At 63.6% G+C, this 461373-nt stretch carries 409 protein-coding genes, 4 tRNA genes and 4 pseudogenes (2 of these 417 running past the window's edge); 238 read left to right on the top strand and 179 right to left on the bottom strand.

Translation table 11 applies throughout. From position 1 onward, the window contains the following. From U0004_RS26590 to U0004_RS26570, 5 genes are all read left to right on the top strand, one after another. Positions 1–1272 carry the 3' portion of a KamA family radical SAM protein gene (locus U0004_RS26590; protein ID WP_070254595.1) on the top strand. Its footprint begins 93 nt before the window's first position, so the window shows 1272 of its 1365 coding nt (coding positions 94–1365); its start codon lies beyond the left edge, outside the window; it ends in the stop codon at positions 1270–1272. Positions 1273–1274: 2 nt separating this feature from the next. Next, entirely contained in the window at positions 1275–2615 is a 1341-nt protein-coding gene (locus U0004_RS26585) for an MFS transporter (RefSeq protein ID WP_231958494.1), read from the top strand. Then, positions 2560–3408: a fumarylacetoacetate hydrolase family protein gene (locus U0004_RS26580; protein ID WP_070254593.1), complete on the top strand. Its 849-nt coding sequence runs from the start codon at positions 2560–2562 to the stop codon at positions 3406–3408. Before U0004_RS26585 ends, U0004_RS26580 begins: the two co-directional genes overlap by 56 nt. Next, positions 3408–3974, top strand: coding sequence for a carboxymuconolactone decarboxylase family protein (locus U0004_RS26575; RefSeq protein ID WP_070254592.1), 567 nt, complete (start codon positions 3408–3410; stop codon positions 3972–3974). Before U0004_RS26580 ends, U0004_RS26575 begins: the two co-directional genes overlap by 1 nt. 91 nt (positions 3975–4065) lie before the next feature. Beyond that, positions 4066–5619, top strand: a complete 1554-nt coding sequence (locus U0004_RS26570; RefSeq protein ID WP_231958495.1) for a S1C family serine protease — start codon at positions 4066–4068, stop codon at positions 5617–5619. Positions 5620–5675: 56 nt separating this feature from the next. On the opposite strand, the gene U0004_RS26565 is transcribed toward U0004_RS26570, so the two are convergent. The 3 genes from U0004_RS26565 to yjgA form a co-directional block, all read right to left on the bottom strand. Further along, positions 5676–6344, bottom strand: a complete 669-nt coding sequence (locus tag U0004_RS26565; protein WP_070254590.1) for an alpha/beta hydrolase — start codon at positions 6342–6344, stop codon at positions 5676–5678. Next, complete coding sequence (gene mog, locus U0004_RS26560) at positions 6341–6970, bottom strand: molybdopterin adenylyltransferase (RefSeq protein WP_070254589.1); 630 nt, start codon at positions 6968–6970, stop codon at positions 6341–6343. Before mog ends, U0004_RS26565 begins: the two co-directional genes overlap by 4 nt. A 73-nt stretch (positions 6971–7043) precedes the next feature. After that, a complete protein-coding gene (gene yjgA / locus U0004_RS26555; RefSeq protein ID WP_070254588.1) occupies positions 7044–7643 on the bottom strand; it encodes a ribosome biogenesis factor YjgA in 600 nt (199 codons plus the stop codon). Positions 7644–7735: 92 nt separating this feature from the next. Here yjgA and pmbA point away from each other — a divergent pair, with 92 nt between their 5' ends. Then, positions 7736–9088, top strand: coding sequence for a metalloprotease PmbA (gene pmbA, locus U0004_RS26550; RefSeq protein ID WP_034780420.1), 1353 nt, complete (start codon positions 7736–7738; stop codon positions 9086–9088). A 66-nt stretch (positions 9089–9154) separates the two neighbouring features. Here the strand turns inward: pmbA and U0004_RS26545 are convergent, their stop codons facing one another. Then, positions 9155–10162, bottom strand: a complete 1008-nt coding sequence (locus U0004_RS26545; RefSeq protein WP_139144104.1) for a hypothetical protein — start codon at positions 10160–10162, stop codon at positions 9155–9157. 393 nt (positions 10163–10555) lie between these two features. Here U0004_RS26545 and U0004_RS26540 point away from each other — a divergent pair, with 393 nt between their 5' ends. Further along, complete coding sequence (locus tag U0004_RS26540; protein ID WP_070254586.1) at positions 10556–12967, top strand: TonB-dependent receptor plug domain-containing protein; 2412 nt, start codon at positions 10556–10558, stop codon at positions 12965–12967. An 11-nt stretch (positions 12968–12978) separates the two neighbouring features. Next, positions 12979–14304, top strand: a complete 1326-nt coding sequence (locus tag U0004_RS26535) for an aminotransferase class V-fold PLP-dependent enzyme (RefSeq protein WP_070254585.1) — start codon at positions 12979–12981, stop codon at positions 14302–14304. 51 nt (positions 14305–14355) lie between these two features. On the opposite strand, the gene U0004_RS26530 is transcribed toward U0004_RS26535, so the two are convergent. Next, positions 14356–15480 carry a M14 family metallopeptidase gene (locus U0004_RS26530; RefSeq protein ID WP_070254584.1) on the bottom strand — a complete coding sequence of 375 codons (1125 nt, stop codon included), beginning with the start codon at positions 15478–15480 and terminating at the stop codon, positions 14356–14358. A 141-nt stretch (positions 15481–15621) separates the two neighbouring features. On the opposite strand from U0004_RS26530, the gene U0004_RS26525 reads away from it, so the two are divergent. Then, the gene (locus U0004_RS26525) at positions 15622–15882 is read left to right on the top strand and encodes a hypothetical protein (protein WP_034780410.1); all 261 of its coding nucleotides are present in this window, start codon (positions 15622–15624) and stop codon (positions 15880–15882) included. Between the two features lie 111 nt (positions 15883–15993). Here U0004_RS26525 and paaX read toward each other — a convergent pair whose 3' ends face one another. Continuing rightward, complete coding sequence (gene paaX, locus U0004_RS26520) at positions 15994–16923, bottom strand: phenylacetic acid degradation operon negative regulatory protein PaaX (protein ID WP_034780406.1); 930 nt, start codon at positions 16921–16923, stop codon at positions 15994–15996. A gap of 267 nt (positions 16924–17190) precedes the next feature. Here paaX and paaA point away from each other — a divergent pair, with 267 nt between their 5' ends. From paaA to U0004_RS26420, 20 genes are all read left to right on the top strand, one after another. Beyond that, entirely contained in the window at positions 17191–18180 is a 990-nt protein-coding gene (gene paaA / locus U0004_RS26515; protein WP_034780404.1) for a 1,2-phenylacetyl-CoA epoxidase subunit PaaA, read from the top strand. A gap of 28 nt (positions 18181–18208) precedes the next feature. Continuing rightward, positions 18209–18493 carry a 1,2-phenylacetyl-CoA epoxidase subunit PaaB gene (gene paaB / locus U0004_RS26510; protein ID WP_034746356.1) on the top strand — a complete coding sequence of 95 codons (285 nt, stop codon included), beginning with the start codon at positions 18209–18211 and terminating at the stop codon, positions 18491–18493. A 14-nt stretch (positions 18494–18507) separates the two neighbouring features. Beyond that, the gene (gene paaC / locus U0004_RS26505; RefSeq protein ID WP_070254583.1) at positions 18508–19260 is read left to right on the top strand and encodes a 1,2-phenylacetyl-CoA epoxidase subunit PaaC; all 753 of its coding nucleotides are present in this window, start codon (positions 18508–18510) and stop codon (positions 19258–19260) included. Next, positions 19260–19793, top strand: a complete 534-nt coding sequence (gene paaD / locus U0004_RS26500; protein ID WP_070254582.1) for a 1,2-phenylacetyl-CoA epoxidase subunit PaaD — start codon at positions 19260–19262, stop codon at positions 19791–19793. The genes paaC and paaD overlap by 1 nt, the downstream gene beginning before the upstream one ends. Positions 19794–19833: 40 nt before the next feature. Next, positions 19834–20913: a 1,2-phenylacetyl-CoA epoxidase subunit PaaE gene (paaE, locus tag U0004_RS26495; protein ID WP_034780398.1), complete on the top strand. Its 1080-nt coding sequence runs from the start codon at positions 19834–19836 to the stop codon at positions 20911–20913. 50 nt (positions 20914–20963) lie between these two features. Beyond that, a complete protein-coding gene (gene paaG, locus U0004_RS26490) occupies positions 20964–21755 on the top strand; it encodes a 2-(1,2-epoxy-1,2-dihydrophenyl)acetyl-CoA isomerase PaaG (RefSeq protein ID WP_034780396.1) in 792 nt (263 codons plus the stop codon). A 1-nt stretch (position 21756) separates the two neighbouring features. Then, positions 21757–23325, top strand: a complete 1569-nt coding sequence (gene paaH / locus U0004_RS26485; protein ID WP_070254581.1) for a 3-hydroxyacyl-CoA dehydrogenase PaaH — start codon at positions 21757–21759, stop codon at positions 23323–23325. Between the two features lie 10 nt (positions 23326–23335). Then, complete coding sequence (gene paaI, locus U0004_RS26480) at positions 23336–23761, top strand: hydroxyphenylacetyl-CoA thioesterase PaaI (protein WP_370385414.1); 426 nt, start codon at positions 23336–23338, stop codon at positions 23759–23761. 68 nt (positions 23762–23829) lie between these two features. Continuing rightward, the gene (gene paaK / locus U0004_RS26475; protein ID WP_070254579.1) at positions 23830–25158 is read left to right on the top strand and encodes a phenylacetate--CoA ligase PaaK; all 1329 of its coding nucleotides are present in this window, start codon (positions 23830–23832) and stop codon (positions 25156–25158) included. A gap of 26 nt (positions 25159–25184) precedes the next feature. After that, entirely contained in the window at positions 25185–26390 is a 1206-nt protein-coding gene (gene pcaF / locus U0004_RS26470) for a 3-oxoadipyl-CoA thiolase (RefSeq protein ID WP_070254578.1), read from the top strand. A 77-nt stretch (positions 26391–26467) separates the two neighbouring features. Then, entirely contained in the window at positions 26468–27619 is a 1152-nt protein-coding gene (locus U0004_RS26465) for an ABC transporter substrate-binding protein (protein ID WP_034780388.1), read from the top strand. Positions 27620–27691: 72 nt separating this feature from the next. Next, positions 27692–28570, top strand: a complete 879-nt coding sequence (locus U0004_RS26460) for a branched-chain amino acid ABC transporter permease (protein ID WP_034780386.1) — start codon at positions 27692–27694, stop codon at positions 28568–28570. Next, entirely contained in the window at positions 28567–29571 is a 1005-nt protein-coding gene (locus tag U0004_RS26455) for a branched-chain amino acid ABC transporter permease (RefSeq protein WP_070254577.1), read from the top strand. The genes U0004_RS26460 and U0004_RS26455 overlap by 4 nt, the downstream gene beginning before the upstream one ends. A gap of 1 nt (position 29572) precedes the next feature. Beyond that, positions 29573–30328, top strand: a complete 756-nt coding sequence (locus U0004_RS26450; protein ID WP_070254576.1) for an ABC transporter ATP-binding protein — start codon at positions 29573–29575, stop codon at positions 30326–30328. Next, the gene (locus U0004_RS26445; protein ID WP_070254575.1) at positions 30328–31059 is read left to right on the top strand and encodes an ABC transporter ATP-binding protein; all 732 of its coding nucleotides are present in this window, start codon (positions 30328–30330) and stop codon (positions 31057–31059) included. Before U0004_RS26450 ends, U0004_RS26445 begins: the two co-directional genes overlap by 1 nt. 102 nt (positions 31060–31161) lie before the next feature. Beyond that, the gene (gene paaY / locus U0004_RS26440) at positions 31162–31776 is read left to right on the top strand and encodes a phenylacetic acid degradation protein PaaY (protein WP_070254574.1); all 615 of its coding nucleotides are present in this window, start codon (positions 31162–31164) and stop codon (positions 31774–31776) included. Positions 31777–31808: 32 nt separating this feature from the next. After that, the gene (gene paaZ, locus U0004_RS26435; RefSeq protein WP_070254573.1) at positions 31809–33860 is read left to right on the top strand and encodes a phenylacetic acid degradation bifunctional protein PaaZ; all 2052 of its coding nucleotides are present in this window, start codon (positions 31809–31811) and stop codon (positions 33858–33860) included. Between the two features lie 565 nt (positions 33861–34425). Then, positions 34426–35688, top strand: coding sequence for a hypothetical protein (locus tag U0004_RS26430; protein WP_070254572.1), 1263 nt, complete (start codon positions 34426–34428; stop codon positions 35686–35688). Between the two features lie 10 nt (positions 35689–35698). Then, positions 35699–36106, top strand: a complete 408-nt coding sequence (locus tag U0004_RS26425; RefSeq protein ID WP_070254571.1) for a type 2 periplasmic-binding domain-containing protein — start codon at positions 35699–35701, stop codon at positions 36104–36106. A gap of 65 nt (positions 36107–36171) precedes the next feature. Beyond that, complete coding sequence (locus tag U0004_RS26420) at positions 36172–37752, top strand: methyl-accepting chemotaxis protein (RefSeq protein WP_070254570.1); 1581 nt, start codon at positions 36172–36174, stop codon at positions 37750–37752. On the opposite strand, the gene U0004_RS26415 is transcribed toward U0004_RS26420, so the two are convergent. The 12 genes from U0004_RS26415 to U0004_RS26360 form a co-directional block, all read right to left on the bottom strand. Next, positions 37749–38972 (bottom strand): M24 family metallopeptidase, encoded by a 1224-nt coding sequence (locus tag U0004_RS26415; RefSeq protein WP_070254569.1) that lies wholly within the window; start codon positions 38970–38972, stop codon positions 37749–37751. The two genes, U0004_RS26420 and U0004_RS26415, sit on opposite strands and share 4 nt — an antisense overlap. A gap of 45 nt (positions 38973–39017) precedes the next feature. Then, positions 39018–39554 (bottom strand): type II secretion system protein, encoded by a 537-nt coding sequence (locus tag U0004_RS26410; protein WP_231958497.1) that lies wholly within the window; start codon positions 39552–39554, stop codon positions 39018–39020. Further along, entirely contained in the window at positions 39541–39924 is a 384-nt protein-coding gene (locus U0004_RS26405) for a type IV pilin protein (RefSeq protein WP_115057651.1), read from the bottom strand. The genes U0004_RS26410 and U0004_RS26405 overlap by 14 nt, the downstream gene beginning before the upstream one ends. A 5-nt stretch (positions 39925–39929) precedes the next feature. Then, on the bottom strand, positions 39930–40400 hold the full coding sequence (locus U0004_RS26400) for a type II secretion system protein (protein ID WP_071653606.1): 471 nt from the start codon (positions 40398–40400) through the stop codon (positions 39930–39932). Beyond that, positions 40397–42319 carry a secretin and TonB N-terminal domain-containing protein gene (locus U0004_RS26395; protein WP_070253768.1) on the bottom strand — a complete coding sequence of 641 codons (1923 nt, stop codon included), beginning with the start codon at positions 42317–42319 and terminating at the stop codon, positions 40397–40399. The genes U0004_RS26400 and U0004_RS26395 overlap by 4 nt, the downstream gene beginning before the upstream one ends. Next, on the bottom strand, positions 42316–42849 hold the full coding sequence (locus U0004_RS26390) for a hypothetical protein (protein ID WP_070253769.1): 534 nt from the start codon (positions 42847–42849) through the stop codon (positions 42316–42318). Before U0004_RS26390 ends, U0004_RS26395 begins: the two co-directional genes overlap by 4 nt. Beyond that, the gene (gene pilO, locus U0004_RS26385; RefSeq protein ID WP_070253770.1) at positions 42846–43466 is read right to left on the bottom strand and encodes a type 4a pilus biogenesis protein PilO; all 621 of its coding nucleotides are present in this window, start codon (positions 43464–43466) and stop codon (positions 42846–42848) included. The genes U0004_RS26390 and pilO overlap by 4 nt, the downstream gene beginning before the upstream one ends. After that, the gene (locus tag U0004_RS26380) at positions 43454–43996 is read right to left on the bottom strand and encodes a hypothetical protein (RefSeq protein WP_070253771.1); all 543 of its coding nucleotides are present in this window, start codon (positions 43994–43996) and stop codon (positions 43454–43456) included. Before U0004_RS26380 ends, pilO begins: the two co-directional genes overlap by 13 nt. After that, on the bottom strand, positions 43987–44775 hold the full coding sequence (locus tag U0004_RS26375) for a hypothetical protein (RefSeq protein ID WP_139144052.1): 789 nt from the start codon (positions 44773–44775) through the stop codon (positions 43987–43989). Before U0004_RS26375 ends, U0004_RS26380 begins: the two co-directional genes overlap by 10 nt. Continuing rightward, positions 44762–46459 (bottom strand): GspE/PulE family protein, encoded by a 1698-nt coding sequence (locus tag U0004_RS26370; protein WP_070253776.1) that lies wholly within the window; start codon positions 46457–46459, stop codon positions 44762–44764. Before U0004_RS26370 ends, U0004_RS26375 begins: the two co-directional genes overlap by 14 nt. A gap of 25 nt (positions 46460–46484) precedes the next feature. Beyond that, positions 46485–47678 (bottom strand): type II secretion system F family protein, encoded by a 1194-nt coding sequence (locus U0004_RS26365; protein WP_070281608.1) that lies wholly within the window; start codon positions 47676–47678, stop codon positions 46485–46487. A 250-nt stretch (positions 47679–47928) separates the two neighbouring features. Then, the gene (locus U0004_RS26360; RefSeq protein WP_070256111.1) at positions 47929–50460 is read right to left on the bottom strand and encodes a M4 family metallopeptidase; all 2532 of its coding nucleotides are present in this window, start codon (positions 50458–50460) and stop codon (positions 47929–47931) included. Between the two features lie 671 nt (positions 50461–51131). On the opposite strand from U0004_RS26360, the gene U0004_RS26355 reads away from it, so the two are divergent. Continuing rightward, positions 51132–51788 (top strand): hypothetical protein, encoded by a 657-nt coding sequence (locus U0004_RS26355; protein WP_034780353.1) that lies wholly within the window; start codon positions 51132–51134, stop codon positions 51786–51788. A gap of 51 nt (positions 51789–51839) precedes the next feature. Here U0004_RS26355 and argH read toward each other — a convergent pair whose 3' ends face one another. Then, complete coding sequence (gene argH / locus U0004_RS26350; protein ID WP_070256108.1) at positions 51840–53237, bottom strand: argininosuccinate lyase; 1398 nt, start codon at positions 53235–53237, stop codon at positions 51840–51842. Between the two features lie 265 nt (positions 53238–53502). Here argH and U0004_RS26345 point away from each other — a divergent pair, with 265 nt between their 5' ends. From U0004_RS26345 to U0004_RS26335, 3 genes are all read left to right on the top strand, one after another. Beyond that, entirely contained in the window at positions 53503–53709 is a 207-nt protein-coding gene (locus U0004_RS26345; protein WP_070256105.1) for a hypothetical protein, read from the top strand. A gap of 160 nt (positions 53710–53869) precedes the next feature. Continuing rightward, a complete protein-coding gene (locus tag U0004_RS26340; protein ID WP_070256102.1) occupies positions 53870–54295 on the top strand; it encodes a GNAT family N-acetyltransferase in 426 nt (141 codons plus the stop codon). Positions 54296–54390: 95 nt separating this feature from the next. After that, a complete protein-coding gene (locus U0004_RS26335) occupies positions 54391–55656 on the top strand; it encodes an alpha/beta hydrolase family protein (protein ID WP_070256100.1) in 1266 nt (421 codons plus the stop codon). A 36-nt stretch (positions 55657–55692) separates the two neighbouring features. Here the strand turns inward: U0004_RS26335 and U0004_RS26330 are convergent, their stop codons facing one another. After that, positions 55693–57081: a YfcC family protein gene (locus U0004_RS26330; RefSeq protein WP_081345603.1), complete on the bottom strand. Its 1389-nt coding sequence runs from the start codon at positions 57079–57081 to the stop codon at positions 55693–55695. An 18-nt stretch (positions 57082–57099) separates the two neighbouring features. Next, positions 57100–58236, bottom strand: a complete 1137-nt coding sequence (locus U0004_RS26325; RefSeq protein ID WP_070256141.1) for a succinylglutamate desuccinylase/aspartoacylase family protein — start codon at positions 58234–58236, stop codon at positions 57100–57102. Positions 58237–58437: 201 nt separating this feature from the next. Here U0004_RS26325 and U0004_RS26320 point away from each other — a divergent pair, with 201 nt between their 5' ends. The 3 genes from U0004_RS26320 (at position 58438) to U0004_RS26310 (ending at position 63694) form a co-directional block, all read left to right on the top strand. Next, positions 58438–59439: a MurR/RpiR family transcriptional regulator gene (locus tag U0004_RS26320; RefSeq protein ID WP_070256094.1), complete on the top strand. Its 1002-nt coding sequence runs from the start codon at positions 58438–58440 to the stop codon at positions 59437–59439. Positions 59440–59470: 31 nt separating this feature from the next. Further along, positions 59471–62263, top strand: coding sequence for a TonB-dependent receptor (locus tag U0004_RS26315; protein ID WP_115057585.1), 2793 nt, complete (start codon positions 59471–59473; stop codon positions 62261–62263). A gap of 177 nt (positions 62264–62440) precedes the next feature. Beyond that, positions 62441–63694 carry a cyanophycinase gene (locus U0004_RS26310; RefSeq protein WP_034780338.1) on the top strand — a complete coding sequence of 418 codons (1254 nt, stop codon included), beginning with the start codon at positions 62441–62443 and terminating at the stop codon, positions 63692–63694. Positions 63695–63702: 8 nt separating this feature from the next. On the opposite strand, the gene U0004_RS26305 is transcribed toward U0004_RS26310, so the two are convergent. Together U0004_RS26305 and U0004_RS26300 are read right to left on the bottom strand one after the other, a co-directional pair. Beyond that, positions 63703–64887 (bottom strand): DUF418 domain-containing protein, encoded by a 1185-nt coding sequence (locus U0004_RS26305; protein WP_070256088.1) that lies wholly within the window; start codon positions 64885–64887, stop codon positions 63703–63705. Between the two features lie 8 nt (positions 64888–64895). Further along, positions 64896–65498: a TetR/AcrR family transcriptional regulator gene (locus U0004_RS26300; RefSeq protein ID WP_070256084.1), complete on the bottom strand. Its 603-nt coding sequence runs from the start codon at positions 65496–65498 to the stop codon at positions 64896–64898. A 209-nt stretch (positions 65499–65707) separates the two neighbouring features. On the opposite strand from U0004_RS26300, the gene U0004_RS26295 reads away from it, so the two are divergent. From U0004_RS26295 to U0004_RS26235, 13 genes are all read left to right on the top strand, one after another. Then, on the top strand, positions 65708–67150 hold the full coding sequence (locus U0004_RS26295) for an IgA Peptidase M64 (protein ID WP_070256081.1): 1443 nt from the start codon (positions 65708–65710) through the stop codon (positions 67148–67150). Positions 67151–67578: 428 nt separating this feature from the next. After that, positions 67579–67764 carry a hypothetical protein gene (locus U0004_RS26290; RefSeq protein ID WP_139144132.1) on the top strand — a complete coding sequence of 62 codons (186 nt, stop codon included), beginning with the start codon at positions 67579–67581 and terminating at the stop codon, positions 67762–67764. Then, complete coding sequence (gene fabI / locus U0004_RS26285; protein ID WP_170846361.1) at positions 67761–68546, top strand: enoyl-ACP reductase FabI; 786 nt, start codon at positions 67761–67763, stop codon at positions 68544–68546. The genes U0004_RS26290 and fabI overlap by 4 nt, the downstream gene beginning before the upstream one ends. Positions 68547–68556: 10 nt before the next feature. Beyond that, complete coding sequence (locus tag U0004_RS26280; RefSeq protein ID WP_070256078.1) at positions 68557–70005, top strand: efflux transporter outer membrane subunit; 1449 nt, start codon at positions 68557–68559, stop codon at positions 70003–70005. A gap of 18 nt (positions 70006–70023) precedes the next feature. After that, positions 70024–71097, top strand: a complete 1074-nt coding sequence (locus tag U0004_RS26275; RefSeq protein ID WP_070256075.1) for an HlyD family secretion protein — start codon at positions 70024–70026, stop codon at positions 71095–71097. Positions 71098–71099: 2 nt separating this feature from the next. After that, the gene (rbbA, locus tag U0004_RS26270; RefSeq protein WP_070256072.1) at positions 71100–73844 is read left to right on the top strand and encodes a ribosome-associated ATPase/putative transporter RbbA; all 2745 of its coding nucleotides are present in this window, start codon (positions 71100–71102) and stop codon (positions 73842–73844) included. 1 nt (position 73845) lies between these two features. Further along, positions 73846–74970, top strand: a complete 1125-nt coding sequence (locus U0004_RS26265; RefSeq protein WP_070256069.1) for an ABC transporter permease — start codon at positions 73846–73848, stop codon at positions 74968–74970. A 47-nt stretch (positions 74971–75017) separates the two neighbouring features. Beyond that, positions 75018–77282, top strand: a complete 2265-nt coding sequence (locus U0004_RS26260) for a DUF3141 domain-containing protein (protein WP_070256066.1) — start codon at positions 75018–75020, stop codon at positions 77280–77282. Between the two features lie 9 nt (positions 77283–77291). Next, on the top strand, positions 77292–78707 hold the full coding sequence (locus U0004_RS26255) for a bifunctional enoyl-CoA hydratase/phosphate acetyltransferase (RefSeq protein WP_070256063.1): 1416 nt from the start codon (positions 77292–77294) through the stop codon (positions 78705–78707). After that, a complete protein-coding gene (locus tag U0004_RS26250) occupies positions 78704–79921 on the top strand; it encodes an acetate/propionate family kinase (protein ID WP_070256060.1) in 1218 nt (405 codons plus the stop codon). Before U0004_RS26255 ends, U0004_RS26250 begins: the two co-directional genes overlap by 4 nt. 215 nt (positions 79922–80136) lie before the next feature. Further along, entirely contained in the window at positions 80137–80613 is a 477-nt protein-coding gene (locus U0004_RS26245; protein ID WP_034780321.1) for a hypothetical protein, read from the top strand. A 164-nt stretch (positions 80614–80777) separates the two neighbouring features. After that, complete coding sequence (locus tag U0004_RS26240) at positions 80778–83099, top strand: M43 family zinc metalloprotease (protein ID WP_217495237.1); 2322 nt, start codon at positions 80778–80780, stop codon at positions 83097–83099. A 26-nt stretch (positions 83100–83125) separates the two neighbouring features. Then, positions 83126–83479 carry a hypothetical protein gene (locus tag U0004_RS26235; RefSeq protein WP_139144131.1) on the top strand — a complete coding sequence of 118 codons (354 nt, stop codon included), beginning with the start codon at positions 83126–83128 and terminating at the stop codon, positions 83477–83479. Here the strand turns inward: U0004_RS26235 and U0004_RS26230 are convergent. The 5 genes from U0004_RS26230 to U0004_RS26210 form a co-directional block, all read right to left on the bottom strand. Next, positions 83470–83658, bottom strand: a complete 189-nt coding sequence (locus tag U0004_RS26230) for a helix-turn-helix domain-containing protein (RefSeq protein ID WP_034780317.1) — start codon at positions 83656–83658, stop codon at positions 83470–83472. The two genes, U0004_RS26235 and U0004_RS26230, sit on opposite strands and share 10 nt — an antisense overlap. 200 nt (positions 83659–83858) lie before the next feature. Then, positions 83859–86213, bottom strand: a complete 2355-nt coding sequence (gene parC, locus U0004_RS26225) for a DNA topoisomerase IV subunit A (protein ID WP_034780316.1) — start codon at positions 86211–86213, stop codon at positions 83859–83861. Positions 86214–86261: 48 nt separating this feature from the next. Next, positions 86262–88046 (bottom strand): J domain-containing protein, encoded by a 1785-nt coding sequence (locus tag U0004_RS26220; RefSeq protein WP_139144130.1) that lies wholly within the window; start codon positions 88044–88046, stop codon positions 86262–86264. Between the two features lie 12 nt (positions 88047–88058). Further along, complete coding sequence (locus U0004_RS26215; protein WP_070256054.1) at positions 88059–89768, bottom strand: molecular chaperone HscC; 1710 nt, start codon at positions 89766–89768, stop codon at positions 88059–88061. Then, the gene (locus U0004_RS26210; protein WP_034780309.1) at positions 89768–91765 is read right to left on the bottom strand and encodes a DNA topoisomerase IV subunit B; all 1998 of its coding nucleotides are present in this window, start codon (positions 91763–91765) and stop codon (positions 89768–89770) included. Before U0004_RS26210 ends, U0004_RS26215 begins: the two co-directional genes overlap by 1 nt. 462 nt (positions 91766–92227) lie before the next feature. On the opposite strand from U0004_RS26210, the gene kdpF reads away from it, so the two are divergent. The 7 genes from kdpF to U0004_RS26175 all read left to right on the top strand — a co-directional run bounded on the left by kdpF (position 92228) and on the right by U0004_RS26175 (position 101250). Further along, positions 92228–92317: a K(+)-transporting ATPase subunit F gene (kdpF, locus tag U0004_RS26205; protein WP_034746483.1), complete on the top strand. Its 90-nt coding sequence runs from the start codon at positions 92228–92230 to the stop codon at positions 92315–92317. Further along, complete coding sequence (gene kdpA / locus U0004_RS26200) at positions 92317–94122, top strand: potassium-transporting ATPase subunit KdpA (RefSeq protein ID WP_070256052.1); 1806 nt, start codon at positions 92317–92319, stop codon at positions 94120–94122. Before kdpF ends, kdpA begins: the two co-directional genes overlap by 1 nt. 9 nt (positions 94123–94131) lie before the next feature. Then, positions 94132–96210 carry a potassium-transporting ATPase subunit KdpB gene (gene kdpB, locus U0004_RS26195; protein WP_070256050.1) on the top strand — a complete coding sequence of 693 codons (2079 nt, stop codon included), beginning with the start codon at positions 94132–94134 and terminating at the stop codon, positions 96208–96210. Positions 96211–96220: 10 nt separating this feature from the next. Next, positions 96221–96796, top strand: coding sequence for a potassium-transporting ATPase subunit KdpC (gene kdpC, locus U0004_RS26190; protein ID WP_070256047.1), 576 nt, complete (start codon positions 96221–96223; stop codon positions 96794–96796). Positions 96797–96918: 122 nt separating this feature from the next. Then, entirely contained in the window at positions 96919–99660 is a 2742-nt protein-coding gene (locus U0004_RS26185; protein ID WP_070256044.1) for a DUF4118 domain-containing protein, read from the top strand. Continuing rightward, on the top strand, positions 99657–100355 hold the full coding sequence (gene kdpE, locus U0004_RS26180) for a two-component system response regulator KdpE (RefSeq protein ID WP_034746496.1): 699 nt from the start codon (positions 99657–99659) through the stop codon (positions 100353–100355). Before U0004_RS26185 ends, kdpE begins: the two co-directional genes overlap by 4 nt. Before the next feature lie 145 nt (positions 100356–100500). Beyond that, complete coding sequence (locus U0004_RS26175) at positions 100501–101250, top strand: TorF family putative porin (RefSeq protein WP_070256138.1); 750 nt, start codon at positions 100501–100503, stop codon at positions 101248–101250. Positions 101251–101305: 55 nt separating this feature from the next. Here the strand turns inward: U0004_RS26175 and U0004_RS26170 are convergent, their stop codons facing one another. The 3 genes from U0004_RS26170 to U0004_RS26160 are packed head-to-tail and all read right to left on the bottom strand — an operon-like array spanning position 101306 to position 103168. Beyond that, on the bottom strand, positions 101306–101848 hold the full coding sequence (locus tag U0004_RS26170) for a ParA family protein (protein ID WP_070256041.1): 543 nt from the start codon (positions 101846–101848) through the stop codon (positions 101306–101308). Then, entirely contained in the window at positions 101826–102863 is a 1038-nt protein-coding gene (gene dapA / locus U0004_RS26165; protein WP_070256039.1) for a 4-hydroxy-tetrahydrodipicolinate synthase, read from the bottom strand. Before dapA ends, U0004_RS26170 begins: the two co-directional genes overlap by 23 nt. Further along, on the bottom strand, positions 102860–103168 hold the full coding sequence (locus U0004_RS26160; protein WP_230520583.1) for a hypothetical protein: 309 nt from the start codon (positions 103166–103168) through the stop codon (positions 102860–102862). The genes dapA and U0004_RS26160 overlap by 4 nt, the downstream gene beginning before the upstream one ends. A 212-nt stretch (positions 103169–103380) precedes the next feature. On the opposite strand from U0004_RS26160, the gene U0004_RS26155 reads away from it, so the two are divergent. Further along, positions 103381–104388 (top strand): gamma-glutamyl-gamma-aminobutyrate hydrolase family protein, encoded by a 1008-nt coding sequence (locus U0004_RS26155; protein ID WP_034780288.1) that lies wholly within the window; start codon positions 103381–103383, stop codon positions 104386–104388. Then, complete coding sequence (locus U0004_RS26150) at positions 104385–105464, top strand: alginate lyase family protein (RefSeq protein WP_081345600.1); 1080 nt, start codon at positions 104385–104387, stop codon at positions 105462–105464. Before U0004_RS26155 ends, U0004_RS26150 begins: the two co-directional genes overlap by 4 nt. Here U0004_RS26150 and U0004_RS26145 read toward each other — a convergent pair whose 3' ends face one another. The 8 genes and pseudogenes from U0004_RS26145 to U0004_RS26110 form a co-directional block, all read right to left on the bottom strand. Next, entirely contained in the window at positions 105465–107936 is a 2472-nt protein-coding gene (locus U0004_RS26145) for a TonB-dependent siderophore receptor (protein ID WP_070256129.1), read from the bottom strand. A gap of 255 nt (positions 107937–108191) precedes the next feature. Next, on the bottom strand, positions 108192–108836 hold the full coding sequence (locus U0004_RS26140) for a FecR family protein (protein WP_231958390.1): 645 nt from the start codon (positions 108834–108836) through the stop codon (positions 108192–108194). 189 nt (positions 108837–109025) lie between these two features. Beyond that, positions 109026–109508 (bottom strand): annotated as a pseudogene (locus U0004_RS26135) (sigma-70 family RNA polymerase sigma factor); the annotation flags it as partial. A 390-nt stretch (positions 109509–109898) separates the two neighbouring features. Further along, complete coding sequence (locus tag U0004_RS26130; RefSeq protein ID WP_070256033.1) at positions 109899–111029, bottom strand: YbdK family carboxylate-amine ligase; 1131 nt, start codon at positions 111027–111029, stop codon at positions 109899–109901. Beyond that, positions 111030–112217 (bottom strand): cation:proton antiporter, encoded by a 1188-nt coding sequence (locus U0004_RS26125; RefSeq protein ID WP_034780723.1) that lies wholly within the window; start codon positions 112215–112217, stop codon positions 111030–111032. A 311-nt stretch (positions 112218–112528) separates the two neighbouring features. After that, on the bottom strand, positions 112529–113698 hold the full coding sequence (locus U0004_RS26120) for a vWA domain-containing protein (RefSeq protein WP_070256030.1): 1170 nt from the start codon (positions 113696–113698) through the stop codon (positions 112529–112531). Continuing rightward, positions 113692–114342, bottom strand: a complete 651-nt coding sequence (locus U0004_RS26115) for a GNAT family N-acetyltransferase (protein ID WP_070256028.1) — start codon at positions 114340–114342, stop codon at positions 113692–113694. Before U0004_RS26115 ends, U0004_RS26120 begins: the two co-directional genes overlap by 7 nt. 9 nt (positions 114343–114351) lie before the next feature. Continuing rightward, the gene (locus U0004_RS26110) at positions 114352–115221 is read right to left on the bottom strand and encodes an AAA family ATPase (RefSeq protein ID WP_070256025.1); all 870 of its coding nucleotides are present in this window, start codon (positions 115219–115221) and stop codon (positions 114352–114354) included. Between the two features lie 234 nt (positions 115222–115455). On the opposite strand from U0004_RS26110, the gene U0004_RS26105 reads away from it, so the two are divergent. Together U0004_RS26105 and U0004_RS26100 are read left to right on the top strand one after the other, a co-directional pair. After that, entirely contained in the window at positions 115456–115785 is a 330-nt protein-coding gene (locus U0004_RS26105; protein WP_034746524.1) for a c-type cytochrome, read from the top strand. An 11-nt stretch (positions 115786–115796) separates the two neighbouring features. After that, complete coding sequence (locus U0004_RS26100; protein WP_034780283.1) at positions 115797–116138, top strand: c-type cytochrome; 342 nt, start codon at positions 115797–115799, stop codon at positions 116136–116138. Between the two features lie 13 nt (positions 116139–116151). On the opposite strand, the gene norR is transcribed toward U0004_RS26100, so the two are convergent. Beyond that, positions 116152–117708 (bottom strand): nitric oxide reductase transcriptional regulator NorR, encoded by a 1557-nt coding sequence (gene norR / locus U0004_RS26095; RefSeq protein WP_070256022.1) that lies wholly within the window; start codon positions 117706–117708, stop codon positions 116152–116154. Positions 117709–117858: 150 nt separating this feature from the next. Here norR and nirK point away from each other — a divergent pair, with 150 nt between their 5' ends. Genes nirK through U0004_RS26080 form a run of 3 tightly spaced genes read left to right on the top strand, consistent with a single transcriptional unit; the run spans position 117859 to position 122341 of the window. After that, positions 117859–119343, top strand: coding sequence for a copper-containing nitrite reductase (gene nirK / locus U0004_RS26090; RefSeq protein ID WP_070256019.1), 1485 nt, complete (start codon positions 117859–117861; stop codon positions 119341–119343). Positions 119344–119369: 26 nt separating this feature from the next. Next, entirely contained in the window at positions 119370–120047 is a 678-nt protein-coding gene (ytfE, locus tag U0004_RS26085) for an iron-sulfur cluster repair protein YtfE (RefSeq protein WP_070256015.1), read from the top strand. A 14-nt stretch (positions 120048–120061) separates the two neighbouring features. Then, the gene (locus U0004_RS26080) at positions 120062–122341 is read left to right on the top strand and encodes a nitric-oxide reductase large subunit (protein ID WP_070256012.1); all 2280 of its coding nucleotides are present in this window, start codon (positions 120062–120064) and stop codon (positions 122339–122341) included. Here U0004_RS26080 and U0004_RS26075 read toward each other — a convergent pair. From U0004_RS26075 to U0004_RS26065, 3 genes are all read right to left on the bottom strand, one after another. Continuing rightward, positions 122338–122760 (bottom strand): DUF1841 family protein, encoded by a 423-nt coding sequence (locus U0004_RS26075; protein ID WP_034780276.1) that lies wholly within the window; start codon positions 122758–122760, stop codon positions 122338–122340. The genes U0004_RS26080 and U0004_RS26075 overlap by 4 nt on opposite strands. A gap of 59 nt (positions 122761–122819) precedes the next feature. After that, positions 122820–123287: a DUF1203 domain-containing protein gene (locus U0004_RS26070; protein WP_070256009.1), complete on the bottom strand. Its 468-nt coding sequence runs from the start codon at positions 123285–123287 to the stop codon at positions 122820–122822. 139 nt (positions 123288–123426) lie between these two features. After that, positions 123427–123624 (bottom strand): hypothetical protein, encoded by a 198-nt coding sequence (locus U0004_RS26065; protein ID WP_139144129.1) that lies wholly within the window; start codon positions 123622–123624, stop codon positions 123427–123429. Between the two features lie 132 nt (positions 123625–123756). On the opposite strand from U0004_RS26065, the gene mqo reads away from it, so the two are divergent. Further along, positions 123757–125355, top strand: a complete 1599-nt coding sequence (gene mqo, locus U0004_RS26060) for a malate dehydrogenase (quinone) (protein WP_231958296.1) — start codon at positions 123757–123759, stop codon at positions 125353–125355. A gap of 102 nt (positions 125356–125457) precedes the next feature. Here the strand turns inward: mqo and U0004_RS26055 are convergent, their stop codons facing one another. Beyond that, positions 125458–126090, bottom strand: a complete 633-nt coding sequence (locus tag U0004_RS26055; protein ID WP_034780273.1) for an RNA pyrophosphohydrolase — start codon at positions 126088–126090, stop codon at positions 125458–125460. A gap of 204 nt (positions 126091–126294) precedes the next feature. On the opposite strand from U0004_RS26055, the gene U0004_RS26050 reads away from it, so the two are divergent. Together U0004_RS26050 and U0004_RS26045 are read left to right on the top strand one after the other, a co-directional pair. Next, a complete protein-coding gene (locus U0004_RS26050; RefSeq protein WP_070256003.1) occupies positions 126295–128034 on the top strand; it encodes a proline--tRNA ligase in 1740 nt (579 codons plus the stop codon). After that, on the top strand, positions 128031–128657 hold the full coding sequence (locus U0004_RS26045) for a lytic transglycosylase domain-containing protein (RefSeq protein ID WP_070255999.1): 627 nt from the start codon (positions 128031–128033) through the stop codon (positions 128655–128657). Before U0004_RS26050 ends, U0004_RS26045 begins: the two co-directional genes overlap by 4 nt. Before the next feature lie 186 nt (positions 128658–128843). Here U0004_RS26045 and U0004_RS26040 read toward each other — a convergent pair whose 3' ends face one another. Continuing rightward, positions 128844–129239 (bottom strand): SWIB/MDM2 domain-containing protein, encoded by a 396-nt coding sequence (locus U0004_RS26040; RefSeq protein ID WP_071653383.1) that lies wholly within the window; start codon positions 129237–129239, stop codon positions 128844–128846. A gap of 77 nt (positions 129240–129316) precedes the next feature. On the opposite strand from U0004_RS26040, the gene U0004_RS26035 reads away from it, so the two are divergent. After that, positions 129317–129514: a hypothetical protein gene (locus tag U0004_RS26035; RefSeq protein ID WP_139144128.1), complete on the top strand. Its 198-nt coding sequence runs from the start codon at positions 129317–129319 to the stop codon at positions 129512–129514. Positions 129515–129675: 161 nt separating this feature from the next. Here the strand turns inward: U0004_RS26035 and ffh are convergent, their stop codons facing one another. Next, positions 129676–131043, bottom strand: a complete 1368-nt coding sequence (gene ffh / locus U0004_RS26030) for a signal recognition particle protein (protein ID WP_034780269.1) — start codon at positions 131041–131043, stop codon at positions 129676–129678. A gap of 239 nt (positions 131044–131282) precedes the next feature. On the opposite strand from ffh, the gene U0004_RS26025 reads away from it, so the two are divergent. From U0004_RS26025 to U0004_RS25945, 17 genes and pseudogenes are all read left to right on the top strand, one after another. Then, complete coding sequence (locus tag U0004_RS26025) at positions 131283–131792, top strand: sigma-70 family RNA polymerase sigma factor (RefSeq protein ID WP_070255996.1); 510 nt, start codon at positions 131283–131285, stop codon at positions 131790–131792. A gap of 5 nt (positions 131793–131797) precedes the next feature. Next, positions 131798–132781: a FecR domain-containing protein gene (locus tag U0004_RS26020; protein ID WP_231958298.1), complete on the top strand. Its 984-nt coding sequence runs from the start codon at positions 131798–131800 to the stop codon at positions 132779–132781. A gap of 112 nt (positions 132782–132893) precedes the next feature. After that, complete coding sequence (locus tag U0004_RS26015) at positions 132894–135092, top strand: TonB-dependent siderophore receptor (RefSeq protein ID WP_070255990.1); 2199 nt, start codon at positions 132894–132896, stop codon at positions 135090–135092. Between the two features lie 116 nt (positions 135093–135208). Next, positions 135209–135490: a hypothetical protein gene (locus U0004_RS26010; protein WP_080753264.1), complete on the top strand. Its 282-nt coding sequence runs from the start codon at positions 135209–135211 to the stop codon at positions 135488–135490. Then, a complete protein-coding gene (locus U0004_RS26005) occupies positions 135487–137190 on the top strand; it encodes a PepSY-associated TM helix domain-containing protein (RefSeq protein ID WP_081345599.1) in 1704 nt (567 codons plus the stop codon). The genes U0004_RS26010 and U0004_RS26005 overlap by 4 nt, the downstream gene beginning before the upstream one ends. Beyond that, positions 137187–137528 (top strand): DUF3325 domain-containing protein, encoded by a 342-nt coding sequence (locus U0004_RS26000; protein WP_070255988.1) that lies wholly within the window; start codon positions 137187–137189, stop codon positions 137526–137528. Before U0004_RS26005 ends, U0004_RS26000 begins: the two co-directional genes overlap by 4 nt. A gap of 91 nt (positions 137529–137619) precedes the next feature. Beyond that, positions 137620–138807: an efflux RND transporter periplasmic adaptor subunit gene (locus U0004_RS25995; RefSeq protein WP_070255985.1), complete on the top strand. Its 1188-nt coding sequence runs from the start codon at positions 137620–137622 to the stop codon at positions 138805–138807. Between the two features lie 5 nt (positions 138808–138812). Further along, positions 138813–140807, top strand: coding sequence for a MacB family efflux pump subunit (locus tag U0004_RS25990; RefSeq protein WP_070255982.1), 1995 nt, complete (start codon positions 138813–138815; stop codon positions 140805–140807). A 152-nt stretch (positions 140808–140959) separates the two neighbouring features. Beyond that, positions 140960–141949 (top strand): ABC transporter substrate-binding protein, encoded by a 990-nt coding sequence (locus tag U0004_RS25985; RefSeq protein WP_115057580.1) that lies wholly within the window; start codon positions 140960–140962, stop codon positions 141947–141949. 229 nt (positions 141950–142178) lie between these two features. Beyond that, positions 142179–142982, top strand: a complete 804-nt coding sequence (locus tag U0004_RS25980; protein WP_034780265.1) for a cytochrome C assembly family protein — start codon at positions 142179–142181, stop codon at positions 142980–142982. Next, positions 142979–143239 carry a PP0621 family protein gene (locus tag U0004_RS25975; RefSeq protein ID WP_034780264.1) on the top strand — a complete coding sequence of 87 codons (261 nt, stop codon included), beginning with the start codon at positions 142979–142981 and terminating at the stop codon, positions 143237–143239. The genes U0004_RS25980 and U0004_RS25975 overlap by 4 nt, the downstream gene beginning before the upstream one ends. Positions 143240–143350: 111 nt before the next feature. Further along, entirely contained in the window at positions 143351–144415 is a 1065-nt protein-coding gene (locus U0004_RS25970) for a sigma 54-interacting transcriptional regulator (protein ID WP_070255976.1), read from the top strand. Beyond that, complete coding sequence (gene ampD, locus U0004_RS25965) at positions 144393–145004, top strand: 1,6-anhydro-N-acetylmuramyl-L-alanine amidase AmpD (RefSeq protein ID WP_034780263.1); 612 nt, start codon at positions 144393–144395, stop codon at positions 145002–145004. Before U0004_RS25970 ends, ampD begins: the two co-directional genes overlap by 23 nt. A gap of 391 nt (positions 145005–145395) precedes the next feature. After that, on the top strand, positions 145396–148359 hold the full coding sequence (locus U0004_RS25960; RefSeq protein WP_070255973.1) for a ribonucleoside-diphosphate reductase subunit alpha: 2964 nt from the start codon (positions 145396–145398) through the stop codon (positions 148357–148359). Positions 148360–148477: 118 nt separating this feature from the next. Then, positions 148478–149629 carry a ribonucleotide-diphosphate reductase subunit beta gene (locus tag U0004_RS25955; RefSeq protein ID WP_034780261.1) on the top strand — a complete coding sequence of 384 codons (1152 nt, stop codon included), beginning with the start codon at positions 148478–148480 and terminating at the stop codon, positions 149627–149629. Positions 149630–149999: 370 nt separating this feature from the next. Next, positions 150000–150332 (top strand): hypothetical protein, encoded by a 333-nt coding sequence (locus U0004_RS25950; RefSeq protein ID WP_254676084.1) that lies wholly within the window; start codon positions 150000–150002, stop codon positions 150330–150332. A 104-nt stretch (positions 150333–150436) separates the two neighbouring features. Further along, positions 150437–151246 (top strand): annotated as a pseudogene (locus U0004_RS25945) (ribonucleotide-diphosphate reductase subunit beta); the annotation flags it as partial. 85 nt (positions 151247–151331) lie between these two features. Here U0004_RS25945 and U0004_RS25940 read toward each other — a convergent pair. Both U0004_RS25940 and U0004_RS25935 read right to left on the bottom strand, forming a co-directional pair. Continuing rightward, a complete protein-coding gene (locus tag U0004_RS25940; RefSeq protein ID WP_070255970.1) occupies positions 151332–152108 on the bottom strand; it encodes an SDR family oxidoreductase in 777 nt (258 codons plus the stop codon). Next, positions 152105–152434, bottom strand: a complete 330-nt coding sequence (locus tag U0004_RS25935; protein ID WP_070255967.1) for a nuclear transport factor 2 family protein — start codon at positions 152432–152434, stop codon at positions 152105–152107. Before U0004_RS25935 ends, U0004_RS25940 begins: the two co-directional genes overlap by 4 nt. A gap of 121 nt (positions 152435–152555) precedes the next feature. Here U0004_RS25935 and U0004_RS25930 point away from each other — a divergent pair, with 121 nt between their 5' ends. Both U0004_RS25930 and U0004_RS25925 read left to right on the top strand, forming a co-directional pair. Continuing rightward, on the top strand, positions 152556–153476 hold the full coding sequence (locus tag U0004_RS25930) for a LysR family transcriptional regulator (protein WP_070255965.1): 921 nt from the start codon (positions 152556–152558) through the stop codon (positions 153474–153476). Positions 153477–153534: 58 nt separating this feature from the next. Next, the gene (locus U0004_RS25925; protein WP_139144127.1) at positions 153535–153864 is read left to right on the top strand and encodes a hypothetical protein; all 330 of its coding nucleotides are present in this window, start codon (positions 153535–153537) and stop codon (positions 153862–153864) included. Positions 153865–154376: 512 nt separating this feature from the next. On the opposite strand, the gene U0004_RS25920 is transcribed toward U0004_RS25925, so the two are convergent. Then, a complete protein-coding gene (locus U0004_RS25920; protein ID WP_070255962.1) occupies positions 154377–155360 on the bottom strand; it encodes a hypothetical protein in 984 nt (327 codons plus the stop codon). A gap of 253 nt (positions 155361–155613) precedes the next feature. On the opposite strand from U0004_RS25920, the gene U0004_RS25915 reads away from it, so the two are divergent. After that, the gene (locus tag U0004_RS25915) at positions 155614–156147 is read left to right on the top strand and encodes a YggT family protein (RefSeq protein WP_034780256.1); all 534 of its coding nucleotides are present in this window, start codon (positions 155614–155616) and stop codon (positions 156145–156147) included. 49 nt (positions 156148–156196) lie between these two features. Here the strand turns inward: U0004_RS25915 and U0004_RS25910 are convergent, their stop codons facing one another. The 8 genes from U0004_RS25910 to U0004_RS25875 all read right to left on the bottom strand — a co-directional run bounded on the left by U0004_RS25910 (position 156197) and on the right by U0004_RS25875 (position 163155). Further along, positions 156197–157135, bottom strand: a complete 939-nt coding sequence (locus U0004_RS25910; protein WP_070255959.1) for a carbohydrate kinase family protein — start codon at positions 157133–157135, stop codon at positions 156197–156199. Positions 157136–157146: 11 nt separating this feature from the next. Next, complete coding sequence (locus U0004_RS25905) at positions 157147–158391, bottom strand: DUF3426 domain-containing protein (RefSeq protein WP_070255956.1); 1245 nt, start codon at positions 158389–158391, stop codon at positions 157147–157149. An 8-nt stretch (positions 158392–158399) separates the two neighbouring features. After that, positions 158400–159344 carry a 50S ribosomal protein L11 methyltransferase gene (gene prmA / locus U0004_RS25900; protein WP_034780253.1) on the bottom strand — a complete coding sequence of 315 codons (945 nt, stop codon included), beginning with the start codon at positions 159342–159344 and terminating at the stop codon, positions 158400–158402. Further along, positions 159341–160756: an acetyl-CoA carboxylase biotin carboxylase subunit gene (gene accC, locus U0004_RS25895; RefSeq protein WP_034746622.1), complete on the bottom strand. Its 1416-nt coding sequence runs from the start codon at positions 160754–160756 to the stop codon at positions 159341–159343. The genes prmA and accC overlap by 4 nt, the downstream gene beginning before the upstream one ends. Before the next feature lie 101 nt (positions 160757–160857). Then, positions 160858–161319 carry an acetyl-CoA carboxylase biotin carboxyl carrier protein gene (gene accB, locus U0004_RS25890; protein WP_034780252.1) on the bottom strand — a complete coding sequence of 154 codons (462 nt, stop codon included), beginning with the start codon at positions 161317–161319 and terminating at the stop codon, positions 160858–160860. A gap of 91 nt (positions 161320–161410) precedes the next feature. Continuing rightward, positions 161411–161848 carry a type II 3-dehydroquinate dehydratase gene (gene aroQ, locus U0004_RS25885; RefSeq protein WP_034746628.1) on the bottom strand — a complete coding sequence of 146 codons (438 nt, stop codon included), beginning with the start codon at positions 161846–161848 and terminating at the stop codon, positions 161411–161413. Between the two features lie 82 nt (positions 161849–161930). Next, the gene (locus U0004_RS25880; RefSeq protein ID WP_070255953.1) at positions 161931–162497 is read right to left on the bottom strand and encodes a TlpA family protein disulfide reductase; all 567 of its coding nucleotides are present in this window, start codon (positions 162495–162497) and stop codon (positions 161931–161933) included. A gap of 19 nt (positions 162498–162516) precedes the next feature. Continuing rightward, positions 162517–163155 carry a hypothetical protein gene (locus U0004_RS25875; RefSeq protein ID WP_070255950.1) on the bottom strand — a complete coding sequence of 213 codons (639 nt, stop codon included), beginning with the start codon at positions 163153–163155 and terminating at the stop codon, positions 162517–162519. A gap of 115 nt (positions 163156–163270) precedes the next feature. On the opposite strand from U0004_RS25875, the gene mpl reads away from it, so the two are divergent. From mpl to U0004_RS25830, 9 genes are all read left to right on the top strand, one after another. Next, positions 163271–164647, top strand: coding sequence for a UDP-N-acetylmuramate:L-alanyl-gamma-D-glutamyl-meso-diaminopimelate ligase (mpl, locus tag U0004_RS25870; protein WP_071653670.1), 1377 nt, complete (start codon positions 163271–163273; stop codon positions 164645–164647). Beyond that, a complete protein-coding gene (locus U0004_RS25865) occupies positions 164644–165228 on the top strand; it encodes a YqiA/YcfP family alpha/beta fold hydrolase (protein ID WP_070255943.1) in 585 nt (194 codons plus the stop codon). Before mpl ends, U0004_RS25865 begins: the two co-directional genes overlap by 4 nt. Continuing rightward, positions 165225–165839 (top strand): chorismate--pyruvate lyase family protein, encoded by a 615-nt coding sequence (locus U0004_RS25860; protein WP_070255939.1) that lies wholly within the window; start codon positions 165225–165227, stop codon positions 165837–165839. Before U0004_RS25865 ends, U0004_RS25860 begins: the two co-directional genes overlap by 4 nt. 2 nt (positions 165840–165841) lie before the next feature. After that, positions 165842–167929, top strand: a complete 2088-nt coding sequence (locus tag U0004_RS25855) for a ribonuclease catalytic domain-containing protein (protein WP_070255936.1) — start codon at positions 165842–165844, stop codon at positions 167927–167929. Positions 167930–168068: 139 nt separating this feature from the next. Continuing rightward, positions 168069–168926 carry a TonB family protein gene (locus tag U0004_RS25850; protein ID WP_070255933.1) on the top strand — a complete coding sequence of 286 codons (858 nt, stop codon included), beginning with the start codon at positions 168069–168071 and terminating at the stop codon, positions 168924–168926. A gap of 11 nt (positions 168927–168937) precedes the next feature. Further along, positions 168938–169765, top strand: a complete 828-nt coding sequence (gene aroE, locus U0004_RS25845; RefSeq protein WP_070256120.1) for a shikimate dehydrogenase — start codon at positions 168938–168940, stop codon at positions 169763–169765. Continuing rightward, entirely contained in the window at positions 169762–170487 is a 726-nt protein-coding gene (mtgA, locus tag U0004_RS25840; protein WP_070255932.1) for a monofunctional biosynthetic peptidoglycan transglycosylase, read from the top strand. The genes aroE and mtgA overlap by 4 nt, the downstream gene beginning before the upstream one ends. A gap of 222 nt (positions 170488–170709) precedes the next feature. Then, positions 170710–171675, top strand: a complete 966-nt coding sequence (corA, locus tag U0004_RS25835) for a magnesium/cobalt transporter CorA (RefSeq protein WP_034746658.1) — start codon at positions 170710–170712, stop codon at positions 171673–171675. 286 nt (positions 171676–171961) lie between these two features. Next, positions 171962–172678, top strand: coding sequence for an HAD family hydrolase (locus tag U0004_RS25830; RefSeq protein WP_034780243.1), 717 nt, complete (start codon positions 171962–171964; stop codon positions 172676–172678). Between the two features lie 2 nt (positions 172679–172680). On the opposite strand, the gene hemL is transcribed toward U0004_RS25830, so the two are convergent. Together hemL and thiD are read right to left on the bottom strand one after the other, a co-directional pair. Next, entirely contained in the window at positions 172681–173970 is a 1290-nt protein-coding gene (gene hemL, locus U0004_RS25825; RefSeq protein WP_034780241.1) for a glutamate-1-semialdehyde 2,1-aminomutase, read from the bottom strand. A 45-nt stretch (positions 173971–174015) separates the two neighbouring features. Then, on the bottom strand, positions 174016–174873 hold the full coding sequence (thiD, locus tag U0004_RS25820; protein ID WP_034780239.1) for a bifunctional hydroxymethylpyrimidine kinase/phosphomethylpyrimidine kinase: 858 nt from the start codon (positions 174871–174873) through the stop codon (positions 174016–174018). A 96-nt stretch (positions 174874–174969) separates the two neighbouring features. On the opposite strand from thiD, the gene U0004_RS25815 reads away from it, so the two are divergent. The 7 genes from U0004_RS25815 (at position 174970) to U0004_RS25785 (ending at position 184934) form a co-directional block, all read left to right on the top strand. Next, complete coding sequence (locus U0004_RS25815; protein WP_034780237.1) at positions 174970–175122, top strand: rubredoxin; 153 nt, start codon at positions 174970–174972, stop codon at positions 175120–175122. A gap of 85 nt (positions 175123–175207) precedes the next feature. Further along, entirely contained in the window at positions 175208–175630 is a 423-nt protein-coding gene (locus U0004_RS25810; protein ID WP_070255929.1) for a response regulator, read from the top strand. A gap of 36 nt (positions 175631–175666) precedes the next feature. Beyond that, positions 175667–176032 (top strand): response regulator, encoded by a 366-nt coding sequence (locus U0004_RS25805; protein WP_034780235.1) that lies wholly within the window; start codon positions 175667–175669, stop codon positions 176030–176032. 59 nt (positions 176033–176091) lie between these two features. Beyond that, entirely contained in the window at positions 176092–176673 is a 582-nt protein-coding gene (locus tag U0004_RS25800; RefSeq protein ID WP_070256117.1) for a chemotaxis protein CheW, read from the top strand. Continuing rightward, positions 176673–178910, top strand: a complete 2238-nt coding sequence (locus tag U0004_RS25795; protein ID WP_034780233.1) for a methyl-accepting chemotaxis protein — start codon at positions 176673–176675, stop codon at positions 178908–178910. Before U0004_RS25800 ends, U0004_RS25795 begins: the two co-directional genes overlap by 1 nt. 40 nt (positions 178911–178950) lie before the next feature. Next, positions 178951–184263 (top strand): hybrid sensor histidine kinase/response regulator, encoded by a 5313-nt coding sequence (locus U0004_RS25790; protein ID WP_070255928.1) that lies wholly within the window; start codon positions 178951–178953, stop codon positions 184261–184263. 29 nt (positions 184264–184292) lie between these two features. Further along, the gene (locus tag U0004_RS25785) at positions 184293–184934 is read left to right on the top strand and encodes a hypothetical protein (RefSeq protein ID WP_070255925.1); all 642 of its coding nucleotides are present in this window, start codon (positions 184293–184295) and stop codon (positions 184932–184934) included. On the opposite strand, the gene U0004_RS25780 is transcribed toward U0004_RS25785, so the two are convergent. After that, positions 184927–186390 (bottom strand): cryptochrome/photolyase family protein, encoded by a 1464-nt coding sequence (locus U0004_RS25780; protein WP_070255922.1) that lies wholly within the window; start codon positions 186388–186390, stop codon positions 184927–184929. The genes U0004_RS25785 and U0004_RS25780 overlap by 8 nt on opposite strands. Positions 186391–186832: 442 nt before the next feature. On the opposite strand from U0004_RS25780, the gene U0004_RS25775 reads away from it, so the two are divergent. The 6 genes from U0004_RS25775 to U0004_RS25750 all read left to right on the top strand — a co-directional run bounded on the left by U0004_RS25775 (position 186833) and on the right by U0004_RS25750 (position 191666). Further along, a complete protein-coding gene (locus tag U0004_RS25775) occupies positions 186833–187435 on the top strand; it encodes a YqgE/AlgH family protein (RefSeq protein ID WP_034746689.1) in 603 nt (200 codons plus the stop codon). Positions 187436–187600: 165 nt separating this feature from the next. Next, a complete protein-coding gene (gene ruvX / locus U0004_RS25770) occupies positions 187601–187984 on the top strand; it encodes a Holliday junction resolvase RuvX (protein WP_070256114.1) in 384 nt (127 codons plus the stop codon). A 39-nt stretch (positions 187985–188023) separates the two neighbouring features. After that, on the top strand, positions 188024–188548 hold the full coding sequence (gene pyrR / locus U0004_RS25765) for a bifunctional pyr operon transcriptional regulator/uracil phosphoribosyltransferase PyrR (RefSeq protein WP_070255920.1): 525 nt from the start codon (positions 188024–188026) through the stop codon (positions 188546–188548). Then, on the top strand, positions 188541–189506 hold the full coding sequence (locus tag U0004_RS25760) for an aspartate carbamoyltransferase catalytic subunit (RefSeq protein ID WP_034780223.1): 966 nt from the start codon (positions 188541–188543) through the stop codon (positions 189504–189506). Before pyrR ends, U0004_RS25760 begins: the two co-directional genes overlap by 8 nt. Positions 189507–189530: 24 nt before the next feature. Beyond that, positions 189531–190832, top strand: a complete 1302-nt coding sequence (locus U0004_RS25755) for a dihydroorotase (RefSeq protein WP_070255919.1) — start codon at positions 189531–189533, stop codon at positions 190830–190832. Positions 190833–190919: 87 nt separating this feature from the next. Continuing rightward, complete coding sequence (locus U0004_RS25750; RefSeq protein WP_034780218.1) at positions 190920–191666, top strand: lysophospholipid acyltransferase family protein; 747 nt, start codon at positions 190920–190922, stop codon at positions 191664–191666. Here the strand turns inward: U0004_RS25750 and U0004_RS25745 are convergent. From U0004_RS25745 to U0004_RS25715, 7 genes are all read right to left on the bottom strand, one after another. Then, positions 191663–192427 (bottom strand): ABC transporter permease, encoded by a 765-nt coding sequence (locus tag U0004_RS25745; RefSeq protein ID WP_034780216.1) that lies wholly within the window; start codon positions 192425–192427, stop codon positions 191663–191665. The genes U0004_RS25750 and U0004_RS25745 overlap by 4 nt on opposite strands. 2 nt (positions 192428–192429) lie before the next feature. Beyond that, positions 192430–193674 (bottom strand): ABC transporter substrate-binding protein, encoded by a 1245-nt coding sequence (locus tag U0004_RS25740; protein ID WP_070255916.1) that lies wholly within the window; start codon positions 193672–193674, stop codon positions 192430–192432. Positions 193675–193691: 17 nt separating this feature from the next. Next, positions 193692–194492 carry an ABC transporter ATP-binding protein gene (locus U0004_RS25735; protein ID WP_034780212.1) on the bottom strand — a complete coding sequence of 267 codons (801 nt, stop codon included), beginning with the start codon at positions 194490–194492 and terminating at the stop codon, positions 193692–193694. Further along, positions 194489–195574, bottom strand: a complete 1086-nt coding sequence (locus U0004_RS25730; RefSeq protein WP_070255914.1) for an acyl-CoA dehydrogenase family protein — start codon at positions 195572–195574, stop codon at positions 194489–194491. The genes U0004_RS25735 and U0004_RS25730 overlap by 4 nt, the downstream gene beginning before the upstream one ends. Before the next feature lies 1 nt (position 195575). Continuing rightward, complete coding sequence (locus U0004_RS25725; protein WP_034780208.1) at positions 195576–196130, bottom strand: carboxymuconolactone decarboxylase family protein; 555 nt, start codon at positions 196128–196130, stop codon at positions 195576–195578. 118 nt (positions 196131–196248) lie between these two features. Then, entirely contained in the window at positions 196249–197169 is a 921-nt protein-coding gene (locus U0004_RS25720; RefSeq protein ID WP_070255911.1) for an AraC family transcriptional regulator, read from the bottom strand. A gap of 107 nt (positions 197170–197276) precedes the next feature. Beyond that, positions 197277–198116, bottom strand: a complete 840-nt coding sequence (locus tag U0004_RS25715) for a symmetrical bis(5'-nucleosyl)-tetraphosphatase (RefSeq protein WP_070255909.1) — start codon at positions 198114–198116, stop codon at positions 197277–197279. A 118-nt stretch (positions 198117–198234) separates the two neighbouring features. Here U0004_RS25715 and U0004_RS25710 point away from each other — a divergent pair, with 118 nt between their 5' ends. The 5 genes from U0004_RS25710 (at position 198235) to waaA (ending at position 202676) form a co-directional block, all read left to right on the top strand. Beyond that, positions 198235–198480, top strand: a complete 246-nt coding sequence (locus U0004_RS25710; RefSeq protein ID WP_139144126.1) for a hypothetical protein — start codon at positions 198235–198237, stop codon at positions 198478–198480. Between the two features lie 107 nt (positions 198481–198587). Continuing rightward, positions 198588–198881 carry an H-NS histone family protein gene (locus U0004_RS25705; protein ID WP_327076246.1) on the top strand — a complete coding sequence of 98 codons (294 nt, stop codon included), beginning with the start codon at positions 198588–198590 and terminating at the stop codon, positions 198879–198881. 92 nt (positions 198882–198973) lie between these two features. Then, positions 198974–200356, top strand: a complete 1383-nt coding sequence (locus U0004_RS25700) for a phosphomannomutase/phosphoglucomutase (protein WP_070255903.1) — start codon at positions 198974–198976, stop codon at positions 200354–200356. Positions 200357–200360: 4 nt separating this feature from the next. Continuing rightward, positions 200361–201383 (top strand): lipopolysaccharide heptosyltransferase I, encoded by a 1023-nt coding sequence (waaC, locus tag U0004_RS25695; protein ID WP_070255901.1) that lies wholly within the window; start codon positions 200361–200363, stop codon positions 201381–201383. 18 nt (positions 201384–201401) lie between these two features. Next, positions 201402–202676: a lipid IV(A) 3-deoxy-D-manno-octulosonic acid transferase gene (waaA, locus tag U0004_RS25690; protein WP_070255898.1), complete on the top strand. Its 1275-nt coding sequence runs from the start codon at positions 201402–201404 to the stop codon at positions 202674–202676. Positions 202677–202799: 123 nt separating this feature from the next. Here the strand turns inward: waaA and U0004_RS25685 are convergent, their stop codons facing one another. The 11 genes from U0004_RS25685 to miaB form a co-directional block, all read right to left on the bottom strand. Beyond that, the gene (locus U0004_RS25685; RefSeq protein WP_099389016.1) at positions 202800–203723 is read right to left on the bottom strand and encodes a M48 family metallopeptidase; all 924 of its coding nucleotides are present in this window, start codon (positions 203721–203723) and stop codon (positions 202800–202802) included. A 44-nt stretch (positions 203724–203767) separates the two neighbouring features. Next, positions 203768–204508, bottom strand: coding sequence for a lysophospholipid acyltransferase family protein (locus tag U0004_RS25680; RefSeq protein WP_034746739.1), 741 nt, complete (start codon positions 204506–204508; stop codon positions 203768–203770). 16 nt (positions 204509–204524) lie between these two features. Continuing rightward, complete coding sequence (gene gmhB, locus U0004_RS25675; RefSeq protein ID WP_052139990.1) at positions 204525–205112, bottom strand: D-glycero-beta-D-manno-heptose 1,7-bisphosphate 7-phosphatase; 588 nt, start codon at positions 205110–205112, stop codon at positions 204525–204527. Continuing rightward, on the bottom strand, positions 205112–207214 hold the full coding sequence (glyS, locus tag U0004_RS25670) for a glycine--tRNA ligase subunit beta (RefSeq protein WP_070257430.1): 2103 nt from the start codon (positions 207212–207214) through the stop codon (positions 205112–205114). Before glyS ends, gmhB begins: the two co-directional genes overlap by 1 nt. 39 nt (positions 207215–207253) lie before the next feature. After that, positions 207254–208171, bottom strand: coding sequence for a glycine--tRNA ligase subunit alpha (glyQ, locus tag U0004_RS25665; RefSeq protein ID WP_034780177.1), 918 nt, complete (start codon positions 208169–208171; stop codon positions 207254–207256). A gap of 147 nt (positions 208172–208318) precedes the next feature. After that, positions 208319–209836: an apolipoprotein N-acyltransferase gene (gene lnt / locus U0004_RS25660; protein WP_081345693.1), complete on the bottom strand. Its 1518-nt coding sequence runs from the start codon at positions 209834–209836 to the stop codon at positions 208319–208321. A 79-nt stretch (positions 209837–209915) separates the two neighbouring features. Then, the gene (locus U0004_RS25655; protein ID WP_034746750.1) at positions 209916–210794 is read right to left on the bottom strand and encodes an HlyC/CorC family transporter; all 879 of its coding nucleotides are present in this window, start codon (positions 210792–210794) and stop codon (positions 209916–209918) included. Between the two features lie 117 nt (positions 210795–210911). Beyond that, positions 210912–211331 (bottom strand): DUF4259 domain-containing protein, encoded by a 420-nt coding sequence (locus U0004_RS25650; RefSeq protein ID WP_034780174.1) that lies wholly within the window; start codon positions 211329–211331, stop codon positions 210912–210914. Between the two features lie 4 nt (positions 211332–211335). Further along, entirely contained in the window at positions 211336–211800 is a 465-nt protein-coding gene (gene ybeY, locus U0004_RS25645; protein WP_034780171.1) for an rRNA maturation RNase YbeY, read from the bottom strand. Beyond that, positions 211784–212848, bottom strand: coding sequence for a PhoH family protein (locus tag U0004_RS25640; protein WP_070257432.1), 1065 nt, complete (start codon positions 212846–212848; stop codon positions 211784–211786). The genes ybeY and U0004_RS25640 overlap by 17 nt, the downstream gene beginning before the upstream one ends. Further along, positions 212845–214212, bottom strand: coding sequence for a tRNA (N6-isopentenyl adenosine(37)-C2)-methylthiotransferase MiaB (gene miaB / locus U0004_RS25635; protein WP_070257433.1), 1368 nt, complete (start codon positions 214210–214212; stop codon positions 212845–212847). Before miaB ends, U0004_RS25640 begins: the two co-directional genes overlap by 4 nt. A 650-nt stretch (positions 214213–214862) precedes the next feature. Here miaB and U0004_RS25630 point away from each other — a divergent pair. Then, a complete protein-coding gene (locus tag U0004_RS25630) occupies positions 214863–215189 on the top strand; it encodes a hypothetical protein (protein ID WP_034746769.1) in 327 nt (108 codons plus the stop codon). A gap of 176 nt (positions 215190–215365) precedes the next feature. On the opposite strand, the gene U0004_RS25625 is transcribed toward U0004_RS25630, so the two are convergent. After that, complete coding sequence (locus tag U0004_RS25625) at positions 215366–216211, bottom strand: HDOD domain-containing protein (protein WP_070257434.1); 846 nt, start codon at positions 216209–216211, stop codon at positions 215366–215368. Further along, on the bottom strand, positions 216208–216546 hold the full coding sequence (locus tag U0004_RS25620) for a hypothetical protein (RefSeq protein ID WP_070257435.1): 339 nt from the start codon (positions 216544–216546) through the stop codon (positions 216208–216210). Before U0004_RS25620 ends, U0004_RS25625 begins: the two co-directional genes overlap by 4 nt. Before the next feature lie 205 nt (positions 216547–216751). Here U0004_RS25620 and U0004_RS25615 point away from each other — a divergent pair, with 205 nt between their 5' ends. From U0004_RS25615 to U0004_RS25600, 4 genes are read left to right on the top strand one after another with little or no spacing between them, the layout of a single operon-like run. Further along, positions 216752–218329, top strand: coding sequence for a sensor histidine kinase (locus U0004_RS25615; protein WP_070257436.1), 1578 nt, complete (start codon positions 216752–216754; stop codon positions 218327–218329). A 15-nt stretch (positions 218330–218344) separates the two neighbouring features. Further along, on the top strand, positions 218345–218926 hold the full coding sequence (locus U0004_RS25610; RefSeq protein ID WP_081345690.1) for a DUF1697 domain-containing protein: 582 nt from the start codon (positions 218345–218347) through the stop codon (positions 218924–218926). Further along, positions 218926–219327: a DUF3224 domain-containing protein gene (locus U0004_RS25605; RefSeq protein WP_070257437.1), complete on the top strand. Its 402-nt coding sequence runs from the start codon at positions 218926–218928 to the stop codon at positions 219325–219327. The genes U0004_RS25610 and U0004_RS25605 overlap by 1 nt, the downstream gene beginning before the upstream one ends. Beyond that, positions 219324–219503: a hypothetical protein gene (locus tag U0004_RS25600; RefSeq protein ID WP_034746783.1), complete on the top strand. Its 180-nt coding sequence runs from the start codon at positions 219324–219326 to the stop codon at positions 219501–219503. The genes U0004_RS25605 and U0004_RS25600 overlap by 4 nt, the downstream gene beginning before the upstream one ends. Positions 219504–219573: 70 nt before the next feature. Here U0004_RS25600 and U0004_RS25595 read toward each other — a convergent pair whose 3' ends face one another. Next, positions 219574–219978 carry a PEP-CTERM sorting domain-containing protein gene (locus U0004_RS25595; protein ID WP_139144178.1) on the bottom strand — a complete coding sequence of 135 codons (405 nt, stop codon included), beginning with the start codon at positions 219976–219978 and terminating at the stop codon, positions 219574–219576. A 333-nt stretch (positions 219979–220311) separates the two neighbouring features. Here U0004_RS25595 and U0004_RS25590 point away from each other — a divergent pair, with 333 nt between their 5' ends. Genes U0004_RS25590 through U0004_RS25575 form a run of 4 tightly spaced genes read left to right on the top strand, consistent with a single transcriptional unit; the run spans position 220312 to position 222433 of the window. Continuing rightward, positions 220312–220665 carry an ArsR/SmtB family transcription factor gene (locus U0004_RS25590; protein ID WP_070257439.1) on the top strand — a complete coding sequence of 118 codons (354 nt, stop codon included), beginning with the start codon at positions 220312–220314 and terminating at the stop codon, positions 220663–220665. 8 nt (positions 220666–220673) lie between these two features. Then, positions 220674–221099, top strand: a complete 426-nt coding sequence (locus U0004_RS25585) for a YeeE/YedE family protein (RefSeq protein WP_034780106.1) — start codon at positions 220674–220676, stop codon at positions 221097–221099. An 8-nt stretch (positions 221100–221107) separates the two neighbouring features. Further along, the gene (locus U0004_RS25580) at positions 221108–221539 is read left to right on the top strand and encodes a YeeE/YedE family protein (protein ID WP_070257440.1); all 432 of its coding nucleotides are present in this window, start codon (positions 221108–221110) and stop codon (positions 221537–221539) included. A 42-nt stretch (positions 221540–221581) separates the two neighbouring features. Next, positions 221582–222433 carry a ChaN family lipoprotein gene (locus tag U0004_RS25575; RefSeq protein WP_081345691.1) on the top strand — a complete coding sequence of 284 codons (852 nt, stop codon included), beginning with the start codon at positions 221582–221584 and terminating at the stop codon, positions 222431–222433. Positions 222434–222440: 7 nt separating this feature from the next. On the opposite strand, the gene U0004_RS25570 is transcribed toward U0004_RS25575, so the two are convergent. Continuing rightward, positions 222441–223268, bottom strand: a complete 828-nt coding sequence (locus tag U0004_RS25570; protein WP_070257441.1) for an IclR family transcriptional regulator domain-containing protein — start codon at positions 223266–223268, stop codon at positions 222441–222443. A gap of 166 nt (positions 223269–223434) precedes the next feature. Between U0004_RS25570 and U0004_RS25565 the strand changes: the two genes are divergently transcribed. The 7 genes from U0004_RS25565 (at position 223435) to U0004_RS25535 (ending at position 230432) form a co-directional block, all read left to right on the top strand. Next, positions 223435–224133, top strand: coding sequence for a 3-oxoacid CoA-transferase subunit A (locus tag U0004_RS25565; protein ID WP_070257442.1), 699 nt, complete (start codon positions 223435–223437; stop codon positions 224131–224133). Positions 224134–224143: 10 nt separating this feature from the next. Continuing rightward, positions 224144–224785, top strand: coding sequence for a 3-oxoacid CoA-transferase subunit B (locus U0004_RS25560; protein ID WP_070257443.1), 642 nt, complete (start codon positions 224144–224146; stop codon positions 224783–224785). Positions 224786–224840: 55 nt separating this feature from the next. Beyond that, positions 224841–226043, top strand: a complete 1203-nt coding sequence (gene pcaF / locus U0004_RS25555; RefSeq protein ID WP_070257444.1) for a 3-oxoadipyl-CoA thiolase — start codon at positions 224841–224843, stop codon at positions 226041–226043. A gap of 153 nt (positions 226044–226196) precedes the next feature. Then, positions 226197–227492, top strand: coding sequence for an MFS family transporter (locus U0004_RS25550; protein ID WP_034780684.1), 1296 nt, complete (start codon positions 226197–226199; stop codon positions 227490–227492). Positions 227493–227563: 71 nt separating this feature from the next. Further along, on the top strand, positions 227564–228259 hold the full coding sequence (locus U0004_RS25545) for a fumarylacetoacetate hydrolase family protein (RefSeq protein WP_070257445.1): 696 nt from the start codon (positions 227564–227566) through the stop codon (positions 228257–228259). An 18-nt stretch (positions 228260–228277) separates the two neighbouring features. Beyond that, positions 228278–228601 carry a thioredoxin family protein gene (locus tag U0004_RS25540; protein WP_115057579.1) on the top strand — a complete coding sequence of 108 codons (324 nt, stop codon included), beginning with the start codon at positions 228278–228280 and terminating at the stop codon, positions 228599–228601. A 544-nt stretch (positions 228602–229145) separates the two neighbouring features. Next, positions 229146–230432, top strand: coding sequence for an MFS transporter (locus U0004_RS25535; protein ID WP_034780077.1), 1287 nt, complete (start codon positions 229146–229148; stop codon positions 230430–230432). 133 nt (positions 230433–230565) lie between these two features. Here U0004_RS25535 and U0004_RS25530 read toward each other — a convergent pair whose 3' ends face one another. From U0004_RS25530 to U0004_RS25495, 8 genes are all read right to left on the bottom strand, one after another. Next, the gene (locus tag U0004_RS25530; protein ID WP_070257446.1) at positions 230566–233046 is read right to left on the bottom strand and encodes a TonB-dependent siderophore receptor; all 2481 of its coding nucleotides are present in this window, start codon (positions 233044–233046) and stop codon (positions 230566–230568) included. Positions 233047–233125: 79 nt separating this feature from the next. Continuing rightward, positions 233126–234127, bottom strand: a complete 1002-nt coding sequence (locus U0004_RS25525; protein WP_070257447.1) for a FecR family protein — start codon at positions 234125–234127, stop codon at positions 233126–233128. Further along, complete coding sequence (locus U0004_RS25520) at positions 234124–234651, bottom strand: sigma-70 family RNA polymerase sigma factor (RefSeq protein WP_034780071.1); 528 nt, start codon at positions 234649–234651, stop codon at positions 234124–234126. The genes U0004_RS25525 and U0004_RS25520 overlap by 4 nt, the downstream gene beginning before the upstream one ends. A 182-nt stretch (positions 234652–234833) precedes the next feature. Then, a tRNA-Met gene (locus U0004_RS25515) sits at positions 234834–234910 on the bottom strand. A gap of 61 nt (positions 234911–234971) precedes the next feature. Further along, positions 234972–235048 (bottom strand) — tRNA-Met (locus U0004_RS25510). 91 nt (positions 235049–235139) lie between these two features. Then, positions 235140–236099, bottom strand: a complete 960-nt coding sequence (gene miaA / locus U0004_RS25505; protein ID WP_070257448.1) for a tRNA (adenosine(37)-N6)-dimethylallyltransferase MiaA — start codon at positions 236097–236099, stop codon at positions 235140–235142. 105 nt (positions 236100–236204) lie between these two features. Further along, on the bottom strand, positions 236205–238112 hold the full coding sequence (mutL, locus tag U0004_RS25500) for a DNA mismatch repair endonuclease MutL (protein ID WP_070257449.1): 1908 nt from the start codon (positions 238110–238112) through the stop codon (positions 236205–236207). A gap of 38 nt (positions 238113–238150) precedes the next feature. Continuing rightward, positions 238151–239089 carry a peptidylprolyl isomerase gene (locus U0004_RS25495; RefSeq protein ID WP_070257450.1) on the bottom strand — a complete coding sequence of 313 codons (939 nt, stop codon included), beginning with the start codon at positions 239087–239089 and terminating at the stop codon, positions 238151–238153. 269 nt (positions 239090–239358) lie between these two features. Between U0004_RS25495 and U0004_RS25490 the strand changes: the two genes are divergently transcribed. Both U0004_RS25490 and U0004_RS25485 read left to right on the top strand, forming a co-directional pair. Then, entirely contained in the window at positions 239359–240009 is a 651-nt protein-coding gene (locus U0004_RS25490) for a VTT domain-containing protein (protein ID WP_034780059.1), read from the top strand. A 208-nt stretch (positions 240010–240217) separates the two neighbouring features. Next, a complete protein-coding gene (locus tag U0004_RS25485) occupies positions 240218–241198 on the top strand; it encodes a carbonic anhydrase (protein ID WP_370452827.1) in 981 nt (326 codons plus the stop codon). Here U0004_RS25485 and U0004_RS25480 read toward each other — a convergent pair. From U0004_RS25480 to tsaE, 3 genes are read right to left on the bottom strand one after another with little or no spacing between them, the layout of a single operon-like run. Then, positions 241195–242031 carry a D-hexose-6-phosphate mutarotase gene (locus U0004_RS25480; protein ID WP_070257452.1) on the bottom strand — a complete coding sequence of 279 codons (837 nt, stop codon included), beginning with the start codon at positions 242029–242031 and terminating at the stop codon, positions 241195–241197. The two genes, U0004_RS25485 and U0004_RS25480, sit on opposite strands and share 4 nt — an antisense overlap. Positions 242032–242045: 14 nt before the next feature. Then, positions 242046–243446, bottom strand: a complete 1401-nt coding sequence (locus U0004_RS25475) for an N-acetylmuramoyl-L-alanine amidase (protein WP_070257453.1) — start codon at positions 243444–243446, stop codon at positions 242046–242048. Continuing rightward, a complete protein-coding gene (tsaE, locus tag U0004_RS25470; RefSeq protein WP_034780043.1) occupies positions 243410–243898 on the bottom strand; it encodes a tRNA (adenosine(37)-N6)-threonylcarbamoyltransferase complex ATPase subunit type 1 TsaE in 489 nt (162 codons plus the stop codon). Before tsaE ends, U0004_RS25475 begins: the two co-directional genes overlap by 37 nt. 78 nt (positions 243899–243976) lie before the next feature. Between tsaE and queG the strand changes: the two genes are divergently transcribed. Then, positions 243977–245068, top strand: a complete 1092-nt coding sequence (queG, locus tag U0004_RS25465; RefSeq protein ID WP_034780040.1) for a tRNA epoxyqueuosine(34) reductase QueG — start codon at positions 243977–243979, stop codon at positions 245066–245068. 31 nt (positions 245069–245099) lie between these two features. On the opposite strand, the gene U0004_RS25460 is transcribed toward queG, so the two are convergent. Continuing rightward, the gene (locus U0004_RS25460; RefSeq protein WP_167468697.1) at positions 245100–245444 is read right to left on the bottom strand and encodes a DUF3052 family protein; all 345 of its coding nucleotides are present in this window, start codon (positions 245442–245444) and stop codon (positions 245100–245102) included. Between the two features lie 146 nt (positions 245445–245590). On the opposite strand from U0004_RS25460, the gene U0004_RS25455 reads away from it, so the two are divergent. Beyond that, a complete protein-coding gene (locus U0004_RS25455) occupies positions 245591–246265 on the top strand; it encodes a PadR family transcriptional regulator (RefSeq protein WP_070257455.1) in 675 nt (224 codons plus the stop codon). A 22-nt stretch (positions 246266–246287) separates the two neighbouring features. Further along, positions 246288–247115 carry a siderophore-interacting protein gene (locus U0004_RS25450; RefSeq protein WP_070257456.1) on the top strand — a complete coding sequence of 276 codons (828 nt, stop codon included), beginning with the start codon at positions 246288–246290 and terminating at the stop codon, positions 247113–247115. A 111-nt stretch (positions 247116–247226) separates the two neighbouring features. On the opposite strand, the gene U0004_RS25445 is transcribed toward U0004_RS25450, so the two are convergent. Then, a complete protein-coding gene (locus U0004_RS25445) occupies positions 247227–247811 on the bottom strand; it encodes a response regulator transcription factor (protein WP_034780029.1) in 585 nt (194 codons plus the stop codon). 32 nt (positions 247812–247843) lie between these two features. Further along, positions 247844–249862 carry a sensor histidine kinase gene (locus U0004_RS25440; RefSeq protein WP_070257457.1) on the bottom strand — a complete coding sequence of 673 codons (2019 nt, stop codon included), beginning with the start codon at positions 249860–249862 and terminating at the stop codon, positions 247844–247846. Between the two features lie 136 nt (positions 249863–249998). Between U0004_RS25440 and U0004_RS25435 the strand changes: the two genes are divergently transcribed. From U0004_RS25435 to U0004_RS25410, 6 genes are all read left to right on the top strand, one after another. Further along, positions 249999–250991, top strand: coding sequence for a TRAP transporter substrate-binding protein (locus U0004_RS25435; RefSeq protein ID WP_370385433.1), 993 nt, complete (start codon positions 249999–250001; stop codon positions 250989–250991). Between the two features lie 116 nt (positions 250992–251107). Continuing rightward, positions 251108–251680: a TRAP transporter small permease gene (locus tag U0004_RS25430; protein ID WP_034780017.1), complete on the top strand. Its 573-nt coding sequence runs from the start codon at positions 251108–251110 to the stop codon at positions 251678–251680. Continuing rightward, the gene (locus U0004_RS25425) at positions 251677–252957 is read left to right on the top strand and encodes a TRAP transporter large permease (protein ID WP_070257459.1); all 1281 of its coding nucleotides are present in this window, start codon (positions 251677–251679) and stop codon (positions 252955–252957) included. Before U0004_RS25430 ends, U0004_RS25425 begins: the two co-directional genes overlap by 4 nt. A gap of 425 nt (positions 252958–253382) precedes the next feature. Continuing rightward, positions 253383–253895, top strand: coding sequence for a methylated-DNA--[protein]-cysteine S-methyltransferase (locus tag U0004_RS25420; RefSeq protein ID WP_070257460.1), 513 nt, complete (start codon positions 253383–253385; stop codon positions 253893–253895). Continuing rightward, positions 253892–254809 carry a site-specific tyrosine recombinase XerD gene (gene xerD, locus U0004_RS25415; protein ID WP_231958314.1) on the top strand — a complete coding sequence of 306 codons (918 nt, stop codon included), beginning with the start codon at positions 253892–253894 and terminating at the stop codon, positions 254807–254809. Before U0004_RS25420 ends, xerD begins: the two co-directional genes overlap by 4 nt. 80 nt (positions 254810–254889) lie before the next feature. Continuing rightward, complete coding sequence (locus U0004_RS25410; RefSeq protein ID WP_070257461.1) at positions 254890–255096, top strand: hypothetical protein; 207 nt, start codon at positions 254890–254892, stop codon at positions 255094–255096. 65 nt (positions 255097–255161) lie between these two features. Here the strand turns inward: U0004_RS25410 and U0004_RS25405 are convergent, their stop codons facing one another. Genes U0004_RS25405 through U0004_RS25395 form a run of 3 tightly spaced genes read right to left on the bottom strand, consistent with a single transcriptional unit; the run spans position 255162 to position 260647 of the window. After that, a complete protein-coding gene (locus U0004_RS25405; protein WP_070257462.1) occupies positions 255162–256439 on the bottom strand; it encodes a TolC family protein in 1278 nt (425 codons plus the stop codon). Continuing rightward, on the bottom strand, positions 256426–259530 hold the full coding sequence (locus U0004_RS25400) for an efflux RND transporter permease subunit (RefSeq protein ID WP_070257463.1): 3105 nt from the start codon (positions 259528–259530) through the stop codon (positions 256426–256428). The genes U0004_RS25405 and U0004_RS25400 overlap by 14 nt, the downstream gene beginning before the upstream one ends. Further along, positions 259523–260647, bottom strand: a complete 1125-nt coding sequence (locus tag U0004_RS25395; RefSeq protein WP_070257464.1) for an efflux RND transporter periplasmic adaptor subunit — start codon at positions 260645–260647, stop codon at positions 259523–259525. Before U0004_RS25395 ends, U0004_RS25400 begins: the two co-directional genes overlap by 8 nt. Positions 260648–260874: 227 nt before the next feature. Between U0004_RS25395 and U0004_RS25390 the strand changes: the two genes are divergently transcribed. Then, positions 260875–261555: a response regulator transcription factor gene (locus U0004_RS25390; protein ID WP_035821962.1), complete on the top strand. Its 681-nt coding sequence runs from the start codon at positions 260875–260877 to the stop codon at positions 261553–261555. After that, positions 261548–262945 carry a sensor histidine kinase gene (locus tag U0004_RS25385; RefSeq protein ID WP_070257465.1) on the top strand — a complete coding sequence of 466 codons (1398 nt, stop codon included), beginning with the start codon at positions 261548–261550 and terminating at the stop codon, positions 262943–262945. Before U0004_RS25390 ends, U0004_RS25385 begins: the two co-directional genes overlap by 8 nt. Here U0004_RS25385 and U0004_RS25380 read toward each other — a convergent pair. The 4 genes from U0004_RS25380 to U0004_RS25365 form a co-directional block, all read right to left on the bottom strand. Continuing rightward, positions 262937–263251 (bottom strand): hypothetical protein, encoded by a 315-nt coding sequence (locus tag U0004_RS25380; protein ID WP_092607970.1) that lies wholly within the window; start codon positions 263249–263251, stop codon positions 262937–262939. The genes U0004_RS25385 and U0004_RS25380 overlap by 9 nt on opposite strands. Next, positions 263248–263967, bottom strand: a complete 720-nt coding sequence (locus U0004_RS25375; protein WP_205412515.1) for an MgtC/SapB family protein — start codon at positions 263965–263967, stop codon at positions 263248–263250. Before U0004_RS25375 ends, U0004_RS25380 begins: the two co-directional genes overlap by 4 nt. 362 nt (positions 263968–264329) lie before the next feature. Beyond that, the gene (locus tag U0004_RS25370) at positions 264330–267449 is read right to left on the bottom strand and encodes an efflux RND transporter permease subunit (protein ID WP_070257467.1); all 3120 of its coding nucleotides are present in this window, start codon (positions 267447–267449) and stop codon (positions 264330–264332) included. Between the two features lie 3 nt (positions 267450–267452). Further along, the gene (locus U0004_RS25365; RefSeq protein WP_115057577.1) at positions 267453–268685 is read right to left on the bottom strand and encodes an efflux RND transporter periplasmic adaptor subunit; all 1233 of its coding nucleotides are present in this window, start codon (positions 268683–268685) and stop codon (positions 267453–267455) included. 393 nt (positions 268686–269078) lie between these two features. Between U0004_RS25365 and U0004_RS25360 the strand changes: the two genes are divergently transcribed. Then, the gene (locus tag U0004_RS25360) at positions 269079–271613 is read left to right on the top strand and encodes a sensor domain-containing protein (RefSeq protein ID WP_070254342.1); all 2535 of its coding nucleotides are present in this window, start codon (positions 269079–269081) and stop codon (positions 271611–271613) included. Positions 271614–271621: 8 nt separating this feature from the next. Here U0004_RS25360 and U0004_RS25355 read toward each other — a convergent pair whose 3' ends face one another. Then, on the bottom strand, positions 271622–272608 hold the full coding sequence (locus U0004_RS25355; RefSeq protein WP_070254337.1) for an endonuclease/exonuclease/phosphatase family protein: 987 nt from the start codon (positions 272606–272608) through the stop codon (positions 271622–271624). A gap of 37 nt (positions 272609–272645) precedes the next feature. On the opposite strand from U0004_RS25355, the gene ybaK reads away from it, so the two are divergent. The 21 genes from ybaK to eutC all read left to right on the top strand — a co-directional run bounded on the left by ybaK (position 272646) and on the right by eutC (position 293936). Continuing rightward, a complete protein-coding gene (ybaK, locus tag U0004_RS25350) occupies positions 272646–273137 on the top strand; it encodes a Cys-tRNA(Pro) deacylase (RefSeq protein WP_034779956.1) in 492 nt (163 codons plus the stop codon). Positions 273138–273234: 97 nt separating this feature from the next. Beyond that, positions 273235–273879, top strand: coding sequence for a glycerol-3-phosphate 1-O-acyltransferase PlsY (gene plsY, locus U0004_RS25345; RefSeq protein ID WP_230520638.1), 645 nt, complete (start codon positions 273235–273237; stop codon positions 273877–273879). Positions 273880–273969: 90 nt separating this feature from the next. Further along, complete coding sequence (locus tag U0004_RS25340; RefSeq protein ID WP_070254336.1) at positions 273970–274635, top strand: DsbA family oxidoreductase; 666 nt, start codon at positions 273970–273972, stop codon at positions 274633–274635. A gap of 70 nt (positions 274636–274705) precedes the next feature. Beyond that, a complete protein-coding gene (locus tag U0004_RS25335) occupies positions 274706–274996 on the top strand; it encodes a DUF427 domain-containing protein (RefSeq protein ID WP_034779946.1) in 291 nt (96 codons plus the stop codon). A 37-nt stretch (positions 274997–275033) separates the two neighbouring features. Then, entirely contained in the window at positions 275034–275993 is a 960-nt protein-coding gene (locus U0004_RS25330; protein WP_070254335.1) for a DUF2157 domain-containing protein, read from the top strand. Further along, entirely contained in the window at positions 275990–277651 is a 1662-nt protein-coding gene (locus U0004_RS25325; protein ID WP_070254341.1) for a GDYXXLXY domain-containing protein, read from the top strand. Before U0004_RS25330 ends, U0004_RS25325 begins: the two co-directional genes overlap by 4 nt. A gap of 47 nt (positions 277652–277698) precedes the next feature. Continuing rightward, on the top strand, positions 277699–278955 hold the full coding sequence (locus U0004_RS25320; RefSeq protein ID WP_070254334.1) for a metal-dependent hydrolase: 1257 nt from the start codon (positions 277699–277701) through the stop codon (positions 278953–278955). A gap of 107 nt (positions 278956–279062) precedes the next feature. Continuing rightward, positions 279063–280814 (top strand): cation:proton antiporter domain-containing protein, encoded by a 1752-nt coding sequence (locus U0004_RS25315; protein ID WP_070254333.1) that lies wholly within the window; start codon positions 279063–279065, stop codon positions 280812–280814. Between the two features lie 92 nt (positions 280815–280906). Next, positions 280907–281815: an ion transporter gene (locus U0004_RS25310; protein WP_070254332.1), complete on the top strand. Its 909-nt coding sequence runs from the start codon at positions 280907–280909 to the stop codon at positions 281813–281815. A 49-nt stretch (positions 281816–281864) separates the two neighbouring features. Then, entirely contained in the window at positions 281865–282845 is a 981-nt protein-coding gene (locus U0004_RS25305; RefSeq protein ID WP_070254331.1) for a 3-oxoacyl-[acyl-carrier-protein] synthase III C-terminal domain-containing protein, read from the top strand. 10 nt (positions 282846–282855) lie between these two features. Then, positions 282856–283893, top strand: coding sequence for an NAD-dependent epimerase/dehydratase family protein (locus U0004_RS25300; RefSeq protein WP_070254330.1), 1038 nt, complete (start codon positions 282856–282858; stop codon positions 283891–283893). Further along, positions 283886–284716 carry an MBL fold metallo-hydrolase gene (locus tag U0004_RS25295; protein ID WP_070254329.1) on the top strand — a complete coding sequence of 277 codons (831 nt, stop codon included), beginning with the start codon at positions 283886–283888 and terminating at the stop codon, positions 284714–284716. Before U0004_RS25300 ends, U0004_RS25295 begins: the two co-directional genes overlap by 8 nt. Next, positions 284713–286017, top strand: coding sequence for a F390 synthetase-related protein (locus tag U0004_RS25290; RefSeq protein ID WP_070254328.1), 1305 nt, complete (start codon positions 284713–284715; stop codon positions 286015–286017). Before U0004_RS25295 ends, U0004_RS25290 begins: the two co-directional genes overlap by 4 nt. Continuing rightward, the gene (locus tag U0004_RS25285) at positions 286014–286652 is read left to right on the top strand and encodes a phosphatase PAP2 family protein (RefSeq protein WP_081345486.1); all 639 of its coding nucleotides are present in this window, start codon (positions 286014–286016) and stop codon (positions 286650–286652) included. Before U0004_RS25290 ends, U0004_RS25285 begins: the two co-directional genes overlap by 4 nt. Continuing rightward, positions 286649–287764, top strand: coding sequence for a sterol desaturase family protein (locus U0004_RS25280; protein ID WP_081345485.1), 1116 nt, complete (start codon positions 286649–286651; stop codon positions 287762–287764). The genes U0004_RS25285 and U0004_RS25280 overlap by 4 nt, the downstream gene beginning before the upstream one ends. Continuing rightward, positions 287761–288885 (top strand): fatty acid desaturase family protein, encoded by a 1125-nt coding sequence (locus U0004_RS25275; RefSeq protein ID WP_070254339.1) that lies wholly within the window; start codon positions 287761–287763, stop codon positions 288883–288885. Before U0004_RS25280 ends, U0004_RS25275 begins: the two co-directional genes overlap by 4 nt. Before the next feature lie 186 nt (positions 288886–289071). Further along, positions 289072–289632, top strand: coding sequence for a GbsR/MarR family transcriptional regulator (locus U0004_RS25270; protein ID WP_070254326.1), 561 nt, complete (start codon positions 289072–289074; stop codon positions 289630–289632). After that, positions 289629–290270 (top strand): DUF4166 domain-containing protein, encoded by a 642-nt coding sequence (locus U0004_RS25265; RefSeq protein WP_070254325.1) that lies wholly within the window; start codon positions 289629–289631, stop codon positions 290268–290270. Before U0004_RS25270 ends, U0004_RS25265 begins: the two co-directional genes overlap by 4 nt. Next, positions 290267–291730 carry a TIGR01777 family oxidoreductase gene (locus tag U0004_RS25260; RefSeq protein ID WP_070254324.1) on the top strand — a complete coding sequence of 488 codons (1464 nt, stop codon included), beginning with the start codon at positions 290267–290269 and terminating at the stop codon, positions 291728–291730. The genes U0004_RS25265 and U0004_RS25260 overlap by 4 nt, the downstream gene beginning before the upstream one ends. A gap of 34 nt (positions 291731–291764) precedes the next feature. Further along, the gene (locus U0004_RS25255; RefSeq protein WP_070254323.1) at positions 291765–293153 is read left to right on the top strand and encodes an ethanolamine ammonia-lyase subunit EutB; all 1389 of its coding nucleotides are present in this window, start codon (positions 291765–291767) and stop codon (positions 293151–293153) included. 9 nt (positions 293154–293162) lie between these two features. Continuing rightward, a complete protein-coding gene (gene eutC / locus U0004_RS25250; RefSeq protein ID WP_070254322.1) occupies positions 293163–293936 on the top strand; it encodes an ethanolamine ammonia-lyase subunit EutC in 774 nt (257 codons plus the stop codon). On the opposite strand, the gene tsaD is transcribed toward eutC, so the two are convergent. Then, positions 293937–294977, bottom strand: a complete 1041-nt coding sequence (tsaD, locus tag U0004_RS25245) for a tRNA (adenosine(37)-N6)-threonylcarbamoyltransferase complex transferase subunit TsaD (RefSeq protein ID WP_070254321.1) — start codon at positions 294975–294977, stop codon at positions 293937–293939. Between the two features lie 209 nt (positions 294978–295186). Here tsaD and U0004_RS25240 point away from each other — a divergent pair, with 209 nt between their 5' ends. Beyond that, complete coding sequence (locus U0004_RS25240) at positions 295187–295594, top strand: nitrite reductase (NAD(P)H) small subunit (RefSeq protein ID WP_034779878.1); 408 nt, start codon at positions 295187–295189, stop codon at positions 295592–295594. Between the two features lie 126 nt (positions 295595–295720). Here the strand turns inward: U0004_RS25240 and U0004_RS25235 are convergent, their stop codons facing one another. Further along, complete coding sequence (locus U0004_RS25235) at positions 295721–296782, bottom strand: 3-deoxy-7-phosphoheptulonate synthase (RefSeq protein WP_070254320.1); 1062 nt, start codon at positions 296780–296782, stop codon at positions 295721–295723. A gap of 144 nt (positions 296783–296926) precedes the next feature. After that, positions 296927–297604, bottom strand: coding sequence for a hypothetical protein (locus tag U0004_RS25230; RefSeq protein WP_070254319.1), 678 nt, complete (start codon positions 297602–297604; stop codon positions 296927–296929). Between the two features lie 168 nt (positions 297605–297772). On the opposite strand from U0004_RS25230, the gene ybiB reads away from it, so the two are divergent. The 9 genes from ybiB to U0004_RS25185 all read left to right on the top strand — a co-directional run bounded on the left by ybiB (position 297773) and on the right by U0004_RS25185 (position 307073). Continuing rightward, positions 297773–298765: a DNA-binding protein YbiB gene (gene ybiB / locus U0004_RS25225; protein WP_070254318.1), complete on the top strand. Its 993-nt coding sequence runs from the start codon at positions 297773–297775 to the stop codon at positions 298763–298765. Between the two features lie 56 nt (positions 298766–298821). Next, entirely contained in the window at positions 298822–300036 is a 1215-nt protein-coding gene (locus U0004_RS25220) for a BaiN/RdsA family NAD(P)/FAD-dependent oxidoreductase (protein ID WP_070254317.1), read from the top strand. A gap of 161 nt (positions 300037–300197) precedes the next feature. Continuing rightward, entirely contained in the window at positions 300198–300803 is a 606-nt protein-coding gene (locus U0004_RS25215) for an FxDxF family PEP-CTERM protein (RefSeq protein WP_070254316.1), read from the top strand. Between the two features lie 155 nt (positions 300804–300958). Then, positions 300959–301171, top strand: coding sequence for a 30S ribosomal protein S21 (gene rpsU / locus U0004_RS25210; protein ID WP_008451879.1), 213 nt, complete (start codon positions 300959–300961; stop codon positions 301169–301171). 193 nt (positions 301172–301364) lie between these two features. Next, the gene (locus U0004_RS25205) at positions 301365–301817 is read left to right on the top strand and encodes a GatB/YqeY domain-containing protein (protein ID WP_034746974.1); all 453 of its coding nucleotides are present in this window, start codon (positions 301365–301367) and stop codon (positions 301815–301817) included. A gap of 130 nt (positions 301818–301947) precedes the next feature. Further along, a complete protein-coding gene (gene dnaG / locus U0004_RS25200) occupies positions 301948–303744 on the top strand; it encodes a DNA primase (RefSeq protein ID WP_070254315.1) in 1797 nt (598 codons plus the stop codon). A gap of 465 nt (positions 303745–304209) precedes the next feature. After that, entirely contained in the window at positions 304210–306450 is a 2241-nt protein-coding gene (gene rpoD, locus U0004_RS25195; RefSeq protein WP_034779848.1) for an RNA polymerase sigma factor RpoD, read from the top strand. Positions 306451–306558: 108 nt separating this feature from the next. Then, a tRNA-Ile gene (locus U0004_RS25190) sits at positions 306559–306637 on the top strand. A 100-nt stretch (positions 306638–306737) separates the two neighbouring features. Continuing rightward, positions 306738–307073, top strand: a complete 336-nt coding sequence (locus U0004_RS25185; RefSeq protein ID WP_070254314.1) for an FKBP-type peptidyl-prolyl cis-trans isomerase — start codon at positions 306738–306740, stop codon at positions 307071–307073. A gap of 16 nt (positions 307074–307089) precedes the next feature. Here U0004_RS25185 and U0004_RS25180 read toward each other — a convergent pair whose 3' ends face one another. The 4 genes from U0004_RS25180 to U0004_RS25165 all read right to left on the bottom strand — a co-directional run bounded on the left by U0004_RS25180 (position 307090) and on the right by U0004_RS25165 (position 309103). Next, positions 307090–307272, bottom strand: a complete 183-nt coding sequence (locus tag U0004_RS25180; RefSeq protein WP_070254313.1) for a hypothetical protein — start codon at positions 307270–307272, stop codon at positions 307090–307092. Positions 307273–307369: 97 nt separating this feature from the next. Further along, positions 307370–308083, bottom strand: a complete 714-nt coding sequence (locus U0004_RS25175; protein ID WP_070254312.1) for a YjjG family noncanonical pyrimidine nucleotidase — start codon at positions 308081–308083, stop codon at positions 307370–307372. Positions 308084–308165: 82 nt separating this feature from the next. Continuing rightward, positions 308166–308468, bottom strand: a complete 303-nt coding sequence (locus U0004_RS25170) for a hypothetical protein (RefSeq protein ID WP_139144092.1) — start codon at positions 308466–308468, stop codon at positions 308166–308168. Positions 308469–308611: 143 nt separating this feature from the next. Then, complete coding sequence (locus U0004_RS25165) at positions 308612–309103, bottom strand: DUF4265 domain-containing protein (RefSeq protein WP_070254310.1); 492 nt, start codon at positions 309101–309103, stop codon at positions 308612–308614. Positions 309104–309223: 120 nt separating this feature from the next. Here U0004_RS25165 and U0004_RS25160 point away from each other — a divergent pair, with 120 nt between their 5' ends. Next, complete coding sequence (locus U0004_RS25160; RefSeq protein WP_070254309.1) at positions 309224–309640, top strand: GFA family protein; 417 nt, start codon at positions 309224–309226, stop codon at positions 309638–309640. Positions 309641–309652: 12 nt separating this feature from the next. Here U0004_RS25160 and U0004_RS25155 read toward each other — a convergent pair whose 3' ends face one another. Both U0004_RS25155 and U0004_RS25150 read right to left on the bottom strand, forming a co-directional pair. Continuing rightward, the gene (locus U0004_RS25155) at positions 309653–310258 is read right to left on the bottom strand and encodes a glutathione S-transferase (RefSeq protein ID WP_070254308.1); all 606 of its coding nucleotides are present in this window, start codon (positions 310256–310258) and stop codon (positions 309653–309655) included. A 68-nt stretch (positions 310259–310326) separates the two neighbouring features. Beyond that, positions 310327–311046, bottom strand: coding sequence for a Crp/Fnr family transcriptional regulator (locus tag U0004_RS25150; RefSeq protein WP_034779829.1), 720 nt, complete (start codon positions 311044–311046; stop codon positions 310327–310329). A gap of 548 nt (positions 311047–311594) precedes the next feature. Here U0004_RS25150 and U0004_RS25145 point away from each other — a divergent pair. Beyond that, positions 311595–313268: a methyl-accepting chemotaxis protein gene (locus tag U0004_RS25145; protein ID WP_070254307.1), complete on the top strand. Its 1674-nt coding sequence runs from the start codon at positions 311595–311597 to the stop codon at positions 313266–313268. Here U0004_RS25145 and U0004_RS25140 read toward each other — a convergent pair whose 3' ends face one another. Next, positions 313269–313487 carry an oxidoreductase-like domain-containing protein gene (locus U0004_RS25140; RefSeq protein WP_071653630.1) on the bottom strand — a complete coding sequence of 73 codons (219 nt, stop codon included), beginning with the start codon at positions 313485–313487 and terminating at the stop codon, positions 313269–313271. Positions 313488–313862: 375 nt separating this feature from the next. Between U0004_RS25140 and U0004_RS25135 the strand changes: the two genes are divergently transcribed. Further along, positions 313863–315422: a DEAD/DEAH box helicase gene (locus U0004_RS25135; protein ID WP_070254306.1), complete on the top strand. Its 1560-nt coding sequence runs from the start codon at positions 313863–313865 to the stop codon at positions 315420–315422. Between the two features lie 167 nt (positions 315423–315589). Here U0004_RS25135 and U0004_RS25130 read toward each other — a convergent pair whose 3' ends face one another. Beyond that, on the bottom strand, positions 315590–315847 hold the full coding sequence (locus U0004_RS25130) for a hypothetical protein (protein ID WP_139144091.1): 258 nt from the start codon (positions 315845–315847) through the stop codon (positions 315590–315592). Between the two features lie 153 nt (positions 315848–316000). Here U0004_RS25130 and U0004_RS25125 point away from each other — a divergent pair, with 153 nt between their 5' ends. From U0004_RS25125 to U0004_RS25050, 16 genes are all read left to right on the top strand, one after another. Further along, positions 316001–316327, top strand: a complete 327-nt coding sequence (locus U0004_RS25125; RefSeq protein ID WP_139144090.1) for a hypothetical protein — start codon at positions 316001–316003, stop codon at positions 316325–316327. Between the two features lie 501 nt (positions 316328–316828). Beyond that, positions 316829–317980: a DegT/DnrJ/EryC1/StrS family aminotransferase gene (locus U0004_RS25120; RefSeq protein ID WP_231958315.1), complete on the top strand. Its 1152-nt coding sequence runs from the start codon at positions 316829–316831 to the stop codon at positions 317978–317980. Between the two features lie 5 nt (positions 317981–317985). Then, positions 317986–319116 carry a DegT/DnrJ/EryC1/StrS family aminotransferase gene (locus U0004_RS25115; protein ID WP_139144089.1) on the top strand — a complete coding sequence of 377 codons (1131 nt, stop codon included), beginning with the start codon at positions 317986–317988 and terminating at the stop codon, positions 319114–319116. A 41-nt stretch (positions 319117–319157) separates the two neighbouring features. After that, positions 319158–320171, top strand: coding sequence for a nucleoside-diphosphate sugar epimerase/dehydratase (locus U0004_RS25110; RefSeq protein WP_070254302.1), 1014 nt, complete (start codon positions 319158–319160; stop codon positions 320169–320171). A 108-nt stretch (positions 320172–320279) separates the two neighbouring features. Continuing rightward, positions 320280–321788, top strand: a complete 1509-nt coding sequence (locus tag U0004_RS25105) for a lipopolysaccharide biosynthesis protein (protein ID WP_070254301.1) — start codon at positions 320280–320282, stop codon at positions 321786–321788. Between the two features lie 58 nt (positions 321789–321846). Continuing rightward, on the top strand, positions 321847–323031 hold the full coding sequence (locus tag U0004_RS25100; RefSeq protein ID WP_070254300.1) for a glycosyltransferase family 2 protein: 1185 nt from the start codon (positions 321847–321849) through the stop codon (positions 323029–323031). 108 nt (positions 323032–323139) lie between these two features. Beyond that, positions 323140–324180: an EpsG family protein gene (locus tag U0004_RS25095; RefSeq protein WP_081345482.1), complete on the top strand. Its 1041-nt coding sequence runs from the start codon at positions 323140–323142 to the stop codon at positions 324178–324180. Between the two features lie 2 nt (positions 324181–324182). Further along, positions 324183–324989: a glycosyltransferase family 2 protein gene (locus U0004_RS25090; RefSeq protein ID WP_070254298.1), complete on the top strand. Its 807-nt coding sequence runs from the start codon at positions 324183–324185 to the stop codon at positions 324987–324989. Between the two features lie 102 nt (positions 324990–325091). Then, a complete protein-coding gene (locus tag U0004_RS25085; RefSeq protein WP_070254297.1) occupies positions 325092–326183 on the top strand; it encodes a DUF1972 domain-containing protein in 1092 nt (363 codons plus the stop codon). A 76-nt stretch (positions 326184–326259) separates the two neighbouring features. Further along, positions 326260–327204: a UDP-glucose 4-epimerase family protein gene (locus U0004_RS25080; RefSeq protein WP_070254296.1), complete on the top strand. Its 945-nt coding sequence runs from the start codon at positions 326260–326262 to the stop codon at positions 327202–327204. Next, on the top strand, positions 327205–327765 hold the full coding sequence (locus U0004_RS25075) for a sugar transferase (RefSeq protein ID WP_070254295.1): 561 nt from the start codon (positions 327205–327207) through the stop codon (positions 327763–327765). 40 nt (positions 327766–327805) lie between these two features. After that, complete coding sequence (locus tag U0004_RS25070) at positions 327806–329719, top strand: polysaccharide biosynthesis protein (RefSeq protein ID WP_070254294.1); 1914 nt, start codon at positions 327806–327808, stop codon at positions 329717–329719. A 184-nt stretch (positions 329720–329903) separates the two neighbouring features. Then, positions 329904–331040: a lipopolysaccharide biosynthesis protein gene (locus U0004_RS25065; protein ID WP_231958322.1), complete on the top strand. Its 1137-nt coding sequence runs from the start codon at positions 329904–329906 to the stop codon at positions 331038–331040. A 137-nt stretch (positions 331041–331177) separates the two neighbouring features. Then, the gene (locus tag U0004_RS25060) at positions 331178–332020 is read left to right on the top strand and encodes a GNAT family N-acetyltransferase (RefSeq protein ID WP_081345481.1); all 843 of its coding nucleotides are present in this window, start codon (positions 331178–331180) and stop codon (positions 332018–332020) included. Positions 332021–332153: 133 nt separating this feature from the next. Continuing rightward, entirely contained in the window at positions 332154–333632 is a 1479-nt protein-coding gene (locus tag U0004_RS25055) for an MBOAT family O-acyltransferase (protein WP_070254291.1), read from the top strand. Between the two features lie 11 nt (positions 333633–333643). Continuing rightward, positions 333644–335164 carry an alginate O-acetyltransferase AlgX-related protein gene (locus tag U0004_RS25050; RefSeq protein ID WP_070254290.1) on the top strand — a complete coding sequence of 507 codons (1521 nt, stop codon included), beginning with the start codon at positions 333644–333646 and terminating at the stop codon, positions 335162–335164. Here U0004_RS25050 and U0004_RS25045 read toward each other — a convergent pair. The 4 genes from U0004_RS25045 to U0004_RS25030 form a co-directional block, all read right to left on the bottom strand. Continuing rightward, on the bottom strand, positions 335161–336459 hold the full coding sequence (locus U0004_RS25045) for a hypothetical protein (protein ID WP_070254289.1): 1299 nt from the start codon (positions 336457–336459) through the stop codon (positions 335161–335163). The two genes, U0004_RS25050 and U0004_RS25045, sit on opposite strands and share 4 nt — an antisense overlap. A 61-nt stretch (positions 336460–336520) precedes the next feature. Then, positions 336521–336859, bottom strand: a complete 339-nt coding sequence (locus U0004_RS25040) for a DMT family transporter (RefSeq protein WP_070254288.1) — start codon at positions 336857–336859, stop codon at positions 336521–336523. Between the two features lie 99 nt (positions 336860–336958). Next, a complete protein-coding gene (locus U0004_RS25035) occupies positions 336959–337933 on the bottom strand; it encodes a glycosyltransferase family 2 protein (protein ID WP_070254287.1) in 975 nt (324 codons plus the stop codon). A 148-nt stretch (positions 337934–338081) separates the two neighbouring features. Then, positions 338082–338975, bottom strand: coding sequence for a sulfurtransferase (locus U0004_RS25030; RefSeq protein ID WP_070254286.1), 894 nt, complete (start codon positions 338973–338975; stop codon positions 338082–338084). Between the two features lie 213 nt (positions 338976–339188). On the opposite strand from U0004_RS25030, the gene dnaE reads away from it, so the two are divergent. After that, positions 339189–342728, top strand: a complete 3540-nt coding sequence (gene dnaE / locus U0004_RS25025) for a DNA polymerase III subunit alpha (RefSeq protein WP_070254285.1) — start codon at positions 339189–339191, stop codon at positions 342726–342728. Between the two features lie 63 nt (positions 342729–342791). On the opposite strand, the gene U0004_RS25020 is transcribed toward dnaE, so the two are convergent. From U0004_RS25020 to U0004_RS25005, 4 genes are all read right to left on the bottom strand, one after another. Beyond that, on the bottom strand, positions 342792–343022 hold the full coding sequence (locus tag U0004_RS25020) for a DUF6139 family protein (protein ID WP_034786466.1): 231 nt from the start codon (positions 343020–343022) through the stop codon (positions 342792–342794). 122 nt (positions 343023–343144) lie between these two features. Further along, entirely contained in the window at positions 343145–344143 is a 999-nt protein-coding gene (locus tag U0004_RS25015) for a VirK/YbjX family protein (RefSeq protein WP_070254284.1), read from the bottom strand. Positions 344144–344189: 46 nt separating this feature from the next. After that, entirely contained in the window at positions 344190–344744 is a 555-nt protein-coding gene (locus U0004_RS25010) for an adenine nucleotide alpha hydrolase family protein (RefSeq protein WP_070254283.1), read from the bottom strand. Between the two features lie 88 nt (positions 344745–344832). Then, on the bottom strand, positions 344833–345654 hold the full coding sequence (locus tag U0004_RS25005) for a MipA/OmpV family protein (protein WP_070254282.1): 822 nt from the start codon (positions 345652–345654) through the stop codon (positions 344833–344835). 157 nt (positions 345655–345811) lie between these two features. On the opposite strand from U0004_RS25005, the gene U0004_RS25000 reads away from it, so the two are divergent. From U0004_RS25000 to U0004_RS24985, 4 genes are all read left to right on the top strand, one after another. Then, positions 345812–346498 (top strand): response regulator, encoded by a 687-nt coding sequence (locus U0004_RS25000; RefSeq protein ID WP_070254281.1) that lies wholly within the window; start codon positions 345812–345814, stop codon positions 346496–346498. Further along, positions 346495–347883 (top strand): ATP-binding protein, encoded by a 1389-nt coding sequence (locus tag U0004_RS24995; protein ID WP_081345478.1) that lies wholly within the window; start codon positions 346495–346497, stop codon positions 347881–347883. The genes U0004_RS25000 and U0004_RS24995 overlap by 4 nt, the downstream gene beginning before the upstream one ends. Before the next feature lie 123 nt (positions 347884–348006). Then, on the top strand, positions 348007–349602 hold the full coding sequence (locus tag U0004_RS24990; protein WP_070254279.1) for an ATP-binding protein: 1596 nt from the start codon (positions 348007–348009) through the stop codon (positions 349600–349602). Beyond that, entirely contained in the window at positions 349589–350200 is a 612-nt protein-coding gene (locus U0004_RS24985) for a response regulator transcription factor (RefSeq protein WP_034786674.1), read from the top strand. Before U0004_RS24990 ends, U0004_RS24985 begins: the two co-directional genes overlap by 14 nt. Positions 350201–350215: 15 nt before the next feature. Here U0004_RS24985 and U0004_RS24980 read toward each other — a convergent pair whose 3' ends face one another. The 4 genes and pseudogenes from U0004_RS24980 to U0004_RS24965 all read right to left on the bottom strand — a co-directional run. Then, entirely contained in the window at positions 350216–351316 is a 1101-nt protein-coding gene (locus tag U0004_RS24980) for a glycosyltransferase family 9 protein (RefSeq protein ID WP_070254278.1), read from the bottom strand. 35 nt (positions 351317–351351) lie between these two features. Beyond that, positions 351352–353085 carry a lipid A export permease/ATP-binding protein MsbA gene (msbA, locus tag U0004_RS24975; RefSeq protein ID WP_070254277.1) on the bottom strand — a complete coding sequence of 578 codons (1734 nt, stop codon included), beginning with the start codon at positions 353083–353085 and terminating at the stop codon, positions 351352–351354. 46 nt (positions 353086–353131) lie between these two features. Beyond that, positions 353132–354349 (bottom strand): O-antigen ligase family protein, encoded by a 1218-nt coding sequence (locus U0004_RS24970; protein ID WP_070254276.1) that lies wholly within the window; start codon positions 354347–354349, stop codon positions 353132–353134. Between the two features lie 252 nt (positions 354350–354601). Further along, a pseudogene (locus tag U0004_RS24965) lies at positions 354602–355840 on the bottom strand (malic enzyme-like NAD(P)-binding protein); the annotation flags it as partial. 206 nt (positions 355841–356046) lie between these two features. On the opposite strand from U0004_RS24965, the gene U0004_RS24960 reads away from it, so the two are divergent. The 3 genes from U0004_RS24960 (at position 356047) to U0004_RS24950 (ending at position 358282) form a co-directional block, all read left to right on the top strand. Continuing rightward, the gene (locus U0004_RS24960; RefSeq protein WP_034786474.1) at positions 356047–357072 is read left to right on the top strand and encodes a LacI family DNA-binding transcriptional regulator; all 1026 of its coding nucleotides are present in this window, start codon (positions 356047–356049) and stop codon (positions 357070–357072) included. Positions 357073–357198: 126 nt separating this feature from the next. Continuing rightward, entirely contained in the window at positions 357199–357678 is a 480-nt protein-coding gene (locus U0004_RS24955) for a hypothetical protein (RefSeq protein ID WP_052140504.1), read from the top strand. Between the two features lie 64 nt (positions 357679–357742). After that, positions 357743–358282 carry a hypothetical protein gene (locus U0004_RS24950; RefSeq protein WP_226939445.1) on the top strand — a complete coding sequence of 180 codons (540 nt, stop codon included), beginning with the start codon at positions 357743–357745 and terminating at the stop codon, positions 358280–358282. On the opposite strand, the gene U0004_RS24945 is transcribed toward U0004_RS24950, so the two are convergent. The 14 genes from U0004_RS24945 to U0004_RS24880 all read right to left on the bottom strand — a co-directional run bounded on the left by U0004_RS24945 (position 358258) and on the right by U0004_RS24880 (position 369306). Continuing rightward, on the bottom strand, positions 358258–358884 hold the full coding sequence (locus U0004_RS24945) for a LysE family translocator (protein WP_070254275.1): 627 nt from the start codon (positions 358882–358884) through the stop codon (positions 358258–358260). The genes U0004_RS24950 and U0004_RS24945 overlap by 25 nt on opposite strands. 73 nt (positions 358885–358957) lie before the next feature. Then, positions 358958–359734, bottom strand: coding sequence for an AraC family transcriptional regulator (locus U0004_RS24940; RefSeq protein WP_070254274.1), 777 nt, complete (start codon positions 359732–359734; stop codon positions 358958–358960). A 2-nt stretch (positions 359735–359736) separates the two neighbouring features. Beyond that, entirely contained in the window at positions 359737–361200 is a 1464-nt protein-coding gene (gene rng, locus U0004_RS24935; RefSeq protein ID WP_070254273.1) for a ribonuclease G, read from the bottom strand. Between the two features lie 43 nt (positions 361201–361243). After that, positions 361244–361864 carry a Maf family protein gene (locus U0004_RS24930; RefSeq protein WP_034786478.1) on the bottom strand — a complete coding sequence of 207 codons (621 nt, stop codon included), beginning with the start codon at positions 361862–361864 and terminating at the stop codon, positions 361244–361246. Between the two features lie 8 nt (positions 361865–361872). Beyond that, positions 361873–362343 carry a 23S rRNA (pseudouridine(1915)-N(3))-methyltransferase RlmH gene (rlmH, locus tag U0004_RS24925; RefSeq protein ID WP_034747108.1) on the bottom strand — a complete coding sequence of 157 codons (471 nt, stop codon included), beginning with the start codon at positions 362341–362343 and terminating at the stop codon, positions 361873–361875. Positions 362344–362349: 6 nt separating this feature from the next. Further along, a complete protein-coding gene (rsfS, locus tag U0004_RS24920; protein ID WP_034786479.1) occupies positions 362350–363039 on the bottom strand; it encodes a ribosome silencing factor in 690 nt (229 codons plus the stop codon). Further along, complete coding sequence (gene nadD / locus U0004_RS24915) at positions 363040–363687, bottom strand: nicotinate (nicotinamide) nucleotide adenylyltransferase (protein ID WP_225317413.1); 648 nt, start codon at positions 363685–363687, stop codon at positions 363040–363042. Between the two features lie 44 nt (positions 363688–363731). After that, a complete protein-coding gene (gene hemF, locus U0004_RS24910; RefSeq protein ID WP_034786480.1) occupies positions 363732–364646 on the bottom strand; it encodes an oxygen-dependent coproporphyrinogen oxidase in 915 nt (304 codons plus the stop codon). Positions 364647–364747: 101 nt separating this feature from the next. Beyond that, positions 364748–365551 (bottom strand): hypothetical protein, encoded by an 804-nt coding sequence (locus tag U0004_RS24905; RefSeq protein ID WP_070254272.1) that lies wholly within the window; start codon positions 365549–365551, stop codon positions 364748–364750. Continuing rightward, positions 365548–366195, bottom strand: coding sequence for a hypothetical protein (locus U0004_RS24900; RefSeq protein WP_070254271.1), 648 nt, complete (start codon positions 366193–366195; stop codon positions 365548–365550). The genes U0004_RS24905 and U0004_RS24900 overlap by 4 nt, the downstream gene beginning before the upstream one ends. 4 nt (positions 366196–366199) lie before the next feature. Continuing rightward, on the bottom strand, positions 366200–366337 hold the full coding sequence (locus U0004_RS24895) for a hypothetical protein (protein WP_167468696.1): 138 nt from the start codon (positions 366335–366337) through the stop codon (positions 366200–366202). A gap of 83 nt (positions 366338–366420) precedes the next feature. After that, positions 366421–367167 carry a hypothetical protein gene (locus U0004_RS24890; RefSeq protein ID WP_139144087.1) on the bottom strand — a complete coding sequence of 249 codons (747 nt, stop codon included), beginning with the start codon at positions 367165–367167 and terminating at the stop codon, positions 366421–366423. 86 nt (positions 367168–367253) lie between these two features. Beyond that, the gene (gene purD, locus U0004_RS24885) at positions 367254–368522 is read right to left on the bottom strand and encodes a phosphoribosylamine--glycine ligase (protein ID WP_070254269.1); all 1269 of its coding nucleotides are present in this window, start codon (positions 368520–368522) and stop codon (positions 367254–367256) included. A gap of 58 nt (positions 368523–368580) precedes the next feature. Further along, positions 368581–369306, bottom strand: a complete 726-nt coding sequence (locus U0004_RS24880) for a YebC/PmpR family DNA-binding transcriptional regulator (RefSeq protein ID WP_070254268.1) — start codon at positions 369304–369306, stop codon at positions 368581–368583. Between the two features lie 155 nt (positions 369307–369461). On the opposite strand from U0004_RS24880, the gene U0004_RS24875 reads away from it, so the two are divergent. From U0004_RS24875 to U0004_RS24860, 4 genes are all read left to right on the top strand, one after another. Next, positions 369462–371933, top strand: a complete 2472-nt coding sequence (locus U0004_RS24875) for an alkaline phosphatase D family protein (RefSeq protein ID WP_070254267.1) — start codon at positions 369462–369464, stop codon at positions 371931–371933. Between the two features lie 118 nt (positions 371934–372051). Then, a complete protein-coding gene (locus U0004_RS24870) occupies positions 372052–372972 on the top strand; it encodes a DMT family transporter (protein WP_070254266.1) in 921 nt (306 codons plus the stop codon). A 29-nt stretch (positions 372973–373001) separates the two neighbouring features. Next, positions 373002–373391: a methylglyoxal synthase gene (locus U0004_RS24865; RefSeq protein WP_034786684.1), complete on the top strand. Its 390-nt coding sequence runs from the start codon at positions 373002–373004 to the stop codon at positions 373389–373391. A 22-nt stretch (positions 373392–373413) separates the two neighbouring features. Further along, positions 373414–374403, top strand: coding sequence for a quinone oxidoreductase family protein (locus tag U0004_RS24860; protein WP_070254265.1), 990 nt, complete (start codon positions 373414–373416; stop codon positions 374401–374403). 295 nt (positions 374404–374698) lie between these two features. Here the strand turns inward: U0004_RS24860 and U0004_RS24855 are convergent, their stop codons facing one another. Next, on the bottom strand, positions 374699–375328 hold the full coding sequence (locus U0004_RS24855) for a DUF4136 domain-containing protein (RefSeq protein WP_070254264.1): 630 nt from the start codon (positions 375326–375328) through the stop codon (positions 374699–374701). A 197-nt stretch (positions 375329–375525) separates the two neighbouring features. On the opposite strand from U0004_RS24855, the gene pepN reads away from it, so the two are divergent. The 4 genes from pepN to U0004_RS24835 all read left to right on the top strand — a co-directional run bounded on the left by pepN (position 375526) and on the right by U0004_RS24835 (position 380042). Beyond that, positions 375526–378180 carry an aminopeptidase N gene (gene pepN / locus U0004_RS24850; RefSeq protein WP_070254263.1) on the top strand — a complete coding sequence of 885 codons (2655 nt, stop codon included), beginning with the start codon at positions 375526–375528 and terminating at the stop codon, positions 378178–378180. A gap of 32 nt (positions 378181–378212) precedes the next feature. Then, on the top strand, positions 378213–379214 hold the full coding sequence (locus U0004_RS24845; protein WP_034747152.1) for a class 1 fructose-bisphosphatase: 1002 nt from the start codon (positions 378213–378215) through the stop codon (positions 379212–379214). A gap of 116 nt (positions 379215–379330) precedes the next feature. Beyond that, positions 379331–379406 (top strand) — tRNA-Thr (locus tag U0004_RS24840). Between the two features lie 195 nt (positions 379407–379601). Beyond that, positions 379602–380042 carry a hypothetical protein gene (locus tag U0004_RS24835; RefSeq protein WP_034786491.1) on the top strand — a complete coding sequence of 147 codons (441 nt, stop codon included), beginning with the start codon at positions 379602–379604 and terminating at the stop codon, positions 380040–380042. Positions 380043–380049: 7 nt separating this feature from the next. On the opposite strand, the gene U0004_RS24830 is transcribed toward U0004_RS24835, so the two are convergent. Next, the gene (locus U0004_RS24830) at positions 380050–381144 is read right to left on the bottom strand and encodes a porin (protein WP_070254262.1); all 1095 of its coding nucleotides are present in this window, start codon (positions 381142–381144) and stop codon (positions 380050–380052) included. A 4-nt stretch (positions 381145–381148) separates the two neighbouring features. Then, positions 381149–383023 (bottom strand): amidohydrolase, encoded by a 1875-nt coding sequence (locus U0004_RS24825; protein ID WP_070254261.1) that lies wholly within the window; start codon positions 383021–383023, stop codon positions 381149–381151. Positions 383024–383274: 251 nt separating this feature from the next. Between U0004_RS24825 and U0004_RS24820 the strand changes: the two genes are divergently transcribed. Both U0004_RS24820 and U0004_RS24815 read left to right on the top strand, forming a co-directional pair. After that, positions 383275–383973, top strand: a complete 699-nt coding sequence (locus U0004_RS24820; protein ID WP_070254260.1) for a YoaK family protein — start codon at positions 383275–383277, stop codon at positions 383971–383973. Positions 383974–383981: 8 nt separating this feature from the next. Continuing rightward, on the top strand, positions 383982–387056 hold the full coding sequence (locus U0004_RS24815) for a sensor histidine kinase (RefSeq protein WP_115057576.1): 3075 nt from the start codon (positions 383982–383984) through the stop codon (positions 387054–387056). Here U0004_RS24815 and U0004_RS24810 read toward each other — a convergent pair. Continuing rightward, on the bottom strand, positions 387030–387662 hold the full coding sequence (locus tag U0004_RS24810) for a response regulator transcription factor (RefSeq protein ID WP_034786496.1): 633 nt from the start codon (positions 387660–387662) through the stop codon (positions 387030–387032). The two genes, U0004_RS24815 and U0004_RS24810, sit on opposite strands and share 27 nt — an antisense overlap. Positions 387663–387871: 209 nt before the next feature. Here U0004_RS24810 and U0004_RS24805 point away from each other — a divergent pair, with 209 nt between their 5' ends. Both U0004_RS24805 and U0004_RS24800 read left to right on the top strand, forming a co-directional pair. Beyond that, positions 387872–388558, top strand: a complete 687-nt coding sequence (locus U0004_RS24805) for a hydrolase (RefSeq protein ID WP_035828118.1) — start codon at positions 387872–387874, stop codon at positions 388556–388558. A 73-nt stretch (positions 388559–388631) separates the two neighbouring features. Then, positions 388632–388913, top strand: a complete 282-nt coding sequence (locus tag U0004_RS24800) for a XapX domain-containing protein (RefSeq protein ID WP_034786497.1) — start codon at positions 388632–388634, stop codon at positions 388911–388913. 12 nt (positions 388914–388925) lie between these two features. Here the strand turns inward: U0004_RS24800 and U0004_RS24795 are convergent, their stop codons facing one another. The 3 genes from U0004_RS24795 to U0004_RS24785 all read right to left on the bottom strand — a co-directional run bounded on the left by U0004_RS24795 (position 388926) and on the right by U0004_RS24785 (position 391471). Continuing rightward, on the bottom strand, positions 388926–389585 hold the full coding sequence (locus U0004_RS24795) for a response regulator (protein ID WP_225317412.1): 660 nt from the start codon (positions 389583–389585) through the stop codon (positions 388926–388928). After that, positions 389582–390325 (bottom strand): sensor histidine kinase, encoded by a 744-nt coding sequence (locus U0004_RS24790; RefSeq protein ID WP_070254487.1) that lies wholly within the window; start codon positions 390323–390325, stop codon positions 389582–389584. Before U0004_RS24790 ends, U0004_RS24795 begins: the two co-directional genes overlap by 4 nt. 165 nt (positions 390326–390490) lie before the next feature. Further along, positions 390491–391471: an alpha/beta fold hydrolase gene (locus U0004_RS24785; RefSeq protein WP_092608160.1), complete on the bottom strand. Its 981-nt coding sequence runs from the start codon at positions 391469–391471 to the stop codon at positions 390491–390493. 185 nt (positions 391472–391656) lie between these two features. On the opposite strand from U0004_RS24785, the gene U0004_RS24780 reads away from it, so the two are divergent. Beyond that, the gene (locus U0004_RS24780) at positions 391657–392070 is read left to right on the top strand and encodes a DoxX family protein (protein WP_205412594.1); all 414 of its coding nucleotides are present in this window, start codon (positions 391657–391659) and stop codon (positions 392068–392070) included. Here U0004_RS24780 and U0004_RS24775 read toward each other — a convergent pair. Then, positions 392067–393467 (bottom strand): aminotransferase-like domain-containing protein, encoded by a 1401-nt coding sequence (locus U0004_RS24775; protein WP_070254488.1) that lies wholly within the window; start codon positions 393465–393467, stop codon positions 392067–392069. The two genes, U0004_RS24780 and U0004_RS24775, sit on opposite strands and share 4 nt — an antisense overlap. 370 nt (positions 393468–393837) lie before the next feature. Between U0004_RS24775 and U0004_RS24770 the strand changes: the two genes are divergently transcribed. The 6 genes from U0004_RS24770 (at position 393838) to U0004_RS24745 (ending at position 402176) form a co-directional block, all read left to right on the top strand. Beyond that, positions 393838–394191 (top strand): ElaB/YgaM/YqjD family protein, encoded by a 354-nt coding sequence (locus U0004_RS24770; protein ID WP_070254489.1) that lies wholly within the window; start codon positions 393838–393840, stop codon positions 394189–394191. 242 nt (positions 394192–394433) lie between these two features. After that, on the top strand, positions 394434–396845 hold the full coding sequence (locus U0004_RS24765) for a catalase (RefSeq protein WP_070254490.1): 2412 nt from the start codon (positions 394434–394436) through the stop codon (positions 396843–396845). Positions 396846–397053: 208 nt separating this feature from the next. After that, positions 397054–398748: an MFS transporter gene (locus tag U0004_RS24760; RefSeq protein ID WP_070254491.1), complete on the top strand. Its 1695-nt coding sequence runs from the start codon at positions 397054–397056 to the stop codon at positions 398746–398748. Then, positions 398735–399937, top strand: a complete 1203-nt coding sequence (locus U0004_RS24755) for an HlyD family secretion protein (RefSeq protein WP_070254492.1) — start codon at positions 398735–398737, stop codon at positions 399935–399937. Before U0004_RS24760 ends, U0004_RS24755 begins: the two co-directional genes overlap by 14 nt. Continuing rightward, positions 399934–401331 (top strand): efflux transporter outer membrane subunit, encoded by a 1398-nt coding sequence (locus U0004_RS24750; RefSeq protein WP_070254493.1) that lies wholly within the window; start codon positions 399934–399936, stop codon positions 401329–401331. Before U0004_RS24755 ends, U0004_RS24750 begins: the two co-directional genes overlap by 4 nt. Before the next feature lie 104 nt (positions 401332–401435). Continuing rightward, on the top strand, positions 401436–402176 hold the full coding sequence (locus tag U0004_RS24745) for a tetratricopeptide repeat protein (protein ID WP_070254494.1): 741 nt from the start codon (positions 401436–401438) through the stop codon (positions 402174–402176). Positions 402177–402215: 39 nt separating this feature from the next. Here U0004_RS24745 and U0004_RS24740 read toward each other — a convergent pair whose 3' ends face one another. The 13 genes from U0004_RS24740 to U0004_RS24680 all read right to left on the bottom strand — a co-directional run bounded on the left by U0004_RS24740 (position 402216) and on the right by U0004_RS24680 (position 419685). Next, entirely contained in the window at positions 402216–403187 is a 972-nt protein-coding gene (locus tag U0004_RS24740; RefSeq protein ID WP_070254495.1) for a hypothetical protein, read from the bottom strand. A 131-nt stretch (positions 403188–403318) separates the two neighbouring features. Beyond that, positions 403319–406435 carry an efflux RND transporter permease subunit gene (locus U0004_RS24735; protein WP_070254496.1) on the bottom strand — a complete coding sequence of 1039 codons (3117 nt, stop codon included), beginning with the start codon at positions 406433–406435 and terminating at the stop codon, positions 403319–403321. A gap of 9 nt (positions 406436–406444) precedes the next feature. Continuing rightward, positions 406445–407617, bottom strand: a complete 1173-nt coding sequence (locus U0004_RS24730) for an efflux RND transporter periplasmic adaptor subunit (RefSeq protein ID WP_070254497.1) — start codon at positions 407615–407617, stop codon at positions 406445–406447. 13 nt (positions 407618–407630) lie between these two features. Further along, a complete protein-coding gene (locus U0004_RS24725) occupies positions 407631–409055 on the bottom strand; it encodes an efflux transporter outer membrane subunit (protein ID WP_070254498.1) in 1425 nt (474 codons plus the stop codon). Then, entirely contained in the window at positions 409052–409780 is a 729-nt protein-coding gene (locus U0004_RS24720) for a CerR family C-terminal domain-containing protein (RefSeq protein WP_070254499.1), read from the bottom strand. Before U0004_RS24720 ends, U0004_RS24725 begins: the two co-directional genes overlap by 4 nt. A 265-nt stretch (positions 409781–410045) precedes the next feature. Beyond that, positions 410046–411407 (bottom strand): hybrid sensor histidine kinase/response regulator, encoded by a 1362-nt coding sequence (locus U0004_RS24715; protein ID WP_034786510.1) that lies wholly within the window; start codon positions 411405–411407, stop codon positions 410046–410048. A gap of 142 nt (positions 411408–411549) precedes the next feature. Beyond that, the gene (locus tag U0004_RS24710) at positions 411550–412284 is read right to left on the bottom strand and encodes a 2OG-Fe dioxygenase family protein (RefSeq protein ID WP_070254500.1); all 735 of its coding nucleotides are present in this window, start codon (positions 412282–412284) and stop codon (positions 411550–411552) included. A gap of 103 nt (positions 412285–412387) precedes the next feature. Then, positions 412388–414424 (bottom strand): TonB-dependent receptor, encoded by a 2037-nt coding sequence (locus U0004_RS24705; RefSeq protein ID WP_070254501.1) that lies wholly within the window; start codon positions 414422–414424, stop codon positions 412388–412390. Then, entirely contained in the window at positions 414421–414927 is a 507-nt protein-coding gene (locus U0004_RS24700; RefSeq protein WP_070254502.1) for a DUF6702 family protein, read from the bottom strand. Before U0004_RS24700 ends, U0004_RS24705 begins: the two co-directional genes overlap by 4 nt. After that, a complete protein-coding gene (locus U0004_RS24695) occupies positions 414924–417299 on the bottom strand; it encodes a M1 family metallopeptidase (RefSeq protein ID WP_070254503.1) in 2376 nt (791 codons plus the stop codon). Before U0004_RS24695 ends, U0004_RS24700 begins: the two co-directional genes overlap by 4 nt. A gap of 165 nt (positions 417300–417464) precedes the next feature. After that, on the bottom strand, positions 417465–417926 hold the full coding sequence (locus U0004_RS24690) for a MarR family winged helix-turn-helix transcriptional regulator (RefSeq protein WP_034786515.1): 462 nt from the start codon (positions 417924–417926) through the stop codon (positions 417465–417467). A gap of 101 nt (positions 417927–418027) precedes the next feature. Continuing rightward, positions 418028–418846, bottom strand: coding sequence for a sugar phosphate isomerase/epimerase family protein (locus U0004_RS24685; RefSeq protein ID WP_070254504.1), 819 nt, complete (start codon positions 418844–418846; stop codon positions 418028–418030). Next, positions 418846–419685 carry a phytanoyl-CoA dioxygenase family protein gene (locus U0004_RS24680; protein ID WP_070254505.1) on the bottom strand — a complete coding sequence of 280 codons (840 nt, stop codon included), beginning with the start codon at positions 419683–419685 and terminating at the stop codon, positions 418846–418848. Before U0004_RS24680 ends, U0004_RS24685 begins: the two co-directional genes overlap by 1 nt. 109 nt (positions 419686–419794) lie before the next feature. Between U0004_RS24680 and U0004_RS24675 the strand changes: the two genes are divergently transcribed. Continuing rightward, positions 419795–420754 carry a LysR family transcriptional regulator gene (locus U0004_RS24675; protein ID WP_071653638.1) on the top strand — a complete coding sequence of 320 codons (960 nt, stop codon included), beginning with the start codon at positions 419795–419797 and terminating at the stop codon, positions 420752–420754. A gap of 14 nt (positions 420755–420768) precedes the next feature. Here the strand turns inward: U0004_RS24675 and U0004_RS24670 are convergent, their stop codons facing one another. Continuing rightward, positions 420769–421839, bottom strand: coding sequence for a M29 family metallopeptidase (locus U0004_RS24670; protein ID WP_070254507.1), 1071 nt, complete (start codon positions 421837–421839; stop codon positions 420769–420771). 280 nt (positions 421840–422119) lie between these two features. Here U0004_RS24670 and U0004_RS24665 point away from each other — a divergent pair, with 280 nt between their 5' ends. Continuing rightward, a complete protein-coding gene (locus tag U0004_RS24665) occupies positions 422120–422539 on the top strand; it encodes a hypothetical protein (RefSeq protein ID WP_081345510.1) in 420 nt (139 codons plus the stop codon). Between the two features lie 210 nt (positions 422540–422749). Here the strand turns inward: U0004_RS24665 and U0004_RS24660 are convergent, their stop codons facing one another. Further along, positions 422750–424264 (bottom strand): hypothetical protein, encoded by a 1515-nt coding sequence (locus U0004_RS24660; RefSeq protein WP_070254509.1) that lies wholly within the window; start codon positions 424262–424264, stop codon positions 422750–422752. Continuing rightward, positions 424261–425136, bottom strand: a complete 876-nt coding sequence (locus tag U0004_RS24655) for a hypothetical protein (protein WP_139144100.1) — start codon at positions 425134–425136, stop codon at positions 424261–424263. Before U0004_RS24655 ends, U0004_RS24660 begins: the two co-directional genes overlap by 4 nt. A 168-nt stretch (positions 425137–425304) precedes the next feature. Here U0004_RS24655 and U0004_RS24650 point away from each other — a divergent pair, with 168 nt between their 5' ends. Continuing rightward, positions 425305–426240 (top strand): hypothetical protein, encoded by a 936-nt coding sequence (locus U0004_RS24650; RefSeq protein WP_139144101.1) that lies wholly within the window; start codon positions 425305–425307, stop codon positions 426238–426240. A gap of 56 nt (positions 426241–426296) precedes the next feature. Here U0004_RS24650 and acpA read toward each other — a convergent pair whose 3' ends face one another. After that, complete coding sequence (acpA, locus tag U0004_RS24645; RefSeq protein WP_070254512.1) at positions 426297–428417, bottom strand: acid phosphatase; 2121 nt, start codon at positions 428415–428417, stop codon at positions 426297–426299. A gap of 139 nt (positions 428418–428556) precedes the next feature. On the opposite strand from acpA, the gene U0004_RS24640 reads away from it, so the two are divergent. Together U0004_RS24640 and U0004_RS24635 are read left to right on the top strand one after the other, a co-directional pair. Beyond that, entirely contained in the window at positions 428557–429861 is a 1305-nt protein-coding gene (locus U0004_RS24640; protein WP_070254513.1) for a cytochrome-c peroxidase, read from the top strand. A gap of 138 nt (positions 429862–429999) precedes the next feature. Continuing rightward, complete coding sequence (locus tag U0004_RS24635) at positions 430000–430329, top strand: hypothetical protein (RefSeq protein WP_034786523.1); 330 nt, start codon at positions 430000–430002, stop codon at positions 430327–430329. Positions 430330–430385: 56 nt separating this feature from the next. Here the strand turns inward: U0004_RS24635 and U0004_RS24630 are convergent, their stop codons facing one another. The 4 genes from U0004_RS24630 to U0004_RS24615 all read right to left on the bottom strand — a co-directional run bounded on the left by U0004_RS24630 (position 430386) and on the right by U0004_RS24615 (position 437168). Then, positions 430386–432443 carry a tetratricopeptide repeat-containing diguanylate cyclase gene (locus tag U0004_RS24630; protein WP_327076245.1) on the bottom strand — a complete coding sequence of 686 codons (2058 nt, stop codon included), beginning with the start codon at positions 432441–432443 and terminating at the stop codon, positions 430386–430388. 182 nt (positions 432444–432625) lie between these two features. Next, on the bottom strand, positions 432626–434434 hold the full coding sequence (locus U0004_RS24625) for an ABC transporter ATP-binding protein (RefSeq protein ID WP_070254514.1): 1809 nt from the start codon (positions 434432–434434) through the stop codon (positions 432626–432628). Then, positions 434424–436175 (bottom strand): ABC transporter ATP-binding protein, encoded by a 1752-nt coding sequence (locus tag U0004_RS24620; protein WP_070254515.1) that lies wholly within the window; start codon positions 436173–436175, stop codon positions 434424–434426. The genes U0004_RS24625 and U0004_RS24620 overlap by 11 nt, the downstream gene beginning before the upstream one ends. Positions 436176–436340: 165 nt before the next feature. After that, positions 436341–437168, bottom strand: coding sequence for a phasin family protein (locus U0004_RS24615; RefSeq protein ID WP_115057575.1), 828 nt, complete (start codon positions 437166–437168; stop codon positions 436341–436343). Positions 437169–437549: 381 nt separating this feature from the next. On the opposite strand from U0004_RS24615, the gene U0004_RS24610 reads away from it, so the two are divergent. From U0004_RS24610 to U0004_RS24555, 12 genes and pseudogenes are all read left to right on the top strand, one after another. Next, complete coding sequence (locus tag U0004_RS24610; RefSeq protein ID WP_070257993.1) at positions 437550–438824, top strand: amidohydrolase family protein; 1275 nt, start codon at positions 437550–437552, stop codon at positions 438822–438824. Between the two features lie 36 nt (positions 438825–438860). Further along, positions 438861–439379: a GNAT family N-acetyltransferase gene (locus tag U0004_RS24605; protein ID WP_070257992.1), complete on the top strand. Its 519-nt coding sequence runs from the start codon at positions 438861–438863 to the stop codon at positions 439377–439379. An 8-nt stretch (positions 439380–439387) separates the two neighbouring features. Continuing rightward, positions 439388–439918 carry a GNAT family N-acetyltransferase gene (locus U0004_RS24600; protein WP_081345764.1) on the top strand — a complete coding sequence of 177 codons (531 nt, stop codon included), beginning with the start codon at positions 439388–439390 and terminating at the stop codon, positions 439916–439918. Positions 439919–440054: 136 nt separating this feature from the next. Next, positions 440055–441326 carry an ABC transporter substrate-binding protein gene (locus U0004_RS24595; RefSeq protein WP_070257991.1) on the top strand — a complete coding sequence of 424 codons (1272 nt, stop codon included), beginning with the start codon at positions 440055–440057 and terminating at the stop codon, positions 441324–441326. An 81-nt stretch (positions 441327–441407) separates the two neighbouring features. Then, complete coding sequence (locus tag U0004_RS24590; protein ID WP_034786529.1) at positions 441408–442298, top strand: carbohydrate ABC transporter permease; 891 nt, start codon at positions 441408–441410, stop codon at positions 442296–442298. Then, positions 442286–443113, top strand: coding sequence for a carbohydrate ABC transporter permease (locus tag U0004_RS24585; protein ID WP_070257990.1), 828 nt, complete (start codon positions 442286–442288; stop codon positions 443111–443113). The genes U0004_RS24590 and U0004_RS24585 overlap by 13 nt, the downstream gene beginning before the upstream one ends. An 11-nt stretch (positions 443114–443124) precedes the next feature. After that, entirely contained in the window at positions 443125–444165 is a 1041-nt protein-coding gene (locus U0004_RS24580; protein WP_070257989.1) for an NAD(P)-dependent alcohol dehydrogenase, read from the top strand. A gap of 2 nt (positions 444166–444167) precedes the next feature. Further along, positions 444168–445256, top strand: a pseudogene (locus tag U0004_RS24575) (ABC transporter ATP-binding protein); the annotation flags it as partial. Between the two features lie 69 nt (positions 445257–445325). Beyond that, a complete protein-coding gene (locus U0004_RS24570; protein WP_034786532.1) occupies positions 445326–446216 on the top strand; it encodes an AraC family transcriptional regulator in 891 nt (296 codons plus the stop codon). Between the two features lie 17 nt (positions 446217–446233). After that, a complete protein-coding gene (xylB, locus tag U0004_RS24565; RefSeq protein WP_070257988.1) occupies positions 446234–447709 on the top strand; it encodes a xylulokinase in 1476 nt (491 codons plus the stop codon). 226 nt (positions 447710–447935) lie between these two features. Next, complete coding sequence (locus U0004_RS24560) at positions 447936–449564, top strand: methyl-accepting chemotaxis protein (protein ID WP_070257987.1); 1629 nt, start codon at positions 447936–447938, stop codon at positions 449562–449564. Positions 449565–449732: 168 nt separating this feature from the next. Next, entirely contained in the window at positions 449733–451547 is a 1815-nt protein-coding gene (locus U0004_RS24555; protein WP_081345761.1) for a putative bifunctional diguanylate cyclase/phosphodiesterase, read from the top strand. On the opposite strand, the gene U0004_RS24550 is transcribed toward U0004_RS24555, so the two are convergent. From U0004_RS24550 to U0004_RS24510, 9 genes are all read right to left on the bottom strand, one after another. After that, positions 451538–453985, bottom strand: a complete 2448-nt coding sequence (locus U0004_RS24550; RefSeq protein WP_070257986.1) for a TonB-dependent siderophore receptor — start codon at positions 453983–453985, stop codon at positions 451538–451540. The two genes, U0004_RS24555 and U0004_RS24550, sit on opposite strands and share 10 nt — an antisense overlap. Before the next feature lie 78 nt (positions 453986–454063). Next, positions 454064–455017 (bottom strand): FecR domain-containing protein, encoded by a 954-nt coding sequence (locus U0004_RS24545; RefSeq protein ID WP_070257985.1) that lies wholly within the window; start codon positions 455015–455017, stop codon positions 454064–454066. Beyond that, positions 455014–455556: a sigma-70 family RNA polymerase sigma factor gene (locus U0004_RS24540; protein WP_070257984.1), complete on the bottom strand. Its 543-nt coding sequence runs from the start codon at positions 455554–455556 to the stop codon at positions 455014–455016. The genes U0004_RS24545 and U0004_RS24540 overlap by 4 nt, the downstream gene beginning before the upstream one ends. A gap of 11 nt (positions 455557–455567) precedes the next feature. Beyond that, positions 455568–455921 (bottom strand): DUF3325 domain-containing protein, encoded by a 354-nt coding sequence (locus U0004_RS24535; RefSeq protein ID WP_070257983.1) that lies wholly within the window; start codon positions 455919–455921, stop codon positions 455568–455570. Continuing rightward, positions 455921–457543: a PepSY-associated TM helix domain-containing protein gene (locus U0004_RS24530; RefSeq protein WP_070257982.1), complete on the bottom strand. Its 1623-nt coding sequence runs from the start codon at positions 457541–457543 to the stop codon at positions 455921–455923. Before U0004_RS24530 ends, U0004_RS24535 begins: the two co-directional genes overlap by 1 nt. Next, a complete protein-coding gene (locus U0004_RS24525) occupies positions 457540–457887 on the bottom strand; it encodes a DUF3649 domain-containing protein (protein WP_081345760.1) in 348 nt (115 codons plus the stop codon). The genes U0004_RS24530 and U0004_RS24525 overlap by 4 nt, the downstream gene beginning before the upstream one ends. 2 nt (positions 457888–457889) lie before the next feature. Continuing rightward, positions 457890–458636 (bottom strand): DUF4198 domain-containing protein, encoded by a 747-nt coding sequence (locus U0004_RS24520; RefSeq protein ID WP_070257981.1) that lies wholly within the window; start codon positions 458634–458636, stop codon positions 457890–457892. A gap of 73 nt (positions 458637–458709) precedes the next feature. After that, positions 458710–460971 (bottom strand): TonB-dependent siderophore receptor, encoded by a 2262-nt coding sequence (locus U0004_RS24515; RefSeq protein ID WP_081345759.1) that lies wholly within the window; start codon positions 460969–460971, stop codon positions 458710–458712. Between the two features lie 294 nt (positions 460972–461265). Continuing rightward, positions 461266–461373, bottom strand: partial view of a TonB-dependent siderophore receptor gene (locus tag U0004_RS24510; RefSeq protein ID WP_070257980.1) — the 3' portion only. It continues 2289 nt past the right edge of the window; the window shows 108 of its 2397 coding nt (coding positions 2290–2397); the start codon falls outside the window, past its right edge; its stop codon occupies positions 461266–461268.

The raw sequence follows: 461373 nt of genomic DNA, 5'->3' as shown, positions 1-461373 counted from the left end.
GAAGAGCAGCGCGAAGCCGTGCAAGTGGTGTCGCACGTCTTGCCATTTCGCACCAATGCTTATGTACTCGATCAGTTGATCGACTGGAACAACATCCCGGACGATCCCATCTACCGCCTCGTCTTCCCCCACCGCGACATGCTGCCGCCCGAGCAGTACGCGCACTTGCGCGAGCTGGTGCTGGTGCAGCGCGACAAGGCCGCCATCGACGCCTATGTGCATGGTTTGCGCCTGGGCATGAATCCCCATCCGGCCGGCCAGATGACGCACAACGTGCCCCGGGTCAACGATGCGCCCGTGCGCGGTTTGCAGCATAAATATGCGCAAACGGTGCTGTTTTTCCCCAGCGCGGGACAGACCTGCCACGCGTATTGCACCTTTTGTTTCCGCTGGCCCCAGTTCGTCGGCATGGACGACATGAAGTTCGATGCGCGCGAGTCGCATGAGCTGGCCGCCTACCTGCAACTGCATCCGGAAGTGACGGACGTGCTGATCACGGGCGGCGACCCGATGATCATGAATACGCGGCAACTGGCTGCCTACCTGGAGCCGCTGCTGGCGCCGGGCCTGGAACACATCCAGAACATTCGCATCGGCACCAAGGCGGTGGCGTATTGGCCGCAGCGCTTCGTGTCGGACCGCGATGCGGACGACTTGATGCGCCTGTTCGAGCGCATCGTCAAGGCGGGCAAGAACCTGGCCGTGATGGGCCATTACAGCCATGCCGTCGAGTTGCGCCAGGACATCGCCCAGCAAGCCGTGAAACGCATCGTCTCCACGGGTGCCACCTTGCGCATGCAGGGGCCGCTGATCCGCCACATCAATGAAGATCCGGCAAGCTGGGCCGAGTTGTGGCAGACGGGCACGCGCCTGGGGGCAATTCCGTATTACATGTTTGTCGAACGGGACACGGGCCCGCGCGGCTATTTCGAGTTGCCCCTGGCGAAGGCGCACGAGATTTTCCAGGCCGCCTACCAGATGGTGTCGGGCCTGTCGCGCACGGTGCGCGGGCCTTCCATGAGCGCCTTCCCCGGCAAGATCGTCATCGACGGCATCGTCACCATCCATGGCGAAAAACTGTTTGCCCTGCAATTTTTGCAGGCGCGCAACCCGGACTGGGTGCGCCGGCCGTTTTATGCCAAGTTCGATGCGGAAGCGACGTGGATGGACGATTTGAAGCCAGCCTTTGGCCAGGAGAAATTCTTCTTTGAAACGGATGAACCCGTGCCGCACGTGCCGCATAAAATCATCCGCCTGGCACAGGCCGCCTGAGCATGCACGGCGCCGGCGGCTCTTCCCGTTCCGGCGTGGCCGTGTTTTGCCTCGTGTTCCTGCCGTTCGCGCTCGGGCACTACTTGTCGTGCCTGTTGCGCGGCGTCAATGCCGTGCTGACGGCGGAATTACTGGGCGCCATCGCCCTGACGCCAGCCCAGCTGGGCCTGCTGACCAGCGCCTTCTTTCTCGCCTTTGCGCTGGTGCAATTGCCAGTTGGCATGGCGCTCGACCGCTACGGCCCCCGCACGGTGCAACTGTGGCTGCTGGCGCTGGCCGCCCTGGGCGTGTGGCTGTTCAGCCGGGGCCACAGCTTTACCGAACTGATGTGGGCGCGCGCCCTGATGGGGGCGGGCCTGGGCGGCTGTTTCATGGCGGCCGTGAAGGCGATCTCGAGCGCCATCGCGCCATCGCGTCTGCCTTCCGTGCATGGCTACCTGATCGCCGTGGGTGGCCTGGGCGCGGCCACGGCCACCATGCCCGTCAAGCTGGCCCTGCACTACATGGACTGGCGTGGCGTCTTCCTGGGCCTGGCGCTGGCGGCGCTGGCCATCGGTTTGCTGATCCGCCTGCTGTCGCCGGCCCTGCCTGCGTCCGTCGCTGCCATGAACAAGGTCAGCGTGTGGAGTGTCTACCGTGACCGGGCCTTTCGCCGCACCATCGCGCTGATCCTGTTGCCGCACACGGTGTTCTTTGGCGTGCAAGGCTTGTGGGTGGGGCGCTGGCTGGCCGACGTGGGCGGCATGTCCGATGACAGCGTGGCATATCTGTTGTACCTCGGCATGGCGGCCGTCATCTTCGGCGCCATCGGCATGGGCATGCTGACGGAGTGGGCGGGGCGGCGCGGTATTGCACCCATGCAGGTGGCGGGCGTGGGCATCGTCCTGTTTGTCGCCGTGCAAGTGGCGATGGCGTGCAATGTGCTGCCCAGCCTGCCTTTGCTATCCGTGCTGTTTACCCTGCTGGGCACGGTGACAGGGCTCGAGTATGCGATCGTCGCGCAAAGCATGCCGGCCAGCTTGACGGGCAGGGCGGCCACTTGCCTCAATTTGCTCATTTTCACGGGCTCCTTCCTGGTGCAGGCGGGCTTTGGCTTGATCCTCGGCTGCTGGCCACTGAACAGCCAGCAGCAGTATCCGCCGCAGGCTTACCAGGCGGCGTTTGGCGTGCTGGCCGCCTTGCAACTACCTGGACTTGCGATGTTTTTCATTCACCGCTACAGGCGTGCCGGACCATCCGGTAAAATGGCAGCCTGCACAGCGGCAATGATCAACTCCAAGGAAGACTATGAAACTCGTTCGTTATGGACGTCCAGGCAAGGAAAAACCGGGCCTGATCGATGAAGAAGGCAAACTGCGCGACCTGTCCGGCGTGATTGCCGATATTGACGGCGCGCAACTGTCCGACAAGGCACTGCGCAAGCTGGCCAAGCTGGACGAAAAGACGCTGCCCTTGGTGCGCGGCAATCCACGCTTCGGCGTGCCGCTGGCGAAAGTCGGCAAGTTCATCGGCATCGGCCTCAATTACGCGGATCACGCAGCCGAGTCCGGCATGGCTATCCCGGCCGAACCCATCGTCTTCATGAAGGCCATTACTTGCCTGAATGGCCCGGACGACAATGTCGTGCTGCCAAAAGGCTCCAAAAAGACGGATTGGGAAGTGGAGCTGGGCGTGATCATCGGCACGCGCGCGCAATACGTGAGCGAAGCGGATGCACTGAAATACGTGGCCGGTTACTGCGTCGTCAACGACATTTCCGAGCGCTCGTTCCAGCTGGAGCGGGGCGGCCAGTGGGACAAAGGCAAGGGCTGCGACACCTTCGGCCCCGTCGGCCCGTGGCTGGTGACGCGCGATGAAGTCATCGATGAGCAGGATCTGGACCTGTACCTGGAAGTCAACGGCAAGCGCATGCAGACCGGCAATACGCAAACCATGATCTTCACGGTGGCGCAGATCGTCAGCTACCTGTCGCAATTCATGACCCTGGAACCGGGCGACGTCATCGCCACGGGCACGCCGCCGGGCGTGGGCCAGGGCCGCAAGCCGCAGCGCTTCCTGAAGAAGGGCGACAGCATGCGCCTGGGTATCGCCGGCCTCGGCGAACAGCAACAGGACGTGGTCGCCTGGACTGCCTGATGGCCGGTAGCGATATCGACCGTTTGCCGCCGCTGCCGCTGAACCAGCTCGACGCCCAGCAGCGCGCGGCCGCGCAAGCCATCATCGATGGTCCGCGCGGTGCCCTGTACGGCCCCTTCGTGCCGCTGATCCGCAGTCCCGAACTGATGGAAACGGCGCAGCGCATGGGCGAATATTTGCGCTACCGCAGCGCCATCGGCACGCGGCTGTCGGAACTGGCCATCCTTGTGACGGCGCGCCAGTGGGACCAGCAAGTCGAGTGGGCCATCCACGCGCCGCTGGCCGTGCAGAACGGCATCGCGCAAGCGGCCGTGGACGCCATTGCCGCGCGGCGCATGCCCCTGGCCCTGAAAGAAGATGAGCAAGCCGTGCACGACTTTTGCGTCGAGCTGCAGCAGAACAAGCGCGTCAGCGATGCCACGTATGCGCGGGCGCTGGCGCTGTTTGGCGAGCACGGCGTGGTCGACTTGATGGGTATCAATGGCTACTACACCTTCCTGGCCATGGTGATGAATGGCGCGCAGACGGCCGTGCCGGCATTGGGCGTGCCGCCCATGCCCGATTAGAATAGTTCTTCGGGCAAAGATGGACAAAGTGTAATGAAGTTGCAATTATTCAATATATAATTTTACTTCCCTTCCATTGCCAACAAGCTCAATGAAAACTCGTCCGTGCTTCACCCTGATGGGCCGCGCCTTCCTGGCGCTGGCCCTTTCTTTTTGTCCCTTGATGACGGTGCGTGCGCTTGCCGCCGAGACGGCCGCCAGCGCCAGCGCTTCCGCCTTGGAAAATTCCGTCGTCAAGGTGTTTTCCACCCTGCGCGGGCCCGATCCGTATAAACCGTGGAGCAAGGCGGCGCCGCAAGAAGTGACGGGCTCCGGCGTCGTCATCGAAGGCCGCCGCATCCTCACCAATGCGCATGTGGTCGGCTATGCCAGCCAGGTGCAGATCCAGGCGAATGGCGCGGGCGACAAGATCCCGGCGACCGTGCTGGCCATCTCGCGCGGCATGGACCTGGCCTTGCTGAAAATCGATGACGACAGTTTTTTCGCCAGCCACAAAGCGGTACCGCGCGCCAATGTCTTGCCGGACGTGCGCGATGCCGTGCTGGCGTATGGCTATCCGACGGGCGGCACCTCGCTGTCGATTACCAAGGGCATCGTCTCGCGCATCGAATTCGTGCGCTACAACTTTCCTGTCTCCGGCCTGCGCATCCAGATCGATGCGGCCATCAACCCGGGCAATAGCGGCGGCCCCGTGATTGCCGGCGACAAGATGATCGGCCTGGCCTTTGCCGGCATGCTCAATGCGCAAAACATCGGCTACATCATCCCCAACGAGGAAATCGAGCTGTTCCTGCGCGACCAGGAAAGTGGCGCGCCCAAGGGCAAGCCGGCCATGCGCGACGTGACGCAAACGCTGGAAAATCCGGCGCTGCGCACCTACCTGAAACTGGCCAAGGGCGTCGAGGGCGCCGTCGTGATGTCGCCGGCCAGCAAGGATGCCGCCTATCCGCTCAAGGAGTGGGATGTCATCACGCATATCGGCGATTTTCCCATCGATAACCAGGGCATGGTCAAGCTGAATGCCAACAGCCGCGTGCGTTTCCAGTACCGGGTGCAGCAGCTGGCGAAAGATGGCGAACTGCCGTTGACGGTGGTGCGCCAGGGCGCGCCCCTGAAAATCAAGGTGCCCGTCTCGGCCGCGCACCCGATGCTCATTGCCGGCCTGCAGGGCAATTACCCATCCTATTTCATCTTCGGCCCCATGGTGTTTTCGCGCGCCACCACGGAATTCATGGCGGCGCCGAATGGCAACCCAACGATTTTGGGCGGCATGGCGTTTGCCGGCAATCCGCTGGCCACGCGGCGCGGCGATGCGCCCGACAGCGAGCGCGAAGAGCTGGTGGTGATCGCCGCGCCGTTCTTCCCGCACAAGCTGATGAATGGCTACAGCACCCGTTTCTTCTCGGTCGTCGATTCCGTCAATGGCGTGCGCGTGCGCAGCCTGGCGCACCTGGTGGCCTTGCTGCGCGACCAGACGGATGAGTTGCTGACGTTCCGTTTCCAGCAGCGCGATGCGGAATTGGTCGTCGTGCCCCGCAAGGACATGCTGGCAGCGACGGAATCGATACTGACGGATAACGGCATCCGCTCGGAAGCATCGCCCGACATGCTGAAAATCTGGAATGAAAAAACGCCGGAAAACTGATCGTTCCCGGCGTTTGGCAAGACAACAGGCGCGGCGCATACCGCGCCTGTTTTGTTTTATGCCAGCACTTTTTTCAGCCACGCACCGATGGCGTCGATCTCTTCCTGGCACAGCGAGTGCTGCATCATGTACTCGTGCCATTCCACCTTGTAACCCATGTCGGTGAGCAAGTCGCGCGACTGCTGCGCGCGGGCGATCGGGACTACGGGGTCGGCCGTGCCGTGCGCCATGAAGATCGGCGTCTGCAGGCTTGCCGGCGTGCGTTCGGCCGCCGTCTTGTCGGCCAGCGGCAGGTAGCCGGACAGGCACATCAGGCCGGCCAGCGGTTCCGCGTGGCGCAAGCCCGTTTGCAAGGTCATGGCGCAGCCTTGCGAGAAGCCGGCCAGGATGATGCGGCTGGCGGGAATGCCGCGCGCCTTTTCGCGCGCGATCAGCGCTTCGACCTGTGCCTGCGAGGCGCGCAAGCCGCCTTCATCTTCGCGGCGCACGAGGTCGCTCACGAGGATGTCGTACCAGGCGCGCATCACATAGCCGTTGTTGATGGTGACGGGCATGGTGCCGGCGCTGGGGAAGATGAAGCGGATGGCGGGGCAGCCGCGCAAATCGAGTTCCTTCACCAGGGGCACGAAGTCGTTGCCGTCCGCGCCCAGGCCGTGCATCCAGATGATGGAGACGGTGGGATTCGGTGCGCTGTCGAGTTCTATGGTTTCCAGCAAGGTGCTCATGTATTTTCCTCAGGTAAAGGTTGCGCCGGACGCAGCGCCGATTTGGGACGGAAGGCCTTGCAGATGGCCGGGTCGGTTTCCATGTAGGGGCCGCCGATGAGGTCGATGCAATACGGCACGGCGGCAAAGATGCCGTTCACCAATTGATTCCCGTCAGCGTCCTTCAGTCCCTCCAGGGTTTCCTTGATGGCTTTCGGCTGGCCCGGCAAGTTCATGATCAGGGCGGCACGCTCTGGCGTCTCGCGGATCACGGCCACCTGGCGCGAGAGGATCGCCGTCGGCACGAAGCGCAGGCTGATCTGGCGCATCTGTTCGCCGAAACCGGGCATTTCCTTGGTCCCGACGCTGAGCGTGGCGTCCGGCGTCACATCGCGGCGCGCCGGGCCCGTGCCGCCCGTCGTCAGGATCAGATGGCAGTGGCTCAGGTCGACCATGTCGATCAGGGTGTTTTCAATCTGCGAGCGCTCGTCCGGGATCAGCCGTTTTTCCAGGCGGAAAGGCGTGCGGATGGCGGCGGACAACCAGCTTTCCAGGGCCGGGATGCCCAGGTCTTCATACACGCCGCCGCTGGCGCGGTCCGAGATCGACACGAGGCCGATAATCAATTCGTCTTCTATCGTGGTCATGGGGCACCTGTCTATGTCGTAAAAAAACCGGGCTGATCCCGGTTTTTGTCAACCCAAGCCCTGGAGCTGGGGTTTATTCGTCTTCTTCTTGCTCAACGTCATCTTCATTGGCATCTTTCTTGCCGCTGTTGTTCTTCTTGGCGATCTCTTTCAAGATCTGGAAGATTTCACGGTAAGCTTTTGGTGGCTTGTTCTCGGCCTGCTCCTTGCGGGCATTGCGGATCAGGGTGCGCAGGTGCTGCACGTCCAGTTCCGGGTTTTCCGACAGCAAGACGGTTAATGCCTTGTCATCCGTCAAGAGTTTGTCGCGGCGGCGCTCCATCGCGTGCATATTGGCCGTGTCGGCTTTCGACAAGCCTTTCCAGCTATCGATGGTGCGTTGGATGGCGGCAACTTCTTCCTCATCCAGGGTACGCATCTTCTTGCCCACGTATTGCAGCTGGCGGCGGCGGCCTTCGTGGTCCTTGATTTGCTGGCATTCGAGAATGGCGTCGCGCACGTCTTCCGGCATCGGGACGCGCTTGACGCGGTCACGTGCCTCATTGACGAGTTCTTCGCCCAGCTTTTGCAGGACGGTCATCTGGCGCTTGAGTTCCGACTTCGAAGGACGTTCATATTCCTGTTCGAATTCGGTCGATTGGAAGCCGCAAGCTCCCCGGTTTGGATTTGGCATGATAAGGCGGGATTGGCCGCGTAGGCCGCACCTGTAAACTGTAAACGACTGCTATGATAACCTTTTTAGCGGCTTTCCGAAGAAAACAGCGCATGAACGACTCCGTATTTACCCATAGTCAAGAGCAATTGCAGCAACTAGCCCGTGATGTGTTGTCTTTTGCGCGGGAAGCGGGCGGCACCGACGCTGCCGTCGAAGTCAGCGAAGGCGGTGGCCTGTCCGTTTCTGTCCGAAAAGGCAAGATCGAAACGATCGAGCAAAACAAGGACAAGGGCATGGGCGTGACCGTGTTTGTGGGCAAGAAGCGCGGCAATGCCAGCACCTCCGATTTCTCGCCGTCCGCCCTGCGCGCCACGGTGGACGCCGCCTACAACATCGCCCGTTTCACGGCCGAGGACGATTGCGCGGGACTGGCCGACGCCGACATGCTGGAAATGGCCCCCCGCGATTTGCAACTGTTCTATCCCTGGCTCATTTCCGCCGAGGAAGCCGTCGTGCTGGCCCAGCGGGCCGAAGCGGCCGCGTTTGCCGTCGATCCGCGCATCACGAACAGCGAAGGCGCCGGTGTGCACGTGCAGCAATCGCACTTTGTGTCCGCCAATTCGCGCGGCTTCATCGGCGGCTACCCGTTTTCGCGCCACACCCTGTCCGTGGCGCCCATCGCCGGCAAGGGCGCCAAGATGCAGCGCGACGACTGGTATTCGTCCGTGCGCGACGCCTCCAAAATGTCGAGCCCGGAAGCCATCGGCCGCTACGCCGCCGAGCGCGCCCTGTCGCGCCTGAACGCGCGCAAGCTGGGCACGCGCACCTGTCCCGTGCTGTTCGAGGCGCCGCTGGCGGCCGGTTTGCTCGGTACCTACGTGCAAGCGACCTCGGGCGGCGCCCTGTACCGCAAGTCCACTTTCCTGAACGATTCCCTGGGCACGCAAGTGCTGCCGTCGCACGTGCAGATATTCGAAGACCCGCACGTGATCGGCGGCGTCGGTTCGGCCCCGTTCGATGAAGAGGGCGTGAAAACCGTCAGCCGCGACGTCGTCAAGGATGGCGTGGTGCAAGGCTATTTCCTGTCGACTTACACGGCCCGCAAGCTGGGAATGCAGACGACGGGCAACGCGGGCGGCTCGCACAATCTGTACCTGACTTCGAAGCAGACGGCAGCCAGCGACGATTTTAGTGCCATGCTGAAAAAGCTGGGCACGGGCTTGCTGGTGACGGAACTGATGGGACAAGGAACCAATTACGTGACGGGCGACTATTCGCGCGGCGCCTCCGGTTTCTGGGTGGAAAACGGCGTGATCCAGTATCCGGTGGAAGAAATCACCATCGCCGGCAACATGAAGGACATGCTGCGCAACATCGTGGCCGTGGGCGCGGACGCCTTGCGCCGCGGCACCAAGGAAACCGGCTCCATCCTCATCGAGAGCATGGTGGTGGCGGGCGGTTAAGCCCCGCCCTGACACACCCCGGCCGGCGGCATGGTTGCCGGCAGGCCGGGGGACTACCTTACCGTTCTACGTCGTTTTGACGTTGACGCACATCCACGCAATATTCGAGGCGTCCCAGGTGGCTTTCCAGTTAATTGCCGTCTGGTCCCTGCATGCTTGCTCGGATGCAAATTTGCTATCCTGGTAGCGCTGGTAGACATAGCCGTCTTGCGGACGCCATACGGCGCCGTACCAATAGTTGTTGGCATCGACGGCGGTTCCCAATTGTTCCACCGGTTTATTCAGGACCGTGTTCTTGTAGTCGATCGCGACACTGCCGTCCTCGTTGTAAAGTCGGACCCATGCGGAATTATTCTGCGTGCCGGCCGCATCGACTGGAACGCAGATCCGCGTCTTGGTCTTGGACATGCTGCCAGGCATGGCCAGGCAGAAATAGGGATTTGGCGAACCTGCCGCAACCGACCATTCCACATTGGTGGTCGTGGTGGCGCTGGGGTCGCAGTAATTCGCGTACTTCCCCGCTTTGAAACCTTCGACATACGCCGACGTTTGCACGCCCGAAAAATACGTGCCGGATGCATTGCTGAGAGCGGGCAATGCTTCGTGGCCCGTGACGGACATGCACGCTTTGTAGCCGGCATCGGCATAGCCGAGTGCCATGCCGATGGGCTGCATGTTTGCGTCCAGATGCAGTTTCCAGGTGTTCCGGTATAGCAGCTTGCCGCTGGCATTGCTGCGCAGCAGTGAAATGACTTTGACGGACGCCGCTTGTTGCGATACGCCATTGGTAATGAATGGTGCAGGCTGTCCGAATTCCTGGCTGACGATTAACATCGCCGACCCCAGATAGCCATCATTGGAGGCCAGATTCGAGATGGTCAGGTCGCTGCCCAGGAATTTCTTTAATGCATCTGCGGCATTGATGGATGCCAGCACCGGTGTCGGTGGCACCACCGGTTTAGGATCCGGATTGCTGCCATTCCCGCCGCTACCTCCGCTACCTCCGCCGCCGCAAGCGGAGAGGGTGAGCAGGCTGACGAGCGCGCACAGTATGGTTTGTTTCTTCATCTTCACAACCTAATATAGCGACAAGCATGCGTGTCGTTGCGCGGTCGCATTATAGGGAGTGTTGATTGTAGGAAATCTATCGAATTGTCTCGTTGTTGCCCCCCATTTGCCCTCTCGCTGCCACCGCATGTTTCTCTCTGCGCGCGAATGCAAACTGGCGGTCAGGGGAATGCCAGTCGCCGCCGGCCGCCGGGGCAGTGTGCATGCGGCGGCTTGGTAGTAGTGATCAGCTCGTCATACGGATGAAATATTGCCTTCGTATGATGTCGCCATCTGACGTTATCTGCGCTATTTAGATGCTTTTAATGTAAGTAAGCTGAACTTCGTGATATTTCATGCAAGATGCGAGTCTTGCCGTGACGCGTTGTTGTTGATTCAACCTGCATAGTGACCCTCTCCATGACCTACTCCCGTACCCGCATCGCCCGCGCGGTGGCCCTGTTGTGTGCCATGAACGCCCTGTTCGCCCATCCGGCCCAAGCCCATGGCGCCGCGCCCGCTGCGCCAGCTTCCGCCAGCGACGCCAGTGAAGCTCCGCAAGCCGTGATCGTGACGGGCACGCGCGGCAGCAACCGCACGCAGTTCGACACCATGGCGCCCGTGGATGTGTTCAACCGCGAAGATATCGGCGCCGTTGAATCGTCGGACTTGAACGATGTGCTGGCGCAACTCGTGCCTTCATACGTGGTGCAGCGTCTGCCGATGGCTGACGGGCAAGTGTTCGTGCGCCCCGCCACCTTGCGCGGCCTGTCGCCGGACCAGACACTGGTGCTGGTCAATGGCAAGCGTTTTCACCGCAGCGCCTTGCTCGGCGCGCGCGGCGCGCAGGCGCCGGACCTGGCGCAGATTCCCGTCTCCGCCATCAAGCGCATCGAGGTGCTGCGCGACGGCGCTTCCGCCCAGTACGGCTCCGATGCGATTGCCGGCGTGATCAATATCATTCTCGACGATACGCTCGGCACGGAGGTCTCCGTGCACCATTCGCAATATTCGGAAGGCGACGGCAAGGGCAATGAAGTGAACCTGAAGACGGGCTTTGCCTTTGGCGAGACGGGCAAGGCGACGATTTTCGGCGCGCTGGCCAAGTCCGACCCCACGTCGCGCACGCGCCAGCGGGCCGACGCGATTGCTTTTCAGAATGCGCATCCGGAACTGAAGGTACCGAATCCCGTGCAGCGCTGGGGCCAGCCGGAACTCGACAGCAAGCGCATCGGCTTCAACGCCAGCATGGCCCTGTCCGACACGACGGAACTGTACGGTTTCGGTCTGTTCAGCCGCAGTGACGGCACCTCGGATTTCAACTGGCGCAACCCGGACACCAGCACGGGCGCGTATAAAACCAGCAGCCTGTTCCCTGGCTGGGACTTGCGCAGCATCTATCCGCTGGGCTTCAGCCCCAGCTATTCGAACGAGCAGGATGATGTACAGGTGGTGGCCGGCGTGCGCGGTCATTTCAACGACCGCTTCGGCTGGGACGTGAGCGCGTCCTGGGGGCGCAACCGCATCGATTACAACCTGGCCAATTCCATCAACGCCTCGATGGGACAGGGCAGCCCGACATCGTTTTACCTGGGCCAGTTGTCGCAGGTGGAAAAGATTCTCAACGCCAACTTCAACTATGAATTGCCCGTAGCGTCCCTGCCGCAACCGGTCAACATCGCCTTCGGCGCGGAGGCGCGCAATGAAACCTATGGCGTGAAGGCGGGCGACGTGGCGTCCTGGACGGTGGGGCCGGGCGCGGCCATCGGCCTCGACGCGAATGCGAATGGCGCGCCAGGCTTCAGCGACCGCCAGGCGGGCAGCTGGGGCCAGGACAGCTATGCGGCCTATCTGGACGTGGAAGTGCCCGTCACGAAGGCCCTGAGCCTGGGCGGCGCGGCCCGCTATGAACATTTCTCGGAATTCGGCAGCACCGTCAACGGCAAGTTGTCGGCCCGCTATGCCTTGAGAGAAGACATGGCCTTGCGCGGTTCCTACTCGACAGGTTTCCGTGCGCCAACGCCGGGCCAGTCGAACACCAACAGCACGAATCAAGGCCTCGACACCAAGACCCTGCTGCTGTTTACCAGCGGCCGCCTGGCCAACAACGATCCGCTGGCCATCCTGCTGGGCGCCAAGGCATTGAAGCCGGAAAAATCGAAGAACCTGTCGCTGGGCTTTACGTGGAAGACATCGGCGGGCTTCTCCGGTTCCGTCGACGTGTATGACATCAAGGTCAGCGACCGCTTCAGCACGTCCGCCGCGTTTGCCGTGCCGGCCGGCGTGGCTAATCCGCTGCGTTACACCTCGGTCAGCTATTTCACGAATGACTTCGACACCACCACGCGCGGCATCGATATCGTCGGCAGCCACCTGAGCCGTATCGGCGACGGCAAGCTGAACCTGACCCTGGCCTACAACTACAACACGACGAAAGTCGACGACGGCAAGTCCAGCCTGGTGACGAATGCGGCCCAGCGCCAGGTCTTCGAGGAGCGCTTGCCGCGCCAGAAAGCCACCATCAGCGGCAACTATGACCTGGGCAACTGGAATACCCTGGCTCGCGTGCGCTATTACGGCGCGTGGACGGACAATTCCGGCAATGCCACGGGCGATATCTTCCAGCGTTTTGGCGCCATGCAATTCCTCGACCTGGCGGCCAGCTACAAGATCAGCGACAAGCAGTCCGTGCGCGTGGGTATCGACAACGTGCTGGACAAGTATCCTGACGAAGCAACCTTCCAGGCCAGCCGCGGTCTGATCTATTCGCGCAATGCGCCGTACGACACGGACGGGCGTAACCTGTACGTCGAGTACAAAGTGAAATTCTAAGGGAGATGACGATGAATCCACAACGCCGCGCCCTGTTGCGCGCGGGTTCGCTGGCGGCAGCGCTGCCCATGGCGGCGGGCGCAGGATCGGCTGCGGCAGCATCTGCCGCCCTGCCTTCGTCCTTGCCATCGGTGCCGGCCGGCACCACGCCGGATGCCCTGGCCAGCAACCAGGCTTACTGGCAGGCCGTGGCCGCGCAGTACGACACGACCGATGCCATCGTGCAACTCGACAATGCTTTCTGGGGTTCGATGGCCAGGCCCGTGCTGCGCCACTACGAGCAGCAGCTGGCCATGGTCAACCGCGACAATGCCTGGTATGCGCGCATGCGCTTTCCGGCCGACTTCGAGGCGGCGCGCGCGGCGGCGGCCAGGGCGCTGGGTGTGGGCATCGATGAAATCGTGCTGACGCGGGGCGCCACGGAAGCGCTGCAAGTCCTGATCGCCGGCTATAACCGCTTGCGTCCCGGCGATACGGTGCTGTACGCGGACATCGATTACGACAATATGATCACCGTCACGCGCTGGCTGCAGCAGCGGCGCGGCGCCCAAGTCGTGTCGATTGCCATGCCGGAACCGTTTACGCATGATGGCGTCATCGCCGCCTATGTTGCTGCCATGGAACGCCATCCGACCTTGAAACTGATGCTGCTCACGCACGTCAATCACCGCAACGGCATGGTCTTGCCCGTGGCCGAGATCAGCCGCCTGGCACGCGCACGGGGCATCGACGTGATCGTCGATACGGCGCACGGCTTCGGCCAGCTGGACATGACGATTCCTGACCTGCAGGCGGATTTTGCCGGCATTAACCTGCATAAATGGATAGGCGCGCCCGTCGGCGTGGGCGCTGCGTATATCAAGCGGGGCAGGGTGGCCGATATCGATCCGTACATGGGGGAACTGCGGGGAGAAAAGGCGGGCGACGATATCCGCACGCGCGTGCACACGGGCACGGTCAATTTCGCCGCTTATCTGAGCTTGCCGGTGGCGCTGGACTTGCATGCGCAGATCGGCGTGGCCAACAAGCAGGCGCGGCTGCGGCTGCTGCGCAACCGCTGGGTGGAAGCGGCGCGCGCCATCGAAGGCATCGAGGTGCTGGCGTCAGCCGATCCGCGCCTGACGAGCGCCATCGCTTCGTTCCGCCTGAAGGGCAAGACGAGCGTGGCCGACAGCTATGCGCTGTCGAAAAAGCTGGTACAGGAACACGGCATCTTTGCCGTGCCGCGCGACGGTCTCGCTTCCGGCGCTTGCGTGCGCGTGACGCCGGGCATCTTTACGCCCGAGTCGCATCTGGACCGGCTGGTGGAAGCCTTGCGCAAGGTAGCCAAGGGCTGAGAGAAAAGCGCGGCCCGCCTGCGAGGTCGGGCCGCGTGACTGCGGTAAGGCTTAAGCGCGCAAGGTGGCCAGGATCGGTTGCAATACGGCAGCGCCCAGGGCGGCGCTGCGGGCGCCGCTCCAGCCCGTTTGCGGATCGGGATCGTTGGCGTTGTCCTTGAACGGCAGTTCCAGGGTCAGCGACAGGCAGCCGAAGGCGTGGGTGATATGGGGCGAACCCATGGTCAGCACTTCCGGCGTGAACGGGCCGTCTTCATAGCCGTGTTCATCCTGGAAGTCGGGGCTGGCCACCTTGAAGTCGGCGATGAAGCGGTCTTGCTCGGCCTTTTGTGCCGGCGTGAAATTTTCCAGCGCATCGCTGCCAGCCACGAAGACGTAAGGCAAGCCTTCGTCGCCATGCACGTCGAGGAACAGGTCGCAGCCGATTTCATGCATTTTTTGTTTTACCAGGAACACTTCCGGGCTGCGCTCCATGGTCGGCGTCATCCATTCGCGGTTCAGGTTGGCGCCGGCCGCGTTGGTGCGCAGGTTGCCGTGCACGGAACCGTCCGGGTTCATGTTCGGCACCACATAGAAGACGGCGTCCTGCAGGCACTGGCGGGCAAACGGATTGGCCTGGTCCAGCAAGGCTTCGAGCATGCCTTCAACAAACCATTCGGCCATCGTTTCACCGGGATGCTGACGCGCGATGATCCAGACTTTCTTCTCTGCATCGGCGTCACCGACCACCAGCAGGTTCATGTCGCGGCCTTCGACGGTGCTACCCAGGTCGATCAAGCGTACCAGCGGCGACGCTTGCGCGCTGTCGATCAGGGCCAGGTGGCGGTCCCATGGGTATGGCTCGAAGTAGGCGTAGTACACGCTTTCTTCCTCGGGCGTGTGTTCGATAGTCATCACGGTGCCATCAAAGCTGGTGGGCACGCGGAACCAGGTTTCGCGGTCGTAGCTGGCCACGGCCTGGTAATCTTTCCAGCCGTCCGGGTAGGCTGACTTGCCTGCATTCATGAAGCGGATCGTGCATGCCTCGCCTTGTGCGCCTTGCAGGCGGAAGTAAAACCACTGCGTGATGTCGGCGTGGGAATCCTTGCGGATGTTCAGCTCGATGGATTGGGCATCGTCGGCGCGCAGCACCTCGATCGCGCCGGCATCGAATTGCTGGCTGATTTTAATGGTCATGTGTGTTCCTGATAAAAACGTATGGGTTTTGCATCGTGTGCAATGGCGCGATGATACCTGTTTTGCGGTGGTCTTTGTGCTGGCGCAAACGACGATGGACGCGCTTTGCTAACGTGATAGCTCCAATACGGGGAGAGCATCATGGATGACAACGGCAAACACATACGCGAACTGGAAAAGAAAGTCAGCGCCCTCAGCGATGCCCTGGCGCACCTGGGCAAGGGTACGACCTTGCAGGAATTGCTGCGCATCATACGTTTCCCCGGCTACACGACGCCGGCCGAATTCACCTTCAATGCCGCCATCCTCGACACCATGCTGGTGCAGGCCAATGCGCTGGAAAAGCTGGGGCAGGATTTGTTGGCGGGGGCCAAGCAGGTCGTCGCCATGAACAAGCAGTGAACGCAGTAGTGAGCAAATCCTGAACGCCTGAAAAATGGCCAGGGCAAGGCGCAGGGCCGCAGGCAGTACGAACGTACGCCCAGGCCCTGCAACGCCGCCATGGACGTTTTGTCAGGTGTTCAGTCCGCCGAAACGTTCAAAAAACCATGGCTCGACAGATGCCGCCTGCTCATCCTCGCGCCGCAGGGTGGCCAGAATATGTTCCTCTGCCGCCGCGTAGGTAAGGCGGTAGAGGTCGCGCGCCAGGGCATAGGCTTGCGTGCCCGGCCACGGCTCGGGCAGCAGTTCGACGGGCAATTGCGGGTCGTGCAACTGCACACGGCGGTAGGCGTGCGTCAGCAGTGAGCGGATGACGAACGCTTGCTCGGCATCGAACACGGGCGCTTCTTGCAGCAGGGTCAGCAGCGGCTGGAAGCTGGCGATGAATTTTTCGTAGCCAGCCATCACTTCCGACAAGTCCCAGCAGTCGCCCACCATGTCGCGCAGGGGGCGCGTGCTGACGCCCGGCAACTCTGTTGTGTGGCAAACATACAGCTTGCCCTGCACCTCGTTGCGCACGAGGATATCTTCCAGCGCCTCCGTATTGCTGGCCGGATGGCCAAAGATGCCGGGAGAGATCAAACCATAGCCCGCCCACAATAATTCCTTGCGCAGCGCCCCCCGCTCGGCAGCGCCGATGCTGCCGGCCGGCCCGATCACCAGGGTCCAGCTGCCATCCCAGTGCACGACCAGCGGTGCATAAATGCGGCGATAGGCGCGTTCGAAGCGGGCCAGCGCCTCCGGGCGTATCGTATAGGCGCTGCGGCGGCCATCGCGCTGCGAGCTGAGCCAGCCTTCCTGCGCCAGGCGGAACACGCTGGTACGCAATAAACGGTCGTTGACGCCGAATGGCGCCAGCAGTTCGATCAGGCTGCCCAGCCAGATGGCGCCGCCGCGCGGCACGATGGCGTCGCCAAAGATGGTCATCACCAGGGACTTCGAGCGCGGTGGGTCGCTTTCCAGGAAATCGGCTATCCATGCCGTGCAGCGGGTGTTCTTCATGTGGTTCCGGTCTGGCCGTGTTGCGGTCGAATCAATAAAAGCAGCAGTTTACTTGGCTGCGCGGGTAGCGCGGCAATAATTTGCCGGAAGCGCTGGTGGCGCTCTGTAGTGTTTTCTCATCAGCAATATCATACGCACAAAAAAGCTGCACAAGATACGAATTTTTAAAATGATTCATATCAAGTGTATGCAAATCGTTTTTTGTATCGTATTATCTGTTCATCGCACCGCGTTGCTGCGCAAAATCAAAGACATGGGAGACAGATCATGTACGCACAAATGGTTGAAACCGGCCTCAAGAACGTCCGTTCCCTCGACGACATGGGTCAAGAAGAGCGCGCTTTCCAGGCACGCATCGACGAAGGCATCAAGATCGAGGCCAAGGACTGGATGCCGGATGCCTACCGCAAGACCCTGATCCGCCAGATTTCGCAGCACGCGCACTCGGAAATCGTCGGCCAATTGCCCGAAGGTAACTGGGTCACGCGCGCGCCGACCCTGAAACGCAAATCGATCCTGCTGGCCAAGATCCAGGACGAAGCGGGCCACGGCCTGTACCTGTACAGCGCCGCGGAAACCCTGGGCGTGTCGCGCGACGACTTGCTGGCCGCCTTGCACTCGGGCAAAGCCAAGTATTCCAGCATCTTTAATTATCCGACCCTGTCGTGGGCCGACATGGGCGCCATCGGCTGGCTGGTCGACGGTTCCGCCATCATCAACCAGATTCCCCTTTGCCGCTGCTCGTATGGGCCGTATGCGCGCGCCATGATCCGCGTCTGCAAGGAAGAATCATTTCATGCGCGCCAGGGCTACGACATCATGATGTCGCTGTGCAAGGGTACGCCGGCGCAGAAAGCCATGGCGCAGGATGCGCTGAACCGCTGGTGGTGGCCATCGCTGATGATGTTCGGCCCGTCCGACGCCGCTTCCGTCAACAGCGCCCAATCGGCGCAATGGCGCATCAAGCTGTTCTCGAACGATGAATTGCGCCAGCGCATGGTCGACCAGACCGTGCCGCAAATCGAATACCTGGGCCTGACCGTGCCCGATCCCGACCTGAAATTCAATGCGGAAACGGGCCACTATGAATTCGGCGAGATCGACTGGTCCGAGTTCAACAATGTCCTGAAGGGCAATGGCCCATGCAACCGCGAACGCCTGCAAACGCGCGTGAAAGCGTATGAAGACGGCGAATGGTTCCGCGATGCCTTGGTCGCGTATGCAGACAAGCAAGCTGCTAACAAAGCGGCAGCGTAAATACATAAGACAGATAGGGGATAGCAACATGAGCAAAGAATGGCCTTTGTGGGAAGTTTTCATCCGCAGCCAGCACGGCCTGGCGCACAAGCATGTGGGCAGCCTGCACGCTTCCGACGCCACCATGGCGGTCAACCATGCGCGCGACGTCTACACGCGCCGCAATGAAGGCGTGAGCATCTGGGTGGTGCGCGCGGCCGATATCGTCGCCAGCAGCCCCGGCGACAAGGGCGCCCTGTTCGAGCCGTCGAACAGCAAGGTGTACCGTCATCCCACCTTCTTCCCGATGCCGGAAGAAGTCAAGAACCTGTGATGGGAGCGCCGGCAATGGATGACAAAGTTAACTACTTGCTGCGCCTGGGCGACAATGCCCTGATCCTCAGCCAGCAGCTGTCGCAGCTGTGCGGCAAGGGGCCGGCACTGGAGGAAGACATGGCGCTGACCAACGTGGCGCTGGACTTGCTGGGCCAGACGCGTCTATGGTTCAGCTATGCGGCCGAACTGGAAAACGCGGGCCGCGACGAGGACGACATCGCCTTCCTGCGCGACGCCCACGATTTCAAGAACTGCCTGCTGGTCGAACAGCCGAACGGTAACTATGCCGACACCATGATGCGCCAGTTCTTCTTCGACAGCTGGCACTACTTCCAGCTGCTGGAACTGACGAAATCGACGGATGCGCGCATCGTCGAAGTGGCGCAAAAGTCGATCAAGGAAGTGACCTATCACCTGCGCCGCAGCGGTGACCTGATCGTGCGCCTCGGCGACGGCACGGCCGACAGCCATGCCAGGACGCAGGCTGCCGCCGACAAGCTGTGGATGTACACGGGCGAGATGTTCAAGTACGACGCCGTCGACCAGGCCATGGTTGCCGCCGGCATCGCGCCGCCATCGGACGTGCTGCGCCGGGCTTTCCTGGAGCACGTGGCCGAGATCTTCGCCGAGGCGACGCTTGTCATGCCGGCGCCCGACGCCTGGATGCAAAAGGGCGGCAAGCAGGGAACGCACACGGAGCACCTGGGGTTTATCCTGGCCGAGATGCAGTTCCTGCAGCGCGCCTATCCCGGGGCGGAGTGGTAATGAACACGGCCGCTGGCGCTGCGGCGCTGGACGCCGCCCAGGTCTGGGCCTGGCTCGGCGACGTCGCGGACCCGGAAATCCCCGTCATTTCGGTGGTGGACCTGGGCATCGTGCGCGCCGTCGAAGTCACGGATGGCGACGCATGCATCGTGACGATCACGCCCACGTATTCGGGCTGCCCGGCCATGCAGGTGATCGCCGACGCCGTCACGGATGCCTTGCGCAGCCATGGGGTGGCCAAGGTGACCCTGGTGAACCAGCTGGCGCCCGCGTGGACCACGGACTGGATGAGCGAAGCGGGCAAGGCCAAGCTGAAAGGCTATGGCATCGCCCCGCCGCAGCAGCAGGTGATCGACATCAGCGGCTTGAAAGGTGGCGTCAAGCGCCAAACGATGCCAAAGCTGGACGTGATCTGCCCGAACTGCGGCTCGACGCATACGCAACTGACCAGCCAGTTCGGCTCCACGCCGTGCAAGGCCCTGTACAAGTGCCTGGCTTGCCGCGAACCGTTTGACTACTTCAAGTGCCACTAAAAAAATCAGGCACACGTTCCGAAGAAACTGGAGATGAAGCATGAGTAAATTTTATCCGCTGTGCGTAGCGAACGTGCGCAACGAAACGCGCGACACCATCGCCGTCACGTTCGACGTGCCAGCCGAGCTGCAGCAGCAGTTCCGCTTCCAGCAGGGCCAGCACCTGACCCTGCGCGCCAATATCAATGCGGAAGACGTGCGCCGCTCGTATTCCATCTGCTCGGCGGTGCAGGACGGCACCCTGCGCGTGGCCATCAAGCGCACGCCGGGCGGCGCCTTCTCCACCTGGGCGAACGATACCCTGAAAGCCGGCGCCACCATCGAGGTGATGCCGCCCATGGGCCACTTCAACGTGCCGCTCGACTGCGTCAACCGCAAGCACTACCTGGCGTTCGCGGCCGGCAGCGGCATCACGCCCATCCTCTCCATCATCAAGACCACCCTGCTGACGGAACCCTTGAGCCGCTTCACCCTGTTCTACGGTAACCGCGCCTCGTCGTCCGTCATCTTCAAGGAAGAATTGACGGACTTGAAGGACGTGTACCTGGAGCGTTTGAACCTGGTCTACGTGATGAGCCGCGAGCAGCAGGACATCGAATTGTTCAACGGCCGCATCACGCAGGAAAAATGCGAGCAATTCCTGCAGCACTGGATCAAAGTCGAAGACTACGACAACGCCTTCATCTGCGGCCCGGAAGACATGATGCTCGGTGTCTCCGCTGCCCTGCAGGCTGCCGGCATGCCCAAGCAGAATATCAAGATCGAACTGTTCGCCGCCAGCATCCCGAAAAACGCCCACAAGCCGCGCGCGCAGCTCGACGCGGGCGTGGTGCAGGAAACGGAAGTGACCGTCATTATGGATGGCAACCACACCACCTTCACGATGGACAAGGACAAGGAATCCATCCTCGACGCGGGCCTGCGCCAAGGCATCGACATGCGCTACTCGTGCAAGGGCGGCGTATGTTCGACCTGCCGCTGCAAGATCCTCGACGGCAAAGTCGAAATGGATGTCAACTACGCGCTGGAAGACTACGAAGTGGCGCGCGGCTTTGTCCTCAGCTGCCAGAGTTTTCCTCTCACAGACAAGGTCGTGGTCGACTTCGACCAGGCTGAATAAGCCGGTGCAGGGCACGGGCCCTGCCTTACCTATTACACAAGCGAGACGCCATGACCTACCAAAACATCCTCTTTACCATCGAGCAGGGCATCGCCACGCTGACCCTGAACCGTCCCGACAAACTCAATAGTTTTACGCAAGCCATGCACGAGGAAGTGCGCGACGCGATTGCGAAAGTGAACGCCGACAGTACCGTGCGCGTCTTCGTGCTGACGGGCGCGGGCCGCGGCTTTTGCGCGGGCCAGGATCTGTCCGACCGCGCCGTGGAACCCGGCTCGAAGGGCGTGGACCTGGGCGAGTCGGTGGAAAAGAACTATGCGCCGCTGGTGCTGGCCCTGAAAGCGCTGCCGATGCCCGTGATCTGCGCCGTCAACGGCGTGGCCGCCGGCGCGGGCGCCAACCTGGCGCTGGCTTGCGACATCGTCATCGCCGGCAAGTCGGCCAGCTTCGTCGAAGTGTTCTGCAAGCTGGGCCTGATCCCGGACACGGGCGGCACCTTCTTCCTGCCACGCCTGATCGGTTCCGCGCGCGCCATGGGCCTGGCCATGCTCGGTGAAAAACTGACGGCGGAAAAAGCGGAAGACTGGGGCTTGATCTGGAAATGCGTCGAGGATGCCCAACTGGCGGAAGAAACGCGCAAGCTGGCCGTGCACTTTTCCACGGCGCCGACCAAGGGCCTGGCCTACACCAAGCAGGCACTGGCCGCCAGCGGCGCCAATACCTTGCCGCAGCAGCTGGCGCTGGAAGCGCGCATGATGAGCGATCTCGGTAACAGCGACGATTACCGCGAAGGCGTTGCCGCCTTCATGGAAAAGCGCGCACCGCAATTCAAGGGACATTGATATGGCAGCTTTGGACAACAACAGTATCGTCGCCGTCATCGGCAGCGGCGCCATGGGCGCCGGCATCGCGCAGGTGGCCGCCGCCGCCGGTTACCGCGTAAAACTGTACGACACGCGCGCAGAAGCCGTCAGCAAGGCGCTGGCCGATATCGGCAAGATGTATGCGAAGCTGGCCGAGAAGGGTCGCATGACGTTTGACGAAGCTACTGCCGCCACGGCGCGCCTGCAGGCGGCCGGCAGCCTGGCCGATGTGAGCGATGCATCCCTGGTGGTGGAAGCCATCGTGGAAAACCTCGACGTCAAGCGCGGCCTGTTCGCGGAACTGGAAGCGCTGGTCGGCGACGACTGCATCCTGGCGACGAATACGTCGTCGATTTCCGTCACGGCCATCGCCGCCAAGCTGCGCCGCCCGGAACGCCTGGTCGGCATGCATTTCTTTAATCCCGTACCCCTGATGGCGCTGGTCGAAGTGATCAGTGGCCTGGCCACCAGCGAGCCAGTGGCCGCCACCGTGTATGACACGTCGATTGCCTGGGGCAAGAACCCCGTGCATGCAAAATCGACGCCCGGCTTCATCGTCAACCGTGTCGCTCGTCCGTTTTACGCGGAAGGCTGGCGCCTGCTGAACGAACAGGCGGGTGACGCCGCCACCATCGATGCCGTGCTGCGCGAAGCGGGCGGTTTCCGCATGGGGCCATTCGAGCTGATGGACCTGATCGGCCATGACGTCAATTTCTCCGTCACGCAATCCGTGTTCGGCGCCTATTTCAACGATCCGCGCTTCACGCCGTCCGTGCTGCAGCAGGAAATGGTCAACGCCGGTTTCCTCGGCCGCAAATCGGGCCGCGGTTTTTACCTGTATGGCGAAGGCGCCGTTGCCCCCGTGGCGCAGGCGGAAGGCGCGCAGGCCAAGCCAGAATTCGTCGCCCTGTCGGCCGCCATCGGTGGCGATGGCCGTGGCCACAGCGGCATCATCCACAGCCTGGTGCAGCGCCTGGAGCAGGCGGGCATCACCGTCAGCCGCCGCGTGACGCAGGAAGGCCAGGCGCACGATGAGGCGCCGGCCCTGCATTGCCATGGCGCCGCGATTTACCTGACCGATGGCCGTAGCGCCACCCAGCGCGCGCACGACAACCAGCATCCGGACACGGTGCTGTTCGACCTGGCGCTCGATTACGCCGGTGCCAGGCGCATTGCCGTGGCCCGCGCCGACCAGTGCAGCGACGCCGCCTATGCGGCCGTCGTCGGCCTGTTCCAGGCGGCCGGTTTCATCGTCACGCGCCTGGACGACGTGCCTGGCCTGGCCGTCATGCGCACTGTCGCCATGCTGGCCAACGAGGCGGCCGACGCCGTCAACCAGGGCGTGTGCACGGTGGCCGCCGTCGATATCGCCATGCAGAAGGGCGTCAATTATCCGCGTGGACCGCTGGCCTGGGCCGATGCCGTCGGCGTCCAGCACATCGTGTCGGTGCTGCACCACCTGGCGCAAGGCTATGGCGAAGACCGCTACCGGGTCTCGCCGCTGCTGCGCCGCAAACTTGCCAATGGAGATCGCTTCTATGCCGAATGAAGACCACAACATGACCGCACAAGCCCTGGCCGAAGCGGCCGCTGCCTCCATGCTGTCGCGCGATAACGCCACCGCCGCCATGGGCATCGCCCTGGCCGAAGTGGGACCCGGCCATGCGCGCATGACGATGACGGTGCGTCCAGACATGCTCAATGGCCACCAGACCTGCCATGGCGGTTTTATCTTTGCCCTGGCCGACAGCGCCTTCGCCTTTGCCTGCAACAGCTACAACATGAACACCGTGGGAGCCGGCTGCACCATCGATTACCTGGCGCCGGGCCGCGAAGGCGACGTGCTGACGGCGCACGCCGTCGAGCAGGCGCTGGCCGGCAAGAGCGGCGTCTACGACGTCAAGGTCAGCAACCAGGAAGGGCGCGCCATCGCGCTCTTCCGTGGCAAGTCGATTCGCGTGGCGGGTGAAGTCATCAGCAATTGAAGGTACGAGAGCAGGCTTGAACTGCCGGAACGAATTACATAGTTATAGAACCGAATCAGGAGACAGAGATGGTCCAGAGAACCCCAGCACCGAATGACCTCGAGCCGATCGAGCGCGCCAGCAAGGATGAACTGCAGGCGCTGCAGCTCGAACGCATGAAATGGACGCTCAAGCACGCGTATGACAACGTGCCCCATTACCGCGCCGCTTTTGACGAAGCGGGCGTGCATCCGGACGACCTGAAATCGCTGTCCGACCTGGCCAAATTCCCGTTCACCGATAAAAAAGTCTTGCGCGACAATTATCCGTTCGGCCTGTTCGCCGTGCCGCGCGAGCAGGTGGTGCGCATCCACGCGTCCAGCGGCACCACGGGCAAGGCCACGGTGGTCGGCTACACGCAGAACGACATCGATACCTGGGCCAACGTGGTGGCGCGCTCGATCCGCGCCGGCGGCGGCCGCGCGGGAGACATGGTGCATATCTCCTACGGCTATGGCCTGTTCACGGGCGGCCTGGGCGCGCATTACGGCGCCGAGCGCCTGGGTTGCACGGTCATTCCGATGTCCGGCGGGCAGACGGAAAAGCAGGTGCAACTGATCCAGGATTTCAAACCGTCGATCATCATGGTTACGCCATCGTACATGCTCAACATCATCGAGGAATTCACGCGCCAGGGTCTGGACCCGGCCGAATCGTCGCTGAAGGTGGGCATCTTCGGCGCCGAGCCGTGGACGGACGCCATGCGCTCGGAAATCGAGGCGCGTGCCGGCATCGACGCCGTCGACATCTACGGCCTGTCCGAAGTGATGGGCCCTGGCGTGGCATCCGAATGCATCGAAAGCAAGGACGGTCCCGTCATCTGGGAAGACCATTTTTACCCGGAAATCATCGATCCGGAAACGGGCGAAGTGCTGCCGGACGGCGAAGAGGGCGAGCTGGTGTTTACCTCGCTGTCGAAGGAAGCGCTGCCCATCATCCGCTACCGCACGCGCGACCTGACCCGCTTGCTGCCGCCGACATCGCGCTCGATGCGCCGCATCGGCAAGATCACCGGCCGCTCGGACGACATGCTGATCATCCGCGGCGTGAACGTCTTCCCCACGCAGATCGAAGAGCTGATCCTCAAAATGCCGAAGCTGGCGCCACAGTATCAATTGGTGGTCACGCGCGACGGCCACCTCGACAAGCTGGAAGTGGTCGCCGAGCTGCGTATCGACCTCACTGCCACCATCTCGGCCAGTGAAACGGACGCGCTGGCGCGCGAGCTGGAACACCGCATCAAGACACACGTGGGCGTGAGCACGCGCGTGCGCCTCGTGGCCGCCGCCGGCATCGAACGCACCCTGACGGGCAAGGCCCGCCGCGTGGTTGACCAGCGCCCGAAGATTTTTTCCTGATAGCTCGCCCGAACAAGGAACCAGACATGAATGACGCTTTTATCTGTGACGCCGTACGCACCCCGTTTGGCCGCTATGGCGGCGCGCTGTCCAGCGTGCGCGCGGACGACCTGGGTGCGCTGCCGATTGCCGCGCTGATCGCCCGCAACCCGTCCGTCGACTGGGCCGCCATCGACGACGTGTTCTACGGCTGCGCCAATCAGGCGGGCGAGGACAACCGCAACGTGGGCCGCATGGCTGCGCTGCTGGCCGGCTTGCCGGCGGCAGTACCCGCCAATACCATCAACCGTCTGTGCGGCTCCAGCCTGGATGCCGTCGGCATGGCTGCCCGTTCCATCAAGGCGGGCGAGGCGGAACTGATCATCGCCGGTGGCGTGGAAAGCATGACGCGCGCGCCTTTCGTGATGGGCAAGGCCGACAGCGCGTTTGCGCGCGCGGCGAAAATCGAAGACACGACCCTGGGCTGGCGTTTTGTGAACGGCAAGATGAAGGCGCAGTACGGCATCGACACCATGCCGGAAACGGCGGAAAACGTGGCCGTGGAATTTGGCATCAGCCGCGCCGACCAGGATGCGCTGGCCCAGCGCAGCCAGCAGCGCTGGGCGGCCGCCCACGCGGCAGGCGTGTTCGAGCGCGAAATCGTGCCCGTCGCCGTGCCGCAAAAAAAAGGCGAGCCGAAAATGGTGACGATGGATGAACATCCGCGTCCCGATACCTCGCTGGACATGCTGGCAAAGCTCAAGGGCGTGGTCAAGCCGGACGGCACAGTCACGGCCGGCAATGCCTCGGGCTTGAACGATGGCGCCTGCGCCATCCTGCTGGCGTCCGCCGCCGCCGTCGACAAATACAAACTGACGCCGCGCGCAAAGGTACTGGGCATGGCCACGGCCGGGCTGGCGCCGCGCATCATGGGTTTTGGTCCATCGCCCGCGTCGCGCAAGGTGCTGGCGCAAACGGGATTGAGCATTGAGCAGATGGACGTGATCGAACTCAATGAAGCGTTTGCGGCGCAGGCACTGGCGGTGACGCGCGACCTGGGGCTGGCGGACGATGCGGCCCACGTAAATCCGAATGGCGGTGCGATCGCCATCGGCCACCCGCTGGGCGCATCGGGCGCGCGCCTGGTGATGGCCGCGCTGAACCAGCTCGAACGAACGGGCGGGCGCTATGCGCTGTGCACCATGTGCATCGGCGTGGGGCAGGGTATTGCCATCGTTATTGAACGCGTATAAAAGAAAGCAGTATATAAAACAAGGTGCAAGATAGCACCACCCAATTTGACCGTAGTGCCAACCTGGTGGAGACCACAATGATTGCCAATATCTTCAAGAAAACCCTGATCGCCGGCGTGCTGGCCATGTCCGCCGTGGGCGCGTATGCGGCCGATAACATCAAGATCGGCTCCGTGCTGTCCGTCACGGGACCTGCCGCCTTCCTGGGCGACCCGGAACTGAAAACCCTGCAGCTGTATATCGAGAAGATCAACGCGGCCGGCGGCGTCCTGGGACGCAAGCTGGAACTCGTGCATTACGATGACGGCAGCGATGCCGCCAAGGCCAACGGTTTTACCAAGCGCCTGATCGAGTCCGACAAGGTCGATGTACTGATCGGCGGCACCACCACCGGCGCGACGATGGCGATGGCGCCGCTGGTGGAGCGCGCCAGCATGCCGTTCATCTCGCTGGCCGGCGCCGTGGTCATCATCGACCCGGTCAAGAAATGGGTGTTCAAGACGCCGCATACGGATCGCATGGCGGCAGAGAAGGTGTTCGAGGACATGAAGAAGCGCGGCATCAGCAAGGTGGGCCTGCTGTCGGAAACGAGCGGCTTTGGCGCTTCGGGCCGCAAGGAATCGCAAATCGTCGCCTCGAAATACGGCATCACGCTGGTGGCCGATGAAACCTACGGCCCGAAAGACACGGACATCACGGCGCAGCTCACGCGCATCAAGAATACTGCTGGCGTGCAAGCCGTCTTCGTCTTCGGCCTGGGCCAGGGCCCGGCGGTCGTGACCAAGAACTATGGCCAGCTGGGCATGGCCGCGCTGCCGTTGTACCAGTCGCATGGCGTGGCGTCCGACGAATATCTCAAATTGTCGGGCAAGGCCGCCGAAGGCGTGCGTCTGCCAACGCCAGCCCTCCTGATCGGCGCCATGCTGCCGGACAGCGATGCGCAAAAGGCTATCGTCGTCGGCTACGACAAGACGTATAAGGACCGCTACAAGATCGACCCATCGACCTTTGGCGGCTATGCGCTCGACGCCCTGAACCTGTCGGTCGACGCCATCAAGCGCGCCGGCGGCACGGACCGCGACAAAGTGCGGGCGGCGCTGGAGTCGACCAAGGGTTTTGTCGGCACGACGGGCGTCTTCAACATGTCGGCCAAAGACCACATGGGCCTGGATCTGTCGGCTTTCCGCATGGTCGAAGTGAAGAACGGCGAATGGCAATTGTCGAAATGATGTAAGCGAGAAGTACCTGCGCGGGCCGCCCTCGAAGGCGGTCCGCGCATAGCCGAACATAATGGAGACACCATGGAAGTCGCACAATTTCTACAATTTCTGTATTCCGGGATGACGGTCGGTTCCGCCTACGCGCTGGCGGCGCTGGGCTTCACCATCATCTACAACACCAGCGGCGTGATTAATTTCGCCCAGGGCGAATTCATCATGCTGGGTGGGATGCTGGCTGCCGTGATGTCGGCCGCCGGCGTGCCGCTGCCGCTGGCCATCATCCTGGCCGTCATCGCCACCGGTATCGTTGGCCTGCTGATGGAAAAAACCGTGATCGAACCGGCGCAAAATGCACAGGTCATCACGCTCCTGATCATCACCATTGGCGCCTCGCTCGTGCTGCGCGGCCTGGTGCAAATCTGGCTGGGCAAGGACACGCATTCGCTGCCAGCGTTTTCCGGCGACGCGCCGATCGAGTTCCTGGGCGCCAGCCTGCTGCCGCAAAGCCTGTGGGTGCTGGGCGTCACCGTCGTCATCGTGCTGGTGCTGGGCTGGTTCTTCGGCCGCACGCTGATGGGCAAGGCCATGCTGGCCACCTCCCACAACAAGCTGGCCGCGCAACTGGTGGGCATCAACACGCGCAAGGTGCTGCTGTTCTCGTTTGGCCTGTCGGCCCTGCTGGGCGCTGCCGGCGGCATCCTCGTTGCACCGATCACGTATACGTCTTACGACGCGGGCATCATGCTGGGCCTGAAAGGCTTTGTCGCCGCCGTCCTCGGCGGCCTGGGTGGCGGCGCGGGCGCGATTGCCGGTGGCCTGATCCTCGGCATCGCCGAAGCCATGACGGCCGGCTACATCTCGTCGGCTTATAAAGATGCCGTCCCCTTTGTGCTGATTTTATTGATCCTGTTCTTCCTGCCGCAAGGCTTGTTTGGCGCTAAAAATTCGGAGCGTGTATGAAGAGTTTCTTTGCCCGCTCACGCCACGGTGGCCTGTTGTTGCTGGCCCTGGTGCTGGCCATCCTGCCCCTGTTCCTCACCAATGCGTTCTATTATGACGTGGCGATTCGCATTGCCCTGAACGCCATCGTCGTCATCGGCCTGAACCTGCTGATGGGCTATACGGGCCAGATCAGCCTGGGCCACGCCGGTTTCTACGGCCTGGGCGCGTATGCGTCTGCCGTGCTGACCACGCACTACAGCTGGCCGCCGCTGGCCGCGCTGGCCGCAGGAGCGGTTGCCACGGGCTTGCTGGCCCTGCTGCTGGCGCGTCCCGTGCTGAAACTCAAGGGCCACACCCTGGCCATGGCGACCCTGGGCCTGGGCATCATCATTTCCATCGTCATCAACAACGAGACGCAGTGGACGGGCGGCCCTGACGGCATCGGCGTGTCCGCCTTCTCGGTCGCCGGGCTGGAAATCGCCGGCGAAAAATCGTGGTACATCCTGTGCGCCGTGCTGCTGTTGCTGGTGACGTGGCTGGCCCTGAACCTGATCGATTCGCCTGTCGGCCGCGCGCTGCAGGCCATCCACGGTTCGGAAGTGGCGGCCCGCGTGGTCGGCGTCGATACGACCCGCTTCAAGGTACGCGTGTTCGTGCTGTCGGCTGTCATTGCCAGCATCGCGGGCAGCATCAGTGCCCATTACATCGGTTTCATCACGCCCAACCTGGCGGGCTTCTTCCACTCGATCGAGCTGGTGACGATGGTGGTGGTGGGCGGCATGGCGTCGATCTTCGGCTCCATCATCGGCGCGGCCCTGCTGACTATCCTGCCGCAACTGCTGTCCAGTTTTGAAGGCTGGGAAACGGTGGTGTTTGGCGTGATCCTGATGGCCACCATGATCTTCATGCCGAAAGGCCTCGTGCCCAGCCTGGCCAGCCGGTCACGCAAACGGGCAGGAGTGCCGCAGGTACCCAAAGCCCCCGAAGGCGCGGCAAAACCACCGGCGCAGGAGGTATGAGATGCTGACGATTAACAATCTGAGCAAGAGCTTTGGCGGCGTGCACGCGGTGCAGGATGTGAGCTTTACCGTCAAGGAGGGTAATATCCACTCCGTGATCGGGCCCAATGGCGCCGGCAAGACGACCCTGTTCAACCTGATCACGGGCGTCTACACGCCGAGCAAGGGAGAAATCCTGCTCAATGGCGAGAACGTGGCCGCCATGCCGCCCGATGCGCTGGCGCGGCGCGGCATGAGCCGCACCTTCCAGAACCTGCAAGTGTGCATGAACATGACGGCTATCGACAATGTGATGGTGGGCGCGCATCTGCGCCTGAACCAGAACCTGTTCGCTTCCATGCTGCGTTTGCCGTCCGTGCGCCGCGCGGATGCGGCTTGCCGCGACGAGGCGGCGGGCCTGATGGAATTCGTCGGCGTGGGCCGGCATATCGATGACGAGGCGGGACAGATGTCGTATGGCGCCTTGAAGCGCCTGGAAATTGCCCGCGCGCTGGCGGCCAAGCCGAAAGTGCTGCTGCTCGATGAACCGGCCGCGGGCCTGAACCACACGGAAACGGGCGAGATCGAAGCGCTGATCCGCAAGGTGGCGCAATCGGGCGTGACGGTGGTGCTGGTCGAGCATGACATGAAACTGGTGATGAATCTGTCGGACCATATCCTGGTGCTCGACTATGGCAAGAAGCTGGCCGAAGGGACCGCCGCCGAAGTGCGCGCCAATCCCGACGTGGTGGCGGCATATCTGGGGGTGGCGGCATGATGACAATGGAAATACCTCAGACTCCGCTGGTGCTCGATATCGCCGGCCTGACCAGTCATTATGGCCGCATCCAGGCTTTGCACGGCATCGACCTGCAAGTGCGTCAGGGCCAGCTGGTGGCGCTGGTGGGCGCGAATGGCGCCGGCAAGACAACCCTGCTGCGGGCGATCTCCGGCGTGCAGCCGATCAGCGCCGGCAGCATCGCCTTCGCCGGCCAGGACGTCAGCCGCATGAGCGCCGACAGGCGCGTGCGCGCCGGCATCTGCCAGGTGCCGGAAGGGCGGCAAGTGTTCGGCCCCATGACGGTGGAAGACAACCTGCGCCTGGGGGCTTTTACACGCCCACCGCAGGACGTGGCCGGTGACATGGAGCGCATGTACGGCCTGTTCCCGATACTGAAGGAAAAGCGCTTGCTGCTGGCCGGGACGTTATCGGGCGGACAGCAGCAGATGCTGGCCATGGCGCGCGCGCTGATGGGCCGTCCGCAACTGCTGCTGCTCGATGAACCGAGCATGGGCCTGGCGCCGCTCCTGATCGCGGAGATATTCCGTATCGTGGCCGAGCTGCGCGACCAGGGCATCACCATCTTCCTCGTCGAGCAGAACGCGCACGCCGCCCTGTCGATCGCCGACGTGGGCTACGTGATCGAGACGGGCGCCATCACGCTGTCCGGTCCGGGGCCTGAATTGCTGCATAACGAGCAGGTGCAAAGTGCCTATCTGGGCATGTGAAAATCCGGGGTCAGACCCGTCGGGACCCGGCGTCCCCGTCTGACCCCAGCTCTACGTTGCGTTTAGAAATAGCTTGCGCAACATGTGTATTGGAAAGTGAGTATGGTCAAAGTCTACGAAATCAACGGCGTCACCCCCGTCGTCCACCCCAGCGCCTATGTGCACCCGTCGGCCGTGCTGATCGGTGACGTGATCATCGGTCCGCGCTGCTATATCGGTCCGCTGGCCTCGATCCGCGGCGACTTCGGCCGCCTGATCCTGGAGGAGGGCGCGAACCTGCAGGACACCTGCGTCATGCACGGCTTCCCCGGCTGCGACACGGTGGTCGAAGTCGACGGCCATGTCGGCCATGGTGCCGTGCTGCATGGCTGCCGCATCGGCCGCAATGCGCTCGTCGGCATGAACGCCGTGGTGATGGATAACGCCGTCATCGGCGAGGAATCCATCGTCGCGGCCATGAGTTTTGTGAAGGCGGGCATGATCGTCACGCCGCGCAGCATGGTGGTGGGCACGCCGGCCAAGATCATCCGCGCGCTGACCGACGATGAAATCAAATGGAAAAGCTCGGGCACGGGCCAATATCACGAACTGGCCGTGCGTTCCATGCAGACGATGCGCGAGGTGGAGGCCCTGACGGAAGTCGAGGCCGGCCGCCAGCGCCTGAATTTCGAATCCGCCTTGCCGCTGCATTTGCACAAGAACGCAGCAGCGCAGTAAGCACGCAGTAAACCAACATAGGAGTAAACCACATGGCTCATATATCCACCCTGCAAAGCCTGATCGCCGACCGCTGGCTGGGCGAAAGCGCTGCCGTGCCCTTGCACAGCGCCTTGAACAACCGCGTCATCTATCACACGCATGCGGAAAAGATCGACTTCGACGAAGCCGTCACGTATGCCCGCAAGACGGGCGTGCCGGGCCTGATGGCGCTGGACTTCCAGCAGCGCGCCGCGCGCCTGAAGGCGCTGGCCCTGTACCTGGTCGAGCGCAAGGAAGAACTGTATGCGATTTCGCACCTGTCGGGCGCCACGCGTGCCGACAGCTGGGTCGATATTGAAGGCGGCACGGGTACCCTGTTCGCCTACGCCAGCATGGGCAGCCACGAGTTGCCGTCGTCGAACGTGCTGCACGAAGGCCCGGCCATCGCGCTCGGTAAAAAAGGCGGTTTCGCCGGCACGCACATCCTGGTACCGCGCGGCGGCCTGGCCGTGCACATCAACGCCTTCAATTTCCCCATCTGGGGTTTGCTGGAAAAATTCGCGCCCAGCTTCCTGGCAGCCATGCCCTGCATCGCCAAACCGGCCACGGCGACCAGTTACCTGACGCAGGCCGTCGTGCGCATGATGCATGAATCGGGCTTGCTGCCGGCCGGCAGCTTGCAGTTGGTGATCGGTTCCACGGGCGACTTGCTGGACCGCCTGAATGGCCAGGATTTCGTGACATTCACGGGATCGGCCGCCACGGCCGCCAAGCTGCGCACGAATCCGAACCTGATCGCCCAATCCGTGCCCTTCAACGGCGAAGCCGATTCGCTCAATTGCGCCATCCTGGCGCCGGACGTCACGCCAGACGACGTGGAATTCGACCTGTTCGTCAAGGAAGTCGTGCGCGAGATGACGGGGAAATCGGGCCAGAAGTGCACGGCCATCCGCCGCATCATCGTGCCCGAGCACCTGATGGACGCCGTCGGCACGCGCCTGCGCGAACGCCTGGCCAAGGTGGTGGTGGGCGATCCGTCCATCGAGGGCGTGCGCATGGGCGCGCTGGCGTCGAAGGAACAGCAGAACGACGTGGCCGAACGGGTCGCCACCCTGTCGCAAGGTAATGAAGTGGTGTTCGGCGCGGCTGACGGTTTTAGTCCTTTGGGCGATGGTGCCCTTGACGGCAGCTTTTTCTCGCCGACCCTGCTGCTGTGCCGCGACGCTTTCGGCAACGATGCCGTGCATGACGTGGAAGCGTTCGGCCCCGTCAGCACCATGATGGGCTATAAGGACATCGATGAAGCGCTGGCCCTGGCAGCGCGCGGCAAGGGTAGCCTGGTGAGCACCCTGGTGACGCGCGATCCGAAGATCGCCGCGCGCGTGGTGCCGCAAGTGGCGGCCACGCATGGACGCGTGCACGTGCTCGAGCGCGTGGCGTCCGTCGATTCGACGGGCCATGGCTCGCCGCTGCCGCAACTGAAGCACGGCGGCCCTGGCCGCGCGGGCGGCGGCGAAGAGCTGGGCGGCGTGCGCGCCGTGCGCCACTACCTGCAACGGGCGGCCGTGCAAGGCTCGCCGACCATGCTGGCGGCCATCACCGGCGAATACGTGCGCGGCGCGGACGTCAATGAAAGCCCGATCCACCCGTTCCGCAAGCACTTCGAGGACTTGAAGACGGGCGACTCGCTGCTCACGCACCGCCGCACCGTCAGCGAAGCCGACATCGTCGCCTTCGGCGGCATTTCGGGCGACTTCTTCTACATGCACTTCGATGAAATCGCGGCCAAGGAGTCGCAGTTCGGCAAGCGCATCGCCCACGGCTACTTTGTGCTGTCGGCCGCCGCCGGCCTGTTCGTCTCGCCAGGCGTCGGTCCTGTGCTGGCCAACTATGGCCTGGACAACCTGCGCTTCGTCGCGCCGGTGGCGATTGGCGACACCATCCGCGCCCGCCTGACGTGCAAGCGCAAGGTCGACCGCAACCGCAAGGACGTGTTTGGCGTGGGCCAGGGCGTGGTCGCGTGGGACGTGCAGGTGACGAACCAGAACGAGGAACTGGTGGCCAGCTACGATATTCTGACCCTGGTGTCGAAGCGCGAGTAAGTCCGAGAGTAAGCGTCTCTGGCAGGATTGGTTTGAACGGCGCCGCCCGCGATCTTCGCGCGGGCGGCGCTTTTTTTATGCGGATTCTTTTCGTCTTGAATTATCCATAAGTGTATGAAAAATATAGGCTAAGAGCCTATCCCAGTAGGGAGCGTCTTCTGCTGGCAGCACATCAGGAGCGCGGACAAGGCGTGAGGAGGACGCGTGGCGAGCCACGCGACGACGATCAACGCAGTCCCCGCTTCTGAGGCGCGCCAGCGGGGGATGTATTCATCTACTGGGATAGGCTCTAAGTGTGGTTTTGCACGGCGTGCTATTTAGATAAACCCCTCTAGAACGCGTGCTTTTTTCATGGAAATGGGCGAATTCGCTCATTGCCTCAAGAAAACTTTCCAACGTAAAACCTTTTCTCTGTAGCATGGTTTTACTCACTGGTCACGCCGCCATGGACGCCCAAGGCGATGGCGGCGCGAAAAAAACGGACCCGGCCTTTTACGGCCGGTGAGCCATCGACCGCGAGTCCCATTCCATGATTAACGTTCACCGCTACGGGTATTTAATTACTATGAATAAACACGTCCTGATTTTCCTGCTGGCCATGCCCCTGGCCATCAGCCATGCCTATGCCGAAGAGGCCCCTGGTCCCGCGGTCAAGATCAGCGGTTACGGCACCGCCGCCATGACCATGGCCGATACCGACAGCGCGCAGTTCGCGCGCCCGAACCAGGCTGCCGGCGCAGACCGCACCGCCCGCACGGGCGTCGATTCCAACCTGGGCTTGCAGGCCAATGTCACCGTCAATCCCTGGCTGTCGGCCACCGTGCAAGGGCTGGCGCGCAAGGATGGCGAAGACGATTTTGGCGCCGAACTGGCGTGGGCCTTTGCCAAGGCCAAGGTATCGGACAGCTTCAGCGTGCGCGTCGGCCGCATGGGCCTGCCTGTCTTCATGATTTCCGATTACCGTAACGTCGGCTATGCCAACACCATGCTGCGTCCGCCCGGCGAAATGTATTCGCAGGTTCCCCTGAACAGCATCGATGGCATCGATGGCACCTACCAGTTCAGCGCGGGCGACACCAGCATCACCACGCAGCTGGCGCTGGGCCGCACCAAGGCCACCCTGGCCACGGGGCCTGATTCGACCGTGCAGGTGGAAGGCAAGTCCATCGTCGCCCTTAACGTGGTGGCCGAACATGGTCCCGTCACCGTGCGTTTCGGCCGGGCCGAGACCAAACTGACGATCAACGATTCGCCCAGCCTGAATACCTTGATGGGCAGCTTGCGCGCGGCCGGCAGCGGCTACAGGATCGCCCAGTTGGGCGCCCTGGCCGATGCGCTGGAAGTCAAGGACAAGAAGGCATCGTTTACGTCCGTGGGCCTGGGCCTGGACTGGAACAATGTGCTGGTGCAGTCCGAATATGCGAAGCGCAAGACGGACAGCTATGTCAGCGACAGCACCTCGTGGTACGTGATGGGCGGCTACCGCATCGGCGCCTTCCTGCCGTACTACAGCCACGCCAGCCTGAAGGCCGATGGCCGCGTGAACAACACCGTGCCCTCATCCTGTCCTGCCGGTTATCCAGCCGCCTGCACGCCGACCTTGCGCGCCCTGTCGGCCGGCGTCGACACCCTCGCATATATGCGCAATCAGCTGGAGCAATCGACGGACAGCATCGGCGTGCGCTGGGACTTCCACCGTTCGGCCGCGCTGAAAGTGCAGATCGACCGCATCAAGCCGAAGAATGGCCCGGGCCTGTTCGTGCAAGCCAAGCCGGGTTTCCATGGCCCCGTCACGGTGGCTGCCGCCGCCATCGATTTCGTTTTCTAAGGAGCGCCGCATGAAACCAATGATCTTGAGTCTGGCTGCCTTGCTGGCGCTGTCGACCGCTGTTCCCGTCATGGCCGAAGTGGTCGTGGTGGTCAATCCGAAGAGCGCCGCCGGCGCCATGACGAACGAACAGGTGGCGCAATTCTTCCTCGGTAAATCGACGGCCATGACGCCGGTCGACCAGCCGGAAAGCGCCCCCGTGCGCGCGGAGTTCTACAAGAAGGTGACGGACAAGGAGCCGTCGCAGGCGAAGGCCCTGTGGTCCAAGCTGGTCTTCACGGGCAAGGCGACCTTGCCGAAGGAAGTGGCCAATAGCGCCGACGTGAAGAAGGCCGTGGCCGCCGATCCGAAAGCCATCGGCTATATCGAGAAGAGTGCCGTCGACGGCACCGTCAAAGTGGTGCTGACGACGCCATAAGGCCGCCATGACGGCATGCGGCGACGCATGCCGTCTTTTGCACGAGATAACATCAGGAGACAGCAATGAGCATCAAACGCAAGATATGGGCGCTGCCTGTCGTCTCGGCCATGATTTTCGGGCTGGGGCTGGCCGTCAGCGCCTACCTGTCCACGGCCACGCTCAATTCCATCCACGCCACGGAAAGCGCCGACTATCCCGTGCTCGACATGGCCAAGTCGCTGACCCTGGACGTGGCCGCCGTCGGCGACGCCCTGCGCGATGCCGTCAGTGAAGGCGACAAGGAGCGTATCGGGCAAGTCGGCGGCCAGGCAGTCAAGCTGCGCGCCAGGCTGGGCGACTTCGCGGCGATCCCTGGCCAGCGCGAGCAGGGCCTGCGCCTGGCCAGGGAATTCGATGCCTACTATGCGCCGGCCCTGAGTGCGGCGCGCATCATGCTGGAAATGGAAGAGGGTGACCCGCAAGCGACCGTGGCGCGCATGCAGGGCGCGCTGGCGGTGCTCAATACGGACCTGGCAAAGACCAACGAACAGGCGCAATTGCAGTTCAAGCAGGGCATCGAACGCAGTGCGGCGAATGTGCGCAATGCGCTCAATACCAGCATCGCCGTGGCGCTGGCCGTCATCGTCTGCCTGGTGGCCGTGTCGCATTTCGTCGTGCGCGCCATCTGGCAGCAGCTGGGCGGCGAACCCGAATATGCGCGCCAGATCGCGCGCGCCGTGGCCGATGGCGACCTGTCGATGGAGATCGCCACCGAGGCGGGCGACCAGGCCAGTCTGCTGGCGGCATTGAAGGAGATGCGCGGCCGGCTGGCCGGCATGGTGTCCGGTATCAAGGCGTCGGCCGAAACCATCCAAGTGGCCAGTGCCGAAATCGCCCAGGGCAATGCGGACCTGGCCGCGCGCACGGAATCGCAGGCGGGCAGCCTGGATCAGACGGCGCGCAGCATGGACAGCCTGACCTCCACCGTGCGCGACAATGCCGCCAACGCGGGCCAGGCGCATGAACTGGTGGTGTCGGCATCTTCGGTTGCCGTGAAGGGCGGGCAGGTTGTTAGCCAGGTAGTCACCACCATGGGCGAGATCAATGATTCATCCAGACGCATCGTCGACATCATCGGCGTCATCGACGGCATCGCCTTCCAGACGAATATCCTGGCCTTGAATGCGGCCGTGGAAGCGGCGCGCGCGGGCGAGCAGGGGCGCGGCTTTGCCGTGGTGGCATCCGAAGTGCGCAACCTGGCGCAGCGCAGCGCGGCAGCGGCGCGGGAAATCAAGCAATTGATCGGCGATTCGGTGGCCAAGGTGAATGTCGGCTCGAAGCTGGTCGACGAGGCGGGGCTGACCATGGGCCAGATCGTCGATTCCGTGAAAAAGGTGGCCGACATCATGGCCGAAATCAGTACCGCCAGCCAGGCGCAAAGCGCCGGCATCGGCGATATCGGCGTGGCCATCGGCAGCATGGACCAGATGACGCAGCAAAACTCCGCGCTGGTGGAAGAGGCGTCGGCGGCCGCCGAATCGCTGCAGGAACAGGCCGTGCAACTGGGTACGGCGCTGGCCGTGTTCAAGCTGGCGCAGGGTGGTTTGGCGCCGATTGCCACCGTGCCGGCGGCACGGAGGCTGGCGTTGACGAAGGCAGCTTAAGCCTGCAGACCGAACGGATCATCGATGCTGTGCGCCGGCTGCGTGAACCAGCGCGGACCGGCATCCGTCATGTAGAAATGGTCTTCATGGCGGATGCCGAATTCGCCGGGGATGCAGATCATCGGCTCGTTCGAGAAGCACATGCCCACGTCGAGCGGCGTCGTGTCATTGCCCACCAGGTAAGGCCACTCGTGGATATCGAGGCCGATGCCGTGGCCCGTGCGGTGCGGCAGGCCGGGCAGCTTGTAGCCGGGGCCGAAGCCATCCGCCTCCAGCGAGACGCGCGCGGCGCGGTCCACGTCGCCGCAGGGAACGCCCAGCCGGGCGGCCGCGAATGCGGCGGCCTGCGCCGCCTTTTCGCTGTTCCATACGGAGCGCTGGCGCTCGCTGATGGCGCCAAACACATAAGTGCGCGTGATGTCGGAGATGTAGTTCATCACCTGGCAGCCCGTATCGATCAGCACCGTGTCGCCCGCTTTCAAGGTTTGTACGTAGTTGACGCCATGCGGGTAGGCCGTCGCTTCGCCGAACAGCACGATGCAAAAATACGAGCGGGGCGCGCCCACCTTGCGGTGCGCGCGCTGGATGAATTCTTCCACTTCCACCGTCGTGATGCCTTCGTACAGCATGCTGGCCGTGGCCACGTGCACGGCCAGGGTCATGTCCATCACGCGCTGCATGAGGGCGATTTCCGCCGGTGACTTGCGGCTGCGGCAGTACGCGGTGACGGCGCGCGCGTTTTCCAGCGCGTAGCCGGGAGCCAGCGGCTTGATGCCGTCGTAGATGAAGAAGGCGGCGCTTTCGCAGATGCCCACGCGTGGCGGCGCAGCTTCATCCTGAGCTATCCCCATGCGCGCCAGTACGTCGACGAACAGCTGGTACGGGCTTTCATGCTCTTCCCAGCAATTGACCTTGCCTTCGATGAGCATGAAGCCTTGCAAGGTGCTTTCCTCGAAGGCGGGGGCGATGTATTCGATCTCTCCGCTGGCCGGCAGGATGGCGCCCACCATGCGTTCGCTGGCATACCATTTGGTGCCAGTGAAATAGGTGAGATTGGCGCCCGCGTTCAGGTAGACCGCGGCGATGCCCTGTTTGCGCATGAATGCCTGCGCCCTGGCGATGCGTTGCGCATGTTCGTCCTTGCCGATGGCGACCATGCCGCCCGTCATGTCCGACAGCGATGCCAATGCCTGTTCGATGGAAGTGCCACCTATGCTCATGCCTGCTCCTTTGCTCGATGCTGAATATGGAATGCGGGCATGATATCAGTTTGCGCTTTTCGGCTTGAGCCCGGGCGCGCCGCCGGCGGCATCGGGCGGGGCCAGCACCAGGTCGTGCGGATACGTGAACTGCCAGTCCGCGTAGCGCTGCTTGCGGCGCAGGCTGGCGTCTTCGTCGAGAAAATTGTCCTGCTTGATGGGGAGCTGTGGCGACAGCGAATGGATGCCGACGATGCGTCCCTCCTGCCGCAGCACACCCCATTCCGCCTTGCCCGTGACAGGGTCAGCATACAGGCGGCGCAAGTGCCGCCGGGCGTTGGCAAAGCGCGGGTCGCGCAGCAGTTCCTGCAAGGTCAAGGGATAGCGGGGCCGCCCGTCGCCCGGCGTGCTGTCGTAGTAGCGGCCCAGCGCATTGCGGAATTCATGGCCGATGAACAGCAGCTCGCGCTCCTTGTCGCGCCGCGCGGCCGTAGCAAACAGCTCGCTGGCCAGCACCAGGCCCACGCCCATGAAGGCCACCAGCATCAGGGTCCAGATGTAGGCGAAGCCCCGTGCGCGGCGTCGAAAATCAGAGCTGCTCAAAGGGGATGCCCTCGCGCGTCTTGCCCTTGGCGCCGCTGCGCACGTCGGCCACGCCGCCGATCTCGCCATTGGGCGAAGGGATCAGCTGCCAGGTGGTGGCGGACTCCGTGACGGGGTCCAGCGGCACGCTGCGGAAGTAATGGTGGGTCACCAGGTCGGCCAGCGCGGCCGGATACTCGCCCTTGTCGGCATAGTATTTATCTAGGCCGCTCCTGAGCACTTGCAGGTTTTCCTTCAGCGCGACTTCCTTGGATTTTTCCACCGAGCCGAAATAGCGGGGAATGGCAATCGTCAGCAGCAGCGAGATGATCGCCAGCACCACCAGCAGTTCGACCAGGGTAAAGCCGCGGCGTGAGATAGAAGAGGGCATCAAGTTCACCATTCCTTGAGCGGCACGCCGTTCAGGCCCACCTTGGTCGAGCGCGAGGCGACGTCGAACACGTCCTCGCCTTCGCTGGGATTGTCGGGCGGTGAGGCATAGGCGCGCTTGCTCCAGCTGTCGGCGGCGCTGCCTTCTTCCCTGGGCTGGAACGGGTCGCGCGGCAGGCGGCGCAAAAAATAGATGTTCTGCTTCGAGACGCTGCGCTGGTCGGGCACCCCTTCGACCAGTTCCTCGAGTTTTTTCGGGTAGCCGGAAGCGCCCAGCGACAGCTTGATGCGGCCATTGTCCGAGGCGCGCTTATAGGCATCGATCGCTTCGCGCATTTCGATCAGGGCGCTGCGCAATTGCTGTTCCTTCGCCCGTTGCAGGGCCACCTGCGCCATGGGCACGGCCACCGTGGCCAGGGTCGCCATGATCGCCAGGGTGATCATCAGCTCGATGAAAGTAAAGCCGCGTGGTTTCACTGGCCACCTTTGACCGTGGCCTGTGGCGTGGCGCTGGCCTTGTCGCCGGCGACGGGCGCTTCGTCGCCGCCCGTCATGGGCGAGCCGGTACGCGGTGGGGCCTGCTCGGGCGCGGTGATGGCTTCCGGCGTGCCGCCCACGCTGGCGCGGCCGCCCACGGATGCCTCGGTGCCGGAATTGAATTCGGCCGTCGTCAGGTCCGGGCGGCGGATGCTGCGCAGCAGGCGCGGCGTGATCGACAGCACGATCTCGCTGCGCATGGCGTCATCCTTCTGGCTGCCGAACAGGCGGTTCAGCACGGGCAGCTCGCCCACGCCGGGCACCTTGTTGGCCGTGCCCCGGTCTTCGTCGCTGATCAGGCCCGCCAGCACCTGCGTCTCGCCGTCCTTCAGGCGCAGCACCGTGGAAGCGCTGCGCGTGCCGATCTGGTAAGCCTGCGTGCCCGTCTTGCTGATCACTTCCTTGACCACGTTCGACACTTCCAGGTTGATCTTGATGGCCACCTCGTCGTCCAGGTAGACGTTCGGTTCGACGTCGAGCTTCAAGCCCACGTCGATGTAATTGACGCTGTCGGAGCTGACGCCGTTATTCGTCGTGACGGTAATGACGGGCACCCGGTCGCCGATCAGGATCTTGGCCTTTTCCTTGTTGCGCACGCGGATGCGCGGGTTGGCCAGGATATTGCTGTCACTGTCCGTCTTGTTGGCGTTCAGGGTGACGCCGCCGATGCCCAGGTTGATATTGTCGCCATTGATGCGGTGCAGGTCCGCCACCTTCAGGCCGCCGAGTCCTCCCGTGCTACCTGCGACGCCAGCCAGTGTCAGGCTGGCCTGGTCTGGCCAGCGCACGCCTAGTTCCATCAGGCGCGTGCGCTTGACTTCCAGTACCTCGACTTCCAGCATCACTTCCGGGTCGGCCAGGTCCTGCACGTTGATGATGCGCTCGGCCATGCGCACCATTTCCGGCGTATCGCGCAGCATGATGATGCCCAGTCGCTCGTCGGTGACGACATCCTTGGCCTTGAGCAGGGTCTTGATGGAAAACGCCACCGTCTTGACGTCGGCATTGGCGAGAAAGAAGGTGCGCACCACGAGCTGCTGGTAATCCTTCACCTTTTGCGGCGTGTTCGGGTAGATCGTGATCGACTTGTCGCTGGTGACGCTTTGTTCCAACTGGTTGGCGCCGAGCAGCATGGCAATCGCTTCTTCGATGCTGGTGTCGCGCACGGAAATGGTGGCGCGCAGGGCAGGGTCGACCTCCTTGTCGAAGACGAAGTTCAGGCCCGAGACCTTGCTGAGAAGATCGAACACGGAGCGCAGCGACGCGTCGCGAAATTCGAGGGTCACGGGTTTGCGGTAGGCGGCCGCCAGCTTGCCGCCGGCCGGCAGGCTTTTGGATTGCGCCTCGCCGATGCGGTTTTTCAGGGCCAGCGCCTCGCGCTGTGCGGGGCGCTCCTGCAGCACCTGGCGCAAGGCTTCCTGCGCCTGCGCGATATTCGCTTCGCCGCCGCGCTGGTAGCTGGCCTGCGCCTCCTGCACCAGCTTGCGGTGCCGTTCATCCTGCACCACGCCGGCCAAGCCCCGCTGCGCCACGTCGTTGCTGGCGTCCAGCGCGAGCGCCTGCTGGTACAACGCCTGCGCTTCGGGCAGCTTGCCCTGCCGGCGCAGCGCTTCCGCAGCGCCATTCAGCTTGTTCAGCGCGCGCATCCGGCCGCTGGTGACGGCGATGCGGTACTTGGCGTTGGTCGGTTCGGCCTGTGCCGCCTGTTCCAGCAGGGCCAGGCCCTGTTCCGTGCGGCCCGCGCCCAGCATGGCCTGGCCATCGTTATAGGCCTGGTTGCCGGCGCAGGCGGCCAGCAGGGACAGCACCGGGAGCAGGGTGAGGATAGTACGAGACTTACGTGCGGCGCGTCGTTTCAATTGAGGTCCCCTACGGCGAGTGTCTGTTTCAGGTTGAGCGGCAGATAGGTAAATTGCAGGGCGCCCTGCACCACGCCGTCGAAGCGGTAACGCTCTTCAAGCGTGTCGCCGGGGCGCGCCACCACGTTGCGTTCGCCCGCTTGCAGGAAATAGGCCGCCTTGCCTTCGTCGACAAAGCGGCCTAGGAATTGAAAGGGCAGCGGTGGCGGCGCGTTCGCATCGACGGGGACAGCGGGTAGTGCAGCCTGGGCTGCCTGCTGGTCGAGCATGATCTTTTTCGGCGTCTCCGGCTGCCAGCTCTGCTTGGCGAACAGGGTCGCTGCCTCTTCATCGTCGAGCGCGCGGCGTGGATGGATGGCCAGCGCGGACGGGGGCGCAGGTGGCGTGGCCACCGCAAGCGCCGCCGGTACCCGTTCCACCTGGCGCGTGGTGGCGGTGGCTGGTCCGACGATGCTGCCTTCGTCTTCCGGTGCGAAGAAGGCGGCCAGCAGGGTCGCCACGGCCGCGCCGGCCAACACGACTTTCTTCATGATCGCACCTCCGGCTTTTTCACCAGCAGGATGAACTGGATGCGCGCGTCGATCTCGCCCGCCTCGATCTGCTCGCGCTTGAACAGCACGGAGTCGAGCGTCAGGGTGGGCAGCGCCTGCAGGGCATCGACGATAAAGGTCTGCAACTGCGCGTATTCGGCTTTGACGGGCAGGGTGATCTGGTAGCGCAGGAAGGCCGTGTTGCCGTCTTCCTGCGGCTTGTAGTCGGCCTTGGCCAGGGTGACACCGCTCTTTTGCGCCACTTCCAGCAAGGCCTTCAATTGGTCGGGAATGCTGTCATGCGCGGGCAGGTAGGCGTGAAAGGCGGCCAGGCTGTCCGCATCGGCATCGAGCGTGATGGGTGCCGGCGGCAGCGCCGACTGTCTGGCAGCAGCGGCCAGTTGCGCCGCCAATTGCTGCTGGCGTGCGGCCAGCGCATCGCCCTGCTGCATGGCGAAAGCGGCCAGCGCCAGGCAGGCCGCGCCGAGGGCGCTGGGCCAGCCGAGGGTGCGCCACAAACGTTGCGCTTCCCACGCCAGGCGCGGCGGCATGCGCAGCTGCAGGCGCGTGCGGGCCACGGGCGTGCTGGCTTTGAATACGGGTTTTATTGCCGCCATTGCGCCTCCAGCTGAAAACGGTAAGGGTGTTCGGGGGCGTTCGCATTCATCTCGTGCTTGAGCAGATACACGGAGCTGAACATGGGCTGCTGGTTCAGGAAAGCCAGGTAGTTGAGCATGTCCTGCGGCGTTTCCGCCTCGGCGGCGATCTTCAGGACGCTGGCGCCATCCTGTCCCTGCTGTGCGTTCAGGTCCAGCCCCAGCAAGGCCACGCGCACGTCGCGCGGCGCCTGCACGGTCTTGACCAGGCGCGTGACGGGCAGGTTAAGCTGGCGCACGGCGGCAGCCACCTGTTTCAGTTCGATGTCGCGTTCGCGCTGCTGGCTGGCGGACAAGGGCGCGCGCACGGGACGCGCGGGCTGCAGCTGCGCCAGCTGCGCTTCCAGGCGCCGCGTTTCCTGTGCCTGCACCAGCCAGTACCCGGCGGCCGGCAGCAGCAGCAAGCCGCCCGCCAGGCACAGGGCCAGGCGCCAGCCCTTGAACGTCTGCACTGCGCCGGGCGCCAGCAATTCCAGGCGGCTCAGGCCCATGCTGCCTCCCGCATCAGGTGGGCGGCGCCGGCCACGGGAAGGGGCTGGAAGCGTGCCGGCAGCTCGTCCTGCGGCATGCCGCTCAAGTCGAGCAGCGCCACGTGTTCGATCTCGTCCAGTTGTGGTGCGCGCAAGTTCCAGCGCCGCCACGCCCGATCCAGTTCGTCGCCCCAGGCGGCGCTGCAGGACTGGCTATGCAAGCCCGTGATGCGCCCGCCGCCCGTCGTTGCCAGCAGCAGCCGTCCCGCTTCCACCAGGGCGAAGGCGGCAGGTTTGCCGCCGGCGATGCTGCGCCAGGCCGGCCCGACGATGGGTTCGAGGGACAGGCAGCGCCGTCCATGCGCGGCCGCCGCCTCCTGCACGCCGTGCAGCAGGGCCGCATCGATGCCGCAGGCCAGGCGTGGCTTGCCATAGGGCGCATCGTCGGCAGCCAGGCGCCAGGCGCGCGCGCCATCGCCGTAGACGGCAGCGAACTGGCTGTGCAGGAAGCGCTGTGCGCTGGTTCGGTCGAGCAGGGCGCCGCTCCACGGCACCATCAGCATGGCGCACCAGCGGCTGGCCAGGCTGACGGCCAACGGCAGTTTTTTTTCATTGTGCTGTTCGAGCCAGCCGCGCAGGGCGGCCAGCGCCACTTCCCAGCTGGCGTCGGGGTTCGTAATGGGCAGGTGGAAGGCGCTGTCGGGCACGGGACGGCCGGCGCGGCGCAGCACGCCGTGCAGCCCGTGCGGCGCCAGGTGCAGGCACAGGGTGGCGCGGGTAAGGCGTTCAATAAGTGACACGATTGAGCTCCGCTAAAGTGGTTTCGCCGCGCCGCACCAGATCCAGGCCCGCTTCGCGCGCCAGGCGAAAGCCGTTGCGCGCCGCTTCTTCCTTCATCTGGCTCAAGGGCGCCCGCGTGCAGATCATTTCGCGCATGGCGTCACTGAGCATCAGCACTTCGGCGACGGCCTTGCGGCCCTTGTAGCCGGTGCCGCGGCAGTGGCCGCAGCCCTTGCCGGCCATGAATTGCCAGTCCTGCACCTGGTGCAGGGCCAGGCCGCTGTCGCGCAGCTGCTGCGCATCGGCCAGCACCTCGGCGCTGGCATCGACGGCGCAATGGGCGCAATTGAGGCGCAGCAGGCGCTGCGCCACGATGCCGTTCAGGGCCGCCGCAAAGCTGTAGGCGTCCACGCCCATGTGCAGGAAGCGGCCCACCACATCAAAGACGTTGTTCGCGTGCACGGTGGTAAACACCAGGTGGCCCGTGAGCGCGGCCTGCACGGCGATCTGCGCCGTCTCATCGTCGCGGATTTCGCCGATCATGATCTTGTCGGGATCGTGGCGCAGGATGGAGCGCAGGCCGCGCGCGAACGTCAGTCCCTTCTTTTCATTGACGGGTATCTGCAGCACGCGCGGCAAGCGGTATTCGACGGGGTCTTCGATGGTGACGATCTTGTCGCGGCCCGTATTGATTTCCGTGATGGCCGCATACAGGGTGGTGGTCTTGCCGGAACCCGTGGGCCCGGTCACCAGCAGCATGCCGTGCGGCTTGGCGGCCAGGCGGCGTATCTGCTCGATGGCGTCCTCGTTCAGGCCCAGGCTTTCCAGGCGCAGCGCTTGCGCCGCTTCCGTCAGCGCGCGCCGGTCCAGCAGGCGCAGCACGGCGTCCTCGCCAAAGATATTCGGCATGATGGAGACGCGAAAGTCGATCTCCGCCCCTTTCACGCGCACCTTGAAGCGGCCGTCCTGCGGGATGCGGCGCTCGGCGATGTCGAGATCGGCCATGACCTTGATGCGCGAGATGATCTGCTCGGCCATCGCCAGTCCCTGCACCTGGCCTGCCTGTACCAGCACGCCGTCGACGCGGTATTTGATGACCAGGCTGGCCACGTCGCATTCGAGGTGGATGTCGCTGGCCTGGAATTTCAGGGCATCGTAGATGGTGGAGTTCACCAGTTTCACTACGGGGCTGCTGTCTTCGCTGATGCGGATCAGCGAGATATCCTCGATACTCTGGTCGAGTCCCGGCACGTCATCTCCGTGCTGCATTTCCTGCATCGCCTGCTGCACGCTTTCCTGCTGCAGCAGATAGGCGGCCAGGTCGTCCGGGTGCGCCAGCGCTACCGTGAAGGGCGTGGACAGGGCGAAGTCGGCCCACTGCAGCAGGTCTTCCGCAAACGGGTTGCCGACGACGAGCACGGGCGGCGCGCCGGGGACGCCCGGCTGCAGCAGCACGCAGTCGCGCTGGGCGCAATCCGTGTAGGGCAGCAGGGCAAAGGCGGGCAAGGCGGCTTGCAGCTCGGCCATCGTCCAGGCCGGGTAGCGGAACAGGGCGGCCAGCTGGCGCAAAAAGACTTCGGGCGGCAAGGCCGCCATTTCCTGCAGCACGGCCATCCGCGGGCGGCCCTGTTCCAGCGCGCTGGCGTGGGCCCGGCGCAGCATGGCAGCATCAAGCACGGCCCGTTCTTCGTCGCGCGCGTTCATGGCAGGCACCACATGGTAAAAACCGTCACGATAAGCTCCCGGCCAGTTCAAAGATCGGCATGTACATCAGCACCACCACGCCGCCGATGACGACGCCGATGATGGTCATCAAGAGCGGTTCGAGCAGGCGCGAGGCCCAGTCCACCCAGCGGGCGAATTCCTCGTCGTGGAATTTGGCCGAGCGTTCCAGCATGTCACCCAGGCGGCCCGTGTTCTCGCCCACTTTCAGCAGCGATTGCGCCACCGGCGTGGCCATGCCGGCGTGTTCCAGCGCGGTGGAAAACGGCATGCCTTCCTGCACCGCGCGGCGCGCCTGCGCCAGCTGCTCCTGCTGCGCCGGCAGCAGCATGGGCGCGACCATGGCCAGCGCCTTGTGCAGGGGGATGCCGGCATGCAGCAGCAGGCTGAGAGCCCGATAGAAGCGGGCCAGGCGGAATTCGGCAGCCTTCTCCGCCAGCACGGGCAGGCGCAGCAGGCGCAAGACCAGGGCCTGGCGCGCGCCGGCATTGGCGATGCCGAAGACCACGGCGGCCACCACGGCGGCCAGCGCGCTGGCGCACAGCAGCGGATGCGCGGCCAGGGTCTGGCCAAAGCCGAGCAGCATTTGCGACATCCAGGGAATCTCGCGGCCCGAGCTTTCGTAGACGACGCTGAATTTGGGCACCACGTAGCCGAGCAGGAACAGGGTCACCAGGCCGCCGACGACGAGCAGCATGCACGGGTAGATGGCGGCGGAAATGAGTTTCTTGCGGATGGCGTCGAACTGCAGCTGGTAGCCGACGAAGCGCGCCAGCGCCTCGGGCAGGTTGCCCGAGCGTTCGGCCGCATGCACGGTGGCGATGTAAATGTCGGGGAAGATGTCGGGGAAACCGGCCAGGGTGTCGGAAAAGCTTAGGCCCTGTTGCAAGGTGAGCACGATGGCGGCCAGCGTGGCCTTTGCGCTTGGTCGCGTTTCCTTGTTATGCAGGGTGGCCATGGCCTCGCCCAGGTTCAGGCCCGCTTCGAGCAGGGCCAGCAGCTCCTGGCTGAATTGCAGCAGAGGCAGGCCCTGTTTGCCGGGACGCAGCGCGACGCCCGTCTCCTGCGCAGCGCCAGCGTCGACGGCCAGCACGCGCCAGCCGCCGCGCACGGCCGCGCGGATCGCTTCGGCCTCGCTGGCGGCGTCGATGGCCAGCGCCTGGCTGCCCGCCGGGCCCTGCACCTGAAGGTGGAACTGCATCGTCGGCTCAGGCGAGCATGGCGAGGGCCTGGGGCGTCAAAATGGGGTGATGTGAAAAGGGGAATGCGCGTGCGGACAAGGTCGAAGTAGGCATCGGTCAGGAACAATCCAAAAAAAAGTTCAATTCGTCGCGGGTACCAGCAGCAGGCAAGATGCAATCACTGCTTCAGGGTAGACTGGAATTGCCAGGAAATCAATCGTGCCGTGCGGGCAAGCCTTGTCGCGATGGCTTGCCCGCATGTTCAGCCGCTTACTGGGTGACCAGGCTGACCTTGTCGATCACGAACGAGGTTTGCAGCGATGCGTCCTCGGTCGCGGCAAACGAGATCTGCACGGTCTGGCCCTTGTAGGCGATCAGGTCAAACGTGCGGATCTGGTAGCCGGCAGCCTTGTTCACGTTCGAGTACGAGGCCAGGGTGCCCAGCACCGTGCCGGCGCTGTTCTTCACGGTGACGACCAGCTTGTCGTACACGGTATTGCCCGTTTCAGCCGTGTCGATATGCAGCGCGAAGCTCAGGCTGGCCGAGGTGGCGGCGGCCGGAATGGCCACGCTTTGCGTCAGCGATTCGCTGGCTGTCGTGCCATTGCCGCCCAGCCAGGCGTACTTCGTGCCTTCGTACGCGGTTTGGCCCGTGAAGGTGCCGATGGCGCCCGTGGTGCCGCTCCAACCCGTGGCGCCGGACTCGAAGCCGCCGTTCGTCACGCGTTCGGTGGCGCTGCTCGTGCCCACCGTCAGCGTGGCGTTGTTCGACGTGGCCGTCACGGCAGGCGAGGACGAATCCGTCACCGTGGCCTTGAAGACGGCGCCGCTGTCGGCCGCTACGGTCGTGAAACTGTAGGCGGGCGATGTGGCGCCGCTGATCACGGCGCCGTTGCGGTACCACTTGTAGGTGTACGGTGCCGTGCCGCCGCCCGCGCCCACGGCGAACGAGGCGGTGGCGCCCGGTGCGACGGTGATGCTGGCCGGCTGGCTGGTGATGGTCACCGCGCCGCCCGTCGTCGATTCATCGACGTCGGCGCCCACGTTGATGGCCGCATACGCGCGCTTGACGGCGATCGCCTCGGCGCTGCCCACGCCATACAGTTCCTCGGCTGCCAGCAGCACCTTGTTGCGCGCGTCGGCGTAGTTGGTCGACGAAGTGAACTTGGTGGTGGCGGCCTTGAACCAGATGCGGTAAGCCTTGTCGCTGCCGATACCGGTCATGGCCAGCGGGCTTTTGTTCAGGTAGGAGCTGTAGTAGTCGCTGCTGGACGTGGAGTTCGACCCTTGCGACAGGAAGTAGAACATGCGGTTGTTCGGGCCGCTGCTGTAGTGGACGTCGAGGTTCTTGATGGTGCTGCTCCACGCATTCGGGCTGCTGCCATCCTTGCTTGGCTTGTACAGCCAACGCAGCGGCTGGCCATTCTTGGCGATTTCCTTGCCCGTCATCCAATCGTTGCCCGTGTTGGGGATCGTGGTGCCCGTGCCGCCGGCGCGCGCATACGCTTCCACCATTTCACCGGCGATGTCCGAGCTCGATTCGTTCAAGCCGCCCGACTCTTGCGAGTAGATCAGGCCCGAGGTGGCGTCCGTGATGCCGTGGCCCATTTCGTGGCCGATCACGTCGATGGAACCGAGGTTGTTGAACGAGCTGCCGCCGTCGCCGATGTACATGCACTTGCAGCTGCTGTCGTAGTAGGCGTTGTCGTAGGCCGTGTTGACGTGGGCGGCGATGTGGGTTGCCGTGTTGTTGCCGTCCAGGCTGGACCAGCCCAGCACATTCTTGTGCGTGTCGTAGGTGTTCATCAGGCCCCACATCGCGTTCACGGCCGCCGTCTGGCCATTGGCGTTGGTGGTGCTGCCGCCGTTGATGTATTGCTGGCCGTCGCCCCAGGTATTGCTGGTGCTGCTGTACACGCTGCCCGAGCTGGTGCCGTGATTGGCATTCGTGATGGCCATGCCGCCGAAGCTGCCGCCCGTGCCGCGGCTGGGGTCCTTCATGGTGTAGGTGCTGCCCGTGAGCGTGGTGTTGAGCGGTACCTGGCCGTTGTACTGGCTGTTGCCGATGCCGGCCACGGTTTTCAGGGCTTTCCATTGACGCAGGATGCGGCCATCCTTGGCGCTGACGACGGTGTCGTAGTAGACGGGTTTGTTACCGCTGATCATGCGCGTCTGCACCAGATAGGCCAGTTCGTAGTGGTCGACCACGTCCTGCACGTCGAGGGCGTTCAACGCGGCTTCCGATTTGTTCTCGGCGCCGGCCACGCGCACGGTTTTCATGACGGGGTAGATCAGCAGTTGCGCATGCGGCGGCACGTGGTCGACGGCGCGCACGCCAATGCTGTCCACGGCGGCGGCGATGGCTGCCGCCGCGCTGATGGCGGGCGTGGTGTCGATATCGGTGGTGGCGCTGCGGGTGACGGAATTGACACCGCCGCTACCGAGGCCGGAAGCGCGGTCCGACACGGATTCGCTGACGATGTCGCCGGCGCTGTTGCTGACCACGACCGTTTCGGAACCGAAGACGGGCAAACCCTTGTAGGTGTGCTGCACGCGGCTCACGCGTGTGCCGCTGACGCCAGGATGCTGGGCGCCGACGGCAAAGCCATGTTCGGTATTCAGGCCGCGGCTGCGCGCCTGCGCAGCCAGCTTGTTGACCAGGCTGGCGGTCTCTTGTGGAGAAGCCAGGGCGACCGGGGCGGCCATCAGGGTCTGTGGCAGCGGCGTGGCGGCGTCTGCCGTGGTAGCCATCAGCGGCAGGGCGGCGATGGATGCGGCAACTATCGTCAAACGTAAATTCATTTCTGCTCCATGGTATCGGTTAAGGAAATGGTGAATGAGCTGGCCGCGATGCCTGATGGCCACCCCGGCGTGCCTGACAGGCGGATAGCCTGCCGTTTTGTGGTGGCATGACGCCGGGTAGGGGGACACTAAACTTGTCGATATCGCCATGTCAAAAAATTCAAGAAATGGGTCACTACGCGAATTTTTGTTAAGAATTGAACATTTGTCGGTGCTACATCAGCGCAAAGTTTGATCTACCACAAGCTGTAACTTTTGTTTTGGACTACTTCCCCTAATGGCGCGTTCTGTTGGAAAAACACTGTTGCATTTTCTAAATGTTGCGATCTACACTAGGTATTCGCGTGGCCCCAACGGACCAGGCGAAGACAAAAAAAGCGCACGCGGCAATGACCGCGTCCAGATACAGCGCATCGGGAAAAAAATTCGGGAGTTTCACATGACGTCAGTTCTGTTTTCTGCTGTTGGTTTCAGCCATTTCCCCTCTGGAGCGGCATTCATGCTGCATCCGCCTTCCTAGCCGCCGCCAGCCGGTTCTTCCCCCCGCGAGGGGGTTCTTTTCCGCGAGTCCGACCGCGCCGCCCGGCGCGGCCGCTGGCGCAGTGCATCCTTTTTTCAGGAAGGGTTGCCGGCTCCTGGTGCGTGCACCGGAATCACCGGCCCGACGAACTATGCTTTCGATAGCGACCAAAGTGGAACAGATCGTGATGGAATCGGCCTTTCTCAGCGAGGGATTGGGCCGCGGCTTGCTGAACCTGTCGGAACTGGCGCGCCAGCTGCAGCCGCAATTGCAGAGCGACTTATGGAAACCGGTGGGGCAGGCCGCCGTGGTGATGGCGCTGCGCCGCCTGGCCGAACGGATGCCGCAGCAGAAAAGCGGCGAAATCGTGCTGGCGCACCGCGCGGGAGAACTTTCCACGCGCAGTGAATTGATGATTTTTACCTACCGCTATTCCGACCAGACCTATGACTGCCAGCGCCAGTTGCTGGCGCTGGCCGCACCCCAGCGCGGCACCTTCATCACGGTCACGCGCGGCGTCAACGAGGTGATGGTGATCTGCAGCCGCAGCCTGCACGCGCTGGTGGAAGAGGTCTTCGGCGGCGAGCAGGAACTGGCGCGCCTGGAGCGCGTGACGGCCGTGACCCTGCACCTGGCGCCCGAGACCTGCTATACGCCAGGCGTGTATCACGCCATCCTCAAGCGCCTGGCCTGGGAGCGCATCAATCTGATCAATATCATCTGCACCTACACGGAACTGACCTTGCTGCTGGAAGCATCACAGACGGGGGCCGCCTTTTCCGTGCTGTCGAAGATCGTCGCGCAATGAAAAACGCCCCGCTGCAGCGCTGCAGCGGGGCGTTTGCGGGATGGAAGCCGCTTATTTTTCCAGCTGCGTGCGCACGCGGGCAATCGCGGCGCGCACCTGGTTTGGTGCGGTGCCGCCCACGTGGTCGCGCGCGGCCACGGAGCCTTCCAGGGTCAGCACTTCAAACACGTCTTCGCCCGTCAGTGGCGAGAAGGCGCGCAGCTGCTCCAGCGACAGGTCAGCCAGGTCGCAGCCCGCATCGACGCAGGCGCGTACGGCCAGGGCCACGGCTTCATGGGCGTCGCGGAACGGCAAGCCTTTCTTGACCAGGTAATCGGCCAGGTCGGTCGCCGTGGCATAGCCCTGCAGGGCTGCCGCGCGCATCGCTTCCGGCTTCACCGTGATGCCGCCGGCCATGTCGGCGAAGATGCGCAGGGTGTCGATGACGGTGTCGACGGTGTCGAACAGCGGTTCCTTGTCTTCCTGGTTGTCCTTGTTGTAGGCCAGCGGCTGGCCTTTCATCAGGGTCAGCAGGCCGGTCAGGTGGCCGTACACGCGGCCCGTCTTGCCACGCGCCAGTTCCGGCACGTCCGGGTTTTTCTTTTGCGGCATGATCGACGAGCCGGTGCAGAAGCGGTCCGCGATGTCGATGAAACCGATGCGTGGGCTCATCCAGATCACCAGTTCTTCGGCCATGCGCGACACGTGCATCATCAGCACGGCGGAGGCGGCGCAAAATTCGATGGCGAAATCGCGGTCCGAGACGGCGTCGAGCGAGTTGTGGCACACATCGTCAAAGCCCAGCGTTTTTGCCACGCGCAAGCGGTCGATGGGGAAGGTGGTGCCGGCCAGCGCGGCGGCGCCCAGCGGCAGGCGGTTGACGCGCTTGCGGCAGTCGGCCATGCGTTCGGCGTCGCGGCCGAACATTTCAACATACGCCAGCATGTGGTGGCCAAAGGTGATCGGCTGGGCCACCTGCATGTGGGTAAAGCCCGGCATGATGGTGTCGGCATGCTGCTCGGCCAGGTCCGTCAGCGCGCTGCGGAACGTCGCCAGCAGGGTGGTGATGTCGTCGATGGCGGCGCGCACGTACAGGCGGATGTCGGTCGCCACCTGGTCGTTGCGCGAACGGCCCGTGTGCAGGCGCTTGCCCGCGTCGCCTACCAGTTCGGTCAGGCGTTTTTCGATATTCAGATGGACATCTTCCAGGTCCAGCAGCCATTCGAACTGGCCGGCGGCGATTTCCTGCGAGATTTGCGCCATGCCGCGCTGGATTTCCGCGTAATCGGCCGGGCTGATGATGGCTTGCGCATGCAGCATTTCCGCATGGGCCAGCGAGCCTTCGATGTCGAACAGCGCCAGGCGCTTATCAAAAAATACAGAAGCTGTGTAGCGCTTGACGAGGTCCGAGACCGGTTCGGAAAACCGGGCCGACCAGGCTTCGCCCTTTTTGGAGAATTGATCAGTCATGAAAGAAGTCCTTTAGTGTACGGCGATTATAAACAAGGTTGGCCGGCGGTAGGGCTTTTAGGACCTTGCAGGGCGCTGAAATGGCCAGGAATGGGGCTCGCAAGCCTCAAATGCCACGACGCGGGCACGTTGTGCGTTTCATCCGGGCTTTTTGTATTCTGTCCCGCGAATCGTGCGTTTGGTCGCAATCCGATGGCAGTTCAGGGGGGATCGGTCTACAGTTCAATCATCGCAGCAGACAACCAGCCACCCAAAGGACACCATCATGAACATCGCTAAAAACATGGAAGCCATCTTCGTCGCCATCATCGCCATCGCCGCTGCTACCAGCCTGGCCACCGCCGCCGTGCCGAAGTTCCGCGCCGCGCCGGCCGCTTCCGTGACCTTCGTCGCCAGCGCCGATCAAGCCACCATGCATACTGTGTATGTCAGCGCCAAGCGTCTGAACGCCGAAGAGAAAGCCGCCCTGTAAGCATGGCGGCAGCGTGCCAGTCGCAGCTACGGCAGCAGCAGGCAGAGTACCCCCGTCATCAGCAGTCAGAAGGGGCGGCAGCCCGATTCTTTCCTGCTCAGGTGACAGCAGCGCGCAAATCGCCGATGATCGGCTTTTCCCACGACAGGCGGACAGCGTGATGCCACACTTGAAGATCAGTAGCGACAAGGCGGAACTTGACGTTCCGGCCATTCACCATTTTCTCAGTACGCAATCGACATGGGCCATCGGCATCGCGCAGGCCACCGTACAGCGCGCTATTGACCATTCGCTATGCTTCGGCGGCACGCTGGACGGCCGTCAAGTGGCGTTCGCCCGCGTGGTCAGCGACTACGCCACGTTTGCCTATCTGGTCGACGTGTATGTGCTGGAAGAGTGCCGCGGCCGCGGCTACAGCAAGCGCCTGATGGAGGCCGTGATGGCGCATCCCGACTTGCAGGGTTTGCGCCGTTTCATGCTGGCCACCAGCACGGCGCATGGCTTGTATGCGCGTCACGGCTTTACGGCGCCGCTCAGGCCGGAGACGCTGATGGAGCGGTATCTTCCCGATATTTATCGGCGTTGAGCAGCTGGAGCCGTTTGCGCGCGGCCCCGGTCCTGCCCTGATATTTCCGTTTTCTTGATCAACAACGCGACAGCCCCCTATCGGACCCTGATCCCATGACCTCAAATTTTTTCTGGCCTCTGCTTGCCGTATCGTTCTCGGCGACTGCTGCGCCCATGCCGGATGCATTCAGCCCGGCGCCTTGCGAGACGGGCATTTTTCGCCAGGACCAGACGGGCTTTGTCGCCGTCACCAAAGGGGGAAAAGGGTACAGCTATACCTTCAGCGACGGGACCGTTGGCAACACGCAGGATGCCGGGGCACTGGTTGTCTGCGGAGAGGACGCGGTGCTTGTCAGCGGCAAGGGGCGCTGGCCGAAAGTGGCATTGGCCGAATCGAATACGCGCTTTGAATCGCATGGCGTCATGCTCGCGGGCCGTTTGATGGAAGCGCCGGGCGCAGGCAAGGACACGCCGCTGGTCGTGTATGCCCATGGTTCCGAAGGCAGCGGCTGGATCGACCGCGCGCGCGATCCCTATCAGATGGTTGGACGGGGCGTGTCCGTTTTCGTGTATGACAAGCGCGGCACGGGGCTGTCCGAAGGCGAATATACGCAGAATTTTCCGCGCCTGGCCGATGACCTGGTGGCCGCGTCGCGCGAAGCAAAACGGTTGGCGCAAGGGCGCTACGGCCGCTTCGGCCTGATGGGCGTGAGCCAGGGCGGCTGGATCGCCCCGCTGGCGCTGGCGCGCGCCAAGGCGCAATTTCTCGGCATCGGCTACGGCCTGGTGGCCGATATCACGGAGCAGGATGCGGCGCAGGTCGCCATGGAATTGCGGGACAAAGGCTATGGCGGCGACGTCATCGCCAAGGCCAGGACGGCGACGGATATCACGGCCAGAATCGTCAAATCCGGCTACAGGGATGGACTGGGCGACCTGTCGGCATTCCAGCAGCAGTTTGGCAAGGAACCGTGGTTTTCCCTCATCAAGGGAGGCTACACGGGGGTGTTGCTGGGCATGCCGGCTGATGAACTGCGCAAAAATGGCATACCGCGGTTCGACAAGCTCGATATCGACTGGTCGCTCGATCCCGTGCAGGTTGTAAGTCAAGTGACGGCGCCGCAGTTATGGGCCCTGGCAGAGGACGACCGCCAGGCGCCGCCAGCCGTCACCGTGGAGCGTCTGACGGCATTGCGCAGCCAGGGCCAGGCCATCTCCGTCTACCTTTTTCCGCAGGCCGATCACGGCATGCGCAGCTACGCTCAGGCGCCGGATGGAACGCGCAAGCCCACCATCATCACGCCCGGGTTTTACGACTTGATGGCCGACTGGGCAAAGGGCGGCGTCCATGGCGCCTACGGACAGGCGTATAGAAAATAAGAAAGCCACGGCGATTGTGCATCGCCGTGGCCTTTTTTACTGCCAGTGCATCAGGCAGGGCGGAATCAGCAACAGCAGCGCCAGCACCAGGTAAATCAGCTGCAGCGGAATCATCCACTTGGCCCACGTAATCCAGGGCACGCGCGCCAGCGCCAGCACGCCGACAGTGATGCCGGAAGTGGGGATCATCGGCGTGGTGAATTCGCCGAACTGGAAGGCCAGGATGGCCGTCTGGCGCGTCACGCCCACCAGGTCGGCCAGCGGCGCCATGATGGGCATGGTGAGAGCCGCCTGGCCGCTGCCCGAGTGGATGAAGAAGTTGATCACAGACTGCATGAAGAACATCTTTTGCGCGGCGAAGATGGGACTCGACGACGCCACCAGGGGCGTCAATGCGTGCAGCATGGTGTCGATGATCTGCGCGTCGCGCGCCAGGATCATGGTGCCGCGCGCCAGCGCGATGACCAGCGCCACGCTGACCATGTCGCGCGCGCCCTGCACGAACGATGCCACCAGGCTGTCCATGTCGAGCCGGCCGACCAGGCCGACGACGATGGCCATCACCAGGAACAGGGCGGCGATTTCATCGATGAACCAGTCGTACTTGACGACGCCGACGACCATCGTCAGCAAGGTTGCCATGAAAATCCACAGCACCGCGCGGTGCGTGCGCGTCATGCCGGCAAAGCTGTTCAGGTCCAATGTGTGCTCGCTGCGCTTTTCGATATCGAGCAGGTAGGTCGGGCTTTTTTCCGGATGGCGCTTGATGCGCGCCGCGTACCACATCAAGAACACGATGCTGACCGCCGTGGCGATGGCCCACACGATCAGGCGGTAGCCGATGCCGGAAAAGATCGGCACCCCGGCGATGCCCTGCGCGATGCCGACGTTGAACGGGTTCAGGAAGGCGGCGGAAAATCCCACTTGCGAGCCGATGAAGGGAATCGACACGCCCGTGATGGTGTCATAGCCCAGGGCCAGGGCCAGCGGCACGAAGATCAGGATGAAGGGAATCGCTTCCTCGTTCATGCCGAAGGTGGCGCCGCCCAGCGAGAACATCGTGAAGAAGACGGGGATGATGGCGGCGCGCACGAAGCGCGAACTGGTATGCGCCTTGGCGACGGCCTTAATCAGCGAATCGAAGGCTTCCGTTTTTTGCAGCACGGCGAAGGCGCCGCCGACGATCAGCACGAAGCCGATGATCAGGCTGGCGTCGACGAAGCCCTTGATGGGCGCCATCATCAGCGCGGCGAGTCCCTGAGGCTTGTTGTCGACATAGTGAAACGTGCCGGGGATGATCAGCTGCTTGCCGTTGACCAGCTGGGTATCGAATTTCCCGCCCGGCACCAGCCATGTCGCCAGGGCGATCATGGCCAGGATGCCGCACAGCAGGACGAAGGTATTGGGGAGCTTGAATTTTCTCATGGCGCTTTTTTGTGACATTTATTGGCTCAGCAGGCTGCCGCCGCGGAAGGCGACGGCGCCGGCGACCTTGCCGACGTTCATGCCCCGCAGGACGTGGCGGTGGGCGCTGCGCGCAAAAAAGACGCCGGCCACGGTGCAGCGCAAGGTTGTCGTCTCGCCGCTGACGGGGTCGATCAGGTCGGCCACGGCGTCGCCGGCGGCCAGCACGTCGCCCATTTCGCGCAGATACACCAGCACGCCATGATGCGGCGCAAGGATCGGTTCTACGCCGGCCAGCGGCGTCGGTTCGCATTGCGGCGCGGGCAGATCGTCGCCGGCGCCGGCTATCTCCAGCACGCCCTCGATGGCGAGAAAGCGCAGCAGGGCGGCGGCGTCGCGCTCTGCCAGGGCGTAGCTCACTTCCACTTCGCCGCGCAACTCGACCGTGGTCGACAGGCAGGCGGCGGGAATCGGATAGCGTCCGCCGAAGTGCGCGCCGAGATCCCACCACAACCGGCTGCACGCTTCGTCGAACGGCTCTTCGCCAGCCGCCAGTTCCAGCAGCACGGCGCGCGCGCCCAAGAGTGCGGACAGGGGCGCGATCTGCGCCGCCAGCGGCGTGCCCGTGTAAATGTGCAGGGCCGCCTCGTTATCGCAATGCAGGTCGAGCACGATGTCGGCGTCGATGGCCATGCCCAGCAGGGTTTTCTTCAAGGTCTCCGCATCCGTGCCCGGCCGCCAGGCGGCGACGGCCGCGCGCGCATGCTCGCGTATCAGCGCCACGTTGGCTTGCGCATCCTGTCCCAGCTGGCCATCGAGCGTGGTTTTCAATTCATCGGCCACGTGGCGGTAGGCGCGGTTGAAGTTGATGCCGGTGGTCAGGTCGAAGCGGCCGAACGGCGCGCCATGGATGGCTTGCGCCAGGCCGATCGGATTGGCGGCCGGCACCAGGATAATTTCGCCATGCACCTTGCCCGCCGCCTCCAGCGCCAGCAGTTCGCGGCGCAAAAATTGCGACACCAGCATGCCCGGCACTTCATCCGCATGCAGCGCCGCCTGGATGTAGACCTTCTTGCCGCTGCGGCTGGTGGCTGCCGCGGTGCCGAAGTGAAAGCTGCTCAATTGGCACGCTACGCTGGCGTGCGCGGTGGAGATGGGGTGCTGTTGTACTTGCATGGTGAATTCGCCCCAAAACGGGGCGCGGTTGATGGATTTCGGTCGATTATGTAGCAATATTTTCACGAAGTAAATCAATGAAAATCCTTTTACAAATATTTGTTGAGTTTTCTTTTTGATATGAGTACAGTAAGTTCCAGCGACCCGATTTCGCCTTCCGCCAGTGATCCGCAGTACCCCAGAATACAGGCCGCCAGTGATATGAGAGCATCCGCCAATCCTGCACGCAGCAGTCCCCACACGCCACGGGCTGGCATGCTGGCGTCGCCCGATGCCGCGTTCGCGCAGTCTCCGCTGGGGCAGGCGCTGATGCACGTGCTGGCCGGCGGCTCGGCTTCGCAGCGGCAGATCGCCGACTACCTGCTGCGCAACCAGATGCGGGTGACGGCGCTGGGCATCGAGGAACTGGCCGACAGCTGCCAGGTATCGACGGCCACCATCAGCCGCTTCGCGCGCGACATCGGCCAGAAGAATTATTCGGCCATGCGCGGCGCCATGGCCGAAACCCTGCAATCGCTGTTGCAGCCAGTCGACAAATTGCGCCGCACGATAGAGCGCCGCGCGCGCACCACGTCGCCCATCACGGAAAGCCTGGAATATGCGGCCGCGAATATCGCCGCCACGTCCGATGCCCTGTCGCCGCACGCCATGCAGGCCGTGGTGCGCCGCCTGACGCGCGCCAGGGTGGTGTATGTGATGGGTTTTGGCCTGTCGGCCAACCTGGCAGGCATGCTGGTGCAGCATCTGCAGCCATTTTGCCCGCATGTGGTGGAGGTGGTGGGCATCGGCGGCTCGGAAGTGGCGGCCGGCCATTTGGTCAACCTGACGGCGCACGACGTGCTGGTGGTGATCTCGTTTCCCCGCTACACGCTCGACTGCATCGGCCTGGCCAGCTTCGCGCGCGACCGCGGCGCCTGCATCGTGGCGCTCACGGATTCGCCCGCCTCGCCCCTGGCCGAACTGGCCGATCACGCGCTGTATGCGCAAAGCACACACCCCGTCCTGCCCAGCAGCGCCAGCACGGCGCTGGCCATGATCGAAGCGCTGGCTGTGGCGCTGATGGTGTCGAACAAGAAGAACGTTGAAAAAGCGGCCCGTCTGAGCGAAGTCATCGCCGCCTATCTGTACGGCGGCGAGCATGGCGTGCAGGGACCCCGGAAAACAGCTTCAAAGCAACGCAAGGCAGTCTCAAAGTCATTATAAAAATCAGGCATCATCATTGGGGAGAATGGCAATGCACATGAAAAGACAAGACGGCGGCTCCTTGCCACGCGAGTCGGTGCTGGCGCAAGGCGTGCGACTGGCGCTGGGCGCCCTGAGCGTGTCGGCGGCGCTGGGCATGCTAGCCGGCGGCGCGCAGGCACAGGAGCAGGTGCAGGACGGCGACGCCGCACCGAAAAAAATGCAGCGCGTGGAAATCACGGGGTCGGCCATCAAGCGGCTGGAATCGGAGACGGCGCTGCCGGTGCAGATCATCACGCGCGCCGAGATCGAAAAGGCGGGCGTGACGACGGCGGCCGAGCTGATGGCGCGCGTGTCGGCCAACGTGGGAGGCCTGACGGACGGCGCCAGCATCAATATCGGCGGCGACCAGCGCGGCTTCAACAGCGCCAACCTGCGAGGCGTGGGCACGTCATCGACCCTGGTGCTGCTCAACGGCCGGCGCATGGCCAATTTTGCCTCGCCCGGTGACGATGCGGGCGTGGATCTGAATAACATTCCTGCCGCCGCCCTGCAGCGCGTGGAAGTGCTGCTCGATGGCGCCTCGGCCCTGTATGGCACGGACGCCATCGGCGGCGTGATCAATTTCATTACGCGCAAGGATTTCCAGGGCGTGGAGCTGAACGTCTACGGCAGCCGCACCGATGAAGGCGGCGCCGGCAAGCGCACGGCCAGCATCACTGCCGGCACGGGCGACCTGGGCACGGATGGCTACAATATCTTCGCCGTGGTCGACCTGCAAAAAACCGACCGCCTCAGTTCCTCGCAACGCAAGTTCATTCCGAACCTGCAGGTTCCGCAGCGCCTGGGGCATTTGCTGTCGAGTTTTACCAGCCCGGCGAATATCCGCCTGTCGGGGGAGCAGCGCGACTATTTGCAGGAACAGGGCTTCCTGCTCAATGGCCAGCCGATCAGCGGCCGGCAGATCAATCCGTCGATCCCGAACTGTTCGCCGCCGGCCAATCTGTACCTGCCAGCGGGAACGGGCGGCGTCGATGCCTGTACCTACGATTACATGGGCGACACGGAGCTGTATCCGAAGACGGACAAGCAGAACCTGCTCACGCGCGGCGTACTGAAACTGAATAACGAGCACCAGCTGTACGCGGAAGTGGCGCTGAGCCGTTCGCGCAGCTATTACGTGGGCTCGTCGGCGCGCGTGATCGGCTATCTCGATTACAGCAAGGTGCCGCAGCTGGCCAATACCGGCCTCGATAGCATCGTCGACGAAGACGGCAATCCGACTGCGCGCGAACTGGAGCTGCGCATGCGGCTGAACGAGGCGGGCATGCGCACCAGCCAGTTGACCAGCGAGAGCCAGCGCTTCGTGGTGGGCGCCAGCGGCACGCTCGCCGGCTGGGATTACGACGTGGGCTTCAATCACAGCGTCAACGTCGTGAAGGACCGCGACACGCATGGTTATGTCCTGTACGACAAGCTGTTGGAAGGTATCGCCTCCGGCGACATCAACCCGTTTGGCCCATCGGGCGCGAAGGGCAAGGCGCTGCTCGACAGCATTCAGGTCAATGACGAAGTACGGCATGCGCGCGGCACCATGGATGCGCTCGACTTCAAGGCATCGCGCGCGCTGATGGCCCTGGGTGGCGGCGACATGGCGCTGGCCGTGGGCGGCGAAGTGCGCCGCGAGCGCACCGAGTTCCGTCCCTCGGCGTTGCTGATGAGCGACAACATCAATAACGACGCGGCGCCTGAAGGCGGCGTGGCCACCAGCGACAGCCGCATGGTGCAAGCCATCTACAGCGAATTGCTGCTGCCGTTTACCAAACAGTGGCAGGCGCAGTTGTCGGGGCGTTATGACCACTACCAGCAGGTGGGCGGCGCCCTCAGTCCGAAGATCGGGCTGACCTACATGCCCAGCAAGCAGGTGCTGCTGCGCGCTTCGGCCGGCAAGGGCTTCCGCGCACCATCGATGTCCGACCTGCACCGGCCCACTGCCTACAGCAGTACGGCGACGCTGCCGGATCCCGTGTATTGCGCGAGCGAGAACAATGATTACTCCGTCTGCGCCGATAATTGGGATACGCGCCGCTACAGCAACGACAAGCTGAAACCGGAGCGCAGCCGCCAGTTCACGGCCGGTCTGGTGCTTGAGCCGAGTCGGCACTGGACCTTCAGTGCCGACTACTGGAACATCAAGCGCACGGACCTGATCAGCGAAATCGGCGACGACATCATCCTGGGCAACCTGGCCAAGTATGGCGACCTGGTGCACCGCGACGAAGACAATGAAATCGACTACATCGAGCTGCGCAAGGAAAACCGCGGCGCGCAAAAGGCGGCGGGTCTCGACATCACGGCCGACCTGCATGGCGTGCAAACGGCGTGGGGACGTTTCGGCGCCCACCTGAGCGGCACCTACGTGCTCGATTCGAAAATCCAGACCAGCCCCGGCGACGTCTTTATCAGCAACCTCAATAAATTCGTCACGGAAGGCGTGGTGCAGCGCTGGCGCCATACGATCACGCTCGACTGGGACAATGGCCCGTATTCGGCCAGCCTGTCGAACACGTATTCGAGCGGCTACGATGACCAGAACTCGGCCATCAACACGGATAACGGCAGCGTCGTCAAGCCGAATCGGGTCAAGGCGTACACGCTGTGGGACATGTCGGGCGCGTATGCCGTCAGCAAGCAGTTCAAGCTGCGCGCAGGCATACAGAATCTGTTCAATACCAGCCCGCCATATTCGAACCAGGCCTACTTTTTCCTGTCCGGCTATGACCCGACCTACACGGATCCGCGGGGCCGGCGCTTCTATGCGAGCGCCAATTACAGCTTCAAGTAAGCAGTTTTACATAGAAGCGTGGAGATACCGCAACAACGCCGTCATCTACGGCGGGTAGCATCGTAGTGCGATGGCGCTGGGTTGCAAGCAGCAGTATTGCAAGCAGCAGTATTGGCAGCAAGGGCGCGTGCCTGCATCAACAAGCGTGCGCCACTTTTCTTGTATTTGAAAGGCACCATGAAATCATCCGCAAGCCTGTATCACACCTTCCGCGCCGCGCTGCTGTTCGCGCTGGCATTGTGCAGCGTCCATGCCGTGGCGGCGCCGGGCGGCAGTGCCATCGGCAGCGCGCCGCAGGGAACGCTCGTCATCATCGGCGGCGGCCTGCGCGCCGACAATGCCGAAGTCTGGCAGCGCATCGTCAAGTTGTCGGGCGGGCCAGGCGCGCGCATCGCCGTGCTGGCCTCGGCCGCGATGAACCCGGAAAAATCGGGCGAAAGCATCATCAAAAAGCTGAACCAATATGGCGCCGATGCCTTTTTCGTGCCGCTGGCCGTCAAGCTGCCGAACAGGGATTACCGCAAGGCCGCTGAAGACCCGGCCATCGTCACGCAGATCAAGTCAGCCAGCGGCATTTATTTTGCCGGCGGCGACCAGGGACGCATCACGCAAGCCTTGCTGCGCCCGGACGGCAGCCGCACTGCCGCGCTGGAAGCCATCTGGTCGGTCTACCGCAACGGCGGCGTGATCGCCGGTTCCAGCGCCGGCGCCGCCATCATGAGCACCACCATGTTCTACGACGCCAAACCCGTGCTCGACATGCTCAAGATGGGCGTGACGGATGGCCGCGAGATCGCGCCTGGCCTGGGCTTCATCGGCAGCGATGTCTTCGTGGACCAGCATTTGCTGGTGCGCGGCCGTTTCGCCCGCATGATTCCCGTGATGCTGAAAAAAGGCTATCACCTGGGCCTGGGCATCGATGAAAACAGCGCCATGGTGGTCGACGCCATGCGCGACGTGGAAGTGATCGGCTACAGCGGCGCCTTGCTGATCGACCTGTCGGGCGCCATCAGCGACCGTGGCGTGAAAAATTTCAATATCAGCAATGCGGCCATCAGCTACCTGGACCGGGGCGATAAATTCAACCTCGTCACGCGCGTGTTTACGCCGTCGCCGGACAAGGCCGACAACAAGCTCGATCCGAACCAGCCCGACATGCGCGAACCCGTGTTCACCAACGATATCCTCGGCAATAACGCCGTGCTGGACCTGATGGGCAACCTGATCGACAACGCGCAGCAGGAAGCCATCGGCATCGCCTTCGGCAACCCGCGCGATCCGTATCCGGACCTGGGCTTTGAATTCCGCTTCAGTAAAACCGTCAACAGCGTCGGCTACAGCTCGACCGAGGCGGAAGCGTATTCGGTGCTGAAGCTGCGCCTCGATATCCGCCCCATCCAGTTGCGCCAGCCGCTGTACCGCTACAAGTAAGCGCCGCGCTACCGCCGCCAGCACGGCCACGCGGCGATCGTCAAGGCCCTGAGCAGCCACTCGACGGGGCCATACGCGTGGCCGCGCAGCCACCAGCGGCTTAACGGCAACTGCGCGCAAAAGATGATGAGCGCCAGCGCCAGGGCACCGAGCGGCGAGACGCTGCCCATCAGCCGTGCGCCATACGCGAGGAACAGCATGGCGCAGATGGCCGACTGCAGCAGGTAGTTCGACAGGGCCATGCGGCCCGTGTCGGCCAGCAGGGAAAACAGCGTGCCGTCGCGCAGGCGCTCGAACAGGGCCAGCGCCAGCGCCACATAAGCGCCAGCCAGCAGCGGCGCGCTTGCCAGGCCCACGGCCAGTCCCGCCACCTGCCATGCCTGGCTTTGCGCATACACGGAGGTCCACGCATAGAAGGCGGCGCCGGGCAGTCCCGCCAGTGCGCCGGCCCACAGCAGGCGGCGGCGCAGCGGCAGATAATCGCTGGCATGCAGCAGCATCTCGCGCTTGCCGGCGGCCAGGCCGCACAGGAACATGGCCAGCGCGCACGGTGCCTGCACCAGCAGCAGGACGATCCAGATTTCACGCAGTTCGCGCAGGTGCTGCTTGACGACGGCGGCCGGCGTGGCGTGATAGGCGGCCAGCGCGCTTGCCGCCTTTTGCGCCATCGCCACGGCGTTGTCCGCGACGTCGCCCGCCGGTTGCAGGCTTTGCAGCCACGCCATGCCGGCCCAGAATGCCACGCAGACGGTGACGAGGATGCCGGCCAGAGTGAGTGCCCGGCGTTCGCCGTAGCGGTGCAGCGCCAGCAGCACGATGCCCAGCACGGCGTAGGTGGTGAGTATGTCGCCATGAAACAGGAATACGGCATGCAGGGCGCCGATCAGCCACAGGCCCGCTTGCCGGCGCAGCATGCGCGGCACGAACGGCGCGTCGGCACGTACCGCCGCCTGCATCTGCAAGGTGAAGCTGTAGCCGAACAGGAAGGAAAACAGCAGGTAGAACTTTGTCTCGAACAGCAGGGCGACGAGGAAGTGCGTGGCGCGGTCCACGCCGCCGTGAAAGGCGGGATCGGTCAAGCCCAGGCCGAACCAGGGCGTGGCGAAGGCGCCGATATTGACGACCAGGATACCGAACAGGGCGCAGCCGCGCAGGGCGTCGACGTCGGCGATGCGCGCGGACGAAGTTTTCATGGCGCCGCTCATGCCACGACAGGGCGCAGGAAGCGCGCCAATAACAGGTGCAGGCTGGCCCGCTGCGCCACCGGGGCGTATTGGGGATCGACGGCGACCCGGTTGAAGATGCCGTCGATCAGCGCGGCGATCCAGCTGGCCGTCTGCGCGGCGTCCAGCGCGGCGTCGGCCTGGCCCGCTGCGGCCGCCTCTTCCAGCAAGGTTTGCAGGCCGCGGCGCAGGGTAGCGTCGTTGCGCGCCACCCTGGCCGCGATATCCGTGTCGCGCATCGCCTCGGCGGAAATGTCCAGCGCCAGCCCCGCAAAGTCGCCATCGGCCGCCAGCGCCAGCACCAGGTCCATGAAATCGAGCAGGGCGCCGTAGGCATCGGCGCTGCCCTGCACGCCGGTGAAATACGCGGCCGTCTCGCTGCCTTCCTGGTCGACGATGGCGGCGATGATGGCTTGCTTGGTGGGGAAGTAATGAAACAGGTTGCCGGGGCTCATGCCCGCTTGCGCGCAGATGGCGGCGGTGCTGGTCTGGTGAAAGCCCTTGCGCGCAAAGCAGCTGCGCGCGGCGGCGAGAATGGCGTCGCGGCGGGCCGCGTGTTTGCCGGGATCGATGGTGCGCATGGTTCTGTCCTTTTATAAATCGACTAGTCGATCTAATATAAAGCGATTGCATCGCCTGGTCAAGCGCATCGGCTGAAATGGGCGCTTTGCACGCTCCCGTCCTGTCGCTACAATGTGCCGCAGCGGTTTTTCCCGCGCCTGCCGGCAGGCCCGCCGATTGTTTGGAAAACCGATCCCTTCACCTGTTTTTCTACCGTTTTAGGAATAACATGCAGCAGACCCCGATTCGATCCTTCCTCTGCGCGCTGGCGCTGGCCGCCGGCATCGTCCCTGCCGCGCAGGCGGACAACGCGCCGCTGCCGGCCACCATGCGCCTCGATTACCAGCACAGCGGCAATGCGCTAGGCGAGCATTATGCGGTCGAGCGCGTGCTGGTCGAGCCCCTGCCATGGCCGGGCAACCTGGCGCGTCCCATCGATGACAGCAACCGCGGCAACAATCTGCTGGAAGTGGTCGACGTCAAGTCGGGCAAGGTGCTGTACTCGCGCGGTTTTTCCACCATCTTCGGCGAATGGGCCAGCACCGATGAAGCGAAAACCACCACGCGCGCCTTCCAGGAATCCGTGCGCTTCCCGCAGCCCGAGCACCCCGTGCGCGTGCGCATCCTCAAGCGCGACGAGCGCGGCCTGTTTTCCATCGTGTGGAGCACCGATGTCGACCCGGCGGCGCAGGACGTGATCCGCAAGCAGCCGCCAGCGCCCGTCAAGCCTATCCCGATCCGCATCAGTGGCCCCTCGTCCGGCAAGGTTGACCTGCTGATCATGGGCGATGGCTATACGGCCGCCGAAATGGGCAAGTTCGAAGCGGCGGCGCGCAAATTGGCCGAGCACCTGTTTACCGTCTCGCCATTCCGCGAGCGGGCCAATGACTTCAATGTGTGGGCCATGGCCGCGCCGACGCAGGAATCGGGCGTGTCGCGTCCATCGACGGGCGTGCATCACGCCTCGCCGCTGGGCACGCGCTACGACATCTTCGGCAGCGAGCGCTATGTGCTGACGACGGACAACCGCGCGCTGCGCGACCTGGCGCAATTTGCGCCGTATGAATTCATCGAAATCCTCGTGAATAACGATACCTACGGCGGCGGCGGCATCTTTGGCCAGTTCAGCACGGCGGCAGCGAACAACGACTGGGCCAATTACCTGTTCGTGCATGAATTCGGCCACCATTTCGCCGGCCTGGCCGACGAGTACTACACCTCGCCCGTGGCCTACCAGTCGAATGGGGAGCGCCAGGAGCCGTGGGAGCCGAACGCCACCGCGCTGCGCGATCCGGCCAGGCTGAAATGGAAGAACCACGTCAAGGCGGGCACGCCGCTGCCGACGCCCTGGCCGAAGGAAGCGTACGACAGCCATGCGCGCGAATACCAGAAGCAGCGCGCGGCCCTGCGTGCGGCCAACCGTCCTGAAAGCGAGATGAGCGACCTGTTCAAGGCCGACCTGGCGTACACGCAGCAGTTGTTCTCGAAGGCGCCGCAGCGCCATGCGGTGGGCGCTTTCGAGGGCGCGAACTACGAGTCGTCCGGCTACTACCGGCCAGAGATGCAGTGCATCATGTTCGACCGCAGCGAGACGTTCTGCTCCGTATGCCAGGATGGCATCAGCACCATCATCGACCTGTATTCGCGTCCCGCACCGGCGCCGGAAAAATAAGACCGTTCAAGTCTGTCCTGTAATGCATGGTGGGCCATGTTGCAACGCAATAGCATGGCTCCCTTTCTGCCTCGTCCTGCCGCCTGCCTTCCGCCACTGCCCAGATTTGCTTGTTTTTCAGGCGATATGCATCTGCGCCCGCATGCCTCCTTTTCTTCCCGTCAGCCCGGTAGTATTATCAAATACATACGCTCGCACGCTTGCCTGAAAAATATTTCATTTAGATAATATTGCGGTAAAATTTGATTTACATCAATGTTGCATTGCCGCAATCGCACTTATAGTTGACCTAGCTCAAAACGATAAGCATGTGGACCGGACTCATCGCGAATCACGTATCTAAATGCTGTAGAGTAATTTTCGCCCTGTACCAGTTCCCCGAGAATGCACTGGTGCCGGCCTCGAATTTCAGTGACGGAAGCCGATTCATGAAGATGCAGACCCCCGCGCCTGACGCGTGCAGTACCTTACACCCCCATACTCCGATAGCCTTGCCGTATGCGCGCGCCGGTGGCGTCACCCTGGCCATGTGCGCCGCCGCCATGCGCGCCGGCGCGGTGCGCTGCGTGCATGCGGCCACGCCGTGGCCCGCCCTGCGTCCAGTCCAGGCATGATGGCCGCCTTGCCGCAGCACTTGCCTTTGCAGGGCAAGCGGGGCCTGGTGGTGGGCATTGCCAATGGGCAAAGCATCGCCTGGGGTTGCGCCAGCGCCCTGCGCGCGGCCGGCGCCGAACTGGCCGTCACCTGGCTCAATGACAAGGCCAGGCCGCACGTGGAGCCGCTGGCGCAGCAAGTGCAGGCGGCCATCATGGCGCCGCTCGACGTGGCCGTGCCGGGTCAACTGGAGGCGCTGTTCGCGCAGATCGAACGGCAGTGGGGGCGGCTCGATTTCGTCGTCCATTCCATCGCCTACGCGCCGAAGCAGGACTTGCATGGCCGCGTGACGGACAGTTCCGCCGACGGCTTTGCGCAGGCCATGGATGTCTCCTGCCACTCCTTCATGCGCATGGCGAAACTGGCCGAACCGCTGATGCCGGACGGCGGCAGCCTGATGACCATGAGCTATTTGGGCGCCGAAGAAGTCATCGCCGACTATGGCCTGATGGGTCCCGTGAAGGCGGCGTTGGAAGCGTCGGTGCGCTACCTGGCCGCCGAACTGGGGCCGCAAGGCATCCGCGTCAACGCCATTTCGCCCGGCCCCCTGGAGACGCGGGCCGCTTCCGGCATTGCCCATTTCGACCGCCTGATGGCCGACGCCATCGAACGCTCGCCCATGCGCCGCCTGGCCACCATCGAGGACGTGGGCGCGCTGTGCGCCTTCCTCGCCGGCGACGGCGCGCGCGCCATCACGGGCGGCACCCTGTATGTCGATGGCGGCTACAACATTCTGAATTGACTGGAAGAAGATGACCATGGCTGTTTCTACTTTGCCCAACCGCGCCAGGATGGCCGCGCTGGCCACCATGCTGGCCTTGGCCGGCTGCGCCTCGATGGCGCCGCCGTACGCGCCACCGCCGCTGCCGGTGGCGGCGCAATATCCGGAAACCGATCCGGCCGGCGCGCACGCCCCCGACGTCGCCTGGCAAGCCTACTTTGCCGACCCGCGCCTGCAGGCGCTGATTGCGCAGGCGCTGGCCAGCAACCGCGACATCCGCATCGCCGCCCTGCGCGTGGAAGAGGCGCGCGCCGCGTATGGCATCCAGCGCGCCGAACAATTTCCCACCATTGCGCTGGGCGCCTCCGGCAGCCGCGCGCGCGTGCCAGGTGACCTGAGCGTGACGGGCCGCCCCATGACGAGCGCGCAGTACCAGGCGGGCTTGAACGTGAGTGCCTGGGAGCTCGATTTCTGGGGCCGCGTGCGCAGCCTGCAGGACAGCGCGCTGCAAACCCTGCTGGCCAGCGACGAGGCGCGCCGCGCCGTCGGCGTGGCCCTGGTGGCGCAGGTGGCGAATGGCTACCTGGGCTTGCGCGAACTCGATGAACGGGTGGAACTGGCGCGCGCCACGGTCGACAGCCGCGCCGAATCGCTGCGCATCTTCACGCGCCGCTTCGAGGTGGGGGCGATTTCCAAGCTGGACCTGACGCAGGTGGAAACCTTGCTCAGCCAGGCCTTGTCCCTGTCGGCGCAGCTGGAACAGGCGCGCGCCGTGCAGGCGCACGCGCTGGCCCAATTGGTGGGCGGCCCCGTCGACCTGGCGCCGGTGGCTGGCGAGGTGCGCCGCTTCGACGACGCCAGCGTGCTGCAGCCGCTGCATGCGGGCCTGCCCTCGGCTTTGCTCACGCAGCGCCCCGACCTGATCGCGGCCGAACACCAGCTGCGCGCCGCGCAAGCCAATATCGGCGCCGCGCGCGCCGCCTTCTTCCCGACGATTTCGCTGACGGCGGCCTACGGCACGGCCAGCGCGGAATTGAGCGGCTTGTTCGATTCGGGCAGCGGCGCGTGGAATTTTGCGCCGCGCCTGGTGTTGCCGATCTTTGACGCGGGCCGTATCCGCGCCAATATGGACCTGGCCGAAGTGCGCCGCGACGTGGCCGTGGCCAATTATGAAAAGAGCGTGCAGGGCGCCTTCCGCGAAGTGGCCGACGCGCTGTCGAACCGGCGCTGGCTGGCGCTGCAGGTCGACATCGGCAAGACGACTTTGGCCGCGCAGAGCGAACGGGCGCGCCTGGCCAAGCTGCGCTACGACAATGGCGCAGCCCCCTACCTGGAAGTGCTCGATGCACAGCGCGACTTGCTGACGGTCGAGCAGCAGCTGGTGCAGACGCGCCGCGCGCTGCTGTCCAGTCAGGTCAGCCTGTATGCGGCGCTGGGCGGTGGCGCGCCAGCCACTTCCGCCGCCGCTTCCACCCACTAATTTGATCGCCCCGATACCATGACTCCACAACTGAAGAAAAAACTCATCCCCGCGGCGCTGGTCGTGGCCGTTCTCGTGCTGGGCTATGTGGCCTGGCAAAAAATGCGTCCCACGGGCCCTGGCGAAGGCTTTGTCAGCGGCAATGGCCGCATCGAAGCGACGGAAATCGACGTCGCCACCAAACTGGCGGGAAGGGTCAAGGAGATCCTCTTGCGCGAGGGCGACTTCGTCAAGGCGGGCCAGCCGCTGGCCACCATGCAGGTCGATTCGCTGACGGCCCAGCGCGACGAGGCGCGCGCGCGCCAGCAGCAGGCGTCCGACGCCGTGGTCGGCGCGCAGGCGCAAGTGGCCGTGCGCGAGAGCGACAAGGCCGCCGCGCTGGCCATCGTGGCGCAGCGCGAAAGCGAACTCGATGCGGCGAAGCGCCGTCTGGCCCGTTCCGAAACCCTGTCGAAAGAGGGTGCCTCCTCGGTGCAGGAACTCGACGACGACCGCGCCCGCGTGCGCAGCGTGGCCGCCGCCCTGAATGCGGCCAAGGCGCAGGTGACGGCGGCGCAGGCGGCCATCGACGCGGCCCGGGCGCAGGTGGTCGGTTCACGTTCCGCCGTCGTTGCGGCCGAGGCGACCACGGCGCGCATCGATTCCGACCTGGCCGATGGCCAGCTGACGGCGCCGCGCGACGGCCGCGTGCAATACCTGGTGGCGCAGCAGGGCGAAGTGCTGGCGGGCGGCGGCAAGGTGCTCAACCTGGTCGACCTGTCGGACGTCTACATGACCTTCTTCCTGCCCGAGACGGCGGCCGGCAAGGTGGCCATGGGCGGCGAAGTGCGCATCATCCTCGACGCGGCGCCCAATTACGTGATTCCGGCAACGATCTCGTTTGTCGCCGCCAGCGCGCAGTTCACGCCGAAGACGGTGGAAACGGCCAGCGAACGCCAGAAACTGATGTTCCGCGTGAAAGCGCAGATCAGCCGCGAGCTGCTGCAAAAGCACCTGGCGCTGGTGAAAGTGGGCTTGCCCGGCGTGGCCTGGGTGCGCCTCGATGCGAAGCAGGCATGGCCCGCTGAACTGACGGCGAAGGTCCCGCAGTGACCATGGACGTGAACAATTTCGTCGTCAGCATCCGGGGCGTCAGCCAGCATTACGGCAAGACGGTGGCGCTCGACGGCATCGACCTCGATGTGCCGGTCGGCCGCATGGTGGGCCTGATCGGGCCCGATGGCGTGGGCAAATCGAGCCTGCTGTCGCTGGTGGCCGGAGCGCGCGCGGTACAGGAAGGCAGCGTCATGGCGCTGGGCGGCGACATGCGCGATGCGCGCCACCGCGACGACGTCTGCCCGCGTATCGCCTACATGCCGCAAGGCCTGGGCAAGAATCTGTATCCGACCCTGTCGGTCGAGGAAAACCTGCAGTTTTTCGCGCGCCTGTTCGGCCACGACGCGGCCGAACGCCGCCGCCGCATCGACCAGCTGACCCGCAGCACGGGCTTGCAGCCCTTCCTGGCGCGTCCGGCCGGCAAGCTGTCGGGCGGCATGAAGCAGAAGCTGGGCCTGTGCTGTGCGCTGATCCACGATCCCGACCTGCTCATTCTCGATGAGCCCACCACCGGCGTCGATCCGCTGGCGCGGGCCCAGTTCTGGGACTTGATCGCCGGCATCCGCGTGCAGCGCCCGCAAATGAGCGTGATGGTGGCCACCGCCTACATGGACGAGGCGCAGCGCTTCGATTGGCTCGTCGCCATTGACGACGGCAAAGTGCTCGACACGGGCACGCCGGCCGAACTGCTGGCGCGCACGGACAGCAGCAATCTGGAAGCGGCCTTCATCAAACTGCTGCCGGAAGCCAAGCGCGCGGGCCACCAGCCCGTGGTCATCACGCCTCTGGACGCTGCCAGCGCGCAGGACGTGGCCATCGAGGCGCAAGACCTGACCATGCGCTTTGGCGATTTTACGGCTGTCGACCATGTGAATTTCCGCATCGGCCGCGGCGAGATCTTTGGTTTTCTCGGCTCGAACGGCTGCGGCAAGTCGACCACCATGAAGATGCTCACGGGCCTGCTGCCGGCCACCGAAGGCAAGGCCTGGCTGTTCGGCAAGGAGGTCGACTCCAGCGATATCGACACGCGCCGCAGGGTCGGCTACATGTCGCAGGCCTTCTCTCTGTACAGCGAGCTGACGGTGCGCCAGAACCTGGTGCTGCATGCGCGCCTGTTCCACGTGCCCGACGGCGAGATAGGGGCGCGCATCGACGAAATGGCGCAGCGCTTCGACTTGCGCGCGGTGATGGACGACTTGCCCGACAGCCTGCCGCTGGGCATACGCCAGCGCCTGTCGCTGGCCGTGGCCATGGTGCACAAGCCGGAAATGCTGATCCTCGACGAACCGACGTCCGGCGTCGATCCGATTGCGCGCGACAATTTCTGGCGCCTGATGATCGAGCTGGCGCGGCGCGACCGCGTCACCATTTTCATTTCCACCCACTTCATGAACGAGGCCGAGCGCTGCGACCGCATCTCGCTGATGCATGCCGGTAAAGTGCTGGTCAGCGATGCGCCGGCCGAACTGGTGCGCAAGAAGGGCGCGCCGTCGCTGGAAGCGGCTTTCATCGCTTACCTGGAAGAGGCGGGCGGCGGCACGGCGCCGGCGGAGCAGGAAAGCGAGGTGCCCGCGCAGAAGGCTGAAGTGGCCGCACCGCAGCAGGAACACCGGCGCAGCCGTTTCAGCCTGAGCCGCATGCTCAGCTACATGTGGCGCGAGACACTGGAACTGCGACGCGACCCCGTGCGCCTGACCCTGGCGCTGGGCGGCTCCGTGTTGCTGCTGTTCGTCATCGGCTTCGGCATCAGCCTGGATGTCGAAGATCTCAGTTATGCGGTGCTTGACCACGACCAGACCACCTTGAGCCAGAATTACACGAACAACCTGGCCGGTTCGCGCTACTTCGTCGAACGTCCGCCTCTGCGCGACTATGCGGATATCGACAAGCGCATGCGCAGCGGAGAATTGTCGCTGGCCATCGAGATCCCGCCCGGCTTCGCGCGCGACGTGCAGCGCGGCGCACCGGCACAGGTGGGCGCGTGGATCGACGGCGCCATGCCGATGCGCGCCGAAACCGTGCAGGGCTACGTGCAGGGCATGCACCAGTTGTGGCTGGCCGACCAGGCCTTGCACCGCTATGGCATCACCATGAACAACCCCGTCGCCATCCAGACGCGCTACCGCTACAACCCGGACGTGAAAAGCCTGCCGGCCATGGTGCCGGCCGTGATTCCCCTGCTGCTGCTGATGCTGCCGGCCATGCTGGCGGCGCTGTCCGTGGTGCGCGAAAAGGAACTGGGCTCCATCATCAACCTGTACGTGACGCCCGTGACGCGCCTGGAATTCTTGCTCGGCAAGCAGGTGCCGTACGTCGTGCTGGCCATGTTCAACTTTGTCCTCATGGCGCTGCTGGCCGTCACCGCCTTTGGCGTGCCGATCAAGGGCAGCTTGCCGACCCTGATCGGCGCCACCTTCATCTTCAATATCTGCGCCACCGGCATCGGCCTGTTCGCTTCGACGTTTACGCGCAGCCAGATCGCGGCCCTGTTCGTGACCATGATCGGCACCATGATCCCGGCCATCCAGTTTTCCGGCCTGCTCAATCCCGTCTCGTCGATGGAAGGCGTGGGCAAGGCCATCGGCCTGATGTACCCGGCCACGCACATGCTCAATATCAGCAGGGGCGTGTTCAACAAGGCGCTGGGCTTTGGCGATCTGCACGCCTCGTTCTGGCCCCTGATCGTCGCCATTCCCGTGATCCTCGGCGTGACGGTGGCGCTGCTGAAGAAACAGGAGAGCTGATATGCGGCATCTTGAAAATATCTACCGCCTGGGCGTGAAGGAAATCTGGAGCCTGATCCGCGACCCGATGATGCTGATCCTGATCCTCTACACGTTTACGTTGGCGATCTACGTGGCCGCCACGGCCAAGCCGGAAACCCTGCACATGGCGTCGATCGCCATCGTCGACGAGGATGGCTCGCCCCTGTCCGGGCGCATCGCCTCGGCCTTCTTCCCGCCGCAGTTCACGCCGCCAGCCATGATCAACCAGAGCCGGGTCGATGCGGGCCTGGACGCGGGCCAGTACACCTTCGTGCTGACGATACCGCCCAAGCTGCAGGCGGACGTGCTGGGCGGGCGCCAGGCGGAATTGCAGCTGAACGTGGATGCCACGCGCATGAGCCAGGCTTTCAGCGGCAGCGGCTACATCCAGCAGATCGTCGCCGGCGAGGTGTCCGAGTTCGCCAAGCGCTATCGGGGCGCGACCGTCTCGCCCGTGGAGCTGGTGATGCGTGCGCGTTTCAATCCGTCGCTGAGCCAGGCCTGGTTTGGCTCGCTGATGGAGCTCATCAACCAGGTGACGATGCTGTCGATTATTCTCACGGGCGCGGCCCTGATCCGCGAGCGCGAACACGGCACCATCGAGCATTTGCTGGTGATGCCCGTGACGCCGGCCGAGATCATGCTGGGCAAGGTCTGGTCGATGGGCCTGGTGGTGCTGCTGGCTGCCGCCCTGTCGCTGAACCTGGTGGTGCGCGGCATGCTGCACGTGCCCATCGAGGGTTCCATCGCGCTGTTCCTGTGCGGCGCGGCCCTGCACCTGTTTGCCACCACCTCGATGGGCATCTTCCTCGCCACCGTGGCGCGCAGCATGCCGCAGTTCGGCATGCTCCTGATCCTCGTGCTGCTGCCGCTGCAGATGCTGTCGGGCGGCAGCACGCCGCGCGAAAGCATGCCCGAACTGGTGCAGAACATCATGCTGATCGCCCCGACCACGCATTTCGTCGAGTTGAGCCAGGCGATTCTGTACCGGGGTGCCGGCATCGACGTGGTGTGGAAACCGTTCCTGGCCTTGCTGGCCATCGGCACGGCCCTGTTTACCTTCGCGCTGGCGCGCTTTCGCAAGACCATCAGCCAGATGGCGTAGCCCCCGCGCCGGAATGGTCCGGCGTTTTTTGCATGAAAAGGATAGCCATGAAGATCGAAGCTGCACCATTTTTCTCCACCGGCGGTTTGCCGTCGCTGGGCGTGCTGGGCGACTATGCGCGCGACTCGTGGCAGCGCATCGTGCTGTATGCGGACGTGATGCGCCGGCGCGGCAACCAGTACCAGGAGCACATGGCCGAGGAAGTGCCGAACGTGCTGGACTTCCCCGCCGAACTGGTGATGTCGGGCCTGGAACTGGCGCGGCCCGTCAACTACGGCCTGGCGCGCATCTTGACGCCCGATGCGCCGGAACCCGATCCATCGAAGCGGCCATTCGTCGTCGTCGATCCGCGCGCCGGCCACGGTCCCGGCATCGGCGGCTTCAAGGCCGAGAGCGAGATCGGCGTGGCCCTGCGCGCCGGCCACCCGTGCTACTTCATCGGCTTCCTGCCCGATCCCGTGCCGGGACAGACGGTGGAAGACGTGATGCACGCCGAGGCGGCCTTCCTGGAAAAAGTCATCGCCCTGCATCCGCTCAGCGAAGGCAAGCCCGTCGTCATCGGCAATTGCCAGGCGGGCTGGCAAATCCTCATGACGGCGGCGATGCGTCCGGAATTGTTCGGCCCCATCATCGTGGCCGGCGCACCCGTGTCCTACTGGGCCGGCTGGCATGGCCGCAACCCGATGCGCTACGCGGGTGGGCTGATGGGCGGAAGCTGGGCCACGGCGCTGGCGGGCGACCTGGGCAACGGCCGCTTCGACGGCGCCAGCCTGGTGCAGAATTTCGAAAAGCTCAACCCGGCCAATACCCTGTGGAGCAAGCAGTACAACCTGTATGCGAACATCGATACGGAAGCGCCACGCTACCTGGAATTTGAAAAATACTGGGGCGGCCATGTCTTCCTCAACGACGTCGAGATGCAGTACATCGTCGATAATCTGTTCATCGGCAACCGTCTGGCCACGGCGGAATTGATTACCTCCGACGGCGTGCGCCTGGACTTGCGCAATATCCGTTCGCCCATCGTCGTGTTCTGCTCGAACGGCGACAACATCACGCCGCCGCCGCAGGCGCTGGGCTGGATCACGGACCTGTACCGCGACGACAAGGATGTGCTGATGCACGACCAGACCATCGTATATGCCGTGCACGACAGCATCGGCCACCTGGGCATTTTCGTCTCGGCCAAGGTGGGACACAAGGAACACCAGAAATTTGCCAGCAATATCGACCTGATCAACCTGCTGCCGGCCGGCATCTACGAAGCGAGGATCGTCGACAAGACGCCCGATACGCCGAACGCGGACCTGGCCAGCGGCGACTATGTGCTGCAGGTCGAACACCGCGGCATCGACGACGTGCGCGCCATCGTGCAGCCAAGCGTGGAAAACGACCGCAAATTCGCCGCCGCCGCGCGCGTGTCCGAAGTGAACCTGGCCCTGTATCGCACGTTTGCGCAGCCGTGGGTGCGCGCCATGGTCACGCCGCAGACGGCGCGCTTCCTGCAGCTCGCGCATCCGCTGCGCGTGTCGTACGAGCGCTGGACGGACCATAATCCGCTGGCCAGGCTGGTGGCCAAGGAGGCGGAAAAAGTGCGCGCCCACCGCCAGCCGGTATCGCCCGACAACCCGCTGCTGGCCATGCAGGAAGCCATCTCCGGCGCCATCACGGCCGGCTTGAACAGCTGGCGCGACTGGCGCGATACGCTGCAGGAAACCACCTTCGACCTGGTGTACGGCTCGCCGCTGGTGCAGGCGCTGACGGGACAAGCCATCGGCGATACGGCGCCGCCGCGCCCCCATCCCGGCATTTCGCCCGAGCATTGCGAATACGTGCGCTGCGAAACGCGCAAGATGGACGAGGACATGCAGCGGGGCGGCCTGGTGGAAGCGGCCGTGCGCGCGCTGTTCTACATCTACCGCTTCCGCATGATCGCCGACGAGCGCAGGGTCAACCTGGCCCTGAAATTGATCAAGCCGCAATACCGGCAGGATGTCGGCATGGAGGAATTCCGCAGTATCGTGCGCCAGCAGGCGCGCTTGATGCTGCATGATTTCGATGCGGCCATCGCGGCCTTGCCGACCTTGCTCTCTCGCGCCGACCCGGACGACATCGGCGCGCTGGCCGAGTGGCTGCAGCAAGTGCTGCAAGTGCCCGAAGCGCCGACGCCGGACGAGGAGGCGAGCCTGCAGCAGATGCTGGACGTCTTCGACCGGGCGGTCAAGGCGCAAGCGAAGGCGTTGCCGTCGGACGCGGGCGCATCCCCTGCCGGGCCAAAAGCCAAGCCGGCCAAACACATTACCCCTGTATAGAAGACCACGATGACCACTACCCAAGACGATGATTTGAATATCGTGCGTAACCGCACCTTCGACCAGATCGCCATCGGCGACACAGCCAGCATCACGCGCACCCTGAGCATGGACGATATCGCCCTGTTCGCGGTGATGTCGGGCGATGACAACCCGCAGCACCTCGATACCGAATTTGCCGCCGCCACCCGCTACCAGGGCGTGATCGCCCACGGCATGTGGGGCGCGGCCCTCATTTCCGCCGTGCTGGGCACGCGACTGCCCGGTGCCGGCACCGTCTACACGGGCCAGACCCTGCGCTTCCTGCAACCCGTGCGCGTGGGCGATACGCTGGCCATCAGCGTCACCGTCACGGCGCGCGAGCCGCGCAACCGCCACGTGACCCTGGCTTGCCGCTGCGTCAACCAGCACGGCGCCGTGGTGCTCGATGGCGAGGCGCAGGTGATCGCGCCCGCCGAGCAGATCGAAAGGACGCGCGCCACCTTGCCCGAAGTGCGCCTGCATAACGGCGACGGCACGCGGCGCCTGCTGGAACACGCGCGCACCCTGGGTCCGATCAGGGTGGCCGTGATCCACCCCTGCGATGAACTGAGCCTGTCCGGCGCGCTCGACGCCTACGCGGCAGGCCTGATCACGCCCGTGCTGGTGGCGCCGCGCGCGCGCCTGGAGGCGGTGGCGCTGGAGGCGGGCCTGAGCCTGGACGGCATCGCCATCGAAGACGTCGAGCATAGCCATGCCGCCGCCGCGCGCGGCGCCGAACTGGCGGGGAAAGGGGAAGTCGAGGCGCTGATGAAGGGCAGCCTGCACACGGATGAGCTGATGTCGGCCGTGCTGTCGGCCAGCGCCGGCCTGCGCACCAAGCGCCGCATCAGCCACTGCTTCCTGATGCAGACGCCTGCGTATCCGCGTCCCTTCATCATCACGGACGCGGCCATCAATATCGCGCCGAACCTGGCCATGAAGGCCGACATCGTGCGCAACGCCATCGACCTGGCGCACGTGATCGGCGTGGCCTGCCCGCGCGTGGCCATCCTGGCCGCCGTGGAAACGGTGAATGCGGACATGCCGGCCACCCTGGACGCGGCCGCCCTGTGCAAGATGGCCGACCGCGGCCAGATCACGGGGGCGATCCTCGACGGCCCGCTGGCCTTCGACAACGCCGTGTCGATCGCCGCCGCCACCGTCAAGGGCATCGTCTCCGAGGTGGCGGGCCGCGCCGACATCCTGCTGGTGCCCGACCTGGAAAGCGGCAACATGCTGGCCAAGCAGCTCGAATACATGGGCGACGCGGACAGCGCCGGCATCGTGCTGGGCGCGAAAGTCCCCGTCATCCTGACCAGCCGCGCCGATTCGCGCGCCAGCCGCATCGCCTCGTGCGCCATCGCCGTGATGCTGGCCAACCATTACCGGAGCACGCCGCCATGAACGAAGCAGTCCAACATGCCGACGGCACCTTGATACTGGTGCTCAATTGCGGCTCGTCGAGCATCAAGTTCGCCCTGTTCGAGCAAGCGGGCGGCGTGCTGCCGCAGCAGGCGCAATGGAGCGGCAAGGTCGAAGGCATCGGCCGCGAAAACGCCACGTACCGCGCCGGCGGCCTGCCGGCAATCGCCTTGCAGCTCGATGCAGAGCAGCCGCATCACGCGGCCCTCGAATACATCCGCGCGCAAGTGGTGGCGCAGCTGGCCGGGCGTCCTCTGCGCGCCGTGGCGCACCGCGTGGTGCATGGCGGCAGCAAGTATTTCACTCCCGTGCGCATCGATTTCAAAGTGCTGGCCGACCTGAAAAGTTTTGTGCCGCTGGCGCCCCTGCACCAGCCGTTCGCGCTGGAGGCGATCGAGGTGCTGCTCGAATCGCGGCCCGATATCGCCCAGGTGGCGTGCTTCGACACGGCCTTCCACCACACGGTGCCGCAGGTCGAGCAGATGCTGGCACTGCCGTACGATGCGTGGGAACGGGGCTTGCGCCGCTATGGCTTCCACGGCCTGTCGTATGAATACCAGTCGCTGGTGCTGGAGCAGCGTTTTGGCGCTGCCGCGCGCGGCAAGGTCATCGTGGCACACCTGGGCAGCGGCGCCAGCCTGTGCGCCATGGATAATTTGCACAGCGTGGCCACCACCATGGGCTTTTCCGCCTTGGACGGCTTGATGATGGGCACGCGCTGCGGTTCGCTTGATCCGGGCGCCGTCATCTACCTGATGGAGATCGAAAAGCTGTCGCTGGAAAAAGTGGCGCATGTGCTGTACCACGAGTCGGGCTTGCTGGGCGTGTCCGGCGTGTCGGCCGACCCGCCGGTCTTGCTGGCGCAGCAGGGCCGGCAGGATGCCACGGGCGAGCGTATCCGCGCCGCGCTGGCCTTGTATATCCGCCGTATCGTGCGCGAGATCGGCGCCCTGACGGCCGTGCTGGGCGGACTGGACATGCTGGTGTTTACGGCAGGTATCGGCGAACACAGCGCCGAGCTGCGCCAGCGCATCTGTGCCGAGCTGGGCTTTATTGGCCCCGTGCTCGATGCGGATGCCAATGCGCGCAACGCCAGCCGTATTTCCACCGATGCCAGCCGCATCGTGGTGGGCGTGGAGCCGGCCAACGAGGAGTGGGTGGCGGCGCGCCACGCGGCGCTGGCAGTGCGCGCATGAGGTCCTGAAGCGTACAGCCGCGCTCCATGGGAAATTTGCCGAATTGCACATATTTTCCGTTGAGTGCGCTAACGCACTGTGTGGTTTGCCAGTTATCTTTACTATGAAGTCATGCCATTGCGCTACATCAAGAAACAGCGCGATGCCTGGCAAATTTTGAACATTTTGCCCGCCTTTAGTAAGAATAAAATTAAACCATATTGAAAGGTCTCATCATGAACAAATTACTCGCCGCCCTGATCGCTACCCTGTTTGCCACCGCTGCCATCGCGCAAACGTCGCCAGTCACCCCAGCCGTTGCCAGCGCCCAGGCGTCTGCGCAGCATGACATCAACAAGGCTGCCAACAAGGAAGCCAAAGTCGATGCCAAGGCTGACGCCAATGTCGCCAAGGCTGAAATGAAGGCTGACGAAAAGAAAGCCGACGCCCAGCACAAGGCGAATAAAACCAAGGCCAAGGCCCACGACAAAGTGGCCGATGCCGATCCGGAAGACAAGATGAAGGCGCAAGCCAAGGCTGACAAGGCTGCCGCCAAGGCCGATGCGAAAGCAGGCAAAACCTCCGTGAAAGCGGATGCCAAGGTCGCCAAGGAAAAAGTGGAAGCGAACGCCGATAAAGCCATCGCCGCCACCAAGACGGAAGAAGCCAAGGCCAAGGCCGACGCTGAAGTCAAGGCCGCCGCCGCCAAGTAATTCCCTGTTTGCGGGCCACGGCCTGCAAGCCCAAAAGACAGCTTCGGCTGTCTTTTTTTCGTCTGTCACTTTTCTTTTGCACCGCTTGCCAGTCTTGATCTGGCACAAATGCTCCTCTTTTCGCCGTGCCATAGTGAATTGGCAAACAGACGAAGGGAGACATCATGAGCACCGCTAAAACGAAAAAAACACCGGCTACCGGTTCGGCTGAAGGCGCGCCTGCCGTGTCCGCCATGCAGCCCATGCCGGTCGAAGGCGACATGCAGGCCGGCGCCGATGCGGCGGGCGGCGACGCCATGCCGGGGCCGCGCCTGGGCATGTCGTATGCCGACCAGGCTGCGCTTACCCAGGGTGCGGCCGCCGCGGATGCCGGCGCCATGCCGGGCGGCGGCATGCAGCAGGCACCGCAGGGCATGGCGGCCACCAGCTGCATGCAGGTTGGGGCTGGCGGTGGCATGGGGGGCGATGGTGGAGGTGGCGGTGGCATGGGTGGCAGCGACGGTGGACAGGGCGGCGGTACACCGCAGACGCGCACCTGCGCCACGATGGACGTGCATCGCCGCCTGCTGAGCGAAGATCCATCGTATGCGAACGTGCGCGCCGATATCGAAAACCTGGCCGGGCTCTACGAGGGCGACGGCAGCATTGCCGGACGTTCCGGCGTGACGCAGATACCTGTGGTGGTGCACGTGGTATGGAATACGGCCGCGCAGAATATTTCGGATGCGCAGATCGCCAGCCAGATCGATGTGCTCAATCGTGACTTCCGGCGCGTCAACCCGGATGTCAACAGCACGCCGGCGCCATTCCTGCCCCTGACGGCCGATGCGCGCGTGGAGTTTGCGCTGGCCACGACCGATCCGCATGGCGCGGCCACCAGCGGCATCGAGCGGCGCCAGACGACGGCGGCCTCGTTTGGCGCGGACGATGCCGTCAAGTCGCAGGCGACGGGCGGCATGGATGCCTGGCCGGCCGACAGCTACCTGAATATATGGGTGTGCCAGCTGGGCGGCGGCTTGCTGGGCTACGCGCAGTTTCCCGGCGGCCCGGCCGCCACCGACGGCGTGGTGATCCTGCAATCGGCCTTTGGCACGACCGGCACGGCGGCGCCGCCGTTCCACCTGGGGCGCACGGCCACGCATGAAATCGGCCATTGGCTGAATCTGAACCATATCTGGGGCGACGACGGTACCGGGTGTTCGGGCACGGACAACGTGGCCGACACGCCCAACCAGGGCGGGCCGAACACGGGCCAGCCCTCGTTTCCGCAGGTGTCCTGCAGCAACGGGCCGAATGGCGACATGTTCATGAACTATATGGATTACGTCGACGATCCCGCCATGTTCATGTTCACGGCGGGACAGGTGGCGCGCATGCAGGCCTGTCTCGATGGCCCGCGCGCCAGCATCGGCACGGGCGGCACAGGCGCAGGCGCCACGCCGCGCCAGAGCTCGTCTCCCGTCGTGGCCTGGGGCGCGACCCGCCTCGACGTGTTCGTGCTGGGCACGGACCGCGCGCTCTACCACAAGGCATGGAATGGCACGGCCTGGGCGCCGTCCGTCACCGGCTATGAAGGGCAGGGCGGCATTTGCACCAGTGCCCCGCAGGTGGTGTCGTGGGGACCGAACCGGCTCGACGTGTTCGTCACGGGCACCGACAGCGGCTTGTTCCACAAGTGGTGGAATGGCACGGCCTGGGGGCCGTCGCTGACCGGCTATGAAGCGATGGGCGGCTTGTGCGTGGGCGACCCGCGCGCCGTGGCCTGGGGACCGAACCGCCTCGACGTGTTTGTCGTCGGCACGGACCGCGGCCTGTATCACAAGTGGTGGAACGGAGCCGCCTGGGGGCCGTCCTTGACGGGTTACGAAGCCATGGGCGGCATTTGCCTGGGCCAGCCGGAAGCCGTGGCGTGGGGGCCGAACCGCCTCGATGTCTTCGTCGTCGGCACGGACCGGGCCCTGTACCACAAGTGGTGGAACGGCACGGCCTGGGGACCGTCGCTGACGGGCTATGAACGCCTGGGCGGCATCTGCACCTCGTCGCCGAAGGCCGTGGCGTGGGGGCCGAACCGCCTCGACGTCTTCGTCACGGGCACCGATGGCGCCCTGTACCACAAGTGGTGGGATGGCGCGAAATGGGGGCCTTCCAACGATGGCTTCGAGCGCCTGGGCGGCATCTGCGTGGGCGAGGTGGAAGCCGTGTCGTGGGGGGCCAACCGGCTTGACCTGTTCGTCATCGGCACGGACAGCGCCCTGTATCACAAGGCGTGGAATGGATCCGCCTGGTCGCCATCCGTGACGGGCTTTGAAAGCCTGGGCGGCATATGCACCTCGCGTCCGCGCGCCACGGCCTGGGCGCCGAACCGCCTCGACGTCTTTGTCACGGGCACGAATGGCGCTCTGTTCCACAAGGCGTGGAACGGCACGGCCTGGTCGCCTTCCGTGAGCGGCTTTGAAAGCCTGGGCGGCGTGGTATCGTGTTTCTGACATCCATGGTTGACACGGGAGGCGGCATGCACGGCATGACAACGGCACTGCCCAGCGGCAGCTGGACGCATTCCTTCGAGGAGGATGCAGACGGTATCGAGGTGTACCGGCCCACGGCCACGTTCGTCTTTCCTCCCAGCCGCAAGGGGCGCAAGGTGCTCGAGTTCGGCGCGCCCGCCGGCGCCACGGCGCAAGGGGAGGCGACATTGACGTCCATGGCGCCCGGCCCCGATGACCGCCCCCGCGCCGGTCCCGTGACCCGGCTGGTACCCGTGGGCATGGGCCGCTATGCGCTGGGCGATGCTGGCGGGACGCAGGACGTGATCGACATCGTCGAAGCGACGCCTGAAATGCTGCGCCTGTCGCGGCGTCAAGGATGACCCCGGAGCTTGTGCGCGAGCGCCGTGCGGTTACCCACGCCCAGTTTCTGGTAAATCGCATGCAGCTGGTTGCGCACGGTGGCCGGCGACTTGCCCAGTTCCCTGGCGATGCTTTTATACGGCAATCCTTCGGCCGCCATGGCCGCCACCAGCCGTTCGGCTGGGGTCAGGCGCTGCATGGCAGCCTGCCTGAAACCTTGTTTGTCATCGCTGTTCTCCTGTCGCTGGGCGGCGTGCCGGTGGCATGCCTGCAGGGATAACGGGAACGCGGGACATATCTGTCAAATTATCTGTGAAACTATTTTTTCCTGTGCCGCTGCGCGGCGCTGGGCGAAAAAAAAGACAGGCGAACCTGTCTTTTCGTATGGCCGGGTGCCGATCAGCCGATGGCCGCCATGGAGACCGGTTTCAGCTTGGCCGCCAGCGCCTTGCCTTTCTTGGCGCGCTTGCCGAAGTGTTCGGCCAGGGCCGTGGCGCCCAGCGATGCATCCTGCGGTTTCGAAGCCCTGCCGATGCCCGAGACCACCACGCCGCGCTGGGTGATAGGCTGCACGGCAAGCAGCTTGTCTTTCGCATCGAGGTCGATCAGCTTGACGCCGGTGCCGCCCTTGGACAGCGTTTTCATTTCATCGAGGCCGAACACCAGCAGGCGTGCGCCTTCCGTCAGGCAGGCCAGGGCGCTGGCCGCCTCGGGGATGACTTTCGGCGCCAAAGGCACGTCGCCATCGTCCAGGGTGATGAAGGCCTTGCCGCCTTTCAGGCGGCTCGTCATGTCGCCCGCCTTGGCGATGAAGCCGTAGCCTGCGCTCGACGCCAGCAGCAAATTGGTGGCGCCATTGCCCGCAAAGTAATGGAGGATGCGCACGGCGTTACCGGGCGTGCCGCCGCTCAGGTCGCACAAGGTCGTGATCGGCACGCCATCGCCGCGCGCGTTGGGCAGCGCGGAGACGGGAACCGAGTAAATCTTGCCGTTGTTGCCAAAGCCCAGCAGGGTGTCGACCGTGCGGCACTCGAAGGCGCCATGCAGGGAGTCTCCCGCCTTGAACGTGAACTGCGCCGCATCGTGGCCGATGCCGGTACGCGCGCGCACCCAGCCTTTTTCCGAGATGATGACGGTGACCGGTTCATCGACCACCTTCTGTTCCGCCACGGCTTTCTGCGCTTCCTCGATCAGGGTGCGGCGCGCATCGCCGAACTGCTTGGCGTCCGCTTCGATTTCGCGGATGATGGCGCGCTTCATCGACCCCGGATTGTCGAGCAGGTCTTGCAGCGACTTTTCTTCCTTGCGCAGCTCGGCCAGTTCCTGCTGGATCTTGATCGTCTCCAGGCGCGCCAGCTGGCGCAAGCGGATTTCCAGGATGTCGTCGGCCTGGCGTTCGGACAGCTTGAACGCTTCGATCAGGGCCGCCTTCGGTTCATCCGAATTGCGGATGATCTGGATCACCTTGTCGATATTGAGCAGGATCGCTTCGCGCCCTTCCAGGATATGGATGCGGTCCTTGACCTTGCCCAGTTTGTAGCCGGTGCGGCGCGTGACGGTCTCGAAGCGGAAGTCGATCCACTCGCGCAGGATGTCGCCCAGGCCTTTCTGGCGCGGACGGCCATCGCCGCCGATCATCACCAGGTTGATCGAGGTCGACGATTCCAGCGAGGTGTGCGCCAGCAGCATCAGCATGAATTCCGTCTGGTCCTGGTTCTTCGATTTCGGCTCGAACACGAGGCGCACGGGCGCGGCGCGGCCAGATTCGTCGCGGATGGTGTCGAGCGAATTGAGGATCAGCGCCTTCAGGGCCACCTGGTCCGGCGACAGCGCCTTCTTGCCCAGCTTGATCTTCGGATTCGTCAGTTCCTCGATTTCTTCCAGCACCTTCTGCGACGAGGTGCCGGGCGGCAGTTCCGTCACGACGGCTTGCCACTGGCCGCGCGCCAGTTCCTCGATCTTCCAGCGCGCACGCACCTTCATGCTGCCACGGCCGCTCGCGTACATGTCCTGGATCTGCGATGGCGGGGTGATGATCTGGCCGCCGCCGGGGAAGTCGGGGCCGGGAATGATGGCCATCAGCTCGGCGTGCGTCATCTTCGGATCGCGGATCATGGCGACAGCCGCTTTCGCCACTTCCGCCAGGTTGTGCGACGGGATTTCCGTCGCCAGGCCCACGGCGATGCCGGAGGCGCCGTTGAGCAGCACCATCGGCAGGCGCGCCGGCAGCAGCTTCGGTTCTTCCGTCGAACCGTCGTAGTTGGGCTGGAAGTCCACCGTGCCCATGCCGATTTCATCCATCAGCAGCTTGGCGATCGGCGTCAGGCGCGCTTCCGTGTAACGCATGGCTGCGGCGCCATCGCCATCGCGCGAGCCGAAATTGCCCTGGCCATCGATCAGCGGATAGCGCAAGGAAAAATCCTGCGCCATGCGCACCAGCGCGTCGTACACGGACTGGTCGCCGTGCGGATGCAATTTACCCAGCACGTCGCCGACCACGGCCGCCGATTTGCGGGGCTTCGCCGTGGAATTGAGTCCCAGCTCGTTCATCGCATACAGGATGCGGCGCTGCACGGGCTTCTGGCCGTCGCACACGTCGGGCAGGGCGCGGCCCTTGACGACCGAGATGGCGTAATCGAGATAGGCGCGCTCGGCAAAGGTGGACAGGGTCAGCGCTTCGCCGTCGAATACCGGTTCATCCGGCTCGATCGGCTCAGGCTGGGCATCGTCAAATAAATTGGTTTGTGTGGACATGGCGCTTGTTTCGGTGTTAAGTGGTTGCGGTTGAATTCGTGGGGCTGATTATGACAGCCCAGGTTTGGAAAAAGACTTGCCATACGTCAGATACATGTAGCGCAAGGTCAGATACAGCACGGCCAGGGCCAGCTCGACACTGTTATGCATCATCGGCATGGCGCGGATGGCCGGGGCGTGGCCGGCCAGCACGAAGCTGGCGAGCGAAGGCACCAGCACCACCGGCCAGATCGTCTTCCATTTGAAATCGGTGGGCGAAAACAGCAAGCCGGAGCACGACCAGGCATACAGCGCGGCGCCGACAAGGGCGGCCGGCAGCTGTTGCACATACAGTAGCGACAGCAAGCCCGCGCAGCCGATCAGCCATGCCGCGCGCAGGCGGGGCAAGAGCGCCTCGGGGAAGCCGCAATCGCCATACAGGCCGGTGGCGCTGCGCAGGGCCAGCGCCGCCAGGCAGAATATCAATGGCATGGCCTCGCCGATGGCCAGCGCCGCAGGGCCTTTGCCGCTCATGAACATGGCGGCGAACAGCGACAGGCCGAGGCACAGGAGCAGCAGCATGCCATGCAGCAGTTGGCGGTTCATCGCGTACGCGAGCAGGGCCGACGCGCACAAGCCGGCCGCGGTAACGAGGCGCATGGTCTCGCTGCGTTCGGGCAGGAACAGCAGCAGCGCCAGCACGAGGTAGGGCACGATCCAGCCCAGTTGCCGCAAGCCGGGCCGCAGCCACAGCGTGGGCAGGCGTTCCTGCAGCGTGTCGAACCGCGCGAACAGGGGCGCCGGCCAGCGCAAGGCATGCATGGCCAGCAGGGCAAAGGCGAGCGCCTGGAAGCCCAGCAGGCTGGCATAGGCGGCCGTGTCGCCGAGCTTGAAGCCGGCCGCATCGAGCACGCCAGCGAGCATGAAGTGCAGCACGAAACCCAGGCCGCCCGAGGCCAGCGCCGTCTGCTTGAAGTAGCGCTTGGCATGGACGGCCTGTTCCCATTGCTCGAACAGGTCCGTATCGAGCTTGTAAGCCAGCATTTCGCCGTGCTGCCAGCGTATCGCGTGCAGCAGTTCGCGCAGCTGCAGGTTGAATTTTTGATCGAACAGCTGGCGCGCGTAGGCGCTTGGTGCCTGCTGCGACATGATGCAGTCCAGGCCGGGATAGCTGTCGCGGTTGTCGCTGAAATGGGCAAACGAGCGGTCGGCCCGGTAGCGCTGCACGGCGCCGCGCACCAGGTCCGCATGGCTGCGCGCCAGGTAGGAAAAATCGTGGTCCCAGCCCAGCTGTTCGAACAGGGCCTGGCGCAGCGGCAGCGTATAGCCGGCGCTGGCGCAATAGCGCAGCGCGCACAGATCGAATTCCTCGCGCACGTCGAGATTCAGCATGGCGTCGTCCTGCAGGATGCGGGCCAGCACCTCGCCGGCATCCGCGTGCCGCGTCAGCGCCAGGCAGCCCTGCCACAGGTTGTCCGCTTCCTGCGCCGGATCGATGGCGACCACGCCCCATTGTTCTGGCGGCGGCGTCTGCTCCTGGGCTATGACGCCCCACAGTTCTGCGGGCGGCTCCTGCGCGGGTTCGTCGATGACGCCCCACAAGTCGGCCGGTTCCATCGGCGGTGCTTCTGGCGCTTCCGCTTCGGCCGCTGGCGGTTCCGGCAATTCCTCGGCAAACAGGTGCGCATGGCGCAGCGCGTATTCATACGCTTCGCGCAGTTCCTGGAAGGCGGCCGGATCGTCTTCGGGACGCGTCACCTTCAGACGCTTCGCATACGCGCGCTTGAGGGTGCGCTCGTCGCCCGTCGGCTCCGTGCCCAGGATTGCCCACAGGCTGCGCTGTCCGTTGTCCATGCCGCAGTCCATTTACAGGAAGCTCTCGCTCTCGACCTGGCGCAACACTTCGTCGAGCGCCTGGCGTGCCTTGCGGATGGTGTTCGGGTCCTGTGTTTCCAGCGCGGCCTGGAAGTTGGCCGTGTGCGCCGCCAGGTACTGGCGCACGTCGCCCAGAGACTGTTCGTACAGCCGGTCGGCGCGCGTGACCAGGGTGCGGTTTTCCATCTGCTCGCGCGGGTGGATCTTCAGGTCGGCCAGTTCCGCAAAGCGCTGCTCGATCTGTTCCGGCGTCATCACGCCCGCGTTGTCGCTGATGACCATCTTGTGCTTTTCCTGCGTTTCCAGCACGGTCACTTCCGCTTCCAGCACGCCGCTGACATCGTAGGTGAAGCGCACGTCGATGCCGATTTCGCCCGCCTTTTTCGCGGGTATCGGGAAGCTGATCTTGCCGAGGAAAACGTTGTCGGCCACCAGGCGCGACTCGCCCTGGAAGATCGCCACGTTGATTTCCTTCTGGTTGTCGTGGATGGTGGTGATGTTTTCCGTGCGCGAGACGGGCACCACGGAATTGCGCTCGATGATGGGCAGGTAATGCCCGCCTTCATACTGGTTCGCGCCGACCTGGCGCGAAATGGAAATGCCCAGCGAGTACGGCGCCACGTCCGTCATGACCACTTCGTCGAGCGCCGCGTCGCGCATCTTGAGCCCTGCTTGCACGGCGGCGCCCAGCGCCACGGCTTCGTCCGGATCCAGGTGGATGGCGGGGAAGCGGCCGAACATGCGCGAGACGAGTTTGCGCACCAGCGGCATGCGCGTGGCGCCGCCGGCCAGCACTACTTCATTCAATTCCGCCGCGCGGATGGTGGCGTCGCGCAGCGCCCGTTCCACGGGCAGGCGCAGGCGGGCCAGCAGGGGCTCGCACAATTGCGCCAGTTTGTCTTCGCTGATCTCCCAGCTGTATTCCTTGTCCTGGTAGCGCGTGGCCATGCGCACGGATGGCTGGTCCGACAGCAGGCGCTTGACGCGCTCTGCCTCATCGCGCAGCAGCTGCTGCTGGCGCGGGTCGAACAGGCGGCTGCCGGCCGCATCGCGCAAGCCGCTGCCTTCCAAAAAGGCGTCGACCAGCACGGTGACGAAGTCTTCGCCGCCCAGAAAATTGTCGCCGGCCGAGGCGCGCACTTCCATCACGCCTTCGAACAGCTCCAGGATCGACACGTCGAAGGTGCCGCCACCCAGGTCGAAGACGAGGAATTTGCTTTCCTGTTCCTTGTCGCGGATGCCGTAGGCCAGCGCGGCGGCCGTCGGTTCGTTCAGCAGGCGCTCCACGCGCAAGCCCGCCAGCTGGCCGGCGATGCGCGTGGCCTTGCGCTGCGCATCGCTGAAATACGCGGGCACGGTGATGATGGCTTCCTCGATCTTGTGCCCCAAGAAGGCTTCGGCATCTTCCTTCAGCGCGCGCAGCACCATCGACGACAGCTCTTCCGGACGGAATTGCTGCGTGCCGAGAGTGATCTTCTTTTCACTGCCCATGTAGCGCTTGAAGACGGCCGCCGTCAGCTGCGGGTGCGTCTGCAGGCGCTCGCGCGCGGCGCGGCCCACCAGCACGGTGCCGTCGTCGTCGATGCTGACGCACGATGGCGTCAGGTGTTCACCGAGCGCATTCGGGATGATGGAAGCCTTGCCATCGCGCCAGATGGCGACCAGGCTGTTGGTGGTGCCCAGGTCGATACCGATGATCATCAGATATCCGCCTCCGCCTCATTGCCGTGTTCTTCGATCCAGGCGCGGCGTCCGGCCGCTTCGCCTTTGCCCATCAACATATTGAAGCGGGAGGCCGAGGCCATGTGGTCGACTTCACCGAGCGTGACTGGCAGCAAACGGCGCGTGTCCGGGTTCATCGTCGTTTCCCACAACTGCTCGGCGTTCATCTCGCCCAGGCCCTTGAAGCGCGAGATCGACCAGGCGCCCTGTTTCACGCCTTCCTTGCGCAGCTTGTCCTCGATGGCGAGCAGTTCGCCGTCGTCGAGCGCATAGATTTTCTGCATCGGCTTCTTGCCGCGCGCCGGCGCATCCACGCGGTACAAAGGCGGACGGGCGATGCAGATGTGTCCCTTGTTGATCAGGGCCGGGAAGTGCTTGAAGAAGAGCGTCAGCAGCAGTACCTGGATGTGCGAGCCGTCCACGTCCGCGTCGGACAGGATGCAGATCTTGCCGTAGCGCAGGCCGGACAGGTCGGGCGTATCGCCCACGCTGTGCGGATCGACGCCGATGGCGACGGCAATGTCGTGGATCTCGTTATTCGCGAACAGGCGGTCGCGGTCCGTTTCCCACGAGTTCAAGACCTTGCCGCGCAGGGGCAGGATGGCCTGGAATTCCTTGTCGCGCCCCATCTTGGCCGAACCGCCCGCCGAGTCGCCCTCGACGAGGAACAGTTCATTGCGCGCGATGTCCGACGATTCGCAGTCGGTCAGCTTGCCGGGAAGGACGGCGACGCCCGAGGATTTTTTCTTTTCCACTTTTTGCAGCGAGCGCTGGCGCGACTGCGCCTGCTTGATCACGAGATCGGCCAGCTTCTTGCCGTAGTCGACGTGCTGGTTCAGCCACAGTTCCAGCGGCGGCTTGGTGAAGGTCGAGACGAGGCGCACGGCGTCGCGCGAGTTCAGGCGTTCCTTGATCTGGCCCTGGAATTGCGGGTCCAGCACCTTGGCCGACAGCACGAAGGAAGCGCGCGCGAACACGTCTTCCGGTAGCAGCTTCACGCCTTTCGGCAGCAGCGAGTGCATTTCGACGAAGTTCTTCACGGCGCCGAACAGGCCGTCGCGCAAGCCCGATTCGTGCGTGCCGCCATTCGAGGTGGGGATCAGGTTGACATACGACTCGCGCACGATGGCGCCTTCTTCCGTCCACGCCACCACCCAGGCCGCGCCTTCGCCTTCGGCAAAGCCTTCCGAGTCCGGGCCCGCGTATTGCGCGCCTTCGAACAGGGGAATCAGGGTTTCGCCATTCGATACCTGCGCCAGCGTTTCGGTCAGGTAGCCGCGCAAGCCTTCCGCGTACTGCCAGGTCTGCGTGTCGCCCGTCTTCGCGTTGGTGAGCGTCACGGTGACGCCCGGCAGCAGCACGGCTTTCGAGCGCAGCAGGCGTTGCAGCTCCGTTTGCGAGATGTTGGGCGAATCAAAATATTTTGCGTCGGGCCAGGCCGTGACGCGCGTGCCCGACTTCTTGCCGTCGCGCGGGGCGGGGCGGGAATTCAAGGGCTCGATCACGTCGCCATTCGCAAACACCATGTGGTGCAAGCCGTTGCCGTCGCTTTCCTTGCGCCAGACGGTGATTTCCAGGCGCGTCGACAGCGCATTGGTGACGGACACGCCGACGCCGTGCAGACCGCCCGAGAACGCGTAGGCGCCGCCCGAACCCTTGTCGAACTTGCCGCCCGCGTGCAGCCGTGTAAACACGATTTCCACCGTCGGCACGCCTTCTTCCGGGTGCAGGCCGACGGGAATGCCGCGGCCATTGTCTTCGACGGTAATGCTGCCATCCGTGTTTTGCGTGACGGCGATATGCGTGCAATGACCGCCCAGCGCCTCGTCGGAGGCATTGTCGATCACTTCCTGAATGATGTGCAGCGGATTTTCAGTGCGGGTGTACATCCCCGGGCGCTGCTTGACGGGTTCCAGTCCTTTCAGGACACGGATGGATGATTCGCTGTAGTCGGATGCTGGTTTTTTAGTGGCCATACGTGTTCAAGCTAAATAAAGACAGTGGTTGGAACGCCAGGCCAGGGCACTGCGGGCGCAATGACAGCGGCGGCGATAACTGTATGAATATACAGTATATCCCGTCCAGCGTCACTGGGGGAGGGCAGTGCGGCAGGCTTGGCGTCCTTGTGCGGACGCTCGCGCATTCTATCTTGATCGGCGGGCAATAGCGCTACTCCAAGGCAACAACAGTGCGCCGCGCGCGTGGTTTTGCGCCAATTGTGCTGGATTTTATGCGGTAAAGCCGCCGTTTTTACATCTTGTTTACAGCTGCCTCCCCAGTCTTTACGAATTTTTTAGACCCTTTTGGCTAATCTGCTCACTATCAAAACAAACCTGAATGAGGGTGGGAATGGATCTCGTGTATCTCGGCTTGATTGCCGTGTTTTTCGTCGTGGCGGCCGGCTTTGCCGTCGCCTGCGACAAATTAGGGAGCGTCAAATGAACGCGTTTTATGTGCTGGGCGCCGTCGTCTCGGCTGGCCTGCTCGTGTATTTGCTGGTGGCGCTGCTGAAGGCGGAGGAACTGTGATGACGACGCAATCGATATTGTTACTGGTGGCTTTCCTGGCCGTGCTGCTGGCCGCCGGCTATCCGCTGGGCCTGTACATGGCCAGGGTGGCCGGCGATGGCCCCGTGCGCGGCCTGGGCTGGCTGCAAAAGCTGGAAAACCTGCTGTACCGCTGGTCCGGCCTTCCCGCCGACAAGGCCATGGGCTGGAAAAGCTATGCCATCGCCCTGATCGTCTTCAATACCGTGGGCGCCGTCTTCGTCTACGGCCTGCAGCGCCTGCAGGGCTTCCTGCCCTTGAATCCCCAGGGACTGGGCGCCGTCAGCCCCGATTCCTCGTTCAATACCACTGTCAGCTTCGTCGCCAATACCAACTGGCAGGGCTACGGCGGCGAACAGACCATGAGCTACCTGACCCAGATGCTGGGCCTGGCGTGCCAGAACTTCTTTTCGGCGGCCACCGGCATCGCCGTGATCTTCGCGCTGGTGCGCGGCTTCGCCTCGCGCTCGGGCAAGTCGATCGGCAATTTCTGGGTCGACCTGGTGCGCTCGACCCTGTACATCCTGCTGCCGTTGTCCCTGGCCCTGTCCGTCGTCTTCATGGGCGAAGGCATGATCCAGAATTTTTCCGCCTACAAGGAAGTGACCCTGCTCGACCACGTGGCGTATGAAACGCCGAAAGTGACGGCCGACGGCCAGCCCGTGCTGGATGCGGCCGGCAAGCCCGTGATGGAAGCGCAAGTGGCGACGACGCAGACGATCGCCATGGGCCCTGTCGCGTCGCAGGAGTCGATCAAGCTGCTGGGCACGAATGGCGGCGGCTTCTTCAACGCCAATTCCTCGCATCCGTATGAAAACCCCACCGTGCTGTCGAACTTCCTGCAGATGCTGGCCATCTTCATCATCCCCGCCGGCCTGTGCTTCACCTTCGGCCGCATGGTGGGCGACCTGCGCCAGGGCTGGGCCGTGCTGGCCGCCATGACCCTGATCTTTGTCGTCATGACGGCTGGCGTGATGAGCGCCGAGCAGCAAGCCAATCCCGCCCTGCAAGCCCTGGGCGTGGACCAGCAGGCCAGCAGCCTGCAATCGGGCGGCAATATGGAAGGCAAGGAAACGCGCTTCGGCATCAGCTCCTCGACCCTGTTCGCGGCGGTGACGACGGCCGCATCGTGCGGCGCCGTCAATTCCATGCACGATTCCTACATGCCCCTGGGCGGCATGGTGCCGCTGCTGTTGATGCAGTTCGGCGAAGTGATTTTCGGCGGCGTGGGCACGGGCCTGTACGGCATGCTGATGTTCGCCATCCTGGCCGTCTTCATCGCCGGCCTGATGATAGGCCGCACGCCCGAATATCTGGGCAAGAAAATCCAGGCCTATGAAATGAAGATGGTCTCGCTGGCCATCCTGGTCACGCCAGCCCTGGTCTTGACGGGCACGGCGATCGCCGTGATGGTCGAACCGGGCACGGTTGGCGTGGCCAATCCGGGCGCGCATGGCTTCTCGGAGATCCTGTACGCCTTCACGTCGGCGGCCAACAACAACGGCAGCGCGTTTGCCGGCCTGTCTGCCAACACGCCGTTCTACAACGTGATGCTGGCGATCGCCATGTGGTTCGGCCGCTTCGGCGTGATCGTGCCCGTGCTGGCGGTAGCCGGTTCGCTGGCGGCCAAGCAGCGACTGTCGGCCAATGCCGGCACCATGCCCACGCACGGCCCCATGTTCATCGGCCTGCTGATCGGCGTTGTCGTGCTCGTCGGCGTTTTGAATTACGTTCCCGCGCTGGCCCTGGGCCCGATCGTCGAACACCTGCAACTTTTCATCAAATAAGAGGCTACCATGTCACGCACAAGCCTGACCTTGTTCGATTCCGCACTGATCGGCCCCGCCGTCGTCGATGCGTTCAAAAAACTCGACCCCCGCACGCAGTGGCGCAGCCCCGTGATGTTCGTCGTCTACGTGGGCAGCATCATCACGACCCTGCTGGCCATCCAGGCCCTGAATGGCCAGGGCGAAGCGCCATTCGGCTTCATCGTCGCCGTCGCCGTGTGGCTGTGGTTTACCGTGCTGTTCGCGAATTTCGCCGAAGCGCTGGCCGAAGGCCGCAGCAAGGCGCAAGCCGCGTCCCTGCGCACCCTGAAGCAGACGGTGATGGCAAAGAAAATGCAGACGCCGAAATACGGCACTTCCTGGCTGCCCACGCCGGCCACCGACCTGCGCAAGGGCATGACGGTGCTGGTGGAGGCGGGCGACGTGATTCCCGCCGACGGCGAAGTGACGGCCGGCGTGGCCTCCGTCGACGAGAGCGCCATCACGGGTGAATCGGCGCCCGTCATCCGCGAATCGGGCGGCGACTTTTCCGCCGTGACGGGCGGTACCCGCGTGCTGTCGGACTGGCTGCTGGTGCGCGTTTCCGTCAACCCTGGCGAAGCCTTCATCGACCGCATGATCGCCATGGTCGAAGGCGCCAAGCGCCAGAAGACGCCAAATGAAATCGCCCTGACGATCCTGCTCGTCGCCCTGTCGATCGTGTTCCTGATCGTCACCGTGACCCTGCTGCCGTATTCGCTGTTTTCCGTGGCGGCGGCCGGCAGTGGCGCGCCGGTGACCATCACCGTGCTGATCGCGCTGCTCGTGTGCCTGATTCCGACCACCATCGGCGGCCTGTTGTCCGCCATCGGCGTGGCCGGCATGAGCCGCATGATGCAGGCCAATGTGATCGCCACGTCGGGCCGCGCCGTGGAAGCGGCCGGCGACGTGGACGTGCTGCTGCTCGACAAAACGGGCACCATTACCTTGGGCAACCGCCAGGCGTCCAGCTTCGTGCCGGCGCCCGGCGTGACGGAGCAGCAGCTGGCCGATGCGGCGCAGCTGGCCTCCCTGGCCGATGAAACGCCGGAAGGGCGCAGCATCGTCGTGCTGGCCAAGCAGAAGTTCAATATCCGCGAACGCGAGATGGCCAGCCTGCACGCCACCTTCGTGCCCTTCACGGCGCAGACGCGCATGAGCGGCGTGGATATCGCGGGCGAACAGCAGGTACGCCAGCTGCGCAAGGGCGCGGCCGACTCCATGAAGAAGTACGTGGAAGCGCTGGGCCAGCCGTATCCGGCCGAGGTGGGGCGCGCCGTCGACGACATCGCCCGCCGCGGCAGCACGCCGCTGGTGGTGGTTGACGATGGCCGCGTCATGGGCGCCGTGGAGCTGAAGGATATCGTCAAGGGCGGCATCAAGGAGCGCTTCGCGGAATTGCGCCGCATGGGCATCAAGACTGTCATGATCACGGGCGACAACAAGCTGACGGCAGCGGCGATTGCCGCCGAAGCGGGCGTGGACGATTTCCTCGCCGAAGCGACGCCGGAAGACAAGCTGAAACTCATTCGCAGCTACCAGGCCGAAGGCCGCCTGGTGGCGATGACGGGCGACGGCACCAACGATGCGCCGGCGCTGGCCCAGGCCGACGTGGCCGTGGCCATGAACTCGGGCACGCAGGCGGCAAAAGAAGCGGGCAATATGGTGGACCTGGATTCGAATCCCACCAAGCTGCTGGAAATCGTTGAAATCGGCAAGCAGATGCTGATGACGCGCGGTTCGCTGACGACGTTCTCGATTTCGAACGACATCGCCAAGTACTTCGCCATCATCCCGGCCGCCTTCGTGGGCACCTATCCGCAGCTAAAAGCGCTGGACATCATGCACCTGGCCAGTCCCGCCTCGGCCATCATGTCGGCCGTGATCTTCAATGCATTGATCATCGTCGTGCTGATTCCGCTGGCGCTGAAAGGCGTGCAATACCGGGCCATTGGCGCGGCCAGCCTGTTGCGCCGCAACCTGCTGATCTACGGCCTGGGCGGCATCGTCCTGCCCTTCATCGGCATCAAGCTGATCGACATGCTGCTGTCCGCACTCAATTTAGTCTAAAGGAACCGTCATGAACACTATCGTACGTCCCGCCCTGGTCCTGTTTGCCGCGCTGACCGTGATCTGCGGCGTCGTCTATCCGTTTGCCACGGCCGGCATCGGGCAACTGGCTTTCAACGATGAAGTCAACGGCAGCATCGTCGAGCGTGGTGGCAAGCCTGTCGGCTCGACCCTGATCGGCCAGTCCTTCACCTCGCCCAAGTATTTCTGGGGCCGCCCATCGGCCACCGCGCCGATGGCGAACAACGGTGCCGGTTCGGGCGGTTCGAACCAGGGGCCGACCAATCCGGCCCTGGTGGACGCCGTCAAGGCGCGCATCGCCGCCCTGCAGGCTGCCGATCCGGGCAACCGCAACCCGATCCCTGTCGACCTGGTGACGGCGTCGAGCAGCGGCCTGGATCCGGAAATCAGTCTGGCGGGAGCCCTGTACCAGGCGCCGCGCGTGGCCCGCGTGCGCGCCGTGCCGCTGGCGCAGGTGGAAAACGCCATCGCCAAGGTGCAGAAAACCGCGTATATCGGCTTTTTCGGCGAGCCGCGCGTGAATGTGCTGGAACTGAATCTGGCGCTGGATGCCATGGCAAAGTAAGCTGACAACGGTTGGTTGGCCGGCGTAAGCCGACTTTACCCACGGCGCAGCCAACAATGTCGTCGGATTACGCGCTAGCGCGCTAATCCGACCTACAATGCCCAGGAAGATTAAAATACAACATGCTCCCCAACGACAGCCAACGCCCCGACCCTGATGCCCTGCTGGCGCAAGTGCAGGCGCAGGAAAAGAAAGCCGCGCGCGGCCGGCTGCGCATCTATTTTGGCGCCTCGGCCGGCGTCGGCAAGACCTATGCGATGCTGGCGGCCGCACGCAAATTGCTGGCCGATGGCCAGGACTTGCTGGTGGGCGTGGTGGAGACGCATGGGCGTCAGGATACGGCGGCCCAGCTTGACGGCTTGCCCGTGCTGCCCCTGAAGGCCATCGAGTACCGGGGCAAGACCCTGTTCGAATTCGACCTGGACGAGGCCCTGCGGCGCGCGCCGCCGCTGATACTGATGGATGAACTGGCCCACTCGAACGTGGCCGGTTCGCGCCATCCGAAGCGCTGGCAGGATGTCGAGGAATTGCTGGCGGCCGGCATCGACGTGCTCTCCACCGTGAATGTGCAGCACCTGGAAAGCCTGAACGACGTGGTGGGCGGGATCACGGGCGTGCGCGTGGCGGAGACCTTGCCCGACACGGTGTTCGACCGCGCCGATGAAGTGGTGCTGGTCGATATCCCGGCCGATGAACTGCTGCGCCGCCTGAAGCAGGGCAAGGTGTATCAGCCGCTGCAAGCCGAGCGGGCATCGCAGCATTTTTTCCGCAAGGGTAACCTGATCGCCTTGCGCGAACTGGCCTTGCGCCGCACGGCGGACCGGGTGCAGGACGACGTGCAGGCTTACCGCGTCGAGAAATCCATCAATCCCGTGTGGAAGACGGGCGCCGCGCTGCTGGCCTGCGTGGGACCGCACGCGGGCGGCGAGCACGTGATCCGCAGCACGGCGCGCCTGGCCAGCCAGCTGAATGCGGAATGGCATGCGCTGTACGTGGAAACACCGCGTTTGCAGCGCCTGCCGGCGGTCCAGCGCGAGCGCATCCTGAAAACCCTGAAACTGGCGCAGGACCTGGGTGCGCGCACGGCCATTGTGCCGTCCGCCGACATCGCCGGCGCCGTGGTCGAGTATGCGCGCAACGCGAATATCTCGAAAGTCATCGTGGGCCGTGGCCGCGCCGGCACGCTGGTGCACCTGTGGCACACGCCGCCAGCCGCGCGCATGGCCAGCCTGGCACCCGATATCGATTTGATCGAGGTGGGCTTGCCGCCTGCCGATGCGGCGCCCCGGCGCGCGGCCGGCGAAGATGCGGAGGCGCCGCGCCGGCCCTCGCGCCATTGGCGCTACATATTGGCCGCCGGCGCCAGCCTGGCCACGGCGCTCGCCTCCGTCCCCCTGCAGCCCTATCTTGACCTGGCCAATATCGCCATGCTGTCCTTGCTGACGGTGGTGCTGGTGGCCGTGCGCCTGGGGCGCGGGCCGGCGGCGCTGGCGAGCCTGGTAGGCGTGGCCTGCTTCGATTTCGTCTTCGTGCCACCGCGCTTCTCGTTTGCCGTGGGCGATTTCCAGTATGTGATCACCTTTGGCGTGATGCTGGCCGTGGGCCTGATCACGGGCCACCTGACGGCGGGCCTGCGCTTCCAGGCGCGCGTGGCCTCGCACCGCGAAGCGCGCGCCCGCGCCCTGTATGAATTCTCGCGCGAGCTGTCCGGCGTGCTGCAGACGGAGCAGATTTTCGACATCACGAAAAGCGCCATCGAACGGGCTTTCCGCGCGCGCGCCACCCTGCTGCTGCCCGATGACGAGGGCGGCTTGCAGGCCCCGAACGGCGGCGAGGCGCTCGATATCGGCATTGCGCAGTGGGCCTTCGACCATGCACAGGCGGCAGGGACGGGGACCGATACCTTGCCGGCTTCGCCCGTTTTCTACCTGCCGCTGATCGCGCCGATGCGCACGCGGGGCGTGCTGGCGCTGCTGCCGCTCGATGGCGCGCAGCGCGGGCGCTGGCTGCTGGTGCCGGAACAGCGCCAGCACCTCGATACCTTTGCCGCGCTGGCGGCCATCGCCCTCGAACGCGTGCACTATATCGACGTGGCCCAGGGCGCGCTGCTGCAGATGGAGTCCGAGCGGCTGCGCAATTCGCTGCTGGCGGCCCTGTCGCACGACTTGCGCACGCCATTGACGTCGCTGGTTGGCCTGGCCGAATCGCTGGCCCTGTCGCGGCCCGCCTTGTCGCCCGCGCAGCTGGACATGGCGCGCTCGCTGCAGTCCGAAACCGTGCGCATGAGCGCCCTGGTGGCGAACTTGCTGGACATGGCGCGCATCGAGAGCGGACAGGTGCGCCTGAACCTGCAATGGCAGGCGCTGGAAGAAGTGGTGGGCAGCGCGCTGCGCGCCAGCGGCCCGCAATTGCAGCAGCATGCCGTGCAGACGCAGCTGGCGCCGGACTTGCCGCTGGTGCGCTACGATGCCGTGCTGGTCGAGCGCGTGCTGTGCAACCTGTTGGAAAACGCGGCCAAGTACACGCCGCCGGGCAGCACCATCACGGTCGCGGCCGGGGTGCACGGCCAGTTCCTGCAGGTGGCGGTGTCTGATGATGGCCCGGGTTTGCCGCCGGGCCGAGAAGAAGCCATTTTTGAAAAATTTACGCGCGGCGAGCGCGAGTCGAACAAGCCGGGCGTCGGGCTGGGGCTGGCCATTTGCCGCGCCATCGTCGAAGCCCACGGCGGCACCATCCACGCGCAGCCGCACGCGCCGGGACAGGGCGCCGCCATCGTCTTCAGCCTGCCGCTGGGCACGCCCCCGGCGCCGCCGGAGACCGAGCTCGATGACGCCAACGACCATGAAACAGGAAAACCAACATGAACGAACCTTCCGCCACCGCCTTGCTGGTCGAGGATGAACCGCAAATCCGCCGCTTCGTGCGTGCCGCGCTGGAAGACGAGGGCTGGCAGATTTTCGAATCCGCCACCATGCAGCGGGGCCTGATCGATGCCGGCACGCGCCGGCCCGACCTGATCGTGCTGGACCTGGGGCTGCCCGACGGCGACGGCATCGATTTCATCGCCGACATCCGCAAATGGTCGGCCGTGCCCATCATCGTGCTATCGGCGCGGGTCGACGAGCAGGACAAGATCCGCGCGCTGGACGCGGGCGCCGACGATTATCTGACCAAGCCGTTCGGCGTGGGCGAACTGCTGGCCCGCGTGCGCGCCACCTTACGCCGTCAGCGCCAGCCCGCCGCCAGCGACGATGGCGTGGTGCAGTTCGGCGACGTGCGGGTCGATCTGAAGGACCGGCTGGTGACGCGCAACAAGCAGCTGGTGCACATGACGCCGACGGAATTCCGTTTGCTGTCGGTACTCGTGAAGAACGCGGGCAGGGTGGTCACCAATCCGCAGCTGCTGCGCGAAGTGTGGGGGCCGTCGAACAGTGAAAACGGCCATTACCTGCGCATCTACATGGGGCATCTGCGCCAGAAGCTGGAAGCCGATCCTGCCCAGCCGCAGTACCTGTTGACGGAAACGGCCGTCGGCTACCGGCTGCTGCTGCCGCTCTAATACCTGTCAATCCCCTGTTGGAAAACAGGCGCCGCGTGCGCCAGGGGGACGCTTTACTTTAAATTTTTGCAGCGAATTTTTGCAGCGGCGGGCCAGCTGCGCCATGTTGGCAAAGGCCCATACCACCAATGAAGAAGAAAAAACCATGAATAAAATGTTACTTGCACTTGCCGTCGCCACAGCCTTTACGGGCAGCCTGGCCCACGCGGAAGAGGCCAAGCCCGATAATGAAGTCAGCTTCAACGTGGCCGGCGTGTCCGACTACCGTTATCGCGGCATTTCGCAGACGCGTTTGAAACCCGCGCTGCAGGGCGGCGCCGACTATGTCAACAACCCGACGGGCCTGTACGCGGGCGCCTGGGCCTCCACCATCAAGTGGACCAAGGACGCGGGCGGCAGCGGCGACGTGGAAGTGGACCTGTATGCGGGCAAGCGCGGCCAGTTGAGCAGCGACGTTGGCTATGACGTGGGTGTGCTGGCGTACGTGTATGCGGACAACGGCTTGAAGCATATCGCCGGCCTGGCCGACGCGGACACGCAGGAAGTCTACGGCCAGCTGTCGTATGGTCCCGCCTACGTCAAATATTCGCACGCCGTCTCGAACCTGTTCGGCATCGTCAACAGCAAGAACAGCGGCTACCTGGACATCGGCGCGACCATCGACCTGACGAACGGCTGGACCGGCAACCTGCATGCGGGCCATCAGAAGGTCAAAAACAACGACGCGGCTAGCTATACGGACTGGAAAGTGGGCGTCACGCGCGACTTCGGCGTGGTGACGGGCGCGCTGGCCGTGATCGGCACGAACGCCGGCAAGTCCGCCTATGCCTCGCCCGTGAATGGCAAATTCATGGGCAAGACGGCGCTGCAGCTGACCGTCAGCAAGACGTTTTAATTGACAGGGAGGAGAGGCGGCGCATGCGCCGCCTTTTTTTACGTGATGCGCCAGGCTAGGCCGGCAGGTTGAAAACGGCGCAGTACAGCTGTCCCAGGCTGACTACGCGGGCGGCGGGAATCTGCGCGGCCAAGGCGTGGGCGGGTGCCGCTTGCGTGTCCGTTGCCAGCAGGACGCGCAGGCCCGGATTGACGCTGCGCGCGTGCGCAATGCGGCGCGCCAAACCTGATTGCGCGGCGGCGTTGACGACACCGTCGAGCGGCACCACCAGCACGCGCGCGGCGATCAGGGCCGAACGGCTGCCCATGGAGTCGCGGCCTTCGCTGTCGATGACGATGTCATGGTAGCAGTGCACCAGGTGTTCCAGCTCCGGTTGCAAGCCCTTGGCGCTGATGGCGCGCGCCATCAGGCGCGGCCGCGTCAGGCTGCCGTGCATGGCCCCGTCGTGCATGTTCCTGGCTTGCGCCATGGCGCCCTGGCGCGGATCGGCATCGAGCAGCAATACCTTGCGTCCGGCCAGCGCGCGCGAGGCGGCCAGCCGCCCGGCCAGGATGGATTTCTCCATCCCCCCGCGTTCATCCGTGATGGCGATGATCATCTTGGCGTACGGCTGGCATGATGTTGGCAGGGGAGACCAGCTGCAGCAGACAGCCTTCGCGCGGCTCTTCCCTGTCGCTGGCCGTCCATGCCGGCAGCTGCATCAATGGATCGAGTGCCGCGGCCAGGGCGGCCTGGCCGGCGGAAGACATGGGCGTCATCGGCAGGCGCAATGCGTCGCGCACCTTGCCCTGCATGGCCAGCGCCGCCTTGACGGGAGCGGGATTCGGTTCGGCAAACAGCAGGCGGATGACGGGCAACATGGTCTTGAACAGCGCGCCGGCGGCGCCGTGGCGGCCCTGTTTGACGAGGTGGTACAGCTGCGCATACAGGTCGGGGCGGACCTGGGCGGCGGCCGACATGGCGCCGTGGCTGCCCATGGACAGGCTGGCCAGCAGCAGCGCATCGTCGCCGCACAAGACGTCCAGGCGCGTGTCGAGCAGCAGTTCGCCCAGCTGCTGCAGCTTGCCGCCCGCTTCCTTGATGGCGACGAAGTGCGAGTCGCGCGCCAGCAGGGCCGCCGTCTGCGGTTCGATGTTGACGCCTGTGCGGGCCGGCACGTTGTACAGCACGATGGACTGGTCGGTGGCGGCGGCGATGGCCTGGAAATGGCGCACGATGCCATCCTGCGAAGGGCGCACATAGGCGGGTGCGGAGATGAGCAGGCCGGCCAGCGGATGGTCGTTGTAGCGCTGCACCGTGGCGACGACACCGCGCGTATCGCTGCCGCCGATCCCCATCACGACGGGGAAGCGGGGGCCGACGGCTTCGAGCACGCTGTCGAGCAGCATGGTCTGTTCTGCGGCGCTCAGCATGGCCGCTTCACCCGTGGTGCCGCACACCACCAGGCCGTCGATGCCGCTGGCGGCCAGATCGCACGCGAGTTGCTGGGCCGCGTCGAAGTCGATGTCGCCATCGCCATCACGGAATGGCGTGACCATCGGCACCCAGATGCCCTGGAAGTGCGCGGTGATGCGCATTGAAGACATCGCGTGGTCGCAGGCATACTGGTTCATAGCGATTTCCCCTGGCTGATACGGCCAAATTCCGCCGCCGGCAGCAGGCGCATGACGGCATCCATGGTCAGGCGCAAGGCCGGTTCCGTCACGCACAGCCAGACTTTCATGCGCTCGGCATGGTCGACCGCCTCGACGCGCATGAATGACAGCATGCCGCCGCAGGTCTGGACGACCAGCTGGCGCAGCTCGGCCAGGCAGGCTTTGTCGACCGTGATATGCATGAGGAAGGTGGGCAGGCGGGGATGGCGGTGGGGCAGTGCTTGATGCGCTTGATGCGTTTGCAGGCGTGAATGGGGTTCCATGGTGGCTTTGCAGCGGTGGTTGAGGTACGTTCAAGATTAGCAGCGGGGGCGTAAAGATTCTCTAAAAAGCGGGGCCGCCAGCGTAAACGGGCCGTATGCGTTGAGCGTGTTGCGTGGATGCCCCGTGCGTATGCTTTTGTTACAAAATTGAATCGTGCTTTCGGGGGCAGGGGTTTATATTGAAAACGTCTCCGCTTTCAGTCAGCCCCGCCATGTCAGACGAAAAAGATCCCCAGCTTCCTCCTTCCACCGATCCCGCAGCGCCAGCATCACCGCCGTCGCGGCCTGACCGGGTGGGTCGCCGGGCACCCGATGATGAGCACCGTGCGCGCGACGCGGCCCCCCGCTACCTGAAGGACAACGATACGCCGCTGGCGCTGGCCTGGCGGGTGATCTCGTCGCGCTACCGCTCCATGCGCGACAAGGCCAGCCGCGATTTCATGCGGCGCACCCTGCGCATCGGCATCTCGGCACGCATTTTCCACCCCGAGCCGGGCGCCACTGGCCTGCGCAGCAAGAACCTGCAATACCTGGAAGAGTCGATCGCCCAGTGGGTCATGTCGCGCGACGTGCTGGTCTTCATGATCCCGACGGTCAATACCAGCGGCCAGCTACACCCGAGCAATATCACCTTGCGCCACTATGCGCGCCACCTGGACGGCCTGGTGCTGCAGGGCGGCGCCGACGTCTCGCCGCAGACGTATTCCGAGGCAGCCACGCGGCCCGAATGGAACGGCGACCGCGCGCGCGACCTGTACGAACTGGAACTGCTGCACGAATTCGTCGATGCGGGAAAACCCGTGCTGGGCATCTGCCGCGGCTGCCAACTCATCAACGTGGGCTTTGGCGGCACCCTGTACCAGGACATCGCCTCGGACGTGGAAGGCGCCACCTCGCACGTCAACGACCTGTATGACCGCCACCGTCACAGCATCGTCTTCCCGAAAGGCTCGTCGCTGGCGGGCATGTTCCCGAAGGCGGGCGAGGCGCTCGTCAATTCCATCCACCACCAGTCGGTCAAGGACCTGGGGCGCGACATCACCGTGGAAGCGTATTCGCAAGGGGACAATATCGTCGAAGCCATCCGCTACCAGCGGGCGCGCTTCGTCATGGGCTTGCAGTGGCACCCGGAATTCCATTCGGCGGGCGGCGTCGAGCTGCTCGATTGCACGCCCATCCTCGATAACTTTTTGCGCGCGGCGCGGGAGACGCGGTTTTGAGTACGCACCTGATCCGCCGGCGCACTGTGCTGGCCGCGCTGTTGGCGTTGCCCTTGTCGGGCTTGCGCGCGGCGCCGCGCCCGCATGACGGGCCGCTGGCGTTTGCGCTGACGTCCGCCGCGCGCGCCCGCACGCTCAAGGCGCGGGTGGCGCCGGCCATTGCCGAAGAGGTGCTCAAGGCGGCGCGCAAGGATGCGGCGCGGCCCGTGCACCTGATGGCAGAAGTGCGCACGGGCGGCTTGCTGAAGGGAGAGGGCGGACGCGAGACCAGCCAGCAGGCGCAGGAAGACTGGCGCCAGGCGCGCTTGCAGGCGCTGGCCTGGCGGCTGTCGGGCGAGATGGCGCATTTCGAGGCGGCGCGCCAGCTGCTGCTGGCCTGGAGCGGCAGCTATCAGCCCTCGTTCAGCCCTGTCGACGAGACGGAGCTGGCCAGCCTGCTGATGGGCTATGACCTGGTACAGGAACGCTTGAACGGCGTCGAGCGCGAGCAGGTGCAGGCGTTTTGCCGCACCCTGGCGCACGGGTATTTGAGTGATCCCATCAAGGTGGGCGGCCCGTCCACGGCGCGCAACAACTGGCACAGCCACCGCATCAAGATCGGCACGGCCGCCGCGTATGTCACGGGCGACGCCTTGCTGATCGCGCGCGCGAAGGAACGCTTCCTGGCGCACGTGCCGCGTAATATCGGCGCCGGCGGCGTACCCTTCGACTTCGAGCAGCGCGACGCCCTGCATTACACCACCTACAGCCTGGAGCCGCTGCTGACGACAACCCTGATGGCGCAGGCGCATGGCGACGACTGGTATGGCGCGCCGGAAGCGCGGCGCCTGGCCGAGGCGCTGGCCTGGCTGGCGCCCTATGCGCAGGGCAGAAAGACGCACGAAGAGTTCGCGAAAAGCGCCGTGCCCTTCGACCGCAAGCGCGTGGCGGCCGGTGAAAAGGGCTTTACGGGGAATTGGGAGCCGAAGGGCGCCGCCAATGTGTACCTGCTGGCGGCACGCTTCGATCCCGCTTGCCTGTCGCTGGCGCTGGAATTGCGCCCGCCAGCCTGGGCGCTGGCGCTGTACGGAAGCTGATTAAAACTTCGTGCGCACGGTGAACATCACATTGCGCGGTTCGCCGTAGAAGCCCGTCTGGAACAGACCCAGTCCCGTCAGGTACTTCTTGTCCAGCAGGTTGTTCACGTTGAGGCTGGCCGTGACGTTCTTGCTGATCTCGTAGCGGGCCAACAGGTTGACCAGCGCGTAGCCGCCCTGCTTGATGCGCGAATAGTCCTCGATGGCGGGATTCCAGATATTGCCTTCGTAGCTGCTTTGCCAGTTGACGCCGCCACCGACGGTCAGCTTGTCCAGGCTGGCCGGCAGGCGCCACGTGCCTTGCACGCGCACCAGGTGGGCAGGCTGCGTCGTTTGCAGCATGGTGGAAAACACGTCCTTGCCATCCGCGTCGCGCACGTGGGTGTAGGTGTAGCCGGCGCTCAGCTTCACATCCTTGGCCACTTCGCCCGTCACTTCCATTTCCACGCCGCGGCTGGTGACGCCGTCGATGGCTTTATACGCTTCTTCGCCGTTGACTTCGCCCACGGAACTGGCCACGTTGCTTTGACGGATCTGGAACAGGGACGCGCTGGCATTGACCTTGCCGTCGAGGTACTCCGCCTTCACACCCGCTTCCACGCCCTTGCCGCGCACGGGCGACAGGAAGTTGCGGTTGATGTCGCGGTTGCTCTGCGGCGCGAAGATGCTGGTGTAGCTGCCGAACACGGAATAGGTCTTGTCGAGGTCATACACGACGCCCGCATACGGCGTGATGACGTTGCTTTCCTCGATGCGCGAGGTGATGCGCGCGGTGCCGGCGTCGAAGAAGGTGCGGTCCTGTTCCTGCTTGTAGTTGCTGACGCGCGCGCCGACGATGACGGACAGCGCATCGACGGGATGCAGGCGCACGGCGCCATACAAGCCGCTCTGGCGCGTGCTGTCGTTGTCGTCGCCCAGGCGCTTGAAAGCCGGTTCCGCATACTGGCCGCGCCAGTCGAAATAGCTGCCTTCCACGGGAGGGTAGACCGATTCGTAGACGGGACCATCCTGCTTTGCCGTCGAACTGGAATAGCCGATCATCGCTTCATGCCGGCGGCCAAAGGCCGTGAATGGACCGCTGGCATCCACGTTGACGGTGGTCTGGCGGCGGTCGCCCTTGTATTTGCCCATGAAGAAATACGCGCCTTCGCCCGTGACAGGAGCGGGATTGCCGCCGCTGGCCGAACCGAGCACGCTGTCATGCTTGCTGCGCAGCTGGTTGGCGCTCAGTTTCACTTTCCACGCGTTGGCGAACGTATGTTCCAGCGATGTAAACAGCGTGGTGTTCTGCATGTCGCGGCGGCTCCAGTCCGTGGCAGGGTTCCACGAAGTGGGGAAATCCGTGCGGGTGCCATCGGAAAGCAGGACGGGGAAGCCTGTCCAGGTCGAGCCGCGCGGCTTGTAATCCTGGTGCGTGAAGCCTGCCGTGAGCAGGGTGACGGGTGTCAGGTCCGCCTCGATGATGCCGTAGGCGACGGATTTCTGCTGCGTGTAGCGGTCCAGGTAGGAATGCTTGTCCTGGTAGGCGCCCACCAGGCGGCCGCGCACCGTGCGGCTGGCATTGAGCGGGCCGGAGACATCGGCTTCGCCGCGGTAGTTGTCCCACGATCCCGCGCCCAGGGTGGCCGAACCTTCGAAGCTGGCGGTGGGGCGCTTGCGCACCATGTTGACGGTGGCCGACGGGTCGCCCGAGCCGCTCATCAGGCCCGTCGCGCCCTTCAGCACCTCGATGCGGTCATAGATGGCCATGTCGCTGTTCGTCGTGCCCCAGTCGTAGACGCCGTCATAGATGGCCGACACGCCGTCGTACTGGAAATTGGTAACGGCAAAGCCGCGCGCCTGGAAGCTCCAGCGGTCGCTGTCGTAGTTTTGCACGCTCACGCCATTGACGTTTTTCATGACGTCGGAGACGGCGTTGCTGTTCTGGTCATCCATCTGCTGGCGCGTGACGATGGTCAGCGACTGCGGCGTTTCACGCTGCGTCAACGCCAGTCCCGTGGCGCCGCTGGCGGGGCCGCCCGTATAACTGCCCGTGCCGCTGGTGGCGGCGCTGCGCTCGGCGGCCGCCACCACCGTGACGCCGCTCATGACGGCTACGCCGCGGCTGTCCGCCGAAGGGGCGCCGGCGCCGGTGGCGATCTTTTGCAGCAGGTAGCCGCCGTTCGATTGCGGCACGGCTTGAAGGCCGCTGCCCGCCAGCAGTACGCTGAAACCCTCCTGCAGGCTGTAGCTGCCTTGCAGGCCGGCGCTGCGCAAGCCTTGCGTGGCCTCGCTGGAGAACGACAATAAAATGGCGCTGTCGCTGCCAAAGCGCGTCAGCACGTCGCCCAGCGCGCCGGCCGGAATGCTGTAGGTGCGTACTTGCCGGGTTTGCGTCTGGGCCGATGCCGGCAGGGCCAGGGCCATGCCGATTTGCGACAGGGCGCAGGCCAGGACGGTGCGGGTAAGGAGGGAACGCGAAGCGTGGTGCATGGAATAAAACCTTTCGTGGATGCGCAAGATGGAGACTGCCTATCTAAGTAACCCTCAATAAGTTATTGTGTTTTCTGACTTGCATAAGCGGCGCTGTGCGGTGTTGCCCGCAGCTAGCAGTGCTCGCACTGCGTCGCTGCAGGCGCCTTGAATAGCATCCGGTTCTGTTCGTCATAAATTCACAATAATTTCCCGAGCATTACTTACCAAGTCACGCGAGCACGGCGAAACAGCTCACTTTGCAGAAAATATTTTTCAGCGGGCCGCCAGTTCGATGCGCACCACCTGATGGCCCCAGAAGCGCGTGACGGTATTGCGCCGCAGCTGCAGGCTGGCGCTGACGGCGTCGAGGATGGCGCAGACATTGGCCAGCGGGTAGGAACCGGACACGCGCAGGCTGGCGACGGCGGGCGCGCAGGCCAGCGGATGGTCGCTGTAGCGCGACAGCTCGGCGAGGAAATCGGCCAGGCGCATGTCGCGCGCCACCAGCATGCCGTCCAGCCAGGCGCCGCCATAAGGCGCCAGCGCCTGGCGGTGCAAGCCGGTGCCGTCGAAATGGGCGCCTTCCCCGGGACGCAGCACCAGGCGCTGGCCGCCGTCGTCGGCCAGCACGGCGACGGCGCCTTCGAGCACGCCGGCGCTGGCATATTGCTCGTGCAGTCGCACCGTGAAACGCGTGCCCAGCGCCTGCAGGCTGCCATGCGGCGTGTCGACGAAGAACGGCCGCTGTGCCGCATCCTTGCCGGTGGCGATGAAGATTTCACCGGCCAGCAGTTGAATGCGGCGCTGTTCGCCGTTGTAAACGATATTGACGGCGCTGCTGGTGTTGAGCGTGAGCCGCGTGCCGTCATCGAGGGTCACGACGCGGCGCTGGTTGACGGCCGTGCGGTAGTCGGCCATCCAGCCGCGCCACGGGCCGCGGCGTTCGAATGCATACAGCGAGGTGCCGCAGGCCAGCAGCAGGGCCAGGGTCTTGACGGCATGGCGGCGCGGCGCATTCGCCTGCACGCAGGCGCGCAGCAGGGTCGCCTGCATGGCGGGCGGCAGGTGTTCATGCTGCGTTTGCAGCTGCTGCCACGCTTGCGTGGCGCTGGCGGCCCGCTGCAGATGGCGTTTTACTGTCGCCAGCGAGATGCCGAGCTGGCGCGCAATGTCTTCCTGTGGCAGCTCGTCGAGCTGGCGCAGTAAAAAAGCCCGTTTCACGGGAGGCGGCAAGCCGTCGAGCATGCGGTCGAGTTCAAACACGGTGGCCAGCAGCAGCGACCGTTCCTCGGGCGATGGCGCATGCCGGGGCGGCAGTTGTGCCAGCACGTCGAGGTAAGCCTCTTCAAGTTTCTGACGGCGGTAATGGTTGAACAGCACGCGTTGCGCGACGGTGGCGAGAAAGGCGCGCGGCTCGCGCGCGGCGACGGCGTCTTCGCGGTCGAGCAGGCGCACGAAGGTGTCATGCGCCATATCGGCCGCGCACGCCGTGCTGCCGAGTTTCTTGCGCAGCCAGCCCTGCAGCCAGCCATGGTGGTCGGCATACAGTGTCGCAATGTCCTGGCGTTGTAGCGGCTCTGCCAGCGGCATCGCATTCCCCTTGCATGGCCGGCCCTGCTGGGCTGGTGTTTTTAAACAATAATAAGAATCATTCTCACTTATTGTAACAAGCGGGGGCAGGGGCTGTAAATGACGGGGGCGGCGGGTGTGGTTTTTTGGCTTTGCGCTGTTGGGGTAAAAGTCACGATGACCGGCAAAACCGTCGCGAGCGGAAGGGAGAGGCGGCCAAAAAGACTGTAGGTCGGATTAGCGCGTAAGCGCGTAATCCGACGCCAGCACTGGCGCTAACAATATTGTCGGATTACGCCCTATGGGCTAATCCGACCTACGCTTCTGATTGCACCCCAAAAGCAAGATCCGGGGTCGGACCCTGAGGGTCCGACTCCGGCAGTTCAGGTGTTGGGGTGAACGGGCCAGGCCTCAATAATTCATGGGTTCGCCCCGGAAGCAGCGGATCGCCGAATCGACCATGCCCTCGGCGCTGCCCTGCACATTGTGCTGCTTGCGCAGGTATTGTGCGTCGCTCCATTGCTTGGCCACGTCCGACAGGTGTTTCAGGGCTGGCGTGCTGCCCAGCGCCTCGGCGTGCGGTTCCATCTTGCGCAGGGTGGTCATGATGTCTTCGCGCAGCGACATCGTTTCGTAGGTTTTCGGGTGCGTGATGGCGCCATCGAGGCCGAAGCGGCAAGCCTGGAAGCGGTTGTAGTTATACACGAGGTAGTCGTCTTCCACCGGCGGCGTTTCGCGGCGTTCGAGCAGGTAGCGGCACAGGGCCTGCAGGTAGGCGGCCAGCGCGGCGGCCCGCTCCACCGTCAGCGGCGTGTCGCACACGCGCAGTTCGATGGTGCCGAATTCCGGCTTGGGACGGATATCCCAGTAAAAATCCTTCATGCTCTTGATGATGCCCGTGTTCTCCATCTTGGCGAAATACTCGTTGGAGAACTGGTCCCAGCTGAGGGTGAACGGCGCGCGCCCGCTCATGGGAAACGCGAACACGGAGTTCAGGCGGGCCGAATCGAACAGGGTGTCGCGTCCCTGCACGTAGGGCGAGGAAGCCGACAGGGCGATGAAGTGGGGGATGTAGCGGTTCAGCGAATGCAGCAGGAACATGGCGTCGTCGCCCGAGGCGCAGCCGATGTGCACATGCTGGCCGAAGATGGTGAACTGCTTGGCCAGGTAGCCGTACAGTTCCGAGATTTCCTGGAAACGGGGCTTGGAAAAGATCTTTTGCGACGACCACTGCTGGAACGGGTGCGTGCCGCCGCCCGCGATGCCGATATTGAGCTTGTCGCCGGCCGTGATCAAGGTGTCGCGGATTTCCTGCAACTGCTCCAGCAGGGGGCCATGATGCGTGTGCACGCTCGAGTTGATCTCGATCATGCTCTCGGTGATTTCCGGCGTGACGTTGCCGGGGAACGGTTTTTTATTCAGCAGATGCAGCAGGTCGGGGCTGGCGGCCGTCAAGTCATAGTCCGACAGGTTTACCAGTTGCAGTTCGAGTTCGACGCCGAAGGTCAGCGCGGCCGATTGGCCAAAGGGTTCCAGCGGCATTTAGCGCTCCTTGATTTCGTGGGTTTCTTTGGCCAGCATCAGCACGCGCTGCACCAGCACGGGGCCGACCAGTTCCAGGCCCAGGGTGATGGCGGCCAGGGCGTTCAATTCGTCGCCGAAGTTCACGCCATGCTGGCGCGCGTGTTCCAGCAGCAGGATGATGAAGACGGAGACGGGCGTCAGCGCCACTCCCGTCAGCACGCCCTTGCGCCAGGAAATGCCGCTCACATGCGAAAACGCGGCCACGCCGACGACCTTTGTCAGCAGGCGACCGCCGACGACGGCCAGTGCCAGGCCCGCGCCGGCTGCCACGCTGGCCCATTCCAGGGTCGAGGCGGCATACACGAACAGCAGCACCGTCAGCAGCTCGCCCAGCGCGCCGAAATTGCGCTGCGCCTGGCTGAAGGCGACGCGGCGGTGGCGCGCCACCAGGCCGAAGGTGAGGGTGGCCAAGAGCGGCGACAGGCTGGTGGTGTAGGTGAGGGCGACGAGCAGCATCACCGACAGCGCGAACGCCACGGTGGCATCCTGCGCCATGTTGCCCAGGCGGCGCAGCATGGCCGGCACGACGATGCCGAAGACGGTGCCGGCGGCCACGGAGGCGGCCAGCACGGCGGCGCTGCTGCTGCTCGCCTCGATCAGGTCTGTGGAGCTCTGGAACATCCAGAAGCCGACGATGATGTTGAACGTGAAGACGGCCAGCACGCAATTGAGGGCGGTGAGGTGGACGATGCGTTCCGTGACCTGGCCCGAGCTGCGTTCCTCGTTGATGACGCGCATGATGGTGGCCGGCGAGGTGGACATGGCCAGCGACGCCAGCAGCAGCGCCGTCATCGAAGTGCTGCCGAATTCGATGCCGATGAAGTAGACGACGGCAAAGGTCAGCAGGGATTCCACCAGCCCCGTGACGGCGATCCAGGGATTGTTCTTCAGCCAGCGCAGGTTGATGCGGTAGCCCACCTCGAACAGGATCAGGCCGAAGGCCACGTCGGCCAGCACCAGCATGGGGCCCGCGTCCGTCTGCGGCAGGATGCCCACCTGCGTCTGCGCGAGGACGAAACCGATCACGCCGTAAAAACTGATGCGCGGCAGGCCAGTCCAGCGGTGGCCGAATTCGCCCACCACCCAGGCCAGGGTAATGGCGAACGGCCAGGACAGGTCGGCGGCGATCGAGATCAGACTTTGCATGCTCATTCCTTTGAAAATGGCGCTGGCACCGGCCGACAGCACGGGGCTGGCGCGGCAATGTCGTGGTGCAGCGATGGTGCATTGTTTGCGCAGAGCGATGCGCCGATTCTACCGGAGCAGAAGGCGCGCACGATGTGCGCAATCGAACAGTGTCGCGGCCATGGCGGCCGCGCACAGGATGCAGCAGGTTGGGCAGGGCTGGTATCAGCGTATGGTACCCGCCCGCAGCGGAGATGCTCCGCACGGTAGTGCCGTGTCGCAGTGTACGGCATGGCAGCCCCCTGCCGCCATGGACTTTTTGTTGCGTGCCTTTATTTACTGAGCAGACGCATGCCCCGTTCCAGCCCGTCGATCGACAGGGGGAACATGCGGTTGTTCATCAGTTGCCGCATCACGCCGATCGACTGGCGGTACTGCCATAATCCCTCCGATTCGGGATTGAGCCAGATGAATTTCGGGAACGCCTGGGTAAAGCGGGCCAGCCACGTCGATCCCGCTTCCTCGTTGTTGTATTCGACGCTGCCGCCCGGTTGCAGGATTTCATAGGGGCTCATGGTGGCGTCGCCGACGAAAATCAGCTTGGTGTCGGGCGGGTATTTGCGCAGCACGTCCCAGGTGGGGAACCGTTCGGCGTTGCGGCGCCGGTTGTTCTTCCACAGGTAGTCGTAGACGCAGTTATGGAAGTAAAAGAACTCCATGTTCTTGAATTCCGTCTTCGCCGCCGAAAACAGTTCCTCGGTGCGCTCGATATGGTCGTCCATGCTGCCGCCAACATCGAGCAGCATCAGCACCTTGATGCGGTTCTTGCGTTCGGGCCGCATCCTGATGTCGAGATAGCCCGCGTTATTGGCCGTGGCGGCGATGGTGGCGTCCAGCGCCAGTTCATCTTCCGCGCCTTCGCGCGCGAATTTGCGCAGGCGGCGCAAGGCCACCTTGATGTTGCGCGTGCCCAGTTCGCGCTCGCCGTCGTAATCCTTGTAGCTGCGCGCTTCCCACACTTTCACGGCCGTGCGGTTGCCGCCCTTGCCGCCGATGCGGATGCCTTCCGGGTTCGTGCCGCCATTGCCGAATGGCGACGTGCCGCCCGTGCCGATCCATTTGCTGCCGCCTTCGTGGCGCTCCTTCTGTTCCTTCAGCAGCTCGTTCAGGCGGTCCATCAGCTTGTCGTAGCCGAATTTCTCCAGCTGCGCCTTCTGCTCCTCCGACAGCTCGCGCTGCATGCGTTTCAGCAGCCAGTCGAGCGGAATCGCCGCGTTCGTGTCGAAGGCCGCGTTGACGCCCTTGAAGTACTGGGCAAAGGCGCGGTCGAACTTGTCGAAATGGGCTTCATCCTTGACCAGGGTCAGGCGCGCCAGATAGTAAAAATCGTCCATCGAAGCGTCGATGACGTTCTTTTGCAGCGCTTCGAGCAGGGTCAGGAATTCCTTGATCGAGACGGGAATCTTCGCATCCTTGAGCGTGAAGAAGAAGTCGATCAGCATGGCGCTTCCTCTGCCCCGGCGGCTCCCGCGCGGGGCAGTGCGGCGATGGGGCGCTGGGCCAGCTTGTAGCGCAAATGGGCGGCAATCTCGGGCCACTCGCCGCGCGTGATGCTGTACATGACGGTATCGCGCACGGTGCCGTCGCGGCGCAGCGCATGGTGGCGCAGTACGCCGTCCTTTTTCGCGCCCAGGCGCTCGATGGCCGCCTGCGAGGCATGGTTGAAATTATCGGTGCGCAGGCCCACCAGCGCGCAGCCGAGCGTGTCGAAGGCGTGCGCCAGCAGCAGCAATTTGCAGGTGGTGTTGACGTGGCTGCGCTGGCAGCGCTTGGCATACCAGGTGTAGCCGATTTCCAGGCGCCCGATGGCTGGCACCACGTCGTGGTAGCTGGTGGTGCCGAGCACCTCGCCGCTGGCCACGTCGATGACGGCAAAGGCGAAGCGCGAAGGGCGCATCTCGATGCCTTTGAAAATGTACTGGTCCACCTGGTCCGGCTCGGGCACGGAGGTGACGCGCAGATTCCACAGCTCGCCGTCCATGGCCGCCGCGCGCAGGCCAGGCGCGTGGTGCGGCGCCAGCGCTTCGAGGCGGATGCCGTGCAGTTCCAGGGGGACGAAGACCTTGTCCGGGCTGATGTCGTTCACCGGCGCTCCTTAGCGGTTGGTGCGCGACATGAACATCAGGCGCTCGAACAGGTGCACATCCTGCTCGTTTTTCAGCAGCGCGCCGTGCAGCGGCGGCACGACTGCCTTGTTGTCCTTGCTGCGCAGCGCGTCAACGGGGATGTCTTCGGCCAGCAGGAGCTTGAGCCAGTCGAGGAATTCCGATGTCGACGGTTTTTTCTTCAGGCCCGGCACGTCGCGCACTTCATAGAAGGTTTGCAGCGCCTGCGCCAGCAATTCCTGTTTCAGGTGCGGGTAGTGGACGGCGACGATCTGCTCCATCGTGTCCTTGTCCGGGAATTTGATGTAATGGAAGAAGCAGCGGCGCAGGAAGGCGTCCGGCAATTCCTTCTCGTTGTTCGAGGTGATGATGACGAGCGGACGGTGGCGCGCCGTGACCATTTCGCGCGTCTCATACACATAGAATTCCATGCGGTCCAGTTCGCGCAGCAGGTCGTTCGGGAATTCGATGTCGGCCTTGTCGATCTCATCGATCAGCAGCACCACCGGCTCGGGCGCCGTGAACGCCTGCCACAGCACGCCCTTGACGATGTAGTTCTGGATGTCGCGCACGCGCTCGTCGCCCAGCTGCGAATCGCGCAGGCGCGAGACGGCGTCGTATTCGTACAGGCCCTGCTGCGCCTTGGTGGTCGATTTGATATGCCATTGCATCAGCGGCATGTTCAGCGCGGCGGCCACTTCCTCGGCCAGCATGGTCTTGCCCGTGCCCGGTTCGCCCTTGATCAGCAGCGGGCGTTGCAGGGTCAGCGCCGCATTCACGGCCAGTTTCAGGTCGGCGGTGGCGACATAGCTGTCGGAACCTTCGAAGCGTTGGCCTTGCTGGGTGTGCTGTGCTTGCATGAGCGGTCTGCCAAAGTAGGGAAATGGTGAGTATAAACAGAACTGTGGCGCACTGCCACGCGGACGGCCTGTGCCTGCCTGCCTACAATGCGGGTTTTATAGGTGGACTTGCAAGAATATCTTGGCTAGAATCGGCAAGCAGCAGATTAATTGTCAACCTTAATTGTCAATACATAAAATCAATAAAAAACCAGCTCTGGCGTTTCTCCGATTACCTTTGTTCACATTGCCACTATGAAAAAAATATTTGCACTTCTCGTGCTTGCCGGCATAGCAAATGCCGTCACAGCGGCTGACATTGTAGGAAACGCCAAGGCAGCCCCTGCCAAGGTGGAAATGTGTATCGGCTGCCACGGCATTCCCGGTTACAAGGCAACCTTCCCTGAAGTATTCCAGGTGCCGATGATCGGCGGCCAGCCGGCAAAATATATCGAGAATGCGCTGCAAGCCTATAAGAAGGGCGACCGCAAGCACCCCAGCATGAAGGGCATCGCCAGCAGCCTGTCGGACCAGGATATCGCTGATGTCGCCGCGTATTATGCGCAACAAGCCAAGACGAACTGAGGACCAGCCAGATGAAAAAACTACTCGCCGCCCTCGTTTGCGCCACCGTCTCGTTCGGCGCCAGCGCCGCCGGCAATATCAACACGGGCAAGGCCCTGGCCGAAAAATACAGCTGCGCCACCTGCCACGGCAAGGATTACGGTTCGCCCATCGATCCGTCCTATCCGAAACTGGCGGGCCAGCACAAGGACTACCTGGAACACGCCCTGACGGCGTATAAGCGGGGCGACAAGCCCAATGGCCGCAACAACGCCATCATGACGGGCCAGGTAAAACCGCTGAGCAACCAGGACATCAAGGACCTGGCCGCCTACTTCCACAGCCTGCCGAGCACCCTGGTCACGCACCGCTGAGTTTTAACCCTGCTCAGGCTTTCAAGCCCACCCGGCGCGCCAGCTTATGTAAATTGCTGGCGTCCAGCCCCAGCTGGCGCGCGGCAGCGGCCCAGTTATCCTGATGCAGGACCAGCGCTTGCCGGATGGCCTGGCGCTGGCTCGCTTCCACGATCTGATGCATGGACAGCAGCGGCGCCGCTGGCGTGCCGCACGCGGCTGGCGCCAATGGCGGCGCCTCCGCGCCGGCCGGCGCTTCCAGCGCATCGAGGTCGAGCATATCCGTTTCCAGGGTCACGATGTCCTTGCGGTCCGCGCCGCGGATCACGGCTTTCAGCGCGGCCCGGCTGATCACATGTTCCAGTTCGCGCACATTGCCCGGCCAGCGGTAATGGCACAAGGCGTTTTCCGCCGCGGCGGACAGGCGCAGGCTGCGCAAGCCCAGGCGCGCGCGGTTCAGTTCCAGGAAACCACCGGCCAGCAGCAGCACGTCATTGCCCCGCTCGCGTAGCGGCGGAATCGGCACGGGATACACGGATAAACGGTGGTACAGGTCGGCGCGGAACGAACCGTCGCGCACATGCTCGCGCAGGCTGCGGTTGGTGGCGGCAATCACGCGCACGTTGACCCTGCGCGGCCGGTCCGCGCCCAGGCGCTGGATTTCGCCATTTTGCAAGGTGCGCAGCAGCTTGGCCTGTATCGACAGCGGCAATTCCCCCACTTCATCGAGAAACAGGGTGCCCCCTTCGGCCGCCTCGAAACGCCCGGGCCGGTCGCTGACGGCGCCGGAAAACGCACCGCGTACATGGCCGAACAATTCGCTCTCGGCCAGGGACTCGGGCAAGGCCGCGCAATTGACATGGATCAGGGGCTTGCCGGCGCGGCGCGACAGGCGGTGCAGGCGGTGCGCGCACAGTTCCTTGCCGACGCCCGTCTCTCCCAGCAGCAGCACGGGCAGTTCGGAATCGGCGACCACCTGCAATTCGTGCAGCAAGTGCGTGATGGCGCTGCTCTGGCCGACGAAATCGTGTTCCTCGCGCGGCGCTTGCGCATCGGCCAGCATGGCGCCGCCCGACAGGCGCAGGGCGCGGATTTCCGCCTCCAGGCGCGTGACGCGTACGGCCGCCTCGATGGCGCAGGCCAGCTCGCCCAGGTCGCGCTGCGCCTGCGTATCGAAAGTGCCCACCTGCAGCGCGTCGAGCGTGATCACGCCCCAGCGTTCGCCTTCCAGATCCAGCGCCATGCCCATGCAGTCGTGCACGGGCAGCGGCTCGCCGGCCCGCTCGGCGATCAGGCCATCGTAGGGATCGGGCAGGGAACTGTCGTGATGGAAGCACAGCACGCCGCGCCGCTGCAGGATGGCGGCCAGGCGCGGATGGTCGGCGACGGCGAAGCGGCGTCCCAGCGCGTCGCTGGCCAGGCCGGCCATCGCCACGGGGCGCAAGTGCTCGCCATCGAGCTTGAGCAAGGCCACGGCCTCGCAGCCGAAGTGGGCGCGCAGGCTGCCGACCAGGCGCTGCAGGCGCACGGCCACGGGCAGGTCGGCGACCAGGTCGGTGAGCAGCAGCAGGTGGATGGCAGTGGTGGTCATAAGTACCATGCAGGGTACAACGGACCATGCTTTAAAAGGGTCATACCGACCCTGCAATTTTCAAATCGTTGATTTAAAACAAGTTTTTCCTGGCACGTCGTTTGCCTAGGTAAGGGGGCCGAACCGGCATACAAGACCAAGGAAAGCTTGATGAAAACGACTCCCCCCCTCCGCGCCATTGCCGCCGCCATCTGCGTACTGGCCATGCCCCTGTCCGTGCAAGCCCAGGCGAGCCTGCCGGCCAGCGCTGCCGCCACTGCGGCCAAACCCGCCGCCGCCACGCTCAAGCGCTATGAACTGCAAACCAATATCGTCGACGGCAAGATGGTGTTCATCGATGCCAAGGGCCAGGTCAATCCCGTGCTGGCGGCCAGGGTGGGCGACACGGTCGAACTCGTGCTGAAAAGCGGTGAAGGCGCCGAGCACGACCTGCTGATCCCGGAACTCAACGTGGCCTCGGCCAAGTTCAGCGCCAATAGCGGCAGCACCACCGTGCGCTTCAAGGTCACGCGCGCCGGCACGTTCACCTATTACTGCTCGATTCCCGGCCACCGCCAGATCGGCATGGAAGGCAAGCTGGAAGTGAGCGGCACCTCGCTGGCTGAAGCCGGGGCACCGAAGGCTGCTGGCGCCGGCAGCGCTGCCAGCGAATCGAGCCAGGCCGCCGCGCTGGCCCTGTACACGCCCGCACCGTCGCCGATGCGCGGTCCCGATCCATCGGCCGTCAGCGTGGCCGCCAATCCGGCCTCCGTGCCGGCCGCCATCGGCGCGCGCGCGCCGCAAACCCTGAAATACCGCATGGAGACGGTGGAGCTGCCGGGCAAGCTCGATGACGGCACCAGTTTTACGTACTGGACCTTCAACCGGCAAGTGCCCGGACCCATGCTGCGCGCGAAGGTGGGCGACACGGTGGAACTGACCCTGTTCAATGCCAAGGACAGCAAGATGATCCACTCGATCGACCTGCACGCCGTGACGGGCGGCCATGGCGGCGGACAGCACACGCAGGTGGCGCCGGGGCAGGAAAAAACGGTCACCTTCAAGGCGCTCAATCCGGGCCTGTACGTGTATCACTGCGCCACGCCCCTGGTGCCGCAGCATATCGCGGCCGGCATGTACGGCATGATCCTGGTCGAACCGGAAGGCGGCCTGTCAAAAGTCGACCGCGAGTATTACGTGATGCAGGGCGAGATGTACACGGGCCGTCCGCACGGCGCGCCCGTGCACCAGGAACCGAACCTGGAAAAAATGGCCAATGAACTGCCCGACTACTACGTCTTCAACGGCGAAGTGGGCGCCTTGAGCAAGACGCACAAATTGCAGGCGAAAGTCGGCGAGACGGTGCGCATCTATTTCGGCGTCGGCGGCCCGAACAAGATTTCATCGTTCCACATCATCGGCGAGATATTCGACAAGGTGTACAGCGAAGGCTCGATCAGCAGCCCGAAACTCGACGTGCAAACCACCCTGGTGGCACCGGGCGGCGCGACCATCGTCGAACTCAAGGTACAGCATCCGGGCAGCTATCTGCTGGTCGACCATGCCTTGTCGCGCGCCGGCAAGGGCGCCGTGGGCGTGCTGGAAGTGACTGGCGAACCCGTGCCCGGCGTCTACCACGCGGGCGCCCGCCAATAAACCCTATTCATCATCAAGGAACTGTTATGGAAATGATCGAGCTATCCCTGGGCCAACTGGCTCGCCGCATCCCTGGCGCCACGCGCCTGTTCGATGCGCACCGCCTGGATTTCTGCTGCGGCGGCAACAAGACCCTGCGCGCAGCGGCCGAAGCGGCCGGCGTGGACACGGCGCCCATCGTCGAGGAACTGCGGCTGCTGGCAGGGCGCGCAGATACCAGCGGCGAGCGTGACTGGCAGGAAGCCTCGGCCACCGAGCTGGTGGAACACATCCTGGCGCGCTACCACGCCGTGCACCGCGAGCAGCTGCCCGAGCTGATACGCCTGGCACGCAAGGTCGAGCAGGTGCATGGCGAGCGCGCCGACTGTCCGCACGGGCTGGCGGAACACCTGTCGGCCATGGCGCAGGAGCTGGAAAGCCATATGCGCAAGGAAGAAGACGTGCTGTTCCCGATGATCGTGCGCGGCCAGGGGCCCCGGGCCGGCGCGCCCATCAACGTGATGCGCATGGAGCACGACGATCATGGCGTGGCCTTGCGCGCCATGGAAGCGATGACGAACGATATCACCGCGCCGGCCGGCGCCTGCACCACCTGGCGCGCGCTGTACACGGGCTTGCGCACCTTCCGTGCAGACTTGATGACGCACATCCACACTGAAAACAATATCCTGTTCGAGCGCTTTGCGCCGGCCGTGGTGCACTGACAAAGGAAAGACCCATGGGTCCCTACAAAAAACTCTGGTTCACCCTGATCGGTGTGCTGATCGTGACGTTTTCGCTGCTCGGCTACTACGGCACGGAAGTCTACCGGCAGGCGCCGCCGATCCCCGCGCAGGTGCTGGCGCAGGATGGCCGGCAACTGTTCGACCGCGAGGGCATCCTCGATGGCCAGACGGCCTGGCAATCCGTCGGCGGCATGCAGCTGGGCTCCATCTGGGGCCACGGCGCCTACCAGGCGCCCGACTGGACGGCCGACTGGCTGCACCGCGAACTGACGGCCTGGCTGGAACTGGCCGCGCAAGAGCTGCATGGCAAGGCGTACGCGGCGCTTGACGGCCCCGCGCAGGCGGCGCTGCGCGAAGCGCTCAAGATCGAATACCGCGGCAACCGTACCGATGATGCGCAAGTGCTGCGCCTGTCGCCGCGCCGCGTGCAAGCCATCGCCAACACGGCGCACTATTACGATCAGCTGTTCTCCGACGCGCCGGCGCTGCAAAAAAGCCGCGAGCATTTCGCCATGAAGGAAAACACCTTGCCCAGCGCCGAGCGGCGCGCGCAGATGACGCAGTTCTTCTTCTGGACGGCGTGGGCCGCCGCCACCGAACGTCCTGGCCAGAAAGTGACCTATACGAACAACTGGCCGCATGAACCGCTGATTGGCAACCAGCCCAGCGGCGAAAACCTCGTCTGGTCGGTCGCCAGCGTGGTGGTGCTGCTGGCCGGCGTGGGCTTCCTCGTCTGGGGCTGGGCCTTCTTGCGCGACCACGACGAAGCGCTGCCGGCCGCCGGTCCGCGCGATCCGCTCACCACGTTCGCCCTGACGCCTTCGCAGCGGGGACTGGGAAAATATCTGTTCCTGGTGGTGGCGCTGTTCACCTTCCAGGTCTTCATCGGCGGCTTTACGGCGCATTACACGGTGGAAGGGCAGCAGTTCTACGGCATCGACGTGTCGCGCTGGTTCCCGTATGCGCTCACGCGCACCTGGCACATCCAGGCCGCGCTGTTCTGGATCGCCACGGGCTTCCTGGCTGCGGGCCTGTTCCTCGCGCCCCTGATCAATGGCGGCAAGGACCCCAAGTGGCAGCGTCTGGGCGTCGATGTGCTGTTCTGGGCCCTGGTCGCCGTGGTGGTCGGTTCCTTCATCGGCAATTACCTGGCCATTGCGCAAGTGATGCCGCCCGAGTGGAATTTCTGGCTCGGCCATCAAGGCTATGAATATGTGGACCTGGGACGTTTGTGGCAAATCGGCAAATATATCGGCATCCTGCTGTGGCTGGTGTTGATGCTGCGCGGCGTGGTACCCGCCCTGCGCAAGCCGGGCGGCGACAAGAACCTGCTGGCGCTCCTGACCGCGTCCGTCGGCGCCATCGGCCTGTTCTATGGCGCCGGCCTGTTCTACGGCGAACGCACGCATCTGTCGGTGATGGAATACTGGCGCTGGTGGGTGGTGCATCTGTGGGTGGAAGGCTTCTTCGAAGTGTTCGCCACGACGGCGCTGGCCTTCATCTTCTCGACCCTGGGCCTGGTGTCGGTGCGCATGGCCACGACGGCCAGCCTGGCGTCGGCCTCGCTGTTCATGCTGGGCGGGATACCCGGCACCTTCCACCACCTGTACTTTGCCGGCACCACCACGCCCGTGATGGCCATCGGCGCAAGCTTCAGCGCGCTGGAAGTGGTGCCGCTGATCGTGCTGGGCCACGAAGCGTGGGAAAACTGGCGCCTGAAGGAACGCGCGCCATGGATGGAAAACCTGCGCTGGCCCATGATGTGCTTTGTCGCCGTCGCCTTCTGGAACATGCTGGGCGCGGGCGTGCTGGGATTCATGATCAATCCGCCCGTGGCCTTGTACTATATCCAGGGCCTGAACACGACCCCCGTGCATGCGCATGCGGCGCTGTTCGGCGTGTATGGCTTCCTGGCGCTGGGCTTTACCTTGCTGGTGCTGCGCTATTTGCGGCCCGACTACCGTTTCAGCCCTGCGTTGATGAAGACGGCGTTCTGGGGCTTGAACGCGGGCCTGGTGCTGATGATCTTTACCAGCCTGCTGCCGATTGGCATCATCCAGTTCCACGCCAGCGTGACGGAGGGCCTGTGGTATGCGCGCAGCGAGGAATTCATGCAGCAGCCGCTGTTGCAGAACCTGCGCTGGATACGCACCTTCGGCGACGTGGTATTCATCGTCGGCGCCATCGCCATGGCGCTGCAGGTGGTGCTGGGATTGCTGGGCAAGGCGCCGAAGGCGGCCGTACTGCAGCCGCAGGCGGTGTCGCCGGGTTAGCGGCGGCGCACGCAGTCGATGTACGCGTCCGTGTCCGGCGGCAAGCCCGAACGTTGCGAAGCCCAGATCATCTGGCCCAGGCATTCCATCACTTCGTGCTGGGCGGCATGGGCCGAATCGAGGCGCTGGGTGAGCTGCTGGACGGCCGGGCGGATGCCGCGCGGCTGGTCCACCTGCACCTGCTCCGTGATCGACAGATGCATGGACAGGTGCAGGAAGGGATTGGCTTGTCCGCCTTCGACGGAGTAATCGCGCGCCAGCGCCGCTTCAACGTCGGAGAGCTCGTTCTCATACTCGGGGTGTTCCAGGATCCAGTCGAGCGCGATGGCTTCCATCGGCGTGAGGATTTCATGGGCGCGATGCTTGCGCAATGTTTCACAAAAGAAACGGCGCACATCGTCGGAAGAAGGGTTGAACATGGCTGAAGGACTATGGCTAAAGGGCAGCCGGCATTGTACCGCGTAGCCGTAATAAGTTCTCAGGCCCGGTCGATCCTGGCCGCATAACAACCACGTTTGGCATTGTGCACGTGGATATAGCTGACAGCCGGGTTCTCAAACAGCCGCGCGATCACGGTTTCAATGGCCGTGCCTTCCACCACATCGGCATCGACCATCATCCCACCTTCCGTATAGCCGCGCAGCGACAGCAGCCGGATGCGCATCGATTCGGGCACCTGGTCGACGGCGTCATAGGCTTGCGTGGCGCCCTCGCGGATAAAGATGGCGTGCGAGGCGCGGTAGGGCGTGTCCGCATCCTGGCAGACATGGTTCAGCAGCAGCACCATGTCGCCGATCGCCGCGTCGCGCAGTTCGATGCGGTCCGGGTAACCGGGTTGGCTGTCGACCACATGGCGGATAATGCCCAGCGCGGCCAGTTCGGCGTCAGGCAGGCCGAAACAGGCCAGGAAAGGGGCGGGCGACAGGCCGCGGATACGAAAAGACATGGTCAGGCTCCGGTGTGGTCAAAGCGTTATCAGACCATGATGGATGGGGGCTTGCCATCCGTTTCTTGCTCCGTGCATTCCTGCACCAACTGGCTTTTTGACGCCTGGTTACTGCCAAATTAATACTCCACAGTAAGTGTTATCCACGATCCTGGCGGCCCGGCAAGGGCAAATAACGGTGATAAAATCGCTGTTCTTGATATTTGCTATAGACAATCGCCGTGTTGTGAGTTTGGCCCCGCGCGAGGGCCAAAACAGCAGCGGCGCCGTGTTTTCCTTGTCCGCACCATCGCCACTCCATCGCTGCCGCAAGCTGCGGCGCGGCGGCGGCATGCATGCGTCATCACCATCGTTACCCCTTGATCCGGCCGTTCTTGCGCTGGAGGGATAGCCATTTTCCGATGATCTTGCGCTTGCCGCCCGGGTGGCCTGGAAGAACCAACCCTCAGTATTCATAACGGAGTTACCCATGCGTAAATCGCTATTACTTTTGATGTCGTGCCTGATCCTGGCGGCATGTGACAAGACCCCTCCGGCCTCGTCCGAAAAACCGGTCGACGTGCTGCTGATCGGCGCCGGCACCATGAGCGCCACTCTGGGCAGCATGCTCAAGGAACTCGATCCGTCGCTGACGATGGAAATGGTCGAGCGCCTCGATTCCGTGGCCGCCGAAAGCTCGGATGCGATGAACAACGCGGGCACGGGCCACTCGGCATTTGCTGAACTGAACTACACGCCGGAAGCGGCCGATGGCAGCATCGAGACCAAGAAAGCCGTTGCCATCAACGAGCAATTCGAAATTTCCAAGCAATTCTGGGCTTATCAGGTAGCCAACAAGCACCTGGGCGCGCCGCAAACCTTCATCAACAACGTGCCGCATATGGCCTTTGTCTGGGGCGACGACAATATTGCCTTCTTGAAGAAGCGCTATGCCGCGCTGCAAAAGGAAAACCTGTTCAAGGGCATGCTGTTCTCGGAAGACCAGGCGCAGATCGAACAGTGGGCACCGCTGGTCATGCAAGGGCGGGACAAGGGCCAGAAAGTGGCCGCGACACGCATGGAAATCGGTACCGACGTCAATTTCGGCAATCTCACGCGCGGCCTCGTGAAATACCTGACGGACAGCCATGGCATGGTCCTGCACCTGCGCCACCAGGTGGAAGACATCCAGCGCGGCGCCGATGGCGTGTGGAACGTGACGGTGAAAGACTTGAACGCCGGCAAGGAAAAGACCATGCGCGCCAAGTTCGTCTTCATCGGCGCCGGTGGCGGTTCGCTGCCTCTGCTGGAAAAATCGGGTATTCCTGAAGCCAAGGGCTACGGCGGCGTGCCGGTCGGCGGCCAGTGGCTCGTGACGACCAATCCGGAACTGGTGGCGGCGCATGCTGCCAAGGTCTACGGCAAGGCATCCGTCGGTTCGCCGCCGATGTCCGTGCCGCATCTCGATACGCGCATCATCGATGGCAAGAAAGCCCTGCTGTTTGGCCCGTTTGCCACCTTCTCGACCAAGTTCCTGAAAAACGGTTCGTGGATCGATTTGCCTGCCTCGATCGGCACGGGCAATGTGAAACCCATGCTGCAAGCCGGCTATGACAATATTCCGCTGACGAAATACCTGGTCGAACAGGTCATGAACACGCCGGAAGACCGTTTGAAAACCCTGCGCGAATACTTGCCGAACGCCAAGATGGAAGACTGGACCCTGCAAAACGCGGGCCAGCGCGTGCAGATCGTCAAGGATGACCCTGTCAAAGGCGGCTTGCTGCAGTTCGGCACGGAAGTCGTCGGCGCCGCCGATGGCAGCATCGTTGCCCTGCTGGGTGCATCGCCAGGCGCCTCGACCGCGCCGCCGATCATGATCAAGGTGCTGCAAACGGCATTCAAGAGCCGCCTGGCTACGCCGGAATGGCAAGCGAAGATGGTGGAAATGGTGCCGTCGTACGGTCAAAAGCTGAACAATGATCCGGCCCTGGCCAACAAGATCCGCCACTACAGCAGCAATATCCTGGGTCTCAAAGCGATTACCCTGGACGTTCCAGTCGCTGCGCCAGCGCCGGCAGCAAACTAAGTCGGCCTGACCGGCAGGAGAGTTTCCTGCCGGCATGAAAAAAGGGGCAGCCTGTTCAGGCTGCCCCTTTTGCGTGGGAGAGTGCGTTCATGGTGCGGCGGACTACTCCTTGCCTGGCAAAATCAGCTCCGGCGTACACCCTTCGGCGGCAATGCCGTCGCAAGGCTTGGCCAGTGCCGTACCATCCTGTGCCCGTGGCGCATGGGGCTGGCGCAGATAGCGCGACGTGTGGCGGTGCGCTTGCTGTGCGTTGCCATGCACGGGCCAGGTCAGGAAGCGGGACAGCTCCTGCAAGGCACGCTGGTAGACATCGCGTTTAAATTCAATGACGACATCGAGCGGGACCCAGTATTCATGCCAGCGCCAGGCGTCGAACTCGGGATGGTCGGTCAGGCGCAGATTGACGTCGTTATCGCGCGCGCACATTCTCAGCAGAAACCAAATCTGCTTCTGGCCACGGTAATGGCCACGAATCTCGCGCTTGATGAAGTGGTCTGGCACCTCATAGCGCAGCCAGTCGCGGGTGCGGCCGACAATTTTGACGTGTTCCTGTCTGAGTCCGATTTCCTCTTCAAGTTCGCGAAACATGGCTTGTTCCGGTGTTTCGCCATATTTGATACCGCCTTGCGGAAACTGCCATGAGTGCTCGCGCACCCGCTTGCCCCACCACACCTCGTTCTGGGCGTTTAGCAGGATGATGCCGACGTTGGGCCGAAACCCTTCACGGTCGAGCATAATGCACCTCAAACTTTCTGCGACAGTGCGTCTTTTTTTACATAATTACCCACAACTTCGCAAGCCGGTGACCTTTTCGGGGTGCGAAAAGCGCCGGAATCGCACCAATTGAGCGCATTTGTGTAAAGTATGGACGCATCAGCCAGCTAATCCTTTAAAATTAGGTTGATTATAACCCTCTCTTTTTAAAAAGAATTCACCGTTATGCGCGCCTCCCGTTTTTTTATTTCCACACTTAAAGATGCACCTTCTGACGCGGAAATCGTCAGCCACCAGTTGATGATGCGTGCAGGCATGATCAAACGCCTCGGTTCCGGCATCTATACCTACATGCCGATGGGCTTGCGCGTGATCCGCAAGGTGGAAGCCATCATCCGTGACGAGATGAACAAAGCCGCCGGTATCGAACTGCTGATGCCGCTCGTGCAGCCAGCCGAACTGTGGCAGGAGACGGGCCGCTGGACCAAGATGGGCGACGAACTGATGCGCGTGAAAGACCGCCACGGCCGCGAATACGCGATCCAGCCGACATCGGAAGAAGTCATCACCGACGTCGTGCGCACGGAAATCAAGTCCTACCGCCAGTTGCCGTTGAACTTTTATCACATCCAGACCAAGTTCCGCGACGAGCGCCGCCCACGTTTCGGCCTGATGCGCGGCCGTGAATTCACCATGAAGGACGCGTACTCGTTCGACCGCGACCTGGCTGGCATGCAGGCGTCGTACAAGGTCATGTTTGACGCCTACACGCGCATCTTCACGCGTTTCGGCCTGCAATTCCGCGCCGTGGCCGCCGACAACGGCGCCATCGGCGGTTCCGGTTCGCATGAATTCCACGTCATCGCCCACACGGGTGAAGACGCGCTCGTGTACTGCCCGACGTCCGACTACGCCGCCAACATGGAAGCGGCCGAAGCGCTGCCGCCAGCGGGCGAGCGCCCAGCCGCGGCCCAGGCGTTGACGAAAACGGCTACGCCGGACACCGTCAAGTGCGAAACCGTGGCGGCCCTGCTCGGTATCGACCTGGCGCAGACCGTGAAAACCATCGCCCTGACGGTGGAAACCGTTGGCAAGGATGAAAAAGTCACGAAACAGCACTTCATGCTGCTGCTGCGCGGCGACCATGAATTGAACGACATCAAGGTGGGCAAGGTTGCCGGCCTGGCCGGCCACCGTTTCTCGACGGAAGCGGAAATCCTGGAAGTCTACGGCACTATTCCTGGCTACCTGGGCCCGATTGCCACCCGCGCCCCCGTCACCGTGGTGGCGGACCGCACGGTTGCCCACATGAGCGACTTCGTCTGCGGCGCGAATGACGCCGGTTTCCACTACACGGGCGCCAACTGGGGCCGTGACGTGGCCGAGCCAGCCATCGTGGCCGATTTGCGCAATGTCGTCGCCGGCGACGCGTCGCCGGACGGCCAGGGCACGCTCGCCATCGAGCGCGGCATCGAAGTGGGTCACGTGTTCCAGCTGGGCACGGCGTACTCGGAAAGCATGAAAGCCACCTTCCTCGACGAAAACGGCAAGCCTGCGCCGCTGCAGATGGGTTGCTACGGCATCGGCGTGACGCGCATCCTGGGCGCCGCCATCGAACAGAACTTCGACGACAAGGGCATCATCTGGCCAGCGTCGATCGCACCGTTTGAAGTCGTGCTGTGCCCGATGGGCATGGACCGCAGCGAACTGGTCAAGGAAGAGACGGAGAAGCTGTACGCGGCCCTGCAAGGCGCCGGCGTGGACGTCATCGTCGACGACCGCGGCTTGCGCCCTGGCGCCATGTTTGCTGACTGGGAGCTGATTGGCGTGCCGCACCGCATCGTCATCGGCGAACGGGGCCTGAAAGAAGGCAAGCTGGAATACCAGGGCCGCCGCGATGCGGAAGCCACCGGCGTGGCGCCGGACGAGATCGTCGCCTTCATCCAGGGCAAAATGGCGCAGTGAAGCGCTTATCGCTAAGTAAAACGGCTGGCGCGCTCGCGCTGGTCGCTGGCCTGGCCTGCGCTCCCTTTGCGCAGGCCGGCAACCAGAAGGAGGAGGCGCTGGCCGACTCCGTCCGCCTGGCCCTGTCGCACGCGATCCGCGACGAACGCCCGCCGCAACCCAAATTTGCCACTCCCGCCGACTTGCAGCGCTACCAGCAATGGCTGGCGCAGATGTCGCAACGCCTGCAGCGCAAGCTGCCGGATGCGCAGCTGCGCACGGAATTCCTGGAAACCGTCTGGTATGAAGCGCGCCGCGCGGGCCTGGAACCGGCCCTGGTGCTGGGCCTGATCCAGGTCGAGTCGGCTTACCGCAAATATGCCGTCTCGCTGGCCGGCGCGCGCGGCTACATGCAGGTGATGCCGTTCTGGACGGGCGTCATCGGCGACAGCGACCGCAGCAAGCTGTTCCACATGCAGACGAATCTGCGCTACGGCTGCGCGATCCTGCGCATGTACCTGGATATGGAAAAGGGCGACTTGTACCTGGCGCTGGGGCGGTATAACGGCAGCCGGGGAAGGCCCGAGTATCCGAATGCCGTGCGGGCCGCGTGGCGGCAGTGGGAGTTCAAGCCGGCAGGGTGATGGTTTGAGGTCTGACCTTGTGGGACCGTCCTCGTCTGATCTCGGTATGTGCCGGGTTTTATGCGTTTTTAAACCCACCGCAACGGCTGGGGTCAGACCCGACAGGGTCTGACCCCAAAAAAATGCCCCGCTCGCAGTGATGCGGCGGGGCACTCACATGGCGCGGAACGCCCTGTGCGTATCTGATTATTTCAAATGATCGGAGATCAGTTTCGTCATTTCAAACATGGAGACTTGGGCTTTGCCGCCGAAAACTGCTTTCAGCTTGTCGTCCGCATTGATCATGCGGCGGTTGGCCGGATCTTGCAGATCGAGTTTTTTGATGTAATCCCATACCTTTTTGGTCACTTCCGTGCGCGGCAGTGGTGCTGCGCCAACAACGGCGGCCAGCTCTTTCGATGGCGTCATTGCTTTCATGAATGCTGCGTTTGGCTTGCGTGGTGTTGCCGGTGCTGCCGCTTTCTTCGCCGCTGCTGGTTTAGCTGCTGCTTTGGCTGCGGGTGCTGCTTTCTTGGCGGCTGCAGGCTTGGCTGCTGCTGCTTTGGCTGGCGCTGCTACTGGGGTTTTTTTGGCTGTTGCCATCTTCGAGCCTCCTTAACAAACACATGGGAAATTGCGCAATTAATCGCACGGCTAATATTGGTGTGGATTTACCTTGTATGCAAGTGTTTTTCACGTTTTCACGAGGAAAAAGCAGGGAAATGACCATGCTGTCGCCCGGGCGCACCGCTTGGGGGCGCAGAACGGCGTTTTTGCCCGTAAATGGCATGGTTGCTGGCTATGCGGGGAGGGGTACTGCGGGGAGGGAGGAAATGATGCCGGACGCCATGAAAATGCAATCCGGCATGATTTTATAACGGTGTTTCTTGACTTGAACTACATCTCACGCGGCGTAAAAAAGGCCTTCAAAATCACAGCGAGCGGATGGTATTTGTGACCGGGAAGCGCAACCGTACTGAAGTACGGTGAGCATCGCCGGCCGCAAAGCGCCCCGCGCAGCGGATTTTGAAGCCTTCCACTACCTCATGCCGGGCATCATGCCCTTCATGGAGCGCATCATCTTCATCATGCCGCCACCCGACAATTTCTTCATCATCGTCTGCATTTGCTCGAATTGCGTCAGCATGCGGTTCACTTCCTGCACTTGCACGCCGGCGCCGGCGGCGATGCGGCGCTTGCGCGTGGCCTTGATCAGTTCAGGCTTGGCGCGTTCCTGCGGCGTCATCGAGTCGATGATGCCGCACATGCGGCGTACCTGCTTGTCGGCCTGGTCCATGTTCTTGCCGCCTGCCGCCTGCTGGAACTGGGCTGGCAGCTTGTCCATCAGGTTGGCCATGCCGCCCATTTTCTTCATCTGGCCCAGCTGCGCCTTGAAGTCGTTCATGTCGAACTTGCCGCCGACCTTGATCTTTTGCGCCAGGTCGGCCGCCGCCTTGCTGTCGACGCCCTTGCGCGCCTCTTCCACCAGGGCGAGGATGTCGCCCATGCCCAGGATGCGGTTGGCCATGCGGGTCGGGTCGAATGCTTCCAGGCCGTCGAGTTTTTCCGAGACGCCGGCAAACTTGATCGGTTTGCCCGTGATGTGGCGCACCGACAGGGCCGCACCGCCGCGCGCATCGCCATCAAGCTTGGTCAGCACGATACCGGTCAGCGGCAGCGCATCGTTAAACGCTTTCGCCGTGTTGATGGCGTCCTGGCCCAGCATGGCGTCGACGACGAACAGGGTTTCGATCGGTTTCACGGCGCCGTGGACGGCGGCGATTTCGCGCATCATCTCTTCGTCGATACCGAGGCGGCCCGCCGTATCGATGATCAGCACGTCGTGGTAGTGCTTTTTCGCCCAGTCCAGCGCGGCCAGGGCGATATCGACCGGCTTGTCCGTGCTGGAAGACGGGAAGAAGTCGGCGCCTACCTGGGCGGTGACCGATTGCAGCTGGGCGATCGCGGCGGGACGGTACACGTCGGCCGAGACGGTCAGCACTTTCTTCTTCTTTTCTTCCTTCAGGTATTTCGCCAGCTTGCCGACGGTGGTGGTTTTACCCACACCCTGCAAACCGGCCATCAGGATGATGGCGGGCGGCTGCTGCGCAAAGCTGATCTGCGACGCTTCCGGTCCCAGGTCGGCGCCCATCAGGGCGGCCAGCTCGCGCTGCACCACGCCAACCAGGGCCTGGCCTGGCGTGAGCGAGGAAATGACATCCTCGCCCATGGCTTTTTCTTTGACTTTGGCGATGAATTCGCGCACGGCGGGCAGGGCGACGTCGGCTTCGAGCAGCGCCAGGCGCACTTCGCGCAGCATGTCGGCGGTGTTCGCCTCGGTCAGGCGCGCCTCGCCGCGCATGGTCTTGACGACTTTGGCAAGCCGTTGGGTGAGATTATCTAGCATGATGAACCTGCAATGAAAAGCTTGGGAGTGGGCGGCGAAAGCCGGACGATGGCCGTCATTTTACCTTATCGCGGTTGGCAGGCGGTCCTGCGCTGCATCGCCTGGCGGTTGGCCTGCTTTTGAATTAGTTGGTATTTCTGGCAATGCCGCGATTGCATGAAAGTCAAAAACACGGTTAAAATGAGAATAATTCTTATTTACATTCTCGGGTGCCGCACGCCTGAGCGGAAAGGGATGCCATGTCGGCCGCCGATTTTGCACAGCAACAAGACCTGCACGCGCTCTACAGCAGCCATCATGGCTGGCTGCAGGGCTGGCTGCGGCATAAGCTGGGCAATGCGGGTGAGGCGGCGGACCTGGCGCAAGACACCTTCATCAGCGTGCTGACCAACGGCACGGCGCCGCAGATCCGCGAGGCGCGGCCGTTTCTCGCCACCATCGCGCGGCGTCTGGTGGCGCACCGCTACCGCCGGCAGGTGCTGGAAGACGCCTATCTGGAGGCGCTGGCCTGCCTGCCGCCCGAGGTGGCGCCCGCGCCGGAAGAACGGCTGCTGGCGCTGGAAGCCTTGCAGCAGATCGATGTGGCCCTCGACGGCTTGCCGGGTCCCGTGCGCACGGCGTTCTTGCTGGCGCAGCTCGAAGGCCTCAGCTATGCCGAGATCGCCGCGCGCCTGAACGTATCGGCCAGCTCGGTCAAGCAATACCTGACGCGCGCCAACCGCCAGGTGTTTTTCTCCCTGCCGGCATGAGCACGGTGGCAGAATCCGCGGCCGCTGCGGCCATCGGCGAGGACGTGCAGCTGCAGGCGGCCGAGTGGCTGACCGTATTGATGTCGGACGAGGCCAGCGAGCAGGAACACGCCGCCTGGCAGTGCTGGCGCGAGGCCGACCCTGAACATGAACTGGCCTGGCAGCATATCGAAGCGGTGTCGCAGCGGTTCAGCGGCTTGCACCGCGGTGCGGCCGCGCAGGCGCTGGCGGGTACGCAGCAGAAAGCCGTCAACGGCAAGCGGCGCCAGTTGCTGGCGTGGCTGGGCGTGGCGGCCGGCGGCGGCATGCTGGCCGCGCAGACGGGCGCCTGGGATGGCGTGCGCGTCCTGCGTGCCGACTACCGCACGGCCACGGGCGACAGGCGCGAGATAGTGCTGGACGATGGAAGCGTGCTCAGCTTGAATACGGATTCGGCCGTGAATGTGCGTTTCGACGCCAGCCGCCGCCTGATCGAGCTGCTGGCCGGCGAAATCCTCGTCGTCAGCGGTCACGGCAGCGGCAGCGACGCTCCGCTGGAAGTGGCCACGCGCGAAGGCCTGGTGCGCGCACTGGGCACGCGTTTTTCCGTGCGCCAGCAGGATGACTACAGTACGGTGGACGTGTTTGAAAGCGCCGTTGAAATCCGCCCCCGCGACGGCATCGGCGCGCCCTTGCTGCTGGCGGCCGGGCACGGCGTGGCATTTTCCCGTCAGGCGCCAGACGCGCCGCACGCCATCGGTGCATATGCGGACGCCTGGTCGCGCGGGCAGCTGATCGTCGACGACGTGACCCTGGGCGATTTCCTGGCCGACCTGGCCCGTTACCGCCCCGGCGTGATCGACTGCGCGCCGCAAGTGGCCCAGCTGCGCCTGTCGGGCGTGTTCCCGCTGGCCGACACCCAGCGCATTTTGAACATGCTGCCCAACTCGCTGCCGGTGCAGGTGCGCAGCCGCACGCGGTATTGGGTGACGGTCGAACCGGCGCCGTAGCACCCCACAAAAAATATTTGCAGCCGGACTGCCCGTTTTTCGTTTTCGCGGCACCTACAGGGTAGGGCGGCTGTTTTTTACCGTCTCATGACGCCACTTTTCAGGATTTTTCATGCAACAGGTTTCGCATCTTGTCAATTTCGTATCGCATCGTCCTCAGCGGCACTCGCTGGCGCTGGCCGTGACGGCCTTGTGTCTGGCCGCCGGTACCTCCGCGTTGGCGCAGCAGGTGCCGGCCACGCCCGCCACCGAGCAAACCATGCTTGGCGTATCCGTCACGGCAGGGCGCGATGCGACGACGGAAGGCAGCGGATCGTATACGACGGGCGTGAGCAATACGGCAACCAAGCTGAACCTGTCGCTGCGCGAGACGCCGCAGTCCGTCAGCGTGCTGACGCGCCAGCAGATCGACGACCTGGGCATCACCACCCTGGATGACGCCGTGCAGTCGATCACGGGCCTGGTCATGCAAAAGGGCAACTTTACGGGCGATTCCGGCAGTTTCAGCGCACGCGGTTTTCCAGTCGACAACATCCTGTTCGACGGCTTGCCCACCAGCCTGGGCGCGAACGGCACCTTCAATGGAGACAATGACGACCTGGCCATCTATGACCGCATCGAAGTGGTGCGCGGCGCCACGGGCTTGATGACGGGCAGCGGCACGCCCAGCGCCGCCATCAACCTGGTGCGCAAGCGCCCGACGGCCACGCCGCAAGCGTCGTTCTCGGCCAGCATCGGCAGCTGGAGCAACTACCGCCTGGAAGCCGATGCGGCCAACGCGCTCAACGAAGCGAAGACCCTGCGCGGGCGCATCGTCGCGACGGTGCAGGACAAGAAGGATTTTGTCGACGTGCTGCATGGCCGCAATCACCAGCTGTACGGCATCATCGAGGCCGACCTGCGCCCCGATACCACGTTGACCCTGGGCGCCCACTACCGCAAAACGGATAACGACGGCGTCACCACGGGCGTGGTAACGGCCGCCGACGGCACTTTTTTGAACTTGCCCCGCTCGACTTATCTGGGCACCGACTTCGATGGCTGGCGCCAGACGGACAAGACCATCTTCGCGGAACTGGAACACCGCTTCGCCAACGGCTGGAAGGCCAAGCTGGCGGCCACGCGCAAGACGCCCGAGATCGACACGACGTTTTCCGGCATCAGCCGCCGCGGCGACACCCTGCGCTTCAATTCGCAAAGCTACCGCGCCGAACTGGCCAACACCAGCTATGACGCGTATGCCACGGGCAGCTACAGCCTGTTCGGCCGCGAGCACGAGCTGACGGTCGGCGCCAGCCACCGCCGTTCGTCGAAAAACAGCTATGGCGGCTGGGCGCCGTACAGCTGGGGCGCGGCGGCGCCGGTGCTCGACCCGTTCAACTGGGATACGGGCAGCGTGGCGCGTCCCGTCATCAATTACGCGCAGTGGCGCACGGCCAGCATCACCGAGCAAAGCGGCGTGTATGCGGGCACGCGCATGCGCCTGGCCGAGCCGCTGTCGCTGGTGCTGGGCGGGCGCGTAAGCTGGTACAAGGACGATGCCGGCTACTCGGTGGCGCGCGAATTCACGCCGTACGCCGGTGTCGTGTATGACCTCGACAAGCAGCATTCCGTGTACGCCAGCTGGACCGAAATCTTCCAGCCGCAGGCTTCCACCGACGCCAATGGGCAGCCCTTGAAGCCGATCAGCGGCACCAACTATGAAGCGGGCGTGAAAGGCGAATACTTTGGCGGCGCCCTCAATGCCAGCGCGGCCGTGTTCCAGATCCGCCAGCAAAACCGCGGCGTGGACGACCTGGCTGGCCCCAATCCCTGCCCCGGCAGCACCTGGGGCTATTGCCAGCGCGCGTCGGGCGAAGTGCGCAGCGAAGGCGTGGAGCTGGACGTGGCGGGCGCGCTGACGCCCGACTGGCAGCTGTCGGCCGGTTTTACGTATGTGAAGGCGCAATTTACGCGCGACAGCGATCCGGCCAATATCGGCAAGGATTTCAACAGCCGCTATCCGCGCCAGCAGCTCAAGCTGGCCACCAGCTACCGCCTGTCCGGCGCCGCGCAGGGCTGGCGCGTCGGCGCCTCGGTGTACGGGCAGGGCGCGACCGAGTCGACGGACGGCACCTACCATCTGCGCCAGGGCCGCTATGCGATCCTGGGCTTGAATGCGGCGTGGCAGATCGACAGCCGCGCCGAGCTGCGCCTGAACGTCAACAATGCGCTCGACAAGCACTATTACCAGAGCATCTATTCCGATGTCTTCGGCAATCTGGTGGGCACGCCGCGCAACCTGATGCTGACCTTGAACTACAAACTGTAAATAATCACTTTTGAATGACCTATCTTGATGAAGGATGCATGGCTTATGAATGTGCAGTTGAATCCGGCCCACGCCAGCAATGGCGTGAGCCAGCGTGTGCCGCAGGGAGCGCCGCGATGATGAAATCGGCCAACATGATGTTGTTCTCGCGCGTGCTGGCCGCCATTTTTGGCGGCTATGCGCTTACGTCCGGCGTGGCCGTGCTGCTGTCGGCCGTGCTGCCGCTGTCGCGCGCCGAAGCCGTGCTGACGGCCACCCTGAGCGCCTTCGTCGTATATACCTGCGCCGTGATCTGGGTCTTTGCCGTGCAGGACCTGCGCCGCGCCTGGCTGGGCATGCTGCTGCCTGCCATCGCCTGCGGCGGCATCGGCATGCTGCTGTCGCGAGGTGCCGCATGAACGCCGTCAAGGTAGACAAAGTGGTCAAGACGCCGCAGCAGGGCGGCTTGCGCCAGGCCATGGCCTGGCTGCATACGTGGAGCGGCCTGTGGATTTCCTGGCTCCTGTTCGCCATTTTCCTGACCGGCACCCTGGCCGTCTTCGACGACCCGATCGGCCACTGGATGACGCCCGAGCACGCACTGGAAGAGGCGGCGCATGCGAACGATCCGCCGCTGCCGAAGGTCACGGACCGCGCGCACCGCCTGGAGCTGGCGCTCGATTTCATGGCGAAGGAGCATCCGAAGGCGGACATGTGGGAAATCTGGCCCGTGCAGCGTCCCGGCCACGGCCTGTCCGCCTACTGGTTCCAGCCCAGCGGCGGCTATGGCTCGGCGGACCTCGATCCGCTGACGGGCGCCGTCATCGAGCATGCGCGCGAGGCAACGGAACGGGAAACCATCGGCGGCCATCATTTCGTCGATTTCCACTACGAGCTGCACGCGGGACGCATCGGCGTGTGGATCGTCGCCATCACCACCATGATCATGCTGGTGGCGCTGGTGAGCGGCGTCATCACGCACAAGCGCATCTTCAAGGATTTCTTCACCTTCCGTCCGGCCAAGGGCCAGCGTTCGTGGCTCGACGCACACAATGCGGTGGCCGTGCTGACCTTGCCGTTCCAGTTCATGATCGCCTATACGGGCCTGGCATTCTTCAGCGATGACTATGTGCCGGCCCCCGTGGTAGCGCAATACGGCATGGACAATCCCAAGAAAGCCTTCCTGGCCGACTGGAACGATGCGGGCAAGCCCGTGAAGACAGGCCAGCCGCTGGCCATTCCCGCGCTGGAATCGTTCGCGCTGCGCGCCGAACAGGCTATCGGCCAGGAAATCCGCGCCGTGGTGCTGGACAATCCGAATGACGCCTCCATGCGCGTGTGCATGTACGGCTGGAATGAAGACGCGGAACTGCTCACGCGCCTTAGCGCCAATTCGGGCAGGGCCTGCTACGCGCTGGCCACGGGCGAGCAGGTCGCCGTGCGCCGGCCGGGCGAGTCGGACACGGGCGGCGCGGGCCTGACGCGCTCCGTCATGTCGAACCTGCACATGGTGGGTTTTGGCGGCACGCCGATGCGCTGGCTGTACTTCTTCTGCGGCCTGGCCGGCACGGCCATGATGGGCACGGGCGCCATCCTGTTTATGGTCAAGCGCCGCCAGAAGTCCGGCGGCGAGTTCGGCGCCTACACGCAGCGCGTGTACCGCGTCATCGAATGCCTGAACGTGGCGGCGATTGCCGGCCTGGCCATCGCCTGCGTGGGCTTCCTGTGGGCCAACCGTTTGATCCCCGTCGGCATCGAGCAGCGCGCCGGCTGGGAAGTGCGCGCCTTCTTCGGCGTGTGGTTCCTGATGCTGGTGCACGCCTGCCTGCGCGGGGAAAAGCGCGCCTGGATCGAGCAACTGGGCTTGCTGGCCGCCCTGTGCCTGCTGCTGCCGGTGCTCAATGTCTTGAGCACGGGCGACAACCTGGTGGCGCAGATCGCGCGCGGCGACTGGGAAAGCGCCGGCGTGGAACTGGGCAGCATGGCCTTCGGCCTGCTGGCCGCCAGGGGCGCGTGGAAAGTCCACAAGCGCAAGGAAAAGCCGGCCAGGAAGGGCGCGGCCAGGGAAAGCGCTGCGCCCTCGGCCAGCCTGCAAGTCAATACGGAAGGACAGTCATGATCAATACCATCCTCTGTGCGCTGGGCCTGTCGTATGCGGGCATGGCCAGCCTCTCCCTGGCGATGGACCGCCATCACGGCCAGGTCTGGGGCAGGGACGCGGCGCCGAACGTGCGGCGCGCGCTGCAACTGGCCGGTGCCGTCCTGCTGGCGCTGGCCATCTGGCCTTGCGTGGCTGGCTGGAGCGCCACCGTCGGCGTGATCGCCTGGCTGGGTTTCATCGGCGCGGGAGCGCTGCTGGTGGCCCTGCTGCTGCCGTACGCCCCCCGCTTGCTGTTTCGTAGTTCCCTGCTGGCAGCCGTCGCCGCGCTGGCAGGTCTTGTGACGTTTCTGCAGTAATTTTGACTGCCATTTTCAAGGATAGACCGATGCACTTTTCACGCCTGGCGACACCGATTGATGTTTTGAATGTACTGAAAGTGGTTTCCTGATGGCGGCCCGCCTGCCTTCCCGCCGCACCCGCATCCTCGGCGGCGTGGTCTTGCTGGCGCTGTTTGGCGCCGGCGCACTGTGGGCCACGCGCGGCCCGGCCACCGTATTCGACACGGCGCCCGTCAAGCGCGGCAATATCGAGGCCAGCGTCACGGCCATCGGCACGCTGCAGCCGCAAACCTATGTCGACGTGGGCGCGCAGGTGTCGGGCCAGATCACGCGCCTGCACGTGCAGCCCGGCAGCGCCGTGGAAAAAGGCCAGCTGCTGGCCGAGATCGACCCCAGCGTGCAGCAAGCCACCGTCGACGCGGGCCGCGCCGCGCTGGCCGGATTGCGTGCGCAGCTGGCCGACCAGCAGGCGCAGCACCGCCTGGCGGGCCAGCAGCACGTGCGCCAGAAGCAGATGGCCAAGTTCGACTCCACGCCCTTGGCCGACCTGGAAACGGCCGAAGCTACCCTGGCCTCGGCCGGCGCCAAGATCGACCACCTGAAGGCACAGATCGACCAGACCCAGGCCAGCCTGAAGGCGGACGAGGCGCGCCTCGGCTATACGCGCATCTATGCGCCGATGGCCGGCAAGGTGGTGGGCCTGGACGCGAAGGAAGGGCAAACCCTGAACGCTACGTACCAGACGCCGAACATCCTGCGCATCGCCGATCTGTCGGCCATGACGGTGTGGACGGAAGTGTCGGAAGCGGACGTGCGCCGCGTGCGCCCGGACATGCCCGTGTACTTCACCACCCTGGGCGGCGACCAGCGGCGCTGGAGCGGCAAGGTGCGGCAAGTGCTGCCGGCCCCGCCGGTGCCAGGCGGTTCTGCCGCCGGCACGGCTCTGGCGCCGTCGACCAGCAAGGTGATTTTATATACCGTGCTGTTCGACGTGGATAACGCCGATGGCGAATTGATGCCGCAGATGACGGCGCAAGTGGTATTCGTCACGGCCGCGGCGAACAATGTGCTGGCCGTGCCCTTGCCGGCCCTGAAACCCTCGACGCAAGAAGGCGCCAAGCCGGGGCAGTTTACGGCCCGCGTGATGGATGCGGACGGCAAGGTCGATACGCGCACCGTCACCGTGGGCGTGCGCAACCGCCTCAGCGCGGAAGTGCTGCAAGGCTTGCGCGAAGGCGAATTGCTGGTCACGGGCGAGCAGCCGGCCGGCAGCGGCAGCAGCAGGTTCCAGCTGTGAGCGCCATGAGCGAGGCCGCGTCGCTCGGGCAACCCGGGCAGCCGGAGCAGGCGGCGCCGTTGATTGAACTGCAAGGCATCCGCAAGCGCTATGGCGGCCATGACGGCGCGCCGGCCGTGGAAGTGCTGCGCGGCCTGACCTTGTCGATCGGCGCCGGCGAATTCGTCGCCATTGTGGGCGCGTCCGGTTCCGGCAAGTCGACCCTGATGCATTTGCTTGGCTGTCTTGACCGGCCCAGCGATGGCACCTACCGCTTCGCCGGCCAGGACGTGGCCAGCCTGAATCCCGATGAACTGGCGTGGCTGCGGCGCGAAGCGTTCGGCTTCGTCTTCCAGGGCTATCACCTGATCGCCACCGAATCGGCGCGCGAAAACGTGGAAGTACCGGCCCTGTACGCGGGCATGCCGGCCGCGGCCCGCCATGCGCGCTCGGAAGCGCTGCTCAAGCGCCTGGGCCTGGGCGAGCGGATCGATCACCGGCCAAACCAGTTGTCGGGCGGGCAGCAGCAGCGCGTGTCGATCGCGCGCGCCCTGATGAATGGCGGGCGCATCATCCTCGCCGATGAACCGACGGGGGCGCTCGACAGCAGCAGCGGCGCTGAAGTCATGGCCCTGCTGGGCGAACTGGCCGACGCGGGCCACACCATCATCCTGATTACGCATGACCGCAAGGTGGCGGCACAGGCGCGCCGCGTGATCGAGATCAGCGATGGCGAAATCATCGAAGACTCGGGCGCCGTCGCCATTCCCGCCACATCGACGGCCCTGCCGCCGCTGGACATGTCGCGCGCCGCCCATGACACGGGCGCGTCGCTGGGCACGGAATTGCTCGACGCGGCGCGCGCCGCCTGGCGCGTGTTGTGGATCAACCGCTTCCGCACGGGCTTGACCCTGCTGGGCATCGTCATCGGCGTCGCTTCCGTGATCGTCATGCTGGCCATCGGCCTGGGCACGCGCCAGCAAGTGATGGCGCAGCTGGGCGCATTCGGCTCGAACCTGCTGTACATGGCGTCGCGCGGCGAAAGCTCGCGTATCCCCGGACGCAGCATCACCCTGGCCGACCTCGATGCGCTGAAAGACGTGCCGGGCATCACCCACGTGCTGCCGAATGTCACGGGCAACAAGGTGATACGCCACGGTAACCTCGACGTGCAGACCTATGTGCGCGGCACGGGGCCGGCCCTGCCGCAGATCCAGACCTGGCCGGTGGCCAAGGGCGGCTTCTTTACCGAGGAAGACGAGCGCGAGATGGCCACCGTGGCCGTGCTGGGCGCCCACCTGGCGGAAAAGCTGATGCCCGACGTGGCCAATCCCGTGGGGCAGAGCATCCTGATCGGCAACGTGCCTTTCCAGGTGATCGGCGTGATGAGCGCGAAGGGGGCGCTGACGGGCGAGAAGGATGAAGACGACGTGCTGCTGCTGCCGTTTTCCACGGCCGGCATCCGCGTCTTCGGCCAGCGCGAGCCGACGTACACGGTGATGGCGGTCGCCGACGTCAAGCGCGTGACGGAGGTGGAGGCGGCAGTCGACGCCACCATGTTCGAGCGCCACCGCATCCGCGACTACGGCATCAGCAACGCGGCCGCGTCGATCGCGGCCGAAGCGAAGACGCAGGACAACATGACCATGATGCTCAGCCTGATCGCCGCCGTCTCCCTGGTGGTGGGCGGCATCGGCGTCATGAACGTGATGCTGATGACGGTGCGCGAGCGCACGCGCGAAATCGGCATCCGCATGGCGACGGGCGCGCGCCGGCGCGACATCCTGCGCCAGTTCCTCACCGAAGCCGTGCTGGTGTCGGTGGTGGGCGGCGTGGCCGGCATCGTGGTCGGCGTGACGGTCGCCGGCCTGCTGCTGGTATGGGACGTGCCGGTGATCTTTTCCCTGAGCGCCATCGCCGGCGCGTTTGCCTGCGCCGTGGTGACGGGGCTGGTGTTTGGCTTCATGCCGGCGCGCAAGGCGTCGGGACTCGACCCGGTGGTGGCGCTGGCGGGACAGTAGCAACAGACGGTCGTCATAACGCCGGCAGCGTGGCTGCCGGCAAAAAAATGTTGCCCTGGCTCCAACACGCGGTACTATCTCTTGATAATAAGAGCAGTGTTTCGCGTAGCTTTGCCCTTGCGGGCACACACCAACCACCACAGGAGAACCCGATGCGTAAGAAATTAACCTTGAAGAGCGGTATTGCCGCCGCCCTCATGCTGGCCTTCGGCATGGGCGCTGTCCAGGCACAGGCGCAGGAAGTCGTGCGCCTGGGTAATTTGAAATTCGCCCATTACGGCGCCGTGTCGTACATCAAGGAAATCGCGCCCAAGTGCGGCATCAAGGTTGAGGAGCATGTGTTCGCCAAGGGCCTCGACGTGATGCAGGCGATTATCGCGGGCGAACTGGACGTGGGGGCGACGGCGTCCGAAGCGGCCATTTCCGGCCGCGCCGGCGGCGCGCCCATCTACGTGGTGGCCGGTTTTGCCAAGGGCGGCGCGCGCCTGGTGGGTGGGGCGGGGCAAAAGATTGCCAGCGTCAAGGAACTCAAGGGCAAGCGCGTGGGTGTGACGCGCGGCGGCATCCAGGAAGTGCTGCTGCTGGCCGAGCTGTCGCAAGCTGGCCTGACGTATTCCGAAACCAAGGGCAAGGATGTGCAATTGGTATTCCTGGCCTACGCCGACTTGAACCAGGCGCTGATGGGCAAGAATATCGACGCCATGATGCAGTCCGAGCCGCAATCGTCGCAGGCCATCAACAAGGGTTTCGGCACCGAAGTCATCAAACCGTACGACACGCCGATCGGCGAACCCGTGCGGACTATGGTGATGACGGAAAAGTTCTACAAGGAACGCCGTCCCGTGGCGGAAAAATTCATGCGCTGCTTCGTCGAAGCCACCAAGACCTTTATCGACAACAAGGCGACGGCGGAAAAGTATGTGCGCGAAGTGGTGTTCCGGGGCCAGATCACGAAGGATGACTTCGACGACGCGATCAGCAATTCGCCGTATTCGTATGACATCTCGCCCGAGCATATTCAGACCACCACGGACGTGATGGTGAAAACGGGCGTGGGCCGCATGACGAAACCGCCCGTGGCCAAGGACTGGGTCAAGACCGACTTGCTGGAGCAGGCGAAAAAGAGCCTGAACGTGAAGTAAACCGGATATTGGCAATGCCCGATGGCCCGCTTAAGCGGGCCATCATTTTTTTGCGGCATACTAATATATACAGGTAGCGTGAAAGATTGCCGAAATCTTGAGGGTGCGCCACCCCGTCATGCCTCAGGCGCGATATCATGGCAGGCTTGCGGCATTGGATGGCGGCGTCGTGCCTGTCACCGGGCTGTCGCCTGAATCGCGCTTGTCGGCTATGGTGTAAACTTAAACTATGCAGATCTATTTCTTTTTCATCGCCGCGCTGTTGTACGCGGCGTGCGCGGTGCTTCCCTCGTCCCGTGCCCGGCTCATTGCCGGCCTGACCGGCGTTGCCTGGCTGGCGCACGCCGCCACCTTGTGGTTCGACCTGATGGCGCCGGGCACCTTGCGCTTCGGTTTTTCCGCCATGCTGTCGGCCGCGCTGTGGGTCTCGGTGGGCGCCTACTGGATAGAGAACCGCAATTTCAGCCTGGACGGACTGCGCCGCATGGTCATGCCCAGCGCCGTCCTCGCCATCGGCCTGGCCTGGGCCTTTCCTGGCAGCCAGGTCAACATGGAAGGCAAGTCGGCCGTCTTCGGCTGGCACATTGCCGTGGCCGTGCTTGCCTACAGCACCTTGACGATTGCCGCCTTCCACGCCGTGCTGATGGCGCTGCAGGAATCGCGTTTGCATACGCGCAGCGAAAGCCGCGGCTTCATCGGCACGGCGCTGGACCAGTTGCCAGCCCTGCTGACGATGGAAAAACTGCTGTTCCGCATGATCGGCCTGGGCTTCATCCTGCTGAGCCTGACCGTGCTGTCGGGTATCGTGTTTTCCGAACAACTATTTGGCAAGGCCCTGAACTGGGATCACAAATCCGTGTTTACCATGCTGTCGTGGCTGTTGTTTGCTGCGCTGCTGGCAGGCCGCCGCTTTCGCGGCTGGCGCGGCAAGACGGCCCTGAGTTTTACCCTGGCCGGTTTCGCCACCTTGCTGCTGGCCTATGTCGGCAGCCGTTTTGTACTGGAAGTGGTTTTACACCGAGGATTCGCATGACACGTGTTTTATTCTGGCTGGCGCTGGTATTCCTGGTGCTGTTTGCTATCCGCAGCAAGATCCGGAGCATGCAGCAACGGGCCCGCGCGCAGCAGCAACAGCAGCCGAATCCGTTTGCGCCGCCGGGCCGGCCGCAGGAATTGCCTGATGCCGAACTGATGCTGTGCTGCGCCCATTGCGGCGTGTACTACCCGGCCTCCGAAAACGTGCAGGCCAAGGGCCACGATTACTGCAGCCACGCGCACGCCACCTTGTAAGGGCGTGCCGGCGCGCGTTGCTCATCCGTATCGTAACGTCCTCCGGCATCCGTCCGGCGTAGCATCTGCAGCAGGCGGTTCGTCGCCGCCATTGCAGAAAGGCGCGCTCCCATGTCCCGTCCCAGCCCCAGTCCGCAGACCGCCGCCGGCATGCCGCCGGCGCCGCAACTGAGCGGCAATTCGCTGCCCATGCAGGCGCTGCGCGCGCAGATCGGCCGCATCGCCCGCTGTGGCGCGCCGGTGGCCATCCGCGGCGAATCGGGCACGGGCAAGGAACTGGCGGCGCGCGCCATCCATGCGCAGGGCGCGCGCGCCAGCTTCCCGTTTATCGCCGTCAACTGTGGCGCTATTCCCGAAGCGCTGATGGAAGCGGAATTCTTCGGCTGCCGCCCGGGCGCCTATACGGGCGCGCTGCACGAACGCCAGGGCTTGTTCCAGGCAGCCCACGGTGGCAGCTTGCTGCTCGACGAAGTCGACGACCTGCCGCTGTCCATGCAGGTGAAACTGTTGCGCGTGCTGCAGGAGCGCCGCGTGCGCAAGCTGGGCGGCAGTACTGACGAGGCAGTCGACGTGCGCATTCTGTGCGCCAGCCAGCATGGCCTGGGGCGCGGCGTGGCGGCCGGGACGTTTCGCCAGGACCTGTTCTACCGCCTGAATGTGATCGAGCTGGCACTGCCGCCGCTGCGCGAACGGCGCGGCGATCTGCAGGTATTATGTGAGGTGATCCTCGCGCGCCTGTCGCCGCGCCGGGCCGTGAGCCTGGCGCCGCCCGTGCTGGCGGCCCTGGCCGCGTATGCGTTTCCCGGCAATGTGCGCGAACTGGAAAACGTGCTGGAGCGGGCGCTGGCCTTTGCCGACGGCGGCGTGATCGCGCTCGAGGGGCTGGCCTTGCCGTCGGCGGCGGGCAGCATGCCGTCGCGGGCGCCGCCGGCCTTGCCGGAACGGCAACTGTGCCTGCCCGGCATGGCGGCGTATGGCGTGCCCCCCGTCTTGCCGCTGGACATGTATTTGCGCCAGGCCGAGCGCGACATGATCCTGCTGGCGCTGGTGCAGGCGCGCTACCACCGCGCGCGGGCGGCGCGCCAACTGGGCCTGAGCGTGCGCCAGTTGCGTTACCGCATGCAGAAATTGACGATACAGGAAGCCCTATTTGATGAGCGCATGGACGATAGATGAAGACGGCTGGTGCGATGGCGCGCTGCGCTATGACTCCCAATACTACGATGCGCGACCGGACGGCGCGCAAGTCGATTTGCTGGTGATCCATAACATCAGCTTGCCGGGCGGCCACTTTGGCGGACCGCATGTGTCGGACTTGTTTACGGGCCGGGTAGATTATAATGCCGATCCTTCTTTCGCCGACCTGCGTGGCTTGCAAGTCTCGGCGCACTTTTTTGTGCGGCGCGATGGTGCGTTGCTGCAATATGTTTCTGCTGATAAACGTGCCTGGCATGCCGGCGCGTCCACCTTCGAGGGACGTCCGCAGTGCAATGGCTATTCCATCGGTATCGAAATGGAAGGCGCGGACGATGTGCCTTTCCAGCGGCGGCAATACCATGTCCTGGCGGCGCTGACGGTGGCGCTGGCGGCGCGCTACGGGCTGTCCCAGGTGCGCGGCCACGAGCATATCGCGCCGGGAAGGAAGACGGATCCGGGACCGTTTTTTGACTGGCATTTTTACCAAGTATGCTGGCTGGAAACCTTGCGCGGGCAGCCTGCGTTAGCGCTTACTTCGCGGGGATTGGGCTTTCCATCCATGCCCTGAAAAGTCAACCGAAATCGTATAAGAAAAGACAAAAAATTACGCTGGCGGATGCCGGAAAACTATTGCATCACCCTTCGATGGGTACTACAATTAGTGCAGAAGTTGGATGTAAAGACTATATCTAGTGCCATCACAGACGTTTTCAGAATTATTGTCAAAGCTATCCGGATTGCTGATAAAGCACTGGAACTGGCGGTTTATCACCCTTGATCGTGTTTCGCGCCAGCCGGGCAGTGCGGTGTGGCGAGATGGATACTGACCTGTTTTATGCACTATGAATTTACTATTTAGCAACAAATACCTGAAGAAACCCTGACCATCGGGCGTTCTATTCAACAACACACGCGGCAGCAAAACTGCAGGCTGACTTTAGCTGACAACGGGAGCTTCAATGCAATCACCACAAGATATTTCCATCCATCCAACGCCAGTATCGCCAGCGCCAGGCGCGGCCAACAGTGTGGCGAGCACGGGCGCGGCATTGGGCGACTATCGCATCATCCGCCGCAACGGCGCGGTGGTGGCATTTGAGCCTTCGAAGATCGCCATCGCCATGACCAAGGCGTTTTTGGCCGTTAACGGCGGCCAGGGCGCAGCCTCGGCACGCATCCGCGAACTGGTGGAACAACTGACCGACGGCGTCGTCGCCGCGCTGGTGCGCCGCCATCCGGGCGGCGGCACCTTCCATATCGAAGACGTGCAAGACCAGGTGGAACTGTCGCTGATGCGTTCGGGCGAACACGACGTGGCGCGTGCCTACGTGCTGTACCGCGCCAAGCACATGGAAGAGCGCCGCCTGCAGAAGGAAGCGCAAGGCGCTTCCGCGCAAGTTTCTGCACCACAATTGAACGTGCTTGATAACGGCGTGCGCCGCCTGCTGGACATGCAGGAAGTGCGCGACCTGATCAACGCCGCCTGCGCCGGCCTGGAAAAGCACGTCGATGCCGACGCTATCCTGGCTGAAACAGTGAAAAACCTGTACGACGGCGTGCCCGTCGAAGAGCTGCACAAGTCGGCCATTCTGGCGGCGCGCGCGCTGATGGAAAAAGACCCGGCCTACAGCCAGGTCACGGCCCGCATCCTGCTGCACACGGTGCGCAAGGAAGTGTTCGGCAAGGAAGTGCCGCAAGCGGCCGCTGCCGCCGAATACCTGACGTATTTCCCGCAATACATCGCCAAGGGCATCGCCGCCGAGCTGCTGAACCCGGTACTCGCCAGCTTCGACCTGGAACGCCTGGCGAAAGCCATCGTGGCCGACCGCGACTTGCAATTCGGCTACATCGGCCTGCAAACCCTGTATGACCGCTACTTCCTGCACATCCAGGACGTGCGCATCGAAATGCCGCAGGCGTTCTACATGCGCGTGGCCATGGGCCTGGCGCTGAACGAGGCGGACCGCGAAGCGCGCGCCATCGAGTTCTACAGCCTGCTGTCCTCGTTCGACTTCATGAGCTCGACGCCGACCCTGTTCAACTCGGGCACCCTGCGCTCGCAGCTGTCGTCGTGCTACCTGAGCACCGTCTCGGATGACTTGGAAGGCATCTACGACGCCATCAAGGACAACGCGCTGCTGGCCAAGTTTGCCGGCGGCCTGGGTAACGACTGGACGCCAGTGCGCGCCCTGGGCGCCCACATCAAGGGCACCAACGGCAAGTCGCAAGGCGTGGTGCCGTTCCTGAAAGTGGTGAATGACACGGCCGTGGCAGTCAACCAGGGCGGCAAGCGCAAGGGCGCCGTCTGCGCCTACCTGGAAACCTGGCACATGGATATCGAGGAATTCCTCGACCTGCGCAAGAACACGGGCGACGACCGCCGCCGCACGCACGACATGAACACGGCGAACTGGATTCCCGACATGTTCATGAAGCGCGTCATGGAAAAAGGCGAATGGACCCTGTTCTCGCCGTCGGACACGCCAGACTTGCACGACAAGGTCGGCAAGGCTTTCGAACAGGCTTACGTGGGCTACGAAGCCAAGGCCGCCGCCGGCGAAATCCGCGTCTTCAAGAAGATCGCCGCGCTGGACCTGTGGCGCAAGATGCTGTCGATGCTGTTTGAAACGGGCCACCCATGGATCACGTTCAAGGACCCTTGCAACATCCGCAGCCCGCAGTCGCACGTCGGCGTCGTCCACAGCTCGAACCTGTGCACGGAAATCACCCTGAACACGGGCCCTGACGAAATCGCCGTCTGCAACCTCGGTTCCGTCAACATGCCGGCGCACATGAAGGAAGGCAAGCTCGATCACGTCAAGCTGGCCAAGACCATCCGCACCGCCATGCGCATGCTCGACAACGTCATCGACATCAATTACTACGCCGTCGACAAGGCGCGCAACTCGAACATGCGCCACCGTCCGGTTGGCATGGGCATCATGGGCTTCCAGGACTGCCTGCACATGATGCGCATCCCGTTCGCCTCGGACGCCGCCGTGTCGTTTGCCGACACCTCGATGGAAGCCGTCTGCTACTACGCCTACCTGGCGTCGACGGAACTGGCCGAAGAGCGCGGCCGCTATGAATCGTACGCCGGTTCGCTGTGGGACCGCGGCATCCTGCCGCAGGACTCGGTCAAACTGCTGGCCGAAGAGCGCGGCGGCTACCTGGAAGTCGATTCCTCGTCGGCCATGGACTGGACGCCGGTGCGCGAACGCATCGCCAAGTTCGGCATGCGCAATTCGAACTGCGTGGCGATCGCCCCGACGGCGACGATTTCGAACATCATCGGCGTCTCGGCCTGTATTGAGCCGACGTTCCAGAACCTGTACGTGAAATCGAACCTGTCGGGCGAATTCACCGAAATCAACGGCTACCTGGTGCGCGACCTGAAGGCGCGCGACCTGTGGGATGAAGTCATGATCTCCGACCTGAAGTACTTCGACGGCTCGCTGGTGAAGATCGACCGCATCCCGCAAGACCTGCGCGATATCTACGCCACGGCCTTCGAAGTGTCGCCAAGCTGGCTGGTGGAAGCGGCTTCGCGTCGCCAGAAGTGGATCGACCAGGCCCAGTCGCTGAACATCTACATGGCTGGCGCATCGGGCAAGAAACTGGACGAAACCTACAAGCTGGCATGGCTGCGTGGCCTGAAAACCACCTATTACCTGCGTACCATCGCCGCTACCCACATGGAGAAATCGACCTCCAAGACGGGCGCGCTGAACGCCGTGGCAGTCGACGGCGGCATGTCGGCCAGCGCCCAAAGTGCACAAACCAGCGCCCAGGCAGCCGTCGTGGCGGCAGCAGCAGTGGCCGTGGCGCCGGTAGTGGCAGCGGCAGCGGACGACGCCGATGGCGAAGCCTGCTACCTGCGTCCGGGTGACGATGGCTTTGAGGAATGCGAAGCCTGCCAGTAAGATTTTAGTTGTCAGCCCGGCACGGCCGGGCTGATTCAATGTTGTCAATGTCCGCATTGTCCGATACAACGGGCCTGTTGCGGATCGCCGGCTCGCCGGCATGGAAAGGAAGAAGAATATGTCGTTGTCTTGGGATGATGAAACCACGTCGGCAGCTGTGCCGCGTCCGGCGCAGCAAGCGCCACTGGGAAATACCGAATTGAACCTGCCGGCAGGTGCCGAGCCGTCCGAAGCGAACGCAGAGCAAGTGGCGCGCCGCGTGAATGCCGACGACAAGCGCATCATCAACGGCAAGACGGACGTCAACCAGCTGGTGCCGTTCAAGTACAAATGGGCGTGGGACAAATACCTGGCCGGCTGCGCCAACCACTGGATGCCGCAGGAAGTCAACATGCAGCGCGATATCGAGCTGTGGAAGAACCCGAACGGCCTGACGGACGACGAGCGCCGCCTGGTCAAGCGCAACCTGGGCTTCTTCGTGACGGCCGATTCGCTGGCCGCCAACAACATCGTGCTGGGCACCTACCGCCACATCACGGCGCCCGAGTGCCGCCAGTACCTGCTGCGCCAGGCGTTCGAGGAAGCGATCCATACGCACGCCTACCAGTACATCGTCGAATCGCTGGGCCTGGACGAAGGCGAGATCTTCAACGCCTACAACGAAGTCAAGTCGATCCGCGACAAGGATGAATTCCTGATCCCGTTCATCAACACCCTGACCGACCCGGCGTTTGTCACCGGTACGGTGGAAAACGACCAGAAGCTGCTGAAGTCCCTGATCGTCTTCGCCTGCCTGATGGAAGGTTTGTTCTTCTACGTCGGCTTCACGCAGATCCTGGCGCTGGGCCGCCAGAACAAGATGATGGGCGCTGCCGAGCAGTACCAGTACATCCTGCGCGATGAATCGATGCATTGCAACTTCGGCATCGACTTGATTAACACGATCAAGATGGAAAACCCGCAGCTGTGGACGGCCGCCTTCCGCGAAGAGATCAAGGACCTGTTCATGAAGGCCGTGGAACTGGAATACGCGTACGCGGAAGACACCATGCCGCGCGGCGTGCTGGGTCTGAATGCGCCGATGTTCAAGGGCTATCTGCGCTTCATCGCCAACCGCCGCGCGCAGCAGATCGGCATCGAGCCGCTGTTCGCCCAGGAGGAAAATCCATTCCCATGGATGAGCGAGATGATCGACATGAAGAAGGAACGCAACTTCTTCGAGACGCGCGTGACGGAATACCAGACCGGCGGCGCGCTGAACTGGGAATAATTAGATGAGGAAATGAAAAAGCCCCATGAGGTGCAACTCACGGGGCTTTAGGGAAAAGAGGGCCAAACAACAACCTCTGGCTTTCTCTTGATGCTATTTCTATGTACTAGAAGTCGAAGTTTAAACTTCGAAAGCCGATATGGCAAGGCTCAAGTTCATCATCGAGGTAAATGATGAAAGGAACGACACATGAAAACTTGTGCCTATCCCAAATCCGTGCATGTGACGCAATACTGGCGCTTCCGCTTTGGAAAGCTTGAAATTGTGTGCGAACACTGCCGGTCTCCACGTTCGCGATAGTGGATTAAAGAGGACGGCTTTTTGCCGTTCTCTTTAAAGGAATAGTCAGTTTTCGTGATGTAAAAACAACTTGAACTTTGCAGGAGTACCGAACGAATTTGTGAGTTTGACTCACTCTTACGTATCTCTTCATATCGACTTAAAAGGTTTTATCATGACATTCAATAGTAAAAAAACCTCATCGGGAATCGCTTCCCAGGCAGCAGAGACATTGAAGAATCCCAATGCCTCTGCCGTGGCTAAGAGTTTGGCTGGTTCCGCATTGTCTCAGGTACAAGGTGCGTATCAGACAGGAAAAGCGATGGAGACAAAGGCATCGCATGTGCTTCAAAGCAGTAAGTACAGCGACGATACCAAAGCTTTAGCCGCTTCATTGCTCTCACAGTCGAATAGACTGCGATAATCCTAATGCTCCTAATGCGCCGTAGCTTTTACGGCGTTTTTTTTGCCTGTTGAGTAGCGATGATGTGTGAGTAGCATTCACATTCCCAGTGTCCAGGAGCTGAGGGCTTCTTCGAGACCACCGGCCCGCTGGCCGCCACCAACATCGCGCTGGGCAGTCCCCCTTTACGACGCCACATCACGGCGCCCGAGTGCCGCCAGTACCTGCTGCGCCAGGCGTTCGAGGAAGCGATCCATACGCACGCCTACCAGTACATCGTCGAATCGCTGGGCCTGGACGAAGGCGAGATCTTCAACGCCTACAACGAAGTCAAGTCGATCCGCGACAAGGATGAATTCCTGATCCCGTTCATCAACACCCTGACCGACCCGGCGTTTGTCACCGGTACGGTGGAAAACGACCAGAAGCTGCTGAAGTCCCTGATCGTCTTCGCCTGCCTGATGGAAGGTTTGTTCTTCTACGTCGGCTTCACGCAGATCCTGGCGCTGGGCCGCCAGAACAAGATGATGGGCGCTGCCGAGCAGTACCAGTACATCCTGCGCGATGAATCGATGCATTGCAACTTCGGCATCGACTTGATTAACACGATCAAGATGGAAAACCCGCAGCTGTGGACGGCCGCCTTCCGCGAAGAGATCAAGGACCTGTTCATGAAGGCCGTGGAACTGGAATACGCGTACGCGGAAGACACCATGCCGCGCGGCGTGCTGGATCTGAATGCGCCGATGTTCAAGGGCTATCTGCGCTTCATCGCCAATCGCCGCGCGCAGCAGATCGGCATCGAGCCGCTGTTCGCCCAGGAGGAAAATCCATTCCCATGGATGAGCGAGATGATCGACATGAAGAAGGAACGCAACTTCTTCGAGACGCGCGTGACGGAATACCAGACCGGCGGCGCGCTGAACTGGGAATAAGCCAGCCGATAGCGTTACCAGTCATGTCACAAAGGCCTCGCGGATGCGGGGCCTTTTGCCATGTGGAGAGCTTGTTGCAGCGGGCTTAGACGGTCGGGATGGTGCCGCCGTCGATCACATACTCGGCGCCGTGGATCGACGCGGCGCGGTCCGAGGCCAGAAAGGCAACCAGTTCGGCCACTTCTTCCGGCTTGCCCGGGCGGCCGATGGGAATGCCGCCCAGCGTCTGCATCAGCTTCTGGCGGGCCGCATCTTCGGTGATGCCGGCGTGGCCGGCCCAGCGCCGTATCATCGCGTGGGCCGCCGTGGTTTCGATGAAGCCTGGCGAGACGGTATTGATGCGGATGCCCTGCGGGCCGAATTCCTTCGACAATCCCTTGCTGTAGTTGCTCAGCGCAGCCTTGGCGGCCGCATACGCCAGCGTCGACTCGTACAGCGGCAGGCTGCGCTGGATCGACGAGATGTGGATGATCACGCCGTATTGGCGTGCCACCATCGCCGGCAGCAGGGCGCGGTCGAGGCGCACGGCGGCAAGCAGGTTGCCATTGAGCGCGTCTTGCCAGGCATCGTCGTCCAGGGCCAGTGCGCCGCCGCCCGCGGCCGTCGAACCGCCCACGTTATTGATCAGGATATCGACCCCGCCCAGGCTGGCCAGCGCTTCCCGGATCAGCGTGTCGGTTCCCGCGCGGGTACGCAGGTCGGCCGCGATGAAATGCACGCCGACCGGCAAGCTGCCGCCGGCGGCGCGCGCCGTGGTCGCCACGCGCGCGCCGCGCTCGAGCATCAGTTTCAGCGTCGCCGCGCCCATGCCCTTGGTGCCGCCCGTGATCAGCACGCGCTTGTCCTTGAAATCGGTATTCATGCGCTGATCTCCAGGGTCTGGATGCGGTTGCTGGCGAGCGTGAAGGCAAAGCGCAGCTCCAGCGGGCTGCCGGGGAAATTGCCACTGACGCTGCTGGTGACCACGCAGCGTGCGCCCCGGGTGTCGGCCGAGGTGGGGCTGATGGTGGCGCCGTACTGCTTGCTGCCAGCTTCCTTCCAGGCCTTGATGGCGGCATGGCCCGCGTGCGCATGGCCATCGTCATGCACGACGCCATCGGCTGCGAAGCACTGCGCCACGGCGTCGCTATCGTGATGGTTTTCGGCGGTAAAGTAGTCGCCGACGATTGCCGGCATGAGGAGAGACATGGTGCTTCCTTTGGGGGAGAGGTAGGGAGCGACCATCATATGGCGTTCAATTGCAGAGAAATAGTATGGCAACGGTGATAGGCTTTAAACTTCAGGTTCATTATTGACTGCGTGAGCACGCATGAAAAATAACTCTCTCGATGGTATCCGTACCTTTCTCGCTGTCGCCGAGCGCAAAAGTTTCAGCGCCGCGGCACTGCAGCTTGGCGTGACGGTGACGGCCGTCAGCAAGGCGGTCAAGGTGATGGAGCGCCAGCATGGCGTGCTGCTCTTCAAGCGCAATACGCGCAATGTCGCCTTCACCGAAGCCGGCGCGGGCCTGTACGCCAGCCTGGCCGGCGCTACCCGGCAGATCGATGACGCCTTCGCCGCGCTGACCATGTTTCGCGACCGGCCCGCCGGCCATCTGCGGCTGACGGTGCCGCGCGCGCTGGGCGCGCTGGTCATGCGCGCATTGATACCGCGTTTTCGCAGCAGCTATCCTGACGTGACCATCGACCTGTCGCTCGACGATGGCGCGGTCGATCTGCTGGCGCACGGTTACGACGCCGGCATCCGCCTGGGACAGTCCGTGGAGCAGGAGATGGTGGCGGTGCGCCTGACGGGGGACTTGCGCTGGTCCGTGGTTGGCGCGCCCGGCTACTTCGAGCGGAAAGGGCAGCCGCTGATCCCGGAAGACCTGGTGCGCCACGACACGCTGGCCTACCGCTTCCACACTTCCGGCGCCTTGCACCGCTGGCGCTTCGTGCGCGATGGCGAGGAATTTCTGGTGGAAACCGGCGCGCCCCTGGTCGTCAACGACACCACGCTGATCGCCGATTTCGCCCGCTCTGGTCTGGGCCTCGCGTATATGCCGGATGTGGAAATCGAAGGTGACCTGGCAAGCGGCAGCTTGCTGCGGGTGCTTGAAAACTACGTGCCGCCGACGAGTGGATTGTTCCTGTATTTTCCTGCCCGTACCCAGAGCCAGCCCAAACTGCGCGCCTTCATCGATACTGCGCTGGCCCTCTCCCGGCTCGCGTCGTCCAATGACGCGCGCTAGCCTGGCCTGTTTTTATCCAGCTCGCCGCCATCGTTCTGGAGACAGGCTGCGGCATCGCATGCCGCTTTTTGTTAGCCGCTTTTTCGTGGCGCGCAGCGGCGCGGCGGCGCATGTGCATCGCATGCGGCGGCACAGAAAAGTCCGGCCATTTTTTCGCCGCATGACGCGCGCCGCGACGCATTTTTTTGACGGCGCCAATGCGCGCGAGACAGCTAGTAAATATCGTTTCCGGACACGCTGGCGGCGGCATTTGGCGCGCGATTGTGCGATAGCACGCGTAACGTGCAAAAAAGCGGGCGAAAACGTGTCGTGCCGGTTGCGCATTGACAAGGTTTTCGTGTACTTTATGAGATTGCAAATGCGAGCGTTAGAATGCGGGGTTTTTTAACCAGCGCGGTAGCGAAAAAACCTCGCAAAACAGGGATACAGATTTACACGGATATGCACAAAACCACACCGTTTTCGTCTGCCGCCGTGCCCGAATTTTTTCAGGCATGGCGGTTTTTTATTTGACGCATCGGTGTTGTAGCGAGCGCGATGCGAGGAGCGAAAAAACGCACGGCATCGAAAACGAATGACCGAATTCAGACTTTGCCACCAGCTGCGAGATAAAGCAGGGTGGCACCGACGATGGCTGAAGTGCTGCAAACGTGAGGAGTTGCAGCAGTTCAGCTGGTGCCGAATTCATTAGCGCAAACGACCGTTTGTGCCGATGAATAATTCGCCTGGCCTATCCCTGTGGTGGGTCGGACGGGTTTAAATCTTGTAGCTTAAATTTCTCATCTCAGATGAAGGAGAGACAAATGGCAACAGCCGCTAAGAAATCAGAAGTAAAGAAACCAGCCGCCAAGGCTGCTCCTGCCGCGAAGAAGCCGGCAGCCGCAGCAAAGACGGTTGCCGCTAAACCAGCTGCCAAAGCAGCAGCGAAACCAGCCGCAAAACCAGCCGCCAAAGCCGCAGCCAAGCCTGCAGCAAAGGTGGCTGCCAAGCCAGTAGCGAAAGCCGCAGCGAAACCAGCGGCCAAGGCAGCAGCAAAACCGGCAGCGAAACCTGCAGCCAAGGCAGCAGCCAAGCCTGTAGCGAAAAAAGCCGCAGCCAAGCCAGCAGCAAAAGCCGCTGCAAAACCAGCGGCCAAGGCAGCAGCCAAGCCAGTAGTGAAAAAAGCTGCAGCGAAGCCAGCAGCCAAGGCAGCGGCGAAACCGGCCGCCAAGGCAGCAGCCAAGCCAGCAGCGAAAAAAGTCGTCGCCAAGGCAGCCGCCAAGCCAGCAGCAAAAGCTGCAGCCAAGCCAGCAGTGAAAAAAGCCGCAGCGAAACCTGCAGCCAAGGCAGCAGCGAAACCGGCCGCCAAAGCGGCAGCCAAGCCAGCAGCGAAAAAAGTCGTCGCCAAGGCAGCAGCGAAGCCGGCCGCCAAAGCAGCAGCCAAGCCAGCAGCAAAAGCTGCAGCGAAGCCAGCGGCAAAAGCGGTAGCCAAGCCAGCGGCAAAAGCAGCAGCCAAACCGGCAGCGAAGCCAGCAGCGAAAGCTGCAGCCAAGCCAGCGGCAAAGGTAGCAGCGAAGCCAGCAGCAAAAGCTGCAGCCAAGCCAGCGGCCAAGGTAGCAGCGAAGCCGGCAGCGAAAGTTGCCGCCAAGCCAGCAGCGAAAGTCGCAGCCAAGCCGGCAGCCAAAGCAGCAGCGAAACCTGCGGCCAAGGTTGCAGCAAAACCTGCAGCGAAGCCAGCGGCCAAGGTAGCAGCGAAGCCAGCAGCAAAAGTTGCAGCCAAGCCAGCCGCCAAGGTAGCAGCGAAGCCGGCAGCGAAAGCAGCAGCGAAACCTGCCGCCAAGCCAGCCGCAGCGCCAGTCGTGGCAGCCGCGCCGGCAGCAGCGCCGGCAGCAGCTCCAGCGGCACCAGCCGCCGTGGCAGCCAAGCCAGCCGCCAAGAAGGCCGCGCCTAAAAAGGCCGCACCGAAGAAGGCAGCTCCTGTCGCCAAGCCATCGGCACCTATCGCACCTGTAGCAAAAACCGTGTTGGCTCCGGCTGCAGCCTGGCCATTCCCAACCAGCACCCGCCCATCGTAATTCCAACGATACGGGTGCCTGGATGAGGCAACACGCCGCTGTGTGACTCAATCACACAGCGGTTTTTTTTTGGAGAATTAGTCGTGCTGATCGTTATCCTTACATTGATCGTTGATACCATCGCCACCTTGCTGGGCGGCGTGTTGCTGCTGCGCTTCTGGATGCAGGCGGTGCGCGTGCGGCCGCCTTCGTCGGTGGCGCAATTCACGTTTCAATTGTCCGACTGGCTGGTGCGCCCCCTGCGCCGCGTGGTGCCGGGCGTGGGCGGGTATGACTGGGCCAGCCTGATCGGCGCCTTCCTGATCGTGCTGCTGGCCAGCTCGGTGCTGTTTATTTCCGGCTATCCTGTCGAAGTGGTGCTGCTCAAGTCGCTGCAACGCTTCCTGCAATGGATACTCTACGGTTTCATGGCCTTGCTGATCATCGAAGCCATCTTCAGCTGGGTCAACCCGCATGCGCCGCTGGCGCCGTTTGTACGGGCCTTGAATGAGCCCCTGCTGCGTCCGATACGCAAGGTCGTGCCACTGGTCGGCAGCCTGGATCTGTCGCTGCTGGTGGCTTTGATCCTGCTGCAGATCGCGCAGGTGCTGGTGGGGATGATTATTGTGGTGAGGTAATGCGAGAAGGTCGGCCTGGCGCTTGGGCGCAAGCCGACCGGACTACATACTAATAGCGGTAACCGAACGCCGCTTCGAACTGGTCGGCGATGCTTTCTGGCGTAAACACGTGGTTTTGCGCGCCCTGGGTGGCGATCTTGATGGCGCCCAGCAGGCTGGCCAGACGGCCGCTGGTTTCCCAGCCCAGGTCGTTGGTGATACCGAACAGCAAGCCGGCACGGTAGGCGTCGCCGCAGCCGGTCGGGTCCAGCACTTCTTTGGCGGTCACGACAGGAATGTCGATGCGCTTGCCGTCCGTATAGATTTCCGACCCTTTTTCGCCACGCGTGACGATCAGCGCTTCCAGGCGGCTGGCGATGTCCGGCAGGGTCAATCCCGTGCGTTCCATCAACATTTCCATCTCATAATCGTTGGCCGATACATACGTGGCTTTGTTGATGAAATCGATCAACTGTTCGCCATTGAAGCGTGGCAACTGTTGACCCGGGTCGAACATGAAGGGGATGCCCAGCCCGGCCAGGTCGGCGGCATGCTTGAGCATGCCCTGGTCGCCATCCGGCGAAATGATGGCCACCTTGGCCGGGCCCGCATTGGCGATCGGGTTTTCATGCGCAAACGACATGGCGCCCGGGTGGAAGGCATTGATCTGGTTATTGTCCGCATCGGCCGTGACGAAGCACTGCGCGTTGTAGCTGTCGGCCTTGATGAGGATGTTGGCGGTGGAAATGCCCAGCTTTTGCAGGCGTTCCAGATAGGCGGCGCTATCTTGCCCCATGACGCCGACGATGCGCGGGTCGCCGCCCAGCATTTTCAGGCTGTAGGCGATGTTGCCCGAGCAGCCGCCGAACTCCGTGCGCATGGTTGGCACGAGGAAGGACACGTTTACTTTGTGCAACTGGTCGGCCAGCAGGGATTCGCCGAAGCGGCCGGGGAATTGCATGATGGTGTCGGTGGCAAGCGAGCCGCAGATCAGCGATGTTTTGGTCATGATAGTGTCTGTTAAGGATAAAAGATGGCGATATGGTAGCCAGACGCCGTGAGCTGGTCTAATGCAAAGTACAGTTTGATGGTTTGTTCCGAGCGCGGCGCAAACCCCGTGCTCACGTCGATCGTGGCCGGCAGGTAGTCGCGCGGCGCGATCACGCGGCGCAAGACCGGCTTGTCGTTGGCGTCGTTGAGTATCAGTTCGATGCTGGGCCAGGCTTGCACGCTGCGGCTCTGGTTGCGCAGCAGCGAGACGTAGGAAAAGGTCTGTTCCTTCAAGGTCTGCAACTCGCCTTGCTCGATGGCCAGCGCCTCGATCTGCGCCGGCAAGTCGACCTGGCAGCCACTGAGCTTGCACAGCGCGACCAGGGTCGGCTTCCACTGCGGAAATTGCGCCGCCAGCGGATTGCGGAAGGTGGTCATCACTTGCAGGAATAGTAAAAGCAGCAGTACAACCGAGCCGATGGCCATGGCCACGCGCATGGCCTTGCCGCTCTGTTCGCGGCGCCGGCCCAAGGTCACAAAGGCCGGCTCGTCGTCGGCCGGCGGCAGGATGGGTTCTTCCTGCTCTTCGGCGGCATCCGGCGCGACGGCGGCGGGCAATGGCGTGAAGGAATGGTCGGCCAGCGTGGGTTCCCGGCGCGCGGGCTTGTCCAGACTGACTTTTTCAGCGGCAGGCAATGCCGGAGCGGCCTGGGCTGCCACCGTTTCCAGGTTCGGTTCGCGGCGGCTATCGCGCAAATACGTGGCGAAGGCGGGCGCGTCATCGATCTGGCGGCGCTTGAAGGGCGCCATCGGCTGGGGCAATGGTGGTTCGGGCAGCTCTGCCGGTGTTGCAGCAGATTCAGGCAGGTCGAGCGGTGCGGCGGCAGGCGTGTCGGCCAGCGCCTCGTCAGGCAGTGCCACGTCGAGGTCCAGCTCGATGTGCTCGCCATCGTCTTCGTTGTCCTTGAGCTGCGCCGTTTCCGGCAGGATGCCGAACGGGTCGAACGAGGTGTCGAAGTCGAGGGAATAAATGGGTTCGTCGTCCGTGGCGGACGGCAGGCTGTTGTCGGCCGGATAACTGGTTGGCAGGGGAGCGGCAGTGCCGGGGCCGGACGTTAAAAACGGCGATGCCGCGGCTGGATCGATCAGCGCGGCATTGCCGTCAAACACTTCCCTGCACGTGCCACAGCGCACGATGCCCCCACGTAACTTCAATTGGTCAGCAGCGACCCGAAATATCGTGTTGCAATGGGGGCATTTGGTGGCGAGGGCCATTGCTGTGCTTATGCACCTTCCGCGCGGGGCGCAGGTGCTTGCGTGCTGCCCAGGCGGCCATGCAGAGCCACCCAGCCATCTTGCTCGGCCCACACACCCAGCTGGATGAATGGTGCGTAGGCAGCGGCCACTTCTTCCGCCTGGCGTGCCAGCACGCCGGACAGGATCAGCGCGCCGCCATCGGCGACACGGCCCGACAGCATCGGCGCCATCAGCTTCAATGGGCTCGACAGGATGTTGGCGACGACGATGTCAAACTTGGCCGTGGCGTGTGCCGAAGTGGCAAACGTGTCTGGCAAGAAATATTCGATCTCGCACTGGTTGCGTTCGGCATTGTCGCGCGCCGATTCGATCGCTTGCGGGTCGATGTCGACGCCGGCCACCGTTTGCGCACCGAGTTTCTTGGCCACCATGGCCAGGATGCCGGAACCGCAACCGTAGTCGAGCACGGTCTTGCCAGGGGCCGGATTGGCTTCCAGCCATTCCATGCACAAACGCGTGGTCGGATGGCTGCCCGTACCGAAGGCCAGGCCCGGATCCAGTTCCAGGATCAGGCCGTCAGGGTCCGGTGCCTCGTGCCAGCTGGGCACGACCCAGATATTCTTGCCGATGTGAATCGGGGCGAATTGCGACTGGGTCAGGCGCACCCAGTCCTGCTCTTCCACGGGGCGCATGGCAAAGGCGGGAACTTCCGCCATGCCGACCGCCTGGGCCGCAGCGGCCACGATGGCGGCCTGGTCGGCGTCGACGTCCGTCAGCGCCACCACGCGGCTGCGTTCCCACGCCGCTTCCTTCGGTTCCATGCCCGGCTCGCCAAACAGCGGCTGCTCGGCATCCGTGCCTTCATCGGCGTCTTCCACCGAGACCGACAGGGCGCCCGCTTCCATCAACGCGTCGGACATGGCCTCGGCGTTGTCACGGGCGATCTCGATGACGATTTCCGTCCAGCTCATGCGCCCGCCTTGATTTCGGACTTCTTGGCGATGCTGGGGCTGCCGCCATTCAGGTTCTTGCCCAGGTCCGGCATGTCGGCCAGTTTCTGTTCCAGATAGTGAATGTTGGTGCCGCCTTCGATAAAGCGCGCGTCGATCATCAGTTCGCGGTGCAGGGCGATGTTCGTGTTGATGCCTTCGACCACCATTTCGGACAGGGCGATCTGCATGCGGCGGATCGCCTGCTCGCGCGTGGCGCCGTAAGCGATCACTTTGCCGATCATCGAGTCGTAGTGCGGCGGCACGTAGTAGCCGGCGTAGGCGTGCGAGTCGACGCGGATGCCAGGACCGCCCGGCGCATGCCACGACACGATCTTGCCTGGCGATGGCGTGAACTTGAAGGGATCTTCGGCGTTGATGCGGCACTCGATGGCGTGGCCCGACAGCAGGACGTCGCGCTGGCGGAAACGCAGTTTTTCGCCGGCCGCGATGCGGATCTGTTCTTGCACGATGTCGATGCCGGTGATCATCTCGGTAACCGGATGTTCCACTTGCACGCGGGTATTCATTTCAATGAAATAGAACTCGCCGTTTTCGTACAGGAATTCAAACGTGCCGGCGCCGCGGTAGCCGATCTTGCGGCAAGCTTCGGCGCAACGGTCGCCGATTTTCTCGATCAGTTTGCGCGGGATGCCCGGCGCTGGTGCTTCTTCGATCACTTTCTGGTGGCGGCGCTGCATGGAGCAGTCGCGCTCGCCCAGCCAGACGGCGTTCTTGTGTTCGTCGGCGAGGATCTGGATTTCCACGTGGCGCGGATTTTCCAGGTACTTCTCCATATACACTTCAGGGTTGCCGAAGGCCGTGCCGGCTTCCGTCTTGGTCATCGCCACGGCGTTGATCAGGGCCGCTTCCGTGTGCACCACGCGCATGCCGCGTCCGCCACCGCCACCGGCGGCCTTGATGATGACCGGGTAGCCGATCTTGCGGGCAATTTGCACGATCGCTTTCGGATCGTCCGGCAACGCGCCTTCCGAGCCGGGGACGCACGGTACGCCTGCCTTGATCATGGTTTGCTTGGCCGACACTTTGTCGCCCATCAAACGGATCGATTCGGAGCGGGGGCCGATGAAGACGAAGCCCGATTTCTCGACGCGTTCGGCAAAGTCGGCATTTTCCGACAGGAAGCCATAGCCTGGGTGAATCGCTTGCGCATCCGTCACTTCAGCAGCGCTGATGATGGCGGGCATGTTCAGGTAGCTCAGGGACGACTGTGCCGGGCCGATACAAACGGATTCGTCGGCCAGCTTGACGTATTTCGCGTCCTTGTCGGCTTCGGAGTGGACTACAACCGTTTTAATGCCCATTTCGCGGCAGGCGCGCTGAATACGGAGGGCAATTTCACCACGGTTGGCAATCAGGATTTTTTCAAACATGGTAGGTTCGCGTATGTCTGTGAGAGCCGGCGAGCCGGCGAAACAACAAGTGTGAGGGGCTAAAACTGCAAACGGCCGTTGCCGGCCGTGTGGACTGGGTTTTAGCCGATCACAAACAAGGGTTGACCGAATTCGACCGGTTGGCCGTTTTCGACCAGGATCTGGGTCACGACACCGGCTTTATCGGAGTCGATTTCATTCAGGAGCTTCATCGCTTCGATGATGCACAGGGTATCACCTTCCTTGACGGTCGAGCCCACTTCAACATAGGCGGCGCTGCCAGGAGCGGAGGAACGGTAGAAGGTACCGACCATCGGCGACTTGACCACATAGCCCGTTGGCTCGGCGGCGACCACGACGGCAGCAGCCGCTGGTGCTGCGGCTGGCGCGGCTGGCTGGTATTGGGCTTGCATGCCTTGCGGCTGCATCATGACCATCTGGTTTTGCGGCATGGCCGACGATTTGACGATGCGAACCTTGCTTTCGCCTTCGGTAACTTCCAGCTCTGCGATATCCGATTCGGCGACCAGGTCGATCAAGGTCTTGAGTTTTCGTAGATCCATGTAAAACCCCTAGGAATGTAGTTTGTTTTATGAGTGATGCGGTGATGTCCAAGAACCTATCGCCGCGCTAAATGCGTGCAGATCGCGTAGATTAACGTTTTTTAAGCGCAAAGTCGATGGCAAACCGATATCCATCGATACCCAGGCCGCAGATCGTCCCCTGCGCGATCGCGCTGAGAAATGAGTGATGTCGAAACGTTTCGCGTTGATAAATATTCGAGATATGGACTTCCACGAACGGGATGGCGACCCCGGCCAGCGCATCGCGCAAAGCAACGCTGGTATGGGTCAGGCCGCCCGGATTGATGACGATGGCATCGATCCCTTCCGCTCGCGCGGCATGGATGCGGTCGATCAGCGCGCCTTCATGGTTGCTTTGAAAGCAAACCAGGTCGGCACCGGCCGCCATGGCTTGCGCCATTGCTGCCTGCTCGATATCGGCCAAGGTGCTGGCGCCGTAGACCTCAGGCTCGCGCGTTCCCAGCAAATTCAGGTTGGGACCGTTGAGCAGAAGGAGGTTTTTTGCCATGTATGGAAGACCGTTTTAGCGAAAGTTCCGCATTTTGCCGCCAAAGATACGCATTGGCAAGAGAAAAAAGCACGCTCCGAATTTACAATTTATCCAGATCGGCGCGCAACTGATCAAATTTCAAGCGGCCCAGATAGGTCTTTTTGACTTCGCCATCGGCGCCGATCAGCACCGTAAAGGGCAAACCGCCCGTGGCATTGCCAAAATGACGCGACAGGTCGGTGCCGCTCATGCCGGACACATACACGGGATAGGCGATCTTGACCTTGCTGGCAAAAGTGGCAATATTGCTGGCCGAATCGATGCCGATACCGATCACCTGCAGGTTTTTCGCCCCGTAGTGGCCTTGCACTTCGGATAACTCCGGCATTTCTTCCACGCACGGCGGGCACCACGGTGCCCAGAAATTGACCAGCAAATTCTTGCCTTTCCACTGCGACAACGCTTGCGTGGCGCCTGCCGCGTCCGGCAGGGACAGCGCATACAGCTCGTTGACGGGACCCGTCGCGCCTGGCGCGATGGCGGTCGTCAGCGGTCCCGCTTCTTTCTCCGCTTTTTTCGCTTTTTCCTTGCTCAAACCGACGTAAGCGCCCATGCCGCCAAACATCAACGCCACGATGGCACAGGCGATCCAATTCTTTTTTGTCATAACTTTATCTATATCAATGTTAGTGGGCAGCCGGCACGCCATCGGCGAGGCTGGCGGCCAGCAGGCTGCGCAGCCCGGCGATATCGGTGCGCAGCACCTTGCCGTCCGCCTTGGCTTTCAGCGCGCCGCGCATATCGTCGAGCTCATACAGGGCCGCGTGCACGCCTTCGTTTTTCCACAAGAAACTGGCTGTCTCGACCGCATCATAACGCGCTCCCTTGAAATGCGGGCTTTCGGACATGTCGAGCACGACATTTTTATTGAGCAGGAAGATGTGGATTTCCTTGGCGCTCTCGGCAAACAGCTGCAAATAGATCTCGTCGTGGGGGCCGGCCGTGCCATTGAGCACGGGGCCACTGAGTAGGGGATGAAATTGTTGCAACGCCTCCATCACCTGCAGCGCGATCGTGCGCAGCTGGAACAATCGCGCCGGCTGGCTGTCGGCCAGGAACAGGGCATTGTATTGCCGCACCTGTTCTTCGATCATGTCGTTGTCAGGCAGTATATTGGGCAGGTTCGGCGCGTCACCGAGGACTTGCCGCGCCGCCTTGCGCTTGGCGCTGCCATAGTCGGCGCCATCCTGCGCCACGAGGCGCGCGGCAGCGGCAGCGATTTCCAGGCGCAACTGCGCGCTATCGTCAAATGCATCGTTTGTCATGAGCGAGATGATACTCCGAAGCGGAAAAAGTCATGGCGTCAGGTAAAATCCTGCACTTGCTGTTTTTTATCTCACCGTCTTACTTACTTAAGCGTGCACCTTTCGCACTGATCACATGCATATTCATATTCTCGGCATTTGCGGTACCTTCATGGGCGGCCTGGCTGTCCTGGCCAAGGAAGCCGGCCATAAAGTCACTGGTTGCGATGCCAACGTGTATCCGCCGATGAGCACCCAGCTGGAATCGCAGGGAATCGAACTGATCCAGGGCTTTGATCCGGAACAAACCAAGCTGAACCCGGATTTGTATGTGATTGGCAATGTGGTTTCGCGCGGCAACCCGCTGGTGGAAGAAATCCTCAACCGCAGCCTGCCGTATGTGTCCGGCCCGCAATGGATCGGTGAACACATCTTGCGCAACAAGTGGGTGCTGGCCGTGGCGGGCACGCATGGCAAGACGACAACCTCGGCCATGCTGGCCTGGATACTCGAAGACGCGGGCTACGCGCCGGGCTTTTTGATCGGCGGGGTGCCGATGAACTTTGGCATTTCCGCCCGCCTCAGCGGCAAAATCGACGGCAAGAGCGCCGACTCGGACTTCTTCGTCATCGAAGCCGATGAATACGACACGGCCTTCTTCGACAAGCGCAGCAAGTTCGTGCATTACCACGCGAAGACGGCCGTCATGAATAACCTGGAATATGATCACGCCGACATCTTCCCCGATCTGCACGCGATCGAGACGCAATTCCATCACCTGGTGCGCACCGTGCCCGGCATTGGCCGCCTCGTGTTCAACGGCGACGAAGCGTCGCTGCAGCGGGTGCTGGCGCGCGGTTGCTGGAGTGAAAAGGAAAGTTTTGGTCAAGATGCCAACTGGCAACTGCAAGAGCAGGCCGATGGCAGCTTTGACGTGTATTTCAATGGCCGGCAGGAAGGCCATGTGGCGTGGGCGCTCACGGGCAAGCACAACCGCAGCAATGCGCTGGCGGCCATCGCCGCCGCGCGCCACGTGGGCGTGCCGATTGCCCAGGCCTGCGCTTCGCTGGCCAGCTTCGAGAGCGTCAAGCGCCGCATGGAAGTGCGCGGCGTGGTCAACGGCATTACCGTGTACGACGATTTCGCGCACCACCCGACGGCCATTGCCACCACCGTGGGCGGGCTGCGCCAGAAGATAGGCAGCAGCGGCCGCATCCTGGCCGTGCTGGAACCGCGTTCGAACACCATGAAGCTGGGCGCCATGAAAGATGCGCTGCCGGGCAGCCTCAAGGATGCCGACCTGGTCTTCGGTTTCGGCAGCCATGCCGCGCTGGGCTGGAGCCTGGGCGACGCGTTGGCGCCGCTGGGCAAGCTTGCCAGCGCCTACGAAGACATCGATACCTTGGTGACCGCCGTGGCAGCCAGCGCCCGTCCCGGCGACCAGATCGTGGTCATGAGCAACGGCGGCTTTGGCGGCGTGCACCAGAAGTTGCTGGAGGCGCTGGGCCGATGATTCTGTACCTGCATGGATTTCGCTCGTCGCCCCTGTCGATGAAGTCGCGCCTGCTGGCCGCGCAGATGCAGGCGCTGGGCCGCGAGGCCGAATGGCTGTGCCCGCAATTGCCGGCCTCGCCCAAGCTGGCCATCGAACTGGCCCTGTCGCTGGTCAAGGATGTGGCGCCGGCCGACCTGACGATCATCGGCTCCTCGCTGGGCGGCTATTACGCCACCTGGCTGGCGGAGCAGCTCGGTTGCCGCGCCGTGCTGCTGAACCCTGCCATCGTGCCCCTGATCGACCTGGAACAGCATGTGGGCGTGACGACCGAGTTCCATTCGGACAAGCCATTCGAGTTCAAGCGTGAATACATAGCCGAGCTGCGAACCTTTGCCGTAGAGAAAATTACTGAGCTGCAACGCTATTTCCTGATTGCCGCCACGGGCGATGAAGTACTCGACTACCGCGACATGGTGGCGCATTATCAGGGGGCGCAGCAGTGCGTCATCGATGGCAGCGACCATGGCATCAGCGAATTTGCCGCATACCTGGCGCCCGTGCTGGCATTTTGCGGCATCGACGCGGACGCGGCCAAGTGAGGCCGGGGTCGCTGCGGCAGGCGCAATGGCATGCGCACGTGAACGCCGTCAATGCGCCGCCGGCCTTGCGCCACTGGCTCACGGGCGGCGGTTCGCTGACGGCCAAGCTGAAAGCGCATAGCCAGGCGTTCCGCGTGCAATGTTTGCATCAGAAAACATCGCGCTGTTTGACGGACGAGGCCGCCATCATCGGTTTGCACCGCGCGGGCCGGGTATGGGAACGCGAAGTGCTGTTGCGTTGTGATAACAAACCGGCCGTGTTTGGCCATACCGTCGTGCCCATGCAGGCGACGGCCACGGACTGGCCCTTGTTTTCCGCGCTGGGCGAGCGCTCGCTGGGCACGACCTTGTTTGGCGACCGCATGGTGCGGCGCGGCGAACTGGAATTTGCCCGCTTGCGCGCCAGCCACCCGCTGGTGCAGCGGGCGCAGGCGGCGCTGGCATTGGAAGGGCAGCGCGCCGGCGAGCAGGCGCTGTTTTTTGCCCGCCGCTGCCTGTACCAGCGTCACCAGGGGTTGTTGCTGGTAACTGAAGTATTTTTGCCGGCGGTGCTGGAGTTGACGTCCGTCACTCGCACCGTTGCAACCGACACATTAATAAACAAAGCATAACAATGAATCTATTTTTTGAAGAATCCGGCGATTTCAAGGTCGGCACGGTCCTGTCGCAAGCGGGTGAAGCGTACCAGGTCGAAATGGCCAGCGGCAAGCGTACCAAGGTCAAGGTCAAGGATGTGCTGCTGCAGTATGAAAAGCCGTCCCCTGCCGAGCTGCTGGAGCAAGCCAAGGCCGTTGCTGCCGAGATCGACCTCGATTTCCTGTGGGAAGTGGCGGGCGAAGACGAGTTCGGCTTTGCGGAGCTGGGCGCCGAGTATTTCGGCCACGCACCGTTGCCGCCGGAAGCGGCCGGCCTGATCCTGGCCCTGCATTCGGCGCCCGTGTATTTCTACAAGAAAGGCCGTGGCCGCTACAAGGCGGCGCCGGAAGCGTCGCTGAAGGCGGCATTGGCCGGTATCGAAAAGAAAAAGCAGCAGGCGCTGGTGCAAGCCGCCTATGTGGAAGAGCTGAAACAGAACCGCTTGCCTGCCTCGATGCAGCCCATGGTGCTGCAACTGCTGTTCAAGCCGGACAAGAACACGATTGAATACAAGGCGCTGGAAGCGGCGTGCACGGAATTGCACACGACGCCGCCGCGTTTGATGCTGGCTGTCGGCGGTATTGCTTCGCCGAAAGACTTGCACCTGTCGAAATTCCTCTTCGAAAATTTCCCGAAAGGCGCCGGCTTCCCGAGCGTGCCCGTGCCGTCCGTGACGGCCAAGCTGCCGCTGGCCGACGTGGCCGCCTTCTCGATCGACGACGTGACCACGACCGAGATCGACGATGCCTTCTCCGTGCAGCCGCTGCCCGATGGCACCGTGAAAGTGGGTATCCACATCGCCGCGCCGGGCCTGGGCATCCGCCCGGAAGACGTGATCGACAAGATGGCGCGCCAGCGCATGTCGACCGTCTACATGCCGGGCGACAAGATCACCATGCTGCCGGACGAAATCGTCAACGCGTTTACCCTCGCGGAAGGCACGACGTGCCCGGCCCTGTCGCTGTACGCCACGCTGGACCCGAAAGCGGACTGGGCCGTGGTCAGCACGCAGACGCGCGCCGAGCTGGTGCCGATTGCCAGCAATTTGCGCCATAACCAGCTGGACGATCTGGTCAACGAGGAAACCCTGGCCAGCGGCGAAGGCGAGTACCCGCACAAGGCCGATTTTGCCGTGCTGTGGCAATGGGCGCAGCAGCTGGAGCAGGGCCGCATGAAGAAGCGCGAAGCGTTCGGCTTGAAGCCGGAACAGAATAACCGCGTCGATTTCAATTTCTATGTGGAAAACGACATCGTCACCGTGGCGCGCCGCAAGCGTGGCGCGCCGCTCGACAAGATCGTCGCGGAACTGATGATTTTTGCCAACAGTACTTGGGGCAAGATGCTGCACGACCATGGCGTGCCCGGCATCTATCGCAGCCAGGGCGGTGGCAGTGGCAATAGCTGGGCGGCAAAGATGCAGGTGCGCATGGTCACCCATGCGGCGCCGCACCAGGGCCTGGGCGTCGATCAATACGCGTGGAGCACCTCGCCGTTGCGCCGCTATACGGACCTGGTGAACCAGTGGCAAATCATCGCCTGCGCCGAGCATGGCGTGACGGCGCCGCTGGTGGCCCCGTTCAAGCCGCGCGATGCGAATCTGTTCGCCATCGTTTCGGCCTTCGACGCTGCGTATGCCGCGTATGGCGATTTCCAGTCGAACATGGAACGCTATTGGTGCTTGCGCTGGTTGCACCAGGAAAACGCGCGCCAGGTCGAGGCCGTCGTGCTGAAAGACGAGATCCTGCGTCTGGTCGACATTCCGCTGGTCATCAAGCTGCCGGGCATGCCATCGGTGGCGCGCGGCGCCCAGGTAAAACTGGACTTGCTGCGCTGGGATGAGGTCGACCTGAGTATCGAAGCGCGCCTGCTGGAAATCGCCGCCGTACCGGATGCGGCGGCCGATGCCGAACTGGATTACGAAGAAGAATCGGGCGACGAAGGCGCCGACGAGAGCGACGTGGCGCCGGAGGCATCGCCGGAAGCGGCGAACCAGGTCAGCGACGCCGATGCGGAAGTGGCGGAACTGGCCAGCGAAGACGTGGTCAGCGAACCCGAGGTCAAGTAAGGCCGTCGTCAGGCCATCAAGGCGGTGCTGAAAACTGTTGCCGGCACCGCCCTTTGACGTAGAATTCAGCCATCTTGTTATGGTGTGTTTGTTGCGAATTGGGTTGCGCGTGAAGTCTTTCCGAGAGAATCGTTTCCTGATGATTGCCGTGGCGGTATCGCTGCTGGCGCACGGCGCCTTGCTGGCGATGCATTTTGTCGCCCCGGCCCCGCAGCGGGCTGTGGCGACCGATCCCGGCCTGGAAGTGATCCTGGTCAACGCCAAGCATGCGAACAAGCCGCTGAAGGCCGATGCCCTGGCGCAAGCCAATCTCGACGGTGGCGGACAAGCCGACAAGGGCCGCGCCAAGTCGCCCTTGCCCGACATGCGCCAGGTGGAAGAGGGCGACAGCGTCAAGGCCAGCGCCCGGCGCATTGCCGAACTCGAGCAGAAGCAGCAGGAGCTGCTGACGCAGGCGGCCAGGCCGACGCCCTACAGCGCCGCGCCCGTCACGGAAAAAGACAAGCCCAATCCACTCGCATCCGGTTCGGACTTGATGGAAAGCAGCAAGGCCATCGCGCGCATGGCGGCCGAGATCAGCCAGACCGTGGAAGACCAGAACAAGCGTCCGCGCAAGACTTTCATTACGCCCAGCACGCAGGAAGTCGGCTACGCCATGTATTACAAGACCCTGCAAAAGCGCATCGAGGAAATCGGCACCCTGAATTTCCCGCAAAAGAATGGCCGCAAGATGTATGGCGAACTGGTTGTCTACATCCCTATCTTCCAGGATGGCACGATTTACCAGAAGGAAGGCGGCGCCCGCGTGGAGAAAAGCTCGGGCAACGCCGCGCTCGATGCGGCGGCCCTGGCCATCGTGCGCCGCGCGGCGCCGTATGGCCGTTTTCCACCAAACATGTTGTCAAGTGATAAGGATGACCTGTGGGTCGTCATTACCCGCTTCAAATTTACGCGCGAAGAAAAAATGGAAGCTAACCTGACTGGCGGCAGCAATTGAACAAGCAAGAAATGAATCCCGATCAATATTGTGTCTTCGGCAATCCCATCGCCCACAGCAAGTCCCCCCTGATCCACGCCGCGTTTGCCCTGCAGACGGGCGAACCCATCGTCTACGATCGCCGCCTGGCGCCGCTAGATGGCTTTGCCCTGGCGGCCCGTACGTTTGCCGCCGAGGGCGGCAAGGGCGCGAATGTGACGGTGCCCTTCAAACTGGACGCGTGCGCGCTGGCCACGGAGCTGACGCCGCGCGCGCAAGCGGCCGGTGCCGTCAATACCCTGCGTTTCGATGGCGATACCATTCTTGGCGACAATACCGATGGCGCGGGCCTGGTGGCGGACATCGTGCGCAACGCGGGCGTGAGTGTCTCCGGCAAGCGCATCCTGCTGCTGGGCGCGGGCGGCGCGGCGCGCGGCGTCGTGCTGCCCTTGCTGGAACAGGGGCCGCAGGAAATCTTCATTGCCAACCGCACCGTGGCCACGGCCGAGGCGCTGGTGATGCAGTTTGCCGATGCGCTGGATCAACCCGCTCAGTTGCGCGCCGGCGGCTACACCCAGCCCGATGGCGTCTTTGATATCGTCATCAATGCCACCTCGGCCAGCCTGGCGGGCGACTTGCCGCCCGTGCCGCCGGGAATCTTCGGCGATCACACGCTGGCGCTGGACATGATGTATGGCGCCCAGCCCACCGTCTTCATGGACTTTGCCGCGCAGCATGGCGCGCAGGTGCGCGACGGCCTGGGCATGCTGGTGGAGCAGGCGGCTGAAGCGTTTTACGTGTGGCGCGGCGTGCGGCCGCGGACGCAGGATTTGCTGGCGCAATTGCGCAGTGCCCTGTGAGCGCCGGCAAGAAGGGCCAGCGCCGCAGCGGCAGCCGCTACGGCTGGATCAAGTGGCTGTTCATCGTCCCCGTGCTGGCGTTTATCGTCGTGCAGCTGTATTTCTTCCTGCAAATCTGGTGGTGGGTCGAGCATAACCCGTCCAGCACGGCTTTCATGCGCGAACAGCTGTCTGTCTTGCAGGACAAGAATCCCAACGCCACCATCAAGCAGACGTGGGTACCGTACAACCGCATCTCGAACAACCTGAAACGGGCCATCATCGCTTCGGAAGACGCGAATTTTTCCGAGCACGAAGGCGTGGACTGGGAAGCCTTGCAAAAGGCATATGAAAAAAATAGCAAGAAGCAGAAGGTCGTGGCGGGCGGTTCCACCATCACGCAGCAACTGGCGAAGAATCTGTTCCTGTCCGGCTCGCGCAGCTATGTGCGCAAGGGCCAGGAACTGATCATCACGTATATGCTGGAAAGCCTGATGGAAAAGCAGCGCATTTTCGAGATTTATTTGAACGTGGTGGAGTTTGGCACGGGCATCTTCGGCGCCGAGGCGGCCGGGCGCCACTATTACCGGGTCAGCGCGGCGGGCCTGAGCGCCGGGCAGGCGGCAAAACTGGCCGTGATGCTGCCGAACCCCCGCTTTTATGACCGTCACCGCGATACGGGCTACCTGAACCGGCGTACGGGCGTGATCCTGCGCCGCATGGGAGCGGCGGAACTGCCTTGATGGCAGCCGGCTTTCTTTGTATAAAGTTAAAGCTGCCTGATTGGCACTATTGCGGCGCAGCATCTTAATCGGCACCGGTTGGTGCAACGCCGCACTTTTTCCGTGAAAAAGCGGTGCCGGGGGTGGTCGTGAAAAGGCCTTTGCGGGTACACTTGCGCTGTTTTCATTTTTGGCGCCAGCGCCAGCACATCACGATAACCCAACATCCGGCTGAGAGCGCGCATGATCAATGTCTTTGTATTACAGAATGGCCGGCTCAACCAGGTGCCGATCGACAGCCGCGCAGACCTCGAAAATGCCGAACCGGTGTGGGTCGACCTGACCGACCCTACCGATGATGAACGGGCCTGGGTCAAGGCCATCTACAACGTCACCCTGCCGGGCGAAGACGAAGTCAAGGATATTGAAGCGTCGGCCCGCTATTACGAAGCGGAAAACGGCGACTTGCACCTGCGCACAGATTTCCTGCGCGAAGAGGACGATGGTCCCTCGCGCGTCATCACGGTCGCCTTCATCCTGGCCCGCAAGATCCTGTTTTCCATGCATACGGACGACTTGCCCGTGTTCCGCCTGGTGCGCATGCGCGCCCGTTCGCGGCCCGGCTCGATTGCCGACTACATGGATGTGCTGCTCGACCTGTACGCCACCGATGCCGAATATTCGGCCGACGTGCTCGAAGGCATCTACCAGAACCTGGAAGAAGTCAGCACGCGCGTGCTGCAAAAGGAATTTACCGATGCGCACGCGGCCGAAGCGCTGAATGCGATTGCCCACGAGGAAGATTTGAATGGCCGTATCCGCCGCAACATGATGGATACGCGCCGCGCCGTGAGTTTCCTGATGCGCGGCCGATTGCTCAATTCCGAGCAGTTCGAGGAAGCGCGGCAGATTTTGCGCGACATCGAATCGCTGGACGGCCATACCTCGTTCCTGTTTGACAAGATCAACTTCCTGATGGATGCCACCGTCGGTTTCATCAACATCAACCAGAACAAGATCATCAAGATCTTCTCGGTGGCCAGCGTGGCCTTCCTGCCGCCGACCCTGATCGCCAGCGTATACGGCATGAACTTCAAGCTGATGCCGGAACTGGAATGGTCGTTCGGCTATCCATGGGCCTGGGGCTTGATGATCACCAGCGCCATCGCACCGTTCCTGTACTTCCGCCACCGCGGCTGGCTGAAGTAAACCGCATCGCCGGGGCGCTTTCCGCGTCCCGGTTTCAAGACGAACGCAGCGAATTCAAAAATCAGCGATAATCACTGGTATTGCGTGGTATTGAATTGGTATTTACGCGTCGACGCCTGCCTGGCGCCCGATTCTTTCCCCCGTTGGCTGCCTTTTGCAGAAAAGTATCGTCATTCAGACGTTTTCTGCGTGGTAGCGTCCGCCTGTTCCACCTATGATCGTTGCGATGCCTGCCTTGGCCGGCTGGCCGCCGCATTTCCCGTCACCGTTGCCTTCTGGAGAGTCCATGCCTGATACCGCCACCACCCCACTGCGCTATACCCATTTGATCAGCGACTGCGATGGCGTGCTGATCGACAGCGAAGCCGTGGCCCTGCAAGCGCTGCTGGAATTGCTGGGACCGCGCCTGCAGAACTTGCCCGAGGGCGTCACCCTGCAAGGCTTGATCGAGCCGCGCCTGGGCCAGCGCCTGGTGCCGCTGATGCAGGATATCTACAAGGAACTGGGCTTGCCGCAATTGCCGGCCGACGAGATCATGGCCATCGGCAACGCCGTCGATGCGGCCTGCGACGCGCAGCTGCGCGCCGTGCCTGGCGTGGCGCAGGCGCTGGCAGCCATTCCCCTGCCCAAGGCCGTCGCCTCGAACAGCGTCAGCGCGCGCGTGCTGTCGGCGCTCGAGCGGACCAGCATGGCGCCGCTGTTCGACAAGCGCGTCTTTACGCCGGACCTGGTGGGCCACGCCAAGCCGCATCCGGGCGTCTACCTGGCGGCAGCTGCCGCCTTCGGCGTGCCGCCAGGCCAGTGCCTGGTGCTGGAAGACAGCGTCACGGGCGTGACTGCGGCCGTGGCGGCGGGCATGACGGTGCTGGGGTTTATCGGCGGCGGGCATATCGCGCCCGGCCAGGAAGCGCGCCTGAAGGCGGCCGGTGCGCATGTCGTGTTCAACGACATGGCCAGGCTGCCGGCGCTGGTGGCCGCGGTGATGGACACCGCGGCGGTGTAACTTTACGCGAGCTTGGCAAACACCTTGCGCGCGGCGGCGATGGTGGCGTCGATGACGGCGTCATCGTGCTGCGCCGAGACGAAGCCTGCCTCGAAGGCGGCGGGCGCGAAGTACACGCCTTCGTCCAGCATGGCGTGGAAGAAGGCGTTGAACTTGCTGCGGTCGCCCGCCATCATTTCCGCGTAGCTGGTCGGCGGGGTGGCGCTGAAATAGATGCCGAACATGCCGCCGATGTAGTCGGCGCAGAAGACCACGCCCGCTTCTTGCGCGGCGGCGGTCAGGCCTTCGGCCAGGCGCTTGGCCGTGGCGCCCAGCTGCTCGTAAAAGCCAGGCTGCTGGATCAGTTTCAAGGTGGCCATGCCGGCCGCCACGGCGACCGGGTTGCCGGACAGGGTGCCGGCCTGATAGACGGCGCCCAGTGGCGCCATGTTGTGCATCAGCGCCGCGCTGCCGCCGAAGGCCGCCACCGGCATGCCGCCGCCGATCACCTTGCCCAGCGCCGTGAGATCGGGCTTGATGCCGTACAGCGCCTGCGCGCCGCCCAGGGCCACGCGCAAGCCGCACATGACTTCATCGAAAATGAGCAGGGCACCGTGCTGCGTGCACAGTTCGCGCATCGCCTGCAGGAATTCCGGCGTGGCTTTCACCAGGTTCATGTTGCCGGCCACCGGTTCGACGATGACGCAGGCGATTTCCGCGCCGAAGCTGTCGAAGGCGTCTTTCAGCTGTTCCACGTTGTTATAGTCGAGCACCAGGGTGTGCTTGACGAAATCTTCCGGCACGCCGGCCGACGTCGGGTTGCCGAAGGTGAGCAGGCCGCTGCCAGCCTTCACCAGCAGCGAGTCGGCGTGGCCGTGGTAGCAGCCTTCGAACTTGACGATCTTGTCGCGCCCCGTGGCGCCGCGCGCCAGGCGCAGGGCGCTCATGGTCGCTTCCGTGCCCGACGATACCAGGCGCACCTGTTCGATCGACGGCACCAGGCGCGTGATTTCCTCGGCCATCAGCACTTCGCCTTCCGTCGGCGCGCCGAACGACAGGCCCAGCGCGGCAGCATCCTGCACCGCCTTCACCACTTCCGGATGGGCGTGGCCGACGATGGCCGGGCCCCAGGAACCGATGTAGTCGATATAGCGCTTGCCGTCCGCGTCCCAGAAGTACGGGCCTTCGGCGCGCGTGATGAAGCGTGGCGTGCCGCCGACCGAGCGGAAGGCGCGCACGGGAGAATTGACGCCGCCTGGCGTGGTTTTTTGTGCGCGGGCAAACAGGATGTCGTTTTGTGAAGTCGTCGTCATGATAATCGTGCCTTGAAAGTGGATCGTTGTCTGTGTCGTCTGTACTTATTGGGCGCCGCGCTGGCGCTGCTGCCGGAACAGGCGGTTCGGCACCAGCTTGCCCATGCCGTGGCGCTGCGCGTGGGCCAGGGCGCCGGCCGTGAATTCCTGCGCCGCCACGACCACCTGCGGCACATCGTCTTCATCGTTCGCCAGGGCCAGCAGGGCGGTGGCGGCGGCAGACAGGGTGCTGCCGGCGCCGTTGAAGATGCCAGGCAGGTGCTGCCATTCGTCGTGGCGCACCACGCCGTCCTCGCCGAACAGGGTGTTGGCGCGCAGCTTGCCTTCGGCCGTGCCGGACTTGCTGGCATCGGCCGGCATGCCGGTGACGAGCACGTATTCGCAGCCCAGGGCCACCAGGTAGTCGACGTCGTTTTGCAGGGTGTCGTCCGGATCGGCGTCGCGCCAGGTCTCGGCCAGGCGCTCCAGTTCCACCGGCGAGAGCACCAGCAGGGTCGTTTGCGGGATCAGGAGCTGGCGCACGGCCGTCAGGATGTCTTCATCGTCCATGCCCTGTTCCGGCAGCGCCGAAATGAAGGGATCGAGGATCAGCGGCACGTTCGGATAGTCGGAGACGATTTCGGCGATGGCCGTGACGTTTTCCACGCTGCCCAGCGCGCCGATCTTGATGGCCGAGACGGACATGTCTTCCAGCAGCACGCGCGCCTGGTCGGAAACCCAGTCCGGGTCGACCGCCTGCACGTCTTCCACGCGCGCCGTATCGCTGATCAACAGGCCCGTGGTGACGGACAGGCCATGGCAACCGAAGGCTGAAAACGTGGCCAGGTCGGCCTGGATGCCGATCGCACCGACCGGATCGGATACGCCGAAGCTTAATATGAGGGGAGAAGTTTGGTTTTGCACGGCGGGTAGATTAAGATACCTAATTCAGCATTTTACTTGATTGAAGGGTGGCAGAACGTGAGTAGCAACGAAACAACGCAGCAATTCCAAACGTGGATGTGTCTTATTTGCGGCTGGGTTTATGATGAAGCGGCCGGCATGCCCGACGAAGACATCGCTCCGGGCACGCGTTGGGCCGATGTTCCGATGAACTGGACCTGTCCTGAATGCGGTGCGCGCAAGGATGATTTCGAGATGGTGGCGCTGTAATCAATCGAGATTCATGGGATGCCGCTGCCGCACGCAGGTATCGCGGCTGCCTGTGCTATGGTATGAAAGATTGTCGAATAATCACATGACGCGTCCCTTTTTGCCCGAGGCGCCGCCCGATGCCGTGTGCGCCAGCGCCACGATACTCGTCATCGACGACAGCGCGACGATACGCAGCGCGGCCGCGAAGATCCTGGGCGAGGCCGGTTATCGCGTGGTGGTGGCGGAAAACGGCTTCGATGCCCTGGCCAAGATCGCCGACTGCCGGCCGGCGCTGATCGTGTGCGACATTGTGATGCCGCGCCTGGACGGCTACCGTACCTGCGCGCTGATCAAGGCCAGTGCGGCCTTCCACGCCACGCCGGTGCTGATGCTGTCGTCGAAGGAAGGCTTGTTCGACCGCGCGCGCGGTGCCATGGCGGGCGCCAGCGCCTGCCTGGCCAAGCCGCTGGCGCGCGAGGCGCTGCTGGAGGCCGTGCGGTTGCACCTGGCCGGGCATTTTGAATAAGTGTTTTTATTGATTGACAACGCAGCAAGGAAGCAGATGGCCATACACACAATTCTGATCGTCGACGACTCGCCGACAGAACGCTATTACCTGAGCGAGATGCTGGTGCGTGCCGGTTATGCCGTCCTCACGGCGCAGGATGGCGCCGACGCGTTGGCGCAACTCAAGCAGGCCAGGCCCGACCTGATCCTGATGGACGTGGTGATGCCCGGTGCGAATGGCTTCCAGATCACGCGCGCGATTGCGCGCGATCCCGAACTGCAGGACGTGCCGGTGATTATCTGCTCCAGCAAGAGCCAGGAAACGGATCGCATCTGGGGCTTGCGCCAGGGCGCGCGCGATTACCTGGTCAAGCCGGTGGTCGAAGCCGAGCTGCTGGCCAAGATCGCCGCGATTTCCTGAGAATGCACACGATGCCAGGTCACGGCGTGTCCACAGCGGCCCTTTCGCCTGCCGCTGCCATGCCATCTTTCGAGACGGGCGCGCGGCAGGGGCGCTTGCGCCAGTATCAGCTGCAATTGATCGAGCGGATACAGGCCGCGCGCAGCGGCGCGCTGGCAGCGCGCAAGGAACTGGGCGTGATGCTCGGTGGCCGGCCGTGCCTGCTCGACCTGACGCAGCTGGGCGAAATCGTCATTGCTTCCGGCGTGCAGATCCAGGGCGTGCCGCTGGCGCAGGACTGGTACCTGGGCCTGGCGGCCATGCGCGGACGCCTGACGGCGGTCGTCGACCTGGCCCGCTACATGGGCGAGCCGGCTTGCGTGTCGGGCAATCACTGCCGCATCATCACGTTTTCTCCCCGTCTGGGCCTCAATTGCGCCTTGCTGGTCGAACGCGTACTGGGCTTGCGCCAGTTGCGCGCGATGCAATCCGTGCGCGTTCACGATGCGGCGCAGGGTGTGCTCCCATCGTGGGCGGCGCAGGCGCTGCGCGACAGCGAAGGGCAGCAGTGGCTGCGCCTGGACCTGGCGCAGCTGGCGCAATCGGAACGCTTCCTCGATGCCGGCTTTGACGGCTACCCCGACCACAAGGATATTTGCTGATGGGCGCCAATTCCCCCATTCTGGCGGCCGGCATGCCCGAAGCGCAGCACGCTGCGGACGCGCCGGCATCGGCGGCAGACCTGCCGCTGCGCCTGCGCGACGCGCTGGGACGGCGCAAGTCGCTGGCCAGCGCGCCGGTCAGCGACTTGAAGCTGCCGCTGATCGGCCATTTTCCGCTGCAAAAGCAGCTGAGCATCCTGTCGACGCTGATGGCCCTGAGCCTGGCCGCCAGCCTGCTGTTCGTGGGGCTGAACACGCGCAGCGGCAATATCGCCTCGGCACAAACGCAGCTGGCCAGCGATGCGCTGATGCATTCGCAACGCATCGGCAAGGCGGCGCCCAACGCCGTGCAAGGCAATCCGGAAGCCTTCCGCCAGCTGGAGGAAAGCCGCAATGAACTGAACCAGGATTTCCGCCTGATGCTGCGCGGCGGGACGTATCACGGCCGCGATATCGGCGAGTCGCGTGCGGCCCTGCTGGCGGCGGTGGCCGACGCGCGCAAGAAGTGGGCCAGCAGCGACCGCGCGGCCAGCACCATCCTGCGCCTGAAGCCGGAGCTGGGCGAATTCGACAAGACCTTGCAGCAATTGAATGGGCTGTCGCCGGCGCTGCTGGCGCAGACCGAGGAAATCGCGGCCCTGAAGGTGCAGCGTGGCGGCAATGCGCGCGACCTGGCCGTCATCGGCCGCCTGATGATGCTGAGCCAGCGCATGAGCCGCAGCGCCAGCGAGTTTCTGTCGTCGGGCAGCATCAGCTCGGAAACGGCATTTTCGCTGGGACGCGACACGACGTATTTCCGCACCGCCGTGGAAGGCTTGCTCAATGGCAGCGTGTCGCTGCAATTGGCGCCCACGCGCGACGCCGAACTGCGCGACCGCCTGGTGGCGTTGAAAGCCAGTTTCGACACGTACCAGAAGCTGGTGTCGTCGATACTCGACCGGCTCGACAAATTCAGTTCGGCGAAAAGCGCCGAACAGCTGATCTTCAACGAGAACGAAGACCTGCGCCAGCGTTTGACCCTGCTGCAGCAGATGTATCACGTGAACCAGGAAACCCTGGGCATCGCCTTCTGGATGATGGTCGGCGGCGTGTTGCTGACCCTGATCGCGGCGGCCGGCATCGGCCGCGTGCTGCTGCAGGACTCCGTCAACCGCACGCGCGATGCCGAGCGGCGGCGCCAGGAAGCGGAAATCCTGCGGCTCCAGTCGCAGGGAAAAGAGGAAGAGGCGAAGGCTAGGAATGAGCAGAACCAGGCGGCCATCCTGCGCCTGATGAATGAGTTGCAGAAGGTCGCCGATGGCGACCTGACGGTGCAGGCGACCGTGTCGGAAGACATTACGGGCGCCATCGCCGATTCCGTCAACTATACGGTGGAGGAATTGCGCGGCCTGGTGGGGAGGGTGACGGCGACGGCCGAACAGGTCAATCGCGCCTCGACGCAGGCGCAAAGCATTTCCAGCAAGCTGCTGATCGCGTCGCAGCAGCAGTCGCGCGAAATCCAGGGCGTCAGCGCCACCGTGGTCAAGATGGCCAATGCGATTACCGACGTGTCGAAGTCGGCCAGCGTCTCGGCCGACGTGGCGCGCCAGTCGGTGGCGGCCGCGCAGCAGGGTTCGACGGCGGTGGAAAACGCCATCAAGGGCATGCATGAAATCCGCGAGCAGATCCAGGATACGTCCAAGCGCATCAAGCGCCTGGGCGAATCGTCGCAGGAAATCGGCGAGATCACCGAGCTCATTTCCGACATCACCGAGCAGACCAATGTGCTGGCGCTGAACGCCGCCATCCAGGCCGCATCGGCCGGCGAGGCGGGGCGCGGTTTTTCCGTCGTGGCCGAGGAAGTGCAGCGCCTGGCCGAACGCTCGGCCGCCGCCGCCAAGCAGATCGGCGCGCTGGTGCGCACCATCCAGGCCGATACCCAGGATGCGACGCGGGCGATGGAAACGTCCACGCAGGGCGTGGTCGAGGGCGCGCGCCTGTCGGACGCGGCCGGCGCAGCCTTGAACGACATCAGCCAGGTGTCGAAACACCTGGCAGAACTGATCCAGGGCATTTCGTTCGCCACCGGCACGCAGGCCGGTTCGGCCAGCGGCGTGGCCTTGAATATCCAGCATATCCTGAGCGTGACGGAGCAGACCCAGGATGGCACGCAGCAAACGGCGCAATCGATCCATAAACTGTCGATGCTGGCGCAGGAACTGAAAAATTCGGTGTCGCGCTTCCGCGTCGCCGCCTGAACGCCGCGCCAGTCCAGGCGATTTCCTTACCGAGGCATGCATGAGCACACCTGATAGTCCACAGCAGTCCAAGCCGTTCGACAGCGAACCTTTGTCGTGGGTGATGGTGGAAATCCGCGAAGCGCTGGGCCGCTCGAAAACGGCCCTGTTCGAGGCGGGTGGCCGCGAGCGCGAGGAACGCGCCACGGCCCTGCAGCATGCACGCTCGCATCTGCACCAGGCGCATGGCGCGCTGGTGATGGTGGACGTGGCCGGCGCCAGCCTGCTGACGGACGGCGCGGAACAGGCGCTGGCGCGCTTTCGTGACGGCAGCCTCGAATACACGCTGGACCATGCGCAAGTCGTCGCCGAACTGTATCAGGCCCTGATCGAATACCTGGAAGATCTGGTGGCCGGCACGCCGCCGCAGCCGACGCGTTTGTTTCCCTACTACCGCGACCTGCAAACCATGCTGGGCGCCGAGCGCAGTCACCCGGCCGACCTGTTCTTTCCGCCGGCATCGATGCTGGAAGGGCATGCCATCGCGCTGGCGCAGGCGCCCCCGGTGGCCGATTATCCGGCCTGGCGCGGACGCTTTGAAAAGTCCCTGTTGCCTTTCCTGAAGGCGCAGGATGACGCGACGCGGCGCCAGCATGCCAGCGACTTGCACGCCACCTTGACCCTGGTGGCCGACGCGCAGCAGGAAGCGCCGGCGCGCACCTTCTGGTTCGCCATGCAGGCCTTTGCCGGGCTGGCGGCCAGCGGCGAGGGCATGGGCACGCTCAATGTCAAACAGTTGTTCGGCCTGATCAACCTGCAATTGCGCCGCCTGGCGCAGGGCACGGCCAGCCTGCCCGAATCGATGCTGCGCGACGCCCTGTTCTTCATCGCGGCCGCCACCGAGCCGACGCCGGAGGCACGCCAGCTGCGCGCCGCTTTCGCCCTGGAGGGGCAGGTTCCCGCCGACGTGGAAACGCGGCGCTACGGCCAGGTTGACCAGGGTGCCTTGCAAGGCGCCCGCACGGCCCTGGCGCAGGCGCGCACCAGCTGGAGCCGTCTGGCGCAAGCCGACCTCGATCCAGCCCTGGGCACGGATTTCGAAGAGTCGCTGCAACAGGTGGCCGCACATGTAGAGTCCTTGAAGCAGCCGGCTTTGGCCAGCCTGCTGCGCGAATGCGCGGCCGTGGCGCGGCAAGCCGTGGCCAGCGGGCGCAGCGCGGCCCTGGAAAATGAAATCGGCATGGCGCTGCTGTTTGCCGACACGGGGCTGGAGCAGCTGCGCCGCCTGCCCGACGATTTTGCCGGCAATGCGGAAACCATCGCCGCGCGCCTGCAGGCATTGCTGGCAGGCGAAGCGCCGCCGCCCGTCACGGCGGGCGAGATGTCGCGCCAGATCGAACAGGGCCAGACGGTGGCCGCGCTGGCCGAGGAAATGAAGACGGGTCTGCGCCAGGTGGAAAAGGTGCTCAACGCTTATTACGCGGATACGTTGCGGCCGGAGGGGGCACTCGATGGCGTCGCGCCGGTGCTGGGCCAGTTGCAGCAGCAGCTGGCCGGGCTGGGACAGGAAGACGCGCGCGCCGCCGTGCTGCAGGTCGACGCAGCCGTGCGGCAGCTGGCCGGTAGCGGCGCCAATGCGGAGGCGCATGCGGAGGCGCTCGACGAGATCGCGCAAAATGTCAGCGCGCTGGGCTTTTTTGTCGATATGCTGGGCCGCAATGCGCAGGCGGCCAGCGGGCGTTTCCATTTCGATGCCGCCGCCGGCACCTTCCGCGCCCTGCCATTTGAGAGAGTCGCCGCCGCCGGTGCCGTACCGGTGCCATTGCTCGACCAGACCCTGGCGCCCGCCGCGCCTGCCGGCATGGATGCCGCGCCCGCCGTGACCGATGTCGATGCGGAGATGCTCGATATCTTCCTGGCCGAAGCGCGCGAAGTGCTGGCCTTTATCGACACCACCCTGGCCCTGCCGCGAGAGCAGGCCGCCAGCGGCGACCACCTGGCCATGCTGCGCCGCTCGTTCCATACCCTGAAAGGCAGCAGCCGCATGATCGGCCTGGCGCAGTTTGCCGAAGCGGCCGGCGCCATCGAACGCGTCATGAACACCTGGCTGGCCGAGGCGCGCCCCGTCAGCGACGACTTGTTCACCTTGCTGAATTACGGCTGGTACCAGCTCAGCGAATGGGTGGCCGAACTGGAAGGCGGAGCGGGACGCGAGCGCGAGGCCGGCATGCTGCTGATGGCGGCCGAGCGCGTGCGCGAAGGCGGCCCGTTCGAATTGCGCAAGCCGCGCCCGGCCGCGCCCGTGGCCAGCAATGGCAATGTGATCGGACTTCCCCTGGCCACGGCGCCCACGCTGCACGAAGCGCCGGACGATCACCTCAAGCACGTGGGCGAACTGCGCATCAGCCTTCCCTTGTACAACATCTACCTGGCCGAGACGGATGAATTGCTGCGCGTGCTCACGCGCGACTTCGGCGAGTGGCGCCATGAACAGCGCGCCGTCAGCGCGGAGGCGCTGCAAGCCGTGCATACGCTGGCGGGGACCTCGGGCACGGTGGGTTTCCAGTCCCTGCGCGACCTGGCGCACGCGCTTGAAACGGTGATTGAAACGGTGGTGCCGCCGCTGGCCGGCCTGCGCGCCGAACAGCACGACGTGCTGGAGCAAGCCACGCAGCGCATCGGGCAAATGCTGCAGGCGTTCGCGCTGGGAGATTTGGCGCCAACGCAGCCGGACATGATCGAAGCGCTCAACACCCTGTGGCGCGCCTTGACGGCGCCGCCCGGCGAGAGCCAGGAAGACCGGCTCGACGCCCTGTTTGCGGCCGCCTACGCCAGCATCGTCGGCACGCCGGCCCAGCCTGCGGAGTCGCTACCCGACGCGCTGGCCGACGCATTGGCCGAGATTCCTGTACCACAGCTCGAGACGCTGTTCGAAGCGACGTATGCGAGCATCGTCGCCGACGCGCTGCAGCCGGCTGCTGCCGAAGTGCCGGCACCGGCGCCGATGCAGGACAGCGGCATCGGCGATGACCTGTTCGACGCCGGCTTCGAGCACGCGCCGCCATTGGAGCACGCGGCGCCGGAAGCGCCGTCGCCCGCCATCATGCCGGCCGACGCGGCCGCGCTGCTGGCGGCGAGCGCCGGAATCAGCGATGAACTCGACCTCGATTTATTGTCCGTTTTCCTGGAGGAGGGCGCCGACCTGTTGCCGCAGATCGGCGAGGCGCTGCGCAGCTGGCAGCAGCAGCCGCACGACAGTGGCCAGGCGCAGATGCTGCTGCGCACCCTGCATACGGTCAAGGGCAGCGCCCGCATGGCCGGTGCCATGCGACTGGGCCAGCATGCGCATGAAATCGAGACGCATATCGAAAACATGCTGCATGCGGGTACCGCCACGCCGCAGGCCTTCGAGGAATTGCTGGCCCACTACGACCATGCGCTGCACCTGTTCGAACAGTTGCAGCAGCCCTTGCTGCCCTTGCCGGGCATGGAAGACACGCCGGCCGCCGAACCGAAGGCGGCCCTGGTGCGCGTGCGCGCCGATATCCTCGACCGCCTGGTGAACCAGGCTGGCGAAGTGTCGATCACGCGCTCCAAGATGGAAAATGAAGTCGGCGTGCTGGGCGCTTCGCTGGCCGAGTTTTCCGACAACCTGGCGCGCTTGCGGCGCCAGCTGCGCGAAGTGGAAATGCAGGCCGAATCGCAGATCGCCTCGCGCATGGCCGTCGGCAGCGAGCGCGATTTCGATCCGCTCGAATTCGACCGCTTTACGCGCTTGCAGGAACTCACGCGCATGATGGCCGAAAGCGTCAACGACGTGGCCTCGTTCCACGAAAACCTCAGCCACAGCGTCGATGCGGTAACGGACGACCTGGTGCTGCAGGCGCGGCTGACGCGCGAGCTGCAGCGCGACCTGATGCAGATCCGCATGGTGCCGTTTGCCAGCATCGCCGAACGGCTGTTCCGCGTGGCGCGGCAAAGCGCCAAGGAAGTCGACAAACGCGTCAACCTCGACATCCGCGGCGGCGGCGTGGAAATCGACCGCAGCGTACTGGAACGCATGGCGGCGCCCTTCGAGCACCTGCTGCGCAACGCCATCGTGCACGGCGTCGAGCCGCGCGACGCGCGCCTGTCCGCGGGCAAGAGCGAAACGGGCGAGCTGCTGGTGCAGGTCAGCCAGCAGGGCAATGAAGTGGCGATCGCCTTTTCCGACGATGGCGCGGGGCTGGACCTGGAACGCATCCGCGCCAAGGCGCACGGCGCCGGCCTGGTGGCGACGGATGCGCCATTGACCGATGCGCAGGCGGCCGAACTGATTTTCACGCCCGGCTTTTCCACCGCCGACAGCCTGACGGAACTGGCCGGGCGCGGTTTTGGCATGGACATCGTGCGCTCCGAAGCGCTGGCCCTGGGCGGGCGCGTGGAAACGCTGACGCAGGCGGGCCTGGGCATGCGCTTTACCATCCACCTGCCGCTGACCCTGGCCGTCACGCAAGTGGTGCTGCTGGCGGCCAGCGGCAAGACGTATGCCTTGCCATCGGTGCTGGTGGAGCAGGTGCTGCACCTGAAAGGCGAACAGCTGGAGCAGGTGCGGGCGGCCGGGCGCATCGAGTCGCACGGGCAGTCGCTGGCGCTGCACCACCTGTCGGCCATGCTGGGCGAGACGCCGGCGGCGCAGGCCACGCAGCGCTATGCGCCCGTGCTGTTACTGAGGAATGGCAATGACAGGCTGGCCTTGCAGGTCGATGACGTGGTGGGCAACCGCGAAGTCGTGGTCAAGCACGTGGGCCCGCAGCTGGCGCGCATGCCGGGCATTGCCGGCGCCACGGTGCTGGGCACGGGCGACATCGTGCTGATCCTCAATCCGGTGGCGCTGGCACAGCATCTGGAGCACCATCCGGAACTGTTGTCGCAGTATGCGCTGGCCAGCAGCGAGCAGCATGCCGTTTCCAGCGCGCTGGCCGTGCCTGCCGTGCGCGTGATGGTGGTCGACGATTCGCTGACGGTGCGCCGCGTGATGCAGCGCCTGTTCGAGCGCGAAGGCTACCAGGTGCTGCTGGCCAAGGATGGCGTCGATGCGCTGGAACAGCTGTATGCGCTGGAGCCGGCTGCCATGCCGGCCCTGCTGCTGGTCGACGTGGAAATGCCACGCATGGATGGTTTTGATTTGACGCGCAATGTGCGCAGCGACGACAAGACGCGCGCCATCCCCGTCATCATGATTACCTCGCGCAGCGCCGACAAGCACCGCGCGCACGCGTTCGAGCTGGGCGTGAATGCGTATTTCGGCAAGCCGTTCCAGGAAGAGGAATTGCTGGCGGAAGTGCAGCGCCTGCAAACGGAGGCTGGTGCCGAAACACCGCGGCAACCATAACAGGCGTGCATCGCCAAATCAGGAAAACAATGAGCCTTCACGCCAAACTGAAAAAACTCGAAGACAAAGCCATGGCCAAAGGTGAGCATGCGGTCGCCGCGGCCGCGGCCCATCTGTTGCAGGATATCGACTCCATCGACAGGCAAATCAACCTCGTCGGGGCGTTGCATGAAGTGGGCTATCTGCAGAACTCGCTGAAGCCCTACTGGAATGCGTTCAGGGCCGATGAGCCGGCATGGATAGTACGCTGCCTGGCAAGGCTGGTCATTGCCGATCATGACTATTGGGCACTCGCCGCGCTGTTGGGGTGCGACGGTCCGGCCACCATCGGCATCGCCATCGGCAAGGGGTTCAAATCCGCCGCGACGAGGCAGTACGAACGTTTTGACAAACCCGCTGTCCATGTCGACACCCTGTATTTGTCAGGCATGGGCAAGGTGCTGCACCCCATACTGGAAGTCGGCTATGACACGCGGGAAATGATCAATGTCGACGTGGGAAGGGCGCGGGCACTGAGCATCGACAATCAGTTGGACACTGCGCAATGGCAGCCAGGTGACCCGCTGGGGACGGGCGGACTATCCCTTTCCATGCAGGCGAAACTTCCGCACGGCGCCTGGCGGTCGGTGTGGACGCCGTTCACCGCACAGGAAGCCGGTGGCCTTACTTGACCACTTTGACCACTTCATAACGCTCCAGGGTCTCCTTGCGCGCCTCGTCGTGCTGCACCAGCGGTTCCGGATAATCGCGCCCCAGCATGATGTTTTTTTGCTCGAGCAGCATGCGCGGCACCAGCCAGGGGGCATGGATTTCCTTGTCGCCCAGCGCCTTCAGCTGCGGCAGGTAGCGGCGGATGAAGCGCCCGCTGGCATCGAATTTTTCCGACTGCGTGACGGGGTTGAAGATGCGGAAGTAGGGCTGCGCATCGCAGCCGGACGACGAGGCCCATTGCCAGCCGCCGTTGTTCGAGGCCAGGTCGAAGTCATTCAGGTGTAGCGCGAAATACGCTTCGCCGCGGCGCCAGTCGATGCCCAGATCCTTGATCAGAAAGCAGGCCGTGACCATGCGCAGGCGGTTGTGCATGTAGCCCGTCTGGTTCAGCTGCGCCATCGCCGCGTCCACCAGCGGATAGCCGGTGCGCCCCTCGCACCAGGCGGCAAACAAGGCATCGGCCTCGGGGCCCGTTTCCCAGGCGATGGCGTCGTAGGCGGGTTTGAAGGCGCCGCCTTCCACGTGCGGGTTCTGGTACAGAATCATGGCATAGAAATCGCGCCAGATCAGTTCCGCCAGCCACACGGGCGCGCCATCGCCGCCACCGCCACGGTCCATCAGGTCGACCACGGTGCGCACCAGATAGCGCAGCGACACGGTGCCGAAGCGCAGATGCATGGACAGGTAGGATGGCCCCTTCAGGGCGGGAAAATCGCGCGCCACGTCATAGCGGGCCACGCGCGGCAGGAAATCCTCAAACAGTTGACTGGCGCCCGCCATGCCGGTGGGGATGGCCAGTTCGGCCAAGTTGCTGGCCTCGAAACCCAGCTCGCCCAGGGTGGGCAGGGAGGCCGGCGTGCCGGCGCGCGGCGGCGCCAGGCTGGCCGCATGCGGCTCGATATCGAACGGCGCCAGGCAGGCGGGTTCGGCGCGCATTTTCTTTAGCCAGGCATTCTTGTACGGCGTGTAGACGGTATACGGCTTGGCCGAGAGCGTCAGCACCTCGTCCTTTTCAAAGATGACCTGGTCCTTAAAACTGAACCACAGGCGCGCGTCGCGCGTGAGCGCGGCGGCCACGCCGGCATCGCGCGCGATCGCTTGCGGCTCGTAGTCGTGGTTGGCAAAAACGGCGTCGGCGTTCAACTCGGCGGCCAGGCGCGGGATGGTCTCGGCCGCGTCCGCGTGCAGCACGATCAGGTCGCCGCCCAGCTGGCGCAGCTCGCTGGCGAGCTCGGCCACGCTGGCATGGATGAAGTCGACCCGCCGGTCGCGGCGCGGCAGCGTTGCCAGGATGGCGGTGTCGTACACGAAGACGCAATGCACGGCCTGGCTCTGGCGCAGGGCGTGATGCAGTGCAGCATGGTCAAATGCGCGCAGATCGCGCCGGAACCACACCAGGGAAGTCTTGATTGTCATTATTTCGCGTGTTCAGGGTCAAAGATAGGCGATTTTTTGCCGCCAACTGGGCTTTATGGCCGCTCGCGTCGTGCCTTTGGCGTCGCTGCGGCGGCAATTCAGTGTAAACTACCGGGTATGTTCATGGTGCTTTATGTGCGACAGCGATTTTGCAATCAATTTTACAATTGGCATTGAAATGCGCTTGCAGGGAAAGCGACGTTTCCTATCAAGCAAGTCACTCAGCGTGCAGGATGTCGCCGCATGGCACAGCGAATTGATAACTAATTTATAACATAACAAGAATAGCGCCTGGCAATACGGTTCCCGCCGCCCAGCATTCGCGGCAGGATGTGCCAGGCGTACGATAGCGGGGTAAGCGAGACTTGCCAGCAAGCCCACAGAGAGAGCATCGCGTATGAAAAAGAGTAAAATCGACCAGACTCTACCAGGACATCGTCTGATGCAGGGTGTGGGAGAGCCGGCCGCGACCGGTTCCTCCACCCTGAATCTGGCCAACCATTTCCTGATTGCGATGCCGGCCATGCAAGATCCGATCTTCGGCGGCACGGTCGTGTACGTGTGTGAACATAATGAAAACGGCGTGCTGGGCGTCGTCATCAACAAGCCCACCGACATGACCATGGAAGTGCTGTTCGACCGCATCGACCTGAAACTGGCGGCCGGCAGCGACACGCCCATCATCAACGAACCGATCATGTTCGGCGGCCCCGTGCAGGACGACCGCGGCTTCGTGCTGCACACGCCGGGCGCGCGCTATTCCTCGTCGCTGACGGTGACCGATGAAGTGGCGTTTACCACGTCGATCGACGTGCTCGAAGCCGTCGCCAAGGGCGATGGCCCCGAGCGCATGCTGGTCTCGATCGGCTATTCGGGCTGGAGCCCGGGCCAGCTGGAAGACGAGATCGGCCGCAACGGCTGGCTGACGGTAGGCGCCTCGGCCGATATCCTGTTCGATTTCCCCATCGAGCAGCGCTACGTGGCGGCCATCAAGTTGCTGGGCATCGACCCCCTCATGCTGGCCAGCGAGGCCGGACACGCATGAGGTGGATGCCATAAACCTACTGCGCAGCCCACTTTCGGGCATCCGTTGCTCGCTGTACCTTCGTACAGCTCCGCTACTCAACCCGACATTGAGCTTGCTCGCTACGGTTTCTGGCACCACCTATGTTGATCTTTATTATGGAAAAATGCTGTGACGAGTGACGCCATCGACACCATCCTCGCCTTCGATTTCGGCTTGAAACGCATCGGCGTGGCCATCGGCAATACCATGATTTGCCAGGCCAAGCCGCTCAGCGTGATCACGGCCACGGCGAACGAGCCGAAGTTTGCCGCCATCGATAGCCTGATCAGGGAGTGGGGCGCCAGCCGCATCGTGGTGGGCTTGCCCAGCCATCCCGATGGCACGGAACACGAGATGAGCGCGCGCTGCCGCCGTTTCGCCAACCAGGTGCATGGCCGCTTCAACCTGCCGGTGGAACTGGTCGATGAGCGTTACTCCTCGGCCGTCATCGCCGCCAAGCGCGGTGAAGTCATCGACGACCGCGCCGCCGCCATCATCCTGCAACAGTATTTCGACGCGAATTATTAATCTGACCCTAGACTTCCTCCCTGAATGATCAAGAACTCTATGCCGCATCCTACGAATCCTTCCCAACTCGACGCCGAGGCCCTGTACGCGGTCTTGCTGCAGCAAGTGCAGAGCGGCCTGGCGGGCATCCCCAACGTGGCCATCGTCGGTATCCATTCGGGCGGTGCCTGGCTGGCCGAACGCCTGGCGCGCGACCTGAACCTGGTCGACCGCCTGGGTGTGCTCGATGTCTCGTTCTACCGCGACGACTTTGCGCAGAAGGGCCTGCATGCGGACGTCAAGCCGACGCAGATCAGTTTTGACGTGGCCGGCGCCACCATCCTGCTGGTCGACGACGTGCTGTACACGGGCCGCACCACGCGCGCGGCCATCAACGAATTGTTCGACTATGGCCGCCCGGCGAAGATCATGCTGGCCGCCCTGGTCGACCGCGGCGAGCGCCAGTTGCCGGTGGCCGCCGATTTCGTGGCCGCCTTCACAGCCGTGCCGCCGGGCCAGGCCCTGGTCCTGAAGCAAGCCGACGATGGAAAATTCACGCTCACCATAGATACCCACCATGCTTAATCCGCAACTGAATAAACACGGCGAACTGCAACATCTGCTGACGATCGAAGGCTTGCCGAAGTCTATCGTCAACCACATCCTCGATACCGCTTCCTCGTTCGTCGGCATCTCCGACCGCGATGTGAAAAAGGTGCCGCTGATGCGCGGCAAGAGCGTTTTCAACCTGTTCTTTGAAAACTCCACGCGCACCCGCACCACCTTCGAGATCGCCTCGAAGCGGCTGTCGGCCGACGTCATCAACCTGAACATCCAGGCGTCGTCGGCCAGCAAGGGCGAGTCCCTGCTCGACACGATCGACAACCTGTCGGCCATGCATGCCGACATGTTCGTCGTGCGCCACGCGCAGTCGGGTGCGCCCTACCTGATCGCCAAGCACCTGATCGACACCAGGCAGCCGCACGTCCATGTTGTCAACGCGGGCGACGGACGCCATGCGCACCCGACCCAGGGCTTGCTCGACATGTACACGATCCGCCATTACAAGAAGGATTTCACCAACTTGACGGTGGCCATCGTGGGCGACATCCTGCACAGCCGCGTGGCCCGTTCCGACATCCACGCGCTGACCACGCTGGGCGTGCCGGAAGTGCGCGCCATCGGTCCGCACACCCTGCTGCCGGGCGGCCTGGAGCAGATGGGCGTGCGCACCTTCACCAACATGGATGAAGGCCTCAAGGGCGTCGACGTGATCATCATGCTGCGCCTGCAAAATGAACGCATGAGCGGCGCGCTGCTGCCATCGGCGCAGGAATACTTCAAGAGCTACGGCCTCACGCCCGAGCGCCTGGCGCTGGCGAAACCGGACGCCATCGTCATGCATCCGGGCCCGATGAACCGCGGCGTGGAAATCGATTCGGCCGTGGCCGACGGTCCGCAGGCGGTGATCCTGCCGCAGGTGACCTTCGGTATCGCCGTGCGCATGGCGGTGATGAGTATTTTGGCTGGTAATCAGGGCTGATAGCCCAAGGACGAGTAAGCGAGCATGACGACACTACATATCAAGAACGGCCACCTGATCGACCCTGCCAACGGCATCGATGGCTTGCAAGACCTGTTTATCGCCGACGGCAAGGTGCTGGCCGTGGGCAGCGCCCCGGCCGGTTTCAAGGCCGACACCACGTTTGACGCGGCCGGCCTGGTGGTTTCCCCCGGCCTGGTCGACCTGTCCGCGCGCCTGCGCGAGCCGGGCTACGAATACAAGGCGACCCTGGAATCGGAATTGCAGGCAGCTCTCCAAGGCGGCGTCACGAGCCTGGTATGCCCGCCCGACACCGACCCCGTGCTGGACGAGCCGGGCCTGGTGGAGATGCTGAAATACCGCGCCAAGACGCAGAACAAGGCCCACGTGCATCCGCTGGGCGCACTGACCATGGGCTTGAAGGGCAAGTCGCTGACGGAAATGGCGGAACTGACGGAAGCGGGCTGCATCGGCTTCGCGCAGGCGGAAGAGCCGATCGAAGACACCACCGTGCTGCTGCGCGCCATGCAGTATGCGAACACCTTCGGCTACACCGTCTGGCTGCGCCCGCAGGATCCGCATATCGGCCGCGGCGGCATCGCCCACAGCGGCCCGCTGGCGTCGCGCCTGGGGCTGTCCGGCGTGCCCGTGATGTCCGAAACCATCGCCCTGCACACGATTTTCGAATTGATGCGCGCCAGCCGCGCGCGCGTGCACCTGTGCCGCATCTCGTCGGCGGCCGGCCTGGAACTGATCCGCGCGGCCAAGGCCGAAGGCTTGCCCGTCACCTGCGACGTGGGCGTGCACCATGTGCACCTGACGGACGCCGATATCGGCTTCTTCGACCCGAATGCGAGGGTCACGCCGCCGTTCCGCAGCCAGCGCGATCGCGATGCGATCCGCGCCGGCCTGTTTGACGGCACGGTCGACGCCATGTGCTCGGACCATACGCCTGTCGACGACGATGAAAAACTGCTGCCGTTCGGCGAAGCGTCGCCCGGCGCCACGGGGCTCGAGCTGCTGCTGTCGCTGGCCCTGAAATGGGCCGACGACTATGCGCTGGCGCAGCCGCAAGCGGGCGCCCGTCCGCTGGCGCGCGCCGTGGCCAAGGTCACGGCGGACGCGGCCCGTGTCGCCGGCATCCCGGCCGGCAGCCTGGCCGTGGGCGAAGCGGCCGACATCTGCGTCTTCGATCCCGCCGCGCGCTGGACCGTGTCGTCGGCGTCGCTGGCCAGCCAGGGCAAGCACACGCCTTTCCTCGGCTATGAGCTGAGCGGCATCGTCAAGGCGACCATCGTTGCCGGACAGGTGGCGTTTCAGCGTTAAAAAATCAGATCCATGGACCGGGGCGCGCTGCCCCGGCATCCCTTGTCTGCTCCCGGATTTCGGTTCTGGTTTATTTGTTGGTGTGATTTGAAACTTCTGCTTACCTACCGCCTCGCGCGCATCGCCATTCACCTGGGCTGCGGCATGGCCAAGAGCGCCGTGCTCTTTCCCTGGCTGGACCTGGAGGGGCGCAACCGGCGGATCCGCCGCTGGTCGACGCAACTGCTCGACATCTGCGGCGTGCACGTGGCGCAGCCGGCAGACAGCGTGCCGGCACTCGACCATGCGATGGTGGTGGCGAACCACGTTTCGTGGCTCGATATCTTCGTCATCAATGCCGTCCACCCCTGCCGTTTCGTCGCCAAGGCGGAAATCCGCGCCTGGCCGATCCTGGGCTGGCTGGCGGGGCGCGCCGGCACCATTTTCATTTCGCGCGGCAGCAAGCGCGACCTGCGTTTGATTTTCCAGGGCCTGGTGGATAAATTGACGGCGGGCGAGCGCATTGCGTTCTTCCCCGAAGGCACGACCGCCGCGCAAGGACAGATCCTGCCGTTTCACGCCAACCTGTTCGAGGCGGCCATCGACGCGCAAGTGCCGGTGCAGCCGTTCGCGCTCGTGTATGTGGATGACAAGGGAGCCTTGCACCACGCCGTCGATTTCATCGGCGAGATGAGTTTTGCGCAAAGCATGGTGGCGATTCTGAGCGGCCCGCCCATCACGGCGCGCCTGACCTGTCTGGCGCCAGTGGCGACGCTCGACGCGCACCGCCGTGAACTGGCAGCGGCAACGCAGGCGACTATCGCCGCCACGCTGCCGCTGGACCAGGCGGCTTAGTTCTTCACGTGCAGCCAGCGCGCATGCGCGGCGCGGGCCAGGTAGTCGAGGATGAAACCGAGTATGCCGATCAGCACGATGGCGGCCATCAGCTCCGAATACGCGAGCCGGTCGCGCGTGTCGAGGATGAAGTAGCCGAGACCCGCCGACACGCCCAGCATTTCCGCCGGTACCAGCACGATCCAGATGATGCCGATGGCCAGGCGCACGCCCGTCAGGATATCGGCCGTAATGCCCGGCAAAATCACCTTGAAGACGATCTCGCTGCGCGTGGCCGACAGGCTGCGCGCCAGCAGCAGCCAGTTCGGATCGAGCCGCGCCACGCCGGCCGCCGTATTGAGCAGGATCGGCCAGACGGCCGCAAACGCCAGCAGGAAGTACACGGGCGCGTCACCGACACCGAGCACCATCACGGCAATCGGCATCCACGATAACGGCGAAATCATGCGCAGCAGCTGGAACAGCGGCATGGCCGCGCCGGAAAAGCTCTTCGACATGGCCACCAGCACGCCCAGCGGCACGCCGATGACGATGGCCAGTCCCAGGCCCACGGCTACCCTTTGCAGGCTCAGTACCACGTGCAGCCAGATATCCGAACCGCCCACCATCTCCTGGAACGCCAGCGCCGTGGGCAAGGGGGCGAAGGCGGTGGCGATCGGCGTGGATTTCTCCAGCGCCGTCACGCCCATGGACCACAGCAGCAAGGCACAGGCCAGCCCCACCAGGGGCAGGCCGAACTTCGTGAACAACTTGCTTGCCATCGTCAGACCGCCACGGTTTCGCTGCGCAGCAGGTTGGCCGGCAAGCCGAAGGCGGCCGGGCCGCCGACTGCCGTGATGGCCTTGCGCACGAAGCGGTCATCGACCAGGTCGCGCGCGGCGAACTTCGGATCGAGGTTGGCCAGGAAGCGCGTATCGCCTTCGACCTTGGTGCGGCCAATGGCGCGCACCAGCTCTTCCGTGTACGAGGCGAACGGATATGGCTGGAAGTCGATGCGGCGCTGCTGCCAGTTCTTGTGCACGATCAGGCCCTGTTTTTCATAGCTGGCGTAATCGGTGGTGGCCAGCACCTTCGTCAGCACTTGCAGCGGATGCGGCGTGTAGCGGTGCTCGCCCACGTTCGACAGCAGCTTGGCCGTGTCGACCTGGTTCGAGCGCGTCCACAGCTGCGCCTTGACGATGGCGTTGGTGACCTTTTGCGCCCATTCGGGACGCGTGTTGATGTCGCGTTCGGACAGGAACGTGACGCAGCATGCATGGTTTTTCCACACGTCGCCCGAGAAGCGCAGGATCTTGCCGATGCCGGCGTTTTCTGCCGCCGCATTGAACGGCTCGGCCACGATGTAGCCGGCAATCGACTTGCTGGCCAGCGCGGAGACCATTTCGGCCGGCGCCAGCACGATCAGATTGACCTCATTCGATTTGATGGCTGCGTTGCGCGCGCGCGTGACCGGGGTCAAGCCATTGGCGCTCAGGATTTGCTGCAACAGGATGTTGTGGATCGAGTACCAGAACGGGATGGCGACCGTGCGCCCGCCCAGGTCGGAGACCTTGTTGATCTCGTTGGCCACCGTCAGCGCGGAACCGTTGACGTGGTTCCAGGCGACGACTTTCGCGGGGAACTTGGCGCCGTAGCGCACCCACAGGGTGGCCGGCGACAGCAGGTGGATGACGTTGACCTGGCCGGCGACGAAGGCTTCGATGATCTGCGCCCAGCTGCGGAACAGGCGCGGCGTTTCCGCCTGCAAGCCTTCCGCTTCGAACAGCTTGCGGGCGTGCGCGACGAGCAGCGGGGTGGCGTCGGTAATCGGCAGGTAGCCGATCTTCACGGGCTGGTCGTCGCCTTTCGGACCTTGCTGGGCCATGGCGTCGCCGGCGAACAGCAGCGGCGAGGCGACGCTGGCCGTGGCCAGGGCCGACATGCGCAGGAAGTCGCGCCGCGTCAGGCCGCAATCGCAATCGGACGAGGCGCAGATGTGCAGGGGTTTGTTTTGGTCTTCGAATGTCATGGGAATGTTCCGGTCGATTAATGGGGAGCAAAGGCGGGCGTTTGATCCTGCTTTTGCAGCGCCTGCAGGGCGTCGAGGATGTCCATCTTGAGGGCGATCACGTCAGCGCTGTGGCCGATGCGCGGCTGGGCGATGGCGACGGGCCATTCGCGCACGATGTTGCCCGGCTTGCCGCCCATGAGCAAGATGCGGTCGGCCACGAGGATCGCTTCATCGATATCGTGCGTGACGAGCAGCACGGCCGTGTGCCAGCGGTGCACCACGTCGACCAGCAGCGACTGCATCTCGGCGCGCGTGATGGCGTCGAGCGCGGAAAACGGTTCATCGGCAAACAGCAGTTCCGGTTCGCGCGCCAGCGCACGGGCCAGCGCCACGCGCTGCGCCATGCCGCCCGACAGGGCGGACGGGTACAGTTTTTCGCGGCCCTTCAAGCCGACCGCTTCGATGGCTTGCGCCACGCGCGCCTGGTGCGCCTCGCGCGTGAGCTGCGGCTGGTGCTTGAAGTCCAGGCCAAAACCGGCATTGCCCGTGACATTCAGCCAGGGCAAGAGGCTGGCCTGCTGGAAGACGAGGGCGCTGCGCGGATCCGGTTCGCGCATGGGCGCATCGAGGAACTGGATCTCGCCCGTCGATGGCGGCTGCAAGCCGGCCAGCACGCGCAGCAGGCTCGATTTACCGCAGCCGCTGCCGCCCAGCAGGCAGACGATTTCACGCTTGCGCACGCCCAGCGAGACGTGCTGGAACACAGGCGCCGTGCCGGGATAGGCGTAGCTCAGGTCCTGTGCCTGCAGCGCCCAGTCTTGCGCCGCTGCCGTCATGCCGGGGCTCCCGCCGCCTTGGCCGCCTGCTGGCTGTCGAACAGCTGCAAGGCCGCCTGCAATTGCGTCAGGCTGGGGGTGACGATGGGGATGAACGACGATTCGCGCCAGCGGCGGGCAAAGCCCTGCTGCTCGGCGTTCAGGTAGGCGCGCCCGCCCATGGCTTGCAGTTCCAGCATCAGCGCCTGCTGCAGCACGTCGGCCAGCTGTATGCGCAGGCGGAACATGGCTGGCGCCTGCGTCTGGAAGCGGCCATCATGCACGCCGGCCAGCAGGGTAGCGACGGCGTTTTCCAGGGTGGCTTGCAGCGCTTCGATGCGGGGCGTGAGCTGGTTGCGCGAGCCGGCGGAAATCTGCGCCGCTTTTGCCAGGCTGGCGCGCGCCAGGCCGATCGACAGGCCGCACTGCATGCCGAGGAACGATGGGCGCACCTGCGGCAGCCAGGCTGGCGCATTGTCGCTGATGATGTCCGCGGCGGGAATGTGCACCTGCGCCAGCTTGACGGAAGCCGTATTGCTGCCGCGCAGGGCGATCAGGTCCAGGTCTTCGCTGCGCTTGACGCCTGCCGTACCGCTGTCGAAGGCGACGATGACGGGGGGCGCGCCATCGTTCGGCGCCACCGCGGCCGCCGCGACAAAGCCCGCCTTGCGCAAGTTCGTCACCCAGGCCAGGCCGCCGTCGACCAGCAGGCCGTCATCGTGGCGCGCGCCCGTGATCTGCAACTGCTCGATGCCGGACAAGAATTTCATGGCGTTCGACAAACCGCTGGCGCCCGCTTGCGTGCCTGCCAGCAGGCCTGGCAAGCGGCGCTCGGCCAACGCGCGGTTCTCGCTTTGCAGCAGGAATTCGATGAAGCAGCGCTGGCCCCAGAAAACAAAAGCTGCCGTCACCGATTGCTCGGCCACTTTGGCGATGGCGTCGATGGCGTCGCGTACGTCGCCGCCCGCGCCGCCATGTGCCTGCGGCACGCCGATAGCCAGCAGCTGGTCGCCAGCGAGGGCCGGCAAAACGGTTTCAGCCAGTTCCGATGATTGGTCAAGCTGGTCGGCATGCATGTGCAGCCAGTGATTGAGGCGGCCCATGTCAGACGGCGCCAGGCAGGTAGGGCGTCAACTGCGGATTGACGGGCGTGCCGGCCAGGCTGTTGGAGAAATTGCACAGGGTGGCCAGGCTGATGCCCAGCACGACTTCCAGCGCCTGCTGTTCCTCGTAGCCGGCGGCCAGGAAGGCTTGATATTCGGCGTCGCTGACGGCGCCGCGCGTGGCGATGACGGCCGTGGCGAAGGCGGCGACGGCATCCAGTTTGATGTCACCCGTCGGCTGGCCGTGCTGCAGGGCGCGCACCGTGTCCGGTGTCTGGCCCGCTTTTTTCAGCGAGATGGCGCTGTGGCCGGCGATGCAGAAATCGCAGCCATGGATGCGCGCTGCCGTGATTTGCACCACTTCGCGTTCCATCAGGCTCAGGCTGGCGCGCCCATTGATGCCGGAGACGGTCAGATAGGTTTCCAGGGCCAGCGGGGCATTGGCCAGCACGCCGATCAGGTTGGGCAGGAAGCCATTGTTGGCGATGGCCTTTTCCACGAAGGGACGGCTATCGGCCGGAGCGGTATCGAGAGTGTGCAGCGTCAGACGGGACATGGGGTACCTTGCTAAGTTGGTAAGTCACCCGGCCATTATATCGGCCATGCCGTGTGCGCAACAGACGTCAGCGTCGCCCTTTTGTGCTCGTTCGTCTGCGATTGTGAGATCCTTGATTTCAGCTGGCCAGCTGGCGCAGGCGCTGGTCGCGCCGGTAGGCGCCCGGCTGCTCGCCCGTGACCCGCTTGAAGGCGCGCGTAAAGGCGGCGTGCGAGCGGTAGCCCACCAGTTCGGCCGCGCGTTCGACGGAGACGCCGTCGTGCAGCCGGCGCGCCGCGATCTTCATGCGCAGCAGGAGCAGGAACTGGGCCGGCGAGTGGCCGCTGGCGCTGGCGAAATGCTTGCAGAAGCTGGCGCGCGACATGCACGCTGCCTTGGCCATGTTCTCGATCGACCAGTCGGCGGCGGGGGCGTTGAGCATGCGTTCGAGCAGCGGCGAAAACGCGGGCTGGTGCAGCAGCGACAGCAGGCCGGCCGCCACCTGCTCGCCCTGCGCCACATGGCGGATCAGGTAAAAGAACAGCAGTTCGACCAGGCGCGCGATGAGCGGCGACGGTTGTTCCGGATCGCCGCCCGCTTCCGCCAGGATCAGGTCGAACAGCGCGGCGGCGGCGCTGAAGGCGGGCGCGTCGCCGCGTATCAGCAGATATGGCGGGAAGGAGTCGACGATCAGCGCTGAGAGGGCACCGCGAAATTGAAAGAAGCCGCAGGCCAGCGCCGTCGCCGGCAGTTTCGTGGGCGCCTGCAGCGGCAGCATGGCTTGCGCGCTGACCGCCTGCAGCGGGTCGCTATGGGGACTCAGAAAGTGCGGCAAGTCGCGCAGCAGGAAGACGCCGTCGCGCGGGCCGAGCGCAATCGGCGCCGCGCCATCGAGGTGCAGATAGCAGTGGCCATCGAGCACCAGGTGAAAGCTGCCCAGTTCCCGGCCTGCCGTGGAGGCGCGCCAGCGGCCGCAGTACTGGCCCACATGCAGGACGGCGGTGTCGAGTTCCAGGCTGCCGAGCAGCCAGCGCGCCAGTCTGTCGGTATCAGGGGGCATGGGATCGCACAGACAAAAGCTGCATCATAAACGTTGCATCATAAGGGCCACGCGCGGCAAGGCCAACGACCGATTTCGACTAAGCATATGCGCGCCATGCTTGTCACTTACCGCTTGCCACTGTGCTGCTGGAAGGCAGGGCAGTCGACTTGCAGCAGCGAGCGGTCTTCCAGACACACGGCCGACAGTTTGCCGCCCCACACGCAGCCGCTATCGAGGCCAATCAGGTGTGGTCGCAACTGCAGTCCCAGCGCCGACCAGTGGCCGAAGACGATGGTGTCGCCAGCGCTGCGCCGTCCGGGTACGTCGAACCACGGCAGCAGGCCGGAGCCGGGCGGCGGGCTGCCGCTTTCCTTCATCTTGAAGTCCATCACGCCATCCGGCGTGCAAAAGCGCAGCCGCGTCATGGCGTTGATGATGCAGCGCAGCCGGTCGGCGCCCTGCAGGTCGTCGCGCCAGGCGGCCGGCTCGTTGCCGTACATGGTACGCAGGAACGCCACCCAGCCGTCGCTGCGCAGCATGGCGGACACTTCCCCGCTCAGCGACAGGGCCTGGGCAGCGCTCCATTGCGGCAGCAAGCCCGCATGCACGAGCACATGGCCGTCGTGTTCCAGTGCCAGTGGCCGCTGGCGCAGCCAGGCGAGCAATTCCTCGCGGTCGGGCGCATCGAGGATCTCGGCCAGCGTATCGGACGCATGCTTGGGGCGGATGCCGTTGGCCACGGCCAGCAGGTGCAAGTCATGGTTGCCCAGGACGCTGTCGGCCAGGCCCTGCCGCGCCAGCGCATGCACGTGGCGCAGGGTGGCCAGCGATGCGGGGCCGCGATTGATCAGGTCGCCCGCGAACAGCAGGCGGTAGGGGCCATCCGCTGCCGCCTGGATCCGTTCGATCAGCTCGACGGTTTGTGCGTGGCAGCCTTGCAGATCGCCGATAAAGTAAGTTTTCATATGTGCCGGGGTGAAGTGAACTACGCGCCTGCATTATAAGCATGCCAGTCCTTTGGCGTTGGGGACATTGCGGGTCTGCGAGCAATTGCGCGCATGGCCGGAGGGAAGGAAAAAGCGGATGCCGATTATGCCGCATGGGGATTTAATAGGGCTGCATTTCCCGCTGCCGTACATCGATAATAATCGGCCAGCGCGTTTATCGGCATGGATGGCATGCGCCATGCCAGCCTTGCAAGCGGCATGCGCAGCCATTCCGGAATGCCACGCATCCTTGTTTATTTATTTTTTACGCGTGCTTTCGGCATATTCTTCATTGAATCTTAATGTTGAGCAGATAAATACGCTGATGGCCGTGATTCAATAGTTGATGGATTATGCAACGGTGCGCAGCTGTTTATACAATGTAGTATATTTCACGTGATTTTATTATTTAAATTAATGTAAAGGATGTACCGGATGGATCTGTCAACGATGACAATGCTGGAATTGCGCAAGCTGGAAGATAATGTGAGGCAGGAATTGAACGGCCGCGAGCGCGAAGACTTGAACAAGGCGCGCGAACAGATCATGGCCATCGCGCAGCAGGCGGGCATTCCGCTGAAACAGCTGATACTCGATGGTTTGCACCCGCGCACGGGCAAGGTCGCGGTGCGTTACCGCCACCCTGACAATGCGACCGAGCAATGGACAGGCCGTGGTCGCCAGCCGCTGTGGGTCAAGCAGTGGGTGGAATCGGGCAAGTCGATCGATCTGCTGCGCGTATAATTTGGTATACTCTTGGCGCAGTAGCAAGCTGTCAGCCGCGCGCTGCACCTTGCCAGGCACCACACTATTCCCTTACTTATACCGCCCACACCATGCTTCCATTGTCCAGAACGATCTTCAAGGCCTACGATATCCGCGGCATCATCGCTAAAACCCTCGATGCCAGCGTGGCGCACAAGATCGGTCAGGCATTTGGCCAGGCGGCCCTGGCCAAGGGCGAGCAGCGGGTCGTGATCGGCCGCGATGGCCGCCTGTCGGGACCGGAATTGACGGCAGCGCTGGCGCAGGGCTTGCAAGCGGCAGGCATCGATGTGATCGACCTGGGCGTGGTGGCTACGCCGATGGTTTATTTCGGCACGAATGTGCTCGACACGCGCTCCGGCATCATGGTCACGGGCAGCCACAATCCGCCCGACTACAACGGCTTCAAGATGGTGCTGGCCGGTGAAGCCATTCACGGCGAAGCGATCCAGGCCCTGTACCACAGCATCGTCGCGCACGACGGCAGCGCCAGCAGCACGCCGGGCAGCTATGCCACGCACGATATCCGCGCCGCCTACCTGGAGCGCATCCTGGGCGACGTCAAGCTGGCGCGCCCGATCAAGATCGCCGTCGACTGCGGCAATGGCGTGGCCGGCGCATTCGCGGGCGACCTGTTCCGCGGCATGGGCTGCAAAGTCATCGAACTGTTCTGCGAAGTCGATGGCAATTTCCCGAACCACCACCCGGACCCGGCGCATCCGGAAAACCTGCAAGACCTGATCCGCTGCCTGGCCGAGACGGATGCCGAAATCGGCATCGCCTTCGACGGCGACGGCGACCGCCTGGGCGTGGTCACCAAGGATGGCCAGATCATCTACCCTGACCGCCAGATGATGCTGTTTGCCGCCGACGTGCTGACCCGTCATCCGGGTGCGCAGATTTTGTATGACGTGAAATGCACGCGCCACCTGGCGCCGTGGATCAGCAAGCATGGCGGCGTGCCGCTGATGTACAAGACGGGCCACTCGCTGGTGAAAGCCAAGTTGCGTGAAACGGGCGCGCCGCTGGGCGGCGAAATGAGCGGCCACATCTTCTTCAAGGACCGCTGGTACGGTTTCGACGACGGCCTGTATTCGGCTGCGCGCCTGCTGGAAATCCTCACGCGCGAAGCGGATCCGTCAAGCCTGCTCAATTCCCTGCCGCAGTCCGACAGCACGCCGGAACTGCACCTGGAACTGAAGGAGGGCGAGAACGTCGCGCTGATGGACATGCTGCGCCGCGACGCTGTCTTCCCCGGCAATGAACAGATCATCACCATCGACGGCTTGCGCGTGGAATACGCGGACGGCTTCGGCCTGGCCCGCTCGTCGAACACCACGCCGGTGATCGTCATGCGCTTCGAAGCGGAAACGCCGGAAGCCCTGGCGCGCATCCAGGGGCAGTTCAAGAGCGTGATCCTGGCGGCCAAGCCAGACGCTGTCCTGCCGTTCTGACAGCATGGCCGGTCAACCTGGCGCACAGGCGCCCTTGAAAATCCTGCTGGTGCGGGTATCTTCGCTGGGCGACGTGCTGCATAACTTGCCGATGGTGGCGGACATCGCCCGCCATTTCCCGAACGCGACCATCGACTGGGTGGTCGAGGAGGGCTATACCAGCCTGGTGCGCCTGAACCCGCGCGTGGCTACCATCTTCCCGTTTGCGCTGCGGCGCTGGCGCAAGAGCCTGGGCAAGAAAGAGACGCGCGCGGAAATCGCCGCCTTCTTCCGCAGCCTGCGGCAGACGCGCTACGATTATGTGTTCGATACCCAGGGCTTGCTCAAGACGGGCATCATCATGGGCGCCGCGCGCCTGGCGCCGGGCGGACAGAAAGTCGGCCTGGCCAATGGCAGCGAAGGTTCCGGCTATGAAGGCATCTCGCGCCTGTTTCACACGAAAAGCATTCCCCTCGACCCGCGCACGCATGCGGTAGCGCGGGGCCGCCTGGTGGCTGCCGCGGCACTCGGCTACACGGTCGACACGCCGGCTGATTTCGGCTTGCCGGAAGTATCAGGCAGCGAGCCGCGCCCGGACTGGATGGGCGAGGCGCCTTACTGCGTGTATTTCCACGGCACGGCGCGCGACGCCAAGAAATGGGCACCGGAAAACTGGATCGCCCTGGGCCAGGCGCTCGCGCCCATGCCGATTCTGCTGCCCTGGGGTTCGCCCAAGGAAAAGGCGGAAGCCGAACAAGTGGCGGCCGGCTTGCCGAATGCGCGCGTGCTGCCTAAGCTGTCGATGGGCGACGCCACCCTGCTGGCGCGCCACGCGGCGCTGGTGATCGGCGTCGACACGGGCTTGACGCATATCGCCGCCGCCTTTGTGCGTCCGACGGTGGAAATCTATGCCGATTCGCCGCTGTGGAAAACGGAAGGCAACTGGTCGCCGAAAATCATCAATCTGGGCGACAAGGGCGCGCCGCCCGGCGTGCCGGAAGTGCTGGCCGCGGCGCAGCGCCTGCTGGCCGACTATCCTCCCGCCTGACTTCAACATCAAACAATCATGCGACTTCTATATACCCTTGCCTGGTGGCTGGCCTTGCCACTGGTGCTGGCGCGGCTGTGGCTGCGCGGACGCCAGGAACCCGGCTACCGCCAGCACTTGGGCGAGCGCCTGGGCTTTTACGGGCGCCAGCCAGCCCCTGCCATGGACACCATCTGGCTGCACGCCGTTTCCGTCGGCGAGACGCGCGCGGCCGAGCCGCTGATCGATGCGCTGCTGGCCGCATGGCCCGCTTGCCGCATCGTCCTCACGCACATGACGCCGACGGGGCGCGCCACGGGCAAGTCCCTGTTCGCCAAACACGGCACGCGTCTCGTGCAAAGCTATCTGCCGTATGACACGGGCGCCATGCCGGCCCGCTTCATCCGCCATTTCGCGCCGCGCATCTGCATCCTGATGGAGACGGAAGTGTGGCCGAATCTGATTCACCAATGCAATCGCTACAAAGTGCCCGTGGTGCTGGCCAATGCGCGATTGTCGCAGCGCTCGCTGGGCAAGGCGCAGCGCCTGGGTAAGCTCATCACCGATGCGGCGCGCGGCATCACCCTGGTGGCGGCGCAGACGCAGGACGACGCCGATCGCGTGCGCCAGCTGGGCGTGCGTGACGTGGTCGTCACGGGCAGCATCAAGTTCGACGTCGTCGTGCCCGAGGCGGCGCTGGCGACGGGGGCGGCGCTGCGCGCAGCCATCGGCGCACGTCCCGTGCTGCTGTGCGCCAGCACGCGCGAAGGGGAAGAGCCGCTGATCCTCGATGCCTATGCCCGAGCCAGCTTGCCCGCGAATGCGCTGCTGCTGATCGTGCCGCGCCATCCGCAGCGCTTCGACGAAGTGGAAAAACTGATCGCGGCGCAGGGCCTGGCCGTGCAGCGCAGGTCCGGCCTGGCGCAGGGCGATGCCGTTGCGGCAGCCACGCAGGTGCTGCTGGGCGATTCGATGGGCGAGATGTTTGCGTACTATGCAGCCTGCGATTGCGCTTTCGTCGGCGGCAGCCTGCTGCCGCTGGGCGGGCAAAACCTGATCGAGCCGGCAGCCCTGGGCAAGCCCGTGCTGATCGGTCCCCACACCTTCAATTTTGCGCTGGTGACCGAGCAGGCGATTGCCGCCGGCGGCGCCGCGCTGGTGGCAGACGCCGATGCGCTGATGGCGCAGGCGTCGGCCCTGCTGCAGGATCCCGCGCGCCTGGCGGTTATGGGAGAAAAAGCGCTGGCGTTTGCCAACCAGCACCGGGGCGCCACGCCGCGCACGATAGCGGCCATCCAGCCCCTGTTGCCGTGATGGATGCACGGCCAACAATGTTGTCGGATTACGGCCTGCGGCCTAATCCGACCTACTGCCGTGATCGAGGTAGGTCGGATTAGCGCTTGCGCGTAATCCGACAGGCGACGCCAACAATGTTGTTTACGCGAACAGGACTGGCAGCTCTTGCGAGCGCTTCCTCAGCGCCTGCTTGGCGCCGTCGTAATCGGGATAGATCGATTCCACGGTGGCCCAGAAGCGGGGGCTGTGGTTCATTTCCAGCAGGTGCGACAGTTCGTGCGCCACCACGTAGTCGATCAGCGGCAGGGCGAAGTGGATCAAACGCCAGTTCAGGCGGATCTTGCGCTCGATAGTGCAGCTGCCCCAGCGCGTGCCGGCCGACGATAGCGACAATGAGTCGTAGCGCACGCCCAGCTTGTCCGCATACAGGTCCAGCCGCGCCTCGAACAGCTGGCGCGCTTCATGCTGGAACCAGCCCTTCACTTTTTCCTTCAATTGCTGCTCGCTGCCCGTGGGCGTGACCCATACGTGCAGCTCATTCGTCTCGCGCTGGAAGCTGGCGCGGTGGCGCGGCGCCTGGTGCAGTCGCAGGGTGATGTCACCGCCGAGGTAGGGCAGTACGGCGCCATCGACCCAGGCCACGGGCGGGCGCTGCTGGCGCTGCACCTTGCGCTCGCCCCGCTCCAGCAGCTTCGAGACGATCCAGCCTTGCTTGGCGCGGATGGCGTTGTCGATTTCGGCCAGGGTCACGCGCTTGGGCGCCGTGACGCGCAAGCCGTTATCGTCGATCATGAAGCCGATGGAACGGCGCGTGGAGCGGCGCAGGGCGAATTCGACGAGGTGGCTGCCCAGCTGCAGCTGGCGCAGCGGCGGACCATCGGCGGTGCGTGGCGGGGAAGGCAGGGGAGGCGGGGCAGGACGAATGATGGGGGGCGCGGGCGCCACTACCGGTGGCGCCACGGGCGGCGCTGGCGGTGCCGTGGGGCGCACCGCCGGGGGCGTGCTGGTCGAGACGTCATGCGCGAACAAATCCAGTTGCTGGTCGCCGACCTTGATGGTCTTCATCTGCTGGCGCAGTGTCGGCTCCTGGATGACCGCGCTGATGCCGTCTAGCCAGCGTTGTAGGCGTGAGGCGAAATGACGCGCATTTCTGATTCTATCCAATTTTCCACCTGTTGCATCATGCTGTCCGGGGTTTGCCCTTCCGGCGAAATCGGTTTGCCTATCGAGACGGTGATCAGTCCCGGGCGTTTGAGGAATGACTGCTTGGGCCAGCACTCGCCTGAGTTGTGTGCAATCGGCACCACCACGGCGCCCGTGGCGATGGCCAGACGCGTGCCGCCGCTCTTGTACTTGCCCGCCTGGCCCACGGGAATGCGCGTGCCTTCAGGGAACATGATAATCCATTGGCCATCGGCCAGACGGCGCTTGCCATGCGCGACCACGCTCTTGAACGCATGCTTGCCCTGCTTGCGGTCGATGGGGATCATGCGCAGCAGCGCCATGGCCCAGCCGAAGAACGGGATGTACAAAATCTCCTTCTTGAACACATACACGAGCGGGCGTGGCAGGCTGGGAAGCAAAAAGATGGTTTCCCATGCCGACTGGTGCTTCGACAGCACGATGGCCGGCGCGTCGGGGAAGTTCTCGGCGCCCTTGACTTCATAGCGGATGCCGCAAATGACCTTGGCACACCACAGGATAAACACGTTCCAGCGCGAGGTGACCCAATAGCGCTTGTTGTAGCTCAATGGCGCGGCAAAAAAGCACACGCAGGCCCAGACGATGGTGGCCACGATCATGATGATCATGAACAGCAGGGATCGCAGGAACAGGGAAATATTACGCAATGCGGTTCTCCGAAGATTAGATACTCAATGCCACGCTGGGCGCCGCTGCGGCGGGCGCCTTGAGCAGATGGCTGACGACGGCGGCCAGGTCGGGGAAGACCTGGGTGCCAGGCGGCAGGCCACCCGTTTCGTTGGTCTTTTCGCCCTTGCCCGTCAATACCAGGTAGGGCACGCAGCCGCTGATGAAGCCGGCCTGCAGGTCGCGCAGCGAATCGCCGACGGTGGGCACGCCTTTCAGGCTGGTGTTGTAGCGCTGCGAGATCTCATGGAACATGCCGGGCTTGGGCTTGCGGCAGTCGCAGTTGTCCGCGCCCGCGTGTGGGCAAAAGAAGATGGCGTCGATATCGGCGCCTACCTGCTGCGCCAGGGTGTGCATCTTCTGGTGGATCGCGTTCAGCACCGTCATGTCGAAATATTCGCGCGCGATGCCCGACTGGTTCGAGGCGATGACGACGCGATAGCCAGCCTGGTTCAGGCGGGCGATCGCTTCGAGCGAACCGGGGATCGGCAGCCATTCGGCCGGCGACTTGATGAAGTCCGGCGAGTCATGATTAATGACGCCGTCGCGGTCGAGAATAATCAGTTTCAGAGCCGGAGTACCCATTATGCCGCCAGCTTGGAAATGTCGGCCACGCGGTTCATCATGCCGTGCAAGGACGACAGCAAGGCCAGGCGGTTGTTGCGCAGGGCGACATCCTCGGCCATCACCATCACGTCATTGAAGAAGCCATCGACATCGTCGCGCAGCTGCGCCAGGGTTTGCAGGGTGCTGGTGAAATCGCCCTTGGCAAAGGCCGCGTCGACTTCCGGCTGCACGCGCGAAACGGCGGCGGCCAGTTTTTTCTCCGCTTCGTCCTGCAGCAGCGCCACGTTCACGCCACCGGCGGCGACCTGGCTGACGGCTTCCTCGTTCTTTTTCAGGATGTTCGTGATGCGCTTGTTGGCGGCGGCCAGCGAGGCGCTTTCCGGCAGGGCGGCAAACGCCTGCACGGCTTCCAGGCGCTGCACGATGTCGTCCAGGCGGTCCGGGTTTTGCGCCACGACGGCTTCGATTTCATTTGGCGAGAAGCCGCGTTCGCGCAGGATCCCGCGCAGGCGGTCCAGCATGAAGGTGGTGACATCCGCGACCGGATCCTTGAAGCCGGGCACCGTTGCGAACTGCGCGGCGACATCGGCCAGCAAGCCCTGGATCGACAGTGGCAAGCGTTTTTCCAGCAGCATGCGCAGCACGCCCAGGGCGTGGCGGCGCAGCGCGAACGGATCCTTGTCGCCCGTCGGCGCCAGGCCGATGGCCCAGATGCCGACCAGGGTTTCGAGCTTGTCGGCCAGGGCCACGGCGGTGCCGGTGCCGGTGGTCGGCAGGCTGTCGCCGGCAAAGCGCGGCTGGTAGTGTTCGGAGGCGGCCAGCGCCACTTCTTCCGGTTCGCCGTCATGGCGCGCGTAATACGTGCCCATGATGCCTTGCAGTTCGGGGAATTCGCCCACCATGTCGGTCAGCAGATCGGCCTTGGCCAGCAGGGCGCCGCGTTCGGCCAGTGCCACGTCATATTGCAGCTTGGCGGCGATGGCGCCGGCCAGCGACTTGACGCGCTCCGTGCGGGCCGCTTGCGTGCCCAGCTTGTTGTGGTAGACCACGTTGGCCAGCAGCGGCAGACGCGCTGCCAGGGTCTTCTTCTTGTCTTGCTCGAAGAAGAACTTGGCGTCGGACAGGCGCGGGCGCACGACGCGCTCGTTGCCGCCGATGATGTGCTCGGGCGTGTCCGTCTCGATGTTCGAGACGATCAAAAAGCGCGAGCGCAGCTTGCCTTCGCTGTCCGTCAGGGCGAAGTATTTCTGGTTCGTCTGCATGGTGAGGATCAGGCATTCCTGCGGCACTGCCAGGAACTCCTCCTCGAAGTGGCATTCATACACGACCGGCCATTCGACCAGGGCGGTAACTTCATCGAGCAGCGCTTCGGGCATCAGCACCTGGTCGGCGCCGGCCTTGTCCAGCAACTGGGCGCGGATGCGCTCCTTGCGTTCCTCGTTGCTGGCGATGACGCTGGCGTTGAGGATCAGCGAAGGCGCATAGTTTTCCGCGTGCGCGATGGTGATCGGTTCGCCATCGGTGAGGAAGCGGTGGCCCAGGGTGGTGCGGCCGGCCGTCAAGCCCAGCAGGGTCAACGGCAGGATATTGATGCCGTGCAGGGCGATCAGGCTGTGGGCCGGGCGCACGAATTGCACGGTGGTGCCGTCCGGGCGCTGATAGCTCATCAGCTTTGGAATCGGCAGCTTGGCGCAAGATTCCGTCAATGCAGCCTGCGCGCCGGTGGCGAGCTGGCTGCCTGGCGCCGTGTAGGTGTAGAAGAAGCTTTCGGCCTTGCCGTCGACGGCGCGTTCCAGCTCGGCCACCGTCAGCTCGGGGAAGCCCAGTGCGGCCAGTTTCTTGGCCAGCGGCGGCGTGCCGTTGCCGTTCGCGTCCAGCGCCACGGAGACGGGCAAGACTTTTTCGCGGATCGATTTGTCGGGCGAGACTTCGCGCACGTTGGTGATGGAGACGGCCAGGCGGCGCGGCGAGGCGTAGCTGGTGGCGACGCTGTCGGCTTCCAGGAAGTCGCGCGCTTTCAGGCCGTTGACGATGCCGGCCGTGAAGGCGGCGCCCAGTTTGGCCAGCGCTTTCGGCGGCAGTTCTTCGGTCAGCAGTTCGATGAGCAGTGTTTGGTTCATGGTGTTCTTGTCTGGTACGGCGGTGTATGAGCTAGGCGATCAAGCGGCGGCGGGTTGGTCTGCGGCGGGCAGCATCGGGAAACCGAGGCGCTCGCGCGAGTCGTAATACGCCTGCGCCACCAGGCGCGACAGGGTGCGCACGCGGCCGATGTAGGCGGCGCGTTCCGTCACCGAGATGGCGCCGCGCGCGTCGAGCATATTGAAGCTGTGCGAAGCCTTCATGATCTTTTCGTAGGCGGGCAGGGTCAGTTGCAGCTCGATCAAACGCTTCGCTTCCGCTTCGTAGTTGCCGAACTGTTCGAACAGCAGGTCCGTGTTCGCGTGCTCGAAGTTGTAGGTCGATTGCTCCACCTCGTTCTGGTGGAAGACGTCGCCGTAGGTCAGCTTCTTCGTGACTCCGTTTTCTTCCCACTCGGTCCACACCAGGTCATACACGTTTTCCACGCCTTGCAGATACATGGCCAGGCGTTCGATGCCGTAGGTGATCTCGCCCAGCACGGGCTTGCAATCGAGGCCGCCCACTTGCTGGAAGTAGGTAAACTGGGTCACTTCCATGCCGTTCAGCCAGACTTCCCAGCCCAGGCCCCAGGCGCCCAGGGTCGGGCTTTCCCAGTCGTCTTCGACGAAGCGCACGTCATTCTGCTTCAAGTCCAGGCCCAGCGCGGCCAGCGAACCCAGATACAGGTCGAGGATGTTTTCCGGCGCGGGTTTGAGCACCACCTGGTACTGGTAGTAGTGCTGCATGCGGTTCGGATTTTCGCCATAGCGGCCATCTTTCGGGCGGCGCGACGGCTGCACATACGCGGCGCGCCAGGGTTCCGGGCCGATCGCGCGCAGGAAGGTGCCGGTGTGGAAGGTGCCGGCGCCGACTTCCATGTCGTAAGGCTGGAGCAGGGCGCAACCTTGCTTGTCCCAATAGGTTTGCAAGGTCAGGATAATTTGTTGAAATGTGAGCATCGTATGAGTTCGCCGCGCGGGAGACTGCGCGCTGTTAAGGTTTGCTTGAAGCCCGGACGCTGCCAGTCAAGCGCGTCCGGGCCGGGGTTTTGCTAATTTTAGCGGTTTTTACGGGCCCACTGTGACTCTTCGGGCAATATCGGCCGCTTATTGCTGCCCGGCGCGGCCACGGCGGGCGGCGCGCGACAGCAGGAAGGCCGCCAGCAGGGCCAGCGCGGCCAGGGCCAGCACCAGTTTGTTGCCGTACAGAATGTATGGCGTCATGCCGCCCATGCCTTGCACCTTGGCCGCCAGCGTGGCTTGCTGTTCCGGCGGCAGCAGGCTTTGCACCACGCCCTTGCCGTCGATGACGGCGGTGGCGCCCGTGTTTGTCGAGCGCAGCATCGGGCGGCCCGTTTCCAGGCTGCGCATCTGCGAAATCTGCAAATGCTGCGGGATGGCGATCGAGTCGCCGAACCAGGCCAGGTTCGAGATATTCAGCAGCACGGACGCCGACTGCTTGCCATGGCGGTGGGCGCTGGCCAGCTGGCCGGCGATTTCCTCGCCAAACAAGTCTTCGTAGCAGATATTCGGCAACACCAGCTGGTCGCGCACCTGCAGCGGCGCCTGCACTTCCGCGCCGCGGCCCATGTCGCCCAGCGGGATGGCCATCATGGCGACAAACCAGTGCAGGCCGGGCGGCACGAATTCGCCGAACGGCACCAGATGGTGCTTGCGGTACTGGTAATACGGTCCCGGCGCGCCGTTGGGCGTGATCCCCAGGGCCGCATTGTAGAAGCGCTGCTGCTCGTCGAGCACGGGCATGCCGACCAGGATCGTGCTGCCCGTCTGCTGCGAATAAGCCGCCAGGCTGTCCAGATAGCCGGGCGGCAGCTGGTGCGGCAGCACGGTGACGGCCGTTTCCGGCGTGGCGATCAGGTCGGCCGGCGCGCTGGTGATGGCGCTCTGGTACATCTGCAGGGCGCCCAGCACGAAGCCGGGGTCGAATTTCTGCTGCTGCGGCACGTTGCCCTGCAACAGGCGCACCGTGATCGGGCGTCCGACCGGGTGCGTCCACGCCACGTACTGCAAGCCGATGCCTGCGGCGTACAGCGCGATGACGCCGCCCAGCGCAAACCAGCGCGTGCGGTGCGTCAGCAAAAGCAGGGCACCGGCCGACAGCGCCGCCAGCCAGCCCAGGCCATACGCACCGACGATGGGGGCAAAGCCGGCCAGCGGGCTGGCATTGTGGGCGTAACCGGTGGCCAGCCACGGGAAACCCGTAAACAGCCAGCCGCGCGTCCATTCGAACAGCGTCCAGGTGGCGGGCAGCACCAGCAAGGTCATGGCGGGCAGGGACAGCACCCAGCGCTGGCGCAGCCAGGCGGCCGCGCCCATGGCCAGGGCCACGTAAATGGCCATCAGGAGGGCCAGCAGGGCCACGGCGATGACCGCGATCGGTGCGGCCATGTCGCCATAGCGGTGCATGGAGATATACAGCCAGTGCGTGCCGGCCGCGCACCAGCCAAAACCGTAGGCCCAGCCGATCAGCGCGCCGGCCTTGACGTTCGCCGCGCGCAGCACCTGGTAGAACAGCACGCCCAGGCTGAGGATTTGCAGGGGCCAGTAGCCGAAAGGGGCGAACGCCAGCACCGCGACGGCGCCGGCAACGGCGGCAGTCAGCATGCGCGCCCCTATGCTGCGGGGCGGTTTGGCGGGGGCGTTGGGGTCAGCGCGTCTGAAACGCATTTACAGCACGCGCATGTCAGAGTTCCAGTTCCGGCACGTTGGGCAGGCGCTCGACCAGCAGCACGTGCACCTGGCGCGCATCGGCGCGCAGCACCTCGAAGCGCAAATTGCCCAGGTCGAAAATATCGCCCTTGTGCGCCATGCGGCCCAAGTACTTCGACACGAGGCCGCCGATGGTGTCGACGTCGTCGTCGACCAGGTGGCTGCCCACTTCTTCGTTGAACTGTTCGATCTCGGTCAGCGCCTTGACGCGCCAGCGGGGGCCGAACTGGCCTTCCTTGAGCGACAGGATGTTGTCCTCGGCTTCGTCGAAGTCGTATTCATCCTCGATATCGCCGACGATCTGTTCCAGCACGTCTTCGATGGTGATCAGGCCGGCGACGCCGCTGTATTCATCGACGACGATGGCCATGTGATTGTGGTTGGCGCGGAAATCGCGCAGCAGCACATTCAGGCGTTTCGATTCGGGGATGAAGATGGCAGGGCGCAGCATGTCGCGGACGTCGAAAGTTTCTTCTGCGTAATAACGCAACAAGTCTTTCGCCAGCAGGATGCCGATGACCTTGTCGCGCTCGCCTTCGATCGCGGGGAAGCGCGAGTGGGCGGTGGACAGGACTTCCGGCATCCATTCCTCGATCGGCTTGCTGATGTCGATGACATCCATTTGCGAACGGGGAATCATGATGTCGCGCGCGCAGAGATCCGATACCTGAAACACGCCTTCGATCATCGACAGGGCGTCGGCGTCGATCAGCTTGCGTTCATGCGCATCGTGTAGAACTTCGAGCAATTCTGCACGGTTCTCTGGCTCGGGGGAAATGAGTGCGGTCAGGCGTTCAAACAGTGACCGGTGGGGCTTGACGTCAGTTCTGACGCCACTAGGGTGCTCGGGCATAGGAGGCGTGAGCCGTTGTTGCGAAGGGATATAGGATACACCAAAAGTGGGGGAATACCGGATTTCCCCGCTTTTGATGCAAATTTAATATGTTGAAGTGCGCCGTTGCGCGATGTTTCAGGCGTCCGCGCCCAGCACGCGCGCGCGCAGGGCCGCCACGTCGGCCTGCCAGTCGGCGAAATGCTCGCTGTCCTGCCACAGCTGGCGCAGTTCCGACGCTTCCCCGCCGATCTTGTCGAAGGCCAGGCGCGCTTTTTCCAGCAACGGCGGCGTGACCTTCTTCTTGCAGGCGGCCACCCATTCGTCCACTTCCGCGGTGGCCGGGTCGTCCTCGCCCGGCTTGCCCAGCAGGCGCGCGATCACTTCCAGCGCGGCCAGCGCTTCGGCGGCGAACGGCGCCTCCAGCTGCGCTTCCTGGCTGTCGATGACGTTGTCGAGCGTCGTCTCGACCAGTTCCAGGGTTTTATATTCGTGCAAGTCCTGCGCCCAATCCATGGCGTAGTCGTTGCCGAAGGCATCCAGTGCCCAGGTTCCCATGCTCTTACTCCTTGTACGGGTCGGTAATGCCGAGTTTCGCGAGGATGTCCGTTTCCAGGCCCTCCATCTCGGTGGCTTCCTCGTCATCCATGTGGTCGTAACCCTGCGCATGCAGCACGCCGTGCACGATCAAATGGGCCGTGTGCTCTTCCACGCTCTTCTTCTGCTCCGCCGCTTCCTTTTCCAGCACGTCCGTGCACAGGATGATGTCGGCGCGCGTCGGCTCGTCGTCATTCAACTCTTCGCCTTCGTTGTAGGCGAACGTCAGCACGTTGGTGGCGTAATCCTTTTCGCGGTAGTCGCGGTTCAGGGTACGGCCTTCTTCCGCGTCGACGAAGCGGATCGTGAATTCGGCGGGGGCGAACAGGGCCGCCTTGACCCAGCGGCGTACTTTCGGGCGCGTGATCAGGGTTTCCAGGCGGGCATCCGGGTATTGCACGGACAAGGACAGTTTATTTTTTTCGGACATTTTTGGCGGCAGCTGGTTTCAACAAGGGGAGTAACTGGGCGGCGTCGGCGTTGGCCGCCTGCGCCGTTTCATAGGCGTCGACGATGCGCGCGACGAGCGGGTGGCGCACCACGTCGGTGCTGTTAAATTGCGTGAAGCCGATGCCGCGCACGTCTTTCAGCACGTGCACGGCGTCGATCAGGCCGCTCGTCTGGCTCTTGTGCAGGTCGACTTGCGTCACGTCGCCCGTCACCACGGCCTTGCTGCCGAAGCCGATGCGCGTCAAAAACATCTTCATCTGTTCGACGGTGGTGTTTTGCGCCTCGTCGAGGATGACAAACGCGTGGTTCAGGGTGCGCCCGCGCATGTAGGCCAGCGGGGCGATCTCGATCACCTGTTTTTCAAACAGCTTTTGCGTGCGGTCAAAGCCCAGCAAATCATACAGCGCATCGTACAGGGGACGCAGATACGGATCGACCTTTTGTGCCAGGTCGCCCGGCAAAAAGCCCAGGCGCTCGCCCGCTTCGACGGCCGGGCGCGTCAAAATGATGCGCTTGACGGCGTCGCGTTCGAGCGCGTCGACGGCGCAGGCGACGGCCAGATAGGTTTTACCCGTGCCGGCCGGGCCCACGCCGAAGCTGATGTCGTGTTCGAGGATGTCGCGCAGGTAGGCGATCTGGTGCGGCGTGCGCCCGCGCAGGTCGGAGCGCCGCGTTTTCAGCACGGGGCTGGCGATATCCGGCTCGACGAAGGTGCTGGCGGGTGCGTTGGCGTGGTGTTCCGAGGCGGCGGACAGTCCCGCGCGCTGTTCCACCAGGGCCAGCTGCACTTCTTCCAGCGGCACGACCTTGTTGGCGATGGCGTAGAACTGCTCGAGGATTTCCACGGCGCGTTCGGCATTGCTGCCGCCGACGATGAATTTCTCGCCGCGGCGGAAGATCGTCACGTCGAGGGCGGCGGAAATCTGGCGCAGGTTTTCATCGAGCGGTCCGCACAGGTGCGCCAGGCGCGTGTTGTCCAGCGGCTCGGGGATGAAGTAATGCGGCTGTATCGGGGCTTTGGTTTTCAACTGGCTCTTTTCAATGCGGGTGTGCTGGCGACGAGTTCGCCGCGCAGGGTGTAGGAATGGCTTTCGGTGATGCGCACGTCGACCAGCTGGCCGACCAGCTGCAGCGCGTCCGGGCCGGCGTCGAAATTGACCACGCGGTTGTTTTCCGTGCGGCCTTGCAGTTCGCTATCGTCTGTATCCTTTTTGGAGCGGCCTTCGACGAGGATGGTTTGCACCGTGCCCACCATGGCCAGGCTGTATTTGCGCGTGTTGGCGTCGATGGCCGCCTGCAGCTGCTGCAGCCGGGCCAGCTTGACTTCGTGCGGCGTGTCGTCTTCCAGGCTGGCGGCCGGCGTGCCGGGGCGCTTGCTGAAGATGAAGCTGTAGCTGTTGTCGAAGCCGACATCGGCGATCAGCTTCATCATGGCGTCGAAGTCGGCCTGCGTTTCGCCAGGAAATCCCACGATGAAGTCGGACGAAATGGCCATGTTCGGGCGCACGGCGCGGATGCGGCGGATGATGGACTTGTATTCGAGGCCCGTGTAGCCGCGCTTCATGGCGCCGAGGACTTTGTCGGAACCGTGCTGTGCCGGCAGATACAGGTGGTCGACCAGCTGCGGGATCTTCGCGTAGGCGTCGATCAGGCGCTGCGTGAATTCCTTCGGGTGGCTGGTGACGAAGCGCATGCGTTCGATGCCGGGGATGTCGGCCACGTATTCGAGCAGCAGGGCGAAGTCGGCGATCTCTCCGCCTTCCATCGCACCGCGGTAGGCGTTCACGTTTTGCCCCAGCAGGGTGATTTCCTTGACGCCCTGGGCGGCCAGGCCCGCCACTTCCGTCAGCACGTCCTCGAAGCGGCGCGACACTTCCTCGCCGCGCGTGTAGGGCACGACGCAGTAGCTGCAATATTTGCTGCAGCCTTCCATGATGGAGACGAACGCCGAGGCGCCCTCGACCTTGGCCGGCGGCATGTGGTCGAACTTTTCGATTTCCGGAAAGCTGATGTCCACCTGCGAGGCGCCGCTGGCGCGGCGCAACTCGATCATCTGCGGCAGGCGGTGCAGGGTTTGCGGGCCGAAGACCATGTCGACATACGGTGCGCGCTTGACGATGGCGTCGCCTTCCTGCGAGGCCACGCAGCCGCCCACGCCGATCAGCAGGTGCGGCTTGGCCAGCTTCAGGTCGCGCAGACGGCCCAGGTCGGAAAACACTTTTTCCTGCGCCTTTTCGCGCACGGAGCAGGTATTGAGCAGGATCACATCGGCATCTTCCGGCGTGTCCGTGCGCACCAGGCCATCGGAGGCGCCCAGCACGTCGGCCATCTTGTCCGAGTCGTACTCGTTCATCTGGCAGCCGAAGGTTTTAATGAATACTTTTTTCTGCATGGAGTTGGGCGCTTATCGGTAAATGTGGCGGCAAACAAGATGGCTGGGCGGGATGCTGCAGCGCAGGGGGCCGCTCAGTGCGGGCGCGGTGGATGACCGGCCTGGCGCCTCTGGCTGCCCGGCGGCAGGCTCGCTGCAAGTTCAGGCGATAGTTTAGCGTAAAACGCCGGGGCGGGCCATGTTGTGCTTACCTTGCCGACAAGGTTGCCGCCTGCATATGCCGCCATGTGTCGTGGTGCTCAAAAGCATTTATTGCCGTGCGACACCATTGATTTGTAACAAGTTGCTGCAAAGCCTTGTGTGCGCCCGCTGGCATCCTAATGTGTTGAAATAGTATCGTTGCCAAGCCAACCAGCAGCTTGATTGATATTTAACAATCAGGAAGTTTGCGCGAGGCGCAGATGCTGCGTGTTTGGGCTAGTATATTGCCTTATATGCAATTCATTTTTGGCGAGTCATACGTGCTTTGAGTGTCTTTATTCACGCGGCAAGTTGCGTACGTTGGCTGGGCGTGGCAGTGCGAGTCCTGTACAGGCAGTGCGATAAGGAGGGAGGGCTGAATCCGATGGAAGACGTTTATTTGAACACTCTAAGCCAGCCTTAAGTTCGTATCGGCATTATTTTCTACATTCACCAGACGAGGAAAAATCATGGCACATCATGCATTAGCATCGCAAGAGAGTTACAACCCGAACCACCTGCTGGACATTCTGCTGAGCAAGATGCAGCTGAAAAACGATGCAGCCCTGTCGCGTCTGCTTGAAGTGGCGCCACCGGTCATCAGCAAGATCCGCCACCACCGCTTGCCGGTCGGCGCCTCGCTGCTGATCCGCATGCACGAAGTGACGGGCATGAGCATTCGTGACCTGCGTGACTTGATGGGCGACCGCCGCACCAAGTATCGTCTGTCCGACGCCCAGGGCCGTCCAAAAGCGGAAGACCGCGGCGATGCGCAAGAATCGAATTACGCGCACTGATGTGGTGGTTGTACGCTGACTGTGCCGCTTGCGTAGCTGCTGGCGGCAACAGGCTGGCGTGGACCGGGCAGCATGGACCGGGTAACATGGATGTATCGCAGTACCCATAACGGCTTTCGCCTCGCAGCGAGAGCCGTTTGCGTTTGCGGCTGTGCCTGCCGAGTTCGCTTAATCAATCAGCTTAGCAAGGCCGAGGTGATTTCATCATAGCGCAGCTCCGTTTCGCGGAACAGCTGCAGATACGTGTCTTCGCCCAGGCCCAGCGCATCCCAGGCCACCGGCGAGACGCGCGGCACCATGTCGTCGCCCGCCTGCGCCAGGTCGAGCGCGCAAACAAGCGCATTGGCCACGTGGATCAGCGATGCGAGGAAGCCTGCCCCCGGCGTTTCCGGCTGCAGGTAGTTGGCCAGCGCCAGGCGCATGGTGTCGGAAAAATTCCAGTGTTCGGCCAGCGCCACGCCGGCCTGCACGTGGTCCACGCCCAGTACGGTTTGCTCCGCTTCGAGCAGGCTGCAATCGTGCGCCGCCTGGTGCGCGATGACTTGCGCGTAATGCGCGGGAAAGCTGCTGACCAGCACCAGGCGGCCGATGTTGTGCAGCAAGCCGGCCGTGAAGGCGTAATCCTGGTTGAAGCGGATCTGCCGCGCCAGTACCTTGGCGCAGGCGGCCGTCGCCACCGAATGGCGCCAGAAGGCCTTGTCGTCGAAGCCGGGGCAGCGACCTTCCGGGAAGCAGCCCGTGATGGCGGCCGACGTGATCAGGCTGCGCGTGGTCTGGAAGCCCAGGTACGTGATCGCCTGCTGGATGGTGGTGGCCTTCACTTGCAAGCCGTATTGCGACGAGTTGGCCAGGCGCAGGGTTTTCGCTGTCAGTGCCTGGTCGTACGACACTTTTTTGGCCAGCACGGAAATATCGACGTCTTCCTGGTCGATGCTGTTGAGCAGTTCCATGACGACGGCGGGCAGCGAGGGTAAATCGTCGAGGTGGGCGACGATGTCGTCGAGGGTCAGCTGGGTGCTCATGCGGCCTCTCCCGTGCCCAGGCGGTACGCCGTGACATAGCTGCGCAGCAAGGTGGTGGCCGCGTCTAGGGGATCCTCCGGGTCATGCTTGCGGAACAGGTAGGCCAGCCGTTCGCTGTCGGCCGCCTGTTGTGCTGCGATTTCTTCGGGCGACGGTGGCGGCGCCTGGATCGGCAGCATGTCGATGTTGTGGCGCGGCATCAGGGCCAGCATGTTTTCAGTCAATACCGCGCCTTGCGGCAACAGCACTTGTCCATGCGCATCGAGCAAGACATCCGACAAGACCATGCCAGGACGAACTTGTTCCAGGGGTAGATGTTGATGCATGACCGCCATGACGACTCCTTAGATGATTGCGGGATATTACCATTGCCATGACGCAATGTCTCAACCTGTATCAAGGCCCGGTGGAAAACGGCATTGCTGTAAATCTTGCCAATAAGCATGTCATACCGTACATTTGATTCAGGCTGTTGTCCGCTGACATATCTGCGCCCGCGCCGCGGGCCGGCGGCCGGCCTGGCCCGGGGAGTGTTGATTGATGGTGAGTATCCAAGTCCGGCTGACCCTGCTTTTTGTCGTGATCGTCACCCTGGTGCTGGGCATTTCGGGTACCTATACCCAATATACCTTGAGCAAGGAACTCGAATCGGGCAGCGCGCGCCTGCGCAGCGGCGTGCTCACGCGCTTGCAGACGAGTTTGCCTTCAGCCCTGTGGGACCTCGATAAATCCAAGGTCGACAGCATCGTCGCGGCCGAAATGCTGCCGCCGGAACTGGTCGGCATCCGCGTCTACGACGCCTCCGTCGGCCTGTTCGCGGGCGAAGTGCGCGACGCGGCGGGCACCCTGGTGCCGCTGACGGCCGACGTGGCCATGGGTGGCACGCCCGTCGAGGCGCCGCTGGTGTTCCGCGACGCCGTGGCCGCAGCCACGGGTGGAAAGCCCGTGATCGTCGGCAAGGTCATCGTCAATTTCAGCCGCGCCCAGATCGATGCGGCCCTGCGCGGCGAAGTGCGGCGCAAGGTGCTGGAAGTGTTGCTGCTTGACATCATTCTGGTGGGCGCCCTGGCGCTGAGCCTGCGCATCGTCTTCGGGCCCTTGAAACAGTTGCGCGACGGCTTGTTCGATCTGGCCACGCGCGGCAGTGACGATGTCGAAGAGCTGCCGGAAAACCGGCGCGACGAGCTGGGCGACGTGATCCGCGGCTTCAATGCCGTGCAGCGCAAGCTCAAGTCCATCATCGAGGGCAGCCGCGAGGCGGAAGACATGGCGCGCCGCTCGCAGCAGGCAACGGCGCAGGCCATGGACGAGCTGCGCCGCGCGCAGGAATCGTTGCTGCAGTCGGAACGCCTGGCCTCGCTGGGCAGCCTGGTGGCCGGCGTGGCGCATGAAATCAACACCCCGGTCGGCATCGCGCTGACCAGCGCCTCGGTGCTGAAGGAAGCCACCGATGCCATCAGCACGGCGGTGGCCGGCGGCAGCGTGAAGAAGACCGATATCGTGCGCTACCTGGAAACGGCCGGCGAAAGCGCGCGGCTGATCATGAACAATGCCTATCGCGCCGCGCACCTGATCCACAGTTTCAAGCAGATCGCCGTCGACCAGGTCAGCGAGGCGCGCCGCTTGTTCGAATTGCGCGACTATATCGGTGAAGTGATTTCGAGCCTGCAGCCGACCCTGAAAAAGACGCGCATCCGCATCGATATCGATTGCCCGCCCGGCATCATGCTCGACAGCTATCCGGGCGCGCTGGCGCAGGTGCTGACCAACCTGGTCTTGAACTGCGTCGAGCACGCCTTTGATGCGGATACGGACGGCCATATCCATATCGGCGTGCTTGGCGATAACGACTGGATCGCCATGCAGGTGCGCGACGATGGCCGCGGCATCGCGCCCGACATGCTCGACCGCGTGTTCGACCCGTTTGTCACCACGCGGCGCGGACAGGGCGGCACGGGCCTGGGCTTGAATATCGTATTCAACTTGATTGCCAAGCAGTTTGGCGGCACCATCACGGTCAGCAGCACGCTGGGGCAGGGCGCGACGTTCCTGCTGCGCCTGCCCAAGGTGACGCCATTGCCGGAAGGCGCCGCCAGCGGTCCTGCCGGCCAGGCATAGGCAAGGAGACAATACATGGCACAGATGGAAAACAGTCAGCAGGTGGCGCTGTTGCGCGGGATCAATGTGGGCCGCGCCAAGCGCGTGGCCATGGCCGACTTGCGCAAGCTGCTGGGCGACCTGGGGTTTGCGCAGGTGCGTACCGTGCTCAACAGCGGCAACGTCGTGTATGACGGAGGCAAGGTTGCGCCGGCCGACGCCGCTGCCCGCATCGAGGAAGCGCTGGTGCTGAAACTGGGCGTGGCGGCCAGGGTGACGGTGCTGTCGGCCAGCCAGTTTGCCGAACTGATCGAACAAAACCCCCTGGCGCCGGCGGCCGATGCGGCCCGGCTGCTGGTGCTGGTGCTGAACAATCCGGCCGACGTCCAGCGTCTGGCGCCGCTCTTGCAGCAGTCGTGGCAGCCGGAAGCGCTGGCGCTGGGGCGATGGGCCGCGTATGCCTGGTGTCCCGATGGCGTGCTGGCCAGCAAGGTGGTGGCGGCCCTGGGCGTGCTGCTGGGCGATGGCGTCACCTCGCGCAACTGGGCCACGATGCAAAAATTACATGCGCTGCTGAACGGGCCGGATGCGGCAGTCACATCGACCAAGGAGTACTGATGCCTTTCATTACCGGAACCTTTGATGTCAGCATCACCCCGGAAACCTTGTCGGACACGGCCGCGCAATCGGGGCTGGGGCGCTTGTCGCTCGACAAGCGCTACCACGGCGCCCTCGACGCCAGCGCGCAGGGCGAGATGCTCAGCGCGCGCGCCAGCGTGGCCGGTTCGGCAGGCTATGTGGCGCTGGAGCGGGTGGAAGGCAGCCTGGACGGGCGCCATGGCAGTTTTTATTTGCAGCACAGCGGCACCATGACGCGCGGCGCGCCCGCCTTGTCGGTGACGGTGGTGCCCGATACGGGGACGCAGCAGTTGCAAGGGCTCACCGGCAGCCTGGCCATCCGCATTGAGGACGGCAAGCATTATTATGACTTTACGTATGACATTGTTGAGACGCAATGAACTGGGATATCGTCAAGGGGGTCTTGATCGTGCTCGTGGCCATCAGCGTGGTGGTGACGGCCTTCGTGCTCATTTCCGCCTCGGGCCCGGACAAGGCGGGCTGCATCGCGCGGGCCCTGAAGTCGGGCATTCCGGTGGGGAATATCGAACGGGTCTGCCGCCTGCTGGACAAATGATGACGCCATAAAAAAACATTCCGCACCAGGCGGAATGTTTTTCAGCAGCGCCTTGCCAGTGCTGGCGCCGTCAGTTATCGAATTTTTCCTGTTTTTCGCCGTGCAGGCTCAAGGCCACCAGGCCCAATCCCACCAGCAGCATCGAGTACATGCTTGCTTCAGGCACGGGAGCCGGCACGTGGGCTTGCTGTGCGGGCGCGGCCGTCATGGGCCTGGGCGGCGCCAGGGCCACATGGTGCGCGCCACTGGTGCTCCAGTGCGGTGCAGCAGCCGCGCTGCTGGCAAGCAGGCGTGCATACGGCAAGTCCGGCGTTTCCCAGCCGGGATTATTATTCAAGCTGATGCTTTCATCGATCGCCACGCGTTCGCCGGTTTCCTGCTGCTTGTCGGCCGTCGTGTCGCTGACTGCCGCCACGCTCCATGTGCTGGCCGACAGCGCCAGCAAGGCCACGCATAACGGCTGATAGATACTCATCGTGCTCTCCCTGTTGTTCACCGCGCGGCGCAGCCGAAACCGGCTTGCGCATGGACGGATAATTCGCCTGTACGGGGGCGTATCATGGTTTTTCTGCTGTTCTCCCATTACAGCACAGATCGTGACAATTTTGATACGTTTATTTCCTATTTATTACGAATATTTGTCATTTTGATAGCGTAAACATGATCGTTGCCGCACACTTTGCATGAGCACGCTATCGCCAAAAAACACTGTTGTTTTTTTGTGCGAATCGCCAGCAGGAAAACAGTATATTGATTAGTATATTGTTTATCGCATGATGATCAATATGACCGCCTGTGGGAGGGCAAGATGGAGACAGTCGTAACACCGCAACACGCATACAACCTCGACGCCATGCGTGGCTCGGCCTACAAGGCCAGCTCGCTGCTCAAGGCCATGGGCAATGCCGACCGATTGATGCTGCTGTGCCAGCTATCGCAGGGCGAGCATTGCGTCAGCGACCTCGAACAAAAAGTGGGCATCGGCCAGCCGACCCTGTCGCAGCAGCTGGGCGTGCTGCGCGAAGAGATGCTGGTGGCCACGCGGCGCGATGGCAAGCAGATTTATTACCGCGTCGCCAGCCCGCCCGTGCTGGCCGTGCTGCAAGTGCTGTACGCGCAATTTTGCGCGCCGCGCCCCGCCTTCAACGACGAAGCGGACTGAACGCTGCCATGAGCATAGCCTGGCAGCACTTCACGCCGTGGGCCTCGCTGGCTGGCGGCATGCTGATCGGCCTGGCGGCTGCCCTGCTGATTCTGTTCAATGGGCGGATCGCCGGCATCAGCGGCATCCTCGGCGGCTTGCTGCGGCCGCGCAGTGGCGACCTGGGCTGGCGCATCGCCTTTCTTGCCGGCCTGATCGGCACGCCCCTGCTGTACCAGTTGTGGCAAGCCTTGCCGCCCGTGCAGATCGACGCGGGCACGCCCGCCCTGATCGTCGCGGGCTTGCTGGTGGGCGTGGGCGTGCGCTATGGCGCCGGCTGCACCAGCGGCCACGGCGTGTGCGGCCTGTCGCGCCTGTCTCCCCGTTCGCTGGCTGCCACCATCGCCTTCATGGCGGCCGGATTCCTCACCGTCTATCTGTTGCGCCATCTGTGAGCAAGCTTATGAGCAAGCTGATCCTTTCCCTGTTGAGCGGCCTCCTCTTTGGCCTGGGCCTGATCGTCTCCGGCATGGGCAATCCGGCCAAGGTGCTCGCTTTCCTCGACCTGGCCGGGGCCTGGGATCCGTCGCTGGCGCTGGTGATGGGCGGCGCCATCGGCGTGGCCCTGCCAGCCTTCTGGCTGGCGCGCCGGCGCAGCACGGCGCTGCTGGGCGAGCCCATGCAGTTGCCGGCATCGCGGCGCATCGACCGGCGCTTGCTGCTGGGCAGCCTGGCCTTTGGCGTGGGCTGGGGCATCGCCGGTTTTTGTCCCGGTCCCGCCCTCGTATCCCTGCTGGCGGGCCAGCCGAAAGCGTGGCTGTTTGTGGGCGCCATGCTGGCCGGCATGGTCCTGTTTGAAGTGCTGGAGCGCCGCAAGCTGCCCGCGCCGGTCTGAGACGGTACAATCTGGCGCATCGCCACTTTGGATACTGCTTACATGAAGACCGTGATTTTCCGCGCCGCCCTGCTGTCCAGCATGCTGGCGCTGGCCGCCTGCGGCAGCTTGCTGAAGAAGGAAGCGCCGCCCGCTTCCGTGCCCGTGGCCGACACCTTGCCCAATCCGCAAGTCTTGCTGCTGGGCGAAGTCCATGACAATGCGCAAGGCCAGCGCCTGCGCGTCGAAGAATTGCGCCGCCGCCTGGCAGCCGGCTGGCGTCCCGTGATTGTGATGGAGCAGTTCGACCGCGAAAACCAGGATTTGCTGACGCGCGCCGCGCGCGATTGCGCCGATCCCGACTGCATCATCCGCGTGATGGAACAGCCGCGCTGGGACTGGAGCTTGTACCGGCCCGTGCTGGACCTCGTCATCAGCTACCAGCTGAGCCTGGTCGCCGGCAACCTGTCGCCGGCCGATGCGTCGCGTATCGTGCGCGACGGCATCCAGTGGTCCATGCCGCCCGCCATGGTGGCCACTTACCTGGCCGCACCCGTGCCGGCCGATATCCTGGACGGGCAACAGAAGGAAGTCCAGGCGGCCCGCTGCAATATGCTGCCCGACATGATGATCAACGGTGTCGTCAACGCCCAGGTGGCGCGCGATATCTGGATGGCCAAACTGATCCGCGATCAGGCGCCGCGCGACGTGGTGCTGATCGCCGGCAATGCCCATGTGCGCAAGGATATCGGCGTGCCCCGCTGGCTGAAGCTGGCCGACCCGCAGCTGAACGTGCGCAGCATCGGCTACCTGGAGCAGGGCGGCAGCGGCTACAAGGGCACGTTTGACCTGACGCAAACGATGCCGGCGCAGCCGCGCGCGGACCCGTGCTTGAAGTTTAAAAATAAGGTTTAAGAAATAATCACTGCTGCACCCGCACCAGGGCGCTGACCCGGCTGGCCGTCTCGAGCAGTTTCGGCAAGCTGTGTTCCAGCAGGTGCGCCACGGACGGCCCCGCCGTCTGGCCGCTGACGTTGATCGCCGCCACCACCTTGCCAGCCCGGTCGAACACGGGCGCGGCCAGGGCGATCAAGCCCTGTTCCAGCTCTTCCTGCACCAGGCACCAGCCCTGGCGCCGCACTTGCGCAATCTCTTCCATCAAGACGTCGATATCGACCTTGGTCGCCGGCGTGATTTTCAGCAGTGCCATCTTCGACAGCCGTGCGTGCAGCACGTCGGGCGCCAGGCCCGACAGCAAAACCCGTCCCATCGAGGTGCAGTAGGCGGGCAGGCGGCTGCCGATGCCCAGGTTGATCGACATGGTGCGGTGCGCGGACAGGCGCACCACATACACGATGTCATCGCCGTCGAGCACGGTGGCCGAGCACGACTGGCGCAAGGTCTGCATCAATTCTTCCAGCAGCGGCTGCGCCTGCGTCCACACGGGCAAGGACGACAGATAGGCGTAACCGAGGTCCAGCACCTTGGGCGTCAAACGGAACAGCCGTCCATCCGCTTCCACATAACCGAGATGCAGCAAGGTATGCAGGATGCGCCGCGCGCCCGCGCGCGTCAGCTGCGCCCGCTCCGCCACTTCGCTCAGGGTCTGTTGCGGCGCGTCCGCGCCAAAGCTGCGCAACACGGCCAGCCCCCGCGCGAACGATTGCACATAGCTGTCGCCGGGACGCGGTGCGCCGTCGGCGTCAAGGGTGTCTGCGGCGGAAAGGGGCGTGCTGCGGAGGTCGGTCATGGCAATTCCAATTGATCAAGGTGGCAATTATAGCCATGGCGCTGGCGAAAACGGCAAATTGACAAGCGCCCCGATCAGGCATATTCTCACGAATAAGTTCTAAATACGAATATTTGTTCGTTATGCGAACAAATAACAGATGGCTTTGATTTGGAGGAGGCAGGCAATGATCGACAAACTGCGTTCCAGCGTGCTTGATGCGCTGGCCGATATCCACGATGGCGCCACCGTCATGATTGGCGGCTTTGGCGGCGCCGGCCAGCCGGCCGAGCTGATCGACGGCTTGATCGCCCAAGGCGCGCGCGACCTCGTCATCGTCAACAATAATGCGGGCAATGGCGATACGGGCCTGGCTGCCCTGCTGAAAAACGGGCAAGTGCGCAAGATCATCTGCTCCTTCCCGCGCCAGGCCGATTCCCACGTCTTCGATGCCCTGTACCGCGCGGGCAAGCTGGAGCTGGAGCTGGTACCGCAGGGCAACCTGGCCGAGCGTATCCGCGCCGCCGGCGCCGGCATCGGCGGCTTTTTCACGCCCACGGGCTATGGCACGGACTTGGCCAAAGGCAAGGAAACGCGCGAGATCGATGGCCGCATGTATGTGCTCGAGTCACCGATCCACGCCGATTTCGCGCTGATCAAGGCGGAGCAGGGCGACCGCTGGGGCAACCTGACCTACCGCAAGACGGCGCGCAACTTCGGCCCGATCATGGCCATGGCCGCGAAAGTCAGCATTGCTTCCGTACATGAAGTTGCCGAGTTGGGCAGCATCGATCCCGAGCACGTCATCACGCCGGGCCTGTTCGTGCAGCGCATCGTGCAAGTGCCGCGCACGGCCACCGGCCCCGCCGGCTTCAAAGCCGCCTGAGGAGTATCAAGTGAATAAATGGAATCGAGATCAAATGGCGGCCCGCGTGGCGGCCGACATCCATGAAGGCAGTGTCGTCAACCTGGGCATTGGCTTGCCGACCCTGGTGGCGAACCACTTGCCGGCTGGCGCAGACATCATCCTGCACAGCGAAAACGGCGTCATCGGCATGGGCCCCGCGCCCGCGCCCGGCGAGGAAGACTACGACCTGATCAACGCGGGCAAGCAGCCCGTCACCCTGCTGGCGGGCGGCAGCTATTTTCACCATGCCGACAGCTTTGCCATGATGCGCGGCGGCCACCTGGACATCTGCGTGCTGGGCGCTTTCCAGGTGTCCGCCACGGGCGACCTGGCCAACTGGCACACGGGCGCGCCGGACGCCATTCCCGCCGTGGGCGGGGCCATGGACCTGGCCATCGGCGCGAAAAAGACCTGGGTCATGATGGAATTGCTGACCAAGACGGGTGAAAGCAAGCTGGTGCAGGCCTGTACCTATCCGCTGACGGGCATCGCCTGCGTCAGCCGCATCTACAGCGACCTGGCCGTGCTCGACCTGTCGCCCGCCGGCGCCACGGTCGTCGAACTGGTGGACGGCTTGAGTTTCGAGCAGTTGCAAGCGTTGACGGTCGTGCCGCTGACGGACGGACGTTAATTCACCATCAATACGTCACCATCAATACGCAAACTACTTTCTTGGAGGAAAGAACATGACCCACGCATATATCTGCGACGCCCAGCGCACGCCGTTTGGCCGCTATGGCGGCGGACTCGCCGGCGTGCGCGCCGACGACCTGGGCGCCGTGCCCATCCGTGCCTTGATGGCACGCAATCCGCACGTGGACTGGACGGCTGTCACCGACGTGCTGTACGGCTGCGCCAACCAGGCGGGCGAGGATAACCGCAACGTGGCGCGCATGGCGGCCCTGCTGGCCGGCTTGCCCGACAGCGTGCCGGGCGCCACCCTGAACCGCCTGTGCGGCTCGGGCCTGGACGCCATCGGCAGTGCCGCCCGCTTCATCAAGAGCGGCGAGGCGGGCTTGCTGATCGCCGGCGGCGTGGAAAGCATGAGCCGCGCGCCGTTTGTCATGGGCAAGGCGGACAGCGCCTTTGCACGCGGCATGAAAATGGAAGACACGACCATCGGCTGGCGCTTCATCAATCCCTTGATGAAGGCGCAGTACGGCGTCGATTCGATGCCGGAAACGGCGGAAAACGTGGCCGTCGACTTCGGCATCAGCCGCGCGGACCAGGATGCGTTTGCCCTGGCCAGCCAGGTAAAAGCCCTGGCGGCGCAGCAGGCGGGCGTGTTCGACAGTGAAATCTGCCCCGTCAGCATCGCGCAAAAGAAAGGCGATCCTGTCGTCGTCGTTCGCGACGAGCATCCGCGCGCCACCACGCTCGACACCCTGGCCAAATTGAAACCCGTCGTGCGCGCGGACGGCACGATCACGGCCGGCAACGCGTCCGGCGTCAACGATGGCGCGGCGGCCCTGCTGCTGGCCGATGAAGCGAACGCGGTCCGCTTTGGCCTGACGCCGCGCGCCCGCGTCGTGGCCATGGCGACGGCCGGCGTGGCGCCGCGCATCATGGGCATCGGCCCCGCGCCCGCCACCCTGAAAGTGCTGGCCATGACGGGCTTGACCCTGGCCGACTTCGACGTCATCGAACTGAACGAAGCGTTCGCCGCCCAGGGCCTGGCCGTGCTGCGCCAGCTGGGCTTGCCTGACGACGACCCGCGCGTGAACCCGAATGGCGGCGCCATCGCCCTGGGCCATCCGCTGGGCGCATCGGGCGCGCGCCTGGCGATGACGGCCGTCAACCAGCTGCACCGCACGGGCGGCCGCTACGCGCTTTGTACCATGTGCATCGGCGTGGGCCAGGGCATCGCGCTGGTGCTGGAACGGGTCTGATTCCACGCGCCCGCAGGTGAAAAAAAGTTGCCGGCGATACGTATTAACGCGTATGCCGGGCGGCTTTTTGACCCCGATCAAGGGCGTATGATGCAAAACCAGCCCGGGCAACCCGGCTGGCGTTGGCTTTTTCACACGAACAAGAAGACTGATATGACATCCCACGATACTCCGCATGACGTTGCGCAGCTGACATCCCAGCAGCGCATCAAGGCCATCATTGGCGCTTCCTCCGGTAACCTGGTCGAATGGTTCGACTTCTACATTTACTCGTTCTGCGCGCTGTATTTCTCGCACGCCTTCTTCCCGTCCGGTAACCCGACGACGCAGCTGCTGCAGACGGCCGGCATCTTTGCCGCCGGCTTCCTCATGCGTCCGGTGGGCGGCTGGCTGTTCGGCCGCATCGCCGACAAATACGGCCGCCGCCAGTCGATGATGATTTCCGTGCTGATGATGTGCGGCGGCTCGCTGATGATCGCCGTGCTGCCCACGTATGAAACCATCGGCGCCTTCGCCCCGTTCCTGCTGCTGGTGGCGCGCCTGTTCCAGGGCTTGTCCGTGGGCGGCGAATACGGTACCAGCGCCACCTACATGAGCGAAGTGTCGGAATCGGGCAAGCGCGGCTTCTTTGCCTCGTTCCAGTACGTGACCCTGATCGGCGGCCAGCTGCTGGCTTTGCTGGTACTGGTGGTCTTGCAGCAATTGCTGACCCTGGAGGAGTTGCGTGCCTGGGGCTGGCGCATCCCGTTCGTGTTTGGCGCCCTGGCGGCCCTGGTGTCGCTGAACCTGCGTAAATCCCTGACGGAAACAACCACCGCCAGCGAGCGCAAGGACAAGGACGCGGGCAGCCTGCGCGGCTTGCTCAAGCACAAGCGCGCCTTCATCACGGTACTCGGCTTTACGGCCGGCGGCTCGCTCGTGTTCTACACGTTTACCACCTACATGCAGAAATACCTGGTCAACACGGCCGGCATGGACACCAAGACGGCCAGCGCCGTCATGACGTGCGCCTTGCTGGTCTACATGGTGCTGCAGCCGGTATTCGGCGCCTTGTCCGACCGCATCGGCCGCCGCACCTCGATGCTGTTCTTCGGCGGCCTGGCCACCCTGTGCGTGCTGCCGATCATGCATGCCTTGAAGGACATCACCAGCCCGTACGCGGCGTTTGGCCTGATCATCATCGCCCTGGCCATCATCAGTTTCTATACGTCGATCAGCGGCTTGATCAAGGCGGAAATGTTCCCCGTCGAAGTGCGCGCGCTGGGCGTGGGCCTGTCGTACGCGGTCGCCAACGCCATGTTCGGCGGTTCGGCCGAATATGTGGCGCTGCAGTTCAAGGCTTGGCACGTGGAAGAGTATTTCTATTGGTACGTGACTGTCATGTGCCTGATTTCCTTCATCGTCGCCATCCGCATGCCGGACCCGAGCCGCTCGGGACTGTTGAAGTAAGCTTGCCGTAAAATGGGGGACACTGCGGTGTCCCTTTTTCATCACCGTTATCGTGCCGATCAGGAGTTTTCATGCCGTATGTCATTCCCGCACCGATCCAGCCCAGCGTTCCCGTCACGGGCAGCGCCGACAGCTTTCCCGTCCACCGCATCTATTGCGTGGGCCGCAACTATGTCGACCACGCCAAGGAAATGGGCCACACGGGCCGCGAGGCGCCGTTTTTCTTCATGAAACCAAACGACGCCGTGCTGCCCGTGCCTGCCGGCACGACGGGCGAGCTGCCGTATCCGGCGCAGACGCAGGATTTCCAGCATGAGATGGAACTGGTGGTGGCCATCGGCAAGGGCGGCAGCGACATCGGCGTGGCCGATGCGCTGAGCCACGTGTGGGGCTATGCGATCGGCCTGGACATGACGCGCCGCGACGTGCAGGGCGCAGCGAAAAAACTGGGCCGTCCATGGGACACGGGCAAGGCCTTCGAGCATTCGGCGCCCATCGGCCCCATCACCCCGGCCGCGCAGGCGGGCGACGTCAAGCATGCTGCCATCACCCTGCACGTGAACGGTGAGCTGCGCCAGGGCAGCACGATCGACATGCTGATCTGGAACGTGGCCGAAACCATCGCCGACCTGTCGACCTACTTTACCTTGCAGCCGGGCGACCTGATCTACACAGGAACGCCGGCCGGCGTGGCGGCCGTGCAGCGCGGCGACGAGCTGGTGGGCGCCATCGATGGCCTGGAGACCTTGCGCGTGAAAGTGGTCTAAGTTTTCAAGGAGAGCGGCATGATGCACGATACGTATTCTGTAGCGCAACCCAAGCGCGCCGAGATCGACGCGTTGACGGGGCCGGCCCTGCTGGAATTTGGCACGGGCTGGTGCGGCCACTGCCGCGCCACCCAGGCGCCGCTGGCCGCCGCGTTTGCGCAGCACTCCGCGGTGCCGCATCTGCGCGTGGAAGACGGTCCCGGCCGCGCGCTGGGGCGTTCGTTCCGGGTAAAACTGTGGCCGACCTTGATTTTCCTCAAGGATGGCCGGGAAGTGGCGCGCCTCGTGCGCCCGCTCGACAGCCGCGAAATTGAGCAGACTTTTGCATTGATTGATGCGTAGGTCGGCTTAGCGCAGCGTAAGCCGACATCACCGCACATGCTCCATCACAACTTCTTGCCGCACTGCACCACTGCGCGTATCATAAGCCGCTTACAGCAAGATCAACCGCATCCTTAGTGATGCAGGCGCGATCATCGCCGGCCCGCTCCACCCGGAGGGGCCGCAGGCAAGGATTCACCACAAATGACCGATGCCGCGATGCCGACGCGCGGGTCTGGTACGGAATGCCTGGCGATACGCCGGGCCTGATACACGTCGCCCATCCCCTGACGCCTTTCCTGCCGTGCCCCGGGTAACCGGATGGCGCACGACCGTTGTTTCTCTAAATCAGCACTGATCACGGCGCGTTAGCGCGCGTTGCCGGCAGTTCGCTACGGCAACTAAAACCGTTGTTTTTTGTTTGCAAATTTAATAGCAAATGCGCAGCAAATGCCTGCGCGCAAGGCTATGATATGCGAACGACACGGAGACAACGTGCTGTGCTGCTGCCTGAAAAAACATCCAGAGAATGGCCTTTAGACACCCTCCCCAAGGAGCGCAGTAAATGAGCACCCCCCCCAAGAAAAATTCCCCCGGCACGGTGCTGTTCGCCAGCCTGATCGGCACCACCATCGAGTTCTTTGACTTTTATATCTACGCCACCGCCGCCGTGCTGGTGTTCCCGAAACTGTTCTTCCCCGCCGGCGACCCGTCGGCCGCCGTGCTGCAGTCGCTGGCCACGTTTGCCATCGCCTTCTTCGCGCGCCCCATCGGTTCGGCCGTGTTCGGCCACTTCGGCGACCGCATCGGCCGCAAGGCTACTCTTGTGGCAGCCTTGCTGACCATGGGTATTTCCACCGTCATCATCGGCTTGCTGCCGACCTATGCCGCCATCGGCACCCTGGCGCCGCTGCTGCTGGCGCTGTGCCGTTTCGGCCAGGGCCTGGGCCTGGGCGGCGAGTGGGGCGGCGCGGTGCTGCTGGCCACGGAAAACGCGCCACCGGGCAAGCGCGCCTGGTACGGCATGTTCCCGCAGCTGGGTGCGCCGATCGGCTTCTTCCTGTCTGGCGGCATCTTCCTGCTGCTGAGCGAAACCATGACCGACGAACAGTTCTTCAGCTACGGCTGGCGCATCCCGTTCCTGGCCAGCGCGCTGCTGGTCATCGTCGGCCTGTATGTGCGTCTGAAGATCACGGAAACGCCGGACTTCCAGAAAGTCATCGACAAGAAAGAGGTCGTCAAACTGCCGGTCGCCACCGTGTTCCGCCAGCATGGCCGCATGTTGTTCCTGGGCACCATCATCGCCCTGGCCACTTTCGTGTTGTTCTACCTGATGACGGTGTTCGCGCTGAGCTGGGGTACGACCAAGCTGGGCTTCACGCGCAAGGAATTCCTCATCGTGCAGCTGTTTGCCGTGCTGTTCTTTGCCCTGACGATACCCTTCTCGGCCGTGCTGGCCGACCGCCGCGGCCGCCGTGCGACCATGATCTGGGTCTCCGTCGCCATCGCCATCTTCGGCCTGGTGCTCGCGCCCATGTTCGGTTCCGGCGTGACCTGGGAAGTAACCGTCTTCATGGCCGTCGGCCTGGGCCTGATGGGCATGACCTACGGACCGCTGGGCACGATGCTGTCCGAGCTGTTCCCGCCTGAAGTGCGCTACACGGGCGCCTCGCTGACGTTCAACCTGGCCGGCATCCTGGGTGCCTCGCTGGCGCCGTACATCGCCACCTGGCTGGCCACCAACTACGGCTTGCAATACGTGGGCTACTACCTGTCGCTGGCGGCCGTGCTGACACTGGGCGCGCTGCTGATGGTGGGCAAGCCACGCGCGGGCAAGGAAGCCTGGGAATAAACACCCGCGCCAGCTGAATCCCCTTATGTAACGAACCCCGGAAGTTGGCATCCAACTTCCGGGGTTTTTTTATGGCGCCTCCGCCGCGCCATCATTCTGGCCGGTCATCCCGGCTCTCAGCCTCCCGATCCGTTTACCACTTCGGCGTGTACTTCAGGGTGAACTGCACGTTGCGCGGGTCGCCATAGTAGTTGTTCGAACCGGTGGTGTTGTAGGACGGGATGATGTAGCGCTTGTCGAACAGGTTGTTGACGTTGAGCGACAGGGCCACTTGCGGCGTGGCTTGCCAGCCCAGGCGCGCGTTCCAGATCGAGAAACCGGCAACCTTGAAGCTGCGTTCGGTATCGACCGTATGGCTTTGCAGGTTGGCGCCGGCGCCCACGCTGAATTTGTCCCAATCGCCAGGCAGGGTGTAGTTCGACCAAAGGCGCAGCATGTGCTTGGGCGTCCACGTCGAGAAGACCTGGCCCTTGTTGTCCGGATCGTCGAGGTAGGTCGTCGTCGTATAGGCGTAGCCGGCCGACAGCTGCAGGCCGCGCGCCACTTCGCCCGATACTTCCGCTTCCAGGCCCTGGCTGCGCACCTTGCCCGAGGCGCGCGAGCAGTACCAGCCGTCGCAGGCGAAACCGGCGGCGTAATCGGTGACGGCGCGGTCCTTGTGGTCATAGCGGAACACGGCCAGCGAGGTGTTGAGCTTGCCGTCCAGCAGTTCACCCTTGATGCCGCCCTCGTAGCTGCTGCCCGTGATCGGCTTGAGGGTCCGGCCTGCCACATCGTGGTTCGTCTGCGGCTGGAACACGTCCGCATAGCTGGCGTAGGCCGACCATTGCGGCGTCAGTGCATAGATCAGGCCCACCGATGGCGTGAACTTTGCCGTGGCGCTGGTGGCGTCGCGATAGCCGTCCGGCGTGGCATACAGGAAGTCGTACCAGTTGAAACGTCCGCCCAGCAGGACCTTCAGATTGCTCGTCAGCTGGCCGTTCCAGGTGGCGTACAGGCCTTTCTGGCGCATGTCGTAGGTGCTGTAGCTGGTCACGCCCGCTGGGCGCGCGGCGATGGTGTCGAAGTCCTGCCACGGGCGATGGTGGTTGATATTGAAGATGTCCGCACCTGTTTCCCACGCGCGCGCATAGCGGTCGGTCGACGTGAAGCTGGCATAGCTGGCGCCGACGACGACTTCCTGCGCGATGCCCAGGCCATTGAATTTGCCGCGCACGAAAGCGTCGATGCCGCGCTTGCGGTTGTCGAAATCGGTGGAAAAGTCGCCATAGCGCGCGCCGCTGCCATCGGGATTGATTTCAAAGGCCGTGCGCTGGTGCGTGGAGCTGGTGCTTTCATTCGTGCCCAGCGCCGAGGCTTTCAGGCTCCATTGCGTATTGAAATGGTGTTCCAGATCCAGGTAGACGGTGCTCTGCTCGACCTGGCTGCGGTTCCAGTCGGCGCCAGTGAAGGTAGAGCGCGGCAGTGGCAGTGCGCTGCCGTCCTTGTAGCGGGGCAGGCCGATGAAAGTGGGACGGCCGTGGGCCTTGACATGGCTGGCGGCAAGGCCCACGGTGGTGGCGGGCGCCAGGTCGTAGTCGAGCGCCGCGTACAGGGTGCGGTTCTTGCTCCACACCTGGTTGATGAAGGAGTGGCTATCGTCTTCATCGACGATGGCGCGTCCGCGCAGTGTGCCTTCCGCATTCAGGGGTGTGCTGATGTCGACCTGGGCGCCATAATGGTCCCAGGAGCCGGCGCGGCCCGTCAGCGTGATCGCGCGCGTGGCCAGCGGACGCTTGCGCACCAGATTGACTGAACCACCGGGGCTGCCCGTGCCGACCAGCATGCTCGAGGCGCCGCGCAGCACTTCCAGGCGGTCGTAGATGACCATGTTTTCCTGGCCCCAGTTGCCCAGTGCATAGGTGTTGCGGTCGATCGGCACGCCGTCGTACTGCCATTGGTCGATCTGGAAGCCGCGCGCCGTGATCACCACGCCCGGCCCCACGCCATGCACGCCCACCACGCCCGTGACGTTGTTGACGGCTTCGCGCAAGTCCGTGATGCCCTGGTCGTCCAGGCGCTGGCGCGTCAGCACGCTCACCGATTGGGGGATGTCCTTCATCGACTGCTCGCCCTTGCCGATGGTGATCTTGCGCGCCGTGTAGGAGCCGCTGCCTTCCGTGGTGGCGCCTTGTTCGGCCTGGCCGACGATGGTAATCGATGGCATGGTGCGCTCGGCAGCCGAGGCGGAGGTGGCGGCCGCTGTGGGCGCGGTTGCCGGCGCGGCCACCAGCACATAGCCGGTCGGGGTCTTGCCGATGGCGTAACCGCTGCCGCGCAGCAGCACGGCGAAACCGTCATCGATGGCATAGCTGCCCTGCAGTCCGGCGCTTTGCAAGCCTTGTACCTTGGCGGCGTCGATGACGATGGAGACGCCCGCCTGCTGCGCATAGCGGTTCAGGGCGCCGGCCAGCGGGCCGGCGGGGATGGCGTAGCTGGCGACAGCCGGCATGGCCTGGGCGACGGCCTGGGCGTGCAGGCCGGCGCCAGCGAGCAGCATGGCGGCCAGGGTCAGCGGGCGCAGACGCGTGCGCAGGGTATTCGGGGAGGAAATGGCAACGACTTGAGCGTACATGTGACAGCCTTTTTTGAATGATCTCAGCTGCCTTGACGCACGAGATGCACACAGTGGAACCGCGAACGCAAAAAATTCTCTATTTATTTTTTGCGGCGCCGCTGGCGGGGGCATCGACCATCACGAGATAGCGCGTCAGCATGCGGATGCGCAGTTGTGGGAAATTGTCGATGAGGAGCTGCAGCGCCTTGTCCGTGTCGTCCAGCGGCAGCACGGCGGCCACGCGGATGCCGGCGATCTGCGCGCGGTCGTAATGCAGCTGGCCGGGGCGGTGGCGCGCCAGCTCGTCGAGTACTTCGGCAAGCGGCTGGTCGTCGACCACCAGCTGGTGCGCGCGCCACGCTTCCTGCACGCTGGCCGCATCGATGGCCATGATAGGTCCCACGCCATCGTCCGTGATGCGCGCGCGCTGGCCCGCCTGCACCACGACGGCCGGATGTTGCGGCACCTGTGCCAGCACTTTGGACTCCAGCATGCTCAAGGTGGTGCTGCCGCCTTCCTTGCGGACGCTGAAGCGCGTACCCAGCGCGCGTATCGCCGCCTGGTTGCTGTCGACGATGAAAGGGCGCTGCGCATCCTTGGCCACGTCGACGAGGATGTCGCCGCGTACCAGTTCCAGATGCCGCTCGCCCGCATTGAAATGCACGTTGACGGCGCTGTGGCTGCCCAGGGTCAGGCGGCTGCCATCGGCCAGGGTGTGCGTCTGCCATTGTCCCGTGGGGCTGCGCAGGTCGGCCAGCAGGTAGGCGGGGCGCTCGCTGATGACCAGCGCGCCGGTCAGCGCCAGCACGGCCACGGCGCTGGCGGCGGCCAGCTGGCGCAGACGCTGGCGCTTTGGGGCGAGGGCGGCCAGGGCGGCGCGCGCGGGGCGATGGTCGCCGCCGGCCGGCTCGCGCACGGCGCTCAATTGAAGCAGCAGGTTTTCCATGCCGGCGGCGACTGTCGCGTGCAGCGGGTCGGCCGCCTTCCATGCGGCGAAGCCGGCCCGCGCCGTGTCGCGCTCGGACGGGTCGTCGGCGCTCAGGCGCACGATCCACCGTGCAGCCTGCTCGGCCGCCGCGTCGGTGCGCGTGCTGTTCATGCCGCCATGGCCGGGCAGGCGTGGCGGCAGGCCAGCAAGGCTTGCACCAGGTATTTCTGTACCATGCGCGTGGAGACGTTCAGCTGCGCGGCGACGGCGGCCTGCGGCTGTTCTTCCAGGTAGTGCAGCAAAAAAGCGTCGCGCGCCTTGGCGGACAAGCCATCCAGTGCCGTGGCGATCTGCTCGAGCGCCTGCACGGCCATCAGGATCTCGTCCGGCGAGGGTGCGCCGGGCAGGCTGTCGGCCAGCAGGGCCAGTTCCGCCAGGTAGCTGCGCTCGAGTATCTGGCGGCGCGCGCGGTCGAGCAGCAATCGCTTTGCCGTGGTGGACAGATAGGCGCGCGGCTCGCGCATGCCGAACAGGGCGTCGCGCGAGGCGATGATGCGCACGAACGTATCTTGCGCCACGTCGGCCGCGCCATGCGGACAGCTGAGTTTTTTGCGCAGCCAGCCGACCAGCCAGCCGTGATGCTCGCTGTAGAGCGAATGCACTTGCTGTTGCAGGCTGGGCTGGATAGCGGACATGGATGATGAATAATATAAATGAGAATTATTCTCATTGTAAGCCGCAGGGGCCGCTTGCCACAATCCCCAATGCATGCGCAGAGGGCAGGTGTTGCGTGCAGGCCGCATGCGCGATGATGGCGGAAATGAAAAAACCCGCCGCTGCACGGGGCAGGGGCGGGTTTATCAGTGCTGCAAATTCTTGGTGGTGATAGGTGGACTTGAACCACCGACCCCAGCATTATGAATGCTGTGCTCTAACCAACTGAGCTATATCACCAAACAGACCGGTCAGACCGGATGCTGGTTGCGACCATGGTGATGCCATGATCCTTGTTCTTTGGTGGTGATAGGTGGACTTGAACCACCGACCCCAGCATTATGAATGCTGTGCTCTAACCAACTGAGCTATATCACCCAACAGCCGAGCATTATCCAGTCTTCCCATTTCCTTGTCAATGCCGGCGCAAAAAAATGTGCGGATTTTTCACGCGCCAGCACAGGCATGATTATTTTTGTAACGGCGTCAGCAAGGGCTGGATCTGCGCCAGCATGGACGAGGCCGGATCAGCGCCCAGGCAATCGATGACGATGCGTTCCGGCATCGAGCGCAGCCAGGTGAGCTGCCGCTTGGCCAGCTGGCGCGTGGCGATGATGCCCGTCTCGCGCAGGGCGGCGCGGTCGATGCGGCCATCGAGATACTCCCAGGCCTGGCGGTAGCCCACGCAGCGCATCGAGGGCAAACCCGGGTGCAGGTCGCCGCGCCGGCGCAGCTGCTCCACTTCATCGAGCAGGGCATCGTCTTTCAGCATGAGGTCGAAGCGCGTGGCGATGCGCGCATGCAGCACGGCGCGGTCCGACGGTTCCAGCGCGAACGATTGCAATTGAAATGGCAGCACGGTCTTTTCGCGCCGGGCCAGCAGGGCCGACATGGGCTGGCCGGACAGGGCGATGATTTCCAGCGCGCGGCCGATGCGCTGCGCATCCTGCGGCGCCAGGCGCGCGGCCGTGACGGGATCTTGTTCGGCCAGGCGCGCATGCATGGCGGGCCAGCCGATGGCGGCCGCGTCTTCTTCCAGCCGGGCGCGCAGGACGGGATCGGCGCCGGGCAAGTCGTCGAGGCCATCGGCCAGGCCCTTGAAGTACAGCATGGTGCCGCCGACGAGCAGCGGCAGTCTGCCGCGCGCCGTGATCTCCGCCACCAGGCGCAGGGTGTCATTGCGGAACTGCGCCACGGAATACGCATCGAGCGGATCGATGATGTCGATCAAATGATGCGGTACCTGGGCCAGTTCTTCCTTCGACGGCTTGGCCGTGCCGATATCCATGCTCCGGTAGACGAGGGCGGAATCGACGGAGATGATCTCGGATGGAATGGCTTGCGCGATGGCCAGCGCACTGGCCGTCTTGCCGCTGGCCGTGGGGCCCATGATGGCGACGGCCAGGGGGAGGTGTGGGGTGTTTTGCATGTTGACTTTTGTAAGGTGATGCGTAGGTCGGATTAGCGCAAGCGTAATCCGACGTGATACCGCCGCCGCAGTGTCGGATTACGCTGCGCTAATCCGACCTACTGTCTATTGGCCGCGCAGGAACAGTTTATCGAGTGCATTGATCTCGACCTGTACCCATGTCGGCCGGCCGTGGTTGCACTGGTCGGCGCGTTCCGTGCTCTCCATCTGGCGCAGCAGGGCGTTCATTTCCTGTACCGATAAAATCCGGTTGGCGCGCACGGCCGTGTGGCAGGCCAGGGTGCCCAGCAATTCGTTCTGGCGCTCGATCAGCACGCGCGAGCCGCCGTATTCGCGCACGTCGCGCAGCACGTCGCGCGCCAGGGTTTGCGCGTCCGCGTTTTTGAGCAGGGTCGGCACGGAGCGCACGGCCAGGGTGGTGGGCGACAGGGCGGCGATGTCGAAGCCCAGCGCTTTCAATGTGTCCTGGTTTTCATTCGCCGTCGACACTTCGATGGCGTCCGCGTAGAACGTCACGGGTATCAGCAAGGATTGCACCTGCATGTCCTGGCCGGAGACTTGCGCCTGCAGCGCGTTTTTCAGCTGCTCGTACAGGATGCGTTCGTGCGCCGCGTGCATGTCGACCAGCACCAGGCCCTTGGTGTTCTGCGCCAGGATGTAGATGCCATGCAGCTGGGCCAGGGCAAAGCCCAGCGGATATTCTTCGCGCGCCATCGCTTCGGGCGAGGCGATGTAGGGTTCCACCTGCGCGATGGGAGAACTGGTAGCGCCGCCGCCGAACAGGGCGCCGTAGGCGGACGTGTCCTGCGCCACGCCTGGCGCATCGGCAAAGAAGGGACGGGCCGCGCCGGGCGAGGCAGGCGCGAAGGTATTCGTGAATTGTGCGCCGAACGAGGTCTGCGTCTGCTCGCGGCGCCAGATGCCAGGTCCACCCAAACCCGCGCCCGCGGTATCACCGCCGAGGCTGGAGGCAGCCGGCAGGGGCGCCGGCACGCTGCCGAACGCCGTGGCCGACGTCTGCGCCAGGGCGCGCTGTACCGCGTGGAAGACGAACTGGTGCACGGAACGGCTGTCGCGGAAGCGTACTTCGATCTTCGACGGGTGCACGTTGACGTCGACCAGGGCCGGGTCGAGGTCGAGCGCCAGCACATAGGACGGAAAACGGTCGCCATGCAGCACGTCCTGGTAGGCCATGCGCACGGCGTGCACCAGCAGCTTGTCGCGCACGAAGCGCCCGTTGACATAAAAGAACTGGCCGTCGGCGCGCGCCTTGGACGCCGTCGGCAAGCCGGCAAAGCCGTGAATGCGCAAGGTGCCGGCCGATTCGTCCAGCGCCAGGCGCGCTTCGGCGAAGTCATTGCCCAGGATGTGGGCGCTGCGCTTGGCCAGTTCGCTGATATTCCACTGGTCGATGGTGCGGCCATTGTGCGACAGCGAGAACGACACGTCCGGCCGCGCCAGGGCGATGCGGCGCACGACTTCGGCGCAATGGCCGTACTCCGTCTGCTCCGATTTGAGGAATTTGCGCCGCGCGGGCGTGTTGAAATACAGGTCTTGCACGTCGACCGTGGTGCCGTGCGCGCCTGACGACGGCGAGACGCTGCCATTGTGCGAGCCGACGATTTCCCACGCGTGGGCCGCGTCCGCCGTGCGCGACGTCACGGTAACGGCAGCCACGGAAGCGATCGAGGCCAGCGCCTCGCCGCGAAAGCCCAGCGTGCCCACGTTTTCCAGGTCGTGCAGGGACGCGATCTTCGAGGTGGCGTGGCGCGCCAGGGCCAGCGGCAGCTGGTCCTTGTCGATGCCGCGGCCGTTATCGGTAATCGCGATGCGTTTCACGCCCCCTTCTTCCAGCCGCACGGTGATCTGCGTGGCGCCCGAGTCGAGCGCGTTTTCCAGCAACTCCTTGACGACGGCGGACGGCCGCTCGACCACCTCGCCGGCGGCGATTTGCGAAATCAACTGGTCAGGCAAGGCCTGGATCGGGCGGTGGGGCGTAATGGGAGCGTTCATGCCCTGATTATAACGGGTTGCGAATTGCCGGGCATCGGCTACTTCGCCACCTCCCGTACCGGTATCGGCGCATTGCACAAGTCAATATGGCCGGCCGTGACCTTGCTCCACGGGCCGCCGCGGTGGCGCTGGGCGTCCAGCACGGCCTGGTAGGCGGCGCTGTCGGTGCGCATCACTTCCAGGTTTGCGCGCTGTGCCAAGGGCACGCTGGCGGCCAGGCGGATGGACTTGATCGGCACGTTTTTCTCGGGGCTGTCATAAAAGCCCATGGGGCCCGTGCCGCGCGGCAGGGTCGACAGCAATGGCATGCCGGAGACGACTCTGCCGACGACCGTGATGTCGCGGTCCAGGTGGCGCGGCGACTGGCCGATGACGGCGTACAGTTCCGTGCCGCCGCCACTGTCGCTGGCGCTGTCGCGGCCCACGCCCACGGTGGCGTAGCAATGCGTGAGCCAGGCCGTGCCGGTTTTCGGGTCGCGCGCGGACGGGAAGCCGTTCGAATGCCCCACTTGCGGCGCATAGCCATCGACGTCCGGCAGGCGCGTGAAGCTCTCGACGTTTTTCAAGGGCACGGTGAATTCACCGGGCAGGGTGCGCTGCGCATGCTGGATCGGCTTGGGATTTTTCTCGTTCGGATCGCCCCACTGCGCCACCCAGTTGTCCTGCGCGCGCGTGATGGCCAGGCCGTCGTAATACTGTTCGGCCACCAGGGCCTTGATGTTGGCCACGTGCTTCGGTGCGAAGTCTGGCGCCAGTTCGATCACCACGCGGCCAGCGGGAATGTCCAGGTACAGGGTGTTGTCCGGATCCAGCGGACGCCAGTCGGACGGTTTCGAAGCCTTGATCACGTCGGCCAAGCCCGCTTTGGCGGGAAGTTCGGCGGGCGCCTTGATCTGCACAGGCGCCGCGTGGGCAGTCAGATGCGCAAGGCCCAGTACGGTGGCCATGGTCAGGCCGCTCAGTGGGTGTCGATACATGTTTTCTCCTGGTCGGCGCGGGTTGCGCCGGTCAGAAAGTGTATACCGGAATGGCAATATTTCGCTGAAAAAACGTTGCGCGGGCCGAACATGGTATGCCAGCAGGAAAACTGGCCTGAGCGAGTTGGCGTCGGTAATTCCTTAACCTTTCCTTAAAATGCCACACGCGCACGGGCACCGCATAATTAATCCTGAAATATCGGGCCGGGGACTGCCGTTGCGCTGGCCGGGTGGTGTATGATTCCGCCGCTACCTTTAGGGAAAAATATATGGATTTTGTGCAATTCCTCGACATGATCGTGCATGTCGACAAGACGCTGGGTCTCTTGATCGAGCAGTACGGTACCCTCGTGTATGCGGTGCTGTTCGCCATTATTTTTTGCGAGACAGGCCTCGTGGTGCTGTTTTTCTTCCCTGGGGATACCTTGCTGTTTATCGCCGGCGCGTTCTGCGCGACGGGACAGATGCACCTGGGCTTGCTGATCTTCCTGCTTGTCACGGCGGCCATCACGGGCAACACGCTCAATTACTGGATAGGCGAGGCCATCGGGCAAAGGGTGTTTACCCACGATTACCGCTGGATCAACAAGGATGCCATGCGCCGCACGCACGAATTCTTTGAAAAGCACGGCGGCAAGACCATCATCCTGGCCCGTTTCGTGCCAGTGGTGCGTACCTTCGCGCCGTTCGTCGCTGGCATTTCCGACATGACGCATGCGCGCTTCCAGATGTACAACGTGACGGGCGCCCTGTTGTGGGTGGTCGGTCTGGTGACGGCGGGTTACTTCTTCGGCAATATCCCGTGGATCCGCGACCACCTGACCTTGATCGTGCTGATCGGTGTCGGCGCCGCCGTCGTGCCGGTGGTACTGGGCGGCTTGTGGAAACTCTACAAGCGCATGGTCGGCAAGTCGGCGTAAGGCCGCATGGATCCGGGGCAAGCGCGCTGCGGCACAGCCCGCAGCCGGCCCCGGATCCCGTTTTTCTCTGCCTTGTTTCTGTTTTACTCCCGCGCTGATTCAAGTTTTGTTGCTTTCCAGCCGTAAACCAGAGGGTATTCTCACTTTCTGGATTTCCATGCGACATTTGAGCGCCCTGTTAGCTTGCAGCCTTGCCGCGATGACGGCCATGGCAAGCGCCAAAGATGCCCCCGCCCCGGCGAGCGCCGCCGCATCCGCGCCCATGTCGGCGTCGGCGCGCGCGGCCGCCATGAAAACCCTGACCGAATCGGTGAAGGGCAAGGAGGCCAAGGCGCCTGTCGTCGTCGCGCCCACGGCGCGCGAGAAGGAAGAAGCGGCCGAAGTCGACCTGTCCGAACGCATCGCGGCGCGCCTGGCGGAAATGCGCGCGACCCAGGCGGCCCGCGCCGCCGCCCGCGCCAAGCGCGCCGCCGTGGTGAAGGCCGCGCCGCCGCCACCGCCGCCCGTGCCGCGCGGCACGCACTGGTCGTACGAAGGCGACAGCGGCCCGGCCCACTGGAGCAAGATCAATGTCGACTGGGCCAAGTGCGGCAATGGCAGCCGGCAGTCGCCGATCGATATCCGCGACGGCATGAAGGTGGAACTCGAGCAGATCAGCTTTGACTACCATCCGTCGTCGTTCAATGTGGTCGACAATGGCCACACGGTGCAGGTGGGCGTGAGCGGCGGCAATTACATCACGGTGCAGAACCGCATGTTCGAGCTGCAGCAATTCCATTTCCACCGTCCGTCCGAAGAGCGCATCAATGGCAAGGCATTCGAGATGGTGGTGCACCTGGTGCACCGCGATGCGGAAGGCCGGCAAGCCGTGCTGGCGCTGCTGCTGGAGCGGGGCGCGCCGCAAGCGACCATCCAGACCGTGTGGAACAACCTGCCGCTGGAAAAATTCGAGACCATGCAGCCGACCATCCTGCTCGACCCGGCCGAGATGCTGCCCACGCGGCGCGATTACTACACGTACATGGGGTCGATGACGGAGCCGCCTTGCAGCGAAGGCGTGCTGTGGCTGGTGATGAAGCAGCCGGTGCAGGCTTCGCCGGCGCAGATGGCGCTGTTCAGCCGCTTGTATCCCTTGAATGCGCGCCCGATCCAGCCTGCCAACGGCCGCATCATCAAGGAGTCGAATTAAATAAATGCGAGATGCTGGCGGCCCGTCCATTCGGCGCCGGCGGCCAGCAGGTCGGGCTGGATCAGGGCTGGCTCGATGCAGATGAAGCGCTGGTATTCATCGTCGGCCAGGTCGGGCAGGGCGGCCGCGTCTTGCGCGCCCGGGTTCCACACGACGGCGTCCGTAAAACCCTGCTGTTCCAGGCGCAGCGTATGGCCGCCGGACTGCAGACTCAAGGCGCCCGGCAGCTGGTAGTAGATGCGGTCCAGCTTGTCCGCGAATTGCAGCACTTCTTCCGCCTGCAAGGCATCTTGCGGCGTTTCGTCCGAATAGCGCACGCGCTGCAAGCCGCCGACGCGCGCCTCGCTCAATTGATCTATCGAAAAATAGCTGTGCAGGGCCGCCGAGAATGGAAACGCCTGCTCGCCCGTGTTATGCACTGACAGGTTCAGTTCCAGCGTCTGCGCCTTGACGGCCACGCGCAGGCGCAAGGTGAAGGCATAGGCCCAGGTGGCGGCGATCGCTTCCGGCAAGTCAGCCTGGGTCAGGGCAAATTGCGCCCATGCAGCGCCATCGGTGTCGCCGCTCGATTCCAGCTGCCAGGTCGCCACGCGCGCAAAGCCGTGGCGCATGCCCGTGCCGCGCGCGCCGAACTGGGGAAAGATCACGGGCACGCCGCCACGGATGGCGCGGCTGCCATCGAGCGCGGAATCCCGGCTGCAGAACAGGCGCTCCTGGCCATCGCTGGTCTGCCACGAGACCAGGTGGCCGCCGTACAGGGTGACGGTCGCCTGCGCGCCGTCGGCGGCGCGGATGGTCACGGCCGGCAGCTCGCCAAAGATACTCTTGCTCATGCTAGGCTTTCATGTCAGGTCAGGCGGCTTTTCGCCAGCGGCGGATTCTTGGCAAAATAATTCTTGATGCCCGTGACGATGGCGTCGGCCATCTGGTCCTGATAGCCGTTGTCGGTCAGCTTGGCTTCTTCTTCCGGATTGGAGATGAACGCCGTCTCGATCAGGATGGAGGGAATGTCCGGCGCCTTCAGCACGGCGAAGCCGGCCTGCTCGACGGAACCCTTGTGCAGACGGTTGATGCCGCCGATTTCGCGCAGCACGGCCTTGCCCAGCTTCATGCTGTCATTGATCTGCGCCGTTGTCGACAGGTCGAGCAGCACGCTGGCCAGCTGCTTGTCGTGGTTCTTTACGTTCACGCCGCCAATCAGGTCGGCCTGGTTTTCCTTGTTGGCCAGCCAGCGCGCGGCCGTCGAGGTGGCGCCTTTTTCGGACAGCACGAAGACGGACGAGCCGCGCGCCGTCGGCTGGATGAAGGCGTCGGCGTGGATCGAGACGAACAGGTCGGCCTGTACCTTGCGCGCCTTTTCCACGCGCATGCCCAGCGGGACGAAGAAGTCGGCGTCGCGCGTGAGCATGACGCGCATGTTTGGCTGCAGTTCCAGCTTGGTCTTGAGGCGCTTGGCGATGGCCAGCACCACGTCTTTTTCGCGGCTGCCCCGGCTGCCCATGGCGCCAGGATCTTCGCCGCCGTGGCCGGGATCGAGCGCGATGGTAATCATGCGCACCACCTTCTGGCCCGGCAGCGGGCGCGCTTCGGGACGCTGTTCCGGGCGGATGTCGGGCACGGGCGGCACGATGGGCGCTACCGGTGGCACGACGGCGGCCACGGGCGGCTTGCCGCTGTCGGGCAGGGGCAGCGCGGGCGGCGGCGTATGCGTGCCGGCCATCGGCGGCTTGGCGGGGTCGCTCGACCAGTCGCCCTTTTCGATCATTTGCGCGATCAGGTCCGGCTCGTGCACGGGATACAGGTCGAAGATCAAACGGTGGTTGTAGGAGCCGGCCGGCGGCAGCGTAAACAGCTGCGGCGTGACCTCTTCCTTCAGGTCGAATACCAGGCGCACGACGTTGGGCCGGTTCTGGCCCACGCGCACCTGCTTGATGTAGGGGTCGTTCGACTGGATCTTCGCCACCAGGCCCTTGAGCGTTGGATTGAGTTCCAGTCCTTCGATGTCGACCACCAGGCGTTCCGGGTCCTTGACGATGAAGTGGGTCGCCTTGAGGATGCTGTCGTTTTCCAGCGTGACGCGGGTATAGTCCTCGGCCGGCCAGACGCGCACGGCGAGAATTTGCGCCGCCATCGCCGACATGGGCGCGAACACGGACAGCAGCAGGGTGCCGCCGGCCTTGAGCACCGTGCGCCGGGTGATGGGCGAGGAGATCAAAGGTTCGGGGCGAATTTGAGACGGTGAAGGCATGACAGACCCAATTCAGAAGACGCTTGCAATTCTACATCACGTCCTGTACCCGCAACGTTCAAATAAATATTCAGGTCCGCCGGCGGCAGCACCGGCTCGGCTTTCTCCGGCCATTCGACGATGCAGATATTGCGGCCGTCGAAGTCTTCGCGAAAACCCGCGTCGAGGAATTCCTCGGCGCTGCCCATGCGGTACAGGTCGAAATGGATGACGTTGACGCTCTGGCCATCGAGCTGCACCGTGTACGGTTCGGACAAGGTATAGGTGGGGCTTTTCACGTGGCCCGCATGGCCGGCCGCGTGCAGCAGGGCGCGCGTGAGGGCCGTCTTGCCGGCGCCCAGGTCGCCGTGCAGGTAGATCGCCAGGCCCGGCGCCAGTGCGCGCGCCAGCGCGGCGCCCAGCGCGGCGGTGCCGGCTTCGTCGTGGAGGTGGGCTTTGAAGTGTTCGGTCATTATCTTCGGTATCGCATAAAATGGAGGCTGCTGTCATTGTAACCGCCCGCGCGCCTGCCGTTTTCCGTAAAGTCCCCTATGTCCGCCACCGTCACCGATCTCGCCGCCTTGGCGCGCACCATTAAAGAATGGGGGCGCGAGCTGGGTTTTGCCGAGGTGCGTATCGCCGACGTGGACCTGTCGCACATGGAAGCGCCCTTGCAAGCCTGGCTCGATGCAGGGTATCACGGCGAAATGGATTACATGGCCAGCCACGGCATGAAGCGTGCGCGCCCGGCCGAACTGGTGCCGGGCACGGTGCGCGCCATCAGCGCGCGCATGAATTATCTGCCGCCGGCGCTGGGGCCCGACTGGCGTGAGCACGAGGCGGCGCGCGATGCCGATCCCGCGGCGGCCGTGATCTCCGTGTATGCGCGCGGCCGCGACTATCACAAGGTCATGCGTTCGCGCCTGCAGCAGCTGGCCGAGCGCATCAAGGGCGAGATCGGCGACTTCGGCTACCGCGTCTTCAGCGATTCGGCGCCCGTGATGGAAGTCGAGCTGGCGCAAAAGGGCGGGCTGGGCTGGCGCGGCAAGCATACCTTGCTGATCAACCGCCAGGGCGGTTCCTTCTTTTTCCTCGGCGAGATACTCATCGACGTGCCGCTGCCCGTCGACCCGCCGGAGACCCCGCGCTGCGGCCAGTGCTCGGCGTGCATCACGGTGTGCCCGACGCAAGCCATCCTGGGGCCGTACCAGCTTGACGCGCGCCGCTGCATCTCCTACCTGACGATCGAATTGAAGGGGGCCATTCCCGTCGAGATGCGCCCCTTGATCGGCAACAAGGTGTATGGCTGCGACGATTGCCAGACCGTCTGCCCGTGGAACAAGTTCGCCCAGCGCGCCGTCGTGCCGGACTTCGACGAGCGCCACAGCCTGGGCAGCGCCGGCATGGTGGAACTGTTCGCCTGGACGGAAGAAGAGTTCAACCGCCGCATGGAAGGCAGCGCGATCCGCCGCATCGGCCACGAACGCTGGCTGCGCAACCTGGCCGTCGGCATGGGCAACGCGGCGACCAAGGCCCGGGGCCAGGCCGACATCGTCGCCGCCCTGCTGTCGCGCCGCGAGCACCCATCGGCCATCGTGCGCGAACACGTCGAATGGGCGCTGGCGCTGCACGGCATCGCCTGACCTGCGTTTATTTCTGCGTTTATCCCTGCGTTTAAACCTGCTTCAGGCGCAGCGCCGACCACTCGCCATCGATGGCGACCATGGCCACGCTGTCGAGGCCCATGGTTTGCGCAAAGCCGCGGATATCGTCGCGCTGGATGTCGCTGCCCGCTTTGATGCCGCCCTTGCGGTACGCCACCCAGAGCGCGCCGCCGGGCGCCAGGCGCGCCCGCGACGCCGGCAGGTACTGCTCCAGTTCCGCGCGGCTGCGCGCGAACAGCAATAGCCAGTCGGCATTTTCACCGTCCCGCACCAGCCGCTCTGGCGGCAACTGCGCCAGCAATTCCCCATGCTCGCCGCCGTCATTGAGCACGGCCAGGGCCGTGGCATTTTTCACATACATTTTTTCTGGGACAGTTTTTTCAGGCATGGCAAGGGCGTGTCGATTGCGGAAAGACGAGCATAACAAATTTCTCCTTGACTTATCGATATATCGTTATAAAATGACGATACCTACTAACGATATATCTTTAAAGAGAAAACATGAGAAACTCACACCACGCAGAACACGGCCATCACGGCCATCACCATCATCACGGCCATTGCGGCCAGCAGTATCACCATGGCGAACACCGCCACGAGCACCGCAGTGAATACGCCATGCATGGCCGCGGCCCGCGCGGTTTCGACGAGCGCGGCGACGGCATGGGCCATGGCGGCCCCGGTGGCCCAGGTGGACGTGGGCGCGGCGAACGGGCCGAGCGCGTCTTCGGCCGCGGCGACCTGCCGCTGATCGTGCTGGCGCTGATCGAGATCAGCCCGCGCCACGGCTATGAAATCATCAAGGCCATCGAAGAGCGTTGCGGCGGCGCCTACGCCCCCAGCCCGGGCGCCGTGTACCCGACCCTGACCCTGCTGGAAGAGCAGGATCACGTCACCTCAAGCGAGAGCGCCAGCGGCAAGAAGCTCTACACGATCACGGACCTGGGGCGCGCGTATCTCGACGAGAACCGCGCCCAGGTGGATGGCATCCTGGCCCGCCTCGACATGTTTGCCCGCGCCCAGGCGCGCAACGCCTTGCCCGAGCGCGTGCGCCAGGCCATGCACACCCTCAAGCATGCGCTGTTGCTGAACAAGACCAGCTGGAACGACGCCGAAGCCGAGCGCGTCTCCGCCGTGCTGGAGCAGGCGGCGAATGCCATCGTCGACGGCCACTGAGCCTACTTTACAAGGATAAGCAATGACTACTGCATCACCTACAGCACCACGTCCGCATGCCATCGAGCGCGTGCGGCATGACTTGAAACTGCGCGTGCTCACCGTCGTGCGAACGGAGCAGCTGACGCCGCACATGCGCCGCATCACCCTGGCGGGCGACGACCTGGATGGCTTTGTCTCGCCGGCGCACGACGATCACGTCAAGCTGTTCTTCCCCGCCCCGGGCGAGACAGCGCCCGTGTTTCCCGTGCTGGGCAATGGCCCGAATCCCATCCAGTACGCGGAAGGCGCGCGTCCCATCGCCCGTAACTACACGCCGCGCCGCTATGACGCCGCGCGGCGCGAGCTGGAAATCGACTTCGTGCTGCATGGCGACGGCCCCGCGGCCAGCTGGGCGGCGCAAGCGGCGCCCGGCCAGACCCTGGGCGTGGGCGGACCGCGCGGCTCCATGCTGGTGCCGCTCGATTTCGACTGGTATGTGCTGGTGGGCGACCAGACGGCCTTGCCGGCCATTGCCCGCCGCCTGGAGCAGTTGCCGGCCACGGCGCGGGCGATTGCCGTGATCGAGATCGTCGAAGACGGCGAACAGATCGCGTTGGAGTGCGCCGCGCAGCTGGACGTGCGCTGGGTCGCGCGCCATGGCCGCAAGGGGCCGCTGCTGCTGGAAGAATTGGCGCAGGTCGCCTTGCCGCAGGATGGTGACGGTTACGTGTGGGTGGCGTGCGAGCATGCGCAGGTGCAGGGCTTGCGCGGGCACTTTATTGACGCCGGTGTGCCGAAGCAGCACCTGCATGTGGCCAGTTACTGGAAGCATGGGGCGGCGGAGCATCACGAGCACCATGATGCGTGATGGCGGTGGTGTCGGGTTACGCGCTGAGCGCTAACCCGACCTACCCGACCTACATTGCAATGTAGGTTGGATTAGCGGCGCGCCAGCGCCGCGTAATCCAACATTGCTGCATTACTTCAACAACCCCGCCAGCTCCACTGCCGTCTTGACCTGCATCTTGTCGAAGATATGCGCGCGGTGGACTTCCACGGTGCGCATGCTGATGCCCAGCTTGTCGGCCACCACCTTGTTCATCTTGCCCGCCAAAATCAGGTCCAGCACTTCGCGTTCGCGCGTCGACAGGGTGGCCAGGCGCGCATGCACGGCGGCCAGTTCGCCCGCCTGGCGCGAGTTGGCCAGGCCCTGCTGCACGCGGTCCATCAGGTCGTTGTCGTTGAACGGCTTTTCAAAGAAATCGAAGGCGCCCCGTTTCAGGCTGTCCACGGCCATCGGCACGTCGCCGTGGCCGGTGAGGAAAATCACGGGCAGGCGCGCCGTCAGGTCGCGCTTGACCAGCTGGTCGAACAGGGCGATGCCGTTCATGTCGGGCATGCGCACGTCGAGCAGCACGCAGTCGCCGGCGGCGTCGAAGCTGCCGTCCAGGCTATCGAGGAATTGCTGCGCGCTGGCATAGTTGCGCGCCTCGATGCTGCGCGAGGCGGCCAGCCAGGACAGGGAGTCGCGCACGACCTCTTCGTCGTCAATGATGTGTAGCATGTGGTCTCCGGCTTGTCGTTATGCGTTATTCGTTAATGCGAGTGCGGCGCGCGCGGCGCGGCCGGCACGCTGAATGTAAAGATGGTACCGCCAGCGGGGTTGGCGCCGAAGGTCAGCGCGCCGCCATGAAATTCGATGGCGGTGCGGCAGATGTTCAAGCCCATGCCCATGCCTTCGGACTTGGTCGAGAAAAAAGGCGAAAACAGCCGCTCGGCCACGTCCTGGGGAATGCCGTGGCCATGGTCGATCACGTCCACCGTCACCATGCCCTGCTGCGCGTCGTGGCTGGCCCGCAGGCGCATGATACGCCGTCCCGGCGCCGCATCCTGCATGGCTTCGATGGCGTTGCGCGTCAGGTTCAGCAGCACTTGCTCGATCATCACGGGGTCGGCGCGCAGCAGCGGCAAGTCCGGCGGCAGCTCTTCCTGGATGGTGACATAGTATTTGCGGGCCTGCAGGTCGATCAGCGCGCGGATGCCATCGATCAGGGTGCGGATGGCGATATCCTGGCGTTGCGGCTCGCTCTTGCGCACGAAATCGTGCACGCTGCGGATGATCTGGCCGGCCCGCTGCGCCTGCGCGCTGGCTTGCTCCAGCGCCGGTTTCAAGGTGCCCGGATCGACGGGGGCGTCATGCTCGATGGCGCGGCGGATCAGGTTCAGCGCTCCCGTGGTATAGCTGGAAATGGCCGCCAGCGGCTGATTTAATTCGTGCGCCAGCATCGACGCCAGCTCGCCCATGGTGGCCAGGCGCGAACTCGTTTGCAGTTTTTCCTGCTGCTGGCGATTCAGTTCCTCGACCCGCTTGCGGTCCGAGATATCGAGCACGGAACCCATCCAGCCCGTCTGCTGGCCGTTCTTGTCCACCAGCGGCGCTTCGAAGATCAGCACGGCCACGCGCGTGCCGTCGGGGCGCTGGAAATAGGTTTCGAACTGCGGCGTGGGATTGCCGGCCAGGGCCTTGACGAAGCGCTGCTGGTATTCCTCCAGCGCCTCGGGCACCCAGTAGGGCATGGGCGGCAGGCGCCCCAGGATTTCCTCGGGCGGATAGCCGACGATCTGGCAAAACGCGGGATTCACATATGTGACTCTTCCTTCGAGGTCGCGCGCGCGCATGCCCGTCACCAGCGAGTTTTCCATCGCCGTGCGAAACAGCATCTGCTGGCGCAGCGCGCCCTCGGCCACCAGGCGGCGCGAAATATGCCGCCACAGGGCCAGCAGGCTCCATAATAAACCCAGCGACAGGGCGATGACGGAGCCGACCAGCAGATTGGGCAGCAGCTTGGGCTGGCTTTTCACGCTGTCGGTAAACAAGGTGATGGTGGCGCCGGGCACGTCGAGCGCGCGCTTGTGCGTGTACACGCCGTGGCCGGGACCGGCGGCGGCGCGCCGCGCCAGCACCTTGTCGTCGCGGTCGATCAGCGAAATCTGGTTATCCTGCGCAAACCACCACGGCACCATTTCATCGAGCAGGCTGCTGATCTGGTAAGTGGCCACCAGGCTGCCGACATAGCGCTGACCATCGAACAGGGGCTGGTGGTAATCCATCAGCATGGCGCCCGGCGGCGCGTCGGGAAAGCCGCTCTGCTGCGAAGGCTGGGCGTACTGGCCCCGGTGCAGGCGGCGCGCATTGTCGGCCGCCGTCAGCGAGGCCGGTGAAAACGACAAGGCATGCGGCAGGCTGTTGTCGCTGGTGGCCAGCACCTTGCCGCTGGTGTCGAGCCACAGCACGCGTTGCAGTTCGCGGCCATTGCGCAGCATCTGCTGCAGCCGTTCGTGCACTTTTTCCGCGCCCAGCGAGGCGCTGGCGATATCGACACCCAGGTTGAACAGGCTTTCTTCGTTGCGCGCCAGCTGGAAGCGGATGGTCTGCTCCACCCACAGGGTGTCGGCGATCAATTGCTCCTGGCGCTCGTTGCTTTCCATCTGGCGCGCCTGCCAGGGCAGCCAGAACAGAATGGACAGGAACAGCAGCAGCAATATGACGGGCAGCAGCCAGCGCATCGGGCTCGATAGCTTGAAGCGGCGTGCAAGGGTGGGGGGAGTCGGCATGGCTGGCAGGGTAGCGGCTTATCGGGAGCCGGCTATTGTGGTTAACCACAATAGCCGAAGCAGTTTCTTTGGCACAATATCCAAGTAGACAAATAATAAAGTTTTTCTAAAAACCATCCAGGAGACAAAAATGCAGATGAAAACCATGTTCGTCGCGCTATGCGCGGCCATCGGCGCCACCGCCGGCGTGCACGCTTACGCGCAAGCCCCCATCGTCATCAAGTTCAGCCACGTCGTGGCGACGGACACGCCGAAAGGCCAGGCCGCCGAACGTTTCAAGCAGCTGGCCGAGAAAGCCACGAATGGCAAGGTCAAGGTCGAACTGTACCCGAACAGCCAGTTGTACAAGGACAAGGAAGAACTCGAAGCCCTGCAGCTGGGCGCCGTACAGATGCTGGCGCCCTCGCTGGCCAAGTTCGGCCCGCTGGGCGTGAAGGAGTTCGAAGCCTTCGACCTGCCCTACATTTTCCCCACCAAGACGGCGCTGTACAACGTTACCGAAGGCGAAATCGGCAAGAGCCTGCTGAAAAAACTGGAACCCAAGGGTATCACGGGCCTGGCTTACTGGGACAATGGCTTCAAGGTGATGTCGGCCAACAAGCCGCTGCACAGCCCGGCCGACTTCAAGGGCCTGAAAATGCGCATCCAGTCGTCCAAGGTGCTCGACGCGCAGATGCGCGCGCTGGGCGCCAATCCGCAGGTGCTGGCCTTCTCGGAAGTGTATCAGGCGCTGCAGACGGGCGTGGTCGACGGCACGGAAAATCCGCCGTCGAATATGTACACGCAAAAGATGCATGAAGTGCAAAAGCACGTGACCGTGTCGAACCACGGCTACCTGGGCTATGCCGTCATCGTCAACAAGAAATTCTGGGATGGCTTGCCGCCCGATATCCGCGCCCAGCTGGAAAAAGCCATGCGCGAGGCCACCACGTTTGAAAAAGCCATCGCCCAGCGCGACAACGACCAGGCCCTCGACGCCATCAAGAAAGCGGGCAAGACGCAGATCTACACCTTGACGGTGCAGGAACAGGCCGAGTGGCGCAAGGCGCTGGCGCCCGTGCAAAAGACCATGGAAGCGCGCATCGGCAAGGACCTGATCTCGGCCATCAACAAGGAAAGCGCGAAGTAATAGCGCTGGCCGCGCCACCCGGTGCGGCTTTCAGGGGCATCCCTGTCTTTCTGCAGCAACGGCACCTGCGCGTCCTGCGCGGGTGTCAGCGTACCCGCATTCTTTGAAAGTCCACCATGAAATTTCTGGATCACCTGGAAGAGTGGCTGATCGCGACCCTGATGGGCGCGGCCACCTTCATCATCTTCGTCGCGGTCGTGCACCGCTACCTGGCCGGCTTGCCGATACCGGTCGTGCAAGACTTCCTGATTCAAATCAATACCAGCTGGGCCCAGGAACTGTGCATCTACATGTTCGTGTGGATGGCCAAGTTCGGTGCCGCGTATGGCGTACGCACGGGCATCCACGTGGGCGTCGATGTCTTGATCAACCGCATGAACCCGCGCTGGCGCGACCGTTTCATCGTCTTCGGCCTGGGGGCCGGCGCCCTGTTTACGGGTGTCGTGGGGACCCTGGGCGCCAGCTTCGTGTGGTCGATCGGCCACACGGACCAGACCTCGGCCGACATGGAAGTGCCGATGTGGCTGGTCTACCTGGCCGTGCCGCTCGGTTCCTACCTGATGTGCTTCCGCTTCCTGCAAGTGATGGTGCATTTCATCAAGACGGGCGCCTTGCCGAAACACGACCATTCGCACGTCGAGGGCCTGGAAGACGAACTGACGGCTGAAGAAAAAGGAGCCAAGGCATGAACGCGCTGATCATTTTTGTGTTGCTGCTGGCGCTGATGCTGACCGGCATGCCGATTTCCATTTCGCTGGGCCTGACGGTACTCACGTTCCTGTTTACCATGACGAGCGTGCCCATCGAATCGGTGGCCCTGAAGATTTTCACGGGCATCGAGAAATTCGAGATCATGGCCATCCCGTTCTTCATTTTGGCGGGCAACTTCCTTACGCATGGCGGAGTGGCGCGGCGCATGATCAACTTTGCCAGTTCCATGGTGGGCCACTGGCATGGCGGCCTGGCGCTGGCCGGCGTGATGGCGTGCGCGCTGTTTGCGGCCGTCTCCGGCTCCAGCCCCGCCACCGTGGTGGCGATCGGCTCCATCATCCTGCCGGCCATGGTCAAGCAGGGCTACCCGCGCGGTTTCGGCGCCGGCGTCATCACCACCTCGGGCGCGCTGGGCATCCTGATTCCGCCATCGATCGTGATGGTGATGTATTCCGTCAGCACGAATACCTCGGTGGGCAAGCTGTTCATGGCCGGCGTGATTCCCGGCATGATGCTGGCCATGCTGCTGGGCCTGACCACGTGGTTCTTGGCGCGCAAGCACAATTATCCACGCATGAAAAAGGCCAGCTGGGGCGAGCGCTTTGTCACGTTCAAGAAGAGCGCCTGGGGCCTGCTCTTGATCGTCATCGTCATGGGCGGCATCTACTCGGGCGCCTTCACGCCGACGGAAGCGGCCGCCATGGCAGCCGTGTACGCCTTCATCATCGCCGTCTTCGTCTACAAGGACTTGAAGATCAAGCAAGTGGGCAAGGTCTTGCTCGACTCGGCCGCCATGTCGGCGATGCTGTTGTACATCATCACGAATGCCGTGCTGTTCTCGTTCCTGATGACCAGTGAAAATATCCCGCAAGCGATGGCCGAATGGATCACGGGCAAGGGCCTGGGCGTGATCAGCTTCCTGCTGGTGGTCAACGTGCTGTTGTTGTTGGCTGGTAACGTCATGGAACCGTCGTCCATCGTGCTGATCATGGCGCCGATTCTGTTCCCCGTCGCCATGAAGCTGGGCATCGATCCTGTGCACTTCGGCATCTTGATCGTGGTTAATATGGAAGTGGGCATGTGCCATCCACCCGTGGGCTTGAACCTGTACGTGGCGTCCGGCATTACCAAGATGGGCATTTCGGAGCTGACCGTGGCCGTGATGCCGTGGCTGCTGACGATGCTGGGCTTCCTAGTGCTGATTACCTACGTACCACAAATCTCGCTGTGGCTGCCAAATTTAATTTACAACTAAAACAGTTGTCCCCGTCATGGTGCAAAAAAAGTCGATCCGGCCGAATAAATGCGCTATGATGGGCAGCCTTAAGGGGAAACACGTATATGCATATACGCCCAGGTAGCAAGGCTGAAATACAGAATTGGCAACAAGGTTAGTGGGGGAGTGGTCTATAAAAACGGTATTGATACCGGGGATATATTGAGGAGACACACGTTTCACAGAAGTTGTTGAGTCATAGCTGTCTGCGGCCACAAGCCGGCACCGGCGGACCCAAACGACCGGGAACGTGAAGCAATATTTGAAGCGCACCGACTGGTGCGCTTTTTTTTCGTCCCCGGGAAACGTCCGCCGGCACGCCCAAAGTCGGTGCATAATTCCCGTGGCGCTGTTTCCGGCGCCGGCAGGTTGCATATATGCCACACTTGAATAATGATCAGCAGATGAAAAAACAACAGGGCAGTGAACTGTTCAGCGCCATCGTGGCCGCGCCGTTCGGCGCCATGGGCGTGCGCACACAGGATGGCCAGGTATGCGAGCTGGTGTATCTGCCGCCGCACTTTGCGGAAAAAGACGCGCAGGATGCCGTCTCCGAGCGGGCGTGCCAGCAACTGGCGCGCTATTTCCTCGATCCCGATCAGGTCTTCGACTTGCCGCTGGCAGGCGCGGGCAGCGCCTACCAGCAACGGGTATGGGCGGCGATCGCCGGCATCCCGCGCGGCCAGGTGCGCACCTATGGCGACGTGGCGCGCCTGATCGGCTCGGCGCCGCGCGCCGTGGGCCAGGCCTGCGGCGCCAACTGGTTTCCCGTGGTCATACCCTGTCACCGGGTCACGGCCGCTGGCGGCCTGGGCGGCTTTGCCCACCATGACGATGCGACGGGCTTCCACCTGGGCGTGAAGCGCTGGCTGCTGGCGCATGAAGGCGTGGCGGGCATGGGATGGTCAACACGATGATGAACAGCCTGCTGGCGCCCGACAACACTACCCTGATCGATGAATTCTGCGACAGCCTGTGGCTGGAAGACGGCCTGTCGAAAAACTCGTTGGACGCCTACCGGCGCGACATGCGGCTGTTTTCGCGCTGGCTGGAAGTGGCGCGGCCCGGGCGCGAGGGCCTGTACGACGTGTCCACGGCCGATATCGAGGCGTATTTCGCCGCCCGCCACGACGAGAGCAAGGCCACGTCGTCGAACCGGCGCCTGTCAGTGCTCAAGCGTTTTTACCAGCTGGCCCTGCGGCACAAGCATATCGCGGCCGACCCGTGCCTGAAGATGGTGTCGGCCAAGCAGCCCGCGCGCTTCGTGCATACCTTGAGCGAAGCGCAGGTGGAAGCGCTGCTGGCGGCGCCCGACGTGAGCACGCCGCTGGGCCTGCGCGAGCGCACGATGCTGGAACTCATGTATGCGAGCGGCTTGCGCGTGTCGGAACTGGTGGACTTGCAATCCGTGGAGCTGAGCCTGAACGATGGCGTGCTGCGCATCACGGGCAAGGGCAGCAAGACGCGGCTGGTGCCGTTCGGTGAACAGGCGCGGCTGTGGATCGAGCGCTACCTGAAGGAAGCGCGCGGCGTGATTCTCGACGGCCAGATGGACGATGCGCTGTTCGTCACGCGGCGCGGCGGCGCCATGACGCGGCAAATGTTCTGGGTCATCATCAAGAAACACGCGCTGAACGCCGGCATCACGGCGCCGCTGTCGCCGCACACCCTGCGCCATGCGTTCGCCACCCATTTGCTGAACCATGGCGCGGACTTGCGTGTTGTGCAATTGTTACTGGGACACTCCGATATTTCCACCACGCAGATTTACACGCATGTGGCCCGCGAACGGCTGAAACTGCTGCATGCGCAGCATCATCCGCGAGGCTAAACATTTGGTGTTTGGTCCAACTACGTCATAATGTGGCTTATATGCTTATCTGTAACATCTAAAAACTAAAGAGGTAGTAAATGGCCAAGACAAATTTCCAATACGAAAAACGGCAAAAAGAGCTGGAAAAGAAGAAGAAAGCCGAGGAAAAAGCCAGGCGCAAGCTGGAAGCGAAAAACAATCCGAAGCCGGCCGACGGCGGCGAGGGCGATGAGCCGGAAGCGGACGACGCCGACGTCGACGCCGATCCGGCCGCCGAAGGCGACGCTCCCGCCCAGCCCCAGTAATTCTCCGTTCCTGACGACCGGTGCGGCATGGCCGCGCCGGTATCTCCTCGCTCTCTCCTTCCCCGCTACAAGCGCGGCCGCTGGCCGATCGCCAGTTGCAGCTGCGTGCTGGCGATGGCCGCATCGGCGCGCGCCTGCACATAGCCCTGGTACGCCTCATCGGCCGAGCGCTGCGCCGCCAGCCATTCCAGCAGCGAGGCATTGCCGCTGAAGTACGACAGGCGCATGCCATCGACCACCTTTTGCGCATCGACCAGCACGCCGTCACGGTAGTGTGCCAGCCTGTCCTGCGCCGCCCGCAGTTGCCGCTGCGCCGTGCGCACTTGCGTTTCCGCTGTCAGTTCCGCCTGGCGCAGGGCCAGCATCGCCTGTGTCACGCCCGCTTCCGCCTGTACGATGTCGCCCTTGTCTCGCCGCGACAGGGGAATGGGGATGGCCAGCGAGATGGACAGCGCACGGGAGCGGGGCGCGCCTTCGACGGGATTGCCGCTGGCGTCGATACCGTCATGGTAGCCGCGCGCGGCGGCCAGGCCCAGCGTCACGGTCGGGTCGACGGCGCGGTTGGCGCGCACCAGCGCCGCGCCGTCGCGCAGGTTGTCCAGGGTGGCGCGGGCGATGCGCACGTCGCTGCGGGCATCGAGCGCTTGCGGCACCAGCACACCGGCATCCTTGTTCTCAAACGCGGCGAAGTCGCATACCAGCTGCGCCTCCGGAAACAGCGCGTCGAACTGGCGTCCCAGCGGCGGCGACAGGGCCAGCATGGCGCTGTCCGACTCGCTGCGCGCCTGCGCCAGGTCGGCCTGGAACTGGTCGCGTTCCACGCGCGACTGCAGCAGCTCGATGCCGCCCACGTCGCCCGCCTTGCGCCGCACGGTATTCGCCTCGACTACCTTGGACAGGGCCGCCATGGTCTGCTCCTTGCGCGCGGCCACTTCGCGCGTACGGCACGCTTCCGTGAACGCGGCGGCGGCCGTGCCATACAGCTCGCTCCTGAAACCGGCCACCGTTTCCTCGGCCAGCGCGACATTGCTGTGCGCGGCTTTCAAGCGCGCGGCGCGCTTGCCGCCCGTCTCGATGGCCATGCTGATGGCCGGGTTCCACGTGACGGGACGGTGTTCGACGCTGCGCACGCTTTCGCGCGTGGCGCCCAGGGTGAATTCGGGATCGGGACGCAGGCCGGCGATGCCGATGCCGGCCTTGGCCGAGACGATGCCTTCCTGCTGCGACTGCAGCTCCAGGCTGTGGCTTTCCACGGCGGACAGGTAGGTTTCAAAGCTCAGGGGGGCGGCGATGGCGCAAGGGGCGATCAGCCAGGCCGCCAGCAGTACATCAAAACGTGTCATGGGTCTCTCCTTCGGTATCGGTCTGGCGTTTGTGTACGTGCGCCTCGATCAGGTAATACAGGGCCGGCAACAGCAGCAGGGTCAGCGCCGTCGCCGTCACCAGGCCGCCCACCACGACGGTGGCCAGCGGGCGCTGCACGTCGCTGCCCAGGCCTGTCGCCAGCATGGCCGGCGTCAAGCCCAGGGCGGCCACGGTGGCCGTCATCAGCACGGGACGCATGCGGTCGCGCGCGCCTTCCAGCACGGCGTCGCGCAAACTGCGGCCTTCGTCGGCGCGCAAGCGGTTGATCTGCGCCAGCATCAGCACGGCGTTCAGTACGGCCACGCCGAACAGGGCGATGAAGCCGACGGCGCTCGACACGTTCAAGGTCATGCCGCGCAGGTGCAGCGCGGCCAGGCCACCGAGCATGGCCAGCGGCACGGCCAGCAAGACCAGCGCGGGCTGGCGCAGGTTGCGGAACTGGCCAAACAGCAGCAGGAACATGGCGCCCAGCGTCATCGGCAGGATCAGGGCCAGACGGCTTTGCGCGCGCTGCAGGTTCTCGAACTGGCCGCCCCATTCGACGCTGATGTGCTGGTGCTCGCCTGCCACGGCTTGCGCCACCAGCGGGCGCGCCTCGGCCAGGAAGCCGGCCAGGTCGCGTCCGCGGGCATTCAGGCGCACGATGATGTGGCGCCGTCCCATTTCGCGCACGATCACGCTCTCGCCCGAGGTGGTGCTGATGCTGGCCACCTGCGCCAGCGGGATCTTCGCGCCATTCGCCGCCGTGAGTTTCAGGTTGGCGATGGCGTCCGGGCTGGAACGCGTGGCGGGCGGGAAGCGCACGGCGATGTCGTAGCTTTTCTCGCCCACGTACACCTGGCCGATGGGTGCGCCGCCGATGCCGGTGGCAATCAGGTCTGCCACGTCGGCCGCATTGATGCCGTAGCGGGCCGCCTTTGCGCGGTCCAGTTCCACCTTCAGGTTGGGCAGCGGCGGTTCCACGTCCACGGCCACGTCGGAGGCGCCGGGGACACCTTTCAATACGTGCGCCACCTTGCCGGCGATGGCGCGCACTTCATCGAGGTCGTTGCCGAAGATTTTCACCGTCAGGTCGCTGTGCGCACCCGACAATTTATCCTGCACGCCATCGATCATCGGCTGCATGAAGGCCACCGTAAAGCCGGGCATGCGCGCGAAGCGCTCATTCATTTTCGCGATCAGCTGCTGCTTGCTCATGCCCGATTTCCAGCTGGTATATGGATGCAGTCCCACGCTCGCCTCGATGTGCGACGGCGTCCAGTAATCGGTGCCGTCGTCGTTGCGTCCCGTCTGCGTGACGATGGTCGATACTTCGGGGAACTCCAGCGCGGCGCGCCGCAGTTCGCTGGCCATGTCGGACGCCTTGTCCAGCGTGATCCCGGGCGGCATCTGCACCTGCAGCCATAACGAGCCTTCATCGAGGTAGGGCAGGAAGTCGCGTCCGATGGTAGTGCCCAGCAAAGCCAGGCACGCCAGCGAGGCGGCGCACACCATCGCCACCCAGCCCTTCCTGCCCACCATGCGCTCGAGGAAGCGGCCGTACGCGGCCGCCAGCGTGTCCAGCGCGCGGTTATGGAAGGTGCGGCGCGGTTTGCGCAAGGCCAGCCAGGCCAGGCCGGGGATCAGCACCAGCGCCACCACCAGCGCGCCCACCAGCGCCGCGCCCACCGCATACGCCATGGGAGAGAACAGTTTGTATTCGATGCGCTGGAAGGCGAACAGGGGCAGGTAGGCGGCGATGATGACGGCCATGCCGAACATGATGGGGCGCGCCACCTGCAGGGTCGCGTCGATGGCGTCCTGCAGGGTGAGGGGCCGCTCCTGTTCCCGCTCGCGGCGGCGCAGCATGTTTTCCAGCACCACCACGGAACCGTCGACGAGGATGCCGAAGTCGATCGCCCCCAGCGACAGCAAATTGGCGGGAATTTTAAAGTGGTGCATGAAGATGAAGGCAATCAGCAGGGCCAGCGGGATCGTCAGCGCGACGATGGCGGCAGCGCGCGGGCTGCCCAGATACAGCAGCAGTACGAGGGCGACCAGCAGCATGCCTTCGCCCAAGGTATAACTGACCGTGTGCAGGGTGGCGTCGATCAGCGAGCTGCGGTCCAGGTAGGGCACCACTTTCACATCTTTCGGCAACAGGTTGGTATTGAGGTCATCGACGGCCGCGTGAATGCCGGCCAGCGCCTCGGACGGATTGAAATCCTTCAGCAGCAGGGTGATGCCTTCGATGGTGTCGGGGTTGTCGTCCTTGCCGAGGATGCCGCGCCGCTCTACGTTGCCGTAGGCGAGCTTGCCCAGGTCTTTCACCAGCACGGGCACGCCGTCCTTGCTGCTGACGACGACGTTGCCCATGTCGTCGAGCGAATGCAGCAAGCCCACGCCGCGCACCACGTACGATTGCTGGCCACGGTCGATGACGCTGCCGCCGCCGCTGATATTGTTGGCGTTGATGGCGTCCTTGACCTGCGCCAGCGAGAAACCGTAGCTGTCGAGTTTTGCGGGGTCGAGTTCCAGCATGAATTGCGTCGTCAGGCCGCCGAAATTGCTGACGTCGGCCACGCCGCGCACCTGCTGCAGGCGCGGGATCACGGTCCAGAATTGCAGCTCGGACAGTTCGCGCAGCGAGCGTGTTTTCGATTCCAGCGTGTAGCGGTAGATCTCGCCCGTGGGCGAGGTATAGGGATCGAGTCCCGGCTTGGCCTCGTACGGCAGGTTCACGCTGGCCAGGCGTTCCTGCAGCCGTTCGCGCGTGAAGTAGCCATCGCTGCCATCCTCGAACACCACCGTGATCAGCGACAGGGCGAACAGGCTGCGCGTGCGCAGCACGTGCATGCCCGGCGTGCCCAGCAGGGCGCGTTCCAGTGGAATGGTGATCTGCTGTTCGATTTCCTCGGCGCCCAGGCCCGGCACCTGCGTGACGATCTGCGAGGTGACGTCGGCGATGTCGGGGTAGGCTTCGATGGGCAGCTGCTTCCAGCAATAGACGCCGTAGACGGCGACAAACAGCAGTACCAGCCAGACGATGCCGCGCCGCTGGCAGCAGGTGGCGATGAAACGGTCAATCATTGAGCAGTACTCCTTCCTTGACGACGATGCGTTCGCCCGCGCGCAAGCCCGAGACGACTTCCACCTGCCCGCCATGGCTGGCGCCCACTTCCACCGTGCGCGGCGAGAACACCAGCGGGCTGCGCTCGACCATCACGCGCGTCGATGGCCCGCTTTGCAGCACGGCCGACGCCGGGACGAGGAGGGCGCGGCGGGAAGCGCCGGCGAATCCCGCGTGGGCGAACATGCCCGGCTTGAAGGCGCCGGCGCGGTTGTCGATGGCCACGCGCACCTTCACCGTGCGCGTCTCGGGATCGAGCAGGGCGCCCACATACGCGACCTTGCCCTCGAAGGTTTTGCCGGGCCAGGCGTCGACGGTGATGCTGCTTTTTTGTCCCACGGCCACCTGCGCCAGGTCCCTCTCGGCCACGTTGGCCGACAGCCACACGGTGGACAGGTCGGCCACCGTCATGACGGGCGCGTTGATATCGTTCCAGTAGCCGCCCTGGGCGCCTTCCATGGCGATCACGGTGCCGGTGATCGGCGAGCGCAAGACATAGTCGCGGCGCGAACCGCGCGCGCCGGCGCCGTACTGGGCCAGCTTGTCGGCGCTGGCCTGGGCATCGCTGCCGGCCTGCGCAAAAGCTGCCTGCGCCGCTTCGTACTCCTTGCGCGCGGCGATTTCCGCCTCGAACAAGGTTTTCTGGCGCTCCAGTTCCTGGCGCGCCTGCAGCAGGGCGGACTTCGCCTTGCTGTCGTCCGCGTAGGCGGCGCTCAGTTCCGCCGAATCGAGCGTGAACAGCGGATCGCCCGCCTTCACGCTGTCGCCCAAGGCGCGCTGCAAACGCGTGATGCGGCCAGCCAGCGGCGGCGTGATTTTCACCAGTTTTTCCGGCATCGCTTCGATGCTGCCTGGTGCATCCGTCTGCGTGGCGATCTCCTGTTCCTGCACGGCGGCGACCTGCAGGCGCTGGCGCAGCGGCGACATCTTGTCGACGGCGATGCTGCCGTCGTCCAGGTGTCTCGATTGGGCGGGCGGCGTGGCTGCCGCCGTCGGTTTGGCGCAGCCGGCCAGGGCCGAACAGGCGAGAGCGAGGGCGCAGCTGGCGCCCAGGGCGTTGCGGGTGGTCGTGTTCATCCCGTGTTTCCTTGTTATTGATGGTGATGGGGCATGCGTGGATGCCGTGCCCAGGCGGGCGGTCAGAAGGGGCGCGGGCAGAGATATGACAGCGCCGGAAAAGCATAGCAATATGGTCCTGAAGAAGCGCCCAAGAATGCCTGAATCATTCTTCAGGTTCGGTGCGCGCGCGGTGGAGCGCGGTAAAATGCCAGCATGGAAAACAGGGCGCGACGCGAAAGGCAGGCATGAGAATCCTCCTGGTGGAAGACGACCGCAAGGCGGCGCGCCTGCTGGCCCGCGGCTTGCAGGAAGAAGGCTTTGTCGTCGACGTGGCGCATAGCGCCGAGGAAGGCGAGGATGAAAGCTACGCCGTCGACTACGACGCGATCGTGCTGGACTGGATGTTGCCGGGCAAGCAGGGCATCGATTTTTGCCGCGACTTGCGCGCGCGCGGCATCCAGACGCCCGTGCTGATGCTCACGGCGCGCGACGCCACGGCCGACCGGGTGGCGGGCCTGAACACGGGCGCCGACGATTACCTGACCAAGCCGTTCGAATTCGAGGAACTGCTGGCGCGCATCCGCGCCCTGCTGCGCCGCTCCGACATCAGCCGCCCGCTGGTGCTGGCGCTGGCCGATTTGACGCTCGATCCCGTCAGCCACCAGGCGACACGGGCCGGTGCGCCGCTGGTGCTCACGCCCAAGGAATACGCGATTCTGCTGATCCTGCTGCGCCAGGCGGGCGAAGTGGTCAGCCGTGCGCGCCTGGCCGAGCAGATATGGCAGGCGGACCTGATCGGCATCGACAACCTGATCGACGTCCACGTGCGCAACCTGCGGGGAAAAGTGGATGCGCCGGGCTTGCCGCCATTGATCCATACGGTGCGCGGACGCGGCTTCCGCCTGGCGGAAAACAACGGTGGCTAGCTTTCGCAAGCGCCTGCTGCTGGTGCACCTGGCCGTCATCGTCGCCATCGTCGCCTGCACGGCGCTGGCCGGCTACTGGGGCCTGTCGCGCGCCGTGCATGGCCAGCTCGATGCGGCCCTGCTGGCGCTGGCCGAGACGGAAATGGCCATGCTGCCGGCCGCGCCGCGCCAGCCCGTGCAGGTGCACGAGGTGGCGCCTGGCCTGGCGCAGCCCTCGTTGACGCGCCTGGACCGCCTGGTGCAGATCATCGATGGCGAAGGCCGCGTGCTGGCGCGCAGCCGCAACCTGGAGGCGGCGCAGCTGCCGGCGCCGCCCGCCCTGCTGGCGCGCCTGGCGGCCGGCGAGACTGTCTTCGAGACCCTGCCCAAGTTTGGCGAAGAGCCGCTGCGCATGGTCTCGATTCCCGTGCCATCGTCCGGCGCAGGCCTGGCGGTGCAGGTGGCCGGTTCGCTCGACGACGCCAACCACGTGCTGGCCGCGGCCACGGTGCTGTTTGCCGCCATGGCGCTGGCCTTGCTGGCGGCCGTGGGCTTGGCCGGCGAAATGCTCACGCGCCGCGTGCTGGGCGCCATCGACGATGTGGTGGACCAGGCGCATTCGATCGGCGAAGCCAGCCTGCACCAGCGCTTGCCCCATCCCGGTACGCAGGACGAAATCGGCCGTCTGGTCGATACCCTGAACGCCATGCTGGACCGACTGGAGCATGGCTATGATGCGCAGCGCCGCTTCACGGCCGACGCCTCGCACGAATTGCGCTCGCCCCTGTCGCGCCTGCGCACGGAAATTGAAATCACCCTGCGCCGCCCGCGCGAAGCGCCCGAGTATGTCGATGCGCTGGCGTCCTGCCTCGATGAAGTGCAGCGCCTGACGACCCTGGTGGAAGAATTGCTGATGCTCACCCGCCTGGATGTGGGCCAGGAGCGCAATGCGGTGGAAACCATCGCGCTCAATCCCCTCGTGCGGGCGGCCGCGCAGCGCCTGGAAAAGGCGGCGGCGCAGCGCGGCATCCGCATCGTCTTCGATGACAGTGTGACCGTCCAGGCCAAAGTGGCAGCCGGCCCGGTGGACCTGGTGCTGGCCAATCTGCTCGATAACGCCGTGAAGTTTTCGCCGCCAGACAGCGTCATCACGGTGCGCGTGGTGCGCGACGGCGAACAGGCGTTTGTGGGCGTGGCGGATGCGGGGCCGGGCATCGGCGTGGACGATTTGCCACATCTGTTCGAGCGCTTTTACCGGGGCGCCCAGGCGCGTGCGGGCGAGGCACCCGGCTTCGGCCTGGGCCTGGCCCTGTCGCAGGCCATCGTGCACGCGTATGGCGGCAGTATCGAGGCGCGCAACCGCCCGGAAGGCGGCGCGCTGTTCATCATGCGCCTGCCCGCCTCAGATTGACGGTGCGACGCCTTCCCAGCGCACTTGCCGCACTTGCGGCCAGGCGCCCGCGCGGTTGACGAAGCGTACCAGCACGGCGCGCTGCACGGCCTGGCACAGCACCGTGGCGATCAGTTGCACCACCTGCCTGGCGTCGTCCCAGCTGCGCAGCATCTGCGACGGCGCCAGGCCTGCGCCCTTGAGTTCGGCCAGCAGCAGGCGCACCACATGGTCGGCTTGCGCCGCGGGGCAGGTGACGGTCAGGCGGTAGGTGGCCACGACAGGCGCTTGCCTGGCAAACCAATGGAAGAACTTTTTCATCATCATACCCCCCGCTCGGCGACAAATTCCGCGTTGTTTACCAGCGCCCAGCGCACGGCCGAAACGCTGCCTTCCAGGCTCACCTGGCTGACGATCTGCTCCAGCAATCCCAGGCTGGACAAGGGCGTGAGCAGGTCGGCGCGCACTTCGATGCGCCCCGCGTGCGCGGCATCCTCGCTGTGCAGCGATTGCAGCATCAGCGCCGGCATGCCGCTGATCAAGCGCAGCATCAGCTTGCGCACCTGGACTTCCTGCTCCGCCTCGCACACGGCTGTCACGCGGTAGATGCTTTCCGTTTCGATGCCCGCTTCGCTGCCATGCGCGTTGATGCGTTGCGCCAGATGGCGCAGCACCAGATTGGCGATCAGCACGAAGCCCGTGCCGATAGCCGCTTCCAGCGCGAAGCCCAGGCCGCACAGGATACCGATGGCGGCCGAGCACCACAGGGTGGCGGCCGTGTTCAGGCCGCGCACCGTCATGCCTTCTCGCATGATGACGCCGGCGCCAAGAAAGCCGATGCCCGACACCACTTGCGCGGCGATGCGCATGTGGCCAGAGGCATCGCCTTCGAGCACGGAAACCATCACGAACAGCGAGGCGCCGACGGACACCAGCGCATTCGTGCGCAAGCCCGCCATGCGCTGGCGCAGCTGGCGTTCGGCGCCGATCATGGCGCCCAGGGTCAATGCCGCGGCAACGCGCAGCGCAAAGTCAAATACCACCATTATTTCTCCCGGCTGGGGAGGAACAGGCGAGTGCCAGGGCGTGCGGAAACCGCCCGGTAAAGGGGGCAGCAGACGATAACGGTGGAACGATGAGGAGGGAAGTGCGGCGAATGGACATCGCCGCTGGTATAACCGCACCTTGCCATGGGCAGGGCGGGCGGAATGCGCGCGTCTTGCCTAAGGCCGATCGCCGATGGTCAATCGACTACTGTCACTGGAACAAGCACCCACGAGTCACTCCATATCATTGATAACGGGGACAGTCTAGCCAGTGGGGCAGCTTTGGTCAACTGAAGCTCTCTTCAGAAAGCCGCCGCGTCGTCCCCGCCAATGCGGGGACGGTGAAGGCGACCGGTCAATCAGTGGGCGTGTGCCTTGCCGTCGTCGGCGGATGCGGCATGCTCGCCGCCGCTGCCACCAAAGAAGCGCGCGGCGCGCTTGCCCAGGCTGTCGAGGTAGGTGTAGGCGACGGGCACCACCACCAAGGTCAGCAAGGTCGAGGTGATGACGCCGCCGATGACGGCGCGGCCCATCGGCGCCTGCGATTCGCCGCCGTCGCCCATGCCGATGGCCATCGGCAGCATGCCGAAGACCATCGCCAGTGTCGTCATCAGGATGGGGCGCAAACGTACTTGCCCCGCTTCCATCAGCGCCTCGAACTGTCCCAGGCCTTCGCGCTGGCGCTGGTTGGTGAAGTCGACCAGCAAGATCGCATTCTTGGTGACCAGGCCCATGAGCATGATGAAGCCGATCACGGAGAAGATGTTCAGGGTGCTGCCCGTGATCAGCAGGGCGGCCAGCACGCCGATCAGCGACAGCGGCAAGGACACCATGATGGCGATCGGCTGCAGGAAGCTGCCGAACTGCGACGCCAGCACCAGGTAGATGAAGATCACGGCAATGCCCAGCGCCATCATCGCGCCGCCCATGGTTTCGGCCATCTGCTGCGCATTGCCGGCCACGTCGAAGCGCACGCCGGGCGGCAGGTCGATGGACTTGATGGCTTTCTGCACGTCGGCGTCGACGTCGCCGGCAGGGCGGCCCTGCACGCCCGCATAGATGGCGACCCGGCGTTGCAAGGCCTGGCGTTTCAGCACTTGCGGGCTCGATGACGGCACGAATTCGACCACCTGGCGCAGCGGAATCATCACGGGCTTGCCGTTCGCGTCAAACTTGCTGGACGCCAGCGACAGGTCGGCCAGGTCGGCCACTTTCTGGCGGCCCGATTTCGGCAGCTGCACGTTGACGTCGTAGTTTTGTCCATCGCTGGCTAACCAGTGGCTGACCGTGTCGCCCGCTACAAAAGGCCGCAGGGCATTGCCGATCTGCTGCACCGACAAGCCCAGGTCGCTGGCCAGCTCGTTATTGATTTTCACGGTGGTCGATGGATTGGCGCCTTCCTGGCTGTACTCCATGTCGGCCAGGCCCTTGATGGTGCGCATCTTGTCCATCAGGCGGTGCGCCACCGCATCGAGCTTGCCTTCATCCGTGCCGAGGATGGCGATGAAGATGGGACGGTTGCCGACGGACAGGGTGATGCCGGCGATCGGCGCCAGGCGCTCGCGGATCAGCTTTTCCAGTTCCTGCTGCGAGCGGCGCTTGTGCGTCTTGAGGTCCGTCAGTTTCAGGTTCACCTCGGCCGCGTTGCGTCCATCGGGCGTGCCGATATTGGCCACCAGGCTGTCGATCTCGGGAAACTCCTTCAGGGCCGTTTCGATCTGGCGCACTTTGCTGTCCGTGTATTCGAGGCTGGAGCCGACAGGCGTCTTGAAGCGCAGGTTGACCCAGCCCTGGTCCGTCTCGGGGAACATCTCGCCGCCGATCATCGGCACGAGCATCAGGCTGCCCGCGAACAGGGCCACGGCCGTGGCCAGGGTGGTCTTGCGCCAGCGCAGGGCCACAGCCAGCACCTTGCCGTACCAGACGTGCAGGCGGTCGATGCCCGTTTCGATCCAGGCCATGAAGCGGCCCAGCCACGGCGCATACTTGAAGCGGTCCTTGACGGGGTCGCGCCAGACGGACGACAACATGGGGTCGAGCGTGAAGCTGACGAACAGGGAGACGAGCACGGCGACCGCCACGGTGATGCCGAACTGCAGGAAGAAGCGGCCGATGATGCCGTCCATGAAGGCGACCGGCACGAACACGGCGACGATGGCGAACGTGGTGGCCATCACGGCCAGGCCGATTTCATTGGTGCCGTCGTTGGCCGCCTTGTAGTGGTTCTTGCCCATGCCCAGGTGGCGCACGATGTTTTCGCGCACGACGATGGCGTCATCGATCAACAGGCCAATGCACAAGGACAGCGCCATCAGGGTCAAAAAGTTCAGGGTAAAGCCGAAGGCCTTCATGGCGATGAAGCTGGCCAGCACGGAGATCGGCAAGGTCAATCCCGTGATGATGGTCGAGCGCCACGAATGCAGGAACAGGAAGACGATCACCATGGTCAGCACGGCGCCTTCGATGATGGTGCGCTTGACGTTATTGAGCTGGCTTTGCACGCGTTCCGATTCGTCGTCCAGCACGCGCAGGGTGATATCGGGCGGCAGCGTCTTTTGCAGGTCCGCCGCCACTTTCAGGATGCCGGTACCCACTTCGACCACGTTGGCATCCTGCACCTTGGTGATTTCCATGGTCACGGCTTGCTGGCCGTTCATGCGCGAGATCGACAGTTCTTCCTGTTCGCCGTCGACCACGGTGGCCACCTGATCCAGGTAGACGGGGCCGATGGCGCGGCGCGCGACGATGATCTTGCCGAATTCGCGCGCATCCTTGATCTTGCCTTCCACGCGCACCAGCTGTTCGGCCGCGCCATGGCTGATCGAGCCGGCCGGCAAATTGGTATTCGTCGCCTGGATGGCGCGGATCACTTCATCGACGCCGATGCCCTGGGCATTGAGTTCGATCGGTTTCATGCTGATGAGGATCTGGCGCGCGCGCAAGCCGCGCAGTTTGACTTGCCCCACGCCGGCCACGCCCTGGAAGCGCTTGCTGATGATCTGTTCCGTCATGGTCGACAGCGAGCGCAGGTCATGCCCGGTCGAGGTCAGCACGATGGTGGCGATGGGGCGTTCGTTGTCGCCTTCGGCGCGGGCGATGAACGGGTCCTTGGCTTCTTTCGGGAAGCGGGGGCGCACCAGGGCCACCTTGTCGCGCAAGTCCTGCATGGCCTTGTCCATGTTCGTCGACAGCTCGAATTCCAGGTAGACGCCGGCGCGTCCTTCCCACGAGTTGGCGCGGATGGTCTTGATGCCGCTGACGGTGTTGACGGCGTCCTCGATGGGGCGCGTGATGTCGTTTTCCACGGCTTCGGGCGAGGCGCCCGGGTAGTTCACTTCAATGGCGGCGAACGGGAACTGCACGCTGGGCATGCTTTCCACGCCCAGGCCACGGTAGGAGAAGATGCCCAGCACCACCAGCGCCACCATGACCATGGTGGCGAAGACGGGATTTTGAATACTGACTTTGGTCATCCACATGGCTCAGTCCTTCCGTGCCAGCACGGCTGCCGGCGCGGCAGGGGCGGCAGCCGGTGCGGCGAAGGTCACGCTGTGGCCCGGCTTGACGCCATCGAGCTTGGCGATGATGACTTTCGCGCCCGGCACCAGGCCGGACGTCACTTCCGCATAGCCTTCATCCTCGTTGCGCAAACCCAGTGTGACGGGCTGGGCGACGACCTTGTTGTTGACCAGCGCATACACGACGGGGCCCTGCTTTTCATTGCGCACGGCCGTCAATGGCACCAGCGGCGCCACGGACGAGCGTTCGGTGACGATGCTGCCCTTGGCGAACATGCCGCCGCGCAGCGCGCCGTCGCCATTGTCGACGGCGATGTAGACGAGCATGGCGCGCGAGCCGCTTTCGGTGGTGGGGTTGATGCGCGCGACCTTGCCGGCGAAGTCGCGCGCGCCGAAGCCGTCGACCTTGAAGTGCACATCCTGGCCCAGCTTGATGCGGGGAATTTCCGCGCTGGGCACGGGCGCTTCCAGGGTCAGTTGCGCCAGGTTGACGATGGTGTAGACGGGCATGTCGGGGGAGACTTTTTCGCCAGCCTGCAGGTGGCGCTTGCTGACGATACCGGCCATGGGCGCGCGAATCACCGTGTCGGCCAGTGCGATGCGAGCGATGTCGACCATGGCAGCGGCGGATTTGACGCTGGCGCGCGCCAGGTCGACCGAGTTTTGCGTCGTGTCGTAGGCCGTTTGCGAAATGTACTTTTGCTTGAGCAAGGCCTGGCTATTGGCCTCGTTTTTGCTTGCCATCGACAGGCGCGCCTGCGCTTCGTCGAGCATGGCTTGCTGCTGCGTCAGGCGGGCGCGCTGGTCGGCCGCATCCAGGCGCACGAGGATTTGCCCATCCGCCACATGCTGGCCTTCCTGCAAGGTCGTTTCCTGGATCACGCCGGAAACCTTGGCCTTGATGGTGGCCTGGGTCAAGGGCGCCAGCGAGCCGGACAGGGGCAGGCTGATTGCCAGCGCGCGCGCATCGATGGCGGCCACGTCGCCCTGCGCCAGTTCATGCACGGGCGTCTTGTCCTGCTCCTTCTTCTTGCTCGCTTGCAGTTCGGCGGCCTTGGCGGCTTGCTGCTTCGATTGCATCACCGTCCAGCCGCCGCCGGCCAGGGCCAGCACGACCAGGATCAGCACGGGGGTGCGCCAGCGCCGGCGGCGCGTGGCGGCAAGGGGGGAGGCGGGGGGCAGGGTCTCGTTTTTCATAGGTTTTTTAGTCAGGAGCGGCGCAGGGGTTCGGCGCCAGGTCTCGGTGCGGACCCGGCCTGTCGCTGGCCGGGAGAATTCGGGTAGCGCATCACCGTGGCGGCCGCAGGCAGCACGCCTGCCGCTGCGGTCGTTCACGGCGATGCGCATGTTGCCACTTTAGGAAGATTCAAGTCTGGCCGCCATCGCCGTGCGACAGATTGCACAAAATCGGGGCTGGAATGCAAAAAACGGCGACCGGAATCACTGCCGGCATGCCCGCGGTGCGCGTCACGATGCTTGCGCATCCTCAAGAAGCCGATTCGCGGGCGCGCAAGAATGGTCGGGATGGTTGCGCCACCGGACAGGCCATTCGCCCGCCGGTTGCCGCGCTGCCGCGCCACGGGGGGCCTGATGTCTGATCGGATTGTCGGAGCCGCCCCGTCGCCGGGCCGTTTGCTGGCCGCTGCCGAACCGCAGGCGGGGCCGGCCGGCAAGGCGCTCGATTTGCTGTCCATCATTGTTGCCGCCGTCGAACAGGCGCCCGGCCTGGCCGTGCGCGGCATCGACCGCGATGGCATCGTGCGCTACTGGAGCTTTGGCGCGGCGCGCCTGTATGGCGTGACGGCGGAGCTGGCGCTGGGCCAGCCGTGGGCCAGGGTGGCCGCTTCGCTGCCGGACGCCGCCACCGTGGCCGAGGAGGTTGCCGGTGAATTGGCGGCCGTGTGGGACAGCGGCAAGGCGCGCAGCACGCGCTTGTGGAAGCTGGATGCCGATGGCGCCGCGCCGCGCTGCATCTGTTCCACCGTGTTTCCTGTCATGCAATCCGGAAGAGTGCGGCAAGTGGTCTGCATCGATGTCGACATCACGGCCAGCGGCCAGGATGGCGCCGCGCAGGGCGCCTTGTTGCTGATGGGCGACAATTTTCGCCAGTTGTATCAGAAATCCGCCGATGCCATCCTGCTGCTGCGCGACGAGCATATCGCCGAGGCGAATCCGGCCGCCATTGCCCTGTTTCAATGTGAAGACCGGCAACGCCTGCTGGGGCGCCGCCTCAGCGACTTTTCGCCCTTGCGCCAGCCCGATGGCGAATTGTCATCGTTGAGCGGCACGCAACTGGCGGCGCAGGCCCACGCCGACGGCAATTGCCGCTTTGACTGGCGCTATCAGACGTGCAGCGGCGAGCTGTTCTGGGGCGAAGTGCTGCTCACTTCCGTCACGCTCGACCACACCTACCTGTTTTACGCCGTGATCCGCGATATTTCCTCGCGCAAATTGGCCGAGCGGGCCCTGTACCTGTCGATGCAGGTCATCGAGCATGCAAGTGTCGCCATCGTCGTGATGGACCCGCAGCAGCGGGTCGTCAGCATGAATCCCGCGTACAGCGAGATCAGCGGCTACAGCCTGGACGACATGCTGGGCAAGCCCTTCGTCCTGCACGGCGTGGAGCCGGATGCGCCGGCGTTTTTCGACCACGTGTGGGACGAGGTCGATGCGAATGGCTATTGGCAAGGCGATATCATGGGCCAGCGCAAGGCGGACGGGCGCTACCCGGCCTGGCTGTCGCTGACGGCCATCCGCGACTCGCAAGGGCAATTGAGCAATTACCTGGCCATTCTCAGCGATATCAGCGAGCGCAAGAAAAACGAGGAGCACACGCGCCACCTGGCCGAGCACGATTTCCTTACCGACTTGCCGAACCGGGTGCTGCTGCTGGACCGGCTGTCGCTGGCACTGGCGGCCGCGCGGCGCAAGCTGAGCATGCTGGCCATCCTGTACCTGGATCTCGATCATTTCAAGCACATCAATGACAGCATGGGCCACCACGTGGGCGACTTGCTGCTCAAGGAAGTGGCGCGGCGCCTGGTGCGCTGCGTGCGCGGCGTCGATACGGTCAGCCGGCATGGCGGCGACGAGTTCGTCATCATCCTGGCCGAGGTGGGCGGCATCGACCAGGTGGCCCATGTGGCGTCCAGCCTGCTGCATGCCGTGACGCAGGTCTACCAGCTGGGCGAATATGAACTGCATGTGTCGACCTCGATCGGCGTGGCCATCTTTCCCAGCGATGGCGACAGCATCGATAGCCTCGTGCATAACGCCGACATCGCGATGTACCATGCCAAGGAAAGCGGGCGCAACAATTTCCAGTTTTTCAATGCCGAGATGAATGCGCAAATCGTCGAGCGGGCCAGCCTGGAGCAGGGCTTGCGCGAAGCGCTGGGACGCGATGAATTCGTGCTGGAGTTCCAGCCCGCGCTCGATGTTGCCAGCGGGCAGATACTCGGTGCCGAGGCGCTGTTGCGCTGGCGCCACCCGCAGCTGGGCATGCTGCCGCCCGAGCGCTTCATCGCCGTGGCCGAGGAATGCGGTTTGATGGTGTCGATTGGTAACTGGGTGCTGTGCCACGCCTGCCTGCGCGCGCGGGCCTGGCACGATGCGGGCCATGCCTGGCGCGTGTCCGTGAATCTGTCGTCGGCGCAATGTCTGCACAATAATTTATTGCTTGGCGTGCAAGAGGCGCTGGCCGAGTCGGGCTTGCCTGCCGCTTGCCTGGAACTGGAAGTGACGGAGTCCTTGCTGATGAAGGGCGGCGCGCGCCTGGCCGGCGTGCTGGCGCAGCTGCGGGCGCTGGGCGCCAGGCTGGCCATCGACGACTTCGGCACCGGCTATTCGCGCCTGGCCAATCTGCGCCATTATCCGGTGGATAAACTCAAGATCGATCCATCGTTCCTGCCCGCCGCGGCCGATGGCGCGGCCGGCGAGTCCGACACGGCGGTCGCCGCCACCATCATCGCCATGGCGCGCGAGCTGCAATTGACGGTGATCGCCGAAGGCGTGGAAACGGCGCAGCAACTGGCGTATCTGCGGGGGCAGGGCTGCCAGCAATACCAGGGGCGCTATGCCAGCGCGCAAGTCGAGGGCAGCGCGCTGGCCAAGTTGCTGCATTAGTTACCGGGTTAGTGGATATTTCCCAGCAGCCTGATGCGCGCCAGCACCTGGCCATGGTCGGATGCATGCGGCAAGCCCAGCAGCAAATGGTCGTTGAGATAACCCACTTCCTGCACCACGCCGATGGCGCGCGGCGAGGCGGCGTGGAAATGTTCGGACACAAGGATGTGGTCGATCGTCATGTAGGTGCTGTCGTGGATATTCGTGTAGCCCACGTGGCGCAGGGCATCCTGGCGTAGCTGGATGGCATTGGCGTCGTACAGGCGCGCGCGCATTTCCGGCATGTCGCCATGTGGTTCGCACGGCCCGCCCGCCCCCATGACGATGGCCGTGGTGACGGCATTGGCGATGTCGTTGAAGTCGCCCAGCACGATGCGGGGGCGGCCGCTGTGGCCCAGTTCGCTTGCCAGCACGCGCAGGGCCACGGCTTCCGCGCCGCGCCGCTGCAGCGAGCGCAGGTTGGCCAGCGCGTAGGCGATGGCATCGCTGCCGTCGCCATGGCGGTAGTCGGGCCGGCGTGATTTCAAATGCACGACGACCACGTCCGTGAGTTGTCCGCCAGGCAAGATGACCTGGACGTGCAGGGGCGCGCGGGCGAAGCGGCAGGCATTGTCATCCAGGACATGGCTGTCGGCAGGCACGCTCACGCCGGCAGGGAAATTCGCCCAGGCAACACCAGCGCCGGCCAGCGGCAGGCGCGACACCAGCGCCACCGTGGGCAATATGCGTCCGGCGGCATCCATCGCATCGTAGCCGGCCAGGGTGGCTTCGCGGTAATGGCGCGTGCGCGACAGTACGTCGCGCAAGGCCGCTTGCGAGAAAATTTCCTGGAAACCGATTACGTCGGCGTCGAGCAGGTCGATCTGCCGCGCCGTCCACTCCGCCTTGGCCGCGTATTGCGCCGGGCTCAACGGTTCCAGGTTGTCATACAATTTCGCCCCGGCGGGGGCCAGGTTGCAGACATTGAATGTGGCAAAGCGGATTTCTTCCTGCATAATTAGCACTCCTCACTGAACGATCAGCGTATCACGCATGGCTAAAAAAGAGCATATTTCCGAGACCCAGGCGACGCAGTTGCTGCGCAAGCATCAAGTTTCCTTCGATGAACACCCGTATCCGTACGAGGAGCACGGCGGCACCAGCGTCTCGGCGCGCGAATTGAACGTGCCCGAGCATGCGGTGATCAAGACCCTGGTGATGCAGGATGAGGCGGCCAAGCCGATGATCGTGCTCATGCATGGCGATTGCAAGGTGTCGACCAAGAACCTGGCGCGCGCCATCGGCTGCAAGTCCGTCGAGCCTTGCAAGCCCGAGGTGGCGCAGCGCCATTCGGGCTACATGATCGGCGGCACCTCGCCGTTCGGCACGAAAAAGGCCATGCCCGTGTACGTGGAGCAATCGATCCTGGCGCTTGAACGCATCTATATCAATGGCGGGCGGCGCGGCTTCCTCGTCTCGCTGGCGCCGCAGGTGCTTGTTGATTTGTTGCAAGCCAAGCCGGTGCAGTGCGCCCTGCAGGATTAATGAAATGGACGACGGGCTGTTACCGGGCATCGGCCATGGTGTATATTCTGCTGCGCCAGCCTCGATGCTGGTGTAATAAACACAATAAAGGGAAGAAATGAATCCAGTAATCACAACCGTGGCAATGACAGTGGCCGCTTACTTGCTCGGCTCGATATCGTTTGCCGTGGTGATGAGCAAGGTCTACGGCATTGCCGATCCGCGCACCTATGGCTCGAAAAATCCGGGCGCCACCAACGTGCTGCGCAGCGGCAACAAGGGCGCCGCCATCATGACCCTGCTGGGCGATGGCGCCAAGGGCTGGCTGGCCGTGTTCCTGGCCGACCATTTTGCCACTGCGCTGGGCGTGGGCGACACGGCCGTGGCCCTGGTGGCCATCGCCGTTTTCCTCGGCCATTTGTGGCCCGTGTTCTTCCGCTTTGTCGGCGGCAAGGGCGTGGCCACGGCCCTCGGTGTGCTGCTGGGCATCAATCCATGGCTGGGCCTGGCGACCCTGGCTACCTGGCTGATCATCGCCTATGCCTTCCGCTATTCCTCGCTGGCAGCGCTGGTGGCGGCCCTGTTCGCGCCGTTTTACTATGGCTTGCTGTTCGGCGTCGATCCCATCTTGCTGTCCGTGATCGTCATGAGCGTGCTGCTGGCTTATCGCCACAGCCAGAACATCGCGAACTTGCTCTCCGGTAAGGAAAGCAAGATCGGCGGCAAGAAGGATGCGGCCAAGGCGACCGTCAAGAAGAAGTAAGCGCTTGATTTCCCGCGGCCCGCACGCATATGCTGTGCTTGCGGCGCCGCGCGGTGCGGCCGCCACCGACTCGCGCAAAGGCTGCCCCCCATGAGTTCCACTCCCGCCACACCCACCCCCATCCGTATCGATTTCGTGTCCGACGTTTCCTGCCCATGGTGCGTGGTGGGCCTGAAATCGCTGGAGCAGGCGCTGGACAAGCTGCAAGACACCGTCCAGGCCGACATCCACTTCCAGCCTTTCGAGTTGAACGCCAATATGCCGCCCGAAGGCGAGGATATCGGCGAACACATTGCCCGCAAATATGGTTCCACCCCGGAACAGATGGCGCAGTCGCGCGAAGCTATCCGCGCGCGCGGCGAGCAGCTGGGTTTTACCTTTGCCATGGACAAGCGCGGCCGCATCTACAACACCTTCGATGCGCACCGTTTGCTGCACTGGGCCGGGCTGGAAGGGCGTCAGAAGCAACTCAAGATGGCGCTGTTCGATGCCTATTTCACGCAGGGACAGGATCCATCCTCGCATGCGGTGCTGCTGGCCGTGGCCGGCAAGGTGGGATTGGACACCGTCAAGGCGGCCGAGGTGCTGGCATCAAACGCCTACGCGGACGAGGTGCGCGCGCAGGAACAGTTCTACCAGCAGAACGGTATCAACTCGGTGCCTGCCGTCATCATCAACGAGCGCCACCTGATTTCCGGGGGCCAGCCGCCTGAAGTGTTCGAGCAAGCCTTGCGCCAGATCATCGCCGGCGCTTGAGCGGGGCGCCAATGGCGCGCGCCATGGCAGACTTTTTGCGCTACACTCGGCGCAGAAGGAGGATAGTCAAATGCCAACAGCCAGCTGGAATGGCGCTGTCATCGCGCAAGCCACCGATGCGCAGGTGCAAGTCGTTGAAAACAATGTATATTTTCCTTTATCGTCGGTGACGCAGGAATACCTGCGTCCCAGCAGCCACACGAGCATCTGCCCGTGGAAGGGCACGGCCAGCTATTACGACCTCGTCGTCGATGGCCAGACGAATGCCAACGCGGCCTGGTATTACCCCCAGCCCAAGGATGCCGCCAAGCAAATTGCCGGCCACGTCGCCTTCTGGCGCGGCGTGAGCGTCGAGCGCTGACCTGACTCCCCCAATTTCCTGACAAAGAAAGCAGACGATGGATTTACGCCTCGCCGTGTACCAACTCGCCTCGGACCATGCGCTCGATGCCCTACAAACCCGGCAGTTGCAGGAAGTGGCCGGCTTCCAGCGCGAACCCGCGCGCCTGGCCTACTGGCTGCCGCGCGGCGTGGCCGTGCTGGGCGCCGCACTGCTGGGCATGGGCTTGATCTGCTGGGTCGCCGCCAACTGGGAAGCGCTGGGCCGCATGGGCCGCTTTGCTCTGCTGCAAGGGGTGCTGGCCGCCGCCTGCGTGGGCGCCTTCGCCGTGCCCAAGGCGCGCGTGCCCTTGCTGCTGCTGGCTTTGCTGGCCATCGGCGGCCTGTTTGCGTATTTCGGCCAGACGTACCAGACGGGCGCCGACCCGTGGCAGCTGTTCGCCCTGTGGGCCGTGCTGGCCTTGCCCCTGTGCCTGGTCGCCCGCAGCGACGTGCTGTGGACGCCATGGATGCTGATACTGTCGACGGCTGCCACCCTGTGGATGCAGGCGCAGGCGCGCCACAGCTGGCGCATCGATTCGGCCGATCTGTCCATTTTCGTCAGCGGCTGGCTGGCCGTGCTGCTTGCCTGTGCGTTTGTCTCGCCCCTGCTGGCGCGCTGGACGGGCGCGGGCAGCTGGGCCTTGCGCCTGGGCCTGGTACTGGCCACCATCCTCATCACGGGCACGGGCGTCAGCGCCCTGTTCGGCAATGATATCGAATCGCCGTACTGGGCGGGACTGGGCTTGCTGGCCGTCGCCGGCGTCCTGCTGGCCACCGGCCGGTTCTTTGATGTGTTCGGCCTGAGCGCCGTCGCGCTCGGTATCAACACCTTGCTGGTGGGAGGGCTGACGCACGTGCTGTTCAACGGCCATGGCGATGGCGTCGGCGCGCTGGCCATGCTGGGCTTGCTGGCCGCCGTGCTGCTGGCGCTGACCGTGCAGGGCATCCTGTGGCGCACGCGCCGGGAGGCGGCATGAACACTATCCATGGTCAACGAGCCGATGCGCTCGCCACCCTGATCGACGACGCCACGCGCGCCGGCCTGCTGCCGCCCAACGCCACCCGTCCCGTGCAGGATGTACGGCCGTGGCCGCTGGTGCTGATGACGGCCTTCGGCGCCTGGCTGGCCGCCATTCCCCTGATGATTGCGCTGGGCGTGGGCCTGGAAAGCGTCGTGCGCCACGGACCCGGCGCGTATGTCGTCGCCGCCATCGTACTGGTGGCGGCCGTGCTGCTGATCCGCACGCGCGGCGTGGCGCTGTTCGTCGAACAGCTGGCCGTGCCATGCCTGCTGGTAGGCGGCGGCTTGCTCGGTTATGCCCTGTACCGCGACTATTCCACGCAGACGGCGTCGCTGCTGCTGTGCCTCGCATGCCTGGTGGTGGCCGCCGCCTTGCCGCGCGACTGGCTGCGGGTGCTGCTGGGGCTGGTCGCCTGCGGCTTGCTGGGGCTGGGCATCGTCGATAGCACGCGCGACTTTATTTTCGAAAACGACCCCACGCAACTGTATCTGGCCTGGATGCTGGCCCTGGCCCTCTGGCTGGGCGCCCACTGGCTGCAGAAGCAAGCCTTCAACGATGGCCGCGGCGCGTCCGTCGCCGCCTTCCTGGAATCGCTGTCGACGGGGTGGGTCCTGGCAATCTTGCTGGGACTGGTCTTCTGGTCCGGCATGACCTTCATGCTGGGCGGCGCCTTGGGCGGTGGTTTTGCCGGCGAAGTGGCGCGCGAAGTGACCCGTCACCAGGCCGGCGCCTGGTATGCGCAAGCCTTGAACGGGGTGTCGCTCGTGCTGGCCATGGCGGCTGCCGCCTGGACGGGATGGCGCTGGCCGGCGTTGCGCCAGTTGCCCGCCATCGGCGTGGCGCTGGTGCTGGTCGTGCTGTCCTGGTTCATGCCGGCGCTGGGGCCCGTGCTGCTGATCCTCGCGTATTGCCTGACGAGCGGGCGCTCCCGCGTGGCCGTGGCGGCCGGGCTGGCCGCCGCATGGATACTCGGTAGCTTTTATTACCAGCTGACCTGGCCGCTGGCCAGCAAGGCGGCGCTGCTGGCCGTGGCCGGCGCCGTGCTGTGTGCCCTGTCGTGGCTGGCCATGCGCGGCGCCGTGCTGCACCTGGTGGAAAGCAAACCGGCGGGCGTGGCCACCGAACACCGCGCCGCGCGCCTGGGCGTGCTGGGCGGCTTGCTGCTGGTGTTGCTGGTCGCTAATGGCGGCATCTGGCAAAAAGAGCAGCTGATTGCCAAAGGACAAGCGATCTTCGTGGCGCTGGAACCCGTCGATCCCCGCTCGCTGATGCAGGGCGACTACATGCGCCTCAATTTCGTCAACCTTGGCGTCTTGAGCACGCTGGCCAGCGTGGACCGGGCGCCTGGCCGGCCCCTCGTCGTGGCCACGCGCGATGCGCGCGGCGTGGCAGAACTGCTGCGCCCGTACACCAGGGAAGCCCTTGCGCCCGGCGAATTCCTGCTCGAGCTGACGCCGAAGGATGGGAACTGGGTGCTGGTCAGCGATGCCTGGTTCTTCAAGGAAGGCGAGGCGGCGCGCTGGGAAAAAGCCCGTTATGGCGAGTTCCGCGTGATGCCGGACGGGCGCGCCTTGCTGGTCGGCATGCGCGGGCCGGAGCTGGAAAAGCTGTAGCGCACGCGCACGCGCACGCGGGGGCGGGCGTCCTGTAAAATTGCCCGATGGATAATATTACGCATTCGGTCATCGGCCTCGGGGTCGGCGAACTGGTACACCGCAGCCTGCCGCCCGAGCCGCAGGCCCCCGCCCAGCGCACCCGGCGCGCGCTGTTTCTCTTTACGGCCTGGTTTGCCAGCAACGCGCCGGACCTGGACCTGGTGCTGACCAAGCTGCTGCCGCGCCCGTTCGGCTACATGCTGCACCACCGGGGCCACACGCATACCTTGCTGCTGGCCTTGCCCCAGGCGCTGCTGTTGCTGGCCCTGTTGTGGCTGCTATGGCCCGGTGCGCGCCGGTTGCTGAAAAGCAGCGTGCCCGCCCGCATCGGCCTGGCGGCTTGCCTGTTGCTGGGATTCTGCTTGCACATGGGCATGGATTTCCTCAATTCCTATGGCTTGCACCCGTTTTACCCGTTTGACAGCCGCTGGCTGTATGGCGACATGGTCTTCATTGTCGAGCCCATGTTCTGGGTACTGCTGGGCGTGCCCGTGATCATGTCCTTGCACTACGGCATCGTCAAAAGCGTGCTGCTGGCGGGACTGGCGGCGGCCTTGTGTTTCTTCACCTATAAAACCTACCTGGCGCCCGCTTCGCTGGCCATGCTGCTGGGGCTGGGCGTGATCCTGGCCGTGCTGCAAGGACGGGCCGGCGAGCGGGGACGCGGACCGTTGCTGCTGGCCTTCGCGCTGGCCGCCACGTTCATCGGCACGCAGGGCGTGGCCTCGGCCCTCGGCCGCGCGCGCATCGAGGCGGCCGTGCAGCGCCTGGACCCTGGCACGCGCGTGTGGGATGTGGCGATGACGGCGTTTCCCAGCAACCCGCTGTGCTGGATCTATGTCTCGCTCGACAGCAAAACGGACGCCAAGGCGGACGCGTACACCTTGCGGCGCGGCACGCTGAGCCTGCTGCCGGAGTCGCTGGCGCCCGCCGCCTGCCCGGCGGGACTGGCCGAGACGGGCAAGCGGGGACAGCAACTGGCGCCCGGCATCGCCGTGTCCGCGCAAGCGGCGGGCAGCCTGGCCACCTTGCGCGCTTTGCAGGAAGACAATTGCTATGTCGACGCGTGGTTCCGCTTTGCCCGCATGCCCAGGTTGAATGCGGACAAGCTGACGGACGTGCGTTTCAATCCCGGCATGCTGCCCAATTTCACCACGGTCGAATTGCAGCAGTTCCGTGGCCGGCCATGCCCCGCCTACGTGCCGGGCTGGGACCGCCCCCGTGCCGACATGCTGGCGCCGCCGAAAGCGGATGGCAAGTAGCGGTTATGTTGCCTTGTGGAAAAAATATCGCGGATGCGCCTGCTGTGCCCTTGCTCAGCATGCGACAATTGTAAATTCAGCATGAATGCCATTCAATTAGGATTATCTTGGAAGAGCAACACGCCTTACCGTATCTGCGGGAAACCCTGCTGTTTCTCGCCCTGGCCGGGATTTTTATTCCGCTATTGCAACGCCTGAAGGTCAACCAGGTCCTCGGCTTCCTGGCCGTCGGTGCCCTGTTCGGCCCGTTTGGCTTCGGCCTGTGGGCCGGCGAGTTCACGTGGCTGACGTATTTCTCGTTTGTCCGCGCCGAGCAGGTCAGCGGCCTGGCCGAGCTGGGCGTGATGTTTTTGATGTTCATGATCGGCCTGGAACTGTCGACGGAACGGCTGTGGGCGCTGCGGCGCTGGGTATTTGGCGCGGGCGTGGGGCAAGTGGCGGTCAGCGCCTGCCTGATCGGCGGCGTGGCGTATTACTTTGGCCTGTCGCTGGAAGCGTCCATCGTGCTGGGCCTGGTGCTGTCGCTGTCGTCCACTGCCGTGGTGATGCAGTTGCTGACCGACCAGCGCTCGCTGCAGACGCCGGCCGGCCAGGCGGGGTTTTCCATTTTGATGTTCCAGGATCTGATGGTGGTGCCGCTGTTCATCCTGATCGACGTGTTCGCCAGCGGGCGCAGCGACGACCTCGCGTATCTGCTCAGCTTTGCGGCCGTGAAATCGGCCGGCGCCATCCTGCTGATCTATCTGCTGGGCCGCCGCGTGATCCGTCCGCTGTTCCAGTTTTTCGTCAAGAAACGCCAGCCCGACGTGTTCATGGCCTTGACCCTGCTCAGCACCCTGGGCATCGCGGGATTGACGTATCTGGCGGGCCTGTCGATGGCGCTGGGCGCCTTGCTGGCCGGTTTGCTGCTGGCGGAGACGGAATTTCGCCACGAAGTGGAAGTGACGATCGAGCCCTTCAAGGGCTTGTTGATGGGTTTGTTCTTCATGTCGGTGGGCATGCAGATCGACGTGCGCGAAATCCTCAAGTCGCCGATCTTGATTCCGCTGGCCGTGCTGAGCCTGTTTGCCTTGAAAACCCTCGTCATCAGCGTGATTTTCCGCATCGGCGGCTTTCACTGGGGGCGCGCCGTGGAAACGGGCGTGCTGCTGGGCCAGGGCGGCGAATTCGCCTTCATCGTCGTCGCGTATGCGCTCGGTACCAAGCTGATCGGACCGCAGGTGGCGCAGTTCGTCATGCTGGTGGTGGGCCTGAGCCTGTTCGCCACGCCGGCGCTGGCCAAGGCGGCGCGCGCCTTTGGCAACTGGTGGGAACAGCGCCACCACCATCAGCTGGCCGACCTGGCGCACGGCGCGCTGCCGCCGCAGGGCAACACCGTCATCATCGCCGGCTTCGGCCGGGTGGGGCAGTTGCTGGCCAAGGTGCTGACGGAGCAGGATATCGCGTATGTGGCGATTGAAAACGATGCGCGCCTGGTGACGACCCTGCATCCGCGCGGTTTCCCCGTGTATTTCGGCGATGCGTCGCGCGCGGAATTGTTGCAAAAGGTGAATGCGGACCGTGCCGCCGCCGTGGTGCTGACCATGGACCATGCGGCGTCCGTGCTGCACGCCGTGAAATCGATCCGCCGCGAATATCCGCAGCTGCCCGTGTATGCGCGGGCCCGCGATGAGGCGCATGCCGTGGCCTTGATACAGGCGGGCGCTACCCTGGTCGTGCCCGAGGCGCTGGAATCGGCACTGCAGCTGACGGCCACCGTGCTGCACACGGTGGGCATCTCGGAAGCGCGCACGACGGACATCGTGCAGGCCGAGCGCGACCGGCGCAATGCCGTGCTGCTGGCGAAAAAGTTGTCGTAGTGTTGTTGTAGTGAAACCTGTAGCCCAACCGTGCGTGTCGCCGTGCTTTGTCAATTATCTATACAATAATAGTATATGAGCACACTACCCACATGAAAGCCGCGACGAAGAGCGGCGCGGCGCCCCTGACGCCGCAGCAACTGGCGGCGCAGGAAACGCAGCAGAAATATGGCAAGCCCGAGCGGGGCTGGCGCGAGCAGGTGTACACCGTCATTTTCGAGGCGGAAACGCGCACGGGCCGCGCCTTCGACCTGCTGCTGATCGCCGCCATCCTGATCAGCGTGACGGTGGTCGTGCTCAGCAGTGTCGCCTCCGTGGCGCAGCGTTATGGCACCTGGCTGACGGCGCTGGAATGGTTTTTCACCATTTTATTTACCATCGAATATTTCGCCCGCCTGTCGTGCCTGCAGCATCCTGTGCGCTACGCCAAGAGTTTTTTCGGCATTATCGACTTGCTGGCCATCGTGCCGACCTACATCGGCTTGCTGCTGCCGGGCGCGCACGTGCTGATCGACGTGCGCATTTTGCGCCTGCTGCGCATGTTCCGTATCCTCAAGCTCACGTCGTATGTGCATGAATACACGGTGCTGGGACGGGCCTTGCTGGCCAGCCGGCGCAAAATTCTCATTTTCTTGTCTTTTGTCATGATGGTGGTCTTTCTGCTGGGTACTGTGATGTACGTCGTGGAAGGGCCGGAAAACGGTTTCAGCAGTATCCCCACGTCGATATACTGGGCCATCAGCACCATGACCACGGTCGGTTTCGGCGATATCACGCCGCGCACCGACATCGGGCGCACCATCGCTTCGCTGATGATGTTGCTCGGCTGGGGCATCCTGGCAGTGCCTACCGGCATTATCAGCGCGGAAATGACGGTACAGCGCAGTTCCAAGCTGGTGACCACGCGTACCTGCCCCACGTGCCTGAAAGAAGGGCTCGATGACGATGCCAATTTCTGCAAGAACTGCGGCGTCGATTTGCCGCCGCTGGCACGCGATTAGCGCATAGACCATACATCAACCGTATTTACTTTACTTTTTTAAGGCCAACATGATTCCAGTTCGCCTGATCGCGACGGGCAAGGCCGTGCCGTCGCATAGCGTGACTTCCGCCAGTCTGGACCTGACATTGGGGCATCCGGACGGCTATACCCTGCGCAAGAGCGGCGTGCTGTCGCGCTTTGTCGCCGCGCCCGATGAATCGCAAAGCCAGCTGGGCGCCGCCGCCCTGCTCGACGCGCTGAAGAACGCCAGCCTGCGTCCGGCCGACATCGACCTGCTGATCTGCGCCAACGGCGTGCCCGAGCAGGCGTTGCCGAATACGGCCTGCTTCGTTGCCGAACATGCGGGATTGCCACCAGGCACGCAAAGCTTCGACGTCAACGCCAGCTGCCTCAGTTTCATGGCCGCCTTCCGCGTGGCCGCGTCCATGCTGGCCGGCGGCGCCTACCGCCGTATCGCCATCGTTTCGTCCGACCTCGCCTCGCGCGGCGTCGACTGGAGCGAGCCGGAAGCGTCGATGATCTTTGGCGACGGCGCCGCCGCCGTCATCGTCGAGCGGGGCGATGGCAGCGCCGGCATCCGCGCCTACAAGATGGGCACGTATCCGGAAGGGCGGCGCTACTGTGAAATCCGCGGCGGCGGCACCGAGCGCAACCCGCGCAATGGCTGCGAACCGGGCGATTATCTGTTCCGCATGGATGGAAAGGCCGTGTTCCGCCTGGCCGTCAAGGTGATGCCGGATTTCCTGGCGGAACTAATGCTGGAATCGGGCGCGGGACTGGATAGAGTCGACGTGGTCGTGCCGCACCAGGCCAGCCCATTGGGGCTCGCGCATGCGGCGCGCATCCTTGACGTTCCCGATGCTAAAATCATCAAGATCTTTGAAACGCACGGCAACCAGGTGGCCGCGTCCTTGCCTACCGCCCTGCACGAGGCGGTAATGACGGGGCGGGCCGTGGCAGGCCAGCGTTTGCTGATGATGGGCACGGCCGCAGGCCTGACCATCGGCGGCATGATTCTTGACCTGTGAAGGTGGTGTGATGAGGCGGATACTGGTCACGGGAGCGACGGGCGGGTTGGGGCGCAATGCCGTGCGCACCCTGCTGGCGCAGGGCGTGGAAGTGCGCGCCACGGGCCGCAACGCCGCCGTGGGCCGCGAACTGGAACGCATGGGCGCGCAATTCGTGGCGCTCGACCTGGCGCAAGCATCGCCGCGCCAGGTCGACGAGCTGGTGCGCGGCATGGACACCGTCTGGCACTGCGCCGCGCTGTCGTCGCCATGGGGCCCCGAGCGCGATTTCATCGCAGCCAACGTCACGGCCACGGCCCAGCTGCTGCGCGCGGCCGCCAGCCTGCACGTGGCGCGCTTCGTGCACATCTCCACGCCGGCCATCTATTTCGATTACCGCAACCGCTACGAGGTGCCGGAAACCTTCCGCCCCGACGCCTTTGTCAACGCCTACGCGCGCAGCAAGGCGATGGCGGAAAAACTGGTGCAGGACTGCGTCGACCGCCACCGCGGCATGACGTGCGTGATCCTGCGCCCGCGCGCCATCTTCGGCCCGCACGACCAGGTCCTGATTCCGCGCCTGGCGAGGGTACTGGAACAGCGCGGCGGCAAGCTGCCGCTGCCCAATGGCGGCGCGGCCACCATCGACATCACCTATGTCGACAATGTCGTGCATGCGATGTGGCTGGCCACCGTGCACAAGACCATCGCTTCCGGCGCCGCCTTCAACATCACGAATGGTGAGCCGGCGCGCTTGTGCGACATTTTGCGCACCCTGTTCTGCGATCATTTGCAGCAGCCGTTCGAGATCGTCAGCGTGCCGTACCGCGTGCTGGCGCTGGTGGCGCGCCTGATGCAGTTTGCCTCGCGCTTTACGCGCCGCGAACCGGCGCTCACGCCCTACAGCATCGGTGCGCTCAGCTTCGACATGACGCTCGACAGCGCCAAGGCGCGCAAGGTGCTCGGCTACCGTCCCATCGTCAGCCTGCAGGACGGCATTGCCCGCACGGCGCAGTGGATGCGCCAGGAAGCGGCGGCGCACAAGGTGGGCAAGGAGCGCAATGGCTAGCATCACCGCGTTTCGCGTCGGCCACTGCACGCATCCTTCGTGCATGGTCTTGAAAGGCAGCGGGCTGGCCAGCCGCTGCTTCCCCTCGCGCGCCTACCTGATAGCGACGCGCGCGGGCCTGTACCTGTGGGACACGGGTTACGCCGAGCACTTCCGCGCCGCCACGTCGAAGGGCGTGTACCGCATGTATGCGTGGGTGACGCCGATTTCCTTCGATGAGAACGAGTCGTTGCAGGGCCAGCTGCGCGCGCATGGCGTATCGCCCGGCGACATCCACACCCTGCTGCTGTCGCACTTCCACGCCGACCATATCGCGGGCCTGCGCGACTTTCCCGGCGCGCGGCTGATGGCCTCCAAAACGGGCTGGGACGCCGTGCGGGGACTGTCCGGCGTGGCCGCCGTGCGCCAGGCCTTCGTGCCCGAGCTGCTGCCAAACGATATAGCCGACCGCCTGGATTTCGTGGAAAGCGTGCCCGAGACGGCCTTGCCGGCCGCCCTGCTGCCATTCACGCACGGGCGCGACGTCAGCGGCACGGGCGAGATCTACATCGTCGACTTGCCCGGCCACGCTATCGGCCATCTGGGCGCCTTCGTGCTGCAGGAGAGCGGCTGGACCTTGCTGGCGTCGGATGCGGCCTGGGTGCCGGAAAGTTTTCAGCAGCTGCGCGGACCGTCCGAACTGTCGTTCCTCATCCAGCACAAGCGCGCGCCGTATTACGCCACCCTGAACCGGCTGCACCAGTTGCACCAGTCGGGCAATGCGCAGATCCGCATCACGCATGAAGACACGGCGGACTATGTTCCTGTGGCGGGCCGCCCGTGAAGCGTCTCTTCTGGCTGTTGCTGTCGTACTGGCGTACGCGCCGCCTGCGCTTTGCGGACCGCGCGCAGCTGCACGCATACCAGCAACGGCAACTGGCCCGTTTCATTGCGGTGCTGTGCGCGCGCAGCGCTTATTTCGCCCCGTACCGAGATCTGCCGCTGGCGCAGTGGCCGACGATGAACAAGGCGCTGATGCTCGAGCATTTCGACGCCATGAATACGCAAGGGGTGACTTTGGCGCAAGCGATGGCGGCAGCCATGGCGGCCGAGCAGAGCCGCGACTTTACGCCGGCCGTCGGCGACATCACGGTAGGCCTGTCGTCCGGTACCTCGTCGCGGCGCGCCGTGTTTACCGTCAGCCCCCGCGAAAAGGCCCAATGGGCGGGCGTGATGCTGGCCAAGGCGCTGCCCGACGGCCTGTTTTCCGGCGAGCGGGTCGCCCTGTTCCTGCGCGCGAACAGCAATCTGTACACGGCCGTGCGCTCGCCGTGGCTGACCTTTGCCTTTTACGATTTGTTCGAACCGTTCGACAGCCTGTGCGGGCAGCTGGCGCAATATCGGCCCTCCGTCATCGTCGCGCCGGCCCAGGTGCTGCGCCAGCTGGCCTTGCGCGTCATCGATGGCAGCCTGGCGCTGGCGCCGAAAAAAGTCATCTCGGTGGCCGAAGTACTGGAAGCGCAGGACCGCGCGCTGATCGTGCAGGCGTTCGGCGCCGTGCATGAAATCTACCAGGCCACCGAGGGTTTTCTCGCCAGCAGCTGCGAGCACGGCGTGCTGCACCTGAACGAAGAGTACGTGCACATCGAGCCGCAGTGGCTGGACGCTGAACAGAGGCGCTTTGTGCCCGTGATTACGGACTTCACGCGTATCACGCAGCCCATCGTGCGCTACCGCCTGGACGACATCCTGATCGCGCGCGCCACGCCATGCCCGTGCGGCCGCGCCACGCGCGCCATCGATGGCATCGAAGGGCGCTGCGACGACATGCTGTTCTTGCCATCTTTGCCATCGGCGAACGGCGGTGCACCCGTCGCGGTGTTTGCCGACGTGCTGACGCGGGCCTTTGCGCAAGTCTTGCCGCCCGACGCCGATTACCGCCTGGTGCAGTCGGGCGACGCATCCCTGCAATTGCATGCAGCGCTCGACGAGGCAGGACTGGCCGCCCTGCGCGCGCACCTGGCAGCGGTGCTGCAGGGCCTCGGCGTGGCCATCGAAGGCCTGGCATGGACGACGAGCGCTGAACTGCCTCCTTTTGATCCCACCATGAAACGGCGCCGCATCCGGCGCCTTGCGACCGCATGAACCTTTCTTCCATGACCGTACGCGGCCGCCTGCTGCATTTGCTGGCCGGCTGGGGCAGCGTCGGCCTCGTGTATTTTTCCAGCGACCTGCTGCAAGGGCAGGGCGTGCTGCTGCCGGAAACGGCCATCGAGCGCGCCATTCCCTATACGGACGTTGCCATCTGGCTGTACCTGTCCTTCTTCATCCTGATCCCCTACGCCTACCTGGCGGCCGATGCGGCGCGGGTGCGCTGGCTGGCGCGCGCCATGGCGCTTTCCGCCGTCATGTGCGGCGTGGTGTTCCTGCTGTATCCGACCACGCTCGCGTATCCGCCCGTAGGTGCAGGCAATGCCTGGAGTACGCAGGCGCTGCGCATGCTGCAGGCGGCGGATTCCACGCAAAACTGCCTGCCGTCGCTGCACGGCGCCCTGACCCTGCTGTGCGTGTGGGCCTTGTGCGACAAGCGCCACCTGCTGCGCTCCGCGCTGGCCGTGGCGCTGGGCCTGGCCATCTGCTACGCCATCATCGCGCTGCGCCGGCACGTGAGCATCGACCTGGCCGCCGGCCTGGCCGTTGGCATCGCTGGCGGCATGCTGGCCAAAATGCAGGTATCCTTGGCTGCCCGCCGCGCCGTTTCCATGAAAACCGCACCATGATGAATCCATTTGCCCTGTCGTTTTTGATCATGCTGGCCTTCGTGCTGGCCGAACTGCTGATCCTGAAATGGGTGCGCAAGACGCCCGTGCCATGGAAGGACGTGATCTTCAACCTCAATTCAGGGCACATCCTGATGTGGGTGTTCCGCGGCGTGGAAGTGGCGGCCTTCGCCCTGCTGCTGCGCCATGTGAACCTGCACATCGTCGACCAGTGGCCCGTGGCGGCGCAATGGGTCTTCGCTTTTTTTGCCTGGGATTTGTGCTTTTACTGGATGCACCGGCTGCATCATAAAATCCCTTTGCTGTGGGCCGTGCACGTGGTGCACCACCAGGGCGAGCATTTCAACCTGTCGCTGGGTGTGCGCAATTCCTGGTATTCGTCGCTGACGAATTTCCCCTTCATCGCCATCCTGGCCGTGCTGGGCGTGCCGCTGGAAATCTTCCTCGTCGTTTCGTCCCTGCATTACACGGTGCAGTTCTATAACCACAATGCGCTGGTGAACAAGTCCGGCATCCTCGATAAATTCATGGTCACGCCCTCGCACCACCGCGTGCACCACGGCACGGACAAACGCTATATCAACCGCAATTTCGGCGGTACTTTGCTGCTGTGGGACAGGCTGTTCGGCAGCTTCCAGCCCGAACTCGAGGGCGTGGAAATGCGCTATGGCGTGAAGGGCATGACACAAACGCATAACCCGCTGCTGGCCAGCAACGGCAAACTGTTCACATGGCTGCGCGCGCGCTTTCCCCACTGGCAGTCGCGCGGCACTTTCCACGTGCCCGAGCTGTTCATCGGTATCGGCGGCGTGATCCTGTTTGGCCTCGTAATTTATTACGTCAATCACGAAGCAGTGCTGGCCGGCGCGCAGCAGGTCATCCTGTTTGTGCTGATCTTTGGCGGCACCCTGGCGTTGGGCGGCCTGTCGGATGCGCGCCGCTGGGGCGCCATCGCCTGGGTCGCCATCGCCCTGGCCATGCCGGCCCTGTATCTGGGCTGGTATGGCGCGCGCGATGCGTGGGGCATGGTCTTCCTGGCTGCGCTGCTGGCGCATGGCCTCGATGGCGCGCGCCGCCTGTGGTGGCCAGCAGCGGCAGGGACGCGCGCGTGACGCAGCCTGTACCTTCGCTGCCGCCGCTGCGCTTCCAGCCCGCCCGCGATTCCGCCTTCCGCCGCGAATTGCGCGCGCGCGCCGACGCCTATCTGGCGGACAAAGGAAAACACCGCTTCGGCGATTGGCGCCTGCATGCGAAAACCGTGTTCCTGGCCGCGCTGACGGTGGGGCTGTATGCGCTGGCCTTGAATGCCGGCGGCACCTGGCCGTTTGTCGCCAGCTATGTGGCTTGCCTGGTCGCGGCCATGGCGCTGGCCATGAATACCCTGCACGACGCGGCCCACAGCGCCATCTTCCGCCAGGGAGCCTGGAACCGCGTGCTGATCCGCCTGGTGGGCTTGCCCGTGGGCGTGGATACGGATTTCTGGACCATCCGCCACGTGCATTTCCATCACACGTATGCCAACGTGGAGGGCTATGACCTCGACACGGAACCGAATCCGTTTTTGCGCCAGACACCGTTCCAACGCTGGTCGCCGCAGTACCGCTATCAATACCTGTACTGGCCCGTGGTGGCGGCCCTGTCGCTGCCTTATTTGAACTGGTATGGCGACTGGCTGGACCGCTTCGGCAAGACGCCCGTGGCCGCGCACAGCCGGCTGCAGGGCTGGCGCGGTTGGCTGTCGTTCCTGGGCTGGAAGCTGGGCCATGTGGCGCTGGTGCTGGCGCTGCCCATGTGGGTGCTGCAGCAGCACGGCATCGGCTGGGGCGTGGTGCTGGGTGCGTATTTCGTGGGCCAGATGATCGCCTCGTGCGCGCTGGTGGCGCTGATCCTGGGCACGCACTGGGCCGAAGTCGAGTTTTTCCAGCCGGGCGCGGACGGTACGCTGCCGCACGACTGGTACCAGCACACGTTTTACACGTCTTGCGACTGGACGCCGCAGCCGCGCCGCCTGCGCTGGCTCGGTTACTGGCTGGGCGGTTTGAACCTGCACCTGACGCACCACTTGTTCCCCACCTGGAACCACCGCCACTACCCGGCGCTGGCGCGCATCCTGGCCGAACTGGCGCCGCGCCACGGTCTCGTGTACCGCGAACTCGGTTATGGCCAGCTGCACGCTTCGCAGCAGCAATTCCTGCGCGCCATGGGCCAGCCACCCGCCAGCAGGGACCTGTAACGAATCGTGCTTGACTCGGTTTCTGTTCCGTCTTACATTTCTGTAACGACAGAAATAAGAGAAAATCATGAAATCAAGAACGCCTGAGAGAATCGTAGCGAGCGGCAGCGATTTGTGGCCGAGAAGCGCAACTGTGCTTGAGCACAGTGAGCATCGCAGACCGCAAAGCGCGACGCGGAGTAGGTTATGGTAGGCGTTCTGAGTCCAACCACGCAGAAATATATTCTGCACTGGGGCGAGATGGGCACCCGCTGGGGCGTCAACCGCACGGTGGCGCAAATCCACGCGCTGCTGTTCCTGGCGAATGAACCGCTGACGGCGGAAGACATCGCGGCCAGCCTGAACGTGGCCAGGTCCAACGTCAGCAACAGCCTGAAGGAATTGCAAAGCTGGGGCCTGGCGCGCATCACGCATGTGATGGGGGACCGGCGCGACCATTTCGTCGCCCTGCAGGATGTGTGGGAAATCTTCCGCGTCATCATGGAAGAGCGCAAGCGGCGCGAGATCGACCCCACCCTGACGGTGCTGCGCGAGTGCGCGATCGAGGGCGAGCACGATGCGGCCATTCCACCGGCTACTTTGGAACGCATGGGCGAAGTGCTGGCGTTTTTGGAGATGCTCAGCAGCACCTACAGCGATTATAAAAACCTGCCGCCCGCCACCCTGCAGCGCATGCTGTCGATGGGCGGCAAGGTGGCCAAGTTCCTCAGCCCGGAAGACAAACCGGGCAAGCGTGGCAAATCATGAACGGCCCTTCGGAAGGAGAGCTGTTCAAGAAGGTGATGGGCGCACAGTGGCTGACCCTGCACCCGGATATCCGCCGCCGCTTCGAGAAAAATCCCGCGCCGGGCCAGCCCCTGTATTACCGGGGCGAACTCAGTGAACTCACCAGCTCGCGCCTGGGCAAGGTGCTGGGCTGGCTCACGCGCCCGTTCATCGATGGCGCTTTGATCCCGTACGACGACCACGGCTTCCCCGTGGATATCGAAGTCTATTCGCGCCCCGGCTGCCCCTTCATCTTCAAGCAGCGCACCTACCGCCTGCATGGCCGCGTGCCCATCCGCTTCACGTCCTATATGGCCGAAAGCGCAAAGGGCGAAGTGCTCGAATACGTGGGCATGGGCCTGGGCATGAAGCTGCTGCTCCACGTCGAGGATGGCAACCTGCATTTCACCAGCGATGGCTATTTTTGGGACCTTTTCGGCTGGCGCATGCCGCTGCCCGGCGTGCTCACGCCCGGCAAGACCTATCTGTGCCACCGCAACGACACGCCGCAGCAATTCAACATCCGCATCGAGATCCGCCACGCCCTGTTCGGCACCACGTTTACGCAAGTGGGCGTGTTCCGCGAGTCCGCCGCGCCGGAAATGAAGGAAACACCATGAATACGCATTTGCTGGCCCTGCAACTGATGGCGGCGCAAGGCTGCCTGGGCGCCTTCGACACCATCTATCACCATGAAATCACGGAGGCGCTGCCGCAAAAGGCATCGGCGCGCCTCGAATTGACCATCCATGCGACGCGCGCCCTGATCTACAGCCTGCTGTTCGTGGGCCTGGCCGCCTGGGAGTGGCATGGCGCCTGGGCCTGGGTGCTGGTGATCGTCTTTGGCGTGGAAATCGTGCTGACCCTGTGGGATTTCGTGGTGGAAGACCAGACCCGCCTCTTGCCGGCCACGGAGCGGGTCACGCATACGGTGCTGGCGATCAATGCGGGCGCCTTTATCGCGCTGCTGGCGCTCAATAGCAGCGAGTGGGCCAGCTTGCCGACGGCCCTCGTGTGGCAGCCGTATGGCTGGCTTAGCGTCTTCCTGGCCCTGTGCGGCGTGGGCGTGGGCCTGTCCGGCCTGCGCGATGCGTATGCCGTGTGGCGGCTGGGACGGCGCAAGGTGCAGGAGACGGCAGAGCAGGAGGAGCGTCTGCGCTTTGCCGCCGCGCCGCAGTCCGTGCTGGTGACGGGCGCCACGGGTTTCATCGGCCAGCAGTTGGTCAGCGCCTTGCTGGCCGACGGCCATGCGGTGACGGTGCTGACGCGCCAGCCCAAGCAGGCTGCATGGACATTTAATGGCCAGGTGCGCTGCATCCAGGCGCTGGACGCATTGCCGGATGCGCAGCGCATCGACATGGTCGTCAACCTGGCCGGCGCGCGCATCGTCGGGAAGCGCTGGACGGACGCGCGCAAAGCCACTTTGCGCCGCAGCCGCGTGGCGCTGACGCAGGCCCTGGTGGCATGGATCGCCCGCGCGCAGCACAAGCCACGGGTGCTGCTGTCGGCGTCGGCCATCGGCTATTACGGCGTGCAGCCGCAGGGCGATGCGACGCAGCTCGATGAAGACAGCGCGCCGCAAGCCATCTTCATGTCGCAGCTGTGCCAGGAATGGGAAGCCGCCGCGCGCCAGGCGGAGTGCTATGGCGTACAGGTGGGCTGCATGCGCTTTGGCCTCGTCTTCGGCCACCAGGGTTCGCTGCCGCAGATGCTGCTGCCGATCCGCTTCGGCGTGGGCGGCCCCCTCGGCAGCGGCCAGCAGTGGGTCACGTGGGTGCATGTGCGCGACGTGATCCGCGGCATGGCTCATCTGGCGCGCCGCAGTGAGCAGGGCATGGTCAGCGGCGCGTATAACTTTTGCGCGCCGGAAGCCATCGAGCAGCGCCGCTTCGCCCAGGTGGCGGGCGCCGTGCTGCACCGCCCCAGCGTCATGCCCACGCCGGCCTTCGTCATGCGCGCCTTGCTGGGCGAGCAGGCCGACTTGCTGGTGGAAGGCCAGCGGGTGGCGCCGCGCCGCCTGCTGGCCGAAGGATTTGCCTTCCGCTATCCGCAGCTGGAAGGGGCGCTGCGCAGTTTATAAGTTGGCGTAAGATGGGGATTGGAGGAACCGAACCATGCCCCGTTTCAGCCATACGATAGACAGCCATGTTTACCAGTTCGCCAGCCTGAAAGCGCTGCTGGCGAAGGCCACGCCGCCCCGTTCGGGCGATGTGCTGGCCGGCGTGGCGGCAGCCAGCGCGCGCGAGCGGGTGGCGGCGCAGCTGGCGCTGGCGGACCTGCCGCTGTCGCTGTTCCTCAACGAGGCGCTGGTGCCGTATGAAGACGATGAAGTCACGCGCCTGATTATCGACACCCACGAGCGCGCCGCGTTTGCGCCGATTTCCCACCTGTGCGTGGGCGATTTTCGCGACTGGCTGCTCGATGACGCGACGGATACGCAAACGCTGTCCCACGTCGCCGCCGGCATCACGCCGGAAATGGCGGCAGCCGTCTCAAAAATCATGCGCCTGCAGGACCTGGTGCTCGTGGCCCGCAAGTGCAAAGTCGTCACGGCCTTTCGCAATACCCTGGGCCTGGCGGGTCGGCTATCCACGCGCTTGCAGCCGAATCATCCGACGGACGATGCCACGGGCATTGCCGCCGCCATCCTTGATGGCCTGCTGCTGGGCAGCGGCGACGCCGTGATCGGCATCAACCCCGCCACCGACAATGTGGCGCAAGTGGTGTCATTGCTGCAGCTGCTCGACGCCGTCATCGGCCAGTATCAGATTCCTACCCAGTCGTGCGTGCTCACGCACATCACCAATACGCTCGAAGCGATCCGCCGCGGCGCTCCCGTCGACTTGGTATTCCAGTCGGTGGCGGGCACGCAGGCGGCCAACCGCAGCTTCGGCATCGACTTGTCCCTGCTGGCCGAGGGCCAGGCGGCGGCCCTGTCGCTGGGGCGCGGCACGGTGGGCAACAACGTCATGTATTTCGAGACGGGGCAGGGCAGCGCTCTGTCGGCCGGCGCGCACCACGGCATGGACCAGCAAACGTGCGAAGCGCGCGCGTATGCGGTGGCGCGCGCCTATCAGCCGCTGCTGGTCAATTCGGTGGTGGGCTTCATCGGCCCCGAATATCTGTACGACGGCAAGCAGATCATGCGCGCGGGGCTGGAAGACCATTTCTGCGCCAAGCTGCTGGGACTGCCCATGGGCTGCGACGTGTGCTACACCAACCATGCGGAAGCGGACCAGGACGACATGGATGCCTTGCTGACCATGCTGGGCGTGGCTGGCTGCAATTTCATCATGGGCGTGCCGGGCGCGGACGACATCATGCTCGGCTACCAGAGCACCTCGTTCCACGACGCCCTGTATGCGCGCCGGGTGCTGGGCTTGCGTCCCGCGCCGGAATTCGAAGCCTGGCTGGCGCGCATGCGGATCACGGATGCGCAGGGTCGCCTGAATACGGCGCTGGCGCCCGCCTTCCAGGCGGCCCTGCTGCGCCTGGACACCTAGGGAGGAAGCATGGGCGATACCGATCCGTGGCAGGCGCTGCGCAGGTACACGGCGGCGCGCATCGCGCTCGGGCGCCGCGGCGTGAGCGTGCCAACCAAGGCGCAGCTGGCGTTCCAGCTGGCCCACGCGCAGGCGCGCGACGCCGTGCACCTGGCGCTCGATGGCGAGGCCCTGGCGCAGGCGCTGGCGGAGCAGGGGCTGGCCAGCGTGCAGCTGCACAGCGCGGCCGCCACGCGCGCCGACTATCTTCAACGCCCCGACCTGGGACGCCGCCTCGATGACGCTTCACGCGCGCGCCTGGCCGCCGGCGCCACGGGAGCCGACCTGGCGCTGGTGGCGGCCGATGGCCTGTCGGCGCTGGCCGTGCAGCGCCATGCGGCACCCTTCCTTGCCGCCTTGCGCGAACGGCTGGCGCTGGAAGCGTGGACGCTGTCGCCGGTACACATCGTGGCGCAGGGACGGGTGGCCATCGGCGACGAGGTGGGGAAATTATTGAAGGCGCGCGCCGTGCTGGTGCTGATCGGCGAGCGGCCTGGCTTGAGTTCCCCGGACAGCCTGGGCCTGTACCTGACGTGGGCGCCCGAAGCAGGTTTGCTGGACGAGCGCCGCAACTGCATCTCGAACGTGCGCCCCGAGGGGCTGGCGTATGCGCAGGCGGCGTACCGGCTGCACTACCTGCTGTCGCAGGCGTTCAGCCGGCAACTGTCGGGCGTGGGCTTGAAGGATGAAACGGTGGCGGAAGGCGCGGCCCTGGCGGGCGCGCGCAACTTCCTGCTGGCGTGATCAGACTTCGCGGATTTCGTCCAGCGGCCAGCGCGGGCGCACGTTGAACGAGTAATCGTGCTTGGCGGCGTCGGGATTGATTTGCAGGCGCATGGCGCCGGCAAAGGCGATCATGGCGCCGTTGTCGGTGCAGAATTCCAGCTCCGGGTAATACACTTTAAAACGCTTCTTGGCGGCGGCCGCGTTGAGCGAGGCGCGCAGTTGTGCGTTGGCGCCCACGCCGCCGGCGATCACCAGGCGTTTCAAGCCCGTGTGCTTGAGGGCAGCCACGCATTTGGCCGTCAGCACGTCGACGATGGCGTCGACGAAGCCGCGCGCGATATTCGCCTTGTCCTGTTCGCAGATATTCGCGATGACTTTTTCTTCATGGTTTTTCACCACCGTCAGCACGGCCGTCTTCAGGCCGGAAAAGCTGAAGTTGAAATCCTTCGAGTGCAGCATGGGGCGCGGCAGCTTGTAGGCCAGCGGATCGCCGAATTCGGCCAGGCGCGAAATGGCCGGGCCACCCGGATAACCGAGGCCCAGCAGCTTGGCCGACTTGTCGAACGCTTCGCCGGCCGCATCATCGAGCGTTTCGCCCAGCATCGTGTACTGGCCCACGCCATCGACGCGCATCAGCTGCGTGTGGCCGCCCGACACCAGCAGGGCGATGAAAGGGAATTCCGGCGGCTCGGACGCCAGCAAGGGGGAGAGCAGATGGCCTTCCAGATGGTGGATGCCCAGCACCGGCTTGTTGATGGCCAGGCCCAGGCTGCAGGCCACCGAGGAACCCACCAGCAGCGCACCGGCCAGGCCCGGCCCCTGCGTGTAGGCGATGGCGTCGATCTCGGGCAGGGTGATGCCGGCCTTGGCCAGGGTTTCTTCCAGCAGCGGGATGGCGCGGCGGATATGGTCGCGCGACGCCAGTTCCGGCACCACGCCGCCATATTGCTCGTGCATGGCGACTTGCGAATAGAGGGCGTGCGACAGCAGGCCGCGTTGCGTGTCGTACAAGGCCAGGCCGGTTTCGTCACAGGAGGATTCGACGCCAAGAACAATCATGAAGGTGCTAAATAGGGAGGAGTAATCCGTCATTGTAAAGGAAAGCCGGGCAGTCCACCGTGCGGCCGGCGCACCATTTCGGCGGCAGTGTGCACTTGCGCAGTGCGCCGCGGGCCGGTTTTCCCCCGGTTTTTGGCCATTCTTCGCCTGTGCGGCACTGGCACCGCTCTTGCTTAGAGGTGCATGTGCCTTTCTCAAGGGAGCTAGCGATGTCGGAACAATGGAAAATGATTTGCCGCCTGAAGGACATGCCGCTGGCGGGCGCGCGCATGGTGCAACGGGGCCTGGCCTGGCAGGATTTGCCGGGCGTGGCGCTGTTCCGCGCGGCTGACGATACGGTGTATGCCTTGCTCGACACGGTGCCTTGTCTGGGCGGCCCGCTGGCGCATGGGGTGCTGATGGAGAAAAACCTGATGGGGCCGAAGAACAGCTGGATCATCGAACTCGATTCGGGCCGCCTGGTGGCGCCCGTGCAGGGCATGGCGCGCCTGTACGCCGTGCGCATCATGGACGGGCGCATCTACCTGGATGTCAATGAACTCAATATCCCGGCCAGCAAGGCGGAACAGGCGCTGGCGGGATCGTTCGCCGTGCTGCCGCATGTGCAGATGGCTTGATATGTCTCTTGGTGGTGTCGGCTTACGCGCTGTGCGCTAAGCCGACCTGCGCATTGACGCGCCCGTCGGGTAGGTCGGATCAGGCCCACAGGGCCGTAATCCGACAACATTGTTGGCCGTAATATTTTACGCCGGGCGATTGACGAGGTGCGCATGCGCATCGCGCAGCATGGTCGCCGTCGTGTCCCAGTCGATGCAGCCGTCGGTGACGGAGCAGCCGTAGGTCAGTTGCGACAGGTCTTGCGGGATCTTCTGGTTGCCGCCAACGATGTTCGATTCGATCATCACGCCCACCAGCGAGCGGTTGCCCTGGCGGATCTGGTTGACCACGTCGGCCATCACCAGCGGTTGCAGTTCCGGCTTCTTGTAGCTGTTCGCGTGCGAGCAGTCGACCACCAGGTTGGCCGGCAGCTTGGCCTTGGCCAGTGCCTGTTCGGCGATGGCGATCGACACCGAATCGTAGTTCGGACGGCCGTCGCCGCCGCGCAGCACCACGTGGCCATACGCGTTGCCGCGCGTGCGCACGATGGCCACATTGCCTTCGCCGTTAATGCCGAGGAAGGAGTGCGGGTGCGCCGACGACAGAATCGCGTTGACGGCGATGCTGATGTCGCCATCGGTGCCGTTCTTGAAGCCGACCGGGGTCGACAGGCCCGACGACATTTCGCGGTGCGTCTGCGATTCCGTGGTGCGCGCGCCGATGGCGGTCCAGGCGATCAGGTCGCCCAGGTATTGCGGCGAGATCGGGTCCAGCGCTTCGGTGGCGGTGGGCAGGCCCAGTTCGCACACGTCGAGCAGGAACTGGCGCGCCTTTTCCATACCTTCGTTGACCTTGAACGAGTCGTCCATGTACGGATCGTTGATATAGCCTTTCCAGCCCGTGGTGGTACGCGGTTTTTCGAAATACACGCGCATCACCAGCAGCATCGTGTCCTTGACTTCCTCTTGCAGCGCTTTCAGGCGGCGCGCGTAATCGAGGCCGGCGACGGGGTCGTGGATGGAGCACGGGCCGACGACGACGAACAGGCGCTGGTCCTTGCGGTCGATGATGTTGCGCAGCGCTTCGCGGCCGCGGCTGACGGTGTCGAAGGCGCTTTCCGACAGGGGCAGCTTGGCGTGCAGTTCGGCCGGTGTCGGCATGGGCGCGAAGGAGGTGACGTTGATATTTTCGATGTCTGGCGTATTCATGATTCTGGCTCGGCTTTCGCTATTGCGTTCTTTAAGAGGCAATAGTGTAGCGGAAATGCGGCCTGGCGGCGGGGATGGCGCCAAAACGGGAGGGCCTCAGTTGTTTTTATGGCAGGGCAGGCACGCCGCCGGCCCCCTGTGTGCTCAATGGCCGCCGGCCAGGCTGGCGCCAAAGGTATAGCGGGCGATGCGCTGGTAGTTGCCGGCCAGCTCGGGCGGCCGGGGCAGGCCGGGATGGCGCCGCACATGGTCGAGGATGGCGCTTTCGTGCTGGCGTATCTGTGCGTCCAGGCAGGCGACCTGCTGGCGCACGAGGGCGTGCAGCGCATGCTGGCCGGCCTGCAGGTGCGCATCGAGGCGCGCCGATTCCTGCCGGCGCACGCCTTCCATGGCGTGCAGGCGGCGCAGCCACAGCCGTAGCTCCACATAGGCGGGCGAGGGCGGCGTCCAGCGCGCGGGGCGCCTGTGCTGGCAGTAGTGGGCCAGCACCGCGGCGCTGTGCGCCGCGTCCCCGGGCAAGCCATGGCTGTGGATATATTCTTCCAGCTGCGCGGGCTGGGCATCGCAGACCAGCATGCCCATGTCTGCCAGCATGCGGGCCGGCGCCTCGCTGTACGGCATATCGAGGCGCATGCAGACGCGCAAGCCGATGACGGGCACGTCGTTCCTTTGCAGCCAGCTGCGCAGCCAGCGGTAGCCGGCCACGTCGTTTTCCAGCACCTTGCACAGCATTTCGCCGCCCGAGAGCAGCACGGCTTTCAGCTGCAGCTTGCTCGTCTCGATGCCGACGAAGGCGCTTTCCCTTTTGCTTGCGTGTTCCATGATGAGTCCCCCTGTGCAGTCATATACGCAGCGGTGGCGCGTTTGGATGCAGTCGTGATGTAAATTCATCCAAATTCGTCCCAAAAATAGCGTGAAAGACTGTTGCATTGGCGCCTATGGCGTCTCTCAGCCCCTCTGCAAGGGAAAAAATCCGTGTAAGCTGGCGCCATGACGACTGTTTCCATCCCCCATACCGATGTGGCCGGTGAGCCATTTCCCGCTGCACGTTTCATCAAAGAAATAGGACGCGGCAAGAACGGTGCGCGCAGCATGACGCGCGACGACGCCCGTGCCCTGTACCGCGCCATGCTTGAGGGCCGCGTGTCGGACCTGGAACTGGGCGGCATTTTGTTATCCATGCGCATCAAGGGCGAGTCCGTGGATGAGATCGCCGGCTTCCTCGACGCTGCCGAAGCATCGTTTGCGCCGCTGGCCGCGCCGGCCGGCGAATTTGCCCCGATCATCATTCCCAGCTACAACGGCGCCCGCAAGATGGCCAACCTGACGGCGTTGCTGGCGCTGCTGCTGGCGCGCGCCGGCGCACCCGTGCTCGTGCATGGCGTGACCGGCGATCCGGGCCGCATCACCACGGCTGAAGTGCTGGCCGCGCTGGGCGTGCCCGCCTCGCCGGACCATGCGCAAGCCGAGGCCGCCATGGCGCGCGGGGAAGCCGCCTTCCTGCCCATCGCCGCGCTGGCGCCGCGCCTGGCGCACATGCTGTCCCTGCGGCGCGTGCTGGGCGTGCGCAATTCCACGCATACCCTGGTGAAAATCATGCAGCCGTTCGCCGGGCCGGCCCTGCGCCTGGTGTCGTACACGCATCCGGAATACCTGGAAATGCTGGGTGAGTATTTCCTGACTGCCTCTGATCCTGCACGCGGCGATGCTTTCCTGATGCGCGGTACGGAAGGCGAGACGGTAGCCAACGCCAACAAGGCGCAGCAGATCGACTGGTTCCATGGCGTGGAGCGCACGGTGCTGGTGGAAAAGCAGTTGCAGGTGGAAGAGTTGCCGCATTTGCCGGCCGAGCGCGATGCGGCCACCACGGCCGCCTGGATCGCTGCCGTGCTGCGCGGTGAGGTGCCCGTGCCGCCATCGATCGCCGAGCAGGTGGAGCAATGCCTGATGGCATCGCGGCAGATTGCAGCACGGCCGCGCTAGCCGCGTCGCCGCAGTTTACAATGGCGTCTTTGTAATCAGCGGTGACCGGAATTCTTATGGCAAAACAATTTGATGTGGCAGTGATCGGCGCGGGCGCGGCCGGCATGATGTGTGCGGCTGTTGCCGCCCAGCAAGGCAAGCGCGTGGTGCTGATCGATCACGCGGCCAAGCTGGCCGAAAAGATCCGCATCTCGGGTGGTGGACGGTGCAATTTCACCAATATTAACGCCACGCCACAAAATTTCCTCTCGGAAAACCCGCATTTCTGCAAGAGCGCGCTGTCGCGCTACACGCCGCAGGATTTCCTCGCGCTGGTGAAAAAATACCGCATCGGCTACCACGAGAAGCACAAGGGCCAGCAATTCTGCAATGAGTCGGCCGAGCAGATCATCGACATGCTCAAGGACGAATGCGCCGCAGGCGGCGTGCACTGGCGCATGCCGTGCAAGATCGACAATGTTGTCCAGCAAGATGACGGTAGCTTTGTGCTGCAGACCGATAGCGGCGACATCGAGACGGCCAGCATCGTCATCGCCACGGGCGGCCTGTCGATCCCGAAGATCGGCGCGACGGATTTTGCCTACCGCATCGCCAGGCAATTCGATTTGACAATGGTCGAGCCCCGTCCGGCCCTGGTGCCGCTGACGTTCGATGCGGCCAGCTGGGCGCCATTCGCGGAACTGTCCGGCATCGCCCTGGAGGTGGATGTGGAGACGGGCAGCCTGAAAGGCCGCAAGGCTACGGGCGCGCGTTTCCGCGAAGATTTGCTGTTCACCCACCGCGGCCTGTCGGGCCCGGCGATCCTGCAGATTTCCAGCTACTGGCTGCCGGGCGAACCCATCGTCATCAACCTGTTGCCGGAAGTGGACGTGGCGCAGACCTTGATCGAAGGCAAGGGGACCCTGAAGAAGCAGCTGGGCAATATCGTCGCGCAATGGCTGCCGCAGCGCCTGGCCGACTGTTTGCTGGCCGTCAACGGCCTGGCGCCGGACGCGCGCATCGCCGACATGCCCGACGCGCAGTTGCGCAAGCTGGGGCTGGCCATCAATGCCTGGTCCATCGTGCCGAACGGTTCCGAAGGCTACCGCAAGGCGGAAGTGACGCGCGGCGGCATCGACACGCGCGAACTGTCGCAGCAGACCATGATGGCCAATAAAGTGCCGGGCCTGTATTTCATCGGCGAAGCGGTTGACGTGACGGGCTGGCTGGGCGGCTACAACTTCCAGTGGGCCTGGGCTTCCGGCGTGGCGGCAGGTATTGCCTTGCAGTAATAATTAGTTGTCATTTTGGTGCGGTAAGTGATTATTGGTGACAATGTTCTTGACTTCGATCAAGTGATGTTGAATACTTGGCATGTAAATTAATTTTTAGACATTTTTCATGCCTGGTGGTAATTAGTCAGGCATTCCCCTGACCATGCCCTGGAGTCGCCATGAAACGCCTGATCGCCACCGTCGCAGCAACCGTACTCACCAGCGCCGCCTTTGCCAGCACCCCCGTGCTGAGCAACGGTGGCTTTGAAAACAATTCCGTCGGTGGCGGCTACGTTTATGGCAATGTGGCGCCGGGTTGGAGCTTCACGGGCGGCGCCGGCGTGTCGGCCAGCTACACGGCGTGGAATGGCGTGGCGCAGGAGGGCAATGCCTTTGCTTTCCTGCAAAATACGGCATCGATCTCGCAAAGCTTCGTCAGCTCGGGCGCCGCCGACTACTCGTTCGCCTTCAACCTGGCGCTGCGTCCCGGCTACGATCAGGGCCAGGCCGTGACGGTCAGCCTCGATGGCAACCTGCTGGGCCAGTACGCGGTGACCAGCACGGGCTGGACCGGCTTCAACGTGAACGCGCTCAACATCGGCGCCGGCAGCCATACCCTGAGCTTTGCCGGTATCAACCCGAACAATGCCTACGATACCTCGGCCTTCCTCGATGGCGTCAGCATGAACGTCAGCGCCGTGCCGGAACCGGGCACGTACGCCATGCTGCTGGCGGGCCTGGGCCTGCTGGGCTTCATGGCGCGCCGCCGCAAGAGCGCCATTTGAGGTAAACTGCTGCCAGGATGCGTGGTTTACACCACAGCCGGGCAGCAATCTCAGGCTGCATGCCGCACGCAAGTGGGGGAGGGGCTTCCCTTTCCGATTAAAAGCTGCTACTATCTATCTCTTCCTATACACCACCTCAACGGTTTGAATTTTACATGACCACTATTCGCCTTAAAGAAAACGAGCCGTTCGAAGTCGCAATGCGTCGCTTCAAACGCACCATCGAAAAAACGGGTCTGCTGACCGAATTGCGCGCTCGCGAATTCTACGAAAAGCCAACAGCTGAGCGCAAGCGCAAGCTGGCAGCTGCTGTAAAGCGTCATTACAAACGCATCCGCAGCCAACAACTGCCGAAAAAATTATTCTAAGACTGTTCAGTCAGAACCAACCCGGGTAGTTCGGCGCATTGTTCGCCACGGGTTTTGTTTTGATTCGCCTGGAGTGATACTTCAGATGAGTCGCATACCCGCTCCGGTTCGCCGCAGCGGGTTTTCGCTTTTGTGGTCGCCTGCTTGGTTCACACATGAGCATCGAGCCCCACTTACCAACACGAGGATTGCCATGAGCTTGAAAGAACAAATTACCGAAGACATGAAAAACGCCATGCGCGCCAAGGAAGCGGGCAAGCTGGGCACGATTCGCCTGTTGCTGGCGGAAATCAAGCGCAAGGAAGTCGACGAGCGCATCGAATTGACGGACGCCCACGTGACGGCCATCGTGGAAAAGATGATCAAGCAGCGCAAGGATTCGATCACCCAGTTTGAGGCCGGTGGCCGTGCCGATCTGGCCGACATCGAAAAAGCCGAGCTGGTGCACCTGACGGGCTACATGCCTGCGGGCCTGTCCGACGAAGAAGTGGCGGCCGAAGTGGCTGCCGCCGTGGCCGCCTCGGGCGCCGCCGGTCCGCAAGACATGGGCAAGGTCATGGCCATCGTCAAGCCGAAGCTGGCGGGCCGCGCCGACATGACCGTGGTGTCCGCCCTGGTCAAGAAAGCCTTGACGCCGGCAGCGTAAGCATACAATAGTAGCAAGGGCTGCCAGCCATCGCGCTGGCAGCCTGTTAACAGCCCACACGTTGACCTGGCTCAACCTCAGGCCACGTGCGGTAGTATAGTCTGACCTATAACAAGACCCGCCCTAGCCAGTGATACCTCAATCCTTCATTTCCGATTTGCTCAACCGCGTCGATATCGTCGATGTCGTGGGGCGCTATGTGCAACTGAAAAAAGGTGGCGCCAATTTCATGGGCTTGTGCCCGTTCCACAGTGAAAAATCGCCCAGCTTTACCGTCAGCCCCACCAAGCAGTTCTATCACTGTTTCGGCTGTGGCGCGCATGGCACCTCGATCGGCTTTTTGATCGAATACTCGGGCATGGGCTTTGTCGATGCCGTCAAGGACCTGGCGCAGAACGTGGGCATGGTTGTGCCGGAAGCGGACGACAAGATCCCGCCGGCCCAGCGCGCGCAGATCCAGGCGCAAAGCATGGCCCTGTCCGACGCCATGACGCAGGCGTGCGATTATTACCGCGGGCAATTGCGCCACGCGCCGGAAGCCATCGCCTACCTCAAAAACCGGGGCTTGACGGGCGAAGTGGCCGCTCGCTTCGGCATGGGTTTTGCGCCCGGTGGCTGGGATAACCTGCGCTCCGTCTTCCCCGACTACGACGTGGTGGCCTTGGCCGAGGCTGGTCTCGTGATCGACAAGGTCGATGAAGAGGGCAATAACCGCAAGCGCTACGACCGTTTCCGCGAGCGCATCATGTTCCCGATCCGCAATACCAAGGGGCAAGTGATCGCCTTTGGCGGCCGCGTGCTCGACCATGGCGAACCGAAATACCTGAACTCGCCGGAAACCCCCTTGTTTTCCAAGGGTTTCGAACTATATGGGCTGTTCGAGGCGCGCCAGGCCATCCGCGACGCTGGCTATGTGCTGGTGACGGAAGGCTACATGGACGTGGTGGCGCTGGCGCAGATGGGTTTCCCGCAAGCGGTGGCGACCCTGGGTACGGCGTGCACGCCCACCCACGTGCAAAAACTGCTGCGCCAGACCGATAACGTGATTTTCAGCTTCGATGGCGACAAGGCTGGCCGCCGCGCCGCCCGCCGCGCGCTGGAGGCGAGCCTGGCCCATGTGTCGGACAATAAAACTATCAAATTCCTGTTCTTGCCGTCGGAACACGATCCGGATAGCTACATCCGCGAATTCGGCGCCGAAGGTTTTGAACAGCAAGTGCATGAAGCCATGCCGCTGTCGCAATTCTTGCTGAAAGAAGTGTCGGGCGAGCATGATCTGTCGGAACCGGAAGGGCGCGCCCGTGTGCAGTTCGATGCCAAGCCCCTGCTGCAGCTGATGGCGCCATCGTCGCTGCGCCTGCAGATCGTGCGCGGCCTGGCGCAGCTGACGCAGTCCACGCCGGCCGAGATCGAAGCCCTGTTCGAGCTGGCGAAACCCGTTGCCGTGGCGCGCCGCGCGCCGCCGAAATCGGGCCGCCCTGTGCCCGTGGGCCTGGAATTGAAGATCATGCGCATGCTGGTGGCGCATCCGCCCCTGACCATGCGTATCGACGAGGCCGCTCTCACCGCCTTCCAGCACCTGGGGCCCGATGCGGCGCACAGCCTGGGGCAACTGGTGGCCGTGGGCCAGGCGCTGGGCGAGCACGGCAGTTTCGCCGCGCTGGCGCAACAGTTGAAGGAGCTGGGTAGCGAATACGACGAGATCATCGGCGAGATCGCGGCCGGCACGGAATCCGATTACGACAGCGAATTGTCGTGGCTGGTGAGCACCATCCGCGAGATCAAATTGAATGCCTTGAAGGCGGAATTGCAGCAATTGTTCGCGTCGGGTTTGCCATCGGAGAAAATTGGTGTACGCTACCGCGAAATCATGCAGGAGCAAGGCGACCTGGAGCGCGAGCGCGATGCCGAGTTGGTGAATCGCTAACCTTGCTCTGAGGGTATGGCGCGCACTGGAAAAACATTTTTCGCGTGCTATAATTAAATGCTAAGTATTGTGTGCTTTGGCAAGCTAGTTCTGTTTCGTAAATAGTATTTGTTTTCAGTAAGTTAGGCTCTTGATCGGCGCGGTGGATCGTGTCGGCAGCCAGGGCCAACTGGCGTTTTCGGCGTTGCGGGCAAGGGCTCGCAGACGCTGGCAAGCCGCGCCAGGCTCTCGCTCCCAACGCGGTCGATGCAGGAATTTTTGCCGAGACGGCTGGCAACAGCCGGTGGACAGGAATTGCTGCGCTTCCCGCGGATCGTGGCCGATGAGGTGTAAGTAACGTAACAGTGTCGAATTTGCGTTGTCGGCAGGTTCGAAGATGGTGGTTCCCGCAGGTAGACAGGGAACTGGCAGCAAACTTTATCCTAATCCACCGTAAAGCAAGTCGTTGTGTAATCGAAAGCGCCTGTGCCAATCAAGAAACCCGAATCCAAAGCGGCTGTAAAGCCCACTAAAGTTACCACGAAAGCCGAAAAGGCGCTCGACCGGCCAGAAGCGCGCGTCACCAGCGCGCCCGTGGTCAGCCAGACCACCGATGCCGCCACCCTGGCGGCGATCGATACGTCCGGTTATGTCTTGCCGTCGGTAAAAGTGCCAGGCCGCCGCGGCCGCAAGCCAAAAGAATTCCAGCCAGAAAATGATGAAGTCGCCGCCCTGAACGCCGTCGAGCGGGCCGAACTGAAGGCCGTCGACAAGGCCAAGGCGAAGGATCGCAAGGCGAAAGAGCGCGCGCTGCTGAAGGACGCTTTCTCGTCCGACACGGAAGCGAGCGAGGAAGAACTCGAGCGCCGGCGCCAGAAACTCAAGACCCTGATCAAGTTCGGCAAGGAGCGCGGTTTCCTGACCTATGCGGAAATCAACGATCACTTGCCCGAAAACATCGTCGATCCGGAAGCCATCGAAGGTATCATCGGTACCTTCAATGATATGGGCATCGCCGTCTACGAGCACGCGCCCGATGCGGAAACGTTGTTGTTGTCCGATAACGTTGCCGTCGTCACCAGCGATGACGAGGCGGAAGCGGCAGCCGAGGCCGCATTGTCGACCGTCGACTCCGACTTTGGCCGCACCACCGACCCCGTGCGCATGTACATGCGCGAGATGGGCTCGGTCGAGCTGCTGACGCGCGAAGGCGAGATCGAGATTGCCAAGCGGATCGAAGATGGCTTGAAAGACATGATCCAGGCCATTTCCGCCTGTCCCGTGACGATCGCTGAGATCATCGCCGCCGCCGACCGCATCGCCAACGAAGAGATCAAGATCGACGAAATCGTCGACGGCCTCGTCGATGAAAACGAACCGGTCGCCGCCGCGCCTGTCGTGGCTGCTCCCGTCGAAGAAGACGAGGAAGAAGGCGAAGCGGAAGAAGAGGAAGTCGAAGAAGAGGAAGAGGCCAGTGCTTCCGGCGCAGCCGGTTTCTCCGCCGAGCAGCTGGAAACCCTGAAGCGCACGGCGCTGGAAAAATTCGCCATCATTTCGCAGCAATTCGACAAGATGCGCCGCGCCTTCGAGAAAGAAGGCTACAACTCGAAACCCTACGCCAAGGCGCAGGAAGCCATTTCGCAAGAGTTGCTGGGCATCCGTTTCACGGCCAAGGTCGTGGAAAAGCTGTGCGACACCCTGCGCGGCCAGGTCGACGAAGTGCGCCATATCGAAAAGCAGATTCTCGATGTGGCCGTGAACCGCTGCGGCATGCCGCGCGCCCACTTCATCAAGGTCTTCCCGGGCAATGAAACCAACCTCGACTGGGTCGATGGCGAAGTCAACGCAGGACACGCGTACAGCGCCATCCTGGGCCGCAACATTCCGACCGTCAAGGAACTGCAGCAGCGCCTGATCGACCTGCAGGCGAGGGTCGTCTTGCCGCTGCCGGACTTGCGCAACATCAACCGCCAGATGGCGGCTGGTGAAATGAAGGCGCGCAAGGCCAAGCGCGAAATGACGGAGGCCAACTTGCGTCTGGTCATTTCGATCGCCAAGAAATACACGAACCGCGGCCTGCAATTCCTCGACCTGATCCAGGAAGGCAATATCGGCCTGATGAAGGCCGTCGACAAGTTCGAGTACCGCCGCGGCTACAAGTTCTCGACGTATGCGACCTGGTGGATCCGCCAGGCCATCACGCGCTCGATCGCCGACCAGGCGCGCACGATCCGTATTCCCGTGCACATGATCGAGACGATCAACAAGATGAACCGGATTTCCCGCCAGATCCTGCAGGAAACGGGCGCGGAACCCGATCCGGCCACCCTGGCGATCAAGATGGAGATGCCCGAGGACAAGATCCGCAAGATCATGAAAATCGCCAAGGAACCGATCTCGATGGAAACGCCGATCGGCGACGACGACGATTCCCACCTGGGCGACTTCATCGAGGACAACAACACCCTGGCGCCGGCCGACGCGGCCCTGCACGCCTCCATGCGCGGCGTCGTCAAGGACGTGCTCGATTCCCTGACGCCACGCGAAGCGAAAGTGCTGCGCATGCGTTTCGGCATCGAGATGTCCACCGACCACACCTTGGAAGAAGTGGGCAAGCAATTTGACGTGACGCGCGAGCGCATCCGCCAGATCGAAGCCAAGGCGCTGCGCAAGCTGCGCCACCCATCGCGCTCCGACAAGCTGAAAAGCTTCTTGGAAGGCAACTAGAAGCCAATAGGGCTTGACGCGCGCCCCTGATACCCCTATCCTCGCGTGTCCGTTTCCAAAACGGCCGCGCGAGGCGGGCATCAACAGCGCCGCCACGCCGCAGTCCCCGGGCCTCTAGCTCATGCTTGGTTAGAGCAGCGGACTCATAATCCGTTGGTGCCGTGTTCGACTCACGGGAGGCCCACCAGAATTTGCAGCATCGATCGAAGCCCCGGCGGGCCACTGCCGGGGCTTTTTTTATGCTGTCGTACAATCGCGGCATTGCGATTGATGAAGGATGAAACAAGATGACGGCTGAAGTGAAGATTGAAGACATCGTCGTTGGTGACGGCAAGACGGCGGCGCGCGGTGCGCTGGTGACTGCCCATTACCGGGGCTGGCTGGAAGATGGCACGGAGTTTGACTCGTCGCACAAGCGGGGCGAACCGTTCCGCTGTGTGTTGAGCAATAACAAGGTCATCCAGGGCTGGATCCTGGGTTTGCATGGCATGCAGGTCGGTGGCACGCGCAAGCTGTGGGTGCCGGCGGCGCTGGCGTATGGCGAGCGGCAGGTGGGCTTGATTCCGCCTGGCTCCAATTTGCTCTTCGAGATTGAGTTGCTGGAAGTGCTGACGCGCGATTGATGTCTGGATGGCATAATCAGACAGATACGACGTCGGTTTTTTGCGCGAGCAGTTGTTCGACATCGGCGTGCAGCGCCTGCTGCGTGGGGGCGATGGCATCGCGAAAGGCCAGCCTGAGCTTGCCCGCCTGGCGCCTGGCCAGCATGGCAAAGAACAGGATCAATGCCTCGATGGCGAGCAAGACGGTGTAGGAAGGCATGGGCTGGCACCAGGATGGACGAGTCCTGATGGTACGCGAACAGCGATGTATTTTCGTGCCGCTATCAGCGTATTTCAGGTGGTGCGCTTGTGGTAGATCAAGCCTGTTTCAGTTTGACTTGCATCATGTCCAGCATTGGCACGATGTCATGCAGGCTGGTCACTTCACAGGTGGGGATGGCAGTCGAGGTATTGGCCATGCTGTCCGGATTGAACCAGCAACTGTCGATGCCGTAGCGGTTCGCGCCCAGGATGTCGGCGTCCAGGCGGTCGCCGATGATGACGGTCGTGTCCTTGCTGAATGCGCGCGCCATGTTGGCGGCGTATTCGAAGAAACGCACATCCGGCTTGGCGTGGCCGCATGCTTCGGAGGTGGCGACGAAGGAGATGCAGTCGCTCAGGCCGGAGGCGGCGATGCGGCGGTTCTGGATGGATTCGACGCCATTGGTGATGATGCCCACTTCGCCGATGCGCGACATGGTTTCGCACACTTGTTTGGCGCCATCGATGAGCACGACCGTGTCCGGCAGGGAGTCAAGATACAGCCGGCTGGCCAGTTCCGGGTCGATGGCGATGCCGTTCATTGCAAACGTCTTGCGGAAGCGCTCCACCTTCAGGAAGTCCTTGCTCACGTCACCCGTTTCGAAACGTTTCCACAGGTCGACGTTGATCGCCTGGTATTGGGAAAACAGCGCGTCGATGCCATCGTGCAAGCCCAGTTCGTCCATAGTGTGCAGGAACGAGCGTTTTTCGGACGCCCGGAAGTCGAGCAGGGTATCGTCGAGGTCAAACAGGAATAGCTTGTATTTCATGGCGTGTCATGGAAAGGAACTTGTCTTGCATCGTAGCACGTAGCGATGAGTTCGGTTGAGCTGAGGAGTGCTAGCGAGTCGTCTATTTGCACTGAAACCTGACCATTTTCGTTCGCTGTTCAAAGGCAGCGATGCACTGTTTGGCTCTTGGTAAATCCATACGCAGGTAGCGCTCGGTGCCGGCACGTGCCCCTTCGCTGGGTGGAGCCAGGATAGGCAAGGCCTCGGCGGTCGCCGGCGGCTGATTCGCCGGATGGGACAGCATGCGCACACCGTCGAACCTGGCGGCGGGCAGGTTCCAGCTCGAGGGAATCGCTTGTGGGCAAGAAACGGCGGCAGCGGGCCGCATCGTCGTGGCCTCCATGGCTAATGCCAGCGGCTTCATCCGATGCCCGCCGCCGAACGGCCGAAGTAGATCACGCGGGCGCCGGGTTTGTGATTGCGCCCTTGGCCGAAAATTTCAATGCCGCCAGGTACCTGGCGCATGAAGAGCGCCGCATGGTTGCCCTGCCGCAGGTTCTGATAGGTTTACATATCCACCCACCAGTTGAGCAAGGTTTCATCATCGTCGTCGTCGAGGTTGACGTAGATATTGGCGAAGTACCATTCCACGCCCGTCGCTGTGCGGAAGGCGTCGAAGGGGCCATTGACGTTGTAGATGCCATGATGTCCCGGTACGCTGAAGGTGAGGTTGCCCTTGTACTGGCCATCCATCGTGCCGCCCAACTGGCTTTGCACGTCGCGTTCGAGCTGGTCCACTGCCTCTTGCGACACGTCGTCGGCATAGATCTGGATGCAGAAGTTACCGCCGCGCTTCAGTACTTCGGCAGGGGCCAGCGGGTTGGCAATGTTGACGATGTCGCCGCGCGCCAGGTTCAGGGTCAGGCCGGGCGAGGCCAGCAGTTCGTAGACGTGCTCGTCGATCTGGCGCGCAGGCAGGGTTTCATACACGGGACCCTTGGTGTTTTCGCCTGCCAGTACGCGGATGTGCGGCAAGCCTTCGCAATTGATGTCTTCCATTCATTCTTTCATAGTGCCGGCGTCACGCACTTTGGGCTGCGCCAGGGTGGGTTTATGGCAATATTGTACCGGGTACGTATCTGCAGGCAGGGCACGCAACGATGCAAACGAGGAGACGCGATGGAGAATGTGGTGCAAACAGGCGGCTGTTTATGTGGCGCCGTGCGCTTTGAAGTGACAGGCGAGGGCGGCAATCCGCACAGCTGTTCCTGCCGAAATTGCCAGCAGCACACGGGCGCGCCGGCGGTGGCGTGGGTGGAGTTTGCGCGCGATCAAGTGCGCTGGACGGGGTCGGCCGGTGTGCCTGCCACCTACCGTTCTTCCGAATATTCCAGCCGGGCCTTCTGTGCCGCTTGCGGCAGTTCCATCGGTGCCATCGACGATGCGCCGACGGTGGCCTTGCTGGTGGGCAGTTTTGACGATCCTGCCCAGGCGGCCTTTGCACCCGAATATCACTCGTTTGACGATGTCAGGCCGGGCTGGTGGCACTTCGATCCGGCCGCCGCTGTAGCCGGGCCGGGCGGCGCAGGCAAATAGCCCTGCGGCGCGTCAGACTGGCGGCGTGGCCTGGAAGGCGGGCAAGGTTTCCGCCGAGCGCGTGTAGGCGTGGATGGCCGGGTAATCGCTGGGTTTGACGATATCGGGCGTTTCCAGCTGGGCGAAGCTCCAGCCGACGGCGATGGTCACGCCCGCCTGGTCGATACTGCCAGTCTCGCCAGGCAGGGGCAGGTGCGCGCATTCCTGTTCCAGCGCGTTCCAGGCGGCATGCAGCTGCATGCTGACCCGTTCCAGCCACGGCGCATGTTGCTTGTCGAGCGGACGCAGCTTGCGTTCGTAGACGATTTGCACGGCTTTTTCATAGGCGGCCAGCGCCAGGCCCGTCAGGCGCAGCGCGCGCACGCTGTCGGCGAGGGCGGGGACAGAGGTGCCCGGACGCAGCAGCGATAGATAGTGGAGTATCAAGGTGGAATCCATCAGCACTTGCCCGTCGTCCAGTACCAGGGTCGGCACCTTGATGACGGGGTTGATCTCGCGCACGGCATCCATGTTGCGGAACACGGATAGCGGCAAGTGCTCGTAGGAAATTCCCTGCAGTTGCAAACAGATGGCGACCCTGCGCACATAGGGCGAGTCGAGCATGCCGATCAGTTTCATGGCCAGTCTCCGGGGTAGTCAGGAATATCTACGATACCCGCTTGCCTGCCCGTTTGCCAGCGTGGTGCTTAATTGTGTGCGCTGATGCCGCTGCGGAACTGTTCAAAACCGGCGCGCGCTGCCTTGTAGCAATTGCCGGCGGCCGCTTCCAGGCCTTCGCGGTCGAGCACTTCGACGGTGCCGCGGCGGTACTGGATCAAGCCTTCGTCCTGCAGTTTGCGGGCCGTCACGGTGACGCTTTCGCGGCGTACGCCCAGCATGTTGGCCATGGTGTCTTGCGTCACCTTCAGTTCGTTCGACAGCGAACGGTCGAGGCGGTCCAAGAGCCAGCGGCACAGTTTTTGTTCGATGCTGCAATGACGGCCGCCCACCACGTTCTGTGCCATTTGCGCGAACATGGCGCTGGTGTAGCGCATCAGCAATTGTGCCAGCGCGCCGCCTTCATTGAACACTTCGCGCAGGAAGGCTGTTTTCAAGCGGTAGCCGTAGCCGGCCGTCTGCACGATGGCCGTGCAGGTGGCGCGCTCGGCTTCGTACAGCACCACGCCAGCCACGCCTTCGCGGCCGATGACGGCGATCTCGGTGGTGGCGCCGTCTTCCATCACATACAACAGGGAAACGATGGCGTTGGTGGGGAAGTACGTGTATTCAATCTTGCCGCCGCAATCGAACAGGTGCTTGCCGGCAGGCAAAGCGACCAATTCCAGTTGGCAGAACAGGCGCTCCAGATCGGTGCGCGACAAGGCGCGCAGCAATTCGTTTTGTTGTGCGCCCGTGATGCTGATCATCGGGGTGGCGGGAGCGGCTTGCCAGTTGTGCTGGGCGGCGGCGTGGTTATTCGTTGCTGGGGTCAGGTTGCTATAAGCTTTGTACATGGTAGGGCCTCGTCTTCTGATTTTGTTGGATGGCGCTGCTTTTCTGGCTTGCTAGCGTTGTGCTGAATCTTGTATCCACTATAGGACCAGGGGCCGCGGACGGGCATCGGATGAGCCGACGCGCTTATGTAGGCTAGGAACATTGCCTCGTGTCATCCGACTCCTACGCCTGCTGCTGCATTTTTCCCTGTAGAAACAACGTTGCCTGAAAAAAATACGCCGCCTTGCCCGCTACCCGTGAACTTTGGCCGCATACCTTGATCAAACCCCTCTGCGCTGCAGTACGACGGTGATAAGATGTTGCGCTGCGGAAATTCGACTGGTGTTTCGGGATGCGCTGCTGTCCTTGCCCTCCATCACTGTTTACTTCCGCTGCAGCCTGCCCTCACTGCCCGCGCCGTGCATTTGCCGGAGCGCGGCCATCTTGTCCCGTTTACCCGTCTAATGAAGGAACGCAACGCATGAAATGGTTTTTTGATCTGAAAATTGCCACCAAGCTGATCTTGTCGTTTGGCGCCGTGCTGCTGTTGACGGCCGCGCTGGGCGTGTCGGCGATCTTTTCCATGGCGCGCATTAACACCGCGTCGACGGACCTGTCCGCCAACTGGATGCCCAGCGTGCTGGCGGCCATGTCCATGCGCAGCGATGTCAGCGATTTCCGCCGCTGGGAACTGGCGCACATGCTGGCCGCGCAGGATGCCGACATGGCGCAGAACGAAACGCGCATGACGGAAACCCAGGCCAAGCTGAAGGTGGACGGCGACAAGTACCGCAGCCTGATTTCCGAACCGGGCGAGCAGCAAGTATTCGAGCGCTTCCTGGCGCTCAACGATGAATTCATGCGCCTGCATGCAACCATGCTGAGTCTGTCGCGCGAGATGAAGAAGGAAGAGGCGCGTGCGCTGGCCGTGGGGCCGTCCGCCAAGGTCATGGCGGACATGATGGTGACTCTCGATAAGCTGGTGTCGATTAACACGGATGGCGGCGTGCGCTCGAGCGCCAGCGCCGATGCAACGTATGCGGCCTCGCGTGCCAGCCTGATCGGCTTGCTGGTGGGCAGCGTCGTCATCGGCATGCTGCTGGCGCTGTGGGTGGCGCGCAGCGTGGCGCGTCCGCTGATCGAGGCCGTCGGCGTGGCGCGCCAGGTGGCGGCTGGCGATTTGACGGCGCATATCGTTGTGCAATCGCAAGACGAAACGGGGCAATTGATGCAAGCCCTGAAAGACATGAATGCCAGCTTGCAAAAGCTGGTGGGCCAGGTGCGCAGCGGCACCGATACGATTGCCACGGCGTCGAGCCAGATTGCCGCCGGCAACCAGGATTTGTCGTCGCGCACGGAAGAGCAGGCCAGTTCGCTGGAAGAAACGGCTTCGTCGATGGAGGAGCTGACCTCGACCGTGAAGCAGAATGCGGACAATGCGCGCCAGGCCAACACCATGGCGCTGACCTCGTCGAGCATCGCCATCGAGGGCGGCAAGGTCGTCGGCGAAGTGGTGGGCACGATGGCGTCGATCAATGCCTCGTCGCGCAAGATCGTCGACATCATCGCCGTCATCGACGGCATTGCTTTCCAGACCAATATCCTGGCCCTGAATGCAGCCGTCGAGGCGGCGCGCGCAGGCGAGCAGGGGCGCGGCTTTGCCGTCGTGGCCACGGAAGTGCGCAACCTGGCGCAACGCTCGGCCGCGGCTGCCAAGGATATCAAGGTCCTGATCGGCGATTCGGTCGAGAAAGTCGAGGCGGGGTCAAAACTGGTGGACCAGGCGGGCCGCACGATGGATGACATCGTGGCCAGCATCACCCGCGTGACGGATATCATGAGCGAGATCACGGCAGCCAGCAGCGAGCAGAGCGCCGGTATCGAGCAGGTTAACCAGGCCATCGCCCAGATGGACCAGGTGACGCAGCAAAATGCGGCCCTGGTGGAAGAGGCGGCAGCAGCGGCTGAATCGATGCAGGAGCAGGCCGCCAGTCTGAGTGAAGTGGTCAGCATCTTCAAGCTCGGCGTGGCCAGTGCCGCCGCAACCCGGCCGCGCGCGCCAGTCCTCGTCAAGGCGCCGGCCGCCGTGACGCCGGCAGCGGCGCCGCGTCAATTGGCCGACACGGCGCCAGTGGATGAGTGGGAAAGCTTTTGATTAAGCGCGCTTGCGCGGTTTTTTGACGCCCTTAGTGGCGGGCGCGGTAGCGGCTTGCTGGCGCTGTTGCCACGCCCTCAGGGCCTCTTCGTAGGCGGCCAGGTCTTCCTGGTACATTTCCAGTACGCAAAAGGTGCAACCGCTGTGGCAACACTCGTCATTGCCCGGTTTGCTGGGCGCTTGCGGTTGCGGATCGTGGGGTAAAGTCGGGGTGGGCATGGTGAGGGCAGGGGGCGGCGGAAGAGGCATCGGAGCTGGCATCGCAGTTGCCATCATACGGCATCCCGGCGTGCCGTTGCTGGAACGCTTTTTGCTCAAAAATCACGGTTTCCGTGTACAGTTGCGGTGAATTAGGGTATCGTTTACAGCACTGATATTGTATCTTCTGCGCGCGATGTTCCGCCGGCGCGATCTCCGCCGCCATCGCAGCACATCTCTTCGACGCTCCCGCATACGCCATACAGCATGTCCCGGAGCACGGAGGTGCCGCAAGAACAATGATCCATGGCTTGCAAGACGGAGCTGTCTGTGCCCCGAAATGTTGTTTATTGAGAAAGCATGGCTTCCGCAGTGCGGAGGCACACCAGAAAATTTATGTCTGAAACCGAATCGACTCCTACGCCCAGCCCGGCGATTGCCCTTGAAGCGGCGCCCGTCGCCGCTGCGCCTGCGCCTGCACCAGCACCTGCCGCATCCGCTGCTCCCAGCCTGACTTTTGCCGACTTTGGCCTCGCGCCTGAAATCCAGCGCGCACTGACCGACCAAGGCTACACCCATCCGACACCGATCCAGGAACAAGCGATCCCCGTGGTGCTGCAAGGCCGCGATGTGATGGGTGCCGCACAAACGGGCACCGGCAAGACGGCAGGCTTTTCCTTGCCGATCATCCAGTTGCTGATGGCGCATGCCAGCAGCAGCATGTCGCCGGCACGCCACCCGGTGCGCGCGCTGATCCTGACGCCGACCCGTGAGCTGGCGGTGCAGGTGGCCGAAAACGTCAAGGCTTACGCCAAGCACACGCCGCTGCGCTCGACCGTCGTCTTCGGCGGCATGGACATGAAGCCGCAAACCGTCATCCTGCGTGGCGGCGTGGAAATCGTCATCGCCACGCCGGGCCGCTTGCTCGACCATATCGAGCAAAAGAACATCAGCCTGAGCCAGGTGCAGATGCTGGTCATGGATGAGGCCGACCGCATGCTGGACATGGGCTTCCTGCCGGACTTGCAGCGCATCATCAACTTGCTGCCGAAGCAACGCCAGAACCTGATGTTCTCGGCCACGTTCTCGCCAGAAATCAAGAAGCTGGCTGCCACGTTCCTTAACGATCCGTTGACGATCGAAGTGGCGCGCAGCAACCAGACGGCCGACAAGGTCACGCAAGTGGTCTATAAAGTGACGGAAGACCAGAAGCATGCCCTGGTCGCCCATCTTCTGCGCCAACGCGACCTGAAGCAGGTCATCGTATTCTCGAATACCAAGATCGGCGCCTCGCGCCTGGCCCGCGTGCTGGAACAGGAAGGCATGAGCGCCACGGCGATTCACGGCGACAAGAGCCAGCAGGAGCGCATGGCGGCGCTGGAAGCGTTCAAGAAGGGCGAGATCGACGTGCTGGTCGCCACCGACGTGGCGGCGCGCGGCCTGGATATTTCCGATTTGCCTTGCGTCATCAACTTCGACTTGCCGTACAACGCGGAAGATTATGTGCACCGCATCGGCCGCACGGGCCGCGCCGGCGCCTCGGGCGACGCCATTTCGATCTACTCGGATAAAGACGAGCGCTTGCTGGCCGACATCGAGAAACTCATCAAGCAAAGCATCAAGCGCGGTGAATTGACGGGCTTCAACCCCGCGCCCGCCCGCAGCAGCGACAGCGAGCGCCGTCCGCCGCGCCGCAGCGAAGGTGGCGAGGCGCGTCCCGCGCGCGCCCCGGAGAGCCGCCATGCTGGCGACAGCAGCCGCGACAGTCGTTCCGCCGAGCGCGGTGCGCGTCCCGCCTTTGGTCCTGGCGCCCGCCGCGAAAAGGCCGATCCCTGGTTCTTGAAGCCATATGAGCCTGCCAAGGCCGCAGCCCCGGCTGCCGCCAGCATGGCGCCTGTCGCGGCCAAGCCGAAGCAGAAGGTGGCCGCGTTGCTGGGTGGTTTGCTGAAGCAATAATATTGTGTGAGAAATGATGGACGGCGCAAGTCCTTCTCCATGGTGTTGATATCGGATAGCACTTGCCGCCTGCCAGTATGGAAGAGATGCCCGCCCGCCAAGGCGGGCTTTTTTTTGCCGCGATACAAATATATTTTTTCGATATTCAAGCAATGGCCTGCAATTCCTTATGTTGATGATGTTGAATGATTAATTGTGGTGTGCGTCTTCATTCTTCCTATCGCCTGGTGTTGGCTGCAGTTAATTGATTTTTCTTTGCCTGTATTTTGATCGAATACCGCATTCAAATCCCTGCATTCTTTAGCGGCTATATCCCACTTCTCTTTCACCTGTTTTCCCGCCTGTTTTTGCCTGCGGGGCGCGAGATGGCCATGGTCTGGCCTGTGCTGGCGCTTCTGGCGTGTGATGCCGATGCTGCTGGCCAAGCCGGGATGCTTTTCCCAGTGTCTTGCGGTGCATCAGATGGCTGGAGCGGTCAGCATTTTTTGTGACAAGGTGTAAGACACTTTTTTTATTGGATAAATTTGGCATAGGCTACGGTTGGGCACAGCTGTGAGCTGTTTTTGAAGGTGTCATTCATGCCTGGCCTGGCGCAGCTTGCCGGGCGCGTTGCCCTGGCTATCCTGCGCGCATTGCGCGTCATGTGGCAGCATCGTTGTGCACGAAGACGCCGCGGCAGATGTTTTCGCTTGCCGCGAGTGTGTGTTGCTGGCCTTATCCTGCTGCATCATGATTATTTTTTGATAATATTGATATGTCGCTTGATTGCGGAGCGATTATTCTGTTTCTGCTGTTTTGAGTGTGTTGGCGTCGTACGCATTCTTGAAAAAATTAATATGTGCATTGCTGGCGTGTTGTATTTTCTGTTGGGGCGTGATTTGATTTCCGATACCCGGCTCTGGTAATAAATGTGTGTTTCATTTAAAATGAATGCCCGCATTTTGCGTTGCATTATGTTGACTTAATTGCAATTTCCAATGTGAGGTTTGTTTTCCTTTCGCAATGGAATACTTGACTCAACACAAGGATTTGGTGATCTTTCTTGATAAGGCAGCGCATGCGAGTCTCACGCACTGTAGTGTCTGGAGTGCGATTGACGGCGCGAGTTGCATGGCAGTGCATGCGCCGTACAGCCGATATACATCCAGCCTGGGGCGCATGCGTATCTGGTGTGATGTCGCCAGCGTGTGCGGCTTTGGCAGTGCGCAGCACCATGATCGTGGTGCGATCAAAGAAAATTGATTTCGCAAATGATTGTCAAGGCGTAGGCAATTGACTATGCACGGCGATGGGGAGCCGGTCCGTGACGGTGTCAGCCTGTCTTCGTTCATTGCTTGCCGATACGGGCCATGTGTGGCGTGACTATGTTATGCCAGCATTGATGTACGGTCTGCCAGGAAGTCGGGGTGCTGCTGCGCCTTTGCGTTGCAGCCCATTGTTTAATGCCTTTGGTAAACCGAAAGTTGAAGATGATTCCTTTAGTAAAAGTTGGCTTCCCTGACAAGCAGGTCCTGATGCCTGCGCTTGAGCAAGTGCTGTATAGCGGCCAAGTGGGGGAGGGCGAGCTGGTCTACGAGTTTGAGCGACGTTTCGCCGAGCATTTTGGTTTACCTTTTGCATTGGGGATGAGCAGCGGTACCGCCGCATTGCATGCGGCATTGCATCTGGCTGGCGTAAGGGCTGGCGATGAGGTCATTTCGACCAGCATGACGGCGGAGCCAACGAATGTCGTTATCCTGCAAATGGGCGCGGTGCCCGTGTTTGCCGATGTAGATGCGCTTTCCGGCAACCTTGACCCCGCCGCCATCGAGGCTGGCATCACCAGCAAGACCAAGGCTATCCTGATTGTGCACTATGCCGGGATGCCGGTGCGACTGGCCGAGATCGCTGCCATCGCGCGTCGTCACGGCATTGCGTTGATCGAAGATTGTGCGCATGCCATGGGTGCGCGCTACGATGGCGCGGCAATTGGCACCATTGGCGACTTTGCCATTTTCTCGCTGCAAGCCATCAAGCACATGACGACCGTTGACGGTGGCATGCTGACCATGCGCGATGCATCGCTGATCCGGGAAGCAAAGAAATTCCGCTGGTTCGGATTGGAAAAGGGTGTGCCGCGTACCGAAGTCGACATCACGTCCATCGGTTATAAATACAATATGAATAATGTGACGGCCACGTTTGGGCTGGCGCAACTGCAAGACATTGATGCCCGTGTACTGAACCCGCACAAGGAAAACGGCCGTTATTTTGACCGTGCCATCGGCGCCATCCCGGGTCTGGCCGTGGCCGCGTTCGACGAGCGGGCTGAGCCCAGTTACTGGCTGTATACCGTCTTGTCGGATGACTCCGCCGATGTCGAGCGCCGGCTTGCCGCCATCGGCGTGTCGGCATCGAAGCTGCATCGTCCTAACCATTTGCATAGCATTTTCAAGGAACTGGTCGCGCCCCTGCCGCAGCTGGATACCTACTATCGCCGCATGGTGCATATTCCGTGCGGCTGGTGGTTGGGAGCGGAAGACCGCGAGCGCATTGTCGACGCCTTGAAAAAAGGGTGACGTCCATGTCCGTACTGCCTTTGTTTGGCGTGGTGAATACACCCGAGATGGAAGCGGCGGCCCTGGCCGTATTGCGTTCGGGGCGCATTGCATCCGGCCCGCACGTTGCCGCATTCGAGGCTGGTCTGGGGAAATTGCTGGACCAGTCGCATGTCGTGACCACCGTGGATATGACCAGCGCGCTGCACCTAGCCTTGTATCTGGCGGGCGTACGCCCGGGCGATGATGTGCTGACCACAGCTTTTGCCTGCATGTCGACCAATTCGGCCATTGCCGGATGCGGCGGACGGCCCGTCTGGGTGGATGTGGCCCCCGCATCGGCCTGTATGGACGTGGCCGATTTCGAGCGTGCCATCACGCCGGCCACGCGCGCAGTGATTCTGTATCACCTGGCCGGTTATCCAGGCCCGGCGCAGGCGATCGCTGAAATTTGCCGCCAGCGCGGCATCGTTTTGATCGAAGACTGCGATAACGCCTTGCTGGCGACAGTCGATGGACAACAGGTAGGTACGTTTGGTGATTTCGCGGTGTTTTCTTTTTATCCGAACCGGCAAATCAATACCACCGAGGGAGGCGCGCTGGCGTGCCGTGATCCGGAAGATGCTGCGCGCGCGCGCAAGCTGCGCCGTTTCGGTATTGATGCCAGCAGTTTTCGCACCGCGGCTGGTGAAATCAATCCGCATTCCGATATTCCCGTCATCGGCTGGTCGATGGCCATGAATAATTTGTGCGCGGCCCTGGGCTCTGTACAATTGCAGGGAGTCGCGCAGCGCATGGCACAAACGCGCCTGCATGCACAGCAGATCAAAGATGGGCTGGCTTCCTGTGCCGGCTTGACCCTGTTGGCGCCGAGCGCCGGAGCGCTGCCGTCATATTGGGCCGTATTAATTGCGGTTGAGCAACGTGACGTTGTTCTGGCAGCGCTGAAAGCGCATGGCGTAGCAGCGTCAATATTGCATCAACGCAATGATATTTATTCCGGGTTTGTGGCTTGTCGCCGTGAATTACCGAATACCGACATATTACAACGTAGCATAATCGCCCTGCCGTGTGGCTGGTGGCTTTCCGCGCAGGACGTCGAGCAACTGATCGCTGCCGTGAAGAGCGCGCTGCACGCGTCTGCCGGTCAAGCCTGACGGCAGCGCCATTTTTAATCTCTACCTTTACCTGGACTGACATGTTTGATAATAAAGTTTTAATGATTACTGGCGGCACTGGATCCTTTGGTAATACCGTGTTGAACAGATTCTTAAACACGAATGTCAAGGAAATCATTGTTTTTAGCCGCGACGAGAAGAAGCAGGAAGACATGCGGATCGCGTTGAACAACGATAAGGTCAAATTCCATATCGGCGACACGCGCGATTACCAGAGCGTTGCGCAGGCGATGGCTGGCGTGGATTATGTTTTCCACGCGGCGGCACTCAAGCAGGTACCATCATGCGAGTTTTATCCCATGGAAGCGGTGCGGACCAATGTCCTGGGCACGGAAAATGTCCTGAATGCGGCGATCGCCAATAACGTTCAAAAAGTCATTTTGCTGAGTACTGACAAGGCCGTATATCCCATTAATGCAATGGGTATCTCCAAAGCCATGGCCGAAAAAGTGCTGGTTGCCAAGTCGCGCATGGTGCGCCCAGGCGGCCCGGTGATGTGCGCCACGCGTTACGGCAATGTGATGGCATCGCGTGGTTCGGTGATTCCGCTTTTTATTGAAAAGCTCAAGGCTGGCGTACCGCTGACGGTGACCGATCCGGAAATGACCCGTTTTCTGATGTCGCTGGAAGATTCGGTCGACCTGGTCATTCACGCTTTCGAGCATGGACAGCAAGGCGATATCTTTGTGCAGAAAGCGCCTGCCAGCACTATCGAAGTACTGGCGCAGGCCATCCAGGAACTGTTTTCCAGCAATGTGCCGGTCAAGGTGATCGGTACCAGGCATGGTGAGAAGCTGTACGAGTCGCTGGTGTCGCGCGAAGAGATCGCCAAGGCAGAGGACATGGGCGATTATTATCGCGTGCCGGCCGATAACCGCGATTTGAACTACGATAAATTCATCCTGGATGGACAGCCCGAAGTGAACCAGGCGCAGGACTACACCTCGCATAATACGCAGCGCCTCGATGTCGAGGGCGTCAAGAAATTGCTGCTGTCCCTTGATTATGTGCAGCAGGAATTGAAAAATAGCTGATAAGCAGCGGAAATGGTACGGCATCGATAACTGATGCCGAACATATTGCTTTAAGAATTATAATAAAAATGACATCTCCTATCTTGCTGCACCATTCCCCGGATATTCATGATTAAGCGGAATATCACTGCCAATATCGTGGGACGTGCATGGGGCTTCATTTCAGTGTATCTGTTTGTGCCGCTGTATCTGCACATGCTGGGAGCGGAAGCGTATGGCCTGGTAGGGTTTTATTCGACACTGCTCGGTGTCATGGCGTTTGCCGACATGGGGTTTTCCGCCACCTTGAATCGCGAGATGGCACGCCTTTCCGCGAGCGCGAATGCGGCGCAGGAGCGGCGCGACCTGTTGCGCACCTACGAGTTGAGCTATCTGGTGATTTGCTGCGTGATCGCCGTGGCGCTGTGGCTGGGCGCGCCATTGATTACCGAGCATTGGCTGCAGGCCAGCACTTTGCGTTCCGACGACATCACGCTGGCGATCCGGCTGATGGGCGTTGCCATTGCGTTCCAGTTGCCATCCGGCCTGTACATCGGTGGTTTGATGGGCTTGCAGCAACAGGTGCGCGCGAACTTCCTGCAGATCGCCTGGAGCGCCTACCGGGGCTTTGGCACCCTCTTGGTGTTGTGGCTGTTTTCGCCAACGATCGTCACCTTTGCTATTTGGCAACTGGTGGCGAATGCGATTTATTGCATTACGGTACGGCATGGCTTATGGCATGCGCTGAGAACTGATGGTGTGCGCGCCGTCGGCTTTTTCCGCAAGCAAGTGTTTCACAACACCTGGCGCTATGCGTCAGGGATGGCGGGCATGGCCCTGCTGTCGATTTTGCTGACCCAAATCGATAAGTTGACGGTGAGCAAGATGTTGTCGCTTGAAATGCTGGGTTTTTATACGCTGGCCGGAACGCTGGCATCGGTCCCGTTGATATTGGCCAGTCCAATTGCTTCGGCAATTTTCCCCCGCTTCACAGAATTGGTCGCACGCAATGAGACCGAGCAACTCATTGCCCTGTATCACCGGACATGCCAGTTTGTTGCCATCGTGACGGTGCCCGGCTGCCTGGTGGTGGCGCTGTTTTCGCAAGATGTGATTTATTTATGGACCGGTTCCGCGGCCAGTGCCCAGGCCGCCGCACTTGCCGCTTCGCTGTTACTCGGCGGGCAAGTATTGCAAGCGTTGACAGTGGTGCCCTATTACCTGGCCTTGGCACACGGCAATATCCGCTTGAATTTGCAGGTCGGCATGGTGTCCGTGGTTGTCGTTACGCCGATGATGATTTACCTCGTGCTGCACCACGGTTTGGCAGGGGCTGGCTTGTCATGGCTGATCATGAACCTGTGCACGATGCCGCCGTATATGTATTTCTTGCATCGCAATTTTTTGCCGGGCCAGTTTGGACGGTGGTTCCGGGAAAGCCTGGCATTGCCGGTCCTGGCCAGCTTGCCATGCCTGATGTTGGGCTACTGGTGCCTCTCTACCATCGATGGCCGGTGGTTGCGCTTGTTGCTCATCGCTGTGACGGCAGTGCTGTCTATTGGATGTAGTGCGTTGTGCGCACCAGATATCCGGCGTTGGCTGGCTAACACTAGATTTGCCCGACGGCTGCAGTATTAAAGCAGCATCGGATTGCATTGTTGATACACCACCCATTTGTTTATACATAATACTTATAATGCCTCTTCTGTCTGCCATCATTCCTACGCATAATCGTCAACGCTATGCGATCAATGCGATTACCACCATCCTGACAAATTTTCCGGATACGGAAGTCGTTGTGTCGGATACCAGCGATACCATGCAAATCGCTGAAGAATTGGGGCATTGGATCGAATCGGGACGGCTGATTTATCACCATCCGCAACGTCCGATGGATGTGGTCAGTAATTTTCAGAATGGACTGCGCCTGGCAACTGGCGATTATCTGATCTTCCTCGGCGATGATGATTGCCTGGGACCCGGTGCGGAAGAGCTGGCGCGCTGGGCGCGCGATACGCAGGTTGAAGCGGCCGCCTGTTCCCTGGGCGCGGCTTATTTCTGGCCGGACTTCAAGTCCCTGTATTTCGGGGCTGACTTTACGGCCAAGCTGACGGTGCAGCCATTTGCCGCCACCATTTCCCCGCTCGACGGGCCGCAGGTGCTGCAGCAGGCATTGAAAAATCTGGGGACGGGCGTCATGTCCATGCCACGCGCCTATCTGGGCATGATGTCGCGTGCGCTCGCCGAACGTATCGAGCAAAAATATGGTTCGCTTTTTGGCGGAGTCAGCCCGGATATCTATAGCGCGGCGTTGATTGCCGAGGAGTCGCGCAGTAGCGTGCAGATCGATTTTCCCTTTATTATCGCGGGTAGTTCGGGTGGCAGCACCTCGGGACAAAGTGCGGAAGGCGGGCACAAGGGTGGCTTGCGCGACAATGCGCACATCGGCGCCTTCACCAATCTGGTGTGGGACCCCTTGATCCCCGAGTTCTACAGCGTGCCAACGGTCTGGTCTTACTCATTCAAGGCGGCGATCGATAAGATCGGCAAAGCCGAGTATCGCCCCAATCTGCCCCGCCTGTACGCCAAGTGCTGCCTGCATCACCCTAAATATTGGCGTGAAACGAAGGCTTCCCTGTGTGCCTACGTCAAGCGCGAACGTTATAGCCCGGCCTGTTTATCGTTCGTATGGGAACTGTGCCGCGAGTTTTCACGCCGGGCCTATCGTTTTATGCAGATCAAATTCAAACCGGCCATTAACCGCCAGGCATATGCCCATCAAAATCTGACGAATATTGGCGAGGCATATGCGCATTTGTTGACGCATGTGCAACCGAGTCTGAGCCAGTTGCAATCCGCCATGAAAGAGTTCAAGCGCTGAGATGGCGCCCGAGTGCGTAGCCGGGCTCTTCGGTGCCTGGCACGCAGCGCCGCAGGTGTTGCGTTGCTGTAGCGCAAGTTCGGCACCGCCCCGTTTGAAAAAAGAAAAATGCCAATCGGTCAAGTTTATATACTCGCTTTCCTGCCTGTCTTGATACTCGGGATGTTTACCCAGGATAAGTCGCGTCTGTCATTTCAGATTGCGATGTGCTGCCTGATCACCTTGTGCGCCTTTGCCTTCCGTTCGCCGGAATTCGGCACGGATTCCTCGACATACCTGAACTATTTCTTGACGGCTTGCCGAGGAGGCGGCGGCGGCATCGAAGCTGATGACTATTCCTTCTATGTCATGGACTTCGTTTTCTCGATGGCGCCCGGGGCATTGTGCAACCGGTATGCTTTCGCGAGCATCTGGATTCTCTTCATCGTGTTGCCGATTTTATTTATGAAAGGAAATATCCGGGTCAAGTTCTTCATGTTGTTCTTCCTGGTTATTTCTCCGGTGGGCACCGAATTTTTTACAAATGCATTCAGGCAATCCGCATCGGCCATCCTGTTTTGCGTGGCTGTCTCGCGCGGAATGAAAACCAAGTCTGGCCTGGTTTTCCTGGTTCTGTCGCTGCTGTTGCACAAAAGTTCATTGCTATTGTTGGCAATTTATCTGTTGTCATGCTGTGACATGCGGCGCCTGCTCCAGGGCGGCCTGGTGGTCTTGCTCTGCCTGTTTATTGTGCCGGCGGACAGCGTCCTGTATGCGCCGGTCAACGGTTTTATCTACGAGGTCACGAAATATCTGGCGCATGACAACGATGAGATTTTGGCGCGGATCAGTATCTATGCCAGTTTTTTCTGTCTGTATGGGTTCATGCGCCATTTGAACAAGCGGGAATATATCGACTTGAAGCCCTATGCGAGCTTCCTGTGGCTGCTGTTTATCGCCAGCGTGCTGCTGTTCCCGCTGCCGTACTTCAGCTACCGGTTTGTGTATTCGATTTATCCGATCTTTGTGTGGTGCTTTGCCTATGAGCTTGAGCGCAGCCGAGCCTTGGAGATGTACCCGCGCGTGTACTGCTATGTCCTCGCGTCATTTGGCCTGACCATCGCTTTCCTGCTTGGTTCGTCTTCCATTAACTCGGTGAGCTTCTTCTAATTATGACTATCGGAAAAACATTTGGCATTACCGTGGTCATTCCCGCGTATGCGCGCCATGAAGCTTTGCTTGATGCCATCGAGTCCGTCACGACCACCTCCATTGAACAGGTTGAGATCGTGGTCGTCGACGACTGCTCGCCCAATCTGGTGCTGGCCGAAAAATTGCCCGGTAGTAATTCGTCGGGCGTGCCGGTACGGGTTTACCGCCTAGCGAAAAACAGTGGCCCCCAATCGGCACGCAACCTGGGCGTGCGCCGTGCGCGCTTCAGCTTCGTGGCATTTCTGGACTCGGATGACCGGTTTACCCCAGAGAAAATTGATTTCCTGCTCGGCTACCTGAAGCAGGATACGTGCGACATTGTTTATCATCCCGTCGATACGCCGACCAATATCAATGCCATCAATGCGCGCTGGTATGCGGGGCGCCTGCGCCATTTGCCGTTCAAGTATCTGCTGGCGGCGCTCAATCCCGTGTATACCCCTTGCCTGACAGTGCGGCGTAACCTGGGCCTGGGCGTGCCGTTGATGCGCTATTGCGAAGACTATGCCTATCTGTTCAATATTAATGCGCGGGCCAAGGCCGTGCATTTCGTTCCTCAGCCGATGACGACGCTGTCGCGCGCGCCGGGCAGCACGGGCGGCCTGTCTTCGGCACTGTTCAAGATGCGTATGAATGAATTCCGCGCAAAGAAAGTGATGCTGCGCCATTGGCGCTTTTATGGCATCGGCTGCCTGTTGATTTCCGTCGCATTCGGTTGCTTGAGAATATTGTCAGATGTGCTGAAGCTAAGGTATTTCCGTAAATAATTACCTGTATTGCCTATCGTATCGTCTGGTTGCAGGCAGTGTGCAGCGTATGCGCGAGAGGGCATTTGTGTTGAATGACAAGTTAAAAATGAAGGTTGGTCAATGAAGATTGCAATTATTGGAACGGTGGGCTTGCCGGCAAAATACGGTGGCTGGGAAACGCTGACCGAGCACCTGACGGATAATCTGTGCGGCAAGTTTGATATCACCGTATACTGCAGTGGCAAAAAATATGCCGAGCAGCCGCCGACGTACAAGGGCGTCAAGCTGAAATATGTCAATCTGGACGCGAATGGCGTGCAGAGTATTCCATACGATATCGTTTCTATGCTATCTGCATTACGCTATGCGGACGTGCTTGTGATCCTCGGGGTCTCAGGCTGTATTTTCTTGCCTGTTATTAAATTGCTGAGCAAGAAGAAAGTCATTGTCAATATCGATGGCATGGAGTGGCGCCGCGCCAAATGGGGACGTTTCGCCAAATGGTTCCTGAAGCTTTCCGAAGCGACGGCGGTACGTTTTGCCGACGTGACGATTGCGGACAACAAGGCGATTCAGCAATACGTCAGCGCGCAATATGGCCGCCCCAGCGAACTGATTGCGTATGGTGCCGACCATGTGACGCAGCAGCCCATCAGCGGCGAGGTACTGCAGCGCTTTCCCTTCTTGCAGCATGACTATGCCTTCAAGGTATGCCGCATCGAGCCGGAAAATAATGTGCACTTGATCATCGATGTCTTTGCTTCGCAGACGCGCATGCCACTGGTGATTGTCGGTAATTGGGCCAATAGCGCGTACGGGCAGGAACTGAAGCAAAAATATGCGCAGGTGGCGCATGTGCACTTGCTTGATCCGATTTATGACCAGGCTATCCTGAACCAGTTGCGCAGCAATTGCCGCATGTATGTGCATGGCCACAGCGCCGGTGGAACGAATCCTTCGCTGGTGGAAGCGATGTACCTGGGCTTGCCCATTCTGGCATTTGGCGTGAGCTATAACCGGGAAACAACGCAAAATCAGGCCCGATACTTCGACGATGAAGCCGGCTTGCTGGCCATCCTCAATACCGTGCAGCCAGATGAGCTGCAGGCGATTGGGCGTACCATGAAGCGGATCGCGGAAGAAAATTATACGTGGAGCACAATTTCGGCGAAGTATGCCGCCTTGTTTGACACGCCGCGCCAGGCGCGCTAATGGCAGGATAAGCCGCCCATGCGGCGCACAGGATGCCGGCCCGGTATCCTGTCCCGAGGTTTTTGATTAGGAATGTATTGTGGTGTTATTGACTGGAGCGACCGGATTTGTCGGCGCCGCATTGATTGAACGGCTGGCCCGCATGGGCGATGGGCGCATTCGTGCCTGCACGCGCGATGCCGGTGCCGTGTTTCCTGATACGGTGGAAACGTTTGTCATCGATGACCTGTCCAGCCAGACATGCTGGGATCATGCTTTCGACTCGGTGAGTGTCGTCGTGCATGCCGCGGCGCGCGTGCATGTGATGAATGAGACGGCGGCCGATCCGCTGCAGGAATTTCGCCGTGTAAATGTCGATGGCACCCTGCACCTGGCGCGTTGCGCCGCCCGCGCGGGAGTACGGCGTTTTGTGTTTATCAGTTCCATCAAGGTGAATGGCGAAGCGACGCTGCCTGGACAGGCCTTCTCTGAAAGCGATGTTCCGGCACCGTCGGATCCGTATGGTATTTCCAAGCTGGAAGCCGAGCAGGGATTGTTTGCGCTGGCCAAGGAAACCGGCATGCAGGTGGTGGTGATACGGCCGCCGCTGGTGTATGGGCCTGGCGTCGGGGCCAATTTTCTCAGCATGATGCGCTGGCTGCGGCGCGGCGTGCCGCTGCCGCTGGGAGCGATCCAGAATCGGCGCAGCCTGGTCGCGCTGGGCAATTTGGCTGACCTGGTTGCCGTATGCGCTGAACACCCGGCGGCGGCCAATCAGGTCTGGCTGGCGGCCGATGGCGAAGACTTGTCGACGAGCCAGCTGCTGCGCCGTATGGGCCAGGCGCTGGGCAAGCCCGCGCGGCTGCTGCCGGTACCGGCATGGATGCTGGGCGCGGCATGCGCGATGATCGGAAAACGGGGCTTCGCGCAACGCTTGTGCGGGTCCTTGCAGGTGGATATTTCAAAGGCGCGACAGCTGCTTGGCTGGGTGCCGCCGTTGAGTGTGGATGAAGGTTTGCGTCGTGCGGCGCGGGGAAATTAAATGAAACGTTTGTTTGATGTAAGTGTTGCCTTGCTGGCTGTTGTCGTGCTGTCCATACCGCTGCTGGTGGTCGCCGTGCTGGTCAAACTGACCTCGCCCGGGCCCATCGTGTATTGGTCGGACCGCGTGGGGCGCCATAACCGTATTTTCCGGATGCCGAAATTTCGCACCATGCGTGTGGATACCCCGGCGGTCGCGACCCATTTGCTGTCCGATCCCAAGCGTTTCCTGACGCCAGTCGGCCCGTTCCTGCGTAAATCCAGCCTGGATGAGTTGCCGCAGCTGTGGAGCATCCTTGCCGGTGACATGAGTTTTGTCGGCCCGCGTCCCGCCCTGTTCAACCAGGATGACCTGATTGCCTTGCGTACCGAATATGGCGTAGACCAGGTATTGCCGGGCTTGACCGGCTGGGCGCAAATCAACGGCCGCGATGAATTGCCGATACCGGACAAGGTTCGCCTGGACGCCGAATATCTGCAGCGCCAGTCGTTTTTCCTCGACTTGAAAATTATCTTCCTGACCTTCCTGAAAGTGGTGCGTCGCGATGGCATCACGCATTGATGCCCAGGTTGCGCCTGCATATTGAGATTGGTAAGAATTGATGACTCCTTTATCGAATTTCCCGCGCTTGCAAAAGCAGCTGATCGCCGCATCTGCGGACATTTTCTTTTTGCCACTGACATTTTGCGTGGCGATACTGCTGCGCTTTGACGGTGTCAGCCTCGCCGTATTCCGCCCGTACTTCTGGCTGATTCTCCTGGCGCCACTGATCTCGATTCCGATCTTTATCAAGCTGGGACTGTATCGTGCGGTGATCCGCTTTATCGACTACAAGATAGTCTACGTGGTGGTGCTGGGCGTGACGCTGTCGGTGGCGGTCTTGCTGGCCTTTGCGGCTTTCTCGACGCACATGATCGGCCTGTCGCGCGGTGTCTTTGGCATTTACTGGGTCAGTGCGATCATGTACGTGACGGCCAGCCGTTTCATGGCGCGCGGCTATTTCGCACGGGTATCGGGCGTGACCGGTGGCATTCCTGTCGCCATTTATGGCGCCGGCGCTTCCGGCAGCCAGTTGGCACAGACGCTGAGCTATGGCACCGAGTACCGCCCGGTGGCGCTGATCGATGAGAAAAAAGAGTTGCACGGCGCAATCATCGCCGGCATTCGCGTGTATGCCCCCGAAGACTTGCCGGAACTTGTGGCTGACAAGGGCATCACCAAGATCCTGGTGGCCCTGCCATCCTTGTCGCGTGCACAGCAGCGCCGTATCCTCGACAAGCTGGAACCCCTGAAGATCAAGACGCTGGTGACCCCGCCGATCAAGAGCCTGATCAGCGGTCTGGTTCGCTTGCAGGACCTGCGCGAGATCGAGATTGAGGATTTGCTGGGCCGTGACGCAGTCGAGCCTGACCATGACTTGATGGCTATGTGTATCACGGGAAAGACCGTCATGGTCACGGGCGCCGGCGGCTCCATCGGTTCCGAATTGTGCCGCCAGATTCTGCGTCAGCGGCCTGCGCGCCTGATCTTGCTCGAGATGTCGGAATTTGCCCTGTATACCATCGAACAGGAGTTGCAGGGCTTGCGCAAGGCGCAGCATATCGAACTCGAACTGTTGCCATTCCTGGGCTCCGTCCTGGAAACCGAGAAATGTGAAAAGATCCTGCGCACGTTCAAGGTGGAAACGGTATATCACGCCGCCGCATACAAGCATGTGCCGTTGGTGGAGCACAACCCGATCGAGGGGATACGCAACAATGCCCTGGGGACGCTGAGCATGGCACGGGCGGCCATCGCCGCCGGGGTGAAGCGCTTTGTGCTGATTTCCACCGACAAGGCCGTGCGCCCAACCAATGTCATGGGCTCGACCAAGCGCCTGGCGGAATTGATCTTGCAGGCATTTTCCCGCGAACAGGACAAGACGCGTTTCTGCATGGTGCGCTTTGGTAATGTCCTGGGCTCATCCGGTTCTGTCGTCCCCCTGTTCCGCAAACAGATCATGGCAGGCGGCCCCATTACCATTACCCATCCTGAAATCACGCGTTACTTCATGACCATTCCGGAAGCCGCACAACTGGTTCTGCAAGCGGGCGCCATGGGCGAAGGAGGCGACGTCTTCGTGCTGGACATGGGCGATCCGGTGAAGATCGTCGATCTGGCCAAGCGCATGGTGCATCTGAGCGGTCTGGAAGTGCGCAGCGAACAGACGCCGAATGGCACCATTGAGATCCATCATGTGGGCTTGCGTCCCGGCGAAAAATTGTATGAGGAACTGCTGATCGGCGATAACGTTGAAGGTACCGATCATCCCTTGATCATGCGTGCCCAGGAAGCCGAATTGCCCTGGCCGCAGCTGGAGCTGCTGCTCGATGACTTGACGCAAGCATGCGCACGGTTTGATCATGAAGCCGTACGCGCCTTGCTGCTGCAGGCGGTAACCGAATATGCACCTCAGTGCGGCATTGAAGATTTGATCTGGTGCGCCCGTGGCGATGCCGTATCGCCGCCGCCTTGAATAATCAGGCCCAGCCCGCGCACTTCGTGTCTTGCGGTACCGGTGGATGGATATATTTACTTTCTAAAGAAGAAACATGGAAAATTTGAATCAGCTTGACAAGCACAATGGCGAAAACGTTGTCAATTATGTTAAAGCCTTGCGTGACGCGCGCAAGTGGATTGGCGCCGCCACGATAGCGGTCATGGCCATCGCCGTGTCCGGTGCCTTGTATCTGGGGCAGTATCGTAGCGAAGGCTTCTTGCAGTTTGGCGGTCCGATTCCCTTGCCGCTGGAGACGCTGGACAAGGACAAGGACAAGGATCCGAAAAAGGACAAGGACAAGGAAGGTAATCCGGGTATCGTATTGGCGGATTACAAACGCTATGCCGCCGCCTTCAGTACCAGCGAGCGCTTTGACGCTTTTGTGCAGGCGAACAAGCTGCAGGGAGTCGACGGTATCGGGGGACTGCGCAAGGCCATGGCCAGCGGTGACGGATTCAGCAAGATGGTGGAGCCGATTTTCCCCTTCACCAAGATGGACGCCAAGGAGCTGATGGAGCAACCCAAGGATGGCGGCAATAATGTAATTGGTTTGCGTATTTCCTATGCCGCAGGCAGTGCCGAGAGCGCCCAGCGCATGGTGGGCTTGTTGGGACGCTATGCCATCGACAGCATCATCTACTCCAATTACTCCGATGTGCTGCGTTTCAAGCACATTGAATTATCGGCCAAGATCACCAAGCTTGATAACGACATCATCAGCATGAATGAACGGCTGGAGATGTATCAGCGCAAAGGCGTGGTGCTCAAGAAAATCGTGGGCAGTTACCCTGAAGCGGCGAACAAGTCGGCAACCTCGGTGATTTCAGTCACGGAAGACAGCGCCCGTTATTTGTCGCCCATTACCCATCTGATGTCCGGTGAAGTGGAAGCCTTGAGCACCAGCGAAACCATCATCCGCCTCAAGCGCGAGCAGGCGCAGAGTATTCTGTTGCGCGAGTACTACGACCAGGCCAAGAGCCTGCTTGATACCAACCAATCGGGCGAAGCGCTGCTGCGCGGCCTTGAAGCGGTGAAGGAAGGCGTCTTCAAGACCAAAAACCTGAACGATGAAGTGGTCAAGGAAGTGTATAACATGATCACGATTGATAACCAGCGCTCCATCAATTTGTATCTGGAAAAGAGCCGCTTCATCGCCGGCCCTACCTTGCCTGAGAAACGCAATATCCGCATGTCCGCAGTATTGTTGCTCAGTCTGCTATTCGGCTTCTTCCTGTCCTCGGCGATCGTCTTGCTGCGTAAATGGTGGGCGCTGAATATGGATGGCGTTCGTCCTTGAGTGGGACGCGGCAGTCGCTAGGTGCCTGGCAGCTGTGTTGGCCGACGCATGCATCGGTTGATGGCATCTGCTGGGCGTGCCACCGCGAATGCCGTCTGCTGCCTCTTCTCACTGTTCATGTTGGAGCGGATTAACTGATGGAATCGTCGAAAATGGTTCATGCAGAGGGCGTGACAATCACACTCTCCACGGTGGCATCCGAGGCCTTGAAAGCGTTGTTTTGGGAGGTTTTTTTCCAAAGTAAAAACCGTGGTGTGACGCTGCAGCGTCATTTTCCCTGGCTGTCGGCGGCACCGAACGGCGTGATTTTTGCCGAAGCGCGCATCGGCACGGTGACTGTCGGCGGACTGGTGTTGCGGGAAAAACAGTATCCGCTGGGTGAGTGCACGCTCCGTATCGCGATGATCGGCCTGGTCTGCGTGGCACAACGGGAACGCGGCAAGGGTATCGCCAACAGCATGCTGGAAGCCATTGTTGCCCATGCGAGAGAACAGCAGTTAGATTACCTGACGCTGTGGACCAGCCAGTATTCGGTGTATGAAAAGCATGGCTTCCAGGTGGCGGACCGCTGGATGTATGGCTGGGTCAGGGGGGGCGAGGGCAACGATCAGCAGCCATTCGAGCCCGATGGCAACCTTGTGCCCGACACCAGCTTGCCCTTGCCGCCGTTTGCGCGCGCCGTATATTGCTATCGCGATCCCGTGTGCTCGATGGTGGTGCTGGAGGATACCCATGGCGCCATTGTCACGGCATACGACGGCTTGCCTGCTGCGGCCGCCTCGGCGATGGTGCGCCATCTACCCTCTTGCTGGCGCCTGAACGTGCTTGCACAGGATGCGATTTTGCATGAGTTGCAGCTGCATGGCAGGACGCTCGAGCTGGCCCCCGTCCGGCTCCAGATGTGGCTCCCACTGCGCGATGTCCTGCCCGTGGAGCAGCTGCTCGAGCATGTGACGTTCCCGGTGCTGGATAGAATTTGACGCAATCCCGCTGCTCGACAATACTTGCAAGCTTTTGCTTCAAGTAGATATATTGTCATGTATTTTACTCTGATCACGATGACGCGAATGAGCGACAAGTGCGTGGAAAACGCCGAAAGAAAAGGTTGCACCGATGATTTTTAGTTCCGCTCAGTTCATTCTGTTATTCCTGCCTGTCTCGTTCTTTGGCTATTTTTTCCTTAACCGGATACGGCTTGTCGTGCTGGGTAAAGCATGGCTGGTAGCGGTCAGTCTGTTCTTTTACGCCTACTGGAATCCCGCCTACATCCATTTGTTGCTAGGCTCGATTCTGTTCAATTTCTCGATCGGTAACCACCTGGCTTCGGATTTCCGTTCGCGGCATTTCCCTTTGTCGCGGCGCAGCGTCCTGACGCTGAGCATAGGCTTGAATCTCGCCTTGCTCGGCTACTTCAAGTACACCAATTTTTTGGTCGACAATATTAATGGCGTGTTCGGCGCCGCCTACGTGGTGCCGCAGATCTTGCTGCCATTGGGGATCAGTTTTTTTACGTTTACGCAAATTGCCTACCTGGTCGACAGCTATCGCGGCGAGGCCAAGGAATATGATTTCCTCAATTACGCGCTGTTCGTCACCTTCTTTCCGCACCTGATCGCCGGTCCGATTCTTCATCACCACGAGATGATGTCGCAGTTCAAGTCGCACCGTAATCTGTCTATCCGTCATCGTAATATCCTGCTGGGACTGTTCATTTTCAGCATCGGCCTGTTCAAGAAAGCCGTGATCGCCGACACCTTTGCCATCTGGGCCAACGCGGGTTTCGACGGCAAAACACAACTGGATTTTTTCAGCGCCTGGCTGACCAGCCTGTCGTATACCTTCCAGCTGTATTTTGATTTCAGCGGCTATTGCGACATGGCGATCGGTGCATCGCTGCTGTTCAACATCTGGTTGCCGATCAATTTCAACTCACCATATAAGGCGCTCGATATCCAGGATTTCTGGCGCCGTTGGCACATGACGCTGAGCCGTTACTTGCGCGACTACCTGTACATCCCGCTCGGCGGCAATCGCTGTTCGCCTGGACGTGTCTATTTCAATTTGATGGCCACTTTCGTCCTGGGTGGCCTGTGGCATGGCGCCAGCTGGATGTTCATTATCTGGGGCGCGCTGCACGGCGGCGCGCTGGTGCTGCACCGCTTCTGGAGCGGGCGGGGCTGGAGCATGCCGAAACCGCTGGCCTGGCTGGTGACTTTCCTGTTTATTAATGTCACCTGGGTCTTCTTCCGCGCCAAGGATATGGACGATGCACGTCGCATTCTGGGCGGCATGGTTGATTTTGCATCGATTCAGCAGTTGCCTCTGGCCGCGGTCCCCAGCAGCCAGCTGGCCTGGGGCGGCTGGCTGACCGACTATCTGCTGCGCTGGTTGCCTACCGGATTGGCGGCGAACTTCCTGTGCTTCTGCGCAGTCGTGGTGGCCTTTGTGATTGTCCGACAAAAGAATTCCTTTGACTTGATGCAGAGCGGTTTGAGCCGGGCAAAAATGGCTGGTGCCCTGTTCCTGTTTTGCTTTGCAATGTACTCCGTGCTGGTGACAACGACGTCCGTCTTCCTTTACTTCAATTTCTAAGCGGTATCATCATGAAAAAAAGGATTCTTGCCTTTATCGGCCTGGCATTGCTGGCCTTGTCGCTGGTACCCCTGATTAACCTAAGCTTGGGCAAGGTGCAAAAAAAGCCGGGCGAAGCCTGGTGGCACCGCGCCGTGCTGTACAACCTTGATTTTGCCTTGCCTTACTGGAGCCGGGCACTGTATGGCTTTGGTATTTCCACCAGCCCCAGCCAGGTGACGATAGGCCGTGATGGCTGGTTGTATCTGGGGGACCAATATGAACAGACGCTGACGGTGACCCGGCGCGGCAGCACACCTGCCGATGTCGAAGCGGCGAGGAAAATTGCGCTGGCCACCGCGGGCTGGGAGCAATGGCTGGCATCGCAAGGCGTGCAGGCTTTCCACATAGTCCTGGGGCCGAACAAGGATAGCGTGTATGGCGACATGGCACCTGGCTGGGCGCAAGCGCTCAAGCCATCGGCTACCGATACCCTCGTCGCTGGCATGAAGCCAGGCCAGTATGTCGATGTGCGGCCTGCCATGCTGAAAGCCCGGACAGAATTTTCGCAAGCCCTTTACTACAAGACCGACACCCATTGGAACCGGCTTGGTGGATGGGTTGCCATGCGAGCGCTCGGCGACGCGCTGGCACGCACGGCACCGGGACTGCAGACGCTTTCCGGACAACAGGTGCGGCCCGGTACGGCCAGCCAGCGCAACGGCGGCGACCTGGCCAACTTCCTCAAGTTGAGCGAGACCTTGCATGACAGCGAGATTCCAGTCGAGATTGATATCGGGCGTCCGGTGGAAACGGCGAAATATGACTTTGATACGGGCCGTCTGCTGGAATCGGGCGGGAATCCGGAAGTGGGCGCGCCGCGCACGCCGGTGCTTGTCAAATCACCCAATGCGCTGAATCGAAAGAAAGTGCTGTGGCTGCGCGATTCTTTCGGTACGGCCATGTCGCCCTATATGGCAGCGACGTTCAGCGAAACCTTGCAGATTCATTATGGGGTGACCGATGCCGCCATGGTGGTGAAGCTGGTGCAGAAGTATCAGCCCGATTATGTGTTTTTCACCGTTGTCGAGCGCGATGCGAGAGCTCCCCGCTTCGAGCAGGCGCCGCCCCTGCATGTGACGGCCAAGCCGGCCAACTTCGTGGCCATGGCGCGCGGCACGGAGTCCTCGGCAAATGACCTGGCAGCGGTGCCTGCTTCCCGGGCTTACCGGGTCACCGGTGGCGATGCTTTCCTGACGTTCAAGCTCGCACCGGCAGTGCGTGCCGCCGAGGCGTCCAGAGTGACGTTTAACCTGGTCTGCGACGACAAGTCCGTGGCGGTGCCGGTACAACTGTTCTGGCACGCTGCGGACGGCCATCCGGGCGAAGCGCTCAGCGTACGTTTCATGGCTACGCCTGGCAGCAACTCCATTGATCTGGCGACGCTGCCGGCATGGCAGCCAACGGCCATGATCGCCGGCTTGCGCATAGACCTCGATTCTCCCGATGCTTGCTCGATGCTGACGATCGATGCGGTGGCGCTTGGCCGCTAGTGTTTGGCCTGGCTGGCGCGTGCTGCCAGCCAGATGATGATGGACAGGCTGGTGGCAATGATGCACCAGTAGATATAGCGGAAATCGGCTGACGGCACGCTCGCCAGGTAGCCCAGGAAGTAGCCGAGCGCCGAGGCGTTCAATGCCAGTATCTGGGTCTTCTCCAGCGACGGCCGCATGCGCCAGCCAAGCACCATCATGGCGATGGCCAGCAGCAGCCAGGAATACGGCTTGAAGAGTTCTCCGAGCGGCGTGACCTGGCTGCCTTCGACATAGGCTTGCATCAGGTGCGCCAGTTTCGGATTGTCCAGTTTGATTCCCAATTCATTGTCCATGATGCCTGGGTGCCAGGCATAGTAGGGTTCCAGCGTGGGCGAGCGCAGGAAATACAGGAATGCTCCGCCCTTGATCTGCAAGTACGGCAGCGGATGCCCGAGGATGGTCTTTTTCCATAAGGCGTGGGCCTCCGTATGCGGCATGCCGGCAAACAGGCTGCCGCTGGGGTCGTAACCTTTGCGTACAAAGCACATCGCCCGCTCATATTGGATAGGCATGGGTGAGCAGGCGGCATTGTCTTCAGGCTTTACCCAAGGCATCAAGTTTTCGCCCGTCATGAAGGCGATCCTGGCCACCTCATCCCCCATCGTTAATGTTTCAAAGTGTTTTCTTTCCGCGTGCAGGACGTTGTAGCTGAGAACTGACGTGGCTAGGGGCAGGGTGGCCGACAGCAGCACGCTCAGGATCGCCATTTGTACGATGGATCGTGTCGGCCAGAAGTGGCGCAGCGCACAGTAGATGAGGGGCACGATGGCCAGGATGGCATTGTGCCTGACTGCGGAGGCGTAGAAGATGAAAGGGATGGCCAGGGCGGCGACTCGCCAGTTCTTGGTCCTTGTATACAGCAGTCCCGTCGCCACGAGCAGGGCGAAAGCCATGCCCACGTCTTTCCACAGTACACCGGCAAAATTGACGACCCATGGCAGTAGGCACATGGTGGGAATCAGCAGGGCCCAGCCACGCTGTGCCATATTGCCGTACCAGATCAGGATGCCCGCTGCCAGCAAGGCGAGATGCAGCAACAGCAGGCTTTGCGGGCCGGAAACCAGGTACAGGCACAGATGCCACACGTAGGACATGATGGCGGGATTGCTATCCGTATAGTACTGATTCAGTGCCGTCTTGTATTGCACCATGGAATCATATGACATGAAGCCGGGAGCAAAGCAGAACCAGATGACAGCCAGGACGATGGCTGTCAGGGCAATGGCCAGGGGAGTGAAAACCTGATTTTTCATGGGTAACTTCAAATTCGAGCAAGAGAATGGACCAGCACCGTGGGTGGCGGCGACAGGGTGCTTATGCCTTTGTGGCAACAAGGATGCCGACGATGATCAGCGCGACACCGATCATGTATTGGGTTTGGAAACGTTCGCCAAAGAGAAAATGGCTGCCGATCGGCACCAGTACAAAGGCCAGCGCCATCAGCGGGTAGATTCGGCCCAGTTCGATGCGCTGCAATACCCAGACCCAGGCCAGCGTCGTCAATCCATAGAGGCAGATGGCCGCCGACAGTGCGGCCAGGGTTTTGACGGAAAAAAAGCTGCCGCTCTGCAGCAATCCATTGGCACTGATTTTAAACAGGATTTGCCCGGCTGCGATGCCAAGCACACATAACAGGGCCACGATGTAAGTCATTCATTTATCTCCATAGAGTTGCTGGGGGTGATCTCCCGTGCGCCATACTCCGCACGGGCGCAGCCTGTAGTGTGTCCGTCAGGCAATGCCATCACGCCTTCACTTCCTGCCGCGCCGAATGCGGTGGAACGGTTTTTTAGGGATCGAGCTGATATCGTGTCCGAGAAAGGCCAGGATTAATTGCAGGCCGACAATCACCGGCAAGCCTGACAGCATGACTGTCCCTGCCGAGGCCGGCATATCGTCATGGACGGAATGCAGCCATTGCGTCGCACCAAACACGCACCCGAAGGCAACCATCAGGACACCGATGGGCAGTTCAATGGAGGCAATGGACAGGTCCCGTAAATAATAGTTGTAGAAAATGCGTTTGAAGAAATTGCGCAGATGCTTGGCAAAAAATTCCAGCACCACCTGGGAAATCTTCAGATTGCTGACCTCATCGCCATATTTTGCATCCATGGGGATATCGGCGACGACGGCGCGCAATGTATTCAGGCGAAACAAGATATCAGTTTCAAAAAAATAGCGGCGGCTGATTTTTTGCATCGGCAGGTGGCGTACCACCTCGCAGTGGATGGCGGTGTAGCCGTTGGTCGGATCGAAAATATCCCAGTAGCCGGAAGAAATCTTGCTCATGAAAGACAGGATCGCGTTGCCAAAAAGACGCGCCTTGGGCATGCTGCGCACGCTTTCCAGATCGTAGAAGCGGTTGCCCTTGGTGTAGTCGGCTTCGCCAGCAACAATGGGCGCGATAAAGTCGGGAATGCATGCGGGATCCATCTGGCCATCGCCATCGACCTTGACGATGATATCCATGCCGTCGTCCAGTGCGGCGCGGTAGCCTGTCATGACGGCGCCGCCGACGCCCTGGTTTTCTGCATGACGCAACACGACCACGCGCTTGTCGCTGCAGTGCTCCTCGACCAGGTCGCCGGAGTGGTCCGGACAGCAGTCGTCGATGACATAAATTCGGCTCACTTCGGCGCCAATCTGACTGATGACAGAGAGGATATGCCTATCGACCTTGTAACTGGGTATGACGACCGCAATGGCCAAGCCTTGTTTTGTCATCTTGTTATTGCTTGTCTTTACTATGCATGGTGGCGTTCCCGGAATCGGGCAATATTGTGAATTATGACATGCGCAGTTGGCGCGCCTCTGGCGCTGGCGGGGAGTGGCGCTGTTGCGCGCCACCAGGCGCGCATGGGCAAGGCAGGGGCTAGTTCTTGTTGCCGTAGCAATGCGGGCAAGACACCTCATACACGTATTCCGGCGCCAGCTGCTGGCGCGGCGTGACGACGGCGCGGCAGACAAAACACTGCACCGTTTCCGTCGGTTCCAGTTTCGGGTTCAGCGCCGTGCGGTAGTCGAAGACGAAGCAGTCGCCCGTGTAGTGCTCGCCGCCCACTTCCTCGAAATATTTCAGGATGCCGCCGTCGAGCTGGTACACGCTGTCGTAGCCGATTTCCTTCATGTGGATGGCGGCCTTTTCGCAGCGGATGCCGCCCGTGCAGAAGGTGACGACGGTCTTGCCTTCCAGTTCATCCTTGTGGGCGGCAGCCACGGCCGGAAATTCCGTAAACTTGTCGATGCGGTAATCAAGCGTGTTGTTGAACGTGCCCACGTCCACTTCAAAGGCGTTGCGCGTTTCCATCATGACCACGGGTTTACCCGCATCGTCGACGCCGGCGTCGAGCCAGCGCTTGAGCGTCTGCGCATCGACGGACGGGGCGCGGCCCAGTTCCGGCTTGATCAGCGGCATGCGCATGGTGATGATTTCTTTTTTCAGCTTGACCAGCATGCGTTTGTGCGATTGCTCGTTCGACAAGCTTTCCTTCCATTCCAGATCGGCCAGACGTTCGTCGCTGCGGACCCAGGCGAGGAAGGCATCGATATGTTCGCGCGTGCCCGACAGGAACATGTTGATGCCTTCCGGCGTCAGCAGGATCGTGCCCTTCAGTTCCAGCGCCAGGCATTGCTCCTGATACAAGGGACGCATGGCTTCCGTATCGGCTAGCGTGATGAATTTATACGCGGCAATATTGACAAACGTGGCGGCCAGGGGGCTGACGGCGGCGGAAACGGCGGGTGTGGCAGGGGTGATGGCTTGCATGATGGCGATCGGGTTAGACTGAACAGCCGATATTATAAGCCCGACAGGCCAGGCAGGATACCCGGCCAGCCACGTTTTGCCGTGCCGGCGGGCTGTGCACGGCAGGAATTTCTTGCCCGCAACCGAGGGCCGCACCGCCGGTCCGGGGCCGCGACGCGGTAGAATAGACCCCATTGAATTTTGCACGAAACGGTACACAGGATGGAAATGGTAATGCAAGAGGCCGGCGCTCCGGCAGGTTCACAGCAAGCGATGCAGCCCGGTCCTGCCTTCGTCCATTTGCGCGTGCACTCGGAGTACTCGATCGTCGATGGCCTGGTGCGCATCGACGACGTGGTCAAGGCGGCGGCAAAGGACAAGCAGGTGGCGCTGGCCGTCACCGACCTGTCGAACCTGTTTGGCATGGTCAAGTTCTACAAGGAAGCGCGCGGCAAGGGCATCAAGCCCATCGTCGGCGTCGACGTGTGGATCACGAATGACGACAACCGCGAGAAGCCGTCGCGGCTGCTGCTGCTGGCGAAGAACCGCATGGGCTATCTGCAACTGTGCGAACTGCTGTCGACGGCCTGGCTGACGAACCAGTACAAGGGCCGCGCCGAACTGCGCATCGAGTGGCTGCAGGCGCTGGCGACGAATACCTACGACCTGTACCCGGGCGAAAGCGCGGCGAATGGCTTGATCGTGCTGTCGGGCGCGCATTTCGGCGATGTCGGCACGGCCATCGAGAATGGCAACCTGGCCCTGGCCGAGCGCAATGCACAGCGCTGGGCCGAGATTTTCCCCGGCCATTTCTATATCGAAATCCAGCGCGGCGGCCAGGCCAACCAGGAGGCGCAGGTGCGCCATGCGGTGGCTCTGGCGGCCAAGCTGGGTTTGCCCGTGGTGGCCACGCATCCCGTGCAATTTATTTCCCCTGAAGAATTTATTGCCCACGAAGCCCGCACCTGTATCGCCGAAGGCGAAATGCTGGCCAACGCCAAGCGCGTAAAACGGTTTAACGACAGCCAGCGCTTCCTGTCGCAGGCCGACATGGCGGAACTGTTCGCCGACCTGCCGGCCGCGCTGGCCAATTCCGTGGAAATCGCCAAGCGCTGCAACCTGACCCTGACCCTGGGCAAGCCGCAGCTGCCGAACTTCCCTACGCCGGACGGCATGACGATCGACCAGTTCCTCGTTGCCGAGTCGCAGGCAGGCCTGGAAAAACGCTTATTGCAGCTGTATCCGGATCCCGAGCGCCGTGAAAAGGAGCGCCCGCGCTACGAGTCGCGCTTGAAATTCGAGACGGACACGATTTGCAACATGAAATTCCCCGGCTACTTCCTGATCGTGGCCGAGTTTATCCAGTGGGCCAAGGAAAACGGCGTGCCCGTCGGCCCGGGCCGCGGTTCGGGGGCGGGTTCGCTGGTGGCATATTCGCTGCTGATTACCGACCTCGATCCATTGCAGTACAACCTGCTGTTCGAGCGCTTCCTGAATCCCGAACGCGTCTCGATGCCCGACTTCGATATTGACTTTTGCCAGGAAGGGCGCGACCGCGTCATCCAGCACGTCAAGGATTTGTATGGCAAGGAGGCCGTCTCGCAGATCGCCACCTTCGGTACCATGGCGGCCAAGGGCGCGATCCGCGACGTGGGCCGCGTGATGGATTTCGGCTACAACTTCTGCGACGGCATCTCCAAGCTGATCCCGTTCAAGCCCGGCAAGCCCGTGTCGATCGCCGACGCCATCGAAGAGGAACCGCTGCTCAAGGAACGCCTGGAAAACGAGGAAGAGGTCAAGCAACTGCTGGACCTGGCGCAGCAGGTCGAAGGCATCACGCGCAATATCGGCATGCACGCGGGGGGCGTGCTGATCGCCCCGGGCAAGCTGACGGATTTCTGCCCGCTGTACACGCAGGGCGGCGATTCCGGCGTCGTATCGCAGTACGACAAGGATGACGTGGAAGCCGTCGGACTCGTGAAGTTCGACTTTTTGGGTCTGACGACCCTCACCATCCTTGACCGCGCCGTGCGCTATATCAAGCAGCTCGATCCGGCGCAGGCGAACTTCGACCTGGCCACCTTGCCGCTGAACGACAAGCCGTCGTACGACTTGTTGACCAAGGCCAAGACCGTGGCCGTGTTCCAGCTGGAGTCGCGCGGCATGCAGGGCATGCTGAAAGATGCGCGTCCCGACCGCTTTGAAGACATTATCGCGCTGGTGGCGCTGTACCGTCCGGGCCCGATGGACCTGATTCCCGATTTCTGCAAGCGCAAGCACGGCGAACGTTTCGATTATCCCGATCCGCGCACGGAATCGATTCTGTCCGAAACCTACGGCATCATGGTGTATCAGGAGCAGGTGATGCAGATGGCGCAGATCGTCGGCGGCTACTCGCTGGGCGGCGCCGACATGTTGCGCCGCGCCATGGGTAAAAAGAAAGCCGAAGAGATGGCCGAGCACCGCGAGATCTTCCGCGCCGGTGCGGCGAAAGATGGCTTGACGGCGGAAAAGGCCGACGAGATATTCGACTTGATGGAAAAGTTCGCCGGCTACGGTTTCAACAAATCGCACGCCGCCGCCTATGCCTTGCTGTCGTACCACACGGCCTACCTGAAAGCGCACCACACGGCCGCCTTCATGGCCGCCAACTTGTCGCTGGCCATGGACGACACGGACAAGATCAAGATCCTAGTGGAAGACTCGCTGGAAATCTGCAAGCTGACCTTGTTGCCGCCGGATATCAACGAATCGGACTACCGCTTCACGCCAAGCGGTGCGGCGCCGTCCGTGAGCGGCAAGAAAGTCACGCAGATCCGCTATGGCCTGGGCGCCGTGAAAGGTTCCGGCCAGAACGCCATCGAAGCCATCATCGCCGCGCGCGAGGCGGGCGGGCCGTTTACGAGCCTGTTCGACTTCTGCAAGCGCGTGGACAAGAAGCAGATCAACCGCCGCACCATCGAGTCGCTGATCCGCAGCGGCGCCTTCGATTGCCTGAAGGTCGACCGCGCCATCCTGCTCGCGTCCGTGGCGTTCGCCATGGAGTGCGCCGACCAGGCCGCCAAGGCGGCAAACCAGGTGAGCCTGTTCGGCGGCGACGACAGCGACATGGTGGCGCCGCCCGAGTACGTCAAGGTTCCCGTGTGGACGGACAAACAGCGATTGACGGAAGAGAAGATCGCGCTGGGCTTCTACCTGTCCGGCCACCTGTTCGATTCGTATGCGCCCGAGGCGCGCCGTTTTGCGCGCACGAAATTGTCGGAACTGTCGCCGTCGCGCGAACCGCGCATGATGGCGGGCGTCATCACGGGCTTGCGCACACAGATGACGCAGCGCGGCAAGATCCTCATCGTCACCCTGGACGACAAGAGCGGCACGGTGGAAGTGACGGTGTACGGCGAATTGTTCGACTCGAACAGGAAAATCTTCAAGGAAGATGAATTCCTGGCCGTCGTGGGCAAGGTGTCGGAAGACCGTTTTTCGGGCGGCTTGCGCATCACCGCCGAGAGCGCCTTCGACATCATCGCCGCGCGGGTGCAGTATGGCCGCCAGCTGGGCTTGACTCTGCCCACGACGCTGGACATGAAACGCATCAGCGACGTGATCACGCCGCACCGGGCGGCGGACGGACTGCCGATCGCAGCCAAGATCAGCCCGCAAGGCGTCAGTTGTGTGCTGCAGTTTGGTGACGAGTGGAAAGTGGCGCCATCGGATGAGTTGCAGATGGCGCTGGAGCAAATGCTGGGTGCGCAAGAAGTGGCGGTCGAATACTGACCGGCACCGCCCGGCGCATACAACAAAGCCAAACCGCGGACACGCTGGTTTGGCTTTTTTCGTTTACATGTCTTTCAGGCCCGTGATCGCATAGCCCTTGGCGGCGATCTGCTGGTGCGGCTGTTCGATATGGTAGTTGGGCAAGGCCTGGGCATCGTCGGCCACTTCGCTGGCGCGTACTTCCAGCTGCCAGTCGGTATTGGTAACTTCTTCCGGGATGAGCTTTCCTTCCGGCACGGCGAGGTAGGAAAAAATGCCGTCGTGCTCGGCCCGGCGGTAGATGTCTACGCGCATGACTTGCCTCCTAGTAAGCGTTGGGGGAACCGGCGCACCACATGTGCATACCGATAGCGCTAGCGTAACAGGATTGTGCCGCGCACGGGTTGAAGCGTGTGCCGCAGGAGGAGGGGCGGTGCTCAGGCGGCGGCGGAAGCGTAGTCTTCGTCGTCCATATCTGCCGCTTGCCGTGCCTCGTTGGCGGCTGCCGCAGTGCCTGCCGTGGCGACCTGCAGCGGGCTGCGATGGGTGTCGAGGCCGCTACGCAGGCTGCCGATCATGGCCAGCGTCAGTTCGTGGCGTTTGCGTGCTTCCGAGCGTTTTTTTGACGGAATGTCTTCCAGGGCAGGCAGGGGCAGATTTTCGCATGGCAGCTCAAAATCGCCATCCTTGCGTGCCTGGGCGCCAAGTTCTTGCCAAAGGGCATTGTAGTCGGCGAACAAACGGCCCTTTTTGGCGGAATGGTGGACGGCGCGGTTGGCGTTACCTACAAGTACCATGTTGCGGCAACCATGTTCATGTCCCAGCTGGCGCACCAGGCGCACCATCAGGGCCTTGGGGCGCATGCCATGCAGGTCGCGCGTAGCCTCGCGCACGCGGCGCAAGCCTTCCGCACCGCGCGGACCCTGGATGCAACCGATGCCCACGCCCATGCTGGCGCGCGCGCGGGAACCGAAGAAGGTAAAGGCGACCGAGTAGATCACGTCATCGCCATGTGCCAGTTGCAATACCATCTCGCCTTCGCGGTCCATCGGTTGTAGCGAACACAGCTGCAGGTGGTAGGGTGCGCCCGATTTTCCCGGTACGGTACCCAGGCGCACGGGAGCGCGCGCCGCCTGCGTCATCAGCTTGCCCCAGCCTTGTTGCAGGATGAAATGATAGTGCTCGACCAGCAAGGCGACGCGCTGGCGGCACGACAGGTTCGTGCTCAGGTAGTGGCGGTACACCTTGTGCATCATGCGCGGATAGGCTTGCAGCAAATCCTGGAACACGGGATGGGAATTGAGCAGCTGCAGCCAGATGCGCGTCTGCCGGCGCTGCAGCTGTGCCCGCAATTGCAGCTTGAGCAGCTCGCGCACGCGTGACATGCCTGGCGGCATATTGCTCAGGCCTGCGTGCAGGGTAATGGCTTGTGTCATCAAAGGGTTCCATGTGTATGTGGATGGGCCTGGCGCCGGCGGCGCTTCAGGCAGGCGGCGGTCCGCTCATGCCGTCGGTATCGGCCAGCAAGACCGTGGCGCTGCGCGTGGCGCGCGCCAGCCTGCGTGCCAGCGCTCCGGCCCTGCGGCGCTGCCAGGGACTGTGCCGCAGGGCCGGCAGGACGATTTCGTGGCAGCCGAGCAGTTCAGCCGTATCGAGGATCGTAAACAGCAGCTCGCCGGCGACAATATGCGTGCTGAAGGCGAGCTGCGAACGGCTCAGATACAGTCCCGCCTCGTGCATCATCTGCTGCGTGGCCGGGTCCAGCGCATGGCATGCGCCGGCGCTGTGCCGGGGCAAGCCATCGGCCTGGCGCGGTGGCGCCGCTATCACGTGCAGCAGGCTGACGCTGACCTGGATGCCCCATTCCTGCAAGCGCCTGGCGTAGCGCGCGCCGTAGATGATGTCGCTGGCGCGCTTGACGGGCAAGAGCAGCAGCAAGGTATCCTGGCCCGGCTTGCCGCCCGCGCCCGCGGCGCTGTCTGGGGCGCGGTGACGTTGCGGGGCAAGGCGCGATGCATGCATGGAAGGGATGGCCATAGTCGGAAAACCATGTCATGTTATCCATGCCACCCCCCTGTGTAAATTGGCGAAACAGCGTACGGGTTCCCCTTATGCCGTCCCGCTCTTAATAGCGGTAGGTGACATAGACAGCGCCGATCGGCGATGTCTTGCGCTGCACGATGGGGCTCTTGGCCGCGTCGCCCAGGCGGCTCTCGACGCCGACCAGGGTATTGATGCCCCAGCGCGCATCGAAGCGGTGCTCCCAGTTGATGGTGGCCTGTGCTTCATAGAAACCGCCCTTGGGCGTGTATTGCTTGAACGAGGTATTCGCCGCCTGGGTGGCCGTCACGCCATACATGGTTTGCACGTACTTGCGCTCGCCCCAGCCCAGCTGGCCGCTGATGTTCACGCTGTCTTGCTGCACGCCCTTGGCATCGGCCCGGCCGTAGATCTGGCCTGTCGCGCCGAAATGCACGTTGGCGCCGTTTTCGCGGTTCGACAGGGGAATGTCGCTCGACACGCTCAACGACAGGCCCGGCAAGGGCGAATAGCCCGCGCTGAGCAGGGCGCTGGCGTTGCCCTTGACTTCGCCCATGCCCTTCAGATAATCGCTGCCGCCCCAGCCGTTGGCACCATTGCGCTTGTGGTCTTCGCGATTGCCGCGGTAGCCCAGCGCGGCGCTGTAGCTGAAGGGGCCTGCCTGGCCGCCATAACCGATGCCGCGCGAAGTGCTGAAGAACAAGCCATTGGCCATGGCGTAGTCGAGGATGATCAGCGGCGAGGCCGACAGCTTGTCAGCACCGGAATAGCTGGACACGGCAGCGACGCCGCCGCCGATGGTGAAGACATTTTCCGCCGCCGGTTCGGCCGCCGCGGCGGCCAGGGGATTCAAGCTCAGGCCGCAGGCCAGTGCCAGCGAGGTCAACAAGGTTGTAGATGCGTGCATGGAGTTTTCCGTCAGGTGGAGAACCGAGTCCGGAGTGGCTCGATTGACAGCCGACAGTATCCATCCTTGCCATGAAGGAAAAATGAGCCTTTTATTAAGATTGTATGAAGAACGCTTCTTTACCCATTCTTCAGCTTGCGGTGGTTTAATACTCCCCATGAAGATACTGCTGATTGAAGACGATATGGACCTGGGCAATGGCGTGCGGATTGCCCTGCGCGACCAGGGCATGCAAGTGGTCTGGGTGCGCAGCCTGGAGGATGCGGCGCGCAGCATCGAGCACGACAGTTGCGAACTGGTGCTGCTGGACCTGGGCTTGCCCGATGGCGATGGCCTCGATTTGCTGGCCCGGCTGCGCGCGGCGCGCCTGCCGGTGCTGATCCTCAGCGCCCGCGATACGCTGGAACAGCGCTTGCGTGGCCTGGACGGTGGCGCCGATGACTACCTGGTGAAGCCGTTCGTGCTGGCCGAGCTGCTGTCGCGCGTGCGCGCCCTGGCACGCCGCAGCTATGGCTTCGATGGCGACACCATCGAATTGCGCGGCTTGCTGCTGCAAGTGCCCACGCGCAGGGTCAGCGTACATGGCCGGCCCGTGGAGCTTACGGCCAGTGAATATGCCCTGCTGAAGACCTTGCTGATGCGTGCCAACCGGGTCATCACGCGCCGCGTGCTGGAAGAGCACATCCTGCCCGGCGGGCTGGCCAATGCCAGCAATACCCTGGATGTGCATATGGGAAACCTGCGCCGCAAGATAGGCGAAGGTTATATCCGTACCGTGCGCGGCGTTGGCTATGTCATCGACCAGCAGGGCGAGACATCCCCCCCGCCGGGTGCTGGCGCATGATGGGGCGTTTCTGGGCCATGCTGCGCCGGCCTACCCTGGTGCGCCGCCTGATGATGGCGCAAATGCTGATGCTGACCGTGCTGTGGAGCCTGGCCGTGGCGTATGTGCTGTTCGAGGGGACGAGCGAAGCGAGCACGGTGAGCCGCGGCGTCCTGCACGCCATTATCAGCGTGGCCGATAACCTGGCCGAGCAGCCGCAGCGCCAGGAGCAAAGCTTGCGCGCGATCGACGAAGCCTTGCGCGAGGAATTTGAAATGGGCCAGGTACCTGAGCTGGCGCCGCGCATCCTGGTCTGGCGCGAAGGCAAACTGGTCTACAAGTCCCCCGCGGCGCCCAGCGGCATCCGCAGCGCCGGCCCCGAGCAGATGGAAGTGGTGTACATCAAGGGCCAGGCTTGGCGCAGCCGCAGCCTGGCCGAAGGGACAACCCGCGTGACCGTGCTGGAAGTGGGGGGCGCCTGGCAATTTTTCGTCACGATCAATTCACGTGGCTACTACCTGCTGCCGTTGCTGATCAGCCTGCCGTTCCTGCTGGTGCCGGCCTGGCTGTCGATCCGCCTTGCCATGCGCCCGTGGCGCAAGGTGGCGCAGGAGGTGGCGGCGCGCGGACCGCAGGATTTGCGTCCGCTGGCGTTCAAGCCGCCGCATGGCGAACTGGCGGCGCTGGTCGATAATATCAATGCCCTGCTGCAGCGGGTCGATGCCAGTGCCTCGCGCGAACGCAGCTTCATCGCCGATGCAACGCATGAGCTGCGCACGCCGCTGGCGGCCATGCGCGTGAATGTCGAGGCTCTGCAGGGGCAGGCGCATGATGCACGCCAGCAAGAGCTGTTGGACGGTATCTTGAACAGCGGCAACCGGGCCGCGCGCCTGGTGGGCCAGCTGCTGCAGCTGACGCGCAGCGAAGTGCAGGCGGGCGGGGGCGAGTTGCCGCGGCGGCAGGCGCTCGATACCTTGCTGCAAGACCGGCTGGCGGCCTTGTCCGGCCTGGCCCAGGCGGGCGATATCGAACTTGAGTTGCAAGCCAGCGTTTCGCTCAGCGTAGCCGGACAGCGCGAGAGCCTGGTCTCGCTGATCGACAATCTGGTGGAAAACGCCATCAAGTACAGCCCGCGCGGCAGCAGCGTGACGGTGTCGCTGCATGCGGAGCGGGGCCAGGCCGTGCTGCATGTGGCCGATCAGGGGCCGGGCATCGCGCCGGCCCTGTATGAACGCGTGTTCGACCGCTTTTTCCGCGCACCGCAGCAGGTGCAGCCAGGCAGCGGCCTGGGCTTGTCCATCGTCGCTTCCGTCGTGCGCCAGCACGGCGGCACGATTCAGTTGCACAGAGGTAATGGCGGCCTGGGCTTGCTGGTGGAAGTGCGCTTGCCGTTGGCCGAAGCCTGACGCTGCCTGCCTGCGTGCCTTGCGATATTGCATGAAGATTATTTCATGTGCTTATAACGCAAGTTGGCATGGCGTGGCGCACGCTTGCGATGCATAATGCGGGACAGTTAAAAAAACACCGTTATGCGCCTATTTCTGTCCCGCTACCTGCCGTATCCCGCCTTTGTCGGCTTGTATCTGCTGTTTGACTGGGCCACGTATATCGACCCGATGTACGGGCTGAACATCACCCCCTGGAATCCCGATCCCGCGCTGGGCCTGGTATTTTGGCTGATCCACGGCCGCAAGGCGGCGCTGCCGTGGTTTATTGCCCTGGTGGCAGGCGAGGTACTGGTGCGCGGCATGCCGGCAGGCTTGCCCCTGACCTTGCTCTGTTCGGCGTGGCTGGTGCTCGGCTATGGCAGTATGGGCGCAGTCTTGCGCCGCAGTTTCAGCAGCAGCGACATCTTCGACAACCGGCGCCGCCTGAGCGCCTGGGTCGCCATCGTGCTGTTTGGCACCGTGCTCAATGCGCTCGGCTATATTTCCCTGCTGTCGCTGACGGGACGCATCCCGGCCGGCGAATGGGGGACGGCAGTCTGGCGTTTCGGCATCGGCGACATGGTCGGCATGCTGGTGTCGATGCCGCTGATCTGGGTGCTGTTCAGCGAACGGGGGCGCGAGCGCCTGCATGCCGCCGTCTGGCGCTGGGAAACCCTGGCGTATCTGGCACTCGCCAGTTTTGTGCTGTGGAGCCTCTTCGGTTCCATCGTGCGTTCCGAATACAAGCATTTCTACTTCCTGTTTCTCCCCGTGATCTGGGCCGCCTCGCGCCAGGGATTGCACGGCGCCGTGCTGGCCGTGTTTGTATTGCAACTGTGCATCATCACCCTGGTGAAATGGACGCATGCGGTGGATATCCAGTTTTATGAATTGCAACTGCTCGATGCCGTGCTGGCGCTGGTGGGATTTTTTATCGGCATCGTCGTCGATGAGATGCGCCAGGTGGCCGACGAACTGAAACACACGCTGCGGCTGGCGGCCGCAGGAGAGATGGCTGCCGCGCTCGCGCATGAGCTGAACCAGCCGCTGACGGCCTTGTCGACCTATGGCAAGGCGTGCGAATACTTGCTGGAGCGGGGCGAGACGGGCGCCTTGCTGCAGGGCGCGGTGGGACACATGATCGTGGAATCGGGACGCGCCGCGGACGTGGTGCGCCGCCTGCGCGACTTTTTCCGCACGGGCGCGATGCAGCTCGAAGCGGTGGAGGCGAGCGCCTTGATCGAGGGCATGGCGCGCCAGTTCACGCCGCTGTTCCATGAACATGGCATCGAACTGGTGCTGGTGCCGCCGTCGCCGCTGGCCGTCAACGCCGACCGCCTGCAAATCGAGCTGGTGTTGCGTAATTTATTGGCCAATGCGCAGGATGCGGTGATGGGTCAGCCGCGCGGACGGCGCCGCATCACGGTCTCGGCCGAGCGGCTCGAAGGCGGGCGGCTGCGCCTGTCCGTGGAAGATAGCGGCCCCGGCATTTCCAATAGTCTGGCGGCGCGCCTGTTCGAACCGTTTGTCTCGAGCAAGGCCAGCGGTCTGGGTCTGGGGCTGGTGCTCAGCCGCAGCATCGTCGAAGCGCATGGCGGCCAGCTATGGGCCGAAGTGGGCAAGCATGGCATTTTTCGTTTTGTCCTGCCCCTGGCGCGCGCCAGTGCGGCTGCTACAGGAGAGTATGGTGACAAGTAATTTGACGGTGTTTATCGTCGACGACGATCCCGCCGTGCGCGATGCGCTGGGTTTGCTGCTGGGCATACGCGGCTACCGCACGGCCCTGTTTTCCTGCGGCGAGGATTTCCTGCACAGCTGGCGTCCCGAGTGGGCTGGCTGCCTGCTGGTCGATATCCGCATGTCGGGCATGGATGGCCTGAGCCTGCAGCGCCGCTTGCTGGAGCTCAAATGCATGCTGCCCGTCATCATTATCACGGGACACGGCGACGTCGCCCTGGCACGCCAGGCCTTCAAGGCGCAGGCCAGCGATTTCCTGGAAAAACCGTTTGACCACGACAAGTTGCTGGCAGCTATCGATGAAGCGTTTTCGCGCGAGGCGCATGCGCGCGGCCAATTGCTGCGCCAGGTGGAGGGGCAAGCCTTGCTGCGCGCCTTGACGCCGCGCGAGCGGGAAGTGATGCATCTGGTGGTGACAGGCCAGCACAACCGCGATATCGCCCCGGCACTGGGCATTTCCGTGCGCACGGTGGAAGTGCACAAGGCGCGCCTGATGGACAAGCTGGGCGTCGACAATGTGGCCGACCTGGTGCGCATCAGCATGCTGGGCACCGGTTAGCCACTGCAGTGTTGTCTAGGCGATGGTCTGCAATACCTGGTCGACCGAGATCGCCTTGACCCAGTCGCTGCGCCGCGCCACCGTGATGACGGTGCTGTTGGCGCTGTCGAACGGCGCCCATTCCGGATTCTTCTTGCGCATCAATGCCACCACCGGCACATGCACGGCGTTCGCCAGGTGCATGATCGACGTTTCCACCGAAATGATCAGGTCGCATTGCGCCAGCATGGCGGGCAGCTGGAAAAAGTTGTCGACAGCGCTGAAGGCTTGCGTGCGCGGCAAGCCACGCGCCTGCACGACCGCATCGACCTTAGCCAGTTCCTGCGGCATGGCATTGATCAGGAAGCAGGCATTTTTCCACTTCGGCATCGCTTGCATGCGCGCGATCAGTTCGGCGATGCGTTCCAGCGGCCAGCCGCGCTTGTGCGACTTGGCAAACGGGTTCAGGAGTACGAGCGGACCCTGGCGCGGCGCAAAGCCCCAGGTGGCCAGCTGCGCCTGCGCTTGCTGCAGCGCCTGCTCGGGAATGTGCACGAAGGGATAGCGTTCGGCCACGGGAATGTCGATTCCCGTCAATTGATGGAACCAGTCCGCATACACGCTGCTGATATGGTGCTCGCCGGCATCCTGTCCCGCATACGAGGCCAGCACGGCATCGATCTTGCGATAGGCCAGGTAATGCCAGGGACGCAGTGGGCTGAACGGCTTGCGCGTGCCGATCACCAGCCCGTTCGGGCTGATCGCGCGGGCAAGATCCGCGTATTGCTGTGGCCGTACGTGGGCCAGTGACACGACGACAGGATAGTGTTCCGCCTTGGCTTCGCGCAGTGACTCTTCGTAGAGCGCCGGGCTGTAGGTCTTGCGGTACACCTTGGCGAACAGGCCAGACTGCTCTACCCAGTCATACAGCGAATAGGTGCGCAGGCTTTCCCATTGTTTCGCGTCGGACGTGCGGCGCACTTCGTCGACCCACAGGTGGATCTGAATATGGGGATAGGCCGCGGCGAAGGCGCGGAAACCGTTTTGCAGGTAGGTAAAGTCTCCCAGCGCCAGATGGGCGATGAAAAGAATTTTGTCCGACTTTTGTAGAAGTTCGGCGGGAATCAAAGGCGTCATGTATCAGTACGATTTCAGGTATTCATTCGATGGTGTCAAGCCACTTGCTGGGAAAATTGCAGGCGATGCAGATTGGCATAGGCGCCGTTGGCATCCAATAATTGCTGGTGACTGCCGGTTTCCATTATTTTCCCATGTGACAATACCACGATACGGTCCGCACGTTCAATTGTTGATAGCCGATGCGCAATAACGAGGGTGGTTTTACCTTGCATCAGATGTTCCAGCGCCGCTTGCACGGCCCGTTCCGCTTCCGTATCCAGTGCCGAGGTCGCTTCATCGAGGATCAGGATGGGCGCATCCTTGTAGATCGCGCGGGCGATGGCCACGCGCTGGCGCTGGCCGCCGGACAGGCGCGAGCCGTTGTCGCCCAAGCGCGTTTCCAGGCCGTCGGGCAAGCCGCCGATGACGTCCGACAGGAAGGCGGCGGCCGCAGCCGCTTCGATGCGTTGCCGGTCCGGCGCCGCATCGCCATACGCGATATTGGCGGCCAGGGTATCGTCGAACAATACGACTTGCTGGCTGACCATGGCGATCTGGCTGCGCAGGCTCGTCAGGGCGATGGTATCGATATTCTGCCCATCGAGCAAGATCTCGCCACTGCTGGCCGAGTAAAAGCCGGGCAGCAGGCTGACCAGGGTTGATTTGCCGCCGCCGGACATGCCGACAAAGGCGATCGTTTGTCCTGGCGCAATGCTCAGATCGATGTGTTGCAGCGCCGGTTCCGGATGTCCGGGATAGGCAAAGCTCACGTCCCTGAACTCGATGCGGCCTTTGCTGCGCCCGGCGAGCGGCTGGCCGCCCGTGCGCTCCGGCGTCTTGTCGATCAGCAAAAAGACTTCTTCCGCGGCGGCCATGCCGCGCTGCAGGGGGCCGTTGACTTCGGCTAGTTGCTTCAAGGGCGTCAGCAACATCAGCATGGCCGTGATGAAGGACACAAACCCGCCGACCGTGATCTGCCCCTGCTCCGACTGGAACAGGGCCATCACGATGACCAGGGCCACGGCGGCGGCCGTGATCACCTGCGTGATGGGGACGGTGGCGGAAAAAGTGGTGGTCATGCGCATGCTGTAGCGGCGCAATTGCTCGGCACGCTCTTCGAAGCGTGACTTTTCGTAGTCCTGGCCGCCGAAGATCTTGATCACTTGCTGGGCGCGCGTGGTTTCCTCGATGACCTGGGTCAGCTCCGCGTTGACGGCCAGGGAGTCGCGGTTGAGTTTTTTCAGGCGCTTGCCCGTGGTGCGTACGACGATGGTCAGCAGGGGCAGCAGCACGAGGGTCACGAGGGTCAGCACCCAGTTCAGGTACAGCAGCCACGCCAGCAGGCCTAGCACGGTCAGCGAGGAGCGCACGATCGACGTAAACACCTTGGTCACCATCTCGATGATCTGCTGTACTTCGAACATGATGGAGTTGATGACTTTGCCCACCGTGTGGGTGTTGTAGAAGTCGATGGGCAAGTTGAGCATGCTGGCAAACATCCTGCGCCGCAACTCGTTGAGGATGCGCGTGGAGACATAGCTCATCAGGTAGCTGCTGGCAAACGTCGACGCGCCGCGCATGGCGAAGATGCCGATGACGATCAGCGGCACGAGCCAGAAGGAAAAATTCACCTTGCCGCCAAAGCCATTGTCGAGCAGCAGCTTGAGCGCATACGGCAGCAGCGGTTCCGTCGCCGCCGTGACGACCATCGCCAGCAAGGCCAGGGCCAGGTGTTTCTTGTAGGGCGCGTGCAGTGCGGTGAGGCGCTTCAGGTCGGGCGTGAGCATCGGTATGGTTCCTTGCAGGGGACAGCAAAAACGGTCAGGCGGAAGCTTAGGCAATGCGTTCTTGCTGGCGCAGCATGGCCCACAGTATCACCATCGGGAAGACCAGCATGATGATGCCGATATTCAGGGTGAGCGAGTTCGTCGTCAAGCCGAACGTGATATAGCAGGAAAGCAGGATGACGCCGGCCAGCGCATAGGGTTGTGTCGTTTGTCCATGTCCTGCCGCCCGCAGGGACTGGGTGAACAAGCGCAGCGGGAGGAAAAACAGCACCAGCAATGCTAACAGGCCCAGCATGCCGCGCTTGACCAGCGAATCGATATAGTCGTTGTGCGCATTCGTGAAGTCGCGCGCCACGGCATTCATCTTGCCTTCGGCTGCCAGCTCCTGCTTTTGCGCCAGATAGCCATTGCGGCCGATGCCCAGCAACAGGTTTTCATCCGACATGCGCAGCGCGGAGCGCCACATTTCCACGCGTTGGCCAACGGAAGAGTATATGTTGCCGGAATCATTGAAACTGTTCAGTTCGTTGATGGCGGCGACGCTGCGCTCCCGCACCGGTGAGTTGGGGAGGGCATAGACGAGGGTGCCGAATACGACAAAGGCGGCTGCGACACTGAAAAGGTAACGTTTGCCGTGTTTTCTAGCATGATGCAGGGCGATGATGCAGACACAGATCGGCAATGCCAGCCAGCCGCCACGGCTACCGCTGATGATCGAACCGGCAATGCCAGCGATGCAGCCGCACAGCATCAGCACTGTCCACAGGCGCTGGCGCGATTGCGCGCGTGCCCACGTGACGCCGCATAGCGAGAGCATGCCCAGCAGCATGCTCACATTGCCATAATGGATGGCGTTGCTCGTGGCAGCTTGGGGACGAGCAATGTCATGGACAAAGAATTGCCAAAAAGCCAGTGCAGCGCCGCCGATGGCACCAATGGCAACACCGCTCCACCACGCTTCCGGCCGCGGCGGATAGGCAATCAGCAGCAGCAGCACGGGCGCGGCCAGCAGGGCCCGCAGGGGCATGTCGAGTTCGCGCGCCGGATCGGCGTGATACAGCATGTTGGCGGTAAAGATGAAGAAGTACAGCAGCAGCGTGCCGAGCATCAGGTAATCGCGGCGCTGCAGATTCAGACGGGGGCGTTTCCACAGCAGCCAGCTGCTGGCCAGCAGCAGCACCAGCGCGCCAAGGGAATATCCGCTGTTGACTGCCAGCGCCAATGCCGAAAAGAGAAAAACACAAACAGAGGTCAGGCCGAGCATGAATATCCTTGGTAACGCACGACGTCGCCATTATGGCAACTGTAGCAACATAAAGTAGGCGTCATTGTAATCGAAGGGGGCAGCAAAAACGGCACCCGGGAATTTACTCTTCGATAACTATATAGGCGGTCTCAAGGGGGAAATGAAAAAAACCATGGTTTTCAGCCATGGTTTTTTTGTAAGCAATGGTAACTTGCTGTTATTTTGCTAAGGCAGGATCGCCTGCCACGCGTATCAGGCGACTGCTGGCACGCGGGTGGCGACGCCGGTGGCGATGGCTGCTTGCGACACGGCAGGCGCGACCCAGCTGCGCAGACGCTCGTCGAACGGCGACGGTATCAGTTGCAGCGGCGTCAGGGCGCTGCTTTCGTGACCCGGCAACGGCTCCTTGGCCAGCGCGGCGATGGCGCGCACGCAGGCCAGCTTCATTTCTTCATTGATGGTGGTGGCGCCCACGTCGAGCGCGCCACGGAAGATGTACGGGAAGCACAGCACATTGTTGATCTGGTTCGGGTAATCCGAGCGGCCCGTGGCGACGATGGCGTCGTCGCGCACGGCGTGCACTTTTTCCGGGGCGATTTCCGGATGCGGATTGGCCAGGGCGAAGATCAGCGGCTTGGCGGCCATCGATTCGACCATCTGCGCGCTGACCACGCCGCCCTTCGAGACGCCGATGAAGATGTCGGCGCCGACCATGGCGTCAGCCAGGTCGCGGTCGCTCGTGTCGTTCGCGTAGCGCGCCTTGTTCTCTTCCATGCTGGCATCGCGGCCCGGGTAGATCACGCCCTGGCTGTCGCACACTTTCAGCAGCGACTTGTTCAGGCCCAGCGAGACAAGCAGGTCCAGGCAGGCGATCGACGCGGCGCCAGCGCCCGAGACGGCCACTTTGACGTTGCCGATGTCCTTGCCGACCAGTTCCAGGCCGTTCAGGATGCCGGCCGCGACGATGATGGCCGTGCCGTGCTGGTCGTCGTGGAAGACGGGAATATTCATGCGCTTGCGCAATTGCTGCTCGATGTAGAAGCAGTCGGGCGCCTTGATATCTTCCAGGTTGATGCCGCCAAAGGTCGGCTCCATGCGCACCACGGTGTCGATGAACAGGTCGGGATCGTTTTCGGCCAGTTCGATGTCGAACACATCGACGTCGGCGAACTGCTTGAACAGGCAAGCCTTGCCTTCCATCACCGGTTTGCTGGCCAGCGGACCGATATCGCCCAGGCCCAGCACGGCCGTGCCATTGGTGATCACGGCCACCAGGTTGCTGCGCGACGTATAGATGCCGGCCGTGCGCGGATCTTCCACGATGGCTTCGCAGGCAAAGGCCACGCCCGGCGAGTACGCCAGGGTCAGGGCGCGGGCGTCGCCCAGAGGTTTGGTTGGCGTGACGGAAATCTTGCCTGCGCGGGGTTCCGCATGATAGGCGAGGGCGGCTTCTTTCAGGTTGAAGGTTTCGCCGTTCTGTTCGGCGTGCTTGCTGTGCGAAGTAGACATAGGAATTCTGTGAGGGGCAACCAGGCCCGAGTGGTAAGTCCGAGTCATGGTATGCAAGCGTTTGCACGCTGTCAAGGCTGGATTGTACTTAAGCCGGCCAAAACCGCTTTGGGCAACGGCATTATTTCAATGCAAGCGTTTGCTCGGTTTTTGACGGCGGGGGCATTTTTTGCGATAAAATCACCGTATTGCGATCCGGGAAGCCCATGACAAACAAGAACCCCACCTTAAGCGACGTCGCGCGGGCCAGCGGCGTGCACTTTTCCACCGTCTCGCGCGTGATGAACCCGGCAACGCGGCAAATGGTCAGCGCCGAGGTGGCCGCGCGCGTGCTGGCCGAAGCGGGCCGGCTCGGCTACCGGCCGAACCGCGCCGCCTCCACCCTCGTCACCCGCAAGTCGCGCATCATCGGCGTGGTCTTGCCCGACATTACCAACGCTGTCTTTCCACCGATCCTGCTGGGCATCGAGGAAGGCTTGCGCAAGCATGGCTACCTGGCCATCGTCGCCAACGTGGGTGCTGACGAGGAAGAGCAGCTGTTCGTCATCAACCGCCTGCTGGGACAGCAGGTCGACGGCCTGATTTTGGCTACCGCACGGCGCGACGATCCCGTCATCAAGATGTGCATCGACCAGAATGTGCCCGTCGTTACCGTCAACCGCAGCGACGAGACGGGCGTCGCTTCCTGCGTCGTCAGCGACGACGTGGTTGGCATGCGTCTGGCGGTGGAACACTTGCTGGCGCTGGGCCACCGCCATATCGCGCACATTGCCGGCCCGGAAAACCTGTCCACTGGCCACGTGCGCCGCCTCGGTTTCCTGGCCGCCATCCAGGCCAGCGAACTCGATCGCTCGCAAGCGTTCGTGTTTGAAAGCAGCGGCTATTCGCGCGAATGCGGCAAGGCGGCCCTGCTGGAACTGCTGCGCCAGTCGCCGCGAACGACGGCCGTGGTGACGGGCAGCGACCTGGTGGCCCTCGGCTGCTACGACGCCATCCGCGAATTGGGTTTGAGTTGCCCCGAAGATATTTCCGTGGTGGGCCACAACGACATGCCCTACATGGACATGATCCGTCCGCCCCTGACCACCATCCGCATCCGCCACCACGGCATCGGCACGGAAGCGGCCCGGCTGATCCTGCAAACCATAGCTTCGCCCGATTCCCCGGTGCTCGACGTGCGCCTGAAACCCGAACTGGTGGTGCGCGAATCGACGGCGGCGCCGCGCGCCTGAGTCTGCCGCTTGTTGCCCTTCTTTTGCAGGAGTATGTTTAAATCTTGATATTGATAATGATCAAGATAACCCCATGCAGACGACATATAGGCGACAACGGCGGCATGCACAGCAGGGAGGCCGCTGATGCCGAAGAATTTCGGCATGCCTGGCAACGCCTGGCGCTATGCGCTGGGCAGCGACTATGGCTATTGCTCGCCCTTGCTTGACGGCATAGAGTTTGAAAACGAGTGGGTGACGATACGCGAATCGGCGATCCGCATCCGCGCCGGCTATGCCTGGGATGGCTGTTCGCCCTGTATCAGCGTGCTCGGCCTATTTTATGTGGGCACGCCCGATGGCGCGCAGCACCTGGGCTTGCCGGCGACGTATCATGCCAGCCTCGTGCATGACGTGCTGTGCCAGTGGCGCGCCGACATTCCCGTCACCCGCGCGCAGTCGATCGCCATTTTCCAGCAGTTGCTCCGGGAGGTGCGCTTCCCCCTGGCGGGGCTGTATGCGGGCGCCGTCTTCCTGTTCGGGCCACGGCGTGACTTCATGCGGCCTGGCGCGCGCGCCGCAGTGGCCGCCCCGCACCCGCCAGGGGCAACATTAAAGCGGCGCTAACGCCGCCGCCGACGCGCCATGGTGTTAAACTGGCGGCCCTCAACGTATTTTGCCCTCCATCGCCATGACCAAAACCAACACGCCCTCCCCGAAACGCCGCGAAGAGGGCGTCGCCAAGCTGACCGTCAATCCCTTTCTCGATGCCGAGTTTTACGCGCGCATGCGCGATTACACGGAACGCGATGCGGCCATCATCAAGGAATTGAAAGCGATCGCCGAGATCCGCGCCGGCAACAAGCAGCCCGATCCCCGCCTGGCGCCGTCGCTGCAAGCACTGCGCGATACCGTCAAGAAAGGTCTGACGTTTGGCGAGATGCTCGAGCGCATGGCGGCCGGCAAGGAAAAAGGCTTGTGGGAACCGTGGATGACGACCTTCGGCATTGAAATCCGCGCCGTCAACTACGGCGCCGGCCCGCGCAACGCCTGCCTGGTGCTGGACCTGGCGGCGAATGCCCCCGCGCACGCCATGTTCGCCAAGGCCGGCATCCAGAACTGGCGCAGCCTGGCCGCCGACGACTGCTCCGTCGTGCGCTCGGAAAAAGCGACGGAAACCACGCCCTTGAAAGTGTATGCCGTGTTTTACCTGGATCCGCTGCCAGCCTGATCCGCTAGCAGCACCACCGCCAGCACGATCAGCATCACGCCAGACAGCCGTTCCAGCGACGGCAGCGCGCGCGCAAAGCGCTGCCGCAGGGCGGTGCTGCCGATAGCCAGCGCCACCGCCATATCCCACGCCAGCACGGCAAAGACCATCCACGCGCCATATGCGACCATCGCAGCGGTGTTTGTCTGCCTGGAGGCCAGCACGGCGGCCAGGCTGACATAGAACAGCGCATTTTTCGGATTCAGGATGGCGGAGGCAAACCCCATCACGACACTGCCGCGCCAGCGCGCCTTGCCGGTGGCGGGCTTGGCATCCAGGCCGCTCTTGCCCGCATGGCGCAAGAACAGCCAGCCCAGGTACAGCAGATAGGCGCATCCCGCCAGCCGCACCACCATGAATGCCGTACTGCCCGCCCGCAGCACCGACAGTCCTCCAAATGCCGCCACGATAAACACCGCATTGGCCACGGTAATGCCCATGCACGTGCCGGCAGCGGCGCGCCAGCCGTGGGCCAGCGAGGTGCGCGCGATCAGGAAAAAATCGGGACCGGGCGACAGCAGGGAAAGAAAGTGGGCGGCGGCGATCAATAAAAAGTCCTGCATGGCTTGCGCTCCGTAACGATAGGGAGGCGAGTATGCAATGCTGCTGCCGGCGCGTATTGAAGAAAATTGCAGGCTAGCGGTAGCGCCCGGGCGTGATGCCCGCATGCGCCTTGAAGACGCGCTGCAGGTGGCTCTGGTCGGCAAAGCCCAGCTCATGCGCCAGCTGCGCCAGCGCCGTCCCTTCCTGCAAGCGGCTGCGCGCGCGGTTGACGTGCATATTCAGCTGGTAGGCATGCGGCGTCAGGCCCGTGGCGGCGCGAAAGGCGCGGATCAATTGATAGGGGCTCAGGCCAGCCGCCTCCGCCAGTTGCCGCAGGCTGGCCGAGGGCTGCGCCTGCAGCGTTGCGAACACGGGCGCCAGTTGCCGCGGCAGCGGCTTGCGTTCCGACGGCAGCACGTCTGCGCAGGCGCTGGCGCAAGCGCCAAGGAACGCCAGCAGCGCCGCATTTTTCTCCGCCGCGCCGGCCGTTGAAAACAGCAGCGCATTCATGGCGCAAAACTGCGCATACAGCAGCGGGCAACGCAACACCGTCGCCGTGTCGCCATCGAGCGCCGGCGCGTGTGCTTGCAGCCACCGCGCATCGAGATGCAGCATCTGGTAGCTCCACGGGGCGTCAGGCAGGGGATTGCAGGCGTGCACGCAGCCGGCCGGCACCAGCACCAGGCTGCCATTACCGAGGGCGACCTTGCCGTCTTTGCTGCCTGTAAAGATGCTGCCGCCTGCGTCGACGGCGCCGATGGAAAACGTGGGATGGCTGTGCGGCTTGTAGCACGCCCGGCTGTGGCAGGCACGCCGGCTCTCCACGTGGGGGAGAGACGGGTCGCGCCAGAAGGCGGTGCTGCCCGGCATGACTACATCAGGATCACGTCGTACTGCTCCTGGTGGTAGGCATTCTCCACCTGCAGCGAAATTTTCTTGCCGATGAAATCACCGAGCATGGCCAGGTGCTGCGATTCTTCTTCGAGGAACAGATCGACCACCTCCTGCGAGGCGAGGATGCGGAATTCGCGCGGGTTGAACTGTTTCGCCTCGCGCAGCAGTTCGCGCAGGATTTCATAGCAGATCGTGCGCGAGGTCTTGACTTGTCCCTTGCCGGCGCAGGCGGGGCAGGGTTCGCACAGGATGTGGGCCAGCGATTCGCGCGTGCGCTTGCGTGTCATTTCCACCAGGCCCAGTGGCGAGAAGTTGCTCACCGAAACCTTGGTGCGGTCGCGCGACAGCGTGCGTTTCAGTTCGGCCAGCACGGCGTTGCGGTGCTCGGCATTGTCCATGTCGATGAAGTCGAGGATGATGATGCCGCCCAGGTTGCGCAGGCGCAGCTGGCGCGCAATGGCGTGCGCCGCTTCCAGGTTGGTCTTGAAAATCGTGTCGGCGAAGTTGCGCCCGCCGACAAAGCCGCCCGTGTTGACGTCGATGGTGGTCATCGCTTCCGTCTGGTCGACGATCAGGTAGCCGCCCGATTTCAGGTCGACCCGGCGGCCCAGTGCGCGCAGGATCTCTTCTTCCACGCCATACAGGTCGAACAGCGGGCGCTCGCCCGTGTAGTGCTGCAGGCGCGTCAGTTCGCTGGGCGTGTAGATTTCCGCGAATTCGCGCAATTTAACGTAGTTCTCGCGCGAATCGACCTGGATGGTGGCCGTTTCATCGCCGACGAAGTCGCGCAGCACGCGCTGCGCCAGGCTCAAGTCCTGGTGCAGCAGGCTGGTGGCGGGACGCGTGCGCGCACCGTGCGTGATCGTGCTCCAGGTCTTGCGCAGATAGTCGACGTCCGCCTTCAAGTCCGCGTCGGACGCATCCTCGGCCATGGTGCGTACGATGTAGCCGCCCTTTTCATCGGCAGGCAGCAGGCTTTGCAGGCGCACGCGCAACTGCTCGCGCTCCGCTTCCTTTTCGATCTTCTGCGAGATGCCGATGTGCTTGTCCTGGGGCAGGTACACCAGCATGCGTCCGGCGATGGAAATCTGCGTCGACAGGCGCGCGCCCTTGGTGCCGATCGGGTCCTTGATCACCTGCACCGTCAGCACCTGGCCGTCGAAGAGGATTTTTTCGATCGGCGCCGGTGTCGCATTCTGGCCGTCGTGGCCGCGCGCTTCCCAGATGTCGGCCACGTGCAGGAAGGCGGCGCGCTCCAGGCCGATGTCGATGAAGGCCGACTGCATGCCCGGCAGCACCCGTACCACTTTGCCGGAATACACATTGCCGGCCAGGCCGCGCGTGAGCGTGCGCTCGATGTGCAATTCCTGCACGGCGCCCTGCAGGATGAGGGCGACGCGCGTTTCTTGCGGCGTGATATTGATCAGGATGTCTTCGTTCATGGAGGCGGGGAAGTGGAGGCGACGAATGACATCATACCCGGGATCAGGGCAGGGGCAAACCTGCTTCACGCAGCAATTGCGCCGTCTCGTACAGGGGCAGGCCCATGATGCCGGAATGGCTGCCTTCGATATGCTCGACGAACAGGGCGGCGCTGCCCTGGATGCCGTAGCCGCCGGCCTTGTCGTAGGGCTCGGGCGTGGCGCAGTAGGCGGCGATGGAGGCCGGCGAGAGCACGCCGAAGCGCACTTGCGACACCTGCGTGCGCTGCTCGGCGAAATCCTTGTAGTGCACGGCGATCGAGGTGAGCACCTCGTGCGTGCGGCCCGACAGCTGCTGCAGCATCGCCACGGCCTCAAGGCGGTCGGCCGGCTTGCCGAGGATGATGCCGTCGATGGTGACGGTGGTGTCGGCTGCCAGCACGGGGCGCGGGGTCAGGTGGCGGCGGCGCACCAGGTCCCAGGCGAAGGCGGCTTTTTCATTCGATACGCGGGCGACATAGTCGAGCGCCGATTCGCCGGGCAGGACTTCCTCTGTGACGTCGGCGCCGCGCGGGCCGTCGCTGCGCAGCAGCAGCAATTCGAAATCGATGCCGATCTGGCGCAGCAGTTCGCGCCGTCGCGGGCTTTTGGAGGCAAGGTAGATCTTGTGATCAGCCGTTTTCATGGGGGAGTTCAGACGCGGTGATAGGGGTGGTTTTGCGTGATCGACCAGGCACGATACAGCTGCTCGGCGAGGATCACGCGCACCACGCCGTGCGGCAGGGTCATGCTGGAAATGCGCAGCATGCCTTCGGCACGTGCCTTGAGTTGCGGATCGAGGCCGTCGGCGCCGCCGATCAGGAAGGCGGTGTCGCGGCCATCCTGCTGCCACGCCATCAACTGCTGCGACAGGCCGACACTGGTCAGGTCCTTGCCGCGTTCGTCGAGCGCGATGATGCGCACGCCCTTGGGCAGGACGGCTTCGATGCGTTCGCGTTCCAGCGCCATCGCCGTGGCGGCGGTCTTGCTGCCGGAACGCTCCACCGGCTTGATTTCTTTCAGCACGATGCGCAATTCCGGCGGCATGCGCTTCGCGTATTCCGCGAAGCCCGTCTCTATCCAGGCCGGCATTTTATGGCCGACCGCAGCGATGATGAGCTGCATCGAGGCTTACGCTTCGACTTTTTTGATACGCTTGATCACGGTTTTTGCCGGTGCAGCATCGGCTGCCGGCTTGGCCGCGCGTGGGGCGCGCACTTTTTTCTCTGGCAGCGCTTTCAAGGCTTTCACGGCAGCCGCTTCGGTCTTGGTTGGCGCGACTTTCACGGTCTTGCCGACAGCTTTGGAAGCGGTGGCTTTTTTCGCCGGGGCTTTCTTGGCGGCGGTGGCGGCCGTGGCTTTCTTGGCCGGTGTCTTTTTCTCGATCACGGGCGAAGCTTCCACATTGGCCTTGCTCGCTGCCAGATGGCCGCTGACCTTTTTCGGCTCGTCGCCGGCCGCTTTTTTCGGCGCGCGCTTGGCGGCACCCAGCTTGACCGGCGTGTCGCCCCAGATTTCTTCCAGGCGGTAGTAGGCGCGGATAGGCGCTTGCATGATGTGGACGATCATGTCGCCCAGATCGACCAGCACCCATTCACCCGTTTCCTCGCCTTCCATGCCGATGATGTCGCCGCCGGCGTCCTTGACCTTGTTGCGCACCGAGGCGGCCAGCGCCTTGGTTTGACGGTTCGAGGTACCGGAAACGATCGCGATGCGGTCGAACAGGCTGGTCAGGTGACTCGTTTCGAAGACGGCGATGTCTTGGCCTTTGACGTCTTCAAGGGCGTCAACGACGAGGGTTTGCAGTTTTTTGATGTCCATTTAGCTTTTGTATAAATTATGTTGTTCAATATAGTCTAGCACTAGCGGGGAAACAAGCGAGTTTGCCCGATTCCCCCGTTGTAATGCCGCACGTATTTCGGTGGCGGAGATATCCACCGCGAAGTCCTGTGCCAGATAAGTCAGACCGTGCGGCGTGTTGCGGATGCTTTCCAGTGACCCCAGGCGGCGCGAAAATTCTTCGGCGACCACTTGTGGCACTGCGGTGTCATTCAGCGCGAAGCCGGGGCGGGCCGCGACGCAGATATGCGCGTATTCAAATAATTGCTGCCATTCGCGCCATGTCGCGAGCCGCTGCAGCTGGTCGGCGCCCATCAGGAAAACGATGGATGCGCGCGCTCCCAGCTCGGCGCGTACCTGGCGCAAGGTATCGATGGTGTAGCTGGCCTGGCCATGTTCGCTGCGCTCGATTTCCTGGCGGTCGATCACGACCGGCACGGGCAGGCCGGCAAACGCCAGGCCGGCCATCTCGGCGCGCTGTTGGCCGGTGGCGCCCAGGTTGCCCTTTTGCCAGGGCGCGCCGGCCGGAATCACGCGCAGTTCATCGGCGTGCAGCAGGCTGGAAAAATGCGTGCCCAGCGCGACATGGCCCATATGCACCGGATCGTAGCTGCCGCCCAGCAGCGCCACGCATGGGGTATTGCCGGCGATGCCATGCGTCGTGCTAACTCCGGTCACGCCTGCAGCCAGTCGCGATGCACGAGGAAGTCAGTATACAACGCCGCTTCGGGACTGCCCGCTTCCGGGTGCCAGTCGTAGCGCCACTTGACCACGGGCGGCATCGACATCAGGATCGCCTCGGTGCGTCCGCCCGACTGCAGGCCGAACAGGGTGCCGCGGTCGAACACCAGGTTGAACTCGACATAGCGTCCGCGCCGGTAGCACTGGAAATCGCGTTCGCGTTCGCCGTAGGGCGTGTCCTTGCGGCGCGCCAGGATCGGCACATAGGCCTTGACGAAAGCGTCGCCGGCGCTGCGCATCATCGCAAAGCTGTCGTCAAAGCCCAGGGCATTGAAATCGTCGAAGAAGATGCCACCGGCGCCACGCGCTTCGCGCCGGTGCTTCAGGTAGAAATAATCGTCGCACCACTGCTTGAACTTCGGATGCAGTTCGTCGCCAAACGGCGCCAGCGCATCATGGCACACCTGGTGGAAGTGCTTCACGTCGCCCGCGTCGCCATAATACGGCGTCAGGTCCATGCCGCCGCCGAACCACCATACGGGTTCGCCATCGGCATTGACGGTGCTGAAAAACCGCACATTCATGTGCACCGTCGGCGCATACGGATTACGCGGATGCAGCACCAGCGACACGCCCATCGCTTCCCACGCCTTGCCGCCCAGTTCAGGGCGCGCGGCCGCTGCCGATGGCGGCAATGCGGCGCCGGTAACGTGCGAAAAGTTCACGCCGCCCCGCTCGAATACATTGCCTTCCTCGATCAGCCGCGAAATGCCGCCGCCGCCCTCGGGGCGCTGCCAGGCATCGGTCAGGAAGGGCTTGCCGTCCTGCGCTTCGAGTGCCTGCACGATACGGCTTTGCAAATCGAGCAAATAGGCCTTGACGGCCGAAGGAGAGGGAGTTGACGACATCGCGTGGGCCGACGAGGCCGAAATAAAAAAGTAAGGACGGATTGTACCCTGTTACGGATTTTTGTGATAGCAAAACCGGCGCTGCTGTTGCCGACCCTGCTTTACCGAGGCGGCTTGTCCTGCACCACATGGACATCGTATTGCACGCTCTCATGGCCCGGCTGGCGGGCGGCATCGAGTGCTTGCGCGGCACGCTGCTGCCGGTCGTCGCGTTCCACCGTGTCGGCCGGCTGCGCCAGCGGTGCCGCAGGCGTTGGCTGCTCGCGCTTGAACCACAACGGCCCCACAATCGCCACGAGCATCAGCATTAGCAGCATCAGCACTATCATCAGGACGTTGAACGGGCGCGCGGCGCGCCGGCCATACTGAACCGGCGGTTTGCCGGCAGCATCGACGATCACGCGCGCCAGTGGCGAGCCGTGCGTGCGCGTGCGCGCTTGCAGCTCCTGGTATTGCAGCGGCGATAGCGTGCCCTGTTTCAGCATATGCCGCAAGGCCGCGACGGGCGTGGCGGCCAGGTGACCGGCTGGCAGGCTGTCGTGGGCGGCGTCGCGCTGCCACGGGTTGATCAGGTTCTGCTGGTACAGCGCGTCGACCGCCTGCCGGTTCACCTGCTGCAGCGCGGCGCTGGCCAGGTGCCGGCGTGGTTCATCGGCGGGCAGCTTGCGCAGCATCTTGAAAAAACGGTCCTCGGGCACGAGCTCGGCGCTCAGCAGCCAGGCCAGCGTCCCGATCTGGTCGGCATTCATCGCCAGCTCCGGCACATCAATGTCTTCGGCGGCATTGTGCGCGCGCTGCAGGTCGATGATCTCCAGTTCGGCCAGCGTATCGTCGTATTCGTCGCTGGTGATCAGGCCGAGGCGCAGCAGTTCTGCCAGCGGCAGCAGGCGTGGATCGGTGCTCATGGCTGCAGGCTTCCGGTAAGCACGCCGTACACGACGGACATGACCAGGATCAGCCCCAGCACGATCAGCGCGCCTTTCCAGGCCGGTGGGCGCTTGTACGGGATGCGGTCGTGACCATGGCGCAGCCTGGACGCTTCCATGATGTCGCGCGCCAGTTCGCTGCCATGTTCACGCACGTGCACTTCCAGCGCTTCGAACTGCGCCGTCGGCAGGATGTTGTTTACCACCAGCCAGCGCATGGCGATCCAGGGCGTATAAAACATGCGGTCGGCTGGCGCCGCCGCGTGTGCCGCATCGCGCTGGAACTGGTTCAGCAAATCGAGCTCGTACAAGGCGTTGACCTCGCGGCGGTTGTAGTGCCGCACTCCCTCTGCTGCCAGTGCCTGTTGCCGGGGTGGCAGTTTGGCCACGCGCTTGTCGAAGTCATTCTTGGGCAGCAGATCGGTCAGCAGCAGCCAGCCCAGGGTGCTGGCCAGATCGGCGTCCTGCGCCAGTTCCGGCATGTCGACGGGATCCTCGGGCGGGTGCAGGCGCTCATGGGCGGCGACATCGCGTTCCGAGTTGGCCTCGTCCAGTTCCTGCGCGGTGATCAGGCCAAGCTGGTGCAGCTGGTCCAGCGATGCGTGGGGCGGTTCGATCTGCATGGACTTACTCTTTTACTTTGGCCAGGCGCGGTTCGCCGGCAAATTGCGGCGTCACCGACCAGCCATTGCCGGCCGCGTCGCGCTGGCGGCGCGTGAGCAGCTTCAGCACATGCAGCGCCTCGACGGAAGTATGCGTGGGCACAGGTGGATTGCTTGTCATCGGGAGTGGGTTTGTGAAGAATCAAGATGGTAAATTTTACAATGTAATCTCGTTTCTCCAGCGCACTATTGAAGTTGCGCCTGCTCCAGTTCTGTCCTGAACCGCGGTGTTACCGACCAGTTCTTGCCATCCTCGCTGCGCTGGAAAGTAAAGTCGCCTTGTTGCAGTACCGACACTGCCAGCACCTTTGTTGCGGCAGCGGGCGCAAGGTCGTTGCGGGCCAGCAGCAGGCGGCAGGAAACTACGCCGGGCAATACTTCCTTGCATGGTCCCAGCGCTTCAATATCGCCGATTTCACGGTAGTGCTGCGGCGACACCACCGCGTTGAGATTGACATGGTAGAGCGGCTTGCCGCGCAGTGCATCCATGCCGGCCAGCATCGCATTCTTCAGCACATCGCGCCCGATGGGCTGGCCCTGCTGCGCAAAGCCGCCATGCCAGGCGATGTCGGCAAAGCGCGCTTGCACGATGCCCGGATGCGCATGGTCATACTCCAGCCGGCTTTTGCGGCGGCCTTCCACGCGCGAAATGGTCCAGGCGTATTGCATCGGCTTGCTGTCCTGGATGACGGTAGCCAGGCAGCCACGGGTTTTTTGCGACCAGGCATAGCCGGCCTGCTTGATAGCGTGCAGGCTGAATTTGCCATCCGTGACCGCGGCCACGGTTTGTCTGGTATCACAGCGTGGTACGGCATAGCTGCTGAACCAGTACCAGGCCAGGCCGGCAACGAGCAGCAAGGCAAGCGTCAGCCATGCCAGGGGGCTCACCGGGGCATCGCGGTGTGGTGCGGCAAGGCCGGGTGGAATGGTCATGGCGAGGAATGTGGGGCGATCAAAATGAAAACGGGCCGGGGCGGATGCATTCCGCGCCGGCCCGCCGTGTGATCGTTATGGGGCGATCAATGCTTCAGACCGCGCCAGCCGATGTCGCGGCGGTACTGGGCGCCGTCGAAATGGATCTTTTCCACGGTTTCATACGCCTGCTTCTGCGCCATCTTGATGCTGTCGCCCAGGCCCACCACGCACAGCACGCGGCCGCCGTTGGTGACCAGGCGTTCGCCTTCGATGCGGGTGCCCGCATGGAAGGTGACGGAATCGACGGTTTCGGCCGGGATGTCGCCGATGGACGTGCCTTTGACAGGATCGTCCGGGTAGCCGGCGGCAGCCATGACGACGCCGACGGCCGTGCGGCGGTCCCATTCCAGTTCCACGGCGTCGAGCGTGCCGTTGACGGCGTGCTCCATGACGGTGACCAGGTCGGTTTTCAGGCGCGCCATGATCGGCTGCGTTTCCGGGTCGCCCATGCGGCAGTTGAATTCCAGCGTCTTCGGCGTGCCCTTGTCGTCGATCATCAGGCCCGCGTACAGGAAGCCCGTGAACGTGATGCCATCCTTGGCCATGCCCTGGATGGTCGGCACGATGATTTCGCGCATGACGCGCGCATGCATGGCCGGCGTGACGATAGGCGCCGGCGAATACGCGCCCATGCCGCCCGTGTTCGGGCCCTGGTCGTGGTCCTTCAGGCGCTTATGGTCCTGGCTGGTGGCCAGCGGCAGGATGTTCTTGCCGTCGCACATGACGATGAAGCTCGCTTCTTCGCCGGCGAGGAATTCCTCGATGACGATGCGCGCGCCGGCGTCGCCGAACTGGTTATCGGCCAGCATCATGTCGACCGCCTGGTGTGCTTCTTCCAGGGTCATGGCGACGACGACGCCCTTGCCGGCGGCCAGGCCGTCGGCCTTGATGACGATGGGTGCGCCCATGGCGTCGATGTAGGCGTGCGCGGGAGCGACGTCGGAAAACGTCTGGTAGGCGGCTGTCGGGATGCCGTGGCGCTGCATGAAGGCCTTGGCGAAGTCCTTCGACGATTCCAGCTGCGCCGCTTCTTTCGTCGGGCCGAAGATTTTCAGGCCGCGCGAGCGGAACAGGTTGACGATGCCCGCCGCCAGCGGCACTTCCGGACCGACGACCGTGAGGCCGATGTGTTCCTGTTGAACGAAATCGGCCAGCAATTGCGGGTCGCTGATGTCGAGATTGACCAGGCGCGCATCGCGCGCGGTGCCGCCATTGCCCGGCGCAACATACACCATCTGTATGCGTTCGGACTGGGCCAGTTTCCAGGCCAGGGCGTGTTCGCGGCCGCCAGAGCCGACTACCAGAATTTTCATAGGTACCGTTCGTTCAATGTGGGTTGCAGGGCGGCGGTGCCGCCCTTGATGTTGTTGCTTAGTTCTCGATCAGGGCGTTCGTAAACACTTCCTGGACATCGTCCAGCAGTTCCAGCGCATCGATCAGCTTTTGCATCTTGATGGCGTCGTCGCCCGCGTAGACGGTTTCCGTCGCCGGCTTCATGATGACTTCGGCCACTTCGGCCTTGAAGCCGGCCGCTTCCAGCGCTTCCTTGACGGTGGCGAAATCGTGCACGGGAGTGACCACTTCGAAGCCGCCCTCTTCATCGGCGATGACGTCGTCGGCGCCCGCTTCCAGTGCCGCTTCCATCAGTTTGTCTTCGTCGGTGCCCGGCGCGAACAGCAACTGGCCGCAGTGCTGGAACATGAAGGCAACCGAGCCTTCATTGCCCATGTTGCCGCCATTCTTGTTGAAGGCGTTGCGCACCTCTGCCACCGTGCGCACCTTGTTGTCGGTCATGCATTCGACGATGACGGCTGCGCCGCCCACGCCGTAGCCTTCGTAGCGCACTTCCTCGTAGTTGGCGCCGTCGACGCCGCCGCTGCCGCGGTTGATCGCGCGCTGGACGTTGTCTTTTGGCATGTTCGCATCGGCCGCCTTGTCGACCGCCAGGCGCAGGCGCGGATTGGTGATGGCGTCGGTGCCGCCCATGCGGGCCGCGACCGTGATTTCCTTGATCAGGCGCGTCCAGATTTTGCCGCGCTTGGCATCGGTGGCAGCCTTTTTATGCTTGATGTTGGCCCATTTGCTATGTCCTGCCATGTCGAATCTTCCTTAGACGGGTGTTCAATTGTGGCCGACATTTTAGCATATCGGCCCCCTGCGAAGCGGCATGGCCCCGTCATCAGGATGACACAATCTGTTGCTAAAGTGACGCGCTTTCACCATATCGAGGGCGCGACATCATGGCAAGTCAAATGGATAGGCGGCAATTTCTGAAATTGGGCGGCTTTATCACGGTCTCCGTGGCGACCGCCGGCCTCGCCGCCTGCGGCAGCACCGATTACAGCGATCCTGGCGTGCCGCTGGCCTCGGGCAGCGACTGGAAATTCCCGCAAAGCGTGGCCTCGGGCGACCCGCGCGCCGACAGCGCCATGCTGTGGACGCGCGTCGTGCCCGCCAGTTTCGATGCCGTCGCGCCCGCCGTGGCCGGCAAGGATGAGGTTGCCGTACGCCTGATCGTCAGCGCCAGCGACAATACGGCCGCCCTGGGCGGCAATACGGCCCTGGCCGGCACGCCCATCGTCGATGCCAAGCTGCCGCTGAAAGCCGATTTCGACAATACCCTGCGCCACAAGGTGACGGGCTTGCAGCCGGGCCAGGTGTATTTTTACCAGTTCATCGCCGGCGACGTGCGCTCGAACGTGGGCCGCTTCAAGACGGCGCCCGCCGCCACGGCCGACGTGCCGCAGCTGCAGTTCGCCTACCTGACGTGCCAGGACTGGAGCATCAACCACTGGGGCGCGCTGTCGCACATCGCCGCCAATGAAAACCTGGATTTCATCGTCCACCTGGGCGACTACATCTATGAAACGGTGGGCGAGGCCTTCCAGAGCGGCGCCGTGGAAAGCCGCCACGACCAGCTGAAACTGCCGGACGGCACGTATAAAAGCGGCACGTCCGGCGCGAAATATGCCACCACGGTGGCCGATTACCGCTACCTGTACAAGAAATACCGCACCGATGCGCGCCTGCAAGCCGTGCACGAGCGCTTTGCCTTCATCGCCATCTGGGATGATCACGAATTCACGGACGACGCCTGGCAGGACGCGTCCACCTACGAGGGCATCGTGGCCGCCGACGGCAGCGATTTGCACCAGCCGGCCCGCCGCCGCAGCGCCAACCAGGCGTGGTTCGAATACATGCCGGCCGACGTCACGTTCGATGCCGCCGCGACAACGTTCCAGAATATCCAGATCTACCGCGATTTCCAGTTCGGCAAACTGATGCAGCTGGTGATGACGGACGAGCGCCTGTACCGCGCCGACCATGCGATCGCGGAATCGACCATCAACCCCGCCACGGGCAAGCCGCTGGGCAGCATCGGCAGCCGCTATCTGGTGCCGCAAGCGTTGTTCGACAGCGTGGAAGGGCAGAAGATGGCCGCCGCCACCAAGGCCGGCGCCGACCCGCTGGCTGCCGTCGGCATGCTGGGCACGACCCAGCGCGACTGGTGGAAAAGCAAGATGAAGGCAGCGACCTCTACCTGGAAGCTGTGGGGCAATGAAGTGTCATTGCTGCGCATGGGCTTGAATGGCACGGATGCGATCGCCACCTTGCTGGCCCTGAGCGCCATGGTGAACGTGGGCAAGGCCATCGCCAGCACCCTGCCACTGGTGGGCGGCAGCGTGCCGCTGGCCTCAGGCATCGTGGCCGCTTCGACGGCAGGCGCATCGGCGACCGTGGCGCAAGCGGCGGCCATAGCGATTGCCGGCGCGGCAACCAATGCAGGCGCGCAGGGCGCCGCCGCCGTGGGCGCCGGCTTGAGCGCGGCCCAGGCCGGCATCACGGTGGCCGCCTACAACAGCGGCTCGCCGGCCGCCGCCGCGCAAGTGATCGCCTTCGGCTGGATCAAGCCCGACGTGCAGGCCAAGGGCGCCGCGTCAAGCTTTGTCGCCGCTTCCGGCCAGCAGGCGGCGCTGGCGCCATTCTTCACGCGCTTCCTGCTCAATTGCGACCAGTGGGATGGCTACAACAGCGAGCGCAAGAATTTGATGGCGCACCTGAAAAACAATGCCATCGGCAACGTGGTGGCGATTACGGGCGATATCCACTCGTTTTTTGCGGGCACGGTCAGCGACGATTTCGACGCCGCCGGCGGCGGCACGCCCGTCATGGTGGACCTGGTGTCGGCCGGCGTCAGCTCCGATTCCTTCTTCAGTTACCTGAAGTCGGCCGCCGGCAGCATGGGCGATATCGGCACCCTCGTCAGCTATCCGCTGGCCATTCCCGTCACGGGCCTGGGCACGGTGAATCTCGACATCAACCTGCTCGACTACACCATGGGCAAGGCGGCGCCCACCATCGACAGCCTGCTGGAGCAATTGCGCGTGCAGCTGCGCGGCGCCCTGGCCGCCAAGGGCGTGTCGGAGGCGCAGCTCGATGCCACGGTAGCTGCCGTGCAGGCCGGCTTGAAAGCGAGCACTGACTTCAGCGCAACCCTGCTGGGCCTGGCGCAGCAATTGTCCGGCCTGGGCAACAACCCGTGGATCAAGCATCTGAATACGGATGCGCAGGGCTACACGGTGGTTACTTTGACGCCGGGCAAGCTGGTGGCGCAGTTCAAGCAGGTGCATAAACTGATCGGCACGGCGGCACCAGGCAACGTGATTGCGCGGGTGACGACGGCGACGGTGACGGCGGGCGCGGCGGCGGTGGTGGTGTCTTAAAATTATTTATTAAACGTCAAGCCCAAAGCAAGGGCTGGGTTCAGACCCTCAGGGTCCGACCCCGGTTTTTGCCGTCGGGCTTATCAGCCGCCTGTCGCTTTTGCCTTACAATCTGGAGATGAGCTCCAGTTCCCCGCAAGTATCTCCTCCCTCGCTTCCCCGTTCCGTCTACCTCGGTGGCCTGGCCATCGCCGTGGGCGGCGCGGTGCTGTTTTCCACCAAGGCTATCGTCGCCAAGCTGCTGTACCGTTACCAGATCGACGCCGTCACCCTGATCGCCTTCAGGATGATTTTTTCGCTGCCCGTATTCGCCGTCATCGCCTGGTGGAAGATGCGCACGGAGCCGCCGCTGTCGACCAGCGACCGGCTGCGCCTCGTCGGGCTGGGCCTCGTTGGCTACTACCTGTCCAGCTATCTGGATTTTCTGGGCCTGCAATACATTTCCGTGGGCCTGGAGCGCTTGATCCTGTTCCTTACGCCCACCTTCGTACTGCTGATTACCACCGTGTACTTCAAGCAGCGCATCAGCCGCCTGCAGTGGCTGGCACTGTTCACGTCCTATTGCGGCATCGTGCTGGTGTTCGTGCACGACTTGCAGGGCGGCGCCAGCAATGTGGCGCTGGGGTCGACTCTCGTGCTGGGTTCGGCTTGCGCGTATGCCGTGTATCTGCTGGGCTCGGGTGAACTGGTCAAGCGCATCGGCTCGATGCGCCTGGTTAGCTATGCGATGTGCGTGGCCAGCTTTGCCTGCATCTTTCAATTCTTCATCCTGCGTCCCGTCGAGCTGCTGATCCAGCCCATGCCCGTGTATGGCTTGTCTTTGCTGAACGGCATCTTTTGCACGGTGATGCCCGTCTTCATGACGATGATCGCCGTCGAGCGCATCGGCGCGCCCGTCGCCTCGCAAGCGGGCATGATCGGTCCCGTGTCGACCCTGTTCCTGGGCGCCATGATTCTCGATGAACCGATCACCAATTGGCAACTGGCTGGCACCAGCCTGGTCTTGGCCGGTATCTACTTGCTGTCGAAAAAGAAATAATTCCTCCACCCACTGAAATGGTCCTCACCATGAAAACACGTATCGCCCTGATTGCCCACGACAAGAAAAAAGATGACATGATTACCCTGGCGGGCGAATACCTGGACTTTTTGAAGGGTTGCGAACTGTCGGCCACGGGCACCACGGGCGGCCGCCTGATCAACGAACTGGGCCTGGCGGTCGAACGCAAGCATTCCGGTCCGTTCGGCGGCGACTTGCAGATCGGCTCGCTGCTGGTGGAAGGCTTGATCGATTGCGTGATTTTCCTGCGCGACCCGATGACGCCGCAGCCGCACGAGCCGGACATCAACGCCCTGGTGCGCGCCTGCGACGTGCACAACGTGGCGTGCGCGACGAATCTGTCTTCGGCGCACCTGGTGCTGTCGCAGTTGCAGGCGCGGGCCAGCGCGGCCGCCTGATTCCCCAGACAAGGAGATGAGCATGAGTGCAACGATTACCACCAAGGCCATCCGCGTGCAGCGCGTGGGCGGCCCGGATGTGATGGAATACGTGGACGTGGAACTGCCGCCGCCCGGCCCCGGCGAGGCGCGCGTGAAACACGAGGCCATCGGCCTCAATTTCATCGACGTGTATTTCCGCACTGGCCTGTACCCGCAGCCGCTGCCCAATGGCCTCGGTGTCGAGGGGGCGGGCATCGTCGAGGCAGTGGGTGAGGGCGTCACGGAAGTGAAAATCGGCGACCGGGTGGCGTATGCGGCGCGCATCAATGGCGCGTATGCGCAGCAGCGCAACTTGCCGGCGGCGCTGCTGCTGGTGTTGCCCGAGCGCATCGCTTTCGATACGGCCGCCGCCATGATGCTGCAAGGCTTGACGGTGCAATACCTGTTCCACCGCACGGTGGCCCTGAAGGCGGGCGATACCGTCCTGTTCCACGCGGCCGCGGGCGGCGTGGGCCTGATCGCCTGCCAGTGGGCGAAAGTGCTGGGTGTGAACCTGATCGGCACGGCCGGTTCCGATGAAAAGGCGGCGCTGGCCAAGGCGCATGGCGCCGCCCACGTCATCAACTACAACACGGAAAACTTCGTCGAGCGCGTGCGCGAGATCACGGGCGGCAAGGGCGTCTCCGTGGTGTACGATTCCATCGGCAAGGATACGTTTACGGGTTCGCTCGACTGCCTGGCGCCGCTGGGCATGATGGTCAGCTTCGGCAACGCGTCCGGTCCCGTGCCGGCCTTCACCCTCAGTGAACTGGCGTCGCGCGGCTCGCTGTTCCTCACGCGCCCGGCCCTGTTCAGCTATGCCTCGAACCGTGCGAACCTGGAAGAAATGGCCACCTCGCTGTTCGGCGTCGTCAGCAGCGGCGAAGTGCAGATCGAGATCAACCAGCGCTACAGCCTGGCCCATATCGCCCAGGCGCACACGGACCTGGAAGGGCGCAAGACGACCGGTTCCACCATCATCGTGCCATGAGCGGCAGCGATGACGGCACGCCGAAGTTCGGCCGCCTGCTGATCGTGCTGTTATTGGCCGTGGCCCTGATCGGCGCGCTGACGTTTGCGGCCGAAGCGTATTATTCGTAGACATAAAAAAACCGGCTTGCGCATCGCTGCACCAGCCGGTTTTTTTAAAGTACTCCAGACTTCTCGCGCCTGACAAAACCGTAGCGAGCGGCAGTGATTTGTGGCCGAGAAGCGCAACCGTACTTTAGTACGGTGAGCATCGCCGGCCGCAAAGCGCGACGCGCAGTAGGTTTTGGCTGGCGCTCTCAGTCTATCTTGACTTCCACCTTGCGGGGAACGCCGCTTTGTCCGGGGAAGTCGGCAAAGGCGCTGGCGACCATGGCCGGCATCACCTGCGACGTGGCGCGCTTGTTGCTGGTCGATTGCACGGTCACGTCATACAGTTTCTTGCCGGTGCGGTCATTGATCGTCACGCGCAATTCGCGTTCGTATTTGTGGCGCACGCTTTCTTCCATGTCCATCGGACCATACCAGTAGGGGTTATAGCCAAAGCGGCCATAGCCTGGCCACGCGCCGTAGCGGTAGCCGTAGCGGCCAGGCCAGTAGCCAGGGCCATACCAGAATGGATCAGACGCCTGCAGCACGCGCTCAGGATAGTCGACGGTGGAAAACTGCATCGCCACGCGCAAATTGGCTGCCGCCGGGCCGGAAGCTTCGCCGAAGCCGTGCTTGGCCAGTTCCGCGCGCACCAGGTTCTGGTAGCTGCGGTATTCCAGCGTGTCGTTTTCCGCCGCTGGCGCTTCAAACGCATACGATTTGTCCTGCAATTGCGCAGGCCACTCGTGGAAGACGGTGACGTCGCTGCGTATGGTGGTGGCGCATCCGGTCAGCAACACGGTCAATGCGGCCATCATGATGGTGAGATAACGTTTCATTGCATGACCTCCTGATAGTAGACACAATTCATCGCTTAGTATTATAAGAATAGTTCTATTTGTTTCTATTCATTATTACAGAATGTTACCGAGCATGTCGGCGTGTAAGGGAATCCAACATTCCTGGCCTGAATCGCGACTATCGGGGGCTGGTGTTGGTAAAATAGGCTTTTGCCTCCGCTCCCACCCAAATCCCTATGCGCACAGACAGCCCTCAGACGATTTACCGCAAAGATTACACGCCGCCCAGCTTCCTGGTCGACAGCGTCGAACTTGGTTTCGATCTCGATCCCGCCCGCACAGTGGTGGCGAGCCGGATCCGCATGCGCCACAACCCGGCCAGCACCAGCCGCAGCATCGAATTGCACGGCGAACATATTGAACTGGTGCAAGTCCGCCTGAACGGCAAGCTGCTCAAGCCGTCGCAGTACAAGCTGACGGCCAGCATGCTGACCATTCCCAAGGCACCGGACGATGTTACGCTCGATATCGAAACCGTGCTGGCGCCGCAGGACAATACCTCGCTGTCCGGCCTGTACGTGTCGAACCATAATTTCTTCACGCAATGCGAAGCGGAAGGCTTCCGCCGCATCACCTTCTTCCCGGACCGCCCGGACGTGATGGCCAAGTACACAGTCATGCTGCGCGCCGACAAGGAGCAATATCCGGTACTGCTATCGAACGGCAACCTGATCGAAGAGGGCGACCTCGGTGACGGCCGCCATTACGCCAAGTGGGAAGACCCGTTCAAGAAGCCGTCCTACCTGTTCGCCCTGGTGGCGGCGCGCCTGGTGTGCCAGGAAGAGTGCTACACCTTGAAGTCGGGCCGCGAAGTGCTGCTGCAAGTGTGGGTGGAAGACGGCAACCTCGATAAAACCGACTACGCCATGCAGTCGCTGAAAAACTCGATCCGCTGGGACGAGGAGCGCTTCGGCCTGGAACTGGACCTGGACCGCTTCATGATCGTCGCCGTGGGCGACTTCAACATGGGTGCCATGGAAAACAAGGGGCTGAACATCTTCAACACCAAGTATGTGCTGGCCAATGCGCGCGTGGCGACGGACGTCGATTACGCGGGCATCGAAGCGGTGGTGGGCCATGAATACTTTCATAACTGGACCGGCAACCGCGTGACGTGCCGCGACTGGTTCCAGCTGTCGCTGAAGGAAGGCTTGACGGTGTTCCGCGACCAGGAATTCTCGGCCGACATGATCGGCACGGATACGGGCCGCGCCGTCACGCGCATCGACCAGGTGCGCACCCTGCGCCAGGCGCAGTTCCCTGAAGACGCGGGCCCGATGGCCCATCCCGTGCGTCCCGACTCCTTCGTCGAGATCAATAACTTTTATACGGTCACGATCTACGAAAAGGGCGCCGAAGTGGTGCGCATGTACCAGACCCTCGTGGGCCGCGACGGCTTCCGCAAGGGCATGGACCTGTATTTCGAGCGCCACGATGGCCAGGCCGTCCAGTGCGACGACTTCCTCGCCGCCATGGCCGACGCGAATGGCCGCGACTTCAGCCAGTTCGAGCGCTGGTACAGCCAGGCCGGCACGCCCATCGTCACCGCTTCCACGCGCTACGATGCCGCCAGCCAGACGTTCGAGCTGACCCTGGCGCAAAGCTGCCCCGCCACGCCGGGCCAGCCGAAGAAACTGCCGTTCCACATTCCCGTCACCGTCGGCCTGCTGGCTGCCGATGGCGGCGACCTGCCGCTGTACGTGGATGGCGTGGCATCGAACGGCGCTACCAGCGTCGTGCTGGAATTGACGCAGGCGTCGCAGACTTTCCGCTTCACGAATGTGACGCAAGCCCCCGTGCCGTCGCTGCTGCGCGACTTTTCCGCGCCCGTGGTGCTCGAATACGGCTATACCGACGCCGAACTGCTGCACCTGTTCCGCCACGACAGCGATTCCGTGAACCGCTGGGAAGCGGGCCAGCGCCTGGCCATGGAGCGCCTGCTGAAACTGACCGGCGCCGTCGCCGCAGGCGAAGCGCTGGCGCTGGACGACACCTTCATCGAAGCGCAGCGCGCCTTGCTGGCCGATGAAACGCTCGATCCTGCCTTCCGCGAGCTGGCCCTGATCCTGCCGTCGGAAACCATCATCGCCGAGCGCCTGGCGCAAGTCGACCCGCAGGCGATCCATGCGGCGCGCCAGTTCATGCGCCGCACCATCGCTGCCGCGCTGAAACCTGAGCTGCTGGCGCAATACCACGCCAACCAGACGCCGGGCGAGTACAGCCCGGACGCCCTGTCGGCCGGCAAGCGCGCGCTGAAGAACCTGGCCCTGTCGTATCTGCTGATTGCGCCCGCAGCGGCGGAGCTGGACCTGGCGCGGCTGCAGTTCGACAATGCCGGCAACATGACGGACCGCGCCGCGGCACTGGCGGCGCTGATTCATTCCGGCTCGCAGCCGCATGCGCAGGCGGCCCTGGCCAGCTTCTATGGCGATTTCGAGAACGAGGCGCTGGTGGTCGACAAGTGGTTCGCCATGCAGGCGGCCGCGCCATCGACCGATGTGCAAGCCGTGCGTCAACTGATGACGCATCCGGCCTTCACCCTGAAAAACCCGAACCGCGCGCGCAGCCTGATCTTCAATTTCACCAACGCCAATCCGTCGCAATTCCATGCGGCTGACGGCAGCGGCTATGCCTTTTGGGCCGAACAAGTCATCGCGCTCGATGCCCTGAACCCGCAAGTGGCGGCCCGCCTGGCGCGCTCCATGGACCGCTGGCGCCGTTACGTGCCCGCGCTGCAAAGCCACATGCGCGAGGCGCTGGAAAAAGTCGCCGGCCAGGCCAGCCTGTCGAATGACGTGATGGAAGTCGTCAGCAAGGCATTGGCCAATTAACACCGCAATAATCATCAAAACAGAGGGATTTCATGAAACGCATCAGTCTTACGCAATACCTGGTTGAAGAGCAGCGCTCGAACAACAGCATTCCGGCCGAACTGCGCCTGCTGATCGAAGTCGTCGCGCGCGCCTGCAAAACCATCAGCCACGCTGTCGGCAAGGGCGCCCTCGGTGAAGTGCTGGGCACGGCCGACACGGAAAACGTGCAGGGCGAAGTACAAAAGAAACTCGACATCATCTCCAACGAGATCCTGCTCGAAGCGAATGAATGGGGCGGCCACCTGGCGGCCATGGCGTCGGAAGAGATGGAATCGATCCACCCGATCCCGAACCGCTATCCGAAGGGCGAATACATGCTGCTGTTCGACCCACTGGATGGTTCCTCGAACATCGATGTCAACGTGTCGATCGGCACCATCTTCTCGGTACTGAAAGCGCCGGACGGCATGGGTCAGCCGACCGAGCAGGACTTCATGCAGGCGGGCAGCAAGCAGGTGGCGGCCGGCTATGCCGTGTACGGCCCGCAAACCATGCTGGTACTGACCTTCGGCAATGGCGTGAACTGCTTCACCCTGGACCGCGAGATGGGTTCGTGGGTCCTCACGCAAAGCAATATGCAGATTCCGCCGACGACGAAGGAGTTCGCCATCAATATGTCGAACGCGCGCCACTGGCATCCGCCGGTGAAACGCTATGTCGATGAACTGCTGGCCGGCGACACGGGCCCGCGCGGCACCAACTTCAACATGCGCTGGATCGCCTCGATGGTGGCCGACGTGCACCGCATCCTGAACCGCGGCGGCATCTTCATGTACCCTGCCGACCTGCGCGACACCTCGATGCCGGGCAAGCTGCGCCTGATGTACGAAGCGAATCCGATGGCCTTCATCGTCGAGCAAGCCGGCGGCGCAGCCACCGACGGCCAGCAGCGCATCATGGACATCGCCCCGCACAAGCTGCACCAGCGCGTGCCCGTCTTCCTCGGTTCGAAAGACGAAGTGGCCCGCGTGACCGCCTACCACGCGGAGTAAAAAGCCGCACTTTTCCACGATTTTTAGCGGCCCGCAGCCGGGCCGCTAAAAAAATGCAAAAAAGTTCGCGTTGACACTAGCAAATTTTGTGCATTGTTTGTAGAATGTGGGTCTTCGCCGTTGTAGCTCAGTTGGTAGAGCAGCACATTCGTAATGTGAAGGTCGCCAGTTCGATTCCGGCCAACGGCACCAAGTTTCATCAGAAAACCCGCTTGCTTGCAAAAGTCAGCGGGTTTTTTGTCGTCCTCGATTTCAGCGCCATGGCTGACGGGACCAATCTGTATTGGAAGCCGACCGCGAGCTCGAACCCAGGCGCGTTGCTCCGCTGGCATATACGTCTGCAGGCTACAATATTGCATTGGCTTTCACATCAGCGGAACTCTACCCATGCCCGAAAAACTGTCCCAGTACCTGGCCTCGCTCGACGCCTACGATGGCGATGCGCCACCCGTGATTGATCTCGATCTCTACTTTGCAGGCAATACCGACGAAGAGTCGATCGCGCCGAACCAGTGGGGCTATGGCCGCCCGCCGATTGCGCAGTTGTATGAAAGGTTCCGCGAGATCGCCGCCAGGCCGGACGTGGAAAAGGTGCTGGTCGGCTTGCACCAGGATTGGTGCGACTATGGCGAGGCGGACGTGGACGCGAAACGTTTTCCGCCTGCGGAAAACGTGCATATCTTCACGTCCGCACGCCAGGACGAGGTGGAGCGCTGGATCGCCGGCATGGAAGCCGACGGCGTCATCCCCGGCTGGCCTTACGGCAAGCCCGACAACGCTCCTGACCCGTCACAGGGCTATACCGTACTGTCGGTCTGCTGGGACTGAGCGCCGCTCAGAAGTTGTGCCTGATCCCCAGCGCCACGCCCGACATGGTGGCGCCCGCCCTGCCTGTTTCGTGTCCCAGGCTGTTGATGGCAAAGTCGGCGATGCCGTGGCGGCTGTTGGCCAGGCGCGTGTAGTAGGCATACAGGCTGCTGCGTTTCGACAGCTGGTAGTCGTAGCCGGCGGTGGCGTGGGTGGCGCCCGTATCCGCTCCCGCACGCACGGTGCCGATGCTTTCCAGCGCGCTGCCGCTGGCGCTTTGGGCATGCGCCAGGCCGAAGCGCAGGCCGTGGCGGCCGAACTGGCGCGTGGCGGAAAAGTAGGCCGTGCGGCGGCGCAGCTGGCCCGTGGGCGTCGCATAGCGCAGGCTTTCCAGCACCAGCGCCAGCTGCGTGGCGCTGTCGACGCGCCAGGCCAGGGCCAGCTTGCTGCCACGGTCGGAGAGTCCGCGTCCCTGATAGTCGTGGTGTGCCTCATGCGCCAGGGTGGCGTACAGGGTGCGACCGTCGTAGATCAATGCGGCCGAGGTCAGTGCCGGATGCGCGCCGCTGGCCAGCCGTTCTTCCGCCATGCCGCGCGCCACGCGCAGCGACCAGCCTTGCCACTGCGGCGTCCAGTAATGCACGCTGTTCTGCTGGCGCCGGTCGAAGGAATACGTGTTGCTGGTATTGCTTTCGGTGGCGCCCGCGCCGTTGCCCATCAGGCTCATGTAGCCGGCCGTGGTGGGGTAGAACGGGTCGAGCGCGGATGTGGCGCTGTTGTAGGGCAGGGTCCAGTTGCCGGCAAAGAGCGTACCCCACGGCCCGGCAATACCGACGCGCGTGTCGCGCGCGGCGATTGATCCTGCGCCAGTATCGGGCGACAAGGTGCCCTCGACCTGGAACAGCGCCTGCCAGCCGCCGCCCAGGTCTTCGCTGCCGCGAAAACCGAGTACCGAGCGGTTGTTGGATACGCGCTGCACGCTGTCGCCGCTGGCGGACGAGTGCAGCGCTTCGAGCGCCACGTTCAGGCGGCCGTACAGCTGCACATTGTTCTGTGCCGCGGCGGGCAGGGTAGCCGCCAGCGCGAGCGCGCCGGCAGCCAGCAGGGGCAATCGCGTCAGCATGGCCTCAGAACGCAAAGCAGCTGCACCCCAGCGCGCCCCAGAAGCCGGAATGGCTGGAGACGGGCACGGAACTCTTGCGCGCCACGTCATGGGCGTGGGCGTGGACGCCGCAGGCGCCCTGGCACTGGTGCTGTTGCATCACGCTGGTCGTTTGCGGCGGCGCGGCGCGGTAATGGCCGGCCACGTTTTTCACGGGCGACCAGTCCGGCAATACGGGGATAGGAGGCGGCGCCAGATTGGAAAATTCCGCCTGGCCGTAGACGATCTTGCCGCCGACGATGGTGAGCACCGATTCGATGGACTTGATCGCCTCTTCAGCTATGCTGAAAAAATCCGCGCTCAGCACGGCCAGGTCGGCCAGCATGCCCTCCTGGATGCGCCCCTTCTTGCCTTGCTCGCTGGAGAACCAGGCGCTGCCCGCCGTCCATAGTTCCAGCGCCGTGTCGCGCGACAAACGGCTGCCCGCGTCGTACAGGCGCAAGCCGCCGACGGTGCGGCCCGACACCAGCCAGTACAGCGCCGTCCACGGGTTGTAGCTGGCGACCCTGGTGGCGTCGGTGCCGCCGCCTACCGGCACGCCCGAGGCCAGCATGCGCGCGATCGGCGGCGTGGCCTTGGCTGCTTCGGCACCGTAGCGGTCGACAAAGTACTCGCCCTGGAAAGCCATGCGGTGCTGGATGGCGATGCCGCCTCCCAGCGCCTTGACCCGGTCGATGTTTTTCGGCGTGATGGTTTCGCAGTGGTCGAACATCCAGTGCAGGCCGTCGAACGGAATGTCGCGGTTGACCTTTTCAAATACCGTCAGCATGCGGTCGATCGATTCGTCATAGGTGGCGTGCAGGCGGAAGGGCCAGCGTTTGGACACCAGGTGGCGCACAACCTTTTCCAGTTCGTCATCCATGCCGGGCGCCAGGTCCGGGCGCGGTTCGAGGAAATCCTCGAAGTCGGCGGCGGAAAATACCAGCATTTCGCCGGCGCCGTTATGGCGGTAGTAGTCGTCGCCCTGGCCCGGCGTGACCATCTCCGTCCATTTTTCAAAATCCTCCAGTTCGCGGCCCTTGTTTTGCGTGAACAGGTTGTAGGCGATGCGTATCGTCAGCTGCTCTTTTTGCGCCAGTTCCTCGACCACCGCGTAGTCTTCCGGATAATTCTGGAAGCCGCCGCCCGCGTCGATGGCGCTGGTCAGGCCGAGGCGATTGAGTTCGCGCATGAACTGGCGCGTGGAATTGACTTGCAATTCTCGCGGCAGGGTCGGACCCTTGGCCAGGGTCGCATATAAGATCATGGCGTTTGGCCGGGCGATCAGCATGCCCGTGGGGTTGCCGGCAGCGTCGCGCACGATTTCGCCGCCGGGCGGGTTCGGCGTGTTCTTGTCGTAGCCGACCACGCGCAGGGCGGCGCGGTTCAGCAGGGCGCGGTCGTACAGGTGCAGGATGAAGACCGGGGTGTCGGGCGCGGCCGCGTTGATTTCATCGAGGGTAGGCATGCGCTTTTCCGCGAACTGGAATTCGTTCCAGCCGCCCACCACGCGCACCCATTGGGGATTCGGCGTGCGCAAGGCTTGCTCCTTGAGCATGCGCAGGGCGTCGGCCAGCGAAGGCACACCTTCCCAGCGCAATTCCAGGTTGTAGTTCAAGCCGCCGCGGATCAGGTGCAGGTGCGAGTCGTTCAGACCGGGAATCACCGTGCGGCCACCCAGGTCGATCACGCGGCTGTCGGGCGCGCGGTGGCGCATGACGTCTTCAAGATCGCCCACGGCGAGGAATTTGCCGTCGGCGATGGCCACGGCGCTCGCTTGCGGGCAGCTTTTATCGACGGTATGGAAGCAGCCATTGAGCAGGATCAAGGGTGCGGCGGCGGGGAGGGTGTGTTCTGGCATGGTGCAGCTCCATGGTTGCGGTGCAGGGGGGGGAGGGGGCCGGCGTGCGCGGCGCGAAAGTCACGTCGGCCAGTGTAGCGGACGTCCCGCGCTTGAACACGGGCCAAAAGATCAGGTGGCGCGTCGCGCACTGGCCGAATGGCGGGGGCGGCGGCCGGCCGCATGGCTTACCATGCAGGCAGTGGCGCCGGGGCGCTTCCCTGGCGCGTTTTTCGTTTTTTAGTGCATTGCACGGTATCGGGAGTCATTCGATGGATCAGCCACCACATAGCCGTTTATACGGCACCAGCCTGGGCTTTTTGGCCGGGTATGTCGATACCCTGGGCTTTATCGCCCTCTTCGGCCTGTTTACGGCCCATGTCACGGGCAACTTCGTGCTGATCGGCGCCGCCCTGGCCGAACCGACGCGCATCCCCATCCTGCTGAAAATCCTCGCTTTTCCCGCCTTTATCGCGGGCATCGTCGTCACGCGCCTGATGGTGCTGGCCATCGAGCGCCGCGGCGGTCCGGCGCTGACGCTGGCCTTCCTGCTGCAATGGATCTTGCTGGCCGGTTTCATGGTGTTTGGCGTGCTGGCTGAGCCGGTCGGCAAGGATGCCAGTTCCATGGCCATGGCGGCAGGCTTGCTGGGCACGGCCGCCATGGGCGTGCACAGCGCCACCAGCCGTCTGCTGCTGGCACACCTGGCGCCAACCTCCATGATGACGGGGAACGTGACGCAGATCGTGCTCGACACCGTCGACGTGCTGCGCGGCGCGGCCGACGAGGGCACGCGCGCGCGCTGCGGCAAGTTCTTCTGGCCGCTGCTGGCCTTTGCGCTGGGCGCCATCGCTGCCGGCTTTGGCTACCTGGTCTTCGGTTTCGCGGCGCTGGCCGTGCCGCTGGTGCTGCTGGGCGGCCTGATCGTCGTGGCGCAGCGTAGCGGTCGGACCGCCGTGCCCGTGCCCTGACAGCCGCCATGCGCGCCTTCCTGCTGTGGCTGATGTTCATGCTGGCCAGTCCTTGCGGGCTGGCCATCGATGCCGCACGCGGCATCCATCAGCTGCAGCACACGCGCTGGATGGCCAGCGATGGCGCGCCCGACGATATCATCGTCATGGCTCAGGGCAATGACGGTTTCCTGTGGCTGGGCACGCATGCGGGCGTGCGCCGTTTCGACGGCCTGCGCTTCGAGCCCGTGCGCGCGCGCCAGGGCAGCTTTCCCGACACGGTGGCACTGGCGCTCAAGCGCGCCGCCGACGGCGGCATGTGGATAGGCTGGCAAGTGGGCGGCATCAGCCACGTCAAGGATGGCGTGGTGCGCAATTACGCCGAAGCGCAGGGCGTGCCAGCGGGCGCCATCTGGGGCTTTGCCATCGGCGGCGACGGCGCCGTGTGGGCGGCCGGCGTGTCCGGCATCTCGCGCTTCGACGGCCGGCGCTGGCAGGCGATGGGACCGGCGCAGGGCTACACGGCGCAAAAGGCGTCCGCCGTGTTTGCCGACCGCGATGGCCGCATCGCCGTGTTCAGTGAAAACGGCCTGTTCATGTGGCAGGCGACGCAGTCGCGCTTCGCGCCGCCCATCGGCCGGCTTGACCTGCGCGCGCCGCCGCAGCAGGGACCCGACGGCCGCATTTATTTGCTGGAGATGCGCGGCATCCGCATCATCGAGTCGCTGGAACGCTACGAGCAGCTCGATCATCGGTGGATCTACCGCGATACCAGCGGCACCAGCGGCAGCATGCTGGTCGATCGCGCGGGCACCCTGTGGTTCGACAGCCAGTACGGCTTGCACCGCACGCGCAGCAGCGGCGCGCTGGCACCGGGACAGCTGGGCATCAGCAGCGACACGGAATCGTTCCTGCCGCGCGATGGCTTGAGCAATGTTCTCGTCGGCTCCATGTGCGACGACAATGAAGGCAATGTCTGGGTTGCCACGTACGGAGGCCTGGACCGTTTCCGCCAGGCCGCGCCAGTGGTCCTGCGCACGCGTGCCGCGCCCGGCGTGGCCGAAGTGTTCCGTACCCAGGAAATGCTGGCCGGAGCGGCAGGCGCGATGTGGCTGTCGCGCGATGACGTCCTGGGGCCGCTGCTGCTGGCGCGGGCCGACGGCACGGTGCTGCGCGCGCCGCGCCTGGGGCCCATCAGCGCCATCCTGGAAGCGCCGGGCGGCCTGTGGGTGGCGGCCCTCGCCGGCCTGCAGCAGCTGGCCGGCGAGGATGGGCGCGTACTGCGCACGATCGCCTATCCATCCGGCGCTGCCGCGGTCAAGCGCATGCGCGCCGGGGTGCTCGCGCCCGATGGCAGCATCTGGGGCGTGTTCAGCGGCGCCGGCGTTTTCCAGTATCGCGACGGGGCCTGGCGGCGCGAACCGCTGCTGCCCGATGGCGGCGCGAAAGTGCCGCTGGCGCTGCTGGCCGACGCGGCCGGGCGCCTGTGGCTATCGTATGCCGATGGCAGCGTCTCCATGCTGGAACGGGGGCGGCTGCACACCTTCGGTCCCGCGCAGGGCCTGGACCTGGGCAAGATTCCCATGCTGATCGAATACCGCGGGCAGGTGTGGGCGGGCGGGCAGCGTGGCGTGGCGCTGTGGCGCGGCGGCCGCTTCGTCACCCTGCGCAGCGAGCCGGCCAGCGCCACCGAGGGCGTGGTGGGCCTGCTGCGCGTGCGCGACGGCAGCCTGTGGCTCAATCACGGCAGCGGCGCCGCGCACATTCCCGCCGCGGAAGTGGACCTGGCGCTGCGCGACGCCGCCCATGCCATGCGCGCCACCTCGTACGACGCCGTCGATGGCTTGAACGGCAGCATCGGCATGCTGCACAACCGCTCGGTTGCCGAAGCGGACGATGGCAAGATCTGGTTTTCGCGCCAGAGCGCGACGTTCTGGATCGATCCGCGCCAGACGCTTGCTCCCTTGCCGGCGCCACGCGTGGAAATCGGCGCGCTGCTAGCCGACGGCCGGCGCATCGATCCGCCCGCAAGCGCCGGCCTGCAGCTGGCGGCAGGCACGCGCGACGTGCAATTCCATTACAACGCCGCCAGTCTGGGCACGCCGGAGCGTTTGCAGTTCCGCTACCGGCTCGACGGCTACGATACACAGTGGCAGCAGGCGGGCGTCCGGCGCCTGGCGCAGTACACGGGCCTGGGGCCGGGCAGCTACCGCTTCGAAGTAATCGCGGCGAATGGCGACGGCGTGGCCAGCACGGTGGCGCAACTGCCGTTCCGCGTGCTGCCCGCCTTCTACCAGACATGGTGGTTCCGCAGCCTGTGCGCGGCGGCGCTGCTGGCGGCCGCATACGGCGTTTGCCGCTGGCGGCTGCGCCAGCACGCCGCGCGCCTGCAGGCGCGGATGGAGGCGCAGCAGGCCGAGCGCGAACGCATCGCGCGCGAGCTGCACGATACCCTGCTGCAGGGCACGCAGGCGATGATCCTGCACTTTCACAATGCCAGCATGGCCATCGCCGAGGATGATCCCGCGCGCGCCGCCATGCTGCGCGCGCTTGACGATGCCGACCGCATGCTGGGCGAGGGACGCGATCATGTGCACGACCTGCGCGCGGGCGACGATGCGGGCGCGCGCTGGAGCGCCATCCTGCGGCGCGAAGGCGAGCGTCTGGCGGCGCAGCACGGCATCGTGTTCCGCTATGCGGAGGAAGGCGAGGCGCGCATGCTGCATGCGCGTGCGGCGCATGAAATCTACCGCATCGCCAGCGAAGCGCTGCGCAATGCCTTCCAGCATGCGCGCGCGCAGGTGGTCGAGGTGGCGGTGCGCTATGCGTGCGGAGGCATCGAACTGCTCGTGCGCGACGATGGCCAGGGCTTGCCACCGGTGGTCGCGGCGAACGGGCAGATTCCCGGACACTGGGGCATGCCCGGCATGCGCGAGCGCGCGGTGAAACTTGGCGCGCGCCTGACTGTGGGCGGGCGCGATGGGGGCGGCACGCAGTGGCGCCTGCGGGTGCCGGCGCACCGCGCCTGGCCGTTGGCGCACGGCCCGCTGCGCCGCTGGTGGCAGCGCTGGCGCCGTTCAGGCGTCGAGGATGCCGCGCCGTAGCGCGATGGTGACGGCGTGCGTGCGGTCCCGGGCGCCCAGCTTGGCCAGGATGGTGCTCATGTGCGCCTTGACGGTTTCTTCCTTGATTTGCAGCAGGGCGCCCGTCTCGCGGTTGGAATTGCCTTGCGCAACCTGCTTGAGCACGTCCAGTTCGCGGTTCGACAGCACGTCGCTGCAGGCATACAGCGCCAGTTCCGCCTCGATCTCGGGCGTGATGTGGCGCCGCCCCGCGTGCACGTTCTGTATCGCCGCCAGCAATTCGTGGCGCAGCGCGCTTTTCAGCACATAGCCGCATGCGCCCGCGCGGATGGCGCGCAGCACCTGCGTGTCGCCCTTGTAGGTGGTCAGCACAATGATGCGCGCCTGCGGATGGCGTGCGCGGATGGCGCCGATGGCGTCAAGGCCGTTCATGCGCGGCATCTGCAAATCCATCAGCGTGACATCGGGCTGCAGCGCGTCAAACTGCTGCACCGCCTGCTGGCCATCGGTGGCTTGGCCCACCAGCGCCACGCCGGGAAAGGCGCGTAGCAGGGCCGCGATGCCGTCGAGCAGTAACTGGTGGTCGTCGGCAATGAGGACGCGTATCGGCGCCGTATCGCTGCGCATGATGTTGCCTGGCAAAGAGGAGTTATCGATCAAGAGTCGTCGGAGCATGGTGAGCAAAAGGTATTTTACCGCAGCGCCCGCCCTCCTGCAGGGGGCATTTCCCGGAGGCAGCCTGCATGCCAGCCTATATTTAGATAGTGGTGCGGGCACGCCGCCAGGCATACGATGCACGGCAGTACCCACTCAACCCTTTCTTCATGGATGACATCATGACCAATCCGAAACTGGAAGTCCTCACCCCCGATAATTGCCAGATCATCTTCATCGACCAGCAGCCGCAGATGGCGTTCGGCGTGCAGTCGATGGACCGGCAAGCGCTGAAAAACAATACCGTGGGCCTGGCCAAGGCCGCCAAGGTATTCAACATCCCCACCATCATCACCACCGTCGAAACGGAAAGCTTCTCCGGCCATACCTATCCGGAACTGCTGGACGTCTTCCCCGGCAAGGATATCCTCGAGCGCAGCTCGATGAACTCGTGGGATGACCAGAAGGTGCGCGATGCGCTGGCCGCCAACGGCAAGAAGAAAGTCGTCGTTTCGGGCCTGTGGACGGAAGTGTGCAACAACAGCTTCGCCCTGTGCGCGATGCTCGAAGGCGACTACGAAATCTACATGGTGGCCGACGCTTCCGGCGGCACTTCGAAGGAAGCGCACGATTACGCCATGCAGCGCATGATCCAGGCCGGCGTGGTGCCCGTGACGTGGCAGCAGGTGCTGCTGGAATGGCAGCGCGACTGGGCGCACAAGGCAACCTATGACGCCGTCATGGCCATCGTGCGCGAACATTCGGGCGCCTACGGCATGGGCGTCGACTACGCCTACACGATGGTGCACAAGGCGCCGCAGCGCATCCATGGCGAACACGCCACCCTGGCGCCGGTGCCGGCCAAGTAAACGCCATGCGGCAGTGCCATGCGCCGCGCGCCTGACCGCGCGCGGCGTTTTTTTTCATCGAAAGGAATGCGCCATGAAGTTATATGTGATTTCGCTGGCGGTGGGTTTGCTGGTCGGCATCATCTACGCCGTCTTGCAGGTGCGCTCGCCGGCGCCGCCCGCCATTGCCCTGATCGGCCTGCTGGGCATGCTGATCGGCGAACAGATCGTCCCCGGCGTCAAGCGCCTGATGGCGGGAGAAGCCATCACCGTGTCGTGGCTGCGCAGCGAATGCGTGCCGAAGATCAGCGGCGTGGAAGCCAAGCCGACATTGGCCAAGGCTGAGCCGCAGCAGAAGGACGACAGTGCCGCCTGATATTCCCGGCAGCTAGAACGCGCCCAGCAAGCCGCGCCGGGCGGCCACCGTGGCCGCCTCGGTGCGGCTTGATACGTTGAGCTTGGTCAAAATATTATTCACATGAAATTTGACGGTGCCCACCTCGATGCCGGCGCTGCGCGCGATCATCTTGTTGCTCTTGCCCGCTGACAGGTGCAGCAGGATGTCGTGCTCGCGTTTCGACAGGCGGTTCGCCTCGATGCGGCCGGCTTGCTGCGCGGCCAGTTCCGGCGGCAGGTAGTGTCTGCCGGCGGCCACCTGGCGGATGCACTGCGTCAGTTGCAGGAAGCCGGAATCCTTCAGCAGGTAGCCGCGCGCGCCGGCGCGCAATGCCCGGTGCACGCTGTCCTCGCCCTGGTAAGTGGTGAGGATGACGATCTTCGCTTGCGCGTCGTCGGCGCAGATGCGCTCGATCGCCTCGACGCCATGCATTTCCGGCATGTTCAAATCCATCAGCACCACGTCGGGCCGCAGTTGCCGGTACAGTTCCACGGCGGCGCTGCCCGTGCCGGCCTGGCCCAGCAGGAGTAAGCCAGGCAGTGACGCGATCAGCGAGGCCAGGCCGGCCAGGATCAGCGGGTGGTCGTCGGCGATCAGCAGGGTAATCGGCGGATCGGCCGGGGGCATGGTCGTGTGCATGGTTGTGCTCATGGCGCTGGCAAGGTGAAGTGGAAGACGCTGCCGTGGGGCGCGCCGGGCGCATGCCACAGGCGGCCGCCATGCGCGTCGAGGATGCGGCGGCAGATGGCCAGGCCCATGCCCATGCCGTCCGGTTTGCTGGAATACAGGGCGTGGTACAGGCGGTCGGCCGCCTGCGGCGCGATGCCGGCGCCATTGTCGGCAATGCTGAAGTGCTGCACGCTGCCATCCAGGCGCGAAGACAGCAGCACCGTGCGCGGCCGGCCGCCGGTGTCGCGCAGAGCCTCGATGGCGTTCATCAGCAGGTTCAGGATGACTTGCCGGAATTGCACCGGGTCGGCATGCAGCAGCGGGCGGCCCGGCGCCAGCTGCGTATCCAGATGGATGGCGTGGCGTTGCAGTGGCGCGCGCAACAGCGGCAGCAGGTCTTGCACGGCGTCTTCGGCCACAAAATGACCGTGGCTGTCCGGCGAATTGCAGGCCAGGCCATGCACGCTGCGCAGCACGGCGCTGGCATGGCTGCCGGCACTGGCGACCAGGGCCAGCGCCGCGCGCGCCTCGTCGAGGCGGGGCGGATCGTGATCGAGCCAGCGCAAGGCGGCATCGGCATTGAGCGCGATGGCCGCCAGCGGCTGGCGCACCTCGTGCGCGACCGATGCGGCAAATTCGCCCATACCGTCCATGCTGCCCATGCGCTGCGCCTGCGCCGGGCCGGGGTCTTGCTTCTGAGGGAAATAATGCATGCTGGCCATCGCGGAACTCCTGTCGTTCGCTGCGGCGTATGCCGCGCTGCAACAAGTATGCACGGCGCATCAGGCATGGCAGTTATACGAATGGGGGAGGCGGGCGGTTTTTTTTGCGCGGCGGGGAAGAGTAGCACCGCCGGGCGGGCCGGCGGTGCGGGAAGCGCAGAACGGTCAGGACTTGATAAAGGCCAGCAAGTCTTCGTTCAGGCGGTCCTTGTGGGTGGCCGGCAAGCCGTGCGGCGCGCCTTCATAGATGACCAGCCTGGCGTTCTTGATGAGCTTGGCCGCAGCCTTGCCGGAAGCGTCGATCGGCACGATCTGGTCGTCGCCGCCGTGCACCACCAGGGTGGGCACGGAGATTTTCTTCAGGTCGGCCGTGAAGTCCGTCTCGGAAAACTGCTTGATGCAATCGTAGGCGTTCTTGATGCCGCATTGCATGCCCTGCAGCCAGAAAGTGTCACGCATGCCTTGCGACACCTTGTTGCCGGGACGGTTGGCGCCGAAGAACGGCACCGTCAGGTCCTTGAAAAATTGCGAACGGTCGGCCAGCACGCCGGCGCGGATGCCGTCGAAGACGGACATCGGCAAGCCGCCGGGATTCGTCTCCGACTTGACCATCTGCGGCGGCACGGCGCCCACCAGCACGGCCTTGGCCACGCGCTTTTCGCCATGGCGGCCGATATAACGCGCCACTTCGCCGCCGCCCGTCGAATGGCCGACCAGGGTCGCGCCCTTGATGTCGAGCGCGTCGAGCAGGGTGGCCAGGTCGTCGGCGTAGGTATCCATGTCATTGCCCTGCCATGGCTGGCTGGACAGGCCGTGGCCGCGGCGGTCGTGCGCGATCACGCGGTAGCCGTGGCTGGCCAGGAACATCATCTGGTCTTCCCAGGCGTCGCCCTGCAATGGCCAGCCGTGGCTGAAGACGACGGGCGTGCCGCTGCCCCAGTCCTTGAAGTGGATGACGGTGCCGTCCTTGACGGTGACGCTGTTGACGGTGAGCTTGCCCGGTGCCACTGCAGTGCTGGCGGCTGGCTTGGCGGCGGCGCTGGCGCCACCGGCGGCCAGCAGGCCGGCGCCGGCGGCGACACCGGCGACGCTGACGAGCAGCTTGCGGCGGGATGTGACTTCTTCGGCTTCGATTTTCTTCGACATGATGCATTTCCTTCGGGGATGGGGGAGGGACCAGTTACGGCCTGAGCCAGTAATGGCATCGGCCAGTCTAGGCCTTCGCGCGCGCCGGCGCCTCTGCCAAAAGACCAGTCGCGCCCAGGCGCCCGCCTGCCTATGATGGCTGGCAGCGGCGCGCCGCGCCGCCTGGCTTTCCCACTGGAGTAATCATGAAGAAACACTGGATGGCGGCGCTGGCCGGCCCCTTCTTGCCCGATGCGGGCTTGCTGTTTGCGCGCGTGACGGGCGCGCTGCTGGTGCTGCACGTGCACGGTTTGCCCAAACTGCTGCACTTCTCCGATGAACTGGCGCATATCGACGACCCGCTGCACCTGGGTCGCGCCGTCACCCTGTACTGCGCCCTGTTCGCGGAAATCCTCTGCCCGCTGCTGGTCGCCGCCGGCTTGCTGACGCGCCTGGCCTGCCTGCCATTGCTGTTCCTGCTGGGCGTGTCGATGCTGCTCGTGCACCCGGACTGGAGCATCGCCGACGGCCAGTTCGGCTGGCTGCTGATCATCGTCTTTGGCACGATTGCCATCAGTGGCGCGGGACGTTATTCGCTCGATGCGCGGCTGCGCCGTTAGATGACGAATTCCCGGGGCACCGCCGGCTTGTGCGCCAGCAGCAGTGATAATTTCTTTAATGCGTTGGCCAGGCGCGCGCGGTCGCGGATGCTGCCCAGCGAAATGCGGATGGCATTCGGTGGGCGGTTGTCGTAGAAGGCGTCCGAGGCCGTGACGGCCACGCCCTGGGCGCGGGCCGTGGCGGCCAGTTCGCGCGAGGTCCAGTAGCTGGGCAGTGAATACCATACGTGGATGCCGTTGCTGTGCGGCTGGCTGGTGCCCGTCAAAATCGTGCGGATGACGTCCTGGCGCGCGTCCGCTTCGCTGCGTATGCCGGCCAGCAGCGCGTGCGCTGAGCCGTCGTGTATCCATTGCGTCGTCAGCGCCGTCGTCAGGGGCGTGGCCATCAGGGAAAACGAGCGCATGGCCTGCAGGAAGCGTTCGCGCAGCTGCACCTCGGCGATCAAGGTGTAGGCCATGCGCAGGCCCGGCGCCAGGCATTTCGACAGGGTGGCGATATACGACACGTGGGCGGGCGCGTAATGGGCCAGCGGGGGCGGTGCGTCGGACGCCAGCAGCCAGTACGGGTCATCCTCGATGATGTGCATGCCGCAGCGCTGCACCACCTCCGTGATGGCCAGGCGGCGCGCGGCCGGCATGGTGTGCGCTGTCGGGTTTTGCAGGGTCGGGTTCAAATACACAAGGCGCGCCTGGTGCTTGCGGCACGCCTTTTCCAGCGCTTCGGGCAGCATGCCGTCGGCATCCGTTTCCACGACGATGGCCTTGCGGTTCAGCTGGCTCGCCGCCAGGCGCAGGCCGGGGTACACGGCGCTTTCCGTCAGGATGCTGTCGCCTGGCCGGCTGAGAGTCAAGATCAGCGCCGCCAGCGCCGCCTGCGCGCCGGGACAGGCCACCACATGTTCCGCATCGACGTCGCCGAACATGGGCGCGAGCCAGACGGCGCCCGCCGCGCGGTCGGCCTTGCCGCCGCCGCCCAGGTGATAACTCATCAACAGATCGCTGTCCGTGCGCATCAGCACTTGCGCCACGCCCTGTTTCAGCAAGTCGCCGAAATCCACGCCCACGGGCGGCGGCGGGATGTTCATGCTCAGGTCCAGCATCTGCGTCAATTCCACTTTCGGCGCCGCCACATAGGTGCCGCGCGCGCCATGTCCCTCCAGCAGGTTGCGGCGCTTGGCTTCGTCGTAGGCGCGCGTTACCGTCGTCAGGTCGACCTGGTACAGGGCGGCCAGGCGGCGCTGCGGCGGCAATCGGTCACCCGGGCGCAGGCTGCCGTCGGACAACGCGCGCTCGAGCATGTCGGCGATCTGCAGGTAGCGCGGGCCGCCATGCTGCACGAACGGCGTGATCCACGCGCTGGCCTGACTTTCTTCTTGTATGGATTTGGATTGGGGCATTTTGTTTTATGTATGGGTATTGCTTCTCGTAATTATGGGCTTAAGCCTTGAAAAAATCCATACATTTATGCGTGGCGGGCTGTATCTTCAGGACGATGCATGACGGATGGTTTGCCCGCCCGTCCCGCCAGGCCGGCGGGGATTGCTATTTCCAACAGGCATTTAAGTCTGCGTCTCAAGGTGTGGCAGCGCACGGTGGCGCGAGACAGGCGCGGTTAAGGTGGTACCAACAGCTTGCTGCTGATCCACTGTTTGATATGGCTCAGCCCGGCAGCGTTTAGCCGCTTCTTTTTCCCCGAAGCGAGGAGAATCATGATTCGGTCACGGCATCGAGCATGGTTGAAATTATTCACTGTTAAAGGAAACCATCATGAACGCGATTGAAAAAACCAGCTCCGATTTGAACGGCACCGTCCAGGATACCCGCCAGGATTTGCACCGCACCATCGACAAGGTGGCAAGCCAGGCCCAGCCTCTGGCCGACAAGGTGGCCACGCGCGCCCATGACGGCGTGGACCAGGTGGGCGACCGCATCGGCCAGGTCAGCGACACCGTCAACAAGGCTTCCGAAACCTTGATGGCGCGCGGCAAGCAATTGGGCGCAGCCTGCCAGCGCGCCGGCGAGACGGGCCGCGATTATGTGCGCGAGCGTCCGGCCGTGTCCTTGCTGATTGCGGCGGCAGCCGGTTATGGCCTGTCGAAACTGCTGGGTTCGCGTAAGTAACTGTACGCAGCCAGGCAAGGTCGTTGTCGTGGGCGCTGGCCCGGTCTGCCTTCATTGCGGGCCGTGCCAGCGCCCACGCGCACAAGGTAGCAGCAAGCGGTAAAGGAGAGTGATGATGCGCTCCATTTTGTTGTGGTTGATCGGCATACCTATTCCCATCATTATTTTGATTGCCCTGTTCGTGCGCTGAATGAGGGAGTTGTAGCGTTACTTCCCGGGGCAAATTACTCACAGGAGATGTAATGGCTAGCAACAAGAAAACGCCGTCCACGGACGGTGCGGGTTCCGTATTGAGCAGCATGTCCGGCCCATCCGACAGCAATGCGCCGCACAGCCTGGGCGCGGACAACGACGTGGCCCGCGCGCTGCTGCAAAAGACGGCCGCCGGCCAGCAGCTGGCCGCCGCCATGGCCGTCAATCCCAAGGAGGATGGCCAGTATGGCGAGGCGGCGCGCACGCCGGTCGAAGGCGTGCATGTGGCGAGCGGCGAAGCGCTGGCCACGGCCAGCACCACGGGCGAAACGCTATCTTCTCCGAAGACGGGTGACGGCCAGCCCGCGCTGGGCGAGAATGCGCTGAATAGCTCGCTGGATGGCGCCCGTAGCGACGATAGCGGCTGCGTGCTGACGACCAACCAGGGCGTGCCCGTGGGTGACAACCAGAACTCGCTGAAGGCGGGCTTGCGCGGCCCCACCCTGATGGAAGATTTCATCCTGCGTGAAAAGCTCACGCATTTCGACCATGAGCGCATCCCCGAGCGCGTCGTGCATGCGCGCGGTTCGGCCGCCCACGGTTACTTCGAATGCTACAAGGAGCAAAGCAAGCATACGCGCGCCAGGCTGTTCGCCAAGGCGGGCAAGCGCACGCCCGTCTTCGTGCGCTTTTCCACGGTGGCCGGCGAACGCGGTTCGACCGATACGGCGCGCGACGTGCGCGGCTTTGCCGTGAAGTTCTATACGGACGAAGGCAACTGGGATTTGGTCGGCAATAACATCCCCGTCTTCTTCATCCAGGATGCGATGAAATTCCCCGACCTCGTGCATGCGGTCAAGCCCGAACCGCACAATGGCATGCCGCAGGCGGCCAGCGCGCACGACACCTTCTGGGATTTCGCCTCGCTGTCGCCGGAAATCACGCACATGCTGATGTGGGCCATGTCGGACCGCGCCATCCCGCGCAGTTACCGGATGATGCAGGGCTTCGGCGTGCATACCTTCCGCCTCGTGAATGCCAAGGGGCAGTCCGTGTTCTGCAAATTCCACTGGTCGCCCATGGCCGGCACGCACTCGCTCGTGTGGGACGAAGCCGTCAAGATCAGCGGCGCCGATTCCGACTTCCACCGGCGCGACCTGTGGGAAGCCATCGAGTGCGGCGAGTATCCCGAATACGAGTTGTCCTTCCAGGTCTTCACGGAAGCACAGGCGGAAGCGTTCCCCTTCGACGTGCTCGATCCGACCAAGCTGATTCCCGAAGAACTAGTCCCTCTTGTCCCCGTCGGAAAAATGGTCTTGAACCGCAATCCGGACAATTTTTTCGCCGAGACGGAGCAGGTGGCGTTCTGCACGGCGCACATCGTGCCCGGCATCGATTTCTCCAACGACCCGCTGCTGCAGGGGCGCATCCATTCCTATGTCGATACCCAGCTGACGCGCCTGGGCGGCGCCAACTTCCATGAAATCCCCATCAATGCGCCGCTGGCGCCCGTGCACAACAACCAGCGCGACGGCATCCACCGGCAGGCCATCAACCGGGGCCGGGTCGCGTACGAGCCGAACTCGCTGGCGGGCGGCTGCCCGTTCCAGGCGGGCGCGAAGGGTTTCAACAGTTTTCCCGCTTCCGCCGAAGGCGACAAGGTGCGCGGCAAGCCCGAGAAATTCGCCGAGCATTATGGCCAGGCGCGCCTGTTCTGGACCAGCCAGACGCCGGTGGAACAAGACCATATCGTGCATGCGTTCCGCTTTGAGCTGAGCAAGGTACAGACGGTGGCCATCCGCCAGCGCATCGTCGCCATGCTGCGCAATGTCGACGAGACCCTGGCGCAGCGCCTGGCCGATGGCCTGGGCCTGGCGCTGCCGCCCGTCATGCCGCGCGCCTCCCTGGAGCCGCTGCCGGCATATCCGCCATCGCCAGCCCTGTCGCTCTTTTTCCGCCCCGGCAAGACGGGTATCCATACCTTGCGCGTGGCCATCCTGGTGGGGCCGGGCAGCGATGGCGCGCAAGTGCGCAATATCTATGCCTCGCTGCTGGCCGATGGCGCTGTGCCGCGCCTGGTGGGCAGCCACCTGGGCAAAGTCGACACCAGCGGCGGCGCGCCGCTCGACGTGGAAATCTCGCTCGAAGCGGGACCGTCCGTGCTGTTCGACGCCGTGGTGCTTCCCGACGGCCAGGGCGCCGTGCAGCAGCTGGGCAGCGACGCCAACGCGCTCGACTTCCTGCGCCTGCAATACCGTCACTGCAAGCCGATGCTGGCCAGCGGCGCCGGCAAGGACTTGCTGGACAAGGCTGGCGTACCGGCGACCCTGCCCGATGGCAAGCCGGATCCCGCCATCATCGTCGCGCCTTCCGGCGACGTGGTGAAAGCCGTGGCGGCCTTTAAAAAGGCGCTGGCCGCGCACCGGGCGTTTGCGCGCGAGACGGATCCGCCGAGGGTGTGAGTGGCGGCATCAGCACGGGGGCCGGATCCGCCGGCCCCGTTGCCTACGCTGTTTGAGCGGCATGCGCAACGCCCTGCAACAATGTAAACAATAAAAACGTCCTGCGGTGATATGCTGCTGACTAGAACTGTTCATTTGCAACTATTTGCTTGAAGGAAGCAGAACAGCAGCAAGGAACGGCTTCAGCAAACCGGATCGCGATTACTGCATGGACAAGTACACACCTCGCACCTGGGGGCCGGGCGAACGCCCGACCTTGCCCGGGTCGCCATCGATGCCCGAACATTCGACGCCCAAGCGTGTCGCGTATTTCATCGTCGGCCTGATCGTCGCGCTGACGGGGGGACTGGGCAACGGCCTGGTGACGGCCAATTTGCTGAACCTGCAAGGTTCGCTGGCTGCCTATGCCTACCAGATGCAGTGGCTGCCGGCGGCCTACGTGATGACCATCGTTTCCATGAATCTGCTGCTGGTGAAGTTCCGCCAGCAGTTCGGCCTGCGCCTGTTCACGGAAGCGTTCCTGGTGCTGTATGCGCTCGTCACCTTCGCCCACTTGTATGCGAATACCTTGCCGTCCGCGATCGCCGTGCGCGCCGCACATGGCATGGTGGGCGGCGCGCTGGGCGTGCTGGGGCTGTACTACACCCTGCAGGCGTTTCCCGCGCGGCACCGCCTGAAGGGCGTGGTGCTGGGCCTCGGTTTTGCCCAGCTGGCGCTGCCCCTGGCGCGCATCTTCACTTCCGAACTGCTGCAGATCGGCGAATGGCATGGCCTGTACCTGTTCGAACTGGGACTGGCCCTGCTGGCGCTGGGCTGCGTGCTGGCCCTGAAACTGCCGCCCGGCGACAGGGTGCAGACGTTCGAGCCGCTCGATTTTCTCACCTTCATCCTGTTCGCGCCCGGCGTGGCCCTGCTGTGCGCCGTGCTGGCGCAGGGGCGCACGGCGTGGTGGATGGAATCCGAGTGGGTGGGCGTGTGCCTGGCATGCTCGATCGTGCTGATCGCCGCCTCGCTGGCCATCGAGCATAACCGCGCGCGCCCGCTGCTCAACACGCGCTGGCTCACCACGGGCAAGATCGCCAAGCTGTTCTTGTCCGTGCTGCTGTTTCGTATCGTGCTGTCCGAATCGACGGGCGCCGTCGGCTTCCTGCAGGCGCTGGGCTTGAACACGGACCAGATGCAAAACCTGTTCGTCGTCGTGCTCCTGGGCAGCGTGGCGGGCCTGGTGGTCAGCGCGCTGACGATCAATCCGGCGACGTTGAACCGCTCGCTGATGTTCGCGCTGCTGCTGATCGCTGCAGGCGCCCTGATCGACGCGCATGCCACCAGCCAGACGCGCCCCGTCAACATGTATGTCAGCCAGTTCCTGCTGGCCTTTGGCGGCACGTATTTCCTCGGCCCCACCATGGTGGCCGGCATGGGCGCCGTCATCGCCGAACCGCGCAACCTGGTGAGTTTTTCCGTGATGTTTACCATGACGCAGAACCTGGGCGGCCTGCTTGGTGCGGCCATCGTCGGCACCATCCAGACGGCGCGGGAAAAATACCATTCCAGCTACCTGGTCGAGCATCTCACCATGCTTGACCCGCAAGTGGCCGCGCGCGTGCAGTCCGGAGCCGCAAGCTATGGCGGCGTGCTGACGGACCCTGCCTTGCGCAGCGCCCAGGGCGTGGCGCGCCTGGGCGCCATTGCCACGCGCGAAGCCAATGTGCTGGCCTACAACGATGTTTTTTTGATGATCGCCGGCGTCGCCATCGCCACCCTGATCTGGATGCTGGTCAGCCAGTCCTGGACCCGCATCACCACCGGCGCGCGTCGCCTGGTCGGCCCCGTGCGCGATGCGCAGACGGCCATGGCCATCGTCCCCATTACCAATTCGGAACCGAGCAATGACAGAAAATAACACCACGCCGCCAGTACCAACACCAGCACCCGCTGCGCCACCTGCCCCGGCGCCCGCTGCAAGCAGCACGCCGCCGCAGCCGGACCGGCGTCACCAGTGGCTGTCCGCGCTGGCCTTTGCCGCCGTGGCCCTGGTGGGCGTGCTGATCGTGCTGTATGCGTGGCGGCTGCCGCCGTTCACCAGCCCCATCGTGACGACGGAAAACGCCACTGTGCGGGGCCAGGTGACCATCATCGGCACGCAGCTGTCGGGCTATGTGGTGGAAGTGACGGTGCAGGACTTCATGGACGTCAAGGAAGGCCAGCTGCTGGTGCGCATCGACGACCGCATTTACCAGCAGCGCTACGAACAGGCGCAGGCCCAGCTGGCCGCGCAGCAGGCGGCGCTGTCGAACTGGGCGCAGCAAAAGGCCAGCGCGCAAGCGGGCATTTCCGTCAGCGAGGCCGTGATGGCCAATGCGGAAGCGCAGGCGCGCAAGGCCAGCGCCGATCTGAATCGCGTGGAGCAGCTGGTGGCCGACGGTTCCCTGTCGCAGCGCGAACACGACCAGTCGCGCGCCGCGCAGGCGCAGATGGCGGCGGCGCTGGCGCAGGCGCGCGCCAACCTCGACATCGCCCAGCAAAGCGTGCATAGCGTGGTGGTCAACAAGCAGGCGCTGGAAGCGGCCGTGGCGAATGCGCAGGCGGCCGTCAAGGCGGCGAAGATCGACCTCGATAACACGCGCATCGTGGCGCCATCCGACGGCCAATTGGGCCAGGTGACGGTGCGCCAGGGCGCGTATGTGAACTCCGGTGCGCAGCTGATGGCGCTGGTGCCGCGCCAGATGTGGGTGATTGCCAATTTCAAGGAAACGCAAATGAATGGCGTGCAGGAAGGGCAGAGCGCCACCTTCCACGTCGACGCGCTCGATGGCGCCGTGCTGACGGGTCAGGTGGAACGGATCTCGCCGGCCACCGGCTCCGAGTTTTCCGTGCTGCCGGCCGATAATGCGACGGGCAACTACCTCAAAATCGCCCAGCGCATTCCCGTGCGCATCCGCATCGATGCGGGCCAGGCGAATGCGCGCCGCCTGGTGCCGGGCATGTCGGTGGTGGTCAGCGTCGACACGTCCGCCGTGCTGAACGACTCGGCGGACAATCCCGCGCCACCGCCTGCACCGAAAAAGGCGACCGCGAAGGCCAAGCCATGAGGCGCCGCCTCCTGCTGATTGCCGGCGTGCTGGCGCTGGCGGGCTGCGCCGCCAACGCGCCACCGCAGCCCGCATCGGCCCTGCAACTGCCGTCCGGCTGGCGCGCGCAAGGCGAGGGCGGCGCAGCGTCCGCGCATGGTACACAGGTGGAACAGCTGTGGTGGCAGGCGTTCGGCGATCCGGTTTTAAGTGATCTGGTGGGCGAGGCGCTGGCGCGCAATGGCGACTTGCGCGTGGCGCGCGCCCGCGTGCAGGAATACCGCGCGCGCCTGGCGCAGGCCGATGCGAACCGCGCGCCCAGCCTGGCCTTCGATGGCTCGCCGACGCGCACGCGCACCCTGGCGTCGAGCGGCAAGCCGTATGTGACGAACGTCTTCCAGGCGGAACTGCAGGCCAGCTATGAAATCGATGTGTGGGGCCGGCTGGCCAGTCTGAGCGATGCAGCGGGCGAGAGCTACCGTGCCGAACAGGCCAGCCTCGATGCGGCAGCCCTGTCGATCGCCGCCAGCGTGGCGACGAGCTACCTGAACTTGCGGGGCCTCGACGCGCAGCTGGCGTTGACGCAATCGACCCTGCAGCTGCGCGAACAGTCGCGCGAGCTGGCGCGCAAGCAGTTCGAGGTGGGCTACAGTTCGCGTCTGGAATGGCTGCAGGCGCAATCGGAATACCATGCGGCGGCCGAGCAGGTGCCGCAGCTGCAGCGGCAGATCTTCGAACAGGAAAACGCGCTGGCCGTCCTCGTCGGCGGAAATCCCGGTCCCATCGCGCGCGGCTTGCCGCTGGCCGAGCTGGCGGCGCCTGGCGTGCCTGCCGGCTTGCCTTCCGAATTGCTGCGCCGGCGGCCCGACATCGCGCGCGCGGAACACAACCTGGCGGCAGCCAATGCCAGCCTGGCCGCCACGCGCGATCAGCTGCTGCCCTCGTTCAAGCTGACGGCCGTTGGCGGCGGGCAAGCCACAACCCTCACCGATTTCCTGCATGCGCCCACCGCCCTGTGGCGGCTGACGGCGCTGGCGGCCGGTCCCCTGTTCGATGGCGGCAGGGTGCAGGCGCAGACGGATGCGGCCGGTGCGCAGCGCGACCAGCTCGTGTACGCGTATGAAAACGTGGTGCGCAACGCCTTCGCCGAAACGGAGAACAGCCTGGGCGCCATCTACCGCCTGCGGCAGCAAGCAGTGGAAAACGAGGCGCGCCGCGCCACCGCTGCGGATACCCTGCGCATCGCGCACAACCGCTACCGCAATGGCTACGCCTCGTACCTGGAAGAACTCGACGCCCAGCGCACCCTGTACAGCGCCGACGTGGGGCTGCTGCAACTGAAGACGCGCGTCCTTGTCGCCTCGGTCGACCTGTACCGGGCCATGGGCGGCGGCTGGTCCGCCAAGACGGAATAGGCGCGCGTGCACGACGCGGTCGTTTGCCGTGGCCAGTGTAATATTCTGACCGGGGAAAGCGGCGGCATGGTGCCAGCTGCTCCCGTCACGAACGAGGTCGCAGCATGACGATTTTTGGCATAGGCATCCACATCCTGATCGCGGTATTTTTTGCGGTTCACGTGGTGCGCAACGGGCAGCAGCTGTACTGGCTGCTCATTTTATTCATGTTTCCGCTGCTGGGCAGCGTGGTGTATTTCTTCGCCATCTACCTGCCCAATTCGCGCCTGCCGCAAGGCGCGCGCAAGGTCGCTTCGGTGGCCGTGCAAGTGCTCGATCCGAACCGCGAACTGCGCGAGGCGAGAGCCGCTTTCGAGTACACGCCGACGGCGCAAAACCAGATGCGCCTGGCCAGCGCGCTGCTCGAAGCGGGCGATGCGCAGGAAGCGGCATCGACCTACGAAGCCTGCCTGCGGGGAGCGTTTTCATCGGACCTGGAAATTCGCCTGGGCGCGGCGCGCGCCTATCTGGAATGCGAACGGGGCGCCGAGGCCTTGACGCACCTGGAATTCATCCGCCGCACGGATATCCATTTCCGTCCCGAGATGGTGTCCCTGCTGACGGCGCGCGCCCTGGCGCAAAGCGGGCGCCAGGTGGAGGCGAAGGCGGAATTCGACGACGCGCTGACGCGCTACAACAGCTTCGAGTGCCGCGCCGAGTGCGCGATCTGGGCGTTGCAGCAGGGCGACAAGGTGTTGTCGGAACGCCTGCTGCTCGATATCGACAGCGCCATGGCCCGCTGGAGCAGCCATACGCGTGCCATGTATGCGCCGCTGCTGGTGCGGCTGGAGGCGGCGCGCAGGTAGCTGGCGTGTGTGGGGTCAGACCCGGCGGGTCCGATCCCGTCAAACGCCAGGCACCGTGTTTTTCCCTTCGATTAATTTATATCCCTTGCCATCGAAAGCATAGCGCGCGTGTCCGTTCAACGGCGTGGCGATGCGCGGCGGATCTTCATCCGGCTTGACCGTGACGCCGGGCTTGATCTTCTCGGAGGCGCCCTTGAAATCGATCAGCAAGTCATCGTAGGCGCCGCCATTGCGCGCGGGGGCGAAGCGCCACTTGCCTTCGACCATCCAGCATTCATCCATGTCAGGCGTGCAGGCGCCCATATTGTCCGAGTACAGGTCCATGCCGCCATCGAGCGCGGTCACCTTGCCGTCGCCGATTTCAAACAGGGCCAGTTGCGTGATGGTGTAGCCCTGGCCCGTATAGCCGTGGCGGATCGCCAGTCCCGGCTTGTTCGCGCCCAGCATGACCCAGTGGACTTCACCGAGCTGCCCCGATGAACCGAGGGCGGCGATGTTTTCCAGGCGTTTCACGACTTGCCACTGGCCGTCTTCCGGCTGGCCCTTGGGCGCCAGGAAAAACACATTCAACAGTCCCGACGAGGCATGTGCCGATTCCGCCGTGCCTTCCGTGTTGGCCGTTTCCGCATTCGCCACCAGGATGGCGCGGCCACCGGGCAGGAGTTTGTGGCTGACGGCACTGACCACGTAACTGAGTTTGTCGACATGGTTGTCAGGATCGGGCAGGTCGGCCAGCGCATCCTCGCTGTCGCTGCGGTAGTCCTTGCCGAAGATGGCGCGCATCATGCCCACTTCACGCTCGCGCGCCTGCGGCGTGTTCATCTCTTCCGTCCTGGGGGCGGTGGCGGCCGGCGGCGGCACGTGTTCGGCCGATGCGGCAGCGTCAGCGGCAGCGGGGACATCGCTTACCACGTCAGCGGCCAGGTCGGCGCTGGCGGGAGCGGTCTTTTCCGAGCAGGCGCCGAGCAGCGCAGATACCAGTAGCAGGACGAGCGGGGTGCGGTAATTCATAGGCAGGGCAGATTGCGTTCATGGAGAATGGGCGCAGTATGCCAGATAGATGGAAGCGAGGGAGCGCGGCCTGGCGGCCGGTCCTTCGCTTCCTTGCCCGCGAGGGGCGATTTTGCAAACAATGGCGACGCCTATTTTTCCAGCGCTACCTTGTCATCGCGCCGCAGCGGCGCCTTCTGGCGGCGCAGTCTGGCCATGCCGCGCTTGAGCAGGTGCTCCAGGTCGTCGATGTAGGTGAACACGGCCGGCACCACCAGCAGGCTCAATAGGGTCGACGTGATCAGGCCGCCGATGACGGTAATCGCCATCGGCGAACGGAAGCTGGGGTCGGCGCCCCAGCCCAGCGCCAGCGGCATCATGCCGGCGCCCATGGCGATCGTCGTCATCAGGATGGGGCGGCTGCGCTTGTGGCAGGCGTCGACCAGCGCATCGAAGCGGTTCATGCCGGCCTGGCGCGCCAGGATCGCATAGTCGACCAGCAGGATGGAGTTCTTCGTGACGATCCCCATCAGCATGATCAGGCCGATCATCGATGGCATCGACAGGGCGCTGCCCGTGATCAGCAGCGCCACGAAGGCGCCGCCGATCGACAGCGGCAGCGCCGCCAGGATGGTCACCGGCTGCATGAAGTCCTTGAACAGCAATACCAGCACGCAGTAGATGCACAGCACGCCGATCAGCATGGCCAGGCCGAAGCTGGCGAACAGCGAGGCCATCTCCTGCGCGTCGCCCAGTTCGGCGATCTTCACGGATGGCGGCAAATTCTTCATCGATGGCAGCGCGCGCGCTTCCACGTTCAATTCACCGAGGGTGCGCGAACCGAGTTCCACGTCGAGGGTCACGTTGCGGCTGCGGTTCAAGCGGTCGATCTGCGCCGGGCCGCTTTCCATCGTGACGCTGGCCACGTTCGCCAGGCGCACTGGGCCATTCTTGCCAGGCACCGTCAGGCGCTCGATGGCGGCCAGGTCGGCGCGCACGCTGTTGGGCAGCTTGACGCGGATCGGCACTTGCCGCTCCGGCAGGTTCATTTTCGTCAGATCCGTGTCGTAGTCGCCGGCCGTGGCCACGCGCACGGTCTCGCCGATGGCTGCGGCCGTCACGCCCAGGTCCGCCGCCTTGGCGAAATCCGGACGCACGATGATTTCCGGGCGCACCAGCGAGGCGCTGGAATTGACGTTGCCGATGCCTTTCAGGCCGCGCAGTTCGCGCTCGACCTTTTGCGCCGCCGCCATCAGCGCCACCGGGTCTTCCGAGCGCAGCACCAGCTGCATCTTGACGCCCGTGTCGGGCGGCCCCACCGTGAAGCGGGCGCCGGGGATCGTATCGAGCTTGTGGCGCAGCTGCGTTTCCAGGTCCGCCATCGATTCCTTGCGCTCCGTGCGGTGCACGGTGGTCAGGGTCAGCACGGCGCGGCGCGCTTCGGCCGCCGCGCCGGGGGCGAAGGCGTCGCCGCTCGAGCCGCCGCCTATCGAACTGAATACGCCCTTGACGCCCGGCGTGCGCATGGCCGCGTCGCGCGCCATGGCCGCCACGGCTTGCGTTTCGCCCAGGGTGGAGCCGGGCGGCAGCTCCAGGTTGATCTGCGTCTGTGCGCGGTCGGCGGCCGGCACGAAACCGGTCGGCAGCAGCGGCACGAGCGCGATGGCGCCGACAAAGAACAGGGCCGCGGCGATGGCCGTGATGCCGCGGTGGTTCAGGCACCAGCGCATGACCGTCAGATAGCGCGTCATCAGCCAGCCATCCTGCTCTTCCTTGTGCGGCAGCGGTTTCAATATGTAGGCTGCCATCATCGGCGTGAGCAGACGCGCCACCACCAAGGATGCGAGCACGGCCAGCACGGCCGTCCAGCCGAACTGCTTGAAGAACAGGCCGGGAATGCCGCTCATGAAGGCCGTCGGCAGGAATACTGCCACCAGCGCGAAGGTGGTGGCGATCACTGCCATGCCGATTTCGTCGGCCGCTTCCATGGCCGCTTCCATGGGCGACTTGCCCATGCGCAGATGGCGCTCGATGTTTTCGATTTCCACGATGGCGTCGTCGACCAGCACGCCGACGACCAGGGCCAGCGACAGCAGGGTGACGGTATTGAGCGTGTAGCCGAACCAGTAGATGCCGAGGAAAGCCGGCATCACGGACAGGGGCAGGGCGGCGGCGGCGACCAGGGTGGCGCGCCAGTCGCGCAGGAACCACCACACCACCAGCACGGCCAGCAGCGCGCCTTCGTACAGCAGCTCCATCGAGCCGTCGAAGTTTTCCTCGACGGGGAAGGCATTGTCGATCGACTGCTGCAGCACCACGTTGGGGTTTTCCTTCTGCAGGTCGGCGATGGCGTCGCGTGCGCCCTTGGCGACGGCCACTTCACTGGCGCCCTTGGTGCGGAACACCTCAAAGGCGACGACCGTCTTGCCATCCTGCTCGGCCAGTGCGCGCGGTTCGGCGACCGTGTCGCGCACGGTGGCCACCTGGTCCAGGCGCACATGGCGGCCGTCCGGCAGCGGCACTTCCACGCGCGACAGTTCATCGGCCGTTTTCACGGTGGCGATGGTGCGCACCGATTGCTCGGCGCCGCTGATGTCGCCCCGGCCGCCAGGCGCTTCGCGCTGCACCAGGCGCAACTGGCGCGAGACGTCGAGGGCGGAGACCTTCAATGCCGCCATGCGCGCTTCGTCGAGTTCCACCTGGATCTCGCGGTAGACGCCGCCCACGCGGGTGACGGCGCCCACGCCGGGCACGGTCAGGAGGCGCTTGGCCACCGTGTTGTCGACGAACCAGGACAGGTCGGGAGAATCGAGCGGATTGTCGACGCCCGGCTTCGCCGTGGCGATAAAGGTCAGCACCACGCGCCCGGCCGTGGACGCCTTGGTGACGGTGGGGTCGCGCAGCTCGGCCGGCATGTCCGCCTTGACCCGCGCGACGGCATCGCGCACATCGTTGACGGCTTCGGCGATCTGCTTTTCCAGGATGAATTCGACGGTGACCGTGACGACGCCATCGAGCACCTTGGTATAGATGTTTTTCACGCCTTGCAGGGTGGCGACGGAGTCTTCGATCTTGCGCGCCACTTCCGTTTCCAGCTGGGCCGGCGCGGCGCCTGGCAGCACCGCGCTGACGGTGACGATGGGCAGTTCGATGTCGGGGAAATCCTGCACCGGATTGGCCTTGTAAGCCAGCAGACCGGCCAGGGTCAGCAGCGCGAACAGCATGATGGCCGGGATCGGATTCTTGATCGAGAGGGAGGAAAAATTCATGGCCTCTCCTTACTTTTTCGCTGCGGCCGGCTTGGCTGCTGCTACCGGGGTTGCTACCGGGTTTTGAACATTGCGTACCAGGTCGCCGTCATTGAGGAAGCCTGCGCCGCTGACGACGATGGTGGTGTCGGCAGTGATGCCGCCTAAAATCTCGATGCGGTCGCTCAGGCGCCGTCCGGCCTGCACCTTGATCTGGCTGACCCGCTGGTCGGCATTCAGGCGGAAGACATAGCTGAAGCCATCGCGCACGGCGATCGCCTGCTGCGGCACCGTCAGCGCACCCGAGTTACCCAGTTCGAATTCGCCGCTGGCGTACATGCCGGCCTTGAACGGCGCATTGTTGCCGGCGCTGGCCGGCAGGTCGACATACACGAGGGCGGAACGCGTCTGCGGATCGACCGTAGGGGCGATCATGCGCACCTTGCCCGTCAAAACGCTGCCGTTGGCCGCCTTGACCTGCGCCAGGGTGCCCGGTTTCAGGCTCATGAGCTCGGTTGCCGTCACTTCGGCGCGCCATTCGAGGCGGCCCTGGCGGATCATGCGGAACAGTTCCGTGCCGGCACCCACGACGGAGCCGACGGTGGCCGAGCGCGAGGAAATGATGCCGCTGTCGGGCGCCAGCACCTGCGTGTATTTCAGGCGCAGCTGCTGCGACGCCAGTTGCGCCTTGGCGGACGCGATGCGCGCGTTGGCCGTTTGTTCGGCCGTCAGGTACTGGCTGATCTGCTGCGCGCTGATGGCGCCCGTGCTTTGCAGCGAGCGGGCGCGCTGCGCGTTGGCGGCCGCTTCCGCCGCATTCGCTTCCGCTTCCAGCACTGCGGCCTTCGCCTGCGCCACGTCGGCGTTCACCGTGTCGTTCGAGAACACGGCCAGCACCTGGCCGGCGCGCACGACGTCGCCGACATTCACGCGCACCTCGGTGAGGCGCAAGCCGTTCGATTCGCTGCCGATGACGGCTTCCTGCCAGGCGGCCACGTTGCCGTTGGCGTTCAGCTTGATGGGCAGGCTGGCCGTTTGCGGCTTGGCCGTGGTGACGGTGAGCGCCGGCTTTTGCGCCGCGTTCTTATCCTTGGCGTCGTCGGCCGCCGTGGAGGAAGGGGAGTACAGGGCCACGCCGGCGCCCAGCACAACGCAAAGGGCGGCCAGGGCGAGAGCCATCGGTTTCAGGGTCATTTTTTTCATGTTGTCGTATCCGTCAGGGGGCATTGTTGGCGATGGCGCTGCTGCTGCTGCTGCTGCTCCAGCCGCCGCCGGCGGCGCGGTACAGCGCCACCCAGGCGGCGCTGCGTTCGCGCTCGAGGTTGACCACCGTGTTTTCGGCGGCCAGGCGCGTGCGGCGCGCGTCTTCCAGTTCGATCAGGCTGGCCAGGCCATTCTTGTAGCGGTCCTCGGTGGCGACAAACGACACGCGGTAGCCTTCCAGGGCCGTTTTCGCATGGCCGCTGCGCGCGTCCGTACTGGCCAGGTTGACCAATGCCTCTTCCACTTCGCGCACGGCCTGGCGCACGCCGGCGCGGTATTTCACGACGGCTTCGTCGTAGCGCGCCGTGGCCGCGTCGACCTGGGCGCGGCGGGTGCCGCCGTCGAAGATGGGCAGGCTGACGGCCAGCGGGCCGATGCTCCAGGTACTGGCCGTGATGCTGGTGCCGCCGGCGCGGATATTGCCCTTGCCGATGGAGCCGGCCAGACTCAGGCGAGGGTAGCGCTGCGCCTGCGCGCCGCGCACTTCGAAGCTGGCGGCCGCCACTTCGCGTTCGGCGCTGTAGATGTCGGGACGCTGGTCCAGGGTTTGCGCCGGCAGTTCCGCAATCGCCACGGGCGAGGGCAGGACCGCCGGGCTGGCCCCCAGCTTCTGGCGCAGCGAGTCTTCCGGCATGGCCGACAAGGCCACCAGCGCCTTGATATTCACGTCGCACGCGGCCCGTTGTTCGATGGCGCGGCTGGCGCCTTCGGCGGCGCTGGCGCGGGCCAGGGCGGCGTTGGCGGGCGGCTGGAAGCCGGCGCCGGCGCTCAGTTCCGTCAGGCGCGCCGAGTCGCGGCGCGAGACGGCGTCCTGCTCGGACACGGCCTGCAATTGCTGGCAGGTGCGCAAGGCGTAGTATTGGTTTGCCACTTCGGCTGCGACCGAGACGCGGGCCTCATGCCAGAGCGCGCGGGCGCTGTCGTAGCGCTCCTGCGCCGCATCGCGCGTGGCGCGGTTGGCCCCAAACACATCGATTTCCCACGACGCCTGCAGCGCGGCCTGCGAGGTGGTGCCGCTGGGCTGGGCCGATTGCTGGCTGGTGCGCACCACGCTGCCTGTCGCGTCGAGCTTGGGCGCCAGCGCGGCGCCGCTGCCGATGCTGTCCGCGCGCGCCTGCGCGATGCGCGTGCCGGCGGCGGCGATGGTCGGGCTGACCTGCTGTGCGTCGGTGATCAATTCCACCAGCAGGCTGTCGCCCTGGCCCTGCCACCAGCTGGACAGGTCTGTCAGCTTGCCGTTATGCGGCAGCGGCGCCTGCCACTGCGCGGGCGTGCTGGCGGCCACCGCTGCGGGCGGTCCCTGCAGGGCGCAACCGCCCAGCGCCAGCGCGATGCTGGCGGCCAGGACGCGTTGAACGGTGCATCGAATAGTCGTCATGCTTGTCCTTCTGCTTGTTGTTGAGCGGTAGGGTGGGAGGGAGGAGTGGCCAGGCGCCGGCGCTCCACGTCGGCCATGGCCAGCGCGTAGTCGGTCATGCGCGCCAGCCAGGTATCGATGGCGTGCGGCGTTTCCATCAGTTGCGGGCGCAAGGTGTGCAGCACCTCGGCGCCGACCATGTGCTGCAGGGCCAGCGAGGCGATGGAAAAGGCCAGGCGGTGCATGTCGTCGCTGTTGTCGGGCGCGCCCAGGTGGCGTGCCAGCACACGCGTGAGCGCCTCGTGTTCGGCACGGATGTTCTGGTCAACCTCGCGCGCCCACAGGCCCGTCGGTTCGAGCATCTCGCGGCACCACAGGCGCATGCAGTCGCGCGCGATTTCTCCCTGCTGCATGGGGGCGAGCAATTGCGCATAAAAGCCTTCCAGACTTTGGCGCAGGGTGAAATGGGGTTGCTCGTACAGGGCGATATTGTCTTGTGGATTCGATAGTTGATGGGAGAAGGCGGCGCGGTACAGGCCCGCCTTGTCGCCAAAATAGTAGCTGATGGCAGCCGCGTTGGTGCCGGCCGCCTGCGCCAGTTCGCGCGTGGACGTCTTGGCGTAGCCCTGCTCGGCAAACAGGCGGATGGCACTGTGCAGCAGCCGCTCGCGCGACTGTTCGCCATCGGAACGGGGCTTGCGCCCGTCGTCGGCGGGCACGGTATGGGAAATGTTTTTTTCAATCATGTCGGAGATTTAATCATATATCTCAAACGATTGATATAACTAAATCGTTTGATTTAGTTAAGAAAGGATGAAGATGCGTGAAAAACGCAGGCAAAAAAAAGCCCGCGGTTGTATTCACGGGCTGAATCCAATGTTCGGAGAACGAATTGGAGGAGACAGTTCTACTATAGCGCCGAAAATGGTGCAGTGCAATACCGTAGAACTACTGTATCGGTCTCTTCTGGATGGCAAAAAGTCAGCATTCCATGCTGCGGCGCACAGAAAGTCAGGCTTTGCTGCGCAGTGCCAGCGTAAACGTGCTGCCGGAACCGTAGTCGCTGTTGAAGAACAGCGCGCCGCCGATGGCGTTGGCCAGGTTCTGGCACAGGTACAGGCCCAGTCCCGCGCCTTCCACGTGGCGCGTGGAGGTGGAATCGAGCTGCGAGAAGGCCTGGAACAGCTTGGCCTGGTCTTCTTCCTTGATGCCGGCGCCGCTGTCGGCGATGCTCATTTCCGTCACCAGCACGCCGTCTTCGTCGCGCTGGGACAGGCTGATGCGCACCGTGCCCTGTTCCGTGAATTTGATGGCGTTGTTGAGCAGGTTGATGAGGATTTGCGTCAGTGCGCGGCGATCCGTGTCGATGATGGCGGGCGGCTGGCCCGCTTCTCCCAGTGCCATTTCCAGCGCCAGGCCTTTTTGCTGGGCCAGGGGACGCAGAGTGTCGGCCACGTCTGCCATCAGCTCCTGGCAGTGCACGGGTTCGATCGACAGGGTCAGCTTGCCCGCTTCGATCTTGGCGACGTCGAGGATGTCGTTGATCAGCGAGAGCAGATGGCGCGCGCTGGCGCGGATGGTATTGAGTTGCTTGTCCTGGTCGGACGTCAGGGGACCGGGAAGTTTCATCAGCAGCGCGCCCGTGAAGCCAATGATGGCGTTCAATGGCGTGCGCAGTTCATGCGACATGTTGGCGATGAAGGCCGACTTCATGCGGCTCGCTTCGGCCAGTTCCAGGTTTTTCAGGGCGATTTCGCGGTTGATGGTTTCCAGTTCGGCCGCATGGTGCGCCAGGCGCATGTTCAGTTCGATCACCTGGCGTTCGCGCGCCTGCAGCTCGCCGTTGACCTGCACCGCCTGCTCATACGTGGAGATCAGCAGGTCGAGGATTTGCTGGCGTTCCGCATTGATGAAATGCTTCTGGTCGCCCAGGTACAGGGCGATGCCGATTTCCACGTTCTGGTTCTTGCGCAGCTTCTGGTTCATCAGCATGTGGCTGATGCGGTTGAGCAGATAGTCTTCCGCGTAGGGCTTGCGGATGAAATTGTCGGCGCCGCATTCGATGCCGCGGATGATGTCCTTCGGATCGTTGAGCGAGGTGACGAGGATCACGGGGATGTCGCGCAGGGTCGGATCGGACTTGATGGCGCGGCACAGGTCGTAACCATTCATTTCAGGCATGACGATATCGGACAGCACCAGGTGCGGCTTGCGCTCGCGGATGGCGGCCAGGGCCAGCTGCCCATTCGCCGCCACGCGCGCGTTATAGTGCAGGGACTGGATCAGGCGGCGCAAGCGCTCCGCCTGGGTCGGGCTGTCCTCGACGATCAGGATCTCGATTTCGTCAGGCTTGATTTGGTTGTTGGAGTCCACAGACCTCTCCTAGGATTTCAGTGTGGTGATGCTGGGCGCAGTGAGCGCGCAATATCGACATCGTATGACTATATCGGATTTAGGTCTGCAAAAGTAACTTCCAAGTAACTATTTTGGCCACAGGGAATGCTGTGGCCGCTTGTCAGTTTTCGCCCTGGAACTGGCCTGCGCGATAGGTCAGCACGAGCGTATCGCGGTGGCCATGTTCGCCGATGGGCTGGATCGGGGTCGATTCGTGGATCACGGCGGCATCGTCGAGCAGCAGCAGCGACCACGGTTCGGTCAGGGTAAAGCGCTTTCCGTTGGGGCCGTCTGCTTCGAAGATGCGCGTCTCGCCGCCCTTGACCTGGTCGCGCCCGATCAGCAGCACGGCGACGAAATCGACGCCGTCGCGGTGCGCGCCTTCCGGCGTGGGCCGGCCGATGCCATCGGTCGTATCGATGCGGAACTGGTGCGCCTCGATGAACCAGGGCTGGCTGCCCTTCACCTGCGAGCAGACGTCGCCCAGCGCGCGGATCAGCTGCTGCCAGGCCGCTTGCGCGACGATAGCCGCTTCGACCGGTTCGAACAGGCGGTGCATGCCGCCGTGCAGGGCGTTGTATTCCACCGGTTGCCAGTGCGGACGGTGCGCCGTCTGGGTCAGGCGCTCGCCATCCTGCACGAAGCACGAGTGGCGCCGGCGGCGATAGCGGCCGCCATCCTTCAGGTAATTGTCCAGCGCCAGGGTATTCCAGCTCGGCTCCAGCGCGCGCAGCGCGGCCAGCGGGCAGCCGGCCAGCGCGGCCACGTCCTGCGGGCGCAGCACGGCATAGCCGTCATCGCGCAAGGCATCCTTGACGTGGGACGGGTCGGTAAAGATCGGTGCGGAAGTGCTCATGGCGGTGCTGGCCGCAATGCGGCCTGTCTCAGTTTATCCAGCCTGGCATTCTACGACTTCGCGGCGTTTCCTGTGCAGTGCGACAGGAATTATTCTTGTTGAGTTAAAAATTCTTTACCAGGGTCAGGCGCAGCGAGCGCGATTCCACCGGATGGAAGTGGATGTCGTCGATGGGCTGCGCCTCGCCGGGCAGGCGCGAGGCATAGTAGTAATCGATGGCCGAGTCGCGCCGGTTGGCCAGGTTGTAGCCTTCCAGCTCCACGCGCAAGGTCTTGTCGATCTGGTAGGCGATGCGCCCGTTCAAGCCCACGCTGGCCGACGAGCGCACGCTGTTGTCTTCAATCAGGGGGCGCGGACCGAAGTAGCGCAGGCGCAAAGAACCCGACCACGGCCCTGGCGGCGTCACCGTCATGGCCAGCTGGGCTACGCCTTCGATGGCGCCGGGGATGAAGTCGCCCGCCGGGTCGCTGCCGCGCGAGCGTGCGCGCGCATACGCCAGGTCCAGGTCCAGCGACAGCCAGCTCGCCGCCTTGTAGTAGCTGGAAAACTCGATGCCGTAGCGGCGGCTGGGGCGGCCCGCCTCGGTGGCGCCCGCGTCGCCGATGAACAGCAGTTCGGAATCGAAGTCCAGGCGGTACAGCGACAGCGAGGTTTGCAGGCCTGCGATGGCGGCGCTGCGCAAGCCCAGTTCCAATCCCCGCGAGCGCGCCAGAGGCGTGACCTTGTCGGCCGCCTCGCCCGTCTTCGGGTCGACCGTGATCGTCGTGCCGCGCGCATCGTTGCTGTGAAAGCCATTGCCGATGTTGAAATACGCTTCCGTATCGCGCCACGGCCCGGCGATCACGCTCAGGCTGGGGCTGAACAAATGGTCGCTGGCCTTGCCTGAATTGGCGGCGCGGTCGCTGCGCACGTCGAAGCGGTGGGCGTCCGCGCGCAGGCCGGCCACGGTGCGCAGCCAGCGCGACCAGCGCGTGCTGTTTTCGCCATACACGCCGAGGCTCGATTCGACGATATGGTCTTGCCGCGTGGTTGACAGGATCTGCCGCTGCCGCGTGTTGTACAGGCCATTGTGGATATTGTCGTTCTGTAGCTGCAGGCCGATGGTGGTGTCGCTGCTGCCCCTGTCCGTGTGGCGGTGCCAGGTGTGGCTGGCGTTGATACCGGAGGTCACGCGCCGGTCCGGCTGGGCGAACTGGTCGCCGTTATCGGGGTCATCCATCGCGTACGTGAAATTCGAGAACAGGGCCAGGCGGTTGGCGATCACATATGCGCTGACCCTGGACGACATGTCGTCCGTTGTCTGGCGCCAGGCGCCCGAGAGGCTGTAGCGCTGCGCCTTGCCGCCGTCGCTGGCATCGATGGCGTCGAAGCGTCCCAGCGTGCCGTCCTGCACGGCGCGCAACGGAATCTGGTCGGTGGCGTTCCAGCTGGCGTCATACGCCATGGCCGTGACGTTGAAGCCGTTGTTGGCATAGCCTTCGCTGTAGCGCAGCACGCCATTGAGCTTGCGGTAGCGGTCCGGCTGCGTGAACGGGCCATCGTTGTGCTGCGCTTCGAGCGCGTACAGCAGGCTGCCGTCGCTCGCATCGAGCGAATCGGCCAGCAGGGCGCGGCGAAAGCCGTTCTGCCCGATGCCCACGCTGGCGATGCCTTGCGTCAGGCGGTTCGCGTAGACGACGGACGCCGCGCCGGCCGAGGAGAAATCGCCTTGCTCCGCTGAATACGGCCCCTTTTTGTAGTCGAGGCGCATGGCCAGTTCGGGGATCAGGAAGTTCAGGTCCGTCCAGCCTTGGCCGTGGCCATGACTGCGCTGGTTGACGGGCATCTCGTCGACGGTGGTGCGCAGATCCGTGCCGTGATCGAGATTGAAGCCGCGCAGGTAGAACTGGTTGGCCTTGCCCTCGCCGCTATGCTGGCTGACGATCAGCCCCGGCACGGCTTCGAGCAGTTCGCCTGGCCGGTAGCTGGTGCGCGCGTCAAGCTGCTGTTGCGTGACGCTGCCCGCGTTGGCCGAATCGGCCACGCCCAGCTGGTTCAGGCGCGAACCGTCGACCAGCACGCGCTGGAAGATGTCGTCGGCGTGGGCGGTCGCTGCGGAAAACAGGGCGGCGAGGAGGAGGGGAAGATGGCGTGGCGTCATGGGTGTAGTGGGACTTGGCGGATCGGCAGTTCCGTGTTCTGGCGGTCGAAGATCAACGTCTGGATGCTGCCGCTGTCCTGCACGTTGAGGGTATTGCGCTGGCTGGGCAGGAAGTCGATCAGCAACTGGTTATGGATGCGCGTGGCGGGGGCCAGGCGCGTGCGTTCGATTTCCTGGAAGATCACCACGTTGTCGGCATTGACCTTCATGCCGACCCAGTTCAGGCGCAGGCGCTTGCCATCAGGCCCCACGAGGTAAAACTGTTTTTCGACATAGCGGCGCAGGGCCGCTTCGCTGTCCTCCTGGCCCAGGTCGAACTGGCGCTGGTACAGGTTCGTCAGCAGCGCCTCGACGTCGTGGCCCGTGTAGGTATGCACCACTTCCGTGCTGCCGTTGGCCGCGTTATAGCTGATGTCGGCGATACCCATGTGGAAATTGTGGGCGCCGGCCGCCATGCTGGCGCAGGCCAGCGTGGCGGTGGCCAGCGCGCGCCAGCGCTTCATGCCTCGTCGCCCTTGGCCGAGCCGCCATTCTTGCCTTTCAATGGCGTATGAAAGTCGCGCATCAGGTTATCCTTGGGCGACTTCTCGCTCTTGAACAGTTCCAGGCGCGATGGCGTGATTTTTCGCGGCCAGCTATTGTTGCTGGTGTCGATGTCGGCCGTTTCCCAGTACGGGTCCTGCACCAGGCCCACCATCGGCTCGTCCGTGATGACGACCTTGGTGATTTTCTTCGGCGAGTAGCGCCACACTTCGGCCGGCACGCGCTCGACGTACTTCTTGCCGCTTTTCAGTTCGATTTCGAGTATCAGCGGCATGACCATGCCGCCCACGTTCGACAGGTCGACCAGGTACAGGTGCTTGCCCTGTTTCAGCAAGTCCTTTTCCCACGGTTCCAGAGCGGCCAGCGCCTCGGCATAGGAGTTGCGGTCCTTGTTGGTCACCGTGAAATCGTCGTGCTGGTTGTAGAAATCCTTCAGCTCCGGATGCGCGTCGACCCGGCGCGGCATGCCCTTGTTGGCGCGGCTCGTGACGGATTCCGGCTGGGCGTCCTTCTGCGCCTTCTTCCAGGCCTTTTCCGTTGCCGGATCTTTTGAACTTACGCCGTATTCGCTGATGCCGTCGATGCTGATGTCGACCGGGTCGGTCGTATAGAACCAGCCGCGCCAGAACCAGTCCAGGTCCGTGCCGGAAGCGTCTTCCATGGTGCGGAAAAAATCGGCGGGCGTGGGGCGCTTGAATTTCCAGCGCTGCGCATATTCCTTGAACGCGTAGTCGAACAGCTCGCGCCCGAGGATGGTCTCGCGCAGGATGTTCAAGCCCGCCGCCGGCTTGGCGTAGGCGTTGTTGCCGAACTGCAGCAGGGATTCGGAATTGGTCATGATCGGTACCTGGTCGCGGCTACGCATGTAGTCGACGATTTCGCGCGGTTCGCCGCGCGAGGCAGGGTAGTTTTCTTCCCACGCCTGCTGTGCCAGGTATTGCACGAAGGTGTTGAGGCCTTCGTCCATCCACGTCCACTGGCGCTCATCCGAGTTGATGATCATCGGGTAGTAGTTGTGGCCCACTTCGTGGATGATCACGCCGATCAGGCCATACTTGGTGCGCTTCGAATACGTCAGCTCGCCCGTTTTTTTGTCTTTCACCGGGCGCGGGCCGTTGAACGAGATCATCGGATACTCCATGCCGCCCACGGGGCCGTTGACGGAAATGGCCGTCGGATACGGGTAGTCGATGCTGTACTTGTTGTACTGTTCTATCGTGTGCACGATGGCTTGCGTGCTGTACTTTTCCCACAGCGGATTGCCCTCTTTCGGATAGTAGGACATGGCCATCACATCGCTGCCGCCCTTCTTGTAGCCCTGCGCATCCCAGATGAATTTGCGGCTCGAGGCCCAGGCGAAGTCGCGCACGTTGGCCGCCTTGAAGTGCCACGTCTTTTGCGCGCGGCTGACGGATTTTTCGGCCGCTTCCGCCTCTTTTTGCGTGACGATGACGACGGGCTTGTCGCTGCCGCGGGCCTTTTCCAGGCGCTCGCGCTGTGCGGAAGACAGCACGTCCTGTGGGTTTTGCAGCTGGCCAGTGGAGGCGACGATATGGTCGGCCGGAACCGTCAGTTGCACGTCGTAGTCGCCGAATTCCAGGGTGAATTCGCCCGAGCCGAGGAACTGCTTGTGCTGCCAGCCTGCCGCGTCGTAATACGCCGCCATGCGGGGGAACCACTGCGCCACTTCGAACAGGGCGTTCTTGTCGTCGAAGACTTCATAGCCGGCGCGCCCGCCCAGCACCTTCTGTTCGTTGATGCGGTAATCCCAGTCGATCTGGAAGGCGAAATCCTGGCCCGGTTTCAATGGCTGCGGCAAGTCGATGCGCATCATGGTGCGGTTGATAACGTACGTCAAAGGCCGGCCATCGGCGCCTTTCAGGGCGCGGATATTGAAGCCGCCCTGGAAGTCGCCGCGCGCCAGGAGGCCGCGCAAGCCTTCGAATTTCATGGTGTCTTCGCCCGCCGTCCTGGCCCACGCCTGGCGCGACGGCGCCGTGGCCATGCGGCGCGCGTCGGAATCGGGCTTGTAGATATTCTGGTCCAGCTGCACCCACAGGTAGCCGAGGGTGTCGGGCGACTGGTTATGGTAGGTGATGGTGCCGCTGCCGGCGATCTCGCGTTTGGTTTCGTCCAGGGTGGCGCGCAGCGTGTAGTCGGCGCGCTGCTGCCAGTAGGCGTGGCCCGGCGCGCCTGAGGCGGTGCGGTAGGTATTCGGGGTAGGCAACACCTCTTCGAGCTGGCGGAACTTGTCGTCGAAGGGTTCGGCGGCGAAGGCCGACACGGTAAAGCAAAGAGCCAGCGAGGCTACGGAGCCGAAAGGTATGCGCATATTCACCCTGATGTTGTTGTAAGGAAATAGTGGCAACTATTCTATACGCAGGGTGAGGCCATCCATGTATCGATTTGTAATAAAGAAAGGCGGATTTTGCGCCAGCTTTTGCCTTGCGCCGTCAGGGCAATGCTTTACCTGATTTTGCTCGGAAAAGCGGCGTTTTTACTCACTTTTCATCAGGCTGTCGCGCAACTGGTTCAGCTGTTGTTTCATGTCCACAACTTGCTCCACGCTACAGTGGCTGGCCGTCAGGATGGCTTCGGGCAGCAAGGCTGCTTCATGGCGCAGCTGGTCGCCTTGCTGCGTGAGGGAAATGATGACTTGCCGCTCGTCGCTGGCGGCACGCGTGCGCGTCAACAGGCCCGACTGCTCCATGCGCTTGAGCAGGGGGGTCAGGGTGGCCGAGTCGAGGAACAGGCGCTCGCCCACTTCCGACACCGTCAGGCCGTCGCGTTCCCACAACACCATCATCACCAGGTATTGCGAATAGGTAAGGCCCAGCTTGCGCAGGAGCTTGCGGTACAGCTTGTTCATGGCAAGCGAGGTCGAGTACAGCGCAAAGCACAGCTGGCTGTCCAGGCGCGGCACCTGGTGCAAGGGGTTGGGGGAGGTGGTGGTATCCATGGGCACAGTATATATAGCGCGCTACTTAATGACAAGCATGGCTGGTATGCACGCGTGCACCGGACCGGCTGGCCCGGTGCATGGAGAGTGCCTGTGACGAACTACTGCGCGTAACGCGCGCGCAGCAGATGCAGCATGGCGACGTTCTGTTCCCAGGCATCGCTCACGGGCTGCTGCGTCCAGGGCAGGGTTTGCGTGTATGGCGCGGGGCCGAATTCCGGCGTGAACGTCATGCGCTCGGCGCCTGCGGCGCGGCGCAGGGCGACGATGGCGTCCCACCAGGCCAGGTGGGCGTCGAGCGCCGGTTTCGCTTCCGGCGCGCGGAAGTCGGCTACCTGCGGACCCTGCGCATGGCCCACGCGGGCATGCACGTGGCGCACCAGCGGCAGTACTTGCGCCAGCGTCTGCGGCTGGTCTTCCAGCAGGGATTCGCAGGCGCAGCACCAGTGCGACAGGTCGGCCGTCAATGGCAGCTCGGGATACTGCGCCAGGTAGGGCAGCAGCAGCATCGGGTGGCCGGAAAAGCGGCTGCGGTGGATTTCATGCACGATGGGCACGCCGTGTTTTTTCGAGATGGCGGCGGCCAGGTCGATCAGCTGCGCGTTCTGCGCCTGGCTGTAGTAATCCTTGCCCGTGTGGGTGTTGACCAGCACGGGGCGCGCCAGGCAGGCGTTTTCCAGCAGTTCCGCCAGGGCGGCGCGGTGCTGCTCGAAGTCGCTGTGGAACACGGTTTCCCACTGTGCGGCGATCAGCTGCAGTCCCGCCTTGGCGATGCGGTCCGTCCACTCCTCGCGCAGTGCCGCATCCAGCGGCAGCGACATTTCGATGCCGTCGAAGCCGGCCGCCGCTACCTTGTCGATGAAGACGTCGGGCGCCAGCTCGTTATTGCCCCAGTGGGCGGCAAAGACGTCGATGCGCATCAGACGAAGCCCCGCACGGGGAAGGTATCGTCGCGCTGTATCCAGTTGTGGGCCGCGTATTCCGTCTGGCCGTCCGTGGCGTGCAAGGTGTAGGCGTGGCGCGAGACGGGCGAGCGGTTTGGTGCGCTGTAGTGGGGCAGCAAGCCGTGGAAGCAGACGAGGGCGCCGGCCTTCACTTCGAGTGGCACGGCCGTGCTGTCGTCGGGCCAGGGCATGCTATCGAGTTTTTCCACGCGCACCTGGTCGCCGTTGCGGATGAAGCGTTCGCGCAGGGGGCCGCGGTGGCCGCCCGGTTCCGCCCACAGGCAGCCATTGTCCAAGGTGGCGTCTTCCAGCGCGAACCAGAAGGTGGTCACGCTGACTGGCGTGGTTTCGAAATACGTGGCGTCCTGGTGCCAGCGCACTTCGCCGCCGATGCCGGGCTGCTTGAAAATGTACATCGATTGCCAAACCTGCGCGTCCGCCAGGCCCAGGTCGCGTGCCACTGCGGCCAGTTTTGGATCGGCAGAAAAGCTGCGGAAGACGGGATCCAGGTCGTGCATGGCGTGGCCGATCTTGTTGATCGACAGGGACTTGGCCTGCTTCAGCTGGCCGTCCGGACCAAACGCCTCTTCCTCGAAGAAGCAGCGGATGGTGTTGTCGGAAGCGAGGAAATAATCGTTGGTGTTCTTGGCCTGGTCGCGCGTGGTGAAGATCGACTGGCTGACGCTGGGATCGAATTCGTTGACAATCTGCTCGGCGCGCGCGCGCAGGGCGGCGATTTCGTCCGCACCCTTGAAATCGGGCAGGATGATGTAGCCGTCGCGTTGGTATTGTTCTTGTTGCAGGATTGTCAGCATGGCGGCGGCTCCGGAGGTCAATGGAAAGCGCCATTGTAGGATGGGCGAGGGCGGCAAACAATCGCCCAGCGGTTGACAGATTGTCGCCAAAACGATGACAATCTTTGACATGGATCAATTAAAAGCGATGGAAATTTTTGTCGAAGTGGCGCGTCAGCGCAGCTTCACGCTGGCCGGGCAGCGCCTGGGTCTGACGCGGGCCATGGTCAGCAAGACCATCATGCAGCTGGAAGAGCGCTTGCATGCGCGGCTGCTGCACCGCTCCACGCGCGAAGTGAGTTTGACGGATGCGGGCCGCGCCTATCTGGCGCCGTGCATGGCCACCGTCAGCCAGGCGCAGGAGGCGGTGCGCATGGTGGCGCACGTGGCGCAGGCGGGAGCGGGGGCGGAGCTGGCCGGGCCGCTGCGCATCCAGGCGCCATCGAGTTTCGGCAGCGCGTGGCTGGCCGATGCCGTCGCCCGTTTCAGTTTGCTGCACCCGCAGGTGCAGGCCGAGTTGTTTGTCGACGATGCGCTGCTCGACCCGATACGCCACGGTTTTGATTTGACCATCCGCGTGGGCGGCATCCCGGACAGCAGCGCGCTGGCCATGCGCCCGCTCGCGCCGTGCCGCGCCGTGCTGTGCGCCAGCCCAGCCTATCTGGCGCAATGGGGCGTGCCGCAGACGCCGCAAGAGCTGTTGCAGCACCAGTGCCTGCATTTCAGCCACCTGACGGATGGCACGAACTGGCATTTCCAGCGTGGGGAAGGCGGCAAGCAAGAAGAGGTGAGCGTGCGCGTGCAGGCCGGCTTCACGGCGAATAACGGCCTGGTGCTGCACCAGGCGGCGCAGCGGGGACTCGGCATCGTCTACAGCACCACGTTTCTCGCCTGGCGCAATCTGCTCGATGGCAGTCTGCTGCCCGTGCTGTCTGGCTGGGAGCTGCCCCTGAATCACCTGAGCGCCCTGTATCCGGCCAGCCGCCAGCCGTCGCCCAAGGTGCGCGCGCTGATCGATTTCCTGGTGGCCGAATACCAGCCCGTGCCGCCGTGGGACCGCGAGCTGGCAGCGGCAGGTTTTTTCAGCTGAGGGTCAATTGAGGCTCAGTTGAGTGCGAGGGGGGCCACCGTCCACGCGCCATCCGCGTACACTCTTTCGTCGTCGAGGTAGACGGCTTCGGTGACGGCGAAGATGTCGACGTGGTAGCGCGCATCCTTGCGCTTGAATTGCGGCTTGGCGTAGACGCCGTGCTTGGCGCCCAGCGACAGGTGGATGCCGCACATGCGTTCATACGTGCCGATGTCGTTGACCAGCTGTTCGCGCGAAAAGGCGCGGTTCATGCCGAAGCCCAGTTCGCGCACCCATACTTCACCTTCGTGCGCGCGGATGATCTCCAGCATGGCGGTAAATTCCGGCGTGGCGTGCTCCGTGCCCGTCACTCTGCCCTTTTCGATGATCAGGGTGATCGGCGTGTCGGGGCGGTTGACCATGAAATGCGTATCGCCAAAGACGAAGATGCGCACCCGGCCGTTCACGGCTTCCAGGTCCTGCGCTTCCGTAAACACTTCGCCCAGCGGGAACTGGCCGCCGATATTGTTCATGCCGCTATAGTCGCCAATATTCAGCTTGGCCGATTCGAACGGCGAAGCAAAGACCAGCTGCTCGCCGCCGCTGTCGACCATGCCGTGGCGGGCGCCGTCGATGCGCGCTTTCAGTGCATGGCCCACGCCCCGGTAGTAATCGGGATCGTACGCTAGCGAAGCGATGTAATGCAGCCCCTGCACGCCGGGCATGCGCGACAGGTGCACGTGCTCGATGACCTTCAGGCCCCGCTTGAACAACTCGATGCGGATGCGGAATGCTTCCAGGCGGAAGCTGGTCGACTGGATCAGCACGACGAGGCTGCCGGCGGGCAACTCGGCAAAGGCAGCCAGCACGGCATCGGGCGTGACCTCGTCGAAATCGATGAAGGTCGCGTCGGGCAATGCCTGGCGATACGCTTCCGTCAACACGACATTGAGCCAGCTGCGCTTGTCGCAGACGATCAGGGACGGTTCGTCCGGGCGGTGGCAGATGGCCATGGCCAGCAGGTCGGCCACGTTTTGCGCGGCCACTTCGGTGGCGGCGGCGCTGATGGCGTCGAGCCGGCTGGTGTCATTCTCGGGAAGCGTCATGGTGCGGAGGTGGGGACGTGAAGTAATCGCAGCATTATAAGGCGATTGCCGCTGGGCACACCATTCCCCATCCGGCGGAGGACAAGCGGCTGCCGCGTCCCTGATTATCTTGTGTAGTGCTTTACGGCAATGTATTATTTGACAAACAGCCTGGAATCGGCCCGGCGCAGCGGCAAACGCGCGCATGCGCATGGCATGCTTTCAGTGATGCAGGGACAACAAGCCAGCAGGCGATGACTAAGAGTGTGATGTGATGAGCATAATCGGACAAGATATTCCCATGGAACGGCCGGATACGGATGGGCGCGCCGCCGTCTTCGTTCCCGTCACGGGCGTGAAGGAAGATGTCCTGTTGACCATACGCAAGGGGGCGGCCATCGTCGGCTTTGCCAACCACGACCGCACCATCACCGTGTATTTTGAAAGCAACCGTTTTGACGATCCCGTGCTGGCCAAGTGGGAGCACAAGGCGCGCAAGGCCTACGACCGCCTGGTCGACAATGCGCCCACCGTATCGAAACTGACCACCAGCCCCGCCAATTTCGAGCAGATAGGCTATATCAATGGCAAGGGCATCACCATCCGCCGCATGGAAAGCCTGCAGCGCTGGCTCGCGTATTCGGATGCGATGGAGTCTTGCCCGGCAACGGATATCATTCCGCGCACGCTGATCGCCAAGCCCGAAAGCGTTAAAGTTTAAGAGCGGCTGATATAACACCCTCGGTGTTGTTGCCTGCCCTGCATTTACCTCACTGTACTGAAGTACTGTCTTCGGGGCGGCGCCTACCCTGAGCATTTTCTCAGCCGCTCCTGATGCGCATAAGGGAGCCAACGATGTTGTCGGATTAGCGCGGCTTTGCCCCGCTGATCCGACCTGCGCGACCTACGCCTGACCTCGCTCACGCCCCCCTCACACCACGACGATATTCGCCTGCGCCTTGAGCGGACAGGGCAGGGTGTCGTCGAAGGTGATTTCGATGGCGCTGGCGATGAACATGCCGCCGATGTGCTGGGCCGCGATTTCCGGCGGCGTGCCGGGCTTGGTCAGGTTGACGTCCTGGGCGAAGACGAATACGCGCCAGGTGCCGTAGACCTTCTGGTCGTATTGCAGCAGGGTGCGATAAGCCCGCTTCAAGTCCAGGCTGCCTGCGTAGACACCATCGTTGGCGCCCGGGTCGAAGCCCAGGCCGTCGTCAGTCAGCGATTCCACGAAATACAGGCCCTGGGGGGCCTGGAACAGCACGAAGGCATACAGCTCCGTGCCGCGGAAGACATTGCCATTGTCGCGCTTGAAGCTGGCGCGTATCCACAGCGGTTCGTAAGCTTGCACGACGGCGGGCGTATCCGTTTCCACGGGCCCCGCCACATGGATGTTGACTTGCGTTTCGGTGACGGCATGCTGGTAGGTGGCGCCTGTCGTGAAGCGTTGGTACTCCCAGTTGATATCGGCCGTGTAGGGCAAGCCCGCGTTCGGCGCTTCGGGCAACACCCATTTCGCCACCACGCGCTCGGCCAGGGTCAGTTCGCCGGCGGCCGGTGATGTTGCTTCCTGGCCACGCCAGAACGGATCCGCGATATCGGAACAGGCGACGGCGATGGCGCCCGAGGCGATGGCCGAGGCGACGCCCGCTACCGTGAATTCGGGCTGGCCCGAGCCGGCCCCTTCGAGCGAGCAGCAGTCGACGCTGGGATCGGTTTCCTCGAAGGTGCCGCCCACGCTGAAGCTGGCCTTGCCGGACCCGAGTGCGGCTGAAATGATGGCCACCAGCGCGGCGATGATGGCGATGATGATGGCGAGTATCTTCCACCACGGGTCGGCAAACGGCAGCTCGCCATGCGTGCCCGCGTAGGCGGGGTTCGGCGTCCAGACGAGGGTCATGCCGGTCGGTACGATCGGCCCCAGGCCGGGCGGACAGCGGCACGCATTTTCCCCACCTTTGCCATCCGTGCCCCTGCTGCCCCAGCGCTTGCCAGGCAGGTGGCCTTGCGGCTTGGACAGTTCCAGGGTGCCTTCCTCGACCGTGCACGTGTACGTATTGGTGGCGCTGTCGAAGCGCGTTTGCGAGACGAAGATTTGCTGGATCGAGCGGCGCGGCGCGTAGCCGTCCGCCTTGGCGACGAAGCTGACGAGGCGCTTGCCGGGCGCCGCATGCTGGAAGTCTGCATCCCACATGACGAGCATGGCCGCGCCGGCGGGAATGCTGGCAAAGAAGAAAGTGCGCGCCACGGGCACGATGCCGGGGTCGCCCACGCTTTCCAGGTACACCGTGACATTGTTCAGGGCGCTGCCGGACATATTGGTGACGTGGGCGGCGATGCGCAAGCCATAGATGGCATTGTCGAAGATGCCATCGGGCAGCATGATATTGGTGACGGGCTCGATCGCGAACGGCCGCGTCAGTACCTGCAGGGGGGTATCGCTCATGATGCTTGCTCCTCGGGGCTTTGCTGCTCTTGAGCTTGCTCTTTCTCCAAGTCGGTGACGATATACGTGATGCCGCCCATGACCTCGCCTTCCTGGCTTTCCAGCACGCGCAGCAGCGCATACTGGCGTGGCGGCAAGGCTTCGGCGCGCACGCTCAGATATACGGCCTGCGCCTGGCCGCGCGGCACTTCCAGCGCCAGCTTTTGCTCGCCAGGCGCATCGCCATTGCAGTGGGGCGTGCGTGCCAGGCCTGCGACCAGGCGCGCTTCCCTGGCCGGCTGCCATCGCTCAAGCCCCAGGGTGGCCAGCAGGCGCTCCGGCAGCTCGCCGCCCTGTTCGATCTGCAATTCCACTTTTTTCGTTGCGCGGGGCAGGGCCGCCACCGCGATGCTCAGCAATTGCGCGCGCCTGGCTGCCAGCACCACGGTGACATTGCGCTGGGCGATCTGCTCGTGCTGCTTGGGCTGGAAAGGAAAACCGTTGGGCAGGGGATCGGGCAGCGGATTGATGTCGCCCGGGCCGTGGGCGACGGCCAGCAGGCATTCGTGGCCGCCATTGACGATGACGGGGACCCAGGGTACCAGGCACAGCACTTCCTGCGTGGCGCCGGGCGGCAGGTCGGCAAAGGCAGAGCCGATCTGCGTGGCGGCGCCGACGGCGATCTGGCCGGAAGGGTCGGCCCAGTAAAAGTCCACGCGCACGCCGTTCGAGGCGCTGTTGCCCGTGTTGTGCACGCGGCCCCACAGGTAATTGCTGGTGCCGGCGATGGGCGCGCCGGGCGGGCCATTCGGATCATTGCCCGGCACGACCCAGATATCGGCGCTGTCCCACCACGAGGGCTGGCCGTCTTCGATGATCAGGTGGGCTGGCATGGCGTTCTCCTTGTCCTTGGCCGGTTCTTCCAGCTTAGGCCGCGGCGGCGTATGCTTTTTGATCGGTATCAAGGCGATGGAACACGGCGCCGGTGCACCGTTGCTGTGCCCGCGTAAGGTAATATTGCGGCAGAATGCAGTGGAATGACTCCAGGAAAAGGTTGGAATGTGCTTGAAACAGTGAATGACGTTTGCATCAACGCCGCTTGCGGCCGGACCTTGCCGCTGCGCGTGGCGCATTGCCCGTTTTGCGGCGCGCGCCAGATGGCGCAAGCGCCTGTTCTGGAGAAAGCCGTAGCGCCGCCGCCCGTGCCGCGCATGCCACCGCCGGTGCCCGTCGCTCCGCCTCCGCCCATTCCTTCGCCTGCTCCTGCGCCCACCCCCGTGCCGCAGCCCGCACCCGTTCCCCAGGCAATTCCGCCAGCGCCTGCCGCGCCGGCGGTTGCGCCAGCCAAGGCGCCGCCCGCCAAGCCTGCCACCAGGGGCTCGGTGCCGCCGCCGCGCCCGCCCGTGCGCTTGCGCACATGGATCGCGGCGGCAGTGGTGCTGACCGGTATCTGGTTTTTCAACAAGCCCGCCGACAAGCCTGCCAGCGTGGCGGAACAGGTCGAGGCCGCCACTGCGCTGGCGGCGCAGTGCGACCTGGATGGGGCGCGCAGCGCGCTGGCCGTGCTGAAAAGCGCCAAGGCGCCCGCCGCGCAGATCAAGCGCTTGCAGGCAAGCATCACCAAGTCCGCCACTACCTGCGACAGGCAACAGCAGCGGGCGCAGGCGTGGCTGGTGCTGCAAGGCAGCGTCAACCAGGCCCTCGACGCGGGCAAGCCGGAGCTGGCCGCCACGCGCCTGGCCGTGCACGTCAAGCGCTGGGGCGACGATCCCGACACGCTGGAACTCGACGCCAAGGTGAAAGTGGCGCTGGCCAGCGCCCAGCTCGACCTGGCCGACGCCTGCCTGGCGCGTTCGGACCGGGTGTGCCTGGAAAACAGCCTGATCGCCGCCGAGCGCTACAAGCGGCCGGAACTGGCGGCGCGCACGCAGGCGCTGCGCACGGCGTTGTCGCAATTGCTCGAACGTTCGCTGCTCGATGCGTCCCCCGGCCAGTAGCGCCAACATGTAAAACGCCCGCTGGGGTCAAGCCGGGCGGGCGCACCTACTCAGCCTTACTCTTGCGGCACCAGCGCCAGCGCCGCGCTGAAGTCGCCCATCGGCTTGCCGCCATGGGCCACCAGCGCCTTGTCGCGCGTGCTCAAGCCATCCAGTACGGGCAGGGCGAAGCGGTGCGTGATGGCGCGCAGGATGGACGCCGAATCATATTGCGTATGGTCAACTAATCCCTTTTTCACGTACGGCGAAACGAGGATGGCCGGCACACGCGTGCCCGGACCCCAGCGGTCGCCCTTCGGCGGCGCGGCGTGGTCATAAAAGCCGCCGTTTTCATCGTAGGTGACGATGACCAGCATGTTCTTCCACTGCGGACTCTTTTTCAGCTGGGCGATGACGCTGGCGATGTGCGCGTCGCCGTCGGCCACGCTGGCGTAGCCCGCGTGCTGGTTCAGGTTGCCCTGCGGCTTGTAGAAGGTGACGGGCGGCAGCTTGCCGGCACTCGCGTCGGCCAGGAACTGGCTGTCGAAGTCGCGCAGGTGGGCGGCGCGGTAGGCGGGCGCCTTCACGGGGTCCATATTCGCAAAGTAGTTGAACGGCTGGTGGTGGAACTGGAAGTTCGGCGGATTCGGGAAGCTGCCGGCGCGCGCGCTGGCCGTGGCCAGGGTCGTCGTGTCCTTCCAGGCGCCCGCATACCAGGCCCAGTCGATGTTCTTGCCAGAGAGCAAGTCGCCGATATTCGTCTGTGTTTGCGGCGGCAGGGTGGTGGCCTTGGCCGTGTCCGCATACAGCTTGCTGCTGTCGCCCGAGGCGGGCGCGTTGCTGCTGGGCTGGAATGGCGGCTGCATGGTATTGACGGCGTAGAACATGCCCGTGCTGTCGGCCGGCGTCAGCGCGCCGTCGTTGGCATAGGCAGGCGCGCCGTTCAGGACGGTGCTTGGCGCCGTGGCGGACGGCGTCAGGCGCAGGAAGTTGCCGTTGGCGTCGACGTCGATCTTCGCGATCGAGCCCTTGGCCACCGAGGTGTCCGCGTTCGGATAGGTGGGCGCGCAGGCGCAGATCAGGTACTGGTGCGTGAGGAAGGAGCCGCCGAAGGCGCCGATGAACAGGTTGTCGGCCAGCGCATACTGTTTGGCGATGTCCCACAGCTGCATCTTGCTGCCGTCGTAATAGCCCATGCTCAAACCGCCCGCATCGGAATACGCGGCGAACTTGTCGTTGGCGCCGCCGTTGATCTGCATCTGGTTGTTGTAGAAGCGATGGACCAGGTCGCGCGTGATGACCGATTGCGGCAGGTACAGGGGGCTGTTGGCGTCGTCGATCTGGAACGGCTTGTTGGGCAGGTTGGCCGATTGCGACTGGGTGATGACGGTGCCCTGGCCGGCTGCCGTCATGCCGCCCCAGGTGGGCGGCAGCACGGGCAGGGTGCTGCCGTCGACGTCCTTCTGCTGCACGTAGGCGGAGGTCGACGTGGGATTAACGCCCGGCACGCCGTTGGCGCCCGGGAAAAGGCCGTACAGATTGTCGAAGCCGCGGTTTTCCGCATAGATGACGACGATGGTCTGGATATTGTTCAGCGCCAGCGCGCTGTTCAGTGCCGCCAGCGCGTCGGCGGGCGCCGCCTGCGCGCTGGCGCTGGCGATGAATGCCGTCACGCTGGCGTTTTCCGCCTTCAGTTTCGCCAGCTCGTCGCCGCTGGCCTTGTTGAAGTCGGACGCCAGGGCCGCTTCGGACACGCCGAGGCGCGCGGCCAGCTTGCTGCTGGCAAACGCAAAGTCGCCGCCGTTGCCGTCCATGACTTGCGCCAGTTCCGTCGACAGGGCGCTGACGAAACCGCTGTGCCCGGCGGGGGCGCGCAGCAGCAGTTTTTGCGTCACCTTGCTGCCGACGTCGCCGATGGCGTCATGGCGGATGGCATCCGTGCCGATGGTCACCAGCACGGCGCCCTGGCCGTCCAGCGTGTAGCTGCCGTCGGCGGCCGTGCGCACCGTTGCCGAGCCACTGTCGCAGGTCAGCTTGGCTGTGCTGCTTTCCAGGCACACCTGGGCGTTTTCATAGTAGCTGCCGATCACCTGGCCATGGGTGCTGGGCGTGATCGCATAGTTGCTGCCGCAGGCGGCCAGGCCCAGCGTCAGTAACAACGGCAGGGGCCGTAAAGAGGTTTTTGCGTGCAAGTTCATTTTCATGCCTTCTGGGTGGAAAACGTCGCATGCTAGGCAGGCAATATGTCAGCTGCGTGACATGTCGGCGCCTGTTACATGACGTAATGTACGGACTTGATACATGAGGTTTTGCAGGGTTTTGTCACGCAGCTGTCACATGCCGTTGCTACGCTGCCAGCCCATGATGAATACGAATCCCTCCCTGCTGCTTGCCTTTGTAGCCGCCTGCCTGCTGGCCGCCTGCCATCCGGCAGCGCAGAAAGAAGCCGCGGCCAAGCCCGCCTATCTGTCGGGCGCATACGCCCCCACCCTGCAACGCCAGCCTTCCGTGGCCCAGATGACGGCCATGGGCCGCGCCATGTTTTTCGCGCCCAGCCTGTCCGTGTCGGGGAAGATGTCGTGCGCCAGCTGCCACAGTCCGGATCACGCGTATGGCCCGCCAAATGCCCTGGCAGTGCAGCTGGGCGGCCCCGAACTGAAGGATGCGGGCACGCGGGCCGCGCCGTCGCTGCGCTACCTGCAGACGGCGCCCGCCTTTACCGAACATTTCCATGACGATGATGGCGACGACAGCGTCGACGCGGGCCCCACGGGCGGGCGCAACTGGGATGGCCGCGCCCAGTCCGGCCACGAACAGGCGCTGGCGCCGTTGCTGTCGCCGCGCGAGATGGGCAACCGCGATGCGGCCGCCGTCGTCGCCAAGTTGCGGGCCGGCCCTCTGGCGGCGCAGTTCCGCCAGACGTATGGCGCGGATATCTTCGAACAGCCGGGCCAGGCGCTGCGCTGGGCGCTGATGTCGCTGGAAGTGTTCCAGGAAAGCCCGTTGGACTTCTATCCGTACACGAGCAAGTACGACGCCGTGCTGCGCAAGCAGGCCGTCCTGAGCCCGCAGGAAGCGCGCGGCCTGGCCCTGTTCAATGATGAGCGCAAGGGCAATTGCGCGTCCTGCCATATCAGCCAGGTGAGTGCCGGCGGCGCCTTTCCCCAATTTACGGATTACGGCTTGATCAATATCGGCGTGCCGCGCAATGGCAAGCTGCCCGTCAATGCGGACCCGGCGTTCTTCGACATGGGCTTGTGCGGTCCGGACCGCACCGACTTGATGGAGCACAAGGAATACTGCGGCAGCTTCAAGACGCCATCCTTGCGCAATGTCGCCCTGCGCAAGGTGTTTTTCCACAATGGCAGCTTTGACAGCCTGGAGCAGGTGCTGCGTTTTTACGTGCAGCGCGATACGGCGCCGCAAAAATGGTATCCGGCAGATAAGCACGGCAAGGTGCGCAAATACGACGACTTGCCGCCCGGCCTGGTGGCGAACGTGAACGTGGAAGCGCCATTCGACCGCCAGCCGGGCCAGGCGCCCGCCCTGAACGAAACGGAGATCGCCGACGTGATCGCCTTCCTGCATACCCTGACGGATGGCTATCAGGCACCCCGCCCGGCACAGGGAAAACATGGCTGAAAAGATATCAGGATACCATTGCTTACAACTACGCCACAAAAGCCTGTTTTTATGTGCGTTAGCGCACGCTAGAAAATTTTAGGCAGGTGTATATTGCGAACTGATCTGTGTCTTTTGATAACAATGAAAGGGAATATCATGAAAGTAAGCAAAAATTGGATGACCGTGTGCGCCGCCGGGATGATGGTTGTGGCACTGGCTGCCTGCCAGAAGAAGGACGATGTCGCTGCCGGTCCTGCTGAACAAGCTGGCCAGAAGATCGATGCGGCCGCCGCCAAGGCTGAAGCCGACATCAAGGCCGCCGCTACCAAAGCTGACGCTGCCGTGAGCCAGGCCGCTGCCGACACGGGCGCCAAGATGGACCAGGTCGCCGCTGACGCCGACAAGAAAATGAGCGAAGCGGCCGATGCCGTCGGCAAGAAAGTGGAAAAAGCCGGCGAAAAGATGCAGGAATCCGCGCACAAGTAATCAGCGTAACAAGCGCGCCAGGGCCGGCCACTTCCGGCCGGGCCCCGCAGCTGTCGTCAGGTGATGGCGGCTGCGGCGACGCCATCGCTGGCCTGGCCGCCTGGCCTCTTCTGCCCCACCGTCTCCGTTTTATCCACCCCGTCCGCGCTCCCCAGTACCACGCTCAAATCGACGAAGCCGTCGCGCCACGCGCGTTCCAGGTCTTGCTCCACCGCTTCCAGGGTCGTTCTTTCCACCTGCTGAAAACCGCGCAAGCCATACGCCCGGTTGCGCCCGTGCGCCTTGGCCAGGTACAGCGCCATGTCGATCAGGTTGACGCTGCGCTCCCACGTGAGCGGCCGTCCCAGCGGCGCCAGCGGATAGGGTGCAAAGCCCACGGACACGTGTACCTTGATGGCTTGCCCCTGGTAGTGGATGCTTTGCGCCGCCATGCCGTTGAGGATGCGCCGCGCGATGTCATCGAGTCCGTCGCGCGCGACGGCTGGCAGGAAGGCGAGGAATTCTTCGCCGCCCCAGCGCACGATCATGTCCGTTTCGCGCAGCACTTCGTGCAGGGTTTCGGCGATCGTCGTCAGCACCAGGTCGCCTGCCGCATGGCCGTAAGCGTCGTTGATGTGCTTGAAATGGTCGACGTCGAGCAGGAACAGCGCACCCACGACATCGGCGCCGCCATAGGACGGCTGCGGCTTGCCCGCATGGCTGCGCATGAATTCCTGGAAATGGCGGCGGTTGTACAGGGCCGTCAGCGGGTCGCGCGAGCTCTGGCGCTTGAGTTCCTGATTTTTCACCTTCAACTGCACGTTCGCGTGGCGCACCTTGCGGTACAGCAAGCCGACGATCACGGACGCCATGGCCAGTACCAGCGCCAGCAGCCACCATACGCGCTGCTGCAGGCGGCGGTTGTCGATTTCCGTGCTCTTGATCTGATTCTCGCGGCTCAGCAGCTCGATTTGGCGCTGTTTTTTTTCCGCCTCATACTTTTCCTGCAGCTCATATACGGCCTTTTGCCGCTGTTTCTCGAACAGCTGGTTCGAGATGCCCCGTTCGCGGTGATACGCCGTGACGGCGCCGCGCAGGTCGCCTGCCTTTTCCAGCGCCATGCCGTATTCCAGCATCACGGCCTGCATTTCCGGCTGGTTGGCCGTGCGTTCGTAGTAGGCCAGGCCCGTGGCCACGCTTTGCTTGCCTTCCTGTAAACGTCCCTGGCCGATCAGCGCCTGGCCGATGTTCAGGCGCGCCGTCGCCTCCACCTGTTCATTGTTGACCAGGCGCGCCGCCGTGATGGCTTCATTCGCAAAGCGCAGGGCGCGCGTGTAGTCGCCTTCCTTCAGATAGCTGTCCGACAGATTGACGAGGGTGACGGCGACCATGCCGCGCGCGCCCAGCTGGCGCTCCAGCGCCAGGGCCGCCAGCAGGGCGCGCTGGCCCCGCTGCGGCTGCTGCGCGTCGAGCGCCAGCCCGTATTCCGTATTCTTTGCCTGCGCCATGCGGCCCGGCGATGCCAGGGTGCCGGATACGGCCAGCAATTCGTCGAGCACCTCGAAGCCCTTGTCGTATTCGCGCATCTGCGTGTACAGCAGGGTGAGGGCATTCAGCGCGGCGGCCAGGCTGGAGGGGGAGTTGCTCTGGCGCGCCAGGTCGACGGCCGCCTGCAGCTTGGCCAGCGCAAACGGGAAATTGCCTTCCTCAGCCCAGGACTGGCCCGCGCTGATGGTGGCCTGCACGCGCACGGGCAAGTCGTCCGTGCGGTTGGCGATGCGTTCCGCCTCAAAGGCCAGCAGGTGCGAGGCGCGGCGCTCGTTCATGGCGAACGTGACATAGGCTTTGCAGAGGATGCCTTTCGCCAGCGCCACGTCGCTCTTGTTCTGGCGGGCGTAGGCGATGAGTTCCTCGGCCAGGCGCATGGCGATATCGTTCTGTCCCAGGCGCATGCGCACGGTACTCAGCTGTGTCAGGAATTCCGCGCGCACCAGCAGGGGAGCGTTGCGCGCCTGCGATTCCACCTCCTCCAGGCGCTGCAGGGCGCGCGCGGGGACGAAGCGGCCATCCTCGCGCACGGCGGCAATATGCTGCTCCAGCTTGCTGACCTGGGCATGGCTGGCGGGCGGCAGCAAGCAGGCCAGTACCAGCAGCCAATGCGCCTTTCGCCATGATGCCCGATTCTGTCTGCCTGCCAACGTCCCGCTCCCGCAATGACACCTGTCTGTAACAGATTATATTCTGTTGCAATCAAGAAATATCATGCAGGGCACAGAAATTTGCGAAAGTGCACACTGCCGGCATTGACAAGGCCCCTTTACTGCGCCAGCTGCTGCAGCAGGTACAGGCGCTGGTACAGGCCGCCTTCGATCTGCATCAGGGCATCGTGCGGTCCCGCTTCCGTGATGCGGCCGTGGTTCAGCACGATGATGCGGTCGGCCTCGCGGATGGTCGACAGGCGGTGGGCGATGGCGATGATGGTCACCTTGCCGCGCAACTCGTTGAGGGCCTGCTGCACGATCTGCTCCGTCTGGCTATCGATGCGCGACGTCGCTTCGTCGAGCAGCAGAATGCGCGGTTGGCCGGCCAGCGCGCGGGCAATCGCGATCAGCTGCTTCTGCCCCGATGACAGGCGCGAGCCGCCTTCGCCCAGCGGCGTGTCGTAGCCGTGTTCCAGCGCGGCGATGAAATCGTGCGCATGCGCGGCGCGGGCTGCCGTCTCGATTTGCTGCTGCGTGTAGCCACGGCCCATGTCGATGTTTTCGCGCGCCGAGGCCGCCAGCAGGAAGGGGTCTTGCGGCACTAGGCCCACGTCGGCGCGGAAGTGCTCGTTGTCGATGCTGTCGAGGGCCACGCCATTGATGGCGATGCTGCCCCGCGCGACGGGATAAAAGCGCAGCAGCAGCGACAGCAGGGTCGACTTGCCGCTGCCCGTATGGCCGACGATGCCAAAGAAGGCGCCCTGCGGAATCGTCAGCGACAGGTCGTGCAGCACGGGCTGGTTTTCCACGTAGGCGAACGTCAGGTTCTGGATGTCCACGGCGGGCAGGTCGCTGCCCGCTTTCGTCTGCCGCAGGGCCGGTGTTTCCCTTCCCTGTGCATGCTCGAGCGCCTGCGCTTCGTCCAGCAGGGCCGAGACGCGGGCCGTGGCCACCACCGACTGCTGCAACTGGCTGAATTGCATGGTGATCTGGATCAAGGGTTCGATCACGCGCGCGATGTAGCTGATGAACGCATACAGCACGCCCACTTCCACGGCGCCCATCTCGCGCCGGCCGAAGCTGAAGATGACGACGGCCAGCAGCACGATGTTGAGCATGTCGAGCGCAGGGCGCAGCAGCCAGGCGTTGGCGCGCAATTCCTGCATGCGCGCCGTGTAGTGGTCCTGGTTGATGCCCGTGAAGCGCGCGCCGAAGCGCTTTTCCGCGTTATTCGCCTGCAGCACGCTCATGCCGCCGATCGATTCGGCGATCTGGCCGTTGATCTCGCTGCGCAGGGCGCGCGCGCGCGTGACGGCCGGCGCGCTCCAGCGCTGGTACAGGAAGACGATGGCCAGCACGGCCGGCAGCAGGGCCAGCACGATCAGCATCAGCCGCCAGTCGAGGAAGGCCATGGCGGCCATGGTGCCGACCAGCACGATGGAGCTGTCGAGGATGACGAACAGCACCTGCACGTACAGCGATTTCACCGCTTCCGTGTCGTTGGTGACCCGGCTGACCAGTTGTCCCGTGATGGCGCGGTCGAAGAAGGCCATGGGCAGGCGCAGCACGTGCTGGTAGACGGTTTCGCGCAGGCGCTGCACCGAACGCATGGCCAGGCCGGACAGGCGCACCAGCTGCAGATAGCGCAGGCCGGAAGCGACCCAGCCCGTCAGCAGGCATCCGCCCAGCAGCAGCGACATGCGCGTCCAGTCCAGGTTGCGCGGCAGCAGATGCTGGTCGATCAGGGCCTTGCCCAGAATCGGCCCCGTCACTTCCAGTGCGGCGGCGAGGATCAGCCAGAACGTGGCCCAGTACAGGTGGCGCAGGTCGGGCGCGGCGGCGCGGCGCAGCAGGCCGATGGCTTGCGCGGCCTGGCGGCGCACGGATTGCGTGGCGGTGGTGGCTTGGTCGGTCTTAGATGGCATCGAGGCTGGCCTCCAGTTGTTGATAGCGCCACTGGCTGGCATACCAGCCGTCGCGCTGCATCAGCGCGTCGTGGTTGCCCGTTTCCGTGACGTGGCCGTCGCGCAGCACCAGGATCAGGTCCGCGTTGACGACGGCGCTCAGGCGGTGGCTGGCGATGATGGCGCTGCGCTCGGGGCGCTTGCGGCGCAGTTCTTCCAGGTGCTGCAGGATGCGCGTTTCCGTACCCGTGTCGACGGCGGACAGCGCGTCGTCGAGCAGCAGCAAGCCGTTGTCGGCCAGGAGAGCCCGGGCAATCGCCACGCGCTGGCGCTGGCCGCCCGACAGGGTGATGCCTTTCTCGCCCACGTGGGTGGCATAGCCGTCGGGGAATTGCAGGATATCGGCATGGATGTCGGCCAGCTGCGCCGCCCGTTCCACTTCCTCGCGCGTGGCGCCGGGACGGGCCAGGGCGATATTGTCGGCGATGGTGGCGGAGAACAGGAACGATTCCTGCGGCACCCAGCTGATGGCAGCGCGCAGCGCGTGTAAGGTATACGCGTCCAGCGGCTGGCCGCTCCACGTCGCCGTGCCCGATTGCGGCGTGACCTGGCGCAGCAGCACGCGCAGCAGGGTCGACTTGCCGCTGCCCGTCGGGCCCACCAGGCCCAGGGTCTGGCCCGGCTGCAGGCGCAGCGAGATGCCGGACAGCGCGGGCGCCGTCTGGCCTGCATAGGCAAAGCCGACGTCCTGCAATTGCAGGGGCCCGGGCGTGAGGGTGGCGATGGTGCCATGGTCGTCGATGGCCAGAGGCGCGTCCAGCATGGGCTGCAAGCGCTGCCAGGCGGCACGGCCCCGTTCGATCAGGGAGAGCACCCAGCCGGCGGCGAACATGGGCCAGATCAGCTGGCCCAGGTACATGGAAAAGCTCGTCAGCGCGCCGATGGTCAGCTGGCCTTGCCACACGAGGTAGCCGCCCAGGCCCAGGGTCAGCGCCGTGGCGGCCGTCAGCGTCAGGCCGACGGCCGGTTCATACGCCGCTTCCCAGCGCTGCGCCGTCAGGCTGGCGTTCGCCGCGTGGCCGGCCAGGGCGGAAAACTGCTGGCTGCTACGCTCTTCCAGGCCCAGCGCGCGCAGGGTGCGCACGCCCGACAGCGATTCCTGCACATGGTCGTTCAGCGCGGAAAAGCGCTTCAATGAATCCGTCGATGCCGTGTGGATATGGCTGGAAATGCGCCAGAAGGCCAGTCCCATCAGCGGGAAGGGCAAGAGGGCGATGCAGGCCAGGCGCCAGTCCACGCCCAGCAGCATGATGCCCAGCACCATCAGCAGGGTCAATGTGCCGTCGAAGCCGGCCAGCATGGCTTCGCCGGCGGCCATTTCGATGGCGTCGATGTCGTTCGTCGCCAGCGCCATCAGGTCGCCCGTGCGCTGGTTCTGGTAGAACGACGCGCCCTGCTGCGACATGCGCGTGTAGAAACGCGTGCGCAGCATCACGCCCAGCTGGTAGGCGGCCTTGAACAGGGTGATGCGCCAGCCCACGCGCAGGAAATAGATGACGACGCCGACGGCGAGCAGGGTCAGCAGCTCAAGCCACAGTTCGGCAGCCGTCATGCGGTGCGCGGCCAATGCGTCGATGATGGCGCCCACGCGGCGCGGGATCCAGACGGTCAGTGTTGCCACGCCTGTCAGCATGACGGCAGCGGCGGCATACGCCGGCCAATGCTGACGCACGAAGCCGGCGATGAGCCTCGATAAACTCATGGTTACCTTTTGTTTTTAGTAATGGGGTGTCGCGGGGCGGAAGGACGGGCACGCGGACGGAAAGTACGCGTAGGATACAACAAGGTAGAAAAGCGCGCTGTGGACGGGCACGCAAAAAACGGGCCGTAGCCCGTTGTTTTGCTGCGTCAGTGGCGTGCGCGACGCTTACTTGCGGCCGCTGCCTTTGCCGCCCAACATGTCGAGCTGTTTCGATGGCGTGCCTTTGGGGGCGGCCTTGGCTGCCGGCTTGGCGGCTGGCGCAGGAGCGTGCTTCACGGCGGCCTTGGCCACGGTCTTGCCGACGGCGCTGGCCGGCTTGGCGGCCGGTTTGGCCGGTGCTGGCGCGGCGGCGGGTGCAGGTGCGGGCTTGGCCGCTTCAGGCTTGGCAACCGGTTTGGCTTCGACCGCTTTCACGGCGGGCTTGTCGGCGGCCTTCTCGGCCACCTTGGCAGGCGCTGCCGCTGGCTTGGCTGCCGGTGCGGCGACAGGCGCGGGCGCTGGCTTGGCGACAGGCTTGGCCACTTCGGCAGGCTTGGCGGCAACGGGCGCTGGGGCCGCTGCTGGCGCTGGCGCAGCGACAGGGGCAGCGGCAGGTGCGGCGATGGCCGGCGCAGGCTTGGCTGCGGCAGGGGCAGGGGCCGTTGCGGCGGCAGGGGCTACCGCATCGAGGCGGGCCTTGGCCGAGGCCAGCAATTCCGCCTGGGTGCTCGAGGCGATGCCGAACAGCTGGCGGCTGTAGGCCAGCACGCTCTCGATGTTAGGCTGCGCTTGGTTGCTGCTGTAGCTGAAGAAGTCGCGCGGGTCCTGCGTTTCCAGCAGGTGCTGCGCCGTTTCCGCTGTCTGCGACAGGGCGGCCTTGCTTGCGTTCAAGTTCAGGGCGATGATTTTCTCGGCGCTTTCAAAGACTTTGCTGGTCAGCGTGCTGAAGATCTGCAGCTGGTTTTCCAGTTGCGACTTGGCGGCGCTGGAAATTTGTTCAGGAAGCGGAAACATATTTACTCCTTTGTACGGATTAAAATGCTGGCAAAACGCTCTGCAAAATCCCGAAAACCAGAGTTGGCCGCGTTTTGTAAAGCGGGTAGCGTGCTGAATAGCTGATCATAGGCTGATTTTGATGCAACGCAATATGAATATTCTAGCGGTGATTCGAGTTGGTTGAAAGTTATTTTTATCGCGCCGCCCTGTCATGGCGGCATAGTATTCATCAGCTTGTTGCTGTCTGACGAATGTTTGCGCCCGCGCAAGGCGCGCATCGTGATTCTATGGCTATGTTTTTGCCAGTCGCTATATTTTTGCACTGCAGCATTCGCACGGAAGTAGATGTAATGGCAATGATGTCATTGCCCCCAAGTAGCCAACAGAAGGAGTGTCCGCATGGACCTTGTCATCCGCAATGCCAGCCTGCCCGACGGGCGCCGCGCCATCGATATCGCCATCGAGGGCGGCCGCATCGCCGCCGTCGGCCCCGCCTTGCCCGTGGCGGGCGCGCAAGAGATCGACGCCGCCGGCGACCTCGTCACGCCGCCGTTCGTCGACGCCCACTTCCACATGGACGCCACGCTCAGCTACGGCTTGCCGCGCGTGAACGCCTCCGGCACCCTGCTCGAAGGCATTGCCCTGTGGGGCGAACTGAAGCCGCAATTGACGCAGGACGCCCTGGTGGATCGCGCCTTGCAGTATTGCGACTGGGCCGTGGCGCGCGGCTTGCTGGCCATCCGCTCGCACGTGGATATCTGCGACCCGCGCCTGCTGGCCGTCGAAGCGCTGCTCGACGTCAAGCGGCAAGTGGCGCCGTATCTCGATTTGCAGCTGGTGGCCTTCCCGCAGGATGGCATCCTGCGCAGCCCCGGCGCCTTCGACAATCTGAAGCGCGCGATTGCCATGGGCGTCGACGTGGTGGGCGGCATCCCGCATTTCGAGCGCACCATGGCCGACGGCGCGGAATCCGTGCGCCTGCTGTGCGAATTTGCCTGTGAACGTGGCCTGATGGTCGACATGCACTGCGACGAGTCGGACGACCCGCTGTCGCGCCACATCGAAACCCTGGCCTTCCACAGCCAGCGTCTTGGCATGCAGGGCAGGGTGACGGGGTCGCACCTGACGTCCATGCATTCGATGGACAATTATTATGTCAGCAAACTGCTGCCCCTGATCCGCGAGGCGGGCGTGGCGGCCATCGCCAACCCCCTCATCAACATCACTTTGCAGGCGCGCCACGACACGTATCCGAAGCGGCGCGGCATGACGCGCGTGCCCGAGATGCTGGCCGCCGGCATTCCCGTCGCCTTCGGCCACGACTGCGTGATGGACCCGTGGTACAGCCTCGGGTCGGGCGACATGCTGGAAGTGGCGCACATGGGTTTGCACGTGGCGCAGATGACGGGCCAGCAAGCCATGCACGACTGCTTCCTGGCCGTGACGGAGACGCCGGCGCGCATCCTGGGCCTCGATGGCTACGGCATCGCGCCCGGCTGCCATGCGGACTTGCTGATCCTCGATTGCAGCTCCACGGTGGAAGCGCTGCGCCTGCGCGCGGCGCGGCGCCTGGTGCTGCGGCGGGGGAAAGTCGTCAGCGAGGCGCCCCGCGCGCAATCGCGCCTGCACCTGCCGGGACGGCCCGAAACGGTCAATTTTCGCCTGGGGCGCTGATACAATCATCCATCACTTGTTATCGGGAGTACCGCTTTGAAAGAAATTGATATCCGCCCGGCCAACGAAGCCGACTTCGACGCCATGTGGCCGATCTTCCAGACTCTGGTTGCCGGCGGCGACACCTATACCTTCCCCGCCGATACCACGCGCGAAGAGTGCCATGCCTACTGGTTCGGCCCCGGCGTGCAAAGCTTTGTCGCCGTGATGGGCAGCGAGCGCCTGCTGGGCATGTACAAGCTGGTGGCGAACCAGCCGGGCCATGGATCGCACGTGGCCAATGCCTCGTTCATGGTCGATCCCGCCGCGCAGGGCGTGGGCGTGGGCCGCCTGCTGGGCGTGCACTGCATGGAAGAAGCACGCCGCGCGGGCTACCTGGCGATGCAGTTCAACTTCGTCGTCAGCACCAACCTGGCTGCCGTCACCCTGTGGAAAAAACTGGGCTTCACGGTCGTTGCCACCCTGCCACTGGCCTACCGCCACGCGCAGCTGGGCTATGTCGATGCCTACGTGATGTACCAGCTGCTGACCGACCCGATGCAGTGGCCGGCATGAGCGGCGCCATGACAGAGCCGATCACCGTCATCGAGACGTCCCGCTTGCGCTTGCGCACCGCTACCCTGGACGATGCGGCCTTCTACATGGAGCTGGTCAACGACCCGTCGTGGATCGCCAACATCGGGCAGCGCAACATCCACACCCTGGAAGCGGCCCGCGCCGCGCTGGAAACGGGACCCATGGCGCAGTTCCGCGCGCATGGCTATTCGCTGTACATCGTCGAGCGCCGCAGCGACGGCGCGCCTGTCGGCATGGCCGGCCTGGTGCGCCGCGACAGCCTGCCCGGCCCCGATATCGGCTATGCCGTGCGCCCTGCGTACTGGGGCCAGGGCTATGCCTGGGAAGCGGCGGCCGCCATCGTGCAGCATGCGCAGCACGTGCTGCGCCTGCGCACCCTGTACGGCATCACTTCGCAGCAGAACCAGGCGTCGATCAACCTGCTCAACAAGCTGGGCCTGCGCTTCGAGCGTTTCTCGCGCCTGCCGCCGGATGGCAAGGAGACGAATGTCTACCGCAAGGATTTTCGTCTGGACTGAGACGGCAAATGCGTATCAGGGAAGTGAAAAAAAGTATTTAGAAACCCGCGCCTTTTGTAGTGGTGGCGCGCGGTCTTTGTTTTTATAGTTGGCATACCGGTGGAAAACCGCCGGACTATAAAAATGGAGACGTGTTATGAAAATCATGACTGCTGTTGCATGGGGCGCCCTCATGTCCGCCGGGTTCGCAGACGCCTCGGCGCAAAGCTGCTCGGTGCCTGTGCTCAAGGTGCTGGCGCAAAAAAGCCTGGGCCTGACCGTGATGGAAAAGACCCTCGCCGAGTATGAAAAGAAAAGCGGCACCAAGGTACAAATCAGCTATTTCGGCGAAAACGACCGCCGCTCCAAGGCCAGGCTCGATGCTTCCACCAAGGCCGGTTCCTACCAGATCTATTACATCGATGAAGCCAACGTGGCCGAATTTGCCACTGCCGGCTGGGTCGTCCCCCTGCTCAAATACCTGCCCAAGGACGCCGACTACGACGACTTCCTGCCGGGCCGCCGCGCAGTCGCCTCGTACAAGGGCGTGGCGTATTTCGCGCCCCTGATCGGCGGCAGCGACTTCCTGTTCTACCGCCGCGACCTGCTGGAAAAGGCCGGCATCGCCGTGCCGAAGACGCTCGACGAACTGGTCGCCGCCGTGAAAAAACTCAACAGCCCGCCCAACGTGTATGGCTGGGCGGCGCGGGGCCAGCGCGGCTCGGGCATGAATGTGTGGCGCTGGTCGCCGTTCATGCTGGCCGCCGGCGGCAAGTGGGAAAAGGACGGCGTGCCGACCTTCAATTCGCCGCAGGCCGTGAAGGCCACCACGCTGTACCGCGACCTGTTCAAGTATTCGCCGCCGGGCGGTGCCACCTACGACTGGAGCAATGCGCTCGAAGCGTTCAGGTCGGGCAAGGTGGCCTTCATGATCGAGTCGACGCCGTTTGCCGACTGGATGGAAGACCCGAAAAAATCCTCGGTGGTCGACAAGGTGGGCTATGTGCGCCCGCCCGCGCCGCTGGCGTCTGCCGCCTATGGCCACGGCCTGGCCATCTCCGCCACGGGCGCGAAGGATGAATGCACGCGCCAGGCGGCCGGCAAGTTTATCGCTTTCGCCACGGGCAAGGAACAGGAGCAGGCGCGCCTGAAGGACAACGTCTTCAGCGACTACAACCGCAGCAGCACCATCGCCAGCGACTACTTCCGCAAGCACGTCAAGCCGCAGATCCAGGCGGGCCTGACGGACACCACGCCCGTCTCGCGCGTCACCATCTGGCCTAGCCCCGAGTGGCCGGACATCGGCGACAACCTGGGCGTGGTGCTGGAAGAGGTATTTACGGGCACGCGCGGCGACGTGCAAAGCGCGCTCGATGAAGCGAATGAGTACGCGACTGAAGTGATGCAACGGGCTAGCAAAAGAAAGTAAGCCGCATGCCGTTCCGCCGCCGCCCGCGAAGGCGGCGGCCAGCTTCCCTGTGCCTGACAGTCCGTTGCGAGAGTCTCTCCTATGCCACACACTATCCGTAAAAAACGCCATACCTGGCTGCCGGCCGTGTTTCTGACACTGCCGCTGCTGGTCCTGCTGATACTGGGCCTGGTGCCCAGCATCGCCGCCATCAACCTGGCCCTGCAAAATCGCGTGCTGCGCTACAGCGACAGCGATTACGTCGGCTTTGCCAATTTCATCCGCCTGTTCGGCGACCGCCGCTTCGTCAATGCCGTGCAGGTATCGGCCATCTGGGAAGTGGTCACCGTGGCCGGCTCGCTGATCGTCGGCGTGCTGCTGGCCGTGTTCCTGTTCGAGAGAGTCAGGGGACGCACGCGTGACGTCATCGCGCTGCTGCTGATCGTGCCCGTGCTGCTGCCGCGCGTCTCGGCCGCCTTCATCTGGAAGTTCATGTATTCGCCGCTGATGGGCATCCTCAACTGGCTGCTCGAGTGCGTGGGCCTGGGCGGCACGGCCTTGCTGTCCGATCCCGCCACGGCCCTGTACGCGGTGGCGCTGGTCGACATCTGGCAGTGGGGCCTGTTCTTCGGCGCCGTCATCCTGAAGCTGCTGGAAACCCTGCCCGCCGAACCGCTGGAAGCGGCGCGCCTCGATTACGCCAGCACGCTCCAGGTGTATGCGTACATTGCGCTGCCGATGCTGAAGGTGCCCATCATGAGCCTCGTGTTCATCAAGATGGTCGAGTCGCTGCGCTCGTTCGACCTGATCTACGTGATGACCAAGGGCGGCCCCGGCATCTCCACCGAAACCCTGGACATGTACGCGTATGCGCAAGGCATCGGCCTGATGGGCAAGGTGTCGTATGCGTCCAGCATGGCCGTGCTGATGATGCTGGCCACGACTGTCATCTTCACTTTACTCTGGAAGCGTGTCGCCAAATGGGAAAACTGACTGTTCGGCGCGGCATGGACCATGCCGCCACCACCGCCATTACCACCGCCATCGTGCTGGTGGCGCTGTTTCCCATCCTGTGGGCCGTGCTCAATTCCTTCAAGGAGCTGATGGATATCGTCACGCCCGTGCCGCGCTTTTTCTTCAGCCCGACCCTGGCCAACTACAAACAGGTGCTGGCCAGCCCCGAAGTGCTGACGGGACTGGGCAACAGCGTGGCCATCGTCGGCGTGGCCGTGTTGCTGGGCGCCGTGCTGGGCGTGCCGGCCGCGTATGCGATCGCCCGCTATCCGATCCCGGCCAAGAAGGATATCCAGTTCTTCCTGCTCTCCCTGCGCTTTTTGCCACCCGTCGCCGTCGCCATTCCCTTGATCTCGATCTGGATCGACCTGGGCCTGTACGACTCGCGCCTGTCGATGGTGGTGACATATCTGCTGGTGACCCTGTCGACCATCATCTGGCTGTCGATTCCCGCGTTTGCCCGCATCCCGAAAGAGATCGAGGAAGCGGCGGCGCTGGACGGCTACGGCCCTTACCAGGTGTTCTGGCACGTGGCCCTGCCGGTGGCCTCTAAAACCCTGATGGGCGGCATCGTCTTCAGCTTCGTGCTGGTCTGGAACGAACTGATGATCGCGCTGGCGCTCACCTCCTCGAAAAGCATGACCCTGCCCGTGGTGGCGTCGGCCTTCACGTCGATGGGCCAGGAAGTGCCGTGGGGCGTGGTGAACGCTTCCACCGTGCTGCTGGCGCTGCCGCCGCTGCTGTTCGTCGGCATCCTGGGACGGCTGCTCAACTCCATGCTCAAACATAAATAAGGAAGGCTATCATGCAAGCACTCGTACTGGAACAGGCGCATTCCATCACCCTGCGCGATATCGACGTGCCGCTCGCCGTCGGCCCGCGCGACGTGAAAATCAAGATTCATACCGTGGGCATCTGCGGCAGCGACGTGCATTACTTCAAGCACGGCAAGATCGGCCCCTTCGCCGTCGAAGCGCCGATGGTGCTTGGCCACGAGGCATCCGGCGTCGTGGCGGAAGTCGGAGTGGAAGTGACGCACCTGAAAGTGGGCGACCGGGTCTGCATGGAGCCGGGCGTACCGCAGTTCGATTCGCCGGCCACCATGCGCGGCCTGTACAACCTCGATCCCGCCGTGCGCTTTTGGGCCACGCCGCCCATCCACGGTTGTCTCACGCCATATGTCGTGCATCCGGCCTCGTTCACCTTCAAGCTGCCCGACAACGTCAGCTTCGGCGAAGGCGCCATCGTCGAACCGCTGGCCATCGGCCTGCAGGCGGCCAAGAAGGCGGCCATCAAGCCGGGCGACGTGGCCGTGGTGATCGGCGCCGGCACCATTGGCGCCATGAACACCCTGGCCGCGCTGGCGGGCGGCTGCTCGCGCGTGATCCTGGCCGACCTGGTGCCGGAAAAACTGGCCCTGTTCGCCGGCAATCCCGCCGTGACCACGGTCGACGTGCGCCAGGCCAGCCTGGCCGACACGGTGCGCGAGGCTACCGATGGATGGGGCGCCGACATCGTCTTCGAGGCCAGCGGCAGCATGCGCGCCTACGACAATATCATCGATCTGCTCTGCCCGAACGGCTGCCTGGTGCTGGTCGGTATGCCGCCAGATAAGGTACCTTTGGATATCGTCGCCATCCAGGCCAAGGAAGTGCGCATCGAGTCGGTGTTCCGCTACGCGAACATCTTCCCGCGCGCCATCGCCTTGCTGGCCTCCGGCAAGATCGACGTGAAGCCCTTCATTTCGCGTACCTTCGGCTTTGCCGACGGCGTGCAGGCGTTCGAGGAAGCGGCCAAGGGCCATCCGCGCGACGTCAAGATCCAGATTGAACTGGCAGGAGACTAACCATGGCAAATATCGCCTGCAGGCAGCTGCACAAGACGTATGACGAGAAGACGGCCGTGCTGCAGCCGTTCGACCTGGAAATCGATGACGGCGAATTCATCGTCCTGCTGGGGCCATCGGGCTGCGGCAAGTCGACCTTGCTGCGCATGATCGCGGGCCTGGAAGACATCAGCGGCGGCGAGCTGCTGATCGGCGGCGCCGTCGTCAACGACTTGCCGCCCCGCGCGCGCAACGTGGCGATGGTGTTCCAGAATTACGCGCTGTATCCGCACATGACGGTGTACGACAATATCGCCTTCGGCCTGCGCCGCCTGAAGGTGCCGAACGACGAGATCGAGCGCCGCGTGCGCGAGGTGGCGGCCATCCTCAGCCTGGACAGCCTGCTCGAGCGCAAGCCGCGCGCCATGTCGGGCGGCCAGCAGCAGCGCACGGCGATTGCGCGCGCCATGATAAAGACGCCGCAAGTGTTCCTGTTCGATGAGCCGCTGTCGAACCTGGACGCCAAGCTGCGCGCGCAGCTGCGCGCCGACATCAAGCGCTTGCACCGCCGCCTGCGCACCACCACCCTGTACGTCACGCACGACCAGCTCGAAGCGATGACCCTGGCCGACAGGGTGGTGCTGATGAAGGGCGGGCATATCGAGCAGATCGGCACGCCGGCGGAGCTGTACAACCGCCCGCGCACCCTGTTTGCGGCCGGCTTCATCGGCACGCCAGCCATGAATTTCATCGACGGCGTCATCGAAAAAGAAAACGGGCAAACGGTGCTCGTATGCGCCGGCTACCGCTGGCCGCTGGTCTCGCCCCGCTTCGCGGCGCTGCCGGCCGGCGCGCGCGTGGTCTTCGGCCTGCGGCCGAACCACTTGCGCGCGGCTCTGCCGCAGGAACATGCCGGCAGCCATGGCCTGGCGTGCGCCATCGACCTGGTCGAGCTGCTGGGCGCCGAAGCGCTGATCAGCTTTCAGTGCGGCACCTTGACCTTGTCGGCCCTGCTGCCGGCGAATGCGGCCAACAGCGCGGCGCAGGTAGGGCAGACCCTGGCGCTGGCCTTCGACGAAGAGCACATGCATCTGTTCGACGCCGACAGCGGGCTGGCCGTGGCGCCCGGTGGTCAGTAAGTGGTTAGAATAGGGTGACCAAGACCGTGCAAGGGAACTGCCGTGACGCCTGACCTGGAACTGATCCATAAACCGATCCACGAATCGTTTCGCGCGTGGGCGCACGGTTTTCCGCACACCGTGGCGAAATGGCATTTTCATCCCGAGTACGAGCTGCACTTCATCATCACATCGAATGGCAAATTTTTTATCGGCGACCATATCGGCAGTTACGGGGCAGGCAATCTGATCCTGACAGGGCCGAACCTGCCGCATAACTGGGTCAGCGAACTGCCGGAAGGCGTGGTCCTGCCCGAGCGCGACCTGGTGCTGCAGTTTTCCAGCGACTTCATCGAACGTTGCGCGCTGCTGTTCCCGGAGATGGCGCCCCTGAAAGCTCTGCTGGCCGAGGCGGGCAGGGGCTTGCAATTTCCCGATGCGCTGGGCCTGCGCCTGGTGCCGCTGATGAAGGAATTGACGACGGCGCAGGGCTTGCGCCGGGTCGAACTGTTTACGCGCCTGTTCGGCGAGCTGTGCGACTGCCGCGAGCGGCGCCCGCTGGCCAGCGTCACCTACCTGGCGCAGGCGGGCCGCTACATGTCGTCGACCATCAACCTGGTGCTGGCCTATATCAAGCAGAACATCACGCTCGATTTTTGCGAGCAGGACGTGGCCGACGTGGCGGAGATGAATACGCTCAAATTCACGCGTTTCTTCCGCAAGCATACGGGCACCTCGTTCATTCAATACGTCAACCAGGAGCGCATCGCGCTGGCCTGCGAGCTGCTGATGAACACGGACATGAAGGTCACCGATATCTGCTATCGCACGGGCTTCAACAACCTTTCCAATTTCAACCGCCAGTTTTTGGCACACAAGCAGATGTCGCCGTCGAAATTCCGCTCCTGCCTGCTGATGAACATGCCCGAGCCGTCAGGCGACGGCCATTCTTAACTTTCTTTTGGAATCAAATGACTTATCTCGGTATCGATATCGGCACTTCCGAAGTCAAGGCCATCCTCACCGATGATGCCCAGGCCATCCTTGCCAGCGCCGGCGTGACCCTGCGCGTCTCCAGCCCCCATCCCGGCTGGTCGGAACAGAATCCCGAGGACTGGTGGCACGCCACCCTGGACGTCATCGCGGCCATCCGCGCCGCGCAGCCGGTGGCGTTTTCCGGCCTGCGCGGCATTGCCCTGTCGGGCCAGATGCATGGCGCGACCCTGCTCGACAAGCAGCAGCACGTGCTGCGCGCGGCCATCCTGTGGAATGACACGCGGGCGTTTGCCGAATGCGTGGAACTCGAGGCGCTGGTGCCCGAGTCGCGCGCCATCACGGGCAACCAGGCGATGCCCGGCTTCACGGCGCCCAAGCTGCTGTGGCTGCAAAAGTACGAACCCTCGCTGTTCCGCGCCACGGCCAAGGTCTTGCTGCCGAAGGATTACGTGGCGCTGCGCCTGACAGGCGAGTATGTGTCCGACATGTCCGACGCTTCCGGCACCCTGTGGCTGGACGTGGCCAGGCGCGACTGGTCCGAGCGCATGCTGGCCGCTACTGGCTTGACGCGCGAGCATATGCCGCGCCTGGTCGAAGGCAGCGACGCTGCGGCGCAGGTGCGCCCGTCCCTGTGCCAGGAGTGGGGCATCGCGCATCCGGTGCTGCTGGCCGGCGGCGCGGGCGACAACGCAGCCGCCGCCGTGGGCCTGGGCGTGGTGGAGCCGGGCGCCGGCCTGCTGTCGCTGGGTACCTCGGGCGTGCTGTTCGCGGGCAGCGATGGTTTTGCGCCGAATCCGGGCCAGGGCGTGCATGCGTTCTGCCATTGCCTGCCCGAGCGTTGGCACCAGATGAGCGTGATCCTCAGTGCCGCGTCCAGCCTCAGCTGGGTGGCGCGGCTGACGCAGTCGAGCGATATCGGCGAACTGGTCAGCCTGGCGGAAAATGTCGAGGCGCGCACGGCGCCGGTCTTCCTGCCCTACCTGAGCGGCGAACGCACGCCGCATAACGATGCCTCCGCGCGCGGCGTATTTTTCGGCTTGTCGACGGAACACGGGCGCGCCGAACTGGCCTACAGCGTGATGGAAGGCGTGGCCTTTGCCATGGCCGACGGCAATGCGGCCTTGCGCAGCGCCGGCACGCATCTGGAAGAAGCGTCGTTCGTCGGCGGCGGCTCGCGCAGCCGCTTCTGGGCGCAGCTGTGCGCGAATGCCTCGGGCTTGCACGTGCTGCGCCACGACCACGGCGTGGCCGGCGGCACCATGGGCGCGGCGCGCCTGGCGCAGATGGCGGTGACGGGCTTGCCGCCCGCGCAGGTGTGCACGCGCCCGCCCATGCAGGAAACGGTGGCGCCGCAGGCTTCTGCCGTGCTGGACGACCGCCTGGCGCGCTACCGGCGGCTGTATCCGCTGCTGCGCGAAGAGTTCGCGGGAGCCGCTGTGGTGGCGCGCTGACGCTGCCAGCAAGCTTGCCCGGATGACCATAACGGTGACGGAAAATCATGACCATCCAGTCAACCTTGTGCTGTAATTTGTTGTTTCTATGTTGAAAGTGTTTCTCTAACGAAAGCGCTGCTTGGTTTTTCACGGGGTGCGCCGCATGATTTCTTCATTTGGTGAGAATTGGTTAGTTTTGGCGGCGCCTTTGTTGCCATCCTGTTCTTGCTGCCGGGAGAAACACATGCAACTCGCGAATCTGAAAATTTCCGTCCGCCTGGGTCTGTTGGGCGCCTTCTTTTTTCTTGCGCTGGTGTTCGTGGGCGTGCGCGGCTGGAGCGCTCTCGACGCGGCCAGTGCGCGCAGCGCGGACGCCATGCAGCGTTCCGTCGCCTTGACGGAAGCGGTCGACGCGGCGCGCAGCGCGCAGGTGGAATTCAAGATCCAGGTGCAGGAATGGAAAAACATCCTGCTGCGCGGCGGCGATGCTGCCGCCTTCCAGCGCTACCGCGAAGCCTTCGTCGCCAGCGGCGCGCAGACGCGCAAGGAATTGAAAAGCCTGCAAGCGATGATGGGGGCGCTGAAGCTCGACACGGCGCCCGTGGAGCACGCGCTGCAGGCGCACGACGCGCTGGGCGTCAGCTACCTGGCGGCGCTGCAAAAGTATGATGGCGCGCGCGCCGACAGCGCCCAGACCGTCGATGCGCTGGTGAAAGGCATGGACCGCGAACCGACGCGCCAGATCGACGCCATCGTCGCGACCATCGGCAAGCAGTCGCACACCCTGATGGCGCAGATGAAGGAGCAGGATGCGGCCGCGCACCGCAGCGCCAGCATCGCGATGCTGGCCACCGTGCTGGTGACCCTGGTCGTCGGCAGCGTGACCGTGTGGTGGCTGATCCGCAGCATCACCGTGCCGCTCGGTGCGGCCGTCGGCATCGCCCAGCAGGTGGCGGCGGGCGACCTGCGCGCCGTGGTGGCCGACGGCAGCCGCGATGAAATCGGCGACCTGCTGCGCGCCTTGAAAGCCATGAGCGGTAACCTGGCCGCCATCGTGGGACGGGTGCGCGCCGGCACGGACGCCATCGCCACGGCGTCCGGCGAAATCGCCAGCGGCAACATGGACCTGTCGTCGCGGACGGAAGAACAGGCCAGTTCGCTGGAAGAAACGGCTGCCTCGATGATCGAGCTGACGTCCACCGTGCGGCAGAATAACGACAACGCGGACCAGGCGCGCCAGCTGGCCGGCGGCGCCTCCGACGTGGCGCAGCGCGGCGGCGAGGCCGTGGCGCAGGTGGTGCAGACCATGAGCCATATCAATGCTTCGTCGAAGCGTATCGTCGATATCATCGCCGTCATCGACGGCATTGCTTTCCAGACGAATATCCTGGCCCTGAATGCGGCCGTGGAAGCGGCGCGGGCCGGCGAGCAGGGACGCGGCTTTGCCGTCGTTGCCACCGAGGTGCGCAACCTGGCGCAACGTTCGGCAGCGGCGGCCATGGAAATCAAGCAGCTGATCGGCGAATCCGTGCGCACGGCGGAAGAGGGCAGCGTGCTGGCCGGCCAGGCGGGGCGCACGATGGATGACGTGGTGAGCAGCGTGGAGCGCGTCAACGCCATCATTGGCGAGATCGCCGTGGCCAGCGTGGAGCAGCGCGACGGCATCGAGCAGATCAGCATCGCCATCAGCCAGATGGATGGCGTGACGCAGCAGAATGCGGCCCTGGTGGAGCAGGCCGCCGCCGCTGCGGACGCGCTGCAGCAGCAGGCGGCCAGCCTGGCCGACGCCGTCAGCATCTTCAAGCTGCATGCGGCGCCCGGCGCGGCCGCACCGGCCGGTGTCGCGCTGGCCCGGAGGCTGTCGCTGGCCTGACGAAGACCTGCCCCGTTCCGCTTGATGCCAGTCAAGCGGCCCCCGATCAGGCAAATATCGCGCCCAAATTCTTATACTATTTCCTTTCCGCATGGTTCTGCGCCCGGCCGCATGGCGCGCGTTGCAAAGGAAAAGCATGTCTTCCAAATCTTGCCTGCCGGGTGACGCATGACGGCGCTGCTGCTGGCGCTGTGCCTGGTCCTGGCCGTGGTGCTGAGCTTGCTGCTGGCCTGCCAGTGGCAGGCGGCGCGCGCGTGGCGCCTGCGCCATGCGACGGGCGTGGTGCTGCAGGCGGCGCAGGGCCAGCGCATGGCCGATGCGCTGGCCCTGTTGCAGGCGCTGCCGGCGGCCGTCATCGGCACGGACCACGATGGCGTGGTGCAGTACCTGAATCCCCGCGCCAGCGCCATGGGCGGACTGCTGGGCGACGGTGGCCTGGGCCAGCCCGTGACACAGCTGCTGCCCCTGTTCCATGACGGCACGCCCATCGATGCGGCGCGCCAGGTGCGCGACTGCGTGGCGCAGCAGGAAGTGCTGGAAGTGGCGCGCGGCGCCGTGCTGCTGCGCCATCTCGACGGCAAGCGCATCGACGTGCAGTACAGCTGCGCGCCGCTGGCGCAGGGTGGCGCCGTACTGCTGCTGCACGATGTGTCGGCGCGCCGGCGCGCCGAGCAGCAGCTGGAATTCATCGCCCACCACGACGGCCTGACGGGGCTGCCAAACCGGCTGCATTTCCAGATCCGCTTCGAGCACGGTATCGCCTACGCGCGCCGCCACCAGGCGTTGCTGGCCGTGCTGTTTGTCGACATCGACCGCTTCAAATCCATCAACGACAGCCTGGGGCACGACGTGGGCGACCAGGTGCTGACGGAGTTCGCGCGCCGGGTGCAGCAGTGCGTGCGCAAGGTCGACACGGTGGCGCGCCAGGGCGGCGACGAATTCATCATCCTGCTGACGGAATTGCGCACGGCGCACGATGCCGAGCGGGTGGCCGAAAAAATCGTCGGCGCCATCGCCGCCCCCTTCGTCATCGGCGAATACAGCCTGTCGGTGGCGGCCAGCGTGGGCGTGGCCCTGTACCCGGACGACGACGACGACGTCAATGCGCTGATCGAAAAGGCCGACCTGGCCATGTATGCGGCCAAGCGCCGCGCGCCCGGTACCTGCCTGCGCTACGCGCCGCGCATGCAGACGCAGTCGTATTCGCGCACCATCCTCGAGACGGCCCTGCGCCACGCGCTCGAACGCGATGAATTCGCGCTGTACTACCAGCCGCGCATGGACTTGAAGATGCGCAGGATCACGGGCGTGAAGGCGCTGCTGCGCTGGAAGCACCCGGAACTGGGCCTGATGATGCCGCTCGACTTTTTACCGGTACTGGAGGAAAGCGCCCTGATCCTGCCGGTTGGGGCCTGGGTGATGGCCACGGCGGTGGAGCAGGCGCGCAGCTGGATCGCGCAGGGGCAGATGCTGACGGTGTCCGTCAGCCTGTCGGCGCGCCAGTTCTACCAGCGCGATATCGCACGCAATTTCGCCGCTGCGCTGGAGGCGGCCGGCGTGCCGGGGCATTGCATTGAACTGGAAATCGCCGCCGGCATTCTGATCGCCCGCAACCAGAACTGCGAACTGATACTGCGCCAGTTCCGCCAGCTGGGCATGGCGATTGCCATCAGCGATTTTGGCACGGGCGACGCTTCGCTGAACTACCTGAAACGCTTTCCCACGGATGCCGTGAAGATCGAAAAGTGTTTTGTCGACGACGTGGGAAAGCCGGGCGGCGACGGCGCCATGGTGCGCGCCATCGTGGCGATGGCGCGCACGCTCGGACTGCGCACCATCGCCGGCGGGGTGGAAAGCGGCGAGCAGCTGGAACTGCTGGCCGAGATGGGCTGCGACGAGGCGTTTGGCTACTACCTGGGCCGCGCCATGGCGCCCGAGGGTATCGAGGCGCTGCTCAAAAGTGGCGAAGCCATTCAGAACTGATAGCGCAGCGACAGCATGGCGTTGCGCGGATCGCCGTAATAGCCGCCCATGCCCGTCGAGTAGTAGCGCTTGTCGAAGACATTGTTGACGTTCAGGGTCGCCACCAGTTGCTTGCTGAGCTGGTACTGCGCCATCAGTCCCGCCACCGCATAGGCCTTCTGCGTGAAGCGTTCGCCGTTCGGCCCGCGGTCATCCATGTAGATATCGCTTTGCCAGTTCACACCGCCGCCCAGCACCAGGCCAGGCACGCCTTGCGCCAGGCGCCAGGTGGTCCACAGCTTGGCCATGTTCTGCGGCTGGTTGGTCTGGATGCGTGCGCCGGCGGCATTGCGGATGCGGCTATACGCATAGCTGGCCGTCAGTTGCCAGTCGGGACGCAGCTGGCCAGAGACTTCCGCCTCGAAGCCGCGCGTGGTGGCGCCCTTGACCGTGTGGTAGGCGTAAGAGCCGCCGCCCGTGCCGATGATCCAGACATTGCCCGGATCGGCTTCGGCCAGGTTTTCCTGCTTCAGCTGGAAGAGGGCGGCGCTGGTGGTGAGCTTGCCGTCGAAGAATTCGCCCTTGGCGCCCACTTCGTAGTTCTTGCCTTCCAGCGGCGCCAGGAAGCGGCTGTTGACGTCGCGCTGGCTTTGCGGCGTGAAGATGCTGGTGTAGCTGGCATAGGCCGACCAGTGCCGGCCCAGGTCGTAGACGAGGCCCGCATACGGCGTGATCTTGCCGTTTTCGCGCATCGCGTCGTACAAGTCCGTGTCGGCATCGTAATCGCTGCGGATGTCGCGCTTCCAGTACGACAGGCGCGCACCCAAAATCACCGACAGCGCATCCGTCGGGCGCAGGCGCAGGGTCGAATACAGGCCGCTTTCGCGCTCCTTGTCGTACGAGCTGCCCAGGCGCGTGCCGCTGTAGTCGGGCACCGGCATGGCGCCATTCCAGGCGTGGATATCCGGCACCGTGTAGTCGTAGCCAGTCAGGCGCCAGCCCGGATAGATGGGGCTATTCGTCTTGAGTTCCGAGGCGCTCACGCCCAGCACCAGTTCATGTTTGCGGCCGAAGGCCTGGAACGGGCCGCTGACGTAGGCGTCGAGCGAGGTCTGTTGCGGCTTGCTGTGCCAGTTGGCCAGCCACAGCTTCATGCCGCCGCCCGTTACGCGGTCCGGGTAGCCGTTGCCGGAAAAACCCTGCAAGGCATCGTACTGGTTGCTGCTGCGGCTGACGGCCACCTTGGCGATCCAGTCATTGTCGAAATAATGGTCGAGCGTGGCGAACAGCATGCTCTGTTCGCGGTCATACGTGCTCCACGCGGCCGTGCCGTTCATCGAGCGGGAAAAATGGGTTTGCGAGCCGTCGGCATAGAACATGGGGAATTCGCGCCCCGCGCCCTTGAGCTTTTCCTGCTGGTAGTTGATGCCGGCGCTGAGCACCGTCGACGGCGTCAGGTCCGCTTCGACGATGGCGTACAGCACGTCCTTTTTCTGCTGGTAGCGGTCGATGAACGAGCGCTGGTCTTCATGCGCGGCGACGATGCGCGCGCGCACCTTGCCGTCCGCCGTCAACGGCGTCGAGACATCGCCTTCGATGCGGTAGCGGTCCCAAGAGCCCAGCTGCGCGCCGGCCGCGGCGGCAAACGCGCGGCCCGGGCGCTTGCGCACGAGATTGATGGCGGCCGACGGACTGCCCGTGCCGCTGATCAGCCCCGTGGCGCCTCGGATGATTTCGACGCGGTCGTAGATGGCCATGTCGTAGGTGCGCGCTTCCAGGTTTTTGCTGGTCGGGATGCCGTCGAACATGTACGACGTCACTTCGAAGCCGCGTGAAAATACCTGGTCGTATTCGCGCGTGCTCGACGAATGGTCGACCGTGATGCCGGGCGCCTGCACTAGCACGTCCTGCAAGGTGCGCAAGCCCTGGTCCTCGATCTGCTGGCGCGTGATGACGCTGACGGCTTGCGGTGTTTCGCGCAGCGACAGGTTCAGGCGCGTGGCGCTGGTCAGGCCCGCGTAGCCGCGCTTGCCTTCCGTGGTGCCGTCGCGCAGGGCGCTGGAGCTGACGGCTACTTCGCCCAGGGTCGCGGCAATCGGCGCGGCGGGCGATGCCGTGCCTGCCTTGCGCAGCACGTAGCTGCGTTCCCCGCTGGGCAGCGCATCGAGGCCCGTGCCAGCCAGCAGGCGGGCCAGTGCCTGCGGCACCGTGTAGCTGCCGCTCAGGCCCTGCGTGCGCACGCCTTGCAGCAGGTCGGCCGCCGCGCCCACGCTCACCTTCGCCTCGATGGCAAAGCTGGCGATGGCGGTGGATAGTTCGCCGGCCGGCACGTGGAAAACCGTTTGCGCGGCGGCTGGCGTGATGGCATCGGCTGCCATGGCCGGCGCCTGCGCCAGCGACAGCAGGAACACGGCGCTGCCTATGGCGCGCGCGAGGGGAGTCAAACGGGGTGGGTGCATGGTCTTGCCTTTCCTGTGAGTGTCGTTGTAATACTCACAGGACAGGCCATGCCGAAAAAAGGGGCCAATTCTTGTCAACTATTTTTTGCGGGCCGCGATGGTGACCCAGTACGGGGTGCGGTACAGCACGTCGACGGGCAGCATGCGCGCTAGGCTTTCCAGCACGGCGTCCGTGTCGTCGAGCTGGAAGGCGCCCGACAGGCGCAGGCCCGCCACTTGCGGCTCCACGCGCAGCAGGCCGGGGCGGTAGCGTGACAGCTCCAAGGCGAAGGCATCGAGGCGCATGTCCTGCGCCGCCAGCATGCCGCGCGCCCACGCATCGGCTTGCGGCGGGGCCGGCGTGGGCAGGCCGGCGTGGCTGGCGTCGAAGCGGCTTTGCTGTCCCGCCATGAGCGTGCGGACGGTGGCCGACGGCGCGCGCGGCGTGATTTCCACCGCGTGCTCCAGCACCGTCACGCGGCTGCTGTCGTCGTCGACGCGCACGGTAAAGCGCGTGCCCAGCGCGCGGATGCGGCCATGGCAGGTGGCGACGATGAAAGGGCGGCTGCCCGCATGATCGGCGCGCGTCTGCACCAGCGCTTCGCCGCGGCGCAGGGTCAGCAGGCGTTCGCCGGCGCCATACGCCACGTCGACTGCGCTGTCCGTGTTGAGCACCAGGGTGCCGCCATCGGGCAGGGACACTACACGCCGTTCTCCCACGCCGCTGCGGTAATCGGCCAGCATTTCGTGGCGCACCAGCAGCCACGCGGCGGGCGCCGCCATCAGCGCCAGCAATACCTGCACGGCCACGCGGCGCTGCGGCCGGCGCAGCACAGGCACGGCCAGATCCGGCGGCAGCAGGCCAGCCGTCTGGCTCACCTGCTGCACCCTGTTCCAGGCGCGCGCATGTTCCGGGTCGCGTGCGCGCCATTCGGCGCTGGCGGCCAGGTCGTCCGGCGTGGCCTGGCCCGACTGCTCCAATAAATACCATTCGACGGCCTGGCGCGCCACCTTGCGCGACAGCGGAGGATATGGCGAAGCAGCGGCGCTCATGCGGGAAAATCCGGCGCCAGCAGCACGCATTCCGTCAGCGCCTCGGCCATGTAGCGTTTCACGGAGCGCTCGCCGATGCCCAGCAGCGCGGCGATATCCGCGTAGGCATGGCCTTCGATCTGCGCCATGATGAAGACGGCGCGCACCTTCGGTTTCAGGCCGTCGAGCATGGCATCGACCGCTTGCAGCGCCTGCAGGATTTCCACGCGCTGCTCGGTCGATGGCAGATGCTGTTCGGGCAGGGCGGCGAGCGTTGCCAGCCACGCCCGTTCCAGCGACTGGCGGCGCAAATGGTTGATCAGCAGATGTTTGGCGACGGTCGCCAGGTAAGCCTTGGGGGCGCGCAGGGCCGGCGTTTGCGGCTGCATTGGCGCGCCGGCCAGCAGGCGCGCGAAAGTATCCTGCATCAGGTCGGCGGCCTCGGCAGCGTTACCCAGGCGCCGTTGCAGCCAGTGCGCCAGCCAGCCGTGGTGTGCGCGGTAATGGCTTTCCAGCTGCGTGGCCAGCAGGGGAGAGGGCGCGAACGGACTGCCTGGCATGGCCACGATATCTACAGAATGGCCAGCGCGACGGCGGCCAGCACGGCAGCCACGCCGATCATGCGCGCCAGGCGCATGGCCTGGTGCGGCGCATAGGGCAGCAGCCAGATCAGCAGCAAGCCGCAGCCCGTCAGGCTGCCGACCCAGTAGACGAGGCCGTAACCGCCGCCGGCGATGTGCATGGCCCAGGCCAGGCCGGCGGCCAGCGCCAGCCAGCCGGCCCATTGCAAGCGGCGGCGGAGTGGCGCGGGCGGTTCGGCGCCGCGTCCGTGCAGGTCGGCGTAATGGCGATCCATCGCCAGGCACAGCGAGGACAGGCCCGCATAGCACAGGGCAAACACGAGGAAGTTCGACAGCAGCTCCATCACGCGGCCTCCATCGTTTGCGCCGGTTTCACCGCTGCTGCCTTGGCCGCCTTCACGGGCAGCGGTTTCAATTTGAACGCCGCATACGCGAGGCCCAGGCCCAGCACCAGCACCACCAGGTCGAAGGCGGCGACCGCCACGGGGCCGCGGCCCAGGAACAGGGTCACGCCCAGGTGCGAACTGGTCGTGAAGACGTTCAGCACAGGCAGCGATGCCAGCAGGAAGGCGCCGGCGGCCAGCTGCATGCGCCACATGGCGCGCGACGGGCGCAGCTGGGCGATGATGGCGGCCAGGGCCCAGGCGCCGAAGAAGCAGGCGATTTCCTCTTTCGGCCGGTCTTCCATCGTCACGGACAGCAGGCGGTTGGCCCAGAAGTAGGCGCCAAAGGCGATCGGGATGCCGGCGATGGCGCCGATGTTGAGCGCTTCGACCAGGCGCAGGCCGAAGCTGGCGCGCTTGCCGGCGGCCAGCGCCTTGGCCTGCTTCTGGCGCGTCTTGACGGCCCACAGCAAGGCGCCCGTGGCGACCATGGCGCAGCCGGCCAGGCCGGACAGGAAGAACAGGGCGCGCAGCAGCGGGCCGCCGAAATGCGCGACGTGCAGTCCAACCATCACGCCTTGCGTGGCTGCCGCGCCGGGCTGCGCGTCGCCATCGCTTGACAACAGCTTGCCGGAAACGCCATCGAATTCCATCGACGGCTGCTTCGACGACATGTCGCGTCCACCGGCGCGCGTCAGCGAAATGGTGGCGTTGGCGTCGCCCGGGTGGTTGACGGAAATGCGCTCGACCTTGCCGCCGCCCCAATGCTGTTCCGCCTGGCGCACGAGGGGCGCCAACCGTGCCAACGGCGCGGCCACGCCGGCTGGCTTGCTGTCGCCCGAGCGGCCCGGGAATGCTTCGGCGAAGAAGGCATCCTGGTCGCCCTTGTAGGCGGCCGTGACGCCGGAAGGCATGTACAGGAACATCAACGTGACCAGGCCCGTGTAGGTGATCATGATGTGGTAGGGCAGGGCCAGCACGGCCGTCACGTTATGCGCGTCCAGCCACGAGCGCTGGCCCTTCTTCGGCCGGAAGGTAAACAGGTCCTTGAAGATGCGCTTGTGCGTGACGATGCCGCTGATGATGGAGACAAACATGAACATGGCGCAGAAACCCACGATCCAGCGGGCCCAGATGGCCGGCATGTAATGCAGGTCGAAATGCAGGCGGTAGAGGAATTCGCCGCCCCGCGTCTCGCGCGGCTTGGACAGCACTTCGCCCGTGGCCGGGTCGGCTTTTTCGCTATGAAAATTGCCGCGCCGTCCGCGTTTCTTTTCGCCGGGCTTCGAAGGCTTGCTCCAGCCCAGTTGCGTGGCCGGGCTGCGTTCGCCGGGCAGGCTGATGAACCAGCGCGTGGCGCCTTCTGCCCGCTCTTCCATCGCCTTCTGCGCCACGCTGGCCGCTTCCTCGGTGCTTACCTGGCTGGCGGCGGCGCCGTGCAATTCGGGCTGCATCCACAGGGTGATTTCATTGCGGTAGTAGCTGGCCGTGCCGGCGCAAAACACCAGCAGCAAAATCCAGCAGACGAGCAGGCCGGACCAGGTGTGCAGCCATGCCATCGACTGGCGGAAACCTTCTTTCATGCGAAACTCCAGGATAGTGCGTCCATCCACTGCAGGATGGCGGCGATGACGGTGGCGGGGATCGCAAGGCCCAGCCAGGCGCGCAGGGCGCTGCGCGTGGCGAAGACCCACATCACGGCGCAGGTGTAGATGGCAAACGACAGCAGGGTGGCTGTCATGACGGCTTCGGAACGGGCCATGGGCAGGCTTACCGACAGCAGTATGGTGACCAGCGCGGCCAGCACGTAGCCGCCAACGATGGCCGCCACGCTGCGCGAAGCCACGCCGAGGCGGTACGCTGCGTCGGCGGACAGGCGCAGGCGCGCAGGTTTTTCAATCGTTTCAGTGATGGCTGGCGCTTGCATGGTCAGTCGTGATCCTTGCTCGGCGGCAGGGCCGGGCCGGCCGGCAGCGGCGTCACGCCTTGCGGCTGCACCAGGCTCAGGGTCGTCACGAACATGGCCTTGTCATAGGCTTGCGTGCCGCGCTGGCCGGCCGTCTTGTCCGTGTGCTGCACTTCCAGCACATAGGTGCCCTTCCATGGCAGCGGGAAGCTGACCAGGCCTTGCGCATCGCTCCACGCTTCCTTGCCCCAGCCCGACTGCACCACGGCGTTGACCTTGGCTTGCGCCAGCGGCTTGCCCTGGTAGCTGACCTGGAACTGGCCTGGTTTGCCGGTCGGCACCAGGTCGAGGGTCAGCGCGGGCGCTTGCGCCTTGCCGTCGGCGATCAGGCGTGCGGCCGGGACCCACACGGTGCGCGTGCTCCTGCCATCCTTTTTCTCTTCCCACGACGGGTAGTTGTCTTCCTCGACGATGATGCTTTCGCCGGCACCCACCTTGCCATTCAGGATGAACGCGCCGGCCGTCTTGCTCGCCTGCAAAGGCTGCGTGCCCTTGGCCGACACCCATGTCACGTTCTTGATGCTGAACTTGTCCAGCAGGCCGGGCGACGCCTCGCGCAGGTTGTCGCCGAACTCGCCGAAGTACACGCTGGCCGCCTTGCCGTCCTGCTGCAGCCAGATCTGGTGCGCGCTGGCCGTGCCGGAAACGAGGGCCGCGCCCAGCAGGGCGGCAGCGAGGGCGCCGAGGCGCGCGATGGAGGTGATGTGCATGGTGTATCCCTTATCTTCTTATGTGAAATGGACAAAGCGGCCGCGCTCCCGGGGGACAGCGGCCTGCGATGCATCAGTACTGGTAGCGCAGGTTCAGCGCCACGTTGCGCGGTTCGCCGTAATAGCCGCCGTTATAGAAACCCACGCGGCGGAAATACGTCTTGTCGAACAGGTTGTTGACATTCAGGCTGGCCGACAGTTTCGGGCTGATCTGATAGCGCGCCATCAGGTTGGCCAGCACGTAGCTGCCCTGGCTGACCCGGATCTTGCTTTTGTTCGGCAGGGTGGCCGTCGTCCAGATCTCGTTCTGCCAGTTCAAGCCGCCGCCGATGGTGAGATTTTGCAGCTCGCCCGGCAGGCGGTAGGTGGTCGAGACGCGCAGCATGTTGGTCGGCTGGATGGTGTTGGTCACCACGCCCTTGCCCGTCTTCGATTTGCTGTGCGTGTAGCCGGCAAACAGCTGCCAGCCGCTCAAGGGGCTGCCCGACACTTCCGCCTCGTAACCCTTGCTTTTCGTGCCCTTGCCCGTCGAGATATAGGGACGGCTGCCGTCCGGCAGCACGAAGGTCAGCGGCACCGATTTGTCTTCCTCGCCCAGGTTGTCCTGCTTGGCTTCATACACGGCAAACGAGGCATTCACGGCGCCGTCGAAGAATTCGCTCTTCACGCCCGCTTCCACATTGCTGCCCGTAATCGGGTCGAGGAAGGCGTTGTTCTTGTCCTTCAGGTTTTGCGGCTTGAACAGGTCCGTGTAGCTGGCGTACAGCGACGTGCTCTTGCTCACGTCAAGCACCACGCCCGCGTACGGCGTGACGACATCGTCCGTCTTGTAGGCGGAGCTGCGTTTCACAAAACGGCCCTGGGTATCGTAGCGGTCGTTATATGTTTCCCATTTGGAGACGCGCGCGCCAGCCAGTACCTTGAAACTGTCCGTGACATTGATGCGCGTGGCGATGAAGGCGCCGGACTGCTTGGTGGTGGCGACGTCGCGCGCGCCCGTGCGCGTGAGCGCCGGCTCGGGCACGTCGCCGGTCCAGTTGCGGAAGTCGGGGATGGTGGTGGCAAATGGCAGCGGATCGGGCAGCAAGGTTTCATTCGTCGTGCCGCTGCGCTTCCAGCCGTTCACGCCCAGCACCAGGTCGTGCTGGCGGCCGAACAGGGGGAAAGTGCCGTTGGCCGACAGGTCGAAGTTGTCCTGTTTTTCATCGTAGGGGAAGGCGCCGCTCCAGACTTCCAGGCCGCTGCCGTCGCGTTTCGGATAGCCGCTGCCGCCGTAGAACAGCTTGCCGTTCGAGGAGCTGTCCAGGCGCCCGTAGGCGGCCTTGATTTTCCAGTCGTTGGCAAAGCGGTGTTCGAGGTAGACGTATTTGTTTTCGAATGCGCGCTCCCAGCTGCTCCACTTGGCCGCCATGTTGAACGAGCGCGGCATGTTGGCCGGCGTGCCGTCCGAGAAGAACAGGGGCGTGGTGCCCCAGCTCGTGCCTTTCGGCGTGTTCTTTTGATAGTCGATGCCGGCCGTCAGCAACGTTGCAGGCGTCAGATCCGCCTCGACGATGACGGCGCCCACCAGCTTGCGTTCCTTGTACAGGTCCATGTAGGAATGGCGGTTCTGGCCTGCCACCACGACGCGCCCGCGGATGCTGCCGTCCGCATTCAGCGGCGCGCTGATGTCGCCTTCGAGCCGGACCTTGCTCCAGGAACCCACGGTCAGGCCGGCCGAGGCGGCAAACTCCTTGCCGGGACGCTTGTGCATCATGTTGATGGTGGCCGACGGGTCGCCATTGCCGCTGACCAGGCCCGTGGCGCCGCGCACGATCTCGATGCGGTCATAGATGGCCGTGTCGAACAGCGCATTGCTGCCTGAATTGACGGCCACGCCGTCGATCTGGTAATTGCCGATGGAAAAGCCGCGCGCCGAAAAGCTGGTGCGTTCGCTGTCGTTCTCCTGCACCGTCACGCCCGTCGACTGCACCAGTACCTCGGCCAGGCTGTTCAAGCCCATGTCGTCCATGCGCTGGCGCGTCACCACGGAAATCGATTGCGGCGTTTCGCGGATCGACAGGCCCATGCGCGTCGCCGTGGCCATCTGTTTGGTGGTGTAGGAACCCGTGTGCTCGGTCGCTGCCTTGTCTTGCTGGCCCACTACCTTGATCTCGCTCAGAGTGGCTTCATCGGGCTTGGCGGGTGCCTCCGCAGCCAGGGCCGCGCCGGCGCCCAGCGCTGCCGTCAGCAATGCGGAATGCACGGCGATGGCCAGCGGACGCATGGCGACATTGGAAACTGGTGGGGAAAACGGGCCGGCAACCATGCCGGCCAGCGAACGTGCTCGCGCCATGAAACATCCTTCTTCTCGTGTGCCCGCCGTCGAGCGGCTGGCGTTTTTGGTATGGGAGGCTTGCTTGGCGGTGGTGCCTGGCTGGCGCAGCGTGTCATCCAGCCGCGCATCAGTCAGGCGACTGTGCGCAAACTCGGGTGGGAATCTAAATGTGAATGAGAACTATTCTTATTATAGTGCGGGGTTGCGAGACATGCAAGAGAGCGATGTGGTAATGAAGCCGCAGCGATGCCGTCAACGCGCACGGCCGCCCCATTGCTGGCGGCGGCCGTGCATGCGCAGGAGCGCGGGCGTTTACAGCTGGCCGCGCAGGGTCAGCATGGCGTTGCGCGGTTCGCCATAGAAGTTGGAGCCATAGGCGGCCCACACGCGCGTGTAGTATTTTTTGTCGAACAGGTTGTT

The sequence above is a fragment of the Janthinobacterium lividum genome (assembly GCF_034424625.1).
Lineage (GTDB): Bacteria > Pseudomonadota > Gammaproteobacteria > Burkholderiales > Burkholderiaceae_D > Janthinobacterium > Janthinobacterium lividum.
Note: the sequence above shows the minus strand (reverse complement) of the source record. Positions and strands in the feature narration are given on the sequence as shown.

Excerpts from the sequence above, each read along its gene's own strand:
- U0004_RS25775 (WP_034746689.1), top strand. The coding sequence starts at position 186,833 with ATGCAGGGTGTGGGAGAGCCGGCCGCGACCGGTTCCTCCACCCTGAAT.
- U0004_RS25330 (WP_070254335.1), top strand. The coding sequence starts at position 275,034 with ATGGATTTACGCCTCGCCGTGTACCAACTCGCCTCGGACCATGCGCTC.
- U0004_RS25295 (WP_070254329.1), top strand. The coding sequence starts at position 283,886 with ATGGCTAGCATCACCGCGTTTCGCGTCGGCCACTGCACGCATCCTTCG.
- mpl (WP_071653670.1), top strand. The coding sequence starts at position 163,271 with ATGCATATTCATATTCTCGGCATTTGCGGTACCTTCATGGGCGGCCTG.
- U0004_RS25830 (WP_034780243.1), top strand. The coding sequence starts at position 171,962 with ATGCCTGATACCGCCACCACCCCACTGCGCTATACCCATTTGATCAGC.
- U0004_RS24890 (WP_139144087.1), bottom strand. The coding sequence starts at position 367,167 with ATGACCATTCCACCCGGCCTTGCCGCACCACACCGCGATGCCCCGGTG.
- U0004_RS25450 (WP_070257456.1), top strand. The coding sequence starts at position 246,288 with ATGACTACTGCATCACCTACAGCACCACGTCCGCATGCCATCGAGCGC.
- U0004_RS24860 (WP_070254265.1), top strand. The coding sequence starts at position 373,414 with ATGAGTGCAACGATTACCACCAAGGCCATCCGCGTGCAGCGCGTGGGC.
- U0004_RS25710 (WP_139144126.1), top strand. The coding sequence starts at position 198,235 with ATGCCGATTATGCCGCATGGGGATTTAATAGGGCTGCATTTCCCGCTG.
- U0004_RS24765 (WP_070254490.1), top strand. The coding sequence starts at position 394,434 with ATGGCTAGCAACAAGAAAACGCCGTCCACGGACGGTGCGGGTTCCGTA.
- prmA (WP_034780253.1), bottom strand. The coding sequence starts at position 159,344 with ATGAGCTGGACGGAAATCGTCATCGAGATCGCCCGTGACAACGCCGAG.
- paaB (WP_034746356.1), top strand. The coding sequence starts at position 18,209 with ATGAGCAAAGAATGGCCTTTGTGGGAAGTTTTCATCCGCAGCCAGCAC.
- U0004_RS25090 (WP_070254298.1), top strand. The coding sequence starts at position 324,183 with ATGACTATCGGAAAAACATTTGGCATTACCGTGGTCATTCCCGCGTAT.
- U0004_RS25700 (WP_070255903.1), top strand. The coding sequence starts at position 198,974 with ATGCTTCCATTGTCCAGAACGATCTTCAAGGCCTACGATATCCGCGGC.
- lnt (WP_081345693.1), bottom strand. The coding sequence starts at position 209,836 with ATGCTGACTGCCGCCGTTGCCGGCGCCGTCGCGGTGCTGGCGTTCGCC.
- pyrR (WP_070255920.1), top strand. The coding sequence starts at position 188,024 with ATGCCGCATCCTACGAATCCTTCCCAACTCGACGCCGAGGCCCTGTAC.
- mutL (WP_070257449.1), bottom strand. The coding sequence starts at position 238,112 with ATGAACGCTCCCATTACGCCCCACCGCCCGATCCAGGCCTTGCCTGAC.
- U0004_RS26005 (WP_081345599.1), top strand. The coding sequence starts at position 135,487 with ATGAACGCCGTCAAGGTAGACAAAGTGGTCAAGACGCCGCAGCAGGGC.
- U0004_RS25010 (WP_070254283.1), bottom strand. The coding sequence starts at position 344,744 with ATGGCCATCCCTTCCATGCATGCATCGCGCCTTGCCCCGCAACGTCAC.
- U0004_RS26415 (WP_070254569.1), bottom strand. The coding sequence starts at position 38,972 with ATGAGCATAGGTGGCACTTCCATCGAACAGGCATTGGCATCGCTGTCG.
- purD (WP_070254269.1), bottom strand. The coding sequence starts at position 368,522 with ATGAAAATTCTGGTAGTCGGCTCTGGCGGCCGCGAACACGCCCTGGCC.
- U0004_RS26175 (WP_070256138.1), top strand. The coding sequence starts at position 100,501 with ATGAATAAAATGTTACTTGCACTTGCCGTCGCCACAGCCTTTACGGGC.
- U0004_RS25380 (WP_092607970.1), bottom strand. The coding sequence starts at position 263,251 with ATGATGATGAAAAAGTTCTTCCATTGGTTTGCCAGGCAAGCGCCTGTC.
- U0004_RS24785 (WP_092608160.1), bottom strand. The coding sequence starts at position 391,471 with ATGTCGAAGAAAATCGAAGCCGAAGAAGTCACATCCCGCCGCAAGCTG.
- U0004_RS24775 (WP_070254488.1), bottom strand. The coding sequence starts at position 393,467 with ATGCCCCAATCCAAATCCATACAAGAAGAAAGTCAGGCCAGCGCGTGG.
- U0004_RS26015 (WP_070255990.1), top strand. The coding sequence starts at position 132,894 with ATGCAACAGGTTTCGCATCTTGTCAATTTCGTATCGCATCGTCCTCAG.
- U0004_RS26185 (WP_070256044.1), top strand. The coding sequence starts at position 96,919 with ATGCTCCCCAACGACAGCCAACGCCCCGACCCTGATGCCCTGCTGGCG.
- U0004_RS25405 (WP_070257462.1), bottom strand. The coding sequence starts at position 256,439 with ATGACACGTTTTGATGTACTGCTGGCGGCCTGGCTGATCGCCCCTTGC.
- rbbA (WP_070256072.1), top strand. The coding sequence starts at position 71,100 with ATGGACGTGAACAATTTCGTCGTCAGCATCCGGGGCGTCAGCCAGCAT.
- U0004_RS24905 (WP_070254272.1), bottom strand. The coding sequence starts at position 365,551 with ATGAGCACCGATCCACGCCTGCTGCCGCTGGCAGAACTGCTGCGCCTC.
- U0004_RS24685 (WP_070254504.1), bottom strand. The coding sequence starts at position 418,846 with ATGCGCATCGACGTCTTTGCCGCCCACTGGGGCAATAACGAGCTGGCG.
- pcaF (WP_070254578.1), top strand. The coding sequence starts at position 25,185 with ATGAATGACGCTTTTATCTGTGACGCCGTACGCACCCCGTTTGGCCGC.
- U0004_RS25110 (WP_070254302.1), top strand. The coding sequence starts at position 319,158 with ATGTTTGATAATAAAGTTTTAATGATTACTGGCGGCACTGGATCCTTT.
- U0004_RS25175 (WP_070254312.1), bottom strand. The coding sequence starts at position 308,083 with ATGAAATACAAGCTATTCCTGTTTGACCTCGACGATACCCTGCTCGAC.
- U0004_RS25030 (WP_070254286.1), bottom strand. The coding sequence starts at position 338,975 with ATGCAAGCCATCACCCCTGCCACACCCGCCGTTTCCGCCGCCGTCAGC.
- U0004_RS25155 (WP_070254308.1), bottom strand. The coding sequence starts at position 310,258 with ATGAAACTGATCGGCATGCTCGACTCGCCCTATGTGCGCAGGGTCGCC.
- U0004_RS24635 (WP_034786523.1), top strand. The coding sequence starts at position 430,000 with ATGAAAGTAAGCAAAAATTGGATGACCGTGTGCGCCGCCGGGATGATG.
- U0004_RS26210 (WP_034780309.1), bottom strand. The coding sequence starts at position 91,765 with ATGGCCACTAAAAAACCAGCATCCGACTACAGCGAATCATCCATCCGT.
- U0004_RS26050 (WP_070256003.1), top strand. The coding sequence starts at position 126,295 with ATGCGCGCCTCCCGTTTTTTTATTTCCACACTTAAAGATGCACCTTCT.
- U0004_RS25430 (WP_034780017.1), top strand. The coding sequence starts at position 251,108 with ATGAAATTTCTGGATCACCTGGAAGAGTGGCTGATCGCGACCCTGATG.
- U0004_RS25565 (WP_070257442.1), top strand. The coding sequence starts at position 223,435 with ATGATCGACAAACTGCGTTCCAGCGTGCTTGATGCGCTGGCCGATATC.
- U0004_RS25485 (WP_370452827.1), top strand. The coding sequence starts at position 240,218 with ATGGCAAGCGCCAAAGATGCCCCCGCCCCGGCGAGCGCCGCCGCATCC.
- U0004_RS25715 (WP_070255909.1), bottom strand. The coding sequence starts at position 198,116 with ATGAAAACTTACTTTATCGGCGATCTGCAAGGCTGCCACGCACAAACC.
- pcaF (WP_070257444.1), top strand. The coding sequence starts at position 224,841 with ATGACCCACGCATATATCTGCGACGCCCAGCGCACGCCGTTTGGCCGC.
- U0004_RS26360 (WP_070256111.1), bottom strand. The coding sequence starts at position 50,460 with ATGAATTTACGTTTGACGATAGTTGCCGCATCCATCGCCGCCCTGCCG.
- rpsU (WP_008451879.1), top strand. The coding sequence starts at position 300,959 with ATGACCACTATTCGCCTTAAAGAAAACGAGCCGTTCGAAGTCGCAATG.
- U0004_RS25150 (WP_034779829.1), bottom strand. The coding sequence starts at position 311,046 with ATGATCAGCATCACGGGCGCACAACAAAACGAATTGCTGCGCGCCTTG.
- U0004_RS24995 (WP_081345478.1), top strand. The coding sequence starts at position 346,495 with ATGATGGGGCGTTTCTGGGCCATGCTGCGCCGGCCTACCCTGGTGCGC.
- U0004_RS25910 (WP_070255959.1), bottom strand. The coding sequence starts at position 157,135 with ATGACCAAAACATCGCTGATCTGCGGCTCGCTTGCCACCGACACCATC.
- paaY (WP_070254574.1), top strand. The coding sequence starts at position 31,162 with ATGGTCAAAGTCTACGAAATCAACGGCGTCACCCCCGTCGTCCACCCC.
- U0004_RS24815 (WP_115057576.1), top strand. The coding sequence starts at position 383,982 with ATGCGCGCCTTCCTGCTGTGGCTGATGTTCATGCTGGCCAGTCCTTGC.
- U0004_RS26255 (WP_070256063.1), top strand. The coding sequence starts at position 77,292 with ATGACCACTACCCAAGACGATGATTTGAATATCGTGCGTAACCGCACC.
- U0004_RS25600 (WP_034746783.1), top strand. The coding sequence starts at position 219,324 with ATGAACTGGGATATCGTCAAGGGGGTCTTGATCGTGCTCGTGGCCATC.
- U0004_RS25455 (WP_070257455.1), top strand. The coding sequence starts at position 245,591 with ATGAGAAACTCACACCACGCAGAACACGGCCATCACGGCCATCACCAT.
- U0004_RS26070 (WP_070256009.1), bottom strand. The coding sequence starts at position 123,287 with ATGTCTTTTCGTATCCGCGGCCTGTCGCCCGCCCCTTTCCTGGCCTGT.
- U0004_RS24865 (WP_034786684.1), top strand. The coding sequence starts at position 373,002 with ATGAAAACACGTATCGCCCTGATTGCCCACGACAAGAAAAAAGATGAC.
- U0004_RS25070 (WP_070254294.1), top strand. The coding sequence starts at position 327,806 with ATGACTCCTTTATCGAATTTCCCGCGCTTGCAAAAGCAGCTGATCGCC.
- U0004_RS26290 (WP_139144132.1), top strand. The coding sequence starts at position 67,579 with ATGAAGATGCAGACCCCCGCGCCTGACGCGTGCAGTACCTTACACCCC.
- U0004_RS26390 (WP_070253769.1), bottom strand. The coding sequence starts at position 42,849 with ATGAAGAAAGTCGTGTTGGCCGGCGCGGCCGTGGCGACCCTGCTGGCC.
- ybeY (WP_034780171.1), bottom strand. The coding sequence starts at position 211,800 with ATGTCCGAAAAAAATAAACTGTCCTTGTCCGTGCAATACCCGGATGCC.
- U0004_RS25970 (WP_070255976.1), top strand. The coding sequence starts at position 143,351 with ATGTCCCGTCCCAGCCCCAGTCCGCAGACCGCCGCCGGCATGCCGCCG.
- ffh (WP_034780269.1), bottom strand. The coding sequence starts at position 131,043 with ATGCTAGATAATCTCACCCAACGGCTTGCCAAAGTCGTCAAGACCATG.
- U0004_RS25975 (WP_034780264.1), top strand. The coding sequence starts at position 142,979 with ATGACACGTGTTTTATTCTGGCTGGCGCTGGTATTCCTGGTGCTGTTT.
- ytfE (WP_070256015.1), top strand. The coding sequence starts at position 119,370 with ATGGAAATGATCGAGCTATCCCTGGGCCAACTGGCTCGCCGCATCCCT.
- U0004_RS24720 (WP_070254499.1), bottom strand. The coding sequence starts at position 409,780 with ATGATTGAAAAAAACATTTCCCATACCGTGCCCGCCGACGACGGGCGC.
- U0004_RS25440 (WP_070257457.1), bottom strand. The coding sequence starts at position 249,862 with ATGCCGACTCCCCCCACCCTTGCACGCCGCTTCAAGCTATCGAGCCCG.
- U0004_RS26100 (WP_034780283.1), top strand. The coding sequence starts at position 115,797 with ATGAAAAAACTACTCGCCGCCCTCGTTTGCGCCACCGTCTCGTTCGGC.
- U0004_RS24525 (WP_081345760.1), bottom strand. The coding sequence starts at position 457,887 with ATGCAAGCGCCAGCCATCACTGAAACGATTGAAAAACCTGCGCGCCTG.
- U0004_RS24880 (WP_070254268.1), bottom strand. The coding sequence starts at position 369,306 with ATGGCAGGACATAGCAAATGGGCCAACATCAAGCATAAAAAGGCTGCC.
- mqo (WP_231958296.1), top strand. The coding sequence starts at position 123,757 with ATGCGTAAATCGCTATTACTTTTGATGTCGTGCCTGATCCTGGCGGCA.
- U0004_RS24985 (WP_034786674.1), top strand. The coding sequence starts at position 349,589 with ATGGTGACAAGTAATTTGACGGTGTTTATCGTCGACGACGATCCCGCC.
- U0004_RS25475 (WP_070257453.1), bottom strand. The coding sequence starts at position 243,446 with ATGCCTTCACCGTCTCAAATTCGCCCCGAACCTTTGATCTCCTCGCCC.
- ybiB (WP_070254318.1), top strand. The coding sequence starts at position 297,773 with ATGACGACTGTTTCCATCCCCCATACCGATGTGGCCGGTGAGCCATTT.
- U0004_RS24955 (WP_052140504.1), top strand. The coding sequence starts at position 357,199 with ATGCCGAAGAATTTCGGCATGCCTGGCAACGCCTGGCGCTATGCGCTG.
- U0004_RS26570 (WP_231958495.1), top strand. The coding sequence starts at position 4,066 with ATGAAAACTCGTCCGTGCTTCACCCTGATGGGCCGCGCCTTCCTGGCG.
- U0004_RS25255 (WP_070254323.1), top strand. The coding sequence starts at position 291,765 with ATGCCCCGTTTCAGCCATACGATAGACAGCCATGTTTACCAGTTCGCC.
- U0004_RS25215 (WP_070254316.1), top strand. The coding sequence starts at position 300,198 with ATGAAACGCCTGATCGCCACCGTCGCAGCAACCGTACTCACCAGCGCC.
- U0004_RS26075 (WP_034780276.1), bottom strand. The coding sequence starts at position 122,760 with ATGTTCAACCCTTCTTCCGACGATGTGCGCCGTTTCTTTTGTGAAACA.
- U0004_RS25855 (WP_070255936.1), top strand. The coding sequence starts at position 165,842 with ATGAATCTATTTTTTGAAGAATCCGGCGATTTCAAGGTCGGCACGGTC.
- pilO (WP_070253770.1), bottom strand. The coding sequence starts at position 43,466 with ATGGCGGCAATAAAACCCGTATTCAAAGCCAGCACGCCCGTGGCCCGC.
- U0004_RS24700 (WP_070254502.1), bottom strand. The coding sequence starts at position 414,927 with ATGAAGCGCTGGCGCGCGCTGGCCACCGCCACGCTGGCCTGCGCCAGC.
- U0004_RS25800 (WP_070256117.1), top strand. The coding sequence starts at position 176,092 with ATGCCATCTTTCGAGACGGGCGCGCGGCAGGGGCGCTTGCGCCAGTAT.
- U0004_RS25435 (WP_370385433.1), top strand. The coding sequence starts at position 249,999 with ATGAAAACCATGTTCGTCGCGCTATGCGCGGCCATCGGCGCCACCGCC.
- argH (WP_070256108.1), bottom strand. The coding sequence starts at position 53,237 with ATGACTGATCAATTCTCCAAAAAGGGCGAAGCCTGGTCGGCCCGGTTT.
- tsaE (WP_034780043.1), bottom strand. The coding sequence starts at position 243,898 with ATGACCGAACACTTCAAAGCCCACCTCCACGACGAAGCCGGCACCGCC.
- gmhB (WP_052139990.1), bottom strand. The coding sequence starts at position 205,112 with ATGGGTACTCCGGCTCTGAAACTGATTATTCTCGACCGCGACGGCGTC.
- U0004_RS26365 (WP_070281608.1), bottom strand. The coding sequence starts at position 47,678 with ATGCAGTTCCACCTTCAGGTGCAGGGCCCGGCGGGCAGCCAGGCGCTG.
- glyS (WP_070257430.1), bottom strand. The coding sequence starts at position 207,214 with ATGAACCAAACACTGCTCATCGAACTGCTGACCGAAGAACTGCCGCCG.
- U0004_RS24980 (WP_070254278.1), bottom strand. The coding sequence starts at position 351,316 with ATGACGCCTTTGATTCCCGCCGAACTTCTACAAAAGTCGGACAAAATT.
- U0004_RS24845 (WP_034747152.1), top strand. The coding sequence starts at position 378,213 with ATGAAACGCATCAGTCTTACGCAATACCTGGTTGAAGAGCAGCGCTCG.
- U0004_RS25420 (WP_070257460.1), top strand. The coding sequence starts at position 253,383 with ATGAAAAAACAACAGGGCAGTGAACTGTTCAGCGCCATCGTGGCCGCG.
- dapA (WP_070256039.1), bottom strand. The coding sequence starts at position 102,863 with ATGAACCAGTATGCCTGCGACCACGCGATGTCTTCAATGCGCATCACC.
- U0004_RS25410 (WP_070257461.1), top strand. The coding sequence starts at position 254,890 with ATGGCCAAGACAAATTTCCAATACGAAAAACGGCAAAAAGAGCTGGAA.
- U0004_RS25490 (WP_034780059.1), top strand. The coding sequence starts at position 239,359 with ATGGATTTTGTGCAATTCCTCGACATGATCGTGCATGTCGACAAGACG.
- U0004_RS26580 (WP_070254593.1), top strand. The coding sequence starts at position 2,560 with ATGAAACTCGTTCGTTATGGACGTCCAGGCAAGGAAAAACCGGGCCTG.
- U0004_RS26405 (WP_115057651.1), bottom strand. The coding sequence starts at position 39,924 with ATGCCCTCTTCTATCTCACGCCGCGGCTTTACCCTGGTCGAACTGCTG.
- U0004_RS25650 (WP_034780174.1), bottom strand. The coding sequence starts at position 211,331 with ATGGGAACCTGGGCACTGGATGCCTTCGGCAACGACTACGCCATGGAT.
- U0004_RS24795 (WP_225317412.1), bottom strand. The coding sequence starts at position 389,585 with ATGAGCACAACCATGCACACGACCATGCCCCCGGCCGATCCGCCGATT.
- U0004_RS24805 (WP_035828118.1), top strand. The coding sequence starts at position 387,872 with ATGACCAATCCGAAACTGGAAGTCCTCACCCCCGATAATTGCCAGATC.
- U0004_RS25320 (WP_070254334.1), top strand. The coding sequence starts at position 277,699 with ATGGATAATATTACGCATTCGGTCATCGGCCTCGGGGTCGGCGAACTG.
- U0004_RS26280 (WP_070256078.1), top strand. The coding sequence starts at position 68,557 with ATGACCATGGCTGTTTCTACTTTGCCCAACCGCGCCAGGATGGCCGCG.
- dnaE (WP_070254285.1), top strand. The coding sequence starts at position 339,189 with ATGCAAGAGGCCGGCGCTCCGGCAGGTTCACAGCAAGCGATGCAGCCC.
- U0004_RS26380 (WP_070253771.1), bottom strand. The coding sequence starts at position 43,996 with ATGGGCCTGAGCCGCCTGGAATTGCTGGCGCCCGGCGCAGTGCAGACG.
- paaE (WP_034780398.1), top strand. The coding sequence starts at position 19,834 with ATGAGTAAATTTTATCCGCTGTGCGTAGCGAACGTGCGCAACGAAACG.
- U0004_RS24545 (WP_070257985.1), bottom strand. The coding sequence starts at position 455,017 with ATGAGCGCCGCTGCTTCGCCATATCCTCCGCTGTCGCGCAAGGTGGCG.
- U0004_RS25285 (WP_081345486.1), top strand. The coding sequence starts at position 286,014 with ATGAACCTTTCTTCCATGACCGTACGCGGCCGCCTGCTGCATTTGCTG.
- U0004_RS25940 (WP_070255970.1), bottom strand. The coding sequence starts at position 152,108 with ATGAATACCGATTTCAAGGACAAGCGCGTGCTGATCACGGGCGGCACC.
- hemL (WP_034780241.1), bottom strand. The coding sequence starts at position 173,970 with ATGACGACGACTTCACAAAACGACATCCTGTTTGCCCGCGCACAAAAA.
- U0004_RS25395 (WP_070257464.1), bottom strand. The coding sequence starts at position 260,647 with ATGAACACGACCACCCGCAACGCCCTGGGCGCCAGCTGCGCCCTCGCT.
- U0004_RS24695 (WP_070254503.1), bottom strand. The coding sequence starts at position 417,299 with ATGCGCATACCTTTCGGCTCCGTAGCCTCGCTGGCTCTTTGCTTTACC.
- U0004_RS25135 (WP_070254306.1), top strand. The coding sequence starts at position 313,863 with ATGTCTGAAACCGAATCGACTCCTACGCCCAGCCCGGCGATTGCCCTT.
- U0004_RS25425 (WP_070257459.1), top strand. The coding sequence starts at position 251,677 with ATGAACGCGCTGATCATTTTTGTGTTGCTGCTGGCGCTGATGCTGACC.
- U0004_RS24555 (WP_081345761.1), top strand. The coding sequence starts at position 449,733 with ATGACGGCGCTGCTGCTGGCGCTGTGCCTGGTCCTGGCCGTGGTGCTG.
- U0004_RS25610 (WP_081345690.1), top strand. The coding sequence starts at position 218,345 with ATGGCACAGATGGAAAACAGTCAGCAGGTGGCGCTGTTGCGCGGGATC.
- U0004_RS26235 (WP_139144131.1), top strand. The coding sequence starts at position 83,126 with ATGCACGGCATGACAACGGCACTGCCCAGCGGCAGCTGGACGCATTCC.
- corA (WP_034746658.1), top strand. The coding sequence starts at position 170,710 with ATGATCAATGTCTTTGTATTACAGAATGGCCGGCTCAACCAGGTGCCG.
- U0004_RS26000 (WP_070255988.1), top strand. The coding sequence starts at position 137,187 with ATGATCAATACCATCCTCTGTGCGCTGGGCCTGTCGTATGCGGGCATG.
- U0004_RS25590 (WP_070257439.1), top strand. The coding sequence starts at position 220,312 with ATGGAGACAGTCGTAACACCGCAACACGCATACAACCTCGACGCCATG.
- glyQ (WP_034780177.1), bottom strand. The coding sequence starts at position 208,171 with ATGCTCACATTTCAACAAATTATCCTGACCTTGCAAACCTATTGGGAC.
- U0004_RS26170 (WP_070256041.1), bottom strand. The coding sequence starts at position 101,848 with ATGATCATCGCCATCACGGATGAACGCGGGGGGATGGAGAAATCCATC.
- U0004_RS25035 (WP_070254287.1), bottom strand. The coding sequence starts at position 337,933 with ATGACAAAACAAGGCTTGGCCATTGCGGTCGTCATACCCAGTTACAAG.
- U0004_RS26260 (WP_070256066.1), top strand. The coding sequence starts at position 75,018 with ATGAAGATCGAAGCTGCACCATTTTTCTCCACCGGCGGTTTGCCGTCG.
- U0004_RS26125 (WP_034780723.1), bottom strand. The coding sequence starts at position 112,217 with ATGCAAAGTCTGATCTCGATCGCCGCCGACCTGTCCTGGCCGTTCGCC.
- U0004_RS25260 (WP_070254324.1), top strand. The coding sequence starts at position 290,267 with ATGAATACGCATTTGCTGGCCCTGCAACTGATGGCGGCGCAAGGCTGC.
- kdpA (WP_070256052.1), top strand. The coding sequence starts at position 92,317 with ATGACGACGCAATCGATATTGTTACTGGTGGCTTTCCTGGCCGTGCTG.
- U0004_RS24675 (WP_071653638.1), top strand. The coding sequence starts at position 419,795 with ATGGATCAATTAAAAGCGATGGAAATTTTTGTCGAAGTGGCGCGTCAG.
- U0004_RS26275 (WP_070256075.1), top strand. The coding sequence starts at position 70,024 with ATGACTCCACAACTGAAGAAAAAACTCATCCCCGCGGCGCTGGTCGTG.
- U0004_RS25720 (WP_070255911.1), bottom strand. The coding sequence starts at position 197,169 with ATGCCCCCTGATACCGACAGACTGGCGCGCTGGCTGCTCGGCAGCCTG.
- U0004_RS24670 (WP_070254507.1), bottom strand. The coding sequence starts at position 421,839 with ATGACGCTTCCCGAGAATGACACCAGCCGGCTCGACGCCATCAGCGCC.
- accB (WP_034780252.1), bottom strand. The coding sequence starts at position 161,319 with ATGGATCTACGAAAACTCAAGACCTTGATCGACCTGGTCGCCGAATCG.
- U0004_RS24580 (WP_070257989.1), top strand. The coding sequence starts at position 443,125 with ATGCAAGCACTCGTACTGGAACAGGCGCATTCCATCACCCTGCGCGAT.
- U0004_RS25005 (WP_070254282.1), bottom strand. The coding sequence starts at position 345,654 with ATGCACGCATCTACAACCTTGTTGACCTCGCTGGCACTGGCCTGCGGC.
- U0004_RS24595 (WP_070257991.1), top strand. The coding sequence starts at position 440,055 with ATGAAAATCATGACTGCTGTTGCATGGGGCGCCCTCATGTCCGCCGGG.
- U0004_RS24535 (WP_070257983.1), bottom strand. The coding sequence starts at position 455,921 with ATGGAGCTGCTGTCGAACTTCCTCGTGTTTGCCCTGTGCTATGCGGGC.
- paaI (WP_370385414.1), top strand. The coding sequence starts at position 23,336 with ATGACCGCACAAGCCCTGGCCGAAGCGGCCGCTGCCTCCATGCTGTCG.
- U0004_RS24740 (WP_070254495.1), bottom strand. The coding sequence starts at position 403,187 with ATGAATTACCGCACCCCGCTCGTCCTGCTACTGGTATCTGCGCTGCTC.
- U0004_RS25785 (WP_070255925.1), top strand. The coding sequence starts at position 184,293 with ATGAGCCTTCACGCCAAACTGAAAAAACTCGAAGACAAAGCCATGGCC.
- paaG (WP_034780396.1), top strand. The coding sequence starts at position 20,964 with ATGACCTACCAAAACATCCTCTTTACCATCGAGCAGGGCATCGCCACG.
- U0004_RS25730 (WP_070255914.1), bottom strand. The coding sequence starts at position 195,574 with ATGGGCCGCCTCAATCACTGGCTGCACATGCATGCCGACCAGCTTGAC.
- U0004_RS25735 (WP_034780212.1), bottom strand. The coding sequence starts at position 194,492 with ATGACGGCAGCGGCGCAAGACTGGGCGCTGCAGGCACAGGACCTGAGC.
- U0004_RS25925 (WP_139144127.1), top strand. The coding sequence starts at position 153,535 with ATGCCGCTTTTTGTTAGCCGCTTTTTCGTGGCGCGCAGCGGCGCGGCG.
- U0004_RS25310 (WP_070254332.1), top strand. The coding sequence starts at position 280,907 with ATGAAAGCCGCGACGAAGAGCGGCGCGGCGCCCCTGACGCCGCAGCAA.
- msbA (WP_070254277.1), bottom strand. The coding sequence starts at position 353,085 with ATGCTCACGCCCGACCTGAAGCGCCTCACCGCACTGCACGCGCCCTAC.
- U0004_RS25280 (WP_081345485.1), top strand. The coding sequence starts at position 286,649 with ATGATGAATCCATTTGCCCTGTCGTTTTTGATCATGCTGGCCTTCGTG.
- U0004_RS24710 (WP_070254500.1), bottom strand. The coding sequence starts at position 412,284 with ATGAGCACTTCCGCACCGATCTTTACCGACCCGTCCCACGTCAAGGAT.
- U0004_RS25865 (WP_070255943.1), top strand. The coding sequence starts at position 164,644 with ATGATTCTGTACCTGCATGGATTTCGCTCGTCGCCCCTGTCGATGAAG.
- U0004_RS26430 (WP_070254572.1), top strand. The coding sequence starts at position 34,426 with ATGAATAAACACGTCCTGATTTTCCTGCTGGCCATGCCCCTGGCCATC.
- U0004_RS25850 (WP_070255933.1), top strand. The coding sequence starts at position 168,069 with ATGATTGCCGTGGCGGTATCGCTGCTGGCGCACGGCGCCTTGCTGGCG.
- U0004_RS25300 (WP_070254330.1), top strand. The coding sequence starts at position 282,856 with ATGAGGCGGATACTGGTCACGGGAGCGACGGGCGGGTTGGGGCGCAAT.
- U0004_RS24610 (WP_070257993.1), top strand. The coding sequence starts at position 437,550 with ATGGACCTTGTCATCCGCAATGCCAGCCTGCCCGACGGGCGCCGCGCC.
- U0004_RS24615 (WP_115057575.1), bottom strand. The coding sequence starts at position 437,168 with ATGTTTCCGCTTCCTGAACAAATTTCCAGCGCCGCCAAGTCGCAACTG.
- U0004_RS24945 (WP_070254275.1), bottom strand. The coding sequence starts at position 358,884 with ATGCAGGACTTTTTATTGATCGCCGCCGCCCACTTTCTTTCCCTGCTG.
- U0004_RS26535 (WP_070254585.1), top strand. The coding sequence starts at position 12,979 with ATGAATCCACAACGCCGCGCCCTGTTGCGCGCGGGTTCGCTGGCGGCA.
- U0004_RS25240 (WP_034779878.1), top strand. The coding sequence starts at position 295,187 with ATGTCGGAACAATGGAAAATGATTTGCCGCCTGAAGGACATGCCGCTG.
- U0004_RS25305 (WP_070254331.1), top strand. The coding sequence starts at position 281,865 with ATGATTCCAGTTCGCCTGATCGCGACGGGCAAGGCCGTGCCGTCGCAT.
- U0004_RS26035 (WP_139144128.1), top strand. The coding sequence starts at position 129,317 with ATGCAAGTGTTTTTCACGTTTTCACGAGGAAAAAGCAGGGAAATGACC.
- U0004_RS25325 (WP_070254341.1), top strand. The coding sequence starts at position 275,990 with ATGAACACTATCCATGGTCAACGAGCCGATGCGCTCGCCACCCTGATC.
- plsY (WP_230520638.1), top strand. The coding sequence starts at position 273,235 with ATGAATCCAGTAATCACAACCGTGGCAATGACAGTGGCCGCTTACTTG.
- U0004_RS24665 (WP_081345510.1), top strand. The coding sequence starts at position 422,120 with ATGGAACGGCCGGATACGGATGGGCGCGCCGCCGTCTTCGTTCCCGTC.
- tsaD (WP_070254321.1), bottom strand. The coding sequence starts at position 294,977 with ATGATTGTTCTTGGCGTCGAATCCTCCTGTGACGAAACCGGCCTGGCC.
- U0004_RS24530 (WP_070257982.1), bottom strand. The coding sequence starts at position 457,543 with ATGAAAGAAGGTTTCCGCCAGTCGATGGCATGGCTGCACACCTGGTCC.
- U0004_RS25065 (WP_231958322.1), top strand. The coding sequence starts at position 329,904 with ATGGCCATCGCCGTGTCCGGTGCCTTGTATCTGGGGCAGTATCGTAGC.
- U0004_RS26120 (WP_070256030.1), bottom strand. The coding sequence starts at position 113,698 with ATGCTGATCGACTTCTTCTTCACGCTCAAGGATGCGAAGATTCCCGTC.
- U0004_RS24585 (WP_070257990.1), top strand. The coding sequence starts at position 442,286 with ATGGGAAAACTGACTGTTCGGCGCGGCATGGACCATGCCGCCACCACC.
- U0004_RS25495 (WP_070257450.1), bottom strand. The coding sequence starts at position 239,089 with ATGTATCGACACCCACTGAGCGGCCTGACCATGGCCACCGTACTGGGC.
- U0004_RS24770 (WP_070254489.1), top strand. The coding sequence starts at position 393,838 with ATGAACGCGATTGAAAAAACCAGCTCCGATTTGAACGGCACCGTCCAG.
- U0004_RS26355 (WP_034780353.1), top strand. The coding sequence starts at position 51,132 with ATGCTTTCGATAGCGACCAAAGTGGAACAGATCGTGATGGAATCGGCC.
- U0004_RS24540 (WP_070257984.1), bottom strand. The coding sequence starts at position 455,556 with ATGCCAGGCAGTCCGTTCGCGCCCTCTCCCCTGCTGGCCACGCAGCTG.
- U0004_RS25165 (WP_070254310.1), bottom strand. The coding sequence starts at position 309,103 with ATGGAAGACATCAATTGCGAAGGCTTGCCGCACATCCGCGTACTGGCA.
- acpA (WP_070254512.1), bottom strand. The coding sequence starts at position 428,417 with ATGAACTTGCACGCAAAAACCTCTTTACGGCCCCTGCCGTTGTTACTG.
- U0004_RS24970 (WP_070254276.1), bottom strand. The coding sequence starts at position 354,349 with ATGCTCGGCCTGACCTCTGTTTGTGTTTTTCTCTTTTCGGCATTGGCG.
- U0004_RS26055 (WP_034780273.1), bottom strand. The coding sequence starts at position 126,090 with ATGCTCGACCGTGAAGGGTTTCGGCCCAACGTCGGCATCATCCTGCTA.
- U0004_RS25075 (WP_070254295.1), top strand. The coding sequence starts at position 327,205 with ATGAAACGTTTGTTTGATGTAAGTGTTGCCTTGCTGGCTGTTGTCGTG.
- paaA (WP_034780404.1), top strand. The coding sequence starts at position 17,191 with ATGTACGCACAAATGGTTGAAACCGGCCTCAAGAACGTCCGTTCCCTC.
- U0004_RS26300 (WP_070256084.1), bottom strand. The coding sequence starts at position 65,498 with ATGCGCACCATCGATCCCGGCAAACACGCGGCCCGCCGCGACGCCATT.
- U0004_RS24800 (WP_034786497.1), top strand. The coding sequence starts at position 388,632 with ATGAAGTTATATGTGATTTCGCTGGCGGTGGGTTTGCTGGTCGGCATC.
- U0004_RS24875 (WP_070254267.1), top strand. The coding sequence starts at position 369,462 with ATGGATAGGCGGCAATTTCTGAAATTGGGCGGCTTTATCACGGTCTCC.
- U0004_RS26140 (WP_231958390.1), bottom strand. The coding sequence starts at position 108,836 with ATGGCCGACTACCGCACGGCCGTCAACCAGCGCCGCGTCGTGACCCTC.
- U0004_RS25340 (WP_070254336.1), top strand. The coding sequence starts at position 273,970 with ATGAGTTCCACTCCCGCCACACCCACCCCCATCCGTATCGATTTCGTG.
- U0004_RS26080 (WP_070256012.1), top strand. The coding sequence starts at position 120,062 with ATGGGTCCCTACAAAAAACTCTGGTTCACCCTGATCGGTGTGCTGATC.
- U0004_RS25355 (WP_070254337.1), bottom strand. The coding sequence starts at position 272,608 with ATGCAGGAAGAAATCCGCTTTGCCACATTCAATGTCTGCAACCTGGCC.
- U0004_RS25580 (WP_070257440.1), top strand. The coding sequence starts at position 221,108 with ATGAGCAAGCTGATCCTTTCCCTGTTGAGCGGCCTCCTCTTTGGCCTG.
- U0004_RS24810 (WP_034786496.1), bottom strand. The coding sequence starts at position 387,662 with ATGCGCAGCGATACGGCGCCGATACGCGTCCTCATTGCCGACGACCAC.
- U0004_RS26330 (WP_081345603.1), bottom strand. The coding sequence starts at position 57,081 with ATGAGAAAATTCAAGCTCCCCAATACCTTCGTCCTGCTGTGCGGCATC.
- norR (WP_070256022.1), bottom strand. The coding sequence starts at position 117,708 with ATGACCACCACTGCCATCCACCTGCTGCTGCTCACCGACCTGGTCGCC.
- U0004_RS25220 (WP_070254317.1), top strand. The coding sequence starts at position 298,822 with ATGGCAAAACAATTTGATGTGGCAGTGATCGGCGCGGGCGCGGCCGGC.
- U0004_RS26250 (WP_070256060.1), top strand. The coding sequence starts at position 78,704 with ATGAACGAAGCAGTCCAACATGCCGACGGCACCTTGATACTGGTGCTC.
- U0004_RS26525 (WP_034780410.1), top strand. The coding sequence starts at position 15,622 with ATGGATGACAACGGCAAACACATACGCGAACTGGAAAAGAAAGTCAGC.
- U0004_RS25540 (WP_115057579.1), top strand. The coding sequence starts at position 228,278 with ATGATGCACGATACGTATTCTGTAGCGCAACCCAAGCGCGCCGAGATC.
- U0004_RS24820 (WP_070254260.1), top strand. The coding sequence starts at position 383,275 with ATGGATCAGCCACCACATAGCCGTTTATACGGCACCAGCCTGGGCTTT.
- U0004_RS25990 (WP_070255982.1), top strand. The coding sequence starts at position 138,813 with ATGAGCGAGGCCGCGTCGCTCGGGCAACCCGGGCAGCCGGAGCAGGCG.
- U0004_RS24680 (WP_070254505.1), bottom strand. The coding sequence starts at position 419,685 with ATGCTGACAATCCTGCAACAAGAACAATACCAACGCGACGGCTACATC.
- U0004_RS25020 (WP_034786466.1), bottom strand. The coding sequence starts at position 343,022 with ATGCGCGTAGACATCTACCGCCGGGCCGAGCACGACGGCATTTTTTCC.
- U0004_RS25480 (WP_070257452.1), bottom strand. The coding sequence starts at position 242,031 with ATGAGCAAGAGTATCTTTGGCGAGCTGCCGGCCGTGACCATCCGCGCC.
- U0004_RS25550 (WP_034780684.1), top strand. The coding sequence starts at position 226,197 with ATGACATCCCACGATACTCCGCATGACGTTGCGCAGCTGACATCCCAG.
- U0004_RS26220 (WP_139144130.1), bottom strand. The coding sequence starts at position 88,046 with ATGGACAACGGACAGCGCAGCCTGTGGGCAATCCTGGGCACGGAGCCG.
- U0004_RS25000 (WP_070254281.1), top strand. The coding sequence starts at position 345,812 with ATGAAGATACTGCTGATTGAAGACGATATGGACCTGGGCAATGGCGTG.
- mog (WP_070254589.1), bottom strand. The coding sequence starts at position 6,970 with ATGACCACGATAGAAGACGAATTGATTATCGGCCTCGTGTCGATCTCG.
- kdpC (WP_070256047.1), top strand. The coding sequence starts at position 96,221 with ATGAACACTATCGTACGTCCCGCCCTGGTCCTGTTTGCCGCGCTGACC.
- U0004_RS24620 (WP_070254515.1), bottom strand. The coding sequence starts at position 436,175 with ATGAGTTTATCGAGGCTCATCGCCGGCTTCGTGCGTCAGCATTGGCCG.
- ampD (WP_034780263.1), top strand. The coding sequence starts at position 144,393 with ATGAGCGCATGGACGATAGATGAAGACGGCTGGTGCGATGGCGCGCTG.
- U0004_RS25060 (WP_081345481.1), top strand. The coding sequence starts at position 331,178 with ATGGAATCGTCGAAAATGGTTCATGCAGAGGGCGTGACAATCACACTC.
- U0004_RS26040 (WP_071653383.1), bottom strand. The coding sequence starts at position 129,239 with ATGGCAACAGCCAAAAAAACCCCAGTAGCAGCGCCAGCCAAAGCAGCA.
- waaC (WP_070255901.1), top strand. The coding sequence starts at position 200,361 with ATGGCCGGTCAACCTGGCGCACAGGCGCCCTTGAAAATCCTGCTGGTG.
- U0004_RS25960 (WP_070255973.1), top strand. The coding sequence starts at position 145,396 with ATGCAATCACCACAAGATATTTCCATCCATCCAACGCCAGTATCGCCA.
- rsfS (WP_034786479.1), bottom strand. The coding sequence starts at position 363,039 with ATGGACATCAAAAAACTGCAAACCCTCGTCGTTGACGCCCTTGAAGAC.
- U0004_RS25740 (WP_070255916.1), bottom strand. The coding sequence starts at position 193,674 with ATGACATTCGAAGACCAAAACAAACCCCTGCACATCTGCGCCTCGTCC.
- U0004_RS24950 (WP_226939445.1), top strand. The coding sequence starts at position 357,743 with ATGACCAAAACCAACACGCCCTCCCCGAAACGCCGCGAAGAGGGCGTC.
- U0004_RS25265 (WP_070254325.1), top strand. The coding sequence starts at position 289,629 with ATGAACGGCCCTTCGGAAGGAGAGCTGTTCAAGAAGGTGATGGGCGCA.
- U0004_RS25705 (WP_327076246.1), top strand. The coding sequence starts at position 198,588 with ATGACAATGCTGGAATTGCGCAAGCTGGAAGATAATGTGAGGCAGGAA.
- U0004_RS24660 (WP_070254509.1), bottom strand. The coding sequence starts at position 424,264 with ATGAGCGATACCCCCCTGCAGGTACTGACGCGGCCGTTCGCGATCGAG.
- U0004_RS26370 (WP_070253776.1), bottom strand. The coding sequence starts at position 46,459 with ATGAACGCGCGCGACGAAGAACGGGCCGTGCTTGATGCTGCCATGCTG.
- U0004_RS25790 (WP_070255928.1), top strand. The coding sequence starts at position 178,951 with ATGAGCACACCTGATAGTCCACAGCAGTCCAAGCCGTTCGACAGCGAA.
- U0004_RS24780 (WP_205412594.1), top strand. The coding sequence starts at position 391,657 with ATGAAGAAACACTGGATGGCGGCGCTGGCCGGCCCCTTCTTGCCCGAT.
- rlmH (WP_034747108.1), bottom strand. The coding sequence starts at position 362,343 with ATGCAGCTCATCATCGCTGCGGTCGGCCATAAAATGCCGGCCTGGATA.
- xerD (WP_231958314.1), top strand. The coding sequence starts at position 253,892 with ATGATGAACAGCCTGCTGGCGCCCGACAACACTACCCTGATCGATGAA.
- U0004_RS25360 (WP_070254342.1), top strand. The coding sequence starts at position 269,079 with ATGTCTGATCGGATTGTCGGAGCCGCCCCGTCGCCGGGCCGTTTGCTG.
- U0004_RS26265 (WP_070256069.1), top strand. The coding sequence starts at position 73,846 with ATGCGGCATCTTGAAAATATCTACCGCCTGGGCGTGAAGGAAATCTGG.
- U0004_RS26565 (WP_070254590.1), bottom strand. The coding sequence starts at position 6,344 with ATGAGCACCTTGCTGGAAACCATAGAACTCGACAGCGCACCGAATCCC.
- fabI (WP_170846361.1), top strand. The coding sequence starts at position 67,761 with ATGATGGCCGCCTTGCCGCAGCACTTGCCTTTGCAGGGCAAGCGGGGC.
- U0004_RS25205 (WP_034746974.1), top strand. The coding sequence starts at position 301,365 with ATGAGCTTGAAAGAACAAATTACCGAAGACATGAAAAACGCCATGCGC.
- pepN (WP_070254263.1), top strand. The coding sequence starts at position 375,526 with ATGCGCACAGACAGCCCTCAGACGATTTACCGCAAAGATTACACGCCG.
- U0004_RS25625 (WP_070257434.1), bottom strand. The coding sequence starts at position 216,211 with ATGAGCACCCAGCTGACCCTCGACGACATCGTCGCCCACCTCGACGAT.
- U0004_RS26420 (WP_070254570.1), top strand. The coding sequence starts at position 36,172 with ATGAGCATCAAACGCAAGATATGGGCGCTGCCTGTCGTCTCGGCCATG.
- U0004_RS24990 (WP_070254279.1), top strand. The coding sequence starts at position 348,007 with ATGCGCCTATTTCTGTCCCGCTACCTGCCGTATCCCGCCTTTGTCGGC.
- U0004_RS25105 (WP_070254301.1), top strand. The coding sequence starts at position 320,280 with ATGATTAAGCGGAATATCACTGCCAATATCGTGGGACGTGCATGGGGC.
- U0004_RS24755 (WP_070254492.1), top strand. The coding sequence starts at position 398,735 with ATGACAGAAAATAACACCACGCCGCCAGTACCAACACCAGCACCCGCT.
- U0004_RS24705 (WP_070254501.1), bottom strand. The coding sequence starts at position 414,424 with ATGACGCCACGCCATCTTCCCCTCCTCCTCGCCGCCCTGTTTTCCGCA.
- kdpE (WP_034746496.1), top strand. The coding sequence starts at position 99,657 with ATGAACGAACCTTCCGCCACCGCCTTGCTGGTCGAGGATGAACCGCAA.
- U0004_RS25170 (WP_139144092.1), bottom strand. The coding sequence starts at position 308,468 with ATGAAGCCGCTGGCATTAGCCATGGAGGCCACGACGATGCGGCCCGCT.
- U0004_RS24835 (WP_034786491.1), top strand. The coding sequence starts at position 379,602 with ATGCCCGAAAAACTGTCCCAGTACCTGGCCTCGCTCGACGCCTACGAT.
- U0004_RS25630 (WP_034746769.1), top strand. The coding sequence starts at position 214,863 with ATGGCACATCATGCATTAGCATCGCAAGAGAGTTACAACCCGAACCAC.
- U0004_RS26425 (WP_070254571.1), top strand. The coding sequence starts at position 35,699 with ATGAAACCAATGATCTTGAGTCTGGCTGCCTTGCTGGCGCTGTCGACC.
- U0004_RS25585 (WP_034780106.1), top strand. The coding sequence starts at position 220,674 with ATGAGCATAGCCTGGCAGCACTTCACGCCGTGGGCCTCGCTGGCTGGC.
- paaH (WP_070254581.1), top strand. The coding sequence starts at position 21,757 with ATGGCAGCTTTGGACAACAACAGTATCGTCGCCGTCATCGGCAGCGGC.
- U0004_RS24655 (WP_139144100.1), bottom strand. The coding sequence starts at position 425,136 with ATGCCAGCCCACCTGATCATCGAAGACGGCCAGCCCTCGTGGTGGGAC.
- U0004_RS25955 (WP_034780261.1), top strand. The coding sequence starts at position 148,478 with ATGTCGTTGTCTTGGGATGATGAAACCACGTCGGCAGCTGTGCCGCGT.
- U0004_RS25525 (WP_070257447.1), bottom strand. The coding sequence starts at position 234,127 with ATGAACAGCACGCGCACCGACGCGGCGGCCGAGCAGGCTGCACGGTGG.
- U0004_RS24690 (WP_034786515.1), bottom strand. The coding sequence starts at position 417,926 with ATGGATACCACCACCTCCCCCAACCCCTTGCACCAGGTGCCGCGCCTG.
- U0004_RS26230 (WP_034780317.1), bottom strand. The coding sequence starts at position 83,658 with ATGCAGCGCCTGACCCCAGCCGAACGGCTGGTGGCGGCCATGGCGGCC.
- U0004_RS24825 (WP_070254261.1), bottom strand. The coding sequence starts at position 383,023 with ATGCCAGAACACACCCTCCCCGCCGCCGCACCCTTGATCCTGCTCAAT.
- U0004_RS24750 (WP_070254493.1), top strand. The coding sequence starts at position 399,934 with ATGAGGCGCCGCCTCCTGCTGATTGCCGGCGTGCTGGCGCTGGCGGGC.
- U0004_RS25085 (WP_070254297.1), top strand. The coding sequence starts at position 325,092 with ATGAAGATTGCAATTATTGGAACGGTGGGCTTGCCGGCAAAATACGGT.
- U0004_RS26315 (WP_115057585.1), top strand. The coding sequence starts at position 59,471 with ATGCACATGAAAAGACAAGACGGCGGCTCCTTGCCACGCGAGTCGGTG.
- U0004_RS24560 (WP_070257987.1), top strand. The coding sequence starts at position 447,936 with ATGCAACTCGCGAATCTGAAAATTTCCGTCCGCCTGGGTCTGTTGGGC.
- kdpB (WP_070256050.1), top strand. The coding sequence starts at position 94,132 with ATGTCACGCACAAGCCTGACCTTGTTCGATTCCGCACTGATCGGCCCC.
- U0004_RS25620 (WP_070257435.1), bottom strand. The coding sequence starts at position 216,546 with ATGGCGGTCATGCATCAACATCTACCCCTGGAACAAGTTCGTCCTGGC.
- U0004_RS25045 (WP_070254289.1), bottom strand. The coding sequence starts at position 336,459 with ATGAAAAATCAGGTTTTCACTCCCCTGGCCATTGCCCTGACAGCCATC.
- U0004_RS24870 (WP_070254266.1), top strand. The coding sequence starts at position 372,052 with ATGAGCTCCAGTTCCCCGCAAGTATCTCCTCCCTCGCTTCCCCGTTCC.
- U0004_RS26340 (WP_070256102.1), top strand. The coding sequence starts at position 53,870 with ATGCCACACTTGAAGATCAGTAGCGACAAGGCGGAACTTGACGTTCCG.
- U0004_RS25570 (WP_070257441.1), bottom strand. The coding sequence starts at position 223,268 with ATGACCGACCTCCGCAGCACGCCCCTTTCCGCCGCAGACACCCTTGAC.
- U0004_RS25235 (WP_070254320.1), bottom strand. The coding sequence starts at position 296,782 with ATGAATACGCCAGACATCGAAAATATCAACGTCACCTCCTTCGCGCCC.
- U0004_RS26345 (WP_070256105.1), top strand. The coding sequence starts at position 53,503 with ATGAACATCGCTAAAAACATGGAAGCCATCTTCGTCGCCATCATCGCC.
- U0004_RS25365 (WP_115057577.1), bottom strand. The coding sequence starts at position 268,685 with ATGAAAAACGAGACCCTGCCCCCCGCCTCCCCCCTTGCCGCCACGCGC.
- U0004_RS26585 (WP_231958494.1), top strand. The coding sequence starts at position 1,275 with ATGCACGGCGCCGGCGGCTCTTCCCGTTCCGGCGTGGCCGTGTTTTGC.
- U0004_RS26540 (WP_070254586.1), top strand. The coding sequence starts at position 10,556 with ATGACCTACTCCCGTACCCGCATCGCCCGCGCGGTGGCCCTGTTGTGT.
- U0004_RS25270 (WP_070254326.1), top strand. The coding sequence starts at position 289,072 with ATGGTAGGCGTTCTGAGTCCAACCACGCAGAAATATATTCTGCACTGG.
- U0004_RS25185 (WP_070254314.1), top strand. The coding sequence starts at position 306,738 with ATGACGGCTGAAGTGAAGATTGAAGACATCGTCGTTGGTGACGGCAAG.
- paaC (WP_070254583.1), top strand. The coding sequence starts at position 18,508 with ATGGATGACAAAGTTAACTACTTGCTGCGCCTGGGCGACAATGCCCTG.
- U0004_RS25760 (WP_034780223.1), top strand. The coding sequence starts at position 188,541 with ATGCTTAATCCGCAACTGAATAAACACGGCGAACTGCAACATCTGCTG.
- U0004_RS25125 (WP_139144090.1), top strand. The coding sequence starts at position 316,001 with ATGCCTGGCCTGGCGCAGCTTGCCGGGCGCGTTGCCCTGGCTATCCTG.
- U0004_RS24520 (WP_070257981.1), bottom strand. The coding sequence starts at position 458,636 with ATGCACATCACCTCCATCGCGCGCCTCGGCGCCCTCGCTGCCGCCCTG.
- paaX (WP_034780406.1), bottom strand. The coding sequence starts at position 16,923 with ATGAAGAACACCCGCTGCACGGCATGGATAGCCGATTTCCTGGAAAGC.
- U0004_RS26215 (WP_070256054.1), bottom strand. The coding sequence starts at position 89,768 with ATGATCATCGGTATCGACCTGGGCACCACCAACAGCCTGGTCGCCATC.
- U0004_RS26240 (WP_217495237.1), top strand. The coding sequence starts at position 80,778 with ATGAGCACCGCTAAAACGAAAAAAACACCGGCTACCGGTTCGGCTGAA.
- U0004_RS26530 (WP_070254584.1), bottom strand. The coding sequence starts at position 15,480 with ATGACCATTAAAATCAGCCAGCAATTCGATGCCGGCGCGATCGAGGTG.
- U0004_RS24725 (WP_070254498.1), bottom strand. The coding sequence starts at position 409,055 with ATGACGACTATTCGATGCACCGTTCAACGCGTCCTGGCCGCCAGCATC.
- U0004_RS25050 (WP_070254290.1), top strand. The coding sequence starts at position 333,644 with ATGAAAAAAAGGATTCTTGCCTTTATCGGCCTGGCATTGCTGGCCTTG.
- U0004_RS26335 (WP_070256100.1), top strand. The coding sequence starts at position 54,391 with ATGACCTCAAATTTTTTCTGGCCTCTGCTTGCCGTATCGTTCTCGGCG.
- U0004_RS26105 (WP_034746524.1), top strand. The coding sequence starts at position 115,456 with ATGAAAAAAATATTTGCACTTCTCGTGCTTGCCGGCATAGCAAATGCC.
- U0004_RS26325 (WP_070256141.1), bottom strand. The coding sequence starts at position 58,236 with ATGCAAGTACAACAGCACCCCATCTCCACCGCGCACGCCAGCGTAGCG.
- U0004_RS26445 (WP_070254575.1), top strand. The coding sequence starts at position 30,328 with ATGACAATGGAAATACCTCAGACTCCGCTGGTGCTCGATATCGCCGGC.
- U0004_RS25935 (WP_070255967.1), bottom strand. The coding sequence starts at position 152,434 with ATGTCTCTCCTCATGCCGGCAATCGTCGGCGACTACTTTACCGCCGAA.
- U0004_RS25795 (WP_034780233.1), top strand. The coding sequence starts at position 176,673 with ATGGGCGCCAATTCCCCCATTCTGGCGGCCGGCATGCCCGAAGCGCAG.
- U0004_RS26130 (WP_070256033.1), bottom strand. The coding sequence starts at position 111,029 with ATGCCGCTGGAACCCTTTGGCCAATCGGCCGCGCTGACCTTCGGCGTC.
- U0004_RS24900 (WP_070254271.1), bottom strand. The coding sequence starts at position 366,195 with ATGCAGATCGAACCGCCCCACGCATCGCTGGACCAGCTGCACCAGCTT.
- U0004_RS24600 (WP_081345764.1), top strand. The coding sequence starts at position 439,388 with ATGACAGAGCCGATCACCGTCATCGAGACGTCCCGCTTGCGCTTGCGC.
- U0004_RS24940 (WP_070254274.1), bottom strand. The coding sequence starts at position 359,734 with ATGCCGGGCAGCACCGCCTTCTGGCGCGACCCGTCTCTCCCCCACGTG.
- U0004_RS24930 (WP_034786478.1), bottom strand. The coding sequence starts at position 361,864 with ATGAAAACGGCTGATCACAAGATCTACCTTGCCTCCAAAAGCCCGCGA.
- U0004_RS25880 (WP_070255953.1), bottom strand. The coding sequence starts at position 162,497 with ATGACAAAAAAGAATTGGATCGCCTGTGCCATCGTGGCGTTGATGTTT.
- U0004_RS25815 (WP_034780237.1), top strand. The coding sequence starts at position 174,970 with ATGTGTCTTATTTGCGGCTGGGTTTATGATGAAGCGGCCGGCATGCCC.
- U0004_RS26305 (WP_070256088.1), bottom strand. The coding sequence starts at position 64,887 with ATGAAAACTTCGTCCGCGCGCATCGCCGACGTCGACGCCCTGCGCGGC.
- U0004_RS26160 (WP_230520583.1), bottom strand. The coding sequence starts at position 103,168 with ATGGAACCCCATTCACGCCTGCAAACGCATCAAGCGCATCAAGCACTG.
- U0004_RS25400 (WP_070257463.1), bottom strand. The coding sequence starts at position 259,530 with ATGATTGACCGTTTCATCGCCACCTGCTGCCAGCGGCGCGGCATCGTC.
- U0004_RS25930 (WP_070255965.1), top strand. The coding sequence starts at position 152,556 with ATGAAAAATAACTCTCTCGATGGTATCCGTACCTTTCTCGCTGTCGCC.
- U0004_RS24515 (WP_081345759.1), bottom strand. The coding sequence starts at position 460,971 with ATGGCGCGAGCACGTTCGCTGGCCGGCATGGTTGCCGGCCCGTTTTCC.
- U0004_RS24640 (WP_070254513.1), top strand. The coding sequence starts at position 428,557 with ATGCCGTTGCTACGCTGCCAGCCCATGATGAATACGAATCCCTCCCTG.
- U0004_RS25140 (WP_071653630.1), bottom strand. The coding sequence starts at position 313,487 with ATGCCCACCCCGACTTTACCCCACGATCCGCAACCGCAAGCGCCCAGC.
- U0004_RS25905 (WP_070255956.1), bottom strand. The coding sequence starts at position 158,391 with ATGGCCCTCGCCACCAAATGCCCCCATTGCAACACGATATTTCGGGTC.
- U0004_RS24745 (WP_070254494.1), top strand. The coding sequence starts at position 401,436 with ATGACGATTTTTGGCATAGGCATCCACATCCTGATCGCGGTATTTTTT.
- U0004_RS25145 (WP_070254307.1), top strand. The coding sequence starts at position 311,595 with ATGAAATGGTTTTTTGATCTGAAAATTGCCACCAAGCTGATCTTGTCG.
- eutC (WP_070254322.1), top strand. The coding sequence starts at position 293,163 with ATGGGCGATACCGATCCGTGGCAGGCGCTGCGCAGGTACACGGCGGCG.
- U0004_RS25160 (WP_070254309.1), top strand. The coding sequence starts at position 309,224 with ATGGAGAATGTGGTGCAAACAGGCGGCTGTTTATGTGGCGCCGTGCGC.
- U0004_RS24855 (WP_070254264.1), bottom strand. The coding sequence starts at position 375,328 with ATGAAACGTTATCTCACCATCATGATGGCCGCATTGACCGTGTTGCTG.
- U0004_RS25875 (WP_070255950.1), bottom strand. The coding sequence starts at position 163,155 with ATGACAAACGATGCATTTGACGATAGCGCGCAGTTGCGCCTGGAAATC.
- U0004_RS24960 (WP_034786474.1), top strand. The coding sequence starts at position 356,047 with ATGACAAACAAGAACCCCACCTTAAGCGACGTCGCGCGGGCCAGCGGC.
- U0004_RS26145 (WP_070256129.1), bottom strand. The coding sequence starts at position 107,936 with ATGCACCACGCTTCGCGTTCCCTCCTTACCCGCACCGTCCTGGCCTGC.
- U0004_RS25180 (WP_070254313.1), bottom strand. The coding sequence starts at position 307,272 with ATGCCTTCCTACACCGTCTTGCTCGCCATCGAGGCATTGATCCTGTTC.
- U0004_RS24830 (WP_070254262.1), bottom strand. The coding sequence starts at position 381,144 with ATGCTGACGCGATTGCCCCTGCTGGCTGCCGGCGCGCTCGCGCTGGCG.
- U0004_RS26025 (WP_070255996.1), top strand. The coding sequence starts at position 131,283 with ATGTCGGCCGCCGATTTTGCACAGCAACAAGACCTGCACGCGCTCTAC.
- xylB (WP_070257988.1), top strand. The coding sequence starts at position 446,234 with ATGACTTATCTCGGTATCGATATCGGCACTTCCGAAGTCAAGGCCATC.
- U0004_RS25520 (WP_034780071.1), bottom strand. The coding sequence starts at position 234,651 with ATGTCCGCTATCCAGCCCAGCCTGCAACAGCAAGTGCATTCGCTCTAC.
- U0004_RS25810 (WP_070255929.1), top strand. The coding sequence starts at position 175,208 with ATGACGCGTCCCTTTTTGCCCGAGGCGCCGCCCGATGCCGTGTGCGCC.
- hemF (WP_034786480.1), bottom strand. The coding sequence starts at position 364,646 with ATGTCGTCAACTCCCTCTCCTTCGGCCGTCAAGGCCTATTTGCTCGAT.
- U0004_RS26455 (WP_070254577.1), top strand. The coding sequence starts at position 28,567 with ATGAAGAGTTTCTTTGCCCGCTCACGCCACGGTGGCCTGTTGTTGCTG.
- U0004_RS25995 (WP_070255985.1), top strand. The coding sequence starts at position 137,620 with ATGGCGGCCCGCCTGCCTTCCCGCCGCACCCGCATCCTCGGCGGCGTG.
- ybaK (WP_034779956.1), top strand. The coding sequence starts at position 272,646 with ATGGCTAAAAAAGAGCATATTTCCGAGACCCAGGCGACGCAGTTGCTG.
- paaK (WP_070254579.1), top strand. The coding sequence starts at position 23,830 with ATGGTCCAGAGAACCCCAGCACCGAATGACCTCGAGCCGATCGAGCGC.
- queG (WP_034780040.1), top strand. The coding sequence starts at position 243,977 with ATGTCCGCCACCGTCACCGATCTCGCCGCCTTGGCGCGCACCATTAAA.
- U0004_RS24625 (WP_070254514.1), bottom strand. The coding sequence starts at position 434,434 with ATGCCATCTAAGACCGACCAAGCCACCACCGCCACGCAATCCGTGCGC.
- nirK (WP_070256019.1), top strand. The coding sequence starts at position 117,859 with ATGAAAACGACTCCCCCCCTCCGCGCCATTGCCGCCGCCATCTGCGTA.
- U0004_RS24760 (WP_070254491.1), top strand. The coding sequence starts at position 397,054 with ATGGACAAGTACACACCTCGCACCTGGGGGCCGGGCGAACGCCCGACC.
- U0004_RS26320 (WP_070256094.1), top strand. The coding sequence starts at position 58,438 with ATGAGAGCATCCGCCAATCCTGCACGCAGCAGTCCCCACACGCCACGG.
- U0004_RS25015 (WP_070254284.1), bottom strand. The coding sequence starts at position 344,143 with ATGACACAAGCCATTACCCTGCACGCAGGCCTGAGCAATATGCCGCCA.
- U0004_RS25115 (WP_139144089.1), top strand. The coding sequence starts at position 317,986 with ATGTCCGTACTGCCTTTGTTTGGCGTGGTGAATACACCCGAGATGGAA.
- U0004_RS25745 (WP_034780216.1), bottom strand. The coding sequence starts at position 192,427 with ATGGCAAGCAAGTTGTTCACGAAGTTCGGCCTGCCCCTGGTGGGGCTG.
- pmbA (WP_034780420.1), top strand. The coding sequence starts at position 7,736 with ATGAACGACTCCGTATTTACCCATAGTCAAGAGCAATTGCAGCAACTA.
- U0004_RS26450 (WP_070254576.1), top strand. The coding sequence starts at position 29,573 with ATGCTGACGATTAACAATCTGAGCAAGAGCTTTGGCGGCGTGCACGCG.
- U0004_RS25095 (WP_081345482.1), top strand. The coding sequence starts at position 323,140 with ATGCCAATCGGTCAAGTTTATATACTCGCTTTCCTGCCTGTCTTGATA.
- aroQ (WP_034746628.1), bottom strand. The coding sequence starts at position 161,848 with ATGGCAAAAAACCTCCTTCTGCTCAACGGTCCCAACCTGAATTTGCTG.
- accC (WP_034746622.1), bottom strand. The coding sequence starts at position 160,756 with ATGTTTGAAAAAATCCTGATTGCCAACCGTGGTGAAATTGCCCTCCGT.
- parC (WP_034780316.1), bottom strand. The coding sequence starts at position 86,213 with ATGTCCACACAAACCAATTTATTTGACGATGCCCAGCCTGAGCCGATC.
- U0004_RS26110 (WP_070256025.1), bottom strand. The coding sequence starts at position 115,221 with ATGCAAGCACAGCACACCCAGCAAGGCCAACGCTTCGAAGGTTCCGAC.
- rng (WP_070254273.1), bottom strand. The coding sequence starts at position 361,200 with ATGAACGAAGACATCCTGATCAATATCACGCCGCAAGAAACGCGCGTC.
- U0004_RS25100 (WP_070254300.1), top strand. The coding sequence starts at position 321,847 with ATGCCTCTTCTGTCTGCCATCATTCCTACGCATAATCGTCAACGCTAT.
- U0004_RS25755 (WP_070255919.1), top strand. The coding sequence starts at position 189,531 with ATGACGACACTACATATCAAGAACGGCCACCTGATCGACCCTGCCAAC.
- U0004_RS26465 (WP_034780388.1), top strand. The coding sequence starts at position 26,468 with ATGATTGCCAATATCTTCAAGAAAACCCTGATCGCCGGCGTGCTGGCC.
- U0004_RS25335 (WP_034779946.1), top strand. The coding sequence starts at position 274,706 with ATGCCAACAGCCAGCTGGAATGGCGCTGTCATCGCGCAAGCCACCGAT.
- U0004_RS24790 (WP_070254487.1), bottom strand. The coding sequence starts at position 390,325 with ATGGCCAGCATGCATTATTTCCCTCAGAAGCAAGACCCCGGCCCGGCG.
- U0004_RS26010 (WP_080753264.1), top strand. The coding sequence starts at position 135,209 with ATGATGAAATCGGCCAACATGATGTTGTTCTCGCGCGTGCTGGCCGCC.
- U0004_RS26460 (WP_034780386.1), top strand. The coding sequence starts at position 27,692 with ATGGAAGTCGCACAATTTCTACAATTTCTGTATTCCGGGATGACGGTC.
- paaD (WP_070254582.1), top strand. The coding sequence starts at position 19,260 with ATGAACACGGCCGCTGGCGCTGCGGCGCTGGACGCCGCCCAGGTCTGG.
- U0004_RS25595 (WP_139144178.1), bottom strand. The coding sequence starts at position 219,978 with ATGAGTATCTATCAGCCGTTATGCGTGGCCTTGCTGGCGCTGTCGGCC.
- U0004_RS25055 (WP_070254291.1), top strand. The coding sequence starts at position 332,154 with ATGATTTTTAGTTCCGCTCAGTTCATTCTGTTATTCCTGCCTGTCTCG.
- kdpF (WP_034746483.1), top strand. The coding sequence starts at position 92,228 with ATGAACGCGTTTTATGTGCTGGGCGCCGTCGTCTCGGCTGGCCTGCTC.
- U0004_RS25685 (WP_099389016.1), bottom strand. The coding sequence starts at position 203,723 with ATGAAGACCATCAAGGTCGGCGACCAGCAACTGGATTTGTTCGCGCAT.
- U0004_RS25545 (WP_070257445.1), top strand. The coding sequence starts at position 227,564 with ATGCCGTATGTCATTCCCGCACCGATCCAGCCCAGCGTTCCCGTCACG.
- U0004_RS25985 (WP_115057580.1), top strand. The coding sequence starts at position 140,960 with ATGCGTAAGAAATTAACCTTGAAGAGCGGTATTGCCGCCGCCCTCATG.
- U0004_RS25535 (WP_034780077.1), top strand. The coding sequence starts at position 229,146 with ATGAGCACCCCCCCCAAGAAAAATTCCCCCGGCACGGTGCTGTTCGCC.
- U0004_RS25230 (WP_070254319.1), bottom strand. The coding sequence starts at position 297,604 with ATGGAACACGCAAGCAAAAGGGAAAGCGCCTTCGTCGGCATCGAGACG.
- aroE (WP_070256120.1), top strand. The coding sequence starts at position 168,938 with ATGAATCCCGATCAATATTGTGTCTTCGGCAATCCCATCGCCCACAGC.
- miaB (WP_070257433.1), bottom strand. The coding sequence starts at position 214,212 with ATGCAGAAAAAAGTATTCATTAAAACCTTCGGCTGCCAGATGAACGAG.
- U0004_RS24590 (WP_034786529.1), top strand. The coding sequence starts at position 441,408 with ATGCCACACACTATCCGTAAAAAACGCCATACCTGGCTGCCGGCCGTG.
- U0004_RS26245 (WP_034780321.1), top strand. The coding sequence starts at position 80,137 with ATGAACAAATTACTCGCCGCCCTGATCGCTACCCTGTTTGCCACCGCT.
- U0004_RS26310 (WP_034780338.1), top strand. The coding sequence starts at position 62,441 with ATGAAATCATCCGCAAGCCTGTATCACACCTTCCGCGCCGCGCTGCTG.
- U0004_RS24735 (WP_070254496.1), bottom strand. The coding sequence starts at position 406,435 with ATGAATTTTTCCTCCCTCTCGATCAAGAATCCGATCCCGGCCATCATG.
- U0004_RS26295 (WP_070256081.1), top strand. The coding sequence starts at position 65,708 with ATGCAGCAGACCCCGATTCGATCCTTCCTCTGCGCGCTGGCGCTGGCC.
- U0004_RS25370 (WP_070257467.1), bottom strand. The coding sequence starts at position 267,449 with ATGTGGATGACCAAAGTCAGTATTCAAAATCCCGTCTTCGCCACCATG.
- paaZ (WP_070254573.1), top strand. The coding sequence starts at position 31,809 with ATGGCTCATATATCCACCCTGCAAAGCCTGATCGCCGACCGCTGGCTG.
- U0004_RS25655 (WP_034746750.1), bottom strand. The coding sequence starts at position 210,794 with ATGCCCGAGCACCCTAGTGGCGTCAGAACTGACGTCAAGCCCCACCGG.
- miaA (WP_070257448.1), bottom strand. The coding sequence starts at position 236,099 with ATGCAAAACACCCCACACCTCCCCCTGGCCGTCGCCATCATGGGCCCC.
- U0004_RS26065 (WP_139144129.1), bottom strand. The coding sequence starts at position 123,624 with ATGCATGCCGCCGCCGCGCCGCAGCTTGCGGCAGCGATGGAGTGGCGA.
- waaA (WP_070255898.1), top strand. The coding sequence starts at position 201,402 with ATGCGACTTCTATATACCCTTGCCTGGTGGCTGGCCTTGCCACTGGTG.
- U0004_RS25575 (WP_081345691.1), top strand. The coding sequence starts at position 221,582 with ATGAAGACCGTGATTTTCCGCGCCGCCCTGCTGTCCAGCATGCTGGCG.
- U0004_RS25725 (WP_034780208.1), bottom strand. The coding sequence starts at position 196,130 with ATGTCCCGTCTGACGCTGCACACTCTCGATACCGCTCCGGCCGATAGC.
- U0004_RS26155 (WP_034780288.1), top strand. The coding sequence starts at position 103,381 with ATGTCAGACGAAAAAGATCCCCAGCTTCCTCCTTCCACCGATCCCGCA.
- U0004_RS25040 (WP_070254288.1), bottom strand. The coding sequence starts at position 336,859 with ATGACTTACATCGTGGCCCTGTTATGTGTGCTTGGCATCGCAGCCGGG.
- U0004_RS25615 (WP_070257436.1), top strand. The coding sequence starts at position 216,752 with ATGGTGAGTATCCAAGTCCGGCTGACCCTGCTTTTTGTCGTGATCGTC.
- U0004_RS24730 (WP_070254497.1), bottom strand. The coding sequence starts at position 407,617 with ATGAAAAAAATGACCCTGAAACCGATGGCTCTCGCCCTGGCCGCCCTT.
- U0004_RS25805 (WP_034780235.1), top strand. The coding sequence starts at position 175,667 with ATGGCCATACACACAATTCTGATCGTCGACGACTCGCCGACAGAACGC.
- U0004_RS25445 (WP_034780029.1), bottom strand. The coding sequence starts at position 247,811 with ATGCTACACATCATTGACGACGAAGAGGTCGTGCGCGACTCCCTGTCC.
- U0004_RS25780 (WP_070255922.1), bottom strand. The coding sequence starts at position 186,390 with ATGACAATCAAGACTTCCCTGGTGTGGTTCCGGCGCGATCTGCGCGCA.
- U0004_RS26575 (WP_070254592.1), top strand. The coding sequence starts at position 3,408 with ATGGCCGGTAGCGATATCGACCGTTTGCCGCCGCTGCCGCTGAACCAG.
- U0004_RS24550 (WP_070257986.1), bottom strand. The coding sequence starts at position 453,985 with ATGCACCCACCCCGTTTGACTCCCCTCGCGCGCGCCATAGGCAGCGCC.
- U0004_RS25980 (WP_034780265.1), top strand. The coding sequence starts at position 142,179 with ATGCAGATCTATTTCTTTTTCATCGCCGCGCTGTTGTACGCGGCGTGC.
- U0004_RS25530 (WP_070257446.1), bottom strand. The coding sequence starts at position 233,046 with ATGTACGCTCAAGTCGTTGCCATTTCCTCCCCGAATACCCTGCGCACG.
- U0004_RS25605 (WP_070257437.1), top strand. The coding sequence starts at position 218,926 with ATGCCTTTCATTACCGGAACCTTTGATGTCAGCATCACCCCGGAAACC.
- yjgA (WP_070254588.1), bottom strand. The coding sequence starts at position 7,643 with ATGCCAAATCCAAACCGGGGAGCTTGCGGCTTCCAATCGACCGAATTC.
- U0004_RS25390 (WP_035821962.1), top strand. The coding sequence starts at position 260,875 with ATGAGAATCCTCCTGGTGGAAGACGACCGCAAGGCGGCGCGCCTGCTG.